Here is a 421,390-nt window from a genome sequence, read left to right on the forward strand (position 1 = left end):
GTTCGATGCGGGCGCTGGCCAAGCGGCGGGCGGCCTCGCGCCAGGCCGCAAGCCGGTCGAAACGCGGCAGCTCGACCCGGATCATCCGAACAGCGACAATTGCTCGGGCGCCCGCGCGAAACGCGCGAGCAACCCGGCGCTGTCGGTCAGCGCACCGGGTTGCCAGTCGGGCAGGGTGACGAAGGGCTGCGCCTTCGACATCACCGCCCCCATGCGCAGCAGATCAGCGTAGCGCAGCGGCCCGTTGCGCCGCGCCGCCAGGATGCGGGCGACGGTGCGGGTGCCAAAGCCCGGCACGCGCAGCAATTGCTCGCGCGAGGCCCGCGCCACGTCCAGCGGAAAGTCGCCGCGATGCGCCAGGGCCCAGGCGAGCTTCGGATCCAGCGCCAGGTCCAGGTTGCCGTCCGGCCGCGCCGCGCCGATCTCCTCGGCCTCGAAGCCATAGAAGCGCATCAGCCAGTCGGCCTGATACAGCCGGTGTTCCCGCATCAGCGGCGGCTTGACCAGCGGCAGCGTGGCCGAGGCATCCGGGATCGGGCTGAAGGCCGAATAATACACCCGCTTCAGGTCATAGCCCGCGTAAAGCCGGGCCGAAGTGCGCAGGATCTCGCGGTCGGGCGTCGCATCGGCGCCGACGATCATCTGCGTCGATTGCCCGGCCGGGGCAAAGCGCGGCGGGCGCTTGCCGCGATGCGAGGTCTCGCCCGCCGCCTCGCGCGCCAGCCGCATGTCGGCCATGGCGGCGCGGATCGTCTCGGGCCGCTTTTCCGGTGCCAGCCGGCGCAGGCTCTGGTCCTGCGGCAGCTCGATATTGACCGACAGCCGGTCGGCCAGCAGCCCGGCCTGCGCCACCAGTTCGGGCGCGGCCTCGGGGATGGTCTTCAGGTGGATATAGCCGCGAAAGCCGTGCTCGACCCGCAGCATCCGCGCGATGCGGACCATGTCGCCCATGGTCTGGTCCGGGCTGCGGATGATGCCCGAGGACAGGAACAGCCCCTCGATCATGTTGCGGCGATAGAATTCCAGCGTCAGCTCGACGACTTCCTCGGGCGAGAAGCGGGCGCGCTCGACATTGCTGCTGACCCGGTTCACGCAATAGGCGCAGTCGTAGATGCAGAAATTCGTCATCAGGATCTTCAGCAGGCTGACGCAGCGCCCGTCCGGCGTATAGGCGTGGCAGATGCCGGTGCCGCCGGCCGAGCCGATGCCGCCCTGGCGGGCATCGCGCCGCGTGGTGCCGCTCGACGCGCAGGAGGCGTCGTATTTCGCCGCATCCGAAAGAATCGCCAGTTTCTGCTGCAGAGTTCGCCGTGCCATGGCGGCATGGTATGTTCGCGGAATGTTCTTGTAAACGGCGAAAGCCGCCGGCTTAACCTTTGCTGATCTGGCGCAGGAAGGCGGCCGTGTCGAAACCGCCCGCCCCCGGCGAAAAGATCGCCCGGTCCAGCCGCTCCAGCGCCGCCGCATCGACCGGCCGGCCAGCGCGGCGGGCATGGTCGGCATAGGCGCGGGCGGCGTGGCGCAGCGCCAGCAGATCGCCCGCGGCCGCCGCCTGGCGCAAGGCCGCCGCATGCGGGTTCGGCAGCCAGCGCCGCCAGTCCGGCGCCCGCAGCCCCTGGCCGCGCAGCGCCCAGGCCAGCGCCACGGCCAACCCGGCCAGGGCGGCGGCCCCGCCCAGCCACAGGCCGGGCACCCCGGCGCCGCCGCCGACATTCGCCCCGACATAGCCATAGCCGAAGATGATCGGCTGGGTGATCGCGCCGCGCAGCTCGCGCTTGGCCAGGTCGAACCAGGAAAACCGGATCGGCGGCAGCGTGCCCTGTTCGCCGGTGATCGGCCGCAGGCTCCATTCCCATTGCACGAAGGCCAGCGGGCCGCGCTCGGTCAGCCGGGTCTCGCGGATCTCGGGCGCGGTGAAGCTGATCAGCCAGGCCTCGCGCAGGTCGGGGCGCTTCGGCAGCAGATGCGCCATGGTGTCCTCGGCGGTGATGGTGATGCGGCGGCGGATGGTCTGGTTGTCGCGGATCCGCGCCGGGTCGTCCGACAGCTCGTCCGTGACCTTCAGGTTGCGCGCCGCCAGCGGCAGCCCCGGCGCCGGATAGGGCGCCACGGCGACCGAGACCGCCGGGGCGGTCACATCGACCACGCTGCGGGCCGCGCCATCGGCCTTGGTCAGGTGATGCGTGACCGGACCGATGACCAGGTTGCCGGGCTGGCGCGGAAACACGGCGATCTGGCGCTCGAAGACCTGGCGCGGCAGGCCGTTCACCCGCTCCTGCCGCCAGTCGTCGGGCAGAAGCTGCATCCAGTCATAGGCCGGCGAGTCCGGGAAGCTCATCTCTTCCAGCGCCACGAAGCCGGTATATTCGCCGCGCACGGTCAGGCGGATCATCTCGCCCACGACCGGGTGGGCCTCGGGCAGCTCGATGCGCAACCGGTCCTGCGCGGCGGCCGGCGCGGCGATGAGCAGCAGCAGCAGAAGCAGCAGCCTCACCATGGCTCGCCCTCGGCCGGGCGGATCAGGCCAAGCGCGGCGCGGCGGTCGTATTCCGCCTTGAGCCGCAGGCGCAGGAACGCGCCCGGATCGTCGGCCAGCGTCGCCAGCCATTCGTCGCTGGCGGCAATGCCGCGCGCCTCGACGTCGCGCTTCCAGTTGATCATCAGCACGCCCGAGGTCGTGGTCTCGGTCGGCCCGGCCGGTCCCAGCCCGCCGGCGCCGGCGATGCGGCCGGGCACGCTGCTGTCGCCGCGCTCGGGCGGGATCAGCGCATTGACCGCCTCGCGGTTCCGGCGCGCCTCGGCATCGGCGGGATTGGCGAACAGCACCGCGTCGAAATAGGCCCGCGCCAGCGCGTATTCCCCGGTGGCGGCCAGGCTCAACCCGCGGTTATAGGTCTGCGTCCGCCCGGCCGCGGCAAAGGCCGCATCGGCGGCCGGATAGGCGCCGGCGCGATACAGCGCCACGCCGCGCTCGGCCGGGTCGGGCAGCAGCGGGGCGGCAAGGCCGGGCAGCCCGGCCCACAGCGCCACCCGTCCCAGCGCCTGCGGCCCGGCCAGCGCCAGAGCCGCCAGCGCGACGGCAGCGGCGATAAGCCGCCTCATGCCTGCCTCCGGAATTGCCAGAGCAGCGGCAGCAGCGCCAGCGCCGCGATCCAGGGGCCAAGGTCGCGGTATTGCAGCGCCCGCATCGCCGGGTCGTCCCCCAGCGCCGAGCGCGACAGCGCCGCCACCACCGGCCCCGGCGCCGTCGCCGGCACCACCCGGCGCGCGATCCGCGTCAGCGCCCCGGCATCGGCGGCGGGATCGCCCGCGACGCTGAGCGCCTGCACCTGCACCCCCGCGGCGCGCAGCCGCTGCGCCTCGGCCTCGGCCGCCGCATCGACGCCGCCGCCGTCCGAGATCAGCACCAGGTCGCCCCGCGCCAGCCCCGCCAGCATCTGTCCGGCGAGCGCCAGCGCGGCGGCGGGATTGCTGCTCTTGTCGGGCATGGTGTCGCGGTCCAGCACCGCCAGCAGGCTTTCCAGCACGCGCGGATCGGCGGTGGGCGCGGCGGCGGCATAGGCTTCGCCCGCATAGAGGATCAGCCCGACCGGACGGCCCGGCAGCGCCGCCATGACCTGCGCGGCGCCCGCCTGCGCATCGGCCAGCCCGCCGCGCAGGACCGAATCCGACAGGTCCATCGCGATCACCACCGCGTCGCTTTGCGCAAAGACCGGCGCATCGGCGCGCGGCACCGCGGGCCCGGCCAGACCCAGCGCCAGCGCCAGCCCGCCGCCCCAGGGCAGCAGCCGCAGCCAGCCCGGCGCGGCGCGGATCAGGCCAAGCGCCGCCAGCCCCGTCAGCATCGGCGGCGCCAGCACCGCCTGCCAGCCGCCGGCATCCGGCCCGCGCCGCCAGCGCAGCCACGCCGCCAGCACCACGAGCGGCAGCGCCGCCAGCCACCAGGGGCGCAGCAGGATCATCCGCGCCTCCATCCGATCAGCGCGACCAGCGCCAGCGCCAGCGCCGCGGGCCAGGCCCAGAGCGATTGCCAGAAGCGCAGCGGCGGGCGCTCGGCCGGGTTCGGCTCCAGCCGATCCAGCGTCGCGGCCATGGCGCGCAGATCCTCCATGCCGCGCACCCGGAAGCTGGTCCCGCCCGAGGCCTCGGCCATCTCGCGCAGCATCCGGGCATCTACCGCGTCGCGCGACTTCGGCCGGGTTTCCAGGTCGTCGGGACCCAGCGCGATGGTGTGGACGCGAATGCCATGCGTCGCCGCCAGCCGCGCCGCATCGACCGCGCCGACCTTGCCCGAGGTCGCAACCCCGTCTGAAAGCAGGACCACCACCCGCGTGGGCGCATCGCTGTCCAGCAGCCGCCGCATCGCCAGGCCCAGCCCGTCCGAGATCGCGGTGGCGCGGCCGGAAATGCCGATCTGCACCTCCTCGATGGCGCGGGCCACGGCCTCGACGTCGAAGGTCACCGGCTGCGCGACATAGGCGCGGTCGCCAAAGACCACCAGCCCGATGCGGTCGCCCTTGCGTGCCGCGACAAAGCCCGCGGCGACCCGCTTGACCGCCTGAAGCCGCGAGACCGGCTGGCCGTCCAGGCTGAAATCCTGTTTCTCCATGCTGCCCGACAGGTCCAGCGCCAGCACGATGTCGCGGCCCGAGGCCGGCAGCAGCGCCGATTGCCGCTGCATCTGCGGCCCGGCCAGCGCCAGAACCATCAGCGCCCAGGCCAGCGCCGCCAGCACCCAGCCGCGCCGCGCCGCGCCGCCGGTCGTGCCGGCCAGCACATGCGCCGGCACCAGCAGCCCGCCCTGCGCCGCGCGCGGCGGCAAAAGCCGCATCAGCAGCGGCAGGGGCAGCAGGGCCAAGGCCAGCGGAAAGGCGAAACCCATCAGCGACCTCGCCTGGCGATGCGCTCGATCTCGGCGTCGGGCGGCGGCGGGGCGGCGCCATAGGCGGCCGGGCGCAGCGCCGCCGGCAGGCCGCCGCGGATGCGGGCGATGGCCAGCAGCCTTTCGCCGGCCGGCAGGCCCCGGGTGCGCCGGATCCGCTCGGCCCGCGACAGGCGCCGGCCCAGCAGCGGCGACAAAAGCCAGGCCAGCGCCAGCCCGGCCAGCAGGCCCAGCCCGAACAGCGCCAGGTATTCCGGCCAGCCCGGCGCCTGCATGGTCGGCGGCAGGCGCGAGGGCGCCAGTTGCGCCACCAGCTCAGCCGGCGTCATCGTCCGTCACCAACCGGGGATGCGCGCCCAAGGCACGCAGATGCGCCAGCAGCGGCTGCGGATCATGGCGCGACAGCCGGCCGTGGCGGCTGCGGCTGCCGTCGCTGACCGCCAGCGCGGCGGCGGGCGGGGCGGTCTCGGCCGGGTCCAGCACCAGGTGCAGCTCGAACCGCCGGCTTTGCGCCAGGCGGCGCAGGGCGGCATCGGCGCCGGCCGGCCCCTCGGGGCCCGTCGCCAGATGGACGCGCCCGCCCGGTGCCAGCATCCGCATCGCCCGGGCCAGCGCGGGAGCCAGAGGCGGGGCATCGGCGCCCCCGGCGGCACGTCCCAGCAGCGCCGCGTCATGGCCGCGCGCCATGGCCAGCGCCACGGCCTGCATCTGCGCCACGCCCCCGGCCGGGTTCAGCGCCAGGGCCGCGCCGGCGCCCAGCACCAGCAGCCCGACCGAGCCGCCGCGCCCGACCGCCCGCCAGCCCAGCATCGCCAGATGCCGCGCCGCCCGGACCGAGCGCAGCGCCGTGCCGGTGCCCCACAGCATGGCGGGGCGGAAATCGGCGATCAGCAGCGTGCTGTCGTCGCGATCCTCGTGAAAGCTGCGGACGTGCAACTGCCCGGTGCGCGCGGTGGCGGCCGGGTCGATGCGGCGCAGGTCGTCGCCCTCGGCAAAGGCGCGGATCTCGCGCAGGTCCATGCCCTGTCCCGCCACCCGCGCCGGGATGGCGCCGGGGCGGCGGCTGGCCGGACGCTGGCGCTGCATCCGCGCCGGCGGGCGCAGCGCCATCAGCTCGGCCGCCGTCAGCCGCAGGCCCGGCCGGTCCAGCGCGGCGGGCAGCGCGGCGGGCAACCCTACCACGGCCGCACCGCGCGCAGGGCATCGGCGATCAGGCTGCGGCCGCTGCGTCCCTCGCCCTGGGCGCGCCAGCTGGGGATCAGCCGGTGCGCCAGCGCGTCCTCGGCCAGTTCCTCGGCGTCCTCGGGCAGGCCGTGGTCGCGGCCCTGCATCCAGGCCCGCGCCCGCACCGCCGCCGCCAAGGCCAGCGTGCCGCGCGGCGAGACCGGGTGCTCGACCCATTCATGCACCGCCCCGCCCGGCCGGGTCGCCATCACCAGCCGCACGATGAAATCCTTGAGCACCGGCGCCAGATGCACCGCCGCCACCTGCTGCCGCGCCGCCCGGATCTGCCCGTCCGAGATGCGCTGCATCGGGCCGGGCTCGGGCGCCAGCCCCTCGGCCTCGACCAGGTCCAGGATGCCGCGCTCGGCCCCGGCATCGGGCAGCTCCAGCCGCAGGTGCAGAAGAAAGCGGTCCATCTGCGCCTCGGGCAGCGGGAAGGTGCCCTCATGCTCGATCGGGTTCTGCGTGGCGACGACCATGAAGGGATCGGGCAGCGGCCGGGTGACGCCGCTGGTCGTGACCTGATGCTCGGCCATCGCCTCCAGCAGCGCGGATTGCACCTTGGGCGGGGCGCGGTTGATCTCGTCCACCAGCACCAGGGAATGAAAGATCGGGCCGGGCACGAAGTCGAAGCCGCCGCTGCCGGCGCGATAGACCTGCGTGCCGGTCAGGTCCGAGGGCAGCAGGTCCGGCGTCGCCTGGATGCGGGCATGGCTGCCCGACAGGCAATCCGCCAGCCGCTTGACGGCGCGGGTCTTGGCGATGCCGGGCGGCCCCTCCAGCAGGACATGGCCGCCGGCCAGAAGCGCGATCACCAGCCGCTCGGCCAGCCGTTCGTGCCCGACCAGCCCCTGCGCGACGCTGGCCGCCAGATGCGTCACGGCCTGCGCATCGACGTGGTCCATATGTGACATAGTCTTTCTCCCTGACGGGAAGCTTGACCCGGGCGCGCGCCAGATCAAACCCCGACGGGCGTTTCTGCGACCAAGGGCTTAACCGGCTGCGATTCCGCGCCCGGCTGCCGCGCAGGCAGATGCGCCGCGCGGATGCCCGCAAACCGGGCAGCGCCGGCATGGCGTCGCGCGCGCTGCCCTGACGGCTTGCCCCGCGCCCGGCGCCGTGCCAGCGCGGGACGAACAGCAGGGCCGCCATGCAGCAAAAGCTCGTCATCGTCGTCGTCGAACCCGACCCGGACCGCGCGCGGCCCATCGCCGAGGGGCTGCGCGCTGCCGGCGATCACGACATCCGCATCATCGCCGAGCAATCCGGCCTGGCGCGGCAGGTGACCGAGCTGCGCCCCGACGTCGTGCTGATCGACATCGCCAACCCCTCGCGCGACATCCTCGAGGAACTGGCGCTGGCCTCGGGCCCGTCCGAGCGCCCGGTCGCGGTCTTCGTCGACCGCTCGGACGAGCCCCTGACCCGCGCCGCCATCGAGGCCGGGATTTCGGCCTATGTCGTCGACGGGCTGCGCCCCGAACGCATCAAGCCGATCCTCGACGCCGCCATCGCCCGTTTCAACGTCTTCCAGCAGATGCGCGCCGAACTGGCCGCGACCCGCGCCGCGCTCGAGGAACGCAAGGTCATCGACCGCGCCAAGGCGATCCTGATGTCGGCGCGCGGCCTCGATGAAGAGGCCGCCTATGCGCTCTTGCGCAAGACGGCGATGGACCAGGGCAAGCGCATGGCCGAGATCGCGCAGCAGCTGGTCATGGCGGCGGGGCTTCTGGGCCGATGAAACGCTTGCGCCTGGGTTATCTGCCGCTGATCGACGCCGCGCCGCTGGTCATGGCCCGCGAGCTGGGCTTCGCCGCCGAGGAAGGGCTGACGCTGGAGTTGCAGGCCTTCGGCGCCTGGGCGCAGATCCGCGACATGCTGGGCGCCGGGCTGGTCGATGCGGCGCATATGCTGGTGCCGATGCCGCTGGGCCAGGCGCTGGGGCTGGGTCCGGCGCTGCCGGCGATGGATCTGGTGATGTTCCTGTCGCATGGCGGCCAGGCCATCGCCGTCAACCGCGCGCTGGAAGCGCGGCTGCGCGACGCCGGCCATGATTTCGCCTTTCGCGACGCCGGCGCGGCGGGCCGCGCGCTGCGCGCCGTGGTGGCGGGCCGGCTGCGGGTCGGCGTCCCCTTCCCCTTCTCGACCCAGCTCGAGCTCACCAGCCTGTGGCTGAACGCCAGCGGCTTCGCCCCGAATGCGGTCGAGCTCGTCACCCTGCCGCCGCCGATGATGGCCGATGCCATGGCCTCGGGCGAGGTCGATGCCTTCTGCGTGGGCGAGCCCTGGGCCAGCGTCGCCGCCTTGCGCGGGGTCGCGGCGCTGCTGCTGCCCGGCACCGCGATCTGGCGCGCGCCGCCGGAAAAGGGCCTGGTCCTGCGCCGCGATTTCGCCGAGACCCGCCCCGACGAGACCGGCGCCCTGATGCGGGCGCTGTGGCGGGCCGGGCGCTGGCTGGACGCGCCCGAGCATCGCGGCACCGCCGCCGAGATCCTGTCGCGCGCCGAATATCTCGACCTGCCGCCGGTGCTGGCCGAGCGCGGGTTGACGGGCCGGCTGATGATCTCGGCCGCGGGCCATATGCGCGCGGCGCCGGATTTCGTCGCCTTCCACGCCGGCGCGGCCAGCTTCCCGTGGAAAAGCATCGCCGCGCTGATCGCCGGCCGCATCGCCCGCCGCCACGGCCTGCCCGAGACGCCCGCGATGCTGACGGCCATGCGGCATTTCCGCACCGATCTGTATCGCCAGCACCTGCGCCCGGCCGGCGCGGCGCTGCCCGGCGCCTCGGCCCGGATCGAGGGCGCGCTGGTCGAGGACCGCGTGGTGCCGGCGGAAAAGGGCCAGATGATTCTGCGCGCCGACGGCTTCTTCGACGGCTTCACCTTCGAACCGCCGCTGCCGTCCCGGAACTGACCGATTTGCAGGCACTCGCCGCCGCAGCCGCATGAAAATCATGCGCCGCAGCGCAGCGACCGCGAAATCCGGCCCGGACTCTACCGCCGCGCTTGCATCGTCGCGGCACTCCGGCAATTCCTTGGACATGGCCCGGCGCAATGGCGCGCCACCGGCCCGCTCGCAACGATGCGGCAACCTTTCCGAAAGCGATCCGCTGCGGTTTGCCGTCTGTCCCACGGGACAGCATCTCTGCCTGCGCCGCTTTCCGACAGCCACTGACCCCAGTTTCGCCATCGGAGCACCCATGTCCGCCATGCCCCCGACCCATCCCGATTCCGGCCGCGCGCTTTGCCTGTCGACCGCGGCCTTTACCGTCTGTTTCGCGGTCTGGACGATCTTTTCCATCATCGGCATCCAGATCAAGCAGCAGCTCGCGCTGACCGAGACCCAGTTCGGCCTCTTGGTCGGCATCCCGATCCTCAGCGGCTCGCTGGTGCGGGTCGCGCTTGGCGTCGCCACCGACCGCATCGGCGGCCGCGCGGTCTATACGCTGACCATGCTGGCCGCCGCCGCCGCGACCTGGCTGCTCGGCTGGGCCGACAGCTATCCGCAGATGCTGCTGGCGGCGCTTGGCGTCGGCCTGGCCGGCGGCAGCTTCGCCGTCGGCGTGGCCTATGTCTCGCGCTTCTACGCGGCCGATCGGCAGGGCACCGCGCTGGGGATCTTCGGCGTGGGCAATGTCGGCGCCGCCGTGACCAAGTTCGCGGCCCCCTTCGTCATGCTGGCCTGGGGCTGGCAGGCGACGGCGCAGATCTGGGCCGCGGCGCTGGCGCTGACCGCGATCCTGTTCTGGGTCTTTTCCAGGGACGACCCGCTGACCGCGGCCCGGCGCCAGGGCAGCCTGCCCCTGCGCAGCCTGCGCGCCGAGTTCGCGCCGCTGAAGAGCCTGCAGGTCTGGCGCTTCGCGGCCTATTACTTCTTCAGCTTCGGCGCCTTCGTCGCGCTGGCGCTGTGGCTGCCGCATTACCTGATCGGCGTCTATGGCTTCGACATCCGCACCGCCGGCATGGTCGGCGCGGCCTATTCCATCCCGGCCTCGGTGTTTCGCGCTTATGGCGGGCACCTGTCGGACCGGATCGGGGCGCGGCGGGTGATGTATGCGACCTTCGCCGTCTCGCTGGCCGCGACCGCGATCCTGACGCTGCTGCCCGGCCTGACGGTCGCCGGCTTCCTGGTCACGATCTTCACGCTGGGCTTCTTCATGAGCCTGGGCAAGGCCGCCGTCTACAAGCACATCCCCAGCTATTACCCCGGCAATGTCGGCGCCGTCGGCGGGCTCGTCGGCATGATCGGCGGCTTGGGCGGCTTTGCCCTGCCGCTGCTCTTCGGCTGGCTCAAGGACCAGACCGGGCTGTGGTCCAGCTGCTTTGCCGTGCTGTTCCTGCTGGTCGCGGCCTGCCTTCTGTGGATGCACGCCTCGATCCGCCGCCTGCAACCCGCCCTGCAAACCGCCTGAGGTCCGCCATGAAGAAGAAACTCGTCATCATCGGTGCCGGCATGGCCTCGGGCCGGATGCTGGAACAGCTTTTCGACGCCGCGCCCGATGCCTGGGACGTGACCCTGTTCAACGCCGAGCCGCGCGGCAATTACAACCGGCTGATGCTGTCGCCGGTGCTGTCGGGCGAAAAGACCTATGAACAGATCGTCACCCACGATGCCGACTGGTATGCCGCGCATGGCGTCACCTGCCGCTTCGGCGAGCCGGTGGTCCGCATCGACCGCGCGGGGCGCGTGGTGCATTCCAACCGCTCCAGCGCCGAATATGACGCGCTGGTCATCGCCACCGGCTCGGCGCCCTTCATCATCCCGGTGCCCGGCAAGGACCTGCCCGGCGTCGTCGCCTATCGCGACCTCGAGGACACGCAGGCGATGATGGCGACCGAAGGCAAGGACGCCGTGGTGATCGGCGGCGGCCTTCTGGGCCTCGAGGCGGCGGCGGGGATGGCGGCGCGGGGCGCCCGCGTCACCGTCATCCACCTGATGGGCCACCTGATGGAGCGCCAGCTTGATCCCGCCGCCGGCTACCTGCTGCAACGCGACCTGGAAAAGCGCGGCATCACCGTGCATTGCAAGGGCGCGACCAAGGCGATCCTGGGCCACGACCGCGCCGAGGCGGTGCTCTTGGAGGACGGCACCGTCTATCCCGCCGATCTGGTCTGCATGGCCGTCGGCATCCGCCCCGAGACGCGGCTGGCCAATGACGCGCATCTGGAGGTCGAGCGCGGCATCGTCGTCGACGACGCCATGCGCACCAGCGACCCGCATGTCTTCGCGCTTGGCGAATGCGTCGAGCATCGCGGCCAGCTTTTCGGCCTGGTCGCGCCGCTTTACGACCAGGCCAAGGTGCTGGCCCGCACGCTGATGGACGAGGCGGCGGTCTTCGCCCCGGTCCAGACCGCGACCAAGCTGAAGGTCACCGGCTGCGACCTGTTCAGCGCCGGCGATTTCGCCGAAGCCGAGGGCCGCGAGGATATCGTGTTCCGCGACCCCGGCCGCGGCATCTACAAGCGGCTGGTCCTGGAAAACGACCGCATCGCCGGCGTGGTCATGTATGGCGACACCGCCGACGGCAGCTGGTTCTACGGGCTGATGAAGGACGGCACCGACGTGTCCGGGATGCGCGACACGCTGATCTTCGGCCCGGCCTTCCAGGGGGGGCCCAGCCTGGACCCTATGGCGGCCGTTGCAGCCTTGCCGCCTGAGGCGGAGATCTGCGGCTGCAACGGCGTCTGCAAAGGCACCATCATGGCCGCCGCGCAGGGCGGCGCCCATACGCTCGATGCGATGCGAAGCTGCACCAAGGCCAGCGCCTCCTGCGGCACCTGCACCGGGCTCGTGCAGCAGGTCATGGCGCTGGCGCTTGGCGGCGCGGTGGCCGAGACCCCGGCCGGCCTGTGCAAATGCACCGACCACAGCCACGAGGACGTGCGCCGCCTGATCCGCAGCATGGGGCTGAAGTCGATCCCCGCCGTGATGCAGGAACTGGGCTGGAAGACCGTGGGCGGCTGCCATTCCTGCCGCCCGGCGCTGAACTATTACCTGCTGGCGGAATGGCCCCTCGAATACCGCGACGACCGCCAGTCGCGCTTCGTCAACGAAAGGAACCACGCCAATATCCAGAAGGACGGCACCTATTCCGTGGTGCCGCGCATGTGGGGCGGCGTGACCACGCCGGCCGAGCTGCGTGCCATCGCCGACGCGGCCGAGAAATACAACGTCCCCATGGTCAAGGTCACCGGCGGCCAGCGCATCGACCTCTTGGGCGTGCGCAAGGAGGACCTGCCGCATATGTGGAACGACCTGAACGCGGCGGGCATGGTCTCGGGCGCCGCCTATTCCAAGGGGCTGCGCACGGTCAAGACCTGCGTCGGCAAGGAATTCTGTCGCGTCGGCACGCAGGATTCGACCGGCCTCGGCATCAAGCTGGAAAAGCGGATGTGGGGGTCCTGGACGCCGCACAAGCTGAAGCTGGGCGTCTCGGGCTGCCCGCGCAACTGCGCCGAGGCGACCTGCAAGGACATCGGCGTGGTCTGCGTCGACTCGGGCTACAACATCTCGATCGGCGGCGCCGCCGGGATGGAGGTCAAGGAGACCGTCGCCCTGGCCTCGACCCCCTCCGAGGACGAGGCGATCGCGATCATCCTGGCCGTGACCCAGCTTTACCGCGAAAACGCGCGCTATCTCGACCGGCTCTGGAAATGGATGGACAAGGTCGGGCTGGACTGGATCAAGGCGCAGATCGACGACCCGGCCACCCGCGCCGCCCTGGTCGAGCGCTTCGAGATCAGCCAGTCGGTCTATCGCCGCGATCCCTGGGCCGAGCTTTCCACCCCGACCGAGACGCCCCGCTGGGCGCCCCTTGCCGACCTGACGCTGGAGGCTGCGGAATGACCATCTTCGTCGACATCGGATCGCTGGACGACATTCCGCGCCAGGGCGCGCGGCTGGTCAGGACCGCGCAGGGCTGCGTCGCGGTGTTCCGCACCGCGGACGACCGGGTCTTCGCGCTGGACGACCGCTGCCCGCACAAGGGCGGCCCGCTGTCCGAGGGCATCGTGCACGGCACCTCGGTCACCTGCCCGCTGCACAACTGGGTCTTCGACCTGAACACCGGCGCCGCGCAGGGCGCCGACGAGGGCCGGGTCCGCACCCATCCCGTCCGCGTCGACCAGGGCCGCGTCCTGATCGACGCCAGCCTGATCCGTTCCCGCAACGCCGCCTGAGGAGCCAGCCCATGTCCTATGTTCCCCCCGCCGATTTCGCGAAGAAGATGATCGACGCCGGCGAGGCCAAGGTCTTCATGTCCGCGCGCGACACGCTGATCCGCGCCTATATGGCCGGCGCCATCCTGGCGCTGTCGGCCGCCTTCGCCGTGACCGTGACCGTCAACACCGGCGAGCCGCTGCTGGGCGCGCTGCTGTTCCCGGTCGGCTTCTGCATGCTCTACCTGCTGGGCTTCGACCTGCTCACCGGCGTCTTCACCCTGGTGCCGCTGGCGCTGATCGACCGGCGGTGCGGCGTCACCCTGCGCGGCATGCTGCGCAACTGGGGGCTGGTCTTTGCCGGCAATTTCGCCGGCGCCTTCACCGTGGCGCTGTTCATGGCGATCATCGTCACCTTCGGCTGGTCCGAGGCCCCGAACGCCGTCGGCGAAAAGATCGGCCATATCGGCGAGGGCCGCACGCTTGGCTATGCCGCCCATGGCGCGGCCGGGATGCTGACGCTGTTCGTGCGCGCGGTCATGTGCAACTGGATGGTCTCGACCGGCGTGGTGGCGGCGATGATGTCCACCAGCGTCTCGGGCAAGATCATGGCGATGTGGATGCCGATCCTGCTGTTCTTCTACATGGGATTCGAACATTCCATCGTGAACATGTTCCTGTTCCCGGCCGGGCTGCTGTTGGGCGGCAATTTCACCATCGCCGATTACATGATCTGGAACGAGATCCCGACCGTCATCGGCAACATGGTCGGCGGCATCACCTTCGTCGGAGGGGTGATCTATGCCACGCATCACAAGACCCGGCCCGAGCTGGACCGCGCGCCGACCCACCAGCCGGCGCCGCAGGCGCCCGCCGTCGCGGCCGAGTGACGCCATGAACATGGCAGCGCCCCGCCCCGCCATCCGCACCACCTGCGCCTATTGCGGCGTCGGCTGCGGCGTGCTGGCGACGCCGGACGGGCTCGGGGGTCTCGGCATCGCCGGCGACCCCGAGCATCCGGCGAATTTCGGCCGGCTCTGCGTCAAGGGCGCCGCGCTTGGCGAGACCGTGGCGCTGGACGGCCGGTTGCTGGCGCCGCGCATCCACGGGCGCGAGGCCGGCTGGGACGCGGCGCTGGACCTGGTCGCGCGCCGCTTTTCCGACACCATCGCCGCGCATGGCCCGGATTCGGTGGCGATGTATGTCTCGGGGCAACTGCTGACCGAGGATTACTATGTCGCGAACAAGCTGATGAAGGGCTTCATCGGCAGCGCCAATATCGACACGAACTCGCGGCTCTGCATGGCCTCCTCGGTCGCGGGCCACAGGCGGGCCTTCGGCAGCGACACCGTGCCCGGGCTCTACGAGGATCTGGAACAGGCCGATACGGTGGTGCTGGTCGGCTCGAACCTGGCCTGGTGCCATCCGGTGCTGTTCCAGCGGCTGGCGGCGGCGCGCGCGGCGCGGGGCACGCGGGTCGTCGTCATCGACCCGCGCCGCACCGCCACCTGCGACATCGCCGACCTGCATCTTGCCATCGCGCCGGGCGCGGATGCGGCGCTGTTCAACCTGCTGCTGGCGGACATCGACCGGCGCGGCCTGGTCTCGCAGGCGCCGCAGGGCCTGGCCGAGGCCCTGGCGGCCGCCCGCGCCACCACCCCCGCCGCCACCGGCCTGCCGCACAGCGCCCTGCAACGCTTCCTCGACCTGTGGTGCGGTTCGGACAAGGTCGTCACCGTCTATTCCCAGGGCATCAACCAGTCCGACTCGGGCACCGACAAGGTGAATGCGATCCTGAACTGCCACCTTGCCACCGGCCGCATCGGCCGCCCCGGCATGGGTCCGTTCAGCGTCACCGGCCAGCCCAACGCCATGGGCGGGCGCGAGGTCGGCGGGCTCGCGAACATGCTGGCCTGCCACCTCGCGCTGGAAAACCCCGCGCATCGCGCCGCGGTGCAGAGCTTCTGGGCCGCCCCGCGCATGGCCGAGAAGCCGGGCCTCAAGGCCGTGGACCTGTTCCGCGCCGTCGAGGCCGGGCGCATCAAGGCGCTGTGGATCATCTGCACCAACCCCGCCGTCACCATGCCCGAGGCGGACCGCGTGGCCCGCGCCATCGCCGGCTGCGACTTCACCGTGGTCTCGGACCTGTTCGCGACCACCGACACGGCGCGGCTGGCGCATGTGCTGCTGCCCGCCACCGGCTGGGGCGAAAAGGACGGCACGGTGACGAATTCCGAACGCCGCATCAGCCGCCAGCGCCGCGCCCTGCCCGCGCCGGGCCAGGCCCGCGACGACTGGCGCATCCTGGCCGATGTGGCGGCGCGCATGGGCTGGGGCGCGGCTTTCGCCTGGCAGGGCCCGGCCGAGGTCTTTGCCGAACATGCCGCGCTTTCGGGCGTGGCGGGGGCTCTGGGCAGCGATTTCGACATCTCGGACCATGCCGGCATCACGCCCGACGGCTATGAGACGATGCAGCCCTTCCTCTGGCCGCAATCGGCGCGGAAACGCGGCGGCCGCTTCTTCGGCGACGGGCGCTTCCACCACCCGGACGGCCGGGCGCGCATGGTCGCCGTGACCCCCGCCCTGCCCGCCCCGGACCCCGCGCATCCCTTTCGCCTGAACACCGGCCGGGTGCGCGACCATTGGCACACGATGACCCGCAGCGGCCGCGCGCCGCGGCTGTCGCGCCACCTGGCCGAGCCCTTTCTGGAGCTGCACCCGCAGGACGCCGCCCGCCTGGGCCTGGAACCCGCCACCCTGGCCGAGATCGCCAATCCGCTGGGCCGCGCCATCCTGCGCGTGCTGGTGACCGACCGCGTGGCGCCCGGCCATCCCTTCGCGCCGATGCACTGGACGGGCCAGACCGCGCCCTCGGGCCGCGTCGATGCGCTGGTGCCGGGGCTGGCCGACCCGATCTCGGGCCAGCCGGCGCTGAAATCCGCCGCGGTCGCGATCCGGCCGTTCCCGGCGGCCTGGTACGGCTTCGCCGTCTCGACCCGCGCCATGACGCCCGATTGCGACTATTGGGCCAGCGCCACCCTGCCCGGCGGCTTCCAGGCCGAGCTGGCCGGGACCGCGCCGCCCGAGGACTGGGCGCAAGCCGCGCAGCGCCTGTTCGGGCTGGACGACCCGCCGCAGGTCCTGCGCGACGACCGGCGCGGCATCCTGCGGCTGGCCTTCGCGCGGCGCGGAAGGGTGCAGGCGGCGCTGTTCGTGGCGCCCGGCCCCGTCGCCCTGTCGCGCAGCCACCTGGCCGCGGCGCTCGGCAACCCCTGCGAGCCCGGCCTGTTGGCCGGCCGGCCCGGCGGCGACCGCCCCGACGGGGGCGCCGTGGTCTGCGCCTGCCTGGGCGTCGGCGTGAACACCATCCTCGACGGCATCAGCCGCGGTCTCGCCTCGGTCGAGGCCATCGGCGAGGCCCTGGGCGCCGGCACCAGCTGCGGCTCGTGCCGGCCCGAGCTGCGCGCGCTGCTGGCGCGCCAGCCCGCCTGAGATCAGAACGGGCTGTCGGGGTAATAGAACTTCTCGGCGTTCTCGGGCGTGATCAGCTGGCTGCCGATGATGAACCGCCCCGTCATCGGCGCGTTCGAGACGAAATGCAGCGCCGTCATCTCGATGGCCGAGGAGATCAGCGCCGGCGGATAGGTCACGTTCACCGGCAGCTGCTTGTCGCCCTCCATGATGCGCTTGACGATCTCCTTCATGCCGGCGCCGCCGATCACCCACATCTGGTCCTGGCGGTCGGCGGCGGCGATGGCTTCCAGCACGCCGACCGCCATGTCGTCGTCCGCCGCCCAGACCGCATCGATCTGCGGGTATTTCGCCAGATAGTCCTGCATGACGTTGAAGGCGTCGTCGCGGTTCCAGTTGCCGTGCTGCATGTCCAGGATCTCGATCTCGGACCCCTCCAGCGCCTTCTGGAAGGCCTCGACCCGCTCGTTGTCCAGCGTGGTCGGGATGCCGCGCAGCACGACGATCTTGGCGCCGGGTTTCAGGTTCGCCTTGAAATATTCGCCCGCGACCCGGCCGAAGGCGGTGTTGTCGCCGGCGACATACAGATCCTCGATCCCCTCCTGCGACAGGCCGCGGTCGACCACGGTGACGAACTTGCCCGCGTCCTTCACCGCCTTGACCGGCGCGGTCAGCGGTTCCGATTCAAAGGGCAGCACGACCAGCGCGTCGATGTCGCGCGTGGCCATCATGTCCTCGATGTCGTTGACCTGCTTGGCGCTGTCGCCCGAGGTGGACAGCACGAATTCCAGGTTCGGATAGGCCGCGCCCAGCCGCTTGATCGTGTCCTGCGCGTGCCAGTTCAGCCCGCCCATGAAGCCATGCGTGGCCGAAGGGATGGCGACGCCGATCACCGTCTTCTCGCCCTCCTGCGCCAGCGCCGCGCTGCCCCAGGTCATCGCCAGCAGCCCCGCCATGGCGGCGCCCTGCATCAGGCTTCTGCGTTTCATGTCTTTCTCCTCCCAGAGGTCACCGCTCGCCGGCGGCATGTTTTTCCCGCTGCAACACGACAGCAAGAACGATGATGACGCCCTGGATCGCCCCGTTCAGATAGGGGCTGACCAGGTTCGCCAGATTCAGGATGTTGTCGATCAGCGACAGGATCAGCACGCCCATCACCGTGCCCCAGACCCGGCCGCGCCCGCCCTTCAGCGCCGTGCCGCCGATGATGACGGCGGCGATGGCCTCCAGCTCCCACAACACGCCGGTCGAGCCCGAGGCCGAGCCCAGCCGCGGCACGTAAAGCACCACCGCCAGCCCGACCAGCAGGCCCAAGAGGACATAGGTCAACAGCCGCACCCGGTTCACGTCGATGGCGGAATAGCGCGCCACCCGGTCGTTCGAGCCGATGGCCTCGACATGACGGCCGAACCGGGAATGGCGCATCATCCATTCGCCCAGCAGGGCGACCAGCGCAAAGCAGATGATCGGCCAGGTGATCCAGCCGATGCCGCCGTAATAGACCGGGCGATACAGCGTCCGCAGCGCGTAATCCAGGGACAGCGTGCCGCCATCGGCCAGCCAGGTCACCAGGCTGCGAAAGATGCCCATGGTGCCCAGGGTGACGATGAAGGGCTCGATCCGCGCCTTGGTCACCAGCGCGCCGTTCAGGTATCCGGCGGCCAGCCCGCCCAGGATCGCCACCCCCATGCCGATCAGGATGGTGCCCCAATGCGTGCCAAGGTTCGGCACCAGCGCATTCATGGCGATGATGGCGATTCCGGCCAGGAAGGCGGCCATCGAGCCCACGGACAGGTCCAGCCCGCCCGCCGTGATGACGAAGGTCATGCCCACCGCGATCATGCCGATGAAGGCCGAGCGCGCCAACACGTTGGTGATGTTCGCCGGCGCCAGGAAGGCGCTGTTCAGGCTGGCCCCCAGCACGACCAGCGCGACAAGCGCGATCAGCGGGCCCAGGGTGTGGAAGTCGATCTTTCTCATGCCGCCTCGCTCACGCCCATGGCCAGGCGCACGATATTGTCCTCGGTCAGGGCCGCGCCCTGCAATTCGCCGGCCAGCCGGCCCTCGCGCATGACCAGCACCCGATCGGCCAGGCCGATCACCTCGGGCATCTCGCTGGAAATCACGATGACGCTCAGCCCTTGCCCCGCCAGCTGGCGGATGAAGGCATAGATCTGGCTTTTCGTGCCCACGTCGATGCCGCGCGTCGGCTCGTCGATGATCAGGATGCGCGGATCGGTCAGCATGGTCTTGGCCAGCAGGAGCTTCTGCTGGTTCCCGCCCGACAGCTTGCCCGCCACCATGTCGCGGCGCGGGGCGCGGATGTCGAAATCCTGCGTGGCGCGGTCCAGCGCCGCCTCTTCGGCGCGGCGGTCGATGCGCCAGCGGCCGAAACGCTCCAGCGCCGCCAGCGTCAGGTTCTCGCGCAGCGGCTTTTCCAGAAGCAGCCCGGCCTCCTTGCGGTCCTCGGTCAGATAGGCGAGGCCATTGGCAAAGCCGTCGCCGGCCGAGCGGATGCCGACCGGCCGCCCGTCGATGCGGATCTCGCCGCTGGCGGGGCGCAGCCCGGCGATGCCCTCGGCCAGTTCGGTGCGGCCCGAGCCGACCAGCCCGGCCAGCCCCAGCACCTCGCCCCGGCGCAGGCTCAGGCTGACGTCATGCACCCGGCCCGGCACCGACAGGCCGCGCACCTCCAGCGCGATCTCGTCGCCGGGCCGGCCCTTCGGCGGATAGAAATCCTGCAACTCGCGCCCGACCATGGCCGTGGCCATGCCGTCCTGCGTCAGCTCGCCGCGCAGCGCCCGGCGCACGACGCGGCCGTCGCGCAGGACGGTGATGCGGTCGGCCAGATGCGCCACCTCGTCCAGCCGGTGCGAGCAGTAAAGCACCGCCACGCCCTCGGCCCGCAGCCGCTCGATCTGCGCGTAAAGCGCGCCGACCTCGCGATGGGTCAGGACCGCGCTCGGCTCGTCCATGATCAGCACGCGGGCGTTCCTGGACAGCGCCTTGGCGATCTCGACCATCTGCCGGTCCGGCACCGACAGATCGCCGACCAGCGCATCGGGCGAAATCGGGCTGTCGAGGCGTTTCAGCAGCGCCGCCGTCGCCTGCCGCATGGCCGCGTGATCCAGCCGCCAGCCGCCCGGCTCGCGGCCCAGGAAGACATTGGCGGCCACCGTCAGGTCGCGGGCCAGGTTGAATTCCTGGTGGATGACCACGATGCCCTGCGCCTCGGCCTCGGGGCCGCTCGCAAAGCGCACCGGCCGGCCGTCCAGCAGCACCTGCCCCGAGCTCGGGTCCAGGAACCCGCCCAGCAGCTTCATGATGGTGGACTTGCCGGCGCCGTTCTCGCCGATCAGCGCATGCACCTCGCCCGGTTCCAGCGCGATGTCGATGCCGTGCAGCACCGTGACCGGGCCGAAGCTCTTGCCGACATTCTCCAGCGCCAGCACGCTCATGGCGCCACCTCGACCCAGGCGCCACCCTGCGCGGCCGAGGCCTGGGCGGCGGCGATGAACCCCATGCCGGACAGCCCGTCCGCCAGCCCCGGCACCCGGTCGGCCGGGCTGTCATCGCCCCGGATGATCCGCGCGATGTCGCTGTAAAGATTGGCAAACCCCTCCAGATAGCCCTCGGGGTGGCCCGGCGGCGTGCGCGAGGATGCGCCGCGGTCCTGCGCCCGGGTCAGGATGCGCGCCGGCCCGTCCTTGCGGGTCACGAGCAACCGCTCGCAATCCTGCAACCGCCATTCCAGCGCCGCCTCGCTGCCGAAGACCCGCAGCGACAGTCCGTTCTCCTGCCCGACCGCGACCTGGCTGGCCCAAAGCCCGCCCTTGGCGCCCGAGGCATAGCGCAGCGCCACCCGCGCGTCGTCGTCGACCATGCGGCCCGGCACCATGCTGGACAGATCCGCCGAGACCTGCGCCGGCACCGCGCCGGTCACGAAAGCCGCCAGCTGCCAGGCATGGGTGCCGATGTCCCCCAGCGCCCCTGCACCGGCACGGGCCGGATCGGTGCGCCATTCCGCCTGCTTGCCCTGCGCGGCATCGGCAAGCCAGCCCTGCAGGTATTCCGCCTGCACCAGCCGCAGCTGCCCCAGGGCCCCCTCGGCCACCAGCGCCCGCGCCTCGCGCACCATCGGCAGCGCGCAGTAATTATGCGTCAGGAAGAACCGCGCCCGGCTGGCCCGCGCGGCCGCGGCGATCGCCGCCGCCTGTTCGGGCGTCGCCGCCAGCGGCTTGTCGCAGATGACATGGATACCGGCCTCCAGAAAGGCCACGGCGGGGGCGGCATGCATGTGGTTCGGGGTGACGATGGCCACCGCCTCGATCCCGTCCGCCCGCGCCGCCTCGGCCCGCGCCATCTCGGCGAAATCGGCATAGCTGCGGATGCCCAGCTCATCCGCGCTGGCCTGCGCCCGCGCGGGGTCCGAGGACAGCGCCCCGGCGACCAATTCATATTGCCCGTCCATCCGCGCGGCGATGCGGTGGACGCTGCCGATGAAGGCCCCCTGCCCGCCCCCGACCATGCCCAGCCGGATCCGCCTCATAACCCCAGCGCCTTGTCGATGGCGGCGCGGTCCACCGCGCTGGCCGCGAAATCGTCGAAGGCATGCGGCGTCACCCGGATGATGTGGTCGCGCACGAAACGCGCGCCTTCGCGGGCGCCGTCCTCGGGGTGCTTCAGCGCGCATTCCCATTCCACCACCGCCCAGCCGTCGAAGCCGTATTGCGTCAGCTTCGAGAACACGCCCTTGAAATCCACCTGCCCGTCGCCCGGGCTGCGAAAGCGCCCGGCGCGCTGCGCCCAGGGCTGGAAGCCGCCATAGACGCCCTGCCGCCCGGTCGGGTTGAACTCGGCATCCTTGACGTGGAACATGCGGATGCGATCGTGATAGATGTCGATATGCTGAAGATAATCAAGCTGTTGCAGCACGTAATGCGACGGGTCGTAAAGCAGGTTCGCGCGCGGGTGCTGGCCGATGCGGTCCAGGAACATCTCGAAGCTCGCGCCGTCATGCAGATCCTCGCCCGGATGGATCTCATAGCAGATGTCGATGCCCTGATCCTCGGCCAGGTCCAGCAGCGGGCGCCAGCGCGCCGCCAGCGTGTCGAAAGCCGCCTCGACCAGCCCCGGCGCGCGCTGCGGCCAGGGATAGAGATAGGGCCAGGCCAGCGCCCCCGAAAACACCGCCATGCGGTCGAGACCCAGCAGCCGGCTGACCCGGATGGCGCGGGCGACCCGGCCCACCGCCCATTCCTGCCGCGCCCGCGGCCTGCCGCGCAGCGCGGGCGGCGCGAAGGCATCGAAACCCGCGTCATAGGCCGGATGCACCGCGACCAGCTGGCCCTCCAGATGCGCCGAAAGCTCGGTCACCGCGATGCCGTTCTGCGCGGCGATGCCCAGGAATTCCTCGCGATAGCCCTGCGATTCGGCGGCGCGGTCCAGGTCCAGGATGCGGGCATCACCCACCGGCACCTGCACGCCGGCATAGCCCAGCCCGGCCGCCCAGCGGGTGATGCCGTCCCAGCTGTCGAAGGGCGCGGCATCGCCGATGAACTGCGCCAGGAACAGTGCCGGCCCCTTGATGGTCTGCATGATCGCCCCTCTCTCCCGTTTCGCAGGCTGCACCGCTCTGCAATCGATTGCAAACATTTTCTTGCGGCGGGTCGGGCAAGCGCCTAGCCTGACGCGATGGACAATCACGCGGGGCCGCAGGGCCGGGTCAGGCTGTCGGATGTGGCGCGGATGGCGGGGGTTTCGACCGCGACCGTCAGCCGGGTGCTGTCCCATCCCGACATGGTCGCCGCGCCGACCCGCGAGGCGGTGGCGCAGGCGCTGGACCGCAGCGGCTACCGGATGAACCACGCCGCCCGCAACCTGCGCAAGGGCCGCACCGGCTGCGTGGTGGCGCTGGTGCCGAACCTCGGCAATCCGTTCTTCGCCAAGATCCTCGACGGCATGGGGCGCGAGCTGGCGGCGGCGGGCTATGACCTTCTGGTCGCGGATACGCAGGACCAAGACAGCCTGCCCGCCACGCTGCGGCGCTTTCTCGACCCTTCGCGCGCCGATGGCATCATCCTGCTGGACGGGCGCGCCTCGGCCGCGCAGCTGGCGCCGGGCCCGGACCGGCCGCCGGTGGTGCTGGCCTGCGAATGGATCGAGGACGCCGCCCTGCCCCGCGTGGTGCTGGACAACCAGCGCGGCGCGGCGCTGGCGGTGACGCATCTGCGCGCGCTCGGGCATCGCCATATCGGCGTGATCGGCGGACCGCCGGCGAACGTGCTGCATCAGGCCCGTCTGGCCGGCACGCGGGCGGCGGCGCAGGGCCTGCGGCTGACGCTGTTTCCGGGCGATTTCTCGCTGCAGGCCGGGCAGGCGGCGGCGCGGCACTGGCTGGCCTTGGCGCCGGCCGAGCGTCCCGGCGCCGTCTTCGCCTTTTCGGACGAGATGGCCTGCGCCTTCATCGCCGACCTCGGCCGCGCCGGGCAGCATGTGCCGCGGGACGTGTCGGTGGTGGGCTTTGACGACATCGAGCTGGCCTCGCATCTGCTGCCGGCGCTGACCACGATCCGCCAGCCCAAGCGCGACCTCGGCCGCAAGGCCGCGCAGGTGGTGCTGGCCGCCATCGCCGGCCAAAAGGTCGCCGCCGTCACCCGGCTGGAACCGCAGCTCATGCTGCGCGAGACGACGGCGCCGCCGGGCTGACAGGTCCATGGCCGGCACGCGGCCGGGCAGCAGCGTCGGGCGGTCCCGCATGGCAGCCGGCGCCCGCGCCCGGCGGTATTTGACTTAACATTCTGAATATAAATAGAAATTTATGGATTCAGCACTCCACCACCGCCCTCCGCCTTTTCGGCAAGGTTTCGCGGCGAAACCGGTATCAGCGATTCACTTTTGCCGGCTCATGTGCGATAGATCGGCCAAAACGCCCATCGAAGCAGTATATCGCAGGGAAGTGTGATGCCAGGCAAGGACCCCCTTCCGCCCTATTTCGACATCGACCCCGCCAAGGCGGCGGAAGGGCTCTCCGAGCCGGTCGACACCGCGCGCTTCGCCAAGGCCGCCGCCTTTGCCGCCCGCGGCCGCCAGGACCTGGCCGAACGCGGCTATGCCCCCGACGGCCGCAAGCGGCTGCGCCGCTTCTCCACCTGGGAGGTCTGCCGCTACCTGATCCCGGTGCCGGCGGCGGATTTTCGCCGCGTGCTGCGCGAATTTCCCGACCTGCCGCAGGGCCTGGGCGAAGGCCACTCGAAAGGGTTCACCCTCGACGAGGTGCTGCGCCTGCGCGACCATTTCGCCGGCCAGGGCGCGGACTGGGACTATCGGCCCTGGCGGCCGCAGGGCCTGCCGGCCAAGACCATTGCCGTGGCGAATTTCAAGGGCGGCGTCGGCAAGACCTCGACGGCGGCGCATCTGGCCATGTCGGCGGCGCTCGACGGCTACAGGGTGCTGGTGGTGGACCTGGACAGCCAGGGCAGCATGACCTCGATCCTGGGCGGCAAGGTTGCCGACGAATGGGCGACCGCCTTCCCGCTGCTGGCCAGGGACTATGCGCTGGCGCTGCAGGATGAGAACCGGGTGCGGGCCGCGGCGGGCCAGGATCCCCTGCCCCTGGACGAGACCCTGGCCGAGGCGCTGACGCTCGGCGCCCGCGACCTGATCCAGGCCACGCATTGGCCGAACATCGACCTGCTGGGCGCGCAGCTCAACCTCTACTGGGCCGAGTTCCAGGTGCCGGTCTGGCGCATGGCCCTGCGCAGCTGGCCGCTCTGGGACGCCCTGGCCAACGGCCTGCGGCACGACGGCATCTTCGAGCAGTATGACATCGTCATCCTGGATACGCCGCCGGCGCTTGGCTATCTGACGATCAACGCGCTGGCGGCGGCCGACATCCTGCTGGTTCCGCTTGGCGCGACCTTCCTGGAGTTCGACTCGACCGGCCGCTTCTTCGACATGCTCTATTCGACCTTCGCCAGCGTCGAGGACGGCGAGAACGCCGCCCGTCGCCGCGACGGCCTGCCCGAGATGCGCTTCGAATGGGATGCGGTGCGCGCGATCATCACCCGTTTCGACGCCGGGCAGCAGACCGACCTGGCCAATGTGATCCAGGCCTATTTCGGCGATTTCATGACCCCTTATCGCCAGGAGGTCACGGCGATGATCGGCCAGGCCGGCGAGCAGGTGAACGGCATCCACGAGGCCGATTATCGCGCATTCAACCGCGACACCTACATGCGCGGGCGCGAGACCTTCGACCGCACCTGGGCCGAGGTCAAGGCGCTGGTCCTGGGCGCCTGGTGGCGCGACCTGCAGATGGAACCGGCCGGGACGGCCGCAAGCGAGGAGACTGCCCATGGCTAGGCGCCGGCGTCTGGAAGCCCCGAGCACCGCCGATCTGACGCGGATCGAGGAGGAGTTTCGCAGCGAAACCTCGGGCCGGTCCGCGGCGTTGCGCGGCGTCGCGCCCATCGCCCAGGTCGCGGCCGAGGCGGCGGCCCGGTTGCAGCCCGAGGACACCGGCGCCCGGGCCGAGCGCGCCCGGATCGAGGCCGACGCGGCCCGGCTGCATGTCGCGCAAGAGCAGGGCCTGCTGATGGTCGAGCTGCCGCTGGACCAGATCGACGAGGCGGCGATGATCCGCGACCGCATGGTGATGAGCGAGGAGGCGATCTTGGAGCTGCGGCAGTCCATCGCGGCGCATGGGCTGCGGCTGCCGATCGAGGTCTTCGAGCTGGAAAAGCCGGGCAGGGCGGGCCAGTGCTATGGCCTGCTTTCGGGCTATCGCCGCCTGCTGGCGGTGCGGGGCCTGAGAGAGCTGACCCAGGCAGAAAAATACAGCAATATCCGTGCTTTAATTCGGCCGCGCGCGTCCAGCGGCGGCGCCTTCGTCTCGATGATCGAGGAGAATGAGGTCCGCGAGGAGCTGAGCCATTTCGAACGTGGCCGCATCGCGGTCATCGCCGCCCGCCAGGGCGCCTTTGCCAATACCGAGGAGGCGGTCGAGCGGCTGTTCGCCAGCGGCTCCAAGGCCAAGCGGTCCAAGATCCGCTCTTTCGCGCTGATCTTCGAGGAATTGGGCGACATGCTGCAATGTCCCGAAGGCCTGACCGAACGGCGCGGTCTGCAACTGGCGATGGCGCTGCGCCGGGGCGCCGAGCGGCCGCTGCGGGACGCGCTGTCGCGCCATGCCCCGGACAATGCCGATGCCGAATGGTCGGTGATCGAGCCGGTGATCCGCAGCCTGGACGAGTCCCCGCGCGATGCCCGCCGGGGCGGGCGGCCCCGGACCACGGCGCCGCTGCGCTATGGCTGGATCGACGACAAGACCCTGCGCACCTCGAGCGGCATCACCATTCGCCGCGCCACCGACAGCAAGGGGCATATCCTGCGCCTGGAAGGCGAGGCGCTGAACTCGGAGTTGATGGATAGCCTGATGCTGCATATCCAGTCGCTGCTGGAACGATAAGCCGGGCGGCGCCGGGTGATTCCAGCGCCCGCGCGTCGGGCGGCGCGGGCCGGGTCGGCCGATTGCCGGTCCGCCATGCCGGGCATGACCGCGAAGAGGGCAGGGGGGCGCGACCCCGGGGCAGGCCGCCGCAGGTCGGGCAGGGCGGTGCACGAATGGATCGGCATCGCGCTTGCCCGGCCGAGGAAGGCGAGACCCGAGCGGTGCTGCGCTGCCGCTGCATTTCGCGAGGGCCCATGCCGTCGATCTGGCAGAGCGGGCGACCGCCGGTCCCCGTGGCCATCATCCGGCGGGCGGGCAGGGCGCGGCCCCGCGACAGGGGGGCCCGGAGAAGATCATGCCCTTTTCGATCTTCAGGATCGCCCGGCCCGTCGATCACGACCGGTCCTGACCGCCCGCGTCACGCCGAGACCGGCGCCGGCACCGTCCCGCCGCAGGGCCGAAACCGGGGCGCTCGGGCAAGGGACGACCGGGAATGCCATCGCCGCCGTCGCGGGCGCGGAAGCCCGCCGCGACAGGCTGTTCCCGGGCCAGCATGTCGCCGGGCTGACCCGCCGGCTGGGCTTCTGGCGCCGCGGCCCGGCTTGCCGCGCCGATGCTGGCCGTCGCGGGCCAGCATACGGCCGTCCATGCCCAGATCCGCGCCACGGCGGCGAAGGCGGCCGCCGCGACCCGCGCTGTTCCCTGTCGCTGCGCCGATCCTGGCCGCGGCCCGGGGCAAAGCGGAGCCGCCGTGCCGTCGAAGGCTGCGCTGCAAGAGATCACGGCCGGCGGGGGCGACAGGGGGCGGCTGCTGGCGGGATTCCCGCTGGCCCGATCTGGGGGCGCAACAGGGCGGGGAGCATTCGCCAAGGCGGGTCGGCGCCCGTGCCGGCCCGCCCGTTTCGCGAAAGCTCAAAAATCGTGCAGCCTACCTTGAAATCGGGCAGTTCCGGCCGCGGATCCGGCGCGAGCCGTTGCCCCTGCCGCGCCGCCGATTGACCCTCGGGGGCATTCCGGTCCTGGTCGGGGCAGGCAAATCCGGGACCGGCTCATGGCATTCGACCAGCCCAATTCTGTCCAGGCGCTTCCGCGCAGTTTCGGGGCAGTTCATCTTGCGCGGGCCGGGGGCCGGCTGCTGCGGCTGCATCAGCAGGGCTGCATGAAGATCCTGCTGCCGCGCGGCCGCGCCGAGGCGGTGCTGGTGAACACCGCGGGCGGCATCACCGGCGGCGACCGCCTGGCGGTCCGGATCGAGGCCGGCCGCGACGAGGCGCTGACCGTGACCACGCAGGCGGCCGAGCGGGTCTATCGCAGCGCGGGCGGGGCAGGGCAGGTCGAGAACGAACTGACGCTGGGGCAGGGCGCGCGGCTTGACTGGCTGCCGCAGGAAACCATCCTTTACGAAGGCTCGTCCCTGGCGCGGCGGCTTGGCGTGCGGATGGCGGCGGGCGCCACGCTGCTGGCGCTGGAAAGCCTGGTTTTCGGGCGCGCGGCGCATGGAGAGACGTTGCGCCACCTCAGCCTGCGCGACCAGTGGCGGATCTGGCGCGACCAGCGCCTGATCCATGCCGAGGCGGTGCGGCTGGACGCGATGCCCGCCAGCGACGCGACCCTGTCCGGGATCGGCGCCAGCGCGACCCTGGTCCTGGTCGCCGCGGGGGCGGAAGACGCCTGCGAGACGGCCCGCGCCCTGGTTCCCGAGGGCGCCGTGGCCGGCGTCACCGCGCTGCCGGGCATGCTGGTCGCGCGCTTCCTGGCGCCCGGCTCGCAGGCGCTGCGGGCGGCGCTGATCCCGATGATCCGGCATTTCCGCGCGGGACCGCCGCCGCGCGTCTGGCAACTCTGAGGCTCCGATGAACCTGACCCCCCGCGAAAAGGACAAGCTGCTGGTCGCCATGGCCGCGATCGTCGCGCGCAACCGCAAGGCGCGCGGCCTCAGGCTGAACCATCCCGAGGCCATCGCCCTGATCACCGATGCCGTGGTCGAGGGCGCGCGCGACGGACGCAGCGTGGCCGAGCTGATGTCGCATGGCGCCGAGATCCTGCGCGCCGAGGATTGCATGGAGGGCGTGCCCGCCATGATCCCCGAAATCCAGGTCGAGGCGACATTTCCCGACGGCACCAAGCTGGTGACCGTCCACCACCCCATTCGCTGAGGAAAGCCATGCCCATGCGGAAAACCCTTGCCGTCCTTTTGCCGCTGGCGCTGCCCGGCGCGGCCCTTGCCCATCCCGGCCATGCGGATGGCACGCCCTTCGCGGCGGGCCTTGCCCATCCTTGGGGCGGCGGCGATCACCTGCTGGCCATGGTGGCGATCGGCCTGTGGGCGGCCAGCCTTGGCGGGCGGGCGGTCTGGGCGCTGCCGCTGGCCTTCGTCTCGGCGATGGTCGCGGGCGGCGCGCTGGGTGCGGCGCATCTGGCGCTGCCGCTGGTCGAGCCGGTGATCCTGGCCTCGACCATCCTTGTCGGGGCCGCCGTCGCCCTGGCGCTGCGGCCGCCGCTGCATCTGGCGCTGCCCGTCGTGGCGGTCTTCGGCCTGATGCATGGCTATGCCCATGGCGCCGAGGGGCCGGGCCACGGGTTTGCGGCCTATGTCGCGGGCTTCGCCCTGGCCACCGGGGCGCTGCACCTGGCCGGCATCGCGCTGGGACGGCTGGCGCTGGTGCGCTGGCTGGGGGCCGCGACCGCCGCGGCGGGGCTGGTGGTCGCGGCGGTGCAGGGATGACGTGCGCTTCGCTGATCCCCGGCGAGATCATCGCCGCCGAGGGCGAGATCGTGCTGAACGCCGGCCGCAGCGCCGTCACCCTGACCGTCGCCAATACCGGCGACCGCCCGGTGCAGGTCGGCAGCCATTACCACTTTGCCGAGACCAACCCGGCCCTGGATTTCGACCGCGCGGCGGCCCGCGGCATGCGGCTCGACATTCCCTCGGGCACGGCGATCCGCTTCGAGCCGGGCCAGAGCCGCGACGTGCCGCTGATCCCGTTTTCCGGCGCGCGCCGGGTCTACGGCTTTCGCGCCGGCGTGATGGGAGCGCTTTGATGCCCGCAACCCTGTCCCGCGCCGATTATGCCGCGATCTATGGCCCGACCACCGGCGACCGGGTGCGGCTGGCCGATACCGACCTGGTCATCGAGGTCGAGCGCGACCTGACCACCTATGGCGAAGAGGTGAAGTTCGGCGGCGGCAAGGTCATCCGCGACGGCATGGGCCAGTCGCAGAAAAGCCGGGCCGAGGGCGCGATGGACACGGTGATCACCAATGCGCTGATCGTCGATGCCTCGGGCATCTACAAGGCGGATGTGGGGCTGAAGGGCGGCCGCATCGCCGTGATCGGCAAGGCGGGCAACCCCGACACCCAGCCCGGCGTGGGCGTGCTGATCGGCCCCGGCACCGAGATCATCGCGGGCGAGGGTCGCATCCTGACCGCCGGCGCGATGGATGCGCATATCCATTTCATCTGCCCGCAGCAGATCGACGATGCGCTGCATTCGGGCATCACCACCATGCTGGGCGGCGGCACCGGCCCGGCGCATGGCACGCTGGCCACGACCTGCACGCCCGGCCCCTGGCATATCGGCCGCATGATGCAGGCCGCCGATGCCTTCCCGATGAACCTGGCCTTTGCGGGCAAGGGCAACGCTTCGCTGCCCGCCGCGCTGGAGGAACAGGTCCGCGCCGGGGCCTGCGCGCTGAAGCTGCACGAGGACTGGGGCACCACCCCCGCCGCCATCGACTGCTGCCTGTCGGTCGCCGACCGGATGGACGTGCAGGTGATGATCCACACCGACACGCTGAACGAATCCGGCTTTGTCGAGGACACCATCGCCGCGATCCGCGGCCGCACCATCCACGCCTTCCACACCGAGGGCGCGGGCGGCGGCCATGCGCCCGACATCATCCGCGTCGCGGGGCTGGCGAACGTGATCCCCTCCTCGACCAATCCGACGCGGCCCTTCACCGTCAACACGATGGAAGAGCATCTGGACATGCTGATGGTCTGCCATCACCTGGACCGCTCCATCCCCGAGGACATCGCCTTCGCGGAATCGCGCATCCGGCGCGAGACCATCGCGGCCGAGGACATCCTGCACGACCTGGGCGCGATGTCGATCATCTCCTCCGATAGCCAGGCGATGGGCCGGGTGGGCGAGGTGCTGATCCGGACCTGGCAGACCGCCCACAAGATGCGCCGGCAAAGGGGCAAGCTGGGCGAGGGGCCGGCCGACAATTTCCGCGTCCGCCGCTATATCGCGAAATACACCATCAACCCGGCCGTGGCGCATGGGCTGAGCCACGAGATCGGCTCGGTCACGCCCGGCAAGCGGGCCGACCTGGTGCTGTGGAACCCGGCGTTCTTCGGGGTGAAGCCCGAGATGGTGCTGCTGGGCGGCACCATCGCCATGGCGCAGATGGGCGATCCCAATGCCTCGATCCCGACGCCGCAGCCGGTGCATTCGCGGCCGATGTTCGGGGCCTTCGGCCGCTCGGTCGAACGCAGCGCGGCGATCTTCGTCAGCCGCGACGCGGAGCTGGATCATCTGGGGCTGGCCAAGGACGCGGTCGCCGTCAAGGGCACCCGCGGCATCGGCAAGGCCGACATGGTGCTGAACGACGCGACGCCCGAGATCAGCGTCGATCCCGAGACCTATGAGGTGCGCGCCGATGGCGAACTTCTGACCTGCCAGCCGGCCGAGTCCCTGCCGATGGCGCAGCGCTATTTCCTGTTCTGAAGATGAAAGCCACGTCCGTCCTTCACCCCCCGCTTGCCGCCCGGCCCATCGACCGGGTCGAACTGGATTACGACGCCCGCTTCCTGCGCCGCAAATTGCTGCGCACGGTGGCCGGGGCCGACCTGCTGGTGGACCTGCCGAAAGTGACCGCGCTGTCCCACGGCGATGCCCTGGAAACCGAGGCCGGGCTGATCGAGATCGCCGCCGCCGCCGAGCCGGTGCTGATCGTCACCGGCGACCTGCCGCGCTTGGCCTGGCATATCGGCAACCGCCACACGCCTTGCCAGATCGCGCCGTTCCACCTGGTCATTCGCGCCGATCACGTGCTGCGCGCCATGCTGGTCGGCCTTGGCGCGACCGTGGCCGAGGCGCACCGCCCCTTTACGCCCGAGGGCGGCGCCTATGGTCCGGCGCAGGTGATGGGCCACGACCACGGCCATGCGCATGGGTCCGGGCAGCACCATCACCATCATGGCTGAGATCGCCGGGCTGCAACGCCTGTTCGCCTGGCTGTCCCCGGCCTATCCGGTCGGCAGCTTCGCCTATTCGCACGGGATCGAGCAGGCCATTGCCGATGGCTGGCTGACCGGGGCGGACGCGGTGCAGGACTGGATCGCCGATCTTTTGCGCCATGGGGCGGGCCGCAATGACGCGATCCTCTTGGCCCATGCCTGGCGGGGCGAGGATGTCGCCGAGCTTGCCCTGGCGCTGTCCGGCTGCGCCGAGCGTCGCCGCGAGGCGGCCGAGCAGGGGGCCAGCTTCGCCCGCGCCGTCTCGGCCGTCGAGGGCGCGCTGCCCGCCGCCCCCTATCCCGTCGCCATCGGCATGGCGGCCGCCCGCGCGGGGGTGCCGCTTGCCGAAACGCTGGCGCTTTATCTGCAAGCCTTTGCCTCGAACCTGGTCACGGCCTGCGTCAAATCCGTGCCCATCGGCCCGACCGACGGCCAGCGTGTGCTGTCGGCCCTGATGCCGCTGATCCGCGACATCGCGGCCGAGGCGCAGGCCGCGACGCTGGACGACCTGGGCGGCTGCGCCTTTCGCGGCGACCTGTGCGCCATTCGCCACGAAACCCATCAGCCAAGGATCTATCGCACATGACCAGCCCGAACGGCCCCCTGCGCATCGGCATCGGCGGCCCGGTCGGCGCGGGCAAGACCCGCCTGACCGAGGCCCTGTGCCGGGCCTTGTCGCAAGATCTGTCGGTCGCGGCGATCACCAACGACATCTATACGCGCGAGGATGCCGAATACCTGATGCGCGTGCAGGCGCTGCCGATCGAGCGCATCCGCGGCGTCGAGACCGGCGGCTGCCCGCATACCGCGATCCGCGAGGATTGCTCGATCAACCTGGCGGCGGTCGAGGATCTGTGCCGCTGCTTTCCCGATCTGGACGTGGTGCTGATCGAATCGGGCGGCGACAACCTGTCGGCCACCTTCTCGCCCGAACTGGCCGACCTGACCGTCTATCAGATCGATTGCGGCATGGGCGACGACATTCCGCGCAAGGGCGGGCCGGGGGTCACCCGCTCGGACCTGCTGGTGGTGAACAAGATCGACATCGCCGAGGCGGTGGGCTGCGACCGCGACCGCATGGCCCGCGACGCGGCGCGGCAGCGGGGCGCGCGTCCGGTGCGCTTCTGTTCGCTGCGCACCGGCGAGGGCGTGGCCGAGGTCGTCGCCGAAATCCGCCGGCTGGGCGGATTGGCCGCGCCGCCCGCCTGCGGACCCTCTGCACGCTGACGCGATGGCCCGGGCGGGAACATTGCGCCGCCTTCGCCGTTGATCCCGCACCACCCCCCGCGCAGGAAGGTCCGATGGCGCCGCGTTCGTTCTGGAAGGGCTATCTGAAGCTCTCGCTCGTCACCTGCCCGGTGGCGATGACCCCGGCCACCAGCGAAGGCGAGAAGGTGCGTTTCCATACCCTGAACGCCAGGACCGGCCATCGCATCGCCAGCCGCTATGTCGATGCCGGGACCGGCAAGCCGGTGGCGGACGAGGACCAGGTCAGCGGCTATCCCCGGGGCGAGGACGAATATGTCATGCTGGAGGCGGACGAGATCGCCTCGCTGGCCTTGGAAAGCACCCGCACCATCGACATCGAGATGTTCGTGCCCGCGGATTCCATCGGCTGGATCTGGTATGACAAGCCGCATTACCTGACCCCGGACGATGCCATCGGCGAAGAGGCCTTCTGCGTCATCCGCGACGCCATGGCCGCGACCGCCACGGTCGGCATCGCGCGCCTGGTGCTGTATCGGCGCGAGCGGGCGGTGCTGCTGGAGCCGCGCGACAAGGGCATCGTGCTCTGGACCCTGCGCTATGGCGACGAGGTGCGGCCCGAGGCGGACTATTTCGCGGGCATCGAACCCGGCAAGGTCGATCCGGCGGCGCTGAAGCTGGTGACGCGGCTGATCGACGACCGCACGACGGCCTGGGATCCGGCCATGGTCGCCGATCCGGTGCAGGACAAGCTGCTGGAGATCATCGCCGCCAAGACCAAGACCCGCAAGCGCAGCGCCAAGCCCGCCGCTGAGAAGCCCGCGCCGCGCAGCAATGTCGTCGACATCATGGATGCGCTGAAGAAGAGCATCGCGGCGGAAAAGAAGCCGAAGGGCCGCTAGCGCGCCTTGGGCAGCGGCGCGGCGGCGGCGCGAAAGCCGTCCCAGGGATCGGCCGAAAGCTGCGTCAGGCGGGTCGGCATGTTCTGAAGCGTGAACCAGGCCGGGCCGGGCAGCTCGTCCAGCTCCTCCCAGCCCAGCGGGGCCGAGACGGCGGCGCCGGGCCGGGCGCGCGTGGAATAGGCCGCGACGGCGGTCGCGCCGCGCTGGTTGCGCAGATAGTCGATCAGGATCCGGCCGCGCCGCTTGGCCTTGCTGATGGTCGAGACGTAGAGCTCGGGCTCGTCGGCCGCCATCGCATCGGCCATGGCCTTGGTGAAGGTCTTGACCGCCGGCCATTCCGCCTTGGGCTTCAGCGGCGCCACGACATGCAGCCCCTTGCCGCCGGAGGTCTTGACGAAGGCCGCAAGGCCCAGATCGTTCAGCCGCTGGCGCAAGGCCCGCGCGGCGGCGATCACCGCGGGCCAGGCCACGTCCTCGCCCGGGTCGAGGTCCATGGTGATGAGGTCCGGCCGTTCCCAGTCGGCCAGGGTCGAGCCCCAGGGATGGATCTCCAGCGTCGCGGATTGCACCAGGCCCATCAGCCCGTCCAGGTCCTCGATGGCGATCAGCGGCTCGCCCTGCGGATCCTGGGGATCCTGCACTTGCAGGACATGCGGGCTGATGCCCTTCCAGGCGTGTTTCTGGAAGAATTTCTCGCCCGCGATGCCGTTCGGGCAGCGCAGCAGCGCCAGCGGCCGGCCGGTGATCCAGGGCGCGATCTGGCGCCAGACCTCGGCGTAATAATCGGCCAGCCCCTCCTTGGTGATGCCCTCGTCGGGCCAATAGACGCGGTCGGGATGGGTCAGTCGCACCCGGCGGCGCTGCGGGGCCGGCGGCTTGGCGGTGGGCCTGGCTTCGCGCATGATCTCCTCGGGCGGCTTGTCCTCGCGCAATCCGCGGAACGCGGCGTGGCGCAGGTGGCCGTCGGCGGTCCAGGCGCGGAATTCGACCTCGGCCACCAGTTCGGGGCGCACGAAACGGGCCTGGCGCGATTCCTCGGCGGTCAGGCGTGCGGCGAAGGGGCTTTCGGGGATGCGCAGCCGTTCCAGGCGCTGGAACAGATCCTCGGCCACGGCGGCGGAAAAGCCGGTGCCGACCCGGCCGACATGCTCGAGCCGGCCGCCGTCATAGACGCCGAGGATCAGCGAGCCGATGGCCTTGCGCGACACCGACGAGGGCACATAGCCGGCGATGACGAATTCCTGCCGGGCCGAGCATTTCGACTTGACCCAGGCCTTGCCGCGCCCGGCGCGATAGGGGCTGTCGGCCAGTTTCGAGACGATGCCTTCCAGGCTGAGCCGGCAGGCGTGGCGCAGCACCAGCGCGCCGCTTTCCTGAAGATGGCCGCTGAAGCGCACGAGCCCGCCGTCCGCGCCCAGCAGCGGCGCCAGCAGCGCCTTGCGCTGCACCAGCGGCACGGCGGTCAGGTCATGGCCGTCCAGATACATCAGGTCGAAGGCGTAGAAGGCGAAGCGGTCCGTGCGCTCGGCGCTGAGATCGGCCTGCAGGGCCGAGAAGTCCGAGGCGCCGGCGTCGGTTTCGACCACCAGCTCGCCGTCGATCACCGCCTCGCCCAGGGGCAGGTCGGCCAGCGCCGCCGGCAGCGCCTTGCCGAAGCGCGAGGTCCAGTCCAACCCGCTGCGGGTCAAGAGCTTCACCCGCCCGGCCTGGATGCGGGCTTGCAACCGGTAGCCGTCGAACTTGATCTCATGCAGCCAGCGTTCGCCCTGCGGCGCCTTCGCCACCAGCGTGGCGAGCATCGGCGGCACGAAATCCGGCATCGCCGCCTTGCGCGCGCCCTTGACGGCGGCGGGGTCCGGACCGGGGACGGCTTCCGGCGCCTTGGCTGCGGGTTTGGTTTCGGGCTTGGCGGCGGGCTTGGCCGTCTTGCGGATGCGCCCGGTCTTCGAGGACCAGCCCGGCGCCTCGCCGGCGACATCGGCGATCTGGCGGCCGGTCTTGACCGATTCCGGGCGCTCGTCGAGGATGTCGGGGGCGTCCTCGGGCCGGGCAAACTCGTCCTCGCCCTTGATCAGCAGCCAGTTCTCGCGCTTTTCGCGGGGCTTGCCGCGCATGCGGATCAGGTGCCAGCGGCCATGCAGCTTTTCGCCCTCGAGCGAGAATTCCATGTGCCCCTTGGCATAGGCCTGATGCGGGTCGCCGATCGGGACCCAACTGCCGCGATCCCACAGGATCACGGTGCCGCCGCCGTATTCGCCCTTGGGAATCGTGCCCTCGAAATCGCCGTATTCCAGCGGGTGATCCTCGACATGCACGGCCAGGCGCTTTTCGCCGGGCACCAGGCTGGGGCCCTTGGCGACGGCCCAGCTTTTCAGCACGCCGTCCAGTTCCAGCCGGAAATCGTAATGCAGCCGGCGCGCGGCGTGCTTCTGGATCACGAAGGCCTGGCCGGTCTTGCGGCGCCGGCCGCCGCGCGGCTCGGGCGTGGCGGTGAAATCGCGCTTCTCGCGATAGGTTTCCAGCGCCATGCTCAGCGTCCCCGGAATGGATCGGAGCGTGCCATGCGGGATGCTCCCTTTCTGCTCGCCATGATCCGTTCAACGGCCGGCGCCGGGGTTTGTTCCCGTGGGCGGGCGGCCCCGCCCGCCGGCGTCAATCCTTGTGCTCGGGCTTGCCCTTGCGCTTGGTGCTGGCGAGTTCTTCCAGCTCCTTCTCGGACATCGACTCATACATCTGCCGCGATGCCTCGTGCAGTTCGCCCTTGGCGGTGTCGCCGCGCTTGGCGGAGAGCGCGGCGCCGGCCGCCTTTTGCTGGGCCTTGGACTTGGCTGGCATGTCGTTCCTCCTTGGGGGTTCATTCCCCGCCGTTGGTGGCGCGGTCGTTCTGCCGGGCCTTGCGGTCGCCCGCCTCGCGGTTCTGGCCGCCGGCATTCGCCTCTTCATCGGGGCGGCGCATCCGGCCGGGGTTCAGCGCCGGATCGGCATTGCCCATCTTCAGCGCCTGGGCCTTCTGCTGGACGTTGAACTTTTCGTTCTCCTCCTTCGGGTCGAATTTCTCACCCATGGCCGTATCCTCCGTTTCGATCAGTGGCGATGCTCGGGCAGGGCCTTCAGCTCGTCCTTGGTCCAGCGCGTCACCGCATGGACGGCGCCGTCGGTGTCGCGCATGAAATCGAGCTCGCGCGCCAGGATGCCCACCGGCTTGGCGCCGATGCCCAGAAAGCCGCCGACGTCGATGATGACCTGCGCCTCGCGGCCATTGCCGTGGACATGCGCGACATGGCCGATCTTTTCGTCGCCCGGGCCATAGATCGTGGCGCCGGTCAGCGTGTCCGGGGTCAGTTCCTGCTCCTGCAGGCGGATGTGATGGCTGTGGTCCATTCCGATCGCTCCTTTCCTGTGGGGTAGGCAAGGGGAACCGCCCCGAGGCCGGGATGTTCCGTCACGCTGCCGTGATCCCGGGTGCGGGTCGCGCGGAACCCGGACCGCGGCCGGGCGTTGGCCCCAGGCGGATGCGGAAGGATGCGAGCCATGGCCCCTCGGGCAGTCTGGAAAGGCCGGTTGCAGATCGCCGAGCTGAGCTGCGCGGTGGCGCTGCACACGGCGGCCTCGACCTCCGAGCGGATCGGCTTTCACACCCTGAACCGCGCCACCGGCAACCGGGTCCGGCGCCAGTTCGTCGATGCCGAGACCGGCAAGCCCGTCGAGAGCGAGGACCAGGTCAAGGGCTATGCGCTGGCCAGCGGCGACTATGTCGTACTGGAGCCCGACGAGATCGCGGCGGCGGTGCCGGAAAGCGACAAGACCCTGGCGGTGTCGGATTTCATCGCCTGCCCGGACATCGACGACACCTATTTCGACCGGCCCTATTACCTGACCCCGGCCGACCGGCCCGCGCAGGAGGCCTTTGCCCTGATCCGCGAGGGCATGGCGCGCCGCAAGGTGGCGGCGCTGGCGCGGGCGGTGCTGTTTCGCCGCGTGCGCACGGTGCTGATCCGCGCCGACGATGCCGGGATGATCGCGACGACGCTGAACTTCGACCACGAGGTGCGTCCCGCCGCCGAGGTGTTCCGCGACATTCCCGCCCGGCGGATCAAGGGCGAGATGCTGGAGCTGGCCGAGCATATCATCAAGACCAAGATGGGCGAATTCGACATCTCGGGCTTCGACGACCGCTATGACGCGGCGCTGGCCGAACTGGTCAAGGCCCGGATCGAGGGCCGCAAGATCACCCCCCGCAAGCCGGCCCCGCGCGAGAATGTGGTGGACCTGATGACGGCGCTGCGCGAAAGCGCCGGGGTGGCGAAGAAGGCCTCTGCCGCGCGCAAGGCTCCGGCGGGGAAAAAGCCGGCGCCGCGCCGGAAAAGCGGCTGATCGGACCCGCGCGCCCCTGCCTGTCGGACGCCGCTCAGTGGAAATGCAGCCGGCCGTCCGCGGCCTCGGTGCGATCTATGGCGATGCCGTAGAGCCGCGACAGGTTCGCGGCCGTCATCACCTCGGGCGCCGGGCCCAGGGCCAGCACGCCCGCGCGGTTCACCAGCAGCACCTCGTCGGCCAGCGCCGCGGCATGGTCGGGATCGTGGCTGGACAGGATGACTCCGCGCCCGGTCCCGGCAAGGCGGCGGATCGCCTGGCCGACATGGCGGCGGTTGGCGAAGTCGAGGCTGGCGGTCGGCTCGTCCATGACCAGCGCCGCCGCGTCCTGCGCCAGCGCCCGGGCGATCAGCACCAGCTGGCGCTGTCCGCCCGACAGCCGCGCCAGATCGGCCGCCGCCAGGTCGGCGATGCCCAGATCCTGCATCGCGGCCATGGCGCGGGCCGTCTCGGGCCTGCCGGGGTGGGCGAAGGCGCCCAGCCGGGCGGCGGCACCCATCAAGACGATGTCGAGCGCGGTGAAGGCAAAGGGATTGGCCAGCGCCTGCGGCACATGCGCCAGCCGCGCCGCGATCTGCCGCCGCGACAGCCGGGCAATCGGATCGGCGCCCAGCAGCACCTGGCCCGAGAGTGCCGGGATCAGTCCCAAGAGCGTGCGGAACAGCGTGGTCTTGCCGGCGCCGTTCGGCCCCAGCACGCAAAGCACCGTCCGGGCGCCAGCCGGAAATCCACGCCCCGCACCAGCACCCGGTCGCCATGGCCAACGGCCAGGTCGCGGGCGGCCAGCAGCGGCGTCATTCGCTCCACCCCCGCGCGCCGCGCGCCAGCAGGCCGACGAAGATCGGCGCGCCCAGCACGGCGGTCAGGATGCCCAGCGGCACCTCGATCTGGGCGATGCTGCGGGCGGCGGTGTCCACCAGCACCATGAAGCCCGCCCCGATCAGCACCGAGGCCGGCAGCAGCCGGTCGAAGCGCGGCCCGGTCAGCAGTCGCGCCATATGCGGCACCATCAGCCCGACCCAGCCGATCACCCCGGCCATGGCGACGGCGGCCGCGGTCATCAGCGTGGCGCAGGCGATGACCAGAAGCCGCAGCCGGCCGGCGGGAACGCCCATGGCGCGGGCCTCGTCCTCGCCCATCGCCAAGAGCCCGATGCGCCAGCGCAGCGCCAGCAGCGGCAGCAGGCCGGCCAGCATGGCGGGCAGGGCGGCGATGATGTCGGGGCGCTTGATGCCGGCCAGGCTGCCCATCAGCCAGAAGGTGATCGCGGGCAATTGTTGCTCGGGGTCGGCCAGCAGCTTGACCAGCGCGATGCCGGCCCCGGCCAGCGCGCCGACGGCGATGCCGCACAGCACCATGACCAGCACCTGGCCCGTGCCGCGCAGCGCAAGGCTCAGCGCCAGCACCAGCCCGACCGTGGCCAGCCCGGTGCCGAAGCCCAGCATCTGGATCGCGATCACCGGCAGGCCCAGCAGGATCCCCAGCACCGCCCCGAAACCCGCCCCGGCCGAAACCCCCAGGATGTCGGGCGAGACCAGCGGGTTGCGGAACACGGTCTGATAGGCCGCGCCGGCGGCGGCCAGCGCCGCGCCGACCATGGCGGCGGCCAGCACGCGCGGCATGCGGATGTTCAGAAGCACCGTGACCGCCTGCGGGTCCGAGCGGTCGCCGCCGAGGATCGCCAGGATCCGGCCCGGCGGCAGGCCATAGGGGCCAAGCGCCACGCCCAGCAGCATCGCCGCCGCCAGCCCCGGCAGCAGCAGCGGCAGCAGGCTGCGCTCAGCCACCCAGCAGTGCCGAGACAGCGGCGGCATCGGGTCGCGGCCCATAGAAAAGCTGGTAGAAATCGGCGATCCGGCCGTGCAGATCGCCCTTGGCGGCCTGGGGATACAGCATATGCGCCAGCCAGATCACCCCGGCCAGCCGGTTGACCGAGGGCGGCGTGTCGATGAAGCCGAAGGGCGCCCCCGGCGCCAGATAGACCCGGCCCTGCGCCACCGCGGGAATGCCCTGCCATTCCGGCATCGTGGCGACATTCGCGGCGAAATCCGGATCGACGGCAATGATGACATCGGGCGCCCAGGCCTGCACCTGCTCGGGCGAGACAATGGCCAGACCGTCGCTGTGGGTCGCGGCGACGTTGATGGCGCCGACGCGGGCGATGACCTCGGCATTGATCGAGTTGGGGCCGGCGGTCTCGGTGCCCTCGGGGCCGCGCGCCAGATAGACCCGGGGCCGCGCCGTTTCGGGAATGGTGGCCAGCATGGCGTCCAGGTCGGCGAGCGTGGTCTCGGCATAGCGGGCCAGCGTCTCGCCACGCTCGGGCACGCCAAGCGCGCCGGCCATCTGCCGGATCGCCTGCGGCATCTGCGCGAAACCGCCGTCGACCAGCACATAGGGCACGCCGGCCTGGTCCTGCACCCGCGCCGCCAAGTCGGCATAGGTCGCATTCACCGTGCCGTAATCGACGATCAGTTCGGGCCGGGTGGACAGAAGCACCTCGAGGTTCAGCGTGTCGCCCCTGCCGGTCAGGCGGCCGAGGGTCGGCAGGTCGGCGACCTCGGGGCGCAGGAAGGGCAGGTCTTGCGGCTTCAACGGCCGGACCCAGCCGACCATCGCCTGCGGCTTCAGCGCATAGAGCAGCACCGCCGCCGGTGGCCCGGCGGCAAAGACCCGCGCCGGATCGGCCGGGACCGCGACCGTGCGCCCGGCCGCATCGGTGAAACGCGCCCCATCCAGCGCCAGCGCCCGGCCGGCCGCGGCCAGCGCGAGGATCAGGCCGGCGAGGCTCCGGCGGGTCAGGCGGATCATGCGCGGGCTCCGAACGCTGCCTTGATGTCGATGAGCGGGGTGCCGTCAAGGCAGTCGAGCCCGCGCACGGTCAGCACCGGCCCCTGCACGTCGAGCAGCCGGACGACCGACGAGGCCACCGGGTTCGGCCGCACCGGCGAGCGCAGCGCGAAGGTGCCCGTCGCGCGGTCGCCGAACTTGGGATTTTGCAGCACCAGATCGCGCCGCGCCTGGTCCATCCAATACAGGATCTGCAGGTGCTCCTGGGCCTCGATGCCGGTCAGCGCCGGCCCCCAGGGATCGAACAGCTCGATCCGGCACGGCGGGCCGGCTTCGGCATCGCCGCGATGCGGGCAGTCGCCGCGCCGGGTCCAGGGGGTGCGGATGCGTCCGATGAACCACAGCCCGGCGTCAAAGCCCTGCGGCGTGCCGACGGCCTGCTCATGCGGCCGCAGCGCGTCTGCGCCGGCATCATTCATCCACGCCGACCATCACATCCGAGGCCTTGATCACGGCCGAGGCGCGGCCGCCGACCTTGAGCCCCAGTTCCTTGACCGCGTCATTGGTGATCGAGGCGGTGACCACGCTGCCGCCCAGGTCGATGCGGACATGGCTGGTCACGGCGCCGGTGACGATTTCGGTCACGGTGCCGGGCAGGACGTTCCTTGCGCTGAGTTTCATCGGGTGTTCCTTTCCAAAGGGTTGCAAATCAGCCCACCTTAGCAAGGCAGGCCTGCTGCAACCATGCGACAATCGCCCCTGTCTCGGCCGGCAGCGGCTGGGCCTTGCCCTCGGCGAAGGCCAGGAAGGCCTCGCGCCATTGCGGCGCCACGCCGACCAGCACCGGCAGGCCCTTTGCGCAGGCCTCGCCGATGGCGCCGACCAGGCCGCGGCCCGCCGCCTCCTGCTTGCCGAACTTGTTCACGACCAGAGCCTGCGCGCCGGGCAGGCGGCTTTCGACGACGGCGACGGCGGCCTCCAGCGCCTCGGGGTCCAGCCGGCAGCCGGGCACCTCGGGCGGCAGATCGACGCTGATGCCGCGCCGCTCGCCATCGGGCAAGAGCGCCAGCACGATGTCGCAATGGCCGCGCGGCGCCTCGGGGTCGACCGGCTGCACGGTGCCCGCCAGCGCGATGCCAAGCGCCGTCGCGCGCTCGGCCGCGGCGCTCAGCACGCTGTCGGTCCTGAACTCCTCCTCGGAGCAGACATAGCGGATGTCCATGGTGGTTCCCCTTCGACGCTGATTCCCGCGACGTTATGGATGATGGAACATAACGGGCGCCGCTGGCAAGCGCCCCGTGGCGCGGCGGACACGCCCCCGGGGGTGCGACATCGTTCGGCCTATGGTCATCCGGCCCGGTTACGTTATGTCTTATTAAACATAACGATTCGCGAGAGGGAGCGATGGGGTTTCACAGGAAGGGGCTTTTCGCCCTGGCTTTGGTCGGGCTGCTGCCCGGGACCGGCATGGCGCAAGAGCCTGGCGCGGGCAGGGCGCAAGAGCCCGACACGGGCAGGGCGCAAGAGCCCGAACAGGCCAGCCCGGTCTTCACGCTGGGCACGGTGGTGCTGACCGGCAAGGCCGATGCGCAGGGCGGCACCGCCAGCACCGTTCCCGCCGAGGAGGTCGCGCGGCAGAACCGGCTGACGCTGGACGACGCGCTGGCCGTGGTGCCGGGGGTCGAGGTCGGCAATACCGGCGGCAGCCGCAACGAGCGGCTGGTCTTCGTGCGCGGCTTCGACCGCTTCCAGGCGCCGCTGTCGATCGACGGCATCCGGGTCTATCTGCCGGCCGACAACCGGCTGGACTATGGCCGTTTCCTGACCCCCGACCTGGCCGAGATCCAGGTGCAAAAGGGCTATGTCTCGGTGCTGAACGGTCCCGGCGGCATGGGCGGCGCCCTCAACCTGGTCACGCGCCAGCCGACACAGCCCTTCGAGGGCGAGGCCCGGCTGGGGGTCGAGGCTGGCAATCGCGGCGACATCTCGGGCCGCAGCGGCTATCTGTCGCTGGGCATGAAGCGCGACCAGTTCTGGCTGCAAGGCAGCTATCTGAAGCGCGACAGCGACGGCTTTTACCTGTCGCGCGATTTTCGGCCGCGCCCGCAGCAGGGCGCCGGCCTGCGCGACTATTCCGACAGCGAGGATTCGCGGCTGAACCTCAAGGCCGGCTGGACGCCGAACGCGAGTGACGAATACGTGCTGAGCTATACCCGCCAGACCGGGCAGAAGAACGCGCCCTATAACGTCGACCAGCCGATCCGCGGCCTGACCGACGAGCCCGGCGAAGGTCAAAGCTGGCAGCGCGACTGGACCTGGCCGGAATGGGACATCGACAGCCTGGCCTTCTATTCGCACACCGAACTCGGCGCCGGCTATGTCAAGACCAAGGCCTATTACAACCGCTTCGACAACCTGCTTTCGGCTTGGGACGATTACACCCATCGCACCCAGACCGAGCGCCGCGCCTTCGACAGCCGCTACAAGGACCGCTCCTGGGGCCTGAGCCTGGAGGGCGGGGCCGACATTGGTGCCCATACCCTGCGCAGCGCCGCGCATTTCCGCCGCGACAAGCATGAATCGATACAGTTCTCGAGCCCGGGCCTGGGCGGCAGTCCCGATCCGGCCGAGATCAGCACCGAGGAAACCTGGTCCGTCGCGCTGGAAGATAGCTGGCAGGCGCGCGAGGATCTGCGCGTGGTCGCGGGGCTCAGCTATGACAAGGCCCGCGTGCTGGAAGCCGACCGGACCGAGGATGACGCCGGCCTGCCGACGGGCTCCTCGGACGCGGTGAACTGGCAGCTGGCGGCGATCTGGCAGCCGGAGGCTTCGGGCGAATATCACGCCAGCCTGTCGTCGCGCACCCGGTTCCCGACGCTCTTCGACCGCTACAGCACCCGCTTCGGGACGGCGGTGCCGAACCCGGACCTGGAATCGGAACGCGCGCTGAATGCCGAGCTGGGCTACAGCGGCGAGATCGGTCCCGCGACCGTGGACGCGGCGCTGTTCTACAGCAAGGTCAAGGACATGATCCAGTCGGTCCCGACCGGCGCGCTGGATGAAGAGGGCGACCAGATCACCCAGAGCCGCAACGTCGGCAATGGCATCTACAAGGGTTTCGAGGTCGCGGCGAACTGGCAGCTGGCCGACAGCCTGATGCTGGTGGCGAATTATACCTGGCTGCACCGTTCGATCACCGACCCGCTGCGCGCCGATTATCGGCCGACCGACACGCCGCGCCACAACGCCTTCCTGCGGCTGGACTGGCAGGCGACGCCGGTGCTGACGGTCTCGTCCTCGGTGCAGGTGTCGAGTTCGCGCCTGTCGGAAAGCGCGATCCAGCCCGAGGATCCGGCGGCGATCGCCTATACCCGCATGGGCGGCTTCGCGCTGGCGAACCTGGACTTCGCCTGGGCGGCCAGCGACCGGGCCCAGGTGCTGTTCGGCGTGCGCAACCTTTTCGACCGCGACTATGCGCTGGTCGAGGGCTATCCCGAAGCCGGGCGCAGCTTCTTCCTGACCACGGCGCTGCGGTTCTGAACCGGCCAAGGCGGCTGCCGAGCGAAGATCGCGGCCTTGCCGGCCGCGATCCTTCCCGGCCCGAGGGCGCCTATCCCTCGTCGCTCTCGGCCAGCACCGCGCCGGGCAGTTCGATCCGCAAGAACTGGTTGCGGGCATAGTCCAGGAACACCGCGGCGGCCAGCGGCAGCGTGCCGCCGCCGCGCAGCATGACGCCAAAGCGGTTCGCGGGCAGGCCTTCCTCGGACAGCGGCCGGAACACCAGCCGGCCCTCGGCGATGTCGGTCTGGGCGCCGATGGGCGTGGTGATCGAGACATAGCGCCCGGTCAGCGCCAGTTCGACCAGCATGCGGATGGAATCGACCTCGACCATGGGCGGCAGCGTCTGGGTCGCCTGCAACAGGAACGGGTCGACGATCCTGCGGATCGAGATCTCGGAATTCGCGATGGCCATCGGATGGGCCAGGCATTCGGCCAGGCTGACCGGGCCGCGGCTTTCGGCCAGCGGATGGTCGTGGCGGATCATGGCGCCGATATGCACGTCGCGGTGCAGGGCGACGCTGATCTGCGGATGCGTGTCGGTGGGAAAGCCGAAGCCGACCTCGGCCCGCTCGTCGATCAGCCGCTCGATCACCTCGGCCCCGGAAACCATCGACACCTCGAGTTGCAGGCCCGGGTAGCGGCGGCCGAATTCCGAGATGATCTCGGGCAGGAAGGCGATGCCGATGCTTTCCACCGTGGCGATCCGCACCGTGCCGGTCTTGAGCCCGCGCAGCAGCTCCAATTCGTCCACGGCGCTGTCGAGGATGTTGCCGAGGTTGCGGGTATGGCCATAGAGGATCTCGCCGGCGGGCGAGAGCGTCAGGCGCCGGCGCCGGTCGCGCACGAAAAGCTCGACCCCCAGCGCGAATTCCAGCTGGCTGATCTGCCGCGACACCGCCGAAGCGGCGATGTTCAGGCGGCGCGACGCCTCGCGCACCGACAGGTGCTCGGCCACCGCGTTGAAGTGAACCAGCGACGCCTGGTAGAAAATCCGCGCCAGCAGGGCAGGGGACAGCGCCTGGCCGCGGCTGACCGGAAGCGCGGGTTCCTCTGCTGTTGCCGATTGCTTCACCATGGACGTTTCTCCGTGTTGCTTTTCCGGCAGCAGCAGATGACCTAATCGGAAATTTCGCAACCCGCATCCTGCGTGATTAATCAACTTGGCTGCGGCATTTTTGTCGGGGCCGGGTTTAACAGTAACGAGTGCGCTGTCTCGGCGGCCGGGGATCCCAAGATGCCCGGTCGCTTCCGGAACGCGCCCGGCCTGCGGAAACTTCCGCTGCCAGATCAGGTCCTTGCCGGTGCTTGCCTGCGTGGCCATCCCCCGCTATGCCTGTAAGACGATTTCCCGGTTTCATGCGGTGGCCCGTGTCAAGGGCCGCCTGTTTCCTGATCCATTGCAATGCGCAGGTGATTTCAGATGGTGCTTCCTTTTCATGCCACGGCTCTGTCCCGGGCGCGGCCTTCCTTCGCTGCCGCGCCGGCGATGAAAGGCAACAGCGCGGGGCTTCTTTCGGCCGGTGCGCATCGGGGCGGGGAGGCTGGTCATGGCTGACCTCATCGTCGGAATCTGCCGCTTTTCCTTCCTGGGCCGGGGCGACTGGGCCATCTATTCCGGCACCGGGCACGGCTCCGAGGCCGAGGCCGAGGCGCGCCGCAAGGTCGCCGAGACGCTGTATCGGCCCGAGCGGCTGGAGCAGCGCTTTCGCAGTTTCGAGGCGCTGACGCTGGCCTCGATCAAGGCGCAGCGCCATCCCGATTTCCATTTCATCGTGCTGACCTCGCCGGCGATGCCGCCGGCCTATCGCGCCCGGCTGGAAAGGCTCTGCGCCGGCGATGGCCGCATCCACCTGCTGGTCTCGGACCGGCCGATGGTGAACGAGGCGCTGGCGCCGCTGCTGGCGCAGATCTCGGAAGACGGGCGGCACCGGCTGGTGCAGTTCCGGCTGGACGACGACGATTGCCTGGGCATCGAATACACCGCCGCCCTGCATCGCGCCGCCGAGGCGGGCCGGCAATACGACGTCTTTGCCTTCAGCATGCCGCGCGGGCTTCTGGTCAGCAACTATGCCGGGGCCGAGCCGGCGCGCTACGAGATCGACCGCCCCTTCCATTCGGCCGGCGCGGCGGTGCGGCCGCGATCGCCGGCGCAGACGATCTATTCCTTCGGCCATTACGCGCTGATGCGGCGCTTTCCCTGTCTGCTCGACCCGCGCTTCCTGGGCTCGCTGCAACTGAAGCTCGAGGGCCACGATTCCCGGCCCGAGGTGCCGCGTCGCGGCAACGGGCTGAGGTTGCTCGAGCAGCCGGTCTTTGCCGAGAACCTGGCCCGCGCCTTTCCCTTCGTCGCGCTGAGCCAGCTGGAAACGCTGCTTCTGGCCTGAGTTTCGGCTGAGGCGCACCGGCGGCACCCTATGGCGCCCCGCGCAGCTTTGCCCCGCGCCCGGCTGGATGCGGGGCCTGTCACATTCGTGCCACAGCGGGGGTAAAGGCGACGGCCCGGCGCGCTTTTCCTGCGCGGGAATCATTGACGGCGCCGGCCATGCAGCGGTTAGGGAAGAAACCCAGCCAGCCGCGACCCTGACTCCTGCGGCCAAGCCAGCCGCTCGACATTTCGGGGCGTGCCTGAGCGTGGGCACCCCGTCAGGAGTAGTTTCATGGTCGCGAACCCGATCCGCCGGCAGCTTGCCGGCTGCGCCAGCCCGTTGGCGCTGGCTCTTGTGGGGGCACTGGCCGCCCCGGCCGCCTGGGCCCAGGACAGCGATGCGGCGCCGGATGCGCCCGTGGTGCTGAACACCGTCACCCTGAGCGGCGATGCCGCGACCGAGGGCACCGGCAGCTATACCACCCAGGCCGCCTCGGGCACGGCGGCGGGCCTTGACCTGACGGCCAGGGAAACGCCGCAATCGGTCTCGGTGATGACCAGCCAGCAGATGCAGGACCAGGGCATCACCACCTTGAACCAGGTCGTGGACTGGACGCCGGGCCTGACCGCGCAGCAGGGCAACGGCGAATTCCGCTGGATCTTCTACGCCCGCGGCTCGGCGGTCGAGAACCAGCAGTTCGACGGCGTGCCGAACTATGTGCATTATTATTCCCGCGACGTGAACCCGCAGGAGGACATGGCGATGTTCGACCGCGTCGAGGTCGTGCGCGGCGCCACCGGCCTGCTGGAGGGGACCGGCAGCCCCTCGGCCTCGATCAACCTGGTGCGCAAGATGCCCACGGCCGAGCGGCAAAGCTCGGTCGAGGTCGAGGCGTCGAGCTTTGGCAACGGGCGGCTGACCTATGACACCTCGGGGCCGATCACGGCCGACGGCCGGCTGCGCGGCCGCTTCGTCGCCTCGGCCTTGGCCGGCAACGGCTTCCGCGACTACATGACCGACGAGCGCGGGCTGCTTTACGGCGTGCTGGAATACGACCTGACCGACAGCACCACGATCAGCGCGGCGCTGAGCCACGGCAAGGAAAAGATCGACGGCTATTCCTGGGGCGGCATCTGGACCGCGCGCGACGGCAGCTTCTACGATTTCGATTCCAGCACCGCCTCGGCGGCGGAATGGGAATATTCCGACCGCGAGCAGACCGTCGGCTATCTGGACCTGCGGCATCAGTTCGACAACGGCTGGCAGCTGACGGCCAAGCTGCGCCGGTCGAACGGCATGGTGGACATGCTGTCGTCCTATATGTGGTATGACACCACCGGCACGCTTTATCGCGACGGCGCGCTGTTTCATTATGTCAGCCAGACCAACTCGGGCGACCTGCGCCTGTCGGGCCAGGTCACGCTGTTCGGGCGCGAGCACGACCTGGTCTTCGGCGTGAACGGCAACCGCGACCGCACCCGCTACGACGGCAAGAATCCCTATGCCTATGTCATCGCCGATCCCTCGGTCGCCGACCCGAACGAACATCCCTATCCGGCGGCGAACGACGTGACCTATTTCGGCGACATGGTGTCGCGGAACTACGGCCTCTATGGCTCGGCCCGCTGGAGCCTGGCCGAGAACGTCAAGCTGATCACCGGCGCCCGGGTGTCCTGGTACGAGGCGCAGAACGAAAGCGGCTATGCCGGCAGCAATTCCAGCGACGGCTACAAGGTCGATGCCGAGGTGACGCCCTATGTCGGGCTGGTCTATGACGTGAACGACACCTGGACCGTCTATGGCAGCTTTACCGAGATCTTCACCCCGCAGAGCGCCCTGGGCGTCGACGGGCTGATCGACCCGGTCTATGGCAAGAATTTCGAGGTCGGCGCCAAGGCCGCGCTGCTGGACGGCGGCCTGACCTTTGCCGCCGCCGCCTTCCAGACCGACCAGGACGGCCTGGCCGAGGACGACCCGGACAATACGGGCTGCGGCGGCCCCGGCACCGGCTGTTCGATCAACGCCGGGCTGATCCGCACCCGCGGCGCGGAGTTCGAGCTGTCGGGCGCGGTCAACGACCGCTGGAACGTCGCGGCGAGCTATACCTATGCCCATGCCGAATACGAGGAAGGCGAGAATGCGGGCCAGCGCTACAACACCGGCACGGCGCCGCTGCACCTGGTCAAGCTGAACACCACCTATCGCCTGGCCGGCGCGCTGGAGGGGCTGACGGTCGGCGGCGCGCTGCGCTATCAAAGCCGGACCTATCAGGACAACCCGGACGGCTCGTTCGATTCCGGCGGCGCGCCCTATGCCATGCGCCAGGGCGGATTCGTGGTGGCCGACGTGATGGCACGCTATGAGCTGTCCGAGGCGACGGCGGTGCAGCTGAACGTCAACAACCTGTTCGACAAGCAGTATTACTCGGCCATTGCCAGCCCGGGTTACGGCAATTTCATCGGCCAGGGCCGCAACGCCACCCTGACCCTGGTGCACAGGTTCTGAAACCGATCCGTCGCGCCGCATCCCGGCGCGACGGCATCCCCGCGACGGGCGCTCCGGCCCGCTTCATCTCCTTGCCCGTGCGCCGATCGCGGAACCTTGCGCCGCCCCCGGGCCTTAATGGAGCAGCGGTCGGTCCCGCGCCACGACGGGGCAGGGGCCGCGATCCCGCGTCCGGCCGCGCCATGTTGCGCGCGCCGGCGGCGGCAGGAAGGGGCAGGGGTTGACGGATCACAGCACAGCGGGCGAGGCGATGCCGGACCCTCGAAGCCACGGTTTTTTCTTCGATTTCGACGGCACCCTGGCCGAGATCGCACCGCGCGCCGAGGATGTGGTGCTGGACCGGGGCCTGCGCGCCGACCTGCTGCGGCTCTGGCAGCGCAGCGGCGGTGCCGTCGCCGCGCTGAGCGGGCGGCGCCGCGCCGACCTGGCCCGCTATCTGCCCGCGGACATCCCGCTGGCCGGGCTGCACGGCTGGGAGATCGAGGGCGGCGACACGATCGAGATCGCGGCGCTGGCGCATGCGCTCGACGGGCTGCGCGACAGCCTTGCCGCCATCACCGCCCACCATCCCGGCGCGCGGCTCGAGGACAAGGGGCCGGCGCTGGCGCTGCATTGGCGCCTGGCGCCCGAGGCCGAGCCCGCCCTGACCCTGGCCGCCGAGCAGGCCGTCGCGGCGCTTGGCCCGGCCTGGGTGCTGCAACCCGGCAAATGCGTGGTCGAGATCCGCCCGCGGGGCCATGACAAGGGCGACGCGCTGCGCCGCTTCATGGCGCACCCGCCGTTCCGCGGCCGCCGCCCGGTCGCCTTCGGCGACGATCTGACCGACATTCCCATGCTGCGGGCGGCGCGGCAGGCCGGAGGGCTGGCCGTGGCCGTCGGCGAACGCGACCTGCCTTGCGACCTGCGCCTGGCCGGGCCGGCCGCCCTTGCCCTTTGGATAAGACGGAGCCTCGAATGATCCCGATGCCTGCCCCCTCGCTGGAACTCGGCCTGATCGGCAATGCCGCGACCGCCGCGCTGCTGAACGCGCTTGGCGACGTGACCTGGATGTGCCTGCCGCGCTTCGACGGCGACCCGGTGTTCTGCCGGCTGCTCGAGCCGCAATCCGGTCCCGATAGCGGGCTGTGGTCGATCCGCTGCGACGAGCTGGCCCGCACCCGGCAAAGCTATCGCGGCCATACCGCCATCCTCGAGACGATCCAGGAGGACGACCAGGGCAACCGCCTGAAGATCACCGATTTCCTGCCCCGCTTCCCGGATCGCGGCCGGATGTTCCGCGGCCGCACGCTGGTGCGCATCGTCGAGCCGCTGGCCGGCACGCCGCGCATCACCGTGCGCCTGTGCCCGCGCCACGGCTATGGCGCCCATGCCGCCCGGGTCATGCGCGGCTCCAACCACCTGCGCTATGACCTGGACCAGCAGGCGCTGCGGCTGACCACCTCGGCGCCGGTGGAATTCGTGCTGAACGAGACGCCCTTCCTGCTGGACCGTCCGCATGCCTTCCTGCTGGGCCCCGACGAGCCGCTGAGCGACGGGCCCCATGTCATCGCCGCCGCCTTCCTGGAACGGACCGAGGCCTATTGGCTGGACTGGGTGCGGGCGCTGTCGATCCCGCCGGATTATCAGGAGGTGGTGATCCGCGCCGCCATCACGCTGAAGCTGTGCGAATACGAGGAAACCGGCGCCATCGTCGCGGCGCTGACCACCTCGATCCCGGAATATGCCGATACGCAGCGCAACTGGGATTACCGCTTCTGCTGGCTGCGCGACAGCTTCTTCACCGTCAAGGCGCTGAACAGCCTGGGCGTCACCAAGACGATGGAGGATTACCTCGCCTATGTGCTGAACCTCGCCACCGGCACGCCCGACGGCTACATGCAGCCGCTGTTCGGCCTGGGCCACGAGCGGGTGCTGGACGAAGAGACCTGCCCGGCGCTTCTGGGCTATGACGGGCACGGGCCGGTGCGGCGCGGCAATGCCGCCTATACGCAGGTGCAGAACGACGGCTATGGCTCGGTGATCCTGGCGGTCAGCCAGTGCTTCTTCGACCAGCGCCTGCCGCGCCTGGGCGGGATCGAGCTGTTCGAGCGGCTGGAGGTGCTGGGCCGGCAGGCGGTGGCGCGCTGGAACACCCCCGACGCCGGGCTGTGGGAATTCCGCACCCGCGAAAGCGTCCATACCCATTCGGTGCTGATGTGCTGGGGCGCCTGCGACCGGCTGGCGCGGATCGCGGCGCATCTGGGCCTGCCGCAGCGCGCCGCCGCCTGGGGCGCCCATGCCGACGCCATGCGCCAGGCGATCGAGACCCAGGGCTGGAACGACACGGTCGGCGCCTATGTCTCGGCCTTCGGCGGCGCGGACCTGGATGCGAGCCTGCTTCTGATGCCCGAGGTCGGCTACTGCACCGGCGAGAACCCGCGCTACCAGGCCACCGTCGCCGCCTGCGAGGCGCAGCTGCGCCAGGGCCACCACCTGTTCCGCTATCGCGCCCCCGACGATTTCGGCACGCCCGAGACCGCCTTCACCGCTTGCACCTTCTGGCTGATCGACGCGCTGGTCCGGCTGGGCCGCCATGACGAGGCGCGCGAGATTTTCGCCGCGGTGCTGGAACAACGCACCGCCCTGGGGCTTCTGTCCGAGGATGTGCATGTCGCCAGCCGCACGCTCTGGGGCAATTTCCCGCAGACCTATTCCATGGTCGGGCTGATCAACGCCGCGATCAAGCTGTCGCGCAAATGGGAAGACGTCGTATGAGCCGCCTTGTCGTCGTTTCGAACCGATTGCCCGCACGCGGCAAGGGCGTCGCGGCCGGCGGGCTTGCCGTCGCGCTGGAAGCGGCGCTGAAGGACCGGGGCGGGCTGTGGCTGGGCTGGTCGGGGCGCACGGCGGAAACGCCGGGCCCGGTCGCCCTCAGCCAGGCCGGCGAGGTCACCTTTGCCGCGCTGGACCTGACCCCGGCCGAGGTCAAGGGCTATTACGAAGGCATCTCGAACAGCGTGCTCTGGCCGCTGTGCCATTATCGCGCCGACCTGCTCGACTATACCCGCGACGACATGGAGTGCTACCAGCAGGTGAACGGCCGTTTTGCCGATGCGCTGGTCGGGCTGTTGCGGCCCGACGACCTGATCTGGGTGCACGACTATCACCTGATCCCGCTGGCGGCCGAGCTGCGCCGGCGCGGGGTGGAAAACCGCATCGGCTATTTCCACCACATCCCCTGGCCGGCGCGGGACCTGTTCCGGGCGCTGCCGCGCTCGCGCCGCTTCCTGTCGGCGATGCTGGCCCATGACCTGGTCGGGTTGCAGACCCCGACCGATACCGCGAACCTGCGCGACGCGCTCGAGGGCGCCCGCGACCGGCTCGAGTTCGCCCCGCCGCGCGACACCCGCATCGGCGCCTATCCGATCTCGATCGACACGGCGGGTTTTGCCGCCCGGGCCGCGCGGGCGCGCGATCTGCCGCGCATCCGCGAGCTGCACCAGCGTTTCGGAGCCCGCGACCACGTGATCGGCGTGGACCGGCTGGACTATTCCAAGGGCCTGCCCGAGCGGCTGCGCGCCTTCGAGCAGCTGCTGGCCAGCCACCCCGAGCTGCATGGCAAGCTGGGATACATGCAGATCACCCCGGCCTCGCGCGCGGGGATCGAAGGCTATGAGCGCATCCGGCAAGAGGTCGCCGAACGCGCCGGCCGGCTGAATGCGACCTATGGCAACCTGGACTGGATGCCGGTGCGCTATATCAACCGCGCCTTCAGCCAGACCTTGCTGGCCGGGCTCTATCGCATGTCGCGGGTCGGGCTGGTGACGCCGCTGCGCGACGGCATGAACCTGGTGGCCAAGGAATATGTCGCGGCGCAGGATCCGCAGGACCCGGGCGTGCTGATCCTGTCGCGCTTTGCCGGGGCAGCGGCGGAGCTCTCGGCGGCGCTGATCGTCAACCCGCATGACATTGAGGAGGTGGCCGAGGCCCTGGCCAGCGCCCTGACCATGCCCGAGGACGAACGCCGCGAGCGCCACGCCGCGATGATGGCGGTCTTGCGCGCCAACCCGATCGAGGCCTGGGCGCGCGGCTTTCTGAAGGATCTGGCGCCGGTGCCGATCAGCAGCGCGCCCGAGGCATAGATGCTGCGCCGCCATCCCGGCCGTCGGCCCGAATCTGGTCCATCGAGCGATGACCGGATATGCCTTGGCAAGCGCCGGCGCCGCAGTTGCCTGCCGCGCCGTCCGTATGCCATGGTCTTGACGGAATCTTCCTGCGATCCGTCGCGTCGGTGGCCTTGATCGCCGCCCGATCATCCTGCGGTCACAGGACTTGCGCGCGGTCCGCCGCCCGCAGTCAGCCACTGACGGGGAAATACCGTCGAAGCCCGACCGCGCCGATCTCGCTCTGCTTGCCGGCGCAGATGGTCGCTGCCGGATGCCAGCTGAACCTTCGCTCCTCCTTGCTGTCCTCAGGCGCGGGCGCCCCGGCAAAGGCATTCACTGTCGAACGTCCAAGTTGCGGCGGCGGACAGCAAATTTCTTGTAGCGGAGATGAAATGACGGCCAATAAGAGGCCAGCGCCGGAAATTTTATTGAGATGAATCAATGACGTTTTCCCAAGCCGGCGGCGGTTCTGTGCCATTGCGAGGGCAAATAACGCCCATCGAAACTCGCCTGTGACCTCTGATGCGCAACAAAAAAAAGCCGCCCATGATGGGCGGCTCGCAAGACTTCAGGCTTGGATAAGGTCAGATGTCGGATCGGCGGAAGATTTGAGTCGCCAAGGGCATGCCTGACAGAATCGGCAAGATCCCGCGCTGCTGCAAGGCTGCATGCATTCCCGCGATCGTCGTGCCTTCAGCTTCGGCCAGTTCGCGGATCGAGATATGGTCGCGCCGGAACCGTTCGAAGTCGGGCTTCGCGACCTGATGGCGACGTTTCAGCGGGCCGATGAGCGGCACAACGCGCCGGATGATCGGCGCTCCGCTCTCCTCGGGAATGCGCATGATGTTCTCGAGGATCTGCACCTCGACGCCCAGTTCCTTTGCCGCGTCTTCCTTCGACATTGCGGCCGTCATCGGTGGGGCCTCCAGGATGCGCAGCAGCTGGCGTTCATCGATCAGCAGGCCATCGAAATCGGTTCGCCCGACCAGGCCATAGAGGTCGAGGCTCCCGGACAGGACCAGCCGAATGATCCGGTCGACTTGCCAATGTGCGTGGCGCGCGGCCGCGCTCAGGGTGGTGAACTGAACAGGGACAACCGCGAGGGTGGTGGCGTTTTCGAAGAGAATGGCCAGAAGGTCGTGGACTGAGTCCAAGCTGACCCGCTTCAGGGCATCCGCGTCGCGATCGACAATAATCCTGTCGCCCAAGACCCTTTCGACCAGTCCCGCATTGAGGATCGCCGCTGCCGTCGTCGTGTCGCAGCCAAGATGGGCGGAGAGTGCGTTGGCGGGAACCGATCCCCGCAACTCGCACGCGATAGCTTCGCTTTCGGTCGCGTCGAAGGTGAGCGCATTCAAAGGTCGGCCGTCATCTGCCGACAACAGTCCCAAGCCGGCGAATACGTCTCTCACCTGCAACTTGGACATTCCGCACACCACGGAGAGTGTGGCCAGGTCATGTCGACGCCGTGCAGGCACCACCTCCCCGAAAATCTCATCGCCGGCTGCGAGAGGAATATTGTCCAGAAGGAACGACCGCACCAGCGGGCGGAGCGGGAACAGATCCTCGTTCAGCCTGACTGCGTCGTAGAGCCTGCCCAAGGCACGGGCGGGGGTGTTGACGCGGGCCTTTCGGCCCCGTTGGCACAGAATATCGTCGAGGGCCTTCAGGATGCCCGCCTCGCCCCGCCGCAGCGCTTCGAAGCCGATCCGACAAGCATCCCCGAGGTCGCCGGTCGGGTGATCCCGCATGGCATTCCCCAGGCAGCTCGAAATGCCCATGACCTGATCGAGACGACAACCGTCCGGCCACAGCGGTTCGCGCGTGGAGCCGGCCAACCGATCCTCGACATAGCGCTGCAAGGGTCCGGGTGTCATCGGCGTGGCCGCATCGCAAAGCTCTTGCAGCGCCGCCGGGTCCGGAAACGCGACAGACGGCACCAGCGCGTCGAAATGGATTTCGGCCTTCGTCGTGGTCAGGGCAATGCCGTGGCGATCGCAACAGACCGTGCTGCTGAATTGCCAGATGGCACGGCTGTGCTGGAAGGATCCGTCGTCGAGCAGACACATAGGGCAGAATGCCGTCACGCGGCGGCAAAGCATGGACGGTTTGAACACCTCGTGCCGAAACCGCCGCATATTTCCGGCATGCCTGAAGATCGCGGAAGCCTCCAGCGCCGACGTGTCGCCGCCGAAGAGATCGCTGAGACGGGCAAGCGCTGCTAAGTCCTTCACCGGTTCGACGTCCTTCTGAGGGAAGCCGACGACCCTCAGCAGTTCCGGCAGGCATTGTCCCGCCTGAGCCTGGGCGGAACGATCCGCCCAGGACAGGATGGTTTCGCCCGGGTTGATCGGGATATGAGGCAGCATCGGCATCGGTTCAGCCCTGACGCAAGGCGCGGCGTTGCCGTGCCGTGCGCGACGCGTCGAACTCGGCAGCTTGCGCATCCAGTTCGAACCGATGCCAGTCCGGCGAAACGAAGACATTGCGGTCCCAGGCGCACATTTCCTGAGGTGTTGCTGAAATGTTCCAGCCGCGTCAATCGGGGCGAACGAGTATCGCAGTGGCCTCGGCCTCTGGTTGGAAGGGAAAGCGAGAAAGTCGGTCGTGACTGTAAGAGATTGAAATATACCAACATCGATCAGGTCGACGGTCCAGTGGTAAACATTTGGCCAACCAATGGTCGCCGAAACGGGCCAAATGGCTTCTTTTTGGCCGTCGGTTCAACAAAGGGACCCGAACAATATTTCGGTGGTTAAACAGACATCACAACCGATGACGATAATTCGAATTATGTAACCCATTCGCCGAACGCGCCACCCACGACCTGCTCCGCGGCCAAGACCGGCAAGGCGCCGATGAGCCGACCGCGCCTGCCGGTCAGGCGCGTTTCCACGAAGCTTGTCGCCACGGCCGGCTCATGCGAGTCGAGCAGATTCGCCGCAGCCAGAAGCAGCGCCGCCTCCTCGACGAACCAGCGCGCCTCGGCCTCGGGCGGCAGGCCTGGCCAGCGCGCCCGATGCGCCGCCAGCGCGGCGTCATAGGCCGGCTCCGACCCGATCGCCGCATCCAGGCGAGTTGCAAGCGCCTCGGCCGCCAGGGGCTCGCGCGACAGGCTGCGCAGCGCATCCAGGCAGATCACATTGCCCGAACCCTCCCAGATGCCGTTCAGCGGCGCCTCGCGATACAGCATCGGCAGCGGCGTATCCTCGACATAGCCCATGCCGCCCAGCATCTCCATCGCCTCGGCGACCACCAGCGGGCACAGCTTGTTGGCCAGGTATTTCGCCAGCGCCACGCCGATCCGGGCCAAGGCGCGGTCATGATCGCCCGTGCCCTCGCTGGCCGCCGCCACGCCCAGCCCCAGCGCCAGGCAGCCGGCCCAATCCAGCACCAGATCCCCCAGAACCGCCCGCATCAGTGGCTGGTCGATCAGCCGGCGCTGGAAGGCGCTGCGCTGCGAGATCCAGCGATGCGCCTCGCGCAGCGCCGCCCGCATCAAGCCGACCGGGGCCATGGCGGTGTCCAGCCGCGTGTGGTGCACCATCTCGAGGATCGTGCGGATGCCGTCGCCCGCCTCGCCCAGGCGCCAGGCCAGCGCGTCGCGATATTCGATCTCGGCCGAGGCATTGGCGCGATTGCCCAGCTTGTCCTTCAGCCGCTGCAACCGGATGCCGTTGCGCTCGTGTTCCAGCCAGCGCGGCACCAGGAAGCAGGTCAGGCCGCCCGGCGCCTGGGCCAGGGTCAGGAAACCGTCGGACATCGGGGCCGAGCAGAACCATTTATGCCCGGTCAGCCGCCAGGCCGCACCGTCGCGCTGCGCCTGCGTCTGCGTGGCGCGCAGATCCGATCCGCCCTGCTTCTCGGTCATTGCCATGCCCAGGGTGATGCCCGCCTTGCTGCCCACCGGACGGACCGCGGGGTCATAATCGCGCGACATCATCCCCCGCCGCCAGTCCGCGGGCAGACCCGAGGCGGCGATCACCGGCTGCGCCGCATGCGTCATGGTCAGCGGACAGCAATGGCCCGGCTCGACCTGGCTGGCCAGATAGACCATCGCGGCGTGACGGGCATGGGCGGCGGGCCCGCCCTCCCAGGCGACCGCGTGATAGCCGGCGCCGACCGACAAGCGCATGAACCGGTGATAGGCCGGATGGAAATGCACCTCGTCCAGTCGCCGGCCGCCGCTGTCGTACAGGCGCAACTCGGGCGGATGACGCTCGGCGTCGCGGGCGGCATCGCGCATCCCCGCCGCACCCAGGCCGGCGCCATAGCGCGCCAGATCTTCCAGCGCGGCACCCTGCCCGCGCAGCGCCCGGTGCAGCATGGGATCGTCCTGCCAGGGATCGACATCCCCGGCCGGCGCCGGCTGATTCACCACCCGATGCGTTTCCAGCTCGGCCGTGCCTGGCAATCCGGTCATGCCCCGACCCTCCCCTCGGCCGCCATCTTACTCCCGCGCGCCTTTTTGGCATTCTCTTTTGTGGAAATATCCCACGGGGGTCCGGGGGTGTGAAACCCCCGGTAGCGGCGGTGAAGCCAGTCGATTTGCGACATTTCGCGACACAATAATCCCACGCTGCGCATTGCTGCCCGGCTTCACAAATGCTTGAAGCGGGCCCAGCCCGCGCGCGCGCCAGCCACCCCCGAACCCTTTTCACAGGAACATGCGATGGCGACGCCTTTCCCGCGCCCGGCCACGGGCACCGCAATCTGTCTGCTGATGTCGCTGCCGGTCCTTGCCGGCACGGCCCTGGCCCAAGACGCCCCCAATCCCGATGAAACCATCGTCCTTGAAACGGTGGTGCTCTCGGCCGAGGAACAGGGCAAGCAGGCTCTCGGCACCTCGACCGTGACTGCCGACGATATCCAGGATGCTCCGCCGGTCAACGACATTTCCGAAATCGTGCGCAAGATGCCGGGCGTGAATCTGACCGGCTCCTCGGCCACCGGGCAGCGCGGCAATCAGCGCCAGATCGACCTGCGCGGCATGGGGCCGGAAAACACCCTGATCCTGATCGACGGCAAACCCGTGCTGTCGCGCAATGCCGTGCGCATGGGCCGCTCGGGCGAGCGCGATTCGCGCGGCGACAGCAATTGGGTGCCAGCCGAGTTGATCGAGCGCATCGAGGTCATCCGCGGCCCGGCGGCGGCGCGCTATGGCTCGGGCGCGGCGGGCGGCGTGGTCAATATCATCACCAAGCGGCCGACCGAGCCGACGCTGAGCTTCGGCACCTATGTCAATTCGCCCGAAAGCAGCCTCGAGGGCGGCAATTACCGCACGAACTTCCTCTTCGCCCGGCCGCTGGGCGAAAACCTGATCTTCCGCCTGACCGGCAACTACGCCAAGTCGGAGCCCGACGACCCGACAATCAACGCCCAGGTCGACGATTCCACCTGTGAATACACCAACTCCTCGGGCGCGACCGAAACCGTCGCCTGCCCGGCTGCCGGGGTCGAGGGTGTGGTGAACAAGGACGTGACCGCGTTGCTCAGCTGGCAGCTCGACCCCTCGAACGTCATCGACTTCGAGGCCGGTTTCAGCCGCCAGGGCAATCTCTTCGCCGGCGACCGGCAGAACTCCTCGGTGAACGAGGTGCTGACTTCGCTTTACGGCAAGGAAACCAATAGTATGCTGCGCAAGACCTTCTCGGTCACGCACCGCGGCGACTACGACTTCGGCGCCGCGCACAGCTATCTGCAATACGAGCGCACCGACAACACCCGCAACCTGGAAGGCACCGCCGGCGGCCCGGAGGGTTCGATCGTCGACACCGAGCGCGGCACCATCGAGTTGGAAAACATCACCGCCAAGTCCGAGCTGATCCTGCCCATGCAGCTCTCGGGCCGCGAGACCAGCCTGACGCTGGGTGCCGAGCTGCGCCACGAGCAACTGGTCGATCCGATCTCGAACCGACAGACCGTGAACGACGGCGCGATCCCCGGCACGATCAGCGACCCCGAGGCGCGCGACGTCAAGATGACCCAGCTGACCGCCGGACTTTATGCCGAGGCGAACATCTACTGGACCGACAAGCTGACGGTGACACCCGGGCTGCGGCTGGACCATGGTGATACCTTCGGCTTCAACGCCAGCCCCAGCCTCAACGTCAGCTACAAGTTCGACGACGCCTGGACGATGAAGGTCGGCGTGGCGCGGGCCTTCAAGGCGCCGAACCTGTACCAGCTGAACCCGAACTACGTCTATTACACCCGTGGCAACGGCTGCCCGGCGGCCTATCCCAGCCTGGGCAGCGGCTGCTATGTCGTCGGCAACCCCGACCTCGACCCGGAAACCAGCCTTAATGCCGAAATCGGCATCGCCTATGACGCGGGCCAGGGCCTGTCGGGCACGCTGACCGCTTTCCACAACGATTACCGCGACAAGATCCAGGCCAGCCTGGAGCCGCTCGGCAGCTTCGACACCGGCAGCGGCAATCGCGCGCAATATTTCCAGTGGATCAACATCCCCAAGGCGGTGGTGGCCGGGGTCGAGGGCAACCTGAGCAAGGAAATCACCCCGACCCTGACTTTCAATACCAACTTTACCTATATGGCGAAGTCCGAGAACAAGGAGACCGGCGATCCGCTGAGCCTGGTGCCGAAATACACCGTCAACGCCGCACTGGACTGGCAGGCCACCGAAAAGCTGACGGTCACGCCATCGCTGACCCATTACGGCAAGATCGAATCGCCGACCTACAGCCCGACGACGCTGGATCCGGTGGAAAACCCCAAGGCGCGCGATCCCTATACGATCGTCAACCTGGGCTTCAACTACCAGCTGACGGACAATGCCCGCATGGGTGCCGGCGTCACTAATATCTTCGACGAGCGGGTGCTGCGCGAAGGCAGCGGCGTTAGCGCCGGGGCCAATACCTACAATGAACCGGGTCGTGCCTTCTACCTGTCGCTGAACGCGACCTTCTGATATGGATCGGCGGGCGCGGCCCGCACGACCCTTGCGGCGGCGCTCTACCCGTGCCGCCGTTTATGCCATCCCGCCGAATGCCGATGACCGACACGCTTGAACCGCGCATCCTGATCGTCGACGACGCCCGCGACATCCGCGAGCCGCTGGGCCAGTATCTGCGCCGCAACGGCTTTCGCATCCGCCTGGCCGCCGATGCCGTCGAAGCGCGGGCGGCGCTCGAGCAGGATCCGGTGCATCTGGCGATCATCGACGTGATGATGCCGGGCGAGGACGGGCTCAGCCTCTGCCGCGACCTGGTGCAAAGCCGGCGCCTGCCGGTGATCCTGCTGACCGCCCGCACCGCGCAGGAGGATCGCGTCCAGGGCCTCGACCTCGGCGCCGACGATTACGTCACCAAGCCCTTCGACCCGCGCGAATTGCTGGCCCGCATCCATGCCGTCCTGCGCCGGGTGCCGCCCGAACTGCCCGCCCCCGCCCTGCTCCGGCGCCGCTTCGCCGGGCTGGTGCACGAGGCCGGCCGCGCCACCGTCACCCTGCCCTCGGGGCAGGAGGTGGCGCTGACCTCGGGCGAGAACCGGCTTCTGTCGCTGTTTCTCGACCACCCCGGCCAGGTGCTGTCTCGGATGCGGCTTCTCGACCTGCTGGCGGGGCGCGAGATGCGGGCCTATGACCGCGCGGTCGACAATACCGTCAGCCGGCTGCGCCACAAGATCGAGGCCAATCCGCGCCTGCCGCAGCTGATCGTCACCGAATGGGGCGGCGGCTACCGGCTGGGCGCCGAAGTCGAGCCGCTGGCATGAGCCGGCTCTGGCCCGGCGGGCTTGCGGCGCGCTTCTCGCTCTTGCTGATCGCGGCGCTGCTCGGCGCCAACCTGATCGCCGCCTGGGTCATGGCGCGCGAGGGCTCGGCCTTCGACCGCGCCATCCGCCTGCAGGGCGACGCGCATCGGCTGCACGCGCTGGTCGCGGCGCTGGAGACCGCGGACCTTGCCACCGCACGGCTGCTGCCCGGCACCAGCAGCACCGGCTTCACCCGCTTCTGGGTCGCCTCGCAGCCGCCCGACCTCAGCGAGACCACGCGCCTGCCCGACCACGAAGCCGACCTCGCGTCCGAACTGCCGGGCCGGCTGATCCGCATCCACGAAAGCACCCCCCAGCCCGCCGAGCAGGAGCGCGCGCCCCTGATGCTGGTCTCGGTCCGGCTGGAGCGCGGCGTCGATGCCGGGCAATGGCTGAACGCGCTGGTCTATCCGCTGCCGGCGCATGATGCCTGGCAATGGAAGCAGGGCTTCTTCGCGCCGCTGCTCGCCTCGCTTCTGGGCACGCTGGCGGTGGGGCTCGTGTTCGTGCGGCGGATGACCCGCCCGCTCAGCGCCCTGGCCGAGGCCGCCCGCGCCGCCGGCCGCGGCGACCGCAGCGCCCGCGTCACCGAATGCGGCGCGAGCGAGCTGCGCGAGGCGGCGCTGGCCTTCAACGACATGCAGCGCCGCATCGCCGGCTTCGAGGCCGAACGCATGCGCATGCTTGCCGCCCTTGCCCATGACATGCGCACCCCGATCACCGGCCTGCGCATCCGCGCCGAGATGCTGGAGGGCGACGAACAGCGCCAGGACATGATCCGCGTCCTCGACGAAATGGCGGTGATGGCCGACGGGCTGATGCATGCCGCCTCGGCCCGGCGCGGTGCCGAGCCGCTGCAACCCGTCGACCTCGACGCAACCCTGGCGCAGCTCTGCGCCGAAAGCGAGGCGAGCTACGCCGGCCCGGGCCCGCTGGTGCTGCCGCTGCGTCCGGTCGCCATCCGCCGCGCAATCCGCAATCTGCTCGACAATGCCCGCCGCTATGCCGGTCCGGCCCGGGTCAGCCTGAAGCGCGGCCCGAACGCGGCGCTGATCCGCATCGAGGACGACGGCCCCGGCATCCCGCCCGCGCTGCTGCCGCGCGTGACCGAACCCTTCGTGCGCGGCGAGGCCAGCCGCAACCCGGCCACGGGCGGCACCGGCTTGGGCCTCTCGATCGCCCAGGACGTGATCGCCGCGCATGGCGGCACGCTGGAACTCGGCAACCGTGCCGAGGGCGGGTTGCGGATCCAGATCCGCCTGCCGCTCGACACCCAGGGCTAATCGCTTCGGCGCTTCTTTGCTCTCCAAATACCCCCGGGGTCCGGGGCAGCGCCCCGGCGCCAACGGCTAATACCGCAGCCGCGCGTAATAGGATGTCTCGGCCGCCGCCCGCGCCTGGCCCAGCGTGACGATGCCGCGCGCCTTCAGCAGCGGCAGCAACGCCAGGAACACCTGCGCCGTGGCCAGCGCATCGCCGGCGGCATTGTGGCGCCCGGCGATCGCCACCCCCAGCCGCGCGGCGATGGCCTCCAGCGATTGCGAGGGCTCGTGCGGCTGGGCGATGCTGGCCAGCAGCAGCGTGTCCAGCACCGGCTGGTCGAAGCGCAGCCCGGTCGTCGCCTCTTTCAATTGCAGGAAACGCATGTCGAAGGCGACGTTGTGGCCGACCAGCACCGTGCCCGCCGCATAGGCATGAAAGGCCGGCAGCACCTCGGCGATGCGGGGCTGGCCCCGCACCATCTCGGGGCGGATGCCGTGATAGGGGATCCCGGCCTCGGGGATCGAGCGGCCGGGGTCGACCAGCTGGTCGAAACCCTCGCCATGCAGGATCTTGCCGTTCAGCACCCGGACCGCGCCGATCTGGATGATCTCGTCGCCGCCGGCGGGGTCGAGCCCGGTCGTCTCGGTGTCGAAGACCGTATAGGCCAGCTGCTCCAGTCGGCGGTCGTCCAGCGCGTGATCCGCCGCGTCGGCGCCGAACAGGTCGAAATCATAGAATTCGGGCCGCGGATCGGCTGCCGCCTCGGGCCGGCCCTGGGCCAGCGGCAGAAGGAACCGAAAGAACGACCGCCCCGCGGCGCGGTCGTGTTCCAGCCACAGCTCGCCGCCATGGCGCTCGGCCACGGCGCGGGCCGACGTGCGGATCGCGGCGAAACGCTCGGCCGGCGCGGCGTCCTGCGGCCAGGTCAAATCCAGATGCGCCCAGCCCGGCGTCGCCGCCTCGGCCAGCCGCAGCCCCGGTGCCACCCCTTCGGGCAACGGCGCCGCCAGATCGCCCAGGGCCCGCACCAGGGCGAAACTGTCGACGCGCAGCCACAGGTCGGGGGCCGGCTCCTCGACCTCGGGCGCACACCCGCTGCCGGCACGCAGATGCCCGGCCGCCGCCGCCAGCAGGTCGGCGCCCAGCATGTCCTGCAAGGGCCAGCGCGCCAGCACATCCGCGCCGCCCTGGGTCAGCTCGGCCAGGCGTGCCGCCATGGCCTGCACCTCGTCGCGGACCACCTGCTGGAAACTGTCGCGCTCGGCCGGTTGCAGGTCGGGATAGTCCAGCATGTCCAGCGCGGTCTGCATATTCGCCAGCGAGGCGCGGCTGGCTTCGGTCAGCGCATTCAACCGCTGGTCGCGGCGCGCCTGTGCCGCCTGTTCCTCGGTGATGTCGTCCAGAAGCAGCACATAGCCGGTCAACGCGCCCTCGGCCCGCACCGGCGCCCAGAGCACCTGCAACAGATGCCCCGCCCCGGTGGTGGTGACGAAGCGCGCCGCCCCCGCCGGCTCGCCGCGCGCCAGCTGGCGCTCGACCGTCTCGCGCGCGTGCTCGATCAGCGGGCGGTCGATCACGGCATGGATCGAGCGGCCGAGCCCGATCAGGTCCGCCCCGCCGGCGATCTGCGGCGCGTCGGACAGCCGCTGGAACAGCGCCCGGGCGCGTTCGTTATACAGCAGGATGCGGCCGTCCAGCGTGCAGACCACGACGCTCTGCTGCAATTCCGCCATCAGCGCGCCCAGCTGGTCGCGTTCCTGCGCGACCTTGCGGCTGGCCTCGGCGACCAGCCGCTCCATGTCGGCTTGCAAGTCGCGGCTGCGGCCCGCCAGCCGGTTCACCGCCTGCGCCAAGGGCGCCGGATCGTCCAGCAGCGGCGCGGCCGGGTTCTCGGCCAGGTTCGCCGCCGCATCGGCCAGCCGGCGCGGCGCCCGCACCAGCCGGTCGTGCAGGGACAGCGCCAACCACCCGGCCCCGGCCGCGCCAAGCGCCAGCCAGCCCAGCAGCAGCGCGCCCTGCCCCGCCAGCGCCTGCACCAGCGCCTCGGGCCGCGCCGCGCGCCAGATCAGCAACCCCGCGCCGGACCATGCCGCCAGCGCCAGCCCCGGCGCCAGCGCGGCCAGCAGGCGGCCCCGCTCCAGCCTCATGCCAGCATCTCGCGGATCTTCACGATCAATTCGCGGGTCGAGAACGGCTTGGTGACATAGGCATCCGCCCCCGCGCCGATGCCGCGGGCGATGTCGGTTTCGCGTCCCTTGGCGGTCAGCATCAGGATCGGGGTGGCTGCGACCTCGGGGTCGGCCCGCACCGCCTCGCAGACCTCGAAGCCGGTCATGCCCGGCATGGCGCCGTCGAGCAGCACCAGCGCCGGGCGCTCGGCCCGGATCGCCGCCAGCGCCTGCACCCCGTCGGGGACGGTCAGCACCTCATAGCCCTCGCGTTTCAGCATGAAGGACAGGGTCAGGACGATGTTCGGCTCGTCATCCGCGATCAATACCCGTGTCACCATCCACCCCCTCCCGATGGCGAAGCGGCAGGCTGAAGGCGAAACAGGCGCCCCGGCCCGGCTCCGACTCCAGCCACATCCTCCCGCCCAGATTATCCACGATCTGCTTGCTGATAGGAAGCCCGAGCCCCGTCCCCGGCGGCCGCGTCGCCGCATCGCCCGCCTGGCGGAACTTCTCGAACACCGCCGCCTGGTCGGCCAGGGGCACGCCCGGGCCGTTGTCGGCGACCCGCACCTCCAGCGCCTCGCCCGTCTGCCGCAGCGAGACGCGGACCCGGCCCCCGGGCGAGGGCGCGAATTTCGCCGCGTTCGACAGCAGGTTGACTATGACCTGCACCAGTCGGTCGGCATCGCCCATGACCGGCGGCACCGCGGGCAGGTCCAGCTCCACGGCCACCTCGCGGTCGCGGAACAGGCCCATGCTGCTTTGCACCGCGCCGCGGATCAGCGCCGCCATGTCGACCGGCGCGCTGTGCCATTCGGCCATGCCGGCCTCGATCTTGGCCAGGTCCAGCACCTGGTTGACCAGCCGGCTGAGCCTTTCGCTCTCGGTCAGGATGATGGCCATGAACGCCTGCCGCTGCGCCTCGTCGATGTCGGGCGTGTCGATCAGCAGCTCGGCCAGGCCGCGGATCGTGGTCAGCGGCGTGCGCAGCTCATGCGTGACCGAGGACATGAAATCATCCTTGAGCTGGTCGAGGCTCAGCAGCTTTTCATTGGCGGCGCGCAGCTCCTCGGTCGCGAGTTCCAGCGCCCGGGCATGGCTGCGCACCTGCGAGGCCTCGTCGAGGATTTCCAGCACGTCGGCCGTGCCCAGCGGTTCCTCTTGCGCGACCGAGGCGACCATGACGCGGGCCGAGGCGGTGCCGATGGCGCCGGCGATCTGGCGTTCAACTCGGTCCACCAGCCTTGCGTCGGGGGTCAGCGCGCCGGTCTCGCGTTCGTGGTCGGCAAACAGCGCCTCGGCCCGGGCCGGGCCCAGGAAGCGGGTGGCGAGGGCGCGCAGGTCCTGGGTCCGCGCCCGGCCGCGCCAGAATACCGGCCCGTCCGCGCCGCGCCGGAACACGTCGACGAAAAGCACCGCCTGGCTTGCCTCGCGCACCGAGGGGCGGCTGGCCAGCGACACGCCCACGTAAAGCCCGACATTGACCAGGAGGCTCCAGAACAGCGCATGGGTCAGCTCGTCGAAGCCGGTCAGGCCGAACAGGCTGTGCGGCGCGAGGAACGCGAGCCCCGGCGGCCCGTCCAGGAACCCCGCCGGGATCCAGCCCGATTTCGCGACCGAGGGCAGCATCAGCGTCCAGGCCCAGACCAGCGTGCCGCCGATCAGCCCGGCGAAGGCGCCGGCGCGGGTGCCGCCCTGCCAATACATCCCGCCCAAGAGCGCCGGGGCGAATTGCGCCACGGCGGCAAAGCTGATGAGGCCGATCGAGACCAGCGCATAGGCCTCGCCTGCGATGCGGAAATACAGGTATCCCAGCAGCACGACCGCCAGGATGGCGGCGCGGCGGATGTTCAGAAGCAGCCGGGTCAGGTCCCGCCCCGCGCCCAGCCGGCCCCGGCGCAACAGCGCGGGCATGACCAGATCGTTGCAGACCATGGTCGAGATGGCCACGGTCTCGACCACGATCATGCCGGTCGCGGCCGAGAGCCCGCCGATATAGACGAAGAGCGCGAGCCAGGGCGCGCCTTGGGCCAGCGGCAGGGTCATGACATAGCTTTCCGCCCCTGCCCCGCCGTCGCCAAGGCTCAGCATCCCGCCGATGGCGATGGGCAGCACGAACAGGTTGATCGCCAGCAGATAGGCGGGAAACAGCCACGAGGCGCGCAGGATCTGCCGCTCGTTGCCGCATTCCACGACCATCATCTGGAACTGGCGCGGCAGCAGCAGCACCGACAGCGCCGACAGAAGCGTCAGCGCGAACCATTGCGCCCCGGCAAAGCCGGTGAAGCCCGGCCCGCCCAGGGATAGCAGCGCGCCGATCTGCGGATGCTCGCGGGCGCGGGCCCAGATGTCGCCCATGCCGTCGAACAGCCCCCAGGTCACGAAGACCCCGACCGCCAGGAAGGCCACCAGCTTCACCGCCGATTCGAAGGCGATGGCGGCGACCATGCCCTCGTGCCGCTCGGACAGGTCCAGGTGGCGAGTGCCGAAGACCACGGCGAAGCCCGCCAGCGACAGCGCCATGTAAAGCGTGCCGTCGCGCCACCACGGCGCGCCTTGGGTGCCGGCATGGCCGGTAAGCACGTCATAGCCGACCGAGACCGCCTTCAGCTGCAAGGCGATATAGGGCAGGATGCCGACGACCGTGATCAGCGTCACCAGCGCAGCAAGGCCCGGGCTCTTGCCATAGCGGCTGGCGATGAAATCGGCGATCGAGGTGATGCGATAGCTTTGCGCGATGCGCACCATCTTGCGCAGCACCAGCCAGGCCAGCGCCATGGCCAGCATCGGGCCCAGATAGATCGGCAGGAACCAGACCCCGGCCGTGGCCGCGCGGCCGACGCTGCCGAAATAGGTCCAGGCCGAGCAATAGACCCCCCAGGACAGCGCATAGACCAGCCCGTTGCCGACCAGCGACCGGCCCTGCCCGGCCCGCCGGTCGCCCCAGGCCGCGACCGCGACCAGCAGCAGCAGGTAGCCGAAGGATGCGGCCAGCACGGTGCCCGGCGCGATCATTCGCCGCCATCCCGGCCCGAGACCAGCGCCAGAAGCCCGACCAGCAGCGCCCAGATCGCGAAAAGCGCCACCGGCAGCAGCGGCAGGCCCAAGACCGTCACCGGCTTGTCGAAGATCAGCAGCAGCGGAAAGTTCAGCGCCAGCACCCCCGCGCCGCACAGCGCCACCAGCAGCCGGGCGGGCGGGCCGTCGCGCCGGTTCACAGCGCGTCCAGCCGATAGTGCTGCGCGAGCCAAGCCTTGAAATCGCGCACGATGTTCAGCGAATCGCGCAGCGCCTGGCGGTCCAGCGTGCCCAGGCCCGCCGGGCGGATGGTGTTGTCGGGTGCCCGCCCCGCCGCGATCTGGCCCAGGTTCGAGGCGAGCTTCAGCCCCATCATGCAATGCAGCGCATCGGTCAGGTCGCGCGCCAGCCCGGCATCGATGCGGCCCGCCTCGGCCAGTTGCCGCAGCCGCTCGGCCGTGGGCTGCGCGCTCAGGCCATATTCCAGCGCCAGCGCCCGGACCCCGTGCACGACCGGGAAGATGCCCAGCTTCTTCAGGTCGATCTCGGCCGCCTCGGGGCCGCGCAGGCCCGGCAGGCGCCGCCACCAGCCACCCTGGGCGGTGCCGCCGAACTGCTGGATCGCCGCGGCGAAGCGGGCATGGAAGCTGTCGCCGCCGGTCAGGATGCGGCGCAGTCGCGCGCGCAGTTGCGCCAGCAGCTCGGCGTCCCCCGCCACCACCGCCGCGTCGAGAAAGATCGCCAGGTTCATCGCCCCCTCGGGGTCGCTGCCTTGCACCCAGTCGTAAAGCGCGGCGCCGAAGCCCTGGACGCCTTGGCGCCACAAGGGCCGGCTCAGCATGATGCCGCCGGGACAGGGCGGATAGCCGAAGCCGATCAGCGCCTCGGTGAAGCTTTCGGTGATGCGCTCGAGCCCCGGGAAATCGAAGCCGTCGCGCAGGATCAGCGCATTGTCCTGGTCGGTGCGGATGATCTGTTCGGACCGGCCCTCGCTGCCCATGACGATCAGGCAGGAATTGGCGCGCAACTCCTCGGGGGCGAGCAATTCCCACAGCCGGCGAAAGATCTGCCGGTTCAGCCCGCCGACCAGCGCCGCGATGATCTCGATGCGCACGCCGTCGCCATGCAGGACGCGGATCAGCCCCTCGACCTGGCCCGCGGCATGGGCGAGGTCGGGGATGGCCCCGGCCCGGGCCACCTCGGCCGCGATCAGGTGCGAATGGCTGGCAAGGAAACCCATCAGCTCGAGCTGGCTCAGGATGCCGATCACCTCGTTGCCGTCGCGCACCAGCAGGCGGTGGATGCGGTGGCGCAGCATCAACAGCATGGCGTCGTAAAGCGGGTCGCCCGCCTGCACCGACCAGGGGTCGAAATGCGTGAACGCGCCCACCGTCAGCGCCGAGGGCGGCCGGTCGCCGGCCAGCGCCGCCACCAGGTCGGTCGCGGTAAAGATCCCCAGCCGGTCGCCGTCGCGGACCAGCGCATCGGCGATGCCGCGCGCGGCCATCTCGCGGCACAGCGTGACCAGGTCGGTGCCGGCATCGGCGAAATGCGGCTTGCGCAGCGCGGCGTCGCGCACCCGCGCCGTCATCAGCGAGACCATCTCCCGCTGGGCGCGCATTCCCGCCTTGGTCTCGGCACTCGTCACGACACACTCCCCCGGCGCCGGCGCGGATCGGGCAGGGACGGCACCGGCCGGCCGATGTTAGGCGGCAGGCGGGGCTTGCCGCAAGTCTTTTGACCGTGGGGATTTTTCCGGCGCCGCGCCGGTCAGCGCATCGCCTTCCAGGGCGGGTTCAGCCGGAACACCTTTTCGCGTGACAGCTTCCAATGCGCCAGCGGCCCGGTGCAGCGTTCCACCTCGCGCCGCGGGCCGGTGATGCGAATCGTGCCGGGAATCACCTCCTCGGCCGGAAGCGGTCTCAACTGGTCCAGAACCTCGGCCGTTTCCTCGCGCGAGGGGTCGCGGTCGTCGGAATAGACCAGCACGAAACATTCGTTGCGCTTGTTTTCCATAGCCATCGCCAAAACCTATTCGATCAGTCCAGCGCCTTCATATTCCTTGCCGAATCCGATCGGCCGGGCATGTTCGTTCGCCATCCGGATGATGTCGTCCGAGCGTTGCTGGTTGCGCTCGGCCGACAGCAGCCCGGGGGTCCGGGACAGCAACCGCGCGATCAGGCCAGCCACCGCCGGGCAGGCCATCGAGGTGCCGTCCATCACCCCTTTCGACGTGTCGTCGACCCAAGATATAATACCAACGCCCGGCCCGATAAAGTCCACCTCGGGGCCGATATTGCTGAAAGATGCAAAGAAACGCTCGCCCACGGGCGCCGGATCCCGGGCGACATTGCGCGCGGTGATTGCACCCTCGGGCCAGGCGTCCAGCACGCCGCCGGCCGAAACACCCAGCACCGCCGCCGAGCGCGCCGGATAGGACACCGGCGCCATGCCGTCATTGCCGGTCGCCGCGATGCAGACCACGCCAAGCGCGCGCGCACGCCGCACCTCGCGCGAGATCGAGATCGGCTCTGAGGACTGGCCCAGGCTCATGTTGATGATGTCGCAGCCGTCCTCGACCGCCTGGCGGATGGCGCGGGCGATGGCGAATTCGCTGGCGCCGCCGTCGCCCTTTTCGAAGACGCGATAGGCGTGCAGCGCCACCTTGGGCGCGACGCGGGCGATGATGCCGGCGACATGGGTGCCGTGGCCGGTGCCATTGCCGAACCACTCGTCCGCCGGCTCGGTGCCGGTGGTGTTTAGCCCCTTGACCAGGTTCAGCCCCGGCGCCGGATCGACCCCGGTGTCGATGACGGCGACCTTGACGTCCTGGCCGTCGCCCTTGCCCGCCGGCGCCACCATCCGGGCCAGCGCATCGGAAAAGTCCTCGGCGATGGGCGGCACCGGCAGCTCGACCTCGGTCACGCCCTGGGGCGCCACCTCGACATCCTGCACCCCGCCCGGCCAATAGCCGGCCAGCGGCGCGCAGATGATCGCGTCGATGCGGGTCTGCCCGGCCGGCAGCGCGGTGCGGAACCAGCCCTGCGCATCGGTGCGCACGTCCGAGATGCCGAAGCCGCGGCGCCGGTTCAGCACCACCACGACCTGCGCCCCGGCGATGGGCTTGCCGCTGGCGGCATCGACGCAGCGCAGCGCCAGTTCCTTTTCCGAGCGGAAGGCGGTGGGCTTGGCCTGCTGGCGGATGATGTTCACCTGGCCGAAGCGCAGCGGGTAAAGCCTCAGCTCGGGCCGGATGCGCAGCCCGGGATAGGCACGTTGCAGCACGAAGGCCTGTTCGGGCGTCATGCGGACCAGCGAGGCCTCGTCCTCGCCGATGGAATCGATCAGCCGGATGCGGCCCGCCTCGGTGTCGAGGATGCGCAGCGGCGGCCGGGTCGGAGGCGCGTCGCCCGCCTCGGCCCCCTGCGGGGCGCTGCTGGCGATGCTGGCGCCCCGGGCCCCGAACAGCCGCTGGTGCATGCTGCGAAACAGCCGGAAGCTCGCGGTTTCCATGCCTTCGTTGAAGACGTTGTCCTCGGGGACGATGACATATTTCCGGGTCTTGCCTGACATGGCGGCGATTCCTTCCTGCCGGTTTCCGATCAGGTGACGGCAGAAGCGGCCCCGATGGCAAGGGGGGACGGTTTCCCGCCCATGCACCCGGTCTGGCCGGCATGTCTCTGCCGAAATCGCGCGGCGCAGCAGTTGCGCATGGACGCAGCCGCCGCGACGTATTAGGAAGGCAGCCCTAAGCGCGCCGGACAAGCGCGCAGCCAGAATCGACCATAGCCCGAGCAGAACAGAATGCACCCCGGCAAGAGCGCGACGCGCAAAGTCGCGACCCTGAAGCCTATCCAGATCCGCGGCCGCTTCTTCACGGCCGTGGCGCTGCATCTGTCGGGCCGCCCCGACGCCGGTTTCTTCGACGCGCTGGACGCGCGGCTGGCGCAGGTGCCGCTGTTCTTCGACAATGCGCCCCTGGTCATCGACCTGGAACAGGCCGAGGGGCTGGAAAGCGTCGACGAGATCCTGCGCCTGACCGACGACCTGCGGGCGCGCAACCTGTCGGTCTTCGGCATCCAGAGCGGCACGGCGGCGCAGGCCGCGGCAGCCCGGGCGGCGGGGCTGATCTCGCTGGCCGGCGGGCGCGACGTGCCCCTGGACCGCGTCAGCCGCCAGGGCAGCCGCGCCGAGGCGCCGGCCCCGGTGCGCGAGGCGCCGCAGCCCAGCAAGATGGTGACGCAGCCGGTGCGCTCGGGGCAGATGATCTTCGCCGACCGCGGCGACCTGGTGATCGTCGGCTCGGTCAGCTCGGGCGCCGAGGTCATCGCCAGCGGCAATATCCACATCTACGGCCGGCTGCGCGGCCGGGCGCTGGCCGGCGTGAACGGCGACACCTCGGCCCGCATCTTCTGCCACGCGCTCGATGCCGAGCTCCTGGCCATCGCCGGCCTCTACCGCACCAGCGAGAATCTGGGCCCCGACACCCCCCGCGACAATGTGCAGGTCTGGCTGGACGGCGAGAAGCTGCGCATCGAATCGCTGAAATGACCCTGATCGAAAGGAAACGCTCGTGAGCAAGGTTATCGTTGTCACCTCGGGCAAGGGCGGCGTCGGCAAGACGACCTCCTCGGCCGCCATCGCCGCGGGCCTCGCGTCGCGCGGTCACAAGACGGTCGTGATCGACTTCGACGTGGGCCTGCGCAACCTCGACATGATCATGGGCTGCGAACGCCGCGTGGTCTTCGACTTCATCAACGTGATCCAGGGCGACGCCAAGCTGAAGCAGGCGCTGATCAAGGACCGCCGGCTGGAGAACCTCTATGTCCTGCCGACCTCGCAGACCCGCGACAAGGACGCGCTGACGACCGAGGGCGTCAAGGCGGTGCTGGACGAGCTGCGCGAGGAATTCGACTATATCGTCTGCGACAGCCCGGCCGGCATCGAGCGCGGCGCGCATCTGGCGATGTATTACGCCGACGAGGCGGTGGTGGTGACCAACCCCGAAGTGTCCTCGGTGCGCGACAGCGACCGGGTGCTGGGGCTGCTGAACTCCAAGACCTTCCTGGCGGAAAAGGGCGACGGCAGCACGGTCAAGGCGCAGCTGCTGCTGACCCGCTTCGACCCGGCCCGCTCGGCCAATGGCGAGATGATGAGCGTGCAGGACGTGCTGGAAATCCTCGCCATCCCGCTTCTGGGCATCATCCCGGAAAGCACTTCGGTGCTGAAGGCCTCGAACGAGGGCACGCCGGTGTCGCTGGACGAGAAATCGCCGGCGGGCAAGGCCTATCTGGACGCGGTCGGTCGGCTGGTCGGCGAACAGATCGAGATGCGGGCGACCCCCGGCGAACAGCGGCGCGGCTTCTTCCAGCGGCTGCTGGGGCGGACGGCCTGAGATGTTCGGTTTCAATTTCCGCCAGCGCAAGCCCAGCTCGGCGCAGACCGCCAAGGAGCGGCTGCAGATCCTGCTCGCGCATGAACGCACCAGCAACTCCGGCCCCGACTTCCTGCCGCTGCTGCAGCGCGACATCCTCGAGGCGGTGCGCCGCCACATGGATGTCGACGGCGATGCGGTCGACATCAAGCTGGAACGCAGCGACGACCTGTCGAGCCTGGAAATCAACATCGAGATGCCCGGCACCCGCAAGGCCTCCTGACCGGCCGCCTTCTTTCTTGGCGAAATATCCTGGGGGGAGCGTTTCGCGCACCCCGTCGAGGGGTGCACGAAACGCGGGGGGCAAAGCCCCCCGGGCCCCGCGCGCAAGCCGAGCCGGACCAGGATCCCCCGCACATCGCGGCCGGCAAGCCCGCGGCGCGCAGGGCCGGACCGTCACCGACGCCCAAGCGGTGATGGCAAGGCTGGCCGAGCTACAGCGCCCATGCCGTCATCGACCAGCGGGTCGAATGCCGGGGCCCGGCCGTCGCTCGATGCGCAGGGCCGGCGGCGGCGCTGAACCTGACTGCCACCTTTAAGACTGCCGAGCCGGTCGCGCGCGACCGGCCGCGGTTCAGGGCGCTGCAAGCCGCGGCTTGCGCGAGGCCGCCTCGCGTTCCGGCCGCAGCGCCCAGAGCGCCAGCAGCGGCTCCTCCCCGGCTTGCATGGCGTGCAGGATGTTCGGCGGATTGTAGAAGCTGCCGCCGAGGCCGGGCTGGAACCAGTCGCCGCCCGCCTGCCAGAACTGGCCGGGCGAGAGCACCAGATAGGTTTCCTCGGGCGCGTGCTGGTGGTCGGGATAGCGGATGCCCGGCGCCAGCAGGCTGAGCCCGATCCACAGGTCGCGGCGTTCCTCGATCCCGCCCGGCCCCAGCAGCATGGCATTGGCATGGCCGCCCTCGAAGCCGGGGCCGGCGGTGGCATGGCCGCCGCGCCGGCGCCAGCAGAGCCGCGGCGCCAAGGCCCGCAACGCCGCCAGCAGCGCTGCCAGATCGGGCGCCTGGGCCGGGCGGTCCAGCGCCCGCGCCAGCACCTGCTCGACCACCGGCAGGCGGGCCGGGGCGGCGCCGGGCGCGGCAGGCGTGGCCGCGGCCCTGGCGATCCAGGCCAGCGAGGCCCGCGATTGCGCACCGACTGCCCGCGCCTGCATGGCGGGCAAGGCGATGTCCAGGAAATCCTGCAATTCCTGCGGTCGTTCCATTCCGTGCCCTTTCCGTTTCCTGGCCGATTACAGATCCTTGACCAGCCGCAAGGCGTCGTAGATCGCGGCATGGGTATTGCGCGCCGCCACCGCATCGCCGATGCGGAACAGCCGGAACTTGCCCTCGGGGTTCTTGCGCACCTCTTGCAAGCCGCCGGTGGTCAGCGCCTCGTAATCCACCTCGCCCAGGTTCGAGGATTGCGGCTTGAGGTCGAAATACAACTCGTCCAGCGGCCGGGTGCCATGGTTCACCACCACCTGATCGACCAGCCGGTCGCGGGTGACGCCGCCGTAATCGCTGCCCAGCGTGGCGCGCAGCCGATTGCCCTCGCGCGCGACCGATTGCAGCCGCCAAGTGACGGTGAAGGTGGTGTCGCGCTTTTGCAGGCTGCGCATATAGGGCACCAGGTTCATCGCCATGACCTCGGGCGAGAAGCTGCGGTCCGGGGTCACGATCTCGACCTTCGCCCCGGTCGCGGCGATCAGGTCGGCGGCCTGCAGCGCGGCATGATCGCCCGCATCGTCATAGACCAGCACGTTATGGCCCGGCTTCACGTCGCCCGACAGGATGTCCCAGGCCGAGCAGACCAGCTCGTTGCCGGCCTCCAGAACCTCGGTATGCGGCAACCCGCCGGTGGCGATGACAACCTCGTCGGGCCGGGTCGCGAGCACGTCATCCGCCGCGGCGAAGGTGTTGAAGTTGAAGGTGACGCCGTGCTTTTCGCACATGGCCTGGCGCCAGGCGATGATCGAGATCATCTCGCGCCGGCGCTCTTGCAGCGCGGTCAGGCGGATCTGACCGCCGGGCCGGTCGGCGGCCTCGAAGACCGTGACCGCGTGGCCGCGCTCGGCGGCGACGCGGGCGGCTTCCATGCCCCCCGGACCGGCGCCGACGATGGTGATGCGCTTCTTCACCGCCGCCGGCGGGATGGTCTGCGGCATGGTTTCTTCGCGACCCGTCGCCGCGTTGTGCAGGCAGAAGGCCAGCCCGCCCTGATAGATGCGGTCGAGGCAATAGTTCGCGCCGACGCAGGGGCGGATGTCGTCCTCGCGGCCCTCGACGACCTTGCGCACCAGATGCGGGTCGGCCATGTGGGCGCGCGTCATGCCGACCATGTCGACCAGCCCGGCGGCGATGGCGTGGCGCGCCGTCGGCACGTCGGGGATCTTGGCGGCGTGGAAGGTCGGGAAATTCGTGGCCTTGCGGATTTGGCCGGCAAAATCCAGGTGCGGCGCGTTCCTCATGCCCTGCACCGGGATCACGTCGGTCAGCCCGGCGTCGGTATCGATATGGCCGCGCACCACGTTCAGGAAATCGACCAGCCCGCTGTCCTTGAGCTTTTGCGAGATGGCGATGCCCTCGTCGGCGCCAAAGCCGCCGGGCAGGCATTCGTCGCCGGTATAGCGCACGCCCAGCAGGAAATCCTCGCCGCAGCGTTCGCGGATGCCCTTCAGGATGTCGAAGGTGAAGCGCAGTCGGTTGTCCAGGCTGCCGCCATAGGGGCCGTCCAGGTCATTGGTCAGCGGCGACCAGAACTGGTCCATCAGGTGGCCATAGGCCTGCAGTTCCAGCCCGTCCAGACCCGCGGCCTGCATCCGCTCGGCCGCATCGACATAGTCGCCGATGATGCGGGCGATGTCCCAGTCCTCGAGCTTCTTCGGAAAGGAGCGGTGCGCCGCCTCGCGTTCGTGGCTGGGCGAGACGACGGGCAGCCAGTCCGCCTTGTCCCAGCGAGTGCGCCGGCCCAGGTGGGTCAGCTGGATCATTACCGCGCAGCCGTGATCGTGGCATTCGTCGGCGAGCTGCCTCATCCAGCCGACGACCTCGTCCTTCCAGGCCAGGATATTGTTGAACACCGGCGGGCTGTCGCGCGAGACCGAGGCCGAGCCCGCCGTCATGGTCAGCGCCACCCCGGCCTTCGCCCGCTCGACGTGATAGGCGCGATAGCGGTCCTTGGGCATGCCGTCCTCGGGATAGGCCGGTTCGTGGCTGGTGATCATGATCCGGTTGCGAAGCGTCAGGTGCTTCAGCTGGAACGGCTGCAAGAGGGGATCGTTCGACATGGCTCTGCCTGCTCTGGGTGGAGTGTGCTGCGTCCGAGAAGATCCGAAAATGTTCACTTGTGTCAATTAAAAAATCATCTGTGAACCTGACGCGGCGCAAATTGCACATTTACCTTGCTCGGTTGTCGCGCGCGTCCTAAGCAGTGTCATGGATCAGGCGAACGCATCCGAAACGGGCTGGCGAGGGTCGCGCGAGGGCTGGCTCGAGGCCGGCTATCAGGCGCTGATCGAAAGCGGCATCGACGCGGTCAAGATCCTGCCGCTGGCCAAGCGGCTGAACCTGTCGCGCACCAGCTTCTACTGGTTCTTCGAGGATCGCGAGGCGCTGCTTTCGGCGCTGCTCGACGGCTGGGAGCTGCGCACGACCCGGCCGCTGATCGATTCGACCACGCAATATGCCGAGACCCGGGCCGAGGCGATGCTGAACGTGCTGACCTGCTTCCTGGCGCCGGGCGTCTTCGATTCGCGGCTGGAATTCGCGGTGCGCAGCTGGTCGCTGCAGGACCAGAACGTGGCGGCGCGGATCAAGGCCGCCGACCAGGCCCGGCTCGAGGCGCTGACGCAGATGCTGGCGAAATGGGGCATTGCCCCGGACGAGGCCGACATCCGCGCCCGCACCATCTATCTGGTGCAGATCGGCTATATCTCGATGCAGGCGGACGAGGACATCGAGACCCGGCTGGCCCGCATCCCCACCTATGTCAAGATCTACGCCGACGAACTGCCCGAGCCGCGCGAAATGGCGCGTTTCAACGCCCGCTTCCGCCGCTGACAGCCGGCCCGGGCGCCGTGCATGGCGCAAAATTACAAGAAAAGGTCGCAAATCATCCCTGTCGCGGGTAGTTTTGCGGCATCCTTGCATCAGGGCCGGGCCGAAAATGCGGTTTGGCGAAAGCATGTGCAGGATCGTCACGATTCCGTTCTTGCATGACCATGAAAGGGTCTATGGTGAACTCTGTCAAGACAATCATGAACATTTTCTTGCCAGGTGCGGCGCCAGTCTGCTAGCCAAGTCAGGCAAGCTGGCAGAGATCGGGGAATCGACGACATGCGTGTGGGGATCATCGGCGCGACGGGATGGTTGGGATCGGCCCTTGGGCAGCACCTGCTGTCTGGCCGGGTGATCCCGGCCCAGGCGCTGGTGCTGCTCAATCGCAGCGGTCCGCGCGCCGACTACCACGGCCACCACCCGCATTGGGCCGCCGATGCCGCCGAGCTGGTGGCGCTGGCGGATGTCATCGTGGTTTCCGTCCGCCCCGAGGACTGGCCGGGCCTTGCGCTGCAGGCGCCGGGCAAGCTGGTCCTGTCCTTCATGGCCGGGGTCGGCGCCGATCTGCTGGCGGGTTCGGGCGGGCGGATCGTGCGCGCCATGCCCAATGCCGCCGCCGAAAGCGGCCGTTCCTATTCGCCCTTCTGGGCCGCGCCGGGCGTCACGCCCGAGGATCGCGAGGCCGTGCGCCGCATCCTGGGCGCCATCGGCACCACCGACGAATTGCCGGCCGAGGCGCAGATCGACCTGATGACCGCCCTGCCCGGCTCGGGCGCCGCCTATCCGGCGCTGATGGCCATGGCCATGGCGGATTTCATGGCCGGCCATGGCGTGCCGGAAGCCATTGCCTGGCGCGCGGTCGAGGCCGCGGTCTGCGGCGGCGCCGCCATGCTGGCGGGCCGGCCGCAACGGGCGGTCGAACTGGTCGCGGCCTATCGCGACTATCGCGGCACCACCGCCGCCGGGATCGAGGCCGCCGAGGCCGCCGGTTTCCCGCAGGCGGTCGCGCGCGCGCTTGAAGCAGCCACGGAAAAGGCGCGCCACCTGGTCGCGGCTTCTCCGACCTAGCCCATAGCCAGAGCCCGGCGCGCCAGGCGGCAGCGTCGCGGGGATCCTCAGCCAAGCCGCCACAGGGAGAAAAAAACAATGAAAAAACTTGCATTCGCCATCGCCGCCGCCATCCCGGCGGCGGGTTTCTCGACCATGGCGCAGGCCGATTGCGGCTCGTTCACCATCGCCAGCATGAACTGGCAAAGCGCCGAGGTTCTGGCCAGCCTCGACCAGTTCATCCTGAACAACGGCTATGGTTGCAGCGTCGACATCACCACCAGCGACACCGTGCCGGCCATCACCTCGCTGGTCGAGAAGGGCCAGCCCGAGGTGGTGCCGGAGGCCTGGGTTGACCTGGTGCCGGAAGTCGTGGCCGGCGGGCTGAAGGACGGCAAGATCGTCGAGATGGCGCGCTCGCTGTCGGATGGCGGCCAGCAGGGCTGGTATATCCCGCGCTACATGCTGGACGAACATCCGAACCTGAACAAGATCGAAGAGATCCTCGCCCATCCCGAGCTGTTCCCGGCGCCCGAGGATCCGTCGAAGGGCGCGATCTACAACGGCCCGCAGGGCTGGGGCGGCACCATCATCACGACGCAGCTCGCCAAGGCCTTCGACGTCGAGGGCAAGGGCTTCACCCTGGTCGACACCGGCTCGGCGGCGGGCTTGGACGGCTCGATGGCCAAGGCATACGAGCAGAAGGCGCCGTGGCTGGGCTTCTACTGGTCGCCGACCTCGATGCTGGGCAAATACGACATGGTGGCGGTCGATTTCGGCGTGCCGAACGACATGGAGGAATGGAAGCGCTGCACCTCGGTCGCGGAATGCACCGACCCGAAGCCCAATGCCTTCCCGCGCGACAACGTCTTCACCCTGGTCTCGAAGGATTTTGCCGACAAGACCGACGCCGGCGTGCTGGACTATTTCAAGAAGCGCAGCTGGACCAATGACACCGTGAACCAGCTGATGGCGTGGATGACCGACAACCAGGCCACGGGCGAGGATGGCGCGCGCCAGTTCCTCAAGGACCACCCCGAGATGTGGACCGAATGGGTCAGCCCGGAAGCGGCCGAAAAGATCAAGGCGGCGCTCTGAGCCCGCCTGCGGGGCCGTCCCGGCGGTCCCGCCCTTTCTTCGTCCTAGCCCCCCATCGAAAGGTCGCCATGGCTTGGTTCAACGAGTTTCCCCAGCTGAATGACGGTTTCCTCCGTGACCTGAAGAAGGTCATCGACGATGGCTTCCGCGCTTTCACGCGCGCCTACGGCGACGCCATCGAGAGCGTTTTCGAGCCGCTGCGCCTGTTCCTGATCTGGTCCGAGAACCTGCTGACCAACACCCCCTGGCCGATCATCCTGGCCGTGGTCGCTGCCATCGCCTGGTTCGCCAGCCGCAGCGTCAAGATCGTCATCGCCAGCATCGTGACGCTGTGCCTGATCGGCATCTTCGGCATGTGGGCCGACACGATGAAGACCATCTCGATGATCCTGACCTCGACGCTGCTGGCCATCGCGGTCGGGCTGCCGATCGGCATCCTGATGTCGCGCTCGGACCGGGTGCAGGCCTTCGTGAATCCGGTCCTCGACGTGATGCAGACCATGCCCAGCTTCGTCTACCTGATCCCGGTGGTCATGCTTCTGGGCATCGGCAAGGTGCCGGGGCTGATCGCGGTGGTGATCTATGCCATCCCGCCGATGATCCGGCTGACCAACCTTGGCATCCGCCAGGTCGACGGCGAGGTGCTGGAGGCCGCCGACGCCTTCGGCTCCTCGAAATGGCAGCGCCTGGTCAAGGCCGAGCTGCCGCTGGCGCTGCCCACCATCATGGCGGGCATCAACCAGACCATCATGATGGCGCTGGCCATGGTCGTCATCGCCTCGATGATCGGCGTGCAGGGCCTGGGCCAGCCGGTGCTGAAGGCGATCTCGAACCAGTATTTCACGCTCGGGCTGTTCAACGGCCTGGCCATCGTCGGCATCGCCATCCTGTTCGACCGCATCAGCCAGGCCTGGGGCCACCGGTTGCAGAAACATCGCGGAGGCGGCCATGTCTGAACCCATCGGCATCGAGATCAAGAGCCTGTTCAAGATCTTCGGCCCGCGCGGCGCCACATTCATCGACGCGGTCAACCGCGGCATGACCAAGCAGGAGCTGAACGAGAAGCACCGCCATGTGCTGGGCCTGCGCGACATCAACATCAGCATACCCGCAGGGGCGATCCAAGTGGTGATGGGGCTGTCCGGCTCGGGCAAGTCGACCCTGATCCGCCACATCAACCGGCTGATCGACCCGACCGCGGGCCAGATCCTGATCGAGGGTCAGGACGTGGTGAAGATGTTCCCGGACGAGCTGCGCGCCTTTCGCCGCCACAAGACGGCCATGGTGTTCCAGAAATTCGCGCTGCTGCCGCATCGCACCGTGCTGGACAACGTGGGCTACGGGCTCGAGGTGCAGGGCGTCGATTCCGCGGCCCGCAACAAGGTCTCGATGCGCTGGATCGAGCGGGTCGGGCTGAAGGGCTTCGAGGCGAAATATCCCGCGCAGCTGTCGGGCGGCATGCAGCAGCGGGTGGGGCTGGCGCGCGCGCTGGCCAATGACGCGCCGATCCTGCTGATGGACGAGGCCTATTCGGCGCTGGACCCCCTGATCCGCTATGACATGCAGACGGTGCTGCTGGACCTGCAAAAGGAGGTGCGCAAGACCATCGTCTTCATCACCCACGACCTGGACGAGGCGCTGCGCATCGGCGACCGCATCGCGCTGCTGCGCGACGGCTCGGTCATCCAGCAGGGCAGCGGCCAGGACATCGTGCTGCACCCGGCCGACGATTACGTGACGAATTTCGTCCAGCACGTCGACCGCGGCAAGGTGGTCCAGGTCGGCTCGGTGATGGAGCCGCTGAACGGGACCACGCCCGAGGCGGCGATCCGCGCCGACGTGACCCTGACCGAGGCGCTGCGCGACATGATGGGGCGCGGCGTGCAGGCGCTGGGGGTCGAGGACGCCCAGGGCCGCCCGGTCGGGCAGCTGACGCTGAAACGCGCGATCTCGGTCTCGGCCGGCGCCTGAGCCGCCGCCATGGCGGGACGCTATTCCCTGTCGCGGCAGGGAATGGCGCCCAACCGCTCCAGCCAGGGCAGCCTGGATCGGCCCCAGATCTGGGATCGCGGCACCAGCTGCGCGCGCTGGTCGATGGTGCCGGCGCGGATGCCGACGATCTGCGCGGCCTCGCCCTCGCCCGTGGTATAGATCGGCGAGCCGCAGTCACCGCAGAAATACTGGAACCGCCTGGCGCCGCTGTCGCCGTGCTTGAGATAGCAGCGCGGCGCCGTCCCGGTCAGGGTGAAATCCTGCGCCCGGGCCCGAACCGTCAGCCGAAAGGCCGAGCCGGTCAGCCGCTGGCAATCGGTGCAATGGCAGATCGACACCGCCTCGGGGTCGATCACGGCGCGATAGCCGACCGCGCCGCAATGGCACCGGCCGGTGATCTCCATGCGGGGTCTGTCCATGCGTTCCGCCCTTTCTCTGCCTGCCGTCGAGCCTAGCCCGGCTGGCCGGCGAGCGGCAGCGGAAAACCGGCCGCCCGCCGTTTCAGCCGGCGAGCAGCGCCGCGTTGCCGCCCGCCGCGGTGGTATCGACGCAGAGGTGGCGCTCATGCGCGACATGGGCGAGGTCGGGCATCGCCGCGATCAGCTGCACGATCTCGCCCTCGCGCGCCGCCAGCGCCTCGGCATAGGCGCGGCCGCGCGCGGCATCGCCCCACCACAGCACTGCCGAGATGCCCTGAAGCCCGGTCAGCGCCGCAGCCGGCAATGCGCCGTCGATGGCGACGGCATTGCCGCCCAGCCGCTCGACCGCGGTGACCTGCGCCGCCACCGCCGCCCGGCCCGGACCCAGGCACAGCACCGGCGCGCGGCTGTGGGCCGAAAGGCGGTTCAGCTCTCCGGTCGGGCCCGGCATCAGCCGCTCTTCGATGCGGCGCGGCGTGGCCGAGGCCAGCGCGGCGCGCAGGCGGGATTCGTCCGCCGGCCCCTTCCATTCCATGCCGATGGCGGCCGGCGGCTGCGGCGCGAAGAAGCGCGGCACATAGCGCGGCCCGCCGGCCTTGGGCCCGGTGCCCGACAGCCCCTCGCCGCCAAAGGGCTGGCTGCCGACCACGGCGCCGATCTGGTTGCGGTTGACGTAGATATTGCCGACGTGGATCGCGTCCGACACCTCTTGCACGCGGCTGTCGATGCGGGTGTGCAACCCGAAGGTCAGGCCGAAGCCGCGGGCGTTGATGTCGGCGATGACCTTGGGCAACTCGTCGCCCTTGAAGGTCGCGACATGCAGCACCGGACCGAAGACCTCGCGTTCCAGATCGACGATGCCGCGCACCCGGATCAGCGTCGGGGCGACGAAGAAGCCGCGCTCCGGCGCCGCCAGCCGGTGCAGCACCCGGTCCTGCCGCGCGGCGACATAGTCGAGGATGCCGCGCTGCGCCGCCGGGTCGATCACCGGGCCGACGTCGCTCGCCAGATCCCAAGGGTCGCCCACGACCAGCTCGTCCATGGCGCCCTTGATCATCTCGATCAGATGCGGCGCGATGTCCTCTTGCACGTAAAGGCAGCGCAGCGCCGAGCAGCGCTGGCCGGCGCTGCGGAAGGCGCCGTTGACGATGTCGCGCACCGCCTGTTCGGGCAGCGCGGTGGAATCGACCACCATGGCGTTCAGCCCGCCGGTTTCGGCCACCAGCGGCGTGCCGGGGGCGAGGTTCGCCGCCATGCTGCGCGCGATAGTCTGCGCCGTCGCGGTCGAGCCGGTGAAGACCAGCCCCGCCATGCGCGGGTCCGCGCTCAGCACCGCACCGACCACGCGGCCGGCGCCGGGCAGCAGTTGCAGCGCCGCCGCCGGCACGCCGGCCTCGTGCAGCAGCTGGACGCCCAGCATGGCGATGACCGGCGTCGCCTCGGCGGGCTTGGCGATGACGGCATTGCCGGCCATCAGCGCCGCCGCGATCTGGCCGGTAAAGATCGCCAGCGGAAAGTTCCACGGGCTGATCGCGCCGATGATGCCGCGCGGGCCCTGCGGGCTCGCCTCGCCCTCGGCGGCGTAATAGCGCAGGAAATCCACGGCCTCGCGCAGCTCGGCCACGGCATCGGCCAGCGACTTGCCGGCCTCGCGCGCCAGCACGCCCAGGATCGGACCGGCGTGTTCCTCGTAAAGATCGGCGGCGCGGCGCAGGACCGCGGCACGCTCGGAGGCCGGCGCCGCCCAGGTCCGGGCGTCGTCGATGGCCCGTGTCGCGGTCTCGGCATCGGCCATCAGCACCTGGGCGATGGCCTCGCCCGTCGCGGGGTTCAGCACCTCCGCCAGCTGCCCCGAGGCTTCGCGGACCGTCAGCGGGCGCGCATCCGGGATGGCGGTGTCGCGGGCGGCAAAGATCCCCGCCAGCACCGTTTCGTCCGACAGATCGAAACCCTGCGAGTTCGGCCGTTCGTCGCCGTAAAGCGCGGCGGGCGCCAGCAGGCCGCGCGGCGGGCGCGCCTCGGCCAGCGCGTCGAAGGGGTCGCGGGCGACCTCCTCGGGCGAGATCGATTCGTCGACGATCTGGTTCACGAAGCTGCTGTTCGCGCCGTTCTCCAGCAGGCGGCGCACCAGATAGGCCAGAAGGTCGCGATGCGCGCCGACCGGAGCATAGATCCGGCAGCGGCCGTTATAGTCGCGCAGCACGATGTCGTGCAGCCGCTCGCCCATGCCATGCAGGCGCTGGAACTCGAAGCGGATGTCGCCCGCCATCTCCAGGATCGCGGCGACGGTCTGGGCGTTATGGGTGGCGAATTGCGGATAGATCCGGTCGGCATAGCCGATCAGCTTGCGGGCATTGGCGATATAGCTGACGTCGGTCGCGACCTTGCTGGTGAACAGCGGAAAGCCCGGCAGGCCCTCGACCTGGGCGCGCTTGATCTCGCTGTCCCAATAGGCGCCCTTGACCAGCCGCACCATGATGCGGCGGTCCAGCCGCACGGCCAGCGCATGCAGCCAGTCGATCACCTGCCCGGCGCGCTTGCCATAGGCCTGCACCACCACGCCGAAACCGTCCCAGCCGGCCAGCGAGGGGTCCGACAGCACCGCCTCGATCACCTTCAGCGACAGGACCAGCCGGTCCTGTTCCTCGGCGTCGATGTTCATGCCCATGCCGCCGGCCTTGGCCTGCTGCGCCAGCCGCAGCACCACCGGCACCAGTTCGGCCATGACGCGCGCTTCCTGCGCCACCTCATAGCGCGGATGCAGCGCCGAGAGCTTGATCGAGATGCCGGGATTGGCCTCGACCGAGCCCTTGTCGCAGGCCTTCGCGATCGAGGCGATGGCATCGGCATAGGCGCGGTCATAGCGCGCGGCGTCAAGCGCGGTCATCGCCGCCTCGCCCAGCATGTCATAGCTGTAGGTGAAGCCCTGCGCCTCGCGCTTGCGGGCGCGGACCAGCGCATCGTCGATGGTCTGGCCCAGCACGAACTGCCGCCCCATCTCCTTCATGGCGCGGCCGACGGCCGAGCGGATCACCGGCTCGCCCAGCCGGCGCACCATGCGGCGCAGCGTGCCGGCCTGATCGTCGTCCAGCACCTTGCCGGTCAGCATCAGCGCCCAGGTCGAGGCGTTGACCAGCGACGAGGTCGCCTCGCCCAAGTGCCTGCCCCAGTCCGAGGGCGCGATCTTGTCCTCGATCAGCGCGTCGATGGTCTGACGGTCGGGGACGCGCAGCATGGCTTCGGCCAGGCACATCAGCGCCACGCCCTCGCGCGTCGACAGCCCGTATTCGGCCAGGAAATGCTCCATCATCGAGGGCCTGGCCTCGGCCCGGATGCGGCGCACCAGATCGGCGGCGCGGGCGGTGATGGCGGCGCGCTGGCCGGCGTCCAGCCCCGCCTGCGCGACCAGCCCCTCGAGCAGCGCGGATTCGTCCGCGAATTTGGCTTGGCGGGAAAACACCTGGGGGCTGACAGAGGACATGCCGATCTCCTTTGATCCGATGCGCGTGGTTTACCACAAGGATGCTGGTCGATGCGTCCGAAGTCATGCTATCTGCTAGGCGAAGAGAACATTCTTGGGGCGGATTTCAGGATGGATCATGCACTGGATGCCGTGGATCGCAAGATCCTGGCCGAATTGACGCAGAACGCGCGCATTCCGGTGGCGGAACTGGCGCGCAAGGTCGGCCTGTCGAAGACGCCCGTCGCGTTGCGCATCCGGCATCTCGAGGAGATCGGCCTGATCACCGGCTACCGCGCCATCCTGTCGCCGATGAAGCTGGGCCTGACCAACGTCACCTATCTGGAAGTGCGGATGAACGACACGCGCGAGGCGGCGCTGCAGCAGTTCAACACCGCCGCCCGCGCCATCCCCGAGGTCGAGGAATGCTACATGATCGCCGGCGGCTTCGACTATCTGCTGAAGATCCGCTCGCGCGACATGGGCCATTTCCGCCGGATCCTCGCGGAAAAGATCTCGACCCTGCCGCATGTGAACAGCACCTCCAGCCATGTCTCGATGGAGGCGGTGGTCGAGCAGAACTTCCACCTCAGCTGACGCCCCGGCCTGCGGCTTTCCGTTTCTGAAATACCCCGCCGCCCGTGCCACAGGCGGTGCGGCGGCCGAAGCGTGGCCGCGAAACCGCGCCGCCGCGAAAACCGCCGGGCTGGTTAACGGCCCGGCCGGCGCCGCGACAGCATCGGCGCGGAACGGCGTTCCAGAAATACGGGTTCGGCGGGAAATGATCGCGCCTTTGCCGCGACGCCATCCCCCGAACCGGAACGATTTCCCCGCAAGCGGGTCGCCAGGCCAGCAGCGGCGCGGCTTGCTTCGGACGGCGGCGCATGGTCTTAAGGGCCATAACCCTGACGTGACCCTTTGCAGAGCTGAACATGATTCACGAACCCCTTCCCGATGGCGGCTGGTCGCGGCAGATCCTGCACCTGCGCGACGCCCTGATCTGCCCGGCCGAGACGCATCAGGACATCCCCGGCGTCTGGTGCGACGGCGACGTGGCCGAGGCGACGACCTGGCGCGACGGCGCCCGGGTGACGCCGCCGCTGACCGAGGCGCCCGAACCCACCACCGCGCTTGCCGGACGGCATCTCTGGGCCGGGATCTATTTCGGCCATTTCGGCCATTTCCTGGTCGAGACCCTGTCGCGGCTCTGGGCGGCGCGCGCCGAGGGGGTGGAAAGCGTCATCTTCACCCCGCGCCACAGCCGGCTGCGCGACTTCGTCTCTTACCAGAAGGAGCTGATCGAGCTGACCCTGCCCGACCTGCCGGTCCGCATCCTGCGCGAACCGACGCGGGTCGAGGAGCTGGTCGTCGCCGGCCAGGGCTTCGGCCTGGGGCGGATCTCGGCCGGGACCGAGGAGTTCCGCAGCTTCATCCGCGACGCCTTTGCCCAGATCGAGCCGGGCGGGCTGGAAAACGTCTATGTCTCGCGCACCCGCTTCGGCGGCAAGGGCGGCATCATCAACGAACAGCTGGTCGAGGACAATCTGACCGCCCAGGGCTATACCGCCGTCTACCCCGAGAAACTGTCGATCCGCGAGCAGCTGTCGATCTTCAAGGGCGCCAAGCGCATCGTCGGGCTGGACAGCTCGGCCTTCCACATGCTGGGCTTCGTCGCCAATCCCGACCAGCAGGCCTGCATCATCCTGCGCCGCAACCATCCCGCCTATCATCATATCGTCGAGCATCTTGCCGGCTTCACCGGCCGCCGGCCCGAGGTCATCGACGAGCTGGTCGCCGACTGGATGCCCGAGCGGCAGAAGATCGCCAACCACGTCACCTGGGGCGAGCTCGACCAGCCGCGCCTGGCGCAGCGCCTGGCCGAGCGGGGGTTGATCGCCGACGCCGGCCTGTGGCGGGATGCGACGCCCGAGGAATTCGACGCCGCGGTCCAGCGCGCGGCCGAGCGCAGCCAGGAGCCGCTGGTGCGCCGTCCGACCGTGCGCCGCCCGGCCAAGGCCCCGGCAGCCGAGTGATCGGCCCGGTCCGTCCTGCCGCGAAGCTCCCGCAAAAGGGTTGCGCCTTCCCTTGAACAGGCCGGCCCGTCGCGGCTGACACCGCCCATGTGCAGGCCGGATTGCCATGGCGCAGCATCGCCTGGCGCGGCTGCGGATCGAAGTTCGGCCGCTTGCTGATGGTGCCGCCCGGCCCGCCCGGCACCACCTGCCCAGTGAGGCCGGGCCGCGCAGCACCTCGAACCGCTCCATGCCGAAGGGCGCGGCCGAGGGCTGGCCGGCGCGGGACATGCCGGTGCCGACCTTCAGCCCGTCGGGATGGTTCGCGCCCCAGCCGTTGAAGCCCCGGATCGAAAAGCCGCTGTCCGAGCTGGCCGAAAAGGACGGATCGACCCGGATGCCGGGAACATTGGCCGCTGCCTGCGCCCGTTCGCGACGCCACCGCGCTGGAGGATCTGCGCGCCCGCCACCCGGCTTGGCAAGAGGCTCACGCCGGCGCGATTGTCGATGCTCAGGCCGTCAGCCTTGGCACGATCATGCGCGGCACCGGGGCGTGGCGCAGGATCTTGCCCGAGTTCGAGCCGACAAAGACCCGCATCAACCCGCCAAGCCCGCTGGAGCCGATCACCAGCAGCTCGTCCGGCCTCCAGTCCAGCGCGCCGACCGCCTGGCGCCAGTTGCGCCCGTCGCCCAGAACGCATTCCGGCAAGGCCTTGTCCGGCCAGTCGGCGCGGATGCGGTCGTGCAGGGCATGGGCCTGGCGGCGGAACTGGTTCGCGACCAGGTTCTCGGCGTCATAGCCCGCGTCGCTGGGATACATCTGCCGGTCGCGCACGATGAAGGTGGCCAGCCGCAGGGGCGCGCGGAATCCCGCCGCGATCTGGCCGGCGCGCCGGGCCAGGGCGACGGAATGCTCCGAGGCCGAGATCGCGCAGGTCACCCGCGACACGCCGCCCGACCGCGCGTCATAGCCGCGCGGTGCCAGCGCCACCGGCACCTGGGAGCTGCGCAGGATCTCGCTGGCGACGACGCCTTCCTGGAAGCGCGCCATCGGCGCCTTGCGCGACGAGCCCAGCACGATGGCATCGGCGCTGACTTCATCGGCCAGCGCCAGCAGCCCGGCGGCGGTCGAGGCGCCGTGCCGCGCCAGGTATTCCGCCGGCACGTCAGGCGGCATCGCCGCCCGCGCGGCGGCCAGGGTGCGCGCGGCATGGCGTTCCAGGAAGGCGGCATATTCGGCATCGACCATCGCCGGCGAGGGATGGTCCCAGGTCTGCGGCAGGATCACCGCCGCGACCACCCGGCCACCCGCCGCCCGCGCCAGCGTGGCGGCCAGCCGCAGCGCCTCGGCCCCGCCCTTGTCCGCCGAGTGACCGACCAGGAACGTCTTCATTCCGCGGCATCCATCACGGCATCCCCGCCCCGCTCGAGCGCGGAGTTCCGCGCCGAATAGGTCAGGTAGAGCACCGCCGCCAGCACCGCCCAGATCGCCGTCAGCTTGAAGACGATCGAGGACAGGCTGGAGATCAGGTAGAGGCAGGAGACGATGCTGAGGATCGGCAGCAGCGGGAACAGCGGCACGCGAAAGCCGCGATGCGCGTCGGGCCGCTGATAGCGCAGGATGATGACCCCGGCCGAGACCACGGTAAAGGCGACCAGCGTGCCCATCGAGGTCAGGTCCCACAGCACCGCCGAGGGCAGGAAGGCCGCGATGGCCGCGACGCAGCAGGCCACGATCACGGTGTTCGCGGTCGGTGTCAGCGTATGCGGGTTCACCCGCGAAAAGATCGGCGGCAGCATGCCGTCGCGCGACATGGCGAAAAGCACGCGGGTCTGGCCGTAAAGCACCACCAGCGTCACGGAAAAGACCGAGACCACCGCCCCCGCCGACAGGATCACCGAGGGAATGGCCGAGCCGGTGACGTTCTGCAGGATCACCGACAGCCCGGCCTCCTGCCCCTCGAAGGCGGCTTGCGGCTGGGCGCCCAGTGCCGCCAGCGCCACCAGCAGGTAGAAGCTGATGACGATCACAAGCGCCAGGATGATCGCGAGCGGCAGGTTGCGGCGCGGGTTCTCGACCTCTTCGCCGGCGGTCGAGACCGCGTCCAGCCCGACGAAGGTGAAGAAGATCGACCCCGCCGCGGCGCTGACCCCGGCAAAGCCGTGCGGGGCAAAGGGCGCCATGTTCTGCGGATCATAGGCCGTGAAGGCGATGGCGATGAACAGCGCCAGCACGCCCAGCTTGACCAGCACCATGATGGCATTGGCCCGTGCCGATTCCCGCGAGCCGCGCGTCAGCAGGATGCAGCACAGGAACACCAGGATCGCCGCCGGCAGGTTGATGATGCCGTCGCCGCCGAAGCGCAGCGCATAGCCCTCGGCCACCAGGGGCGCGTGCAGCAGGGCGCGGGGCAGTTCCAGCCCGGTGGTGATCATCAGCAGGTTGTGCAGATATTCGCTCCAGCCGACCGCGACCGCGCCGGCCGAGACGCCGTATTCCATCACCAGGCAGGCCGCGACCATGAAGGCCAGCCCCTCGCCCAGGGTGGCATAGGCATAGGAGTAGCTGGACCCCGAGACCGGGATCATCGAGCTCATCTCGGCATAGCAAAGCGCGGTCAGCCCGGCCGCCAGGCCCGCGATCAGGAACGAGACCAGCACCGCCGGACCCGCGACCGGCACCTGCTCGGCCAGGACGAAGAAGATGCCGGTGCCGATGGTGGCGCCGACGCCGAACATGGTCAGCTGGAACAGCGTGATGCTGCGGCGCAACTCGCCATCATGCGCCTGCGACTGGATCACGAATTGCTCGACCGGCTTTCGCCGCATCAGGCGCTGTCCTAGGCTTGGCATCTCGGCCATCTGTTCCTCCCTGCTTGTGCTCGCGGCGCCGGGCCTCAGCCCAGCCAGTATTCCGCCTTTTCGGTATCGAAGCCGGTGACGCCCAGACCGGCGGCGAAACCTTCGGTCAGCGCCGCGCGCAGTTCCATGCGCGCCGCCAGCGCCTGGTCGGGCGCCGCCCGCATCAGCGCGTCCAGGTCGCGCGGGATCGGCACGCGGCGGGCGACCGTTGGCGCGGGCGCGGCAGCGCCTTCGGCGCGGGCGGCCACGCCGGGGCTGTCCAGGTGCCAGTCCAGCAGCAGCCGGTCCGAGGGCAGCCCGGCGTTGATCCCCTCCATCGCGCCGTAGTAATCCGGCAGATAGGTGGTCGAGACGCCCCCCAGCGCCGCCACGTTCAGCCCGGCATTGACCGCGCGCAGCGGGTCATAGGTCCAGCGCACGAGCCGGATGCCGCGCCTGAGACACCAGTCGCGCTGGAACCATTTCAGCCGCAGCCCCAGGCGCAGCCCGCGCGCCCGGCGCAGCACCGCCAGCCGGTGCGAATGCTGCACCCCCGGCGTGGCCGAGGGAAAGGCGAAGAGAAAGCCCAGCATGTCCGCGCCGTCGAAGGCGCCAGCGACCAGCCCCCCTTCGTGCTGGATCGCCAGCATCAGGTCGGCATTGTCGGCCGGGTCGCCCTCGCCCCAGACCGCGCGTTGCAGATCCTCCGAGCGTTTCAGCTCGGCCAGCCCGTCGAGTTCGCGGATCGCCACCGTCATGCGGCAAACACCTCGGGCGCGTCGCCGACCTGGGCGAGATGGGCGCGGTCCAGCGTGACGCCCAGGCCCGGCCCGTGGCGCGGCACGGCCATCAGCCCGGCCTCGGCCTCCAGCGGCTGTTCGACGATGTCGCGGCGGAAATACCGGCTGGAGGACGAGGTATCGCCCGGCTTCGAGAAGTTCGGCAGGCTCGCCAGGTGGATGTTCTGCGCCCGGCCGATGCCGGATTCCAGCATGCCGCCGCACCAGACCGGCACGTCGAAGGCCGCGCAAAGGTCGTGGATGGCGCGGGCCTGGGCAAAGCCGCCGACGCGCCCGACCTTGATATTGACCACCCGCGCCGCATCCGCGACCAGCGCCCGCCGCGCATCGGTGGCCGAGCGGATGCTTTCGTCCAGGCAGATCGCCGTCAGCATCTGCGCCTGCAGGCGGGCGTGGTCCTGGATGTCGTCATGGGCCAGCGGCTGCTCGATATAGTCGAGGCCGAAGGCGTCCATGGATTTCAACAGCGGCAGGTCGCCCAGCCGGTAATCGGTATTGGCGTCCACGGTCAGCCTGGTGTCGGGGAATTCGGCGCGGACGGCCGCCAGCAGGGCCGTGTCATGGCCGCGCCTGATCTTCAGCTTGACGCGGCGATAGCCGGCCTCCACCGCGACCCGCACCCGGCCGAGCGTGGTCGGGATGTCGGCGATGCCCAGGCTGACGCCGACCTCGACCGCATCGCGCACGCCACCAAGCGCTGCCGACAAGGGCAGGTTCAGCGCCTTGGCCCACAGGTCCCACAGCGCCATTTCCACCATGGCCTTGGCCATGCGATGCCCGCGCCAGGGGTCCAGCAGCGCCGCCAGCGCCGCCGGGCTGTCGAAGCGGCGGCCGACCAGTTGCGGCAGCACCGCCTGGCGCAGAAAGGCCAGCGATCCGGGCAGGGTTTCTTCCAGGTAATCGGGCAGCGGGTCCATGACGCCCTCGGCGTAGCCCTCCAGCCCTTCGCCGCGCAGCACCAGCAGCGGGAACAGCTTTTCCGTCATGGTGCCGGTCGAGATCACGAAAGGCGTCAGCAGGGGCAGGCGCACCAGCCGAAGCTCGGCCGCGTCGATGCGGATGCCGGGGAAAACGGGCGTCATGGAAACCTCCGGGGACATGATGGGGCGCGTTTAGCGGCCCCATGGGCGGGGCCGCAAGCGCCTCAGGCGGCCTTGGCCGCCTCGGCCCGCAGGATCATGCCGAAAAGGTCGCGCGGATCGTCCGGGTCGGCGATCATGTCGAGCCGCTGGAACAGGCCCGATTCCTTCAGCCGCGAATGGACATAGCGCAGCGCCGAGAAATCCTCGATGGCGAAGCCGACGCTGTCGAAAAGCGTGATCTGGCGCGCATCCGTGCGGCCCTGCGCCTGCCCGGCGATGACCTGCCACAGCTCGGTCACCGGATGGTCGGGGGAAAGCTGCTGGATCTCGCCCTCGATCCGGGTCTGCGGCGGATATTCGACGAAGATCCCCGAGCGCAGAAGAATGTCGCGGTGCAGCTCGGTCTTGCCGGGGCAGTCGCCGCCGACCGCGTTGATATGGATGCCGCTGCCGACCATGTTGTCGGTCAGGATGGTGGCATATTGCTTGTCGGCGGTGCAGGTGGTGACGATCTGTGCCCCCATGATCGCCTCTTCGGCCGATTGGCAGGGCACGACCTTCAGCCCGCGACCGGCAAGGTTGCGGGCGCATTTCGCCGTCGCGCCCCGGTCGATGTCATAGAGCCGGACCTCGGAGACGCCGCAGATCGCCTTGAACCCCAGCGCCTGGAATTCGGCCTGCGCGCCGTTGCCGATCATCGCCATGGTGGTCGCGCCCTTGGGCGCCAGCCATTTCGCCGCCATGGCGCTGGTCGCCGCCGTGCGCAGCGCGGTCAGGATGGTCATTTCCGACAGCATCAGCGGATAGCCGGTCGCCACATCGGCCAGAAGCCCGAAGGCCGTCACCGTCTGCAAGCCCTGCCGCGTGTTCGAGGGATGGCCGTTGACGTATTTGAAACCATAGGTCTCGCCGTCCGAGGTCGGCATCAGCTCGATGACGCCGATGTCGGAATGGCTGGCGACGCGGGGCGTCTTGTCGAACAGCGGCCAGCGGGCAAAGTCGCGCTCGATCTCGGCGGCCAGCTCGGCCAGCATGGTCTCGACGCCGACATGCAGCACCAGCCGCATCATGTTCTCGACGCTGACGAAGGGGACATAGGCGGTTTCGGAAGGTTTCAGCATTTGGATACTCAGTGAAAGCTGCGGGTGGGGCGGTCAAAGACCCGGCGGCCGAAAAGCGATCCGGCCAGGTCCACCATCAGCCGCGCCGTGCGGCCGCGCTCGTCCAGGAAGGGATTCAGTTCGACCAGGTCCAGCGACGTCATCAGCCCGGATTCGTGCAGCAGTTCGCAGACCAGATGCGCCTCGCGGAAGGTGGTGCCGCCGGGGACGGTGGTGCCGACGGCGGGCGCGATGGACGGGTCGAGGAAATCGACGTCCAGCGACACATGCAGCATGCCGTTTTCCGCCCGCACCCGGTCGAGGAATTCGCGTAAGGGCGCGACGATGCCGCGTTCGTCCAGCACGCGCATGTCGTTGACGACGATGTCGGTTTCGCGCAGCGCGGCCAGTTCGGCCTCGTCGACCGAGCGGATGCCGAACATGCAGATGTTCTGCTGCGGCACCGGCGCCGGGAAGGGCGGAAAGGCATCGAAGCCCGGCCGGCCGGCGATATAGGCGACGGGCGTGCCGTGCAGGTTGCCGGATTCGGTGGTCAGCGGCGTGTGGAAATCGCTATGCGCGTCCAGCCACAAAAGGAACAGCGGACGCGAGGCCGCGGCGGCATGTTCCGCCGCCCCCGCGACCGAACCCAGCGCCAGGCTGTGATCGCCGCCCAGCACCACCGGCATGCCGCCCGCGCCCAGCACGCCTGCCACCCGCTCGCGCAGGGCCGCGGTCCAGGCCAGGGTCTCGGGCAGCTGATCCACGGCGGGGTTCGGGCATTCGGCCTGCGGCAGGTCGGCCAGCGCAACATCGCCCAGGTCCGTGACCGCGTGGCCCAGTTCGGCCAGCACCCGCTCGATGCCGGCGACGCGATAGGCGGCCGGCCCCATCAGGCAACCGCGGCGGCGCTGGCCAGAGTCGATGGGCGCGCCGACAAGGGAAATTCTGCTCATTCCGCTCTCCTTCTTCGATGGAAATTCCTGCCGCCTGGTGGTGACTTCAACCGGATCTTTGGCTAATTTGCGCAGCAGTTCAACCAAACTGGCATGTAGGGCCGCCATTATGGACGATCTCGACCACGGGCTGATCGCCGAGTTGCGCCGCGACGGGCGGGCGCCGATTTCCGAGCTGGCCGAGCGGCTGCGGGTCAGCCGCGCCACGGTGCGCAGCCGGCTCGAGCGGCTGAAGGCGGCGGGCGAGATCGCGGGCTTCATCGTGCTGACCCGCGCGGATGTCTCCGAGGCGCCGGTGCGCGGGCTGATGATGATCGGGATCGAGGGGCGCGGCAGCGACCGCATCACCGCGCGGCTGACCGGCATGCCGGCGGTGATGGCGGTGCATGCCACCAACGGCCGCTGGGACATGATCGTGGAACTGGCCACGGAATCGCTGGCGGAACTGGACGAGGTGCTGCGCCGGATCCGCAACCTGGAGGGGGTGGTGTCCTCGGAGACCAGCCTGCTTCTGACGACGCGCCGGGCCGGGCGCTGAGCCGTTCAGGGGGCCATGATCGGCTGCACCGCGACCGAGGCGGCCTGGCCGCCGGCGCGCAGTTCCTCCAGCACCCGGGGCAGCAGCTGCGCCGCCGGCGCGCCGGAAGGCGCGGCCGCGACCGCCGCCAGCGGCGCCTCGGTCGCCAGCGCCACCAGCAGATAGGTGCCGGGCGCCTGCCCGCCCAAGGACAGCGCAAAGCCGAAGTCGCGCGCGCCCTCGCCCGGCGCGGCCAGCTGCGCCGACAGGTCATAGACCTCGCCCGTGGGCGGCACGATCCACAGCCACAGGTTGCGGTCCCGGCCCGCCTCGACCGCGCCGCGGATCTGCAGCTGCTGGTCGCCGGCGCTGGCCTCGGCCCGCAGCAGCAAGGGCGGCGCCGGGCGGCCCGAGATCTCGCGTAGGAAGTCCAGCGCCGGGCATTGCGCCGCGCTGGCCGTCGCCTGCTGGACCGAGGGGCTGACCCCGAAGCGGCTGCCATAGGCCGCGACCACCGGCGCCGGTTGCAGGTCGCCCGGGCCGATGAATTGCAGCTGGCCGGCATTGGGACCGGCGGTGATGCGCTCGACCGTCGCGCAGGCCGGCAGCGCCTGCTCGGCCAGGAAGCCCTCGCGCGTCGAGGAGTCGCGCGGCGGCAGCCCGGCCGGCGTCGCGGCCGGGGCGTCGGGCGGCGTGACGGCGGGCTCGCCCGGGTCCAGCATCACCCAGCCAAGGCCGACGATCCCCGCCAGCAGCAGCGCCGCACCGCCGATCAGCGGCCAGCGCCGCGGTGCGGGTGCGGATGCGGGCGGCACCGGCGGCGCTTCGGCGGGTGGCGGCGGGGCCGCGCCGAAGGGGCTGGCGGAATGCGCCGGCCCGCTCAGGCCGGAGCCCAGGCCCGAGCCGGTCGCGACGCTGGCCTGGGCCTCGGCCAGCGGCTCGGCGGCGCTGTCCTGCCACAGCGGCAGGCGATAGCGCGAGGGGATGCGCGAGGGATCGTCGAGCATCGCCAGCACCGCGCCCATGTCGGCGGGCCGCAGCGCCGGGTCGGGTTCCAGCATGTGCTGGAGCAGCGGGAACAGCCGGTGCGAGATGCCGGACAGGTCCGGGATGGCCCCGCGCAGGGCCGAGGCCGAGACCACGGAATCGCCCATGTCCAGCGGCTTGCCGCGCGCCACGGCGGCGATCAGCAGCGCCAGGCCATAGACGTCGGTGCGCGGGCCGATCTCGCCGCCCCAATGGCCCAGCTGCTCGGGGGCGATATACTTGAACTTGCCGGCGAAACGCCCGGCCAGCCCGTCGCCCAGCTCGGTCGAGCGGGCGATGCCGAAGTCGATCAGCACTGCCTCGGCGATGCGGTCGTCGCGCAGGATCACGTTGTCGGGCGACAGGTCGCGATGGGTGACGCCGCTGTCATGGGCGCGCATCAGCCCGGCACCGATGCGGCGCATCAGCACCAGCACCTCGGGTTCGGTGAGCGCGCCGTCGGTCTTCAGCCGCGCGCCCAGGTGCCGGCCGTCGACGAATTCCATGATCAGGCAATAGCGGCCCAGCCCGGGGTCAAGGACGAAGTTGTGATAGCGCACGATGGAATCGTCGCGCAGCTGCACCAGCACCCGCGCCTCGCGCCGGAACATCTCCAGCACCGCCTTGTCGTCGGCGAGGCCCGGCAGGATGACCTTCACGGCCACCGGGTCGCCGGTAAAGACGTTCTCGGCGCGATAGACCTCGCCCATGCCGCCGGCACTGACCAGGCCGAGGATGCGGTAATTGTTGTTGATCAGCGTGCCGGGCTGGACCAGCCGCGGCTCGGGCGCGGCCGCGCCGGAACCGATCACCGTTGGATCGGCGGCCGAGGCCATGACCGTGGCGTCGGGCGGCGCGGGACGGGGGTCGTCGGGGTCCGGACCGGACATGGTCAGTCCAGCTCCTCGGCCAGGGTCGGCGGCGCCTGGCAATCGACCACGATCACGCTGACATTGTCGCGCGCGCCCCGCGCCAGGGTCTCGCGGATCAGCGCTTCGGCGACGCTGGCGGCGCGGCCGGCCTGGCCCAGCAGCCGGGCGATCTCGGCATCCTCGAAATGCTCGGTCAGCCCGTCCGAGCAGATCAGGAAGCGGTCGCGGTCCATGGCGAGTCCGGTCACCACCTCGGGCGCGGCGGGGTCGCCGACGCCGATGGCGCGGGTGATGACATTGCGGCGCGACGAGGCGCGGGCTTCGTCCTCGGTCATCTGGCCGGCGGCGATCAGCAGCGCCACCTCGCTGTGGTCGCGGGTCAGCCGCGTCAGCCGGCCGTCGCGCAGCAGGTAGACCCGGCTGTCGCCGGCCCAGACGCAGGCCAGCTCGCCCTCGTGCAACAGCAGCGCCGCCACGGTCGAGCCGGCGCCGCGCGCGCCGTTCCGGCCGGCGTGGTCCAGGATGCGGCGATTGGCGCGGTCGATGCGGGCAATGACGCGCGCGCGCTGGTCCTGGGCGCTGACCGCGACGCCGGTCGAGGCCAGTTCCTCAACGATCATGCCGCTGGCGACCTCGCCCGCCGCATGGCCGCCCATGCCGTCCGCGACGGCCCAAAGCCCGAATTCGGGCAGGGCGATGACGCTGTCCTCATTCTGGTCGCGCAGGCAGCCCCGGTCGGTCAAGGCGGCGAAATCATAGCGGAAATGCGTGTTCATCTCGTCATGCCTCGACCTCGTCCGGTGCCGCGCGGGCGATCAGCCAGCCCAGCTCGGCCACGCCCGGCCAGCCTTGGCAGCAGACCGCGCCCGACGGGCCGTCCCCGGCGCCGAACCACCAATAGCTGCGCGCGGCCGTGGCATGGGCATGGTCGGCCACCGCCAATTGCGCCAGCAGCCGCTCGGGCGGCAGCGCCGGATTGGCGGCCCAGAAGCCGGGCCAGTCCGGCACCGGCTGGCCGGGCGCGGGCAGCGCCAGTGCGGCGGCCGCCGCGCGCGGATCGAAACTGTCGGCGGCCAGCAGGCCGGCCAGCGCCGCCTCGGCCGCATCGTGGAAATCCTGGCCTGCCTCCAGCACCGGGGGCGCCCCGCCCGCCTGCGCCAGGGCCAGCGGAAAGCGCCGGCCGCTGCGGTCGCGCGACGGCGCCATGACGCCGCGCAGCGCCTGGCCCGCCCCGGCCAGCGCCGGGCCGATCCAGAACCGCACCACCGGCGCCGCATCGAAGCGCGCCTGCCAGTCCGGCCCCTGCGCCTCGCGCCATGCCCCCAGCGCCGCCTGCAACCAGTCCGCGAAACCCGGCCAGCCCTCGGCCAGCCCGGCCGAGATGAAATCGCCGAAGCCCGGATGCTTGCCGTAAAGCCCTGCCGCGCCGGCACTCAGTCGATGCTCTGCGGGCATTGGAAATCCTTGATCTCGGGCATGGTAAAGGGGTTCGCCACCGCGTTGATGGTGAAGTCATAGGTGATGTTGCGCCCGCCCAGCATGAAGGTGGCGCGCAGCGTGTCGCCGCGCTGCTCCTTGTAGCGGGCGGCGGCGAGGAACTGCATGAAGGTCCAGGAACTGCCCTCGAACCGCAGCACCGAGTCGCGCTCCAGGGGCGGCGACAGTTGCAGGATGGTGGACTTGCCCGCCCCCGGCCAGACCACGGTGCGCGGCATCGAGCCGGTCGCGGTCTCGACCACGGTGTCGTTGATGGCCAGGATCGCCGAACGCACGGTCGGATGCGCATCGACCTGCGCCACGGTGATCTCGACCGAAGGGCTGGTGCCGCCGCCCGCGAAAAAGGCGCGGCGGATGCGCTCGGCCCGCTCGAACTGGCGCAGGGTGGCGGTGGACAGGCGCTGCGCGACCTCCTTGTCGGCGCGCCAGCTCAGCCCCTCGGGCGTGCGCTCGACATAGGGCTCCAGGTATTCGGTGAAATACTTGTCCATCTCGCCCCCGGGTCCGAAGAAGCGGGCGAAATTGTCGATGGACAGGCTGCGCGAGCCGCTGCCGAAGGGATAGGCCGAGGCGATGGTGTCGCGGCACATGAAGGTGATGCGGTCGGTCAGCGCCCGGTTCATCACCTCGATCGAGGCATCCGAGGCGCCCGAGCGGAAATCGCCCTCGGCCTTGGTGACCATGCGCGCCAACGGGTCGGGCAGCTGCGAATTGTATTGCGTCAGCGAGTTCAGCAGCGTGGGCAGCGCGGCGGCGGACTGGTCGGGGTTGTGCTCGGCCAGGCGCAGGTTTTCCCAGACCGCGCCCAGGTTGCCCAGCAGCGTGTCGATGGGCCGCTTGCCCGGCTCTCCCGCGACCAGCAGCTGCCAGTTCTCGAAGGCTTTCGCGATGGCCTCGATGGGGGCGGTGACGCTGTTCGTCTCCTCCTCGGCCCCGGCGCCGGCGCGGCGCGCGGCCTTGCCCTGCTTGCGCATCGCCGCGTCCATCAGGATGCGCTGCACCCCGGACGAGCGCGACTGGATGCGCGAGGCCAGCGCATCGCCGATGCCGCCCGCCGTGCTGCCCTCGGCCTTGGTCTCGGCCTGCGCCTCGGGCAGCTCGCCCTCGAGCTGCTCGTATTCGCGGGTCAGCTGGGTCTGGTCGGCGACCGACTTGACCAGCTCCAGGATGGGCGAGTTCTGCGCCTGCGCCGCCGTTCCCAACGCGGCATATTGCGGCTTGTCGGCGACCATCGAGGCCAGCGTCAGGTTGTCCAGCACCTTGCCCCAGGCGGCGATGAATTCGGCGCGATAACGGTCCAGCAGGTCGCGGTCCAGCCGGGCCAGCCGGCCCTCGATCTCGTCCGAATTGGCGAAATCGCCCAGCACCCACTGGTCGCGGCGCAATTCCTCGCCCACCACGGCAAGCTGGTCGTAGAAATAGCCCCAGAAACCTTCATAGGTATAAAGCCCCGGCACGGTCATGGCCGCGATGTCGCTGCCGTCGCGGGCGGCAAAGACCTGCGTCGCGGCTTGGCCCCCCGCCGCCTGCACCAGCGCCCAGTCGGGCAGGCCGGCGGCCACGGCGCCGTCCTTGATGATGGCATAGGCCTGCTCGTCCAGCGGCAGTTGCGAGATCGCCGCCCGGGCCTTGTCCACCGTGGTCTGGTCCAGCGTCACCAGCAAATCGCGGCGGTCGTCCAGCGCCAGCATGGCCTTCAGGTGCCCGGCAAGCTGGTCGATCATCTCGAGGCCCGCGCGGCCGGGATAATCCTGCCGCCAGCTTTGCGCGAACCAGGCCTCGATGGCCGGGTCGTCGGTCGTCTCGCCCTGCTTGCCCAAGAGCAGATAGACCTTGAGCGCGCGATAGATCTCGGTCATCTCGCCCGAGGCGATGATCTCGGGCATCCGCCGTTCCAGGTCCAGGATCAGCCGCGGGCGCAGCATCCGCTCCAGCGCGTTGGAATAGCTGTCGGTCGCGACCTTGTTCAGCCGGTCGCGCTGGGACAGGCCGAAGCCTTCCCATAGGCTGGGCTGCTCGCTGTCGCCATAGCCGGCGGGCATCGTGGCGAGGTCGTTCAGCAGCGGCAGTACCGGGGTCAGGTCCGGGTCGTCGATCACGTCGCGCTGCAATTCCTCGGCGGCGGCGCGGCGCCAGTTCGTCGTCTCGGCCTCGGCGGTGCGGACCAGTTCGCGGTTCTTCCAGTAGCTGACGCCGATGGCGGTGCCGAGGCCCAGCGTCACCACCGCAATCGCCGCCAAGGCCACGCTGCGCAGCACCAAGGCGCGCCGCACCGCCTTGCGGTCATGCGAGACCCAGCCCTGTTCCGGGAACACCACGCCGTGCAGCATGTCGTGGATGAAGAAGCTTTTCCCGCGCCCCGACATGAAGCCCGAGCCGATGCCCATGCCCGGCTCCTGGATCGCGCCCAGCACCTGGTCGATGGGCGTGCCCTCTTGCGTGCCCGAGGTGAAGTAGAAGCCGCGCAGGATGGCGTTGGTCTTGTAGCGCGTCGGCTCGAACACCCGGCGCAGGAATGTCGCCACGCTGTCGCGCAGCAAGGCCATCTGTCCGGGCAGGCCGAAGATGGCGATGCGGGCGACGCCGTCGGGTTCCTCGGACAGCCGGTCGATGATCTCGTCCGACAGGCGAGAGACCAGGCGGTCGAACTCGGCCGGCACGGCCTCATGCGTGATCGCCTTGCGGTCGGCGGTCTGGAAGGTCACGCCCCAGACCAGCTTGCGGCGGTTCAGGCTGAAGCTGCTGAAATATTCGCGGAAACCCGCGATCAGGTCGGCCTTGGTGAACATCACATAGACCGGGAAGTCGATCTTCAGCTGCTCGTGCAGTTCCGCCAGCCGGGCGCGTACCGTCTCGGCATGGGCCTGAAGCGTGGCCGCGTCCTGCTGCATCATGTCCTCGACCGAGAAGGACAGGATCACGCCGTTGATCGGCCGGTTCGGGCGGGTGCGCTTCAGCAGGTCCAGGAAGGCGTCCCAGCTGGCCTTGTCGGCGACCTTGTCGCTGTCCTGCGTGGTATAGCGGCCGGCGGTGTCGATCAGCACCGCATCCTCGGCGAACCAGAAATCCATGTTCCTGGTGCCGCCGAAGCCGCTGATGGCCTGGGTCTGCGCCAGCGGGAAATCCAGGCCGGAATTCGCCAGCGCCGTGGTCTTGCCCGCGCCGGGCGGGCCGATGATGACATACCAGGGCAGGTCGTAGAGCGAGGCCGCGCCGCCGGATTTCTTCAGCACCGCCAAGGCTTCGGACATCTTCTCGGCCAGCGCCTTGCCATCGCCCTCGGGCTCGGGCGGCACCAGCGCCTGCTCGATGGCGCGGGCGGCACGGACGCGGCGGCGCCAGCGGATCAGCAGCACCGCCAGCGTCGTGGCCAGGATCAGCCCGATGACCAGCCCCCGCCAGAACACCGAGGCCAGGGGCGCCCAGCCGGTCATCGGCCCGCCGATCCAGACCGCCGCGCACAGCGCCGCGATGCCCAGCAGGGTCACGGTCCAGCGCCACCAGCCATGCTTGCTCCAGCGCGGGGTCGGGAGGTAAAAGCCCAGCAGTCTCAATTCGCGGCCTCCTGCGCGGCGGGGGCCTCGTATGTGCCCTCGCGCGCCAGCATGATCTCGACCCGGCGGTTGGCGGCCTGGCCCTCGGGCGTGGCGTTGTCGCCGACCGGATCGTCCTCGCCCCGCCCCTCGGTGGTGACGCGGGCGGGGTCTTTCAGCAGCGGTTTCAGCACCTCGGCCACGCCCTCGGCGCGGGCGGCCGAGATCTGGTAATTGTCCTTGAACCGGCCCCGGCCCGAGACCGGCACGTTGTCGGTATGGCCCTCGATCAGGATCGGGCCGGCCTCGGCATTCAGCACCTCGGCGATGCGCCCGGCCAGGTCGGCGAAGCCCGGCTTCACCGTGACCGAGCCCGAATCGAACAGTTGCAGGTTGCCGACGCGGATGGCGATATAGTCGCCCTTGGCCTCGACCCCGACGCGGCCGTCCGCGATCTCGGCCGCGAAGGCGTCGCGGATGCGTTGCAGCTGCGGGATCTCGGCGACATAGACCTCGCCCGGCGTGCGGTCGATCTGGATCACCGGCGCGTCCAGCGCCACGCCGCGCAGGTCCTCGGCCGCGACGGCGCCGTCGCGATTGATCAGCGTCAGCAGCGTCGCGAATGCGGCGACCAGCGCCACGGCGGCGATGCCCGCCACCGCCGGGACCGGGATGGCGCCGAAGCGGCGCGCCCGGCCCTGCACCACCGGCGCCCACATGACGGAAATATCCTCGTCCGGGCGCGGGTTCACGCGGCGCAGGCTTTCATAGATGGCGCTGCGGATGCGCGAGAGCTCCGCCGCGCCGTTCGGCATGGTGCGGAACTGGCCCTCGAAGCCCAGGGACAGGCAGACCAGCATCAGCTCCAGCAGGTTGTAGTTCTGCGCCGGGGCATAAAGCGCCTTCTCGGCCTCCTGGAAGAAGCCGACGCCGGAATCGCGCTTGTGGAAGAAACGCGCGACCATGGAATATTGCTGCCAGTTGCCGCGATCGGCGCCGGGCAGGTTCTGCACGATGTCGTCCGCGGTGCCGGACAGCGCATATTTCGCCACCAGCGCCTCATGCGGGTTGACGCCGTGCGAGAGCGCATTGCGCTCGAAACGGTCGATCTCGCGCGTGACATGCTCCATCAGCGGCGCGACCTGCAATTCGACCAGCCCGGTGCGCAGGCGTCCCAGCAGGATCAGCAGCGGCGCGGCGGCGGCGATCAGCGGGTTCGCGGAACTGGCCGCGCCCAGGTCGCGCACCTGCATCGCCTGCGCCTGCGGGATGCGCGGCGCGACGCGGGCCTGCGGGGCTTGCTGCGTGGCGATATCGGGAAAGAAGCCGCGCTGGTCCGGCCCCGCCGCCCGCCCGATCTGCGCGGGGTCGGCCGGGCCGAAGGGGCTGTGGCCGCCCTGCCCCGGCGGCTGCCAGCCACCGGGATAGCCCTGATGGCCGGGGGCGGGCTGCTGTGCTGCCGGGCGCGCCGGGCCGCCGATCCAGGTCTGACCCTCGGCCGGCTGGTTGCCCCAGCCCGCCCTGCCCGGCGCCTGGCCGAAGGGCGAGCCCGAGCCGCCGCCCGGGCCGCCGATGGCGGTGCGGCCGTCGCCGGGGCCGGGCGCCGGCCGCGACCAGTCCTGCGGACGCTGACCCGGAAGCGGGCCGCCGAAGACCGTCTTGTCGCCGTCGTCGTCCTTGCCCGCCATCACGACCTCTCGGGCACCGCCCACAGTTCCAGTTTCAGGTTCGGCCAGTCACCGGCGAAATGCATGCCGATGGCGGTCGCGGTCGAGAATTCACGCCACAGCGGCGAATTGCGCTCGAGCCGGAAATAGACGTTCGAGGACAGCACCCGGATCTGCCGCGGCGGGTTCGGCAGGTGCTGAAGCGCGATGCCGGGCAGGTTGTTGTTGACGATTTCCGACATGCGGGTGTTCGGGCCGACCTTGCACAGCTCGGGGAACTGCATCTGCACCTGCGACAGCGGCTTGGCGCTTTCGACCTCGATGATGAAACTGGCCTCGCGGAACAGGTTGCGATCCGCCACCGCCGCCAGGTAGGAGTTCTGCCGCACCTGCTGCAAGGGCAGCCGGATCGCCCGGCCCACGTCGCGCGACAGCAGGCGCTGGATGTCGGCCACGATCTCGCCGAAGCTTTCCTTGGGATTCTCGTGGTCATAGGCCGGGTAATCCGGCGCGTGGCGGCTGGCGCTGTCGAAGCTGGCGAGTTCCCCCGCCAGCGCGACCAGCTCGCGATACAGCGCCTCGGGATGCACGGCCAGGGTGCGGGACAGGTGGCGCAAGACGCCGATCTGGCGGTTCAGCACCATCAGCATCAGGTAGTCGCTGGCCTGCAAGCCGCCCCCGGCCGAGGGGTCGGTGGCATAGCGCGACAGGCTTTCCAGCCGCGCCTCGATCCAGCCGATGACGCGGGTCAGGTAGCCCATGACCTGCGGATGCGCGCCGATGACCAGCGAGGGCGGCGGAAAGGTCTCGTCCAGCGTCACCACGCCGTCGCGCACCTCGGCGATGCGGGCCAGGCGGATGTTCTGGTAGCCGGGGCGCGGGGTCTTGCGGATCGCGATCTCAAGCCGCGGCACGGCCAGTTCCAGCACCTGCTCGATCCGCGCCGAGGAGGCGCTGTCGCTGACCGTTTCCGTGACGATGCCCCAGCGGGTCGTCGCGCCCTCGTCCTCATAGGGGGCGGCGTCGCGCATGTTGGGGCTGGAATCGGGCAGGGTCAGCCAGACGAATTGCCCGGCCGCATCCTCGGGCACGCGCACCGGCACCGGCAGCGGCCCGGTGCCCGGCGCGTCGAAGGGCGTGCCGTCGGGCATGATCCCGGCCACGGCGCGCAGCGCGATCATGCCCTGCTGCGCCTGGTCGCGGTCCAGCACCAGCTCGCCCACGCCCCAAGGATAGGGGGTGATCAGCCGGGTGCGGGCCTGGACCAGATGCTCGTGATAGCGGTCGGCCTGCTGCAGATGCTGCGGCTGCAGGAACAGCCCCTCTTTCCAGGCGACCTTGCTGAACCAGGACATGCGACAGCGAACTCCCGTTCTCGTTGTGTCTTCCCGCGGCGGCGCGGCCAAACTAGCGACGCGCCGCCCGGGTGACCAGTCAGAATTGCCAGCGGAACTGGCCCGAGACGCCGACGCTGTCCAGCTGGTCGCCGAAACGGGCGTCGATCCGCGCACCGGCGCTAAGCTGACGGCCCCGCGCCTTGGGCCCCATCACCTTGATCCAGTTGGCGCCAACGCTGAGCTCGCCATAGGAGCCCAGGTTCTCGGTCGTCAGCGTCTCGGTGTTCTCCTCCGAGGCGAAAAGCGAGATCGTCGGATCGGCGAAATCCTTGTACCAGGTGCCGGTCGCGAAGGCGTAGAGCGCCGAATTGCGGCCGTTGTCGACGAAGGTCTTGGCCACGGTGGCGCCGGCGAAGCCGATCTTGCGGGTGCTGTCCTTGAAGATCAGCGTGTAATCCTCGTCGAAGCGGATCGAGTCGGTGGACAGCTTCGACCAGGCGAAACCCATGGTCGGCAGCACCGCCCAGCCGCTGTCCCCGATCGGGAAGCCGTAGCTGATCGAGCCGCTGAGCGTCTGGGTGTCCGAGGAGAAGTCGGTCTCGTCCAGGCCCAGGCCGGTATAGCCCGGCAGCGGCTTGTTCTCGATGGTGAAATCGGTGCGCTCGATGCGGTATTGCAGGTCGGCCTGGAACCGCCCCTTGGTCGCGGTGGCATAGAGCCCGGCGTAACGCTGCTCGAAATCGGTCGAGGTATAGGAGGTCAGGATCGAGGTCAGGTCCTGCGAGTTCGAGGGGTCGATGGCATAGACCGGCTGGCTGGTCGAGCCGCGGTTGATCCCGGCCAGCGCGCCGAAGGCCATGTTCCAGCCGCCGAAGCGGTTGTCGAAACAGGCCAGGTCGGTGCCGACCTGAAGGCCGTAGTAATCGGCGTTGACCTCGGTCTCGACATTGCTGATGCCGTTGTCGGTGCGGCCGCTGGCGGTGGCGTGACCGCCGATGGCGCGGCCCCAGCTGCCGATGCCGCAGGGCTTTTCCTGGTCCTCATAGGCCAGCGCGGTGACGAAGGGGCTGGTCGGGCGGTTCACCACCGAGCCGATCAGCGACTGCACCAGCGCCACGTTGCCGAAGATCGCGCCCATGGCCGGGTTCAGCTGGCTGACCAGCTCCAGGTCGCCCTGGCGGTCCGATCCGGCGCGCTGCACCGAATAGACGATGCGCTCGGACCCGGCGGGCAGGTCGCTGCGGGTATAGTTGAAGTCGTTGGCGCTGCCGAAGCTTTCGTCGACGTCGATCAGCGTCACCCGCGCCCCGCGCTGCGGCACGGTATCGCGGTCGGTCAGGTCGAAATCCAGGTGGTAATTGCCATGCGCCGCGCCGCCCAGCACCTCGATCCGGTCGGCGGTCATGGTGCGCAGGTTCAGGTCCAGCCGATAGGTGCCGCTTCCGTTCAGGCCGCCGACGCGCAGCACGCCCGCGGTGGAATGGTCGGCCATGTCGAGGGTGCCGCTGTTCGTGACCGCGCCCGAGACGCGGGCCTGGTTGCCCGCCACCTCGACCGTGCCCTGGTTCAGCAGCGCGCCGTCCAGCAGGCCGGCCAGCGCCAGCGTGGTGCCCGAACCGACCACGGTGCGCGCCGCCGAGACCTGGGCGCCGGCGCCGAGCGTGTAATCGGCATTCAGCCGCAGGTCGCGGCCGATGCTGGCGCCGTCGCGCAGGACCAGCGTGCCGCCGTCATAGATCAGGTCGCCGGTGACCGTGCCGGCCAGCGTCGCCCGGCCCGAGGTCGCCAGCGAGCCGTCCAGCGTGCCCGACTGGCTCAGCGTGCCGCGGTTGTCGAGATCGCCGGTCAGCCGGCCGTTCAGGAAGAAATTGCCGCCCGCCTGGTTCAGGATGCCGCCCGTCGCGGTCAGCCCGCTGCCGGCGACGATGCGCGCCGTCGCGCCGGATTCGTTGCGCATGCCGCCCGCGACGGTGGCATCGCCCCCGCGGGTGATGAAATTCCCGGCCTCGTTCACCAGCCCGCCGGCGAGGGTGCCGGCCAGGGTCAGGTCGGCGCGGTTGGTGACGGTGCCCTGGATGCGGCCGGCCCAGTCGGCGCTGCCGGTGTTCAGCACCGGGCCGGTGATGGTGCCGGCGCCCGCCAGCGTGCCGGCATTGACCAGCGCGCCCTGCAAGGTGCCGTCCACGGTCAGCGCGCCGCTGGCCAGGTTCTGGGCCGCGGCCGGCGCCCCTTGCGCGGCATCCGGGTCGGCCATGGTCAGCTGGCTGCCGGTGGCGATGCTGGCGGTGCCGGCGTTCAGGAACTCTTCGGTCGACAGCGTGCCCGCCACGTTCAGCTGCCCGGCCCGCAGGTTGCGCAGCGACTGGACGCTGCCGCCCAGCGTGGCGGTGCCGGCGTTTTCCAGCGTGCCGGCGATGGTGCCGGTGCCGGTCAGCCGGCCAAGGTTGCCGACATCGCCGGTGATGGTGCCGCCCGTCAGCGTGGCGGTGGCGCCGGCGCGGTTCGCAAGATCGGCCTGCAGCCGGCCGGCCAGGGTCAGGCCACCGCCGTTCTGCACCGTCGCGGCCGAGGTCAGCACGCCCGTCTCGGCGATCGACATGGTCTGGTTGTTGAAAAGCTGGCCGATGTTCAGCCGGGCGCCGGTCGTCAAGGTGCCGTCGTTGACCAGCCGCCCGGTGATGCGCCCGCGCCCGGTCAGCGTGCCGGCGCTGGCGATGTCGCCCTCGACCGTGCCGCCGTCCAGCGTCACGGTGCCGTGGTTTTCCACGAAGCCGTCCAGCGTGCCGGCCAGGCGCAGCCGGTCGTTGTTCACCATGCCGTTGTCGAGGCCGAGGCGGTGGCCCGCGCCGACCGTCACCCGCTCGTCATTGATCAGCGTGGCGACGCTCAGGTCGTCTTGCAACGCCAGCGTGCCGGTGTTTTCCAGCCGGTCGACCCGTCCCGCGATAGTGGCATCGCCGGCATTGGCCAGCGTGCCGCTGACGGTGCCGGTGCCGGTCAGGGTGCCGCCATTCTCCAGCCGCCCCGCCAGCGTGCCCCCCGCCAGCACGGCCGAGCCGCGGTTGCTCAGCGTGCCCTCGACCCGGCCGGCCAGCGTGGCGCGGTCGTTGTTGACCAGGGTGCCGTCGCCGCGCAACGTGCTGCCGGCGGCGACGTTCAGCACCTCGTCATTGACCAGCGAGCCCACGCGCAACGTGCCGCTGCTGGTCAGGGTGCCGGCATTGGTCAGCGCGCCCGTCACCCTTCCGGCCAGCGTGGCCGCGCCGTTGTTGGCCAGCGCGGCGATGGTGCCGTTGCCGGTCAGGGTGCCCGCGTTCGTCACCGTGCCGGCGATGGTGCCGCCGTTCAGCGTCGCGCTGTCGTGGTTGACGACATCGGCCTCGAGCCGGCCCGCGACGATCAGCTCGTTGCCGTTCTGCACCGCCGTGTCCGATTGCAGCGTGCTGCCCGCGGCCACGTCCACCAGGCCCGCGTTCTGCACCGAGGCGACACTCAGCCTGCCCTGCGAGATCAGCACGCCGGTGGCCGCGTTCTCCACCCCGCCCCCGACCCGCCCGGCCAGGGTGGCGCTGCCGGCATTGCTCAGCGCGCCGATGATCGTGCCGCTGCCCGAGGTCCAGCCCAGGTTGACGACCCGGCCGTCGACCGTGCCGCCGTTCAGCGTCAGCCGGCCGTTCGCCTGGTTCTGCACCATGCCGTTCAGCCGGCCGGCCACGGTCAGGCGGTCGCGGTTCTCGACCACGCCGGTCGCGGTCAGCACCCCGGCCGAGGTGATGTCGACGACCTCGTCGTTCACGACCCCCGCCACGGTCAGGCTGCCGTCCTGGGTCAGGGTGCCGGTATTGGTGACCGTGCCGGTGACCGTGCCGGTCATCTCCATGCTGCCGCTGTTCGTCACCCCGCCGGTGATCGTGCCGGCGCCTTGCAGGTTGCCGCTGTTCGTGACCGATCCGGCCACCGTCCCCGCCGCCAGCGTCGTGGTGCCCGAATTGTCAAGGTCGCCCGTCAACTGGCCCGAGAGATTCAGCTCGGCCTCGTTGTCCAGCGCCGTGGCCGAGGTCAGCGTGCCTGCGACCTCCATCACCCCGTCGTCGTGGTTGCGCACGCTTTGCGCCGTGGCCGTGGTGCCGGCGTCGATGGCAAGGGTGCCCTCGTTCGTCAGGGCGCGGACATTGTTCAGCGCGCCGCTGGAATCGGCATCGGTGGTGACATGCAGCTCGCCCCGATTGTCGAGGTCGTGGCCGCGCATGTCCAGCCCGGCCGAGACGGTGATGTCGCCGCTGGTATCGTTGGTCAGGTTGCCTTCGAGGAAGGAATCCTCGCTATAGGTGACGGTGCTGCGGTTCAGCAGGTCGCCGATGATGTCGACGTTGTTCACCGTGCCGCCCTCGTTGGCGAACAGGTCGGCGACGATGGTCAGCGTGTCCTCGGTGCCGTTGGTGCCGTCCACCCGGCCCGAGTTGGTGAAGATGCCATCGACGCCCAGGGTGACGCTGCCATTGGTGCCGTCCAGCGTCAGCTGGTTGCGGTTGGTCAGGTCGCCGTTCACCTGCGACGAGGAATTGACCAGCAGCGTGCCACGGTTGGTCAGGTTGCCGTTGACCTCGGCTCCGTCCAGCGTGACCGTGCCGCTGGCGTTGTTCTGGATGCCGGCGGCGCCGTTCACGGTCACGGTGCCGGCGATGTTCAGCGCGCTGTCGTTGTCGATGCGCTGGGTCGCGGTCAGGGTCTCGCCCGCGTCGACGGTGGCGGTGCCCGAATTTTCCAGCCGCTCGACCTGGAGGTCGCCGGTCAGGTTCAGGGTCTGGTTGTTGTCGAGCGTGCCCACCGAGCCGCGCGCGTTCAGGACGCCGTCGTTTTCCAGCGTGCCGGTGACGCTGCCGCCGTTCAGCGCCGTGGTCGCGCCGGACTCGTTCATCAGGTCGCCCGCGATCGTGCCGGCGATCGTGGCCCGGCCCCGGTTCACCACGCGCTGGTCGGCGGTCATGACATGGCCGGCACCGACGGTCATCGTGCCGGTGGCGTTGTTGGTCAGCTGCCCGACCCGGACGTCGCCCGAGGTGTTCAGGATATTGTCGTTCGTCAGCCGCCCCGCGACCTGACCCGCGATATTCATCGTCCCGGCATTGTCGACCCCGCCCGAGATCGCACCGTTCGCGCCCATGTTGACCGTGCCGGTGGCGCTGTTGTCCAGCCCGCCGCTGAGGCTGCCGTTGACGGTCAGCCGGTCGTTGTTCTGCAAGGCCCCGTCGGTGCTGGTCAGGCTATCGCCGCCGCGCACGGTGACCTGCTCGTCATTGATCAGCGTGCCGACGGTCAGCGCGCCGTCGGTGGTGACGCTGCCGGTGTTCTGCACCTCGCCCGAGACGGTGCCGCGGCCAGTCAGGCTGCCGGCATTGGTCAGATCGCCGTCTAGCGTGCCGCCTTCCATCGAGAGGCTTCCGTCGGCGTCATTGTCCATATCCGCCGCGATTTCACCTCGCAGAACGATGTCACCGCTGTTCTGCAGCGCATTGGCGACGCGGAGCCGGAGTCCATCCTGGACGATCAACTCGCCCCCGTCGTGATTCTCCCATTCGTCGGCCGAACTATCGCCCACCACATAGGTCTGGCCGTAATCGTCGACCCGGCCATTCACCGTCCCGAGGATATTCAGCCGGTCGTTGTTGCGCACATCCCCGGTGACCTCTCCGCGCAGGGCAAAGAAACCGTCGTTGACCACATTGCCGGCCAAAGCCCCCTGCCATCCCAGCGCCACCGTACCGGGACCGTCGATGTGGACGTCGCCGTCAACGTCGATGTCCAGCACCAACTCATGGCCGCTGCCGACCCAGAACTCCAGCGGGTCGCTGCCATTGGCATTCAACTCCCCGCCCCAAAATCCGTCGCGCCGCAGCCGGAAATCGCCGCCGTCGAGCCGCAGCCCCGCCGCCGTGACCGGCCCGCTGACCCGCATGGTGATCCTGCCGGAAGGCGAGCCGGTAATCACCCCGGTTTCATCCGCCGGCAGGTTGTCATGATCGCCGTCGGCATCAAGCCAGATCTGGCTGCTGTTCGACCAACCCTGGTCCACGCGCGAAAGATCCAGATCCATGTCCGCCCGGGCCGCCCCCGGCAGCGCGGCCAGCGAGATCAGCGCGGTGGTCGCGAAAAGGCGCGAGCGGGCGAAGCGCCGCAGCGGCAGGGAAATGGGCAATATGAAAACTGGCAGCATCTGAATTCACTTTTTGCGAAGGAATAATGTGGCACGCACGGAACTCTGCTTAACAGGGTTACTTTGGCCCGCCCGGCCTGCACAAGTCCCAACCGCCCCCTGCGGCGATTTTCGCGCTCAGCCGGGGCCTGGGCGCCGCATCCGGTCGACCTCGGCCACGAAGGCGCGCAGCGCGGCGGTCAGCGGCCGTGCCGGCATGGTCTCGACCGCCGCGACCGCGCCGCCGGGGCCGGACATGCGCCGCTCGGCCCAGTCGCGCAGTTCGGCCACCGTCCAGCGCCGCAGGAAGGGGTTCGCGGCCACCACCGCGCCGCCCATGACGCTTTCGACCGATTGCGCCGGGTCGGCCCGCAGCGCCAGGTCCGCGCCGCCCGGACCCAGGAAATGCGCCAGATACAGCCGCCCGGCCGAGACGGCATGGCCGCGCGCGCGCAGGAAGGCCTCGTTCTCCTGCGCGAGATGGCGCACCATCTGCCGCGACAGCGCCGCATCCAGCCGCAGGTCCAGCACCTCGCGCGGCGACAGGCTCGCCACCAGGTCGGGGCGATAGCTGCGCATCATCCGCAGCCAGGTGCTCTCGATGAACTGGCCAAGCCCGGTCGCGGTCGAGCGCGGGTTCTTCGCCGCCGCATCGCCGCCGCTTTCGACCCGGATGATGTGACCGATCAGCGTCTCGATGGAATCCGAGGCCAGCACCTCGCCCCCGCCGCCCAGGAGCGGCAGCGGGTCGACCGGCGTGCCGTCGCGCAGCAGTTGCAGCGCCAGCCCCGGCTCGGTCCGGCCCGGGGCAAGGCCTGCGCGGCCGATCACGGCGCCCTGCGCCAGCTCCGCCCCCTGCGCCACCTCGGGCACAAGGCCCATGTAGCGGCTGACCAACCCGCCGGGATGGGTGATCTCGACCAGCCCCGCGCCAAGCGCCGAGACCCGCCCGGCAGCGACCGCCAGCACCGGGCTGCCCTGCGGCGCGCTCCAGACCACCTGGCCGCGGCCCTCGGCCGCATTGCCCGGCACGAAGCGCTGCGACAGCACCCCGCCCACGGGTTGCAGCAGCGCCGCCCCCTCCGCGCGCCGGACCCGCGCGCCGGGGGCGTAGCATTCGAAACCCTCGGCCGCCGGCACGACATAGCAGGGCTTGTCGCCCGACGGCCCGCTGACGCCGACGAACAGCACCGCCCCCGGCCGTTCGGCGGCGGCATCGGCATAGATCAGCACCAGCCGGTCCTGCGCATCGGCGAAGCCGTCCAGGTCGAAGACCTGCGACATCAGCGCCAGCGCCTCGCCGATGACGGCGGGCGGCACGTCGCCGCGCAGCGCCGCGGAATAGATCACGTCCAGCAGCCGCTGCTGGCCCTGCGGCGGCGCGGCATCGCCGGCGCGCGCCATGGCGTCCTGCATCAGCGGCTGGTCGGCCCAGGCGTCGGCCGAGGCCGCCAGCTGCCCCGCCGCCGACAGCGCCAGCGAGCCGAGATAGCCCTGCGGACCATAGAGTGACAGCTGGATCACCTCGCGCCCGCCGTCGCGCGGCCGCCAGCGCAGCGCCAGCACCGTGCCGCGCGCCAGCTTGCCGTCCAGCGCAAGCTGGCTTTGCAGGCGCTCCTCGACCCGGGCCGCGGCCCCGGCATCGAAGCCGTTTTCCGCAAGCAGCGCCGCGACGGTGGTGTCGCGCGCGGTCTCCAGCACCATCTCGCGCCACAGCGGCGCCCGGTTCGCGGCATCGCGCAGGAACAGGACGCCCGCGCTGGCATCGGCCTGGGCCGGCACGGCAAGGCTGGCGTTCATCAGCCGCTCGCGGCCGCGCTCGGCCTGGAACAGCGCGAATTCCTCGCGCGTCGAGGGCAGCGCCGCCACCAGCTGCCGGTCCTGCGGCACCAGCGCGCTGTCCAGAAGCCGCACCCCCGCCGCCGGCCCCGGCACCCGCCCCGAGGCTGTCAGTGCCGGCGGTGCGGGCAGCCGGCGCGTCTCGGCCTCGGCGCCGTCGCCGGGCGGCGGGATGATGATCGGATCGCCGGGGATGTCGGTGAAGGTGTCGCCGCGCACCACCGGGGCGATGTCGAATTGCGATTCGACCTGCACCATGGCCGGCTCGGGCGCCAGCAGGGCCGAAAGGCGCGGCTGCAGGCTGGGCCAAAGCCAGGCCCCGAAGGCCGCCAGGACCAGCGCCGCCAGCGCGCCGCGCAGGGCGAAACCCCGGCGCCGGCGCCGGCGCGCGCCCTGGCCCATCTGGCGGAAACGGGGGTCGATGCCGGTCATGGCCTAGCGGAACAGGCCCGAACCCATCAGCGACGGGTTGATCTGCCGGCTGGGCGCGGGCTGCCGGGCCGGCGCAGGCTGACGACGCGGCGTCGCCGGCTGGGCGCGGCTGGCCGAGGGCGCGGCGCGGCTTTCGCGCGCCGGGGCAGCGCGCGCGGCGGCGGCGCGGGGCGTGGCCGCGGGCGCCGCGGCCGTGGCCGGGGCGGGGCATTGCAGCTCGCCCCGGCGCAGGATGGCGCGGAACAGGCCGGTGTCGGGGCGCTCCTCCGCCTCGGCGCCGGCCGCCTGCGACCAGCGCCGCACCGCCCCCGCCGAGCCCGCGCCCCAGGCGCCGTCGATGCTGCCCGCGTAACAGGCCATGCGCCGCAATTCGGTCTGGATCGCCTCGGCCAGACGGTCGGCATCGGGATCGAAGGCGCCGTCGCCCAGCAGGCGTTCGAAAAGCCCGGCGTCGCGCTGCCGGATCGCCTGGCGCGATTCGAAGGCCAGGCCCAGCGGCCCGCGCGGATCGAAACCGGCCAGCACGGCAAGGTCGCCGACGATGATCGAGGGTTGCGGCAGGCCGGCGCGGGTCGGGGGCTGCGGCCGGCTGTCGGGCAGCGGCTGCGGCGCCGCCACCGCCTCGATCACCTGGCCCGAGGGCAAGGGCGTGATGACCAGCCCCTGCGCGCCCGCCGGCGCCGTCCAGCCCGCCGCCAGCACGACCATCGCCAGATATGCCCCGCGCCTGCCCATCCCGCCTCACTTCGGCCTTGGCGTGGCGAAGACCGTCCAGTCGGCGCGGTCCTGCGTGTCGATCTCGGCGAAACGGGCGTCAAGATAGCCGCGCAGCAGGCAATCCCGCTGGCCCTCGATCTGGAATCGGCGCGGCGCCACGCACATCGGAATCGCCCCCGCCAGCACCTCATTACCGAAGACATCGGCGGCGAAGACGTAATAATACCGTGACCGCAGCGGCTCGCGTTCCAGGGTCGCGCATTGGTTCGGCGCCACCCGCCACCAGCCCCGGGTGGCGAAATCCTGCCCCGAAGGCCGCGCCAGCGCCACGTTCAGCACGTCAAAGGACTGATTGCACAGCCGAAGCTCGGCCCGGGCGGCTGCCGGGCCGAGTGTGGCCAGCAGGCCCAGGGCCAGGATTTTCAATTCAGGGTTGATCGAGCGCCGATTGAGCACCGCTTTCAGCCATGTTACAGCCCGGGACGGGCAAAGGAGTTTCAACAGCATGAAACCGATCCTGACAGCGGGCGCAACCTTTCCGCGAAGTCGGGCCCCTGCCTTGCGGGTGGCCGCGCTGCTGGCGGTGCTGGCCGGGCCCGCCCTGGCGCAGCAGGACGCCCCCGCCGCCAAGCCCCTGCTGCTGGAGCTGAATGGCGCCGTCACCACGGCCGAGGGCGGCTGCCAGCTGACCCTCGTCGCGACCAATGCGCTGCCGACCGGCCTGACCCGCGCCGCCTGGCAGGTGGCGATCTTTGACCGCGAGGGCGCGGTGCAGGGGCTGCCGATCCTCGACTTCGGCGCGCTGCTCGCCGGCAAGACCAAGGTCGCGCAATTCGCCTTGCCGGGCCGGGGCTGCGACCGGATCGGGCGCATCGTTGTCAACGATGTGGCGGAATGCGCAGGCCAGGACGGCTCGGACCAGCGCATGGCCTGCCTGACCGGGCTCGAGGCCCGCAACCGCAGCGAAATCGAGTTCGGATTGTAAATGTTCGCCGACCTGCCGCTTGTCACCTGGATCGTCTTTGCCGCGCTGGCGGGGCTGTCGGTGCTGACCCTGACCGTCGTGATCTTCAAGCTGATGCAGTTCCGCCGCATGGGCGTCGGCGGCCACCGCCTGGCCGAGGCGATCCTGGACGACTGGCTCAACGGCCGCCCGGACGAGGCGCAGCGCAAGGCCAATGCCGGCCGCACCGTGCTGGCCCGCGTGCTGGGCGCCACCATGTCCGGCCTGCGCGCCCGTCCCTCGGAGCCCGGCTATGGCGAGGAACTGGCCCGCCAGGTCGCGCTGGCCGAGCTGGTGCAGATGGGCGCGCGGATGCGGCTGCTGGAGGCCGTGGTGCAGATGGCGCCGATGCTGGGGCTTCTGGGCACGGTCATCGGCATGATCGACGCCTTCGGCAACCTGGCGCTGAGCCAGCAGACCTCGGACCCGCGGCTGCTCGCCGGCGGGATCTGGACGGCGCTGACCACGACCGCCGCCGGGCTTGCCATCGCGCTGGTCGCCTATTTCGTCTCGGCCTGGCTGGAAGGCCGGATCGAGGATGAACGCCAGGGCATCGAACTGGCCGTTTCGGCCGCGATCCACGGCCGGATCGCGCGGCCCGGACGCTAGGCCATGCAGGTGGCGCGGCCCTCGATCCGGCCACCCGGGCTCGACCTGCCGCGCAGGCCGCGCCGCCGGGGCTTCTTTGCCATGACGGCGCTGGCGGATGTGCTGTTCCAGCTCCTGATCTTCTTCATGGTCTCGGCAAGCCTCGTCAGCTATTCGCTGCTGCCGCTGCGCAGCGGCGCGCTGCGCGACAGCGGCGGCGCGGCGGCGGGCGAGGAGGCACCGCAGGCCGGCACCACCCTGACCGAGGCGCGCGCCACCGCCGTCTGGACGCTGAACCCGGGCGGCATCACCGCATCGGGCCAGCAATTCACCCTGTCCGGGGCGGCGGCGCTGGCCGAGGCGCTGGCGGCGCAGGGCACGCGCAACGTGCTGATCGTGCTGCGCCCGGCGGTGCCGGTGCAGGACCTGGTGCAGGTGCTGGAGATCCTTTCGGCACGCGGCATCGACTCGGTCCAGATCGCCGAGGCGCCGGGGGGCGCGGGATGAGCCTGCACCTGCCCTCGCGCCGCGAGAGGCGGGTGCATGTCGACAGCTCGCTGTCGATCGTGAATATCGTGCTGCTGCTGATCTTCTATTTCCTGCTCGCCGGCCAGGCGCCCCGGGTCGAGACGCCGCTGGAGCTGGCGCGCTCGACCACGCTTGCGGCCGAAGACCTGCCCTCGCCGGTGCTCGAGATCCGGGGGCCGCAGGACTGGCTGCTGGACGGCGCCCCCATCCGCCCCGAGATGCTGCCGGCGGCGCTGGCCTCGGCGCCGGGGCCGGTGCATCTGCTGATGGACCGCACGGCACCGTCCAGCCTGCTGATGCAGGTGCTGCGCCGGCCCGAACTGGCGGATCAGGACATCCGGCTGGTGACGCAGAAGGATGTCGCGCCGTGATCGGCCAGCAGCCCATGGCGCGCGGCTGGGTGGTGGCGGCGGCGCTGTCGCTGGCCGTGCATGGCGCGGCGGCGGGTGCGTTCCTGTGGCGCCCGACGCTGCCCTGGCAGCAAGCGGACCCGGCGCCGGCGCCGATCCAGGTCAGCGCCCTGCCGCTGCCGGTGCTGGCGCCCGAGCCCGAGGTCCTGCGCCCGATCACCGCCCCGGCTCCGCCCGAGCCCGAGACCGAGCCGGACCCCACGCTGGCGCCGGCGGTGCCGCAGGGCGCCTCGCCCGTGCTGACCAGCAATGCCCTGCCCACCGGCCGCGAGGCGGCGCCGCCCGAACCCGAACCGGCGCCTGCGCTGCCCGAGGCGGGGGCCGAAGCCGGTCCCGACGCCGATCCCCGCCTGGTTGCCCTGTTCCAGCGCATCCGCAGCCAGCTGACCGCGCCCTGCCTGCTGGCCCTGCCCGCGCTGGATGCCGAGGGGCGGATCCGGCTGAACCTGCTGGCCGCCGACGACGCGCAGATCCCCGGCCTGCTGCGGGCGCTGACGCAGGGGCTGGAAACCGGCATCGACGGCCAGGCCGTGCTGCTCGACCGCCGGCAATGCCCGGCGCTGGCCTTTGCCCGCCGCGATGCGCGCTATCCGGTGTTTCCGCTGGGCATCAACCTGCAATCGCAGGACGTGGCCAGCGGCGCGAGCCTGCGCGGCACCATCTCGGGCGGGGCCGGGCGGCAGGTCACGCTGCTGTTGATCGACGACAACGGCGTGACCCACGACCTGCGCCGCTTCATGGTCAGCGCCGGCGGGCAGATCCGCTTCGACCTGCCCATCGCCCGCGACGGCGCCGGGCGCGACACGCATCAGCTGCTGCTGGCCGTGGCCACCCCCACCCGTCCGGCCAGCGTCGGCGCCGGGGCGGGCGAACTGGCCGAGGACTTCTTCGAACGCCTGTCGCGCGAGGTCGGCCCCGAGGCGCTGGTCGGGGTCAGCAGCGTCTATGTTCGTGCAAAATCATAGGCGAAGCCGTCATCCTTCACCTGGATTCTGACATCCGACAGCGCCTCGCCCGAGACCATGCGCGACAGCACCTGCCGCGACAGGTCGGGCAGGATCGAATTGGTGATGATATTGTCGATCATCCGGCCGCCGCTGTCCGGGTCGCGGCAGGCCGCCACGATATGGTCGATCACCGCATCGTCCCAAGCCAGGCTGGCGCCGTGGCTCTCGCGCATGCGCCGCGCGACCGAGCCGAGCTTCAGGCGGCTGATCCCGGCCAGCACCTCGGCCGAGAGCGGCACATAGGGGATGGTCACGATCCGGCCCAGCAGCGCCGGCGGGAAGGTGCCCAGCAGCTCTTCCTTCAGGCTCGCCTCCAGCGTTTCCTCGTCGGTGATGCGACCCTCGGGGGCCAGGGCCATGATCGTGCCGGTGCCGACGTTCGAGGTCATCAGGATCAGCGTGTTGCGGAAGTTGATCGGGCGGCCGTTGCCGTCCTCCATCCTGCCCTTGTCGAAGACCTGGAAGAACAGCTCGTGCACGTCCGGGTGGGCCTTTTCCATCTCGTCCAGCAGCACGACCGAATAGGGCTTGCGGCGCACCGCCTCGGTCAGCCGGCCGCCCTCGCCATAGCCGACATAGCCGGGGGGCGCGCCCTTCAGCAGGCTGACGGAATGCGCCTCCTGGAACTCGCTCATGTTGATGGTGATGACGTTCTGCTCGCCGCCGTAAAGCGCCTCGGCCAGCGCCAGCGCGGTCTCGGTCTTGCCGACGCCCGAGGGGCCGCAGAGCATGAAGACGCCGATGGGCTTTTCCGGATTGCCGAGCCCGGCGCGGGCGGTTTCCACGCGCCGCGCGATCATCTGCAAGCCCTGGTCCTGGCCGATGACCCGCTCGCGCAGCAGGTCGGAAAGGCCCAGCACCGCCTGCAATTCGTCCGCGACCATGCGGCCGGCCGGGATGCCGGTCCAGTCGCTGATGACGCTGGCCACCGCCTGCTCATCGACATGCGGCCAGATCATGCGTTCGTCGGCATGGATCTGGCCCAGCTGGTCCATGGCGCCGGTCAGCTCGGCGCGGATCGCGGATTCGTCGAAATCCTCGCCCTCGCGTGCCGCCAGCGCCTTGCGCAGGGCCAGGATCTGCTCGACCAGCGTTTTCTCGTCGGCAAAGGCGGTTTCCAGATCGGCCAGCTTGGCGCGGGAATCGTCCAGCCGCGCGCGGGCCTCGTCCAGCCGCGTGGCATCGCCCTCGCCCAGGTCGCGCTCGGCCTCGCGGGCGGCGATCTCGGTTTCCAGCCCGGCGATTTCGGCGCGCAGGTCGGCGATGCGGGCGGGCACGGCGCTTTGGCTGACCGCGACGCGGGCGCAGGCGGTATCCAGAAGCGACACCGCCTTGTCGGGCAATTGCCGCGCCGGCAGGTAGCGCGCCGAGAGCTTCACCGCCGCCTCCAGCGCCGCGTCCGCGATGCGGACCTTGTGATGCGCCTGCATCGGACCCAGCAACCCGCGCATCATCGCGCAGGCGACCTCGACCGAGGGCTCATCGACCGCAATCGGCTGGAAGCGCCGGGTCAGCGCCGGGTCCTTCTCGAAATAATTGCGGTATTCGGCCCAGGTCGTGGCGCCGATGGTGCGCAGCGTGCCGCGCGCCAGCGCCGGCTTCAGCAGGTTCGCGGCGTCCCCCGTGCCCGCCGCGCCGCCTGCGCCGACCAGCGTATGCGCCTCGTCGATGAAGAGGATGATCGGGACGGGCGAGCTTTGCACCTCGTCGATGACCGAGCGCAGCCGCTGCTCGAACTCGCCCTTCATGCTGGCGCCGGCCTGCATGGCGCCGATGTCGAGCATGTGCAGCCGCATCCCGCGCAGCGCGGGCGGCACCTCGTCTGATGCCAGCTTCTGCGCGAAGCCCTCGACCACGGCGGTCTTGCCGACGCCGGCCTCGCCGGTCAGGATCGGGTTGTTCTGGCGCCGGCGCATCAGCACGTCAATAATCTGGCGGATCTCGTCGTCGCGGCCGACCACCGGGTCCATCTTGCCCTCGGCCGCCTGCGCCGTCATGTCCACCGAGAACCGCCCCAGCGCGGTCGCGGCGCCCTCGCGGCCGGCGGGCGCGGCGCCGATGCCGGTGCCGTCCATTGGGCGCAGGTTTTCCTCTTCGGACTCCTTCCACAGGGTCCGCGCCTCGGAGCCGATGCGTTCGGCCGACATCTCGGCGAACAGGGGCGAATATTGCTCGATCTCGCGCCGCAAGACCGGATCGTTCAGCAGCGCGACCAGCAGGTGGCCGGTGCGGATCTGCGCCTCGCCGAAGAACAGCGTGGCATAGGTCCAGGCGTGGTTCAGCCCGTCTGCCAGCCGTTCCGAGATGCCGGGGGTTTCGGTCACGTTCTTCTGCAACCCGTCCATGGCCCGGCCCAGGTCCTTGAGCATCCGGCCCCGGTCCAGCCCCAGCCCGCGCAGGGTGACGGAAATGTCGCCATCCTGCTGAGACACCGCATGGAACAGCCAATGCGACAGTTCCACGTTGCGGTTGCCGTCGCCGCGCGCCTGCCGCATCGCCTGAAGGAAGGCCTCATAGCCCAGCCGGTTCATCTTGCCGGCGAATTTCTCGATGGTGATCGCGGTCATCAATGGCCTTTCGCGGAATGCTGGCCCGCATCGCGGCCAAGCGCGAAACGGGCGACTTCAATCGGGGCGGCGCTCTGGGGCAGGCCCTCGGGGCGCATGGCGGCAAGCCAGCCGATGGCGGCATCGCCGCCCAGGGTGGCGGCGGGAATGCGGTCGGCCGGCAGCGCCAGCGCCAGATCCACGTCCAGGCATTTGCCCAGATACCAATAGACCAGCGCCGCCAGCTGGCCATGGCGCGGCTGGCCGGGCAGGAAGCTGCGGTAGGCCGCGGCATCGGGCAGGTCCAGCCGGATGCAGATCTTTTCGTTCACCGATTGCAGCCGCGCGCCCAGATAGCTGTCGCGCCCCAGCGCCCCGCCGCGGCCCAGGCCGCGCAGCTCGTCCGGCTCGAACTCCAGCCAGCTGGTGACGTGTTCCTGCACCGTCACCGGAAAGCCGAAATAGCCGTCGAGCAATTGCCGCAGCCGCACACCGCTGCGCACCCGACCGCCAAAGACCGGCACCAGCGGCAGGCGCGCAATGTCGGGGAAATCGTCGTGCTGGCGGAAGGCGGGCGAGCCGATCCCCGCCACCGCGCCGACATAGGACTGGAAGCGGTCCTGGTCGGGGCGGTCGTGCTGGGTGATGGCATGGGCGTCGGACCAGGCGCGAAAGAACAGCTGATAGAACCGCGCCGACAGCATGTCGGTGAAGGCGACGAAGGCATCCTCGCCCGCGTCCTGCCAGCGCAGCACCTCCTCGGTCGTGTTCAGCGGCAACGCGCCTTGCGGGCCGAAGAAGCCGGTGAACTGCGCGCGGATGCGCGGGCGGGCGCCGTCGGTCCGGACGCCGGCCAGATCCTCGGCCGGAAAGGCCAGGCGCGGGTCCTGGCCGATGTCGGCGATGTCCTGCGCCCGCCGCGTGCTGCGGCCGATGCGCGGCTTGGCGCCGGATTCGCGCTCCAGCCGGCGCAGCAGCGCAAGGAAGCCGGGCGCGGTCATATCAGCGGCCCCATGCCGGTGCGGGGCGGGAAGCGCTTGAGGATGCCGCGCTGGCGGCTGGCGATCACCGTCTGGGTGAAGCTGTTGATGCTGGCATATTCGGCCAGGAAACGGTCCAGCACCGCGCCCAGCAGGATGATGCCGCTGCCCTCGAAGGCGGTTTCGTCGAAGCTCAGCACCAGCTCCAGCCCGCGGGCCGGAAAGATGCCCTCGGGCCGGCGGATCGAGCGGGTGATGGGCCGCACCGCCAGCCCGGTTAACCCGGCGATCTGCACCTCGGTCACATGGTCCGAGGCATCCGCGAACAGCGTCAGGATCTCGCGCAGGCTGGCGGCACCGTCGCGGCCGAAACGGTCGTCGAGGCCGAAGTGGTTCAGCGACAGATAGGAGATCAGCCGCCAATAGACGTCGCCCTGCCGCATGCGGTGCGGGCCGCCGCGCTCGACCTCGGTCATCGCTTCGCGCGGCGGCGTCGGGCCGTTCACGCAGGTCAGGGACAGCGCCTGGTCCGAGACCATGGCGAAATCGTCCGAGCCCGCCAGCGGCAGCACCGCCGGCAGGTGCCGGTTGGAACAAAGCGCGCGGATATGCAGCCGCTGCGCGCGGCGGCCGACGACCGACTCGGGCGGCTCGTAGATGGCGATGAAGGTCTCGGTGCCGCGATAGTCGTGGCGCTGGCCGGTGCGGCGCTCGGTCTCGGTCAGGCGGCGCGGCTTGCGGCGGGTGGTGTGGTAATAGGCCGCGCGCGGCGCGCCGCCCTGCGGCAGGGCGTAAAGCGGATGCACATCGACGCGGTCATGCGCGGTGCCATAGCTGGCCTGCACGCGCAGGATGCGCTGGATCTCGTAATGGGTGATCGGGCTGGAATCCGGGGTCACGACATATTCGTGGCGCTTGTCGTCCAGCCGCACCTGGTTCGAGCTTTCCTCGAACAGGTTGATCGCCGGCGCGCAGTTCAGCCGGATGTCGCGCGGCTGGATCTGGCGCGCCAGCTCGTCATTGGCGCGGTCGAATTCCAGCACCAGCTGCACCTCGCCCGCCGGGATGCGGGACAGCGCGCTGCGCATGTCGGTCAGGCGGAAGCCCATGAACTTGCGCGGAAAGGCGAAGAAATCGCGCAGGATGGCGAAACCCTCGAACAGCCGGCCGTCGCGGTCGAAAAGCAGTTCCTCGCGGGTGAAGCCGATCTGCTCGACCTGGCCCTCGCGCAGGCGCAAAAAGGCCGGGTCGCCGTTCGGCATCAGCCAGCGCAGCGAAACGCGGGTCAGGTTGCAATGGATCTGCTCATAGGCGGCGATGGCGCGGACATGATCGGCGGTCAGGTGAAAGGTCAGCACGTCGGGCGCGTTCAGCCCCATCGCCTCGCCATCGGTGCGGGCAAGGTCGATCTGCAGGCCGGCGCGGGTCGCCGGGTCGGGATCCTGGCCCAGCCCGCCCAGCGTCGTGGTCTGGTCGTGATAGGTCAGGCCCGCGACCGCCAACGGCAGCACCACCAGGTCCGAGGTCAGGCTGAAGCGGCAGGCCACCCGCTTTTCGGCATCGCGAAAGCGCGCGTCCAGGTATTCGCCGCGCTTGAAGACCTGCGGCCCCTCGTTCCGGCGCGACAGCGGCGCGGCCTCGACGATCATGCAGCTGGGGATCGGCGCCAGCGCATCGGGAAAGATCTGCTCCAGCAACTCGGTGGTGAAGTCGCGGAACTCTTCGTCGAGCTTCAGCTGCACCCGGGCGGCCAGGAAGGCCGAGCCCTCCAGCAGGCCGGCGATGGTCGGGTCGATGTTTTCGCGCAAGACGCCGCCCAGGCGTTCGGCGAGGCCGGGGAATTCCTCGGCGAATTCGGCCGAGCGCTCGTAGAGCATGTCCAGCTCGCGCTCATAGGCGTCGCGGAAGGCTTTTCTCATGGCTCGGCCTGCATGCGTTTCATGGCGATCTTGCCGGCGGCGGGGTCGACCTCGGCATAGAACTGCACCGCGATGTCGGTCGGGTCCGAGATCATCTCGGCCAGGATCTCGAAGGTGACGCGCTGGTCGGGGCCGGGGTCCAGATCCTCGACCCGCACCTCCAGCGTCTCGGCGCGCAGGCGCGGCTCGTTGCGGATCAGCGCCTCGCGGATGGCCTGGGCCAGGTCCATCGGCGTACGATGGTCGCGCCACAGCGTGTCCATGTCGGGCAGGCCGTGGTTGACGACGGAATCGCGCACGCGCGGCGTGTCCGAAAGGTCGGTGCAGACGTCCAGCCGGACGGTGTTCATCAGGCTGGCCAGGTCCAGCACCAGATTGCGGCGCAGGGATTCCTCGCTCGCGCCCTCGCGGTGCTTCTGGCTCATCAGGGTCAGGTCGCGCTCGCCCTCGGTATAGCGGCGGCCGGGGTCGCGCGAATCGCGCCGGCGGGCGGAATCGCGAAAGATATGCATCAGGGACATTTCGCGCAGGCCCCTGCGCCCGGTCTCTGCATCAGAGCGACGCGCCATCATCGGCCCCCGGTTGCGGCGCGCCCGGGCAAAGGTCCGGCGCGCAAAGGAACAGGGCCGGCTTGGCCGACCCTGTCCCCGATTGCTGGCAAGGGGGCGCTTAGGCGCTCCACTCCTTGTTCTCGGCGATGTCCCAGCCGGCCAGGGTCTCGGCGCCGGCGGCCCCGGTGTCCTCTTGCAGGGTATAGGCCACCTCGAACTTGCGGAAGTTCAGGGTCAGGGTTTCCTGGATGCGGTCAAGACCGTCCTTGGCGCCACCAGTCGAATAGCTGGTGATCATGATCTTGCTCATCTTGATGCGGAAATATTCGACCGGAGCCGCGCCGCCCGACTTGCGCACGATCAGCTCGCCATCCTCGATGTGCTCGCCGTTGGTGCAGCGCTTGATCAGGTCGTTGGTGGCCAGGTCGACGTATTTGGTCAGGGTAATATCCTGCACGTTGACCTTGCCGCCGCCGCCACCCGAACCGACATGGGTGGTGCCCGACTGGGTCAGGCCCCAGTTCCAGGCCAGCACGTCGATCTCGTCGCGGTGGGTGTCGTCCTGGGATTCGCCCTTGATGTTGTTGGAAAGTTTCAGAAAGATATCGACAGCCATTCGATCACTCCTTGGCTATAATAATCATCTCAATGGGTTACTTGCCTTTCGGCAGCTTGGAGACCAGCGACATGCCGACATCCATGCCTTCCAGCTGGAAGTGCGGTTTCAGGTAGAATTTCCCCATGTAGTAGCCGGGGTTCTCTTCGTCCTCCACCACTTCCACCTTCGCACCGGCCAAGGGTTTCTTGGCCTTCTCGCGCTCGGTCGCGCTCTCGGGGTTGCCCGAGACGTATTTGTTGATCCAGGTCTGCAACTGGGTCTGCAATTGCAGCCGGTCCGGGCTTTGCCCGATCTTGTCGCGCACCATGCACTTCAGATAGTGACTGAAGCGTGACACCGCGAAGATATAGGGCAACCGCGAGGACATATTGTCCGAGGCCGTCGCCTGGTCATCGACGTATTTCTTGGGCCGATACAGCGTCTGCGCACCGATGAACGCCGCCTTGTCGGTGTGCTTGCGATGGATCAGGCCGATCATCCCGGCCTTGGACAGCTCGGCCTCGCGCCGGTCCGTGATCGACACCTCGGTCGGGCATTTCAGATCCTTGGACCCGTCGCCGGTGTCGAAATTATGCGTGGGCAGGTTCAGCACCTCGCCGCCCGACTGCACGCCGCGGATCTGCACGGTCCAGCCGTGTTCCTTGTGCGCGCGGTTGATGTTCACCGCCAGCGCATGGGCGGCATTCATCCAGGAATATTTCTGACCGGCGTGGCCGTCGGTCTCTTCCTCGAAGTTGAATTCCTCGACCACGGAATTCGAGTTTTGGCCGTAGGGCTCGCGCGCCAGAACGCGCGGCATGGTCAGCGCGACATAGCGCGAATTCTCGCTGTCGCGCAGCCCGTTCCAGGCGGCGTAATCTGGCGTGTCGAAGATTTCCGACAGGTCGGGCGGCGTGCCGAGCTCGGTCCAGCTGTCCATGCCCAGAAGCTCGGGCGCGGCGGCCGAGATGAAGGGCGCATGCGCCGCGGCGGCGATCTTGGACATATCGCGCAGCAGCGCCACATCGGCCGTCGAATGGTCGAAGTAGAAGTCGCCGATCAGCGCGCCGAAGGGCTTGCCGCCCAGGGTGCCGAATTCGGCCTCGTAGACGCGCATGTTCAGCGGCGACTTGTCCCATTTGGCGCCGGGATAGCGCCGGAACATCTGCTGCAGTTCCTTCTTCGAGACGTTCATCACCTTCACGCGCAGCGAGGCGTCGGTCTCGGAGTGGTTGATGGTATAGGCTAGCCCGCGCCACGACGATTCCAGCTTCTGGAATTCCTCGTTGTGGATGACCTCGTTCAGCTGCTCGGTCAGCTTCTGGTCCAGCTTCGACAGCATCGCGTCGATGGTGTCGATCACGTCCTCGGCGATCAGGGTCTCGTCGTCCAGCGCCTCGCGCACCAGCGCGACCACGGCATTGTCGACCTCTTTCGCGGCGATGTCGGTGCGCGGCTTGATGGTCTGCTTCAGGATGTCCGAGAATTCGTCAAGGCCGGTCAGGCTGCCTGCGGCCTCGGCCTGCTGTTTCTGCGCCATCAGTTATCCTCTTCCTCGGCCGATTTCGACGTCTCGCGCTCGGCCAGGGCGGCCATCAGTTCGGGGTCGTTCAGAAGCTTGCGGATCTGCTCCTGCGCCTTGGGCTTCGAGTTCATGTAGCGTTGCAGGTTCGCCAGGTGCTGACGCGCCTCCAGCAGCTTCTTCAGCGCCGGGATCTGGCGCGCGACGGCGGCCGGGTTGAAGTCGTCCATGCTTTCGAAGGTCAGCGAGACGCCCAGCCGGCCCTCGCCGCCCAGCTTGTTCTGGACGTTGAAGCTGGCGCCGGGGGCCACGCTCTTCATGTAGTCGTCCAGCGTCGCGGCGGTCACATCGACGAAGTCGCGCTCTTCCATCTCGGGTTTCTCGACCTCGGAGGCATTGCCCGACAGGTCGGCCATGACGCCCATGACGAAGGGCAGCTCGACCATCTTCTCGCTGTCATAGGGGTCTTCGTAGGAAATATTCACCCGAGGCGGGCGGTTGCGCTTGATAAAATCGGTCGCCTTGTCCGAAGCCATCAGATCAATCCTCCATTGCGCAAGGCAAACTGTAAAACACCCGGCGAGTCAATTCCGCAAAACTGCCCTAAGTTTCCCCGCCGGAACCCGCCTGGGCAAGCAATTCCGCCACGATGGCGTCAAAACGCTTGTGCAGCATGTCACGCGCCTTGGCCAGAAGCAACGGCACCGGGCTGGCCGGTTCGTGGGCGGCGAAATAGCCCTCGACGCCTTGCAGCGTGGCGACCAGATCGGCGCGGCGGGCGATCGGCGGCGGCGCGGCGGGCGTGGGCGTGACCGCGGGGCGGCCTTCCAGCCCGGCCTGGGTCAGCGCCTTCAGCCGCTCCATCGGCAGGGCGAAGGGCGTGCCCTGACCGATGCGCAGCACGGCGGCGCCGGCCTGCTGCGGCATCAGCATCTCCAGCGCCTCGACCAGCGGGCGGCCGATCAGCGCGCGCGCCTGCGCGACCAGCATCAGCGCCGGGGAAGAAGGCTCCTGCACGGCCAGCCAGGCGCGCGCCGCGTCCAGCGCCGCCTCGGCCGCGGCGCGGTCGGGGACCGGGCGCTCGCTTGCCGGAGGGGCGGGCAGCGGCGCCGGCGCATCGGCGACGGTCGGGTCCGCGGCGGGAACGGGCGCTTCGGCTTCGGCCGCGGCCTGCCAGGGCGGCAGCTCGGGCCGGGCGGCGGCGATCATGCCCTGCATCTCGGCCGCCGCATCGCGCAGCGCGGCCAGATCGGGGCGGAAGCCCTGCCCCGCCGCCAGCGCCGCGATGCGGTGCAGCGCGTCCAGCAGCCGCGACAGCCGTTCGTGCACCTGCGTCACCGCGCGCAGATTGGCGTCCGAACGCAGCGCGCCCAGGAAGTCCGAGCCCGCCAGGTCCTGTTCGGATTCGCGCGGGCTGGCCTTGCCGGTCACCACCATATAGCGACGCAACGTCACTTCGCCGTTCGGCACCACCGACAGGTGCATGAGCGGCATCACCGCGGTCGCCTGGGCGTTCAGCGCCTCGATGGCGGCGCGGCGCGCGCTGCCCTGCGGGTGCAGATCATGCGGCCATTGCGCCAGAGCTGCCGCCATGTCCTCGACCGTGGCGGTGAAATCCTCGAGCCGCCCGGCCAGGATCTGGAACCGCGCCAAGAGGCTCAGCAGCCGCAGGTCGCGCGACCGCGCCAGCAGCGCCCGGATCGCCGCCGCCTCGGCCCCCAGATCGACCGAGCGCGGGTCAAACAGCCGGTCCTCGCGCCGGTCGCCGGGATTGCCGGGGATGAAGTAACGCTCGGGCAGGCGCGATTCCGCCTCGTAGTAATAGTCGAGGAAGGCGTCGTCCTCCTGCGCCTCCAGGTCGGGACCGCAGGGCGGCTCGTTGGCCAGGGGTTCCAGCACGTTGAAATCAGCCAAATCGAAATCCTCTCGTCACGGCGCGCCCCCGCCAGGTCCGCCGTCATGGGCCTTGCGATAGGCCTCGGCGAACAGGCGCAGGAATTCGTCCAGGATGCCGTTCTCGCTGGCGGTGCGGGCGTCCCAGCGCGCGACATATTCGTCCCAGGCCTTGGCCTTGCGGTTGCCCATCAGCCCGCCGCCCTTGACCTCGCCCTCGATCCGCTCGGGCGCGAGATCGCCGACCAGGCCCAGCAGCGCCGGTTGCAGCGCGGCGAAAAGCGCGGTCTGGTGGCGGCGCAGGTCGCCAAGCGCCGCGTCGAAACCGGCGGCGCCGGTCAGGAAGCCGGCGCGCGGGCGCAGGAACAGCGCCTCCAGCGCCTCGCCGGCATCGGGCAGGAATTTCAGCGGGTTGTTGTCGCTGGCGCCGCGCATGGTGCGCTCGGCCGAGCGGGTGAAATGCCGCGCCGCCGCCCGGTCCTGCAACCCGGCCATGACCTGGCCCGCGACGGCGCTCAGGGCCTGGCCAAGCGCGCGGGCCAGATCCTCGGCCGCGACATTGCGCGCCAGGTCGGGCGACAGGCCCGCGCCCTCGCAAAAGGCGCGCAGCACGGCGGACGGATCCTCGGCCGGGGGCGCAGGGGCCGGGACGGGCGCCATCGGCGCGGGGGCCGCTTCGGGCGGCGGGCTGGGAAAGGCCATGAAGTCGCTGGCGAAATCCGGGCCGCGCCGGATCTCGGAGGGCGGCGTCACGTCGATGGGCGCGGGTGCCGGGGCCAGCGCCCAGGGATCGTCGACCACCGGCTCGTCCACCGGGCTGTCCACGCGATGCTCGGGCAGCGAGCCCGGCGTCATCGGCGCCGCGGCCGGCTGGTCGAACAGCGCCACGATGACATATTGCCCGACCTGGAAGCGGTCGCCGTGGCGCAGGACATGCGCCCCGTCCAGCCGGTGGCGATGGCCTTGCAGGAAGGTGCCGTTGGTCGAGCGGTCGCGCAGCAGCCAGCGCCCCTCCTCGAACCCCACGTCGAAATGATGGCCCGAGATGTGGCGGCTGGCGTCGGGCAGCACCCAGTCCATGCCCGAGCGGCGCCCGACCTGAAGCCCGCGCTGCGGCACGGCGACGCTGACCGGGCCGCCGTCGTCCAGCACATGGAAGTTCTCGATTTGCAGGGTCAGGGTCATGTCTTGTCAATAGGCACGAAACAGCGCCTCGGCCATATCCAGGAATCGCGCAAGATAGAACGACCGCCGCGACAGGTCCGCCCGCGCCAGGCAGGACAGCACCGCGCTGTTCAGCGCCACCGGCGCCTTGTGCGGGGCCGAGCGTTCGGGGTCGTTCGGCGCCGGCGTGCCCGTGGACCAGCCCACCGCCAGCGCCAGCAGGACCGAGGGGCTGCGCGTCGGCGCCCAAAGCGCCGCGCGCATGATCTCGTGCCGCTGCCGGGTCGTGGGCTGCGCCAGCCAGGCGGCGATCTGCTGCATCGCCGGGCGCTCCTGCGGTTGCAGGTGGTCGGCCATCAGCCGCAGGCATTCATAGCCCCAGCCCGCCGCCACGCTGGGCAGGGCGGCGAAGGCGGTGAAGGTCACGGCCTCTTCCGGCGTGGTCGAGGCGCGCAGCCGGTGCAGGAAGGCCAGCCCCTCCTCGGCCGCGCGCGGGCGCAGCTTGACCAGCTCGGCCAGCTGCGGGATCTCGGCGAACAGCGCCGACGGCGGCGCCTCCCGCAGCATCCGCCGGGGAGGCTTGGTCTTTTCATCCGCCGCGCTTGCGTCCATTCCGCCGTCTCATCGCTGCCCGCGCCGACTATGAAAGCAGCGGACGGGAACCGCAAGTTTCGCGATCACGCCAGACGGGATTGCGACAGTTTCAGCAGCCCCTTCTGCAGCAGGATGAACACCAGCAGCAGCACGCCGATGACGATCTTGGTCCACCAGCTCGACAGCGTGCCGTCGAAGACGATGTAGGTCTGGATCAGCCCCATGGTCAGCACGCCGACCAGCGTGCCGAACATATAGCCCGCGCCCCCGGTCAGCAGCGTGCCGCCGATCACCACCGCCGCGATGGCGGTCAGCTCCGTCCCCACCGTCGCCAGCGAATAGCCCGAGCCGGTATAGATCGAGAACACGATCCCCGACAGTCCCGCCATCAGCCCGGAAAACGCATAGACCAGCATGGTCGTGCGCCCCTGCCGCACACCCATCAGCCGCGCCGTGGCCTCGCCGCCGCCAAGCGCATAGACGGATGCGCCGAAGCGGGTCTTGTGGGCGACGACCATGCCCGCCAGCACGGTCAGCAGCATGACGACCCCGATCAGCGTCAGCCGGCCCTTGCCCGGCATCAGCCAATAGGCCGATTGCAGGGTCTTGTAGAAGGGATGCGCGATCGGCACCGAGTCGATCGACAGCATATAGGCCGCGCCGCGCGCCAGGAACATGCCGGCCAGCGTGACGATGAAGGCGGGCATGGCCAGCCGGTCGATCAAAAAGCCCATGGCCGCGCCGAAAGCCGTGGTCAGCGCCAGCAGCAGGGCAAAGACCACCAGCGGGTGCAGTGACGTCTCGCGCAGGATCACGGCGATGAAGACGCCGGAAAAGGCGATGACGCTGCCCACCGACAGGTCGATGCCGCCCGACAGGATCACCAGCGTCATGCCGACCGCGACGATGCCCAGATAGGCATTGTCGGTCAGCAGGTTGCCCACCACCCGCGTGGACAGGATGTTCGAGAATTGCAGCCAGCACAGCAGGTAAGCCAGCAGGAAGATCACGACGGTCGCGTAAAGCGGCAGGGCGCGGGTGTTCATTTCGCGGCTCCTCGGTGCAGCGCGGCCTCGCGGCTGGCGCGGTGGCTGTCGCGCCAGATCCGCCATTCCCCGGCGATGCGCGGCGATTGCAGCACCAGGATCACCAGCACCAGCCCGGCCTTGAGGACCAGGTTGTATTCGGACGGGAACCCGGCCAGCAGGATGCCGGTGTCGATGGTCTGGATGATCAGCGCGCCCAAGAGCGAGGCGATGATCGAGAACCGCCCGCCCAGCAGCGAATTGCCGCCGATCACCACGGCGAGGATGGCGTCAAGCTCCAGCCACAGCCCGGCGTTGTTGGCATCGGCGCCGCGGATGTCGGCGGTGACGACGATCCCGGCCAGCGCCGCGCAAAGCCCCGAGACGACATAGACCGCGATCAGCAGCACTGTGGCGTTCACCCCGGCCAGGGCGCTGGCGCGGCGGTTGATGCCGATGGATTCGACCAGCAGGCCAAGCGCGCTGCGCCGCATCAGCGCCGCCATGCCCAGGCCGCAGGCCAGCCACAGCCAGGCCGGCACCGGCAGGCCCAAGAGGCTGCCCGAGCCGAAGAAGGCGAAGCCCGCGTCGGTGAAGGTCAGGATGCGCCCTTCGGTAATGAGCTGGGCGATGCCGCGCCCCATGGTCATCAGGATCAGCGTCGCGACGAAGGGCTGGATGCCGACCACGGCGACCAGGAGCCCGTTCCACAGCCCCGCGAGCGCACCAGCGGCCAAGGCCAGCAGCAGCGCCGGCCCCAGCCCCCAGCCGCCGGCCACGGCCGAGGCGGCGACCGCGCCGCAGATCGCCATGGTGGTGCCGACCGACAGGTCGATGCCGCGCGTGGCGATGACCAGCGTCATGCCCGTGGCCAGCAGCGCCACCGGCGCGCCGCGCTTCAGCACGTCGATCATCGGCCCGACCAGCCGGTCGCCGCTGATGCCGATCTTCAGGAAACCCGGATAGAACACCGTCACCAGCGCCACCAGCAGCGCCAGCGCCACCAGTTGCGGGGCAATGCGTTTCAGCAGGGTCATGCCGCCACCCCCCCGCCGGCGATGGCGCGCATGATCTCGGCCCCGGTCACGCGCGGCCCGGAAAGCTCCGCGACATGGCGGCGGTCGCGCAGCACGATCACCCGGTCGGCGCTGGCGACCAGCTCGTCGATCTCGCTACTGACCAGCAGGATCGACATGCCGGCCTGGGTCAGCTCGCGGATCAGGCGCAGGATCTCGGCATGGGCGCCGACGTCGATGCCGCGCGTCGGCTCGTCCAGGATCAGGAAACGCGGGTTCATCGCCAGCCAGCGGGCAAGGATCGCCTTTTGCTGGTTGCCGCCGGACAGCTCGCCGATGGGCTTTTCCCGGCCCGAGGTGCGGATGTCGAGCCGCTTGATATAGTCGTCGGCGATGCGGTTTTGCTCGGCGCGCGGGATCCTGCGCGCCCAGCCGCGCCGGGCTTGCAGGCCCAGGATGATGTTCTCGCGGATCGACAGTTCGTCGACGATGCCGTCGGTCTTGCGCTCCTCGGGGACGAAGCCGAAGCCCTGCGCGATGGCGGCGCGTGGGCTGGACAGGTCCAGCCGGGACTGCGCGTCGCTGGCCTCGCCCGATTGCGCGGGACGCACGCCGAACATCATCTCGGCGCTTTCCGTGCGGCCCGAGCCCAGCAGGCCCGCCAGCCCCACCACCTCGCCCTGCCCCACGGTCAGGTCGAAGGGCTCGACCACGCCGCGCCGGCCGAAGCCGCGGAATTCCAGCAGGGGAGGACGGGCGGCGGCGGTCCGGGCGGCCTGCTCGGCCACCTCATGCTCCAGCGCGCGGCCCAGCATGTGCTCGATCAGCTTCACCCGGTCCAGCGCGGCCGTGCGCTCGGTGACGATCTTGCGGCCGTTCCGCAGCACGGTCACCCGGTCGGTCAGGTCGAACACCTGGTCGAGGAAATGCGACACGAAGACGATGCCCAGGCCGCGCTCGCGCAGCCCCCGCACCACGTCGAAGACCATGCGCACCTCGGCCGCGTCCAGGCTGGCGGTCGGCTCGTCCAGGATCAGCACCTTGCCCGACAGCGCCACGGCGCGGGCGATGGCGACGATCTGCTGGATGGCGACGGAATAGCTGCCAAGGTCGCGGTCCACGTCGATATCCAGGCCATAGGGCCGCAGCGTCTCGCGCGCCCCGGCCCGCAGGGCGCGGCTGTCGATCAGCCCCCAGCGGCGCGGCTCACAGCCGAACATCAGGTTCTGCGCCACGGTCAGGTTGGGCAGCAGGTTCACCTCCTGATAGACGGTGCCGATGCCCTGCTCCTGCGCCTCGACCGTGGATTGCGGGTCGATCTGCGCGCCGTCCAGAGAGATGGTGCCGCCGTCGCGACGATAGGCGCCGGTCAGGCATTTGATCAGCGTGGACTTGCCGGCGCCGTTCTCGCCCAGCAGCGCGTGGATCTCGCCGGCGGCCAGGTCGAAATCCACCGCGTCCAGCGCCTTCGTGCCCGGGAATGTCTTGGTCAAAGACCGGATGGTCAGCAGCATCGCGCCCCTCCTTCTGCCGCTTGCCGGGCCGCGCAGCGGCGGCCCGGCGCTGCGGGGTCAGTAGCCCAGGCCCTTGCGGCGCTCGTATTCGCCGGCGGGATCGTCGGCCTGGGTGTAGAGCTTCGACTCGGTCTGCAGGAACTTCGCCGGCTGGGTGCCGTCCTTCCAATAGGCTTCCAGCGCGTCGAAGGCCGGGCCGGCCATGTTCGGCGTCAGCTCGACGGTGGCATTCGCCTCGCCATTGGCCATGGCCTGGAACAGGTCCGGCACCCCGTCGATGGAGACGACCAGGATGTCGGTGCCCGGCTTCAGCCCGGCCTCCTTGATGGCCTGGATGGCGCCGACCGCCATGTCGTCGTTATGGGCGTAAAGCGCGCAGATGTCCTTGCCGCCGTTCTCGGCCTGAAGAAAGCTCTCCATCACCTCCTTGCCCTGGGCGCGGGTGAAATCGCCGGTCTGGCTGCGCACGATCTTCAGGTTGTCATGCCCGGCCAGCGCGTTCTCGAAACCCTTCTTGCGGTCGATGGCGGGGCTGGATCCGGTGGTGCCCTGCAATTCGACCACGCGGCATTCCTTGTCGCCGACGGTATCGACCAGCCATTTGCCGGCGACCTCGCCCTCATGCACCAGATTGGACCCCACGGCGGTCAGATACAGGTCGTCCGAACTGTCCACCTGCCGGTCCAGCAGCACGACCGGGATCTCGGCCTCCTTGGCCTCTTGCAGCACGGCGTCCCAGCCGGTGGCGACGACCGGCGCCAGCAGGATCGCATCCACGCCCTGCGCGATGAAGGACCGGATTGCGGCGATCTGGTTTTCCTGCTTCTGCTGCGCGTCCGAGAATTGCAGCTTCAAGCCGCGTTCTTCGGCCTGGCTCTTGGTCAGCGTGGTCTCGGCCGCGCGCCAGCCGGATTCCGAGCCGATCTGGGAAAAGCCGACGGTTTCGCCCTCGGCCAGCGCGGCCGTGGCCGAGATCGCCAGCGCAGCAGCGGCGGCGGTGCTCATCAGGAATCGGGTCATGGTTTCCTCCCTGTTATGACCGTCATGGGCGGGGCCGCTCCTCTCAGCCCCGCAAATCCTCCGGCAGCAATGCGTCGGGCAGGTTCTGGAAGCAGACCGGCCGCAGGAAGCGGCGGATCGCCAGGGTGCCGACGCTGGTGGCGCCGAAATTCGTCGATGCCGGGTAAGGCCCGCCATGCACCATGGCGTCTGCGACCTCGACCCCGGTGGGCCAGCCGTTCGCCAGCACCCGGCCCGCCTTGCGCTCAAGGATCGGCATCAGCCGCCGGGCCAAGCCCAAGTCGCCGGCCTCCATCTGCAAGGTGGCGGTCAGCTGGCCGTCCAGCGCGCGGGCAAGGCCCAGCATCTCGTCGTCCGAGGTGGTGGTGACGACAAGGCCGAGCGGGCCAAAGACCTCTTCCCCCAGGTCGTGGCTGTGCAGGAAGTCCCGCGCGCTGGTCCGGTAGATGCCGGGCCGCGCATTGCGGCCCCGGCTATCCTGTTCAAGCACCGGCGTGGCATGGGCCCTGATGCGGGCCGCGCCCTCGCGATAGGCAGCGGCGATGCCCTCGGTCAGCATGACCTGTTCGGGGGCGTTCGCCAGCGCCTCGGTGGCGGCGGCGGTGAAGGCGTCGGCATCCTCGGCGCGCAGCACCAGCAGGCCCGGATTGGTGCAGAACTGCCCGGCGCCCATGGTCAGGCTGGCGGTCCAGTCCCGCGCGATCTGCGCGCCGCGCGCCGCCAGCGCCTCCGGCAGCACGAAACAGGGGTTGATGCTGCCGAGCTCGCCGAAGAAGGGGATCGGCTCGGGCCGCGCGGCGCAGAGGTCGTAAAGCGCCCGGCCGCCGCGCAGGCTGCCGGTGAAGCCCACGGCGCGGATCAGCGGGTGTTGCACCAGCGCCGCGCCGGTCTCGTGCCGGTCGCCATGGATGAAGCCGAAGGTGCCGGCGGGCATGCCGGTGGCGCGGATGGCGGCATGGACGGCCTCGGCCACGATCTCGCCGGTGCCGGGATGGGCGGGGTGGCCCTTGACCACCACCGGGCATCCCGCCGCCAGGGCCGAGGCGGTGTCGCCGCCCGCCGTCGAAAAGGCCAGCGGGAAGTTCGAGGCGCCGAACACCGCCACCGGCCCGATGGGGCGCTGGATCAGCCGCAAATCCGGGCGCGGCGGCTGGCGGTCGGGCAGCGCCGGATCATGGCGGCGGTCGAGGTAATCGCCCTTGCGGATATGATCCGCGAACAGCCGCAACTGGCCCACGGTGCGACCACGCTCGCCTTGCAGCCGGGCCTCGGGCAGGCCGGTTTCCTGCGTGCCGATGCGGGTGATCGCCTCGGCCCGCGCCTCGATCTCATCGGCGATGGCGTCGAGGAAAGCCGCGCGTTCGGCGCGCGCGGTCCAGCCATAGGTCCAGAACGCCTCCTCGGCCGCGGCGCAGGCCCGGTCCACCAGATCGACCGTGCCGCTGGCGAAACCATGCGCCGGGCCATGCGCGGGGGCCGAGCGGAATGTCGCTTCGCCCCCGATCCATTCGCCTGCGATCAGATGCTTGCCTTGCGGTGTCCAGTCCATCGGTCTTCCTTCAGAATTCGAATGCGTCCACGGTGTTGCGGCTGCCGAGGGTAAAGGCATCCGCCACCAGCACCATCGGCGACAGGTCCACCTCGGATGCGCCCTTGCGCACCAGTTCCGCCATGTGCGCGTAAAGCGCCGGATATTCGCCCATGATGCTGGCCTGCCCCCCGGCCTCGGTGCCGTCGATCTCCAGCACATTGCCGCCCAGGCGCAGCGCGAGGCGGCCGGCATCGGTCGCGAATTCCATGTCCCAGGTCTGCGGACCCTGCTGGCGAAAGTCGAAATCGGCGGTGATATTGCCCGACAGCGCCAGCCGCGCCGCGATGGGGGCCTGGCGGTTCTCCGGGAAATCCAGCTCGGCGGCGCGCAGATGCACCGGCATCGGCAGAATCTCGGTCAGGATCGACAGCGCATTGATGCCGGGGTCGAAGACGCCCATGCCGCCGGCCTCGAAAATCCAGTCCTGGCCGGGATGCCATTTGCGCACGTCCTCGCGCCAGGTGATCCGGCCCTCGTGGATCACGCGATCCGCCAGCCAGGCCTTGGCACCGGCAACGGCATGGGCCATGCGCGAATGCCAGGTGGCATAAAGCGTCACCCCCTGCGCTTGCGCCAGATCGCGCAGGATATGCACCTCGGCCAAGGTCGCGCCGGGCGGCTTTTCCAGCATCAGGTGACGCCCGGCGCGCAAGACCGCCTGCGCCGCCTCGAAGCGCGGCACCGGCGGCAGGCACAGGCTGACCGCGCCGATCTCGGGGCGGGCGTCGAGCATGGCCTCGATGCGCGGGAAGGCCTCGATGCCCGGGGCGCGGCCATGGCGGCTGACCGTCGCGGCCAATTCCCAGTCCGGGCTGGAGGTCAGCGCGGGGACGTGCTGGTCCAGCGCGATCTTGCCGATACCGACGAGCGCGATTTTCATCAGTGGCTGTCCTTTCCGACCGGGTTGCCGCGGCAGCCGCGCAGGAAATCCAGGTCCGCGCCGGTATCCGCGCCCATCACATGCGCCTGATGCAGCCAGGCATAGCCGCTGGCCGGCTGGTCGGGCAGCGGCTGCCATGCCGCCAGCCGCGCCGCCAGCTCCGCATCCGAAATGTCCAGGTGCAGCCGGCGGTTCGGCACGTCGAGCTCGATCATGTCGCCGTCGCGCACCACGGCCAGCGGCCCGCCCGCCGCCGCCTCGGGCGAGGTGTGCAGCACCACGGTGCCGTAAGCCGTCCCCGACATGCGCGCGTCGCTGATCCGCACCATGTCGGTGATGCCCTTCCTCAGCACCTTGGGCGGCAGGCCCATGTTGCCCACCTCGGCCATGCCGGGATAGCCCTTGGGGCCGCAATTCTTCAGCACCATGACGCAGGTCTCGTCGATATCCAGCGCCTCGTCCTCGATCCGGGCCTTGTAATCGTCGATATCCTCGAAGACGACGGCGCGGCCGCGATGCACCAGCAAATGCGGGCTGGCGGCCGAGGGCTTCAGCACCGCCCCGTTCGGCGCCAGATTGCCGCGCAAGACCGCGATGCCGCCCTGGTCGGTCAGGGGCCGGTCGGCGGGCAGGATGACGTCCTCGTTCCAGTTCACCACGTCCCTGACCTCGTCCCAGATCGTGGCGCCGCTGACGGTCAGCGCGTCCTTGTGCAACTGCCCGGCCTCGCCCAGCCGCTTGATGACGACGGGCAACCCGCCGGCATAGAAGAACTCCTCCATCAGGTATTGCCCCGAAGGCATCAGGTTCACGATGGTCTTCACGTCGCGGCCGCAGCGATCCCAGTCGTCCAGCGTCAGGTCGATTCCGACCCGGCCCGCCAGCGCCAGCAGGTGAATGACCGCATTGGTCGAGCCGCCGATGGCGCCGTTGGTGCGGATCGCGTTCTCGAAAGCCTGCCTGGTCAGGATGTCGCTGGGCTTCAGGTCGTCCTTGACCATCTGCACGATGCGCCGGCCGGACAGCTGCGCGATGACGCGCCGGCGCGAATCCACCGCCGGGATCGCGGCATTGCCGGACAGCGCCATCCCCAGCGCCTCGGCCATGCTGGCCATGGTGCTGGCCGTGCCCATGGTGTTGCAGGTGCCCGAGGATCGGGACATGCTCGCCTCGGCCTCCAGGAACTCCTCCTGCGTCATCTCGCCGGCCTTCACGGCCTCGCTGAATTTCCACAGATGCGTGCCGGAGCCCACGCGCTCGCCGCGGAAATAGCCGTTGAGCATCGGCCCGCCGGTGACGATGATCGAGGGAATGTCGGTCGAGGCCGCCGCCATCAGCAGGCTGGGCGTGGTCTTGTCGCAGCCGACCAGCAGCACCGCGCCGTCCATCGGCTGGCCGCGGATGGTCTCCTCGATGGCCAGCGCGGCGAGGTTGCGGAACATCATCGCGGTCGGGCGGAAGGTGTTCTCGGACGCCGAGAACACCGGCACCTCGACCGGAAAGCCGCCGGCCTCCCAGACGCCCGCCTTCACCTTCTCGGCCAACTCGCGCAGGTGGCCGTTGCAGGGGGTCAGATCCGACCAGGTGTTCAGGATGCCGATCACCGGGCGGCCGTCGAACAGGTCATGCGGATAGCCCTGGTTCTTCATCCAGCCGCGATGATAGATCGTGTCGCGCGAGGTGCCGCCATACCAGTGCTGCGAGCGAAGCGGACGGGGCCAGGGGGCGGGTTTGAAGGACATGGGCGACCTCAGAGGGCAGAGACGGCGACCGGCGCCGATGCGTTGGGCTGTTGGCGCAGCGGGTTTTGCAGCGGCAGGCCGAAGGCGTCGCAACTGATCTCGAAACTGTCGCCCGGCCGGGTCCGGATGCCATCGGCAAAGGACAGCGTCGCCGTGCCGAAGAAATGCACATGCACGTCGCCCGGCTGGCGGAACAGCGGGTATTTGAAATGGTGGTGTTCCAGGTTCGCCAGGCTGTGGCTCATGTTCGCCTCGCCCGACAGGAACGGCTTTTCCCAGATCACCGCGCCGTCGCGGATCACGCGGCTGCTGCCCTCGACATGCTGCGGCAGGTCGCCCAGCCGCAGCTCGGGGCCATAGCTGGCCGGGCGCAGCTTGGAATGCGCCAGCCACAGGTAATTGCCGCGTTCCGTGACGTGGTCGGAAAACTCGTTCCCCAGCGCGAAGCCCAGCCGGAACGGCGTGCCGTCCGGGCCGATGACGTAAAGCCCGGCGATTTCCGGCTCTTCGCCCGCGTCCAGCGCAAAGCCGGGGCTGTCCAATGCCGCGCCGGGCGCCACGGCGGCATGGCCGTTGCCCTTGTAGAACCATTCGGGCTGCGCGCCGACCTGCCCGGCGCCGGGCTTGCCGCCTTCCAGCCCCATGCGGAACATCTTCATGCTGTCGGTCAGCTCGTCGCCGTCCAGCTTGGCATGCATGGCATTCCTGGTCGCGGCCGAGCCGAGATGCGTCAGCCCGGTTCCGGTCAGGTGCAGATGCGCCGGGTCGGGATGGTCCAGCGGCAGCAGCATCCGCCCCTCGGCCAGCGCCTGCGCCAGATCGACCGCGGCACCCTCGCCGCGCGCCTGGACCTCGCCCGTCAGGCTGCGGCCGGCGGCGATGGCGTCCAGCGCCAAGTCGCGGGTCGAGCTGGCGCCGGGCACCAGCCGGGCCTTGCCCTGGTGCCGCAGGGCGACGGCGCGGCTGCCGTCGGGCAGTCTGATTTGCGACAGGAACATGGGCCGATCCCCCTTGCGCTTGCGATGGATGCGCGGGCCGCACCGGGCTTGGGCCATGCGCGGCCGGTCGTCCGCAGAGCGGCGCATCCGATTGCCTTGCATCCCCCTCCCGGCGGCGAAGCCTCGCCGCATCGGCCCCGGCTTGCGACGGCGGCCTGGCGGAACGATAACGCCGCAACGACATGATGATAAAATGACATTACCACCATTCGTCATATCGCTTTTGATATGTCTTGGTCAGTCCTGCCAGGCGATCTCGTGCAGGTGCAGCAGTTCGGCGACCTGGGCGGCATCCAGCATGTTCGGCCGGGTGCCGCGCAACAGCAGGGCCAGCCGGGCGCTGGCTTCCAGCTCCTCGATGGCATTGCAGGCGCCTTCGAGGTCGAGCCCCGCGACGACCGGCCCGTGATTGGCCAGCATCACCGCCGAGCGGCGGCCGGCCAGGCCGCGCACCGCCTCGCCCATGGCCGGATCGCCGGGGCGGAAATAGGGCAAGAGCCGCACCCGGCCCAGCTGCATCAGCGCATAGGGGGTGATCGGCGGCAGGAAATCCTCGGCATCCGCCTCGGGCAGCGCCGACAGCGCCACGGCATGGCAGGAGTGCAGATGCACCACCGCCGCCGTGCGCGTCCGGGTCTGGTAGAAGGCGGCGTGCAGCGGCATTTCCTTGGTCGGGGCATCGCCGCCGATCTGCCGGCCCGAGGCGTCGAAATGCGCCAGCCGGCCCGGATCGAGCCGGCCGAAGCTGCTGCCGGTCGGGCTGACCAGCAAGCCGCCATCCGGGGTCCGGACCGAGATATTGCCGCTGGACCCCGCCGTCAGCCCGCGCGCGAACATCGAGGCGGCGAGGTCGCAAAGCCGCTCGCGCAGGCGGGCATCCGCGCTCATGCCCGGCCCGCCAGCACGGAATCGGCGGCGGCAAAGAAATCCTCGGCGCCGAAATTGCCGGATTTCAGCGCCAGCACCAGCCCCGCGCCGGCGCGCATCGCAGGCACGCCGGGCGCGATCTCGGGGCCGATCTCCAGCGCGCCGGGGGCCAGCGCCTCGACCACCGCGCCCGAGGTCTCGCCCCCGGCGGTGATCAGCCGGGTCACGCCGCCCGCGAGCAAGAGCCGCGCGGTCTCGGCCATGAACGCCTCCAGCGCGGCCGCAACCCGGGCGCCGCCATGGCGGTCCTGCACCGCGCGCACCGCCTGCGGATCGGCCGAGGAATAGACCAGCGGCAGCCCGTCCTGCGCCAGCGCCCAATCGGCCGCCGCCCGGGGGGTTGCCGCGCCCGAGAGCACCGCCTCGGGGTCGATCTCCTGCGCGGGCGCGCCGCTCGCGACATGCCGCGCCACCTGCCCCCGCGTCGCGCGCGAGCAGGAGCCCGACAGCGCCGCCGCCCGGCCCGGCTGGCCTTGCCACGGGGCGGCCGCCCCGGCCAGCAGGCCGGCGCGGGCGAAGTTCCCCGGCAGCCCCAGCGCGATGCCCGAGCCGCCGGTGATCAGCGGCATATCGGCCGCCGCCTGACCCAGCGCCACCAGATCGGCGTCGCGGATCGCATCGGCAATGACCAGCGGCCGCCCGGCCCCGGCCTCGGCCGCCAGCCGCGCGCGGATCGCCGGCACCCCCTGCCAGACCGTCGCGGCCGGCAGGTGGCCGACGCCGCACCTCGCCTGCGCGGCCAGGCAGCGGCGCAGGTCGGGGTCGGTCATCGGCGTCAGCGGATGCGCCTCCATGCCGCTTTCGCTGAGCAGCCGGTCGCCGACGAACAGGTGGCCCTGCCAGACCGTGCGCCCCGCCGCCGGAAAGGCCGGGCAGAAGATCACCGCATCGGCGCCAAGCGCCTCGGCCAGCGCCTCGGCCACCGGGCCGATATTGCCCTGCGGCGTCGAATCGAAGGTCGAGCAATATTTGAACAGGAACTGCCGGCAGCCCTGGGCGCGCAGCCAGTCCAGCGCCGCCAGCGACTGGCGCACCGCCTCGGCCGCCGGGACCGAGCGGGTCTTCAGCGCCACCACCCCGGCCTCGACCGCGGGATCCGCCGGCGTGTCGGGGATGCCGCAATATTGCACGGTCCGCATGCCGGCCTTGACCAGCGTATTGCCCAGGTCGGACGAGCCGGTGAAATCGTCGCCGATACAGCCCAGCAGCATGGCCTAGCTCCAGTCCTGCGCGTCCTGCGCCCGGCGCAAGGCCAGCAGTTCGGACCCCTCGTCCAAGGCCACGTCGGCGCAGCGGATCGGCTGGCCGGCCGCGACATCGCGCGCGAGCCTGCGCCCCGCCGCCAGATAATAGGGGATCGGCGCGTCCTCGGCCAGTGCCGCCGCCGGGGTCATCCGGCCCGAGACATGGGCGATGCTATGGTGGTGCCCCTCGGCCGACAGCAGCGTGCCGGCGGGCAGGTCGCGGTCGGCATGGGCGGTCAGGTCGATGACCGGGCGCGGCGACGCGACGCCCGAGGACTGGCCCAGCAGCGCGACCTCGAAGACGGTGGTGGCGGCTTCCAGGCCCAGCAGGTGGCGCGGCAGGCCGATCATGGCGGTGCGGCCGTTCCGGGCCACGACATGGCCCTTGCCCTTCAGCATGGCCCAGCTTTCGTCGTCCTCGCAGGCGACGGTGACGAAGACCCCGCCGGCAAAGCTGGGCTCGCCCGGCAGGCGCAGGCAGTGGAACACGTCGAGCGCCGGCGCCCTGGCCAGCAAGCCGCCGTCGGCAGCCGGGGCCATGACATCGGCCAGTTCGGTGATGCGGGCGATGGGCGCGTGCAGGTCGGCGCGGTCGGGGCCAAGACCAAGCGCATTGGCGACCACCGTCATCTCGCACAGGTCCGGCACGGCGCGCTGCGGCAGGGCGGCCGCCGCCTTGGCGCGGCCGGCGGCGACTTCGGGCCAAGGCCGGTCGCCGGCCAGGGTCCAGGCGCCGAAGTCCGGCGCCGGCACGGTCACACCGTTGCTGGTGATGGTCCGGATCGCCGGGTCATAGACGAAGTCGTATTCGCTGGACTTGCCGGCCGCGACCAGGCGCAGCCCGACCACCTCGGCCCAGGTGGCAAGGCCGATCAGCAGGCTGGGCTGGTCGCCGTCGACCGGCGAGACCACCCGGCCCCGCGCCGCCGCCATGCGCGCCAGGATCGGGCCGACGACGCTGTCGGTCTCCTTGGTGACCATGACGACATGCTTGTCGGCCTCGATGGCCAGCCGGGCGTGGCGGGCGCCGGCCTCGGGGTTTCCGGTCGCCTCCAGCACCACCTCGACCGGCACTTCGGCCAAGAGCTCGGGGTTGCTGGCGGCGATGGGCTTGCCCGCCGCCCAGGCCGCACGGATCTGCGCGGCGTCGGCGCATTGCGCGATCTCGGCGCGGTCATGGCCGGTTGCGGCCAGGGCGGCGGCGGCAATGGCCGGGTCGCGGTCAAAGGCCAGCCGGCAGGACAGGCCGCGCACATGGCGCGCCTGCGACAGGAAGCTGCGGCCGAAGCCGCCGCTGCCGATCAGGGCGCATTCGATGCGGCGCGTCTCGCGCCCGGCGAACATCCGCAGGTGGTTCATGGCGGCCCTCTTTCCTTATTCGACCGGCTGGCGGCGACGCAGGCGCCCGCCCAGGTGCAGCAGTTTCGGCAGGATCAGCAGCGCCAGCCCCAGCGCCATGATCGAGCTGACCAGCGTGTTCGAGAAGAACACCGACAGCGAGCCGTCCGACAGGATCATCGACTGGTGAAAGGCGTTCTCGGCCTTGTGGCCCAGCACCATGGCCAGCACCAGGGGCGCCAGCGGATAGTCGAGCCGGGTGAACAGATAGCCGACCACGCCGAAGAGCAGCACCAGCCACAGATCGAAACTGGCGTTCGAGACGGTATAGCCGCCGACGAAGCAGATCGCGACGATCATCGGCCCGATGATCGAGAACGGGATGCGCAGCAGCGCCGCGAACATGGGCACGGTCAGCAGGACCAGGATCACCCCGATCACGTTCGACACATACATGCTGGCGATCAGGCCCCAGACGAAATCCGGCTTGGTCGCGAACAGCATCGGCCCGGGCGTCAGGCCCCAGATCATCAGCCCGCCCATCATCACCGCCGCCGTGGCCGAGGACGGCACGCCAAGCGCCAGCATCGGCAGCATGGCGCAGGTGCCGGCGCTGTGGTCGGCGGTCTCGGGGGCGATGATGCCCTCGGGGCGGCCGGTGCCGAAGGCCTGTCCCTTGCGCGAGGCCTGGCGCGCGATGCCGTAGGACATGAAGGATGCCGCCGTCGGCCCGCCGGGCGTGATGCCCATCCAGATCCCGACCAGGCCGGAACGCACCGAGGTCGCCCAATAGCGCGGCAGCTCGGCGATGGTGCGCAGCACGTCGCGCAGGTCGATGCGGGACGAGACGCCGCGGAACGACAGCCCCTCCTGCACCGTGGCCAGCAGCTCGCCGATGCCGAACAGGCCGATCACCACGACAAGGAAGCTGATGCCGCCCAGAAGATCGGAAAAGCCGAAGGTCAGGCGGACCTCTCCGGTCACGTTGTCCATGCCGACCGAGGCGAGCAGCAGCCCCGTCGCCAGCGCCACCACCGTCTTGACCGGCGAGGCGCTGCCCATGCCGATGAAGGCGGCAAAGGCCAGGAAATAGACCGCGAAATATTCCGGCGCACCGAAGCGCAGCGCGAAGTTCGAGGCCCAACCGGCCAGCAGGGTGATGACGATTACACCCAGGAGCGCGCCGATGCCGGCCGACATGAAGGCAAGCGTCAGCGCCCGGGTCGATTGCCCCGAGCGCGCCATGGGATAGCCGTCGAAGGTGGTCGCGACCGAGCTTGGCTCGCCCGGGATGTTGAACAGGATCGAGGTGGTCGAGCCGCCGAACAGGGCGCCCCAATACATCGAGGACAAAAGGATGATGGCCGAGGTCGGGTCCAGCGTGAAGGTCAGCGGGATCAGCAGCGAGACGCCGTTCGGCGCCCCGAGCCCCGGCAGCACGCCGACGACCAGGCCCAGAAGCACGCCCACCACCATCAGCAGCAGGTGCATCGGCGTGATGGCGACGCCGAAGCCATGCATCAGAAGATCGAAATTGGCCATGACGCGCCCCTGTCAGTAGATGCCCAGAAGCGGCTCGATCGGCCCCTTCGGCAGCGGCATCAGGAAGATCACCTCGAAGATGACGTAAAGCGCCGCGGCGAAGCTCAGCCCGATGGCCAGCGCCACGGCCGCGCGATAACCGCCCTTGCGCCAGGCGTTCCAGGCGATATAGCCGGTCGCGCCGACATAGATGCCCAGCGTCAGGGTGGCGACGACAAAGGCCAGCATCGCGGCGAGGAAGCCGCCCAGCCGCGCGAGCCGCTCGCCGTCCAGGAACGGCTCTTCGATGCCGGCATCGTCCAGCGCCGGGCGGCGATGCTTGACGAAGGCGGCGACCAGGTTCCACAGGCTGGCGGCGATCAGGATCAGCCCGACATAGAACGGGAAATAACCCGATTGCGGGCCGCTTTCCTCCCAGCCATAGCCCAGCTCGGTGGCGCCGATCACCGCGGCCGCGCCGATGGCGCCGGTGCCGATGGCGGTGCCGATCTCGGCGTGAAAACGTCTGACGGTCATCGCTCCCCCCTCAGGTTGCCGTCCGGATATGGAAGGGCGCCGGCCGGGAATGCCCCGCCGGCGCCCGCGTCAGCCTGTCACTCCTTGGACCAGCCCTCGGTCTTGAAGACCTCGACCGTGCGGGTCTCGCTGTCGGCGATGAACTTAGACAGTTCCTCGCCGGTCAGATAGGCGCCGGTCTGCGAGGTCTTGGCCAGGTAGTCCTTCCAGTCCTGCGACTCGGCCACCTTCTTCAGCGCGTCGCGATAGAAGGCGACGGCCTCTTCCGGCACGCCGGCCGGTAGCCAGACCGTGCGCGGCATCTGGTAGCTGTCGATGGCCAGGCCCTGCTCCTTGCAGGTCGGGATGTCCTGCCAGCCCTTGCCGTCGTGGATCGCCTCGCTTTCAGCCATGCGGGTCGGCGAGAAGACGCAGAGCGGGCGCACCGCGCCGGCCTGCCACTGGCCCAGGTTCTCGTTCGGGTTGTTGACATTGGCGGCGACATGGCCGCCGGCCAGCTGCACGCCGACCTCGCCGCCGCCGTTGAAGGGCACATATTTGAAATCGGCGCCGGTGGTCTGCTCGATCAGCGCGACCAGGGTCTCGTCGGTGTCCTTGGACTGGCTGCCGCCGAAGGGGATCTTGCCGGGCTCGGCCTTGGCGGCCTCGACCAGGTCCAGCACGGTCTGATAGGGCGCGTCGGCCTTGACCCAGACCACGAACTCGTCCATCGCCAGCGCGGCCACCGGCTGCAGGTCCTCGGCCTTGTAGGCCAGCTTGGCGATATGCGGCAGCAGATAGACGTTGTTGGTGCCGAAGATCACCTTGTTCGGGTCGGCGGCGTTCTGCTTGGCGTAAAGGAACGCCTCGGCGCCCGAGCCGGCGCCCTTGTTCAGCACCACGATGGGCGCGTCGACCAGCTTGTCGCGGGTCAGGATCGCCTGGATGGTGCGGGCGAAATTGTCGGTGCCGCCGCCGGCGCCCGAGGCGACGACGAATTCCTGCGGCCGCTCGGGCGCCCATTCGGCGCTTGCGGGCAAGGCAGCTGCCAGCGCCAGCGCCGCGATGGCTCCGGTCTTGAGATGGTTCATGGTCGTTCCTCCTCCACAGATCTTTGCGCCGGGCTCCTCAGCCGGCAACGCGCGCCGCTTCTCCCACGGCTTCGGTGGCCCAGTCCGCAGACAGGGCGGCCTGCCCCTGCCGGGGCGGGTTCAGTTTCGCCAGGTCGAAGCCCAGCCGGGCGGCGGCCAGCGTCGCGCCCAGGTCGGCCTTCCCTTGCCCCGCGATGTCGAAGGCGGTGCCATGCGCCGGGGTGACGATCGGGAAGCCGTAGCCCGCGATCAGCGTCACGCCGCGGTCGAAGCCCATCAGCTTCATCGCGATCTGGCCCTGGTCGTGATACATGGTCAGCACGGCGTCGAATTCGCCGCGCGTCGCCCGCACGAAGACCGTGTCCGACGGGATCGGCCCCGAGACCCGGATCCCCTCGGCCGCGGCCCGGGCCACGGCGGGGGCGATGATGTCGTCGTCCTCGTCGCCGAAGTTGCGGCCGTCGCCGGCATGCGGGTTCAGCGCCGCGACGCCGATGCGTGGCGCGGCCTTGCCCGCGCCCTCCATGACCTCGACGGTCAGGCGGATGCTGTCCAGGATACGCTCGACCGACAGGCGCGAGGCGACCTCGCGCAGCGGGATATGCGAGGTGACGCGGGCGTTCCAGACCTCGTCCAGCACGTTGAACTCGCGCCCGCTGCGGGCGGCGCCCAGCGTGGCGTCGATGAAGCCGATCTCGTCGACATAGGCCGGGCGCGCCAGCCGCATCGAATGCTTGTTGAAGGGGGTGAACATCACCGCATCGGCCAGGCCCGATTGCGCCAGCCGCAAGACGGCGGCGAAGTTCTGCAGCGAGGCCGCGCCGTTTTCCGGCGACGAGGCGCCCAGGCTGCGCCCCTCGACCGGGCAGTTCGCCAGGTCGACGATGACGCGGCCGGCGGGCAGTTCGGCTTGCAGCGCATCGGCCGCCAGCACCGGCAGGTCCAGCGCCACGCCGGCATGTTCGGCCCCCATGCGCAGCACCCGCGCGTCACCGACGACCACGATGTCGCGGTCCTGCATCTGAGGATGCGCCAGAAGCTTCGCGCCCAGTTCCGGCCCGACGCCGCCCGCATCCCCGATTGCCAGTGCCATCCGCATGTCCGAATCTCCCCCTCGGCTTACATTTAGAATTCTGTATACAGCATTTTGCACCCTGTCCACGGGTTTCTTCCACGTCGTGCCGCCGGGCGAATGGAAACGGCGCCGGTGTCGCCCCGGCGCCGTCGAGCCGTCCGGCAGGAAGCGGATCAGGCCTCGCGCAGCCCCTCGGCCACGACCCGCGCGCAAAGCGCCAGCGAGATGGCACCGGCATCGGGATGGCCCAGGCTGCGCTCGGCCAATGGGCGGGCGCGGCCCAGTTTCGGCAGCAGTTGCGCCGTGGCATCGGCCGCCTGGGTGGCGCTGTCGGCGGCGCGCTGCCAGGCGTCGGCCAGGGGCGCGCCGGCATCGACCGCCGCGCGCAGCGTCTGGACGAAGGGCAGGAAGGCATCGACCAGCGTCTTGTCGCCGGGCCGGGCGCCGCCCAGCCGCAGCACCGCGTCGAGGCCGGCCTGCGCCCCCTCGGCGATCCGCGCGGCCGAGGCCGGCTCGGCATCGGTCAGCGCCGCGCCCCAGCCGCGCAGGGCCACGCCCCAGAGCGCGCCCGAGGTGCCGCCGGCGCGATCCGCCCAGGCATCCCCTGCCAGCCCCAGCACCGTCGCGGCCCCGGCCCCGGCCTGCGCCGCCTCGGCGGCAGCGGCCGCGGCGGCCTTGGAGCCGCGCGCCATGCCCTGCCCGTGGTCGCCGTCACCGGCCTGGGCATCGATCTGGCCCAGCATCTCCTCGGCCTCGGCCAGGGCCTGCGCCAGCCGGCCCAGAAGCCCGGCGATGCAGGCGCCGGCCTTTTGCGACTCGGCCGAGCCGGGCGCGATGCCCGGCGCCGGCGCGACCTGCGGCGCGGCATCCTCGGCGACGGCCTCGCCCGGCGCGACATTGCCCTTGCGGAAGGCCGGGGCATCGGCCGGGGCGCGCCAGAACGCCTCGAGTTCTTCGTCCAGCCACAGGATCGACAGCGAACAGCCGGCCATGTCGAGGCTGGTGACGAATTCGCCGACCTCGGGATCGACCACCTCCAGCCCCTCGGCCTGAAGCTGGCGCGAGATGTGGTGCCAAAGCACGAAAAGCTCTTCGTATTTGGTGCAGCCGAGCCCGTTCAGCACCACGGCGACGCGGCCGGCATGGCCCTGCGGCCGTTCGGCCAGCAGCGGCGCCAGCAGCATGCGGGCGAGCTCGGCGGCGGGTTTCATCGGTTCTTCGCGGATGCCCGGCTCGCCATGGATGCCCAGGCCCAGGGCGACGCCGCCCTCGGCAACCCGGAACAGCGGCGCGGCCTGGCCCGGCAGGGTGCAGCCGTCGAAGGCGACCCCGAAGGAAACCGCGGCGGCATTGGCGCGCTGCGCCACCGCCTCGACCGCGTCGATGTCGAGCCCCGCTTCGGCGGCAGCGCCGGCGATCTTGAAGACCAGCAGATCGCCCGCCACGCCGCGGCGCTTCGCACGTTCGGCCGGGCCGGCGCTGGCCACGTCGTCGGTCACGGCCAGGATACGGGCGTCGATGCCCTCGGCCCGCAGCCGCTCGGCCGCGGCGCCGAAGTTCAGCACGTCGCCGGCGTAATTGCCGAAGCCCAGGATCACGCCACCGCCGCGATGCGCCGCCCGCGCCACCCCGGCCACCGCGCTGGTCGAGGGCGAGGCGAAGACATCGCCCGCCACCGCCGCATCGGCCAGACCCGCGCCGACATAGCCCAGGAAGGCCGGATAATGGCCCGAGCCGCCGCCGACCAGCAGCGCCACCTTGCCGCGGGGGCCGGGCGCGGCGCGCAGGGCGCCATGCGGCACCGGGCGCACGCGGTCGCGGTTCGCGGCGCAGAAGCCCGCAAGCGCGGTGGCGGCGAATTCCTCGGGATCGTCAAACAGCCTGGTCATGGTTCCTCCTGCCGGCAAGGATGCTGCGGATATAGTCGCGGTTCTGCGCGCAGACGCCCAGGCCATCGCCGCCGTAATGTTCGCACAGGAAGGGCGCCGCAAAGCCAAGATCCAGCGCCGTCCCGATGGCCGCGCGCCAGTTGATCGTGCCGCCCAGCAGCGGCGCGGGATGGGTCATCACTAGCCCGCTGCGGCTGTCCTCCATCCGGTAATAGTTCTTGACGTGCCAATAGCCGGCAAAGGGCGCGCAGGCCTGGATCATCTCGGCCCAGGGCTCGACCGGGCGGTGCAGGCGGACCAGGTTGCCGATGTCGATGTTCAGCCGGACGGCGGGATGGTCCACCTCGGTCACGAAGCGCACGGCATCGCGCGCGGTGCCCAGATAGGTGTCCTCGTACATCTCCAGCGCGATGCTGACGCCGCATGCCGCGGCATGGCCGGCCAGGTCGCGCACGCGCTCGACCGCCAGGCGCCAGACCGCCGGATCGTCGGGGTTGCGCGGCCCGTCCTCGGTCCAGAACCACAGCGCCTGCTGCTGCGCCGGGGTCAGCGGCTCGAAGAAGCCGAAGCTGACATGGCCCGCGCCGAGTTCCGCCGCGCAGTCGATGACGCGATGGCCATAGGCGAGGTAGTCGGCGCCGTGCCGGGCGTCGATCAGGCTGCGCCGCGAGGTCGAGATCGCCGGCACCGCCAGCCCCAGCTCGCGGCACAGCGCCGCGAAATCCGCCCGGCGTGCCGGGTCCAGGTCGGCGACCCGCAGCCAGGAATCGGTCGGGTCCACCGCATCGAAGCCGGCGGCGGCCACCTGGCCCAGCGGTCCGGCCCAAAGCTCGGGCCCGCCGTCCTGCATCGCCCGCCCGTCCGGCAGCACCGCCGGGAACGGGATCATCGCCGCCGCGATCGGCCAGCTTTCCGCCGTCCAGCCGGCGGCCTTGGCATGCTGCGCCATGTCTCCCCCCTTTCGAATCATCCCCTTGCGCCTGTCCTAGCGCATGGCGGGGCATGCAGCAATTATTTTGTATGCAGCATTCAGAGCACGTCATTGACTCGCGCCCCGGCCATGCGTAGCCATGACGAAAGCTAGCAAGGAGAGCCATCGTGGAGGAATCCCGCATCCGCAGCGCCGGATTGCCCGAGACCCCGAACCGGATCGAGCGGCATTCGCTGCACGATGCCATCCTGACCCGCCTGCGCGACATGATCATCGAGGGCGACTTGGCGCCGGGCACGCGCATCAACGAAGGCCAGGTCGGCGCCTTCCTGGGCGTGTCGCGCACCCCCCTGCGCGAGGCGATCAAGTTCCTGGCCAGCGAGGGGCTGATCGAGCTGATCCCCAGCCGCGGCGCCGTGGTGAAGAAATTCACCGCCAAGGAGGTGCGCGACATGATCGACGTGATCCGCACCCTGGAACAGCACGCCGGCCGCACCGCCTGCGCCACCGCCAGCGACGCGGGCATCGCCCATGTGCGGGCGCTGCACGACCAGATGATCGGCTGCTACCAGCGCGGCGACCGGCTGGCCTATTACAAGCTGAACCAGGCCATCCACAGCGCCATCGTGGCGCTGGCGGACAATGCCGCGCTGGCCGACGTGCACCAGCTCTTGCAGACCCGGCTGAAGCGCATCCGCTTCATCGGCCACGAGGGGCCGCAGAAATGGGCCGGCGCCGTGGCCGAGCACGAGGAGATGATCGCCGCGCTGGAGGCGCGCGATCCCGACCGGCTGGCCGCCATCATCGGCGAGCACATGGACCAGGCCTGGAACCGGGTGCAGGACGGGCTGGAGGGCTGATCCGCCGGGCGCCGGGCCGGGGCCAGGTTCAGCGCGTCGCCAGCGCGATCAGTTCGGCCACGGATTTCACGTTCATCTTTTCCAGGATGCGGGCGCGGTGGTGATCGACCGTGCGCGGGCTGATGCCCAAGGCCGCCGCCAGTTCCTTGCTGGAGATCTCGGAGGGGCGGGCGATCATGCGCTGCACGATCTCGAGCTCGCGCGCGGTCAGGCTCTGGAACCGGGCGCGCAGGCGGCGGTCCTGCTCGTGCAGGTCCAGCCTTTCGCGGGCGACGGCAAAGGCGGTCTCGATGCGCTCGACCAGATGCGCCTGGCGAAACGGCTTTTCCAGGAAATCGACGGCGCCGGCCTTGATCGCCTGCACCGATTCCGGCACCCCGCCATGGCCGGTGATGAAGATCACCGGAATGGTCGCGCCAAGCAGGTTCAGGTGCCGTTGCAGCTCCAGCCCGTTCATTCCCGGCATGCCGTAATCGAGCAGCAGGCAGCCCTGCCGCGCCGGGTCATAGGCCGCGAGGAACGACGCGGCCGAGGCATGGCTCTCGACCGTATAGCCGCGCTTTTCCAGCGCCCGCTGCAAGGAGCGGCGGATGCCCTCGTCGTCGTCGATCAGAAAGACGGTCAGCGGGGAATCGGTCATGGCGGGCCTGCCTGCAAGAACGGGATACCGGGGGAGGGCCTGTCCATCACGCCACCTTCCGGCTGACGGGCAGGGTAAAGACGAAGCGCGCGCCGCCGCTCGGCCGGCTTTCGTGCCACAGCGCACCGCCGTTCGCGGCCAGCATCGAGCGGCAGATCGACAGGCCAAGGCCCATGCCGCCGGGCTTGCTGGTCTCGAACTGCGAGAACAGGCTGATGCCGGGGGCGATGCCGGGGCCGGTGTCCTCGATGCTGATGCGCACCTGCCCGTCGTCGCGCCGGGCGGCCAGCAGGACGCGGCGGTCGGTGGCGGGATGGTCGGCCAGCGCCTCGATGGCATTGCGCAGCAGGTTGACGATGACCTGGGCGATCTGCACGCGGTTGGCGCGCACCGGCGGCAGGCCGGGGGCCAGATCGATCTGCACCAGAACCCGCGCCTCGGCGGCCTCGGCCTGGATCAGGTGCAGGGTCTGCTGCACCAGGTCGGCCAGGTCGAAGCTGGTGGCGGCGCCCTCGTCCTTGCTGATGAAGCTGCGCAGCGCGCGGATGATCTCGCCCGCGCGCAGCGACTGGCCCTCGATCTCGATCAGGACGTCGCGCAGCTCGGGGTCCTTGGCCGCCATCTGGTCCAGGATCAGCAGCGCGGTATCGGCGTTCTGGGCAATGGCGGCCAGCGGCTGGTTCAGCTCATGCGCCAGGCCCGCGGCCATCTCGCCCATAGTATTGCCGCGCGCCAGGTGCGACAGGTCGCGGTTCAGCTGCACGATCTGCGCCTCGGCGCGCTTGCCCTGGGTGATGTCGTCCATGGTCAGCACCGAATGCAGCGGCTTGCCATGTTCGTCGCGGATCAGGATCTCGTTCAGGGTGATCCAGATGGTGCTGCCGTCCTTGCGGATGCAGCGCATCTCGCGGTTGACCGAGAAATCGCCGGCCGGGCTGTGGAAGAAGGCGCCGACGAAGGTCGGGTCCTCGGGGTGGACCAGGTCCGACAGCCGCATGCGCGACAGTTCCGCCGCGCTGTAGCCGGTGATGTGGCAGATGCTGGCGTTCACGCGGATGAAGCGGCCGCTGTCGGGCGCGATCTGCGCCATCCCGCGCGAGGACATATCGAAGGTCTGGCCGTATTCGCGCTCGGTCTTGCGCCGCGCCACGATCTGCTGGACCAGCGCGTCATTGGCACGCTCCAGCTCCTTGTAGGTTCTGGGCAGCGGCGCGTCCGGGTCCAGCTCGCCCTGCGAGACCAGCGCGGTGCGCACGGCAAAGGCCCGCACCGGGCGATAGATCGCGTCGGCCAGCGCCAGCCCCAGAAGCCCGGTCAGCCCCGCGACCAGCGCCGCCAGCCAGATGTTCAGCGTGCGGTTGCGCTTCAACGCGCCGGTGAAATCGTCCTCGGGCGCATAGACCGCGATGGTCCAGGGCAGCGTGTCGCTGATGACCGGCATGATGGTCGAGACATAGGAGGCGCCGTCGTGCAGGAACTCGCCCGGCGTCTCCTGCGCCACCGGCAGGGCGCCGGCCAGCGCGGCGGGGCCGAAGGCGGCGCGGGCGATCGGGTCGCCGATCTCGCTGATGGCGGCGAAGCGCAGGCTGCCATCGGCGTTGCGCGCCCGGATCAGGCTGCTGTCGGGATGGGCGATCACGTCGCCGTTGCGGTTGATGATCAGCGCCCGGCCGTGCTGGCCGATGTTCAGCCGCGCCAGGAATTCCGAGATCATGCTGATCTCGATGTCGACGCCCACCACGCCGCGCAGCCCGCCGTCCGGCTGCTGCACCGGCGCCGCCAGCGTGATCCCCGGCTGGTGCGACGAGAAGAAGATATAGGGGTCGGTCCAGATCGTCGCGCGCTCGGCCTTGGCCTTGACATACCAGGGCCGATCGCGCGGGTCATAGCGGTCGGCGGGATCCTCGCTGCGCGCGACCGGGGTGAAGTCGTGGTCGCGCCAGATGAATTCGACCCGGCGCTGGCCGTCGCGGATCGAGACGATCTTGCTGCGGAAATCGCCGCGCGCGCCGGGGGTGCGCATGACATAGACGAAGCTGCCGTCCTCGCGCCCGTAATAGAGCCCGGCGAATTGCGGCGCGATCTTCAGCTGCTGGAACAGGAGCTGCTCGAGCAGCGGCGTGTCCTCGCTGGCGATGACGCTGTTCTGCGCCAGCTGCGCCGCCAGTTCCGCCGCGCCCTGCGCCGGGCTGAGAAAGCCGCGCGAATGCTCGATGGTGTTGATGCCGACGTCGCGCAAAAGGTCGCGGGCATGGCGGATCAGCGCCCGCTCGGAGGTCAGATAGGACGAAAACACCACCAGCAGGATGGCGAGGAATTGCAGCCCCGCCAGTCCCAGCGCCAGCGATGCGCCCAGCGATTTCTTCATCGCGGCCCGCCCGTTGCCGGACCGCCGCCCGCGCTGAGCGTCCTGATCATGCCCAAGGGCCCCCGAATCCCGGAACGCGGCAAGGCGCCGCGCCGGTGTTCCATACAACCGAAGCCCGCCCGGCAACAGCCGGGCCGGCATTTTTGCCACGGCGGCGTTGCAGCGGCGCCCCAGGCAATACTGCCTAGGCAAACACGGCCATTTTCGCGGGCGCTGCCCGATGCGATACCCGCCAGAGGAGAAGGCGGTGCTTGCCTTTCCCGTTTCATGGTCTCGAGTTCGTCCGGTCTGGACACAGGCGCATTGACCAGCCCCGCGGAGCAATCCGTGGGGCTGGTCATTTTTCCCAGCCGCTGGCGGCGCGGAAATCGGCCGGCCGGATGCCGTGCCGGGTCAGCTTGTCATAGAAGGTCTTGCGCGGCAGTTTCAGCCGCGCCATCGCCTGGGTCGCGTTGCCCTCGGCCATGCGCAGCGCGTCGCGGATCAGCTCGGCCTCGTAATCGGCGACCAGCTCGGCCAGGCCCGGCGGCTCGGCATCGCCCCCCGCGCCGTCGAAGGCGGACAGCCCCAGCGCGTGGCTTTCGGCGAATTGCTGCAATTCGCTGAGATTGCCCGGCCAGCCATAGCCCGCGAGCCGCGCCTTGACCGCGCCCGTCACCGGCGCCACCGGCAGGTTCAGCCGCTGGCAGGCCTGCAACAGGAACTGCCGGAACAGCGCCGCCACGTCCTCGCGCCGCTGCGCCAGCGCCGGCATCTGCAGCGTCGCGGCCGAGATGCGATAGTAGAGATCGCCGCGAAACGTGCCGGCCTCGACCATCTGGCCCAGGTCGGCCCTGGTCGAGGCGATCAGCCGCAGGTCCAGCGGGCGCGGCGCGGCGGCGCCGGCAGGCCAGATCTCGCCCGCGTCGAGGATCGCCTGCAAGCGGGCCTGCAGAGCCGGGGCCAGCGCCTCGATCTCATCGAGGAACAGCGTGCCACGATGGGTCTTTTCCAGCTTGCCGGGCTGGCGCGGCTGGCGCGAGCCGGCGGGTTCCTGGCCGATGAACTCGGCCTCGAACCGCGCCTCGTCCAGCGCCGCGCAGGAGATGCGGGTGAAGGCGCGGGCGCGGCGCGGGCTTTGCCGGTGGATCGCCCGCGCCGCCGTGCGCTTGCCCGAGCCCTGCGGCCCGACGATCAGCACGTCGCCGCCCCGCTCGGCCAGCCGCGCGATGCTGTCGCGCAGATGGACCATGACCGGCGAGGCGCCGGACAGGCCGATCTCGGTCGCGGGCTCTTCGGGCGGGCGGGCGCGCAGGGCGCGGTTTTCCAGCACCAGCGCCCGGGCCGAGGCCGCCCGCGCCAGCGCCGCCGCCAGCGGGCCGCCGCCGATCGGCTTGGTCAGGAAATCATAGACGCCCTGCTTCAGCGCCGCGACCGCCATCGGCACGTCGCCATGCCCGGTCAGCAGGATCACCGGCAGTTCCGGGTCCAGCGCATGGATGCGCTCGAACAGCTGGAAGCCGTCCAGCCCCGGCATGCGCACGTCCGACAGCACCACGCCGGGCCAGTCGGGACCAAGGCCGTGCAGCGCCGCGACCGGGTCGTCGAAGGTCTCGGCCCGGAAGCCGGCCAGCTTCAGCGCCTGCGCCTGCGCGGCCAAGAGGTCGGGGTCGTCGTCGACCAGGCGGACAAGCGGGACCTCGGTCATGGCAGCCTCGGCAGGTCCAGGTGGAAGCTGGCGCCCTGCCCCGGCGCGGAGGGCGCGGCGGTCAGTTCGCCGCCGAAATCGCGGGCGATCTCGCGCGAGATCACCAGCCCCAGCCCCAGCCCGCTGGGTTTCGAGGTGGCGAAGGGCGTGAAGAGCGTCGCGGCGATGCCGGGCGCCAGCCCCGGCCCGTTGTCGCGGATGGTCAGCCGCACGCGGTCGGGCTGCTGATCCAGGTCGATGCGCAATTCGCCGTCCGGGCGGCCCGAGAGCGCCTCTTGCGCGTTCTGGATCAGGTTCACCAGGATCTGCTCCAGCCGCACGCGCTCGGCCCGCACGGTCAGGCCGGGCGGGATCTGCGGCAGCACCATGCGAATGCCCTCGGCCCGGCGGCGGCTGGCGACCAGCAGCAGCGCGGCGTCCAGCGCGTCCTTCAGCGCCACCGGCCCAAGCTCGCCGGTGGCCTTGCGGGCAAAGCCGCGCAGCTCGGTGGTGATCTGGGCGATGCGGTCGGACATGCGCAGGATCTGGTCCAGGTTGCCCGCCACATCCGGCGCCGCGCCCTCGGGCAGCATCTGGCGGCCGTTCTCGGCCAGAAGGCGGATGGTGGCGAGCGGCGTGTTCACCTCATGCGCGACGCCGGCGGTGATCTGGCCCAGCGTCGCCAGCTTGTTGGCCTGGACCATCTCGCCCTGCAACTGGGCCAGCCGCTGCTCGGCGGCGCGGCGCTCGCGCATCTCGGCGGTCAGGTCGCGGGTGCGTTCGTCCACGGCGCGCTCCAGGTCGGCGCGGTAACGCCGCTCGGCCTCGGCGCGGCGGGCGGCGCGGGTGCGGGCGCGCGCGGCCCAGATGCCGGCGCCCAGCAGCAGCGACAAAAGGAATCCCACCGTGCCGGTCGCCAGCGCCGCCGCCTGCGCGGCCGGGGCCGAGGGCGCGCGGATCACCAGCCGCCAATCCGCCCCCGGCACCGGCAGCTCGGCCCCGACCTCGCCCGCCGCCTGGGCCGGCAGCGGGCCGAAGCGCAGCGCGGGTCGGCTGGACAGGATCACCTGCCCGGCCGCGTCGGTGACCATGATCCTCTCGCCGGCCTGGGCCCAGTTCTGCTCGGTGCGGTCGAACTCGACCTTGACCACCACCACGCCGCTCGGCCGGCCGTTCACCAGGACGTCGTGGGACAGATACAGGCCCGGCCGCTTGCTGACCGTGCCAAGCGCGAATTGCGTCGCCTCGCCCCGCAGCAGGGCCTGGCTGAAATAGTCGCGAAAGCCGTAGTTCGAGCCGACGAAACTGGCCGGCTCGTCCCAGTTCGAGGCGGCGATGGCCAGCCCCTCGCGGTCCAGGAGATAGATCACCGCGCTGTCGGTATCGGCGCGCAGCCGCTCCAGCTTGCGCGAGGCGCGCGCCACGGTCCCGGCGCCCGGCGCCGCCAGGGCGTCCCGCATCAGGCTGTCGTCGGCCAGCACCACCGCCACCGCGCGCTGCTTGGCGAGCACGCTTTCCAGCGCCTGCACCCGGCTGCGCGCCGTCACCTCGAGCTGCTGGTGCAACTCGCGCAGCGCATCGTCGCGCACCGTGACGAAGGTCAGCGCCAGAACCGCCAGTGCCCCCGCCAGAATGGCAAGCACCAGCGCCAGCCGCCGCATCCGCGCCGAATCAGCCATGCCTGCCTTTCCTCCCGGCCCTGTGTGGAATCCCACACTAGCACGGCGGGGCTGTGCGGAAAACCACACAGATTGCGACCCCGGGCCCCAGCAAAAACCCATGATTCCAACGCATTGCTGTCATGCGCCCGGCTTTTGGGCGCCACCGCCCGCCGCTTTATCATGGCTGTCACATACCCGTCATTCGCAGGTCGGAGGAGGCCCCATGCAAATCGACACCTCGGCAGCGCCGGCCGTTCACGCGCCGCGCCCGTTCTATCGCCACCTGTATTTCCAGGTGCTGATCGCCATCGCCGCCGGCGCGCTGATCGGCCATTTCTATCCCCAGACCGGCGAGGCGCTGAAGCCCCTGGGCGACGCCTTCATCAAGCTGGTCAAGATGATCATCGCCCCGGTCATCTTTCTGACCATCGTCACCGGCCTTGCTGGCATGGGCACGCTGAAGGGCGTGGGCTCGGTCGTCGGCAAGGCCTTCGGCTATTTCCTGACCTTCTCGACGCTGGCGCTGATCGTCGGGCTGATCACGGCGAACGTCATCCAGCCCGGCGCCGGCATGAACATCGACCCGGCTTCGCTGGATGCCAGCAAGGTCGCCGACTATGCCGCCAAGGCGCATGAGACCTCGCTGACCGGCTTCGTCATGGACATCATCCCGACCACGATGACCTCGGCCTTCGTCGAGGGCAACATCCTGCAGGTGCTGTTCATCGCCATCCTGTTCGGCATCGGCCTGATCCTGATCGGCGACAAGGGCAAGCCGGTCGTGGCGCTGTTCGAGGCGATCAGCCATGCCGTGTTCCGCATGGTGGACATCCTGATGAAGGCCGCGCCCATCGGCGCCTTCGGGGCCTTCGCCTTCACCATCGGCAAATACGGCATCGCCTCGGTGGTGAACCTGGCGACGCTGGTCGGCACCTTCTACCTGACCGCGGCGCTGTTCATCGTGGTGATCCTGGGCACGGTCTGCCTGCTGAACGGCTTCTCGATCTTCCGGCTGATCTCCTATCTCAAGACCGAGCTGCTGCTGGTGCTGGGCACCTCGTCGTCGGAATCGGCGCTGCCTTCGCTGATGGAGAAGATGGAGAAGGCGGGCTGCAAGCGCTCGGTCGTCGGCCTGGTCGTGCCGACCGGCTACAGCTTCAACCTGGACGGCACCAACATCTACATGACGCTGGCGGCGCTGTTCATCGCCCAGGCCACCAACACCGACCTGTCGCTGCAACAGCAGGTGCTGCTGCTGCTGGTCGCCATGCTGTCCTCGAAGGGCGCGGCGGGCGTCACCGGGGCGGGCTTCATCACCTTGGCCGCGACGCTGTCGGTGGTGCCGACGGTGCCGGTCGCCGGCATGGCGCTGATCCTGGGCGTGGACCGCTTCATGTCGGAATGCCGCTCGATCACCAATTTCATCGGCAATGCCGTCGCCACCGTCGTCGTCAGCCGCTGGGAAGGCGCCCTGGACCGCGAGCAGTTCGACCGCGCCCTGAACGGCGAGGCTACCGGCGCGGCCCGCCCGGTCCGCGACCTGCATCCGGCCCCCGCCGGCCTGCAACTGAACGAGGCCAGCGCCGACTGAAGGCGCCAGGACCAAGGCCCCGGGCCGGCGTGCTGGAGACGGCGCGCCGGCCTTTCCTGTCGCCTCAGCCGTGCAGGATGCGATAGGCGGCCTCGCGCAGAACGCCCGCCACCTCGGGATGCACCACCGCCGCCCGGTCCTGATAGGCGCGCGCGGTCTCCTGCTCGCGTCCGGGCCGCAACAGCGGCGTGCTGAGCAGCAGGTCCATCAGAAAGGCCCGCATCGCATCCCTGTCGCCGTCTTCCGCCTTCATCGCTTCCTCCCATGCCTTGGCCCCATCTTGGCCCGGCCCGGCGGCGATGGGCAGGCGAAGAAACCGCAAGGCTATTTCAAGCGTTGCTGCACAATCGCCGGTTCCCGGGCGCGATAAGGCGCTGGCCCTGCCGGCCGGTCTGCGGCAGCATCGCCGCCACGCAAGAACGGGGAAACAGCCATGACCAAGACCATTCTCGGCCTCAGCGGCAGCCTGCGCCGCGCCTCCTTCAACAGCGGGCTGCTGCGCGCCGCCGCGGAAGCCGCGCCCGAGGGCACGACGATCCGGATCGGCTCGATCCGCGAGGTGCCGCTTTACGACGGCGACCTGGAATCCGCCTCGGGCCTGCCGCAGTCGGTGCAGGCGCTTCAGGCCCAGCTTGCCGCCGCCGACGGGCTGCTGCTGGTGACGCCGGAATACAACAACGGCGTGCCGGGCGTGTTCAAGAACGCCATCGACTGGATGTCGCGCGGCGACGGGCTGGGCATGTTCGTCGGCAAGCCGGTGGCGCTGATCGGCGCCTCGCCCGGCGGCTTCGGCACGATCCTGGCGCAGAGCCACTGGCTGCCGGTGCTGCGCACGCTGAAGACGCGGCTGTGGACCGAGGGCCGGCTGATGGTCTCGCGCGCGGGCAGCGTCTTCGACGACCAGGGCAACCTGACCGACGACAAGACGCGCGGGCAGCTGCGCGACTATCTGGCCGGCTTCGCGGCCAGCCTCTAGGGCGCCTCGCCGGGCTGCGTGGTGAATAGCGGCGCCCATTCGGGATGCCGGGCATATTGGCCGCGCACGAAGGGGCAGCGCGGGACGATGCGAAAGCCGTTCTCGCGCGCGTCCTGCAGCATGTAGTCCAGCAGCGCCCGCGCCACGCCCTTGCCGGCCATGCTGTCCGGAACGCCGGTATGGTCGGCGCTGATGACGCCCGGGCCTTCGACGGTGAAGGTGATCTCGCCCTCGCCCGCGATACCGGGAATGCGGGCGACATAGCGGCCCGGCTCCTTGCCCAGCTGGATTCCGTCCGCGCCGCTCATCCCGAGACGCCCGGGGCGAAGGTCTTGCGGAACCAGTCCTGGATCAGCAGCTTGTCATGGATGAAGCGGCGGCTGTCGCCCTTGCCGCGCGGATCCCACAGGTAGTTCATGTCGTGAAGCCGCGCGTCGCCCTGGCGGATCACCTTGCCGCCCTGTTCCAGCTGCCAGCGCATGTGGATGCGCGGCGGCGTGGTGTCGCGCAGGAAGCGCACGTCCTGCCAGTCGGTGCGCCACGGCTCGAAATCGCCGGCCAGGTCCATCTCCAGCACCTCGATCCGCAGGCTCTGCCCGCTGGGCAGGTAGCGCGCGCCCAGTTCGGCAAACCAGCGATCGAACTCGGCCAAGGCCGAGGCGCGGCTGGCCGCCTGTCGGAATTCGCGGTCCCGGAACGTCTCGGGCGCGACATAGGTCACGCCGACCGGTCCCGCCGCCAGGGCCGCCACCGGCGCGGCCATGGCCAGCATCATCGTCAATCCCAGGGTTTTCGCGACTGCGCCGCGCATGGCTCGTCCTCCGCATATGCAAGCCCCATGCGCAAGGATATGGGCAGGCCGGGGCGCGGAGTCAAAGCATCGCCCGGCTGCGCCGCTGGCGCCGTTCCAGCAGATCGGTCATGCGCACCACCAGATCGCCCGCCGCACCGCCGGATTCCCAGGCGTAAAGCGCCACGACCATGGCCGGCTCGGTCCCGAAGGCGGCGCAGCGCCGCAACCCGGCGCCCTCGGCCGCGGCCAGGGGCAGCAGGGTGATGCCCAGCCCGCGCTCGACGCCCAGCAACACGCTGTGCAGGCTGCTGCCGGAAAAGGCGACATACCAGCGCCGGCCCTCGCGTTCGATGCGCTGGAACATCACGTCGCGGTAAAGCCCGCCGGGCGGGAACACCACCAGCGGCACCGGATCGGCCCAGTCCCGCGCCAGCGCCGCGCTTTCGAACCAGCCCATCGCCTCGGCAAAGCTGGCGCGGCAGTCGCGGGCTGCGGCCTCTTCCTTGACGACGACGATGTCGAGCTCGCCCGCGCGATAGCGCCGCATCAGCTCGCGGCTGAGGCCCACCGTCACGTCCAGCCGGATCTGCGGGCAGCGCGCGGTGAAGTCGCGAAAGATGTCGCACATCGCCGGGTTGAAGATGTCCTCGGGCAGGCCCAGCCGCAGGGCGCTGCTGCCGGCGGGATCGCCAAGCGCCACCGCCGCCGCCTCGTGCAGCGCCAGGATGCGGCGGGCATAGCCCAAGAGCCGCTCGCCCTGCGGCGTCGGCAGCACCGGCCGCGCCTCGCGCGCGACCAGCGGCTGGCCCGCAGCCTGTTCCAGCCGCGACAGCTGCTGGCTGATCGTCGATTGCGTCATGTGCAACTGGCCGGCGGCGCGGGTGAAGCTTCCGGTCTCGACGATGGCGACGAAGGCGCGCAGCAGGCGGGGATCGAGCATGGATTCCTCATTCGATTTCCGAATGATTATCATGCCGACATTTAATTTCCAGATGATCCGGCCCGGCCCTATCCTGCGAGGCGACCCGATTCCTGACCGGAGACCCCCATACAGCCCCTGTCCCACCCCAGCCGCCGCACCTTCCTGGGCGCCAGCGGCGGAATGATTGCCGCCTCGTCCCTGCTGGGCGCCGGCGCCGCCGCGGCCGCCACGCCCGAGGCCACCGCGACCGCCATCGACGACCCGCGTTACTTCCTGACCGAGGTCCGGCTCGAGGACGGCTTCACGCATGAGGGCGAATATGTCGCCGCCACCCGCACGGGCCTTTACACGCTGGAGATCCGCGACGGCGCCATCGCGGCGATCCACGCGACGGATGCGGCGCTGGACGCCTCGGTCCCGCGCTATTCGGCGAGCGGCGCGCTGGCGCTGCCGGCATTCCGCGACATGCATATCCACCTGGACAAGACCTTTTACGGCGGGCCCTGGCAGGCGCCGCTGCCGCGTCAGGGCAAGACGATCATGGACATGATCGCGCGCGAGGAGGTGCTGCTGCCGAAGCTGCTGCCGACCTCGCAGGAGCGGGCCGAGGCGCTGATCGCGCTGCTGTTGTCGCAGGGCACCACCATGGCGCGCAGCCATTGCAACATCGACCCGGTCAGCGGGCTGAAAAGCCTCGAGCACCTGCAGGCCGCGCTGCAGAAGAACCGCGACCGCTTCGACTGCGAGATCGTGGCCTTTCCGCAGCACGGGCTGCTGCATTCCAAGGTCGACGGGCTGATGCGCGAGGCCATGGCCATGGGCGTCGATTTCGTCGGCGGGCTGGATCCGACCAATGTCGACGGCGACATGAAGGCCTCGGTCGATGCGATGTTCGCCATCGCGCTGGACCACGGCAAGGGCGTGGACATCCATATCCACGAGACCACCCCGGCCGGCGCCGAGGCGATCCGCTACATGGTCGAGACGGTCGTGCGCACGCCCGAGTTGAAGGGCAAGCTGAACCTCAGCCACGCCTTCGCCCTGGCCACCCTGCCCGAGGCCGAGCTGGACCCGCTGGCCGAGCGCATGGCCGAGCATGGCGTCACGGTGATCTCGACCGTGCCCATCGGGTCGCTGGTCATGCCGCTGCCCCGGCTGCGCGACAAGGGCGTGACGCTGATGTCGGGCACCGACAGCGTCATCGACCACTGGTCGCCCTTCGGCACCGGCGACATGCTGGAAAAGGCCAACCTGCTGGCCCAGGTCTATGGCGGGCGCGACGAATTCGCCCTGACCCGGGCGCTGGCCATCGCCACCGGCGACGTGCTGCCGCTGGACCAGGACGGCAACCGTGCCTGGCCCCGGCCCGGCGACGCGGCGGAATTCGCGCTGGCCGATTGCAGCTGCTCGGCCGAGGCGGTGGCGCGGCGTTCGCCCCGGGTCGCGACCTTCCACAAGGGCCGGCTGGTGCATGGCGCGGTCGCCCGCGCCTGACCTGTGCAAGCGCCTGACCCTGTGCAAGTGCCGGGCGCGCGGCTATGCTGCCGCCCGGACAATGCAAGGAGCAGGCGATGGAACAGCGCAAACTGGGCGCGACGCTGACGGTCTCGGCCATCGGGCTGGGCTGCATGGGGCTGAGCCAGGCCTATGGCCACCAGGACGAATCCGCCTCGGTCGCGACGCTGGAGCGCGCGGTCGAGCTGGGCGTGACCTTCTTCGACACCGCCGAGGTCTATGGCGTCCATCACAACGAGACCCTGCTGGGCCGGGCGCTGAAGCCATTCCGCGACCGGCTGGTGATCGCGACCAAGTTCGGATTCACCTACAGCCGCGACGCCAATGGCTTTGGCGAGATCACCGGCACCGACGGCACGCCGAAGAATGCCCGCGCCGTGGCCGAGGCCTCGCTGAAGCGGCTGCAGACCGATGTGATCGACCTTTACTATCTGCACCGCGCCGACCCGGCCGTGCCGATCGAGGACACCGTCGGCGCCATGGCCGCGCTGGTGGCCGAAGGCAAGGTCCGCGCGCTCGGCCTGTCCGAGGTCTCGGCCGAGACGCTGCGCCGCGCCCATGCCACGCATCCGATCACCGCGCTGCAAAGCGAATATTCGCTGTGGACGCGGGACGTGGAAACCAACGGCGTGCTGGCCGCCTGCCGCGAGCTGGGCGTGGGCTTCGTGCCCTTCAGCCCGCTGGGCCGCGGCTTCCTGACCGGCCAGGTCCAGACCGAAACCCTGGGCCAGGACGATTTCCGCCGCCGCCTGCCGCGCTTCCAGCCCGAACATGCCGAAACGAACCGCAAGCTGGTCGCGGTGGTCGAGGGCGTGGCCCAGGCCAAGGGCGTCAGCGCGGCGCAGGTGGCGCTGGCCTGGGTGCTGGCGCAGGGCCAGGACATCGTGCCGATCCCCGGCGCCAAGCGCATCCCAAACCTGGAGCAGAACGTCGCCGCGACCGGCATCACCCTGACCGCGGCCGAGCGCGAGACGCTGGAACGCGCCTTTGCGCCCGAAAACGTCTCGGGCGGGCGCTATCCGGCCAGCTTCTCGGCCATGTCGGAACGCTAGGCCGGCGGCTTGCCGGCCGGGCGGAGATCCGCTAGCCCTTTGCGGCGCAACAGGACGAAGCCGATGCCGACCACGACCGAATCCCGCCCGCTGCTGGCCGCCGCCTGGATGATGGGCGCGGTCGCGGCCTTCACGCTGATGGCCGTGGCCGGGCGCATGGTCGGGGATGAGCTCGACACGTTCGAGATCCTGGCCTGGCGCTCGCTGATCGGGGTGGCGATCATCGCTGCCGTGCTGAGCCTGCGGGACGGCTGGGGCGCGGTGAAGCTGCGCCGGCCCGGGCTGCATCTGGCGCGCAACGTCACGCATTTCGTCGCGCAGAACCTGTGGTTCTACGCCCTGTTCACCATCCCGCTGGCGCAGGTCTTCGCGCTGGAATTCACCGCGCCGCTGTGGGTGCTGATCCTGGCGCCGTTTCTTCTGGGCGAGCGTCTGACGCGGGCGCGGGCACTGTCGGCGGGCCTGGGTTTCCTTGGCATCCTGGTGATCGTGCAGCCGGGCGCGGCCGGGATCTCGGCCGGGGTCGGGGCGGCGGCGCTGGCGGCGGTGGGCTTCGCGCTGACCTATGTCTGCACCAAGACGCTGACCGGCGTGGCCGAAGCCGCCTGCATCCTGTGGTGGATGTCGCTCAGCCAGGCGCTGATGGGGCTGGCCTGCGCCGGGCTCGACGGCGGCATCGCCCTGCCCTCGGCGGCGGCGGCGCCCTGGGTGCTGGTGCTGGGCCTGACCGGGCTTGGGGCGCATTTCTGCATCACCAGGGCGCTGGGGCTGGCGCCGGCGACGCTGGTCATGCCCTTCGACTTCCTGCGCCTGCCGGTGATCGCCGTGGTCGGGCTGCTGCTTTACGCCGAGCCGGTCGGGCTGGCCGTGGTCATAGGCTCGGCGCTGATCCTGGCCGGCAACTATCTCAACATCCGCGCCGCCGGCCGGCCCGCCGCCGAGGCCCCGGCATGAGCACCGCCACCCCCGCGACCCGCTTCCTGCAAGCCAAGGGCGTCGGTTTTCGCCCGGTCGAATACCGCTATGACCCCGGCTCGGACCGGGTGGCGCTGCAGGCGGCCCAGGCGATCGGCCTGCCGCCCGGGCGCCTGCTCAAGACGCTGATGGTCGAGGTGGACGGCCGGCCCGCCTGCACCGTGGTGCCGGGCGACCGGGTGCTGTCGATGAAGCGCGTGGCCGCGGCCTTCGGGGCCAAGTCGGCAGCGATGATGCCGCCCGCCAAGGCCGAGCGGCTGACCGGCTATCACACCGGCGGCATCAGCCCCTTCGGCCAGCGCCGCCCCGCGCCGGTGCTGTTCGAGGCCGCCACCCTGACCACGCCCGAGGTCGCGATCAACGGCGGCAAGCGCGGGCTGTTGCTGCTGCTGGACCCGCAGGCGGCCATGGCGGCGCTGGAGGCCGGGGCCGCGGCGCTTTGCGCCGATTAGCCGGCTGGCCAGAGGCCGGGCTCGTGCTCCCGGCATGGGAAAGCGGCGGCCGAGCATCCCGACCGCCGCCTTTCTGCCGGTGTCTTCAGCGCGCCCGGACCGGCGCGACGACCGAAACGATGCGGTGGCTCTTCTTGTCCACCAGCACCAGGTGGCCGGCGATCACGCGGTATTCCTGACCCCGGGGCGCCTTCGCCATGCGGCTGTCGCGCGGCGGGGTCCAGGGCCGCCCGGTGCGGGCATCCTCGCCGACATGCGGCGCCGGAGGAGCGTCGCGGCGGATCTCGTTCCGGGCCTCGCGGCGGGTTTCGGGCCGGGGCTGGCCGGGCGCAGGCCGGGCCTCGTCGCGCCGAGCGTCGCCGTCGCGCGGCATGGGCGGGGCGTCACGCCGGTCGTGGCGGCCGGGCCCGGCCTGCTTGCCTTGCGGCGGCGGGGCGGGGCATTTGCGATCCTGCTGCCGGCATGCGGGCGGCTGGCCCTCGGGGCGGCTCTCGGCCAGGGCACCCTGCGCGGACAGGGTCAGGGCGGCCATGGCGCCCATCATCAGAAGACGACGCATCGCGTTATCCTTTCGGTTTCGTGGCAATTGGCGGGGATCAGCCGGCACGGTCCGGCCGCTCGCGACCCTGCGGCCCGGGCTGGCTTTCGACCAGCCGCGCCAGCTGTTCGGGCTGCAAGGCGCCACGCAGGGCAGTGGTCGCCACCAGCAGCGCCTGCGCCTTGTCGGCCCGGGCCAGCGCCGCCTGCGCCATGCGCTCGGCCATGAGCTGGCCGGCCTCGGGGCCGGGGGGCGGTTCGGGCTGCATGAAGCCGATCAGCGCCTGGCAATAGTTGCGCCAGGGCTCTTGCTGCTCGGGGGTGATGCCGAGATAGGTCTCGGCGGCGGCCAGTTGCGCGGCAAGGTCAAGCCCGCCCGGCATCCGCCCCGGGACCGGCATCGGCAGAGCCATCGGACCGGCCGCATGGCGGGCATGGGGCACCGGGGCCTCGGCCCGAGGCTGGGTCTGGGGCTGGGACTGGGCCTTTTGCGCCTGCACGGCGACCGGCGCGCTCAGCAGGGCCAGCAGGCACGCGGCCAGCATGGCCTTGATCGGGAATCGCTGCATCAGCGGGGCTCCTTGGGTTTCGATGCCCCAAGACTAGCGCCCGCCCGTGTCCGGCTTAGGTCTGCCGCGTGACGAATGCTTGCCGGGCCGGGCGGATTTGCAACCCGATGTTGCTGCACCGCCGCCCGGCAATGTTTCGTTACGCGAGAGGCGTCAGGCGCCGCTTGCGAACATCGGCCCGCCGCGCCAGCGTGGAAAGCCGTAGCCGTGGATTTCCACCAGGTCGATGGCGGCGGGGCTTTCGGCGATGCCTTCGGCCAGGATGGCGCGGCCCTCGGCGGCCATCTCGGCCACCAGGGTCGTCGCGATCTCGGGGCCGGTTATGGCCGCGCCGGGGGTGGCGGCGGGGGCCAGCAGCGCCGCCACCGTGGGCGAGACCTGCGGCTGACGCTCGCCCGGCGCATAGTCGTACCAGCCGCCGCCGGTCTTCTGGCCCTTGCGACCGGCGCGGACCAGGATGTCGCCCAGCGTCTCGGCCACGGCCTGCCCGGCCGCCCGCGCACCCTCGCGTTGCAGATAGGCGATGTCGAGCCCGCCCAGGTCCTGCGCCTGGAACGGCCCCATGGCAAAGCCATAGCCGCGCATGGCGGCGTCGATCCGGTCGATCGGCACGCCCTTGCGCACCAGCGCCTCGGCCGCGGCGCGATAGCGTTTCAGGATGCGGTTGCCGATGAAGCCCTCGCAGATGCCCGATTGCACCGGGATCTTCTTCAAGAGCCGCGCCAGGGCAAAGCCTGTCGCCAGCGTGCGCGGCGCGGTGTCGGGGATGGGCACGATCTCCAGCAGCTTCATCACATTGGCCGGGCTGAAGAAATGCAGCCCGATGAAGCGGCCGGGATTCGCCAGCCCCTCGGCGATCAGCCGCGGGTCGAGATAGGAGGTATTCGTCGCCAGCACCGCATCCGCCCGGCAGACCCGGCCGAGCTGGTCGAAGACGGCGCGCTTGACGGCGATGTCCTCGAATACCGCCTCGATGACCAGGTCGGATTCGGCCAGGGTGGCATAGTCGGTGCTGCCGGTCACGCCCTGGCGCAGCGCCGCGGCCCGCTCGGGCGTCAGCTTGCCGCGCCTGGCGGCGCCGTCGAAGATGGCGGCGACATTGGCGAGCCCGCGCTGGACGGCCTCGGCGTCGCGTTCGATCAGGGCGACGGGCAGGCCGGCCTCGCGCAGGGCGGCGATGATGCCCGCGCCCATGGTGCCGCCGCCGATCACCGCGACGCGGGTCAGCGGCAGCGGCTCGATGTCGCGCAGGGCGGCGGGACGCGACGCGGCGCGTTCGGCGAAGAACACATGCCGCAGCGCCGCCGCCTGCTCCGAGCCGCGCAGTTCGAGAAAGGTCTCGCGTTCGAAGGCCATGGCCTGGTCGAAGGGCGCCTCGGCCGCCCTGCGCAGGCAGGCCAGCGCGCGCTGCGGCGCTGCGGCGCCCTTGGCCGCCTTGGCCGTGGCCTGTTCGGCACGGTCCCAGAAGCCCGGCTCGGGCGGCATGACCGCGCGCGAGCACAGCGGCGCGGGCAAGGGCCGGGTCAGCGCCTGGGCGGCAAAGGCTAGGGCGCCGGGCAGCAGATCGCCGTCGATCACCGCATCGACCAGCCCCAGCGCCTGGGCGCGGGCGGCGCGGACCGGCTTGCCGGTGGTGACCAGCTCCACCGCCGCCTCGACGCCCACCAGACGCGGCGTCCTGACCGTGCCGCCGGCACCGGGGGCGATGCCAAGCGTTACCTCGGGCAGCCCTAGCCAGGCATCGGCCGCGGCGACGCGGAAGCGGCACCCCAGCGCCACCTCCAGCCCGCCGCCCAGGGCCGAGCCGTGGATGGCGGCGACCCAGGGCTTGGCCGCCGCCTCGATCCGGGCAACCAGGTCGGGCAGGTGCGGCGGCACCGGCTGCTTGCCGAATTCGGTCACATCCGCCCCGGCGATAAAGGTGCGGCCGGCGCAGGCCAGCACCACCGCCCGCACGCCGGGATCGGCGTCGAGCCGCTCGGCCGCGTCCCAAATCCCCTGCCGCAGTGCTTGCGACAGCGCGTTGACCGGCGGGTTGTCCACGGTGACGACGGCGATGTCGCCCTGCTTTTCGATGCTGACGACAGTCATGGTCAAATCCCCAGATAGGCTTCGCGGATGCGCGGGTCGGCGATCAGTTCGGCGGCCGGGCCGGTCATGGTGATGCGGCCCGTCTCCATCACATAGCCCCGGTCGGCGATCTTCAACGCGCCGAAGGCGTTCTGTTCGACCAGCAGCACGGTGACGCCAAGCGCCTTGAGCCCGCTGACCACGTCGAAGATCTGTTGCACGATGATCGGCGCCAGCCCCATCGAGGGCTCGTCGAGCAGCAGGCAGGCCGGCCGGCCCATCAGCGCGCGCGCCATGGCCAGCATCTGCTGCTGGCCGCCCGACAGCCCGCCCGCCGCCAGGTTGCGCTTGTCCCGCAGGATCGGGAACATGGCGAAGGCGTCCTGCATGTCCTTCTCGACCCGGTCATCGCTGTAAAGGAAGGCGCCCAGCCGCAGGTTCTCCTCGACCGTCAGGTTGGTGAATATCTGCCGGCCCTCGGGCGATTGCGCCAGGCCGCGCGACAGCCGGCGATGCGCCGGCACCGTGGTCAGCCCTTCGCCGCGAAAGGTGATGGCCCCGGCCGAGACCGGCTGCACCCCCGACAGGCAGCGCAGAAGCGTGGTCTTGCCGGCGCCATTGGCGCCGACCACGGTCACGATCTCGCCCGATTCCACCGCCAGGTCGATGCCGTGCAGCACCTCGATGCGGCCATAGCGCGAACGCAGCCCCTCAACCGTCAGCATGGGCGGCCTCCTCGGTTCCCAGATAGGCGGCGATCACCGCCGGGTTGCGGCTGACCTCCAGCGGTGCGCCCTCGGCGATCTTTTCGCCATGGTCCAGAACGACGATGTGGTTCGAGATGCGCATGACCATCTTCATGTCATGCTCGACCAGCAGGATGGCGGTGCCGGAGGCGGCGACCTCGGCGATCAGGTGGTCGATCTCCTCGGTCTCGACGGCATTGCAGCCGGCGGCGGGCTCATCCAGCAGCAGCACCTTGGGTTGCAATGCCAGCGCCCGGGCGATTTCCAGCCGCTTCAGCGAGCCATAGGACAGGTTGCCGGCCTGCCGGTCGGCCGCCCGCTCCAGTCCGACGCGGGCCAGCAGCGCGCGGGCGCCGTCCTCGGCCGCGCGGGCGCGGCGGCGGGCGCCGGGCAGGTTCAAGAGATCGGCCAGCACCGGCCCGCGTTCGCGCAGGTGAAAGCCCGAAGCGGCGTTTTCCAGCACCGTCATGTTCTGGAAGATCTGCAGGTTCTGGAAGGTGCGCGACATGCCGCGCGCGGCCAGACGGAACGGCTCCATCCCGGTCACGTCCTGGCCGTCCAGCACCACCCGCCCCGCGCCGGGCTGGTAGACGCCCGAGATCATGTTGAAAAGCGTGGTCTTGCCGGCGCCGTTCGGGCCGATGACCGAGACGATCTCGCCCGGCTCGACCTTGAAGCTGACGTCCTGCACCGCCTTGAGCCCGCCGAAGCTGATGCCCAGGCCCTGGATCTTGAGCAGGCTCATTCGTCCCTCCCCCGGAACTTGCGCAGGATGGACGGCACCAACCCCTGCGGCAGAAAGATCATCACCAGCATCATCACCAGCCCCAGGATGACCTGTTCATAATCGGCAAAGACCGTCAGCACCTGCGGCAGCAGCGTCAGGATGCCGGCGCCGATCACCGCGCCCGGAACCGAGCCGACGCCGCCCAGAACCGCCATGGTCACCATCTCGATCGAATGCATGAAGCCCGCGACATCGGGGGTGACGAACTTGTTCTGCAGCGCCAGCAGCGAGCCCGCGACCGAGGCATAGACCGCCGAGATCACGAAGGCCTGCAGCTTCACCCGCGCCACGTCGATCCCCACCGTGCCGGCCGCGACCTCGGAGCCATGCAGCGCGCGCAGCGCCCGGCCCGTGGGGCTGTGATAGAGGTTCAGCGCCAGCCATGCGCCGATCAGCAGCGCGATGCCGGTCAGCGCATACCAGAATTCGCCGTTCGACAGGTCCAGGCCCATGTCCTTCAACAGCCCGCGCAGGCCCAGGTCCGGCACCTCGATCCCGTCCGGGCCCTTGGTCAGCTGGCGTTCGTTGTTCAGCACCATGGCGACCAGGATGCCGAAGCCCAGCGAGGCCACGCCCAGGTAATAGCCCTTGAGCCGCAGGATCGGCCGCCCGACGAGGTATGCCAGCACGGCCGAGATCGCCGCGCCCAAGACCACCGCCAGCGCCGGGGGCAGGCCCCAATGCACCGGCGCCAGCGCGCAGGCATAGCCGCCGATGCCGGCGAAACCGGCATGGCCCAGGCTGATCTGGCCGGCGTATCCGGTCAGGATCACGATGCCGGTCACCGCCAGGGCGTTGACGAACATCAAGGCGCCGATGCGGTAGTAATAGCCCGAGGGAAAGAACAGCGGCGACAGCGCGATCAGCGCCGCCAGCACCAGAAGCGTTGCATGTTTCTGCGACATCACACCCGCTCCGTCGATTTGCGGCCGAACAGGCCCTGCGGCATGAAGAACAGCACCGCGAGGATGACGACGAAGGCCGCCGCGTCCTTGTATTGCGACAAGAGGTAGCCGGCGGTCAGCGCTTCCAGCAGCCCCAGCATCAGCCCGCCGACGAAGGCGCCCTTGGGGTTGCCCATGCCGCCCAGCATGGCGCCGGCAAAGCCCTTGAGCGCCAGGGCCAGCCCGACATCATAGGAGGTCAGCGTGATCGGCGTCACCAGCACGCCGCCGAAGGCGCCGATGGCGGCCGAGAGCGCAAAGCTCAGCGTCATGATGAAGCGGGTGTTGATGCCGACGAGCTGCGCCGCCAGCCGGTTGTTCGAGGTCGCCAGCACCGCCCGGCCCAAGAGCGTGCGGGTGAAGAACAGCCACAGCCCGGCAAAGACCGCGAAGGCGCCGCCGATCACCCACAGGCTTTGCGACTGGATGGTCGCGCCCAGCACCTGGATCGGCTCGGTGCCCGAAAAGGCCGGGAAGCTGTGGATCTGCTTGTCGAAGACCAGCTGCGCCGCGCCCCGGATGAAGATCGAGGCGCCGATGGTGATGATGATCAAGGACACCACCGGGGCGCCGCGCGCCGGCTCGATGGCAAGCTGGTTCAGCGCCACGCCCACGGCGGCCGTCACCGCGATGGCGATCAGCGCGGCCAGGGGCAACGGCAGGCCGGCGGCATGGGCAAAGACGGTGATCATGCCGCCCAGCATGACGAATTCGCCCTGCGCGAAATTCACCACGCCCGAGGCGTTGAAGATGATGGTGAAACCCAGGGCGACAAGCGCATAGACCGCGCCGACCGTCAGCCCCGAAAACAGGAATTGCAGAAGTTCAGACATGATGAGGCTTTCAGGCTGGCTATGCCCGTTCCGGGCGGGGACGGCCCCCTGCCGGGGGCCGCGGCCTTACTCGACGATGGTCCATTTGCCGTCCTTGACCTGCAACATGCGGAAGGCCGACAGGTCGAGGCCCAGGTGATCCTCGGGCGTCATGGTATAGACGCCGGTGGTGCCGGCCAGCGCCTTGGTCGTCTCCAGCGCGTCGCGGATCGCCTGCGGCTCGGTCGAGCCGGCGCGGGTCACGGCATCGGCCAGCAGCGCGAAACCGTCATGGGCATAGCCGCCGAAGGTGCTGACCGGCTGCTTGAACTTGCCCTCATAGGCGGCCTTGTAGGCGGTCACGACCGGCTTCTGGGCATCGCCCTCGGCCAGCTGGCCCGCGACCAGCAGCGCGGTGCCGGGCAGGCGCACGCCCTCGGCCGCATCCGCGCCCGCAAGCTCGATGAACCCGTCCGAGGCGACGCCATGCGACTGATACAGCGGCAGGTCGATCGCCAGCTGCTTGTAGTTGCGGGTCACGATGGACGGGCCCTGGCCGAAGCCCGGATTCAGCACCGCCTGCACGCCCTCGGCGTTCTTGATCTTGGTCAGCTGCGCCGTCATGTCGGCGTCCTTCGGATCATAGGTCTCGTCCGCGACGACCTCGATGCCGTAATCCGCCACCACGTCCTTGCATTGCGCCTGCATCGAGGCGCCGAACCCGTCGGTGCCCGAGATCATGCCGATCCTGGCGATGCCCTGCTTTTGCATGTCCTCGAAGATCTTCTGGCAGGCCATGCGGTCGGTATGCGGGGTCTTGAAGGTCCAGGGCTTGACCGGCTGGATGATGTCGATGGCGCCAGCCAGCGAGATGAAGGGAACCTCGGCATCCTCGGCCACGGCCAGGATCGACATGCTGGTGCCGGTCGTGGTGCCGCCGATGATGGCCTGCACCTCGTCATCCTCGATCAGCCGGGTGGCGAAGGTGCGCGCCTTGTTGGCGTCGCCGCCGTCGTCGTAAAGCACCAGCTCGACCGGCTGGCCGTTGATGCCGCCCTTGGCGTTCAGGTCTTCAACGAGCATTTCCAAGGTCTTGGCCTCGGGGTCGCCCAGGAACGCGGCCGGGCCGGTGGCCGAGACCGAGGCGCCGATCTTCAGCTCGGCGCTGGCGGCCGTGGCCAGGCCAAGCGCGATCAGGGCGGCCGGGGCGGCCGTCTTCAGGGTCGTCTTCATGGTTTTCTCCTCCCAGAGATCCTTGGTTCAGGCCGCCGCCGGCCGCCGCCACATGGCGCGGCGGAAACGGCTGGCGACGAAGGCGGTATCGGTCAGGCTGGCATTGCCGGCGGGGTTGGCCCCGGTGACGTGGAAGTCGCTGAAGGCCGCCGACTGGTTGACGAAGATATTGCCGGTCAGGTTCACCGACAGGTTGACGCCGGCCCCGGCAAAGGCGCGGGCCGCGCGGGCAATGCGGCTTTCGTCGGTGTCGTAAAGCGCGGCGGTGATGGCGCCCTTGCGCCGGGCCAGGTCGGCGGCGCGACGGATGCCCGCATCGACATCCGGCACGGCGATGACGAAGCCGATGGGGCCGAAGCATTCCTCCTCGGCCAGCGGGTCGCCGTCGTTCAGGGCCAGCAGCAGCGGCGTCGCGGTGCGCCCCTGCCCCAGCGGCGCGGAATCGCGGAAGGTTCGGCCGCGCGCCCGGGTCTCGGCGATGCGGGCCAGCGTGGCGGGGTTGGCGATGGCGCCGCAGACCCCGGCAGCACGGGCCGGGTCCGACAGCAGCTCGTCGATGGCGGCGGCGATGCCGCGGCCGACCTCGTCGAAGCTCTTGCGGCCCTGGTCGGTGTCGATGCCGCTTTCCGGCACATAGATGTTTTGCGGCGCCGTGCACATCTGGCCGGAATAGAGCGCCAGCGAAAATGCCAGATTGGCGCACATGCCGGCGAAATCATCGGTCGCGGCGATGGTGACGGTATTGACCCCGGCCTCTTCGGCAAAGATCTGCGCCTGCGTCGCGTGGCTGCGCAGCCAGGCCCCGAAAGCACCCGAGCCGGTATAGTCGATCAGCCGCACCGCCGGATCGGTGGCGAGCCGCTTGGTGATCTCGGCGCCCTTGCGGTCCACGGCCAGCAGCACCGAATCGGCGGGCAGGCCGGCCTCGGCCAGCACCGCGCGCAGGCTGCGCACGGCCAGCGCCAGCGGCAGCACCGCCGAGGGATGCGGCTTCACGATCACCGGATTGCCGGTGGCGAGGCTGGCGAAAATGCCCGAGTAGCTGTTCCAGGTCGGGAAGGTATTGCAGCCGATGGCCAGCGAAAGCCCGGCCGGCACCAAGGACCAGTGCTTTTCCAGCACGATGGGCGCGGCCTTGCCCTGCGGCTTTTCCCAGCGCGCGGTCGGGGCGAATCGGGTCATCTCGTCCCAGGCCATCGCCACGGCCTCCAGCCCCCGGTCCTGGGCATGCGGCCCGCCCGCCTGGAAGGCCATGGCAAAGGGCTGGCCGGTGGTATGCATCACCGCATTGCCCATCAGGAAACTGTCGCGGTTGAGCCGCACCAGCGCCTCGAGGCAGGCGCCCACGCGGGTCTCGGGCGCGGCCTCGGCCAGCGCCGGGGCAGCCGCCTGCGCCGCCGCGATCAGCGTGGACGCATCCGCCGCCGGATAGGTGATTCCCAGGGCGCCGCCAAAGGGCGAGACCTCGGCCCCGATCCAGTCCGATGCCGGATGGCCGGGCAGGTCCAGCCGCGAATCACGCAGGGCCGCGAAAGCCGCCGCGCCGTCCTCGCGCGCGGTTTCGCCATAGACCTTGCCGCTCGGCACCTCGGGGAAGGGCGTCCAGAACGCGCGCGAACGGGCCGCCGCCAGCGCGGCATCCAGCATGTTCCGATGGCGTTCGAAAAACTCGTCCAAAGCGTCCTCCCTCGCTTGCTCCAATTTATCATTGACCGGCCGGTCGGTTTATGCAACAAAAATTTTCAGGAGGCCCGGAGGAGTGGGCCTGGGAGCAACTCATGACGGAAACGGTCCTGACGGCCTTGGCCGATGGCGTGTTGGTTCTGACGCTGAACCGCCCCGAAAAACTGAATGCCTTCAACGCGAAGATGCACCTGGCCTTGCACGCCGGGCTGAAGCGCGCCCATGACGACGCGGCGGTGCGCGCCGTGCTGCTGACCGGCGCGGGTCGCGGCTTCTGCGCCGGGCAGGACCTGGGCGACCGCGATCCCGCGAACGCGACCGAGGCGCCGGACCTGGGCCAGACGCTGGAGAGCTATTACAATCCGACGATCCGGCTGATCCGCGCGCTGGAAAAGCCGGTGGTCTGCGCGGTGAACGGCGTGGCGGCGGGCGCCGGCGCCAATATCGCGCTGGCCTGCGACATCGTGCTGGCGGCGCAATCGGCGAAATTCGTGCAGGCGTTCTCCAGGATCGGGCTGGTGCCGGATGCCGGCGGCTCGTGGTCGCTGTCCCGCATCCTGGGAGAGCCGCGCGCCAAGGCGCTGACCCTGACCGCCGAGCCGCTGCCGGCCGCAAAGGCCGCCGACTGGGGCCTGATCTGGAAGGCCGTCGAGGACGCCCAGCTGATGGACGACGCCATGGCGCTGGCCAGGTCGCTGGCAGCCGGTCCGACGCTGGGCCTTGGCCTGACCAAGCAGCTGATCCAGGCCGCCGCCGACAACAGCCTGGACCAGCAGCTGGACCTGGAACGCGACGGCCAGCGCCGCGCCGGCCGCAGCGCCGATTATGCCGAGGGCGTCAGCGCCTTCCTGCAGAAACGCCAGCCGGAGTTCCGTGGCCGATGAAACCCGCAGCCGAAATGACCCCGCAGGAACTGGCCGAGGCCAGCGCCCGCGCCATGTGGAACGACGACAGCGCCAGCCAGCGTCTGGACATGAGCCTGGACCACATCGCCCCGGGCGAGGCGACGCTGTCCATGACCATCACCGCCGCCATGTCGAACGGCCACGGCAATTGCCACGGCGGCTATATCTTCACGCTGGCCGACAGCGCCTTCGCCTTTGCCTGCAACAGCTACAACCAGCTGACCGTGGCGCAGCATTGCGCGATCACCTATCTTGTTCCCGGCCGGATCGGAGACCGGCTGACGGCCACGGCACGCGAGGTTTCGCGGCGCGGCCGCTCGGGGATCTACGACATACGCATCACCAACCAGACGGGCGAGCATGTCGCCGAATTCCGCGGCCATTCGCGCACCGTCAAGGGAACCCACCTGCCGGGCTGACCCCCCGGACGCCGCTTTTGCATAGGGAGGAAGCCATGCAAGACCTGTCCCCGAACCGCAAGGAACTTGACCCGATCGAAACCGCCTCGCGCGACGAGATCGAGGCGCTGCAGTTCCACCGCATGAAGCGTTCCCTGAAGCATGCCTTCGAGAATTCGCCCTTCTACCGCAACCGCTTCATCCAGGCGGATGTGCATCCCGAGGATCTGAAGTCCCTGAAGGACATCGCGAAATTCCCCTTTACCGTCAAGCAGGACCTGCGCGACACCTATCCCTTCGGCATGTTCGCGGTGCCGCAGACCAAGCTGGTGCGCATCCACGGCTCGTCCGGGACCACGGGCAAGCCGACGGTGGTGGGCTATACGGCCGCCGACATCGACCATTGGGCGAACCTGATCGCGCGCTCGATCCGCGCCGCGGGCGGCCGGCCCGGCGACATGCTGCACAATGCCTATGGCTATGGCCTGTTCACCGGCGGCATCGGCGCGCATTACGGCGCCGAGCGGCTGGGCTGCACCGTGGTGCCGATGTCGGGCGGCATGACCGAACGGCAGGTGACGCTGATCGACGACTTCAAGCCGCGCATCATCATGGTCACGCCCAGCTACATGCTGTCGATTCTGGACGAATTCCGCCGCCAGGGTCTCGACCCGCGCCAAAGCTCGCTCGAGATCGGCATCTTCGGCGCCGAACCCTGGACCAACGCCATGCGCCAGGAAATCGAGGAAGCTTTCGACATGCACGCCGTCGACATCTACGGCCTCAGCGAGGTCATGGGCCCCGGCGTCGCCATGGAATGCGTCGAGACCAAGGACGGGCTGCACATCTGGGAGGATCATTTCTATCCCGAAATCATCGACCCGGTCACCGGCGCGGTGCTGCCGGACGGCGAGATGGGCGAGCTGGTCTTTACCACGCTGACCAAGGAAGCCCTGCCGATGGTGCGCTACCGCACCCGCGACCTGACCCGCATCCTGCCCGGCACCGCCCGCTCGATGCGGCGGATCGAGAAGATCACCGGCCGCAGCGACGACATGATCATCCTGCGCGGCGTCAACGTCTTCCCGACCCAGATCGAGGAGCAGATCCTGAAATGCGCGGGCCTGGCGCCGCACTTCCAGATCGAGCTCACGCGCGCGGGCCGCATGGACAACATGACCGTGCATGTCGAATGCGCCGAGGCGATGGCCGACGCCGATGCCCGCGCCAAATCCGCCAAGGAGCTGGCGCATCACATCAAGTCGGTGGTCGGCGTCTCGACCAGGATCGAGGTCAAGGATCCGAACGGCATCGCCCGCTCGGAAGGCAAGGCCAAGCGGGTGATCGACAACCGGCCCAAGGGTTGACGCCCCGTCGCGGGGCCGGGCATGACAGCGGCGGGAAAACCCGCTAAAGCGGCAGGGGGCCGGTCGGGCCCCCTGTGCCATTCGCGCCCCGGCGCGACGGAAGACCAGAAGACATGAGGACGGCATGGCTCGGACACGGGCGACGGATTTCGAGGAAAAACAGCGCGGATTGCTGGACAGCGCGGCCGAGGTCTTTGCCGAACTGGGCATGGAAAAGGCCTCGATGGCGCAGATCGCGGCCCATGCCCATGTCTCCAAGGCCCTGCTCTATCACTATTATCCCAGCAAGGACGCGCTGATCTTCGCCATCATCGCCACGCATCTGGAAGAGCTGGACGAGGCGATCGAACAGGCCGACGACGCCACCCTGCCGCCGCAGCAGCGGCTGCGCAAGCTGGTCGGCACGGTGCTGGAATGTTATCGCGGCGCCGACAACCAGCACAAGGTGCAGCTCAACGCCACCTCGGCGCTGTCGGACGAGCAGAAGGCCGAGATCCTCGCGCTGGAACGCCGCATCGTCAGGCATTTCGCGCTGGTGCTGCGTCAGATCAACCCCGACCTCGACGACCCGCAGCGCCCGCTGCTGACGCCGGTCACCATGTCGCTCTTCGGCATGATGAACTGGGTCTATATGTGGTTCCGCGACGGCGGCCGCATCACGCGCGAGGACTACGCCGACGTGGCGACCACCCTGATCCTGGAAGGCATCAAGGCGGTGCGCTAGGGCCTCAGGCCGCCAGCGCCGGCACGAAACCGGCGCTGCGGGCGGCCTCGGCGAAGGACTGCCGCGCCGCGCCGACCGGGACAAGGCAGTTCATCGCCGCCTCGACCTGGCGCAGCGCCTGGCCGCGGGCCGGGTCGGCCACCGGCCATTTGCGGCGCAGCCAGTAATGCGCCTGTTCGATGGTGCTGAATTTCTGCACGTCGCCCTCTGGCGAGACGACGAAGCTCAGGGGCGTGCCCCATTGGATCTCGATCATGGTGTTTCCTTGATGAAAAATGCTGTCCCGACCGCGCGGGGCCGCCGGTCGGACAAAAAGAAAGGCGGGGCCGACATCGCCGGCCCCGCCTTCATGCAATGTCGGTTGGCTTACGCCAGCGCCAGGTTCGTCGCCGATTCGCGGCCGTTGCGGTCACGCTCCAGGTCGAAGGTCACCGCCTGGCCGTCGTTCAGACCGCGCAGGCCGGCACGCTCCAGCGCCGAGATATGGACGAAAACGTCCTTCGAACCGCCTTCGGGGGCGATGAAGCCGAAACCCTTGGTGGCGTTGAACCATTTCACGGTGCCATTGGCCATCGTGTCATTCCTTATATAGATGCCGCTCGCGACATGCAGCGGCCCGGCAAAGCTGAAGATCGAAAGCTGAGCCGAAAGGAATCAGGTCCGAAAATAGGTATGCCGCCCCTATATAGCGCGGCATGACCCGGTTTTCGAGGGGGAAGGTGAAAATTATCTCCCCTCGGGCTTTTTCTTCTCCAGCGCGCCGCGCGACAGCCGGTCCACGAGCAGGGCGGCGGCGACGGCCGCCGCCACCAGCGCGATGGTCTGCATCGCGCCGGTCCACAGGCCCATCAGCCAGCAGAACCCCAGGCAGCAGGCCGACAGCACCGCCACCCGCAGCCCGGCGGCGAAGAAGGCCGCGACCGCGACCAGCGCGATCAGCCCATAGGGCGGCAGCGCCAGCAGTGCGGCCTCGATGGCGCCCAGCACCGCCTCGATCACCTGGGTGATCACCGCGAAGACGCCGTGGAAATTGGCATTCAGCCAGTCGACGACGGGGGCGAGAAAGGCTCCGGGATTGAAACTCATTTCGTCCTCGCAAGGCTTTGGGTGACGCGGTCCAGCACCATGGTCAGCACCACGATGGCGATCGAGGCATTGATCGAGGTGGCGATGTCCAGCGTGCGGATGGCGCCATAAATCGTCTCGCCAAGCCCGCCCGAGCCGACGATGCCGGCGATGACGACCATGCCGAAGGCCATCATCAGGCTTTGGTCACGCCGGCCATGATCGAGGGCAGCGCAAAGGGCAGCCGCGTCGCTTCCGGATTCGCCTCGGCAAAGCCCTTCTGCGCGATCCAGCAATGAGACTGCGGCGGCGAAGGTGCCCTTGGGGTCGGCCAGGAGCTCGGTGCCGAACTTCCGCGCCATCTAGGTCGGCTCCCACAGCGTTACGGCGATCCAGTCCTGGCGGTCGACAGCGGATTTCAGCGTGGCGGTCATGGCGGCGGGCGAGCCCTCGACCAGTTGCAGCTTCATGCCATAGGCATCGACCGCATCGGCAGCCTCGCGCATCAGCCCGGCGCCCGGCTCGATGCCGATAATCTTGCCGCCGAATTTATCGGCATTGTCGCTCAACTGCTCGATCGAAACGATCGGCACGTATTTCGGCACCGCGATGCCCCGGTAAAGCCCATGTTCTTGTTGCGGTTCCAGCAATCCTGCGCCACGCATCGGTCTGGCTGACCAGGATCTGCACGTCCCCTTGGCCAGCGCGGCATAGGCGATGCCCCATTCGGAAAACTCGGTCAACTCGACCGTATAGCCCTTGTCCTCCATCACCTTCCTGGTGATGCTCGAGATCGGCGTCAGATCCTCCCAGGCCTAGTGCCATCTTGATGATCTTGTCCTGCGCCAGCACGGGCGAGGCAAGCCCTCAGCGCCATGGCGTCGGCAAGGACGCTTTGAAAGTCTACGCATTTTTCCCTCCTCTGTCCGATGATCTTGCAGGCCCGGATGCAGCGGCCATGGCTGGCCACGCGCCGCGAAGGCATCGCGGCGGCCGGGCCCGTCCTGCGACGAGGCATGTTTGGAAAGCAAGGCACGTCTCAGGGCGCCCGGCGGTCAGCGGCGCGGGATGGGCAAAGACCAGCCGGCCGGGGACGATGGACTCGCGCACCATGTGGTGCCAGCCCAGCATCACCCCCTCGCCCGCCATGGCGGCGGCCATCAGCAGGCTGACCTTGTTCGTGGACAGACTGGCAGGCGCCTTGGCCCATTGGGCCCTTGGGCGCGAAACCATTCCGCCCAGCCCGGCGGCTGCCAGCCGATGGCATCGGCGCTCCAATGCCGGTCATGCAGATGCAGCAGGTTGACCCAGTTCAGGCTGCCGGGATCCTCGAACGGCCCGTGCCGGGCCAGGAATTCCGGCGGACAGACCGGCTGGGCAGTCTCGGGAACCCGAGCTGGAAGGCGTGATCGCGACGCTGAAGACCGCCGTCGCCGCCATCGTCGAGGGGAAATGACATGACCGATCTGCTGAGCACCGAGGACTACAAATCCATCGCCGCCGGGCTGTCTTTCCCGACACAGGCCTTCATCGACGGTGCCTCCCGCCCGGCGCTGTCGGGCCAGACCTTCGCCACCACCAACCCGGCCACGGGCGAGGCGCTGGCCGAGATCGCCGCCTGCGATGCGCGGGACGTGGACCTGGCCGTCGCGGCCGCCCGCGCCGCCTTCGAGGACGGCCGCTGGTCCAGGCTGCATCCGGGCGAGCGCAAGCATGTCCTGCTGCGCCTGGCCGCGCTGATGGAGGAGAATGCCCGCGAACTGGCGGTGCTGGAAAGCCTCGACGCTGGCAAGACCATCTTCGACTGCGAAACCGTGGACGTGCCGGAAACCATCCATGTCCTGCGCTAGCACGCGGAACTGATCGACAAGATCTACGATCAGGTCTCGCCCGCATCCGACAACCACATCGCCATGATCCTGCGCGAACCGGTCGGCGTCGTGGGGCTGGTGCTGCCCTGGAACTTCCCGCTGCTGATGCTGGCCTGGAAGACCGGCCCGGCGCTGGCCGCGGGCTGTTCGGTGGTGCTGAAGCCGGCGGCGGAGACCACGCTCAGCACGCTGCGCGTCGCGGAACTGGCGGCCGAGGCCGGGCTGCCGGCGGGCGTCTTGAACATCGTCACCGGCTCGGGCTCCGCGGTGGGCGAGCCGCTGGGCCGGCACCCGGGCGTCGACATGGTCAGTTTCACCGGCTCGACCGCGACCGGGCGGCGCTTCCTGCATTACTCGGCCGACAGCAACCTCAAGGAGGTGGTGCTGGAACTGGGCGGCAAGAACCCTGCGTGGTGCTGGACGATGCCGAGGACCTGGACGCGGTGGCGGCGCATGTGGTGAACGGCGCCTTCTGGAACATGGGGCAGAACTGCTCGGCCGGCTCGCGGCTGATCGTGCAGCGGGGCATCAGGGACCGGCTGCTGGAGAAGGTGCGCAGCACGCTGACCGGCATCGGCGCGGCCGAACTGCTCTGCGGCCGGACCAGCCCGGTCACGGCCTTCTTCGCCGCCGAGGCCGAGCCCAGCCGCCTGCCGCCGCATCCCTTCGACACCATCGGCGCAAACGCCTATATGCGCTGGAAGGAATGGCAGGCACGGCAGGAATAAGCCTTCTGAGGGCGGAGCGTCTTGGGTCGCGCCGCCCGTTGTCCATGCGCGCCATTGTAGCGGACCGCTCCGTCCCCTTGCGCTCAGGCAGCCACCCCTTGGCCCGACAGGCTAGCGGGCGAAGCCGCTGACATGGGGCAGCCAGGTCGACAGCGCCGGCACGAAGGTCAGAATCAGCAGCGCCGCCATCGCCGCGAAGAAGAAGGGCGGCAACTCGCGGATCAGCGCCGAAGGCCGCTGCTTGGTGGCCGAGGCCACGACGAAGATCAGGCTGCCGACCGGCGGCGTCATCAGCCCGAAGGTCAGGTTGACGATGACGATGATCGCGAAATGATCCGCGGCGATGCCCAGGCTGTGCGCGATGGGTGCCAGGACCGGGACCAGGATCATCACCCCCGGCAGCGGGTCCATGAACATGCCGAAGACCAGCAGCAGCAGGTTCACCATCAGCAGGAAGGCGATCGGCGACAGGTCCATCGCGATCACGGCATCGGCCATGGCCTGCGGCACGCCCTCGATGATCAGCACCCAGGCAAAGGCGCGGGCGGCGGCCAGGATCATCAGCACCGCGACCGACATGATCGCCGAGCGCAGGAAGGCGCCCCACAGGTCCGCCCAGCTGAACCCGCGATAGACAAAGGCCGAGACCACGACGGCATAGAACACCGCCACGACCGAGGCCTCGGTCGGCGTGAACAGCCCGGCGCGGATGCCGCCGACGATCAGCACGATCAGCAGCAGCGCCGGCAACGCCGCGCCGGTGTTGAGCAGCATCTGCCGGACCGGCGGGCGCGGCTCGAGGCTGCGATAGTCGCGCTTGCGGCTGATCCCCCAGTTCACCAGCGCGATCAGCCCCGAGATCAGCAGGCCGAGCAGCAGGCCGGCCATGAACAGCGACCCGACCGAGACATTGCGGTCCTGCAGCGCATAGATGATCATGGTGATCGAGGGCGGGATGATCGGATCGACCACCGAGACCGAGATGGTCAGCGCCCCGGCATAGCCCTTGGAATAGCCCGACCGCTCCATCATCCGCGCCATCATCGCCCCCGGGCCGGCGGCCGAGGCCAGGGCCGAACCCGAGATGCCCGCGAACAGCGTCCCGGTCAGGATGTTGGCATAGCCCAAGCCCCCGCGCAGATGGCCGACGAATTGCGAGGCAAAGCGCAAGAGCATGCGCGAGATCGCCCCGGTGGACATGATCTCGGCCGCGAGGATGAAGAAGGGCACGGCCAGCAGCGGAAAGCTGTCGAGGCCGGTGAACATTTCCTTGACGACCACGACCATGGGATAGCGCCCGCTGATCGCCACGGCGGCAAAGGCCGACATCGCCAGCGCGAATGCGACAGGCACCCCGATCACCATCAGGATCAGGAAGGCGGCGACCAGGATCTCAACCAACGGCGGCCTCGTCCGAATGTTCAAGCCCCGCGCGCAGATAGCGCGGCGCGATCAGCGCCAGATGCACGATCAGCAGGGCGAAGCCCACGGGCATCGCGGCATAGACCCATTTCATCGGCACGCGCAGCGCCGCGGATTTCTGCACCGACATCCGGCCCATGTAATCCAGCCCGACCCAGACCATGAAGCCGAAAAAGCCGAACAGCAGCAACAGGATGACCCCCCGCAGGACGCGCTGGCCCTGCGTCGGCAGCGCCTCTTGCGCATTGGTGATGGCGGCATGCGCCCCCTCGCGCAGGGCCAGCCCCGCGCCCAGGAAGGTCACCCAGATCATGGCGTAGCGCGCCACCTCGTCCGCCCAGGTCAGCGAGTTGCCGGTCAGGTAGCGGCCGGCGACGTTCCAGCCCAGGATCAGGGTCATCGCCATCAGCGCCAGCACCAGCACGGCACCGTTCACAGCGACGAAGGCGCGTTCGATCCGGCGCATGGCCGCCTACTCGACCGCGCTGATGCGGTCCATCAGCTCCTTGCCGAACTGGGCCTCGTAGGATTTGTAGGGCTCGGCCAGCGCCTCGCGGAACGCCGCCTTCTGCTCGGGCGTCAGCTCGTTCACGGTCATGCCCTGTTCCTGCATCGACGCCACGCCCGAGGCATCGACCTCGTCGACATAGGCGCGCATGGCGACCACCGCGTCCTTGGCGGCCTTCTGGAAGGCGGCCTGCTGCGTCTCGTCCAGCCCGCCCCAGAGCGAGGGCGACACCAGGATGATGGTCGAGGAATAGACGTGCCCGTCCAGCGTCAGGTTCTTCTGGACCTCGTTCAGCTTGGCCGAGACGATCACCGACAGCGGGTTTTCCTGGCCGTCGATGGCGCCCTGTTCCAGCGCGCCGATCACCTCGGGCCAGGCCATGGGCGTGGGCGCGGCGCCAAGCGCGCGGAAGGCCTCGATATGGATCGGGTTCTCCATGGTGCGGATCTTGAGCCCGGCCATGTCCGCCGGAGTCTCGATCGCGCCGCGGTTCGAGGTGATGTGGCGGAAGCCCTGCTCGCCCCAGGCCAGCGCATGCAGGCCGGCATCGTCGAATTTCGCCAGCATTTCCTGGCCGATCTCGCCGTCCAGAACCTTGCGGGCATGATCCTTGTCGCGCAGCAGGAAGGGAATGCCCAGCACGCCGACCTCGGGCACGAAATTCGTCAGCGTGCCGTCCGAGGCGATGGTCATCTCGACCGTGCCCAGTTGCAGCCCCTCGAGCACCTCGCGTTCCCCGCCCAGGCCCGACGAGGGGAAATGCCGGAAGGTGAAGGCATCGCCCAGGCTTTCCTTGAGGGAGGCTTCGAAAGCCTTGGCGCCGGCGCCGTAATGGCTGTCCTCGGCCAGCGCATAGCCGATCTTGATCTCTTGCGCGGCGGCGGGCAGGGCGAATACGGCACCGAGCAGCGATGCAACCAGAACGTGTTTCATTGCGAGCTTCCTCCCATGGTCGGGTCGGGGTCTAGCGCGATACCGTGACTTGGCGCAATCCCAAAGCCGCCGTGGCGCGGTCCCGCGCAAGATCATTTCGCGGGGATCACTTCACGGATGCGCGGCAGGCTGGAGCGCCGTTCCCGGTGTCGGTTCGACCCGGATGCGGCGGCGCTTGGCATCGCTCTCCGGCGGCAGGCCGGCGTGAAAGGTCAGCGCGGGCAGGACGGCCCCCATCTGCCCTGCCAGCGCGGCCAGGCTGGCGCGCAGCGCCGCCTCGACCCCCGGCGCGGCGCCGTCCAGCCACAGGTGCAGCACCCTGCCGCGCTGGATGATGCGATAGTCGCGCAGGCTTTGCGGCAGGCAGGCGATGGCGGTGCGGATCGCCTCGGAGGGGACCATGCGCGGTCCCGTGGCCGAGACCCACCACAGCATGTCATCCTCGCGCCCCTCGATCCGGGCGATGCGCTGGCTGGCACAGCCGCAGGGGCACGGCCGGGGATCGGGGATCAGCACGTCGTTCAGGCGATAGTTCAGGATCGGCAGGCTCTCGCGGGTGAAGTCGTGGATGATCGGGCAGAAGGCACCCGTCGCCGGGTCGATCACATCGCGGTCGATGCGCAGCCAGCGTTCGTTCAGATGCAGGCTGCCGGCGCGGCAGGTCATGGCCAGCACGCCCTCGGTCGCCTGATAGACCTGGTCGACGCGGATGCCGAAGGCGGCCTCGATCAGCGCCACATCCTCGGGCGACAGCGTCTCGGCGACCGAGATCACCCGGCGCGGCGCCAGCCGGATCCGGCCCGCCGCCTGCCGCTCGGCCAGCATGGCCAGCACCCGCGCCGGCGCGATCAGGACCGAAGGGGCCAGTTCCGCCAACCGGGGCATCTGCGCATCCAGCGGCGCCAGCAGGTCGAAGAAGGCAAAGCGGACCAGCGGATTCGACAGCCCGCGATACAGCGCATTGTCGGCGCGCATGAAGAACGCGATGCGCTGGCGGCGCCGCAACTCCGGCCAATAGCGCCCCAGCATGATCGCGGCCCAGAGCCGCCTTTCGCGCGGCGTGGCCAGGAACAGCCCGCGCTGGCCCGAGGTGCCGGTGGACAGCCCGACCGAGACATCGCCGATCAGCGGGCGGAAATCGCGGCTGGTCTCGGCGCGGATGGCGATGCGCATCGCCCTGTCGCGGTCGATGCCGCAGGTGTTGACGGCCGAGAATTCCGCCATCAGCCGGGCCTTGCCCATGCGCGGCAGCGTCTCCAGCGGCAGGTCCGCCATGCCGCGATAGAAGGGCGAACGCGGCATGACCCGGGCGCGAAAGCGGCGGAAGCCGGCAGCGTGATGCGCCTCGATGGCGGCGCGCGAGGCAAAACCGCCGCCATAGCGGCTGTGCAGGAATGCGGTCAGGCTCATCTTGCGGTCTCGGGACAATGCGAGGGGTCGATGGTGATGTCGGGGCGGCGCTGCATCAGCGCGCGCAGCCGGGCAAAGGTGCGGCGATAGGCATGCGCATCACCCAGCCGGGCCAGCACCGGGCCGGGCGGCAGCCGGTTGGCGCGCAAGAGCGCCCGGCCATAGGCGGCATCGGCGACCAGGAAGCGGGCGGCCTCGGGCAGCCACAGGCCCATTTGCCCGGTGCCATGGCCCGGCAGCGGCACCGCGATCAGGCGGCCATCGCCCAGCAGGTCGCGGCCCTGCGGAAACTCGGGCAGGCCGGTGGCGATCTGCGCGCAGGCCTCGACCGGCTGCGGATCGCGGGCCCGGATCGCGTCGCGCAGGCGGGCCGGGCAGCCTGCGCGCAGGCTGGCAAGGTCTCCGGGCGCATGCAGCGCTGCGATGGCCTCGGCCGAGGCCATGACCGGAATGCCGGCCGGCAGGTCGATCAGCCCGGCGCTGTGGTCGGCATGCATATGGGTCAGGAACACCCGGTCCGGCAGGCGCGGCAATTGGCGCAGCAGCCGTTCCCCGTCCGGCAGGCGAACCGGCGTCAGCCAGCGATAAAACCGCGCCGGAAAGCCGCGCGTCGCGGCAAAGAACGCCGGCCCATAGCCGCAATCCACCAGCACGCAGGCGCTTTCGGTCTCGACCAGCGTCGCCAGGGCTGGAAAGGTCGCGAAGCCCGCGCCCGGCAATCCCGCGCCCCAGGCCGGGGCGCGGCATGCGCCGATCTTCAGCGTGGTCAGGCGAAGCATTCCGCCACCCCCTGCCGGAACCCGACCTGCGGACGATAGCCCAGCTCGCGCCGCGCGGCCGAGATGTCCAGCGTCAGGCTGCTGCCCAGCGAGGCCACGGCCTGCAGCGTCAGCCGCGGCTCGGCCCCGCCGCGCGCGCGGGCCACGGCCTCGGAGGCGCCGGCCAGCCAGCGCGCCAGCCCATAGGGCAAGGGCAGCCCGCGCAGCCGCAGCCCGCTTTCGCGCGCGATCATCGCCGCCAGCTCGCGAAAGCGGAAGGCCTCGCCCGAGGTGATGTTCCAGACCCCGCCGCGCGGACCCGAGGCGGCCAGGATCATCCCCCGCGCCGCGTCGTGCCGATGCGTCAGGTCGATCAGCGCCTGCCCGCCCCGGATCATCGGCACCCGGCCCCGCCGCATGGCCAGGATCACCCGCGGCAGCAGCGCCCGGTCGTGGCGGCCATAGATGGCGCGCGGCCGGATCGCGGTGCAGGTCATGGCGCCGGCGTGGCCCAGCACCATCCGCTCGGCGATCCGCTTGCTTTCGGCGTAAAGCGACAGCGGCCGGGCCGGCAGCGGCGCATCCTCGGCCAGGTCCAGCCTGTCGGTGCCGTCGGCATAGATGCTGGGGGACGAGGCAAGGACGAAGCGCTTGACCCCTGCCCGCTCGGCCGCGTCCAGCAACCGCCGGGTCGCCAGCACATTGGCGGCGTGGAATTCGTCCCGCGTGCCCCAGGCGGAACTGCGCGCGGCGCAATGGAACACCACGTCGATGCCATCGACCAGCGGGGCCAGGTCGGCATGGGCCAGGTCGGCAGCGCGAAAGCCCGGCAGCGCCACGGGCTGGCGCGCGGTGGTGCCGACGTCCCAGCCATGCAGCGCCAGCTGCTCGACCAGCGCGCGGCCCAGGCAGCCGCTGGCCCCTGTCACCAGCGCGCGCATCAGAACCGCACCATCATGCCGCCCAGCGAGATGCCGGCCGAGGTGCCCATCAGCAGCGCCGTATCCCCGCGCAGCAGCCGGCCCGAGCGCACCGCGTGATCCAGCGCCGTCGGGATCGAGGCCGCGATCTGGTTGCCGGTGCGGGCAAAGATGTCGATCACCCGCTCGGACGGCAGCCACAGGTTGCGGGTCGCATGCTGCAAGGCCTGCGCGCTGGCCTGGTGCGGGATGACGCAGCCGATGCTGCCCAGGCCCACCCCCGCCTTTTTCAGCAGCCTTTGCAGAAAGCGCGGCAGGTGGCGCGAGGCCAGCTTGAACGCCTTGCCGCCATCCATGTGGAAACGGTCCTCGCCCGGCGCGATGCCGCGGGCCGGGTTGACCCGCGTGCCGCCCGCCGCCAGCACGCAGGCATCATGGCCATGGGCGAAGGTCTGGAAATCATGCGCCAGCACCGCGCCCTTGCCGCCGGCCTCGACCACCACCGCCGCGGCGCCGTCGCCAAAGATCGCGGCTGCCTCGGGGCGGTTCCAGTCCAGCCCGACCGAGGCGATGTCCGAGGAAAACACCAGCACCCGCCGGGCCCGGCCGCATTGGACATGCATTGCCGCAAGGTCCAGCGCCTGCAGGAAGCTGAGGCAGGTCGCGTTCACGTCAAAGGCCGGGATGCCCGACCGGCCCAGCCCCAGCCGCTCTTGCACCAGCGTCGCGGTCGAGGGGATCGGCTGCTCCATCACCCCGCAGGCGCCCAGGATCAGGTCCAGGTCGCCGGCGGCGCAGCCCGCCATGTCCATCGCCCGCCGCGCCGCCTCGGCCGCCATGAAGGATGTGGTCTCATCCGCCGAGGCGACATGGCGCGCGGCGATGCCGAAACGCGCCTCGCAGTCGCCGCGGGCCCAGCCCATGCGGTCGTCGATTTCGGTGGAATGCAGGACCGTCTCGGGCAGGTAACTGCCGGTCCCGGTAATCGTGAGCTTGATCGGAGGCATCTTCTCGCACCATTATTGAACAATGTTCATTAACCTTGACAACGCCGCCGAGTCCTGTCAAGCGTATTTTTGAACATAGTTCAGGAACGCCATGGCCAGACCCAGACAATACGATCACGACGCATTGCGGACCCGCACGATCGAGGCCGCCAAGCTGCTGCTGGAAGAGGGCGGCCCGGCGGCACTGACCGCCCGCGCCCTGGCCAGCGCGGTCAAGACCACGCCGGGCACGATCTACAACCTCTTCGACAGCATGCATGCCGTGCTGCAAGAGGTGAACCGGCAGGCGCTGGTCGATCTGGCCATCGCCGTGGATGCGGTGCGCGAGACCGATCCGCGCGCGCGGCTGCTGGCGCTGGCCGAGGTCTATGTCACCTTCATGCTGGACCGCCGCGCGGTCTGGCGCGCGCTGTTCGAGGGGCCGCGCATCTCGAACAATTTTCCCGACTGGTACCTGGCCCAGATCGACGGGCTGATCGGCCGCATCACCCAGCCGGTCGCGGCGCTGCGGCCCAAGGGCGACCCGCGCCTGCTGGCCGAGCAATTGCTGCTGTCGGTGCATGGCATCGTCGCGTTGGCCGCCATCGACCGGCTGGATCTGATCACCCGGCAGAAGCCGATGGACCTGGCCCATGCGGCGGTCGAGCGCATGATCGCCGCCATCCGCGCCGGGGCCGAGTGAACGCCATGCGCGGCGCGCTGATCCTGGGCTCGGCCCGCTGCGGCTCGACGCTGGTGTCGCGGATCCTGAACGCGCATCCAGCGGTGCTGTCGGTCTCGGAACTGTTTGCCGCCGTCGGACACAACGCCTTTCGCCCGGCGCATCCGGACGGCACGCGGTTCTGGGCGCATCTGGCGACGCCCTCGCGCGCCATGGCCCAGGTGGCCAATCCCGATGCGGCGCCGTCCGAGTTCCTCTATGGCCGGATCGCCGCGCCGGCGCATGACCCGTGGCATTGCCCGCCGCTTCTGGCCGTGACGCTGCCGCATCTGACCGACGCGCCCGATGCCCTGTTCGACGCGCTGGCCGAAGCGATGCGCGCGCGGCCCCCGGCCCCGCTGGCCGCGCATTACCGGGCGCTTTTCCAGGCCATGGCGGACCGGCTCGGCACCCGCGAGATCTGGGTCGAACGCTCCGGCGGCTCGCTGGTGGCCTCGGCCACGCTGCGCGCGATGTTTCCCGATGCGGCGCTGGTGCTGCTGCTGCGGGGCGGGCCGGACACGGCCCTGTCGATGCGCGACTATCCCGCCGCGCGGCTGGCGATCTGGTGCTGGCGCAGGCTGGGGCCGCTGGGCCTGGACCTGCTGCACCCGCGGCGGCATTTCGGACGCGGCGCGGCCTGGAGCCTGGTCGCCGCGCTTGGCGGAGGCTGGGCGATCCGGCGCATCGTCGCGCGCCGCCCCAGCCTGGCGGATGCCGGCGCCTTCTGGTCCGCCCTGACGATCCGCGGCCTGCAGGGCCTGGGCGACGCCCGGCCGCTGGTCCTGCGCCACGAGGACCTGTTCCGCGATCCGCGCGACAACATCGAACGGCTGGGCCGGCACCTGGGCATCGACATCGCGCCCGACTGGCTGGAGCGAACCGCCGCCATGCCGCAGCGGCGCCCGTCGCGCCTCGACGCCCTTTCGCGCGCCGAGCGGGACGAGATCGAACGCGCCTGCGCACCCGGCGAGGCGGCTCTTGCCGCCGCCCTGGCGGCATTGCCGGCTCGCTGATCCCGGCACGGCTCTCGAAGGCATGGACAAGGCCGAGCGACCGTCTTGCGCAGGCGGCGCCGCGGCAGATCCCGAAGCGGAAATTCTTCACCACCGCGGGAACATTTCCCGGAAACCCGCATCCAATCCGGCATGAGCCCTGGTGACGGGCTCGGATCGGAAAGGAAACGACATGCGTATCATCGTCCCGCTCGTCTTCGCCGCCTTTGCCACCGCAGGCATGGCCTGGGCTGACACGGCCTCGACCACCGCGCCGCCGGCGGCGCCCTTTGCCCAGGTCAGCAAGCTGGTCGCGCTGCCCGACTTCATCCCCGGCCTCGGCACGCTTTACGTCGATCCGGCCAGCCTGCCCGCCGGGCCGTTCCTGGCCTATGACCACGACGGCAAGCTTTCGGCGACGGTCTATATGGTGCCGCTGGACGACCTGAAAAACGGCAGCGGCTTCAACGATCTGCCGCTGGGCGAGGATACGGTGACCAGCGTCGACATCTATTACAACGCCGGCCATCCGGGCGTCGAGAAACCCCATGCCCATGTCGTGCTGTATCACGACGCCGGCGCGCGCGACAGGCTGGCGCAATGAGGCTCGGCCGCCGCCATCTGCTGGTCCTCGGCGGCGGTCTCGCCGCCCTTGGCCCGCTGGCCGGCCACGCCGGCAAGGCCGCGGGGTCCGAGGAGATCGCCATGCGCGGCACCCCGCGCGGCGAAAGGGTCTGGTTCTCGCCCCAGGGGCTGGCGGTGGCGCCGGGCACGGTCCTGCGCTTCGTGAACCGCGATCCCGGCAACAGCCATACGACCACCGCCTATCACCCGGCCCTGTTCGACCGCCGCCGCCGCATTCCGGCCGGCGCCCAGCCCTGGGACAGCGGTTTGCTGTTGCCGGATCAGGCGTTCGAGGTCACGCTGACCCTACCCGGCGTCTATGACTATTATTGCCAGCCGCATGAAATGGCCGCGATGGTCGGGCGGATCGTGGTGGGCCGGCCCGGCAGCCCCGGCTGGGAGGGCGTGGCGGCGGACAGCGAGGATCTGATGCCCGAGGTTCTGGCAGCCTTCCCGAGCCTCGACGCGATCCTCGCCACCGGCCGGACCGAGGCGGAGGGCGCGACATGATCCGCGCCCGCCCCCTTGCCAAAGCGCAGGACGACCCCGACTGGCAGCTGGTCGCCGCCGCCCGCGCCCGCGACGAGGCGGCGATCCGCGAGCTGGTGCGGCGGATGAACCCGCGCCTGTTTCGCATCGCCCGCGGCATCCTGCCCTCGGACGCCGAGGCCGAGGAGGCGGTGCAAGAGGCCTATCTTGCCGCCTTCACCCACCTTGACGGCTTTCGCGGCGAGGCGCGCTTTTCCACCTGGATCAGCCGGATCACCATCAATGCCGCCCGGATGCAGGCCCGCCGCCGGCGCCCCGACAAGGATCACAGCGTGAGCGATGAGACCAGCCCCCCGGCCGATGTGCTGACATTCCCCGGCGCCGAAACCGCCGAGGCCGGCGCCGCCCGCCACCAGATCCGCGGCCTGCTCGAAGAGGCGCTGAGCCGCCTGCCGCCCGAACTGCGGCTGCCCTTCCTGCTGCACGAGGTCGAGGGCCAGCCGATCCCGAGCATCGCCCGCGACCTGGGCCTGAACCCGATCACCGTGCGCACGCGGCTGTTTCGCGCCCGTCGCCGGCTGCGCCAGGCATTGGAGACGCGGCTGCGCGGCGGTTTCGATACGGTCTTTCCCTTCGACGGCGCCCGTTGCGCCCGCATGGCGGATCGGGTGATCGCGGGTCTGAGGGCGCGCTGACCGGGGAAGGCGCCAAGGCAAAGCGCGAACGGCCCTCGCCGCCGTCCATGAAGCGCGCGCCGCCGCCGGCCCGGATTCCCGGCCTTGCCAGCGCGGGTGCAGGGCGCTATGGCGAAGCCGTCGGTTTCCGCAAGGAATTGAAAGGGAATCCGTCGGGGTCAAGGCCCCGAACCGGAACTGCCCCCGCAACTGTAGGCGGCGAGCAGGATGCGAAACAGCCACTGTGGCCCCGTGCCATGGGAAGGCCGCGTCCCTGCCGTGACCCGTCAGTCAGGAGACCTGCCGGCGCAATGACCAACCCGGGCGGTGGGCCCGGACGGGGTTTGCTGCCGGCACCGCCTGCCCTGCATGCCTGTCCATGCCCTGCGCCTGCCCATGATGCAGCGGAAGGGACCATCATGCTGAGATACACCACGGCGATTGCCGTCACCTTTGGCCTGGCGCCGATGGCGCTGGCCGGCACCGAATACCCGCTGACCCTGACCAGTTGCGGCCACCCGGTGACCTTCGACAAGGCGCCCGAGAGCGTGGTCAGCGTCGGGCAAAGCACGACCGAGATCCTGTATATGCTGGGCCTGGCCGACAAGGTCGCGGGCACGGCGCTGTGGATCAACCCGGTGCTGCCGGAGTTCGAGGAAGCCGATGCCAAGGTCGAGCGCCTCGCCGACAACGCCCCGAGCTTCGAGAGCGTGCTGGCCAAGCGGCCGGAGCTGGTCGTCACCGCCTATGAATGGATGATCGGCCCGCAGGGCGCGGTCGGCACCCGCGAGATGTTCGACGACGCGCAGATCCCGAGCTGGATCATGCCCACCGAATGCGTCGGCAAGGACAACAGCCAGAGCATGGACGGCGCGCGCATGGTGATGTTCGACACCGCGCTGCTCTATCAGGGCATCACCGAACTCGCGACGATCTTCGACGTCTCGGCGCGCGGCGCCGAGGTGGTCGCCGAGCTCAAGGCGCGCGAGGCGGCGGCGGTCGAGAAGGCCGGGCGCCTGGGCCTGCCCGAGAATGTCTCGGGCGTGTTCTGGTATTCCTCGGCCGATATCGAGATCGACCCCTATGTCGCCGGCGTCAACGCCGCGCCGGGCTGGATGCTGTCGAAGCTTGGCGTGAAGAACGTCGTGCGCTCGCAAGAGGAATGGCCGACCGTCGGCTGGGAAACCATCGCCAAGGCCGACCCGAGCTTCATCGTCGCGGCCGAGATGGACCGCCGCCGCTTTCCGGCCGACGACATCGCGGTCAAGCGCGCCTTCCTGACCTCGGACCCGGTGACGCGCCAGATGCAGGCCGTCCGGCATGACCGCATCGTCACCCTGCCGGCCAATGCCATGGACCCTTCGGTGCGCACGATCTACGCGCTGGAGACGCTGGCCGATGCGCTGGCCGGGTTCGACCTGAAATGAAGGTGCGCGCCGCGACCGCCGGACGCGCGCGGGACTGGTTGTGGCTGGCGCCAGCGGCGCTGGTCGCGGCGCTGATCTTCGGCACGGTGGTAGGCGAGACGCGGATCCCGCTTGCCACCGTCATCGAGGTGCTGGCGGCCAAGGCGGGGCTTTCCTCGGCGGCGCCCGACCCGATCGACGCCAGCGTGATCTGGCATTACCGGCTGTCGCGCGCCGTGGTCGCGGCCTGCGGCGGCGCCAGCCTCGCGCTCTCGGGGCTGATCCTGCAGGCCTTGCTGCGCAACCCGCTGGCCGAGCCCTATCTGCTGGGCATTTCGGCCGGGGCCTCGACCGGGGCGGTGCTGATCGCGGTCGCGGGGCTCGGCGCCGGGCTGGTCGGCATGTCGGCCGGGGCCTTCGCGGGCGCGCTGACCGCCTTCGCGCTGGTGGCCGCGCTGGCGCGCATGGCAGGCGGCGGCACCGGGTTGCGCGGCGCAGGGGTCATCATCCTGGCGGGCATCGCCGGCTCGCAGATGTTCAACGCGCTGACCGCGCTGATCATCGCGCAATCGGCCAGCGCCGAGCAGGCCCGCGGCATCATGTTCTGGCTGCTGGGCAATCTTTCCGGCGTGCGCTGGCCGGACACCTGGCTGGCGCTGCCCGTGGCAGCGCTGGGGCTGGCGGTGACGCTGTGGCACGCCCGCGCGCTCGACGCCTTCGCCTTCGGCGCCGAGAGCGCCGCCGCGCTTGGCATCGACCTGCGGGTCACGCAGGCGGTGCTGATCGGCACGGCGGCGCTGATCACGGCGGTCATGGTCTCGATCGCCGGGGCCATCGGCTTTGTCGGGCTGGTCGTGCCGCATGCCATGCGCTTCCTCGTCGGCAGCCGCCATGCCCGGCTGGTCCCGGCGACGGCGCTGGCGGGCGCGGTGTTCCTGGTGCTGTCCGACGTGGCGTCCCGCATCGTCCTGCCCGGCCAGGTGCTGCCCATCGGCGTCATCACCGCGCTGGTCGGCGCGCCCGCCTTTGCCGTGGTCATGGTCCGGGGACGGCAGCGATGACGCCGGTGCTGGAGGTCAGCCGCGCCCGCCGCCGGATCGCGGGCCGCGACATCGTCGCCGATGTCAGCCTGGCCCTGCGCCCGGGCGAGATGCTGGGCTTGGTCGGCTCCAACGGCTCGGGCAAGTCGACGCTGCTCAGCCTGATGGCCGGGCTGATCCGCCCCGACAGCGGCGAGATCCGGCTGCAGGGCCAGCCGATGGCGCGATTGCGCCGCCGCCAGATCGCGCAGCGGCTGGCGCTGGTGGCGCAGTCGGCCGAGACCGGCGACCGCCTCTCGGTCCGGGACGCGGTCGAGCTGGGCCGCACGCCTTGGCTTGGACCGCTGCGGCCCTGGGGGGCCCGGGACGACGCGGCAGTTGCCGCCGCGCTCAAGGCGGTCGGCATGGCGCATCTGGCCGCGCGCGACTGGTCCACGCTGTCGGGGGGCGAGCGCCAGCGCGTCCATATCGCCCGCGCCCATGCGCAACAGCCGCGCATCCTGCTTCTGGACGAGCCGACCAACCACCTGGACATCCACCACCAGCTTGGCATCCTCGACCTGGTCGAGGCGCTCTCCGTCACCACGGTGATCGCGCTGCATGACCTGCACCACGCGCTGCGCTGCGACCGGGTGCTGGTGATGCAGGCCGGCCGCTGCGTGGCACTGGGACCGCCCGCCGAGATCCTGACCCCGGCGCTGATCCGCCGGATCTTCGGGGTCGAGGCCGAGCTGATCCCCCACCCCGGCGGCGGCCGTCCGGTCTTCGCCTTCCAGCGCCTGTCGTGAAAGGACAAACCATGCTGCTGCGTGCCGCCCTGCTGGCCTGCCTGCTTCCCGCCGCCGCCCTGGCCGAGACCCATGAGGTCAGGATGCTGAACCGCAACGCCACCGGCCCGATGCCCTTCGAGCCCGAATACCTGGTGATCGCGCCCGGCGACACGGTGAAGTTCATCGCCGCCGATCCGGGCCACAACGCCGCCAGCATCGCCGGCATGATCCCCGAGGGCGGCGCGAAGTTCATCGGCAAGATCGACGAGGAGATCGCGGTGACGCTGGATGCGCCCGGCATCTGGGGCATCAAATGCTCGCCGCATTACACCATGGGCATGGCGATGCTGATCCAGGTCGGCGACACCCCGGCGACCAGGGCCGACCTGCCGGCCGACCTGCCCGAAGCCGCCCGGCAGCGGATGCTCGACATCCTCGCGCGCCGGAAATGACGCATCGAACCCGCGGCGGCGCACCATGGCGGAAAACTGCCAGATGAGGGCGCCACCGCAGCCAAGGTTGATGTTCGGCGCCATCCTCCACATCTTGGGACCAGGCAGCGACAGGAGAGGTCATGAGCGACGACTATGCCCCGCCCAGGGTCTGGACATGGGAAAAGGAAAGCGGCGGCCAGTTCGCCAGCATCAACCGGCCCGTTGCCGGGCCGACGCATGACAAGGACCTGCCGGTCGGCAAGCATCCCTTGCAGCTTTATTCGCTGGCCACGCCCAACGGGCAGAAGGTCACGATCATGCTGGAAGAGCTGCTGGAGGCCGGCTTCGATGCCGAATACGACGCCTGGCTGATCCGCATCGGCGATGGCGACCAGTTCGGCAGCGGCTTCGTCGCGGTGAACCCGAACTCCAAGATCCCGGCGCTGATGGACCACTCGGTCACGCCGCCGCGGCGGGTGTTCGAATCCGGCTCGATCCTGCTTTATCTGGCCGAGAAATTCGGCGCCTTCCTGCCCCGCGATCCGGCGGCGCGGACCGAGGCGCTGAACTGGCTGTTCTGGCAGATGGGCTCGGCCCCCTTCCTGGGCGGCGGCTTCGGGCATTTCTATGCCTATGCCCCGGTCAAGATCGAATATGCCATCGACCGCTACACGATGGAGGCGAAGCGCCAGCTCGACGTGCTGAACCGGCACCTGGCCGACCACCGCTTCATGGCCGGCGAGGAATATTCCATCGCCGACATGGCGATCTGGCCCTGGTATGGCCAGGTCATCGCGGGCAAGGTCTATGGCGACGCGGCGACCTTCCTCGATGCCGGGATCTATGGCCATGTCCGGCGCTGGTATGACGAGATCGCCGCGCGTCCCGGCGTCCGGCGCGGCATCATGGTCAACAAGACCTCGGGCGAGCCCGCCGAGCAGCTTTGGGAACGCCACGATGCCTCGGATTTCCTGACGAGAACGCAGGACAAGATCGGCGAAAAGGCCGAGGGCTGATCTGCATGCGAAAGCCCGGCCTGCTCCGGGCTTTTCCCAAGACGGGGCGTAAACCCGCCGCGGCAGGGCAAACGTCCGGCGTGCGGCGTTCGAATCCGCCCGGCGCTTCCCGGCTGGGCAAAGATGATCCAACGGCTATCGCCCCGCCGCGCAGATGATTTTCGGCGCGCGTGGGGCTGTGTTGCACCAATCAGCTGATGGCCGAGGTTCCCCTTTCCCGGACCGACCTATCCCACGGCCTCTGTGACGGCTATGCCGAGCGCAGTGTAGCCGTTGAGCACGGCGATGCGGATCTGGATCTCCGCGACCTGGCGCTCGAAGTCCCGTGCCCTGAGGCGCTGCCCCAGCAATTTCCCACAATGCATCTTCGTTTCGACGCGGCTCCGGCGGTGGTATCCGCTCCATCGTCGCCAAAGGGCCCGGCCGAGATACTTCGAAGCCCGCAGGGCCTCGTTGCGGGCCACAGCTCCGGGGGTGATTGCCTTCCATGGCCTTGCGTTCCTGCGGGGCGGGATGACGGCATGGGCACCGCGATCGGCGATCGCATCATGGCATTTTCGGGTATCACAGGCGCCGTCGGCGGTGACGCTGCCGATCTCCTGGTCCGCCGGGATTTGGTCCAGAAGGTCGGGCAAGACAGGCGCATCACCGATGTGGCTCCCGGTGATCTCGACGGCCCTGACTTCCAATGGTTGTTCGTCGATCCCGAGGTGGATCTTGCGCCAGACGCGCCGTTTTGGACCGCCATGTTTGCGGGCGTGCCATTCGCCTTCGCCCTCCGCCTTGATCCCTGTGCTGTCGATCAGCAGATGGAGGGGGCCCTTGGAGCCACGGTAAAGGATGTTCACCGCCAAGGTCTTCTGACGGCGGGATCATGTGCTGAAGTCAGGCACGGTCCAGTCAAGACCGATCAGGCGCAGCAGGCTCGACGAAGCCGCCTCGCCATGGTTGCTCGAACCAGTGGCGCAACATGGCTCGATCTGCCTGAGTGCCATCCCGAACGGCACCTTCATCGTCAGACATGTCTGGATAGCGGCATCGCCACAGGTCTGCTGTCGGCCACGCCCGCCGGTCGGCGCGGCATCCCAACTCATCCCGGGGGTCGAACCAGATCGTCAGGGAGCCACGGCACTTGAGCGCTTCATTGTAGGATGGCCAGGTCCTGGTCTTGTAGATCGTGGGTCTCGGTCTGCTCATGCAGCCCAGCTACCACGCTGGATTCACCAGATGAATCCCTCACAGGTTTTGTGCAACAGAGCCACGTCTAACCAAGAACGATGAAGGCATCTCTTTTTATATAGAACTGCAGAGCATGGGAAGATCGGTAAGATCTGCATCGCTCTTTTGATCCAGAAGGTTGATACAGATGCTTTGAAAGGTTTGCACATCGATCAGATAGTCATATCCTAAGGCTATGGCGGCATCGGGCAGGTCCGCTTCTTCATCATTAATATCGTCCCTCCGTCAATCGCATTCGGGATTGTCATACCGCGTCAGCACCAAGGGTTGCGGGATCAAATACCGCCAAGCACATCTCATGCGTGACACCGCATGGATAGAAGCCCGCTTTGTATACGGAAAATATTCCCTCAAGCAGCGGGACCCCGTCACGGACATATCTGCCGACAGCAATCCCCTTGAGCATCTCCAGGGTATCATAGGCAACCGTCAGCCAGAACTCTTCCTTCGCGGTGATTGTCTTGCGAATCCTTTTCTTGCGCAACTCGCGTTCGAAATCCGCCATGGCATTCCATCGCTCATCGGCAGCGGCGTCGACAAGGTTCCGGCCTTCCCGGGCTTCGGGGGTCGACCAGAATTCCGCAAGCGTCTGTTCGACGGCATCATGCCAGATCCGATAGCCAAGCGGCGGATCCTGATCGTTTTCCAAAGTCATGGCCTCGGCAAGATCGCGAATGATCGCCGAGCCGGCGGGCAGCAACTCCGGCTTGGCGCCGGAAAAACGGTATTCGCTGCCGAAAAATCGAACCGGCTCAAGCACAAAATCGGTGTTCATGGCGAAAGCATCCGGTTGGAGCCCGCTTGAATCGAAAGCGATAACGGCTAGTCGATGCGCGGTATCGCGGATCGAGCTTGTCGGATCAGATTCTGCACGACGACTGGCCCTGCGGCCAGAACCGGCGAGAAACGTGCGTAGTCATCCGAAGTAGCGTTTCTTACGCTGTCATCGCCATCATAAAGCGTCCCGCCGATAAGATGGAAGCAAAGCTCCCGGTCCCGCTCGTGCAATGGCGAATGCCCGATCACGGTCCAGATTTTCTTGCTCGTGACATTCTTGATGCTTGGATAAAGAACCCTGACATCAGCATTGCCCATTTTCACGGACAGATATCCCCTTCAACAGGCCGGATTTGCTCTGCATCCTCGAACCAGCCAGGATATATCACGATTCCCATCGCGTCTTTATTCCATTGCGAGATCCAGATGATCTTTGCGGCAACAAAAAAATCATCGACCGGAATTCGCAGAATATCGCCCGTTTTCACTTCTATCCTCTTGACACCCACGCGATAATGCGCTGCTAGCGCCGTTCTCTGAGCGTTTTTCCGGCGAAATCCACCAGCAATTCTTCCAGAGACTTGGCGCTTACCTCAATATCACTTTCATCCATGACTCCCATATCGACCTCGAAGATGGTCTCGGCGCCTTGCTTCATCAGGATTGCTACGCCGCCGCTGTCATCACCGATCATCACATAGTCTGGAAGATATTCCGCAACCTCATAGTCTCGGTTGCGCTGAGCGATATCCTCCGCCTCAAGAAGCGTAAGCCCGCCCATAGCCGAAAGGCCGTTTGATATCGCCAAAAGCTCCACGTAAGCTGGCGGAATTGCTTTTCCCAGATCCTCTTGCGCCGCAGCGATGTCAGCGGGATCGGCCGGGGGATGCAGCTCATACACTTGGCGAAGCAGCGTGACATCTATCATCTAGAATGCTCCAAGACTGTCGAAATACAAGTAAGCGCGGTTGATAACACGACGGATTCTGGCTTCGGGAACTCCAGCCGCCCGCATCTGCCGCACCGCTTCGTTGAACTCGGTGCGGATATCGGTTCCAAAACCATACTGCCTGCGATACGCCCGCTGCGCCGCCGAAATCTGGGCATGTGACATGCCAGACGATGACGGCAGAAGGATGGCGGGCGCCTGGTTCGAATCATAACCCGGTACGTTCCGTCTTGCCCAGGCATCCTGGATCGGATGGTGTGACTGGACGCGGTTGTCGATCCGGTTGTTGCCGTGGCCCGGCGCACGGTTCTGCTGCGGGCTTAGCAAACCATGCGGGTCAGCATCATGCGTAACATAGCCGCCTGGCCTGTTGGGGCACCCCGCCAACCCCAGCGGATCGACCCATCCATTCGGATCGGCGACATAGCCCTGCGGCCTCAGCCCGCCCTCCAGGCCGATCGGATCGGGCGAGAGATATTGCGTCGCATCCGGGTCGTAATAGCGGAAGCGGTTGTAGTGCAGCCCGCTTTCGGGATCCTGGAACTGGCCCTGGAAGCGGATCGGGCAATCGGGCGCGGCATCGTCATTGGCGGCGCGGCGGCGCAGCTCGGCCAACTCGCCCCACAGCGACAGCTCGGCCCGCCAGACCACGGTGGCGCCGTCTTCGGAAAACATCTCGCGCGGGGTGCCGATGTGGTCGGTGACGATGTAATGCAGCGCGCCGTCCTGCAGCTGCGCCAGCGGGCGGAAGCTGCCCGGCTCATAGACCCAGTGCCGGGCGCGGTCCCAGGCGGCGGTGCCCTCGGCCAGCGGCGCCTCGGCGATCAGGCGGTCGCCTTCCCATTGATAGGCCGCACCCTCCTGGCCCGAGAGCCGCGCCACCCGCCGGCCCAGCCCGTCGTAGCGATAGCGCCAGTGCCGGCCGTCCGGCGTCTCCAGCCCGACCATCTGGCCCAGCCCGTCCCAGGACATGCGCCAGACGCGGGGGCGGAAGCCCGGCTCCTCGATGCGCTTCTCGATCACCCGGCCGCAGGCGTCGTGGCGATAGGCGACCCGGCCCCGGCGGCGGACACGGCCGGCGGCACTCTCGACGGGTTGGGCGATGCCGGCCTCGATCACGGCCGCGAGGTTGCGGGCCGGGTCGTATTCGAACTGCTGCAAGGGCTCCGCATCGCGGATCTGCGCCACCACCTGGCCGCGCGCGTCATAGCGATTCTCGGTCAGGCCGGCGCTGCGGTCGTGGATCTGCGTCGCGCGGTCCAGCCGGTCCCACAGATAGCTCCGATGCAGCCGCGCGCCCATGCGCGTCGCGTCGCCGAAGCCGCTGGCGGCGCCCAGGCCTGCGCGCGCCGCCTCGGGCAGGCGGGCGAAGGGGCCGGCGATCTGCTCGGCCAGCATGCCGGTGATCGTATGGCCCTGCGCCAGCGCAAAGCCGGCGCCGGAATGGCGCAGCTGCTCCAGCCCGCGCGGGTCGTGGCGGAAGTCCAGCGGCTGGTGCCCGCCCACCGACAGCGAGACCGGCAGCCCGGCCCGGCTATAGGCCGCCGCCAGGTGCAGCACGTCGCCCGAGCGCGCCACCCGCTGCCCGGCCAGGTCATAGTCGGAAACGATCTCGCGCCCGTTCAGCCGTTCGCTGACCACGCGGCCAAGCGCGTCATAGGCATATTCCACCGTGGCCGCGTCATTCTCGGCCCGGATCAGCAAGCCGCGCGGGTCATAGGCAAAGCGCGTCTCGGCGCTGCCGCCAGCATCCTCGACCCGCAGCGCCAGCAGCCGGCCCGCGGGCGACCAGGCGTAATGCCGCGCGGACCCGTCGGGCGCGGTCGCCGTCACCACCCGGCCCGCCGCATCCAGGTCATAGCGGATGATCCGGCCGGAATAGTCGCGCTCCGCCACCACGCGGCCGGCGGCGTCATAGCGATATTCATAGCGCTCGCCCAGCTCGTTGACGACGGCGGTCAGCCGCATCTCGCGGTCATGCTCCAGCTGCAGCCGGTGTCCCTTGGGGTCCACGGTCTCCAGCGGCAGGTCGAAGGCACCGAAGCGATAGCGGCGGGTGTTGCCATCCGGGTCGGTGATGGCGGCAAGCTGGCCCTCGACGTCCCATTCCAGCCGCGTCACGGCGCCGTCCGGGCGCGCGACGGCGCGGATATGGCCGCGCGGATTGTCCGGGCCGCGGCTGACGTCATAGCGGGTCGCGGCGCCGATCTGGTCGGTCAGCCAGATCAGCCGGCCCTCGGTGTCGGTCAGGCTGCGGATCTCGTGGCCATCCGGGTCGCGCCAGCGGTTCAGCCGCATGAGCGGGTCGTAGAAGAACCGCTCCTGCACGTCACCGGGGCGGTCGACGCGCAGCACCTCGCCCTTGGGCCCAAGGCCCAGCGAGGCCACCCGGCCAAGCGCATCGGTCACGCCGACCAGATTGCCGCGCGCGTCGTGGCGGAAGCTGGTGCGGTTGCCCGCCGGGTCGGTCGCGGCCAGCAGCAGCCCATCCGGGCCGTATTCCCATTGCGTGACCGCGCCCTCGGGGTCGGTGGCGCGGATCAGGTTGCCCTGCGCGTCATAGGCGAAGCTGCTGCGCCCGCCCAGCGGATCGACCCGGGCGGTGACGTGGAAGGCCTGGTCCCATTCGGTCAGCCAGACCTGGCCGGTCGGGTCGGTCTCGCGCCAGACCACGCCATCCTCGGTCCAGTCCCAGACGGTGATGGCGCCCTCGTCGCTGCGGGTGACGGTGCGGCGGCGGCCAAGGTCATAGTCCAGCGTGCCGCCGGCATGGCCGCTGTCGGACCACAGCCGCCGGATGCGGTCGCCCTCGCCATATTCGTAATGGACATGCGTGTCCTTGGCGTCGTGCCAGCCGGTCAGCCGGCCGAATGCGTCATAGTCATAGCGCAGTATGCCGGTCTGCGCCGATTGCACCTGCACCAGCTGGCCGGCGCGGTTGTAGTCCCAGGCAAAGGTGCAATCCTGCGCGTCCGGCGCATCCAGCACGGCATGGCGGATCAGCCCGCCCTGGCTGTGGACGGCCAACGCGAAACCGTCCGAATGCTCGACCCGCTGCAACCCCTCGGGGCCATAGAGCAAGGCAATGCGGTTGCCGTTGCGGTCCTCGATCCGCGACAGGCGGCGGGTGGCGGCGCCCTCGTCGGCAAAGACCCAGAACAGCTGGCTGCGGCGGTCATGGACAAAAAGCTCGGCCGAGCGGCGGCCCAGCAGCTCCAGATGCGGAAAGCGCAGGTTGTGGCTGAGAACCTCGTCGCCGGGCGTGTGGAAAACGATCTGCGTGCCTTCGTCGTTCTGGAAGGTCACCGTCTCGGCATCCAGGCGCAGGTGCTGCGCCCAGGTGCCGGCCCAGCCCGCCCCCTGGATGCCGGTCGAATCGACCGCATGGGTGCGGGTCAGCACCAGCGGGATGGTGCCGGGGATCGCGAGGTCGGTGCGCGTCTCCATGAAGCGGCCGGTCGCCACGTCCACCGGGCAGCCGAAGCCGCTGCGGCAGCTGTTCGGCGCCTCGCCGTGATGGGCAAAGGACGGATCGCCGCCCTTGGGCTTGCGCCCGCCGATGGGCAGCAGGTCGGCGGCGATCACCGCGATATTGGCCAGCCGGCTTTGCCAGCCCACGTCGATGGCCAGCGCGATGGCGCTGGTGTCGATGTCGATGGCGATGGTCGGCACGCCGTCGTTGATGGTGCCGTCGCAGGTGGTCTTGTGGCCGATGCGGGCGATGGGCCAGTTGTTGGCAAAGACCGTCTCGGCGCCCTCGGCGACCTTGGACACGGCATGGTCCGAACAATCGACCACATCGGTGACCCGCGCCACCGGCTTGTTCTGGAAATAGACGTCGGGCGAGCCGGTCTTGATGACGCCCTTGTTGGTGCCGTATTGCCCGGCGACCGAGGCAAAGCCGAAGCCGATGCCGCCGACAAGCCCCGCCGCGCTGGCCGCCGCCACCGCCAGCATGATCGGCCCCAGCGCCGCGCCGGCCGTCGCCACCACCAGGACGCCCACCGCGACCGCCGCCACCGCGCCCAGCACCATGGCGCCCAGGGACCAGCCGCTGACATGGGCGATGGGATGGCCGACCGTCGCCGGCATCTCGCCGTCCTCGGCGATGCGCTGGAAGCCCATGGCCTCCATGGCCCAGCCGCCAAGCGCCTCGCCGGCCTTGAAGCCGACATAGCCCGCAGCCATGCCCGCCACCACCGCCGCCGCCGCCGGCGCGGCGGCCGTCGCCGCGGCAGTCAGCACGGCCGTGCCGGTCAGTCCTGCACCCACCGCGGTGCCCGCGCCATAGGCCGCCGCCATGGCCACCGGCGCCACGGTCAGCGTGTTCTGCACCGCGTCCGAATTATAGCTGGCGATGGCGGAATCGACGCCCTGCTCGAAACCGTTCGGCCCGGTCTGGGCATTGGCGGCGTCGATGCGGCTCTGGTGATAGTCGCTGTGCTGCGGCGCGCCGCCCGGCCCGGTATCGCCGCCATGGCCGGTCGCCCGTCGGCTCGCCACGCGGGACGCCCCTGCGGTCATGCCGTCGAGCATCGACATGGCCTAGCCCTCCGCCCGCTCCAGCCGCAGGGTCGAGACGATGCGCCGCATCTCGGCCTGCTGCGCCGCGCTCATCTCGCCCCCGACCGAGGCGGTCAGCACCAGCACCTTGCCGCCGGCCGCGCCGACCGTGGTGATGAGCTGGTGGATGGCGCCCTGCTTGGCGGTCCAGCGGCATTCGATCTCGATCGCCGGGGCGCCGTTCACCGACAGCTCGCGCCGGGCGTCGATGCGGAAATCCTTCAGCGCCTGCGCGGCCTGCCTGGCCTGATCCTCGACATATTCGGCGAATGCCATGCCCCAGGGCATGTCGTCGCGGGTGATGGTCAGCGACACGCCCGGCCCCGCCGGGCTCGACGACACCACGTTGATCGTCCGGTCCTGCCAGTCGCGCGGCAGGTCGATGCTGCCCTCGTTGATGCGATACATCAGCTCGCCGAGTCCTTGTTGAGATGAATCATGCCGCCGATCTGGTCCAGCACGCCCTCGGCCAGCGTCACCCGGGTCGAGCCGAATTGCAGCACGATGCCCTCGGTCGTCATGGTGATGGTGCCGGCGCCGACCTTCAGCACCAGGCTTTCGGTGGCCTCGGCGCTGATGGTCTTGGCGGTCTGCTGCATCTTCAGGTCGGAATGCAGCGAGACCAGCTTCTTGGCCTGGGCGGTGATGTCGTCATCGGCGGAATAGGCGATGACGCCGGGGCCCGCCTTGCCCGCCAGCGCCGTCGCGGTGATCTTGGTCGCCTGGCTGGCGCGGGTCAGCGCCACGGTCTCGGTCAGGTTGCCGCTGGCGACGGATTTGGTCTCGTCCCCGGTCTGCACGGTGATGCTGCGGTTGCCGTTTTCGACCAGCGTCGATTCGTTGTCCTTGACGACGCGCTCCAGATCCTTCTGCGCATGCATGAAGATCTTCTCGGCACCGTTCGCGTCCTCGAAGCTGAGTTCGTTGAAGCCCGAGCCCTGGTGCGTCTTGGTCTTGAAGCCGCTTTTCGTCTTGCTGGCAGGCAGGCCGTAGATATTGCCGTTCTGGCCGTTCACCACGCAGCCGGTGACGATGGGCTTGTCGGGGTCGCCGTCGATATAGTCGACCACCACCTCCATGCCGATGCGCGGGATGACCACGCCGCCCAGCCCGTTGCCGGCCCAGTTCTGCGCCACCCGGCAGCGCATCGAGATCGCGCCCTGCAAGTCCCAATGAAAGCGGACCAGGATGCGGCCGAATTCGTCGCAGTCGATCTCGCCCTCGCCCACCACCACGGCGGTCTGCGGGCCCTGCATCACCGGCACCGGCGTGCGGCGCGGCGGCGCCATCGGCGCGGTGTCGGGCATCAGCACATAGGCACCGGAAAAGGCATAGCCGTCGCTGCCCGCCGCGCCCGAGCCATAGGCCTCGCTGACGAAATGGTGGCTGGCGGACAGGCACAGGAAGCGCTCGCCGGTGCCCGGCACCTCGTCGCCGCCCAGCGTCACGGTCTTGCCGGCGCCCAGCGACAGGCAGTCGCCCATGGCCCGCACCCGCCGGTCGCCGCCGCGATGCTGCCGGGTGCGGCGCTGCGCGATCAGCCGGCCGGCACCCTGGTCGGCGAAATCGCCCGGATATTCATAGCTTTCCAGCTGGCCGAGCGCATGGGCGGCGTCGCCCATCTGGTCGACCTCCATCGCCGCCGTCGGGGTCTTGAAGTTATAGTCGATCAGCCGCGTCGCGCCGGTGGTCAGGTTGCGCTCGGCCGACCAGTCCCAGAAATGCTCGCCCTCGGCCTGGTGGTGGCCGTCGTAGCTTTTATAGGGCCTGGTGCCGATGCTGTCATGCGCCAGCACGTCGTCGGTCATCACCATGGTATGGCTGCCCGGCGCGTGGCGGAAATGGAAGCTGATGCCGTGCCGCTCAAGCTGGCGGCGGGCGAAATCCATGTCGGATTCGCGGTATTGCACGGTGTATTCCAGCACCGGGTAATCCTCGGACAGCTGGAACTCATAGGCCGGATCGCCCAGGCCCGCGTATTCGGCGAAAAGCTCGGTCAGGATCTGGACTACGGTCTTGTTGTGGAAGATGCGCTGGTTCTGCCGCCGGCTCGCCAGCCACAGCCAGGGCCGCAGCACCAGGTCATAGCGGTGGCCGTTCTCGCCCACCCCCGACCAGCGCGCCTGCGTGACCATGCCGTCGAAGGCCCGGGGCCCGTCGCGCGATTCGATCTCGACCGTGGCATGGGTGCCGATCAGCGCGTCGAAATCGACCTTGCCGTGGCTGGCCAGCGCCTCGACGCGATATTCGAACAGCTCGTTCACATGGTCCGACCCGTCCAGCCGCAGCAGCACCAGCGCGTCGGCGCCAAGCGCGGTGGTCAGCCGGCCCAGCCGGCCCGCCTGCTTGAAAGAAATATTCACAAATGCCTCCTGACCAAAGTGAACACGGAAGGCTCGGATCGAATGCTGCGGCATGTTAGCCGGATTTGCCCGCGGGTCAAACCGTGAGCGTCCCGGGCGGTAATTCTGCCTAGGCCGGAGCAATTCCATATCGTGGAATTCTATTGCCCTGCGACTGGCGGCATGGGGCGATTTTTCCGGCAGGAGATGAATTTCCCCTTGCGTTCCTGCGCCGGCTTCCGCGACAAACGGGCAGAAGCGGCTGTTTCGCGCTCCACATCGTGGAACGCAAACCGGGAAGGGGAGAGCCCGACTGCCGACGGAGGAACGATATGCAACTGACCGACACCCAGCCCGAGGGTGAGCTGGCCCTGGGCGGCATCGAGGCCATGGCCGAGCCGAAACGCGCCGAGCCCTGGATGCGGCCCATCGAGATCGCCGCCGCCGGGCTGCTCGGGGTGATGATCGTCACCGTGCTCGCCAATGTGTTCTTCCGCTATGTCCTGCACAAGCCGCTGATCTGGGGCGACGAGGTTGCCTCGCTCAGCTTCATCTGGATGGCGATGCTGGGCGCGGCGCTGGCCGTCGACCGCCACGAGCACATGCGGCTGACCGTTTTCCTGCCGCTGCTGCCCGAGCGCACCGCCCGCCTGGCCGAGATCGCCGGGCAGGTGCTGGTCTGCGTGCTGCTGCTGCGGTTGCTGCCGGTCGCGGTGGAATACGCCTATGAGGAAAGCTTCGTCACCTCGCCCGCCTTGCAGATCCCGATGTCATGGCGCGCCTCGGCGATTCCGGCCGGGATCGGGCTGATGGCGGTGCTGATGGTGATTTCGGTCCTGCGCTCGCGCGCGTGGCGGGCGATTGCCGGCACGCTGATCGTGACCGGCGCGCTGGTCGCGCTGTGCTGGTGGCTGAAGCCCTCGCTGCTGTCCATCGGCAACTGGAACCTGCCGATCTGGCTGGGGCTGCTGGTGGCGGTGCTCTTGTGCATCGGCGTGCCCATCGCCTTCTGTTTCGCGCTGGGGACGCTGGCCTATCTGACCTTCGCCAGCCACGCGCCCGTCTTCGTCATGCTGGGCCGCATCGACGAGGGCATGTCGGCGCTGATCCTGCTGTCGGTGCCGGTCTTCGTGCTGCTGGGCTGCATCCTCGACGCCACCGGCATGGGCAAGGCCATCGTGAACTTCCTCGCCTCGCTCCTGGGCCACGTCAAGGCGGGGATGAGCTATGTGCTGCTGGGCTCGATGTTCCTGGTCTCGGGGATTTCCGGCTCCAAGGTCTCGGACATGGCGACGGTCGCCCCGGCGCTGTTCCCGGAAATGCGCCGGCGCGGCCATTCGCCCTCGGAAATGACGGCGCTGCTGGCGACCGGCGCGGCCATGGCCGACACCGTGCCGCCCTCGATCGTGCTGATCGTGCTGGGCTCGGTCGCGGGCGTGTCCATCGCCGGGCTGTTCACCTCGGGCTTCGCCATCGCCATGGTGCTGCTCGTCATGCTGGCGATCCTGGCGCGCTGGAAGGCCCGGACCGAGGACATGGCGGGCGTCAGCCGCGCCGGCCTGGGCGTGATCGGCAAGACCGCGATCATCGCGCTGCCGGCGCTGGTCTTGCCCTTCATGATCCGCAGCCTGGTTGCCGGCGGCGTCGCCACCGCGACCGAGGTCTCGACCATCGCCGTGGTCTATGCCTTCGTCATCGGCGTCGTGCTGTATGGCGGCATTCCGCTGCGCAAGATGGGCACCATGCTGGTCGAGACCGCCGCCATGTCGGGCGCGATCCTGCTGATCCTGGGCGCGGCCAGCGCCATGGCCTGGGCGCTAACGCAATCGGGCTTTGCCCGCGACCTGATGACCATCGTCACCGGCCTGCCCGGCGGCTGGATCGTGTTCATGCTGGCCAGCATCGTGATCTTCCTGGTGCTGGGCTGCTTCCTGGAAGGGCTGCCGGCCATCGTGCTGCTGGCGCCGATCATGTTCCCGATCTCGCGCGGGCTTGGCATCCACGACATCCATTATGCCATGGTCATCGTCACGGCGATGAACATCGGGCTGATGGCGCCGCCCATCGGCATCGGCTTCTACATCGCCTGCAAGATCGCCAATGTCCCGGCCGACCAGGTCATGCGCAAGATCTGGCCCTATCTCGCCGCGCTGCTGGTGGGGCTTCTGGCCATCGCCGCCGTGCCGTGGTTCTCGACCGCACTGCTTTGACAAGACAACTGGGAGGAGGAAACCCGATGATCACCAACCGCCGCACCATCCTGCTGGGCGCCGCCGCGGGCGCCTTGGCCGCGCCTTTCATCCGGCCCGGCCGGGCCATGGCCGCCGAGTTCAGCTACAAGATCGCGAACAACCAGCCGCTGGAGCATCCCAGCAACGTCCGGCTGGGCGAGGCGGTGAAGGCGATCCTGGAAGAAACCTCGGGCGCGGTGGACATCCAGATCTTTCCCTCGAACCAGCTCGGCGCCGATACCGACGTGCTGGGCCAGCTGCGCTCGGGCGGGGTCGAATTCTTCCAGCTGTCGCCGATCATCCTGTCGACGCTGGTGCCGAACGCCTCGATCAACGGCGTGGGCTTCGCCTTCCCGGATTACGACACGGTCTGGAAGGCGATGGACGGCGACCTGGGCGCCTATGAGCGCGGCCAGATCGAGGGTGCGGGCCTGGTGGTGATGGAAAAGATCTGGGACAACGGCTTCCGCCAGACCACCAGCTCGACCAAGCCCATCGTGACGCCGGCCGATCTGGAAGGCTTCAAGATCCGCGTGCCGGTCAGCCCGCTCTGGACCTCGCTCTATTCGGCCTTCGGCGCGGCGCCGGCCTCGATCAACTTCGCCGAGGTCTATACCGCATTGCAGACCGGCATCGTCGACGGCCAGGAAAACCCGCTGGCGATCATGAAGGTCGCCAAGCTCTGGGAGGTGCAGAAGTATCTGTCGATGACCAACCATATGTGGGACGGCTTCTGGCTTCTGGGCAACCGCCGCGCCTGGGCCGCCCTGGGCGAGGCGCATCAGGCCGTGGTCGCCAAGCATTTCAACGACGGCGCCATGAAACAGCGCGCCGACGTGATGGCGCTGAACGCCAGCCTGCGCGGCGACCTGGAAAGCAACGGCTTCACCTTCAACGACGTGGACCCGAAACCCTTCGAGGAAAAGCTGCGCGAGGCCGGCTTCTATGCCGAGTGGAAGAAGACCTATGGCGACGAGGCCTGGGCGATCCTGGAAGCCGCCGTCGGGCGGCAGCTGGCCTGATGCGCGACGCGGCCGCGCCCGATACCGGCGGCACGCGGGCGGTGGCGCGCGCGCTGTCGCTCTTGTCGCTGGTCGGGCGCGGCGCCGCGCAGGGGCTGGGGCTGGCCGAGCTGGCCGCGGCCACGCATCTGCCGCCGCCCACCGCGCGGCGGCTGCTCCTGGCGCTGGCCTCGGCGCGGATGGTCGAGCAGGACCGGGCGACGCGCCGCTATCACCTGGGCCCCGAGGCCTATCTGCTGGCGCGCTTTGCCGAGGAGCGCCACGGCATCCTGCACCACGCGCGCGACTCGATGCTGCGGCTGGCGCGCGACACCGGCGACACGGTGCTGCTGACCGTGCCGCAGGGCGACCATACCCTGTGCCTGGAGCGGATCGAGGGCGATTTCCCGGTCCGCACCCATGCGCTGATGAAGGGCGACCGCAAGCCGGCGGGCGTCGGCGCCGGCGCCATGGCGATCCTGGCCGCCCTGCCCGCGCCCGAGGCCGAGGCCCTGCTGGCGCAGGTCGGGCCGCTGGTCGGCGATCTGGCCCCGGCCCTGGCCGAGGATCTGGCGGCGGCGCGCGCGGCGGGCCATGCGCTGAACCCGGGCCGGATCGTCGCCGGATCCTGGGGCCTGGGCGTCGCGATCCTGTGGCCGGACGGCCGCCCCGCCGGGGCGCTGTCCGTCGCCGCCATCGAGAACCGCATGGGCTTCATCCGCCAGGCCGAACTTGTCGCCGCCTTGCAGCGCGAGGCGCATCTGATCGGGCAGCGGCTGGCCGCCCTTGAACCGCAAAGGAACCTCTCATGACCGATCCGCTGATCGTCGGCTGGGCGCATACGAAATTCGGCAAGTCCGAGGCGCCCGATACCCTGGCCCTGATGGCCGAGGTCGCCCGCCCCGCGCTGGACCATGCCGGCATCGCGCCCGAGGCCGTGGACGGCATCTTTACCGGCGTCTTCAACAACGGCTTCTCGCATCAGGATTTCCAGGGCGCGCTGGTCGCCATGGGCACGCCGGAACTGGCGGGCGTGCCCTTCCTGCGCACGGAAAACGCCTGCGCCACCGGCTCGGCCGCGATCTATGCGGCGGCGGATTTCATCGCCTCGGGGCGCGGCAAGGTCGCGCTGGTGATCGGGGCCGAGAAGATGACCGCGACGCCCAATGACCGCATCGGCGACATCCTGCTGTCGGCCAGTTTCGTCCCCGAAGAGGGCGAGATTCCCGGCGGCTTCGCCGGCGTCTTCGGCCGCATTACCGAGCATTATTTCCAGCGCCACGGCGACCGTTCCGAGGAACTGGCGATGATCGCCGCCAAGAACCACGAAAACGGCATGCGCAACCCCTATGCGCATATGCAGAAAGCCTTTGACGTGGCTTTCTGCAACACGCCGTCGGACAAGAACCCGCTGGTCGCGGGGCCCTTGCGGCGCACCGATTGCTCGCTGGTCTCGGACGGGGCGGCGGCCCTGGTGCTGGCAGCGCCCGATGTGGCCGAGGGGCTGGCGCGTGGCATCCGCTTCCGCGCGCGGGCGCAGGCCGGCGACTATCTGGCGCTGTCGCGGCGCGACCCCATCGCCTTCGACGGGCCGCGCCGGGCGTGGCGCGCGGCGCTGGACCAGGCCGGCCTTGCCGTCACCGACCTGTCGCTGGTCGAGACGCATGACTGCTTCACCACCGCCGAGATGATCGAATACGAGGCGATGGGCCTGGCCGAGCCCGGCCAGGGCTGGCGGGTGATCCGCGAGGGCACGACCCGTTTCGACGGCGCGCTGCCGGTGAACCCCTCGGGCGGGCTGAAGTCGCGCGGCCATCCGATCGGCGCCACCGGCGTCTCGCAGCATGTCATGGCGGCGATGCAGCTGACGGGCGATGCCGGGGCGATGCAGGTTGCCGATGCGCGGCTGGCCGGTGTCTTCAACATGGGCGGCGCGGCGGTCGCCTCGTATTGCTCGATCCTCGAGAGGCAGAAATGACGGATCCCGCGGGCGGTCTGGCCCCGGTCTCGACCCGGGTGATGAACCTGGCCACGCTGCTGACGCAGGCGGCGCGGCGCGACCCGGAGGGCGTGGCGCTGGTCATGGGCGAGGCGCGCTGGAGCTGGGCCGAATTCGAGGCGCGCACCGACGCGCTGGCCCATGCCTTGCAAAGCCGCTTCGGCCTGCAAAAGGGCGACCGGGTCATGTGCCAGTCGCAGAACTGCATGCAGATGATGCAGGCCATGTTCGCGGTCTGGCGCGCCGGCGGCGTCTGGGTGCCGGCGAACTTTCGCCAGACGCCCGAGGAGGTCGCCTGGCTGACCCAGGCCGCGGGCGCGAGGCTGATGTTCTGCAACGCCGCCTTCCCCGAGCACGCGGCGGCCTGCGGCGTGGAGACGCTTGTGTTCGGCGCGGCGGATTTCGGGTCTTCGGTCGATGTGATCACAGCTGACGCGATGGGCCGCCGGCCGCAGGTCGCCGCGGTGGATCGCGACGATCCCTGCTGGTTCTTCTTCACCTCGGGCACCACCGGCCGGCCCAAGGCCAGTGTCCTGACCCATGGCCAGATGGCCTTTGTGATCACGAACCACCTGGCCGACCTGATGCCGGGGCTGACCGGCGACGACGCCTCGCTGGTCGTGGCGCCCTTGTCGCATGGCGCGGGGGTGCATCAGCTGGTGCAGGTCGCGCGCGGCGTGAAAACCGTGCTGCTGCCCAGCGAGCGGTTCGACGTGGCCCAGGTCTGGGATCTGGTGCGCGCATGGCGCGTCTCGACCATGTTCACGGTGCCGACGATCCTGAAGCTGCTGGTCGAGCATCCCGCGACCGCCGCGGCCGATACCGCATCCCTGCGCTATGTCATCTATGCCGGGGCGCCGATGTATCGCGTCGATCAGCAGAAGGCCTTGAAAACGCTGGGCAAGGTTCTGGTGCAATATTTCGGCCTGGGCGAGGTCACCGGCAATATCACCGTCCTGCCCGCGCATCTGCACGAGGCCGAGGACGGCCCGACCACCCGCATCGGCACCTGCGGCCATCCCCGCACCGGCATCGAGATCCAGATCCAGGACGATCACGGCCGCGAGCTGCCCCCGGGCCAGACCGGCGAGATCTGCGTCATCGGCCCCGCCGTCTTTGCCGGCTACTACCAGAACCCCGAGGCGAACCGGAAAGCCTTTCGCGACGGCTGGTTCCGCACCGGCGACCTGGGCCATGTGGACGAGGCCGGCTTCCTTTATATCACCGGGCGCGAAAGCGATATGTTCATCTCGGGCGGCTCGAACGTCTACCCGCGCGAGATCGAGGAAAAGCTGCTGACCCATCCCGCCATCGCCGAGGCCGCGGTGGTCGGCATGCCCGACCCGCTGTGGGGCGAGGTCGGCTGGGCGGTCTGCGTCGCCACGGCCCCCGTAACCGAGGCCGAGATCACCGCTTTCCTGGAACCGAAGATCTCGCGCTACAAGCTGCCGAAGCGCGTGCTGTTCTGGGACAGCCTGCCGAAATCGGCCTATGGCAAGATCACCAAGACGCTGATCCGCGACGAGATCGCCGCGCGCGGCCTGGTGGAGCCGGCATGAGGATGGTCCATCCCGGTCCGCGCGCGGCCGAACGCGCGACGGCGCGGCGCGCGCGGCTGCGCCCGGTGCGGGGCGTGCTACCGAAGGGCGCGACCGTCATGCAGGCGGTGGGCGATCTTTTCGCGGCGCATGGCTGCAAGGGCGGCGTGCTGGACCTGGCGGGCGTCACCTGTGCGCCGATGCGCTATGTGCTGCCGGCGCCGTCCTCGGACGGCATCCACGCGGCCTGGTATTCCCAGACCCACGCGCCCGAGGGCCCGGTGCGGATCGACAGCGCCACCGCGACCGTGGGCTGGAAGGACGGCGCGCCCTTCCTGCATTGCCATGGCATCTGGAGGGCCGCGATGGGGCATCTGCTGCCCTTCGATTCGGTGATCGCCGCGGATGCCGAGGTCGCGGGCCTGGGCGCGGCCGAGACCTGGTTCGAGGCCCTGCCCGACCCCGAGACCGCCTTCACCCTCTTCACCCCCGCGGGCGGCGAGGACGGCCAAGGCCTCCTGGCCCGCATCCTGCCCGGCGAGGATGTGGTGACGGCCGTCGAGGCGCTGGCCGCCCGCCATGGCATCGCAAACGCCCGGCTGCAGGGCCTCGGCAGCATCGACCACATCCGCTTTGCCGAGGGCCATCGCATGGATTGCCACGCCACCGAATTGCGGCTGGCGGGTGCTGCGCTGACCCGGGGCCGGGCGCATATCCCCATCGAGGTCGTGGACATCCACGGAAATATCGCGCGCGGCAGCCTGACCCGGGGCGGAAACCCGGTCGGCGTCACGCTGGAACTGATCATCGAGCCAACAGAGGACAAGACATGAAAACCGCCATCGTCACCGGGGGTTGCCGCGGCATCGGGCTTGCCGCCACCGAGATCTTCCTGGAGCAGGGCTGGCAGGTCGCCGTGGTGGACCGCGACACCGAGGAACTGCACCGCGCCTGCGACCATATCGACAACGTGATGACGGTCGAGGCGGATATTTCCGACCCGCAGGCGGTGGACGGCATGATCCGGCAGGTGGTGGCGCGTTTCGGCCGCGTCGATGCGCTGGTCAACAACGCCGGCGTGGCGCTGTTCTCGCAGGTCGGGCAGACCAGTTTCGAGCAATGGCGCGAGGTGATGGCGACGAACCTCGACGGCGTGTTCCTGTGCACCCAGGCCGCGACCGAGGAACTGGCCAAGACCCGCGGCGCCATCGTCAACATCGCCTCGATTTCCGGGCTGCGCGCCTCGACGCTGCGGGTGGCCTATGGCACGTCCAAGGCGGCGGTGATCCACCTGACCAAGCAATTCGCCGCCGAACTGGGCGAAAAGGGCATCCGGGTGAACTGCGTCGCCCCCGGCCCGGTCAGGACCAAGCTGGCCATGGCGGTGCATGCGCCCGAGATCATCAGCGCCTATTACGACGCCATCCCGCTGAACCGCTATGGCGAGGCGCGCGAGATCGCCGAGGCCATCGTCTTCCTGTGCTCGGACAAGGCCAGCTTCGTTTCGGGGCAGGTGCTGGCGGTGGACGGCGGCTTCGACGCCACCGGCGTCGGCCTGCCGGCGCTGCGCCGCGCGGCCGAAACCGCCTGAGGACGGGGACGGGGGCGCGCCCGGCCCGCTGCTTCAGCCCAGGATCTTGCACCTCGCCGGCGCGCCGGCGGTGGTGTCGGCCGCGGCCCAGGTGAGGGGCGGCGCCAGGCCGATGATGTCGCCCCGCGGCATGGGACAGTGCAAGGCGTTCGGATCGGGGAGCAATTCGGGGATTTGCAAGAATGACCAGGAATGCCAGCGCAGGCACCCAAGTAATTTGCATTGCAAATCAAATTAACTGCGCTATATCCACCGCATGACCCCGATTCCCGATCTCCGCGCCCGCTTCGGCATGCGCTTTTCCCTGCTTGCACGGCGTTGGCGCCGTGCCATCGACAGCCGCCTGGCCGCCGCCGGCCTGACCGACGCGACCTGGGTGCCGCTGGTGCACCTGCACGAGACCGGCGGCGGCATCACCCAGAAAGAGCTGGCGCAGCGCGTCGGCGTCGACGGCTCCAGCCTGGTGCGCGTGCTGGACATCCTGTGTCGGCAGAACCTGGTCGAGCGCCGCGCCGACGCGAGCGACGGACGGGCCCGCCTGATCCACCTGACCAAGACCGGCCAGGCGCGCGTGGCCGAGATCCTGCGCGAACTCGCCGCGGCGGAAGCGCCGCTGCTGGCCGGGCTCGGTGACGCGGAACTGGCGGCGATGCTCGACGCCTTCGACCGGATCGAGCGGCAGATGCAGGACGGCGAGGCCGCGCGATGACCCGACGCATCGACGCCGCACGCCAGCTGCTGGGCCGGCGGAACCTGCTGGGCAGCATGGCGCTGAACCGCCAGCCCTTCCTGCGCAATTCGCTGCTGGCCGGCGCCCAGGCCGGGTTGGCGGTCGCCATCGCCCTGCCGCTGGCGCTGCTCTCGCCCTGGCCCGAGCTGACCGGCTTTGCCGCGCTGGGGGCGCTGGTCGCGCTCTTTGGCCGCTTCGCGCCGCGGCGCGGGCCGGTGGTGCTGGCCTGCGGGCTGTGCCAGGTCGCCGCCGTGACGGCCATGTCGCTGGCGGTCTGGGCCGGCGCCCCGGCCGCGATGCAGCTCGCCTTGCTGGCCCTGTCCTGCGGCGCGTTGTTCTTCGTCACGGCCAGCGCCGGCTTCGGCGCGCCGGGGGCGCTGATCTTCGTCTTTGCCGCCGGTGCCGCGATGGGGCATCAGGCCGGGCTGGCCGGGATCACCGGCCGCGCCGCCGCCACCGGCGCCGCCGCGCTGCTCGCTTGGGCGATCTGCGCCCTGACCGAGCACATGCGCCCGCCCGAGCCCTTCCCGGCCGAGCCGCGCCGCCCCCTGCCCGAGCGGCTGGCCGCAGCGCTGCGCATCACCATCGGCTGCGGCGCCGCCGCCTTCACCTGCCACGCGCTGGGGGCCGCGCATCCGGCCTGGGCGGCCATGGGGGCGCTGGCGGTGATGCAGGGCGCGCATCTGCATATCAACATGCAGCGCGCCGTGCAGCGCATGACCGGCACCGCCATCGGCGCGGCCCTCGCCTGGGCGATCCTGAACCAGGCCCCCGGCCCCTGGCAGATGATCGCGGCGCTGGTGCTGCTGCAATTCCTGACCGAAACTGTGATCGGCGCCAATTACGCGCTGGGACAGGCATTGGTCACGCCCATGGCGCTGCTGATGAGCCACCTGGCCGCGCCGCAGGCCGATGCCGCCGCCATGGCGCCCGAGCGGGTGCTGGACACGCTGCTGGGCGTCAGCCTCGGCATGCTGGCGGCGCTGGTGTTCTCGACGCTCGACGACCGCCGGCGCCTTGCGCAGGGCTGACCCGACGGGGCTTCTTTGCTCCTCAAATACCCATGGGACGTTCCAGCTCTCGACCGCGATCGTGCAGCGCGCCGGCCAGGAAATCGATCACCGCCTCGACCCAGCGCATCATCCGCATGTCGCGGTGGCAGGTCAGCCAATAGCTGCGGGTCAGCCGCACCGCCTCCGGCAGCACGATGCGCAGCTCGGGGTATTTCGCCGCCATGTAATAGGGCAGCACGCCCACCCCCAGCCCGGCGCGCACCGCCGCGAGCTGGTTGAAGATGCTCGACCCCCGGATCGTCGCGCGCAGCGAGGGATGCACCTCGCGCAGATAGTCGAGGCCCGGGGCGAAGATCATCTCCTCGATATAGCCGACGACGCGGTGCCGGCCCAGGTCGGCGGGCGCCGTCACGGCCGGGCGGCTGCGCAGGTAATCCGCCGTCGCGTAAAGATGCAGCGTGTAATCCGCCAGCCGCTGCGAGCGATAGGGCCCGCTGGTCACCGGATCGAGGGTGATCCAGATGTCGGCCTCGCGCCGCGACAGCGACAGCACCTGCGGCATGGTGATCATCTCGGGCATGACCTGGGGAAAGCGGGCGATGAACGCCGGCAGCAGGTGGGTCGAGAACAGGCTGGCAAAGCCCTCGGGCATGGCCAGCCGCAAGGGCCGCAGCTGGCCGGGGCCGACGCCGCGATCCAGGGGCAGCTGCAGCGCCGCCTCCTCCATCCGCTCGGCGGTCTCGATCAGGCGCAGGCTGGCCGGCGTCGGCTCATAGCCGCGCGGGTTGCGCTCGAACAGCCTTGTGTCCAGCGCCTGCTCCAGCCGGTCGATGCGGCGCGAGACCGTGACATGCGAGGTGCCCAGCACCCGCGCCGCGCGCGACAGCTGCCGCTCGCGCACCACGGCCAGAAAGAATTGCAGGTCGTCCCAGCTGAGCGTCGCCATCTGTTCAGGAATGCACAGGATATGTAAGAAATAAAACCTGTCTGAACGCTTGTGTCAAAGCGGATTTCCCGGCATCGTTCCAGCACAGCGGGGCGGGCACAGCAGGGGCGCCGCCCCCGAAAAAGGCCGCAACGGCAGGCAGCCGCCGTTGCCAAGGACCACCCAGGGAGGAAAAAAATGCGCAAGATTCTGCTGACGACCGCCGCCGCCGGCCTGGCCGCGACACCGGCGCTGGCCGAGGTTTCCGACGGCAAGGTCAAGATCGGCATCCTGAACGACCAGTCCGGGGTCTATGCCGATTTCGGCGGCAAGAACTCGGTCGAGGCGGCGAAGATGGCGGTCGAGGATTTCGGCGGCAAGGTTCTGGACGCGCCGATCGAGATCGTCAGCGCCGACCACCAGAACAAGCCCGACATCGCCTCGAACATCGCCCGGCAATGGTATGACACCGAGCAGGTGGACAGCATCATGGAGCTGACCACCTCCTCGGTGGGCCTGGCCGTGCAGGCGCTGTCGCAGGAAAAGAAGAAGGTCACCATCAACACCGGCGCCGCCACGACCGAGCTGACTGGCAAGGCCTGCACGCCCTACGGCTTCCACTGGGCCTATGACACGCATATGCTGGCCGTCGGCACCGGCGGCGCGCTGGTCAAGGAGGGCGGCGACAGCTGGTTCTTCCTGACCGCCGACTATGCCTTCGGCTATTCGCTGGAAGAGCAGACCTCGAACGTGGTCAAGGAGCATGGCGGCAACGTGGTCGGCGCCGTGCGCCATCCGCTGGCGACGACCGATTTCTCGTCCTTCCTGCTGCAGGCGCAGTCCTCGGGCGCCAAGGTGATCGGCCTGGCCAATGCCGGCCTCGACACGCAGAACGCCATCAAGCAGGCGGCCGAATTCGGCATCACCGCCGGCGGGCAGAAGCTGGCGGCGCTGCTCTTCTCGATCGCCGAAGTGCATGGCCTCGGCGCCGAGGCGGCGCAGGGCCTGACCCTGACCGAAAGCTTCTACTGGAACCGCGACGCGCCATCGGCCGAGTTCGGCAAGCGCTTCAAGGAACGCACCGGCGTCATGCCGAACATGGTCCATGCCGGCACCTATTCGGCGGTGACGCAATACCTGAAGGCGATCCAGGAGGCCGGCACCGACGAGACCGAGGCCGTCGCCAAGAAGCTGCACGAGATGCCGGTCGACGACGTCTTTGCCCAGGGCGGCAAGGTCGGCGCCAACGGCCGGCTGATCAAGGACGCCTATCTGATGGAGGTCAAGGCCCCGGACGACATCAAGGAGGACTGGGACTATTACAACGTCCTGGCCACCATCCCCGGCGACCAGGCCTTCCTCGACCCGGCCAAGAGCGGCTGCCCGCTGGTCCAGTGATGGCGTCTCCTGCAACGCAGGCCGAACCGCGGGTGGTGCTTTCCGCCCGCGGCTTGGGCCGGGATTTCGCGGGTTTCACGGCGGTGAACAACGTGGATCTGGACGTGGAGCATGCGCGCATCCACGCGCTGATCGGGCCGAACGGCGCCGGCAAGACCACGGTCTTCAACCTCCTGACCAAGTTCCTGCAACCGACGCGGGGCCAGATCACGCTGCTGGGCCAGGACATCACGCGCACGCCGCCCGACAAGGTGGCGCGCATGGGGCTGGTGCGCAGCTTCCAGATCTCGGCCGTCTTCCCGCACCTGACCGTGCGCGAGAACGTCAAGGTCGCCCTGCAGCGCCCGGCGGGGCTGGCGGTGCAGTTCTGGCTGCCCTTGTCGTCGCTCGACCGGCTGGACGCGCGGGCCGATCAGCTGATCGAGCAGCTGGGCCTGGCGCGCTGGCGCGACCACCGCGCCGCCGACCTGTCCTATGGCAGGAAGCGCGTGCTGGAGATCGCCACCACCCTGGCCTTGGACCCCGAGGTGCTGCTTCTGGACGAGCCCATGGCCGGCATGGGCCAGGAGGACGTGGCCATGGTGGCCGAGATCATCCGCGAACTCGCCCGCTCGCGCGCCGTGCTGATGGTGGAACACAACCTCAACGTGGTGGCCGACATCTGCGACCATGTCACCGTGCTGCAACGCGGCGAGATCATCGCGCGGGGCGATTACGCCACCGTCTCGGCCGATCCCCGCGTGCGCACCGCCTATATGGGGTCCGAGGCATGAGCGCGCTCCTGCAAGTCGAGAACCTGCAGGCCTGGTATGGCGAAAGCCACGTCCTGCACGGCGTCACCATGCATGTGAACCAGGGCGAGATGATCTGCATCCTGGGCCGCAACGGCATGGGCAAGACCACCACCCTGCGCACGATCATGGGCATCCTGAGAAAGCGCAGCGGCCGGATCGAATTCGCCGGCCAGGACATGATGGGCGTGGCCCTGCACAGGACCGCCCGCGCCGGGCTGGGCTTCATCCCCGAGGAGCGCGGCATCTTCGCCAGCCTCTCGGTCGAGGAGAACCTGATGCTGCCGCCGAAGGTCGCCCCGGGCGGCATGTCGGTCGAGGAAATCTATGCGCTGTTCCCGAACCTGCAGGAACGGCGCCTGAGCCCCGGCACCAAGCTCTCGGGCGGCGAGCAGCAGATGCTGGCGCTGGCGCGCATCCTGCGCACCGGGGCGCGCTGCCTTCTGCTCGACGAGCCGACCGAGGGCCTGGCCCCGGTCATCATCCAGGCCATCGGCGAGGTGCTGGTCAAGCTCAAGGCGCGCGGCATGACCGTGGTGCTGGTCGAGCAGAACTTCCGCTTCGCCGCCAAGGTCGCCGACCGCTTCTACCTGATGGACCACGGCCGCATGACGGCGGAATTCCCCGTGGGTGATCTGCCACAGCAGATGGACCTCTTGCATCGCGAACTGGGGGTGTGACATGACCATGATCTTCGGCGTGCCGCTCCAGGCCCTGATGGGGCAGCTGCTGGTCGGGCTGATCAACGGCAGCTTCTATGCGCTCTTGTCGCTGGGCCTTGCCATCATCTTCGGCCTCTTGCGCGTCATCAACTTCGCCCATGGCGCGCAATACATGCTGGGCGCCTTCGCGGCGCTGCTGCTCTTGACCTGGGGCGGCATCAACTACTGGCTGGCGCTGATCCTGGCGCCGCTGATCGTCGGGCTGCTCGCGGCGCTGGTCGAAAGGACCATGCTGTCGCGGCTCTACAAGCTCGACCATCTCTATGGCCTCTTGTTCACCTTCGGCCTGGCGCTGGCGATCGAGGGCACCTTCCGCTATTTCTTCGGCGCCTCGGGCAAGCCCTATGCCGCGCCGGCGCAGCTGACCGGGGCGGTGAACCTGGGCTTCATGTTCCTGCCGATCTATCGCGGCTGGGTGGTCATCGCCTCGCTCGCGGTTTGCGTGGGCGTCTGGCTGTTGATCGAGAAGACCAAGCTCGGCGCCTATCTGCGCGCCGCGACCGAGAACCCGGTGCTGGTGCAGGCCTTCGGCGTCAACGTGCCCTTGCTCTTGACCCTGACCTATGCGCTTGGCGCCGGTCTGGCCGGTTTCGCCGGGGTGCTGGCGGCGCCGGTCTATCAGGTCTCGCCCCTGATGGGCTCGAACCTGATCATCATCGTCTTCGCCGTGGTGGTGGTCGGCGGCATGGGCTCGATCCTGGGCGCCATCGTCACCGGCTATCTGCTGGGCGTGGTCGAGGGGCTGACCAAGGTCTTCTACCCCGAGGCCTCGAACATCGTGATCTTCGTCATCATGGCGATCGTGCTGATCCTGCGGCCCGCGGGCCTTTTCGGAAAGGAGGCCTGACATGGCCGGCAACCCCGTCCCGACCGAGACCGTCGCCGCCCATCCGCAGGCCGGCCGCATCCAGCTGGCGCTGGTCGGCGTCGCGCTGGTGGCGCTGCTGATCGTGCCGCATGTGCTTTATCCGATCTTCCTGATGAAGCTCCTGTGCTTTGCGCTCTTCGCCTCGGCCTTCAACCTGCTCTTGGGCTATACCGGGCTTCTATCCTTCGGCCATGCCGCCTTCTTCGGCGGGGCGGCCTATTTCACCGCCCATGCGGTGAAGGAATGGGGCTGGCCACCCGAGGCGGGCATCCTGCTGGGCGTCGCCGGCGCCGCGCTTCTGGGGCTGGTGATGGGCGCCATCGCCATCCGCCGCCAGGGCATCTATTTCGCCATGATCACCCTGGCGCTGGCGCAGATGTTCTTCTTCTTCTGCCTGCAGGCCCGCTTCACCCATGGCGAGGACGGCATCCAGTCCGTGCCGCGCGGGCATCTCTTCGGGGTGATCGACCTGAGCCAGACCATGAGCATGTATTACTTCGTGCTGGCGGTCTTCGTGATCGGGCTCCTGGTGATCTGGCGCTTCGTGAACTCGCCCTTCGGCATGATCCTGAAGTCGATCCGGGAAAACGAGCAGCGCGCGATCTCGCTGGGCTATTCGGTGGCGCGCTACAAGCTGGGCGCCTTCGTGATGTCGGCGGCGCTGGCCGGGCTTGCCGGCGGCGTCAAGGCGCTGGTCTTCCAGTTCGCCACCCTGACCGACGTGGCCTGGCAGATGTCGGGCGAAGTCATCCTGATGACGCTCCTGGGCGGCATCGGCACGCTCTTCGGCCCCATCGTCGGCGCCGGGCTGGTGGTCAGCCTGCAGAACTACCTCGCCACCTCCGACTTCCCCGTCACCATCATCACCGGCGTCGTCTTCATGATCTGCGTGCTCTTGTTCCGCCGCGGCCTGGTCGGCGAGTTCTTCGCATCCAGAATCGGCCGGAAAATGGGGTTCAGGGCGCAATCCTGACCCCAGCGGCCCCCAGGGGCCGCAGAAGGAGCCTGACATGGAAAGCTACGATTACATCGTCATCGGCGCGGGCAGCGCCGGATGCGTGCTCGCCAACCGCCTCAGCGCCGACCCCGGCGCCCGGGTGCTGCTGCTCGAGGCCGGGGGCCGCGACAACTACCACTGGATCCATATCCCGGTCGGCTATCTCTACTGCATCGGCAACCCGCGCACCGACTGGGGCTTTCGCACCGCCGCCGAGCCGGGGCTGAACGGCCGTTCGCTGATCTATCCGCGCGGCCGGGTGCTGGGCGGCTGTTCCTCGATCAACGGCATGATCTACATGCGCGGCCAGGCGGCGGATTACGACCATTGGCGCCAGCTGGGCTGCACCGGCTGGGGCTGGGACGACGTGCTGCCGCTGTTCCGCGCGCAAGAGGATTTCTATCGCGGCGCCGACGACATGCACGGCGCCGGCGGCGAGCTGCGGGTCGAAACCGCCCGCGTCCGCTGGGCCGTTCTGGATGCGTTCATGGATGCGGCGGAACAGGCCGGCATCCCGCGCACCGCAGATTTCAACCGCGGCGACAACGAGGGCGGCGGCTATTTCGACGTCACCCAGCGCCGCGGCTGGCGCTGGAGCGCGGCCAAGGCCTTCCTGCGCCCGGTCGCCCATCGCCCGAACCTGCGCATCCTGACCGGCGCCGAGGTCGAACGGCTGGTGATCGAGGCGGGCGAGGTCCGGGGCGTGCTCTACCACCACCAGGGCCAGCGCATCGAGGCGCGGGCCACGCGCGAAACCGTGCTGGCGGCCGGCGCCATCGGCTCGGTGCAGATCCTCGAACATTCCGGCGTCGGGCGCGGCGACGTGCTGCAAGCCGCCGGCATCGCGCCGCAGGTCGAGGTCGGCGCCCTGGGCGAGAACCTGCAGGACCACCTGCAACTGCGCATGGTCTACAAGGTCTCGGGCGTGCCGACGCTGAACGAAAAGGCCTCGCGCCTGATGGGCAAGGCGGCGATCGGGCTGGAATACGCACTGAAACGCTCGGGGCCGATGTCGATGGCGCCCAGCCAGCTGGGCATCTTCACCCGCTCGGGGCCGGACAAGGCGACGGCGGATCTGGAATACCACGTCCAGCCGGTCAGCCTGGACAAGTTCGGCGACCCGCTGCACCCCTTCCCGGCCATGACCGCCAGCGTCTGCAACCTGCGGCCGGAAAGCCGCGGCTCGGTCCATGTCACCGGCCCGGATTTCCGCGCCCATCCGGCGATCCGGCCGAATTACCTGGCGACGCCCGCCGACCGCGCGGTCGCGGCCCGCGCGATCCGCCTGACTCGCAAGATCGCCGCGCAGCCGGCCTTCAATCGCTTCAATCCCGAGGAATATCTGCCCGGCATCGCCTTCCAGACCGAGGAGGATCTGGTCAAGGCCGCCGGTGCCATCGGCACCACCATCTTCCATCCGGTCGGCACCTGCCGCATGGGCGCCGACGATGCGGCGCCGGTCGATGCGCGGCTGCGCTTCCGGGCATTGGGGCGGCTGCGGGTGGCGGATGCCTCGGTCATGCCGACCATCACCAGCGGCAACACCAATGCGCCGGTGATGATGATCGCCGAAAAGGCCGCGCGGATGATGCGCGAGGACGCGCGGGGCTGAGCCGGGACACGCGCGAGCGCCGGGACGCCGCCGCGCCGTTCGGCCCCGAGGGGGGCGCTGCCCCCCTCGCGCTTTCCGGGCCCCTCGATGGGGCCCGGAAAGCGGCCCCCGGGGTATTTCCGAAACAGTGAAGGGCCGGTCACTCGGCCGGACGGCGCCGCAGTCCCAGCAGCTGGTAGAGCAGCAGCGCCGCGGCGGTCGAGGTGCCGATGCCGCCAAGCGCGAAGCCGCCGAAGTTCACCGTGAAATCGCCGCCGCCGAAGATCAGCGCCACGCCGACGGTGAAGAGGTTCCTCGGGTCCGAGAAATCCACCCGGTTGTCGACCCAGATCCGCGCCATGGCCGAGGCGATCAGGCCAAAGACCGACACGGCAAGCCCCGCCAGGACCGGCGCCGGGATGGTCTGCAGGATGGCGCCGAACTTGGGCGACAGGCCCAGCAGGATGGCGATCAGTGCCGCCAGCGGAAAGATCAGCGTCGAATAGACCCTGGTCATCGCCATGACGCCGATGTTCTCGGCATAGGTGGTGACGCCGGTGCCGCCGCCCATGCCCGCCAGCATGGTGGCGAGCCCGTCGCCCAAAAAGCCCCGGCCGATATAACGGTCCATGTTCTGCCCGGTGATCGACCCCAGGGCCTTGATATGGCCCAGGTTCTCGGCCACCAGCACCACGGCGACCGGGGCGATCAGCCCGATGGCGCCCCAGTCGAAGCGCGGCGCGGTGAACTGCGGCACACCGAACCAGGGCGCGGCACCCACCGCGGCGAAGTCGATGCCCGGCACCAGTCCCAGCCCGTTGCCACAGACCAGCACCATGAGATAGCCGAAGACCAGCGCCACCAGCACCGCGACCCGGCGCAGCGCCCGCCCGCCATAGACCGAGACCAGTGCCATGCACAGCACCGTCGCCAGCGCGATGCCCAGATGCGCGAAGCTGCCGGCCAGCTGCTTGACCGCGACCGGCGCCAGGTTCAGCCCGATCGCCATGCCGATGGCGCCGGTGACGGCGGGCGGCATCAGCGTCTCGACCCAGGCAGCGCCGATGGCCATGACCAGGAGCCCGATCAGCGCATAGATCGCGCCCGCCGCGATGATGCCGCCAAGCGCCACGGCCACATTCGGGTTCGGCCCGCCGCCGGCAAAGCCGGTCGCCGCCATGATGACGGCGATGAAGGCGAAGGAGCTGCCGAGATAGCTTGGCACCCGCCCGCCGGTGATGACGAAGAACAGCAGCGTGCCGATGCCGGAAAAGAACACCGCCACATTCGGGTCGAAGCCCATGATCAGCGGCGCCAGGATGGTCGAGCCGGACATGGCCAGCAGGTGTTGCAGGCTCATCGGCAGGGCCGCGGCCAGCGGCAGTTTCTCGTCCGGCAGGACGGTGGCGCCGGTCGCGCGGCGCCATTGCGGGAAATAGCCCATCTCGTCTCTCGGGGTCAGGGTTGCGTCGCCCCCCTCATGCGCGGCTTTGCCGGAAAACGCCAGAGCCGCGCCGCCGCTTCAGTTCCGGGTGGAATCGCCGTGGTGCTCGGCCAGGTCCTCGACATGGCTCATGTCGCCGGGGACGTGGTGGCGCGTGCTGCGGTTCCAGACATAGGTCGCCGCCCACAGCACCACGCCGATGCCCAGAAGCCAGCCCGCGACCTTGTACTGGTCCATCTGCGCCGCGCTGCGCGCCCAGGGCCCGGCCAGGAAGGCGCAGGTCGCGGCGCCGATCCAGGGCAGGGCGCGCGGTGCACGAAAATGGTCGTGCCCGACCTGCTGCCGCCGCAGGACCAGCAGCGCGATATTGACCACGGTAAAGACGCAGAGCAGCAGCAGCGCCGTGGTCCCGCCCAGAAGGCTGACCGCCGGCAGGTCCGAGCGCGTGACCACGAACCAGATCAGCCCAAAGGCCAGGGCCGTGGTGAAGATGATCGCGACCCAGGGTGTCCGGCGCTGGCGGTGCACCAGCCCCAGCGCATGCGGCAGCACGCCCTGCCGCGCCAGCCCGTAAAGCAGCCGGCTCGCCATCAGCATGTTGATCAGCGCCGAGTTCGCCACCGCGAACATGCCGATGAAGGGAAAGATCTTGTCGAAGGGGAAATTCGGCGCCCCCGCCCGCACCACCTGGGTCAGGGCCGAGCCCTTGTCCGGGTCCGACAGGTTTCCGACCGGCACCAGCGCCACGGCGCAGATCGCCACCAGCACATAGATCACCCCGGTGATGGCAAGCCCGGTCAGCATGATGCGCGGAAAAATCCGCACCGGGTCCTTGACCTCTTCGGCCATGTTCACCGAATCCTCGAAGCCGACCATGGCGAAGAACGCCAGCGCCGTCGCCGCGGTCAGCGACAGGAACCAGCCCTTATCCGCCGAGGACTGGAAGATCATCACCTCGGTGAAATCCGCCCGGCCCTGCGCCATGGCGTAGAAGCCGATGAAGATCACCATCAAAAGGCCCGACAGCTCGACGCAGGTCAGCACCACATTGGCCTTGACGCTTTCGCCGACGCCGCGGAAGTTGATCGCCGCGACCAGCGCCATGAACCCCAGCGCCAGCACCAGAATGCCCGCGCTGCCCTTCTGGAAGCCCAGGCCGAAGCCGTCGTTCAGAAAGCCCGCGAAGGCGTTCGAGGCCGTCGAGGCCGAGGTGATCCCCGAGCACATGACGGTGAAGGCCACTAGGAAGGTCAGGAAATGGATGCCGAAGGCGCGATGCGTGTAAAGCGCCGCGCCAGCGGCCTGCGGATAGCGCGTCACCAGCTCCAGATAGGACATGGCGGTGATGGTCGCGACGGCGAAGGCCACCAGGAAGGGCGCCCAGGCGGCGCCCCCCACCTCGCCCGCGACGGTGCCGGTCAGGGCATAGACCCCGGTCCCCAGGATGTCGCCCACGATGAACAGCAACAACAGCTTCGGGCCCATGACCCGCTTCAATTCGGTCTGGTGCGGCGATGCTGCCGCGGAACTCGCACCTGCGCTCATTATCGTCTCCCCGAAACGTGTTTTGACTATGAGCGTCAGGGTGAGCCGGTTGCGGCCACAGGGCAAGCGCCGCGTGCTATTCGGGCACGGGAATGCCGGTTTCCTTCAGGCAGCGCAGCGCGAAACAGGACCGCGAGTTGCGGATGCCGGGGATGCGGAACAGCCGCTTGCGCAGGAAATCCTCGTAGCCGCGCGTGCCGTTCACCGCGACCTTCAGGATATAGTCGTATTCGCCCGAGACCAGCCAGACCTCGATCACCTCGGACAGCTCGACGATCTGGCGGCCGAAGTTTTCCAGCACATGCTCGTCGTGGCGGTCCAGCACCACCTCGACCAGCACGGTTTCGGGCACGCGCAGCCGCTCGCGGTCCAGGATGGCGGCATAGCCCTTGATATAGCCCTCGGATTCCAGCCGCCGCGTGCGCTGCCAGCAGGGGCTGGGCGACAGCCCGACCCGCTCGGCCAGCTGGGTGTTCGACAGCCGGCCATCGCGGCTCAGCTCGCGCAGGATTCGGCGGTCGATGGCATCCAGGTCAAGCTCGGCAGAAACGTCTGTCATTTGCACCAATCGCAGAATTTCCTTTTCAACTATCGCCTATAGGGAAAAAATTGGAAAGGAAATTTTTGAATCCTCGGGCTATCCTGTTCCCCTAGGGGCCAGGGAGGGGCAAATGCGGCAGAAAGAATCCACCAGCGCAACCCACGCGGGAAAGGGCCGGCCATGAGCGACGACAGCCTGCCCCCGCTCAGCCTGACCGTGCCGGAGCCCGAGGTGCGCCCCGGCGGCCAGCCCGATTTCTCGCATGTCGCGATCCCGCGCGCCGGCACCGTGCGTCGCCCGGAGGTGGACGCCGATCCCGAATCGATCCGCGACCTGGCCTTCACCATCATCCGCGTGCTGAACCGCGAGGCCGAGGCCGTCGGCCCCTGGGCCGAGGCGCTGGAGCTGACGCCCGAGGATCTGCTTGCCGGCCTGCGTCACATGATGATGCTGCGCATCTATGACGCGCGGATGCTGAACGCGCAGCGCCAGCAGAAGACCAGCTTCTACATGCAGCATCTGGGCGAGGAAGCCATTTCCTGCGGCTTCCAGCGCGCCTTGGCGCCGGGCGACATGAACTTCCCGACCTATCGCCAGGCGGGTCTGTTGATCGCGGCGGGCTATCCGCTGAGTTCCATGATGAACCAGGTGTTCTCCAACGCCGAGGATCCGATGCGCGGCCGCCAGCTGCCGGTCTGCTATTCCTCGCGCGAGCATGGTTTCTTCACCATCTCGGGCAATTTGGCGACGCAATATATCCAGGCGGTGGGCTGGGCCATGGCCTCGGCGATCTCGGGCGACCGCAAGATCTCGGCGGCCTGGATCGGCGACGGCTCGACGGCGGAAAGCGACTTTCACGCCGCCCTGGTCTTCGCCTCGACCTACAAGGCGCCGGTGGTGCTGAACGTGGTCAACAACCAGTGGGCGATCTCGACCTTCCAGGGCATCGCGCGCGGCGGTTCGGGCACCTTCGCGGCGCGCGGCCTGGGCTTCGGCATCCCCTCGCTGCGGGTGGACGGCAACGACTACCTGGCGGTGATGGCGGTGGCGAAATGGGCGGCGGAACGCGCCCGGCGCAACCTCGGCCCGACGATGATCGAATATGTCACCTATCGCGCCGGCGGGCATTCGACCTCGGACGATCCTTCTGCCTATCGCCCGGCCGAGGAAAGCAACGCCTGGCCGCTGGGCGACCCGATCCTGCGGCTGAAGAACCACCTGATCCGGCTGGGCGCCTGGTCCGAGGAACGCCACGCCCAGGCCGAGGCCGAGATCCTGGCCGAGATCAGCGCCGCGCAGAAGAAGGCCGAGGCGATCGGCACGCTGCACCAGGGCCAGCACCCCAGCAAGGCCGATATGTTCGAGGACGTCTATGCCGAAATGCCGCCGCATCTTCTGAAGCAACGTCACGAGGCGGGGTTCTGACATGGCACGCATGACGATGATCGAGGCCATCCGCGACGCGCTGGACGTGGCCATGGGCGCCGACCCGACCGTGGTGGTGTTCGGCGAGGACGTGGGCTATTTCGGCGGCGTCTTCCGCTGCACCGCCGGATTGCAGGCGAAATACGGCAAGACCCGCTGCTTCGACACGCCGATCAACGAATCCGGCATCGTCGGCGCCGGCATCGGCATGGCCGCCTATGGGCTGAAGCCGGTGGTCGAGATCCAGTTCGCCGACTACGTCTATCCCGCCTATGACCAGATCGTGTCCGAGGCGGCGCGGCTGCGCTATCGCTCGGCCGGGCAGTTCACCTGCCCGATGGTGGTGCGGATGCCGACCGGCGGCGGCATCTTCGGCGGCCAGACCCACAGCCAGAGCCCCGAGGCGCTGTTCACCCATGTCACCGGCCTCAAGACCGTGGTGCCCTCGAACCCGCAGGACGCCAAGGGGCTGCTGATGTCGGCCATCGCGGATCCCGACCCGGTGATCTTCCTGGAACCGAAGCGGCTCTACAACGGCCCCTTCGACGGCCATCACGACCGCCCGGTCACCGCCTGGAAGACGCACGAACTGGGCGAGGTGCCCGAGGGGCATTACACCGTGCCGCTGGGCAAGGCCGTCGTGCGCCGTCCGGGCCAGGCCGCGACGATCCTGACCTATGGCACCATGGTGCATGTCGCGCTGGCGGCAGCGGCCGAGTCGGGCGTCGATGCCGAGGTGATCGACCTGCGCACCCTCTTGCCCTTGGACATGGAGACCATCGTGGCCTCGGTCAACAAGACCGGCCGCTGCCTGGTGCTGCACGAGGCGACGCTGACCTCGGGTTTCGGCGCCGAGCTGGCGGCCCTGGTGCAGGCGGAATGCTTCTGGCATCTCGAGGCGCCGATCCGGCGGGTGGCGGGTTGGGACACGCCCTATCCGCATACGCATGAATGGAGCTATTTCCCCGGCCCCGCACGGGTGGCCGAGGCGCTGCGTCAACTGGTCGAGGTGGCCTGACATGGGTATCCACGCAATCCGCATGCCCGACATCGGCGAAGGCATCGCCGAGGCCGAGATCGCCGAATGGCTGGTCAAGCCCGGCGATGTCCTGCGCGAGGACGACCCGATGGTCGCGGTCATGACCGACAAGGCGACGGTGGAAATCCCCTCGCCCGTCACCGGCACCGTGGTCTGGCAGGCCGGCGCGCCGGGCGACGTGATCGCCGTCGGCGCCGAGCTGATCCGGCTGGAGGTGGACGGCCCCGGCAATGTCGCGGGCGACGCCCCGGCCGAAACATCGCGCCAGGCCGAGACCGCGCCCGAAGCCGAACCCGAACCCGCGCCGCAACCGGCCGAGGCCCAGCCCGAAGCCGAACCGGAACCCGAGCCGCCGCCCGCCAAGCCCGCGCCCCGCGCCACCACCACCACCGCCGCGCCGCTGCGCGCCGAGGGCGAAAAGCCCATCGCCTCGCCCTCGGTCCGGGCGCGGGCGCGCGAGGCGGGCGTGGACCTGCGCCTGGTGCGCGGCTCGGGACCGGCGGGCCGCATCGGGCACGAGGATCTCGACGCCTTCATCGCCTCGGGCGGCTTGCCCGCGCCCTCGGGCCCGCAGCCCGACACCTCGGTCGAGGAGATCCGCGTTATCGGCCTGCGCCGCAAGATCGCCGAGCGCATGGAGGCTGCCAACCGCGTCCCCCAGATCACCATCGTCGAAGAGGTGGACGCCACGGCGCTGGAAGACCTGCGCGCCCGCATGAACGCCCATGGCAAGGGCCCCAAGCTGACGCCGCTGGCCTTCATCGCCCGCAGCGTCACCCGCGCCGTGCATGAACAGCCGATCCTGAACGCGCATTACGACGCCGAGGCCGGGCTGATCCGCCGCTTCGGCGCCGTGCATCTGGGCATCGCCGCGCAGACGCCCTCGGGCCTGATGGTCCCGGTCGTGCGCCATGCCGAGGCGCTGGACCTGCGCTCCACCGCCGCGGAAATCGCCCGCATCGGCAATGCCGCCAAGGACGGCACGGCGAAACGCGACGAGCTGACCGGCTCGACCATCACCATCACCTCGCTGGGCCCCCTGGGCGCCATCGCCTCGACCCCGATCCTGAACGTGCCCGAGGTCGCCATCGTCGGCGTCAACCGCCTGGCGGTGCGGCCATTCTGGAACGGCGCCGCCTTCGAGCCGCGCAAGATGATGAACCTGTCCTGCAGCTTCGACCACCGCGTCGTCGACGGCTGGGACGCCGCGACCTTCGTGGCGCGGCTGAAAGAGCTGCTGGAGACCCCGGCGCTGATCTTCGTGGAGGGCTGAGCGATGCGCGAGATCCAATGCAGGCTGCTGGTCATCGGCGCCGGCCCCGGCGGCTATGTCTGCGCCATCCGTGCCGGGCAGTTGGGCGTCGATACCGTCATCGTCGATGCCGAGCCGCCGGGCGGCACCTGCCTCAACGTCGGCTGCATCCCCTCGAAGGCGCTGATCCACGCGGCCGAGGAGTTTCACCGCATCGCGGCGCTGTCCTCGACGGCCGCGATGGGCATTTCGGCCGGCCCGCCGACCCTCGACCTGGCCGCCACCATGGCCTGGAAGGACGGCATCGTCAGCCGCCTGACCGGCGGCGTGGCGACGCTGCTGCGCAAGGCCAAGGTGCGGCTGGTGACGGGCACGGCGACCATCCGCGACGGCAAGACCGTCGAGGTGGCGACCCCCGAAGGCCCGGTCCGCATCCGCGCCGAGGTGCTGGTCATCGCCACCGGCTCGGAACCGATCGAGATCCCGTCCCTGCCCTTCGGCGGCAAGGTGATCTCCTCGACCGGGGCGCTGGCCCTGACCGAGGTGCCGGAACGGCTCGCCGTGGTCGGCGGCGGCTATATCGGGCTGGAGCTCGGCATCGCCTTCGCCAAGCTCGGCGCCGCGGTCACCGTGGTCGAGGCCGGGCCGCGCATCCTGCCGCAATATGACGCCGAACTGACCGGGCCGGTCGCGCAGCGCCTGACCCGGCTTGGCATCCGCGTGCTGACCGGCGCCCGCGCCGGCGGCCTCTCGGACAGCGGCGCCCTGCGCGTCGCAGGCAGCGACGGGGCCGAGGAGATCGCCGCCGACAAGGTGCTGGTCACGGTCGGCCGCCGCCCCCGCGCCACCGGCGCCGGCATCGACGGGCTGCGCCTGGCCATGGCCGGCCCGTTCCTGAAGATCGACGAGCGCTGCCGCACCTCGATGACCGGCGTGCTGGCCATCGGCGACGTGACGGGCGAGCCGATGCTGGCGCATCGCGCCATGACCCAGGGCGAGATGGTCGCGGAACTGGTCGCGGGCCAGCCCCGCGCCTGGGACAAGCGCGCGATCCCGGCGGTCTGCTTCACCGACCCGGAAATCGTCAGCGTGGGCCTTTCCCCGGACGAGCTGCGCAGCCAGGGCCATGAGCCGCTGATCGGCCTCTTTCCCTTCGCCGCCAACGGCCGGGCGATGACGGCGGATGACGAAACCGGCTTCATCCGCGTCACCGCGCGGCCCGACACGCATGAGGTGCTGGGCATCCAGGCGGTCGGCGCCGGCGTCGCGGAACTGGCCGGCGGCTTCGCGCTGGCGCTGGAGATGGGCGCGCGGCTCGAAGACATCGCCGGCACCATCCACGCCCACCCGACCCGGGGCGAGGCGCTGCACGAGGCCTGCCTGCGCGCGCTTGGCCACGCGCTGCACATCTGAAGGGCGGCGCGCCCGGAACCGGGCGCCCGCCTTGGCGGTTCGGCATCACCGATCACGCGAAGGACAGGCAAGACATGCAGGAACTGGAACTCACCCCCGGCCGCAACTGCTGGCGGGTCGCCACGGCGCGCTGCTTTTCGGTCATCGTCGATGGCGCCGATTATTTCCGCGCCCTGCGTGAATCGCTGCTGAAGGCCCGGCGGCTGGTGATCCTGATCGGCTGGGACTTCGACTTCGAGATCGAGATGCTGCCCGGCGAAAGCGACGCCGACGGCGACGCGCCCGACGGGATGCCGAACCAGATCGGCCCCTTCCTCGACGCGCTGGTGGACCGCCGCCCCGGGCTCGACATCTACCTGCTGAAATGGAGCGGCGGGGCGCTGATCGCGCCCGGCGGGCTGTTGCCGGCGGCGCGGATCAAGTTCCTGTCGCCCGAACAGATCCACCTGGCCTTCGACGGCCGCCACCCGATCGGCGCCTGCCACCACCAGAAGATCGTCGCCATCGACGATTCGCTGGCCTTCTGCGGCGGCATCGACGTGACCGACGGACGCTGGGACAGCCGCGACCATACGCCCGGCGACCCCTGCCGCCGGCTGCGCGACGGCGCGGTGGCCCAGCCCTGGCACGACGCCACCACCGTGCTTTCCGGCCCCGCCGCCGCCGCGCTCAGCCGGCTCGGCCGCGCCCGCTGGGCCCGCGCCAACGATGCCGAGATGGACGAGGATTTCCGCCCCGGCGCCGACCTGTGGCCCGACAGCATCCCGGTCGGCTTCCACGACGTGCCCATCGCCATCGCCCGCACCCAGCCGCCGGAATCCGACAAGCCCAGCATCGCCGAGATCGAGCATCTCTATCTGGACAGCATCGCCGCGGCCCGCGATTGCATCTATCTGGAATCGCAGTATTTCGCCGCCGACAGCATCACCCGCGCCATCGCCCGCCGCTTGGCCGAGCCCGGCGGCCCCGAGGTGGTCATCGTCAACCCCCGCGCCGCCCAGGGCATGGTCGAGGACGAGGCGATGCATGTCACCCGCAGCCGGATGATCCGCCAGCTGCGGGCGCTGGACCGGCACGACCGCTTTCGCATCCTCTACCCGGTGAATGCGGCGGGCGAGGACATCTATGTCCATGCCAAGGTCTCGATCGTGGACGACCGGCTCTTGCGCGTCGGCTCCGGCAACATCGACCGCCGCTCGATGGGCTTCGACACCGAATGCGACGTGGCGCTGCTGGCCGAGGAGGCCGCCGACCGCCGCGCCGTGCGCGCGCTGCGCGACGGGCTGATCGCCGAGCACCTGGGCCGCGACCCGGCCGAGGTCGCGCGCCGCATCGATGACACCGGCAGCGTCATCGCCGCCATCCAGCACCTGAACCGCGCCACCGGCCGCCGTCTGCGCCCCATCCGCCCGCGCAAGGAAACCCTGCTCGGCAGCATCCTGGCCGACACCCGCTTCTTCGACCCGCGCTATCGCCGCAGCGCCCAGGCCCGGCTGGGCATCACCTCGCGCCATGTCATGCTGGGCGGGGCGGCGCTGGCGGCCGGGCTGTTCCTGTGGTCCAGGACAAGGCCGCGCCGGGACTAGCCGGCGTCGCGCTCGGCAAAGGCCCAGGCGCGGAACGCCGCCGCATCCTCGGCCAGCGCCGGCGGCAGCGCCTCGGTGCAAAGCAGGTAATAGTCAAACTGGTCCAGCACCGCCTCGGCCGACAGCTGCACCAGCCGGCCCGAGTCGAGATCGTCGCGGATCATCGCCAGCGGGCACAGCGCCACCCCCTGCCCGGCCAGCGCGGCGGCGCGCAGCAGGTTGAAATCCTCGAACAGCGGCCCGGGGTCCTGCGGGTCCAGCCCCGATCCCGCCTGCGCCAGCCATTCCGCCCAGCCCGAGCGGTCGGTGTCGTGCAACAGCCCCGCCGCCTTGATCTCGGCCACCGTCGGCGCCGCGGGCAGCAGCTGCGGGCTGCACACCGGCACGCAGGCCCCCGACAGAAAGGCCAGCGTCTCGACCCCCGGCAGCTGCGGCGCCCGGTCGGCATAGACGAAGGCCAGGTGAGTCGCGCTGAAGTCGATCTCATGCCCGTGCATGGCATAGACCACGCGCAGCGCCACCTCGGGATGGCTTTCGCGGAACCGCGCCAGCCGCGGGATCAGCCAGCAGATCGCGACTGAGGGGATGGCCGCGATCACCAGCACCCGCTCCTGCCGCGCCTGGGCGATGCGGCGGCAGGCGGCGTCGATCTCGGCGAAGGACAGGCTCAGCGTCCGCGCAAGCTCTTGTCCTGCCGGCAGAATTCTCGGCCGCGCGCCGGAACGGTCGAACAGCGGCACCCGCAGGAAATCCTCCAGATGCCGGATCTGGTGGCTGACGGCCGACTGGGTGACGAACAGCGCATCCGCCGCCGCCTTGAAGCTTTTCAACCGCGCCGCCGCCTCGAAGGCCCGCAGCGCATTCAGCGGAGGCAGCGGCATCCCGGCCCCTTCCGGCTTGAGATTTTCTCACAGAAAGCATGAAAAACCGTCTTTTGACAAGACCGGCCCGCAACCCCGATCCTGCTGCCATCCCCAAGGACAGGAGACCCCGATGACCACCCGCGAACGCCTGCAGAACTATGTCGGCAACGGCCGCAAGGCGCAGCCGACCTTCTCGGCCGCCGAGATGCAGCGCCGCCACGATGCCATCCGCGCCCATATGGCCCAGGCCGGCGTCGATGCGGCGCTGTTCACCAGCTACCACAACATCAACTATTACGCCGATTTCCTGTATTGCCAGTTCGGCCGCCGCTACGGCTTCCTGATCGACCACGACCACGCCACCTCGATCAGCGCCGGCATCGACGGCGGCCAGCCCTGGCGCCGCACCTTCGGCAACAACCTGACCTATACCGACTGGCAAAAGGACAATTACTTCCACGCCATCCGCCAGATCGTGGGCGGCGCGAAACGCATCGGTATCGAATTCGACCATGTCAACATCGACCTGCTCGCCCTGCTGAAAGCGGAATTCCCCGGCGTCGAATTCGTCGACATCGCCGCCCCGGCCATGCGGCTGCGCATGGTGAAATCGGCCGAGGAAATCGCCCATATCACCAAGATGACCCGCATCGCCGACATCGGCGGCGCCGCCTGCGTCGAGGCCACCGCCGTCGGCACGCCCGAACACGAGGTCGCGCTGCATTCCACCGCCACCATGGTGCGCGAGATCGCCAAGACCTGGCCCGATGCCGAGCTTCTGGACACCTGGACCTGGTTCCAGTCCGGCATCAACACCGACGGCGCGCACAACCCGGTCACCTCGCGCAAGATCGAGGCCGGCGACATCCTGTCCCTGAACTGCTTCCCGATGGTCGCGGGCTATTACGTCGCGCTGGAGCGCACGCTTTTCGCCGAACATGCCAGCGACGAACACCTGCGGCTGTGGGAAATCAACTGCAAGGTCCATGACCGCGGCAAGGAGCTGCTGGTGCCCGGCGCGAAATGCGCCGACATCGCCGCCGAGCTGAACGAGATCTATGCCGCCGAAAACCTGCTGCAATACCGCAGCTTCGGCTATGGCCACAGCTTCGGCGTGCTCTGCCACTATTACGGCCGCGAGGCCGGGCTGGAGCTGCGCGAGGACTGCGACACCGTGCTGGAACCCGGCATGGTCGTGTCGATGGAGCCGATGATCACCATCCCCGACCACCTGCCCGGCGCCGGCGGCTACCGCGAACACGACATCCTGGTGATCGAGGAGACCGGCAACCGCAACATCACCGGCTTCCCCTACGGCCCCGAACATCTGATCGTCCGGGGCAAGGCCAAGGCAGCCTGATCCAGGGACCGGCGGGGCCAGAAGCTCCGCCGGTCTTCGCTTTTGCCAGCAGGCAAAAGCCGTCCGGCCGACCGGGAAGGTCGCGCCGTCGACGATGATCGTCACCATCATCGGTTCCCATGGGAGGAGACCATGACCGCTATGACCATCCCCGCCGCTGCGGGCCCGAACGGCGTGTCCGACGCCCAGGCAAGCCCGGCCGTCCTGCGCAAGGTTCTGACCGCCAGTTTCATCGGCAATTTCGTCGAATGGTTCGACTATGCCTCCTATGGCTATTTCGCCACCGTGATCGCCGCGGTCTTCTTCCCCGAGATCGCGCCGCAGGCCGCGCTGCTCGCGACCTTCGCGGTCTTCGCGATCTCCTTCGTCATCCGCCCGATCGGCGGCATCGTCTGGGGCAGCATTGGCGACCGCATCGGCCGCAAGACCGCGCTCTCCTGGTCGATCCTCATCATGTCCGGGGCAACGACCGTCATCGCGCTTTTGCCGTCCTATCACCAGATCGGCATGCTGGCGCCGGTGCTGCTGCTGATCGTGCGCATGGTGCAGGGCTTTTCCGCCTCGGGCGAATATGCCGGGGCGACCTCGTTCCTGGCCGAATATGCACCGCCCGCGAAACGCGGCTTCTACACCAGCATGGTTCCCGCCAGCACGGCCGCCGGGCTGCTGGCCGGATCGCTGATGTCGGCGCTGTTGTTTTCGCAGCTCGAGACCGCGCAGCTGCATGGCTGGGGCTGGCGGCTGCCGTTCCTGCTGGCCTTCCCGCTGGGCCTGGTCGGGCTCTATATCCGGCTGAAGCTCGAGGACACGCCGAAGTTCCGCGAGCTGGAAGCGAAACACCATGTCGAAACGACGCCGGTCAAGGAACTCTTCACCACCTATCGCAGGCCGATCATCCGCGCCTTTGCCGTCACCTGCCTGAACGCCGTCGGCTTCTATCTGATCCTCAGCTACATGCCGACCTATCTCATCACCGAGATGGGCATGGAGGAAAGCGCCTCGTTCCTGGCCAACAGCATCGCGCTCTTTGCCTATATCTTCCTGATCTTCCTGATGGGCATCCTGTCGGACCGCTTCGGGCGCAAGACGGCGCTGATCGCGGCCTCGGTGCTGTTCATCGTCCTGACCGTGCCGCTGTTCGGCATGCTGGATGGCGCCAGCTTCGCGATGATCGTGCTGATCCAGGTGATTTTCGGCGCGCTGCTGACCGTCAACGACGGCACGCTGCCCTGCTTCCTGACCGAGATCTTTCCGACCCGGGTGCGCTATTCCGGCTTTGCCTTCAGCTTCAACACCGCCAATGCGCTGTTCGGCGGCACGGCGCCCTTCGTCGCCACCTGGCTGATCGCGGCCACCGGCAGCAAGACCGCCCCGGCCTGGTATCTGGTCGCAGCCGCCGTCGTGGCGCTGGTCGCCATGCTGGCCGCGCGCGAGACCGCCGGCAAGCCGCTGCGCGACTGACGCACCACGGACGCTTGCCCCGACGCGGGCAGGCGTCCTAGGCTGGGCCGGCAGCCACAGCCGAGGCCCCCATGCCCTTCCACGAACCCGTCGATGCCGCCCTTGTCCCGCGTTTCGCGGGACATGCGACCTTCATGCGCCTGCCCGCGCTCAGCGACCCGACCGGGCTCGACGTGGCGATCCTCGGCATCCCCTGGGACGGCGGCACCACCAACCGCCCCGGCGCCCGCCACGGCCCGCGCGAGGTGCGCAACCAGTCCAGCCTGATGCGCCGCGTGCATCACGTCAGCGGCACCGCGCCCTATGAGCGGCTGCGGGTGGCCGACCTGGGCGACCTGGCCGTGCAGCCCATCGACCTGATGGCGGCGCTGGCGCAGATCGAATCCGGCATCGCGGCGGTCTGCGCGGCCGGAGCCCGCCCGCTCTCGGTCGGCGGCGACCACCTGACCACGCTGCCGGTGCTGCGCGCCATCCACAAGGCCGCCCCCACGCGCGGCCCGCTGGGGCTGGTGCAGTTCGACGCCCATTCCGACACCAACGACAGCTATTTCGGCGGCAACCGCTATACCCACGGCACCCCCTTCCGCCGCGCGATCGAGGAAGGCATCCTCGACCCCCGCCGCATGGTGCAGATCGGCATCCGCGGCTCGGTCTATGCCGCGGACGAACACCAATGGGCGCAGGACCAGGGCATCCGCATCATCTATATCGAGGAATTCGCCCGCCGCGGCGCCGACCAGATCAGTGCCGAGATCCGCATGCTGATGGGCGATGCGCCCTGCTACGTCACCTTCGACATCGACAGCATCGACCCCGCCATGGCCCCCGGCACCGGCACGCCCGAGATCGGCGGGTTGACCACGCGCGAGGCGCAGGCGCTGGTGCGCGGCCTCTCCGGGCTCAACATCCTCGGCGCCGACGTGGTCGAGGTCTCGCCGCCCTTCGACGTCGGCGGCATCACCGCGCTGACCGGCGCGACGATGCTGTTCGAGCTGCTCTGCGTGCTGGCCGAGACCCGCTAGCCTTACTGCAAGGCCTTGTCGGTGATCTCCAGCGTATAGGCCCCCTCGGGCGCCTTCGAGATCACCGGGTCCGAGCCGCCGCCCAGCAGCACCTTGACCGTGCGGTCGTAATCCGCCGGATCCAGCGCGCCGTTGGAGCCGGCCGTCAGCTTGGCGATCTCGCCCATCATGCGGGCCTGCACCTCCAGCGTCTGCGCGCCGGTCTCGTCATTGTCGATGACGATCTGCGCCGCCTCGTCGGGATGCGCCTCGGCATATTTCCAGCCCTTCATCGAGGCGCGGACGAATTTCTCCATCTTCGCGACGAATTCGGGATCCTTCAGCTTGTCCTCCATGACGTAAAGCCCGTCCTCCAGCGTGGCGACACCCTCGTCCTCGTATTTGAAGGTCACCAGATCCTCGGGCTTCAGCCCGGCATCGATCACCTGCCAATATTCGTTATAGGTCATGGTCGAAATGCAGGCCGCCTGCTTTTGCAGCAGCGGATCGACGTTGAAGCCCTGCTTCAGTACCGTCACCCCCTCGGGCGAGCCGTCGGTCGGGATCTTCAGCGTCGCCATCCAGCTGAGGAACGGATATTCGTTGCCGCCGAACCAGACCCCCAGCGTCTTGCCGCGGAAATCCTCGGGGCCGGTGATGCCGCTTTCCTTCAGGCAGGTCAGCATCATCCCCGAGCTCTTGAACGGCTGGGCGATATTGACCAGCGCCAGCCCCTTTTCCCGCGCGGCCAGCGCCGACGGCATCCAGTCCACCGTCACGTCGGCGCCGCCTCCGGCCATGACCTGGGTGGGCGAGATGTCGGGCCCGCCGGGCATGACGTCGACCTCCAGCCCCTCCTCCTCATAGAAACCCTTGTCCTTGGCGACGTAATAGCCGGCGAACTGGGCCTGCGTGACCCATTTCAGCTGCAGCTTCACCTCTTCCGCCTGTGCCGCCCCCACCGCGAGGGCTGCCAGAGCGGCTCCGATCAGAAATCTGTTCATTCCCGTCTCCACTGTTGGTTGCCGGTTTTGTCCGGACTGGTTGAAATGCCGGTTGAAATCATCGCCCCCGCTGCGAAGGGTGCCAGAAGGTGACCGCCTTTTCGGCCAGCGTCATCAGGCCGAAGAAGCCGCTGCCGGCCAGCGCCGCCACCGCGATCTCGGCCCAGACCAGCGGCAGGTCCAGCTGCCCCACGGCGGTCGCGATGCGGAAGCCCATGCCCCGCGTGGGCGAGCCGAAGAACTCGGCCACGATGGCGCCGATCAGCGCCAAGGTGGTGGCGATCTTCAAGCCGTTGAACAGGAACGGCATGGCGGCCGGCAGGCGCAGCTTCAACAGCGTGTCGCGATAGCTCGCGGAATAGGTCCGCATCAGGTCGCGTTGCAGCGGATCGGTGGCCGCCAGCCCCGCGACCATGTTCACCAGCACCGGGAAGAACACCATGACCACGACCACGGCGGCCTTGGACTGCCAGTCGAAGCCGAACCACATCACCAGGATCGGCGCGATGCCGACGATGGGCAGCGCGGCGACGAAATTGCCGACCGGCAGCAGCCCCCTTTGCAGGAAGGGAAAGCGGTCCACCGCGATGGCGGTCAGCACGGCGGCGCCGCAGCCGATGACATAGCCCGACAGCGCCCCCTTCAGGATGGTCTGGCTGAAATCGCCCCAAAGCAGCGGCAGGCTGCCGGCAAGGCGCGCCGCGATGTCGGTCGGCGCCGGCAGGATCACCGGGCTGACCGCCAGCCCGCGCACCAGCCCCTGCCACAGCACCAGCAGCGTGACGCCGAAGAGCGTCGGCACAAAGACCCGCGCCCATCGCGCCGCGCCATGCCGGTTCGCGACCTGCACGTTCAGCGCCATGGCCGCGATCCAGAAGCCGATGGCGGCCCAGCCCTGCCAGCTCATCGCGAAAACCCCATGCGGCTCAACGTCACCCGCTCGACCGCGCCGATCAGCATGACCAGCACCGCGGCCAGGATGGCGGCGGCGAACAGCGCCGCCCAGATCTGCACGGTCTGGCCGTAATAGCTGCCCGACAGCAGCCGCGCGCCCAGCCCCGCCGTCGCCCCCGCCGGCAGTTCCGCGACGATGGTCCCGACCAGCGCCGCCGCGATCCCGACCTTCAGCGAGGCGAACAGATAGGGCACCGAGGACGGCAGCCGCAGCATCCGCAAGGTCTGCCCCTGCGAGGCACTATAGGTCCGCAGCAGGTCCAGCTGCATCCCGTCCGGCGCCCGCAAGCCCTTGACCATGCCGACCAGCACCGGGAAGAAGCTCAGATAGGCGGCGATCAGCGCCTTGGGCAGCAAGCCCTTGATCCCGAGCGAGGCCAGCACCACGATCACCATCGGCGCGATCGCCAGGATCGGGATGGTCTGCGAGGCGATGGCCCAGGGCATCACGCTCATGTCCATCGCCCGGCTGTGCACGATGCCGATGGCCAGCAAAAGCCCCGCCGCCGTCCCCAGCGCGAACCCGGCCAGCGTCGCCGACAGCGTCACCCCGGCATGCCAGATCAGGCTGCGCTTCGAGGTGATCTTCTGCCCGGCCACGCCGTCCCACAGCCCCTTGGCGACCTGATGCGGCGCCGGCAGCACCGGCCGGTCCTGCACCATGGTCTCGCGCAGCATCTGGCCGAAGCCGATCTCGCTGCCCGCCCGCGCCGCCTGGTCCAGCACCCAGGCCCGGTTCAGCATGACTGCCGCAGCGTACCAGATCACCAGGATCGCCAGCAGCACGGTCAGGACCGGCAGGACGCGGCTCATGTCGCAATCCTTCCGCGAACGGCGCCAAACGGTGCATCCCCGGTGTACGCGCGGTGTACGCCCCGTGCATCTCCGGTGCGGACCGCAGCCTCAATCATGGCCGTGTCCCTCGTGCAAACCCTCGCGCACCTCATGGGCGATGCGGATGAACTCGGGTGTGTCGCGAATATCCAATGGCCGGACCCGCGGCAGCGGGCTTTCGATCACCTTGGTGATGCGCCCCGGGCGCGGCGACATGACCACGATCCGGGTGGACAGGTAAACCGCCTCGGGGATGGAATGGGTGACGAAGGCGATGGTCTTGCCGGTCCGCTGCCACAGCCGCAACAGCTCCTCGTTCAGCCGGTCGCGCACGATCTCGTCCAGCGCGCCGAAGGGCTCGTCCATCAGCAGGATCTCGGCGTCGAAGGCCAGCGCGCGGGCGATGCTGGCGCGCTGCTGCATGCCGCCCGACAGCTGCCAGGGGAACTTGCGGCCGAACTGCCCGAGCTCCACCAGATCCAGCACCGCCTGGACCCGTGTCGCCTGCTCCGCCTTGGGATAGCCCATGATCTCCAGCGGCAGGCGGATGTTCCCGGCGATGGTGCGCCAGGGATAAAGTCCAGCCGCCTGAAAGACATAGCCGTAGCTCCTGGCCCGCCGCGCCGCATCGGCCGTCATGCCGCGCACGGTCAGGCTGCCGCCCGTCGGCGTCTCCAGCGCGGCGATGCAGCGCAGAAGCGTGGTCTTGCCGCAGCCCGAGGGGCCGATGAAGCTGACGAAATCGCCGGGCGCCACGGTCAGGTCCACGTCCTTCAGCGCATGGACCGGGCCGTCGTCGGTGGGAAAGGTCAGGTTCAGGTGCCGGGCCTCGATGACCGCCGGTGCCGCCTCCACCTCACACCCCGCTGGCCGGAATGCCGGCGCGCGACACCGGCCTGGGCTCGCTCAGCGCCTTCCAGGTCGACAGCGCCCGGCCGACCGCGCCCCGGGGCTCGCGCGCCACGAACTGGCCATGGCCCTCATGCGTATCGACCTTGCCCTCGGTCACCGCGACCACGCCGCGGGTCAGGGTAAAGCGCGGCAGCCCCACCACCTCGCGCCCCTCGAAGACATTGTAATCAATGGCGGATTGTTGCCCCGCGGCGGTGATGGTCTTTTTCGCCTCCGGATCCCAGACCACCAGATCGGCATCGGCGCCGACCAGCACCGCGCCCTTCCTGGGATAGATGTCCAGGATCTTGGCGATATTGGTCGAGGTCACCGCCACGAACTCGTTCGGCGTCAGCCGCCCGGTCCTGACACCCATGGTCCACAGCATCGGCATCCGCTCCTCAAGCCCGCCGGTGCCGTTCGGGATCTTGGTGAAATCGCCGATGCCAAAGCGTTTCTGCGCGGTGGTAAAGGCGCAATGATCCGTCGCCACGCAGCTCAGGCTGCCCGAGGCCAGCCCGGCCCACAGGCTGTCCTGGTGCCGCTTGTCGCGGAACGGCGGCGACATCACCCGCCGCGCCGCATGGTCCCAATCCGGGTTGGCATATTCGCTCTCGTCCAGCACCAGATGCTGGATCAGCGGCTCGCCCCAGACCCGCTTGCCCAAGCTCCGCGCCCGCCGGATCGCCTCATGGCTTTCCTCGCAGGAGGTATGCACGACATAAAGCGGCACCCCGGCCATGTCGGCGATCATGATGGCGCGGTTGGTCGCCTCGCCCTCGACCTGGCTCGGTCGGGAATAGGCATGCGCCTCGGGCCCGGTGTTGCCCTCGGCCAGCAGCCTGGCCGACATGCTGGCGACGATATCGCCGTTCTCGGCATGGACCAGCGGGATCGCTCCCAGCTCGGCGCAGCGCCGGAAACTGGCGAACAGCTCCTCGTCATTCACCATCAGGCTGCCCTTGTAGGCCATGAAATGCTTGAAGGTATTGATGCCGCGCCCGGTCACGGCCTGCATCTCGTCAAAGACCTGCTCGCCCCACCAGGTGACCGCCATGTGAAAGGAATAATCGCAGCAGGCCCGCCCGGCCTTGTTGTCCCATTTCTTCAAGGCATCCAGCAGCCCCTCGCCCGGGGCGGGCAGGGCGAAATCCACCACCATCGTGGTGCCGCCGGCCAGCGCCCCCCGCGTCCCGCTCTCGAAATCATCGCTGGAATAGGTGCCCATGAAGGGCATCTCCAGATGCGTATGCGGGTCGATCCCGCCCGGCATGACATGGCAGCCCGTCGCATCCAGCACCGTATCGCCCGCCAGCCCCTGGCCAATCTCGACGATCCGCCCGCCCTCGATCAGCACATCCGCCGGATAGCTCAGATCCGCCGTGACGATGGTGCCGCCCTTGATGACCGTGCTCATGCCTCAGCCCTTCTCCGTTTTCCAAATACCCCGGGGGTCCGGGGGCAGAGCCCCCGGCCCGGCCGCACCATCACGCGACCACCTCGGCCGTCTCCAGCACCGCATGCAGCAGCACGTCGGCCCCGGCGGCGGCCCATTCCGGGCTGATCTCCTCGGCCTCGTTATGCGAAAGCCCGCCGACGCAGGGGCACATGACCATGGTCGCCGGCGCGACCTTCGCCGCCCAGCAGGCATCATGCCCCGCGCCCGAGATGATGTCGCAATGATCCAGTCCCAGCCGCTCGGCCGCCTCGCGCACCCGCCCGACCAGCACCGGGTCGAAGGTCACCGGGTCGAAATGCCCCACCGCCTCGACCGAACAACCCACTGACAACGCATCACAAATCTCCTGCGCGCGCGTCTCGATCTCGGCCCGCATCCCGTCCAGCTTGGCCTGGTCGGGGCTGCGGATGTCGACCGTGAAGACCACCGTCCCCGGCAGCACGTTGCGCGAATTCGGGCTGAACTTCACCTGCCCGACGCCGCCCACGGCGCCAGGCTGGGCGGCCATCGCAACCTCTTGAACCATCTCGAAAATCCGCGCCATGGCCAGCCCGGCATTCACCCGCATCTCCATGGGCGTCGAGCCGGTATGCGCCTCGCGCCCGGTCAGGGTGAATTCCAGCCACCACAGCCCCTGGCAATGCGTCACCACGCCGATGGTCTTCTGCTCGGCCTCCAGGATCGGGCCCTGCTCGATGTGATATTCGAAATAGGCATGCATCTTGCGGGCGCCGACCTCTTCCTCGCCCAGCCAGCCGATGCGCTTCAGCTCGTCGCCGAAGCGCAGGCCCTGTTGATCCTCGCGGGCATAGGCATAGTCCAGGTCCAGCACCCCGGCGAAGACGCCCGAGGCCAGCATGGCCGGCGCGAAACGCGCGCCCTCCTCATTGGTCCAGTTCGTCACCACGATGGGATGCCGGGTGCGGATGCCAAGGTCGTTCATCGTCCGCACCAGCTCCAGCCCGGCCAGCACGCCCAGCACGCCGTCGTATTTGCCGCCGGTCGGCTGGGTATCGAGATGCGAGCCGACATAGACCGGCAGCGCGTCCGGGTCCTCGCCCGGCCGGGTGGCGAACATGGTGCCCATGCGGTCCACGCCCAGGCTCAGCCCGGCCTCCTCGCACCAGCGCTGGAACAGGGCGCGACCCTCGGCATCGGCGTCGGTCAGGGTCTGGCGGTTGTTGCCGCCGGCCACGCCGGGACCGATCCTGGCCATCTGCATCAGGCTGTCCCACAGCCGCGCGGAATCGATGCGGAGATTCTCTCCGGGTGCTGGCATGTGCTTGATCTCCCTGTCGGCTTCGGGGCTTCGGCCCTCTTGCGACGAATCCTTTTCTGACCGTATGGTCAGATTGCAGGAGGCCACGTTCTGACCATTCGGTCAACAAAAATTCAGCCGCAGAGGCCCGGATGAGCGCCAGTTCCGATGCAGAAGGCCCAAGAATCGGGCGGCGCGAGGCAAACCGCCGCGCCACCGAGGAGGCGATCCTGAACGCGGCCGAGACGGTCTTTGCCGAGGCCGGTTTCGGCGGCGCTACCATGCAGCTGATCGCCGATCTGGCCGGGCTACCGAAAGCCAACCTGCACTATTATTTCGCCAGCAAGGAAGAGCTTTACCGCCGCGTGGTCGAGCGCATCTTCCAGATCTGGCTCGAGGCCGCGCGCGCCATGGACGACGCCCCGGGCCCCGCCGAGGGCATCGCTGCCTATATCGACGCCAAGATGGAGATTTCGCGCCGGCATCCGAACGGCTCGAAGGTCTGGGCCAGCGAGGTGATGCATGGCGCGCCGGTGATCCAGGACTATCTGGAAACCACGCTGCGCGACTGGACCGCCGGGCGGGCCGCGGTGATCCAGGGCTGGATCGACGCCGGCAAGATGGCGCCGACCGATCCGCAGCACCTGCTTTACATGCTCTGGGCCGCGACGCAGCATTACGCCGATTTCGGCCACCAGATCGAGGTGCTGAACGGCGGGCCGCTGCGCGATGCGGACTGGCGCGCGGCGCGGGAATCGGTCAAACGGGTCATCCTGCGCGGCATCGGCGTGGCGGTCTGACGGGAAAGGGCGACATTGGACGACGGCAATCCGGCACGGACGCGCATCCAGCGCCGCAACCGCAAGGCCATCCTGGAGGCCGCGCTGGAGGTGTTTTCCGCCCAGGGCTTTCGCGGCGCGACGCTGGACCAGATCGCCACCGAGGCCGGGCTGTCGAAGCCGAACCTGCTGTATTACTTCGCCTCGAAGGAGGCGATCCATGCCGAGCTGCTGGCCGGCCTGCTGGATGTCTGGCTGGCGCCGCTGCGCGAGCTGGACCCGGCCGGCGCGCCGGAGGCCGAGATCCTGCGCTATGTCCGCCGCAAGCTGGAGATGAGCCGGGAGATGCCGCGCGAAAGCCGGCTGTTCGCCAATGAGATGCTGCAGGGCGCGCCGCGCCTGGCCGAGGCGCTGCCCGGGCTGAAGGCGCTGGTCGATGAAAAGGCCGGCGTCATCCGCGCCTGGAGCGCGGCGGGAAGGCTGGCGCCGGTCGATCCGCATCACCTGATCTTCGCCATCTGGGCCCTGACCCAGCATTACGCCGATTTCGAGGTGCAGGTGCGCGCCGTGCTGGGCCCCGGCCACGATCCCTATGACGAGGCCGGGGCATTCCTGGACATGCTGTTCGCGCGGCTGCTTCGGGTCTGACGCGCGGCAGCCGGGGGTTTCACACCCCCGGACCCGCTCGATACCGGGGGTTTCACACCCCCGACCCGCTCGATACCGGGGGTTTCACACCCCCGGACCCCCGTGGGGTATTTCTGAAACGGAGAAGGCGATCATTCGGCGGCGCGGCTCATCGGGTTGTTGGGATGCGTGGTCCAGTTGGCATAGCTTGCGACCGGGCGGCCGGTGCGCGGGTCGGTGGCGCCCTGCGGCAGTTCCTTCATGGTGATGCAATCGACCGGGCAGACATCGACGCAGAGGTTGCAGGCGACGCATTCCTCGTCCTTGACGACATAGGTGCGGTTCGCATCGACGCCGATGGCCTGGTGCGAGGTGTCCTCGCAGGTGGCGTAGCAGCGGCCGCATTTGATGCAGGCGCCCTGGTCGATCACCGCCTTGGTGGTGTAGTTCAGGTTCAGATATTGCCAGTCGGTGACCTTGGGGACGGCGCGGCCGACCAGATCCGCGACCGAGGTGAAGCCCTTGTGGTCCATGTAGTCCGACAGGCCCGAGATCATCTCCTGCACCACCTTGAAGCCATAGGTCATGGCCGCGGTGCAGACCTGGACCGAGCCGGCGCCGAGCGCCATGAACTCGGCCGCGTCGCGCCAGGTGGTGACGCCGCCGATGCCAGAGATCGGCAGGCCCTGGGTGGCCGGGTTGCGGGCGATTTCCGCCACCATGTTCAGCGCGATGGGCTTCACCGCCGGGCCGCAATAGCCGCCATGCGTGCCCATGCCGTCGATCATCGGCTCGGGGCAGAAGGCGTCGAGGTTGACCGAGGTGATCGAGTTGATGGTGTTGATCAGGCTGACCGCGTCGGCGCCGCCGCGTCTCGCCGCCTCGGCGGGTTTCCGGACGTCGGTGATGTTCGGGGTCAGCTTGACGATGCAGGGCATGTGGGAGTGGGTCTTGACCCAGCGCGTGACCATCTCGATGTATTCCGGCACCTGGCCCACGGCCGAGCCCATGCCGCGTTCGGCCATGCCATGCGGGCAGCCGAAGTTCAGCTCGACCCCGTCGGCGCCGGTGTCCTCGATCCGGTGCAGGATGTCGCGCCACGATTCTTCGTCGCAGGGCACCATCAGGCTGATGACCAGCGCGCGGTCGGGGTAGTCGCGCTTGACCGACTTGATCTCGCGCAGGTTCACGTCCAGCGGGCGGTCGGTGATCAGCTCGATGTTGTTCAACCCCATGACGCGGCGGTCGGGGCCGTGGATGACGCCGTAGCGCGGGCCGTTCACGTTGACGATCGGCGGGCCTTCGGCGCCGAGCGTCTTCCAGACCACGCCGCCCCAGCCCGCCTCATAGGCGCGGCGGACGTTGTATTCCTTGTCCGTGGGCGGGGCCGAGGCCAGCCAGAACGGGTTCGGCGACTTGATGCCGATGAAGTCGGTCGCGAGGTTCGCCATGGCTCAGGCCCCCATCAGGAAATTGTGGATGTCCTCGGCAGCGTCGCGGCCCTGGGCCACCGCCGTCACGGTCAGGTCGTCGCCGCCAAGCGCGCAGTCGCCCCCGGCCCAGACCCCTGCGGCCGAGGTGCGGCCCTGGGCATCGGTGCGGATCTTGCCGCCGTCCAGCGCGATCTCGGCCGGCATCGCGCCCAGCGTCTGGCCGATGGCCTTGAAGACCTGGTCGGCCGGCAGGCGGAAGGTCTGGTCGGTCAGCTCCAGCCCCTGCGCGCCGCGGCGGGTATAGGCGAATTCGACCTCGCGCACCGCGCCATTGCCATGGATCGCCACCGGGGCGGCGTTCTCGATGATGCGCACGCCATTGGCCAGGGCGTGCTCCTGTTCGTGGGCCGAGGCCGGCATCTCGGCCCGCGCGCGGCGATAGACGATCGAGACGTTCAGCGCCCCCAGGAGCCGCGCCTGCACCGCGGCATCGACCGCGGTCATGCCGCCGCCGATCACCACCACGTCGCGGCCGATGGGCAGCGCCGCGAGGTCGCGGGCCTGGCGCAGTTCGGCAATGAAGCCGGTGGCGGGCTCGATGCCGCGCTTGTCCTCGCCGGCGAGGCGCAGGGCGTTCACGCCGGAAAGCCCCATGCCCAGGAAGACCGCGTCGTAATCGCCGCTCAGCTCCGCGAGCCCGCCGTCGCGGCCCAGCTGCCAGTCGTCGATCAGGCGGATCCCGCCGATCTGCATCAGCCAGGCCACCTCGCGCGCGGCGAAACCGTCCACCGCCTTGTAGGAGGCGATGCCGTATTCGTTCAGCCCGCCGGGCTTGGCCCGCGCCTCGTGCAGCACCACGTCATGGCCGTGCATCGCCAGCCGGTGCGCGCAGGCCAGGCCCGCGGGCCCGGCGCCGACCACGGCCACCGTCTTGCCGGTCGCGGCGGCGCGCAGGAAGGGATGGCTTTGCCGCGCCATGATCGTGTCGGTCGCGTGGCGTTGCAGCGCGCCGATCTCGACCGGCTTGCCCTCGGCGGTCTGGCGCACGCAGGAGCCTTCGCACAGGTTCTCGGTCGGGCAGACGCGGGCGCACATGCCGCCCAGGATGTTCTGCGACAGGATCGTCAGCGCCGCCGCCTCGGGCGTGCCGGTCGCGATCTGGCGGATGAACAGCGGGATGTCGATCGAGGTCGGGCAGGCCTGGGTGCAGGGCGCGTCGTGGCAGAAATAGCAGCGGTCCGATTCCACCCGGGCCTGATGCGCATCCAGCGGCGGCGCCACGTCGCTGAAATTGGTGCAATAGCTGTCATGCGACAGCCGGCCGGGCACCACCCCCGGCGTGAACTGGCTGTTGGTCACGATGGACCTCCCTGGCTTGTTATTGCCTGCGAGCGTCTCACAGGCTGATTTTTTATCAAGTGGTAAAATTCGGAACCGCCGCCGCCGGAACCAGAAAACCGCGCGCCAAGGCAGATGCCTGCGCCGGCTGCGACAGAATGCGGCATATGCACATGAATCGCTGCTGCGATGCAGCGACTCAGTGCTTCGCTTCGGAACGGCGGAAAATCGCGAGGCTCGCCGGCGGACCCTGGCAGGGCCTGTCGCTGCTCGCGGCAGGGTGCCCGGGAAAAACGCTGGATTCTGCTGATTTTTTCGGCTGCAATTCCCCGGAGGAAAGCATTTCTCTCCGAGGGAAAGTTTCTCTTGAAGAAAAACGAATTCCGGTGAATAAATTTTCTCAGAGCCTTCCCTGAACATGATGGAGAAGAAAAAATGTGCGGCATTGTTGGCCTGTTCCTCAAGAACGACGCCTTGCACCCCAAGCTGGGCGACCTGTTGACCGATATGCTGATCACCATGACCGACCGCGGCCCGGACAGCGCCGGGATCGCGATCTATGGCGATGACAGCAACAAGCTGAAGATCACCGTGCAGTCGGACACGCCCGACCAGACCTTCCACGGGCTGGACACCGCGCTGTCGCTGGCGCTGGACGGGCCGGTGACGATGCGCGTCGTCGACACCCATGCCGTGCTGACCCTGCCCGAGGGCACCGAGGCCCAGGCCCGCGCCTTCATGGCCGAGAAGGGCATCCGCGTCATGGGCGCCGGCCATTCGATGGAGATCTACAAGGAAGTCGGCCTGCCCAAGGACGTGGCCGAGCGTTTCCACCTGCGCGACATGGCCGGCAGCCACGGCATCGGCCACACCCGCATGGCGACCGAAAGCGCCGTGACCACGCTGGGGGCGCATCCGTTCTCGACCGGCGACGACCAGTGCCTGGTGCATAACGGCTCGCTTTCGAACCACAACCAGATGCGCCGGGTGCTGACCGAAAAGGGCTTCAAGCCGCAGACCCAGAACGACACCGAGGTCGCCGCCTGCTATATCTCGTCGCGGCTGGCCGAGGGCGCCAACCTGGGCGAGGCGCTGGAAGGCACGCTGGACGACCTGGACGGGTTCTTCACCTTCGTCGTCGGCACCAAGAACGGCTTCGGCGTCGTGCGCGACCCGATCGCCTGCAAGCCCGCCGTCATGGCCGAAACCGACGATTACGTCGCCTTTGGCAGCGAATATCGCGCATTGGCCAACCTGCCGGGCATCGAAAACGCCCGCGTCTGGGAGCCCGAGCCTGCCACCGTCTATTTCTGGGAACGCTGACATGCAGACTATCGACCTTGCCAAAACGCCGCTGCGCGAACTGAACCAGGCCCTGCAAGCGCAGGCCGAACAGACCAACCAGACCGAATGGGTGATCGAGAACCCCAAGGGTGGCCATGCCATCGCCGTGGGCCTGGATGCGCCGATCGAGGTCACCGTGAAGGGCTCGACCGGCTATTACTGCGCCGGCATGAACCAGCAGGCGACGATCAAGGTCACCGGCTCGGCCGGGCCGGGCGTGGCCGAGAACATGATGTCCGGCACCGTCATCATCGACGGCGACGCCAGCCAATATGCCGGCGCCACCGGCCAGGGCGGGCTGCTGGTCATCAAGGGCAATGCCTCGTCGCGCTGCGGCATCTCGATGAAGGGCATCGACATCGTGGTGCATGGCAACATCGGCCATATGTCGGCCTTCATGGCGCAGTCCGGCAACCTGGTGGTGCTGGGCGATGCCGGCGACGCGCTTGGCGACTCGCTCTACGAGGCGCGGCTGTTCGTGCGCGGCAAGGTCAAGTCGCTGGGCTCGGACTGCATCGAGAAGGAAATGCGTCCCGAGCATATCGAGCTTCTGAAGGATCTGCTGGAACGGGCCGGCGCCGACGCCAAGCCCGAAGAGTTCAAGCGCTACGGTTCGGCCCGCAAGCTCTACAACTTCCACGTCGATCACGCTGGCGCCTATTGATGAGGGACATCATGGACAAGACCCCGCAAACCCTTCCCCGCAATAGCTGGACCTACAGCCCCGAGATCAACGCGGAGATCCGTCGCGCCGCCGATACCGGCATCTACGACATCCGCGGCGGCGGGGCGAAACGGCGGGTGCCGCATTTCGACGACCTGCTGTTCCTGGGCGCCTCGATCTCGCGCTATCCGCTGGAAGGCTATCGCGAGAAATGCGACACCTCGGTCACGCTGGGCACGCGCTTTGCCAAGAAGCCGATCGAGCTGAAGATCCCGGTGACCATCGCCGGCATGTCCTTCGGCGCGCTGTCGGGCCCGGCGAAAGAGGCGCTGGGGCGCGGGGCCACCATGGCCGGCACCTCGACCACCACCGGCGACGGCGGCATGACCAACGAGGAACGCGGCCATTCCGAAAAGCTGGTCTATCAGTATCTTCCCAGCCGCTACGGCATGAACCCGAACGACCTGCGCCGCGCCGATGCCATCGAGATCGTGGTCGGCCAGGGTGCGAAGCCGGGCGGCGGCGGCATGCTGCTGGGCCAGAAGATCACCGAGCGCGTCGCCAAGATGCGCAACCTGCCCATCGGCATCGACCAGCGCTCGGCCTGCCGCCATCCCGACTGGACCGGCCCGGACGACCTGGAGATCAAGATCCTGGAGATCCGCGAGATCACCAACTGGGAAAAGCCGATCTACATCAAGATCGGCGGCGCCCGGCCCTATTACGACACCGCGCTGGCGGTGAAGGCGGGCGCGGATGTGGTGGTCCTGGACGGCATGCAGGGCGGCACCGCCGCGACGCAGGACGTGTTCATCGAGAACGTCGGCCAGCCGACGCTGGCCTGCATCCGCCCGGCGGTGAAGGCGCTGCAGGATTTGGGCATGCACCGCAAGGTGCAGCTGGTGGTCTCGGGCGGCATCCGTTCGGGCGCGGACATGGCGAAGGCGCTGGCGCTTGGCGCCGATGCGGTCGCCATCGGCACCGCGGCGCTGATCGCGCTTGGCGAGAACGACCCGAAATGGGCCGCCGAATACGACACGCTGGGAACCACCGCCGACGCCTATGACGACTGGCACGAGGGCAAGGACCCGGCCGGCATCACCACCCAGGACGCCGAGCTGATGAAGCGCCTGGACCCGGTCGAAGCCGCGCGCAAGCTGCGCAACTTCCTTGCGGTGATGACGCTGGAATGCCAGACCATTGCCCGCGCCTGCGGCAAGAGCCATGTCCACAACCTCGAGCCCGAGGATCTGTGCTCGCTGACGCTGGAGGCGGCCGCGATGGCGGGCGTTCCGCTGGCTGGCACCAGCTGGATCCCTGGTCAGGGCGGCTTCTGATCAAGACCAGAAGGGCGGGCCACGCGAGCCCGCCCCGGCTTATCCGTATTCAACAGGGACCAAATCAATGACCGATCTTGCCGAATTCGCCCGGGAAAAAGGCGTCAAGTATTTCATGGTGTCCTACACCGACCTGGGTGGGGCGCAGCGGGCCAAGCTGGTGCCGGCCTATACGATCAACAACGTCGTCAAGGGCGGCGCCGGTTTCGCGGGCTTTGCGGGTGGCTTTGTCCTGACCCCCGCGCATCCCGACATGCTGGGCGTCCCCGATCCGACGACCGTCATCCAGCTGCCCTGGAAGCCCGAGGTGGCCTGGGTCGCCGCAAATCCGGCGATGTATGACGCCGACCTGCCGCAGGCGCCGCGCAACGTGCTGCGCAACGTCATCGCCGATGCCGAGAAGGAGGGCCTGCGGATCAAGACCGGGGTCGAGCCCGAGTTCTTCTTTCTCTCGCCCTGCGGCGGACAGATCGCCGATACCCGCGACGTGGGCTCCAAGCCCTGCTACGACCAGCAGGCGATCATGCGGCGCTATGACGTGATCTCGGAAGTCAGTGACTACATGATCGACCTGGGCTGGGAGCCCTATCAGAGCGACCACGAGGACGCCAACGGCCAGTTCGAGATGAACTGGAAATACGACGACGCGCTGGCGACCGCCGACAAGCTGGCCTTTTTCAAGTTCATGCTGAAATCGGTCGCCGAAAAGCACGGGCTGCGCGTGACCTTCATGCCCAAGCCGTTCCTGGAGCTGACCGGCTCGGGCATGCACGCGCATATCTCGGGCTGGAGCCTCGATGGCGAGACCAATGCCTTCTACGACGGCAACGACGAGCTGGGGCTGTCCGAGGTCGGCCACCATTTCCTGGGCGGCATCATGAAGCACGCCTCGTCCCTGGCGGCGATCACCAACCCGACGATCAACAGCTACAAGCGCATCAACGCGCCGCGCACCTCGTCTGGCGCGACCTGGGCGCCGAACTCGGTGACCTGGTCGGGCGACAACCGGACCCATCTCGTCCGCGTTCCCGGCAAGGGCCGGATCGAATTGCGCCTGCCGGACGGGGCCTCGAACCCCTACCTGCTGCAAGCCGTCATCATGGCCGCCGGGATCGACGGCGTCCGCAACAAATGCGATCCCGGTAAGCGCCTGGACATCGACATGTATGCCGACGGCCACACCGTCAAGGATGCGCCCAAGCTGCCGCTGAACCTGCTGGACGCCATTCGCACCTTCGACGCGAACACCGAACTGAAGGCGGCGCTTGGCGAAGACTTCGCGCAGGCCTTCATCGAGATGAAGACCAAGGAATGGAATTCCTACTGCGGCCATCTGACACAGTGGGAACGTGACAACACGCTTGACATCTGAACCAATTCGGCCCCGGTGCCGCGCCGGGGCCGAAATTGGATCAATTGGTTCCTTTTGGACTGGCAGACCCCGGAGCAACGCGCTACAAATGGCGTATTGAAACCGGAGTCTGCCATTTTGTCGTCTCTCCCGCAGCCGCCGCACGTCGCCCCGCCCGGCAAGCCCGCGTCCGGGCCCGCCGTGCAGATGGTGGTCGACGCCCTGAGCAATCGGCTGGCCTCGGGCGACTACCCGCGCGGCAGCCGCCTGCCGGCCGAGCGCCAGTTGGCCGCCAGCCTGCAGGTGGCGCGCAATACGCTGCGCGAGGCCTTGGACATCCTGGAACAGAAGGGCCTGATCCAGCGCCGCGCCGGCGCCGGCTCCTATGTCGTGGAACCCGAGCATTGGGACAATGCCGTGCCGGTCGCCGCCGCCACCGGCCCCCTGCACCTGCATGTCACCCGCGGCATCCTGGAGCCCGAGATCGTGCGGCTGGCGATCCTGAACATGCCCGCCGCCGGGATCGAGGCGCTGGCCCAGCTGGTTGACGAGATGCGTGCGACCAACGACCCGGCGCAGTTCACCCGCGCCGAGGAGGATTTCCAGCAGAAGCTGGCCGAGGGCACCGGCAACCCGCTGCTGGTCAGCTGCTATAACCTGGTGGTCAAGGCGCGCCGCCAGCGCCACCGCGCCGCCATGCTGCGCCGGCTGATGACGGCCGAGCGCCTGGCCTTCCAGCGCTGCGTCCATGCCGCGCTGCTCAATGCCATCGCCTCGCGCGATATCGCCGCCGCGACGGAACTGGTCCAGGAAATGCTGGTCGAGGAACAGCGCCTGCTCATGCAGGAGGACTGATCCCCGCCCCCGGCAACCATTTGCCGCCCATGCCGGCACGCTGCTGCCAGAGCAGGCCCAGGGCCTCCATCTCGTGCAGAAGCCGCGCCTCGTGCCGGTCGAGCCAGCCCAGGACCGAGCGGAAGCTGGCGATGCGCGCCACGCCATCGGTCACCCGCACCACCGGCCAGTTGCCGATCAGGGCGTTGTCGATGCCGAACAGCGCCTCGCCATACCAGCGCGCCGGGCCGAAGACCTGCATCATCTGGCCGCCGCGCTTCATCGAATCGAGCACGCTCAGCGGCTCGGTGGTGCCGGCGATCTCGACCGCCTGGTGCCACAGATCCAGCGCGGCGGCATATTCCCAGCTGACCGCCGACCAATGCCCCGGGAAACGCTGCTGATAGGCGGCGTGAAAGGCCGCCGGCTGGCGAAAGAAGAACGCCGTGCCCGCCAGCGCCGGATCGTCGAAATCCGGGAAGTGGAAGGTGAAATCCTGCATGAACTCGACCGAGGTCCGCGCCACCAGCCGGTGGTAGTTGTCGCCGGTGGCCGACAGGATCGGGCCGCGGAAACCGGCGTGAAAGGCGGCCTCGGTCAGGGCATGGACCATATGCGGCTCGGACGAGCACCAGCACAGCACCTCCGGGTCCTGCGCCAGCATGGCCGTGACCATCGCCTCGGCATCGCATTCCTGCGGCGGATAGCGCAGCTCGGAGACCACGGTCATGTTTTCCGCAGCGAAAGCAGCGCGATAGCTGGCAAGCGAGGGCAGGCCAAGCATGTCCTCCTGGCTGCATAGCGCGACGCGGCGCAGCTCGGGCCGGGCCTCGGCCAGCCATTCGACGCCGGTGACGACAAAGATCGGATGCACCTCGGCCGGGGCGATCAGGCTGGGGGTGTCGGGCGACAGGTCAAAGGGCAGCAGCGTCGTGGTCAGCACCCGCCGCGTCATCAGCCAAGGCAGCGCCGGGGCCAGCGAATCACCCCCCAGCGTCAGCATGACCCGCACCCCCAGCCGCTCGACCAGCTCCATGGCGGCCATGCGGGTTTCGTCGGGACCGATGGCGGCGTCGCGGGCCAGGATCTCGACCCGGCGGCGCTGCGCGCCCAGGATCAGCCCGCCCTGTTCGTTCACCCAGTCCGCCCAGATCTGGCAGCCCTCCAGCCCCGGCTTGCCCCAGGGCGCGGACGGCCCGCTGAGCGGCGCAAGCAGGCCGATTCGGACCGGACCGGCGCTGCGGCGCAGATTTCGCGGCAGGCTGCCGGCAAGGGCCAGCCGCTGTGCCAGTGAGCTTTGCATGTTCGTTCCCGATTTGCGCGAATCCTCGCCACGTTACACGGAATTTCGCGCTGAAACTCTTCCTCGCAATAAAAATTCTTGACCAACGGGGAACCAGAGCCTCTAATTGGTCCAATCCAAATATATCGGAACCATAAATTGGTCCGAACCACAGGGAGCATGACATGACGAAGCGAGTCGCCGTTATCGGCGCTGGCCCTTCCGGGCTTGCCCAGCTACGCGCCTTTCAATCCGCCGCCCGCAAGGGCGCCGAGATCCCCGAGATCGTCTGTTTCGAGAAGCAGTCGAACTGGGGCGGGCTGTGGAACTATACTTGGCGCACCGGCACCGACGAACATGGCGAGCCGGTGCATGGCTCGATGTATCGCTATCTCTGGACCAACGGTCCGAAAGAGGGGCTGGAGTTCGCCGACTATTCCTTCGAGGAGCATTTCGGCAAGCAGATCGCATCCTATCCGCCGCGCGCGGTGATGTTCGACTATATCGAGGGCCGGGTGAAGAAGGCCGGCGTGCGCGACTGGATCCGCTTCAACACCGTCGTGCGCTGGATCGAATATGACGACGAAGCGCAGGATTTCACCGTCACCGTCCACGACATGGAGCGCGACCACGTCTATCGCGAGCGCTTCGACCACGTCATCGTCGCCTCGGGGCATTTCTCGTCGCCGAACGTGCCGGAATACCCGGGCTTCGACCAGTTCTATGGCCGCATCACCCATGCCCATGACTTCCGCGACGCGCGCGAATTCAGCGGCCAGGACGTGCTGGTCGTCGGCTCCAGCTATTCGGCCGAGGACATCGGCTCGCAATGCTGGAAATATGGCGCGAAATCGGTGACCTCCTGCTATCGCTCGGCGCCGATGGGCTTCAAATGGCCCGACAACTGGGAAGAAAAGCCGGCGCTGGTCCGGGTCGAGGGCAAGACCGCCTTCTTCACCGACGGCACCAGCAAGGCGGTCGATGCGATCATCCTGTGCACCGGCTACCGGCATTATTTCCCGTTCCTGCCGGACGACCTGCGGCTGAAGACGGCGAACCGGCTGGCGACGGCGGATCTCTACAAGGGCGTGGTCTATGTCCACAACCCGCGCATGTTCTATGTCGGCATGCAGGACCAGTGGTTCACCTTCAATATGTTCGACGCCCAGGCCTGGTATGTGCGCGACATCATCCTGGGCCGGATCGCGGTTCCCGCCGACAAGCAGGCGATGCTGGCCGACGTGGCCGAGCGCGAGGAGCGCGAGGAAGCCAGCCCCGACGTGAAATATGCGATCAAATACCAGGGCGATTACGTCAAGGAGCTGATCGCCGAGACCGACTATCCCAGCTTCGACGTCGATGGCGCCTGCGCGGCCTTCTACGAATGGAAGCATCACAAGGCCGAGGACATCATGGCCTTCCGCAACCACTGCTATCGCTCGGTCATCACCGGCACCATGGCGCCGGTGCACCACACGCCCTGGAAGGACGCGCTGGACGACAGCATGGCCGCCTATCTGCGCAACTGATCCCCCCGACTGGGGGTGGTGGCAGCATCCGCCACCCCCGTCTTTTTCCCGGCAATGGAGGCTCGGATGAGCGCCATCACCTATCCCGGCCTGCTTCGCCCCGGACCGCCCCGGCCCAGCGGGCTGCGCGTCGCATCCCCCGTCAGCCGCGCCCCGGCGCAGGAACGCCACACCGTCGCGGGCGGCGGCGCGCTGCTGCTGCCGCTGGCGCAGGGCGACCGCGTCACCGTCATCAACGCCGAAGGCGGCCAGCGCGCCGAGCTGGTCGCGGTGGACATGCAGGGCCGCCCCGGCCTGCTGGGCCCGGCCTCGGATGAGCCGCACGGGCTGCGCCGGGCGCTGAGCTCGGGCGAGGACAGCCTGACCCGGCTTGCCCGCAGCATCGCGGCACGCGGCATCGACCTGTCGAAAAACCACGCGATCGTGCTGTTCGGGGCGGAAAGCCCCGCCGGCGACCGCGCCGAATTCACCGCCGAAGGCGCCGGCTGGCTGATCGCATGCGCGCCCGGCGACCCGATGGACCCGGAGAGCGGCGACACCGCCAGCCCGCTGACCCTGCTGGTCGACCGCGCAAGCCCGCGCGCCAAGCAGGGGTTCGAACTGCCCGACCCGCTGGCCGATCCGATCCTGGACATCCGGGTGAAATCCGCCACGGCCGAGGCCTATCTGGTCCGGGCCGGCGAATATATCCAGATCCAGGACGTGGACGGCCGGCAATGCACGGATTTCCAGTGTTTCGACGCCCGCAAGCTGGATCGCGGCATCCAGAACCCGCTGGACGTCACCACGACCCGCACCATCCTGGGCCACAGCTATGCCATGCCCGGCCTGCATGCGAAATATTTCGACCAGGACAATACCCCGCTGGTCGAGGTGGTGCAGGATACCTGCGGCCGGCACGACGCCTTTGCCATGGCCTGCTCGTCGAAATATTATGACGACATCGGCTATCCCGGCCACGCCAATTGCTCGGACAATTTCAACGGCGCGCTGGCGGAATACGGCGTCGATCCGCGCAAGGGCTGGATGGCGGCGAATTTCTTCTTCAACACCTGGATCGACGCGCATGGCGTGCTGATGACCGACGAGCCCTGGTCCCGGCCGGGCGACTACGTGCTGCTGCGGGCGCTGACCGACATCGTCTGCGTGTCCTCGGCCTGCCCGGACGACACCAGCCCCGCCAACGGCTGGCACCTGTCGGACATCCATGTCCGCAGCTATGCCGCCAGCGAACGCTTCCAGCGCGCCGTCGCCTGGCGGCCCATGCCAGAGTCAGAGCCGATCATGACCCGACAGACCGCCTTCCACGACAATTTCGCCGCGCTGACCCGCGACTTCATCGAATACAAGGGTTTCTGGCTGCCGAACACCTTCCCGAATTCCTCGCCCGAAGAGGAATACCGCAGCTGCCGCAGCGGCGTCGCCATGATGGACCTGTCGGCGCTGCGCAAGTTCGAGGTGACCGGCCCGGACAGCGAGGCCCTGATGCAATGGGTGCTGACCCGCGACGTCAAGAAGCTGGGCGTGGGCCAGGTGGTCTATTCCGCGATGTGCTATCCGCATGGCGGCATGGTCGATGACGGCACGCTGTTCCGCATGGGCCCGGACCGTTTCCGCTGGATCGGCGGCACCGATTACGGCGGCGAATGGATGCGCGAGCAGGCTCAGGCCTTGGGGCTGAACGTGATGATCCGCTCCTCGACCGACCAGCTGCACAACCTGGCCGTCCAGGGGCCGAAAAGCCGCGACGTGATGAACGCGGCGATCTGGACCGCGCCGCACCAGACCGCGATCCCGGAACTGGGCTGGTTCCGCTGGACCGTGGGCCGGATCGGCGGCCCGAACGGCGCCCCGGTCGTGGTTTCGCGCACCGGCTACACCGGCGAGCTGGGCTATGAGATCTTCTGCCACCCGAAGGACGGGGCCGAGGTCTTTGCAGCCGTGGCCGAGGCCGGCGCGCCCCATGGCATCAAGCCCATGGGCCTGGCCGCGCTGGACCTCTTGCGCATCGAGGCCGGGCTGATCTTCGCGGATTACGAATTCACCGACCAGACCGACCCGTTCGAGGCCGGCATCGGCTTCACCGTGCCCTTGAAGACCAAGCCCGACGACTTCATCGGCCGCGAGGCGCTGATCCGGCGCAAGGAGAACCCGCGCTGGAAGCTGGTGGGGATCGAGATCGACAGCCGCATCCCGGCGCATCACGGCGACTGCCTGCATATCGGCCGGGCGCAGATCGGAGAGATCACCTCGGCCATGTGGTCGCCGCTTCTGGACAAGCAGATCGCGCTCGCCCGCGTGGACGTGACCCATGCGGCCGAGGGCACCGAAATCGAGGTCGGCAAGCTCGACGGGCAGCAGAAGCGCCTGCCCGCGCGCATCACCGCCTTCCCGCATTACGACCCGAAGAAAGAACGACCGCGGTCCTGAAACCGCGGCGCTGACGACAGAGAGGTTCGACATGATTGCAGCCCGGCGTCCCAAGACGCTGGCCGGCCTCGTGCAGCCCCAGGGCTGCCGGGTGCCGGACAGAACCCCCGCCGCATCGCGGAGGGGTGCGCCTGTCGCTGCCTGTGACGGACAAAGCAAGGGAATGCCGCCGGGGCATGAGGGGTGCCCCGGCGCCGCAACATACCGAGCCAGCCTGAAAGCGACCGCGACAGGGTCCGGGGCGGCTTGTCCAACAGGGAAACGCGCTTATGGTTGAACAATCGACGACCGGCCCGATGGTCGGCGCGACGGGGGGCGACGGCTCGGCCGCGCAGGGAACGCTGCACCGCGCCTTGGATTGGCGAGGAGCCTTCTGGGTGGCGGCCGGGGTGCCGCCCCTGGTCCTGTTTTCCATCGGCGGCATCGCCGGCGTGGCGGGCAAGGCCGCCTTCGTCGTCTGGATGCTGTCCATGTGCATGGGCTTTCTGCAAAGCTTCACCTATGCCGAGATGGCCGGCATGTTCGGCAACAAGTCCGGCGGCGCCTCGGTCTATGGCGCGACGGCCTGGCTGCGCTATTCGAAGCTGATCGCGCCCTTGTCGGTCTGGTGCAACTGGTTCGCCTGGTCGCCGGTGCTGTCCCTGGGCTGCGCCATCGCGGCGGGCTATATCCTGAACGCGCTGTTCCCGATCCCGCTGGCCAATGCGCCGCAGGTGATGGACTGGGTCGCGGCCAATATCGGCAGCTACACGGCGCAGACGCAGTCGGTCATCGACTATATCGCCGCCCATCCCGGCACCGCGGTCGATGCCGCCATCCAGGCGGTGGCCCAGGCCGATGGCGTCGCGGCGCTGACCCCGGCCTTCCGCACCTGGGAGGCGCTGACGCTGACCATTCCGGGCCTCGGCACGCTGCATTTCAACGCGACCTTCGTGATCGGCCTGATCCTGATGCTGATGATCTTCGCGATCCAACACCGCGGGATTTCCTCGACCGCCAAGGCGCAGCGGGTGATGGCGATCGTCGTCCTGGTGCCGCTGCTGCTGGTCGGGCTGGTGCCGATCCTGAACGGCTCGATCAACACGATGAACGTCACCGGCATCGTGCCGCCGACCACCGCCTATGCCGCGACGGACGGGATGTGGAACATCGGCGGCTGGACGCTGTTCCTGGGCGCCATGTATATCGCCGCCTGGTCCACCTATGGTTTCGAGACCGCGGTCTGCTATACGGCCGAGTTCAAGAACCCCGAGACCGACACCTTCAAGGCCATCTTCTATTCGGGCCTTCTGTGCATCGTCTTCTTCTTCCTGATCCCCTTCGCCTTCCAGGGCGTGCTGGGGCATGAGGGGATGCTGGCGCCCGGCATCGTCGACGGCACCGGCGTCGGCGCGGCGCTGGCGGGCCTGGTCAACGGCGGCGCGGTCGTCACGCAGATCCTGGTCATCCTGATGATCCTGGCACTGTTCCTGGCCATCATGACCGCCATGGCCGGATCGTCGCGGACGCTCTACCAGGGCTCGCGCGACGGCTGGCTGCCGCGCTATCTCAGCCATGTCAACGAGCATGGCGCGCCGACCAACGCCATGTGGACGGACCTGGGCTTCAACCTGTTCCTGCTGGCGCTGGCCTCGGATGCGACGGGCTATTTCTACGTGCTCGCCATCTCGAACGTCGGCTACCTGACCTTCAACTTCATGAACCTGAACGCCGGCTGGATCCACCGCATCGACAGCCCGCACCTGAAGCGGCCGTGGCGGGCGCCGACCTTCCTGATCGGGGTGAACACGCTCCTGGCCTTCGTGAACGCCATGTTCCTGGGCGCCGGCGCCAAGGTCTGGGGCTATTCCGGGGCGCTGTGGTCGGGGCTGATCTTCGCCAGCTTCATCCTGCCGGTGTTCTGGTTCCGCCACTATTACCAGGACAAGGGCCATTTCCCGCGCGAGGCGATGGAGGATCTGGGTCTGTCCGATCACGGCGACCTCGGGCCGCGCCGCGCCGGCATCCTGCCCTATCTGGCCCTGATCGCGGGCGCCTGCGTGGTGCTGTTCAGCAACTGGTTCTTCCAGCTGCCGACCTGACCGAAATCGGCGGGGCCGGCAGCCCGGTCCCGCCCCAACGAAGACTATGGGAGAATGACGAGATGACGAATTCCTGGCGCTTTTCGACGCTGGCCGACCGCCACCGCGCCCTTGGCTCCGAGCTCGAGGACTGGAGCGGCATGGGCACCGCCTGGTCCTATACCTCGGGCGACCCGGATGCCGAATACATGGCGATCCGCACCAAGGCCGGGCTGATGGACGTGTCGGGCCTGAAGAAGGTCCATATCACCGGCGCCGCCGCCAGCCATGTCATCGAGCGCGCGACCACGCGCAACCTGGAAAAGCTGATGCCCGGCCGCTCGGTCTATGCCTGCATGCTGAACGACGCCGGCAAGTTCATCGACGACTGCGTGATCTATCGCACCGGCCCGAACGCCTTCATGGTGGTGCATGGCGCCGGCCAGGGCTTCGAGCAGCTGACCATGGCCGCCTATGGCCGCGACGTGGCGGTGATCTTCGACGACAACCTGCACGACCTGTCGCTGCAGGGCCCGCTGGCGGTGGACTACCTGGCCAAGCATGTCCCCGGCATCCGCGACCTGCCCTATTTCGCGCATATGCAGACCTCGCTCTTCGGCAAGCCGGTGATGATCTCGCGCACCGGCTACACCGGCGAGCGCGGCTACGAGATCTTCGTGCGCGGCCAGGACGCCGGGCTGGTCTGGGACCGCATCCTGGACGAGGGCAAGGAGATGGGCATCATCCCCTGCCGCTTCACCACGCTCGACATGCTGCGGACCGAAAGCTACCTGCTGTTCTTCCCCTACGACAACAGCGAGATGTATCCCTTCGACAACGAGCCGGGCGGTGATACGCTGTGGGAACTGGGCCTGGACTTCACCGTCTCGCCCGGCAAGACCGGCTTCCGCGGCGCGGACGAGCATTACCGCCTGAAGGGCAAGGAGCGCTTCAAGATCTGGGGCCTGAAGCTGGAAGGCGACAAGGTGCCCGGCAACGGCGCCCCGGTGATGCAGGACGGCAAGCAGGTCGGCGTGGTGACGCAGGCCATGCATTCGCCGCTGAACAACTGGACCGTCGCCATCGCCCGCCTGCCGGTCGAACTGGCGAACGACGGCACCAAGCTGGTCGTGAACTGCGCCACCCATGGCGAGATCGCGGCGACCACCGGCCAGATGCCGTTCTTCGACCCGGAAAAGAAACGCCGCACCGCCAAGGGCTAAGCCACCGGCCGGGGGCGGGACTGCCGCCCCCGCCCCCTCAGCCAAATCTGCCAGGGACCACCGCCATGAGCTCGCCGCCGACCCAAACCTTCACCAGCCGCCCGGTTTACGCGACCCTGGAACCGCGGCCCTGTCGCAGCGCCCTGATGGTCGCCGACGACGCCGGCGCGGCGGCGCTGGTCGCGCTGGCCGAAAAGGCGCCCGACCTGATGGCCAAGGCCACGCTGCTGCATCTTCAGGACGGCTTTTCCATGGCCCCCGCGCTGCGGGCGCTGAACCCGGCAAACCTTGTCACGCTTGGCGCAACCGCCGAACTGCCGGCGGCGCTGGAGCGCGCCCTGGACGGCGCGGCGATGGGCTTGCAGGCCTTTCTCGCCGGCTCCGAGGGGCTGATCGCGCAGGCGCAGGCGCAGCTTCTGGATGCCGGCCTGCCACTGGGCGCGATCCAGTCCGAACATCGCGGCACCGCCGCGCGGCGCATGCAATGCGTGCATTGCAAGACCGTCGCCGAGGGCGTGACGACCGATCCCTATATCTGCCCCGGCTGCGGCCGGGCGCTGTTCGTGCGCGACCATTTCTCGCGCCGGCTGGGCGCCTTCCAGGGCGTCTGCATCGACGCCGAAACCCCCGGCGAGGTGCCTGAACCCGTGGAGATCCGCTGATGCAACCCCTGATCCTGACCGCGCGCGAAACGCTGTCGCCCCGCATCACCCGCTTTCGCTTCGAACGCCCCGACGGGGGCCCGCTGCCGCTGTTTTCCGGCGGCGCCCATGTCATGGTCGAGATGCAGGACGGCGACATCCTGCGCCGCAACGCCTATTCGCTGATCTCGGACCCCGAGGACGGCTCGGGCTACGAAATCGCCGTGCAGCGCGAGGACCAGGGCCGCGGCGGCTCGCTGTTCATGCACCGCGAGGCGCAGCCCGGGATGCTGATGCATATCGGCAATCCGGTGAACCTGTTCGCGCTGAACCTCAAGGCTCGCAAGCACCTGCTGATCGCCGGCGGCGTCGGCATCACGCCCTTCCTCGCGCAGGTGCGCGAGCTGCGGCGGCTGGGCCTGCCCTATGAACTGCATTACGCCGTGCGGGCGCGCGACGAGCTGGCCGCCCTGCCCCTGCTGCCCGAGGACGTGCATGTCCATGTCAGCGCCGAAGGCTCGCGCATGGACCTGGGCGCGATGCTGTCGGCGCAGCCGCTCGGCACGCATCTGTATGTCTGCGCCTCGGACCGGATGATCTCGACGGTGCTGGATTCTGCGCTGGCGCTCGGCTGGCCCCGCGACGCGCTGCATTCCGAGGAATTCCTGGCCCCCGCCCCCGGCGAGCCCTTCGAGGTGCATTGCGCGCGCAGCCACAAGACCCTGACCGTCGGCGCCCATGAAAGCCTGCTGGAGGCGCTGGAAAACGCCGGCATCGACGCGCCCTGGCTGTGCCGGGGCGGCGCCTGCGGGCAATGCGAAACCGATGTGCTGGCATGCGACGGCACCATCGAACACCACGACCACTGGCTGGAACCCGAGGAACGCGCCCGCAAGATCATGCCTTGCGTGTCGCGCTTCCGCGGCCGGCTGCTGACCATCGACCGATAGGAGGCTCCGATGACCATCACCTTCAACAAGGAAAGCTTTCGCGGCGACTACAGCTATCACAACTCGCCCGCCGCGATCCGCCGCTTTCCCTTCCCCTTCGACCGCGACGAATACATGTATTCGGTGAACATGGAGCCGCATCGCGCCGCCGGTCCCGACCACAGCGTGTTCCAGCGCCGCTTCGACGTGGACGAGCATTACGTAGCCGAGATGGCGGACCGCGCCATCACGCTGCAGCGCGACCCGGGCCGCTGCCAGTCGCTGCCGCATATGCGGCTGGCGGGCTGGGATCTGCTGGAGCTGATCATGACCGCCAAGTCCGAGGACTATCCGGACCTGTTCGAGTTGCACCGCGACGGCGACCGCTGGCGCTGGGTGAACAAGCCCTTGGGCATCGACGACAGCTTCACCTTCATGGACGATCTCAGCCTGCCCTACGGGCCGATGGAATACATCACCCGCCAGACCCAGGGCGATTTCGCGCTGCTGGACCAGCGCGAGAACAACCTGTGGATGGATGCGGGCATGGTGACCTCGCAGGCCGACTGGAGCCTGGATTTCGACATCGGCATGAACTTCTTCGAATGGCACGCGCCGGTGCCGCGCGCGGCGGAAATGGGCATCTTCCAGCGGGCGCTGAAGTTCCTGCTGAACGTGCAGCAGGACACGCCGGCCCGGCGGCTGAACTGGACCATGACCGTGAACCCGCGGCTGGACACCAGCCCCGAGACCTATCCCGAATGGGGTCCGGAAAAGCGCACGCTGACCCCGGAAAACGTCGGCCAGAAGCAATATCTGCGCGTCGAGTTGCAGACCTTCTTCCGGCTGCCGCGCTCGAACGCCATCGTGTTCCCGATCCGCTGCTATCTCTGCGCGCTCGAGGACATCGTGAAGGTGCCGAAATGGGGCCGCCGGCTGCATCGGGTGATCCGCGACGTGCCGGACGACCTGGCGACCTACAAGGGCTTCCTGGTCAACAAGCCGCTGATCGTCGAATACCTGTCGCAATTCGACGACGGCGCGCCCACCTCGCCCGGCATCTACCCGGACTAGGGCCGCTTGCGCATCGCCTGCCGGCGCCGTGCCGGCGGCATGCCGAACCGTGCCGCGTAAAGCCGCGAGAAATGCGCGGCGCTGGTGAACCCCGTGACCAGCGCCACGTCCAGCATGCTCAACGCCGTCTGCTGCACCAGCTCGTCGGCCTTGCGCAGCCGCATCTCACGATAGAACTCCATCATCGAGGAACCGAGTTGATCGCTGAACAACCTCTGCAACTGGCGCGGGCTGCATCCGACCTGGGCGGCGATCTGCTCGGGCGTCAGCGGGTCGGACAGGTGGCTGAACATCAGGTCCACCGCCTGCGCCAGCATGGGGTGGCGCAGGTCGAAGCGCTCGGCGACCGGGGATTGCTGCGGCTCGTCGGCATTGCGGGCGCGGGGGTGGATGAACCACTCGGCCACCTGCCGGGCGAAACCCGCGCCGTGGTCGCGGGCGATCAGCGCACACATCATGTCCAGCGCGGCGACCCCGCCGGCGCAGGTGAAGCGGTCGCGGTCGATGACATAAAGCGCGCGCTCGATCAGCAGGTCGGGCTGGTGCTCGGCCAGGGCGTCGATATGCGCCCAGTGCAGGGTGAAGCGCCGCCCCTCCATCAGCCCCAGCCGGGCCAGGATCGCCGCGCCGCCGGAAATCCCGCCCAGCCGGACCTTGCGGTTCTGCAACGCCCGCAACCCCCGCGCCAGCGCCGCATCCTCATAGCGCAGCGGGTTGCCGCCGGCGACGACCAGCGCCAGGTCCAGCGCCGCCGGATCGGGCAGGGTCTCGGTCGCGAAACCGCCGCCCGAGGTGGACGCGGCAAAGCCGCCGGCGACGGAATGATAGCTGGGGCGATAGAGGGCGCGGCCCGCCAGCTGGTTCGCTGCGCGCAGCGGCTCGACCGCGGCGGTCAGCGACATCAGGGAATATTCCGGCGTCAGGATGAAGCCGATTCGCAGCATTTCCTCGGCCATGCCGCCCTCGCGTCACAAAAACTTCGCCCCTGTCCCCTAAAGGCAATTTTTTGTCCGTTCAAGACAAATGACGCCGAAAATCCCGCGTATCTTTCCTGTGAGGAAAGGCGAATCGGAGTGCTGACACCGTGAGATATTCGGGTTTTCGCGTCATCAAGGAGGCCCTGACGGGCCATAAGGGCTGGAAGCCGATCTGGCGCAATCCCGATCCGCAACCGTCCTATGACTATATCATCGTGGGCGGCGGCGGACATGGGCTGGCCACGGCCTATTACCTGGCCAATACCTTCCGGAAGGCCCGCATCGCGGTCTTGGAGAAAAGCTGGCTGGGCTCGGGCAACATCGGGCGCAACACCACCATCATCCGCTCGAACTACATGCTGCCGGGCAACGAGCCGTTCTATGAATTCTCGATGAAGCTCTGGGAGAACCTCGAGCAGGAGTTCAACTTCAACGCCATGGTCAGCCAGCGCGGCATCCTGAACCTGTGCCATACCGACGCGCAGCGCGACGCCTTCCGCCGCCGCGGCAATGCCATGATCTTCGCCGGCGCCGATGCGGAACTGCTGGACCGCGAGGGCGTGCGGGCCATGTATCCCTGGCTGAACTTCGACAATGCCCGCTTCCCGATCAAGGGCGGGCTCTTGCAGCGCCGGGCCGGGACCGCGCGCCATGACGGCGTGGCCTGGGGCTATGCCCGCGGCGCCGACCGGGCCGGCGTGGACCTGATCCAGAACTGCGAAGTCACCGGCTTCCGCATCGAGGGCGGCAAGCTGCGCGGCGTCGAGACCTCGCGCGGCTATATCGCCGCGAACAAGGTCGGCGTCGCGGTGGCGGGCTCGTCGGGCCGGGTCATGGCCCAGGCGGGCATGCGCCTGCCGATCGAAAGCCACGTGCTGCAAGCCTTCGTCTCCGAGGGGTTGAAACCCACCATCGACGGCGTCATCACCTTCGGCGCCGGGCATTTCTACGTCAGCCAGTCCGACAAGGGCGGCCTGGTCTTCGGCGGCGACATCGACGGCTACAACTCCTATGCCCAACGCGGCAATATGGCGGTGATCGAGGATGTGGCCCAGGGCGGCATGGCGCTGATGCCGGCCATCGGCCGGGCGCGGCTCTTGCGGGTCTGGGGCGGCATCATGGATATGTCGATGGACGGCTCGCCCATCATCGACAAGACGCCCGTCGAGGGGCTCTACCTGAACGCCGGCTGGTGCTATGGCGGCTTCAAGGCCACCCCGGCCTCGGGCTATGCCTTCGCGCATCTTCTGGCCACCGACACGCCGCATGACACCGCCAAGGCCTATCGGCTGGATCGGTTCGAGCGCGGCTATCCCATCGACGAAAAAGGCATGGGCGCGACGCCCAATCTGCACTGAAGGGCCATGACATGCTGATCCCCCATCCCCTGCTTGGCCTGCGCGACTCGGAAGAGTTTTCGTATCTTGGCGATGCCACCCTGCTGGAGCGTCCCGACGGCATGGCCGCCGACGCGCCGCAGCGCTTCTATGAATACCAGCACCTGCGCGACAACCCGGCCGGCGTCCACCGCGAGCTGTGGTTCCACGAACAGGGCGACCGCAGCTGGCTGGTCGTCACCCGCAACACCGTCACGCATGAGATCCTGGGCGCCGAGCTTGCCCGCGACGTGAAGCTGGCGATGCTGAAAGGCGGTGCGGCATGACCCGTCTTTCCGGCGGTCTGATCGACCGCAACCGCAGCCTGAAATTCACCTTCGACGGCAAGTCCTACACCGGCCATGCCGGGGACACGCTGGCCTCGGCCCTGCTTGCCAATGACGTGCGGCTGATGGGCCGCGGCTTCAAGTATCACCGCCCGCGCGGCGTCTTCACCGCGGGCTCCGAGGAACCGAACGCGCTGGTCGAACTGCGCAGCGGCGCTCGGCAAGAGCCGAACACCCGCGCCACCGTGGCCGAGCTGTTCGAGGGGTTGGACGCCCGCAGCCAGAACCATGTCGGCTCGCTGGGCTTCGACCTGCTGGCGGTGAACGACCTGATGTCGCCCTTCTTCGCGGCGGGGTTCTATTACAAGACCTTCATGTGGCCCAAGGCGTTCTGGGAAAAGCTCTACGAGCCGATGATCCGCCGCGCGGCGGGGCTTGGCAGCCTGTCGATGCAGGCCGACCCGGACAGCTATGACGCGGGCTTCCTGCATTGCGACCTCCTGGTCATCGGCGGCGGTGCGGCGGGGCTTGCGGCGGCACTGACCGCGGCGCGGACCGGCGCGCGGGTGATCCTGGCCGACGAGGACTTCCGCCTGGGCGGCCGGCTTTTGGCCGAAAGCGCGCCGCTGGACCGGCCGGCGACCGAATGGATCGCCGAGGTCGAGGCCGAATTCGCCAGCCTGCCGAACCTGCGCGTCATGCGCCGCACCACGGTCTGGGGCGCCTTCGACCATGGCATCTACGGCGCGGTCGAGCGCGTCTCGGACCACCTGCCGACGCCCGGCAAGCGCGTGCGCCAGACGCTGTGGCGCATCACCGCCAAGCGCGCGATCCTGGCCGCCGGCGCGACCGAGCGTCACATTCCCTTCGCCAACAACGACCGGCCCGGGGTGATGATGGCGGGCGCGATGCGGGCCTATGCCAACCGCTGGGCGGTCAGCCCGGCCAGGCGGGTGGCGATCTTTACCAACAACGACGACGGCCACCGCACCGCCGCCGACCTGGCCGCCAAGGGGGTCGAGATCGCCGCCGTGGTGGATGCGCGCCCCGATGCGACCGCGCGCGGCAGCTACCGCACCATCGCCGGCGGCATGGTCACCGACAGCAAGGGCCGGCTGGGCCTGACCAAGGTCGAGGTGACGCAGAACGGCCGCGCGGAATGGATCGACTGCGGCGCGCTCGGCGTCTCGGGCGGCTGGAACCCGAACCTGCACATCGCCTCGCACCATCGCGGGCGGCCGGTCTGGAACGAAGCCGCGCAGGCCTTCCTGGCCGAGGACGGCAATGTCGCGGGCCTTTCCATCGCCGGCGCCGCCGCCGGCAAGGGCTCGACCGCGCAGGCGCTGGCCTCGGGCGCGCAGGCGGCGGTCGCCGCGCTGGCCGACATCGGCATCAGCGCGCATCTGCCCGACCTGCCCCGCGCCGAGGACGAGGCGCTGAACCTCAGGCCGCTGTGGCACGTCCCCGGCAAGGGCCGCGCCTGGGTCGATTTCCAGAACGACGTGACCGTCAAGGACGTGAAGCTGGCCTATGTGGAAAACCTGCGCCCGGTCGAGCACCTGAAGCGCTGGACCACGCTTGGCATGGCGACCGACCAGGGCAAGACCTCGAACGTGACCGCGATTGCGGTGATGGCCGAACTGACGGGCCAGTCGATCAACCAGACCGGCACGACAATCTTCCGCCCGCCCTATACGCCGGTTTCCATGTCGGTGCTGGGCGGCGGCGACACCGGCGCGCATTTCCGCCCGCGCCGCCTGACGCCGACGCATGAATGGGCGAAATCGCAGGGCGCGGTCTTCGTCGAGGTCGGGCAATGGATGCGGGCGCAGTATTTCCCCCGCAAGGGCGAAACCACCTGGCGCCAGACCGTGGACCGCGAGGTCCTGGCCACCCGCGCGGGCGTCGGCATCTGCGACGTGACCACGCTGGGCAAGGTCGACGTGCAGGGCGCCGATGCCGGCGAGTTCCTGGACCGGGTCTATGCCAATGCGATGAAATCGCTGAAGGTCGGCATGGTCCGCTATGGCCTGATGCTGCGCGAGGACGGCTTTGCCTGGGACGACGGCACCTGCGCCCGGCTGGCCGAGGATCAGTATGTCGTGACCACGACCACGGCCAACGCCGGCACGATCTACAAGCATATGGAGTTCTGCCGGCAATGCCTGTGGCCCGAGCTCGACGTGCAGCTGATCTCGACCACCGATGCCTGGGCGCAGATGTCGGTCGCCGGCCCCCATGCCCGCAAGCTGCTGGAGCGGGTGGTGGACGGGTTCGACCTGTCGAACGAGGGCTTCCCCTTCATGGCCTGCGCCAACCTGACGGTCTGCGGCGGTCTGCGGGCGCGGCTCTTCCGCATCAGCTTCTCGGGCGAACTGGCCTATGAGATCGCGGTGCCGGCGCGCTATGGCAATGCGCTAATGGCGCGGATGCTGGAGGTCGGCGCCGACTTGGGCGCCACGCCCTATGGCACCGAGACGCTGGGCGTGCTGCGCATCGAAAAGGGCCATGCCGCCGGCAACGAGCTGAACGGCCAGACCACCGCGCAGATGCTCGGCATGGGCAGGATGGTCTCGACCAAGAAGGACTCGATCGGCGCGGTGCTGTCGCGCCGCGAGGGCCTGGTGGCCGACCGGCGCGTGCTGGTCGGGTTCCAGCCCGTCAATGCCGCCGATCCGGTCATGGCCGGGGCGCATCTCTTTGCCGAAGGCGCGGCGCAGGATACTGCGAACGACCAGGGCTGGATCACCTCGGCCTGCTATTCGCCGCATGTCGGCAGCGCCATCGGGCTGGGCTATCTGGTGAATGGCGACAGCCGCCAGGGCGAGGTGGTGGTCGCCGCCAACCCGCTGCAAGGCCAGTCCGTGCGGATGCGCGTGGTCTCGGCCCATTTCGTTGACCCCGAAGGAGGCCGCGTCCGTGACTGACCTGACGCCGATCTGCGCCCTGGGCGCCGCCGTGCCGCAAAGCCGCACCATCGGTGCGGTGACCCTGACCGAAAACGCCGAGCTGGGCCTGGCCTCGCTGGCCCTGCGCCGGGGCGGCGCGGTCCCCGAACTGGGCCTGACGCTGCCCGGCCCCGGCGGCTGGGCCCAGGGCCAGGACGTCGCCGCCTTCTGGACCGGACCCGACCAGTGGATGGTCGAGTTCCCGGGCCAGGCCACCCGGGATGTCGCCGCCCGGCTCGCCGGCCCCGGCGTCTCGGCGACCGAGCAGACCGACGGTTTCGCCGCTTTCGAGATCGCCGCGCCCGAGCCGGTGCTGGTCGCGCTGATGGAAAAGCTGGTGAATGTCGATCCGGCCCGCTTCGGCCCCGGCTCGGCCACCCGTTGCGGCTTTCACCACATGAGCATCTTCGTCATCCGCCGCGCCGCGGACCGGCTGGCGGTGCTGGGCATGCGCTCGGCCGCCGGCACCATCTGGCACGCACTCATCGACGCCGCCGAACAGCAGGAGACCCGGGCATGAGCAGCATCATTGACGGGAAGGCGTTTGCTTTGGGTTTGCGGGGGCGTGTTGCCTCCGGGGTTGCGGGTCTGAAGGCGCGGGGGATCGTGCCGGGTCTTGCGGTGGTGCTGGTGGGCGAGGACCCGGCCTCGGAGGTCTATGTCCGCAACAAGGGCATCCAGACCCGCGAGGCCGGCATGGCCTCCTGGGAGCACAAGCTGCCGGCCGAGACGGCGCAGGAAGAGCTGCTGGCGCTGGTCGAGAAACTGAACCATGACCCGGCGGTGCATGGCATCCTGGTGCAGCTGCCGCTGCCCGCGCATATGGACGCCGAGGCGGTGATCAACGCCATCGAGCCCTCCAAGGACGTCGACGGCTTCCATATCCTGAACGTCGGCCTTCTGGGCACCGGGCAGAAGAGCATGGTGCCCTGCACGCCCCTGGGCTGCCTGCTGATGCTGCGCGACCGGCTGGGCGATCTCTCGGGGCTGAACGCGGTCGTGGTCGGGCGCTCGAACATCGTCGGCAAGCCGATGGCGCAGCTGCTCTTGGGCGACAGCTGCACCGTCACCATCGCGCATAGCCGCACCAGGAACCTGGCCGAGGTCTGCCGCACCGCCGACATCCTGGTCGCCGCCGTCGGCCGGCCGCGGATGATCCCCGGCGACTGGATCAAGCCCGGCGCCACGGTGATCGACGTCGGCATCAACCGCATCGAGGAGGATGGCCGCACCCGGCTGGTCGGCGACGTGGATTTCGACAGCGCGGCCCGGGTCGCCGGCGCCATCACCCCGGTGCCGGGCGGCGTCGGGCCGATGACCATCGCCTGCCTCTTGGCCAATACGCTGACCGCCTGTTGCCGGGCGAACGGGCTGCCCGACCCCGAGCTGGTCGGCTGAGACTGCCGGGGGGCGCGGGGGCTCTGCCCCCACGCGCCCGCGGCCCCAGGGTGGGGCCACGGGCGCGTTCCCCCGGGATATTTGCACAAGAAAGAAGCCGGGCCCCCGCCCGGGCACAGTGGAGAGCACGATGACCAAATACTGCCTGACCGTAGCCTGCCCGACGACGCGGGGCATCGTTGCCGCCATCTCGGGCTATCTTGCCGAGAAGGGCTGCAACATCACCGACTCGAGCCAGTTCGACGACATGGAGAACGACAAGTTCTTCATGCGCGTCAGCTTCCTGTCCGAGGAGGGCGTCGGCCTCGAGGAGCTGCGCGCCGATTTCGCCGAGACCGCCAAGGCCTTCGGCATGGTCTCCGCCTTCCATGACGAGGCCGAGAAGATGAAGGTCGTGATCATGGTCAGCCGCTTCGGCCACTGCCTGAACGACCTTCTGTATCGCTGGCGCATCGGCGCGCTGCCGATCGAGATCGTGGCGGTGATCTCGAACCACATGGACTATCAGAAGGTGGTGGTGAACCACGACATCCCCTTCCACTGCATCAAGGTCACCAAGGAGAACAAGCCGCAGGCCGAGGCCGAGCAGATGCGCATCGTGCGCGATTCGGGCGCCGAGCTGATCGTGCTGGCGCGCTACATGCAGGTCCTGTCGGACGAGATGTGCAAGGCGATGTCGGGCCGGATCATCAACATCCACCACTCGTTCCTGCCCTCGTTCAAGGGCGCCAATCCCTACAAGCAGGCCTTCGAGCGCGGCGTGAAGCTGATCGGCGCCACCTCGCATTACGTGACCGCCGACCTCGACGAGGGCCCGATCATCGAGCAGGACATTATCCGCGTCACCCATGCCCAGTCGCCCGACGACTATGTCTCGCTGGGCCGCGACGTCGAAAGCCAGGTCCTGGCCCGCGCCATCCACGCCCATATCCACCGCCGCGTCTTCCTCAATGGCAACAAGACCGTCGTCTTCCCGCCATCCCCGGGTTCCTATGCCTCCGAGCGAATGGGGTGAAAAGCGACAAATCCGGCACAGGAAGCGGCCAAGGCTCTGCCGAGGATTGTAATCCGTCGCAATCCTCAGCAGACTTCTTTCCTCTGAGGAAAGGAGGCCGAGCCGACATGGCCAGGAAATCGGTCAGCCAGATGAAACTGTCGCAGGATCCGCATGCCCTGCGCGACAGTTCCGAACGCAACCTCGAGGTCGCCATCGGCCGCGCCGTGCGCGAGCTGCGCAAGCGCCAGCGCATGACCGGGGCCGATCTGGCGATGCAGACCGGCCTGTCGGTCGGCATGTTGTCCAAGATCGAGAACGGGGTGATCTCGTCCTCGCTGGGCACCCTGCAGGCGTTGGCGAATGCCCTGCGGGTGCCGCTGATCCAGCTGTTCCAGGGCTATGCCGAGCCGCGCGGCGCCATGCATGTGAAATCCGGCCAGGGCGTCGAGATCGAGCGCGCCGGCACCCGGTCCGGGCACCAGTATCACCTGCTGGGCCATATCGGCTCGAACAATTCCGGCGTGGTGGTCGAGCCCTACATGATCGTGCTGACCACCGAGAGCGACCGCTTCCCGACCTTCCAGCACGAAGGGATCGAGCTGCTCTACATGCTGGAAGGCATCGTCGGCTATCGCCATGGCGAGCAGGTCTATCGGCTGGAGCCGGGCGACACGCTGCTGTTCGACGCCGATGCGCCGCATGGGCCGATCGAGCTGATCGAGCTGCCGGCGAAATACCTGTCGATCATCACCTATCCGCAAAGCAAATAGGGCCGGGCGTCGTGCCCGGCCCGGTGGATCAGCTGCGGGCCGGCGCCAGGGCGGGCGCGGCGGCCGGGCTGCCCGGCTGCGCGGCGATGGCTGCCCCGGCATAGGTGCCATCGCCCAGCCGGTAGCCGACCTCGCCATGCTCGGCAGTGTCGAGCCCGTCGAACTCGGCTTCCTCGTCGACGCGCAACCCGACCAGGGCGCCCGCGATCTTCAGCGCGATCCAGGTCGTCAACAGCGAGACCAGGATGGAAAAGCCCATGATCGCCAGTTGCGGCACCATCTGGGTCATCAGCGTGCGGCCCTCGGGGTAGCCGAGGCCGCCCAGCACCGGCGCGGCGAAGATCACCGTCAGCACGCCGCCGACCGCGGCGCCGACGCCGTGCACGCCGAAGACGTCGAAACTGTCGTCATAGCCGAAGCGGCGCTTGACCACCTCGACGGCAAAGACGCAGACCGGCGCGGTCAGGAAGCCCACGGCCACCGCGCCGGCCGGACCGACGAAGCCGCAGGCCGGGGTGATCGCCACCAGCCCGCCGATGGCGCCGGAGAGCAGGCCGAAGGTGCTGGCCCGGCCGCGATGCAGCCATTCCGCCGCCATCCAGCCAAGCGCGCCGCCGGCGCCGCCCAGCATGGTGTTCAGCATCACCAGCGCCGAAAAGCCGTTCGCCGCCAGCGCGCACCCGCCGCAGAAGGCCAGCCAGCCGACCCAGAGCATGGCGCCCCCGGTATAGGTCATAGTCATGTTGTGCGGCGCCATCATCGTGCTGCCGTAACCCTTGCGCGGTCCGACGACCAAAGCGCAGACCAGCGCCGCCATGCCCGCGTTCAGATGCACGACATTGCCGCCGGCGAAATCCTGCACGCCGATGCCGAAGACCCAGCCGCCGCCCCAGGCCATATGCGCCATGGGGACATAGTTGATGGTCAGCCAGACCGCCATGAAGATCAGCACGGCGGCGAATTTCATCCGCTCGGCAAAGGCGCCGACGATGATCGGCGGCGTGATCGCCGCGAACATCAGCATGAAGAGCACATAAAGATATTCGGGGATCGTGCCGACCATGCTGTCCTGGGTGACGCCGGACAGGAAGAATTTCGAGGTGCCGCCGATCAGCGCGTTCAGCGGCCCTTCGGCGAAGCTCAGCGAATAACCATAGGCAATCCACAAGACCGCGATCAGCGCGACCGAGGCGAAGATATGCGTCAGCACCGAAAGCACGTTCTTCGATCGCGCCATGCCGGCATAGAACAGCCCGAGCCCGGGCAGCATCATCAGCATCACGATCAGCGCGCAGGTGGCGACGAAGGCGGTATCCCCGGCGCTGAGCACGGGTTCGGCCTCTTGCGCCTGCGCAAGGGCGGGCAGCAGGGCCGCGGCCAGTCCGGCCGGCAAGGCTTTCTTCAATCTCATGGCGATACCCATCATGGCAAGGTGAACGGGTCCATGATGGGCGGGCGGGGCACAAAGGAAAGTTTCTTGGCGATAAATTTCCGATCCTGGAAAGAATATCGCCGGATTGCCGCGCCCATGGTCATCCTGCCCGATCCCGCGCCAGAATGCTGACGCGGTCCCGCCAACGCAAACGCGGCGGCCGGGCCGTTTGCCCTGCCGCCGCGCCGGTTGGCCCGCGCGGGGGACCGCCCCCGCGCGATGTCCTCACATGCCCTTGTAGAGCGGGAATTTCGCGCAAAGCGCCTCGACCTCGGCCTTGACGCGGGCCTCGACCTCGGCATTGCCGGCCTCGCCGTTCGAGGCCAGCCCGTCCACCACCTCGACGATCCAGCGCGCGATCTGGCGGAACTCCGCCTCGCCGAAGCCGCGCGTGGTGCCGGCCGGCGCGCCCAGGCGCACGCCCGAGGTCACGAAGGGCTTTTCGGGGTCGAAGGGCACGCCGTTCTTGTTGCAGGTGATATGCGCCCGACCCAGCGCCGCCTCGGTCGCCTTGCCGGTCACGCCCTTGGGGCGCAGGTCCGCCAGGCACAGGTGGTTGTCGGTGCCGCCCGAGACGATGTCGATGCCGCCCTTCATCAGCTCGTCGGCCATGGCCTGGGCGTTCTTCACCACCTGGGCCGCGTAATCCTTGAAGCCCGGGCGCAGCGCCTCGCCGAAGGCCACCGCCTTGGCGGCGATGACATGCATCAGCGGGCCGCCCTGCAGGCCGGGGAACACCGCCGAGTTGATCTTCTTGGCGATCTCGGCATCGTTGGTCAGCACCATGCCGCCGCGCGGGCCGCGCAGGGATTTATGCGTCGTCGTGGTCACGACATGGGCATGCGGCAAGGGCGAGGGATGCTGGCCGCCCGCGACGAGACCGGCGATATGGGCCATGTCGACCATCAGATAGGCCCCGACCTCGTCGGCGATCTTGCGGAACTCGGCCCAGTCCCAGATGCGGGAATAGGCGGTGCCGCCGGCGACGATCAGCTTGGGCTTGTGCTCATGCGCCTTCTTGCGCACGTCCTCCATGTCCAGAAGCTGGTCCTGCTGGCGCACGCCGTAGCTGACGACGTTGAACCATTTGCCGGACATATTGACCGGCGAGCCATGCGTCAGGTGGCCGCCCGAATTCAGGTCGAGGCCCATGAAGGTGTCGCCCGGGCTGAGCAGCGCCAGGAACACGGCCTGGTTCATCTGCGACCCCGAGTTCGGCTGGACATTGGCGAAGCCGCAGCCGAAGAGCTGCTTGGCGCGCTCGATCGCCAGCTCCTCGACGATGTCGACATATTGGCAGCCGCCGTAATAGCGCTTGCCCGGATAGCCCTCGGCATATTTGTTGGTCAGGACCGAGCCCTGCGCCTCGAGCACCGCCTTCGAGACGATGTTCTCGGACGCGATCAGCTCGATCTCGTCGCGCTGGCGGCCAAGCTCCTGACGGATCGCCCCGAAGACCGCAGGGTCGCGGGTCGAAAGCGGCTCGGTGAAAAAGCCCGAAGGGATCTGTTCGTTCATGCTGTCTGCTCCTTATCCAGTCCAGCCCAGAGCGGCGGAAATGCAATTCATCGTCTGCATCAGCGCGACCGGCAAGCCTGGCCCGGTCTGGTCGCGGTTCTTGCGCAGCAGCGCGACCTGAAGGTCGTGCACCCGGTCCAGATCGGCGCGCACCCGGCCGAAGCGCGCCGACATATTCGGGAAGCGCGCCCCGATCTCGGTGCCGCCGTTCAGGAAGGTCACCGCCGCGCGGCTGTCGTCATATTCCTGGCGGATGCGGCCGAAGATGTCCTCGCCCACCGCATCCTCGGCGACCAGCGCCCGGTATTTCGCCGCCACCGCCATGTCGGCATGGAACAGCGACTTTTCCGTCTCGTCCACGATCAGCCGGAACACCCGCGATTCGCGGACCATGCGCAACAGCAGCTTGTCGCCCTCGGCGCGGTGGAAGCGCCGGAAGGTGGCGATGGCCGAGCCGAAGCCATACCAGCCGGAAATCAGGTGGCGGTTCTGCGACCAGGCAAAGACCCAGGGGATGGCCCGCAGGTCGTCGAGGCTTTGCGCGCCGAAGCGCCGGGCCGGGCGCGAGCCCATCTTGAGCATGGCCAGTTCTTCGACCGGGCTCGACTGGTTGAAATAGTCGATGAAGCCCGGCCGGTGCAGCAGCCCGCGATAGGCGGTGCAGCTAAGGTCCGACAGCGCCTCGAGCGTGTCGTTGAACTCGGGCCGCACCGGCTCGACCGCACTTGCCAGCGACTGCGCCATGACCGACGAGGCCAAGAGCTCCAGCTCGTATTGCGCGGTGCCGCGGTTGGCGTATTTCGACGACACCACCTCGCCCTGTTCGGTGGTGCGCAGCCGGCCGTTCACCGTGCCGGCGGGCTGGGCGGCGATGGCGCGTTCGGTCGGCGCCTGGCCGCGGCTGACCGAGCCGCCGCGGCCGTGGAAGAACACCGGCATCAGCCCGTGCCCGGCCAGCACCCGCGCGATGCTGCGCTGCGCCTTTTCCAGCTCGCGGCTGGCGCAGAGGAAGCCGCCGTCCTTGTTGCTGTCGGAATAGCCCAGCATGATCTCGATGCGGCGGTCCTCGGTTTCCAGGCTGCGGCGGGCCAGCGGCACGCGCAGCAGATCGTCCAGGATCGCCGGCGCGGCACGCAGGTCGCCGATGGTCTCGAACAAGGGCACCACGCGCAGGTCCAGCCGTTCCGGGCCGAAGCCGGCATAGCGCGCCAGCAGGAACACGCCCAGCAGGTCGTCGCAGGAGCGGGTCATCGACAGGATGAACGGGCCGATGGCCAGCGGGTCGGCGCCGAAGCGGGTGACGCGCATCAGCTCCAGCAGGTCCAGAAGCTCGACCGTCTCGGCCGGCAGCGTCTCGCGCCGGGGGTTCGGCAGCCTGTCCTGCACGATCTCGGCCCGCAGCCGCGCCGACCATTCCGGCGTGCCGTAATCCGGCGCGCCCTCGCCCCAGAGCGCGGCCAGCGCCCGCGTCGTGACCGAGGAATTCTGCCGCACGTCCAGCGTGACGGTGCGGAAGCCGAAGATCTCGGCCTGCCAGCGCAGGGGCCGCACCAGCCGCTCGGCCAGCTGCCCGGCCTCGATCAGCTCCAGCGCGGTTTCGACGCGGCGCAGCTCGGCGATATAGTCGCGCAGATGGGCATAGGCCGGGCCGCTGCCCGAGGCGGTGGCCTCGATGCGGCGGGCGATGGCGCTGATCGCCTGGCGGAACAGCTCGCCGGGATTGCGGTGCTGCTGCCCTTCGGGCGGCGGGGCGGCGTCGATCACCGCCTGCAGCAGACCGAGCGCCTGGTCGGGCAGATGCGCGATGGCGCTGCTGATGCTGAGCTGGCGCGCGGCAAGCTCCAGCCCCTGCCGGCAGCGGTCCAGGGCCGCCGCGCGGCCGCGGTCGAGCGCGGTGCGGGTGGTCTCGGTCGTGACATGCGGGTTGCCGTCGCGGTCGCCGCCGATCCAGGAATGGAAGCGCAGCAGCGGCACCGGCCGGTCGGCGGGGTCGGCGCCATGGTCCTGCGCCGCGGCCTGCCGGAAGCGGCGCATGACGTTCGGCGCCGCATCGAACAGGCTGTCGCGAAAGAATTGCAGGCCCCATTCGATCTCGTCGAGCGGCGTCGGCCGCTGCCGGCGCAATTCGCCGGTCAGCCACAACAGGTCGATCTCGGCCTCGAGATCGGCGAAAAGATCGGCCCTTTCGCGCGGGGTCCAGCGGTCGGTCTCCAGCGTGACCAGCGCGCGATAGATGCGGCGGTGGATTTCCAGCACGGTGACGCGCTTCGCCTCGGTCGGATGCGCGGTCAGCGTCGGGCCGACGCAAAGCCCCTGCACATTGCGCCAGAAGGTCTCGGGCGCCATCTGCGGCCCTTGCGCCAGCACGCGGGCAAAGCTGCCCTTGACCGCGGCCGGGCCGTCGCCGGTCTCGACCATGCGGCGGGCGCGGGTCGCGACATTCTCGTCGATGATCTTCAGCAGCTGGAACCAGATGTTCAGCGCCTGAAGGCAGGCGGTCACGTCGCCGTCCTGCGGCAGCTCGGCCGACTCGCCCGACAGGAGCGGCAGGATGCCGGGCGCGCGGCGGGCGATGACATTGGTCCAGAGCGCGCGCAGCTCGGCCCGCAGCCGCCCGCCATAGGCGTCCTCGGTTTCGTCGGGGGGCAGGCTGCCGATCCGCTGAACCCCGCTTTGCATCAGTTCACCCTGTCGCGCGGTGCGCGTCCTGCGAAGAAGTCCTGAAGGTTGTCGAACACCCGGAAGCCCATCGCCTCGCGCGCCTCGCGGGTGGCGCTGCCCAGATGCGGCAGCATCACCAGCCGGTCGCTGTCCTTAAGCGCCGGGTTGATGTTCGGCTCGCCGTCGAACACGTCCAGCGCGGCGCCGCCAATGGATTCGAACCAAAGCGCATGCGACAGCGCCATCTCGTCGATCACCTCGCCGCGCGCAGTGTTGATGAGGAAGGCGTCGGGCCGCATCAGCCCCAGCCGGCGCGAGTTGATCAGGTGCCGGTTCGCCGCGCCGCCCGGACAATGCAGCGAGACGAAATCGCATTGCGGCAGCAATTCGTCGATGCTGGCGACCTGGGTGGCCTGGCATTGCGCCAGCACCTCGGGCGCGACCGGGCTGCGATTATAGGCCAGGATCTTCATGCCGAAGCCGTGATGCGCGCGCCGGGCCATTTCCTGGCCGATGCGGCCATAGCCGATGATGCCCAGCGTCTTGCCGGAAACCTTGGTGCCCACCAGATGCGTCGGCCGCCAGCCGGTCCATTGCCCGGCGCGCAGCTCGCGCTCGCCCTCGCCGGCGCGGCGCGCCACCATCAGCAGCAGCGTCATCGCCAGGTCGGCGGTGCATTCACTGAGCACGTCCGGGGTGTTGGTCACGACGATGCCGTGCCGGCCGACGCTGTCGAGGTCGATGTGGCTGTAGCCCACGCCGTAATTCGCCAGGATCCGCACCTGCGGCTTGTCGATGTCCAGCGCGGGCGCGCCCAGCTTGTCGGTGACGGTGGGCAGGATCGCGTCATAGTCCCGCATCGCCGCCCGGAAATCCTCGGGCGTGAGCGGCTTGTCGGCGGTGTTCAACCTGACGTCGAACGCCTCCGCCAGCCGCGCCTCGACCGCCGCGGGCCAGCGGCGCGTGACAAGAACCCGAGGTTTCGCCATGTCTGCCTCCGTTACTGCAGGACGCGGGCGATGGTCTGCCCGATCACGGCGGGGTTCTCCGCCATGGTGATGCCGGCCGCCGACAGGATTTCCACCTTTTCCGAGGCGCTTTCCCCGAAGGCCGAGATGATGGCGCCGGCATGGCCCATGGTGCGGCCCTTGGGCGCGGTCAGGCCGGCGATATAGGCCACCACCGGCTTCGTCACGTGCTCGCGGATGTAATCCGCGGCCTCGGCTTCCTGCGGCCCGCCGATCTCGCCGATCAGGCAGATGGCATGGGTGTCGTCGTCGTTCTGGAAATGCTCCAGCACGTCGCGGAAGGACGAGCCGTTGATCGGGTCGCCGCCGATGCCGACCGAGGTCGAGACCCCCAGCCCCAGCTCTTTCAGCTGCGCCGCCGCCTCATAGCCCAGCGTGCCCGAGCGGCCGATGATGCCGACATGGCCCTGCATGTAGATATGGCCCGGCATGATCCCCAGCATGGCCTTGCCGGGGCTGATGGTGCCGGCGCAGTTCGGGCCGGTCAGGATCATCCGGCGCTCTTTCGGATAGCGGTACATATAGCGCTTGACCCGGATCATGTCCTGGGCCGGGATGCCGTCGGTGATGCAGACGCAATACTGGATGCCGGCATCGGCCGCTTCCATGATGCTGTCGGCCGCGGCCGGCGGCGGCACGAAGACCAGCGAGGCCTGCGCGCCGGTCGCCTCGACCGCTTCCTTGACGGTGTTGAAGACCGGCACGCCCTCGCAGGTCTCGCCGCCCTTGCCGGGCACGACGCCGCCGACGACATTGGTGCCGTAGTCGATCATCTCCCTGGTATGGAAGCGGGCCATCTTGCCGGTGATGCCCTGAACGATGACGCGGGTTTCACGATCCAGAAAAATGCTCATCACACGGCCCTCAGGTTGGGGTTTTGCTTGGTGTCGGCGCGCCATGCGGCGACGGCGCGTTCGGCGGCTTCCATCAGCGTGGTGGCGCGGATCAGCGGCAGCCCGCTTTGCGCCAGGATCTTCTGGCCTTCCTCGACATTGGTGCCGGCCAGGCGCACCACGACCGGCACATCCACCGGCTCGTCGCGCAGCGCCTTGACGACGCCCTCGGCCACCCAGTCGCAGCGGTTGATGCCGGCGAAGATGTTGACCAGGATCGCCTGCACGTTCTTGTCCGACATCACCAGCCGGAACGCCTTGGCCACCCGTTCGGGCGTGGCGCCGCCGCCGATGTCGAGGAAGTTCGCAGGCTCGCCCCCGGCCAGCTTGATGGTGTCCATCGTCGCCATGGCCAGGCCGGCGCCGTTCACGATGCAGCCGATGTTGCCGTCCAGCCCGACATAGGACAGGCCGCGGTCGGCGGCGCGGGATTCGCGCGGGTCCTCTTGCGACTTGTCGCGCAGCTCGCTGATCTGCGGATGGCGGAACAGGGCGTTGTTGTCGAAGGTCATCTTGGCGTCCAGCGCCAGGATGCGGTCGTCCGAGGTCACCACCAGCGGGTTGATTTCCACCATGGTCGCATCGAGGTCGCGGAAAGCGCGATAGCAGCCCATCAGCGTGCGCACCATCTGCTGGACCAGCCCGGGCTTGATGCCAAGCGCGAAGGCGATCTCGCGGGCCTGGAATTCGCGCAGGCCGACGGCCGGCTCGATAGCGGCGCGGACGATGCTGTCGGGCTTCTCGGCCGAGATCTCCTCGATCTCCATGCCGCCCTCGCCCGAGGCGACGATCATCACGCGCTGGCTGGCGCGGTCCAGCACGAAGCCCAGATAGATCTCGCGCAGGATCGGCACGGCGGCCTCGACATAGACGCGGTAGATGCCCTTGCCCTCGGGGCCGGTCTGATGCGTCACCAGCTTCTGGCCGAACATATTCTCGGTCACGTCCTGGATCTCGGTGTCGCTGCTGCAGACCTTGACCCCGCCGGCCTTGCCGCGGCCGCCGGCATGGACCTGGGCCTTGACGACCCAGCGGTCGCCGCCCATCTCGCGCGCCCGATAAGCCGCCTGTTCCGGGCTATAGGCCAGCGCGCCGGTGGGAATGCCCACCCCGAACTTGCTGAGCAGTTCCTTGGCCTGATATTCGTGGATGTCCATCGTCTTCTCCCCTCCCCTGGGTGTCGCTTATTCGGCGGCGACGGCCGTATCGTAGTGACGCTGCAGGCCCGCGAGCACCGGGCCGGTGTCGATGCCGGCGCCCATGTCGTTCAGCGCCGCCGCAAAGCGGGTGACGATGTCGGTAATGGCGCGCTGGTTCAGCAGGTTCAGGATGCCGATGCGCACCTGCACGGGTTCCGAAAGCGTCGGCCAGATGCCGAAGCCCTTGGCGCGGCAGGCAGCCACCAGCTCGGCCTCGCGGCCCGCCAGGGCCGGCGGCAGGTTCAGCACCACCAGCGAGGTCATGTTCGACGTAACCTTGCAGCCCATCGCTGTCACCGCATCGCGCAGCGCCGCCTCGTGGAAGGCATAGGAGCGCGCCCGGCCGGCCACGCTCTGCTGCAGCAGGATGCGCAGCGCCTCGTGGAAGGCTGCAACGGCATAGGCGCTGTGGGTGCGGTGATAGGCGCCCTTTTCCACGTCCTTGCCGTCGATGATGCCCCAGTGCCGGGCCTCGAGGATCGGGTGATGCACGAAGGTGCGCGCGCCGGATTGCTTCAGGCTGTCGATATAGCGGTCGGTGAAGCTGACGGGCGCATAGGTCAGCGGCAGGCAGCAGATGCCCTTTTGCGGGCACGAGGCCCAGCCGGCGACGCCCGGATAATCGTCGATCGAGAAATCCTCGACCCCCAGCGACGACACGGCGTCCACGAGCCCCATCGCGCCATGCTTCTCGCAGGCATCGGAAAAGCCCTGGATGTCGTTGATGCGGCCCGAGCCGGTTTCCCAATGCGCCATCGCGGCCCATTTCGGCTTGTGCTCGGCCAGGGCCTTTTCGACGATCTCGCCGGTGACCGACTGGCCATGCGGCACGGTCACGACCACGACCGAGGCCGGTTTCGGGTCCAGCGGCGCCGCGGCCAGCTCTTCGGCCGTGGCGGCCTTCATGCGCAGCGTCAGCCCGTCGATGCCCGAGAAGGTGCCGTTAACGAAGGCCACCACCTTGTCGCCCGGCATCACCGCGCTGAACAGCGTGTCGAGCCCGCTCCAGCCGGTGCCGGCGACGCCGAAGGTGTAGATGTTCCGGGTCCCCATGACCTGGCGCAGCATCAGCTTGGCCTCGATCATGCCACGCAGCACGTCGGCCTGCATGTGGTCGGCCACGCCGGCACTGGCAAATCGTTGCAGCACCCGCGGATCGGTATTGCCCGGTCCCGGACCGGCTGCCAGCGTGTCGGGGATTTCCAGCTGCGGAAAGATCGTCGCGTCAGTCATGCGCAATTTCCTTCAGTTCAAGAATGTTGAATTGAAAGAAACATGCTCTGGACACCTGCCACAACGTAAGATTATGTTGCATGGAGGTATCCGTTCGGGTGGGGCAAAACCTACCCGAATGAATGGGGAGGAAGGAATTGGCCCAGCATTTGCCGCCGCAAGGCGCAAGCGCGGTCTTGGACAGGCCGATCCGCACCGTGCGCGGGGCGGAAACGGCGATTTCGGTGATTCTCGCCGACAGCAACCCGCTGGTCCTGTCCGCCATGTCCGAGGTGTTCGAACGCGACGCGCGCTTTTCGCTGCTGGCCACCTCGGCCACGGCCGAGGGCTTCCTGGCCACCACCCGCCGGGTGCCGGCCCGGGTCGGGATCATCGACTGGGATCTGCCCGAGATGGGCGGCGCCCGGCTGATGGAGCAGCTGCGCGAACAAGAGGCCGCGCCCCGCGTCATCGTCTATGCCCGCGAATCGAGCCAAGGCCATATCTCGGCCATGGGCGCCGGCGCCGCCGGCTTCGTCTCGCGCAACGGCCCGGTCGAGACCCTGCTCGAGACCTGCATCGCGGTGGCGGCCGGGCGGATGGTGTTCCCGTTCCTCGACGTGCGCGAATTGCAACGCAATCCGCTGCACTCGCTGTCGCGGCGCGAGACCGACATGCTGGCCGCCCTGGCCCGCGGCATGACCAACCGCGAGATGGCGCGCGAACTGGGCATCTCGCCCAATACGGTCAAGTTCCACCTATCGAACCTTTACGACAAGCTGTCGGTGAAAAGCCGTGCCCAGGCCATCGCGTTTTTCTATTCCCAACAGGGCGCGCGGCCGGGTGGCTGAGCCGCCGATCTAGAACTTTTCGCTTTGTCAGAAATTATATTTCTTGACAGTAAATAGAAATATTCTTTCCCTTTGCGCGAGTTTTACCCCCGCCAAGGAGGCATCCCGCCATGAGTTTCTTCCCGATCGACCCCGCCCCCGCCCGCCTGAACCGCAGTGAGCTTGCGGTTCCCGGCAGCCAGCCGAATATGTTTGAAAAGGCTGCGAAATCCGACGCCGACGTGGTGTTTCTCGACCTCGAGGACGCGGTGGCGCCGGATGAAAAACCGCAGGCGCGCAAGAACATCATCAAGGCCCTGAACGAGCTCGACTGGGGCAAGAAGACCATGTCGCTGCGAATCAACGGGCTCGACACGCATTACATGTATCGCGACGTCGTGGACGTGGTCGAACAGGCCGGCGAGCGGCTGGACCTGATCATGATCCCNAAGGTCGGCACCGCCGCCGATGTCTATGCCGTCGACATGCTGGTGACGCAAATCGAGGATGCCAGGGGCTATAAAAAGCGCATCGGCTTCGAGCATATCATCGANACCGCGCTCGGCATGCAGAACATCAACGAGATCGCCGCCGCCTCGAAGCGCAACGAGAGCCTGCATTTCGGCGTCGCCGATTACGCCGCCTCGACCCGNGCCCGCACCACCGTCATCGGCGGCGTGAACGAGCATTACTCGGTGCTGACCGACCCGCTGGCCGACGGCGCGCGCCAGATCCATTGGGGCGATATGTGGCATTACGCGCTGTCGCGCATGGTGGTCGCGGCGCGCGCCAACGGGCTGCGGCCGGTGGACGGGCCCTTCGGCGATTTCTCGGACCCCGACGGCTACAAGGCCGCCGCCTATCGCGCCGCGGTGCTGGGCTGCGAGGGCAAATGGGCCATCCACCCCAGCCAGATCGCGCTGGCCAACGACGTGATGAGCCCCTCGGCCGCCGAGGTGGACCGGGCACAGCGCATCCTCGACGCCATGGCCAAGGCCGAGGCCGAGGGCAAGGGCGCGGTCTCGCTGGACGGGCGGCTGATCGACTATGCCTCGATCCGCCAGGCCGAGGTGCTGGTCGCCAAGGCCAGGCAGATCGCAGCGTGAGCGTCGGCCTGACCGAGATGCGGACGATGGCGCAGCGGCTTTTCGCCGCTGCGGTCAGCGCCGCCGACCCGGCGCTGGCGGTGCGCCGGCATTTCCAGCGCCATCCCGACACCGGCGGCACCATCCTGGTCGCCGTCGGCAAGGCCGCGCCCGCCATGCTGGCCGAGGCGATGGCGCATCTGCCGGATGCGCGCGTCGCGCTGGCCGTCACGCATGAGGGGAACGAGACCGAAATCCCCGGCGCGCGGGTATTGACCGCCAGCCACCCGGTCCCGAACGAGGCCGGGCTGCGGGCGGGGCGCGAGATCCTGGCGGCGCTGGACGGCGCCGGCCCGGGCGACCGGGTGCTGGCGCTGATCTCGGGCGGCGGCTCGGCGCTGATCCCGGCACCGCGCGCGCCGCTGACGCTTGCGGACAAGCAGGCGGTGAATCGGCTGCTGCTGGCCAGCGGGCTCGACATCACCGCGATGAACCTGGTCCGCCAGCAGCTGTCCGAACTGAAGGGCGGCGGCTTCCTGCGCCATGCCGCGCCGGCGCCGGTGACCGGGCTGGTCCTGTCGGACGTGATCGGCAACGAGCTGGGCGCGGTCGCCTCGGGACCGACCTCGGCGCCGCTGGGCGACCGGGCGCAGGCGCGCAAGCTGTTGCAGGACAACGGAATCTGGGACCGCCTGCCCGATGCGGTGCGTCAGGTCCTGGACGCACCCGACAGCGCGACACCCCTGCCCGCGGCCGAGAATCACCTGATCGGCAGCAACGAGCAATCGCTGCATGCGATGCGGGACGTGGTGGCGCCGGGCTGGGTGGCGCGCATCGTCTCGGACCGGCTGGAGGGCGACGTGGCCGAGGCCGCGGCGCTGATCGTGCAGGCCGCGCGCGAGGCTCCGCCCGACCGCCCGACCGCGCTGATCTTCGGCGGCGAAACCACGGTGACCCTGCGCGGCAGCGGCAAGGGCGGGCGCAACCAGGAACTGGCGCTGCGCGTCGCCGAGGCCATGCAGGGCCAGCGCGGCGACTGGGTGTTCCTGAGCGGCGGCACCGACGGCCGCGACGGGCCCACCGATGCCGCCGGCGGCGTGGTCGATGGCGGCACCATGGCCCGGATCGCGGCGGCCGGCGCCAATGCGCAGGCGCTTCTGGCCAATAACGACAGCCATGCCGCGCTGGCCGCCGCCGGAGACCTGCTGCTGGCCGGCGCCACCGGCACCAATGTCGCCGATGTGCAGGTCATGCTGCTGAACTGAGGCGGCTCAGAAGCTCAGGGCGAAATGCCGGCCCATGTCGGGCTGGCTGCCGGTGATCTTGGACTTGGCTATTTCGTAGAGGAAGCGCAGGTTGCCGCCGGTCAGCCAGACCTCGGCCGCCGCCAGGTCCAGCCGCATCAGCTGGATGTCGGGATCCTGCTTGCCGTCCTCGAACCAGCTGGCGGCGACGGCGTTCCACAGCTCGTCGAGCTTGGCGCGGTCGTCCGAGAGCGACAGCGTCCCCTCGATCCGGGCGAACAGGCCGGCCGATTCCTCGGTGACGACATGCAGCGCCGGGGCTGGGCCGCTTGCGACCGCCTGCGCAAGGTCGGTGCCCTTGGCGGTGATGAACCACAACGTGCCGGTCTCGGGCTCGGCGTAATGCGACATCGGCACCAGCCGGGGATCCTGGGCCAGCCCCAGCATGCCCGAGTTGATATCGTCGAGCCGGTCCCAGAAGTCGCGGCTTTGGTCGTCGGTATGGGTCATTGCATCCTCCTGCCGTTGCCGAAGAAACGGCTGGAGGGCGGCAGGGTTCCCCGCGGCGGCGGCTAGCCTTTGTTAAGCCGGCCCCCGGGCGGCTACCTGGCCGCCGACAGCACGCCGCGCCGGATCTGGTCGGCCTCGATCGACTCGAACAACGCGCGGAAATTGCCCTCGCCGAAGCCGTCGTCGCCCTTGCGCTGGATGAACTCGAAGAAGATCGGCCCGATCACCGTGCGGGAAAAGATCTGCAGCAGGATGCGGGTCTCGCCGCCGCCGACCACGCCTTCGCCGTCGATCAGGATGCCGTGCCTGCGCAGCCGGTCCAGCGGCTCGCCGTGGTCTCTGACCCGGTCGTGCGACATCTCGTAATAGGTCTCGGGCGGCCCGGGCATGAACTTCATCCCGGCCGCATGGATGCGGTCGGTGCCGGCATAGATGTCCTCGCTGCCGATGGCGATGTGCTGGATGCCCTCGCCCTTGTAGCGCCGCAGATATTCCTCGATCTGGCTGTGGTCGTCGGTCGATTCGTTGATCGGGATGCGGATCTTGCCGTCGGGCGAGGTCAGCGCCCGGCTGACCAGCCCGGTCTGCTTGCCCTTGATGTCGAAGAAGCGGATCTCGCGGAAATTGAACGTGTCGTGATAGAAGCGATACCAGCTGTCCATGTTGCCGCGGATCACGTTGTGGGTCAGGTGGTCGAGATAGTAGAAGCCGAAGCCCTCGGGCCGCGGATCGGCCTCGCCCAGCCAGTCGAAATCGCCGTCATAGGCGCTGCCCGTCTCGCCGTAGCGGTCGATGAAATACAGAAGCGAGCCGCCGATGCCATGCACCGCCGGCGCCTCGATCGACTTGCCGGGGCCGGTGTATTCCGTCGCGCCGAGGCTCAGCGCCCGGGCCAGGGCCAGCTGGGCATCGACCACGCGCCAGGCCATCGCCGGCGCGCAGGGGCCGTGTTCGGCGACGAAGCCCGCCGCATGGCTGTCGGGATCGGCGTTCAGCAGGTAGTTGATGTCGCCCTGGCGATACAGGGTAACGTCCTTGCGCCGGTGCTTCGCCACCGGCACGAAGCCCATCTGGCGAAAGATCAGGTCCAGCCGGCCCGGCTCGGGATGGGCGAATTCGACGAACTCGAAACCATCGGTGCCGGCCGGATTGGCAGCGCTGATGCTCGCCCTGGGGGCGTCATGCGGGAAAGGGCCCATGGTCTTCGTCCTGTTCGGATGCGTTCCTGGCCCCATCATGGCACCGCCGGGCTGCAACGGGCTTGCAAAGCGCCGGCGATCCGGCAAGAATTTGCACGAAATACGCATCAGATCGCAGGATGGCGCACGAAATGCAGCTGGATCGGTTCGACACCGCGATTCTCGTCGCCTTGCAGCGCGACGGCGCCATGACCAATGCCGCCCTGGCCGAGGTGGTCAACCTCTCGGCCTCGCAATGCTCGCGCCGGCGGGCGGCGCTGGAACAGGCGGGCGTGATCGAGGGTTACGCGGCCCGGCTCAGCGCCGCGAAGCTGGGCTTCGGACTGCGCGCCATCATCCGCGTCAACCTGTCGAGCCATGGCCAGCGCAAGGAGGACGACTTCGCCCGCTTCGTCACCAGCCAGCCGGCGATCCGCTCGGCCTTCTCGGTCTCGGGCGATGCGGATTACGTGCTGGACCTGCGCGTCCGCGACCTCGAAAGCTTCGCCGATTTCATTCACGGCCAACTGCTGCCGCATCCGCAGGTTGCCCAGGTGCGCTCGGAAATCGTGCTGAAGACGCTCAAGGACGAGCCCGGCGTCGCCCGTTCGACCCCGCCTGATTTCTCCGTTTCAGAAATACCCTCGGGGGTCCGGGGGCGGAAAGCCCCCGGCAGCAGGGCCCAAGCTCTACTCGGCCGCCTGCCTGCGCGGCAGCACCCAGTTCGGCCGGGCGAAATGGCAGGTATACCCGGCCGGATGGCGTTGCAGGTAATCCTGATGCTCGGGCTCGGCCTGCCAGAAATCCCCGGCGGGCCTCACCTCGGTCACCACCTTGCCCGGCCACAGGTGCGAGGCATCGACATCGGCGATGGTTTCCTCGGCGATCCGGCGCTGCTCGTCCGAAGTGTAATAGATCCCCGAACGATAGCTGGGGCCAAGGTCATTGCCCTGGCGGTCGGGCGTGGTCGGGTCGTGGATCTGGAAGAAGAATTCCAGGATCTTGCGATAGCTGGTCCGGGCCGGATCGAAGGTGATCTCGATGGCCTCGGCGTGATTGCCGTGGTTGCGATAGGTGGCATTGGCCACGTCGCCGCCGGTATAGCCGACGCGGGTCGAAACCACGCCGGGCAGCTTGCGGATCAGCTCCTGCATGCCCCAGAAGCAGCCGCCGGCCAGGATTGCCGTCTCGGTCATTGTGCGTCCTCCACCTGGTCCAGGTAATCGCCATAGCCCTCGGCCTGCATCCGGTCGCGCGGCACGAAGCGCAGCGCGGCCGAGTTGATGCAATAGCGCAGCCCGCCCCGGTCGCTGGGCCCGTCATTGAAGACATGGCCCAGGTGGCTGTCGCCCTGGGCCGAGCGGACCTCGGTGCGGATCATGCCATGCGAGACGTCGCGCAATTCGCGCACGTTCCCGGCCACGATGGGCGCGGTGAAGGCCGGCCAGCCGCAGCCCGAGTTGTATTTCGCCGACGAGGCGAATAGCGGCTCGCCCGAGACCACGTCGACATAGATGCCGGGTTCGAAATGGTGGTCGTATTCGCCGCTGAACGGCCGTTCGGTGCCGTTCTGCTGCGTCACCCGGTATTGCTCCGGCGTCAGGCTGGCCAGCGCCTCTTCCCTGGTCTTCGCGTTCATCGCGGCCTCCTTTCGTTGCGATCGAACCCCTATGTGGGGGCTCGATCGCGAAATGGGAATGGCCGCAGGGCTCAGGCGGCGGCCTCGGCCGCCAGCGGCCAGGTCTTGGCCACCATGGTCAGCACGTCGTATTGCGCCACCACCTCGCCCCGCTGGTTCGTCACCCGGCAATCCCAGCGCACCTCGCCATGCTGGGCGTTTTCGCGCGGATTGATCTCCTTGCAGGTCAGGCGCACCTGCAGGCTGTCGCCGAAATAAACCGGAGTCAGGAAACGCAGGTTGTCCACGCCGTAATTCGCCAGTACCGGGCCGGGGTTCGGCTCGACGAACAACCCCGCCGCGAAGCTGGCGATCAGATAGCCATGCGCCACGCGGTCGTCGAAGAACGGGTTCGCCCGCGCCGCCGCCTGGTCCATATGGGCATAGAAGGTGTCGCCGGTGAAATGCGCGAAATGCTCGACATCCTCCAGCGTGATGGTGCGGGTGGCGGTCACCAGCTGGTCGCCGATGCGCAACTCGGCCAACGACTTGCGGAACGGATGCTCGCCCGAGCGGGTCGGCGCGCCCTCGATCCAGCGGCCGGTGACCGCGGACAGCAGGCGCGGTGTGCCCTGCACCGCCGTGCGCTGCATGTAATGCTTGACGCCGCGGATGCCGCCCATCTCCTCGCCGCCGCCGGCGCGGCCCGGCCCGCCATGGACCAGCGGCGCCAGGGGCGAGCCATGCCCGGTCGAGCTTTTCGCCACCTCGGCGCTGCCGATCAGCACCCTTCCATGCCAGGGCGCCGCGCCCAGCACCAGCTTTTCCGCGACCTTTTCGTCGCCGGTGAAGACCGAGCTGACCAGCGAGCCCCGGCCCATCCGCGCCAGCGCCACCGCCTCGTCCAGGTCGTCATAGGGCATCACGGTCGAGACCGGGCCGAAGGCCTCGACCTCATGCACCGCCGCGGCGGCCTTCGGCGCATCGGCATACATCAGCACCGGGTTCAGGAAGGCGCCGCGCTCGGCATCGCCCGAGGCCACGCGCACCGCGTCGGGGTCGCCCGCGACGATCTCGGCCACGGATTGCAGGTCGCGGATGCGCGCGCGCACCTCGGCCCGCTGGTCGAGACTGGCGAGCGGCCCCATGCGCGTGGCCTCGTCGCCCGGCAGACCCAGCGCAGTCTTGTCCAGCCGCGCGCGCAGCGCGGCGACCAGCGCCTGCACCTGCGCGCGGGGGGCGATGACGCGGCGGATGGCGGTGCATTTCTGCCCGGCCTTGGTGGTCATCTCGCGCGCGACCTCGCGCACGAACAGGTCGAACTCGGCGGTGCCCGGCACCGCGTCGGGGCCAAGGATCGAGGCGTTGAGGCTGTCGGCCTCCATGGTGAAGCGCACGGAATTGGCCACCACCGCCGGATGGGACTTCAGCTTGCGGCCGGTCCAGGCCGAGCCGGTGAAGGTCACGGCGTCCTGTTCGCTGACATGGTCCAGAAGGTCGCCGACCGAGCCGCAGATCAGTTGCAGCGCCCCCTCGGGCAAAAGCCCGGTGTCGATGATGCGCCGCACGCAAAGCTCGGTCAGATAGGCGGTCTGGCTCGCCGGCTTCACCACGCAGGGCACGCCGGCCAGCAGCGTCGGCGCGATCTTTTCCAGCATGCCCCAGATCGGGAAGTTGAAGGCGTTGATATGGACCGCCACGCCTTCCAGGGGCGACAGGATGTGCTGGGCCACGAAGCTGCCGTCTTTCGACAGCACCTCGACCTCGCCATCGGTCAGCACGCGGGCATTGGGCAGTTCGCGCCGGCCCTTCGAGGCAAAGGTCAGCATGGTGCCGATGCCGCCCTCGATGTCGACCCAGCCGTCGGCCCGGGTGGCGCCGGTATGGAGGCTTTCGGCGTAGAACTCCTCTTTCCGCGCCATCAGGGCCAGGCCCAGGGCCTTGAGCATCCCGGCGCGTTCATGGAAGGTCATGGCGCGCAGGCTGGCACCCGCGGCCCGGCCATGCTCCAGCACACCCGCGAAATCGAGCCCGGTCGAGTCGATCAGCGCAACCGGCGCCCCGGTCGCGGCATCCAGCAGGGTCTGGCCTTCCTTGGCGCCCGGCGTCCAGCCGCCGCAGACATAGCTTTCCAAACGGCGCAGCGTGGTCATCGCGTTTCCTTCCAATCCTGTTCGCAACGAGGCGCGGATGGCCGCGCCCCTGAAATCAAAGGCCGAATGCGGCCAGATGCTCGGCCACCAGCGTTTCCCAGCGGGCCAGCAGTTCCTCGTTCGGCTGGTGGCGCAGGCCAAAGCGGCGCAGCGTCTCATAGCGCGCGGAATGGGCGGCGCCGAAGCCCGCCGCGACGCGCGGGCGCCAATAGGCCAGGCTTGCCTGCACCCCGTCGCGGTCGCTTTCGGCCAGCGCGGCCAGGCCTTCCAGGCCCAGCTCGGCATGGCGCGCCTCGCGCGGGGCGATCTCGCGGAAGACCTCGGCCAGCGGCGCATAGGAGACGCGGGTCAGCTCGGTCATCTGCACTCCGGTCGCAAGGCCCTGGAGCACGTTCATCACCACCGCGTCGGTCCAGCCGGCAATCGGATAGTGGAACACCGACAGGCGCATGTCGCCCTCGCGCCGGGCGGCGCCGATGTCGGCCTCGCGATCGACGCGGGCGGCCCAGTCGTGGCTTTGCTGATAGCGGCGGCTGTCGGTGCCGAAATCGGCCATGACCGCCAGCACGCGCTCGGCATGGTCGGCCTTTTCCAGCGTGATCCGGCTGGCGGCGATCCGCTCCTTGATCGCCGGGGCGAAGTTGATCGCATCGGCGAAGCCGGCCGAGGCCGCCAACTCGCTGTCGACGAAGCTGGACATCAGCCGCAGGAGTTCGCCGCGATAGCGCGGCGGCACGTTGCCGGGCGAGGTCAGCACGCCGCCCTGCGCGAGGTAATCGTCAAGATTCATGGTCTGGGTCATGGCTGCCTCATTCGTCATAGGTGACGACCACGCGGTCGCTGATCGGATAGGCCTGGCAGGACAGGACATAGCCAGCGCGGACCTCGTAATCCTCCAGCGCGTGGTTGATGGCCATTTCCACCTCGCCCTCCAGCACCTTGCAGCGGCAGGTCGAGCAGACCCCGGCCTTGCAGGAATAGGGCGCGTCCATGTGGTTGGCGATGGCGGCATCCAGGATCGTCTCGCCCTCGCGCGGCATCTGGAAATTGCGCGTGGCGCCGTCCAGCGTCACCGTGGCGGCGGTGCCATTGCCCTGCGCCGCCGCCTGCTGCGACACGGCGCGGGCCTTGGCGCGGCCGGGCTGGCTGCTGGCGAACAGCTCGAACTTGATCTGTTCGTCCTTCAGCCCGTGTTCGCGCAGGGACGCGGCCACCGCCAGCATCAGCCCCTCGGGGCCGCAGATGAAGGCGGTGTCAAGCGCGGTCGGGTCGATCCAGTGCTGGAACAGCGCCGCCATCTTGCCTTCGTCGATGCGGCCGGTGAACAGGTCGATCTCCTGCGCCTCGGCCTTGAGGATATGCAGCACCGAGAAGCGGCCAAGGTAGAGGTTCTTCAGGTCCTCGAGTTCCTCGCGGAACATGATCGAGTTGATCTGGCGGTTGGCATAGACCAGCGTGAACTGCGATTTCGGCTCGCGCGCCAGCACGGTCTTGATGATCGACAGCAAGGGCGTGATGCCCGAGCCCGCCGCCACGCCCAGATATTGCCGCTCGGCCGCAGGGTCGGTTTCGGTGTGGAACTTGCCCATCGGCGGCATGGCGTCGATTTCGACGCCCGGCGCCAGGTTCTCGTTCGCCCAGGTGCTGAAGGCGCCGCCGTCGACGCGCTTGATGCCGACGCGCAGGCAGCCGTCGTCAACGCCCGAGCAGATGGAATAGGACCGGCGCAACTCCTCGCCGTCGAAGTCGCGGCGCAGGGTCAGGTATTGCCCTTGGGTAAAGTCGAACAGCGCCCGATCCTCGTCGCGCGGAGCCAGGGTCACGACCACGGCGTCGCGGGTGTCGCGGCGCACGTCGGTCACTTTCAGCGGGTGGAAGCGTGCCATTTGGGGTATCCTTCCCAAGCCCTTACAGGCATTTGAAATAGTCGAATGGTTCCAGGCAGTTCTTGCAGCGATAGCTCGCCTTGCAGGGGGTCGAGCCGAACTGGCTGATCTTTTCCGTGTTGGTGCTGCCGCAGCGCGGGCAGGCGATGGTCAGGTTGTGACCACCCAGCCGGGCGATCCGGCCCGCCAGCACGCCGTCCGCCGCGGTGCCGTCCACCGGCGGCGCGATGCCATAGCCGCGCAGCTTGTCGCGGCCTTCGGGCGTGATCCAGTCGGTGGTCCAGGGCGGCGACATCTGCCGTTCCAGCCGCAGCTTGTCGATGCCGTGGCCGCGCAGCGCGGTCTCGATGTCCAGGTTGATGATGCTGGTCGCCGGGCAGCCGGAATAGGTCGGCGTCACCTTGACGACCAGCGTGTCATCCTGCCAGGCCACGTCCCGGATGATGCCCAGGTCGGTCAGGCTGAGCACCGGGATTTCGGGGTCCGGCACCTCGGCCAGCCAGTCCCAGACCTGCGCGATGCTGGGCGCGGCCATCCTACCAGCTCGCACCGGGATAGGCGCGTTGCAGGAACTGCATCTCGGCCAGGATATAGCCCAGATGCTCGGTATGGGTGCCCTGCTTGCCGCCCTTGTGCGCGAAGGCACTGTCGGGAAGCGCCAGCGTCGCCTCGGCGAAGACCGCGCCGACCGTCGCCAGCCAAGGCTCGCGCAGGTTGGCCGGATCGGGCAGGATGCCCCGCGCGGCGAGTTCGGCGTCCTTGGCATCGGCCAGGAACATCTCGCCGGTATAGGACCACAGCGCCTCGATGGCAGCGGTCAGGCGCTGGTGGCTTTCCGCCGTGCCGTCGCCCAGCCGCACGATCAGGTCCGAGGACCGTTCCAGGTGATAGGCCACCTCTTTCGCCGCCTTGGCGGCGATTTCCGCCACCCGCGGGTCGGTCGAAGCCGCGGCGCCCTTCAGGAATTCGTGGTGCCAGGCGTCGAACAGGAACTGCCGCATCAGCGTATGGCCGAAGTCGCCGTTCGGGCGCTCCACCAGCAGCAGGTTGCGGAAATCCCAGGCGTCGCGCAGATAGGCGAGCTCGTCGGCGCTGCGGCCCTGCCCCTCGACCTCGGCGGCGAGCGCCAGCCAGTTCTGGGTCTGGCCGATCAGGTCCAGCGCGACGTTGGCCAGGGCAATGTCTTCCTCCAGCGCCGGGGAATGGCCGCACCATTCCGAGACGCGATGACCGAGGATCAGGGTCGAGTCGCCGATGCGCAGCAGGCATTCGAACAGCGCCTGTTCGCCGGCATCGGGGGCGGGCACCGGGGGATGGGCATGCGCGCCCTGCATGCGGGCCAGTTCCGCCACTTCGGGCGTGTTCATGTCGGGCAGCGAGGGCATCACATATGCCCCACTTCGTCCGGGATGTCGAAGAAGGTCGGGTGGCGATAGACCTTGCTGTTCGAGGGCTCGAACAGCGGGCCCTTCTCGGACGGGCTCGACGCGGTGATCTGCGCCGAGGGCACGACCCAGATCGAGACGCCCTCATTCCTGCGGGTATAGACGTCGCGGGCATTCAGGATCGCCATTTCGGCGTCGGGCGCGTGCAGGCTGCCGACGTGGCGGTGGTTCAGCCCGTGCTGGCCCCGGATGAAGACCTCCCAGAGCGGCCATTCCTTGGACATGGTGTTCTCCCTTACTTGGTCGCGGCGCGGGGCCGCATGGTCCTGGCGGGTTATTCGGCGGCGACGGCGCGGCGGGCGGCGGCCTTCTCGGCATGGACGACCAGCGCCTCGCGGAACCAGGCGCCGTCGTCCCAGGCCTTGACGCGGGCGCCCAGCCGGTCCTTGTTGCAGGGCCCGTTGCCGACCAGCACGTCGTAGAACTCGGACCAGTCCGGCTCGCTGAAATCGTAGCCGCCCTTCTCCTCGTTCCATTTCAGGTCCGGGTCGGGCACGGTCAGGCCCAGGTATTCCGCCTGCGGCACGGTCTGGTCGACGAATTTCTGCCGCAGCTCGTCATTGGTGTTCATCTTGATCTTCCACGCCATCGACTGCGCGGAATGCACCGAGTCCTTGTCGGATGGCCCGAACATCATCAACGAGGGATACCAGAGCCGGTTCAGCGCATCCTGCGCCATGCGCTTCTGCGCCGGCGTGCCCTGCGCCATCTTCATCATGATGGCGTAGCCCTGGCGCTGGTGGAAGCTCTCCTCCTTGCAGATGCGGATCATGGCGCGGGAATAGGGGCCATAGCTGGTCCTTTGCAGCGGCACCTGGTTCATGATCGCCGCGCCGTCGACCAGCCAGCCGACCGCGCCCATGTCGGCCCAGGTCAGCGTCGGATAGTTGAAGATCGAGGAATATTTCATCTTGCCGGCGTGCAAGAGTTCCATCAGCTCGTCGCGGCTGACGCCCAGCGTCTCGGCGGCGCTGTACAGATAAAGCCCGTGCCCGGCCTCGTCCTGCACCTTGGCCAGCAGGATCGCCTTGCGCTCCAGCGTCGGCGCGCGGGTGATCCAGTTGCCCTCGGGCAGCTGGCCGACGATCTCGCTATGCGCGTGCTGGCCGATCTGGCGGATCAGCGTCTTGCGATAGCCCTCGGGCATCCATTCCTTGGGCTCGATCTTCTCGCCGCGGTCGATGCGCTCCTGGAAGGCAAGCTCCTCGGGCGTCAACTCGTCGCGGGAATTGCTGCCTTCGGATTTCACGAGCTGGGCATACATGGCGGGCCTCCTCAGACGCGTTCGATGATGATGGCGATGCCCTGCCCCACGCCGATGCACATGGTGCAAAGCGCGTAGCGGCCACCGCTGCGGTGCAGCTGATACATGGCGGTCGTCACCAGCCGGGCGCCGGACATGCCCAAGGGATGGCCCATCGCGATGGCGCCGCCGTTCGGGTTCACATGCGCGGCGTCATCCGGCAGGCCCAGGTCGCGCAGAGTCGCAAGCGCCTGACTGGCGAAGGCCTCGTTCAATTCTATCACATCCATCTGCTGGATGGTCATGCCGGCGCGCGCCAGCACCTTTTTCGCTGCCGGCGACGGGCCGATGCCCATGATGCGGGGCTCGACCCCGGCCGCCGCCATGGCGACGATGCGGGCCCTGGGGGTCAAGCCCTGCGCCTGCGCCGCCGGGCCCGAGAGGATCGCCAGCGCCGCCGCCCCGTCGTTCACGCCCGAGGCATTGCCGGCCGTGACCGTCAGGTCGGGGCCGTTAACGCCCTTGAGCCGGGCCAGCGTTTCGGCCGTGGTGCCGGGACGCGGGTGCTCGTCGGTGTCGAAGACGATGGGCTCGCCCTTCTTCTGCGGGATCGTCACCGGCACGATCTCGTCGGCAAAGACGCCGGCCGCCTGCGCCGCTTCCCAGCGGGCTTGGCTGCGGGCGGCGAAAGCGTCCTGGTCGGTGCGGCTGATGCCGAAATCGGCGGCCACGTTGTCGGCGGTCTGCGGCATCGAGTCGATGCCGAACTGCGCCTTCATCGCCGGATTGACGAAGCGCCAGCCGATGGTGGTGTCATAGACCGCGTTCGCGCGGGAAAACGCGCTTTCCGCCTTGGGCATGACGAAGGGGGCGCGGGTCATGCTCTCGACCCCGCCGGCGATGACGAAATCGCAATCGCCCGCCTTGATCGCCCGCGCCGCCATGCCGATCGCATCCATGCCCGAACCGCAGAGCCGGTTCACCGTGGTCGCGGGCACGCCGATGGGCAGGCCGGCCAGCAGCACGGCCATGCGGCCGACGTTGCGGTTATCTTCGCCGGCCTGGTTGGCGCAGCCATAGATCAGGTCATCGACGGCCGCCCAGTCGACGCCCGGATTGCGCGCCATCAGCGCCTTCAGCGGCACCGCCGCCAGATCGTCGGCCCGAACCTGGGCCAGCGCGCCGGCATAGCGCCCGATGGGGGTGCGCACCGCGTCGCAGATGAAGGCTTCCTGCATCCCGCTTTCCTTCGTGTTCGTGAAAGACCGGCGATTCTCCCAATTCGCCGACCGATTGGTCAGCTTATAGCGCGGCAAACATCACAGATAAAGCAAAACTTGCGCTTTCCTGTGATGTTTTGTCGCGTACCGATATAAGCAATTGAAAGAGCGATGAAAAATCAGGCCATGCCCACCAGCCGGGCCTGGGTCAGCGCGGTCTGGGCCGGCAGCGGACCGTCCACGCCTTCGAACCGGGCGGCGATGTGGCGCTCGGCGCCCGGGGTCAGGCGGGCATAGAGCCGGTCGAACAGCGCGCGCGCCGCACCGCCCTGCCAATCCTCGGGCAGCGCCTGGGCCGGCAGGCGCGGATCGCGCAAGAGGACATGGCGATAGGTCTCGACCAGCAGCAGCCGGATCACCAGCGCGGTCTCGTCCGGCAGCGGGCCGGCGGATTCGACCGGCAAGAACCGCGCCAGCATGTCGCGATAGCGCGCCTGCAGGGCAGACAGGTTCCAATAGCGCGCCACCTCGGCCAGGGGCTGCGGATCGCCGGCCGGAAAGACCAGCGCGCCCGGCGGCAGCGGCTGGCCGCGGTCCGGGCGGATGAAGACGCCGGGCGCCATCTGGCCCAGCCGCAGGTGGCGGGCCTGGTCCTCGGGCAGGTCGGGGGCGTGCAGGATCTGCCAGCCGCGCGCCGGCGGATCGGGCGCATAGAGCAGCGTCGCAGCGCGCTGGAACTCTTGCCCGGCCGAGGCGTCCAGCCGGTAATAGCTGCGCCGCCCCGCCCTTTCGCCGCAAAGCCGCTTGGCTGCCACCAGGCGCGAGACCGCGGTGCGCACCAGCGATTCGCTGATGCCGACGCGGTCGCAGATCTCGATCAGCGTGCCGGTCCACAAGACGCCGCCGCGCGGCACCACGACATCGCCATAGACCGTGACGATGAACGAGGCCGAGCGCAGCTCGGTCCCGGCCAGGATGCTGCGGATCAGTTCCTCGGGCGTCATGCTGTCGCATAAACCGCATCCGCCGCCGAAACGCAAACGGGCGGCCCAGGGACCGCCCGTCCGCTTGCGATGGCCAGAGGCTCAGACCTGGTCGCGGCCCGAGGCCAGGATGCAGAGCAGCGTGATGACCGCCGCCGCCAGCAGGTAATAGCCGACCGAGGCCATGCCGTGATGCGTCTGCAACCAGGTCGCGGCATAGGGCGCCAGCGAGGCGCCGAAGATGCCGGCGAAGTTGAAGGTAATCGAGGCCCCGGTATAGCGCACCCGCGTCGGGAAGGGCGCGGCCAGCGCGGCACCGATCACGCCATAGGTCAGGCCCATCAGGAACATGCCCAGGGTGATGAACAGATAGATCGAGCCCTCGTGGCCCGCATCGCCCTGCATCAGCGGCGCCAGCAGGAACGAGAAGGCCGCGATGGCCACCGTCACGCCGATCAGGAAGGCATAGCGCCCGATCCGGTCGGCGGCCTTGCCGGCGATGGGGATGGCGATGCCGAAGACGACCGAGCCGAAGATCTGCATCGCCAGCGCGTCCTTGAACGGGATCTGCAACACCTTGACGTTATAGGACAGCAGCCAGGCCGAGCAGATATAGAACAGCACGAAGGTCACCAGCGCGACGAACGTGCCCAGGAACAGGCTGCGCTTGTGGCTGCGAAAGACCTCGGCCACGGGCACCGAGACGCGCTCTTCCTTGGCGATGGCGCGGGCGAATTCCGGCGTCTCGGTGATCGACAGCCGCACCCAGAGCCCGATGGCGATCAGGAAGATCGAGGACAGGAAGGGCAGCCGCCAGCCCCAGGCCAGAAGATCCTCCTGGCTGATGAAATGCAGCATGACCCAGAAGAAGCCCGAGGACAGGAACAGTCCCAGCGGCGCGCCCAGCTGCGGGAACATGCCATACCAGCTGCGCTTGCCGGGGGGCGCGTTCTCGGTCGCGAGCAGCACCGCGCCGCCCCATTCGCCGCCCAGGCCGAAGCCCTGGCCAAAGCGGCACAGCGCCAGGAGCAGCGGCGCCCAGACCCCGATCTGCGCATAGCTGGGCAGCAGCCCGATGATGACGGTGGAGATGCCCATGGTCAGCAGCGCCGCGACCAGCGTGACCTTGCGGCCGATGCGGTCGCCGAAATGGCCGAAGACCACAGCGCCGAAGGGCCGCGCAAAGAAGGCGATCGAGAAGGTGGCGAATGACGCCAGCAGCGCCGTCATCGGGTCCGAGGACGGGAAGAACAGCGTCGGGAAGATCAGCACCGCCGCGGTCGCGTAGACGTAGAAGTCGAAGAATTCGATGGTGGTGCCGATCAGGCTGGCCGTCAGCACCTGGGCGGGCGAGTTCAAGGGTTTCTGCCGGCTCGCGGCAGCACCCGAATGGATATGTGTCATGGTTCTTGTCCGCAGATAGTCAAGGGAGGCGTCGCGGCCGGCGGAACGGGCCCGACGCGCCCCCATAGCGCAGGAAGCCGCAAGGCGAAAGGGCACCCCGCGCCGGCCGGCTTCAGGGCAAGAGCAGCAGCGACCAGCGCCGGCCGTCATGGGTCAGCTGCATACGCGACAGCGGCCGGACGCCGATGGCGCGGGTGGCGCCCAGCGGCGCGCCCAGCACATGCACCAGCGCCGCCTGGATCGGGGCCGGATGGGTCACTGCCAGCAGGTTGTCGCCCCCCTGCGCCCGGTCCTGCAACCAGCGGGCCATGCGCTCGACCACGGCGGCGAAGCTCTCGCCGCCATGCGGCGCCGCATGGGGGTCGTCCTGCCAGCGGGCGAAGCCCTGGGGGTCCTGGGCCAGCACCTGCTCGGGGGACTGCCCGGCCCAGGCGCCATAGTCCATCTCGGCCAGCGCCGGGTCGGGTCGCGCGGCCAGGCCCATGGCCTCGGCCGTCTGCACCGCGCGGCGCAGGGGCGAGGTGCGGGCCGGACCCGGCGCAGGATGCGGGACGGGCAGCGCGGTGGGCGGCGCGGGATCGTCACCCGGAAACACCGGCCGCGCCGGGGCCAGCGAACAGATCAGCAGGATGCGGCTTGCCATGGCGCCAGATTGGCCGCGGCGCCGGACGGGCGCAAGTTTGCTTTGACATTTGCCGCTCTGCAGCGCAGCTTGCCCGGCATTGCCCAGTCGCGGGAAGCCGGTGGAATTCCGGCACGGTCGCGCCACTGTAACCGCGCCCATCAGGGGGCGGAAGTCAGACCCCGAGTCCGGGCATGTCAACATCCCAACCGGACGCGTATCCGAAGGAGCATTGCGATGGCCTATACCGAAGCCACAGACGATTTCCGCAGCCGCCCGATTCCCTTGGGCGAATGGGCGCCCTGGGCGATCTTCGCCGGGCTGGTCATGCTGCTGGCGCTGTATTTCGTCAGCACCGAACAGGGCGCGGTCGCGCTTCTCGACGGCACCGGCGTGCATGAATTCGTGCACGATGCGCGCCACCTTCTCGGCTTTCCCTGCCACTGAGGAGCAGCACCCATGACAGGACGTTATCTGGTGCTCGGCATGATTGCCGGGCTGATCGCGGGTGTGCTGGCCTTTGGCGTCGGCAAGGTCTGGGGCGAACCTCCGGTCGCCGCCGCCATCGCGCTGGAAGAGGCGGGCGCGCCCGCCGCCCCTGAACACGCTCATGACCACGGCCACAACGCGCCGACCGCTGCTGCCACGGCCGAGCCCGAACCCGCCGGCCATTCCCATTCCCATGGCGAGGGCGAGGGCATCAGCCGCGCCACCCAGGCCGGCATCGGCCTGCTGACCGGCATGGCGGTGTTCGGCGCCGGCTTGGGCGGGCTTTTCGCCCTGGTCTTCGCCTTCGTGCAGGGCCGGTTCTCGCATCTGGGCGCGCGGGCGACGGCGGGGGTGATGGCGGTGCTGGGCTATGTCTCGGTCGTGCTGGTGCCCTTCCTGAAATACCCGGCCAACCCGCCCGCCGTGGGCCATGGCGAGACCATCGGCCTGCGCACGCAGATGTTCTTTGCCATGATGGCGCTGTCGCTCATCGCCATGGTGATCGCGGTGGCAGTGGCGCGCAGCGGCCGCGACCGCTGGCGCGCCGGCATCCTGGGCGGGCTGGCCTATCTGGTCCTGGTGGTCGTCGCCGGCCTCGTCCTGCCCGCCATCAATGAGGTGCCGGCCGGCTTTCCGGGCGACCTGCTCTGGCAGTTCCGCAGCGTGTCGCTGGTGATCGTGGCGGTGCTCTGGGCCGGGATCGGGCTGATCTTCGGCCAGCTCGTGCAAGGGTCGCTGGCCCGTGACCCCGGCTTGCGGCAGCGGCTGGCCTGATCCCCTGCGGCAAAATGACAGGGCGCCGGCGGGTCCGGCGCCTTTTTCGTTCGGCTTCGGCATGAAACCATGGCCCGCCGCCCCATGCGGGCCGGGCCAGACCCCTTGACAGCCGGGGCCTCGTCGCGCGAACAGGTGGCTGCTTCGGTTCCGGCCCCTTGCCGGATGAAAAGGGAAGCCGGCAAGCCCCCGGGCCAATCCGGCACTGCCCCCGCAACTGTAGGCGGCGAGCGACGGTCGATAATGCCACTGGGCGCGTCCCGGGAAGGCCGGCCGAAGCGACGATCCGCGAGTCAGGAGACCTGCCGAGGCGTTCACCCATTTCCGGCGCGGGGCGCACCGGGAAAGCGGCCGTTCCGCAGAGGTGACGCTCACCCCCCGGCGGGCGGGCCGACCGGCCCGTTGCGCAGGGCAGTTCTGCAACCCGCGGGCTGCGGCCCGTGCCCGGAAAGGTCAAGGCATGTCTCGGACCCGAGCTTCCATCATGACTCTGGCGGCGGCGCTGGTGCCGGCCGTCGCGGCGGCGCAAGACGCCGTCATCCTGGATCCCGTGATCCTGTCGGCCGGGCTCAGCCCCATCGCCAGCGATGCCTATGGCCGCGCCTCGACCGTGCTGACCGCCGAGGAGATCGAGGCGCGCGGCATCGCCACCGTGCAGGACGCGCTGCGCAGCGTGCCGGGCGTGGCCGTCACCTCGACCGGCGAGACGCTGACCAAGCTGCGCATCCGCGGCAGCGAGCCCGGCCACGTCCTGGTGCTGATCGACGGGGTCAAGGCGAACTCTCCGGCCTCCGGCGACTATACCTTCTCGGGCATGACCGCCGCCGACATCGACCGGATCGAGGTGCTGCGCGGCCCGCAATCGGCGATCTACGGCTCGAACGCGGCGGCGGGCGTCATCTCGATCACGACGCGGCGCGCGCGCGAGATGGGGTTCCGCTATGGCGGCGGGGTCGAGATCGGCGGGCTGGGCACCCGCGCGGCCAACGGCCATGTCAGCTATTCGGACGGGCGCAGCGAGTTGGTGCTGTCGCTGGACTCGCGCCATGTCGAGGGCGAGGATGCCTCTCGTTCCAGCGGCGACCGCGACTTCAACGACCGCGACACGATCGGGCTGCGCGGCCGCTATGACCTGACCGAGAGCGTCAGCGCGGGTTTCGCCCTGCGCCGCAGCTGGCAGGAATATGGCTATGACCTTGGCAGCTTCGTCCCGGTGCCCACCCCCGACGACTACCTGATCGACGCGCCGCTGACCGCCGAGCGCAACGAGGTCTTCGGTTCGCTCTGGATCGAGGCGCAGGCGCTGGACGGACGGCTGTCCCACCGGCTGACCGTCTCGGGCACCAACCAGGACACCCTGTTCCTGAACGACGGCGCCTATGACTATGACGACGCCGCGCGCCGCCGCGGCGTGCAGTATCTGGGCAGCTGGGCCATCGACGGCGCCGACCTGGCCAGCACCCGCCATCGCCTGAACTTCAGCGCCGCGACCGAGCGCGAGACCTATCGCAGCTCCTTTGCGCCCGGCGGGATCTATGAACGCGACACGACCGCGCTGGCGCTGGAATATCTGGGCAATCTCGACCCGGACATCGACCTGCAGGCCGGCATTCGCCGCGACCTGAACGACGGGTTCAAGGATGCGACCTCGTGGAACCTGTCGGCGGGCTGGCAGGTGCCGGGGCGGGACATCCGCCTGCGCGCGGCGGCGGGCCGGGCCGTGGTCAACCCCGATATGTTCCAGCAATTCGGCTATATCCCCGGCTCTTACGAGGGCAACCCGGACCTGCGCCCCGAACGCAGCCTCGGCTATGAACTGGGCATCGATCTGTCCTATGCCGGCGGCGCGGGCACATTGGGCGCGACCGTCTTTCACAGCGATGTCGAGGACCTGATCACCGGCTCGGGCGAAAGCTCGGTGAACCTTGACGGCACCAGCACCCGCAAGGGCTTCGAGGTGACGACGGCCATGCAGGTGACGGATGCCATCCGCATCAGCGCCGACTATACCTATACCGACGCGCGCCAGCAGGACGGCAGCCGCATCGCGCGTGTGCCCCGGCATCAGGTCAACCTGCGCGGACAGGCGGATTTCGCGGCCGGCCGCGGCGGCCTGTCGGCGGAGCTGCGCTATGTCGCGGGCAATTACGACGAGGAATGGTATAACACCGCCTGGCCCGACACGCCGGCCACCACCGAACTGCCGGAATTCGCCACCGTCAACCTTGCCGCGCATTATGACCTGACCGAAAACATCCGTCTGCACGGCCGGGTCGAGAACCTGTTCGACAAGGACCATTCCGAGGCATGGGGCTATTACGGCCAGGGCCGCACCGCCTATGCCGGATTGCAGGCGCGATGGTAGCGCGCTGGCTTCTGGCCGGCCTCCTTGCCTGCCTTGCCCTGCCCGTCGCGGCGGAAGCGCCGCGCCGGGTCGTCTCGATCAACCTTTGCACCGACCAGCTTGCCATGCTGCTGGCGGGGCCGGGACAGCTGGTCTCGGTTTCCTATCTGGCGCGCGACCCGCTGTCCTCGGGCATGGCCGAAGCGGCAGCGGCGCTGCCGGCCAACAACGGCCTGGCCGAAGAGATCTTCCTGCTGAAGCCCGACCTGGTGCTGGCGGGCACCTGGACCCCGCCCACGACCCTTTCGCTGCTGCGCCGGGTCGGCGTCCCGGTCGAGGTGTTCCAGCCCGAAAGCGACATCGCCGGCATTCGCGGCAATATCGCCCGCATGGGCCAGGTTCTGGGCCGCGAGGCCGAGGCGGATGCCGTCCTGGCCCGGTTCGATGCCGACCTCGCCCGCCTGCCCCCGGCGCCCCAGCCGCGCCCGCGCGCCGCGATCTATGCCGTGAATGGCTATACGCTGGGCAGCGACAGCCTGGCGGGGCAGATCGTCGCGCTGGCGGGCTATGCCAATATCGCCGACGAGCTGGGCCTTGGCCCGGGCGGCACCCTGCCGCTGGAGGCGCTGCTGCTGGCCCGGCCCGACCTGGTGATCCTGGGCCGTCGCTATGCCGGCCACGCCCGCGCCCAGGACATGCTGGACCACCCGGCCCTGCGCGCGCTGCTGCGCGACAGGCCGGCGGCGGTCATGGCCGACCCGGACTGGATCTGCGGCAACCCGCGCATCCTGCGCGCCGTGGCCAATCTGCCCGCCGCCGCGGCGGTGACGCGATGATGCGCCCCTTCGTGCTGCTGGGCCTGCTCGGCCTGCTGGTCGCGGCGCTGTTCGCGGGATCGCTGCTGACCGGGCCGGCCGGCGCCGGCATCGGCCCAAGCCTCGCCGCGCTGGTCCGGGGCGACGACATGCTGGGGCTGGTCATGCGCGAGATCCGCCTGCCCCGCGCGGCCCTGGGCCTGCTGGTCGGCGCGGCGCTGGGGCTGGCCGGCGCGGCCATGCAGGGTTTCCTGCGCAACCCGCTGGCCGAGCCGGGGCTGATCGGCACCTCGGCCTCGGCCGCCCTGGGCGCGGTGCTGGCGATCCAGACCGGGCTCGCGGCAGCGGTTCCGCTGGGCCTGCCGCTGGCGGCGCTGGCGGGGGCCGCGCTGTCGGTGCTGGCCATGCTGGCCCTGGCCGGGCCGCGCGGCGGCACGCTGTCGCTGATCCTGGCCGGCATCGCCATTTCGGCGCTGGCGGGGGCCGGCACCGCGCTGGTGCTGAACCTGTCGCCGAACCCCTTTTCCGCCAATGAGATCACCTTCTGGATGATGGGCTCGCTGGCCGACCGCGCCATGCCGCATGTCTGGATCGCGGCGGCGCTGATCCTGCCGGGCGCCGGGCTGCTGCTGACCACCGGCCGGGCGCTGGATGCGCTGACCCTGGGCGAGGATGCCGCGGCCTCCAGCGGCATCGACCTGGGCCGGTTGCGGCTGCGGCTGGTGCTGGGCTGCGCGGCGCTGATCGCCGGGGCGACGGCAGTGGCGGGGTCCATCGGCTTCGTCGGGCTGGTGGTGCCGCATCTCTTGCGCCACGCGGCCGGCGCGCGGCCGGCGCGCCTGCTCGTCGCCTCGGCGCTTGGCGGGGCGGCGATGGTGCTGGCCGCCGATATTGCCGTGCGGCTGATCCTGCCCGCACAGGACCTGAAGCTGGGCGTGCTGACCGCGCTGGTCGGCGCGCCGCTGTTCCTGCACCTGATCCTCAAGACCCGGAGGCAGGCATGACGCTGGCGCTTTCTGCCCTGACTTGCCGCCGTCATGGCCGCCGGGTGATCGAGGGCATCGACCTGACCGTCGCGCCCGGCGAATTCGTCGGCCTGCTGGGTCCGAACGGCGCCGGCAAGACCACGCTGCTGCGCGCCGCCCTGGGGCTGTTGCCGGCCGAGGGGCACAGCTCGCTTGCCGCGCTGCCGGCGCGGCTGCGGGCGCGGGCGGCCGCCTTCATGCCGCAGGGGCGCGAGATCGCCTGGCCGGTCTCGGTCGAAACCCTGGTGGCGCTGGGGCGCATCGCCCATCCCGATGCCGCCGGCGAAGCCGACCGCGCCGCCGTCGAGGCCGCGCTCTCGGCGCTGTCGCTTCTGCCGCTGCGCGACCGCCCGGCCACCGAGCTGTCGGGGGGCGAACAGGCCCGGGCGCTGCTGGCCCGCGCCTTGGCGCAGGACACGCCGCTGCTGATCGCGGATGAGCCCATCGCCGGGCTGGACCCGGCCGCGCAGATCGAGGTCATGCGGCTGTTCCGCCGCCTTGCGGACCAGGGCCGGGCGGTGCTGGCCTCGCTGCATGACCTGGGGTTGGCGGCCCGGCACTGCACGCGCCTGGTGCTGCTGCACCAGGGCCGGATCATGGCCGACGGGCGCCCCGAGGCGGTGCTGACGCCGGACAACCTGGCGCGCTGCTTTGGCGTCGCGGCCCATGTCGCGCAGGGGCCGCAGGGGCTGATGCTGCAATTGCTCGACACCTTGCAGCCGGTCGTCACCCCGGATTGCACCCCACCCGAAAAGTAACAGTAGCCCGCGACGGTCCCGGATCGGCGAGGGCGTCCTTCTGGACGTTCCTGCATTGTTCCGGAAATTGCCAATTGGCAATTCGTCTCATTGCCGGAAATGTTCGGCAAGAAAGCCGTCCAGCGCGGCCCGCAGATCCGCCTCGGACAGGGTGTCCGGGAACTCCAGCCGGATCTTCTTGCCGCGGCGCTCGACGGTCAGCGGGCCCTGGACCTGTTTCTCGGCCGCGGGCGCAGCGCCGTGGGCAGCCTGTTTCAGCCGCGCCAGCACGCGGGGTACCGGCACAGGGGCGCCCTGCCCAGCCCGCGCCCGGGCCTGTTCGGCGGCGATGGCCCGGGCTTCGGCCAGCACCTTCTCCTCGGCATCCTGCAACAGCGGCCGGACGCTGCGGGCGTGCAACTCCTTGATTTCGGTCAGGCGCGGCCAGGCATCCAGGATCGGTTGCGGCAGCCGGGCCAGATGCAGATAGCGCGAGAGCCAGGCCTCGGACACCTCGAGCCGCGCCGCCATCGTCTTCTGCTTGCCGCCGTAATAGATGTCGAGCGCCTGGAGATAGTCGCGCGCCCGTTCGTAATCGCTGAGATCGGCGCGGTCGCGGTTCTCGATATCGGCCAGGCGGAAGGCCTCTTCGTCGGTCAGGTCGCGCACCTCGACCAGATAGCGGAACTGCGCGTAATTGTTCGCCCGCAGCCAGCTGACGGCGAAATGCCGGCGCGCGCCGCAGATCACCTCGTATTCGGCGCCCTGCCCTGCCGGCAGCTTGCGGACGATGGCCGGGAATTCCTGCCGGCCCTGCGCCTTCAGGCTGTCGATCAGGTCGCGGCAATTGTCCTCGTTCAGCAGGTCATAGGCGCGGTTGTGTCGGGCCCACATCACGCAGCTGGCGGGATCGACCCAGCGCAGCACCTTCTCCTCGCGCTCGCCGCTCTCGGCCAGCGCGTTGCTGCGTTTCAGGAAGCGCGCGCCGGCCTTGTCGCTGGCGGCCGGCGCCGACAGGTCCTTCAGCACGTCGTCGAAGATCGCATCATGGCGCTTGCTCACAGCAGGCCCTCCTTGCGCAATTGGCGGTGATGGCTGGGCCAGGTCTTGCGGATCAGCAGTTCGACCTCGCGGCCCACGGCGTCCAGATAGGCGCGGCAGCGCTTGTGCGTCTCGGTCCGCGTGGCGGGGCCGGTCAGCTCATAGACGGTCATCAGATTGGCTGTGGCGTTGTCGATTTCGGCCGAATCCTTCAGCGCGGCGTTCAGCATGTCCTGCGGAAACACCGCGTCCATCATGCGCTTGATCGCCTGATGCGCCGATTTCTGGTCGTTCATCTTGGACGTCAGGATCTTGACGAAGCTGTATTCGCGCGCGCCGCCGTGTCGGGCCAGCTCGGCCAGGGTCGATTCCATCATCTTCAGGAAATGCGCGGTCGAGGCGAAGTCGATGTTGTTCGGCGGCGCCGGGATCAGCAGCGCATTGGCCGCGCGCAGCACCGACAGCGACAGCATGCCAAGCGCCGGCGGCGGGTCCAGCAGGATGATGTCGAACTGGTCGGCGATCGAGGCGACCCCCTCGCGCAGCCGATCAAGGATGAAGGTCGGATCGCGCGCCATCCGCGCCGCGAATTCATATTCGGCATCGTAAAGCCCCAGGTTCGCCGGAATCAGCGCGATGCCGGGCCAATAGGTCGCGCGCAAGGCGTAATGCAGCGATTTCGGCCCGCCATGCTGCAGGAAGGGATAGAGCGTGTCCTCTTCCTCATCCACGTCCACGTCGGGGTTCAGCCCGAAAACCGCGGTGGTCGAGGCTTGGGAATCGGAGTCGATGACGCAGACCCGATAGCCCTTCAGCGCGAAATATTGCGCCAGATGCACCACCACGGTCGATTTCCCGACCCCGCCCTTGAAGTTCTGCACTGCCATGACCAGCGGCGCATCCTCGGGCGCGCGGTGCGGCATGGTGCCAAAGACCTCGCGCATGCGGTTGACCTCGGCCAAGGTATAGCCGTTGCGGCGATTGGTGGCGGCATCCTTGGTCGGCTCGGGCAGGCGGCCGTCGGCTTCGGCATCGCGGATCGCCTTTTCCGAGCGGCCGACCATTTCGGCCGCGGTGCGCACGTTGAACAGCAGGTCGAGCTGCTTCTGCGTGCCGGGCGCGAAGACGCGCTCGCGCAGGCGTTCGATGACGGTCGAGGCGCGCTGGCTCAGCACGGCCAATTCGTCCAGGGTAACGGGGGAAATCGCGGGATTCATGGGATGACTTCGCTGCTCGGGTTGGCGCACTATGGCCGAAACGCCCGCAGGCGTAAAGTTCGGTTTTTGGGGCGATGCTTCGCAGAAAGCGATAGCCGGGCAGCCAGGGCGCCAGCGCCGAAAGTTGCCCGGAAAGGCGCAGGCCGTCCCGTAACCTTCCGGTCCGAGCCATCCCGATTTGTAAGTCGTTCGCGGTGCGGCTGCCATCGGCAATCCTGAATCTTGTGGATAAAAACACCTCGCTGGGTTCAGATTCATCAGATTCAGGATTCATTCCCGCCTAGGCCTTGGAAATGCTGCGGTATTCCCGGCGAAACTTACGATTCGGGATGGTTCGCGATTCTTTTCGGGATGCCGGCGCTTACGGATCGGGTGGGCTTGGCTTACAATCGGGGACGCGGCCTTGCCTTACGTTTCGGGTGGCGGCGGATGCGGCGATTTGCTCGGGAAAAAGGCCAGCAAAAGCAAGCGGCTGCGAATCACCCGGCGGCGGCCGATGCGGTTGGCGCTTACATTTTGGGTTCACCTGCCCCGCTGGTCGCCCGGACGCTTGAAAACTTACGTTCTCTCGAATACAAAAGTAAGGTCTTTGATGTAGGGGAACATGGCTGAGACCCGGATCCGCACGGTGGAGGCGCGCCCGAACGCCGACAGCCTGGTCAAGCCGGGCGAGCTGGTCGATCTGATCGAGGTCACGCCGCTGACCTTGAACGACCGCCGCATCTATAACCAGCTGCTCGAGAACGCCTGGGAGGCGATCGACAAGCCGGTGACCCATGTCATTTCCAAATCTACCCTGCGCGGCAGCCACAATTCCAACGACAGGGTGGGCGAAAGCCTGGAGCGGCTGATGTCCGCCATCGTCAAGGTCGCGGTGATCTGGGACGGCGAGCCTGCCATCGAGCGCGTGCAGCTGCTGGGCGGCAACCTGGAAAGCGGCCGCAGCGACGGCCTGCTGGAGTATGAAATCCCGGCGCGCCTGCGCAAGATCATCCGCAACAGCCAGGTTTTCGCCCGGCTGCAGCGCGAGGTGATGTTCGCGCTGTCCTCGAAATACGCGCTGACGCTTTACGAGATGGTGCAGAAACGCGGCAACCTGCGCTGGAAGGCTTCCGAACGCTTCACGCTGGAAGCCTTGCGCGGCATCATGGGCGTCCCGAAAGGTAAGCTTTCGTCCTGGTCGAACCTGAAGCTGCGCGCCATCGACCCGGCGGTGGCCGAGGTGAATGCGCTTTCGGACTTCCTGGTGGAGATCCTGCCGATCAAGACCGGCCGCGCCGTGACCCATGTCGAGATGCGCTGGTGGCGCAAGGATGGCGATGCCAGCGGCGCGGCGGATCGCGCCCTGCAATTCTCGAAGGTCGGGCGCCGGGTCAAGGCCGAAGGCCGCACCGAAGAGGTCCGCCCCGCCGCCGAAAGCCGCCCCCGCCCGGGCTGGCTGGAATCGCGCGGGCCGGCCTTGCAGACTGCGACCTATGAAACCGCCCGCCTGCGCCACCCCGGCTACGACATCTATTTCGTCGAAAGCGAATGGCGGGAATGGAGCGCCCGCAAGGAACCGGCCAAGGATCCCGACCGCGCCTATCTCGCCTTCTTCCGCAGCTACGCCGAGAAGAACCCGCTCTAGAAATTGCCAATTGGCAATTTCCAGAGGGCGAAGATAGACTTCTGCCAGTGATCCGCATAAATCGTTTATTCTGCGGATATGAACCGCCAGCTCGTTGAAGTCCTGGCGCCCTGAAACGCCGGCCGCCCGGCCTGCCCGAGCTTCCTCCCAGCACCAGTGTCGCGTTTGGTTCCCGATTTCAATTGAAGCGATTAGCTGAAACCTGAGCGGTCTGGTTGGAGCTTGGCATTTCAGCAAAGGCTCGACGGAAGGGCAGGGGGCTTACAGGCCTGCGGCCTTGGTCAGGTTCACCCGGAACCTGTCGCGGCGTCGCTGGTATCGGCGGGTCATCTCTGCGCTGGCATGACCAAGCTGCTTTTGAACGTAGCGCTCATCAACTTCCGCGCTGCTGGCAAGGCCTGCGCGCAGGGAATGGCCCGAGAACAGCCGCACGCGCTCGGCTTCAGGCAGATCAGGGCGTAGCCCGGCCTCGCGGGCGCAGGACTTGATCAGCCGGGCGACGTGCTTGTCCGACAACCGCTCGCTCGTAGCTTTCAGGCCGTTGCGTGACGTGGCGACGAAGATCGGGCCGAAGTCGATCCTTGCGTAATGCAGCCACTGCGTCAGGGCATGGACCGGGCAGGTCTGATCTGATGAGCCGCGGGCGATTTCGACCTCGCGCCAACCGGTCTTGCCGCGCAGGGTGAGGAGCACGCCGTCCTCCAAGATCTCGACCCAGCCGCCGGAGTCAGGCGTGTCATCCTTGCCGTGGTCGAGGCTGACAATTTCGGACCGACGCAGGCCACCAGCAAAGCCGATCAGCAGGATCGCCCGGTCGCGCAGGCCGCGCAAATCGTGGGGGAGGGTTGCCAGCATGTCGCGCAGGTCTTCCGGCAGAATGGCCTCTTTCTGTGCTGGTGGCCGTGCGTGCTTGCGGCGGATGCCAGCCAGGACGCTGGCAATGTGCCGATCTTTGCGGTCGAGCCGCTCTCCGCGCTGCGCATAGCCCCAGGTCAGGCCAGACAGCCGCCGTTCTATAGAGGAGGCCGAGAGGGCAGGTGCTTTGCCGCTCGGCGCTGCCAGATCGGCGATGTAGAGGCCGATCAGCTGGGACGACGAGGGGAGAGGGTCCGCGCCACGCATCCGGCACCAGCGCGCGAAGTGGGCCCAATCCTTGGTGTAGGCCTTCAGCGTGTTCTCCGACGCCGCCTGACGCGCATAGTCACGCGCCGTTTCGACCAGGCGGTCGAGCGTGCCCGAGCCAGCGACATGGGAGGGCAGGGCGATCGTGTCGCGCTCCGTATCAGCGCTGTCGTCCCGCTCATGGCGATCGGGACGTTCCGGGGGTTCTGAAGGCGATTTCTCGGGCGTTTCGGTCATACCGTCGAGCATACTCCCGGCACGTCCGATAATGCAAACTTATTGGACATTGTGGAGCCAACAAAGCTGCGGCGCTATTGGTGCATTTATCTGGTAGAAAGCGCCGTCACAATGTAGGCTGCCGGCATGAGAAAACCGCGCGCCGAGCCTTTGGAAACCTTGCCGATGCTGCCCCCGCTGCCGGGCTGGATCGGTGCTGCCCCGGCAGAAACCCTTGAGGCAGCGGCCTTCCGCTCTGGGGCCGCGCTGGCGCATCTGAGCCAAGTGACCGCGGCCGGGGATGTGCCTGTGGCGCTGTGGCGGGACCGCTTGGCTTTGGTGGCGGCCGGGAACTGCGCTGAAATGGCGGGGCGCAGGGAAGGGCCGGGCGCCTTGCGCGATGCTCTGCACCTGACGGGTCCGGGCGACGACCCCGGCCCAGCGGGACGGCTTTTGCAGCAGTGGTCACGCGCGGTGGCCCGGCCTGTCTCGGTCGCGCATCTGACCAATGCGCTGCAAGGGATCGGGGCCGAGCGGATCGCGCTGTGCCTTGATGCCATGGGGCAGACCCCGGTCGACCGCGCGGCGCATGTCATTGAGGCGGTGCTGACAGATCACCCGCGGGCCGAAACTGCGGTGCTGATCCTTGCCGATGCGGTTCTGGCAAAGGGGGTGGGGGCAACGCATGTGCTGCCACTTCTGGCGCTGACGCTCAGGCCCCGCGACCTGCGCCTGCGGGGCGATGATCTGCGTCTGGCCTGTCACCGCGCCGTTGTCTCTGCCGTCGGGCAGGCGCTGCAGCTGGCCTGCGATCTGGCCCGTGCGGCGGCCCGCCTTCGGGCGGTGGCCCCGAAGCTGCGCGCCAAGGCGGCGGGCCGGGCGGTCGATCTGTTTCTGTCGCGCGATGCGCTGGTGCCGGGGGCATTGGCCTTTATGTCGGATCGGGCCGCGCGACGGCTCTGCGACCGACTGGTGGCACTCGGCGCCGTGCGCGAACTGACAGGGCGGGACACGTTCCGCCTGTACGGGGTCTGAGCATGGGGCGGCGCGAGGACACAGAACTTGACCGCGAATTGGCCGTTCTTCCCCCTGAGTTGCGCTGGCGGGAGTGGATGCGCCGGATCGAGGCGGTGCTGTTTGCAAGTAGCGCACCGGTGGCGCGCGAGGATCTGGCGCGGGTCGTGGGGCAGGGGGCCTCGATCGATCTGTTGATCGAGGATCTGGCAGTGGATCTGGAGGGCCGACCCTATGAGGTGGCACAGGTGGGCAAGGCGTGGATGCTGCGCACGCGCGCGGCCTATGCCCCAGCGATCCGCGCTGCGGCAGATGTGGACAGCCAGGCGCTGAACCTGTCGGACTACGATCTGGCCGTGCTGGCGGCGATTGCGTATCACCAGCCGGTCAGCCGCGACGGGTTGAAGGACATCTTTGGAAAAGAGATCAGCCGTGACCTGATCGGCCGACTTGCCGAGCGGGACCTGATCGGCACCGGCCCCCGTGAGCCGAGACGTGGCGCGCCTTATACCTTCGTCACCACCGAGGCGTTCCTGGCTGCCTTCGGGATGGAGTCCTTGCGCGACCTGCCAGACCCCGAGCAATTGGACGATGCAGGCCTGGCAGGCCCATCGGGGGCCACGGAAGGTTAGGCGACCGGCCAGGCTTCAGCAGGAAATCGGCGACTTTGGTGAAGCCGGATTGCTGCCCGCAGCAAGGCGGCCAGATCAGGCTCTCTGGAGGAGGAGGCCGGCCCCGGCCCGGCAGTTTCGCCAAGCCGATCTCTGAGCGTCCTGACCAACCCCTTGTGGTTTTCGGAGGCGCGGGCCAGCCCGAGCCAGAAGGTCAGCGGGCCGCGTTCTGTGGGGTCTCTTACCTCGATCTGCCGCTCTGACAACCGCTGGAAGAAATTGTAGCGAACCCGATGCGACAAGAATGGGACCGTTGATGTCGCCGTTCTGACGGGCACTGGGTGTTTCATAAGCTGCACGGCAAGAGACTTCCGGTCGTCCTGCGCGCGCTCAGCGGAATCAAGGCGCAGCAGATCGTCGATCAGCCGCTCGAGGCGCCGGGCGCCCGTGCTTGCCGGGCCAGTCGGTTTTGCGAGAGGGGCGTCGCAGAAGGCGCAGTACTGTTGTGGCACGAGGCGAGCCTGACGAAATGGCGCAAGGCTCTGCCCACAAGACGGGCAACGGTCGCGCAAGCGGCAGCCATGGCGAAAGCAGGACACGCGGGTTGCCAAGGTCCAGCTCCGCCGGAAATAGGGCACCTCGTCTTCCCCCAGGCAGGAGGGACAGAACTGCAACCAACAGGACTGCGCCGTCGATGTCCCTGCATCTTGCGGCCGGGTCCGCAGCCGCAAGCGCAGGGTCGAGAGTGGACTGTTGGCCAGACAAAGACCGTCGATCTCGTCGGGGCAGATCGCCGTATGGTCGAGCAGCAAGCGACGAACAGAATCCGGCAGATGCCGGTCAAGTTGCGCCGACCATGTCTCGCCGGCCACCCCGAGCACCGCTCCAAAATAGCGCGGCGGCACACCATTGGCATGTGCAAGCCGATGCAGCCAGCTTGACAAAAGCTCCCCAGGAGCTGGCCGGACGTCCACCGGCCAGCGATGCCCCGCGGCCACTCTATAGCGGCGGGCCGGGGAGACGGTGATCCTCTGCGCACTGCTGGTCATGTCATTGAATGGCGCAAGGCCGAGTTCCGTCGCCGTGACAGCGGTATATAGCCGAGGGCCATGACGGTGCTGGACGTGATCCTTTCCTCACCGCTCTCAACAGCTGCCACCGCCGTCCGGGTGACGATGTCGACCACCTCGCCAATCAGCCCTTCCGACAGATCATGGATCATTTTGGCCAGGGGAGGTCGTGAGAGGTTTGAGGCATGCGCAAGCGGCATGCTGGCCTCGAGACTGTCGAGAAGCGTGGCGAAGTCTTCGTCGAATCCCCACCGTGACACTGCGACCGTATCGAACCGCGAGCCCATTTCTTCAGTGTCGTGCAATGCATCATAGACAGCGATTTCGCCGACAAGCACGGGCGAGATGTCATGCACGCGTGCGATCCGCCGCAGGAACGAGAAGATTGCCTTCACATCCTGTCGGCGTCCGCGCAGAACACTGTGGAATTCGTCGAAGATGAGCAGGCGCGGCTTGACGCTGTCGAGAAGATGATCGACCTGTTCGCTGGCGCGGGACAGGCTACGCCAGCCGGCAGCTTGCGGGGCGCGCAGTCCGGACAGAATGCTGGCGTAGAAATGCGACAGGCCTGCCCCCTCCCGGGTCTGGATCACCCAGACCCTTTGCCGGTCGGCACGGCGCAGATGTTCGACGGCGAAGCGTTCGGCGATCATGGTCTTGCCGTTGTGATAGGGACCAGCAATCAACAAGCCGCGTGGACGGAGTGATGGCGGGCGTTCCAACAGCTGCCGCATCGCATCATGTGCCGCAGAGGCACCGGGATGGCCTATCCAGCGTGGCGCCCGAATATGAGCAATGCGGGTGGCAGCATCCGCATCGAGCAACGCTGAGGTTGATGGTAGGAGATGGTCGGCCATGCTACCAGGTCTCCACAGGAAAGACGCGGCGGGGTCGGTCAGGTTCTGGTCCGGTATGGGTCGCCTCCGAAACCTGCCCGACATTTTGATACGCCTTCGGCGCGTCTGCGGCGTGTCGGGCCCTGGTCATTTCCCGCAGGTGAGCCTTCTTGGATTTGGCCCCGGCGACGGTCGCCGCGATTTCCCGGCGCAGAAGCGTCTTTTCCTGCGCCGGTCGTTGTTGGCTCTCACGCGTGCGCGCTCGGTCGGCTTCATGCTGCCAAAGGGTGATTGGCATGGTCACCCCATCCCGCCGCTTTACCGGACGCCAGATCCGCGTGTCGGGATCGGCGATGTAGATCCGGCTGATGTCCCGGGGGTCGTAGCATAGATCCAGAGGTGGCAACCGGTCACGGCGGGCGACGAGAGGGCCAAGCCATTGCTCGAAGTAGTCGATGGCGAACAGGCTGACGCCCTGGGGAGAGATGCGGCGTGTTGTGCGGGGGAGAAAGTTGAGCAGGACTTGGTCAGGATCATCGATCGGCCGGTCCGTCGGTGGAAGTCGCCGCTCCCATTCGAGGCGAGGCACAGTCAGCTTGCGCGCGTTCTGGGTCTGGTTGTGATCGATGATTGCCAGAGCGATGCAACGCTCGAGGGCCGCGAAGGTCAGACTTGCCCTCTCATCGGACGCATAGTCGCCGCGATCCGCGATCGACCGTCCGGTCTTGCCGGGAAGAGAGCGAAGCACCGTGTTCACTTTTCCGACGAGGCGTTCGACAACGCCACCCCGGTGAACCGTTCCCTTGTTCCGGGTGCGGACGGTTATGCCGAAGTCGGCGCATCCCGTCGTGAAGGTGCTGCTTTGAAACTCCTTGGCGGAGTCGACAACGATCTGCTTCGGGCGGCCGCACATTTCCCATGGGTGCGCAATCCCGCGTTCGGCCAGCCAGTCATCCTTGCGGCACATCGCGTGTGCCAAGCACAATGCCACCGAGAGTCGGGACGGGCGCTCGAGGGTGAGGCAAAAGCCGATGATTGCACTCGTCGCCACATCGGCGGCGATGGTGAGATAGGGTCTGCCCACGAAAACGCCATGATCGTCGATCACCTCGACGAACTGGATATCGGCCGGTGTGTGATCGATCTGGACGACGTCAAGGGCGTGTGCTGCACGGATGTATCCCGGACGCGGTTTCAGGCGGTGAAGATGTTTGCCACCGGAAAGCCGCCGCCGTGCGATCTCCTCGGGAGTGAAGATGATCGGAATCCGCTTGGCCACGGTGACATAGGCCGGGGGCTTGAAGCCTTGGCCGGAACAGCGCGCGCGGATCTCGTCGACGATGGGCGCGAGATCGGGTTGCTCTGGCTGCAGCCACATCTTTCGCAAAGTGTCGGAAATGATGGCTTCCACGCTGGCCGATATCCTCGCACGCCGCGCGCCATTCGTCCGAGGAAGAAGCGACGAGACACGGCGGTCCTCCCGATACCGGGCGAGGTGATTGTAGACCTGACGCGTCGAAAGGCGCAGTTCCACCGCTGCCCGGCTGACAGCCTCCCGCATCGGCAAGTCGCCATCGAGAACCCGGTCAAGTTCGCGAGCGATCCGAACCGCCTTCGACCAAGCCTCGTCTGAAGCGCGGTAAGCTGCCCGCTCCAAAGGCCGATCTTTGCTGAGTGCTGTCATGCCGCCGTGCCCTTCAAAACCTATTGAAGTCCATAATGAAATTGAAATCGCAAAGCAGAAACCCGCGCCACTTCCGGAGGTACCTTGCGGAAATCATGTGAAAACCACGCAGTGAAATCGTGAAGGAAAAGCGACACTGGTTTCTGCCGGGACCATTCGAAGAAGAACCAGATGATTTGCCTCCCGGGCCGCGTGCAGAACCGCCGGACACTGCCGTCATCGAAGACTGGGCAAAGGCAGAAGGCGTTCACGCTGCGCGGCTAGCAAAGGTGGCTGGACGCCTGGGAGCTCTGGATGACCGGCTGCTGCGCGGCCCGGAAGGCTGGCGGCATCGCCTCGCTCTTGTCGAGGCAGCGGCCCTCAGCTGGGTCGCAGGAGATCGGGTGAGTACTGATCGTCTGGCGCTCTGGGTATCCATGCGGCTGTCAGGTGCACAGGATGACCCAAATGCCTTGGCACGCGTTGGATGGGCTGTTCGGCGCTTGACAGGCGGTCCCGGACCGATGGCTGACCTGGCCGCTTTTCTGGATCGCCGCGACCCCGAGAACATTGAAGACAGCGCTGAGCGTTTCGAGGATCGCGCGGGTGGGTGGCTGGACGTCATGGCAGCCGCAAAGGGTCTCCACCCGATCACGCGGGCGTGCATGGGGTATCACCTGTGGAGCTTGGCGGGCCTCGGACGCCACGGCGACCAGATCGAAGCTGCCGTCACCGCGTCTAGGATCGCGACCAGCGATGGAAGCGGTGCCATCTTCGCGCCGCTCGCTATGGCCGGGGCCGGGGGGCTGCGCGTTTCGGGCTTGCCACCCGAGCGTTTGGCCCGCTGGTTGGATGGGATGAACAGCGCAATTCTAACGGCGATGCGAACACTTGATGATATTGAAGTGTGGATCGGGCGGGCAGAAAACGTCATGGCGCAATTATCTGGCCGCACGCCGGTTGCCTTGCGAAAGGTTTTCACGGAATGGCCCTTGGTCTCCGCCCCGATGGCTGAGGCCATGACCGGAGCCAGCCGCGCCGCCGTTCAGCGCAATCTCGCATGGATGGAGGCAAGCGGTTTGATCCGCGAGGTGACGGGGAACGGGAGGTATCGCATGTGGAAAGCTGACCTAATATAGGTCATTTGTCGAGGCTGACACCGGCTTGACCTGGCACGCTTTAGTGCCGCCCCAGATGATCGTTTAAGCCACTTTCCGTTCGAATGCGACAAGGCTTTTCCAGCCCAAAGCGTTCGTTAGCCATTCGTCTCACGTTTTTGTGACAATTGATCGCTTGAAGCTCCAGTGGGTGAAGGTTGTAACGGGGCGAAATAACGGAATGAGAGCCGGAGCCAGAGATGGCATCGTAGCATTTGCGAGTGGCGCAAGTTCCCTGTGCCGTGACGTTCCCGATCTCATGGTCGCGATATCGAAGCCGCTGTGCCTAAATTTCCAGACAATCTGCGACTTAACGAATTGTCGCTGCGCAACTTCGGACCAGGTATTGTGCGAGCAGTTTTCTCCTCCCTAGCAAACTGGAAACTGCAAGGATCGCATGTCTACTTACGAAAATTTGCCCTTGAACCTCTAGCCACTAGAAGTCCTATCTGTTCAAGGAGAACACATACCGTTCTTGCCATCAATCGCCGGTGAGAACCGAAAGGGTACGAAATGCTGACAAGACGACACTTCATTCAGACAACAACGGCGCTTTTTTCGGTGACCGGTCCCGGTATGGCTTTTGCCGACACTTGGCCCACCGAGGCTCAGAAGGCTGAATGGGACGCACAGGTGACGCCTCAGGGTTATGTTGCCGAGACTTCCAACCCATGGGGATTGCACCCGCGGTTCCTACCGCAACGTGTGGTCGCGAAGGCCGGTCTCGTGCCGGGAGATATCCATGTCGACGCGGTCGCACGATATCTTTACCACATTGAAGAGGGTGGAACCGCGATGCGCTACGGCGTGGCCATCGCGCGGGGGAACCTCTACGAGCCGGGTGTCTATACCATCAAGCGCAAGGTCAGGTGGCCGCACTGGCAACCGACACAGAGCATGATCAATCGCGACCCCGAACTTTATGCTGACATTGCCGATGGCATGGAACCGGGACCGGAAAACGCGCTTGGATCGAGGGCGCTGTATCTCTACGTCGGGGATCGCGATACCCTTTTGCGCATCCATGGCACTCCGAGCCCACGGAGTATCGGTGGCCGCGCAAGTTCGGGCTGCGTACGGATGGTCATGGCTCATATCAATGATCTTTACCCGAACGTCGAGACCGGCTCTACCGCCTATCTTTACTCGGCGGAGGACAGCGTGACTGCCCGCAGCTAAGCCAAGCAGCGGACGGCAAACGCAATTAAGTTTCGCGAGGGGTGCAGATACGATTGCCGTTCGCCGTGCGCAGCGGCAGCAAGGTTGTTTCTACGGGGCCGCTGTGTTTGTACCAGTAGCACCCGTCCTCGGGCACCAAGCGCGCGGTTGCAACATCCTGATCCGGGGCAGCCATTGCAATCACGGCTTCGGGAACTTTGCCCCGCCGGTCTGCCGAGTCGCCCGGTCCAGTCGGCTGGATTGCGCACCCGGCCGTAAGAGACAGCGCCACTGCAACAATTATTTTTTGCTTCAGCATCAAAACCCGCATCAAGCTTCCTTTCGTGTCTGTTTTTCTTTGCATCGGCTTTTCATGCCTCAAGGCGTGATGGAGCCGGTCGCCGCATCCTCTAGCAATAAAACAAACTGAAATACCACCGTATTTTGCTCTTGAAGCTCTAGCTACTGTAGGGGCTATGTCATGGTAAAGCACCCGAATCCAGAGGTCCATTCATGCCGCCCGACACCCATCGTCACGACCACGATCACGCCGAAGATGCCCAGACAAGCGGCGGCAGCTGCTGCGGGAGCGCCGGAACGTGCGGCGACATCGTTCCGGCGACCCCCGCGCCAGCGGGCGGGCGCAGTTTTCAGGTGTCCGGCCTCGATTGCGCCGAGGAGGTAGCAATCCTGAACAAGGTGGTCGGCCCGAAGATCGGCGGGGCCGAGCATCTCGCGTTCGACGTGATCAATGGGCGGATGACTATTCTCGACAGCGCCAAGAGTTTATCGGACGGCGAAATTGCAGAACTGGTCGCAAGCACCGGCATGACCGCCAAGCCTTGGGATGCCGAGAACGCGTCGGTCGACCAGGCGGCCCATCTTGCAAGACAGCGGCTGTTTACGGCGCTCAGTGGAGGCTTCTGGGCCGCGGGATTTCTGTGGCACATCATCGAGACCGGCATGGGCGGGGCGCTCGGCCTCTTCGCGGGTCACGGCGAAGCGCCGATGCCACTGGTCGAGGCAGGGCTGTTCGCGGTTGCGATCCTGTTCGGTGTCTGGCTCGTGGCACCCAAGGCATGGTCGTCCGCTCGGCGGCTGTCGCCCGACATGAACCTGCTCATGGTGGTCGCCGTGGCCGGTGCCATCGGGCTTGGCGAATTTTTCGAGGCGGCGACAGTCGCGTTCTTCTTTTCGCTCTCGCTCTACCTCGAAAGCTGGAGCGTCGGGCGTGCGAGGAATGCGGTTTCAGCTCTGCTCGACCTCGCGCCGCCGACGGCAAGAGTTCTTCATGATGACGGCTCGGAAGCGGACGTTCCGGCTTCTGCGGTTGCTATCAACGCACGTTTCATCGTGCGCGGCGGAGACCGCATCCCATTGGATGGTGAGGTTGTCGATGGGGCAGGGGCCGTCGATCAGGCGCCGATCACCGGAGAGAGTGCGCTGGTCCCAAAGGAACGGGGCGACGAAGTCTATGCCGGTACGATCAACGGCGAAGGCACACTGACGGTGCGCGCCACGAAGGCCGCCTCGGACACCGTGTTGGCCAAGATTATCCGCATGGTCGGCGACGCCCATGCCCGCCGCGCGCCGGTGGAGCAGTGGGTGGCGAAATTCGCCCGCATCTATACGCCTATCGTCATGGCTCTCGCCATTGCAATTGCCCTGCTGCCGCCGCTCATTTTCGGGGGGGCCTGGGATTATTGGTTCTACAATGCACTCGTGCTGCTGGTGATCGCTTGCCCATGCGCTCTGGTCATCTCGACACCGGTCTCCATCGTCGCTGCACTCACCGCCTCAGCGCGGGCCGGGGTGCTGATCAAGGGCGGTGCATATGTTGAGGCACCGGGCAAGACCACTGCACTGGCCATGGACAAGACCGGCACGATCACCATGGGCGAGCCCGAGGTGGCGGCGGTGCATCCGCTGGGCAAAGCATCGGCGCAAGATCTGATGACCCTCGCCGCTGGGCTGGAGGCACGTTCCTCGCATCCCTTGGCGCGCGCCATTCTTGCGCGGGCAGAAGCCGACGGCATCAAGGTATCCGCCGCGGAAGATACCCGAACCGTTCCGGGCAGGGGACTTGAAGGACGCACAGACGGCCGGTCGATCTGGCTGGGGTCGGACCGGTTTGCCGAGGAGAAGGGTTTCGGCGACGCCATTCCGAAGGATTTGCGCGACCGCATCGAAGGGGCTGGCAGCACCCTTGTTGCCGTGGGCGACGACACCGGTGTCACCGGCATCTTGGAATTGCGCGACCGTATCCGCCCGGATGCCAAAGGCATCGTGGCGCAGCTTCACGCGCAGGGTGTGAAGACCATCGTCATGCTGACCGGTGATAACGAGCGGACAGCGCGCGCTGTTGCAGCCGAGGTCGGCATCGACGAGGTCCGTGCCGAGCTTCTGCCCGAAGACAAGGTGACTGCCATCGAAGAACTGGTCGAAACGCATGACATGGTGGCCATGATCGGCGACGGGGTCAACGACGCCCCGGCCATGGCGCGCGCGCATTACGCCATCGCAATGGGTGCCGTTGGTTCGGACGCGGCAATCGAGACGGCGGATATAGCCCTGATGACCGACGATCTCGGCAAGGTGCCTTGGCTGATCGGTCATTCGCGCCGGACAATGTCGATCATTCATCAGAACATCGGTATTTCCTTGGCGACCAAGGGCGTTTTCGTTGTCGCTACCGCGTTCGGACTGGCATCGATGTGGGGCGCGATTGCAGCCGACGTAGGAGTGTCATTGCTGGTGGTGGCCAATGCCCTGCGCCTGCTGAACAGCCAAGAGGCCAAGGCGCCGCCGTCCGGCGGTGAGCAGGTTGGCCCACAGATGGCAAAGGCCGCGCTTGCCCACGGACATTGATCACGCAGCATTTGCAAGGTAACGTAATGTCCATAACAGACCTCACGAAAGAGGCATCGAGCAGTGAAAACCATCCGATTTCCCCGCCGCGCCGTCCTGTTGGGCGGGCTGGTAGCGTTTCTGTCCGGGTGTGCCAGCAAGTTCCGCAGCTATGACGGACCCGAAGTCACCCGTGTTCGGCTTTACAAGGGACAGCGCTTGCTTGTTCTCGACGGAGCCGATCGCGTCTTGCAAACCTATCCGGTCGGGCTGGGTTTCGCTCCTGAGGGTCACAAACAATTCGAGGGGGATGGCCGGACTCCGGAAGGAGTTTACACAATCGACAGGCGAAACCCCAACAGCACCTACCATCTTTCGATTGGCATCTCTTATCCGAACGAGGCCGACATCGCCTTTGCCGAAGCGCAGGGCCTTTCCCCCGGCGGCGACATCTTCATCCATGGTGGCCCACGCCCCGGCATCGACCCGACAAATGTCCGCGACTGGACAGCTGGCTGCATCGCGGTCACGGATCGGGAGATCGAGGACATCTATGCAATGGTGAAGGACGGGACACCTATCCACATCTTTGCATGACGGTCTTTCTCATGCGGCGGTAGTGAGCCGTCGCATTGGCGCCATTGCCCAGCTCCACGAAGCCAAGATGAGCGCCAACAGCATCCAGTCCCCGAAGCTCGCGTAGAGTGTCGGCGGTCGCGCGGAGGGCAGGCTAGCGTCGATGATGCCCGTTTCGCCGGTATCGAGCCGCGCAACGATCTCTCCGCTCGCGTCGATGACCGCAGAGATGCCCGTATTCGCGGCTCGGATGACTGGAAGGCCTTCCTCTACGGCGCGCATACGTGCGGAAGCCAGATGCTGCTCGGGTCCGATGCTGGTGCCAAACCAGGCATCGTTTGTCGCGTTGAAAATCCAGTCCGGCCGGAACAGGTCGTCGACCACATGCCCTGGGAAGATGATCTCATAGCAGATCGCCACGGCGACCAGCGGCACACCCGGAAGCGCAAGCGTTCTCGGGCCCGGTCCGGGCGTAAAATCGCCCAGACCCGCCGTGAGCCGCTCGATGGGCAACCAGCCGCGGAATGGCACATATTCGCCGAAGGGCACGAGATGGTGTTTCGCGTATCCGGTCAGGATCTCGCCGGTCTCGTCAAATGCCTGGACCGTGTTGAAATATCGGGTGCCATCCTCGCTCGGTACACGGTCCGGCACACCGGTAAGCAGCACTCTGCCGTCTGGTAGCGCTGCGGCAATGCGGGCCCGTGCCTCCGTATCCTCATCGAGGAAACCCGGAAAGGCGGTTTCCGGCCAGAGAAGCACGTCGAAATCGCCGGGCCGGGTTGAAAGCTCAAGATAGCGCGCGAAGGTCGCCTCGCGGTTCTCGGGAGCCCATTTCTCCTCTTGTGGAATGTTGCCCTGGACGATGCGCAGGTCGACACCGGGTGGCTGTTGTGCATCCGACTGGAGGCGCAGCGTGCCGACAGCCCACATCGTCGCGATTCCGGCCAGCGCCATGAGCGAGATGGTCAATCGTTGCCGCCCGGACGCCATAGCAGCCGCGCCAGGGAGTACCGCGACGAACACGGTGAGAAAGCTTAGCCCATAGCTTCCGACCCAGGCGGCGGTCTGGCGAAGGGCGGCGTAGTCTACAAGTGCGTAACCGGCCAGGTTCCAGGGAAACCCTGTCAGAACGTGACCACGCAACCACTCGGCCACGGTCCAGGAGGTCGCGAACAGGAGGCAGGCCAAGAGACTGCCCATGGCTCCGCGCCGCGCGATTTCGGCAAAAAGCGCAGCGGCAATGGCTGGGAAAATCGCGAGACCTGCGGACAATCCCGCGACCGCCGGAATCGCCATCGTCCCAAACCGCTCGGCCTCGACGTAGAAACTTTCCGCGATCCACCAAATCCCGAAACCGAACTGGCCGAGACCAAACGCCCAGCCGACGAGGAAAGCGCGCCCGAAGGAGAGATCGCGAAGCCCGACAAACAACGCGGAATAGGCAACGGGAACGAGCAGGAGAATCGAAAGAGGCGGGAAAGTCAGAACGGTCATCGCCCCGGCGGCGAAACCAAGCGTCATCCGCGAAAGCAAACGGTGGCGCAGAGCGATGCGGTTCAGAATTTCCGGCTTCACGACTTGATCGAACGCCGCGCGCTGATCCATGGCGCGGCGAGCAAGAGCCCCACGCCACTGACGACAAATACATCGGCCAAGTTGAAGGCAGGCCAATGTGTTGTGCCAATGTAGAAATCGAGAAAGTCTGTTACAGCCCGATACCGCACACGATCGATGACATTGCCCAGGGCTCCGCCAATGATCGCACCGTAGGCAAGCGTTTCCACCGCATTGTCGGCGCGAAACAGCATAACCCCCAGCCAAACACAGATGGCAAGAGCGAAAGCGATGAGGCTCCACCACGGCGCGCCGCCCAACATCCCGAAAGTCACGCCGTCATTACGATAAAAGACGAGGTTGAATCCCGGAAACACGGGAATTCCGGCGCTTAAAGTGACGGCATTCGCAACGACAATGGCTTTGGTGATCTGATCGATCGCGAACGCAGCAAGTGCTGCGAAGACGCCGATCATCGGAGATACCTTGTTTAGTGACATTGCCTCATCCCAACCAGACATCAAGGAACAGCATCAGAACGAGCCCGACTGCGAGACCGAGCGTCGCCCTGTTCTGATGGCCGCTGCGATGGGTTTCGGGGATGATTTCGTGGCTAATGACGTAGAGCATTGCGCCCGCGGCAAAGGCCAGACCCCATGGAAGCAGCGGTTCCGACAGTGTGATGATGCCGGCCCCGAGCAAACCGCCAATCGGCTCGATCATGCCCGTCAGCGCCGCGATGCCCCAGGCGCGCAGCTTCGGATATCCCTCGCCCAGCAGAGATACAGCGACGGCCAATCCTTCGGGCGCATTCTGAAGCCCGATGCCGATGGCGAGCGGCAGACCGCCCTCCATACCTCCGGATCCGAAGCCGACCCCAACCGCAAGGCCTTCGGGGAAGTTGTGGATCGTGATTGCGATGATGAACAGCCAGACCCGCCGCAAAGACGCCGCTTCGGGCCCTTCGCGTCCCGTCTTGAAGTGCTCGTGCGGCAGCTTTTCGTTCATCAGGGCGACAGCCCCCATGCCCAGAAGAATCGAAACGCATACGATGGCCGCAGGCATCGCGCCGTTTTCGAACATCGGCTCCGCCGCATCCAATGCCGGGATGATCAGCGAAAAGAAAGAAGCGGCGAGCATCACACCGGCAGCGAAGCCGAGCGACAGATCGCGTGTGGCCCGAGACGGGATGCGCCCGAACAGCACGGGAACTGCTCCGACTGCTGTGAGCGATCCGGCGGCAAGACTTCCGAGAAAGCCGAGCATTATCGGAGACAGATTTTCCATGGGCGGGCCAGATTATCCTTCGGCGTAGCTCGAAAAGACTTCCGTCGACCCGTCCTTGCGGATGAGGAAGACATCATAGGCCTCGCGGTCGTCTTCTGGCCCCATGCCGGGCGAGCCATAGGGCATCCCCGGAACAGCGAGGCCGACGGCGTCCGGGCGCTCCTCGAGAAGGCGGCGGATGTCAGCGGCCGGTACATGGCCCTCGATCACGTAGCCGTCAATGAGCGCGGTGTGGCAGGAGACCATGCGCTGCGGCACGCCGTTGTCTAGCTTGAAGCGCACGAGAAGCCCGCCGAACATGTCCTGGCCGGTCGGCACAAACCCGTTCTCTTCGAGATGTTTCATCCACGAGAGGCAGCAGCCGCATCCGTTGGTCTTGCGGACGTCGATCGCCGTTGCCTCTGCGAGGGCCTGGGCCGCTGGGAACAGGGCGAGCGTGATGGCAAGAACTTGTGTCATGCGTTTCATGGGTCAGAGCCTTTCGGTTGTCGTTTTGGCAATCTCGCTGCCGAGGTTTTCATTCAGAAGCGCCCGCGCCTCGGCCAGACGCGAGAGCGCGGCGGTATCATCCGCATCGCTCTCGGCCGCTTCGGCGAGCCGGTCGTCAGAGAGGGGGTCAGTCGGGCGCCCATCCACGAGCACCTCATAGTGCAGGTTCGGACCTGTCGCCGTGCCAGTCGCGCCGACGCGGCCGATCACGTCTCCCGCCGCAACGCGTTGGCCTTGTGCCAAGTCTTCCGGCACGGCGCTCAGATGCGCGTAGCGCGTCATGGTGTCGGAGCCGTGCAAGATTTCGACCACGCGACCATATCCGCCGCGCCAGCCGATGAAATTGACCCGCCCCGGTGCCGTCGCTTGAACCGGTGTCCCACGTGCCGCTGCAAAATCGACGCCGGTGTGCATCCGGACGTTGCCAAAGACCGGATGCGTGCGGCGTCCGAACACCGAGCTGAGGCGCGCACCCTCTACCGGCTGTGCGAAGACGCGCAGCACCTCGCCATCGACGTAGATCGTCGCCTGACCGCTGCCGTCGTCCGGCCATACGATCTCGTAAAGCGAACCGCCGATCTCCAGTGCGGCGAAGGCGAGTTCGGGCTGTCCGATCCTGTCCTCTCCGACCCGCGCCTCACGCCAGAGAAGCCTTAGTGTTTCGCCACCGGCCATCTCGCGGCGGAAATCCACGGTCCCACCCAGCATCTGCGCAAGGTCCACGGAAAAACGGGCGGGTATGCCGGCTTCGTCGAGTGCCGCGAAGATCGAGCTGTCGATCATGGCTTCGCCGGCAAGGGTTACGATTTCCGGATCCGGAGCCACGACCTGCGTGGACATCTGCTCGCCGAAAACCACCTCGATCCGAACCCCGTCCTCGACGGCGAGTGAGACGGTGCGGGGGCTGCCGTCCACGGTCGAAGCGACAGTGACCGAGTGCCCCGGCCGCAGCCGTCGCAGATCGTATTCCGCACCAAGCGCGAGGGCAACTTCGGCTCTGTCAGGTGCCGCAAGACCGGCCTCTGACAGCAAGAAATCGAGCGTTTCGCCCGGAGCAATGTCGCGCGACCACGTCGACAGGGGTGGCTCGATCGCTTGCACCGGCCTGTCGGCAAACGCGGCCTGCAGAAGGGGCAGCGGGCTGAGGTCGGGTGCATCGTCTGCCCATGCCGCCGCGGGCAGCGTCACGGGGATGTCAACGTTCTGGGGGGCTTCAGGACCTTGGGGCATCCAGCTACCTGCCTGGGCAAGTTCCGGCGGCACGGGTTCTTTCGACATGGAATCAGAGATGGCGATAGCCGCTCCCGAAACCGTCCCCGCAATTGCGACACAAGCCGCCAAAGTTCTGAGCCTCATGTCGCCCCCTCCATTTCTTCTTCCAGCGCGCGGCGGATCTTCGGCACCGCGAATTCTTTGGGCTCGTGATAGTCGATCATGGTGACGAATCGCCCAGAGGCTGCGAACAGGAAGACGCTCGCGGTGTGGTTCATCGTGTAATCGCCGCTCTCCGCCGGTACTCGCTCGTAGGTGGCGCGGAAGCCGTCCGCGACGCGCGCTATCTGCTCTTCCGGTCCCGTCCAGCCGCGGATCGCCGGATGGAAGTAGCCGACATATTCGGCCATCGTTTCGACAGTGTCGCGCTCGGGATCGACCGTGATGAAAACCACGTTCATCTCGTCGGCCTCGTCTCCCAGATCGTCGAGCCATCCCGAAATGTCAGAAAGCGTGGTCGGGCAGACATCGGGACAGTAGGTGAAGCCGAAGAACGCCATCGTCGGGCGACCGATCAGGGTTTCCGGCCCGACCGCGTTGCCCTCATGATCCGTCAGACGGAAATCCATCTCGGTCAGGGCCACAGGCCGCTGCCCGACAGGTTCGGGTCCACCGGGTCCATCGACCTGCCACCAACCGACGAAGAGCATCAGGGCGACCGCCCCGACACCAGCCGCGCCGTACCCCAGGACCGCCCGTCGCCGCATCAGTCCTCTGGCCCCCGCGCGGCGATTCCGAGGATCGGCACCTTGACCGTCACTTCGCCTCCGTCGTCGAAAAGCAGGGTCAGCGGAAAGGTGTCCCCTTCCGTCATCGGTTCTTGTAGCCGCATCAGCATTGCGTGCAGGCCCCCCGGTTCGAGCGCGACGCTCTCGCCCGGGGCGATCGCGATCTCCCCCGCCGGGCTCATGGAGCTCACACCTTCGGCATTGGTCTTCGTCTCGTGGATTTCGGGCATCATCGCGAGCGGTGTTGTAAGGCCGATCAGCGTCACCGGCTCGTCGCCAGTGTTGCGGATCGTCATGTAAGCGGCCCCGGGACGGTTCATCCCGATGGAGGCGCGGGACCACGCGTTCTCGACGACAACATCCTCGGGTCCGGCCAGCGCGGGCACCGAGAGCCCTCCAAGGGTCAAAAGCGCGGCCAGTGTGCCAGTCAAAATATACTTTTTCATCGTTCTGATCCTGCCCTTTCCATTCAGCTTTGCGCGGCAGCGACTTCGGCGGCCACCAGACGACGCAACTCTGCCTCCCCGAATGGATCGAGCGGCTTGCCGTTCACAAAGAATGTGGGCGTCTGGCGAATTCCCACGGCCTCGACGTCAGCACGATCCTGGTTAAGGATCGCCACGACACCGGGTGCCAGCATTTGCGTGCGCGCGGCTTCGGCATCGAGTCCGGCCGTGGCGGCGATCTGAAGGATCAGGCCAGGCGCCGGGGCACCGTGCGACGCCCATCTCGGCTGTTCCCGCAGAACGGCCTCGAGCACCGGCACGTAAACGTCCTGCATGCGCGCCGCTTCGAGCACGCGGATGGCTTCCTCGGATGCCGCGCCGTGGAAGGGCGTGTAGCGGATCACGACGCGGACAGCTTCCCCATGCTCGGCCATGATGTCCTTCACGATGGGATGAAAGGCGCGACAGGCCTCGCAGGCCGGATCGAAGAATTCGACGATCGTGACGGGCGCATCCGCAGGCCCGAGGATGGGCGAGTAGGGGCGGATCATCGCCTCCGCAAGTTCCGGAGCAACGGGCTCCGCTTCGGCCACTGGGCCGGGGCGGATTGCAAACCAGGTGGCTCCGCCGAAACCGGCGGCGCCGAGGGCAAGAACGGACAGGATCAGGCCGCGTCGATTCATGTTCGTGTGTCCTTCAATGAAAGGGCCGACAGCGCCCCGATCAGCGCGAAGGCGGCGAGCGCCATCAGCGGGATAGGGATGCCGAAGACCAGTTGGTTGTCATCGGTGCAAGAGGGGCCGGTGGCCGTGCAGGGCTGGACGCGTTCGGGAACAAGACCGACGTACAGCCCCATGTGCCAGAGGGCGATTGCGCCGCCGCCAAGCGCCAATGCGATGCCGTAGCGCCCCACGCGGCCGTCCCGCCACCAAAGGCCGAGCCCGAGGACAATGGCCAAGGGGAACATGAAGGCGCGCTGGAACCAGCACAGCACACAGGGCGTCTGCCCCAGCACCTCGCCGACAAAAAGCACGGCAAGCGAGGCGACGAGCGCGATGATCCACGCCAGCCCGAGGGCTGTTTCTCCGGACATACGGTTCATGTCGGTCAGAACCTCTCTTCCAGATCGGCGAGTATCTCTTCGGCGGAGGTGCCGTAGGGCCACGAGTCGGCGAAGCCCGCGTCGGGATCGAAGAGGAACAAATGCGACGTGTGGCCCATCGTGTAACCATCCGGCGCCGCAGCCTCTTCGACGCGTTCAAAGAAGATCGGAAACGTCTCGGATGTGGCGGCGATCTGTTCCGGCGTGCCGGTCAGACCGATGATGCCCGCATCGAACAGCGGGACGTATTCGGCGAGTGCGGCGGGCGTGTCCCGTTCGGGGTCGATGGTGATGAAAATCGGCTGGACCTTGGCGGCATCGTCGCCCAGACCGTCCATCACCGCCGCGACCTCAGATAGGGTCGTCGGGCAGACGTCGGGGCAGTTGGTAAAGCCGAAAAAAACCAGCATCCAGCGCCCCGCAAAGTCCTCCTCGGTTTGAACCATACCCTGGTGGTCCGTCAGTTCGAACTCAGCGAAAAAAGGCGGCTCGGCGTCAGTTCGGGCGCTATCGGCACGATAATCGGACCATAGCAAGAGCCATACGAAGGCAAGCGCTGCCACGCCTGCCAAAACCCAAAGAAACTTCTGTGCCGATGTAAGGGACAATCCTGTTCGCCTGTTTTTGATTCTTATTGCAAGTGCGGATACATCCTCTAGCCGCTAGAGGTTCAAGCACGAAATCATGGTATAGCTTGAACTCACGCGTCTGTGAAACCGACACTTGTTTATTCCGACGGCAAAACCTACACAAACTGTATCTTTTTCATGGAGGCGAAAATGCTCACGATCGGTACTCTGTCAAAGAAGACTGGCACGAAGGTGCAGACCATCCGGTACTACGAACAGATTGGGCTCATGCCCGAACCTGGCAGGACCGAAGGCGGGCAGAGGCGCTACGACAATGCACAGCTCGACCGGCTGTCCTTCATCCGCCATTCGCGACAACTCGGTTTCTCGCTCGATGCGATCCGCGAGCTGCTCGACCTCAGCGACCATCCCAACCGGCCCTGTGATGAGGCTGATGCCATCGCGCGTCGCCAGCTCAAACAGGTGGAGCAGCGCATGGCCCGCCTGAAGGCGCTGCGCACGGAACTGAAACGCATGGTTCACGAATGCAGCGGCGGGCGGACGGGAGATTGCAAGGTGCTTGAGGTGTTGCGGGACCATTCGGAATGCTTGACCGAACACGAGGAAATCGGGGCCTGAAGGAATTCAGCCAACATTCCGGCTGGAACGCAGATCTGCCGCAGAAGTTAATGTGTCGTACAACACAAGCTGGAACCACAAAATGGCCGCTAGACAAGATTCAATGGAGAGACGGACGCTTTGGATCGTTCTGGCGCTCAATATCGGTTTGGCCGTGGCTTTTTTCGCAACAGGCGCCTTCGGCGACTCAAGTGCCCTGATCGCCAACGGGCTCGATAACCTCTCCGACAGCTTCGTCTACGCGATCAGCCTTTTCGCTTTGTCCCGATCCGCCAAATGGAAACGCGGGGCGGCGAACGTTTCCGGCGGGCTGCTGATCCTGTTCGCTGCAGGCATCCTCTACGATGCGTGGCGCCGCTACATCGGTGGGTCAGATCCGCTCGGGACGATCATGATTGCAATGGCCCTGATCGCGGCGGCTATCAACGCAGTCTGCGTTTGGCTGCTCGCTAAGCTCAAAAATCCAAACGTCAATATCCGCGCGGCCAACACCTTCAGTTACAACGATTTCGCCGCGAACCTCGGGATCGTCGTGGCCGGTGGCCTCGTCGCTTGGCTAGGAACCAACTGGCCGGACCTTGTCGTCGGTGTGATCGTCGCCGGGATCGCGGCCTGGGGCGGTATCGACATCCTGCGCGACGCACACGGCGAACACCACAAAGCGGTTCACACGGACAAATAGTTGCGGGAGATTCTTTCTGAAAGAAAGGATTGAAGCTATAGTGACTATAGCAATTAGTCTTGTTCCAAGACGATTCGAGGAGCGACCCGTTGCAGATGATCGACCCCCTACTTGTACCCACCAAACTACTGGATTTTGATGCCGCGCCTCTTGCGCGTCTAATTGAGAACCGCAGCTGGCGCGGCTTATCCGAATACGATCGGATCGGAGCTGCCTATGATTTCGTTCGGAATGAAATCGCGTTCGGATACAATCGAGCTGACGACATCCCCGCATCCGAAGTGCTTTCCGACGGCTATGGGCAGTGCAATACCAAAAGCACGCTCTTGATGGCGCTGCTGCGTGGTGTCGGCATTCGTTGCCGGTTGCATGGGTTTACGATCCACAAAGGCTTGCAGCGCGGTGTTGTCCCTGAGCTGGTGTATCCGCTTGCTCCGCAGGAAATTCTCCACTCATGGGTCGAGATCGAATTTCAAGGTGCCTGGATCAACCTTGAAGGCTTCATCCTGGATGACGCTTTCCTCGATGTCCTGCAAACGTCATTCTCGGACACAGAAAGTCTCTGCGGTTATGGCGCGGGCACGGATTGCCTTGGCGCGCCTCCCGTCGCCTGGAACGGAGAAGATACCTACATTCAGAAAACCGGCATCGTGCAGGATTTCGGCGTGTTTGATACGCCGGACGCCTTCTATTTTTCCCATGAGCAATCCTTTGGATGGCTGCGTGGTGCCCTTTACCGTCATATCATACGCCACTGGATGAATGCGCGCGTTCGTGGTTTCCGCAGCGACCGCCTCAAGACTGACCGACGCGCGACACACGCGCATGAGGAGCCTGCCAATGCCACATGACCACGGGCACGCGCATATCGATCCGGATTCTGGCGATCGGCGGGTTGCCATCGCGATCTGGGCGAACGGGCTTCTTACCGTTGCGCAAATCGTCGGGGGCATATTGTCGGGCAGCCTGGCACTGATCGCCGATGCGCTGCACAACTTTTCCGATATGGCCTCGCTTGTCATTGCCTTTGCCGCACGCAAGATCGCGCGCCGCCCGGCCGATGAGCGCATGACCTTCGGCTATGGCCGGGTCGAAATCGTCGCGGCCCTGATCAACTACACCACCCTCATCGTGATCGGCTTCTATCTGATCTACGAAGGTGGCATGCGCATGATTGATCCACCCGAAGTCATGGGGTGGACCGTCGTCATTCTCGGTGGAATCGCGCTTGTGGTCGACACGCTGACCGCAATGCTGACCTATTCGATGCAGAAGGGGAGCGTGAACATCCGTGCGCTTTTTCTCCACAACCTTTCGGATGCGCTTGCTTCGGTCGCGGTTATCGTCGCTGGGTCGCTGATCATCCTTTACGACATGCGTTGGGTCGATCCTGCCATCACCATCGGCATCGCGACCTACATCCTGTATCTGTCTTTCACTGAAATAGGCGGCCCAATCCGAACCCTGATGCTCGGGAGCCCGCCGGACATCGACAACGAGGCCGTCGTCGAAGCGATGCGGAAAGTCGAAGGCGTCGCCGACGTCCACCACGTCCATCTCTGGCAAATGCAAGAGCACGAGGCTGCGCTCGACTGTCATGTCGTCGTGGCAGCCGAGGGATGGTCGAAGATCGAAGAGATCAAGAGCGCGATCAAGGAGCGGCTGAAGGAAGAATTCGGCATCAGCCATTCCAGCCTCGAATTCGAGCACGAGGATCGCGCTCATCAGAACGCCGATCTCTACGGTCACGGCAACGCAAGTGAAAAGGAGAAGACCAATGTTCAAGGAAACGCTGACCGAGCGTGATGATGTCATCGGGCTCGTCTGCGAAGGCAAGTTGACGGAGACAGAATTCAAGTAAATGCACGCGCTGCTTCATGAGCGTCTTGGAACAACCGATAATCCGGGTCTGGTTCTCGACCTTACAAGTTTCGAGGGCTACGAAGAGCCTTCGGCGATGCTAGAAGATCTGAAGGTCGACACCGCCCACGCGAACGATTTCGGTCGCATAGCGGTTGTCGGAGAACGCAGATGGATGGAATGGGGCGCACGGGTGGTCAACCTATTGACGGGCTCCGAGTTGCAGTGGTTCGAATCCAGCGATACCGAGTCCGCAATTGCGTGGGCGCGTGACGGGTAGCCAGCGATTCTGCAAGAAAAGGACTCTGGCCTGGAAATTGACATCACATCAGATGCTTCACGATTAATGGAGGAACGGAACGATCTAAATGTAGTCAGCAACATTTGTCTGCTCGGATGAAACAATCCGATGCAGTTTGATGTCGACTTTAGGCTGCATAATAAGTCCCTACGCGCTGAATTCTTCGAAATTTAACATAAACTTCACTATCGGAACTTGACATCTGTAGCGGGGCTTTCATGGACTCCAAGTCCGAGCAAGCGAAGCTACCGGGATATCTCCCCTTCCAGCACCGCTCGTCCGTGCACCGCCAAGGTTGCTGAAAACCTCTGGCACCCAAACTTGCGGATCACATCGAGTACCCGCGCTTCGTAGGCAGCGTGTCCGATCAAGCGACACAAGTCGGACGCGTGGAACTGGCGGTTCGCAGTTGGTGCGGCTTGCATCTGTCTCAGCAATTCGCGCTCTTTGGGATCCGTTATTGGTCTCGCGGGCGGCTTGACCGCGGGACGAGTTGGAGTTCCCCACGAATTTCGCCATCGGCGCATGAAGCCAAGCAGGAAGCCGGCCGGCACCCTGCCGTTGCCTCGGGACCGGTTGAAGGCAAGGAAGCGATCCCAGATGACCTGGGTGTCGATGTTCCAGCAGGGCAACGTGGCCTTCGCTGCTTTGATGAGCTCCGCCCAACTTGTCTGAAAAACGTTCGAACTCGTGGTGATATCGATCAGCCCTGAGAAGATAGTTTTGTTTTTATTATCTCTAGATAGTGATGTGTCGCCTTCACCTGACACGAGATCATGGGTTTCACTCTCCTCGTCGAAAGCGGAAAACCGAAAGATCCAGGGCGCGAACTTGCCATTCGGCTTCGCCCGCTCGAGCTGCAACTCCGAAGCCTCAAGTTCGCTCAGAAGAACCGCAAGATACTGCCGTGAGACACCCATCTTCTCCGCCAGGGCCGAGAGGGTGAAGGCTGCCGTTCCGCGCGACAAACCGTTGTAGCCATCCTTCCAGGCGATGGCATCGAGGATGAGGGTGGCAAGCTTGTGCGCTGCAACAGAGAGATTTGTCTGCGTGATCCGTCGCAGGATCAGGCCGGTCGTAGGTTCCATGGTCGAGGTCTCCTTGGAGATCCGACGCCATGTCGTGAGACAACAACATTCTTGCCAGCAAAACAACTTTGCTGGTTGCAGGTGTTTTAGCGGTGCGCTAGGAAACTCTTGTTCACGGAGTTTTCTAGCACGGCGTCAGGCTTCACGGTCTGGCGTCGTCTCCTTTTCGGGGGTTTTGCACAGCCTTCCGTGCGGGGTTGTCAGGACGCGCGCGGTAAAAACCGCGCGCAGATTTTGTCAGTAGCGAACTTCTTCAGAACCATAGTTCCCGGCGTGATCACGCCAGTCGACGAAGACGGAACGGTAAAAGTAGCTGCCACATCCATTCGGGATGCTCAGGCCAGATGCGGCTGGCACCTGGCCCACGGTGGATCTTGTCCATCGGTAGTCGCCCTGCACGCCGTAGGACCCCAATCGCGTCGAGTCGCTGCGATTGCAGTCGCCATCTCGGTTTTCGTGCTGGCGATACTGGATGTGATAGACCCGTATGCTGCGCACGAAATCAAAGGCGTCGCCCGAGATGTCGATGTCGGCTTGTTCATCCGCTTGGACGCGGACAAGGGGCATAGGAGTCGATTCCTGCGGTTCGGGCGGATCGCGGAACGTGATGTCATAAAGGCGTTCCATAGGCGACATTGGACTGGGGTCTTTGAACGACACACCCATTGGGCACCGCCAGATTTGTAAGGGCGGCTCGATCGGCCATGGCGTGATCCGCCGAATGAAGACCGCTCTGGCATGCGCGCAGGGCGCAGAGGCAGGCCAACCGCCCGCAAGGCAGAGGAGGATCGCACAATCCACCTGATAGGCCTGAGCCGGAGCTGACGAGGCCATTAGTCCGGATATGCTTATTGCCGTGGCTGTTGCCACGCCGTGGATCACGTGCTTCATGATGCCGACTCCATCTATAATGGTGCAGCGATACGAAACAACATTAATGATAGCAAGGAGATTTGATTGATGGTTGCGTGCGATTGTTCGCTTGTCTAGCTTGATGGCTTCCAAGAACTGACGTCGGTTCTGGCTGCTTCGGCGTCTTGAAAGTGGCCAAAATTGCGGACCTCTTTCATGTTAACTTTCACTCAAATATCTGTAACCAAATACAAATATGGCATTTCAATGCGGCCACGAAAGCGGTCATGGAAGAACAGGCCGCATGAGCCCGTCACACGGCGAGTCGCAGCGCTCATGGTCTCGGGAATGGCAGAACGGAAAACTGTCTCGCCTGGTTCCCCGGCGGGAATCCGGGCGCAGAAGGACGGGGTGGAGCAACGAGCCTATGTTGGGACCGAACATGACCTTGAAGATTTATGTCAGTATCTGATACGATTGAGCATGGATAGGAGAGTCTGATGCCAAACGTCCACCTGACCGAACCGATGCAGAAATATGTGCAGGCGCAGATCGAGTCCGGCGCTTACGCCAATCTGAGCGAAGTCGTGCGCGCCGGCGTGAGGATGCTGATGGAGAAGGACGGCGCGCGGCAGTTCTACGCCCTAAAGGCCGACCTCGAGATGGCAGCCACCCTGGCCGAAAATGGAGACTTCGCCGAGTTTGATGCCCATGCTTTCGAACCGGATGCGTTTGATCGCTGACCCGCATGACTATTCGACTTTCCGGTCGGGCCAGGTCCGACCTTGAAGAGATCCGTGCCTACACCGTCGAGACCTGGGGCAGGGACCAATGGCTCGTCTATTACCGCCAGTTGGTCACCGCCTTCGAGCGGATCACCGGGGATCCCGACGTGGGCCGGGACAGGAGTCTCTTTGTCCCGGGGATGCGGTCCGTCAATTGCCAGCGTCATGTGATCTTCTACAAGCGGCTCGATGCGGCTGATGGCGCGGCAGTCATCCTGCGCATCGTGCACCAGCGCCGCAACATGCCCGCGCTCGTCTACTACGAGGATCTCGACGGCGGTTGAGCCCTTGCGTTTCCTCATTCTAATAGCTCGACCAGTCTTCCATAGTCTTCACTGACCTCGCGTGCCTCCTGAAACGCGCGTTGACGCTCGGCATCAAGGCATCGGAAGTATTCCTGGATGTCGACGATGTAGCCCTCAAAATCAGAACGCAACAGATCGGCGTAGACACGCATGTCTTCTTGCGACTGGGGCAAGAACGGTCGCTCGGGAGGTACGCAATCCGCAGCCGCAGCTACCGGCATGCTTCCAAGCAGGAACGCAAACAGCAACGGTGCGTTGCGCGCAATAAACAAGCGCAGGGCAAAACTCCTTTGCCGCCTTTAAGATTATCATTCTGTCGGCTATCACCGTTATCGGAGCAAGGCGAACTTCGTCAACACGTTATTATTGTCTTGCTATCATTAATGTTGTCTTGTATCGCCCACGGTGTTGCGACCCCGTGGGCCCGAGACTGCACCCAGGCAGAAGAAGGACCCAAGGGAAGGCCATGATAGAAGAAGCCCCGAATGTGGTTACAGAAGACGGACTGCGCGGCTTGCTCGCCGAGGGCTACCTCATTGAGGTGGTCTGCAAGGAGAGAGCAGAGAAGCGCCATAACAGCTGGTACGGCTCGTGGGTCATCCGCGCCGTCGCCACTGATGGGCGTGACGATAAAATGCTCGTCACCAGCCGAAGCGTCCTCAAGCTCCGCGACTTCAAAACCATCGTTGGTCTTGTCAGCTTCCTGGCCGACATGGGCTGTACGACCGCTAGCATCCCACTTGAAGAAGGTGGCCGCGAACGCCACGCCGCGCCTCCGGTCAAAGGCAGCTGACCGCGCGACTGCGCTCGTCGTTGCTTTGGGTACAGGCGTTTGTTCCGCGCCCCCGGCCCTGGCCGACGGTTTTATCTTTTCGGTTGGCCCAGACGGCCAATTGATTTCCTCTTCTCAAGAAGCAAACGAGCGCCTTTTTCTCTTCGCAGAACCTCGCGTTCCTGACGCAACGAGCGAGACAGCGATCCCGGCTCGATCCGCCGCCCGCGCCACCCCAGAAATCCTCCATGCTATCGAGACCACGGCTCTGCGGTATGCCGGGCATGGTGCACTGCGTCGCGCAGGGCTTTCAGTCACTGATTGGGCGCTCCTTTACCGGGCCAATATCGAAGTCGAGAGCGCATACAATCCGGCTGCACGTAGCCCTGTCGGTGCCATAGGCCTTGGCCAGCTCATGCCGGATACCGCCCGCGACCTCGGCGTGGACCCACATAACATTGCGCAGAACCTCGACGGATCAGCCCGCTACTTGCTGATGATGCTCGACCAGTTCGGCGAGGGCTCTCTGGCCCTTGCAGCGTACAACGCTGGCCCTGAGGCGGTCACACGCCACGGCGGCATCCCCCCTTTTCGAGAAACCCAAGGGCACGTGGCCCGTGTGACTGCCGTGTTTGAGCGGCTCAGAGGAGATCTTTCATGACATCGAGGAAACGTCAAAGCGTGCTCCGCACGCGGGCGATCACCGCGTTCGGCGCGATGGCCCTTATCGTGCTGGCAGGTCCAGCGCTCGCGCAGAGCATCGACCTCTCGCCGGTACAGACCCTGCTTCAAGGCATTGTCGATGCGATCACCGGTCCCTTGGGGATCGTGATTGGCACGCTCGCGCTGATCGGGGTGTTCCTTTCCTGGCTCTTTGGCATCCTCGACTTTCGTCAGGCGCTCTGGGTCGTGGTTGCAATCGCCGGCATCGCCGCAGCACCCACCATCGTCGCCGCCATCTGGACCACCTGAGCTCCATCCATGGCTGACCAGTCCCGCGTATTCATCGGTCTTCTCAGGCCACCCAAGCTGATGGGCTTGCCGATCATGTACGCCATGGTCTGGCTCTTCGGCTCGACGCTCCTGTTCCTCTGGGTGCAGAGCTGGGTGGTGGCTGTGTTCGCGGGGTTGGCCTGGCCGGCGCTCTGGAAGGCCGCAGACTGGGATCCGAACTTCCTCGATGTCCTGGTGATCACCCTGCAGGAAACCCCGCCCACGACGAACCGCAAGCTGCACGGAGGCGACAGCTATGCCCCGTGATGGACTTGCCGATGAGGTTGAGAACGCCATCGATCCGCTGACTGCGCTACCCTCATGGGTCAAGGGCGAGAAGCGGCTCTCAATGATGCTGCCTTATGTGAGCCTCGTGAACGACCGAACGATCCGGACACGCGGCAACGAGCTGATGCAATGCATCCGGCTCGAGGGGGTGAACAGCACCACGAGCGAGGACGGGCATCTCGACCGGATCGGAGGGTTGCTGGCTGGCATCGTGGCGCAGGTCGGGACCGAGTTCTCATTCTACTTGCACAAGGTCTCGAAAGCGGTCGACGTGACCCTGCCGCCCGTTCCGGGCGAAGGGTTTGCGGCCGCCGTCGACAAACGATGGCACGCGCATCTCGGCCGCGCGGGTTTGCGCGACAAGACGCTGACCCTGACGGTGCTGAAGCGACCTGAGACCGGCAGCCGCTTGCCATTCGGACTTGGGGCGTCTCGCTCGCGACATGCGGCCGACACCACCCGCCGCTTGCGCAAGCTCGACGAGGTTGTGGGGTTTCTGCTGTCCTCCTTCGATGAGCTGAAGCCCCGCCTGCTGGCCGCAAGCACCGGCGAGCTTCTGGGCTTCCTCGGTTCACTCAACACGGGCGAGGAGCACCCGCTCTTCCCCCGGTCGCGCCTCGGTGTGATCGCCGAGGACGTAGCCAATACCCGCGTCACCTTCCGCGGCACGACCATCGCACTCTCGGACGGTGCCGTCGGCGACAAGCACGGGGCGATCTTTGCGGTGAAGAACTACCCCGCCAAGACCGATAGCCTGATGCTCGACGAGTTGAATCTGCCCGTCGACATGGTGGTCACGCACTCTTTTGTGCCGATCAACGCCAACATCATGGCGGGCCGGATCAAGCGGCAGCTGCGGCTAATGCAGGCCGCCAATGACGGAGCCGTCAGTCTCGCCCAGGAACTGGAACTCGCGCAGGACGATCTGGAATCCAAACGCCTGATCTTCGGCGAGCACCACATGACCGTGGCCGTCTATGCCCGCACCCAGACGGCGCTTGACGACATCGCGGCCGAAATCCGCAACATCTCCGCCACTTCCGGGATCAACCTGATCTCGGAAGCCTTCGGGGCGCGGGCGCATTTCATGGCGCAGCATCCCGGCAATACCGGGGCGCGAAGCCGCAAGGCAGCGATCACAAACCACAACTTCACCGATCTCGCCGCCTTTCACCGCACCCCGCTCGGCAAGACTGGCAAAGAAGTGCCGTGGGGCGTGCCCATCACACTCTTCCCGACGCCCGAGCGCAGTGGTTTTCGCTTCAACTTCCACGAACAGGGCGCGCCGGATCGCGAGCCCACGGGAGGCCACACGCTGATCCTCGGCCGTCCCGGCTCCGGCAAATCCGTCCTGGCGGCTTTCCTGATGACCATGGCACGGCGGGCAGGTGCGCGAGTCTTCGTATTCGACTATCGCGCGGGCATGGAGATGGCCGTCCGCGCGCTCGGCGGCAGCTATTCGACCGTGCGGGCGGGGCGCCCCACGGGCCTCAATCCGCTCCAGACCGAGATCGACGTGCGGGGCCAGGCATGGCTTGCTGATTGGCTCGCGAGCCTCTTGGAGCGGCGCGATCGACCGCTAACCCCGGTTCAGACCAACCGATTGCAGGAAGTCGTGCGCCAGAACGCGAGCGCAGGACATGCGGGCCTACGAAACTGGTCGGATTTCGCCTCGCTGCTGGTCTCGACCGATGACGAGGGCGATCTCTTCGAGCGTATGCAGGAATGGACGGCCGAGGGTCGCTACGGCTGGATCTTCGGGGCCAATGCCGAGGACAGTTTCAGCATCGATGGAGACGTCGCGGGCTTTGACCTCACCGGCATCCTCGATTCCGAGAGCGAGCGGGAACGCATGGCGGTCCTGTCCTACCTCTTCCGCCGGGTCGAGCGGGTGATCGAGGACCGCAAGCCCACCATCATCGTCATCGACGAGGCATGGAAAGCCCTCGACAACGCCTATTTTGCGGAGCGGCTTAGCAACTGGCTGGTGACAGCCCGCAAGCAGAACGCCGTCGTCGTGATGATGACGCAATATGCCAGCCAGCTCGAGCGCACGCGCACCGGCAAGACCATCGTGGAAGCGGTGCCGACCCAGGTGCTCCTGCCCAACATTCGTGCTTCCGCCGCTGACTACGCGATGCTCGGCCTGACCGAGAAAGAGCTCGACGTGCTTCTGGGCGTCGGCTCGGCCTCGCGGCTCGCGCTTGTACGCGACGACCGTGGTTCCGTCGTGATCGATGCCGATCTCAGCGCGCTCGGCCCGCTCGTGACCATCCTTGGCGGAATGGAGAAGGGCGAAGCGCTTGTCGGCGCCGATTATCGCGAACGTCCTGATTTCTGGAGAGTGACATGACCCGTACCATCATTCGCAGCGTCGTGCTGCTCGGGCTCGGCCTGACCCTGACAGCCTGTGCGCAGCATAACCCCGCAGAGGCCAACTGCTTCAATTTTCGCGAGGCTCCTGCGCAGGCAGGGACCGCCACCGCCACGATCTCGACCATGGGGGCGGAGGTCACGCGCCGCGACACGGCCTGCGATTTCGTCCTCTTGGGGGCGGGCAGCTGAGCCAATGCGGACCTGGCTTCCTCTCTCGATGATCGGCTTTGCACTGGCAGGTCCCACGGCGGGGCCAGCGGTCGCCCAAGGCGTGCCGACCTTCGATCTGCGCCTCTTCGCAGAGCGGCAGGCCATCCTTGAGCAGACCGATCGGGACCTGGCACTGCAGCAGGACCGGCTAAGCCGCGAGGAGGAACTGGCCGAGATCGAGCGCCAGCAACTCGCCTCCCTCGAAGGGCTGATGGATGCCATGTCGCTTGGCGCTGGAGACGTGGCCGGAACCGTGGCGGGGCTCGAGGCGGGGCAGGGGGCGATTGACGACGTCGAAAGCGCGGCCGCCAGTCTTTATGCGCCCGAGGACACCAATCCAGCGGCAGCGCGGATGTTCGGCGATGCCAGGGAAGGGATCGAGGAGCTGATCATCCGCGCAGCACGCGACACCCATAGTCTGTCCGGGGTCGGCCGCGCAGGTCTTTCGCTCGTGCAATGGCGCTGTCTCTTGCAGGCGCTGATCTGGCAGGAAAGCCGTTTCCAGATCGGGGCACGCTCACCCGTGGGGGCCTTCGGACTTACCCAGATCATGCCCGGTACCGCGGGCGATCTCCGGATCTACCCGGCCTATTACGACGATCCCTATCTGCAGGTCACCGGCGGTGCGCGATACCTCGCACAAATGCTGAACATGTTCGACGGCAACATCATCCATGCGCTCGCCGCCTATAACGCCGGTCCGGGCAATGTGCAGGATTATGGCGGTGTGCCGCCCTTCGCGGAAACCCAAGCTTATGTCGTGGTGATCCCGCAGCAGTACAACAGCTACCTCGCGGCCGTAGGCGGCATCGATGCGCTCGGCACCATCGACCCTGTACACCTCGCCAACGCGAGTTTCAGCCTCTCGGCCCATGGCGCAGGGGTCTATGGCGATTATTCGCTGGTCTCGGTCCGTGCCGCCGCCCTGCGGGTTCAGGACATCATCACCCGCATCGGTGAGACCGAGGATCTCCACGAAGCCATCGCGCTCAACACCTATGCCCGGGCCGAACTGGCCCGGCTGGTCGCAATCCGGACCCGGATCAAGGCCGCCCGAACCGAGCCACTCAGCGCCGAGCAGATCGCCTTGGCGGCAGCCCAGGCTGCCGAGCGGCAATTCATGGATTTCAGTCAGGAGGATTTGCGTTGAACCTGCGCCTGCCCCGTTCCCTTTTCGCCGGTAGCATCGCTCTCGCGCTTGCCCTCAATGTCACCGGACCTGCCGCGGCACAGGGTGTGCCCACGGTGGACACGCAGAACATAGCTCAGGAAATCCGCCAGCTCCAACAGATGCTGCAGGATTTCGGGATCCAGACCGATCTTCTGGACAATGCGTTGGAGCAACTGGACATGCTGCAAAGCCAGCTCGATCAGCTGAACGAGATGTATGCCTCGCTCACCGGGCCGCGCAGCATCCTCGGGCTTGCCATGGGCGGGGACCTCGACACCTTGCTTGAGGCCAACTTCGAAGACATCCCCGGCCTGATCCGAGGCATCCAGGCGGGCGATTGGAGCGCGCTCATCGGGCCCAATGCCGGGCCCATGCGCACGCAGATGGAACAGGCGCTGGCAAGCGCCGGGTTCGACGAGGATTCACTCCGCGAGATCGCCACCAGCGGCAATCCGGGCGCCGAAGGCGTGGCCACGCGGGCAACCACAGGTGCTGTGATGTCGGCGGCGGCGCAGAACAGCCACGCAGAGGCGGAGCAGTCTCTCGAACGGGTGGAACGTCTGGTCGAGATGATCCCCGACATGGAGGATCTCAAAGCCTCGATGGATCATAACACACGCGTCACGGCGGAACTCGCCATCGCCATGACCCGGATGTGGGAGCTGGAAGCGATCCAAACCCTAGGCGCAGGCAATGCAGGCGTGGTTGACGCCGCCACCGTTGCCGAAGAACGCCGCTACATGGACTTCACCTTGCCGGATCTTGAGCCATGAGTGGGGCAGGGGTGATGACTGCGCGCGAGCTCGTGGAAGAGGAACTTGTCTACGGTGCCCTGCGCCGGGAACAGCTTTGGCGGATGATCGGCATTTCCGGGGCAGGCTTTGGCGTATTCGGCTGTTTGACGGCTGCGGCTGTCGCGCTGATGGTCGAGACGCCGCCTCCCGTGGTTGTCCCCTACGATCCCGCGACCGGGATGGCGCTCCCCAATGCCACGGTTGAAACCGTGTCGCTCGCCGAACGGCCTGCCGTGATCGAAGCGCAAATCTACCGCTACATTCTCGACCGCGAAACCTACAACCAGCTCGACAACGATCTTCGCGTCCGCCGTGTCCTCGCACAGTCCTCCGGATCGGCCGAAGCCAACATGCGCGCGATGTGGACATCGGGGCAGGACAGCTATCCGCCGACGCGTTACGGGGCTGCGGCCGAGATGGCCGTTGAGATCGCATCGATCACCCTTATTGGCGATAACCGCGCCCAGGTGCGGCTCAGAAAGCGCCTGACAAGCCCGCAAGGGGTACAGGATGGATCGTTCACTGCCACGTTGATGTTCGAATTCCGGCCCGAGCGGACCCGCGCGATCGACGATGTTTGGCAAAACCCTTTCGGCTTCACCGTTACCCAATATGCCATCCGATCGGACCGTTCCGAATGACTAGCACTCCAATCTCTGCGCTGCTGGCCGCCAGTATTCTCGCGTTCGCGGGAACGACTGCTTTGGCCGAAACTACGCCCCGTCCAGGTTCTCATGACAATCGCGTGCGCGTCGCGACCTGGACTGAAGGCCAGGTTTACCGTGTCGTCACGACTCTGACCCGCGTCACCACAGTCGAATTCGGTGAGGGTGAAACCATCCGCTCGATCATCGCCGGCGATACGGTCGGGTTTCAATTCGACGGTGTCCCGGGTGGCCGTGCCTTCGCCATCAAGCCGACAGCATCTGGCGTCGCCACCAACATCACCGTCTACACCAACCGCCGCTCCTACTACTTCCATGTCGTCGAAGCCCGGGAGACGCCGCATTATGTCGTGCAGTTCCGCTATCCTGAAAACCGCGTGCAACCCACTAGGGCGGTTGCGGCCGATGCGCCGAACGCGAACTATGCGGTCAGTGCCCGAGAAGAGTTCACGCCGACGGCCATCTGGGATGATGGTACCTTCACGTATTTCCGGTTCGCACGGAATGCACCGGTGCCCGCCATCTTCCGATATTCGAACGGCAGGGAACGCGCGGTGAACAGCCACACCTCAAGTGACGGCGTCATCCGCGTGTCTGGCGTCAACCGACAATGGGTCCTTCGCCTTGGCGAAGATGTGGTTTGCGTCCAGGACGCAGGGCAGGCCACATCATGACCGAAGGTACGGAAAACCTCGCCGCGCGCCTCGCGGCTCTCGAAGGTTCGACAGGCAAAGCGAAGGCCAACAAGCGGCCTGCGCCGCTTGCCGCGATCCTTGGAGTCGTCGGCATCGCGGCAGCAGGTGGTCTGGCGTGGGCTGCCCTGCAGCCGTCGGCAGAAGCGCCAATGGCGACCGCCGCGCCGGAAGAGTTCCAGAGCAGCGGCCCCGGATTCGGAGATCTGGCGCCGATTTCTGCCCCGGAGCCCAGCCAAGCCCCGCCTGCGGACACAGGTCCGAGCGAGTCGGAACTCGCGCTGATGGAAAGTCTTGCGACATTGAGAGCGGAACTCGAGGAACTGCGCGCAAGACCGGCCGAGGCCGCGGATAGCGGGGCGGAGCAGGCGATTGCGGACCTGACGGCGCAAATTGCCACCTTACAGCAAGCATCCGCCGAGGCGCAGCGTACCCTCGAGCGGCAGCTGACAGAGCGGGATCGCGAATTGGATCAGCTCCGCATGGACTTGGAACTTGCACGGCTTGCACCACCAGAGCCGACCTCATTGGGACCAAGTGAAGAAGAATTGCGGCTGGCCGAACTCGAAAGGCGGCGCGCAGCCGAAGCTGAGGCCCGCGCAGAGCGCATCGCGTCTCCTATGATCGCGTTCTCCGGGATGGGCGCGGGTGCGGATAGGGAGAATACGCTGGAAGCCGCGCGTCTGAATGCAGATGAAGCCTTTGTTCGTTCGGGCGCGCAACCAGCACAGGTGACACGTGCCGAAGTGATCGCGAACCCATCGAACACGGTTGTTCAGGGCACCATGATTCAGGCTGTGACAGAGACGGCCCTCGACAGCACACTGCCCGGCGCGATCCGCGCCATCGTCTCGGAAGACGTCCATTCTTTCGATGGAACGCGTATCCTGATCCCGCGCGGCGCGCGGCTGATCGGGCGCTACCGCTCTGATGTCGCACTTGCCCAATCGCGCGTCATGGTGGCATGGGATCGGATCATCTTGCCCGATAATCAGACCGTGCAGATCAGCGCCTTCGGTGGAGACGAACTCGGCCGTACTGGCACCACCGGGTTTGTCGACACCCGTTTCGCGCAACGCTTCGGCTCCGCCGCGCTGATCTCCTTGATCGGCGCCTTGCCTGCGGCTGCAGCGGGTCAAATCGACAGCGAGGCGGCGGCCGATGTTGCGAGTGATGTCGGCACCGACCTGCGCGATAGCACGCAAAGCGTGATGCAGGACTATCTGGCGATCCGGCCAGTGATACATGTCGATCAGGGTACACGGATCACGGTCATGGTTGATCGTGACCTCGAGATTTTCTGACATGGCTGCAAGTTATCTGGAAGCGTCGCTCGACCGTTTCGGCCCCGAGGTCCTGCGCGACGACACGATCGAGATCTGCATCAATCCCGACGGACAAGTCTGGGGCGAATTCCAGGGCGATCACTTCATGCGAGGTCTCGGCAGCCCGCTGAGCCAGACCGAGATCAAGGACCTCGGCAACCAGATCGCCTCGGCCGCCTCGACGACGCTCAGCACGAAGAAGCCCATTGTCTCGGTCTCGATCCTATATCGAGATCGCCCGATCCGCGCGCAGGTGATCCAGCCACCGGCAGTCGAGGGCGGGTTTTCAATATCGTTGCGCTTCTTCTCCTCCCTGCCGCTGGAGGCAATCCGGCTCGGCTTCCTCTATGGAAAGGAGCGCAGCCTCGAAGGTCTGCGGCGCGAACGAAACGCCGCGCTGCGCGATGTGGTTGCCTCCGGCGACATCGACGCCGCGCTGCGCTTCTGCGTCGAGAACAAGCTCAACATGATCGTTTCGGGCGGTACATCGACCGGCAAGACGGTCGCGGCGCGCAAGATCCTTTCGCTCATCCCGCCCGAAGAGCGGATCATCACCATCGAGGAGGCGGCCGAGCTGCGCCCCGAGCAGCCCAATGCCGTGACGTTGATCGTGGACCGGGACACGGATGCCCGCAGTGCAGATGTGCTCTTGGCCTCAACGCTTCGCATGCGACCCGACCGGATCGTCCTGGGCGAAGTCCGCGGGCGCGAGGCGATGACGTTTCTCGAGGCAATCAACACCGGCCACGGTGGATCGCTGACTACGCTGCATGCCGAGACCCCACAACTTGCTGTTCGCCGCCTCGCCATCGCCGCCCTGAAAACCGATGTGCCGATGACCTATGCCGACATGATCGATTACATCGAAGGCTCGATCGACGTGATCATCCAGGCCGGCCGCCATGAAGGCGCGCGCGGAATCACCGAGTTCTTCCTGCCGGGGCAGGTGAGACATCCAGACACGAACACGGCCGGAACCGAGGGCACCAAGCGCCCGGCGGTTGCCGCCGAATGACCCGAAAGGAAACCCCCATGCGCAAAATCACCCTCGCCGCAGTTGCCGCCCTGCTGGCCGCGCCGCTCGCGGCCCAGACCTCTCCCCAGGTCACGAACGATCTCACCGTGACCATCGCGCCCCAGCAGTACCGGATCTGCAACGACCGGCCCGCTCGCCCGACCTGGATGGATGAAGTCCACCCGCGCGAGGCCTACAAGGCGCTGACGTTGATGCGGCTCTACGAGTTGCGGTCCTGGGAGGCGATCAAGGCAACTAGCGACTGCGGCTGTGATGTCCGCTTCCCGTCATGGGATGCTGCCTCCGCCGAGTACGAGGAACGGTTCGCGACAAGCACGCAAGCGGAGCACACTCAGGCCCAATTGGCCCTCCGCAACGAACAGAACCAGATCGCCCGCGACGTCCAGGATATCTGCGAAGCGCAAGGCAACTGGTAATGAGCATCGTCAGCTGGATGGTCGGAACCGCCGACGGCTTCCTTGCCGATGCCGCCGAGTCCCAGTTCGGGGCTGTGGCGAGCAATACCGGCACGATCGTCCTGCTGATGGTCACGCTCTCGCTGATCGGCGTCTGCATCAACATGGCCTTCCAGTTCCGCAGCATGGATGGGGCCAGTTTCTTCTGGTACCTGATCAAGCTGATGTTGATAGGGCTCTTCGCCTTCAACTGGGCCAACTTCAACACGGTCGCCAATGCCGTGATCGGCGGGCTCGACTATGTTGCCGGGGCCCTGATCTCTTCGGTGGGCGGCGGCGGGGCAGGTGCCACCTACTTCGCGGGCGAATTCGATCGGCTGATCACGGAGTTCAGCCAATACCTGAACGCGATCGGCAACAACTTGAACTGGATGACCGGAGCGATCCTCGGCGGCATCGGCCTTGTGCTCTTGAGCCTCCTTGGCTTCATGACCGGCATCGTCCTCATCTTTGCCAAGATGATGCTGACGCTGATGCTGGGCCTTGCCCCGATCATGATCGCGTTGTCGCTCTTCGATGCGACCAAGGATTTCTTCCACAGGTGGGTCTCGACGACGATCAGCTACGCCTTCTACCCCATCGTCATCGCCGCCATGTTCTCGACCGTCGTCGGCATGGCGAATTCGCTTCTCGCGCAGCTCGGTGATCCGAACTCGGCAACCAACATCGGATCGCTCGTGCCGTTCTTCGTCATGGTTTTCTTGGCCAAGGGGTTTGTGGCAGCAACACCCCTGATCGTGCGGGGGATTTCGGGCAACCTGATGGTTGCGGCCGCGCCCGCCGTCGTTGCGGGATCGGCCGGGATCATGCGGGGGGTCTTCAATACCGACGGCGTGAAGGGCCGGGCGCGGATCGGTGCGCTCACGACAGGCGAAGTGATCGGGCGAGGCGCGGTGCAGATGCCTGCCGCTGTGCGGAGCGCCGCGGCAACGGCAAGCGCGCAGGTGGTCAGGATGGCCGAGAGGGCGAAAAGGCTGGGGCGGTGAAGCACAGCGCGACTGAGCAACGGCTGATGATCCAGCTAGAGACCTGCTGCCTCGTAGCGCGTGTACACCTCGGTGCTGCCGTCATGAAGGATGAGGAACACGTCGTAAGCCTCGCGTTCGCTCTCCGGCCCCATGCCGGGGGAACCGTAGGGCATGCCCGGAACGGCCAGACCCACGGCGCTGGGACGCTCGGCCAGCAGCCGCCGGATATCAGCGGCCGGCACATGGCCCTCGATCATGTAGCCCTCGACTTGGCCGGTGTGACAGGAGACCATCTCTTGCGGGATGCCATTGTCGGACTTGTAGCGCATCAGCATCGTGCCCATGCTCGCCTCGGTCGTGACGGTGAAGCCATCACCCTCCAGGATCTCGATCCAGGCCGAGCAGCAGCCGCAATTCGGGTCCTTCAGGACGTGTATCGACGGTCCTCCGGATTGCGCCAGCGACAGTTGGGGGAGCCCTGCAAGAAGGGCCGCGCTGCCGATCAGCAGGCCGCGTCGGGTGAGGGTGTCTTGTGTCATGTCGTTCTCCATGGGTTGAAGTCAGGTGCGCTCAGAGGTCGATCCGCCTGAGCCGCAGCGCATTGGTGATGACCGAGACCGACGAGAGGCTCATCGCCGCCGCCGCGATCATCGGCGAGAGCAGGAGGCCGGTCAGGGGATAGAGCACCCCCGCGGCGACGGGCACGCCTGCGGCGTTGTAGACGAAGGCGAAGAACAGGTTCTGCTTGATGTTCCTGAGCGTCGCGACGGCCAGTTTCCGCGCGCGGACAAGCCCCACGAGATCGCCGCGCATGAGCGTGATCCCGGCACTTTCCACGGCCACGTCGGCGCCGGTGCTCATGGCGATGCCGACGTCCGCGGCCGCGAGCGCAGGAGCGTCGTTCACGCCATCACCGGCCATGGCGACCGACTTGCCCTTGGCGCGCAGTTCCTCGACCAGCTTCTGCTTGTCCTCCGGCAGGACGCCGGCGCGGACCTCGTCGATGCCGAGCTTTGAGGCCACCGCCTCGGCCGTTCGCCGGTTGTCGCCGGTGGCCATGATGACGGTGAGACCCAGCGCGTGCAGATCGCGGATCGCCGCTTCGGTCGTCTCCTTGATCGGGTCCGCCACGGCGACGATCCCGGCGAGCGTGCCATCCACGGCGACGAACATCGCTGTCTTGCCGTCCGCGCGCAGCGTGTCGGCCTCTGCCTCGGCCTCGTCCGTCGACAGCCCGAGATCGGTCATCATCGCCGCATTGCCGAGCGCGACCCTGCGTCCCCCGACAGTGCCGTGGACCCCTTTGCCGGTGACCGCCTCGAAGTCCTCCGCAGTCTCGAGCGACAGGCTGCGGTCCTTCGCCCCGGCCACGATCGCTTCGGCGAGCGGATGCTCCGACCCGCGCTCGAGCGCAGCGGCAAGGCCGAGTACCTCCGCCTCGTCGCCATGAAGCGCCACCACATCGGTCAGTCGCGGCTTGCCCTCGGTCAACGTGCCGGTCTTGTCGACGATCACCGTATCGACCCGCGCCATGCGTTCCAGCGCCTCGGCATCCTTGATCAAGACGCCCGCCTGCGCGCCCCGGCCGGCGGCCGTGGTGATGGAGATCGGCGTGGCGAGCCCCAGTGCGCAGGGGCAGGCGATGATCAGGACCGAAACGGCCGAGGCGATCGCGAAGGCCAGCGCCGGTTCGGGCCCGGCCCAGAGCCAGACGCCGAAGGCGATGATGGCTATCACAACGACGGTCGGCACGAAAACCGAGGAGACCTTGTCCGCGAGTCCCTGGATCGGCGCCCGCGACCGCCGCGCCCCGGCGACCATCTCTACGATCTGCGACAGCACCGTGTCAGCGCCCACCTGCGTCGCGCGCACCGCCAGCGTGCCGTTCTTGTTGATCGTGCCGCCGGTGACGCGGTCGCCCTCGACTTTCTCCACCGGGACCGGTTCGCCCGTGATCATGCTCTCGTCGACCGACGACCGGCCCTCGACCACCTCGCCGTCCACCGGCACGCTGTCTCCGGGCCGGACCCTCAGAAGGTCGCCCTCGACGATGTTCTCGAGCGGTGCGTCGTATTCCGACCCGTCTGCCAAAATGCGCCGCGCGGTCTTGGGCGCGAGGTCCAGAAGCGCGCGGATCGCGTCGCCCGTCCGCTCCCGCGCGCGTAGCTCCAGCACCTGACCGACGAAGATAAGCGCCACGATGACAACGGCCGCCTCGTAGTACGTACCGACGCCGTGGCCCATCCGGTATTCGACCGGGAACACGCCCGGCGCGAAGGTCGCGACCAGCGAGTAGAGATAGGCCGCGCCGACGCCGAGCGAGATCAGCGTCCACATGTTCGGCGAGACATTGCGGATCGAGTCGATCCCGCGCCGGAAGAACGGCAGCGCGGCCCAGAGGATCACCGGGGTCGCCAGCACGAACTCAGCATAGACCGAGAGGCGGTGCCCCATCCACCCACGCACGTCTAGCCCGACGAGTTCGCCCATGGTGATGATGATGAGCGGCACCGCCGCCGCCGCCGAGATCCACATGCGTCGCGTGAAATCGACGAGCTCGTGACTCGGTTCGTCCGAAGGCACCATGGGTTCCAGCGCCATGCCGCAGATCGGGCAGCTCCCCGGCTCGTCACGCACGATCTCGGGGTGCATCGGGCAGGTGTATTGCGTGCCGGGCTGGGCCTTCTGTCCGGCCTTCTTCGCGTTGCCGGAGGCGTAGAAGTACGGATCGGCGTCGAACTTCTCCTGGCACCCGGCGGAGCAGAAGTGGAACGTCTCGCCGCCGTAGTCGCGCGTCCGCGCGCCCTCCTTGATCTCGACCTGCATCCCGCAGACTGGGTCGGTCGCGGTCTTTGCGCCGGTTTTGGTGTCGGAGGTAGCGTGATGGTGATGATGGTTGGCCATGGATTGATGTCCTTTCTGTCCCGGTGTGCGGCCTCCAGTCGTTGGAAGGTCAAGAGGTGGGCTCGTGTCTTTCTTCTTGTGCGGAATGGTGGCTGCCATGCGCCGGTTCGTGCGATGGCGGGTTGAGCGCGAGGAAGATGCGCTCGAACAGGAAAACGGCGGTCATGCCGGCGATCGCGATGACGACGATCAGCGGGTCGCTCTGCCATTTGAGCGCGGCGAAGGCCGCAAGGACCACCGCGTCCAGTCCGATCGCCGTCAGCAGGACCCATCCATGCGTGCCGATCTCCTCCCGCAGAGTCCGCCAGACACCCCAGTGGATCAGGATGTCCATCACGAGGTAGAAAAAGGCGCCAAGCGAGGCGATCCGGCTGAGGTCGAAGAAGATCGTCAGCGCGCTGGCGATCACCACCGTATAGACGAGCGTATGGTCGCGGATCGTGCCCGGCATACCGAAATGGCTGTGCGGGATCAGCTTCATGTCGGTCAGCATGGCCAGCATCCGCGACACAGCGAAGATGCTGGCGATCACGCCCGAGGCGGTCGCGACCAGTGCGAGCGCGACTGTCAGGTAGAAGCCGATCCGCCCGAGGGCGGGCTCGGCCGCTTCGGCGAGCGCGTAGTCCTTTGCCGCCACGATCCGATCGAGCGGCAGGCTGGCGCCGACGGCGAAGGCGACGAGAAGGTAGACGACGACACAGATCGCGATGGATATGATGATCGCTCGCCCGACGTTGCGGTGCGGGTCGGTGACCTCGGCGCCGCTGTTGGTGATCGTCGTGAAGCCCTTGAAGGCCAGGATCGCGAGCGCCACCGAGGCAAGGAAGCCCGCAACCGCACCGCCATCCGCGCCTTCCGCCGCCTCGAAAGAGAAGCCGCCGGCCCAGAGCGCGGCAATGCCGAAGGCCGCGATGCCGCCCACCTTGAGGACCGCCATGAGCTGCGACAGAAGACCCACGGAGCGGTTGCCTGCCGCATTCACGAGGTAGGCGAAGACGATGAGGCCCACGCCGATGGCAGGGACCAGCCAGCCCTCGGGCTTCAGATCGAGCCCCCGCAGGAGGTAGGTCGCAAATGTCCGCGCCACGAGGCTTTCGTTGATGACCATCGACAGCGCCATCAGCAGCGCGGCACCGGCCGCGACCGTCGTCGGACCGTAGGCCTTGGTCAGGATCATCCCGATCCCGCCCGCAGACGGCCAGGCGTTGGACATCTTGACGTAGGTATAGGCGCTGAATCCCGTCACCACGGCGCCAGCGACGAAGGCAAGGGGGAACAAGGGACCCGCAAGTTCTGCAATCTGCCCGGTCAGTGCGAGAATGCCCGCTCCGATCATCACGCCGGTTCCCATTGCCACTGTGTCGAAGAGCGACAGGCTGTTCTTCTGATACTGCTGGGCCATCACTTCTTCCTTTCTGCCTTCCCTCGCGTCGCGGCCCAGATCAGCGGCAGCCCGGTCACGAGGCCGAGACCGAGGACCGCCCATGTGGCCCGGCCAAGGTCACCGCTCACCGCCTCGCCGCCGAAATGCGCCAGCAGGAAGCTCGCCGGGATGATGCCGGCCAGTGTCGCCAGTGCGAAGCGCCAGGCATGCAGGCGGCTGAGCCCGGCGGCGTAGCTGATCATGTCGAAGGACACGAAGGGCATGAGACGGCTGGCGAACACCGTCGCCGTCAGGGCGGTCTGGGACCCCAGAAGCCCGGCATCGATCCTGTCCCCGAAGACGCGGCGGACCACGTCGTGCCCCAGAACCCGCGCAAGGCCGAAGGCGATCAACGCGCCAAGCTCGGCGCCGATCACGACCTGAACCGTGCCCCAGACATGTCCGTAGGCCGCACCCGCCGCCAGCGCGATCGGTGCGCTCGGGATCGGGCTGGCCACGACCGCGATTGTCATGAGCGTGACGACCAGCATCGGCCCCCAGAGACCCGCGCGCGCGACCAGCGCCTCCAGTCGCTCGGGCTCGAACCAGTCCCGGACCTCGGCAAGGGCCGAAGGCGCGATGAACCACACCCCGAGCAGGACGATCCCGAGGATCGCCAGACCAGTGAGAATGCCGGCGCGTAGGCTCATCTCAAACCGCCGCGACGGCCTTCGCCAGCAGGTCGCGGACCTGGCCTGCAACAGCGTGCAGCTCGGCGTTCTCGATGGCCTGCATGGACGCGACCGGGTCGATGGCGCCGACCTCCACGCCGCCCTCGACCTCCCGCAGGATGACGTTGCAGGGCAGCATTGCGCCCACCCGCGGCTCGATCCCGATGGCCTGCCAGGCCATCTTCGGGTTACAGGCGCCGAGGATGCGATAGGCCGGCATGTCGACGTCGAGCTTCTTTTTCATAGTCGCCTTGACGTCGATCTCGGTCAGAACGCCAAAACCGTGATCCGCCAGCGCCTTTCGTGCCCGAGCGTCGACGTCGTCGATACTTGCGTCGGGGATCATGCGATTGATCGTGTAGGTCATCGCGAAATCCTTTCTCCTATTTCCGAAGATACTTGATCAGCGCTGCTATGGCCAAAACCAGCAGCACAAGGATCAGCAGGCCGAACAGCCAGCCAAACCCCATACCCCAACCCATACCGGTGCCCATGTCGTTCCAGTTCATCATGTCGTCCTCCTGTTTTCCGGGCTGCGAGAGGCCCGTCTCTGCGGATCTCGCGAGAAGGTGGTGGAGCGAAACCGCAGCGATCGGGACGTCGGGGCGCTCGAAGCGAACGCCCCGCCTGCGGTCAGACCGAAGCCGATACCGCGAACTCGGTCATCATGCCGGTCGCCAGGTGCGGCATGTGATGGCAATGGAGCATCCAGCGCGCGGCTTCGCCCGCGTCCAGCGCCAAGTCCACCATCGACATCGGCGGCACGTAGACCGTGTCGCGCAAGGCGCCTGCCACGCGGCGTCCGTTCAACCCGACGACCTGGAACACGTGGCCGTGCAGATGCATCGGGTGCCCCATCATCGACATGTTGTGAAAGGAGAGCACAACCCGCTCGCCTCTGCGCGCCGTGACCGGCTGGTGCTGGCCCCAGACGGCGCCGTTGATCGTCCAGACATAGGGCTGCATCGAGCCGCCCAGCATCAGCATCTGGCTGCGATCCACGGGGCGCTCCGGCAGGGCGTCCACCGCGATCAGCCGTGCTTCCTGCGCAAGATCGGTGTCGAACGCGGGCGCTTCAGCCTCCGCCACGGCATCGACGCGCCGCACCTCGGCACCGGGCGTGGCGAGGATCAGACCGGTGCGCTCCCTCGCCCCCTCGCGCAGCGCGAGGATCGGCCAGGCTCCGTTTTCGTTCGGCAGGTCGATCTCGAGATCGAGCCTCTGTCCCATGGCGAGCCCGAAACGGTTGCCGGAAAGCGGCTGCACCGCGTGACCGTCCGCCGCGACGAGGCGCGCCCCGGCCGCCCCGGTATCGATCCAGAACACCGTGGCCGCCGCGGCGTTGATGACGCGGAGCCGGATGCGACCGCCGCGCTCGACCTGCACCACGTCGGGGTCAGATAGCGTGCGATCGTTGGCGAGATAGGCGTCCCAGTCGTAGTCGTTCAGGTCCATGGCCATGCCGCCCATCTGGCCGCCCATGCCCATCATCCCGCCCATACCCGGCATCTGGTCCATTGGCATGCCGCCCATTGCGCCGTGATCCATGCCCGGCATGGCGCCCATGCCGCCCATGGGCGTCCCCTGCATGGGTTGAGCACCGCCGTGATGCGCGTGTGCGCCGTGGCCGCCGCCCGCGTGACCGCCGCTTATCTCGGCCAGAACCTCTTCCGGGGACTTGAACGAGAAGTCGTGCAGGAACATCACGACCTCCTGCCGGTCGGCGGCGACATCCTCGGCCGAGCGCACGATCAGCGGCGCGGCGAGCAGCTGCATCTCCTGGGTTGGCACATGGCTGTGCATCCAGTGCGTGCCGGGCCGCGCCTCGAAGTCGTAGGATCGGGTCTCGCCCGGCGCGAGCAGGGGCATCGGCATGTCGGGCACGCCGTCCTGCGCGTTGGGCGGGATCTGCCCATGCCAGTGTATGATCGTGCCGATGTCGAGATCGTTGGTCAGATCGACCCGGAACCGCTGTCCGGGATCGAGCACCAGTCCCTGGCCGCCGGAACCGGCAAGGCCGAAGACCGAAGCCGCGCGTCCGTCGATGTCGAGCGTGCGCGTGGCCGCGGCTAGGCGAAGTGAGTCAGGGGTTTGCGCAAGGGCAAACCGGGGCATGTGCGCAACTGCAACGGCGGCCGCGCTTGCGGCAAGAAAACCGCGTCGTGAAAGGGTGTTCATGGTCGTCTCCTCGGGACATTCCGTCCCGTACAAAAATGCCTATGGGGACGCCGCGGGCGTCGGCCCGGGCGCTATCAGAGGAGACGGAGCTTGGGAGGTCGTTCGTTCAGTCCTGGCATATGGCTGACGTGGACGGCCCCGGCGGGAGAGTCGTGGTCCGCGGGCTCGAAGGCGTGTCCGGTCTCCACCCCCGGCATCGCCAGGAAAACCGACAGACCTGTACAAACAAACTCGCAAATGGAGGCGTCGGTCGCTCCACAATGCTGGTTGCCGTCACAGGATGGATGAGCGTCGCCGGACGCGTGCATCATCGCACCAAGATGATCCGTATGGTCCAGCTGCATACCGCCCATTCGCGTAGCATGGGCTGCGCCGATCGTCGTAACCACGGCGATCGAGATTATGGCAAGCATGGAGAGGACTCGGGCGAACATGCCAGAAAGATAGACATTGCTCGCAAAAATGTCCAGTGCCGCCGGCGATACGTCTCTGGCTGATTCGGCCTCAGCGTGAAGGCGATAAATTACTAAAGCGATCGGGACCGAACACTTGAGAAGAGGCGTCCGAATAGCGGTGGCAGGTGTGACCGCTGGCGGCATTGTGATTGCGGGCTGGCACTATCGCATTGCTTCAACCAGCGGTATCGCCTCGGTAGAGGTCGTCTCGCAAGGACGGCAGATCTATTCCGATCAATGCGCCGCATGCCACGGAACGGATCTCGAAGGCCAACCTGATTGGCGCTCGCCGCTTCCCTCGGGCCGGTTGCCGCCGCCTCCCCATGACGCCAGCGGTCACACCTGGCACCATCCCGACGATGTGTTGTTCCGCATCGTAAAGGAAGGCACGGCCGCGATCGTCGGCGGCGGCTACAAGAGCGACATGCCGGGGTTCGGAGGCGTTCTGAGCGACGCGGAAATCCGCGCGGTGCTAGCCTACATCAAGAGCACATGGCCAGAGCGCGAGCGGAACTATCAAGAAAGCATGTCACAGGGAAACTAGATGCTCCAAGTAGAGCTGATGCGGGGCATGGTCACAACGTCAGTGGTGGGCGGAGCGTTTTGGGAAGCGATTCAGAAACAATAGCTTAACGTGGAGTTGGTTGGATATCGGGTCCATCCCGTCCTGCGGTCGCCAAGCAAATCGTTGTTGCAGGGAAACCTCGGATTTTTCTGGCAGATTGGACCGACTTCGCAACGCCCTGTGACGGCGATGTGCGATCCGTGTGCACGTCTCTGGGAGCCAGCATAATACCGCCAGAGAGGCGGCGGCCATTAGTCATCCATGCGCTTCAATGATCGCCCGCGTCGTTTGCACTGCCGCTGCCAGTTCTGATCTGCCTGCATGGTTGAGACCCATTCCTGCGAGATCGAGCGACAGCTGTCCCTGGCCACCTCCGCTTGCAGCAGCACGAGCCGCGCGGCCGCGAACCTTCGCTGCGCTGACAGGGTCAGTTTTCGCCGCGTTAGGCGCATTCGGGTCGACTTCCCGCGGTCCCGCAGCCGCCCGAACCTCCTGCAATTCCTGCTTCAGCTTCTCCACCGTTTCCCGGGTCTCAGACATCTGCCGATCCCGCCGCAGCCCGTCCTCGTCCGGATACGGGAAACTCCCCGATTGACAGGCGTGCAGAACCTTCAACGCCGGGTCCTCGAAATACTTCACCCTTCTTGCCCGGATCGGCATCTGCGCGTCGATCACGAGGATGACCTCGTCGAGGTCCATGCGTCGGGCCTCATCCTCGGTCAGGAGCGGGGTATCTTCTGTCCTCTCCGAGACGCTGCGCCCTTCGAATGGATTGCGTCCAACCGCGCGGGAGCGGGTCACCACACGCTTGGTGGTCTTGCCCACAGCCTGGCTCAATTCCTCGATGGTCTTCTGCTCGGACGGGGTGAGGTAGAGCTTTACCCCGGCGCCGCCCTGCAGCGACCTGCGGGTGTTTTCACCATAGATCTCGTCCAGCGCGGGGATGGTCTGGGTCACGATGGCGAGGTTACCGCCGAAGGAGCGCAGCGTCTTGATGCTCTCGGCTACGATTGGCATTTTCCCGAGCCGGTCAAACTCGTCGAGCATGATCATCACCGGCCAGGGCTCATCATCGCCGGGTTCCTGTGCTTGCAGCGAGGCAATCAGGTCCGAAAAGAAGAGGCGGATCAGCGGGGCGAGCGGGCGGATCATCTCGGATTCGACCACGAGATAGATCGCATGTGGGCGGCGGCGGATATCCCGGAATGAGAAGTCAGAGGTCGCGGTGGCCGCGTCAATCGCGCGGTTGTCCCAAGTGTCGAGACCCGATGTCATCAGGAGGGAGAGGTAGGAAGTGAGGGTGTCGTTGTTGGTCGATGCCATACGCTCGAAGATCAGTTTGGCCGACTTGTTCTTCACCTCCTGTGAACGCTTCAGATATTCCTTTTGCTTGTCGCCCCCCGAGGCTGTGATGCGATAGATCTCGCCGATGGTCGGCACGCCGCGCTCGAAGGCCAGAAGGCCGGCCGCCACGAAGAGGTCGATACCACCGGCCAAAAGCCCGCTCAGCTTTTCATTGTCGGTCTGCAGAAAGAGCTTCGCGGTGAGTTTAAGCTCCATCTGCTGCTGGTCGGGGTTGGTCATGGCAGCAATGCGCGCCAGCGGATTATAGCGATGTGTCGGTCGGTCCCAGTCGGTCGGCGCGAAGCGGAAAACCTTGTCCCCCATGCTGGCGCGGAAGCGCGAGGTCTCGCGGAAGTTCTCGCCTTTCACGTCGAGCACCACGGCGGAGCCCTTGTAGGTCAGCAGGTTCGGGATCACGAACCCCACGCCCTTGCCCCGGCCTGTAGGCGCCACGATCAGCGCGTGGGGGAAGGTTTTTGAGACTAGGAACGGGCGCTTGGATTTCGGGGAGCCGAGCTTGCCCAGAAGGAAGCCGCCGCCGGGCTTGGCAAAGAAACCGTTCCTCTTCATCTCGCTGCGCGTCTGCCAATGCGTCGTCCCGAAGCGGGTCAATGCATCCCCCAGAAGCGTGACGCTCAGCATCAGCGATGCCAGGCCGAAGCCGCCCAGGATGAGGTTCACCCAGAGGAAGTCTTTCGGTGCAGACTGAGACAGACCCCGATATTCGCGGGCAAGCAGGGTGACGTCGAAACGCGTGGGTGAAAGCCCATAGCGGAACATGACAAAGCCGGTCGCCACGACATAGCCCATGGCGAGACCGACCAGCACGAGACTCAACACTCCGAGGGCAATCTTGCCTTTATCCATGGGTGATCCCCTTCTCACCATGTGCCGCGGCGTGGCGCGCGCGCTGCGCCTCGATCTGCTCTTCGGCCAATGCATCGAGAACGCGCTCCATCGCCGGGCCGTGTGCCGTGACCTCGCTGCTCTGGAGATAGGTCTTGGCGAGTTCCAGCTGGCGCAGCGGATCCTCGGTGAATTTGTCCAGGACGTCCGCGTTACCGGCCCGCAGCGCGTCGATTGCGTCGGGGCTTAGCCGTTCGTTGACCTGCCGGACGATGTCCCGCTGCTCTGACTCGGAGAGCGGGCCCTCGACGTCGGCGTTTCGCACAAAGGCCACGACGGTTGGCGCTGTCTCTTCCAGGTACCGGCGCTCGGCGTAGTCTTGTCGCGCCTGGTCCTCGATCTCGAAACTGCGTTCACTGATATAGGCACGCGACGCGCCGAGCGAACGAAGGTGATTGATTTCGTCCTGGACGGCCTGCCCGAACTCTTCTTCCGGCATCTCCGTGCGATAGCGAGCGAGGGTGCGGAGCTCTTCGGTAATCGGACCGAGATGATCCGAAGGATCCCGCAAGGCGAGGTCCATGTCGCCAGCATGCAGCGTGCGGTCCTGCTCCGATACCGCATATCGCGGCGGCATTCGACTGTCAGTCATCTGTTCCCAAGCCATCGAGGCCAATTCGGCATGCTGCGGAGATCTCTGCGCATAGGCGTCGAACGCGGCGCGGGCCTCTTCCACCTCCACGGCGCCTGCCCGCCGCACAGAGGGGTCGTCGGAGAACGGATGATCGAAATCCGACCGGCGGAACTGCGCCACCAGCGCTCTGAACGCCTGCCGCTCCGATGGGGCAAAGATGTCGGACCCATCTTGCGCCAGATCGCTCCCAGGTGTCGTCAACCGCTCACCAAGCGCTGCCTCAGCGTCATCCACCTCGTCGACCTCGGTTGGCGCGCGCAGGACGCGTACATCGGTCAAAACATCGCCCAGCCGAACATGCACGGCTTCCAGCCGGTCGAGCGCTTCTTCCCGGTCCGCAGATTTCTCCAGATCGAGGTCGCTTGCTTTGGCAATCCCCTGCAGATCCTGTGCCAGCCACTGGCGCTCCAATGCGGCATTGCCTGCCCCCTCCCGCAGGCGCGCGGCCACAGCCTCGGCATCGATGCCCGTGCCTTGCAACGCCTCGGCCAGCTTTGGTGCCACCTCTCCATCGTCAAGACGCGCGAGGTGTTCTTCACTTAAGTTCGGCCTTGCATAGATGCCGTCCCGGGATGGGGCATCGACCAGGGCGGCGGAGCGATCCCCGAGCGGGTTCAAATGCGCGACCGAAGCCAGAACGTCGGTCAGCTTGCGCTCGATCACCGGCCTCTCGGCCGCCGGCGCCCTGTCGATCGCCGCCTCGATCTGGCGAATGTTCTGAGAAAACTCGGTGATAAGCGTGTCGAACGCTGCTTCGTCTTGGGACATGTAGATGGCTCCGTCAGATTGAATCTGACCGCCGCTGGCAAGGATGGTGCTGGCCCTCTCGAGCGCCTCGGACACGTCTTCGAAATTCGAACGTGACGCCTCCGCCGCGAGCCCGCGATAGATCAACGCGTTGCGCCTGACGGTTTCCAGAGCGGCCGCCAGGTCAGCGCCGGTTCTCTGGCGCTCGACAGGGGGACGGCCTTCGTCGCGAGCCTTGTAGATTTCATCGATCTCGGCGCGGTAGGTCGTGACGCCGCGATCCAGACGACGCGTCGCCTCAAGGCGGATCCCATGAACTTGGGCCGCCTCGACCATCGCCTCGCGAAAAGCGTCGTAGTTGAAGTGGTGATCCTTCCCGAGAAAGAACATTTCGCCATCCTTGCTGCGGCGGTTCAGAACGATATGCGCATGTGGATGCGCGCGATCTTGGTGTATTGCAGCAATATAGTCGAATTGCGACCCCTCACCTTGAAAGAACTTTTCGCAGACCGCCTGGGTGATATCGCGCACTTCGTCGCCACTCGTTCCAACCGGAAATGCCATCAGCAAATGCGACGTATGGCCAAGTTTGGGGCTGTAGCGCTCGTTCCACTGGTTCTCGAACCGCCGCGCCACTCGGTTGATCTCGGCTTCCGAGAGCTGCTTCTTCCCGTCATGGGTGCCGCGACTGTCGAGGATATGGGTCGACTTTGTCGTGAGATATGTGAGCTGCGCCCGTAGCTGCGCCCCGGTGTGGCAGCCCCCTTTCGAGATAGCCTTGAAGATCGCTGGCGAATAGCCGCGCGCGGCCCGAACCATCTGCGCGCCCTTGGAAAGCCCCTGCCAGGATCCCGAAACTCGGCTCCAGCCGCGGTCAAAGAGCGCCGGGTCGATGCCACGGACCCGGTCACTCCGCGCCATTCTCATCCCTCTCGGCGAGGCCCGCCAGGGCAGAGCTGATCTCAAGGTCCAGCAGGCTGCGCCGCGCACGCGACATCTCCTGGACCTGGTCGGCCAGATCGAAGACCAGACCAGCAAGAGCGCGGACGTCACGGTGACTTGAGGCCGGGTAGGACAGTCTCTCGCCCCGCACCTTGGCCTCGTTCAGACGTCGCGCGATCTGGTTCACGTTGTTGCCGACCCGGTTGAGCGCGGCGCCAAGGCTGCGCAACTCGTCGCACATCTCGTCGTCGGGCAGGAAGACACCTTCGGCTGCCAGCATCAGGCGACGCATGGCATCCGAGCGGTGCGCGATCCCGCGCCGCGACAGCGCCGCGTCGAACCGGCGCAGGTCGTCGTCCGAGACTCGGATCCCCACAACCCGCGATCGGCTGCCGTTCGCTGTCTGACGCTCACCCCAGTGGTTCACCACATTGTAGATCGTCTTCAGGCTGACATCGTAGCGCGCGGCCAACGACGCCGCGGAGACGCCGTTCCGGCGGTCTTGGGCGATGGTCGATCGCTCGATCTCTGACAGTCTGCGACGGCGGGGCATTTTGAAGTTAACGTTCCTATTTCTTGCCAACTTCGTACAAGCCCGCCGACTCCCAACGCAAGTGGAGTCGGCCATAAGGGCTTGTACTCAATGTAGAAAATCGCCCTGCAGGGGCGATTTCCCGTCCTTTGCCAAATGGATCGCGCTTCGCGCTCATTGCACCACGCGATCCGGTCTCCGCATCGCGCATCGCGTCTTTTGCGCCCCGTCTCTTGCACCCCGCAAGACGGGTTTTGCCGCGTGCTAACCGTCTCGCGTCACCCGCGGAACGACATACGCGAGACTGCCTCCCGTCGTCTGGAGCGCGCTATCCGTCACCTGCATTCCGTCCGCTGTACATCGCCGAGCGCATCCCGACATTTGGAGGGTGTGTGGTGCCCCGCGACGAATGCTGAAGGCGCCACGGCAGACGTCGCACGGTCATCGCACAACGCCGCCCGCTGAATGCCAAACGCGGGTCGCATCCCGACTTCTGCTTGACCCCTCAGTCTCATGCGTTTAGCGACATTTTGGTATTATCGTTTCGATTCACTATTTTTGCGGAGGATCAGAATGCCGAACGAAAATCTTGTGGTGATCGCAGCGATGGCCCGGAAAGGGGGCAGTGGAAAAACGACGCTTTCGCGCGCCTTGATCAGCGCCGCGATCGCCGCCGGACGCAGAGTGATGTTGATCGACACGGACAGCACGAGAGTACTCGGGGCCTGGCATGCTCGGGCGGCAGCCGGTGGGCTGAGTTCGCCGCTTCTCTGCTCGGCCACCGTCGAAAGCGTGGCGGGTGTCGAGGATCAGATCGATCAGGTCTACATGGCAGGCACGGCAGACTTCATCTTCATCGATACCGCAGGTGTCGGTGCAGAATGGTCAGACGGCATCGCGGTGCTTGCGGACCACATCGTGACGCCCGTCATGCTGTCGACGTCTGATTTCGATGTCGGCGCGCAGACCGCCGATTGGTTTGAGAAGCTGAAATCCCGTGTTGACGACCCCTCCAGCCTGCCGCGCCACCACGTCGTCCTCAACATGGTCGACCCGAAAACGACCCGTGCTGACGCCGCCCTGATTGAAGAAGCGCTCACCCGTTTTCCGGTGATTGAGACCGTTATGATGCGGCGGAATACCTACAAGGAGATGGACCAGAAGGGACTTCTCCACGCCTTGGCGCTGGAAAAGCAATCCGATCCGAACCCTCTGATGCGTCCGCATGTTCGTCATGTCGTCGAGGCGCTCGAGGAGGCAACGGACATCCTCAACAACATCCTTGCTGCGTGAGAACAGTCGATTGCGCAAGAAGATCCCGACCATCACCAGGCCCGACCCAGCCTACGCCGCCACCCTGCAACAGGGTGACCGCGAGGTTCCAGGGAAGGAAGATGAGGCACAGGTCACAGCAACAAAGACAGGCACCCCAGCCGCTGACGTTGACGCTGATCGGCACGAGTCAGAGCGTGTGCCGGAAGGTACCGTGGCGCCGCACCAAGTCACCGCGGAAAGCACTGACCCGCATACCAGCCTGAGAGCTCCCGTATCGGCGCGCGCTTTGAGCCCGACCCGGAAGATCGACATCAGGGTCAACGCACTCGAACGACAGGAAGCAGCGCTGCAGACTTGTGGTGTTGAGCCAGCACATGTGGTGCGTGCCGCCCTGCGCCGTGCAGTCAAAGGCTGGCAACTGTCGCCGGTCTTCGCCCCAGTCGCGGAGGAGCGACGCACTCGAAACACGCAGTGGCAGGCCCGTACATCTCTGGCAGTAGATGCGGCCAGCCTGGGTGTCCTCCTACGGGACCACGACCCCCTCGAAGTCTTGAGTAAATGGGCTCTGATCCGCGGCCAGGTGGAACCGCTCATCTGGGGCGAGATCGATGCGATCCTTGACGAAATTGCCATTCGTGCTGCATCGCCGCATGAACCGAACGCGCCGTAAGATACCTATCTGAAAAGACAACTTGCATTTCACCGGTGGATTTTTGCCCACCGGCAGACGCTCGCCTTGCAGTTGCGGAAAGCGTGGCGCTAATGAGCGTCATAGGGAATTTCAGACCTCAGTGGTGACGAGTTACGAGGTCCATTTAGGAGGAACGCATTATGAACACGAAGCCCCGCCTGACTGGCGAACCGATCATGCGCATCCTCTGCAAGACATCTGAAAATCTGGTCGGCTACCTTTACCAATGGAACAATGGCGACGTGCAGCCTGCCTGGTTCGACGGCGCCATGGCGGACGTTCGCTATGAACCATTCATTCAAGCGCCGGAACAAAACCCTGTCGATCCGAAGATACCCGGACAGCGTCAGCAAGATCTGACGCACCTTGAAAATGCTTAGCTCAAGACCTCGCTTCGGTTTGTCGGTCATCCCGGCCTGCAGGTCCTTTGAGCGATAGAGTTGACTTCTATGCCTCAAAAGTGATCTAGATATGAGTTATAGAAAGGATGTCTATAACTCATGGCTTGGAACTGGACGCTGCCTGATTGGCCGGATTTCCGGTATGACGCCTCCGCTCTGGAGCCGTTTGAGCAGACGTTTCTCCTGTCGTCCGGGGAAATCCTCGGCGCGGTCCATCATGTCAGCCAGCCGGAGCGCGAGCAACTCCGCATCGAACTGCTCAGCGAGGAAGCGATGCAGACGAGCGCCATCGAGGGTGAAATCCTCGATCGGCTCAGTGTCCAGTCTTCGCTGCGCCGCCATCTGGGCCTCGATCCGGACAGCTACCCTGCCAAACCGCGCGAACAGGGCGTCGCGGAAATGATGGTGGACGTCTATTCCAGCTTTGCAGAAAAGCTGAGCCACGAAACGCTGTACCGTTGGCATCGGATGCTCCTGTCCCATGACCGCCGGTTGGAAACCATCGGGGCCTACCGACGCCACGCCGAGGCGATGCAAATCGTTTCCGGCCGCCTTGACCGGCCCACGATCCATTTCGAAGCGCCTCCCTCGGAGCGGGTCATGCCTGAGATGGAGCGATACGCGGATTGGTTCAACAAGACCGGGCCGGGGGGAGCAGAGCCGCTTCCAGCGCTGACGCGCGCAGGGCTAAGCCACCTCTATTTCGAGAGCATCCACCCATTCGAAGACGGCAACGGCCGCCTGGGTCGCGCCCTCGCTGAAAAGTCTCTGGCGCAGAACATTGGCCAGCCGACCCTCATCTCGCTCGCCTTCACCATCGAGAAGGAGCGCAAGGCTTACTACGACCAGCTCGAGCAGCATCAAAAAACGCTCGACGTGACCGATTGGCTCGTCTGGTTCGCAGAAGTTGTCTTGAAGGCCCAACAGGCAACACTCGACCGCGTCGGCTTCTTCATCAGCAAGGCACATTTCTACGATCGTCACAGGGACCAGTTGAACGAACGCCAGGCCAAGGCCATCGCTCGCATGTTCCGGGAAGGTCCCGGCGGGTTCAAAGGTGGCCTCAGCGCCGAGAACTATCTCAAGATCACCGGAACCTCGCGCGCAACCGCAACCCGCGATCTGCAGGACCTGGTCGAGAAAGGTGCGCTCAGCCGAACCGGTGAGCGACGCCATACGAGGTACTGGCTAATACTCTCAGAAACAACGACATCGAAGGTGTCAGCGTGACCCGAAAGAACACAGATCGATCGGAACAAGGAACTGGATCCGAAGTCCCCTAAAAAATCCGCTTTCCAACTTTGGATCAGGTTGAAAAGGGGCTGCCCAAACGAATGTGATTGAATTCTTTAATGGAAGAATGGAAGGTAAGTCATTATCCGCGAGGAGATGCCCGATGGGTGATGATGCCGCGAAACTTTCGAACCTCAATTTGAAGATCACCGAGGATGAGCGGTGGGCTTTCAAGGAACTCTGTGTCCGGCACCGGATGAGTCAGGTCGACGGCTTCCGTTTGGCAGCACGATTATTGGAACAGCACCTTGAGACGAAAACGAATAGCAGTGAAGGCGCATAGATGAGTACCCAGACGACGAACACCTCCCTCGCCGATTTCATCTGGAAGAACGCGGACGACCTTTGGGGAAACTTCAAGCACGTCGATTTCGGCAAGGTAATTCTGCCTTTCACCCTTCTGCGCCGCCTGGAATGCGTGCTGGAACCGACCCGGGATCAAGTGCGCGAAACCGTCAAGACGATGAAGGACAGCCCGATTGATCTGGGCGTGATCCTGCGGACCCAGACCGGCTACCCGTTCTACAACACCTCGAATTACGACCTGCGCAGCCTCGGCGCGACCCGGACCCGCCAGAACCTCGAGGATTACATCGCCTCCTTCTCCGACAACGCCCGGGTCATCTTCGAACAGTTCGATTTCGCGAACACGCTGGCCCGGATGGACAAGGCCGGGGTGCTCTACAAGATCTGTCAGAACTTCGCCGCGATCGACCTTCACCCGGACGCGGTTCCGGAGCGGGTGATGTCGAACGTCTACGAGCACCTGATCCGGCGCTTCGGCGCCGAGGTGAACGAAGCGGCCGAAGACTTCATGACCCCGCGCGACGTGGTCCATCTGGCAATCGAGCTGCTGCTCGACCCGGACGACCAGATGTTCATCGACAACCCGGGCTTGATCCGGACCCTCTACGACCCGACCTGCGGGACCGGCGGCTTCCTGTCTGACGGGATGGAGCACGTGAACGCCCTGCGCGACCGCTACTCCATCGCTCCGGTCATCGTGCCCTACGGTCAGGAGCTCGAACCGGAGACCCACGCAGTCTGCCTCGCCTCAATGCTGCTCAAGACCGTCGAGTCCGATCCGGGCCGCGACCTGTCGAAGAACATCAAGCTCGGCAGCACCTTGTCCGCCGACAAGCTCGCGAACGAACGGTTCCATTACTGCGTCTCGAATCCGCCCTTCGGCAAGAAGTGGGAGATGGACCAGGCCGCCGTGGTCCGGGAGCATCAGGAGAAGGGCTTCGAGGGGCGCTTCGGCCCTAAGCTGCCGCGCGTCAGCGACGGGTCGATGCTGTTCCTGCTCCACCTTCTCAGCAAGCTGGAGACACCGGAACGCGGCGGCGGGCGGGCGGCGATCGTCCTGTCCGGCTCGCCCCTGTTCAACGGGAACGCGGGGCAAGGGGAATCCGAGATCCGACGTTACCTGCTGGAAGAGGACGTGGTCGAGGCGATCATCGCGCTTCCGACCGAGATCTTCTTCCGGACCGGGATCGGCACCTACATCTGGCTCCTGTCCAACAAGAAGCCGGCCGCCCGGAAGGGCAAGGTCCAGCTGATCGACGCGACCGCGCTGTTCGAGCCGATGCGCAAGAGCGAGGGGAACAAGCGCCGCCGGGTCGGGGACGACCAGATCCGGCAGATCGTCCAGATGTATGCGGACTTCGCCGAGACGAAGGAGAGCCGCCTGTTCGACAGCCAGGACTTCGGCTACCGGCGCGTGAAGGTCCTGCGCCCGCTGCGCAAGAAGATCGTGATCTCCCCCGAAGGGCTGGCGGCGCTCGCGGATGAAACCGCATGGGGCAAGCTCGCGCCCGAAGCACAGACCGCCTGGACCGCGCTGTTTCAGGCGGACATGGGCGAGGCGCATGGCTGGCACCGGTTCGAGGCCTGGGTCAAGAACGCGGCAAAGCGCGATGCGGGTCTGGGCAAGGTCAACGCCGCCCTGATCAAGGCGTTTCAGAAGGCGTTCGGCGTGCGCGACCCGGACCTCGATCCGGTTCTGGACAAGAAGGGTGAGGTCATCCCCGACGACGACCTCACGGATTTCGAGAACATCCCCCTCGGGACCGACATCCGGGACTACATGGCGCAGGAGGTGCTGCCCCATGCGCACGACGCCTATGTCGATGAGACGTTCCGCGACGACTACGACGGTCAGGTGGGCGTCGTGGGGTATGAGATCAACTTCAACCGCTACTTCTATGAATACCAGCCGCCCCGCGATCTGGAGGAGATCGACGCCGAGCTGAAGGCCGTCGAGGCGGACATCGCGGCGGTGCTGGCAGAGGTCACGGAATGACGGGTCGCACCTACCCTGAGTATCAGCGTGCGCCCGAAGCCTGGATGGGTGAAGTTCCCGCCCATTGGGGCTTGGAACGCATGAAATATGGCCTGACTGAGAAGACGACGAAGAGGGGACCGGATTTACCTCCGGGCGCCATCAGTTACGGCAAGGTCGTCACAAAGGACGCCGAAAAGATCGCGCCCGAAACCCGAGCCACCTACCAGGAAGTCTTGGCAGGCGAATATCTGATCAACCCGATCAATCTGAACTACGACTTGGTCAGTCTGCGGACCGCATTGTCCGAAATGGATGTGTGCGTCAGCCCTGCATACATCGTTCTGAGGGCCGTCCCAGAAAAGGTTCATCCCGTTTTTGGGAACTATGTGCTTCATGTCTTCGATGTGTGCCATATGAAGACCCTTGGCGCAGGGGTTCGACAGACGATCACCTTCAAGGACATCGGGCAGTGCGTTTGGCCGCTCCCGCCGATGGAAGAACAGACCGCCATCGCCCGCTTCCTCGACCGCGAAACCGGCCGGATTGACGGCCTGATCGAGAAGAAGACCCGGTTCATCGCGTTGCTGAAGGAAAAAATCCTCACCTTTTCGGACGCGTGCGTTACCGGGCGCGACGACAGCCAGCGCACCGTCAAGGACGTCGATATTCCTTGGGCACCTCGGATCCCGAAACACTGGACCGTGCGCAAGGGGAAGCATCTTTTCGAAGAGATGGCGCGCCCGGTGGGTCCGGACGATGAAATCATCACCGCGTTCCGCGATGGGCAGGTCTGCCTCAGGAGCAAGCGGCGAACAGAAGGCTACACCTTCGCCGAGAAGGAAGTCGGATATCAAAGGATCCTGAAGGGCGACTTGGTCATTCATACAATGGATGCCTTCGCTGGAGCGATTGGGGTTTCGGAGGACGATGGAAAAGCGACCGGCGAGTACGCGGTGTGTAGACCTCGCTCCGATGAGGCCGTCCCCGAATACTACGCCTATCTGCTCAGGTGCATGGCTCGGCGAAACTACATCTATGTTCTGTGCCCTTCTGTACGTGAAAGAGCGCCGAGGTTCCGGTTCGTGCGGTTCGCGCCCGTGAAACTTCCCGTGCCCCCGCGCGAGGAGCAGCTTGAAATCGTCGGTCAGATCGAACGCGCCACGGCGCGACTGAAGAACCTGATCGCCAAAACCGAGCGCAGCATCGACCTCCTCCGCGAGAAGCGCGCGGCGCTGATCACCGCCGCTGTGACCGGCAAGATTGACGTGAGGGCGGCGGCATGACTTTTGGCGCGGACCGGTCGGTTTCTTATTGCTTTGGTAGGATTCCTGCCCTATCTAATGTCTCAACAAGACCCGCCACGCCTCGGACGGAACCTCGGTTTCGCACTGCGCACCCCGGCGGGTTACTTGTTTTAAGGGTATCGCTTTCGCGGCACGGAGGTGCCGCATGAAGTTCGAAAAACCCGCCGTTTCCGTCCCGGATCAGGTCGAACTGCTAAAGCGCCGCGGCATGATTGTCGGGGACGAAACCCAGGCACAGCACTACCTGAACTTCATCTCCTACTACCGGCTGCGGGCCTACTGGCTGCCCTTCGAGGTGCCCGCCGCGAACAACGGCGACCACGCCTTCCGTGACGGGACAACCTTCGAGGATGTGCTGACGCTCTACATCTTCGACCGTGAACTGCGGCTGCTGGTCCTCGACGCGATCGAGCGGGTCGAAGTGGCCCTGCGCGCGCAATGGGCGCATCACATGGCCATGACCTATGGCCCCCATGGCTATCTCGAACAGGGCCACTATGCCCATATCGGGCGTCATGCGGATGCGGTTGCAGAGCTCAAGAAAGAGTTTTCCCGCTCGCGCGACACCTTTGCGACCCACTATCGCGACAAATACACCTCGCCCAAGCTGCCGCCGGTCTGGATGGCGGCGGAGGTCATGTCCTTCGGGTTGCTTTCGAAATTCTACAGCGACCTGAAACTGCGCGGCGATAGAAACGCCATCGCGACCCCCTTCGCGCTGGATGAAAAGGTGGTCACGTCTTTCGCCCATCATATCAGCCATGTCCGCAACATCTGCGCCCACCATGGCAGGCTTTGGAACAAGCGCTTCACGGTGAAGATGACGGTTCCGAAATACCCCGCCAAGCTGCCTGTCGCCATGCGGGATGCCGATCCGCGCTATCTGCACAATACGCTGGTGATGCTCGATTACCTTTTGGCGCTGATCGCACCAGACAATGAATGGAAACAGCGCCTTGTTGCGCTGATCGACGGCTGCCCGTTGGCCGATCCTGCCAGCATGGGCTTTCCGGCGGATTGGCGCGCCAGAGCGGTGTGGAAGGTATGAGGATGCCGGTTTCTGCCCAAACGAAGCTGGCAAGACTTGTGAAAGAGGTGCCCGTATGACCACAGGCGAACCCTTCGGGCGGACCATCCAGCTTTTCCTGGTCGACGGGAAACCCACGGGCCTGCGCAAGGCGACGATCCACGGATGGACCGGCCTGTTGTTTGTCAGCGGCGCCTCGGCCTTCGGCGATCTGACTGCCCGGTCCGAAGTGGACCGGACCGGGGTCTATATCCTGTCCGGCCCGGACCCGGACAAGCCCGGTGTGACCCGTGTCTATATCGGGTCGGGGAACTCCGTGGCAGAGCGGATCGAACAGAGCGCGAAGAAGCGCGACTTCTGGGAAACCGCGATCACCGTCACCACAAGCGACGATGATCTGTCGAAGGGGCACGCCGAATATCTCGAAGCGCGGCTGATCCGTGTTGCCGCGCAAGCAGGCCGGGTGACACTCGACAACGGCACTCAGCCCGACACCGACCGCCGCCGCCTGCCCGAGGCCGATGTCGCGAACATGGAGCAGTTCCTGTCAAACCTTCGGATCATTTTACCGGTCATCGGGCTCGATATGCTCAAGCCCCAGCCCCGGGCCGTAACCCAGGTTGCGAAACCCGCAGAAGACCGAACCGCCGAAGAGGTCCATTTCGAGATCCGCCACAAGAGCGGCGTTCAGGCGACCGCCGTCGAAGAAGACGGGGAGTTCGTAGTGCTGGAAGGCTCCGAGGCACTGATCGGGACCGGGTATGTTCAACAGAGCTATGGCGGCTTGAAGGAGAAGATGATCGCCGAGGGCGTTCTGATCCCCCATGCAGAAGACAGGATGCGCTTCGCGAAGCCCTGGCCGTTCAGCAGCCCCTCGGCCGCCGCGGCTGTCGTGCTGGACCGGAACAGCAACGGGCGGCTGGAATGGAAGGTCCGGGGATCGAAGCTGAATTATCACGAGTGGCAGCAGGCGCAGGCCGGCGGATCAGAGGTAACGGAATGAGCGACCTGCATCACGAGAAGCACCTCGAGTCCTACATCGTCCAGAAGCTCGCCGCAGCGGGCTGGCTGGTCGGCTCGACCGACGCCTATGACGCGGACCGGGCCATGTACCCTGAGGACCTGGAGGCCTGGCTCCGGGCCACCCAGCCACAGAAATGGGACCGGCTTCACGCGATGAACGGCGACAAAACCCTCGCCATGGTCATGGAACGGCTGGAAACGGCCCTGGAAAAGCAGGGGATGATTCAGACCCTGCGCCGGGGCTTCTCGATCGCGGGGGCCGGTCACCTCGACCTTTCCGAGGCGGCCCCGGAGGACCAGCGTAATAATGCGGTCCTGCAACGCTTCGCATCAAACCGGCTGCGGGTCGTGCCGCAGCTGAAATATCACCCAGGCCGCGAGCTCGCCATCGACCTCGGCCTGTTCCTGAACGGCCTGCCGCTGGCCACGGTCGAGCTGAAGACGGACTTCACCCAGTCGGTCGAGCACGCGAAGGCCCAGTACCGGAAGGACCGGCCTCCGATCGACCCGGTCACGAAGCGCAAGCACCCGCTCCTGACGCAGCATCGCGGCGCCGTGGTCCATTTCGCTATGTCGGACAGCGAGATCTGGATGAGCACGAAGCTCGCGGGCGAGGACACCTTCTTCCTCCCGTTCAACAAGGGGGACAACGGCCGGGCCGGTAACCCGGCCCGGGCCGACGGGGAATACCCGGTCGCGTACTTCTGGGAGGAGATCTGCCAGCCGGACGCGTTCCTGCGGATCTTCCACAGCTTCGTCTATGTCGAGAAGAAGAACGTGGTGGACCTCAAGGGAAACTGGTCGGTCAAGGAGACCCTGATCTTCCCCCGGTTCCACCAGTTCGACGCGGTCAACAAGATGATCAGCGACGCGAAGGCGAAGGGTCCGGGGCACCCCTACCTGTGCGAGCACAGCGCCGGTTCCGGAAAGACCTCGACCATCGCCTGGACGGCGCATGACCTGGTGAAGCTGCGCCGGGACGACGGGACGCCGATCTTCGACACGGTGATCATCGTGACAGACCGGAACGTCCTGGACGGGCAGCTGCAGGACGCGGTCCAGCAAATCGACCACCAGAAGGGGCTGATCGCGGCGATCGACCGGGAGACCTCGTCGAAGTCGAAGAGCGAACAGCTGAGCAAGGCGATGCTGAAGGGCACTCCGATCATCGTGGTTACCATCCAGACCTTTCCCTTCGCGATGGAGGCGATCCTGACCGAAAAGTCCCTCCGGGACCGGAACTTCGCGGTGATCATCGACGAGGCGCACAATTCCCAGACCGGAAACACGGCCTCGAAACTGCAGGCAACGCTGGCCCTGTCAGCCAAGCAGGATATGTCGGAGATGACGGTCGAGGACATCCTTCTGGAGGTCCAGCGGTCTCGGAAACGGCCGGCAAACGTGTCCCATTTCGCCTTCACCGCGACCCCAAAACACTCGACCATGATGCTCTTCGGACGCCCGGCGGACCCGACAAGGCCCGCGGCGGACGACAACCTCCCGGCCTCGTTCCACAAATACGAGATGCGCCAGGCGATCGAGGAAGGGTTCATCCTCGACGTGCTTCGCGGCTACGTCCCCTACAAGACGGCTTTCAACCTCGGGCAGGAGATCGTCGAGGAGAAGCGGGTCGACGGGAAGGCAGCAAAGCGGGCCTTGGCGAAGTGGATGACGCTGCACCCGACGAACGTCACACAGAAGGTTCGGTTCATCATCGAGCACTTTTCGAAGAACGTGGCCCACCTGCTGGACGGGAAAGCGAAGGCCATGGTGGTCACCAGCTCTCGGGCCTCTGCAGTCCGGTACAAGCGGGCGTTCGACGCCTTCATTGCGGCGAACCCGGAATACGGGAACATCCAGACCCTCGTCGCCTTTTCGGGCAAACTGACCGGGCGAGAGGTCATGCACCCGAATGACGACCTGTTGCAGGGGGATGCGTTCGTCGTTGAGGAGGATGCGGAGTTCACCGAGGCGAACATGAACCCTGACGCGGGCGGCAAGGACCTGCGCCACGTCTTCGACCGGCCGGAATACCGGGTCATGCTGGTGGCGAACAAGTTCCAGACCGGATTCGACCAGCCGAAGCTAGTCGCGATGTATGTAGACAAGAAGATCGCGAACGCGGTCGAGATCGTCCAGACCTTCTCTCGTCTGAACCGGACCTTTCCCGGGAAGGACCAGACCTTCATCATCGACTTCATCAACGACCCGGAAGTGGTTCGGGCCGCTTTCGCCCAGTATGACCGGGGCGCCAAGATCGAGGAGGTGCAGGACCTCAACGTCATCTATGACCTGAAGGAGTTCCTCGACGACCAGGGGGTCTATGACGAGGCACATGTCCTCGACTTCCAGAAGGCCCGGTTTCGGACAGCGACCGCCGCCGCCAGCGGCACGGATGACGAGGCAGCGCACAAGGCGATGTACGCCGCGACGCAGGAACCGACCGACGCCTATAACCATCGGCTCACGGAGCTTCGAAACCGGGCCACAGAGGCCGAGGACGCCTGGCAGAAGGCGAAAGCGGTCGGGAACGAGGACGGGATGAAGCGCGCCGATCACGAGCGCGAACAGGTCGAGACAGCGATCATGTCGCTGACGGATTTCAAGGCCGGCCTGTCCCGGTTCGGCCGCCTTTACGCCTACGTTGCTCAGCTGATCGATCTCGGTGACCCAGACCTTGAGGTCTTCGCCGCCTTCTCCAAGCTGCTCGCGAACCGTTTGGACGGGGTGCCCGCTTCCGAGATCGACCTGCACGGGATCGCGCTGACTGGCTATGACATCTTGGAGCGAGAGGAGCCTAAGGACGGGGAGGATGAGGAGCCGCCGACCCTCGCCCCGGTGAAGGGCGGTGGCGGCGGTGGGCGGCCTGGAGCGCTCCCGGTCTACATGCAGGAGCTGATCGAGCGCCTGAACAGCCTCTTCGGAGAGGCGAGCCCACTCGAGGACCAGGTCGCTTTCGTGAACCAGGTCGCCGCGATTACCCGCCAGAACCCGGTTGTGATGGCCCAAATCGACAAGAACAGTAAAGATCAAGCGATGAAGGGGAACCTGCCCGGCGCGGTGCAGGCGGCAGTGGTCCGGGCCATGTCCTCGCATAGCGCACTCGCCACGCTTCTCCTTAGCAAGGATCGGCAGGCCCTGCCGATCCTCGAAGGGGTGATCTACGAGATCCTAAAGCGAGGCGAGGCGTTGGACCTTTCTCCCGATTGATCCAGCAGAACTCTTGATGCGATGAAACACTGGGGAAAATGGCTGCGTCCAAGAGCGTTCACTGAACGTACCCGCGACGCTTCTTCGCCGCTGCGAGTTTCAATAGGGCGGTCACAGCATGCCCCTCGTCCGAGTGCTGTTCGATTAGCATCTGCCCTCGAAACCCGATACGGCCCCATTCCCGCACGAGGCAGGCACCGCCAAACAGGTCTGGCTGAACGCTCATTCGATAGAAGCGCCGCATGTTGAGAGACGGGTCGATCCGCTTGAGATCGACCGTCGTCGGGAACACTTCCATTTGCTGCGATATGTCGAACATGTTGTTGGCGCCCCTCTCCAGACCACAATATCAAGCGCTCTTCGACGTTTCCACATTGTTCTGTCCCGAAAAGAAAGAGGGGGGCTCACGCCCCCTTCTCGAACTTCATGACCGGGATGCCAAGCTTCTTGGCCTTGTCGGCGAGGTTTTCCTGAATACCGGTCCCGGGGAAGACGAGGACCCCGACCGGGAGCACATCCAGCATCGCATCGTTGCGCTTGAAGGGCGCGGCCTTGGCGTGCTTGGTCCAATCAGGCTTGAAGGCGACCTGCGTCACGCCCCGAGACTCTGCCCATTTGGCGGCGATGAGCTCTGCGCCCTTCGGGCTGCCACCGTGCAGGAGGACCATGTCGGGATACTTGGTCCGGACCTGGTCCAGCTTGCCCCAGATCAGGCGGTGATCGTTGAAATCGGTCCCGCCGGTGAGGGCGACCTTGGGGCCTGCGGGAAGCATTACCTCGGTCTCGGCGCGGCGCTTGGCGGCCAGGAAGTCGCGGCTGTCGATCAGGGCGGCGGTCATGTGCTGGCGGTTCACCATCGAGCCGGTGCGGGGGCGCCAGGTCGATCCCGTGTGATGGACGAACTCGGTGGCGGCGTGATCGCGCATCATGTCCATGCAGTTGCGCCGTTCGACGAGAGTCAGGCCTTCGGCCGTCAGGCGCTCGAGTTCGACGGACTTCACTTCGGAGCCGTCCTGCTCCCGCTGGAGGCGGCGCTGCGCCTGCTCGTTCTCATCGAGCGTCCGCTCGATCCGGGCCGTGGCGCGGTGGAAGAGGTTGACCTGGCCCCAGAGCACTTCTTCGAGGTCGGGTTCCATGCGGGTGTCTTCGAGGGTCGCGACGAGGGCATCGAAGATGTCGGCGACGGCGACGGCGAGGCGCTGGCCATCGGGCATCGGGCGCGGATCGGGCTCGTCAAAGGGGCGATAGCCGTAGAGCTGGAGCTCGTCGAGCGCATGGGCGGTCTGGGATGCGCTATGGGCGGGTTCATACGCGTCGTCGTGGGTATGGATCGTCATCGGTTTCTTGCCTCCGGGCCTGTCTCGTCCGCGCGTCATCCAGCGCGGTCTTCATGGGCAGACCCGAGCCGTCGGGGCGGTTGCCCCTTCACCCCGGCTTCACCGGGGCCGGAACAGCGTGGAGGAGGTCGGCAGGGAAGCTATTTGTCTCGCGATGCAAAGGCGGCTCTGCCGCCGGCGGAAATAGGTTCCCTGCCGCCCTTGCAGGGGCAACCGCTTTGACGGCCTGCCCATCTCTTGAAGGCCGCTCGGGTGACGGGTGGATGCGCAAGGCCCGGGATGGGGTGAGGACGACGATCCAGAGCCACGACTGGGATGCAGCCCCCTTCCCCGCACTCCCAGACCCCCCTGCGTGATGCAGCTCAGCTGGGCAGGCGATGCCGATCATCTGGCCCGATCTGACCTGCCAGATACTGGTGCAGCGCGTCTTTGCCGTTCGCCCGAAGATCATCGTTGAAATCCACGAGCCGCGGTTCCAGCACCCGCGCACGCACCCCGACCTCGGAGGCTCTGGCGCTCAACTTCTCTGCCGCGCGCTGCCCAGCCTGATCGCGATCGATCGCGATGTAGAGGCGCTTCAGCCCCTCTGGCAGAAGGACCGCCCCGAGGTGACCCGAAGAGAGTGCCGCCCAGACGGGAAGGCCGGGGATCGCCTCGGACAGGGACAGCATGGTCTCGATGCCTTCGCCGATGACGAGGATGTCATCGTGCGGGGTGAGCCTGACAGCATTGCCGAGGAGGTGACCCATAGCCCGACGCTCTGGATTCACTGCCGCCTTCCCCTGCCCGTCAGGCGCCAGCCAGGTGCGATGCACGCCCTGCACGGCCCCTGCCCCATCGGTAACCGCCGCGATCATCGCCGGTCTGGGGATGCTCCGGGTCTGCCCCTCTTCCCGATGCCAGCACTTCGGGTGGAAGCGTAAGGCGCCGTTCGCCCCGAATTGGGTGATGCCTCGGGAACGGAGGTAGGTCTCAGCAAGCGTGCCTGTGATCGGGTTCGAGGCAGCAAACAAGCGCGCCGCTGCCGCAGGAGTGCCACCGGGGGCTTTGGCCTTCCTTTGAACTGGTTTATCCGGGAGGACCGGCTGCGGACGGCCAAGATGCGCTCGGGCTTCGGCGAGAAGGTCGGGGAAACGCGTGATCCCCGTCCGGGCGCGGATGATGTCGAGAAGATCGCCGTGCTCACCTGTGGCCCCATCCGTATTATGTGGAATTCCACATAATACGGAACATGTTGCGGCGCGGGTTATGTTGCGGTGGCGTGGACTTGCGCGGTTCTGCTTGGGTTTTCGCGGAGCTGGGCAACATAACCTCGGCGCGACGGGGGGATGTTCGTGATGGCGCGAGATGCAGCGGAGCTGTCGCGCCGACTCGCGCGGGACGCAGAGGCCGTGTGTCGGCATTACCTTCCCAACGGTCGACGGCAAGGTCAGTACTGGACCGTCGGCGACGCGCGTAACTCGCCGGGGCGGTCGATGTTCGTCCGGCTGAAGGGGCCGGAGGCAGGTCCCGGGGCGGCCGGTCATTGGACCGATGCCGCCACGGCCGAACACGGCGACCTGCTCGACGTGATCCGGGAGAGCTGTAGCCTGACCTCGTTCGGCGATGTCGCCGAGGAGGCGCGGCGTTTCCTGAGCCTGCCGCGGGTCGAGCCTGTTGCTGCGATCAATCCTGCACCTGCCCGGGTCGCGACGGGTTCTCCGGAAGCGGCGCGGCGGCTGATCGCGATGGCGCAGCCGATCCGGGGCACGCCGGTCGAGGCCTATCTGGCCAGCCGCTGCATCTTGCCGGTCCATGATGCGGGGGCGTTGCGGTATCATCCACGCTGCTACTATCGACCCGACGATGGCGGACCAGCGCAGCGGCGTCCGGCAATGATCGCATCCGTCACCGACCTGCAGGGCAGGATCACCGGGGCGCACCGCACCTGGCTCGCGCCGGACGGCTCGGGCAAGGCGGCGGTCACCACGCCCCGGCGGGCCATGGGCAACCTTCTTGGCCATGCCGTGCGCTTCGGGGCGGCAGAGGATGTCCTTGTCGTTGGCGAAGGCATCGAGACGATCCTGTCGCTGCGGGCGGCGCTGCCGGGCATGCCGATGGCCGCCGCGCTGTCGGCAAACCATCTCGCCGCGCTCAGGCTGCCACCGTCCGTGCGTCGGCTCTATGTCGCCCGCGACACCGATGCCGCAGGCGACAGAGCTGTCGCGACCCAGGCCGAACTTGCGACCAGTGCGGGCATCGAGGTGCTGACGCTCTCGCCTCGTCACGGTGACTTCAACGACGACCTGACGGCCCACGGCCTCGACAACCTGCGCGCAGCGATCCGGCCCCAGATCGCGCCAGAAGATGTTGCAAGGTTCTATGGCAGAGGAGCGGCCACGACCGGGTGAGACGACCGCAACGGTGTTACAGGGCATTCAGGAAGGCCATGAGGTCCTTGTCCTCCTTCCACCGCCTTTTCGGTCCCGGAGAGCCGACCTCGCAAAGCGCCACGGCATTCGCCTTCAGCGTGAGGTCAATCTCGGCATAGATGTTCGTGGTGCTGATCGATACGTGGCCGAGCCAAGCGCGGATGGTGTTGATATCGACGCCAGCGAGCACGAGATGGCAAGCCGTCGTATGCCGGATCACATGTGGCGTCACCGTCCGATCCGCCAGTCGAGGCACATCGGCAGCGCAGCGCTCGACCAGTCGATACACGCCGAACCGTGTGTAGGCTTGGCCGAGCCTGCTGAGGAACACAGGGGCTTCGGGCGCGCGGCCGAGGATCTGTTCCGCCAGGACTCGCTCCGTTTCCGGCCAGAGCGGGCATAGGCGTGTCTTGCCGCCCTTGCCGCGCAGGGTGGCCATATCGTGACCGCCCCGATCGCGGTCGAGATCCAGGTCCCGAACCTTCAGTTGCGAGACCTCGGAGACCCGGGCTCCAGTGTTGTAGAGGAAGAGAAGGAGCGCGTATTCGCTCTGCCCTCGACGGGTCTTGCGGTTCGGAACCGCGAGCATCGCTTCCATCTCCTCCCGCGTCAGCCAGCCGACCGGAGGCGACATCGCCTTCTTCGCGGCGATCGCGCGGATATGGCCGCACCATTCGACATGCGCCGGATCCCGGCTGCCGACGAAGCGGGCGAACGCCCGGATGGCCGCCAGCCGTTGATTGCGCGTCCTGACGGAACATCCGCGATCCTGCTCGAGATGGGCAAGGAACTTCAGGACAAGTGCCGAAGTGAGGTCCTGCGTGGCGAGGCGTTCGATGGGCTTCCGGACCTTTCGGCTCGCGAAGGGCAGGAGCAGCTTGAAGGTATCACGATAGCTCGCGCGGGTGTTCCGGGCTAGATTGCGCTCGCTGACGATATACTCGGTCAGGAAGCGCCGGAGCCATGGCCCAATGAGATCACGGTCTGGCATCCGACCCTCCTCCGGCATAGCGCGCGAAGCGCAGCGAGGCCTGCGCGAGAAGGTCCGGCGTCATCGTCAGATAGACCTTCGTGCCTTCGAGGTCGGAATGACCGAGATAGGTGGAGAGCGCGGGCAGCAATCGCTGTACATCCGCTCCCCGTCGGTACCAGGCCATCAGGCTGTGAACCGCGAAGCTGTGCCGGAGGTCATGCAGACGCGGGTTCTCCCGCCCGCCGACCCTGCCATGCACATCCGCAACGCGTCTCAGGCGATCGAAGGCGGTCTGAACGGTGCTGCTGGAAAGCCGCGTGCCGTCGCGGTTGGCGAGCAGGAACGACGTGGCACTCTCCGCGATCCGCGCGACGGGCCGAACCGAGAGGTGGGCACCCAGTATTCGCGCAAGCCGCGGACCCACGGGAACCAACCTGCTCTTGTTGAACTTCGTGTCGCGGATCGTGAGGATCGCCTCCGCCGTATCCACATCAGACAGCGTGAGAGCGGTCGCCTCCCCGAACCGCAACCCGGACCCGTAGAGCATCAGAAGCAGGGTCCGGAACGTCCCGGGGTCGAGTTGCCGGGAGCCTTGCAACGCAGCATCGATGTGATCCGGGTCGAAGAGGCGCTGCAGCTGCTCCCGGCTGTAGATATGCGGCGGTGCCTGCAATGGCGGGCGCCGCTCGCTTTCGGGAAGCGGCGACGAGAGGGCATAGCCGCGACTGATCGCATAGCGCCAGAACCCGGCGAGCGCATAATACTTGTTTTCGCGGTGCCGGGTAACGGGGCCCGTCCCGGCGAGGAAGGACAGGACCTGCGCGTTTGTGACAGCGTCGCATCCGGCGTCGCCATCGGCGTGCTGAAGGAACTGTCGAAGCAGGTTTCGCGCCGTCAAGAACTTTACGCCGTGCGCCTGGCGCCATACCACGTAGTGTTCGATCGCCTCCCTCAGCTTCATACGAGACCCTCCAGATCGAGGGCCGCGACCTCCCGCAGGGTCCGGAGGTCGACCTTGGCGTAGATCGCCGTCGAGGTCGGGGCCCGGTGCCCGAGGAAGTCGCCGATGACTTTCATCGCCACGCCCTGGTCCAGAAGGTGTTGGGCGGCGGCATGGCGAAGGGCATGGGGTCCCCTTCGGCCAGAGACCACCCCGATCTGGCTCAGGCGATCGCGCACGATCTTGCCCAGAGCCTTCCGCCGAAGGGGGCGGATCGGGGCGCAGGATGTGAAGAAGAGGCTCCGCCCGAAGCCGGTGGGACGCCCGTTCCGGATGTAGTCGAGGATGGCGCCGCCGACCTCCTGCGACAGCGGCCACAGATGCGTGCGACCCGGCTTTGGACAATGCACGCGCAGGAGCGCGTTCTCCCAGTCGAAGTCATCGAGGCTGAGACCCGCGACTTCGCCGGCACGCAGGCCGAAGGAGGCGAAGAGCATCAGGATCGCGCGATCGCGCCTGTCGACGGGGCGCTGCCCCTCAGACGCCAGCAGACGTTCGACATCCTTACGCTTGATGCCCTTCGGAAGGCTTTCATCGGCCCTGTATCCGGGCGCGACGATGCCCGCGGCCAGCCCGGGCCGACACCACCCGCGCTTCTCTGCGAAGCCGACAAACGACCGGACGCGCTGCGCGAAGTCGTGCATCGTTCTCCGGCTCCATACCCCGCGTTGGTGCTTATCGCCGATGATGCGGTCGATATCGGTGATCTCAAGAGCGTCGAGCCGTATCCCCATCTGGTCGAGGTGTTGGAGGAATGTACCGGCAGCGCGCCCGTAGCTCTCGATACTGGCCGTTGCCAGGCCCCGTTCGTCGCGCAGCCAGTGCTCGTATGCCTGAAGCGCAGGCTGAAGCGTACGAAGTTCGCCTTTGGCGTCCTCGAGCCAGCCGAGATACCGCACGAGTTCAACACAGTGACTGACGAAGCGTTGGCGGGCCTTCGACGTGGCCGTCGTAGCGCTTCTGCGGCCCCGCGGCTCCGACCAGAGTCTCGCGGCGGCTTCGATGTCCCGCTGGTGGATCCGATCACCGTCGCGAAGGTCCAGAAGGCGAACGAGGTTGAGGTGGGCGTTGGCTTGTTTGCGCAGGTTGGCGCGGCTCGCGCCGGTTCCCTTCAGGTGGACGAGGTAGTCCGCGCGTTGTGCAGCGAGCGGGGCGTCACGATGTTTCGCCACGGCGGGCGGCAGGAAGATGTCTTGGAACATGGGTGCGTCTCCATAATGTGGAGGCACAGGATTTCGCAGGTCAGGACATGATTTGTGGGTTTTTCGGTGCGGACGGTTTCACGAACACGACCTCGCTCCGCCATTCAGCAGGAACCTTGCGACATCTTCTGGCGCGATCTGGGGCCGGATCGCTGCGCGCAGGTTGTCGAGGCCGTGGGCCGTCAGGTCGTCGTTGAAGTCACCGTGACGAGGCGAGAGCGTCAGCACCTCGATGCCCGCACTGGTCGCAAGTTCGGCCTGGGTCGCGACAGCTCTGTCGCCTGCGGCATCGGTGTCGCGGGCGACATAGAGCCGACGCACGGACGGTGGCAGCCTGAGCGCGGCGAGATGGTTTGCCGACAGCGCGGCGGCCATCGGCATGCCCGGCAGCGCCGCCCGCAGCGACAGGATCGTCTCGATGCCTTCGCCAACGACAAGGACATCCTCTGCCGCCCCGAAGCGCACGGCATGGCCAAGAAGGTTGCCCATGGCCCGCCGGGGCGTGGTGACCGCCGCCTTGCCCGAGCCGTCCGGCGCGAGCCAGGTGCGGTGCGCCCCGGTGATCCTGCCCTGCAGGTCGGTGACGGATGCGATCATTGCCGGACGCCGCTGCGCTGGTCCGCCATCGTCGGGTCGATAGTAGCAGCGTGGATGATACCGCAACGCCCCCGCATCATGGACCGGCAAGATGCAGCGGCTGGCCAGATAGGCCTCGACCGGCGTGCCCCGGATCGGCTGCGCCATCGCGATCAGCCGCCGCGCCGCTTCCGGAGAACCCGTCGCGACCCGGGCAGGTGCAGGATTGATCGCAGCAACAGGCTCGACCCGCGGCAGGCTCAGGAAACGCCGCGCCTCCTCGGCGACATCGCCGAACGAGGTCAGGCTACAGCTCTCCCGGATCACGTCGAGCAGGTCGCCGTGTTCGGCCGTGGCGGCATCGGTCCAATGACCGGCCGCCCCGGGACCTGCCTCCGGCCCCTTCAGCCGGACGAACATCGACCGCCCCGGCGAGTTACGCGCGTCGCCGACGGTCCAGTACTGACCTTGCCGTCGACCGTTGGGAAGGTAATGCCGACACACGGCCTCTGCGTCCCGCGCGAGTCGGCGCGACAGCTCCGCTGCATCTCGCGCCATCACGAACATCCCCCCGTCGCGCCGAGGTTATGTTGCCCAGCTCCGCGAAAACCCAAGCAGAACCGCGCAAGTCCACGCCACCGCAACATAACCCGCGCCGCAACATGTTCCGTAAACTTGCCCGCTGCCCCTGGCCCCGACGTGGGCCCGGTCAGCCGCACGAAGAGCGAGCGGCCAGGATTGTTTTGCAGGTCACCCACGATCCAGTAGGATCCTTCCCGCCGTCCGGCGGGAAGGTAGGCACGACAGACGCCTTCGGCATTTTCTGCCAGATCGCGCACGAGGTCTTCGGTCTCGGAATACATGGGTCAACAACCTCCGCGATCATGTAGCCTTGCGACAGGACAACGTGCAAGCAGACGATCCAGTATCGCGACGCCATCGGCGTCGGTTGGGCAAAACAGCCGAAGCTTCCAACTAATAATCTCCGAGAAGAAGCCGTCGGCCTTGAGCCGATCCTTGGCTGCCTCCGAGAAGCCCGACAGTTCGATCCGGTTCGCGCCCATGACGCGCGAGCGGTGCAATTCCATCCCTTCGGACAGGCACACCACGGTCTTGCCCTCCAGAACGAGGGCATGGACCTGCGCGGCCGAGAGCTTGGGCGCATCGGCGGCCAGCGTGGTCGCGACCCAGGCAGGCGAGACGCGGCGGCCGATGATGCGCTGCCCGTCATCGGTCTGCAGGCGGTAGATGCGGGTTTCATCCTGGGGAAGCTGCTTCCAGATCGGCAGCAGCAGACCTGCCACGATGTGCAGCGTGGAGTCCGAAAACTCCGGCACCTCGGCCAGTTCCGCAATCCACGCCGCAGTGAAGGCCGCGCGGTCGGCCTCGAGCCAGTGGGTGTCCTCCATGACCTTGGCCGGGACCGTGCTGGCATCAAGCGGGCGGATCAGGCGCAGGCGCGGCTCGATGGTCCCATCATCCAGCATGTGACTGGTGGCGGGAACCTGCACGGCAGCCCGGCCCGAGCGGCTATTGACCAGAAGCCGCGCCTGCGGGTCATCAAGCCAGTCGAGCGCATCCGCGAGCGAGGTTGGCGTGTTGCGACGCTTTTCAGCGATGGTCAGGAGCTGGGTTGCCGCACCGGAGCCGGGATGGGTGTAGATCACGCGTGCCTCGGTGACGCGGAAGCTCTCGGCGCGCAGGGTCTCGAGCCCGAGGTCATACACCCCGGCAGCGATGGCCCCCTCGATCCGTTGATCGAGCAATTCCTCGAAGGCCGAGAAGAGCACCGCCTGCATGTCGATCGTCAGCGCGAGCAGGCGATTGAGGAAGGTCGTGATCGGCGGCAGGTCGTCCTTAAGACCGTTGTCATCGGTCAGGCTGAGCCCCGTGGCATCCTCGAAAGCCCCAAGCGAACAGCCAGCCACATCGCCGCGATAGATGCGGCGGTAGAGCTGGCGCAGGGCATCGCGGGCATAGGGGCTCTCGAGGTTGTCCTCGGGTCGGAACAGCCCCTGCCCGCCGGTCTGGCGTTGGCCGCGCGTGATGGCCCCTAGCGTGTCAAGACGCCGCGCGATGGTGGAGAGGAACCGCTTTTCTGCCTTCACATCCGTGGCAACGGGCCGGAAGAGCGGCGGCTGCGCCTGGTTGGTGCGGTTGGTGCGGCCCAAGCCTTGAATGGCGGCATCGGCTTTCCAGCCGGGTTCCAGCAGGTAGTGAACCCGCAGGCGCTGGTTCTTGGCCCCAAGATCGGCGTGATAGCTGCGCCCCGTGCCGCCCGCGTCGGAAAAGATCAGGATGCGCTTCTGGTCATCCATGAAGGCGGCGGTCTCGGACAGATTGGCAGATCCGGCCCGGCTTTCGACGACAAGCCGCGCAGAAGCCCCGTCTCCCTTCCGCACGATGCGCCGCGAGCGGCCTGTGACCTCGGCCACGAGGTCGGTGCCGAAGCGCTGGACGATCTGGTCGAGCGCCCCCGGGACAGGCGGCAGCGACGCCAGCTTTTCGATCAGCGCGTCGCGCCTGCGGGCGGCCTCGCGGCATTCGACCGGCTGGCCATCGCGCACCACGGGCCGGGACGACAGGTTGCCTTCGCTGTCGGTGAAGGGCTCGTAGAGCAGCACCGGGAAGCAATGGGCGAGGTAGTCCAGGACATATTCCCTGGGAGTGATGTCACAGCGGATATCGTTCCATTCGTCGGTCGGGATCTCCGACAGGCGGCGTTCCATCAGTGCCTCGCCCGTCGAGACGATCTGGATGACCGCCGCATGACCCGCCACCAGATCGGCATCGATGGATGCGATCAGCGTGGGGGTCTTCATCGAGGTAAGCAAATGGCCAAAGAAACGCTGTTTGGCGCCCTCGAAGGCTGACCGCGCAGCGGATTTCGCCTGACGGTTCAGCGTGCCGCTCTCGCCAGAAATGTTCGCCGCCTCCAACGCCGCGGTCAGGTTGTTGTGGATGATGGCGAAGGCCCCGGCATAGGCATCATAAATGCCGCGCTGCTCGGGGCTGAGCGCATGTTCGAGCATCTCGTATTCGACACCGTCATAGGAAAGCGACCGCGCGGTGTAGAGGCCGAGCGCCCGGAGGTCGCGGGCCAGGACCTCCATCGCCGCGACACCGCCAGCCTCAATGGCTTCCACGAATTCCGCCCGGGTTGCGAACGGGAAATCCTCCCCGCCCCAGAGACCGAGACGCTGAGCATAAGCGAGGTTGTGGACCGTCGTCGCGCCCGTGGCCGAGACATAGACCACGCGGGCATTCGGAAGTTTGTGCTGCAGGCGCAGACCCGCCCTGCCCTGCTGCGAGGCCATGGTATCGCCCCGCTCGCCTTTGCCCCCGGCAGCATTTGCCATGGCATGGCTTTCGTCGAAGAGGATCACCCCGTCGAAATCCGCCCCGAGCCAGTCGACGATCTGGTCGACGCGGGATTTCTTGGCACCCCGTTCTTCCGAGCGCAGCGTCGCATAGGTGGTGAAGAGGATACCCTCGGCGAGCGGAATGTCGCGCCCTTGTGCGAAACGCGACAGCGGCGTCACCAGAAGCCGCTCCTGGCCAAGCGCCGACCAGTCGCGCTGCGCATCCTCCAGAAGCTTGTCGCTCTTCGAGATCCAGAGCGCCTTGAGGCGGCCTTGGCACCAGTTGTCGAGCAGGATCCCAGCCGACTGGCGGCCCTTGCCCGCGCCGGTGCCATCACCGAGGAAGAAACCCCGGCGGAAGCGGACGGCGTCAGCGGCATCGTCGGGCGCGGCCGAGACCATGTCGCCGGTCTCATCGACGATCCAAGACCCTGCGAGATATGCGCCATGCGCCTCCCCCGCGTAGATGACGGTCTCGAGCTGCGCGTCGGACAGCAGGCCGTCGCGCAGGATGGTCGCCGGAAGCTTGGGGCGATAGGAGGGTTTCGGAGGTGCGACAGAGGCCATGGCCGCCGATTGCACAAGCTTGGTCGGGTGCGATGCGGCGTCTGGGATGTCGATAGCCTGCAGACGGAAGGTCTCGTAGATCGCGTCGGACAGCCGTGCGGCATCTTCGTCCTCGGCGGCGTCGCGGAGAGCGTAGTCCAGTTCCTCGGCCTCAATCGGCGTTTCGGGTTTCGCCATTTGAACCGCAGAGGTCGCGCGCGATCGGCTGGTGGTTGTGTGAGTGGCGCGGGCAGGACTTCCCGGGAAGAGGGAAGAATGGAACAGACCCGCATTTACGGCCTGTTCCAGTTCGAGGCGTGGCGGAACCTCGGCAGTGACCCGGGACATCAGATGCGCCACGTCCGGGGATGTGGGTTGGCGCAGGTCTGCGGTGATGCCGCCCGGCTCGCCTCCGCGGCATTTATCGAAGACAGAAATCCGCGTCTCGAAGCTGGTCCCATGTTTGGCGAAAGCGGCGCCCGACAACGCGCCGGTGTAGACGAGATGGGCGGTCTCGGTCAGACGGCCGAAGGTCTCGGCCCAGGCAGGCGCATCCGGCGCGAAACCGGCTCCGGTGATGGCGACGAGCCGTCCGCCGGGGGCCAGACGCGCGAGGGCCGAGCGCAGATGCCGGGCCGTCGCCTCGGTTGTCCGACCATCGACATTAGCCACGGCCGAGAAGGGCGGGTTCATCAGGATGACGCTCGGGCTTGAGGAGACATCGAGATGATCGTTGATCTGCGCGGCATCGAACCGGGTGACCGGTCGGCCCGGGAACAGCAGCCGAAGAAGGTCGGCGCGGGTGTCCGCCAACTCGTTCAGAGCCAGAGTGCCGCCGGCGATCTCGGCGAGGATCGCCAGAAGCCCGGTCCCGGCAGACGGCTCTAGGACAAGATCACGGGGCGTGATCTGTGCTGCCGCCACAGCCGCGAGCCCCATGGGCAGCGGCGTCGAGAATTGCTGAAAGCGCTCCATCTCTTCCGACCGCCGGGTGTGCGTGGGCAAGAGGCCTGCCACCTTGGCGAGGATCGGCAAGAGCGCCGCAGGCGAGCCGGCACGCGCAAGCAGCGCCCGACCGAACTTTCGCAGAAAGAGGATCAGCGCCACCTCGCCCGCCTCATAGGCGAGCTTCCAGTCCCAGGCACCGGTCGCATCGGAACCGCCAAAGGCATGTTCCATCTCGCGGCGCAGACGCAGCGCGTCGATCTGAAGCCCTTGCGCCAGATCGGGCTGAAGCGCTTCGGCAACAGCAACAATCGCAGGGGCAGGATTTGCTGCCAACGGAACAACGGGCGCAGGCAAGGACGCCTGCGCAACAGGGGCAAGATGGGTCATCGGGAAACTCCGGAATGAAGGACAGGATCAGGCCCGGACACCCTCTCTCGGGCAGCCTCGGACCTGATCTTTCCCGGCTGCTCTCTCCCTCTCGCACCAAGGTATTCCCGACGCTTGGCTTGATCTTGTTCTTGTTATGTTCTATGCTCAAAACCAAGCCAGAAAGGGGGTTCCACCATGGAAAGCACCACGCACGCCCTGCCCGTAACGCCTAAGCAGATCGCCTATGCGCGGTCGCTCGCCCTGTGCAACCGGACGCTCCTGCCCTGGGAAGTTCAGCAAGACCGGCGATCTTTGAGCGCCTGGATCGAGGCTCAGGCCCGGCTGAAGCCCGTATCGGACATGGACCAGCTGCCCACCTCCAGGCAGGTGGCCTTCGCCGAGAAGCTCGCCCGGATCAAACGGCGCGCCGTCCCCGACGAATGCTTCCGCGACAGAGGGCTGATGTCGAAGTGGATCGACGGGAACAGGTGACGGGTGTCAGCTGGTGGATGGCTTGTCGGCGCAGGAATCCACCAGAGTTTCCCTCCGCCTACGAAACGCTGCTCGTAGTGCGTCGGTCGGTGGGGGCAGACAGTCCAACGCCTCAAAGAACGGCTGATGGTCACATGGCTTCAAGTTCGTGACGTCCGCGCTGTTGTCGTTTGCCTGTTTCATTTCTTCGGACCCCCAAAGGCGCATGCGCTGTAACTTGTCAGCCGACAGCCACAATCGAGTAGTGCGGTGTCCCATCCCACACAAGATCCCAAGACGCGCCCGGACGAACGTTCTGAATTGCGCGGGGCTCGAAGCAGACCAGGCAATTCCCGCCCGGTGCAGGAGCCCGGACCGAAGGGTAAATCAGGCCCTTGGATCCGCCCCGACGCAGATGCTGTGCCAGGCTTTGGCCCTCGGGATACCCGACAGCCGGATCCGGATGCAGCGCCGGATGATCTGTCTCACCGGTCATGTCATCGAAGACGCCGATGAAGTCGGCCAGCAATTCCACATAGCGGGCGCTGTCCTGGAAGCTGCCGGTAAAGCCGAGTTCGCGTGTGCGGTGCCAGGCCACTTCGCTGACAGAAACCATCACATCCCATGCGCAGTACCACGCGCCGCGCTCCTCGGCGTTGAAGCGGTTTCCGCCGACGCGGGTGTAAGTGAAGGCTGCGTTGACGTGACTGTCCCCATAGATGCGCAGATCGCGGCTGCGGCGTTGCCAAGCGAGTTCGCGCGGGTCCAGATGCGGGTTGCGCCCGCGTTCGGCCTGTAGACGCCCACTGGTCAGGCCCTCGATCTCTGCCAAGATCTCCATCTCGTCATCGGTATCGACGAGACCGCGCAGCGATGGTGGCTTGTGGTAGGTGGCGGGCAGGAGACGAACGAGACCGCGATCAGAAATCTCGGTCTGCTTCATGCCCCACCACGCAACGCATCAAGATAGGTCCGAACCGCGAGGATCTGCGGCAAACCCCCGTCGATGGCGGTGTCGACGGGTCGGCTTCCACCAAAGAGCGGCCCCTTGTTCGGTCGGGTGAACCAGCCTTTTGCCAGAGGCTCCGAGAAGTAGAGTTCGAGCGACTTGAAGATGCCAATTACAGCGCTGAGCCGCAGCAGTTGGTCCTTGGTGAGCTCTCCGGCGAAACCCGGCTTCTTGGCGCGCTTCCACGTGCTCTCCGACATGTCGGCAAGGCCAGCCGCTTCCTTGAGGCTGAGACCCCATGCATCGGCTACACGGGCATAGGCTTTCAACGCGACGGCGTTGATCTGTGCGGGTTTCCGGATTTTCTCTGCGACGTACATGGTATCCTCCATTGGCCTCAATATAGTCCATATGGACTTATCGTAAAGATCAAATGAACCTTGTGCTTTGATCCCCTGTCACCCGAACCGCAGCCCTCCTTCCGTAAACGTATACGCGTTCGCGATGATCCCCTCCTCGATGGCCTCGTTCGAGTTGAGGTGGTCGTATTCGTCCTCAAGGTGGCGGTAGAGCCAGCGGGCCAGATCACGCAGCGCCTCGGTCACGACTTCTTCAGCGTCCTCGGTCGGCGGCTGCCAGGTCGCGCTGTCCCGCGAGACGTCCACCAACATGGTGTATTCATGGTAGTAGCGGCCACTGTGGCTGGCCTCGGCGGCGAGCTGGTAGAAGTTCCGCCGCTGGATGGCCTGCAGCCGGTCGGCGATGCCGTGTAACGTCGCGTCCGTGGGCGCGTAGGCCCGAATGCGCGCGGCGGCGCCCTTGGCGTGGGACCAGTAGCCCTCGAAGCAGGCCCCGTCACCCTGGCTCCAGAAGCCGGAGAACCAGATGCAGGGCTTGGCCCGCGTCCCGCCGCCCATCAGACGGACGGGAGTCGTCTTCAGGCGGATGCCGAGGAGCGCACAGACCCGCTCGAAATCCTCGTAGACCCCATCCCACCAGTCATCGTGGGGACCAAGCTCGCGATACCAGCTGCGCGCCTTTTCCTTGGCGGCCTCCGACAGTTCGGGGAACTGGTAGACGGTGGTGCAGATGACCTCAGGCATGTACGTCCTCCCCGTTGAGCGCGGCGACCAGCCATTCTTGCGTGCTGGTCCAACCGATGGACTTGCGGGCGCCGAGGTCGATGAGATGCGCGCCGCCGCCGAAGGCGTCGAGGCGCGGACGGGAACAGGTCAGGGCGTACTGGAATCCCCAAAGGCCAGCGAGGTCGAGCTCTTCCGCAAGGCGCAGCACAAAGCGGATGACCCCTTCGACATCGCCATGGTCGTCGTCGTGGATCCAGAGGGTGCTGCCCCCGGGCGCGTCCTGGCGCGCAACGGTGAAGCCCGCGACCTCCGGGTCGTCGGCGTCCTGATCCGCTGCGCGGAGTTCTTGAAACAGCGCGAGCGCGCGGGCGGCCTTGTCTGGGGTACCGACGTCGATCAGGCATGAGAAATGGGTGAAGTGATCCGCCATGGGGACCTCCTAATGGGGAAAACCCGGCCGGGCGGTCGGGCGCTGTGTTGGAATAAAGGGGGGGGATTGGGGGCGATCGGCCGGTGGGACTGTCGCCCGCCGCCTGTCGCGCGGCATGCGCGCAGAGCATCTGCCGGTAGAAGCGCTGGCGCGCTGCCCGGAAGCCGCGCACGGCGCGCGTGTCGGGGTGCAGCGCCCGGACCGCCGCCCGCAGGACCACGAAGGGCGAAGCCGTCGCCGGCAGGCCGAGGCGCTGATAGGCTGGATCGGTCATCTCAACTGACCTCGACCACGGGCGAGGCGAGATGCGGATCGACCTGCGCCTCGATCCGCTCGGCCCGGCCCATCCAAGGCTCTGGCCGGATGGCCTTTACCCAGTCGGCGAAGCTCGGGATGAAGCCGAGGTCTTCCTTCACATGCTGTTCGCCAACCCAGCGGGTCGGGATGACGCGCCCGGTCGAGAGCGTGAGGGTCGGCCCGAAGATCGTCTCGGCCATGAAGATGCCCTCGGCATGGTGGCGCAAAGCCCGGTGCCGGAAATCGGCCGTGATCTCCTTGCTCTGGTCGAACCAGGCATGCACCGCCATGAAATCGTCGACCGTGCCGCCCCATTTCTTCACCGAGGACAGGGCGTGGTGATAAGGATGTGCCATCGCCGCACCCTCAGAAATCGTGGGTGTAGAGTTCGGACGACGTGAAACGTTCGTTGAACTCGAGATGGATGCAGCGGGCCGCGGCGTCGAAGCAGAACTCGCCGTAAGCGCCGTCGTTGTTCTCCCAGCCGCCGTGGGTGTCGGAGAGGAAGTCGTAGGCCAGCTGCTCGACGACATCCTCAAGCGAGAGCTGTCGCACCTCGACCTCGGGGTTGTACCAGGTGAGCGCGGCGTATTCGATCTCGGTCGTGGGGAAGTCGACCGCGTTGTCGCCGGACCATGCACCGATGCTTTCGATCTGGCCGCTGTCACCGGCACCGTCGAAGGTCACGGTGACGTGGGTGATGCCGGCGGCTATGAGGCCATCGAAAAGGCGGTCCTTGTTGCCGGGGCGCAGCGCGTCGATCCGGGCGGCACGCTCGGCATGCGCCGCGAAGATCTGGCCCATGTCGACTGGCGAGGGTGCCATCGGCGGCGTGAGGGTGGGTTCAGTCAGGGTCATCGGGTGTCTCCGGTAATGGGAAGGGATCGGAGCCGGGCCGGGCGATCTCTCTCCCCCGGACAAGCTCCAAATCCCCCCTGCCCTCCTCTGTCTCTCGGGCCTCACGCAGCGACCCGCAGCGCCCGGGCAGCGAAGGCGCGCCAGAGCGGATCGACGAGCCGCGCATCCAGAAGATCGGCGCGGTGGCGCAGCCGCCTCGCCAGATCGGGCTCACCCCAGTCGTTGGCGCGGCCTGCCTGCGCGCGCAGCTGGCTTGCCTCGGTCACCACGCCGCGCGCCTCGGCCGCGCTCGTCACCGGGTGGCACCAGGCGACGGCGCCGTCGCTGGCGGCCCCGGCCAGCACAAGGCGTTCGTCGCGATCGAGGATGGCCAGAAGCTGGGGTGCAGCCTCCGGGTCGATCCCCTCGGCATGGTCGACCGCGCCCTGCATGGCCTCGGCCAGCGTCGGGAAACGGGAGAGGACCAGGGGAGCGGCACGGCCTGACAGCAGGTCGGCCGGCGCACGGCGCGACAGGGTCAGGGCGAAGGGGTGGTTGGGGTCGGTCTCGCCTGAGGGAAAATGCGGCGGGACGCCCCGCGCGTGGGCGGTCGGGTGGATCGGAAAGGGCAGGTCGAACATAGGAGTGTCTCCGACGGCGCGGGAAGCCTCTCTCCCCGCTTCACTGTCAAAGACCAAACCGCCGCCCTCTTCCTGAAAGGGGCGGCGGCAGGTCAGCAGGGGACGTCAGAGCTTGCCGAGCGCCCGCAGGCTCAGCTCTGTCCCGGCCCCAACGATGATGTGGTCGTGCAGCGTCAGGCCTAGATACCTGCACCCCTTCTGGATCTCCTTGGTCATGCTGAGATCGGCCTCCGACGGCGTTGGATCGCCCGATGGGTGATTGTGGATCAGGATCAGGGCGCTGGCGTTCAGCATCAGCGCCCGCTTGATCACCTCGCGCGGATAGACCGGGACATGGTCGACCGTGCCGGTCGAGAGAAGCTCATCGGAGATGATGCGGTTCTTGCGGTCGAGATAGAGGACGTGGAACCGCTCGATGGGCCCGCGGACGGTGAGCGCACAATAGTCCATCAGCGCCTGCCAGCTGCCGATCACCGGGTTTTGGCTCAGGTAGCGGCCGAGGATGTCTCGGGCCTCGAGGATGACGGTTTCTTCCTGGGGGGTCATGGGGGTTCTCGTTTAAGTGCGCAGGCCGAAGCCCCCTGCCATCTCGGGGCGGGGCCAGTGGCATGCATTTGGAAGGGGAAAGCGCGACCGCCGCGCGCGAGGGCGGTCGCGATGTCGGGCCCGGCGTCAGCCGACCCGGTCGAGGAGCTTCTTGGCGCGCCCTTCCATATCGAGCCGCGCATCCTGCTGGGTCTTGTCGCGCGCAAGCCGCGTGATGCCCTGCACGAAGTCGAAGATGCTCTCTGGCGGGCGGCCCTCTTCCATCAGCACCTTCTCGATGATCTTGCCGGACTCAGCTTTCGAGAAACCGCGCTTCCTCAGGAAATCTGCGCGATCCTCGTCGCTGCGTGCAACGATCTGCTGCCGCGCCGCCTTGATGCCGTTCACGAAGCCCTGCGGCGAGGAATTGGCGAAGCGCGTCAGCGCCGGCGCCGCCTCGTGGGCAAAGCGGGAGGCCGCGTATTTCGAGTGACGAATCTTGATCTCCTGGAAATCCTCGACGCCCCAGAGGTTGCGGTTCTGGCACACCGCCCGAAGGTAGAAGCTCGCCATGCCAAGGGTCTTCGCGCCCACCTCGGAATTCCAACAATAGAAGCCCCGGAAATAGAGATCGGGGGAGCCGTCGGGCAACTTGCCCGCCTCGATCGGATTGCGGTCGTCGACCAGAAACAAGAAGACGTCGCGGTCCGAGGCGTAGAGCGTGGTCGTGTCGCGACTGATTTCGACATCGGGGTTGTAGACCCCGGTCGACCAATCGAGCACACCCGGCACCTTCCAGCGCGTATCGCCCGTGCCATTGCCCGCGATGCGCTGCACCGCCTCGACAAGCTCGAAGTCGTGGATGCGGCCATAGTCGGGACCGGTCACGGCGCGCAGTTCGGTCCGGCCATCCACCGTCTCGAAGGTCTTCACCTGCTCGGCACGGTGATTGGTCAAACCGTACTGCAGGTTGATCCCCGCAAGAGGCGCGGGAAGCTGCCGCAGGTAGGATGCCGGGGCACCGACGATGCTGGCAAGCTGGCCGAAGGCCCAATGCGTGGGCGCGACCGGCTCTTGCGCTTTCGGCAAGACCAGGTGCAGTCGTTCGGCGCTGTCCCGCGTGGCCTCGACACGGATGTCGGCGGTCTGCACCACCCGGCTGCGGCTGCGCTCCGAGCGACCCTTCACATTGGCCCAGAGATCGTCGAGCGAGAGATACCGCTCGTCATCGGGCCGGTTGAACCATTCGGACGATACCCGCCCGTTCCGCTCACCCCGGCTTACATCCACCCTCCAGCCGCCAGCCCGCGCCGGTGCGACCGGATCCAGAATTTCAACAACGCCCATCGGCTATCTCCCGTGACAGGCGCCGGGAGCCACTCTCCCAGCCATCAACCCGTCACCGGGAAACCGGCACTCCTCTCACTCTAGAGGGTGGTCAGGGCGGTTTCCGGTCATTCGCTGGGGCCCGCATCGACTACTGCAATGCGAATTATGCTGCCGTTGGACACATTGACGCTAAAGTCGGCTTTGGGCAGCGTAACGAAAACGGTGGGTTTCGCCGGAGACACAAACCTTGGGCACAATCCGTCCGCCGTCGGAGATTTGAGAAGGGGCAGCCTAGCCAGTCCAACAGACCACTGAGCTTCACAAATGAACTCCTTTGTGTCACCGGGACACTGGAACGTGGACTGGACACGCGCCTTGCACAAGGGGCGTGTCCAAGCGCCAGGAAGCTCCGGTTTCACGGCTGGTTCCCGCGCTCCGCCGGCGGCCCACGGAACGCCAACCGCATCTGCTTTTCTGTTTCGATCAGGGCGAAGAACACTACACCGATGCCGAAGATCAACAGGCCGTCGGCGAGCGCAACCCCTTGGGTGCCAAAGATGGTCTGTAGCGGCGGCAGGTAGGTTATGGCGAACTGGGCAGCGGCGACGATGAGCACGCATGCCCAGACGATCCGCGTGCCTTTGGCCACGGCCCAGGTGAGCGAGGTGCCATGGATGTTGCGGATGAAGAACAGATGGAAGATCTCCAGCACCACCAGCATGTTCATCGCCATAGTCTGGGCGAGCGCCTGATCGCAACCCCGGTCGACCGCGTAGAAATACACCCCGAAGACGGCGGTCAGGAACAGGGTCGAGACGAGCACGATGTGCCAAACCAGCTCGCCGGTTACTAGCGGCTCGTTGCGTGGCCGCGGCGGACGGTGCATGGTGCCGGATTCCGAGGGTTCGAATGCCAGCGCGATCCCGAGCGTCACTGCGGTGATCAGGTTGACCCAGAGTATCTGCACCGCGGTGATCGGCAGGTTCATCCCGGCGAACAGCGCCACGACGATGGTCATCGCCTCGCCGGCGTTGGTGGGCAGGGTCCAGCTGATCACCTTCTTGATGTTGTCGTAGACGGTGCGGCCCTCGCGCACGGCGGCGGCAATCGAGGCGAAGTTGTCGTCTGCCAGCACGAACTCGGCCGCTTCCTTGGCTGCCTCCGAGCCCTTCAGGCCCATGGCGATGCCGGCATCGGCCCGTTTGAGCGCCGGGGCGTCGTTGACCCCGTCGCCGGTCATCGCCACCGTCAGCCCATGAGACTGGAGCGCGGTGACGAGGCGCAGCTTGTGGGCAGGCGAGGTGCGGGCGAAGATGTCGGTTTCCACCACCGCATCGGCAAGGGCGGTATCGTCCATCGCTTCGACATCCGCGCCGGTCAGGACCCGATTGTGGTTTTCGAGCCCGATCATCTCTGCAATGGCGCGGGCGGTCGCAGCATGGTCGCCGGTGATCATCTTCACCCGGATACGGGCAGCGCGGCACTCGGCGACCGCCGCGATCGCTTCGGCGCGCGGCGGGTCGATCAGGCCGATCAGTCCGATGAGTGTCAGCGTGCCGTCGAGGTCTGTGGCGCTAAGTGCGGCATGCCCACCCGGCACCTTCCGCACCGCCACAGCGATCACCCGCAGGCCTTCGGCGGCGAGGCTGTCGACCATCTCGTGCCAGTAGCCGGGATCGAGCGGCTCGGTGCCGCCGTCGGTGGCGCGCTGGTCGCGGCAGAGCCCCAGCACCGCCTCGGGCGCGCCCTTGACGTGGATCCGCGCGGCGCCGTCCTCGCCGTGGTGCAGCACCGCCATGTAGCGATGCGCCGCGTCGAACGGGATCGCGTCGTCGCGGCGCCAGGTCTGGAACGGTTCCGCGCCTTCGCCGCTGATCTTGCCCGCGAGCGCCAGCAGCGCGCCTTCCATCGGGTCGCCCTCGACATGCCAGTCCTCGCCGCAGGCGTGCAGGACGGAATCATTGCACAGCGCTGCCGCGCGGGCGAATTCCATCAGCACCGCGTGGTCATCGGGATCGGCGACGGCCTCGCGCCAGCGCACCGCGCCCTCTGGCGCGTAACCGTTGCCGCTTACCGAATAGACGTGTTCGGCGGCGGCGAGCGAGGCCACCGTCATCTCGTTGCGGGTGAGCGTGCCAGTTTTGTCCGAGCAGATCACCGAGACCGAGCCGAGGGTCTCGATCGCCGGCAGGCGGCGGACGATGGCGTTGCGCCGAGCCATCGCCTGCACACCGACCGCGAGGGTGATGGTGAGCACCGCCGGCAACCCCTCGGGGATGGCTGCGACAGAGAGCCCGACCACCGCCATGAACAGCTCGGAAAACGCCATGTGGCCGACGAAGACGCCGTAGCCGAGCAGGGCTGCAGCAACGATCAGGATGAAGACCGTCAGCCAGCGGGCGAAGTGGTCCATCTGGGCGAGGAGCGGGGTTGTTAATGTCTCGACATGCGCCAGCATGCCGCTGATCCTGCCGATCTGGGTGTGCGCCCCGGTGGCGGTTACCACGCCGCGTCCCGTCCCCGCCGCGACCAGCGTGCCGGAGAATAGCATCGGCGTCCGGTCGCCAAGGTCGGCGTCGTCTGCGACCGGCTGGATGCTTTTGTCGGAGGGGATGGATTCGCCGGTGAGGATCGCCTCCTCCGCCTTCAGCCCGCGCGCCTCGAATAGCCTGAGGTCCGCCGGCACACGGTCGCCGGGCTCGACGAGTACGACGTCGCCCGGCACGAGTTCGGCCGCGTCGATGCCTACGCGTTTCCCGTCGCGCAGCACGGTGGAGCGCGGCGCCAGCATTCCCCTTATCGCCGCCATCGCCTGTTCGGCCCGGCCCTCCTGGATGTAACCGATCACCGCGTTGACGATTACCACCGCCAAGATCACGCCGGTATCGATCCAGTGCTGGAGGGCCGCCGTGACCACGGCGGCAGCGAGCAGTACGTAGATTAGAACGTTATGGAAATGGGCGAGAAACTGAAGCACCGGGCTGTGTTTTTTCGGCTCAGGCAGGCGATTGGGGCCATGTTTCGACAGGCGGCGGGCAGCGGTTTCGGCACTGAGACCGACAGGCGTGGAATCGAGCGCGCTCAGCACGTCGCGGGCGGGCAGGGCATGATATCGGGGGGCGGTGTCTGGGGTGGGCATTCGCTCCATTCACTTTCCGGCGCCGGTGGCGCCATGGTTGCAGCCGAACAGACCGCCGCCCCAAGTGGCGAGCGCCCGTCCGGTGATACCCGGACGTGTAAAACGGGCACGATATCCGACACGGGATCGGGTGCGCCCCGACCGATTGCGCGCGCGTCGTCTGCCGGGAAGACGGCGGGGTCTTGATCGGTGATCGGCCTGTTCCGACACGGATCCGGCCAGTGTGCGGTCCCCGATCCTGCGGTGCATGAATGCTCCGGTTCCCTAGAGGCCGTCGCTGACGTCGATCTCGGCCACGGCCTGATCCTGCGTCTTCACTTCGATTTAATACCGATTTTCCGGCGTTCAAGAGTTGAAGACCTGCTACTTCAGACATATGTGAAATCGTGAAAACGGGACACGTTTCGAGCGCGTTTCTGCGGCGAGGAGACCGCAGGGATGGGGGGTTGGAAGAGCCCGCGACCGCATCTGCGGCGAAGCGACGCAGATCCCGTGAGGTCCGCGCCCTGCCGGGCCATGGACAGACGTTTCCGCCACGCACCGTTCACCTTGTCGCCGGAAGGAGTACAGGCCATGCACATCGAATCCATACTGATCGCCTCTGATCTCTCGGCGCGATCGGATCGCGCCCTGCAACGTGGCTTTCTCCTTGCCAGCACGTTGCGCGCGCGCGTGCGCGTGCTGTCGATCATCGACGACAGCGTTCCGGATGACCTCGCGGCGGACTTGGTCGAGAAATGCCGCACCCATCTCGAGGCGTCGGCACGTAGCCTGGCCGGGGAGGTTCCCTACGAGATCTTGGTCGAGACAGGCGATCCGATCACCCGCCTGGTCGAATTCGTGAATGACGCCGATGTCGATCTCGTGGTCGTCGGCCGGCACCGTGACAGGGGCCTTATGGACGGGCTCCGGCAGACAACGGTGGAGAGCGTGATCGCTCGTTCCCTCACCCCAGTGCTGCTCGTCACCGACCCGGTCCATGGAAGCTACGGCCGCGTGCTGGCGCCGGTCGCATTCTCCTCCGCCTGCCGCCACGCGGTCAGGACAGCCCTTGGTATTGCACCCGAGGCGACGTTCCGCCTCTTCCACCTCTGGATGGCGCCGTTCGAAGGCCTGGCCGGAGGGCCGTCGTCGAACTTCGCACGTCAAGTGCAACGAGAAACTGCGGCGCATGCCGCGGCTTGGACCGATGGCTTTGCCGCGACGCTTCCCAAGGTCGCACTGGTGCATGACGGTCTGGGATCCGGATGCCATCAGGAGATCACGAGCTTTGCACCGGACCTGATCGCGGTCGGCGCCAACACCCGAAGACTGTCCTTCACCGGTCTCGGCTCGTTCACGGCCGAGCTCCTGCGCACCCCGCCCACGGATCTGCTGATCGCGCGCGGATCCGAATACTGAGGCGAGGACAGGTTCGCCGAAAGGTGCCTCGCCGTCGTATCGGTGCTGAACCGGCTTGGTCTTGTCACTTTTTTGGGCCGGTTCAGTGGAAGCGGACATTGGCACTCCACGCAGCCTCCGACGCTGTAAGCTCCAAGCGGTCGTTCGTTGAGCGGGCATCAAGGTCGGCAACGGGCCGAGATCGCCCGAACCCGGTGGGTTTCCCCGCCGGGCCCGAGGGCAGACCCCGTTCTCAGAACGGGATCTCGTCGTCGCGGTCGACCAGCTCGGGGTTTTCGTTCTCGGTCGATTTCGGGCGGCTCAGGAAATCCACCTTCTCGGCGATGATCTCGCAGCCGTAGCGGTCGGTGCCAGTTGCGTCGGTCCATTTGGTGTAGTGGATGCGGCCGTGAACGAGGACCTTCATGCCCTTTTCGCAATGCTCCGCGACCGTCTTGCCGAGACCGTTGAAGCAGGTGATGCGGTGCCATTCGGTGTCCATGACCCGGTAGCCGTTCTCGTCGCGCAGGACGCGACCTTCCGAGAGGCGGGGGCGGGAGGTGGCGAGGCTGAAGTTGGTGATCTTGGTGCCGCCCTGCGTGGTGCGGACTTCGGGGGTCTGACCGATATTGCCGGCGAGGATGACGATGTTCTGCATGGTAAGCTCCTGTGTGTCCTGTCTTCGGGACCGTCCCTTCGACAAGACCCGGAAGAAGCCCGTCGGGTGACGCGTGCACGGTGGACGGAACGGCCGCCGGAAACCCCCAGAAGACCGGGGTGGAGCGGGCAGCCCCAAAGGGGCAACACGGCCCGGACTGACGCGGGGTTGCGCGCGAGAGCCCGAACGGGATTAGGGGATTGTCAGTCGATGGGATGGCCAAGGAGACAGAGATGCGCGGGGAGCCCATGCCGGACCCTGTCACCCTGCTCATCGGGACAGCCTGACCCCCAGTTCAACACCTCACTGGCGACAAAGCTGCGATCACAAGCCTTTGCCACCCCTGCACTTGCCTTCCGGGAGTTGCGGCACCCTGCCGCGACGGGCTATCGATACCGGGACATTCAGGACATGGACCGCACCAATGGCTGATTACGATCTCGAAGCACTGTCGCTTACCGAGCTGAAGAAAATGCAGAAGGACGTCGCCAAGGCGATTTCCACATTTGAGGATCGGCAGAAGGCGGAAGCCCGCGCCAAGGTGGAAGCTCTCGCCCGGGATCTGGGCTACTCCCTCACCGAACTTGTCGGCACCGAGACGAAATCCTCCCGAGTGCCAGTCGCGGCAAAATACCGGCACCCTGAGAACCCGGCGCTCACCTGGTCGGGCCGGGGGCGCAAACCGCAGTGGTTCGTGGACGCTCTGGCTGCTGGGAATTCAAAGGATGATCTAGCCGTATGAGGTTGCCGGCGACTGGATCATCCAGGTTTTGATGGCACGACTGTAGGAAGTTCAAACTCGAATTCCTCGAGTTTCGGCCCCATCACCCGTGTCGGCAAATTCGGGTCAGGTGCTTGGCCCCGGTGATGCCCTTTGACCAGAACGACTTTGCCGCTTCGGTAGTGCCGCTCATGCTCGGACACCCAATGACGAACGGGGCCGTTCCGCGCCTCGAGTGTTTGCCTCTCGAATTCGAGGCGAGCGGTTCTTTCCGCCATGTGCGCAGCGGCCTGCGGGCCGATACGGATGGTCAGATGTGATTTCTGGGCGCTAAGGATCCACGACTTGCCGAACTTCCGGGCAGTCTTGGTGTCCTTGACGGTGAAGGTTTCGGTTTCCGTTGGGATGATCCCGCCAAGATCCGGTGAGACCAGCATTGCAAACAGAGCGTAGGGAATGAACAGGTCATACCCGGTTTCAACCTGGTGCACCGTGCGGCGGCCGTGGATCATCTCCATCGTATCGCCGCTCCGCACGCGGAAATCGACCACGGATCGGCTCAGATCGACCTCGACGTCGTCATGGTTCAGCTGTCCTGTCGGTGTCCGCCTGACAAGCAGTGCGCAGATCGGATCGACGACACGCGAGTTCTCGTGGCGGTGGAACATCGTAATGCGCAGATGGCTCTCGTTGCGGTCGTCCAGAAGGTAGCCGCGCAGGCCCGTGCCCAAAGGCTTTTCATCGTGCCTGGTCACAGGTGAAGCGCGCTCAAATCGTGCAACGCCCAGTTCGCGATCGTCGAACTCGACCCAAACGACGGGAGCAGGAAGCTTCACTTCACCGAGGATTGCCATGGCAGGCACCCCAGCTTCCTCAGCCCGTTTCGAGACGGCATCGTGAAGCGTGTCAGTGTAGGCGGCTGCCAGGTGATCGAGCAGGAATACCTTGGCCTGCTGTAGCGCATTGAGCGCGTAAACTCGGAACTGCCGCAGGTCGTCGGACGGTGTGAAGTGCCAGATCAAATCGTCTTTGGGAGCCGACTTACCCGCGAGCGACGAACCATATAACGAAATCAATGATTTATAGAGCATTTCCATCGGCCCCCGAACCGTCTTGATCAGCTTCCGATGAACACCTTCGATGATCAAGCGACTTTCATGGAGGCCGCGCCGACCACTTGTCGGCTCCTCCGATCGGTCGACCGGAACGGTTTTCCGGCGAATGGCCCAGATCGGGGCCACGGCCCCGATGCCGAGCCCTGTGGGAAAACCGTGGGCCTTACGCCCACGGATCGACCTCAGCGACCACTTGAACCTCGTCGCCGTCGATTTCATCGGCGGGGACGGCGCCGAAGGTTCCATCCCCGGCCTGGAAGACGACGATCGAGACCATGAGCGTGGCGGCGAGGGAAGCGGCGAAGGCGTGAGCATCTTTGCGGGACATCTGTTTGGCTCCTGTCTTGGAGGCGGGGGACCATCCCCCGCGCGACAGGACCCCGCAGGCCCGAAGACTGGCTGACATCACCGGGTGCGTTCGGCCCCCCACTTCAAACGGGGCCGAATCCGCCCGGCGGCACGGGCTTGCCCGTAGTCCGACCCCTCGCGGGTTGATCTCGAAGACGGGATTCGGGGCAAGGAAGGGAATGGCGAGCGGGGGATGGTGCCCCAACGTCAGGAGCCGGTTGTCCCGCTGATGCTTTGAACACCGCCCGCCTCCCGGGCAGGCTCTTGGTTGAAGACCTACGTCTTTGGGGATGGATCCTCTGGTGCCCCGCGGCATCGCGGGACGAGGTTCTTGGTCGGTGAGAGGCCCGCCCTTCGGCAGGCCCCACACACATTGTCAGGGCTCAGGCGGCCAGATCCGCGCCCCCTGCCCTTTCGCCGTCTTCAGCACCGACGATCTCAAGCCGCGCATTGCGATAGCCCTCCCGCGCAATCCATAGCTCGGCTGCGGTGACCGACTCCGCCAGATGCAGCAGCTCGGTGTTGCCACCGAAGTCCAGAAGCACGCGCACCTGCCCTGGCTTGGGTTCCTCGGCCACCTCGAAGACCAGACGGCTGTCGGCCGAATGACTGCGCATGATGGTGACCAGGATCACCCCGTCCGAGGAGAAGTTGCCCTCGTGCAGTGTGAAGGAGGCTGGAGCCGTCCAGGTCGGATAGACCCGCGGCGATTCCTTCTTCACGAGGCGGCCGACGCCGTTCGAACGCTCCCACGCCGCGAGCTTCTTGGTGAAGCGTGCCGGCGGCTTGGGACTGCCATCGGTGTAGCGGATCAGTGCCCCCAGAGGGGCTGTATCGATGATGGTTGTTGCAGACATGATTCCTCATCCCGAATGCGAGCATTCGCATTCATCATATTGATATTGCTTTGTTTTGTGTGAATGAGGCGGGTTTCCCCGCCCCCGGATGGCTCAGGTCACTCTGCCGCCATCATCGACGCGGGGTTCTCCGGCAGATCAGCCGTGAGGAAGGCCGGGAGATCGACATCCTCGGGCTGGCCCGCGTCCTCCCCCTGCCCTTCTGCGACGTCCTCGCCATCGGGTGCGACCAGATCAGCGCGGCGCAGGACCTCGGGCAACCAACCGCTGCCCTTGAGAAGCCGCTCGGCCTCGGTCGCCATCTCGCCCTTCTTCAGATGATCGAGAAGCTGCGCAGTTCCCTCCCCCTTCGCCTCGCGCACAGCCTCGAGGATCCGGGCCTTCGGCACGCGGTTGAGATAGCGATCGACCGTCGGCTCCCAGCCTGCCTCGACCATGTCGAGATCCACCGCGCAGGCCACGAGATCGGCATGCGCCATGCGGCGGGTCAGACCGCTGGCGGAGACGCCCGCACCGTAAGGGTTCACCTTCTCATGGAGCGCGTTGATCCCGAAGCTGAGGCAATGCGCGAGAAGCGCAAGGCGGCTGCTCTGGTCGAGCGTGGTCAGAAAGTCCCAGAGTGCGGCGTCGTCGCCGAGGGGCAGATCGGCCTCCCAGGCCGCATGACGCTCATCGACCAGCTTGGCCACGACGCTGTCCTTCAGATCGGGCGCCTGGGCCGACATGTAGACGTGTCGGACGGAGGCTTCGAGGCAGCTACCCGTCGCAGAGGAGGTGCGGAAGGTGTCCGCCACCAACTTCAGGAGCAGGAGCGTCAGCGCAACGTCCGGCGACCGCCCGATGGCCTCACGCAGCGCCAGGGTCCGGTGGGCCGTCAGTTCCATGACCAGCCGTTCGGGCAGCGGCTTCAGCGCCCCGTCGTCTTCCTCGTCGGACGCGTCCGCGCCGATCGGCTGGCCCGCCGTGGTGATGACGGTCCCCCCAGCGGAGGCTGCAGAAGGCGTCCAGCCAGAACCACCAGCATCACTCCCCTGCCCCATGGCATCAGCGCCATCGCCATTCTGGACCGCGGTCTCCTCGCGCGGCTCATCTTGGGGCCGGACATAGCCGCGATAGATCGCAAGGCTGCCATCCCGATCCAGCGTTACGAAGACGCCCGCGCGCGGGATCTCGGCCTCATCGTAGATCAGAGGCCGCCGTTCGATCGCCTCCATCGCCATCTCGAGCTGCCCGAGCCAGGCATCGATCTCCTCGGGGTACTCGTCCTCGCCGGAGTATTCTTCCTCCAGCGCCCGATACTCGGCGAGGAGCCTCGCGTGACCCGCGCTTTCCTCGTCGGTCATCGGCGCGGGATCACCGGCCAGACGCCGCAGACCGTGGCTGTAGCCATAGGGCAGGTCGGTCGCCACCTCGATCCACTTCCAGCCCTCCGAGACCAGCGCCTCGGCTTCGGCCTGGAGCTTCTCGGCGACCAGCCGGTCGAGCAGGGCAGGGTCCTCGAGCCAACCGCCATCATCGCCCTGAAAGAGATCGCGCAACACGACACCGCCGGCCGCCTCATAGGCATCGACACCGACGAAGACGGCGCGACGATCAGACGCCCGGACCGAGGTCTCCGTGAGCATGCGCCGGATGGTATAGGGCTCCTTGTTCCAGGAGTTCTTCACCGCATCCCAGACCTGCGCCTGACGCGCATGATCCGGGTTCACGGTGAAGGCCATCAGCTGTTCGAGCGTCATGCCGTCCTCTGCATAGACCTCGAGCAGGGCAGGGGCCACGGAGGCGAGTTTCAGGCGCTGCTTGACGATCTGCGGCGTGACGAAGAAGGCCGCGGCGATCGCTTCCTCGCCCTGGCCCTTCTCACGAAGAGCCTGAAAAGCGCGGAACTGGTCCAGCGGGTGCAGAGCCACGCGCTGCATGTTCTCCGCCAGCGAGTCGTCCTCGGCGAGGATCTCCAAAGCACGATCCCGCACGATACAGGGGATCGGCACGGTCTTCGCTAGCCGCTTCTGCTTCACCAAGAGCGATAGCGCTTGGAAACGACGACCACCGGCCGGGATCTCGAACATGCCGGTCTCGACCCCATCGGCATCAAGCATGGGCCGCACGTTCAGGCTCTGCAGGAGCCCGCGCCGGGCGATGTCATCGGCCAATTCTTCGACCGAGACGCCGACCTTGATGCGCCGCACATTGGACTGGCTCAGCACCAGCTTGTTGAAAGGGATGTCCCGCGACCGGGACAGGGTGATGTTCTGGGCTGCTTTCGCCATCAGATCTTCTCCACGACGGGCGCCGGAAGCCACTCTCCCGATCTCACTCACCGTCACCCCTCAAACCCCCAACCTTTCCCTCTGTTCGTTCATCGTCTCGCGACCTGTCATGTAGTTCACAGCTGTGAACTCTCGTCCCGCTCGAGCCAGTTCACAGCTGTGAACATTATGCCGCGGTTCGCCGGGACATCAGCGCCATGATCATCGGCCCGCAAGAGAACTCGCCCGCTGCCGCCTTCGATGTCAGCGCGCGGAGGTAGCCACCGGGCGATCGGATGTCGGCAAAGCGTTCCAGCATGGCCACAACTACGATGGATGCCTGCTCAGGGCCCATGAACCGTTGCGCTTCTTCCCAAGCGGACGCACTGATCCCCATGGCCGGCCGCACATGGCAAGCGGCGTCGAAAAGCTGATGCCAGTGGCGGATATCGCCCTGGTAGAAGGTTTTAAGCGACGGGCAACCCGCGATCACCAGATGGAGCGGAATCTTTGGCACGCGTCTTGTGTCCGCTTCTTCCACGTCAGCAACAAGTGCATCCGTTTCAAGATCTGGCGCGCCGGCTGCCGCCCCGCCTTTTTTCAAGGCAGGTTCAAGATCTATAGATTCTTCATTTGAATTATGATGATGGCGCTCAAACTGGGCACCATTGGTGTTCATTTCTTCTGTTTCAGGCCCATCAATGACGTTGCGTGCATGATCAAGAAGGGCTTCGAGGTCGATCCGATATGCGGAGAGCTCTTCAAGCGTGAGCTTGCGGCGCAGGGCGCGCGCTGTGAGGACAGCCTTGTCGCGAAACTGATCCCATAGGCCAAGGCCTGGCTGGATTTCCTCTCCAAACTCCGCGAGGGCAGCGAGATCGCGCCGCATCAGGCTCACGACCTCCCGCAGTCGCCGCACACGGTCCTCGGCCTCACGCACGGCCTCTGCGGCCCGTGCAATCTCCTCGGTCCGACAGTAGAGCGGCGACAGGTCGAACCCAAAAGCCACGCGCTCTTCGCCGTGCTTGCGGACATATCGCTTCCCGTTGGGGCTATCGCGCCGCATGAGCAAGCCTGCCTCGACAAGGCGCGCCAAGTGTCGGCGCATGGTGGAGCAGGGCATGCCATTCAGGCGCTCGCAGATCGCCTTGTTGGACGGGAAGACGACCATTTCAGCGTTCCCGCCAAGCGCATCGTCCGGGAAGAAGCTGAGGAGACCCTGCATGACCGTCAGATCACGTTCCGTGACCCCAAAGGCCGCTTGCGCCTTGGACAGTTCGCGCAGGAGTTCCCACTTGTTGATGGGCTTGCCCGGAACAGACGCCTCAGGTCGCTCGACCACGCGCAGATGGGCGTGCGAGATCGGCCGCATAAACGGCGAAATCGGTGTGTACTCCATGATGTCAGTTCACGAAGGCATAGAAAGACCGTTCCGCGAATCACATATGACTTGCGGTTTGCGCGCTGGCCCACTACCTTGAAGGTGCTAAGATCAAAGTTGGGGTCTCGTGGAGCGCAAGCTTTGCGGGACCTTTTCTTTAGCCTGTACCGTGCCTCCTTTTTGTTGCTGCTCTGCCTCTCTTCATGTCTCGCGTCTCCAGCGATCATGAAGCTCGTCGAGGACGTGCTGCGCACGGGCGTCGAGCCACTGCGCAAAGGCATCGTCCACATCCGTAAGGTCCAGCCTGACCGCCCGAGCCGACCGCTTTATGGCGCCCGCAGGCGCGCCATCGATCAAAAGAGGCGTCGCTTTGGGTCTCGGCTTCCTGCCAAGAGAAGGACCAGTGGTCTTCTTCACATGGCGGACAACGGCTTCAAATGCCGCGACCGAAGGATCAAGCTGGGGCTCCTCTTCGGCCTGTTCGACTGCAGCCGCTTTGCCTCGGGCATCACTTGCAACACGGCAAAGCTCGTCCATGCCCATGCCGGTATTGGAGAGTTCCTTCGCCAACGATTCCCATCTGGGGCGCCCGATTCCATGAGCCGGTCCAATCGCACGGGCCAAGTCGGTCCCGATCGACTTGGCAACCGAGATCGACATCGACACAGCAGAACGGGTCACATTCAGCACTTCGGCAATCTGAGCCTGCGAACCAAAGCCGCTGGCGAGCAGCTCCTGGGCGAAGAGGGCGCGTTCGATATAGCTCAGATCGCGCCTTCCAGTGTTTTCGGAAACCTGGGCACGCAGCGCGGCCGTGTCGTCTAGGTTAGCGATAAGCGCTCGAACCTTCTTGACCTTGTCGGAGGCACGAATGGCCTCAAGACGGCGGCGTCCATAGACGAGCAGATAGCGATTGGTTTCGGTCGGGTGGCGCCTTACGAGTATGGGGACGGTCTGGCCGTTCTGCTCAATCGACGCACGCAGATCATCCACATCCTTGGGGTCGAGGCGATCCGAATACCTCTCGTCCTCGATCTCGACCGGGTCGAGTTCCCAGACATGATGGGCATCTACGGCATCACGTGCGGAGCGCAGGGCCCTATTGCTTGACATCATGCTACCCGGGGCAGGGGGCGTCCCCGCTGCTGCCAGACTGTCGAGCATGGACATGCGCTTCTTCTTGCTGTCAGTCATCAGCGCCCCCAGGTTTTCTGGATGAGCTGGGCAATCTCATCGTTGACGGCATTCAGGCTTTCAATGGCACGGTCATAGGTCGTCCGGGTGAAGGCGCTCCGTTCGACCTCGTACAGGGTCTGCTTGGTCAGGCCGGCATCCGAGATGGCCGTCGACTTGAGCAACGGAGCGTTCAGGACCTTGTCGCCATACATTGTGCGCAGGAAGGCGACGATACGGTTCTGTGGCGCATCCGTCGGCTCGTAGCGGGTCAACAGATAGCGCATCCAGTCATGCGACATGTCGGCTCCGCTATCGGCGATGACATCCATGAGGTCGGCCGTCATCCTGAGGAACTGGCTCATCGACATCACGTCGAGCATCTCGGGATGGATCGTCACAAGAACACCCGTCGCGGCAGACAGCGCCGACATGGTCAAGAACCCGAGCTGCGGAGGACAGTCGATAACGACGACATCGTACCGATCATCGACCTGCGCCAGCGCTTCCTTCACACGGAAGAAGAACAAGCCCGCGTTGCCGCGAGACAGAGCCCGCGGCGTTTCGTGCTCGAACTCCATGAGTTCGAGGTTTCCGGGAATCAGATCCAAGTTTGGTATGTAGGTCTTGCGGATCACCTGGGCGATCGGAACAGGATCTTCGTAGCGGATCGCATCGTAGAGCGTGCCGCCGTCAAGCAGGTCAAATTCCGGCTGAACCCCGTGCAAGGCCGTGAGCGAGGCCTGCGGATCAAGGTCGATCGCCAAGACACGGTACCCCTTGAGGGCCAACCGTTGAGCAAGATGCGCCGAGGAGGTTGTCTTGCCGGACCCACCCTTGAAGTTCATCACGCCGATGATCTGAAGATGGTCACCTGCGCGACGACCAGGCAGGTAGTCTCCCGGCTTGCGAGCCGTTTTCTCCAGCAGTATCCGTAAGTTATGAACATCTTCGGCCGAGTAGTGCCGTCGGTTCCCCGATGAGACTTCGGGCGAAGGCCCCTTGCCATCAAGGTGAAGCTTTCTGAGGTATGAGTCGTTGACGCCCAGCAGAGCAGCAGCTTCCCCTGAGGTGAATTTGCGCATAGTCTTGGAAGCGTCGGGCGGGAAAAGGCTCTCACGCTGCGAATGCAGTTGCGCCGCCAGCAACTCAGAGTGCTGACGGATCACAGCGTTCAGGTCTTCCGGTGTATTGGCTCTGCTCATCTGCCCTCTCGCGTCCGTGTCGTGTTCACGGATTTTGGCGTTTAGTCGACCTTTTCCGTGACTATTGGCGGAGGACTCAGATTCGTGCAAGCACTTTCTAAATCTGGTGTCAGTCGCTTAGCGACGCACAAGAGTCGCTTGGGTGCGAAGGAGGACTTGTCCATGCGACCAGTGTGATATACATCAGTGGCCGTATATCCACACAGGAGGTCACGATGCAGGTCGCAAAATGGGGCAACTCGCTGGCCGTCCGTCTGCCCGCGGGGCTTGTCCGGGAACTTGGCCTCAAGGAAGGCGATCAGATCGACCTGATCAAGGACGACGGCCAAGTCAGAGTTCGTCGTCTGGCGCGTGCGGACGAGGTGCTGACGGGTCTGCGCCGCTTTCGGGGCAAGCTGCACGCTTCAGAACGCCTGAGCCGCGACGCTGCGAATGAGCGCTGAATTCGCGGACACGAATGTCGTTCTTTACCTGCTCGACGACGGCCCGAAGGCCGATCGAGCCGAGGCCATCCTGGGGCAGGAGCCCCGGATCAGCGTTCAAGTCCTGAACGAGGCGCTGGTGAACTGCCGCCGCAAGGCTGGCTTGAGTTGGGAGGAAGCAGCAGCATTTCTCGAAGGCGTGCGCGCCCTGTGTCCCGTCGAAGATCTGACTGTGCAGACCCATGACATCGGCCGCGCCTTGGGGGAACGCTACGGCTTCTCAATCTACGATGCGATGATCGTGGCCAGCGCTTTGGTTGCAGGCTGTACCACGCTGTGGAGCGAGGACATGCAAGATGGCCTGCTGGTGGAAGGCCAGCTTCGCATCGTCAACCCCTTTGCATGAGCGGACAGTCTCCGAGCATGGCGCTGGCCATAGCCCTGCAATCCTTCCATGGCGCGGAAGATTTGCAAGGTTGTTTGGCTATCCGAGCAGCCCCAGCCTCTCAGCCCGTTCCAGCAGCATCTTCACGGATGACGGTTGCCAGCTTGTCCGCCCACGGGGCGTGCGCTCGCGCATCGCTTCCAGCCGGGTGCAGATCGCCTGAAGCGTGATGTCGGGGTCCGCGCCCTTGATGGCAGCGACGATGGCAGGCAGGCGGTCGTCGGTTTCGCGGCGGTTGGCGCGGTCCAGTACCGTAGGCGGTAGGAAGCCGTCCCGGACATAGGCGTTGACCGCGCGCAAAAGGCGGCTTTGCGTCCATTGGCGCTCGCGGGGCAGGGGGCCGTTGACGATGCGCACTACGTCTTCCCAGGCCAAGTCCGGGCGCAGGCGACGGACATGGGGAACCCAGTCTTGCGCCGTCTCGTTCAGGCGTTCCATATAGCCCTCCTGCCGGGCCAGCCGCACCTTGCGCAGCGCCGCCGGATCCCGGACGCGCAGGCCCGGATTGCCGCCAACCCGGCCTTTGGTTCGTGCGCTGGCCAGCCCGGCCTTGGTGCGGTCGCGGATCAGGGCGCGCTCAAACTCAGCTGCGGCACCGAGGACCTGGAGGGTGAACTTACCCTGCGGGGAGGACGTGTCGATCGGATCGGTAAGCGATCGGAAGAAGGCGTTCTTGGCCTCCAGCCGTTCGATCACCTCGAGGAGGTGGGAGAGCGACCGCGCCAGACGGTCGATGCGCACCACCACCAGCGTGTCGCCCTTGCCGATCCGCTCCAGCACCCGCGCCAGCACGGGCCGCGCGCGGTTTCCGCCCGAGGCTTGTTCCTCGTGGATCTCGACGCAGCCTGCGGATTTCAGGGCCTGCGACTGGGGCAGGGGGGTTTGATCCTCGGTCGAGACGCGCGCGTAGCCGATCAGGGGCATCAAAACAGCCAGTTTGCAGTTTCATATACCGTCAATAAACGACCGTTTGTAAACGAATGCAAGAGGCGTTTCCCTCGTCGCGCTGAGTTCGGGAAGCCTTGTATCTATGGGCTGAAGCCCGCGAGAGGCGCTCCAGCGTTCTTGAAAAGACAGAGGCCTCAGGCGCCTCTATAGTAGAGAAAAACGCAGCCGCTCAAACTCCGTCGTCAAGGGCGCAAAATAGCTTTATAATGCGCGCATGAACCGATCTCGCCCTACAAACATGGACTATGACGAGATGCCTCTCGAAGACTTGGAGGCGTCCGAGGACCGGGATGACGCTGACCTCTGGTTCCTGCCAGGGCCGATGGAGGACGAACCGGTGTCGCGTTTGGTTCCCGATTTCAATTGAAGCGATTAGCTGAAACCTGAGCGGTCTGGTTGGAGCTTGGCATTTCAGCAAAGGCTCGACGGAAGGGCAGGGGGCTTACAGGCCTGCGGCCTTGGTCAGGTTCACCCGGAACCTGTCGCGGCGTCGCTGGTATCGGCGGGTCATCTCTGCGCTGGCATGACCAAGCTGCTTTTGAACGTAGCGCTCATCAACTTCCGCGCTGCTGGCAAGGCCTGCGCGCAGGGAATGGCCCGAGAACAGCCGCACGCGCTCGGCTTCAGGCAGATCAGGGCGTAGCCCGGCCTCGCGGGCGCAGGACTTGATCAGCCGGGCGACGTGCTTGTCCGACAACCGCTCGCTCGTAGCTTTCAGGCCGTTGCGTGACGTGGCGACGAAGATCGGGCCGAAGTCGATCCTTGCGTAATGCAGCCACTGCGTCAGGGCATGGACCGGGCAGGTCTGATCTGATGAGCCGCGGGCGATTTCGACCTCGCGCCAACCGGTCTTGCCGCGCAGGGTGAGGAGCACGCCGTCCTCCAAGATCTCGACCCAGCCGCCGGAGTCAGGCGTGTCATCCTTGCCGTGGTCGAGGCTGACAATTTCGGACCGACGCAGGCCACCAGCAAAGCCGATCAGCAGGATCGCCCGGTCGCGCAGGCCGCGCAAATCGTGGGGGAGGGTTGCCAGCATGTCGCGCAGGTCTTCCGGCAGAATGGCCTCTTTCTGTGCTGGTGGCCGTGCGTGCTTGCGGCGGATGCCAGCCAGGACGCTGGCAATGTGCCGATCTTTGCGGTCGAGCCGCTCTCCGCGCTGCGCATAGCCCCAGGTCAGGCCAGACAGCCGCCGTTCTATAGAGGAGGCCGAGAGGGCAGGTGCTTTGCCGCTCGGCGCTGCCAGATCGGCGATGTAGAGGCCGATCAGCTGGGACGACGAGGGGAGAGGGTCCGCGCCACGCATCCGGCACCAGCGCGCGAAGTGGGCCCAATCCTTGGTGTAGGCCTTCAGCGTGTTCTCCGACGCCGCCTGACGCGCATAGTCACGCGCCGTTTCGACCAGGCGGTCGAGCGTGCCCGAGCCAGCGACATGGGAGGGCAGGGCGATCGTGTCGCGCTCCGTATCAGCGCTGTCGTCCCGCTCATGGCGATCGGGACGTTCCGGGGGTTCTGAAGGCGATTTCTCGGGCGTTTCGGTCATACCGTCGAGCATACTCCCGGCACGTCCGATAATGCAAACTTATTGGACATTGTGGAGCCAACAAAGCTGCGGCGCTATTGGTGCATTTATCTGGTAGAAAGCGCCGTCACAATGTAGGCTGCCGGCATGAGAAAACCGCGCGCCGAGCCTTTGGAAACCTTGCCGATGCTGCCCCCGCTGCCGGGCTGGATCGGTGCTGCCCCGGCAGAAACCCTTGAGGCAGCGGCCTTCCGCTCTGGGGCCGCGCTGGCGCATCTGAGCCAAGTGACCGCGGCCGGGGATGTGCCTGTGGCGCTGTGGCGGGACCGCTTGGCTTTGGTGGCGGCCGGGAACTGCGCTGAAATGGCGGGGCGCAGGGAAGGGCCGGGCGCCTTGCGCGATGCTCTGCACCTGACGGGTCCGGGCGACGACCCCGGCCCAGCGGGACGGCTTTTGCAGCAGTGGTCACGCGCGGTGGCCCGGCCTGTCTCGGTCGCGCATCTGACCAATGCGCTGCAAGGGATCGGGGCCGAGCGGATCGCGCTGTGCCTTGATGCCATGGGGCAGACCCCGGTCGACCGCGCGGCGCATGTCATTGAGGCGGTGCTGACAGATCACCCGCGGGCCGAAACTGCGGTGCTGATCCTTGCCGATGCGGTTCTGGCAAAGGGGGTGGGGGCAACGCATGTGCTGCCACTTCTGGCGCTGACGCTCAGGCCCCGCGACCTGCGCCTGCGGGGCGATGATCTGCGTCTGGCCTGTCACCGCGCCGTTGTCTCTGCCGTCGGGCAGGCGCTGCAGCTGGCCTGCGATCTGGCCCGTGCGGCGGCCCGCCTTCGGGCGGTGGCCCCGAAGCTGCGCGCCAAGGCGGCGGGCCGGGCGGTCGATCTGTTTCTGTCGCGCGATGCGCTGGTGCCGGGGGCATTGGCCTTTATGTCGGATCGGGCCGCGCGACGGCTCTGCGACCGACTGGTGGCACTCGGCGCCGTGCGCGAACTGACAGGGCGGGACACGTTCCGCCTGTACGGGGTCTGAGCATGGGGCGGCGCGAGGACACAGAACTTGACCGCGAATTGGCCGTTCTTCCCCCTGAGTTGCGCTGGCGGGAGTGGATGCGCCGGATCGAGGCGGTGCTGTTTGCAAGTAGCGCACCGGTGGCGCGCGAGGATCTGGCGCGGGTCGTGGGGCAGGGGGCCTCGATCGATCTGTTGATCGAGGATCTGGCAGTGGATCTGGAGGGCCGACCCTATGAGGTGGCACAGGTGGGCAAGGCGTGGATGCTGCGCACGCGCGCGGCCTATGCCCCAGCGATCCGCGCTGCGGCAGATGTGGACAGCCAGGCGCTGAACCTGTCGGACTACGATCTGGCCGTGCTGGCGGCGATTGCGTATCACCAGCCGGTCAGCCGCGACGGGTTGAAGGACATCTTTGGAAAAGAGATCAGCCGTGACCTGATCGGCCGACTTGCCGAGCGGGACCTGATCGGCACCGGCCCCCGTGAGCCGAGACGTGGCGCGCCTTATACCTTCGTCACCACCGAGGCGTTCCTGGCTGCCTTCGGGATGGAGTCCTTGCGCGACCTGCCAGACCCCGAGCAATTGGACGATGCAGGCCTGGCAGGCCCATCGGGGGCCACGGAAGGTTAGGCGACCGGCCAGGCTTCAGCAGGAAATCGGCGACTTTGGTGAAGCCGGATTGCTGCCCGCAGCAAGGCGGCCAGATCAGGCTCTCTGGAGGAGGAGGCCGGCCCCGGCCCGGCAGTTTCGCCAAGCCGATCTCTGAGCGTCCTGACCAACCCCTTGTGGTTTTCGGAGGCGCGGGCCAGCCCGAGCCAGAAGGTCAGCGGGCCGCGTTCTGTGGGGTCTCTTACCTCGATCTGCCGCTCTGACAACCGCTGGAAGAAATTGTAGCGAACCCGATGCGACAAGAATGGGACCGTTGATGTCGCCGTTCTGACGGGCACTGGGTGTTTCATAAGCTGCACGGCAAGAGACTTCCGGTCGTCCTGCGCGCGCTCAGCGGAATCAAGGCGCAGCAGATCGTCGATCAGCCGCTCGAGGCGCCGGGCGCCCGTGCTTGCCGGGCCAGTCGGTTTTGCGAGAGGGGCGTCGCAGAAGGCGCAGTACTGTTGTGGCACGAGGCGAGCCTGACGAAATGGCGCAAGGCTCTGCCCACAAGACGGGCAACGGTCGCGCAAGCGGCAGCCATGGCGAAAGCAGGACACGCGGGTTGCCAAGGTCCAGCTCCGCCGGAAATAGGGCACCTCGTCTTCCCCCAGGCAGGAGGGACAGAACTGCAACCAACAGGACTGCGCCGTCGATGTCCCTGCATCTTGCGGCCGGGTCCGCAGCCGCAAGCGCAGGGTCGAGAGTGGACTGTTGGCCAGACAAAGACCGTCGATCTCGTCGGGGCAGATCGCCGTATGGTCGAGCAGCAAGCGACGAACAGAATCCGGCAGATGCCGGTCAAGTTGCGCCGACCATGTCTCGCCGGCCACCCCGAGCACCGCTCCAAAATAGCGCGGCGGCACACCATTGGCATGTGCAAGCCGATGCAGCCAGCTTGACAAAAGCTCCCCAGGAGCTGGCCGGACGTCCACCGGCCAGCGATGCCCCGCGGCCACTCTATAGCGGCGGGCCGGGGAGACGGTGATCCTCTGCGCACTGCTGGTCATGTCATTGAATGGCGCAAGGCCGAGTTCCGTCGCCGTGACAGCGGTATATAGCCGAGGGCCATGACGGTGCTGGACGTGATCCTTTCCTCACCGCTCTCAACAGCTGCCACCGCCGTCCGGGTGACGATGTCGACCACCTCGCCAATCAGCCCTTCCGACAGATCATGGATCATTTTGGCCAGGGGAGGTCGTGAGAGGTTTGAGGCATGCGCAAGCGGCATGCTGGCCTCGAGACTGTCGAGAAGCGTGGCGAAGTCTTCGTCGAATCCCCACCGTGACACTGCGACCGTATCGAACCGCGAGCCCATTTCTTCAGTGTCGTGCAATGCATCATAGACAGCGATTTCGCCGACAAGCACGGGCGAGATGTCATGCACGCGTGCGATCCGCCGCAGGAACGAGAAGATTGCCTTCACATCCTGTCGGCGTCCGCGCAGAACACTGTGGAATTCGTCGAAGATGAGCAGGCGCGGCTTGACGCTGTCGAGAAGATGATCGACCTGTTCGCTGGCGCGGGACAGGCTACGCCAGCCGGCAGCTTGCGGGGCGCGCAGTCCGGACAGAATGCTGGCGTAGAAATGCGACAGGCCTGCCCCCTCCCGGGTCTGGATCACCCAGACCCTTTGCCGGTCGGCACGGCGCAGATGTTCGACGGCGAAGCGTTCGGCGATCATGGTCTTGCCGTTGTGATAGGGACCAGCAATCAACAAGCCGCGTGGACGGAGTGATGGCGGGCGTTCCAACAGCTGCCGCATCGCATCATGTGCCGCAGAGGCACCGGGATGGCCTATCCAGCGTGGCGCCCGAATATGAGCAATGCGGGTGGCAGCATCCGCATCGAGCAACGCTGAGGTTGATGGTAGGAGATGGTCGGCCATGCTACCAGGTCTCCACAGGAAAGACGCGGCGGGGTCGGTCAGGTTCTGGTCCGGTATGGGTCGCCTCCGAAACCTGCCCGACATTTTGATACGCCTTCGGCGCGTCTGCGGCGTGTCGGGCCCTGGTCATTTCCCGCAGGTGAGCCTTCTTGGATTTGGCCCCGGCGACGGTCGCCGCGATTTCCCGGCGCAGAAGCGTCTTTTCCTGCGCCGGTCGTTGTTGGCTCTCACGCGTGCGCGCTCGGTCGGCTTCATGCTGCCAAAGGGTGATTGGCATGGTCACCCCATCCCGCCGCTTTACCGGACGCCAGATCCGCGTGTCGGGATCGGCGATGTAGATCCGGCTGATGTCCCGGGGGTCGTAGCATAGATCCAGAGGTGGCAACCGGTCACGGCGGGCGACGAGAGGGCCAAGCCATTGCTCGAAGTAGTCGATGGCGAACAGGCTGACGCCCTGGGGAGAGATGCGGCGTGTTGTGCGGGGGAGAAAGTTGAGCAGGACTTGGTCAGGATCATCGATCGGCCGGTCCGTCGGTGGAAGTCGCCGCTCCCATTCGAGGCGAGGCACAGTCAGCTTGCGCGCGTTCTGGGTCTGGTTGTGATCGATGATTGCCAGAGCGATGCAACGCTCGAGGGCCGCGAAGGTCAGACTTGCCCTCTCATCGGACGCATAGTCGCCGCGATCCGCGATCGACCGTCCGGTCTTGCCGGGAAGAGAGCGAAGCACCGTGTTCACTTTTCCGACGAGGCGTTCGACAACGCCACCCCGGTGAACCGTTCCCTTGTTCCGGGTGCGGACGGTTATGCCGAAGTCGGCGCATCCCGTCGTGAAGGTGCTGCTTTGAAACTCCTTGGCGGAGTCGACAACGATCTGCTTCGGGCGGCCGCACATTTCCCATGGGTGCGCAATCCCGCGTTCGGCCAGCCAGTCATCCTTGCGGCACATCGCGTGTGCCAAGCACAATGCCACCGAGAGTCGGGACGGGCGCTCGAGGGTGAGGCAAAAGCCGATGATTGCACTCGTCGCCACATCGGCGGCGATGGTGAGATAGGGTCTGCCCACGAAAACGCCATGATCGTCGATCACCTCGACGAACTGGATATCGGCCGGTGTGTGATCGATCTGGACGACGTCAAGGGCGTGTGCTGCACGGATGTATCCCGGACGCGGTTTCAGGCGGTGAAGATGTTTGCCACCGGAAAGCCGCCGCCGTGCGATCTCCTCGGGAGTGAAGATGATCGGAATCCGCTTGGCCACGGTGACATAGGCCGGGGGCTTGAAGCCTTGGCCGGAACAGCGCGCGCGGATCTCGTCGACGATGGGCGCGAGATCGGGTTGCTCTGGCTGCAGCCACATCTTTCGCAAAGTGTCGGAAATGATGGCTTCCACGCTGGCCGATATCCTCGCACGCCGCGCGCCATTCGTCCGAGGAAGAAGCGACGAGACACGGCGGTCCTCCCGATACCGGGCGAGGTGATTGTAGACCTGACGCGTCGAAAGGCGCAGTTCCACCGCTGCCCGGCTGACAGCCTCCCGCATCGGCAAGTCGCCATCGAGAACCCGGTCAAGTTCGCGAGCGATCCGAACCGCCTTCGACCAAGCCTCGTCTGAAGCGCGGTAAGCTGCCCGCTCCAAAGGCCGATCTTTGCTGAGTGCTGTCATGCCGCCGTGCCCTTCAAAACCTATTGAAGTCCATAATGAAATTGAAATCGCAAAGCAGAAACCCGCGCCACTTCCGGAGGTACCTTGCGGAAATCATGTGAAAACCACGCAGTGAAATCGTGAAGGAAAAGCGACACCGTCGCCATCGGCCGCGGCTGCGAGGATTGCGTCGTCTTTCACGCCAGCGAGGCCAAGACCCATGGCGCCAGCCGCGACGAGCTGCTGGAGGTGCTGGCCGTGGCCATCGAGATGTCCGGCGGCCCCGGAACCGTCTATGCCGCCAAGGCGCTTGCCGCTTTCGACGAGCTCTGAGCCGCATCGCGAGGAACCCTGCCCGCCCGCGGACGTTGGCCCCGCATCGGCGGCTGGCCCCGGCTGCGCCATGGCCGCACCCACCCTTCAAAGGCAGGACAGATGGCTGAGAACTCCTATGACACCACCCGCGGCACCGGCGGCGAGACGCAGCAGATCGGCAGCGGGCTGACCACCAACCACGGCATCCCGGTCGCGGACAACCAGAACAGCCTGCGCGCCGGCGCGCGCGGCCCGACGCTGCTCGAGGACTTCCTGCTGCGCGAGAAGATCTTCCACTTCGACCACGAACGCATCCCCGAGCGCATCGTCCACGCCCGCGGCTCGGGCGCGCATGGCTATTTCGAATGCACCGACCCGATCCCCGAGCTGACCCGCGCCAGCCTGCTTTCCGAAATGGGCAAGCGCACGCCGGTCTTCGTGCGCTTCTCGACCGTGGCCGGCGGCGCGGGCTCGGTCGACACGCCGCGCGACGTGCGCGGCTTCGCCACCAAGTTCTACACCGACCAAGGCAATTGGGACCTTGTCGGCAACAATATCCCGGTCTTCTTCATCCAGGACGCGCTGAAATTCCCCGACCTGGTGCATTCGGTCAAGATGGAGGCCGACCGTGGCTATCCCCAGGCCGCGACGGCGCATGACACCTTCTGGGATTTCGTCTCGCTGATGCCCGAGACGCTGCACACGGTGATCTGGGCCATGTCCGACCGCGCCATCCCGCGCAGCTTCCGGATGATGCAGGGCTTCGGCATCCATACCTTCAAGCTGGTCAACGACAGCGGCCAGTCGCATTTCGTCAAGTTCCACTGGAAGCCGCGGCTGGGGGTGCAGTCGCTGGTCTGGGACGAAAGCGCCAAGCTGCAGGGCGCCGACAACGACTATCACCGCCGCGACCTCTACGAGGCGATCGAGGCCGGCGACTTCCCGGAATGGGATCTGGGCGTGCAGATCTTCGACCAGGAACTGGCGGACAGCCTGCCCTATGACGTGCTCGACGCGACCAAGATCATCCCCGAGGAGGTCGTGCCGCTGCGCGTGGTCGGCCGGCTGGTGCTGGACCGCAATCCCGACAATTTCTTCGCCGAGACCGAGCAGGTGGCCTTCCTGCCCTCGAACGTGGTGCCGGGAATCGACTTCACCGACGATCCGCTGCTGCAGGGGCGGCTGTTCTCCTATCTCGACACGCAGAAATCGCGGCTGGGCACGACGAATTTCCACCAGATCCCGGTGAACGCGCCGAAATGCCCCTATGCCAACATGATGCGCGACGGCATGATGCAGACCCAGGTGCCCAGGGGCCGCGCCAATTACGAGCCGAACAGCCTCGACCAGGCCGGCGAGGAGACCGGGCCGCGCGCCAATGGCCAGGTCTTCACCACCGTCCCGCAAGAGGTCGAGGGCCAGAAGCTGCGCATCCGCGCCGAGAGCTTCGGCGACCATTACAGCCAGCCGCGGCTGTTCTGGCGCTCGCAGACGGCAAACGAACAGGCGCATATCGCCTCGGCCTTCGTGTTCGAACTGTCCAAGGTGGTGCTGGACCATGTCCGCAGCCGCGTGGTCAGCCACCTGCGCAATGTCGACGAGGATCTGGCCAGCCGCGTCGCCAAGGGGCTGGCCATCGACCTGCCCGCAGCCGCGGAGCCGTTCCGCGCGCCGGTGGACCTGCCGCCTTCGGACGCGCTGTCGATCCAGAAGAACTGGCAGGAGACCTTGCAGGGCCGCAAGGTCGGGTTGCTGTTCGGCGAGGGCTCGGACGCCGCCGCCATCGACGAGCTCATCGCCCGGATCGAGGCCGAGGGCGGCACCGTCTTCACCATCGCCCCCAAGGTCGGGCCGCTGAAGCTGACGGCCGGCGAGCGGGCGGCGGACGGCCAGCTGGCCGGCTCGCCCTCGGTGCTGTTCGACGCCGTCGGCATGATCCTGGCGCCGGACGAGGCGCAGCGCCTGGCCAGCGACGCGGCGGCGCTGTCCTTCGTCATGGATGCCCACGCCCATCTCAAGGCCATCGGCCATTGCAAGGGCTCGCAGGTGATCCTGGATCGCGCCGGCATCCAGGATGGCGAGGGCGTCGGCCCCTATGCCGACCTGCCCGAGATGGCCAAGCGCCGCTACTGGTCGCGCGAGCCCAAGCTGCGCGACCTGGCCTGAGCCCCCAGCATCGCCGCCGCCCGCGCGAAGTCGGCGGCGAAGTCGCTGCGCGCCGTGCGGGCCTCGGCGGCGGGCAGGCGCAGGATCAGGCTCGGGTGCCAGGTCAGCAGCACCGGGCCGCCGTCCAGCGCCGGCTCGACGCTGCCGCGCCGCGCGGTCAGCGGCGCCTTGCGGCCGGTCAGCGCCAGCGCGGCGCTGGCGCCCAGGGCGACGGTCAGGCGCGGCGCGACCAGCCGCCGCTCCTGGTTCAGCCACCAGCGGCAATGGTCGATCTCCGCAGCCGAGGGGTTGCGGTGCAGCCGCCGCTTGCCCTGCGGCGCGAATTTGAAATGCTTGACGGCATTGGTCAGCCAGGCCCGGTCCGGGTCCAGCCCGACCTCGGCCAGCACCGCGCGCAAAAGCTGCCCGGCGGGGCCGACGAAGGGGCGGCCGCGCAGGTCCTCGTGATCGCCCGGCGCCTCGCCGACGATCATCAGCGCGGCGTCAGGGTCGCCCTCGCCCCAGACGGTGCGGGTCGCGGCGTGGCACAGATCGCAGCGCCGGCAGGCCGCGGCCTGCGCGCGGGCCTGCTCCAGGGTCGCGGGCGCAGCCTCATCCGTCGGCAGCCGCAGCCGGGCGATGACCTTGGCGGCAAAGCCTGGCGCCTCGCTTGCTCCCGCCGCCGCCATGGCTGCGACGCGGCGCGGCGCATCGGCCAGCATCCGCGGCACCAGCCGGGTTTCGGGCAGGTTTTTCCAGTATTTCAGCGGCATCTCGGACCGCATCGCCCTGGTCTTGATCCGCGCCGGGTTGAAGATATTGGCGAAATAGGTCTGCCACAGCGCATGGCTGGCGTCGGGCGGCAAGTCCGGGCGCGGCACCGGCTCGGAAAACCGCAGCGCGCCGTCGAAATGCGCCACGCCCTCTGGGGTGACGATGCGCCAGTCCATGTCGGCGAAGCGGCGGGCGAAAAAGGGCGCGGCCGCCTGCAGGATCGGGTGCTCCGGCTCGAACCAGGCGGCGAAGCGGCGGCGCGGGCCGGTCGCCGGCAGCTCGTGAAAACGCAGGAAGGCGTGCATCTTGTGAATGTCGCGCCGCACCGACCGCGCCAGCGCCTGCAAGCGGATCACCAGCGGATCGGTGGGATCGGCCAGCAGGTCGCGCTGCTCCTGCGTCCGCAACAACGCCGTATAAAGCAGGCTCCAGCGCTGCGGATCGCCGTGGAATCCGACCTGCCGGCACAGCGCCAGGAAATCGGGCGTGGCGCGGACCGGATGGCCCCCCGGCGGCGGCAGCGGTTCGGCGCCGAACAGATCCGGCGCCGTCCCCGCCTCGGCCCAGGTCACGGCGCCCGGTTCGATGCGGGCGCTGGCCAAGCGGCGGGGGGGCCCGCGCCCCGCCCC

384 protein-coding genes, 7 pseudogenes and 3 riboswitches are annotated in these 421,390 nt (G+C 67.7%); of the genes and pseudogenes, 170 read left to right on the forward strand and 221 right to left on the reverse strand.

Annotation, left to right across the window (positions count from 1 at the left end; translation table 11 throughout):
* Positions 1-81 precede the first annotated feature (81 nt).
* Genes PARN5_RS0119390 through PARN5_RS0119425 form a run of 8 tightly spaced genes read right to left on the reverse strand, consistent with a single transcriptional unit; the run spans position 82 to position 7,020 of the window.
* Positions 82-1,317, reverse strand: a complete 1,236-nt coding sequence (locus PARN5_RS0119390; RefSeq protein WP_018001429.1) for a putative DNA modification/repair radical SAM protein — start codon at positions 1,315-1,317, stop codon at positions 82-84.
* Between the two features lie 52 nt (positions 1,318-1,369).
* Positions 1,370-2,497: a BatD family protein gene (locus tag PARN5_RS0119395; RefSeq protein ID WP_018001430.1), complete on the reverse strand. Its 1,128-nt coding sequence runs from the start codon at positions 2,495-2,497 to the stop codon at positions 1,370-1,372.
* Complete coding sequence (locus PARN5_RS0119400; protein WP_018001431.1) at positions 2,491-3,102, reverse strand: hypothetical protein; 612 nt, start codon at positions 3,100-3,102, stop codon at positions 2,491-2,493. Before PARN5_RS0119400 ends, PARN5_RS0119395 begins: the two co-directional genes overlap by 7 nt.
* Positions 3,099-3,962, reverse strand: a complete 864-nt coding sequence (locus PARN5_RS0119405) for a vWA domain-containing protein (protein WP_018001432.1) — start codon at positions 3,960-3,962, stop codon at positions 3,099-3,101. The genes PARN5_RS0119400 and PARN5_RS0119405 overlap by 4 nt, the downstream gene beginning before the upstream one ends.
* Entirely contained in the window at positions 3,959-4,882 is a 924-nt protein-coding gene (locus tag PARN5_RS0119410; protein WP_018001433.1) for a VWA domain-containing protein, read from the reverse strand. Before PARN5_RS0119410 ends, PARN5_RS0119405 begins: the two co-directional genes overlap by 4 nt.
* A complete protein-coding gene (locus tag PARN5_RS0119415) occupies positions 4,882-5,211 on the reverse strand; it encodes a hypothetical protein (protein ID WP_018001434.1) in 330 nt (109 codons plus the stop codon). The genes PARN5_RS0119410 and PARN5_RS0119415 overlap by 1 nt, the downstream gene beginning before the upstream one ends.
* A complete protein-coding gene (locus PARN5_RS0119420) occupies positions 5,198-6,064 on the reverse strand; it encodes a DUF58 domain-containing protein (RefSeq protein WP_232419502.1) in 867 nt (288 codons plus the stop codon). The genes PARN5_RS0119415 and PARN5_RS0119420 overlap by 14 nt, the downstream gene beginning before the upstream one ends.
* Positions 6,058-7,020 carry an AAA family ATPase gene (locus PARN5_RS0119425; protein WP_026155584.1) on the reverse strand — a complete coding sequence of 321 codons (963 nt, stop codon included), beginning with the start codon at positions 7,018-7,020 and terminating at the stop codon, positions 6,058-6,060. The genes PARN5_RS0119420 and PARN5_RS0119425 overlap by 7 nt, the downstream gene beginning before the upstream one ends.
* Positions 7,021-7,256: 236 nt before the next feature.
* On the opposite strand from PARN5_RS0119425, the gene PARN5_RS0119430 reads away from it, so the two are divergent.
* From PARN5_RS0119430 to PARN5_RS0119460, 7 genes are all read left to right on the forward strand, one after another.
* Positions 7,257-7,844 (forward strand): ANTAR domain-containing protein, encoded by a 588-nt coding sequence (locus tag PARN5_RS0119430; RefSeq protein ID WP_018001437.1) that lies wholly within the window; start codon positions 7,257-7,259, stop codon positions 7,842-7,844.
* A complete protein-coding gene (locus PARN5_RS0119435) occupies positions 7,841-9,016 on the forward strand; it encodes a CmpA/NrtA family ABC transporter substrate-binding protein (protein WP_018001438.1) in 1,176 nt (391 codons plus the stop codon). The genes PARN5_RS0119430 and PARN5_RS0119435 overlap by 4 nt, the downstream gene beginning before the upstream one ends.
* A 286-nt stretch (positions 9,017-9,302) precedes the next feature.
* Positions 9,303-10,514 carry a nitrate/nitrite transporter gene (locus PARN5_RS0119440; protein ID WP_018001439.1) on the forward strand — a complete coding sequence of 404 codons (1,212 nt, stop codon included), beginning with the start codon at positions 9,303-9,305 and terminating at the stop codon, positions 10,512-10,514.
* 8 nt (positions 10,515-10,522) lie between these two features.
* Positions 10,523-12,949, forward strand: a complete 2,427-nt coding sequence (gene nirB / locus PARN5_RS0119445) for a nitrite reductase large subunit NirB (RefSeq protein WP_018001440.1) — start codon at positions 10,523-10,525, stop codon at positions 12,947-12,949.
* Positions 12,946-13,281: a nitrite reductase small subunit NirD gene (gene nirD / locus PARN5_RS0119450; protein WP_018001441.1), complete on the forward strand. Its 336-nt coding sequence runs from the start codon at positions 12,946-12,948 to the stop codon at positions 13,279-13,281. Before nirB ends, nirD begins: the two co-directional genes overlap by 4 nt.
* A gap of 11 nt (positions 13,282-13,292) precedes the next feature.
* Positions 13,293-14,150, forward strand: coding sequence for a formate/nitrite transporter family protein (locus PARN5_RS0119455; protein ID WP_018001442.1), 858 nt, complete (start codon positions 13,293-13,295; stop codon positions 14,148-14,150).
* A 10-nt stretch (positions 14,151-14,160) separates the two neighbouring features.
* Complete coding sequence (locus PARN5_RS0119460; RefSeq protein WP_157404103.1) at positions 14,161-16,752, forward strand: nitrate reductase; 2,592 nt, start codon at positions 14,161-14,163, stop codon at positions 16,750-16,752.
* A 2-nt stretch (positions 16,753-16,754) separates the two neighbouring features.
* Here PARN5_RS0119460 and PARN5_RS0119465 read toward each other — a convergent pair whose 3' ends face one another.
* From PARN5_RS0119465 to PARN5_RS0119485, 5 genes are read right to left on the reverse strand one after another with little or no spacing between them, the layout of a single operon-like run.
* Positions 16,755-17,720: an ABC transporter substrate-binding protein gene (locus tag PARN5_RS0119465; RefSeq protein ID WP_026155585.1), complete on the reverse strand. Its 966-nt coding sequence runs from the start codon at positions 17,718-17,720 to the stop codon at positions 16,755-16,757.
* Between the two features lie 19 nt (positions 17,721-17,739).
* Complete coding sequence (locus PARN5_RS0119470) at positions 17,740-18,711, reverse strand: ABC transporter permease (protein WP_018001445.1); 972 nt, start codon at positions 18,709-18,711, stop codon at positions 17,740-17,742.
* Positions 18,708-20,189 (reverse strand): sugar ABC transporter ATP-binding protein, encoded by a 1,482-nt coding sequence (locus PARN5_RS0119475; RefSeq protein ID WP_018001446.1) that lies wholly within the window; start codon positions 20,187-20,189, stop codon positions 18,708-18,710. The genes PARN5_RS0119470 and PARN5_RS0119475 overlap by 4 nt, the downstream gene beginning before the upstream one ends.
* Positions 20,186-21,280: a Gfo/Idh/MocA family oxidoreductase gene (locus tag PARN5_RS0119480; protein ID WP_018001447.1), complete on the reverse strand. Its 1,095-nt coding sequence runs from the start codon at positions 21,278-21,280 to the stop codon at positions 20,186-20,188. The genes PARN5_RS0119475 and PARN5_RS0119480 overlap by 4 nt, the downstream gene beginning before the upstream one ends.
* Positions 21,277-22,329 (reverse strand): sugar phosphate isomerase/epimerase, encoded by a 1,053-nt coding sequence (locus PARN5_RS0119485; protein ID WP_018001448.1) that lies wholly within the window; start codon positions 22,327-22,329, stop codon positions 21,277-21,279. Before PARN5_RS0119485 ends, PARN5_RS0119480 begins: the two co-directional genes overlap by 4 nt.
* A gap of 96 nt (positions 22,330-22,425) precedes the next feature.
* Here PARN5_RS0119485 and PARN5_RS0119490 point away from each other — a divergent pair, with 96 nt between their 5' ends.
* From PARN5_RS0119490 to PARN5_RS0119545, 12 genes are all read left to right on the forward strand, one after another.
* On the forward strand, positions 22,426-23,439 hold the full coding sequence (locus tag PARN5_RS0119490) for a LacI family DNA-binding transcriptional regulator (protein ID WP_018001449.1): 1,014 nt from the start codon (positions 22,426-22,428) through the stop codon (positions 23,437-23,439).
* 255 nt (positions 23,440-23,694) lie between these two features.
* Entirely contained in the window at positions 23,695-25,095 is a 1,401-nt protein-coding gene (locus tag PARN5_RS0119495; RefSeq protein WP_018001450.1) for an AAA family ATPase, read from the forward strand.
* Positions 25,088-26,200 (forward strand): ParB N-terminal domain-containing protein, encoded by a 1,113-nt coding sequence (locus PARN5_RS0119500; protein ID WP_018001451.1) that lies wholly within the window; start codon positions 25,088-25,090, stop codon positions 26,198-26,200. The genes PARN5_RS0119495 and PARN5_RS0119500 overlap by 8 nt, the downstream gene beginning before the upstream one ends.
* Before the next feature lie 1,141 nt (positions 26,201-27,341).
* Entirely contained in the window at positions 27,342-28,028 is a 687-nt protein-coding gene (locus PARN5_RS0119505; protein WP_157404104.1) for an urease accessory protein UreD, read from the forward strand.
* Positions 28,029-28,035: 7 nt separating this feature from the next.
* Positions 28,036-28,338 carry an urease subunit gamma gene (locus PARN5_RS0119510; protein ID WP_018001453.1) on the forward strand — a complete coding sequence of 101 codons (303 nt, stop codon included), beginning with the start codon at positions 28,036-28,038 and terminating at the stop codon, positions 28,336-28,338.
* 8 nt (positions 28,339-28,346) lie between these two features.
* Positions 28,347-28,907, forward strand: a complete 561-nt coding sequence (locus PARN5_RS0119515; RefSeq protein ID WP_026155587.1) for a HupE/UreJ family protein — start codon at positions 28,347-28,349, stop codon at positions 28,905-28,907.
* Between the two features lie 11 nt (positions 28,908-28,918).
* A complete protein-coding gene (locus tag PARN5_RS0119520; RefSeq protein WP_026155588.1) occupies positions 28,919-29,224 on the forward strand; it encodes an urease subunit beta in 306 nt (101 codons plus the stop codon).
* Positions 29,224-30,915 (forward strand): urease subunit alpha, encoded by a 1,692-nt coding sequence (gene ureC / locus PARN5_RS0119525; RefSeq protein ID WP_018001456.1) that lies wholly within the window; start codon positions 29,224-29,226, stop codon positions 30,913-30,915. Before PARN5_RS0119520 ends, ureC begins: the two co-directional genes overlap by 1 nt.
* Before the next feature lie 2 nt (positions 30,916-30,917).
* Positions 30,918-31,394 (forward strand): urease accessory protein UreE, encoded by a 477-nt coding sequence (locus PARN5_RS0119530; protein ID WP_018001457.1) that lies wholly within the window; start codon positions 30,918-30,920, stop codon positions 31,392-31,394.
* Positions 31,387-32,013 carry an urease accessory UreF family protein gene (locus PARN5_RS0119535; protein ID WP_051071070.1) on the forward strand — a complete coding sequence of 209 codons (627 nt, stop codon included), beginning with the start codon at positions 31,387-31,389 and terminating at the stop codon, positions 32,011-32,013. The genes PARN5_RS0119530 and PARN5_RS0119535 overlap by 8 nt, the downstream gene beginning before the upstream one ends.
* Positions 32,010-32,654 (forward strand): urease accessory protein UreG, encoded by a 645-nt coding sequence (ureG, locus tag PARN5_RS22645; RefSeq protein WP_018001459.1) that lies wholly within the window; start codon positions 32,010-32,012, stop codon positions 32,652-32,654. The genes PARN5_RS0119535 and ureG overlap by 4 nt, the downstream gene beginning before the upstream one ends.
* A gap of 74 nt (positions 32,655-32,728) precedes the next feature.
* On the forward strand, positions 32,729-33,535 hold the full coding sequence (locus tag PARN5_RS0119545) for a Ku protein (protein ID WP_018001460.1): 807 nt from the start codon (positions 32,729-32,731) through the stop codon (positions 33,533-33,535).
* On the opposite strand, the gene ligD is transcribed toward PARN5_RS0119545, so the two are convergent.
* From ligD to PARN5_RS0119565, 4 genes are all read right to left on the reverse strand, one after another.
* On the reverse strand, positions 33,532-36,063 hold the full coding sequence (gene ligD / locus PARN5_RS0119550) for a DNA ligase D (protein ID WP_018001461.1): 2,532 nt from the start codon (positions 36,061-36,063) through the stop codon (positions 33,532-33,534). The two genes, PARN5_RS0119545 and ligD, sit on opposite strands and share 4 nt — an antisense overlap.
* A gap of 124 nt (positions 36,064-36,187) precedes the next feature.
* Positions 36,188-36,370: a DUF3008 family protein gene (locus PARN5_RS0119555; RefSeq protein ID WP_018001462.1), complete on the reverse strand. Its 183-nt coding sequence runs from the start codon at positions 36,368-36,370 to the stop codon at positions 36,188-36,190.
* 19 nt (positions 36,371-36,389) lie between these two features.
* Positions 36,390-36,599, reverse strand: coding sequence for a hypothetical protein (locus tag PARN5_RS0119560; RefSeq protein WP_018001463.1), 210 nt, complete (start codon positions 36,597-36,599; stop codon positions 36,390-36,392).
* A gap of 20 nt (positions 36,600-36,619) precedes the next feature.
* The gene (locus PARN5_RS0119565) at positions 36,620-36,916 is read right to left on the reverse strand and encodes a hypothetical protein (RefSeq protein WP_018001464.1); all 297 of its coding nucleotides are present in this window, start codon (positions 36,914-36,916) and stop codon (positions 36,620-36,622) included.
* A gap of 150 nt (positions 36,917-37,066) precedes the next feature.
* Here PARN5_RS0119565 and PARN5_RS0119570 point away from each other — a divergent pair, with 150 nt between their 5' ends.
* Positions 37,067-37,909, forward strand: coding sequence for a Ku protein (locus PARN5_RS0119570; protein ID WP_026155590.1), 843 nt, complete (start codon positions 37,067-37,069; stop codon positions 37,907-37,909).
* Positions 37,910-37,943: 34 nt separating this feature from the next.
* Here PARN5_RS0119570 and PARN5_RS0119575 read toward each other — a convergent pair whose 3' ends face one another.
* From PARN5_RS0119575 to PARN5_RS0119600, 6 genes are all read right to left on the reverse strand, one after another.
* Entirely contained in the window at positions 37,944-38,606 is a 663-nt protein-coding gene (locus PARN5_RS0119575) for an ABC transporter ATP-binding protein (RefSeq protein ID WP_232419504.1), read from the reverse strand.
* 97 nt (positions 38,607-38,703) lie between these two features.
* Positions 38,704-39,696 carry an iron chelate uptake ABC transporter family permease subunit gene (locus PARN5_RS0119580; RefSeq protein ID WP_026155591.1) on the reverse strand — a complete coding sequence of 331 codons (993 nt, stop codon included), beginning with the start codon at positions 39,694-39,696 and terminating at the stop codon, positions 38,704-38,706.
* Positions 39,689-40,720, reverse strand: coding sequence for an ABC transporter substrate-binding protein (locus PARN5_RS0119585; RefSeq protein ID WP_018001468.1), 1,032 nt, complete (start codon positions 40,718-40,720; stop codon positions 39,689-39,691). Before PARN5_RS0119585 ends, PARN5_RS0119580 begins: the two co-directional genes overlap by 8 nt.
* Complete coding sequence (tsaA, locus tag PARN5_RS0119590; RefSeq protein ID WP_018001469.1) at positions 40,717-41,178, reverse strand: tRNA (N6-threonylcarbamoyladenosine(37)-N6)-methyltransferase TrmO; 462 nt, start codon at positions 41,176-41,178, stop codon at positions 40,717-40,719. The genes PARN5_RS0119585 and tsaA overlap by 4 nt, the downstream gene beginning before the upstream one ends.
* On the reverse strand, positions 41,171-41,380 hold the full coding sequence (locus tag PARN5_RS0119595) for a molybdopterin-binding protein (protein WP_018001470.1): 210 nt from the start codon (positions 41,378-41,380) through the stop codon (positions 41,171-41,173). The genes tsaA and PARN5_RS0119595 overlap by 8 nt, the downstream gene beginning before the upstream one ends.
* 28 nt (positions 41,381-41,408) lie before the next feature.
* The gene (locus tag PARN5_RS0119600) at positions 41,409-41,921 is read right to left on the reverse strand and encodes a DUF2478 domain-containing protein (protein ID WP_018001471.1); all 513 of its coding nucleotides are present in this window, start codon (positions 41,919-41,921) and stop codon (positions 41,409-41,411) included.
* A 182-nt stretch (positions 41,922-42,103) separates the two neighbouring features.
* On the opposite strand from PARN5_RS0119600, the gene PARN5_RS0119605 reads away from it, so the two are divergent.
* Positions 42,104-44,239, forward strand: coding sequence for a TonB-dependent receptor (locus tag PARN5_RS0119605; RefSeq protein WP_081615046.1), 2,136 nt, complete (start codon positions 42,104-42,106; stop codon positions 44,237-44,239).
* Positions 44,240-44,309: 70 nt separating this feature from the next.
* Here PARN5_RS0119605 and PARN5_RS22650 read toward each other — a convergent pair whose 3' ends face one another.
* On the reverse strand, positions 44,310-45,335 hold the full coding sequence (locus PARN5_RS22650) for a LysR family transcriptional regulator (protein ID WP_018001473.1): 1,026 nt from the start codon (positions 45,333-45,335) through the stop codon (positions 44,310-44,312).
* A gap of 472 nt (positions 45,336-45,807) precedes the next feature.
* Between PARN5_RS22650 and PARN5_RS22655 the strand changes: the two genes are divergently transcribed.
* The 5 genes from PARN5_RS22655 to PARN5_RS0119635 all read left to right on the forward strand — a co-directional run bounded on the left by PARN5_RS22655 (position 45,808) and on the right by PARN5_RS0119635 (position 53,252).
* The gene (locus tag PARN5_RS22655) at positions 45,808-46,644 is read left to right on the forward strand and encodes a glycosyltransferase (RefSeq protein ID WP_018001474.1); all 837 of its coding nucleotides are present in this window, start codon (positions 45,808-45,810) and stop codon (positions 46,642-46,644) included.
* 273 nt (positions 46,645-46,917) lie between these two features.
* Complete coding sequence (locus PARN5_RS0119620; RefSeq protein WP_018001475.1) at positions 46,918-49,131, forward strand: TonB-dependent siderophore receptor; 2,214 nt, start codon at positions 46,918-46,920, stop codon at positions 49,129-49,131.
* Positions 49,132-49,351: 220 nt separating this feature from the next.
* A complete protein-coding gene (gene otsB / locus PARN5_RS0119625) occupies positions 49,352-50,089 on the forward strand; it encodes a trehalose-phosphatase (RefSeq protein ID WP_018001476.1) in 738 nt (245 codons plus the stop codon).
* The gene (locus PARN5_RS0119630; RefSeq protein ID WP_018001477.1) at positions 50,086-51,885 is read left to right on the forward strand and encodes a glycoside hydrolase family 15 protein; all 1,800 of its coding nucleotides are present in this window, start codon (positions 50,086-50,088) and stop codon (positions 51,883-51,885) included. The genes otsB and PARN5_RS0119630 overlap by 4 nt, the downstream gene beginning before the upstream one ends.
* Entirely contained in the window at positions 51,882-53,252 is a 1,371-nt protein-coding gene (locus tag PARN5_RS0119635) for a trehalose-6-phosphate synthase (protein WP_018001478.1), read from the forward strand. Before PARN5_RS0119630 ends, PARN5_RS0119635 begins: the two co-directional genes overlap by 4 nt.
* 214 nt (positions 53,253-53,466) lie before the next feature.
* Here PARN5_RS0119635 and PARN5_RS24410 read toward each other — a convergent pair whose 3' ends face one another.
* The 4 genes from PARN5_RS24410 to PARN5_RS0119650 all read right to left on the reverse strand — a co-directional run bounded on the left by PARN5_RS24410 (position 53,467) and on the right by PARN5_RS0119650 (position 57,699).
* A complete protein-coding gene (locus PARN5_RS24410; RefSeq protein ID WP_157404105.1) occupies positions 53,467-53,754 on the reverse strand; it encodes a hypothetical protein in 288 nt (95 codons plus the stop codon).
* Between the two features lie 106 nt (positions 53,755-53,860).
* Positions 53,861-55,651 (reverse strand): TniQ family protein, encoded by a 1,791-nt coding sequence (locus tag PARN5_RS0119640; RefSeq protein WP_018001479.1) that lies wholly within the window; start codon positions 55,649-55,651, stop codon positions 53,861-53,863.
* A 4-nt stretch (positions 55,652-55,655) separates the two neighbouring features.
* Complete coding sequence (locus PARN5_RS25180; RefSeq protein WP_018001480.1) at positions 55,656-55,781, reverse strand: hypothetical protein; 126 nt, start codon at positions 55,779-55,781, stop codon at positions 55,656-55,658.
* A 286-nt stretch (positions 55,782-56,067) separates the two neighbouring features.
* Positions 56,068-57,699: an acyl-CoA dehydrogenase family protein gene (locus tag PARN5_RS0119650; protein ID WP_018001481.1), complete on the reverse strand. Its 1,632-nt coding sequence runs from the start codon at positions 57,697-57,699 to the stop codon at positions 56,068-56,070.
* A 249-nt stretch (positions 57,700-57,948) separates the two neighbouring features.
* Here PARN5_RS0119650 and PARN5_RS0119655 point away from each other — a divergent pair, with 249 nt between their 5' ends.
* From PARN5_RS0119655 to PARN5_RS22660, 3 genes are all read left to right on the forward strand, one after another.
* Positions 57,949-60,207 carry a FepA family TonB-dependent siderophore receptor gene (locus PARN5_RS0119655; protein ID WP_018001482.1) on the forward strand — a complete coding sequence of 753 codons (2,259 nt, stop codon included), beginning with the start codon at positions 57,949-57,951 and terminating at the stop codon, positions 60,205-60,207.
* 83 nt (positions 60,208-60,290) lie between these two features.
* On the forward strand, positions 60,291-61,010 hold the full coding sequence (locus tag PARN5_RS0119660; RefSeq protein ID WP_018001483.1) for a response regulator transcription factor: 720 nt from the start codon (positions 60,291-60,293) through the stop codon (positions 61,008-61,010).
* On the forward strand, positions 61,007-62,332 hold the full coding sequence (locus PARN5_RS22660) for an ATP-binding protein (RefSeq protein WP_018001484.1): 1,326 nt from the start codon (positions 61,007-61,009) through the stop codon (positions 62,330-62,332). Before PARN5_RS0119660 ends, PARN5_RS22660 begins: the two co-directional genes overlap by 4 nt.
* 66 nt (positions 62,333-62,398) lie before the next feature.
* Here the strand turns inward: PARN5_RS22660 and PARN5_RS0119670 are convergent, their stop codons facing one another.
* The 7 genes from PARN5_RS0119670 to PARN5_RS0119700 form a co-directional block, all read right to left on the reverse strand.
* Positions 62,399-64,459 (reverse strand): exonuclease domain-containing protein, encoded by a 2,061-nt coding sequence (locus PARN5_RS0119670; protein ID WP_018001485.1) that lies wholly within the window; start codon positions 64,457-64,459, stop codon positions 62,399-62,401.
* Entirely contained in the window at positions 64,456-64,821 is a 366-nt protein-coding gene (locus PARN5_RS0119675) for a response regulator (RefSeq protein ID WP_026155593.1), read from the reverse strand. Before PARN5_RS0119675 ends, PARN5_RS0119670 begins: the two co-directional genes overlap by 4 nt.
* Positions 64,793-67,498 (reverse strand): sensor histidine kinase, encoded by a 2,706-nt coding sequence (locus PARN5_RS0119680; RefSeq protein WP_018001487.1) that lies wholly within the window; start codon positions 67,496-67,498, stop codon positions 64,793-64,795. Before PARN5_RS0119680 ends, PARN5_RS0119675 begins: the two co-directional genes overlap by 29 nt.
* A complete protein-coding gene (locus tag PARN5_RS0119685; RefSeq protein ID WP_018001488.1) occupies positions 67,495-67,701 on the reverse strand; it encodes a hypothetical protein in 207 nt (68 codons plus the stop codon). The genes PARN5_RS0119680 and PARN5_RS0119685 overlap by 4 nt, the downstream gene beginning before the upstream one ends.
* Positions 67,698-69,149: a putative nucleotidyltransferase substrate binding domain-containing protein gene (locus tag PARN5_RS0119690; protein ID WP_232419506.1), complete on the reverse strand. Its 1,452-nt coding sequence runs from the start codon at positions 69,147-69,149 to the stop codon at positions 67,698-67,700. Before PARN5_RS0119690 ends, PARN5_RS0119685 begins: the two co-directional genes overlap by 4 nt.
* Before the next feature lie 122 nt (positions 69,150-69,271).
* A complete protein-coding gene (locus tag PARN5_RS0119695; RefSeq protein WP_157404106.1) occupies positions 69,272-69,523 on the reverse strand; it encodes a hypothetical protein in 252 nt (83 codons plus the stop codon).
* A 9-nt stretch (positions 69,524-69,532) separates the two neighbouring features.
* Positions 69,533-71,074: a S8 family serine peptidase gene (locus PARN5_RS0119700; protein WP_018001491.1), complete on the reverse strand. Its 1,542-nt coding sequence runs from the start codon at positions 71,072-71,074 to the stop codon at positions 69,533-69,535.
* 231 nt (positions 71,075-71,305) lie between these two features.
* Between PARN5_RS0119700 and minC the strand changes: the two genes are divergently transcribed.
* The 3 genes from minC to minE are packed head-to-tail and all read left to right on the forward strand — an operon-like array spanning position 71,306 to position 73,158.
* Positions 71,306-72,052 carry a septum site-determining protein MinC gene (gene minC, locus PARN5_RS0119705; protein WP_018001492.1) on the forward strand — a complete coding sequence of 249 codons (747 nt, stop codon included), beginning with the start codon at positions 71,306-71,308 and terminating at the stop codon, positions 72,050-72,052.
* Positions 72,053-72,074: 22 nt separating this feature from the next.
* Entirely contained in the window at positions 72,075-72,896 is an 822-nt protein-coding gene (gene minD / locus PARN5_RS0119710) for a septum site-determining protein MinD (RefSeq protein WP_018001493.1), read from the forward strand.
* 1 nt (position 72,897) lies between these two features.
* Positions 72,898-73,158, forward strand: a complete 261-nt coding sequence (gene minE, locus PARN5_RS0119715; protein ID WP_018001494.1) for a cell division topological specificity factor MinE — start codon at positions 72,898-72,900, stop codon at positions 73,156-73,158.
* Positions 73,159-73,509: 351 nt separating this feature from the next.
* Here minE and PARN5_RS0119720 read toward each other — a convergent pair whose 3' ends face one another.
* Positions 73,510-74,136 carry a dimethylsulfonioproprionate lyase family protein gene (locus PARN5_RS0119720; protein WP_018001495.1) on the reverse strand — a complete coding sequence of 209 codons (627 nt, stop codon included), beginning with the start codon at positions 74,134-74,136 and terminating at the stop codon, positions 73,510-73,512.
* 27 nt (positions 74,137-74,163) lie between these two features.
* Complete coding sequence (gene hpbA, locus PARN5_RS0119725; RefSeq protein WP_018001496.1) at positions 74,164-76,200, reverse strand: N-methyl-L-proline N-demethylase HpbA; 2,037 nt, start codon at positions 76,198-76,200, stop codon at positions 74,164-74,166.
* Positions 76,201-76,348: 148 nt separating this feature from the next.
* Between hpbA and PARN5_RS0119730 the strand changes: the two genes are divergently transcribed.
* The 5 genes from PARN5_RS0119730 to PARN5_RS0119750 all read left to right on the forward strand — a co-directional run bounded on the left by PARN5_RS0119730 (position 76,349) and on the right by PARN5_RS0119750 (position 81,085).
* Positions 76,349-76,972 (forward strand): TetR/AcrR family transcriptional regulator, encoded by a 624-nt coding sequence (locus tag PARN5_RS0119730; protein WP_018001497.1) that lies wholly within the window; start codon positions 76,349-76,351, stop codon positions 76,970-76,972.
* A gap of 276 nt (positions 76,973-77,248) precedes the next feature.
* Positions 77,249-78,037, forward strand: a complete 789-nt coding sequence (locus PARN5_RS0119735; RefSeq protein WP_018001498.1) for a pyrroline-5-carboxylate reductase dimerization domain-containing protein — start codon at positions 77,249-77,251, stop codon at positions 78,035-78,037.
* Between the two features lie 78 nt (positions 78,038-78,115).
* Positions 78,116-79,114, forward strand: coding sequence for an ABC transporter substrate-binding protein (locus tag PARN5_RS0119740; protein WP_018001499.1), 999 nt, complete (start codon positions 78,116-78,118; stop codon positions 79,112-79,114).
* 68 nt (positions 79,115-79,182) lie between these two features.
* The gene (locus PARN5_RS0119745; protein WP_018001500.1) at positions 79,183-80,070 is read left to right on the forward strand and encodes a proline/glycine betaine ABC transporter permease; all 888 of its coding nucleotides are present in this window, start codon (positions 79,183-79,185) and stop codon (positions 80,068-80,070) included.
* Positions 80,063-81,085: a glycine betaine/L-proline ABC transporter ATP-binding protein gene (locus PARN5_RS0119750; protein WP_018001501.1), complete on the forward strand. Its 1,023-nt coding sequence runs from the start codon at positions 80,063-80,065 to the stop codon at positions 81,083-81,085. Before PARN5_RS0119745 ends, PARN5_RS0119750 begins: the two co-directional genes overlap by 8 nt.
* A gap of 20 nt (positions 81,086-81,105) precedes the next feature.
* On the opposite strand, the gene PARN5_RS0119755 is transcribed toward PARN5_RS0119750, so the two are convergent.
* Complete coding sequence (locus PARN5_RS0119755; RefSeq protein WP_198289636.1) at positions 81,106-81,525, reverse strand: GFA family protein; 420 nt, start codon at positions 81,523-81,525, stop codon at positions 81,106-81,108.
* An 82-nt stretch (positions 81,526-81,607) separates the two neighbouring features.
* Complete coding sequence (gene putA / locus PARN5_RS0119760) at positions 81,608-85,006, reverse strand: bifunctional proline dehydrogenase/L-glutamate gamma-semialdehyde dehydrogenase PutA (protein ID WP_018001503.1); 3,399 nt, start codon at positions 85,004-85,006, stop codon at positions 81,608-81,610.
* Between the two features lie 111 nt (positions 85,007-85,117).
* Here putA and PARN5_RS0119765 point away from each other — a divergent pair, with 111 nt between their 5' ends.
* Together PARN5_RS0119765 and PARN5_RS22665 are read left to right on the forward strand one after the other, a co-directional pair.
* On the forward strand, positions 85,118-85,582 hold the full coding sequence (locus tag PARN5_RS0119765; protein ID WP_018001504.1) for an Lrp/AsnC ligand binding domain-containing protein: 465 nt from the start codon (positions 85,118-85,120) through the stop codon (positions 85,580-85,582).
* Between the two features lie 335 nt (positions 85,583-85,917).
* Positions 85,918-87,018, forward strand: coding sequence for a glycosyltransferase 61 family protein (locus tag PARN5_RS22665; RefSeq protein WP_018001505.1), 1,101 nt, complete (start codon positions 85,918-85,920; stop codon positions 87,016-87,018).
* Positions 87,019-87,508: 490 nt separating this feature from the next.
* On the opposite strand, the gene PARN5_RS22670 is transcribed toward PARN5_RS22665, so the two are convergent.
* From PARN5_RS22670 to rocF, 6 genes are all read right to left on the reverse strand, one after another.
* Positions 87,509-88,390 carry a universal stress protein gene (locus tag PARN5_RS22670; RefSeq protein WP_018001506.1) on the reverse strand — a complete coding sequence of 294 codons (882 nt, stop codon included), beginning with the start codon at positions 88,388-88,390 and terminating at the stop codon, positions 87,509-87,511.
* Positions 88,387-89,859, reverse strand: coding sequence for an amino acid permease (locus PARN5_RS0119780; protein ID WP_026155594.1), 1,473 nt, complete (start codon positions 89,857-89,859; stop codon positions 88,387-88,389). The genes PARN5_RS22670 and PARN5_RS0119780 overlap by 4 nt, the downstream gene beginning before the upstream one ends.
* Before the next feature lie 35 nt (positions 89,860-89,894).
* Positions 89,895-90,596 carry a hypothetical protein gene (locus tag PARN5_RS0119785; RefSeq protein WP_018001508.1) on the reverse strand — a complete coding sequence of 234 codons (702 nt, stop codon included), beginning with the start codon at positions 90,594-90,596 and terminating at the stop codon, positions 89,895-89,897.
* The gene (menC, locus tag PARN5_RS0119790; RefSeq protein WP_018001509.1) at positions 90,593-91,720 is read right to left on the reverse strand and encodes an o-succinylbenzoate synthase; all 1,128 of its coding nucleotides are present in this window, start codon (positions 91,718-91,720) and stop codon (positions 90,593-90,595) included. The genes PARN5_RS0119785 and menC overlap by 4 nt, the downstream gene beginning before the upstream one ends.
* 62 nt (positions 91,721-91,782) lie before the next feature.
* Entirely contained in the window at positions 91,783-92,841 is a 1,059-nt protein-coding gene (locus PARN5_RS0119795) for an ornithine cyclodeaminase (protein ID WP_018001510.1), read from the reverse strand.
* Between the two features lie 8 nt (positions 92,842-92,849).
* Positions 92,850-93,776, reverse strand: coding sequence for an arginase (gene rocF, locus PARN5_RS0119800; RefSeq protein WP_018001511.1), 927 nt, complete (start codon positions 93,774-93,776; stop codon positions 92,850-92,852).
* Positions 93,777-93,885: 109 nt separating this feature from the next.
* Here rocF and PARN5_RS0119805 point away from each other — a divergent pair, with 109 nt between their 5' ends.
* Complete coding sequence (locus tag PARN5_RS0119805) at positions 93,886-94,314, forward strand: Lrp/AsnC ligand binding domain-containing protein (RefSeq protein WP_018001512.1); 429 nt, start codon at positions 93,886-93,888, stop codon at positions 94,312-94,314.
* A gap of 5 nt (positions 94,315-94,319) precedes the next feature.
* Here PARN5_RS0119805 and PARN5_RS22675 read toward each other — a convergent pair whose 3' ends face one another.
* The 10 genes from PARN5_RS22675 to PARN5_RS0119855 form a co-directional block, all read right to left on the reverse strand.
* Complete coding sequence (locus PARN5_RS22675; RefSeq protein WP_018001513.1) at positions 94,320-96,209, reverse strand: serine/threonine-protein kinase; 1,890 nt, start codon at positions 96,207-96,209, stop codon at positions 94,320-94,322.
* A gap of 2 nt (positions 96,210-96,211) precedes the next feature.
* Positions 96,212-96,967, reverse strand: a complete 756-nt coding sequence (locus PARN5_RS22680; protein ID WP_018001514.1) for a protein phosphatase 2C domain-containing protein — start codon at positions 96,965-96,967, stop codon at positions 96,212-96,214.
* A gap of 4 nt (positions 96,968-96,971) precedes the next feature.
* Entirely contained in the window at positions 96,972-97,646 is a 675-nt protein-coding gene (gene tagF, locus PARN5_RS23020; protein WP_018001515.1) for a type VI secretion system-associated protein TagF, read from the reverse strand.
* Positions 97,625-101,242, reverse strand: coding sequence for a type VI secretion system membrane subunit TssM (gene tssM / locus PARN5_RS0119825; RefSeq protein WP_018001516.1), 3,618 nt, complete (start codon positions 101,240-101,242; stop codon positions 97,625-97,627). The genes tagF and tssM overlap by 22 nt, the downstream gene beginning before the upstream one ends.
* A complete protein-coding gene (gene tssL, locus PARN5_RS22690) occupies positions 101,239-102,909 on the reverse strand; it encodes a type VI secretion system protein TssL, long form (RefSeq protein WP_018001517.1) in 1,671 nt (556 codons plus the stop codon). Before tssL ends, tssM begins: the two co-directional genes overlap by 4 nt.
* Complete coding sequence (gene tssK, locus PARN5_RS0119835; protein ID WP_018001518.1) at positions 102,909-104,243, reverse strand: type VI secretion system baseplate subunit TssK; 1,335 nt, start codon at positions 104,241-104,243, stop codon at positions 102,909-102,911. The genes tssL and tssK overlap by 1 nt, the downstream gene beginning before the upstream one ends.
* A gap of 79 nt (positions 104,244-104,322) precedes the next feature.
* Positions 104,323-110,439: a hypothetical protein gene (locus tag PARN5_RS0119840; protein ID WP_157404107.1), complete on the reverse strand. Its 6,117-nt coding sequence runs from the start codon at positions 110,437-110,439 to the stop codon at positions 104,323-104,325.
* A 117-nt stretch (positions 110,440-110,556) separates the two neighbouring features.
* Complete coding sequence (locus PARN5_RS23025; RefSeq protein WP_051071065.1) at positions 110,557-112,689, reverse strand: M23 family metallopeptidase; 2,133 nt, start codon at positions 112,687-112,689, stop codon at positions 110,557-110,559.
* 3 nt (positions 112,690-112,692) lie between these two features.
* On the reverse strand, positions 112,693-113,424 hold the full coding sequence (locus PARN5_RS0119850) for a hypothetical protein (protein ID WP_018001520.1): 732 nt from the start codon (positions 113,422-113,424) through the stop codon (positions 112,693-112,695).
* Positions 113,425-113,430: 6 nt separating this feature from the next.
* Positions 113,431-113,832: a DUF1036 domain-containing protein gene (locus PARN5_RS0119855; protein WP_018001521.1), complete on the reverse strand. Its 402-nt coding sequence runs from the start codon at positions 113,830-113,832 to the stop codon at positions 113,431-113,433.
* Between the two features lie 79 nt (positions 113,833-113,911).
* On the opposite strand from PARN5_RS0119855, the gene PARN5_RS0119860 reads away from it, so the two are divergent.
* From PARN5_RS0119860 to PARN5_RS22700, 5 genes are read left to right on the forward strand one after another with little or no spacing between them, the layout of a single operon-like run.
* Positions 113,912-114,391: a hypothetical protein gene (locus PARN5_RS0119860; protein WP_157404109.1), complete on the forward strand. Its 480-nt coding sequence runs from the start codon at positions 113,912-113,914 to the stop codon at positions 114,389-114,391.
* Positions 114,392-115,018: a MotA/TolQ/ExbB proton channel family protein gene (locus PARN5_RS0119865; protein WP_018001523.1), complete on the forward strand. Its 627-nt coding sequence runs from the start codon at positions 114,392-114,394 to the stop codon at positions 115,016-115,018.
* 3 nt (positions 115,019-115,021) lie between these two features.
* Complete coding sequence (locus tag PARN5_RS0119870; RefSeq protein ID WP_018001524.1) at positions 115,022-115,504, forward strand: biopolymer transporter ExbD; 483 nt, start codon at positions 115,022-115,024, stop codon at positions 115,502-115,504.
* Positions 115,501-115,896 carry a biopolymer transporter ExbD gene (locus PARN5_RS0119875; RefSeq protein WP_018001525.1) on the forward strand — a complete coding sequence of 132 codons (396 nt, stop codon included), beginning with the start codon at positions 115,501-115,503 and terminating at the stop codon, positions 115,894-115,896. The genes PARN5_RS0119870 and PARN5_RS0119875 overlap by 4 nt, the downstream gene beginning before the upstream one ends.
* The gene (locus PARN5_RS22700; protein WP_018001526.1) at positions 115,893-116,900 is read left to right on the forward strand and encodes a hypothetical protein; all 1,008 of its coding nucleotides are present in this window, start codon (positions 115,893-115,895) and stop codon (positions 116,898-116,900) included. Before PARN5_RS0119875 ends, PARN5_RS22700 begins: the two co-directional genes overlap by 4 nt.
* Here the strand turns inward: PARN5_RS22700 and tssH are convergent.
* From tssH to PARN5_RS0120015, 27 genes are all read right to left on the reverse strand, one after another.
* Positions 116,879-119,509, reverse strand: coding sequence for a type VI secretion system ATPase TssH (gene tssH / locus PARN5_RS0119885; protein ID WP_018001527.1), 2,631 nt, complete (start codon positions 119,507-119,509; stop codon positions 116,879-116,881). The genes PARN5_RS22700 and tssH overlap by 22 nt on opposite strands.
* Positions 119,509-120,489, reverse strand: a complete 981-nt coding sequence (gene tssG, locus PARN5_RS0119890; RefSeq protein WP_018001528.1) for a type VI secretion system baseplate subunit TssG — start codon at positions 120,487-120,489, stop codon at positions 119,509-119,511. Before tssG ends, tssH begins: the two co-directional genes overlap by 1 nt.
* The gene (gene tssF / locus PARN5_RS0119895) at positions 120,486-122,387 is read right to left on the reverse strand and encodes a type VI secretion system baseplate subunit TssF (RefSeq protein ID WP_018001529.1); all 1,902 of its coding nucleotides are present in this window, start codon (positions 122,385-122,387) and stop codon (positions 120,486-120,488) included. The genes tssG and tssF overlap by 4 nt, the downstream gene beginning before the upstream one ends.
* Positions 122,384-122,908, reverse strand: coding sequence for a type VI secretion system baseplate subunit TssE (gene tssE, locus PARN5_RS0119900; protein WP_018001530.1), 525 nt, complete (start codon positions 122,906-122,908; stop codon positions 122,384-122,386). The genes tssF and tssE overlap by 4 nt, the downstream gene beginning before the upstream one ends.
* A gap of 148 nt (positions 122,909-123,056) precedes the next feature.
* Positions 123,057-123,554, reverse strand: coding sequence for a type VI secretion system tube protein Hcp (locus tag PARN5_RS0119905; protein WP_018001531.1), 498 nt, complete (start codon positions 123,552-123,554; stop codon positions 123,057-123,059).
* Positions 123,555-123,591: 37 nt separating this feature from the next.
* The gene (tssC, locus tag PARN5_RS0119910; RefSeq protein WP_018001532.1) at positions 123,592-125,076 is read right to left on the reverse strand and encodes a type VI secretion system contractile sheath large subunit; all 1,485 of its coding nucleotides are present in this window, start codon (positions 125,074-125,076) and stop codon (positions 123,592-123,594) included.
* Entirely contained in the window at positions 125,076-125,594 is a 519-nt protein-coding gene (gene tssB, locus PARN5_RS0119915; RefSeq protein ID WP_018001533.1) for a type VI secretion system contractile sheath small subunit, read from the reverse strand. The genes tssC and tssB overlap by 1 nt, the downstream gene beginning before the upstream one ends.
* Before the next feature lie 67 nt (positions 125,595-125,661).
* A complete protein-coding gene (locus tag PARN5_RS0119920; protein ID WP_018001534.1) occupies positions 125,662-126,972 on the reverse strand; it encodes a type VI secretion system ImpA family N-terminal domain-containing protein in 1,311 nt (436 codons plus the stop codon).
* Between the two features lie 15 nt (positions 126,973-126,987).
* Positions 126,988-128,136 (reverse strand): type VI secretion system-associated FHA domain protein TagH, encoded by a 1,149-nt coding sequence (gene tagH / locus PARN5_RS0119925; protein WP_018001535.1) that lies wholly within the window; start codon positions 128,134-128,136, stop codon positions 126,988-126,990.
* A gap of 6 nt (positions 128,137-128,142) precedes the next feature.
* On the reverse strand, positions 128,143-128,727 hold the full coding sequence (locus PARN5_RS0119930) for a hypothetical protein (protein ID WP_026155596.1): 585 nt from the start codon (positions 128,725-128,727) through the stop codon (positions 128,143-128,145).
* Between the two features lie 65 nt (positions 128,728-128,792).
* Positions 128,793-129,755 carry a galactofuranose ABC transporter, permease protein YjfF gene (gene yjfF, locus PARN5_RS0119935; protein ID WP_018001537.1) on the reverse strand — a complete coding sequence of 321 codons (963 nt, stop codon included), beginning with the start codon at positions 129,753-129,755 and terminating at the stop codon, positions 128,793-128,795.
* Positions 129,752-130,771 (reverse strand): ABC transporter permease, encoded by a 1,020-nt coding sequence (locus PARN5_RS0119940; RefSeq protein WP_018001538.1) that lies wholly within the window; start codon positions 130,769-130,771, stop codon positions 129,752-129,754. Before PARN5_RS0119940 ends, yjfF begins: the two co-directional genes overlap by 4 nt.
* Entirely contained in the window at positions 130,768-132,264 is a 1,497-nt protein-coding gene (locus PARN5_RS0119945; RefSeq protein ID WP_018001539.1) for a sugar ABC transporter ATP-binding protein, read from the reverse strand. Before PARN5_RS0119945 ends, PARN5_RS0119940 begins: the two co-directional genes overlap by 4 nt.
* Before the next feature lie 57 nt (positions 132,265-132,321).
* Positions 132,322-133,284: a galactofuranose ABC transporter, galactofuranose-binding protein YtfQ gene (ytfQ, locus tag PARN5_RS0119950; protein ID WP_018001540.1), complete on the reverse strand. Its 963-nt coding sequence runs from the start codon at positions 133,282-133,284 to the stop codon at positions 132,322-132,324.
* A gap of 43 nt (positions 133,285-133,327) precedes the next feature.
* Complete coding sequence (locus PARN5_RS0119955; protein WP_018001541.1) at positions 133,328-134,833, reverse strand: aldehyde dehydrogenase (NADP(+)); 1,506 nt, start codon at positions 134,831-134,833, stop codon at positions 133,328-133,330.
* Positions 134,834-134,843: 10 nt separating this feature from the next.
* Positions 134,844-135,755, reverse strand: coding sequence for a Gfo/Idh/MocA family oxidoreductase (locus PARN5_RS0119960; protein WP_018001542.1), 912 nt, complete (start codon positions 135,753-135,755; stop codon positions 134,844-134,846).
* On the reverse strand, positions 135,755-137,497 hold the full coding sequence (gene araD, locus PARN5_RS0119965; protein ID WP_018001543.1) for an L-arabinonate dehydratase: 1,743 nt from the start codon (positions 137,495-137,497) through the stop codon (positions 135,755-135,757). The genes PARN5_RS0119960 and araD overlap by 1 nt, the downstream gene beginning before the upstream one ends.
* An 8-nt stretch (positions 137,498-137,505) precedes the next feature.
* Positions 137,506-138,495: an AraD1 family protein gene (gene araD1, locus PARN5_RS0119970; RefSeq protein ID WP_026155597.1), complete on the reverse strand. Its 990-nt coding sequence runs from the start codon at positions 138,493-138,495 to the stop codon at positions 137,506-137,508.
* Positions 138,496-138,732: 237 nt separating this feature from the next.
* Positions 138,733-139,383 carry an aldolase gene (locus tag PARN5_RS0119975; RefSeq protein WP_018001545.1) on the reverse strand — a complete coding sequence of 217 codons (651 nt, stop codon included), beginning with the start codon at positions 139,381-139,383 and terminating at the stop codon, positions 138,733-138,735.
* On the reverse strand, positions 139,380-140,633 hold the full coding sequence (otnK, locus tag PARN5_RS0119980) for a 3-oxo-tetronate kinase (protein ID WP_018001546.1): 1,254 nt from the start codon (positions 140,631-140,633) through the stop codon (positions 139,380-139,382). The genes PARN5_RS0119975 and otnK overlap by 4 nt, the downstream gene beginning before the upstream one ends.
* Positions 140,634-140,636: 3 nt before the next feature.
* Positions 140,637-142,025, reverse strand: coding sequence for an SAF domain-containing protein (locus PARN5_RS0119985; protein ID WP_018001547.1), 1,389 nt, complete (start codon positions 142,023-142,025; stop codon positions 140,637-140,639).
* Positions 142,026-142,040: 15 nt separating this feature from the next.
* The gene (locus PARN5_RS0119990; RefSeq protein ID WP_018001548.1) at positions 142,041-143,546 is read right to left on the reverse strand and encodes a tripartite tricarboxylate transporter permease; all 1,506 of its coding nucleotides are present in this window, start codon (positions 143,544-143,546) and stop codon (positions 142,041-142,043) included.
* Positions 143,547-143,558: 12 nt separating this feature from the next.
* A complete protein-coding gene (locus tag PARN5_RS0119995) occupies positions 143,559-144,062 on the reverse strand; it encodes a tripartite tricarboxylate transporter TctB family protein (RefSeq protein WP_018001549.1) in 504 nt (167 codons plus the stop codon).
* A gap of 77 nt (positions 144,063-144,139) precedes the next feature.
* Positions 144,140-145,132, reverse strand: coding sequence for a tripartite tricarboxylate transporter substrate binding protein (locus PARN5_RS0120000; RefSeq protein ID WP_018001550.1), 993 nt, complete (start codon positions 145,130-145,132; stop codon positions 144,140-144,142).
* A gap of 37 nt (positions 145,133-145,169) precedes the next feature.
* Entirely contained in the window at positions 145,170-146,225 is a 1,056-nt protein-coding gene (locus PARN5_RS0120005; RefSeq protein WP_198289637.1) for a 4-hydroxythreonine-4-phosphate dehydrogenase PdxA, read from the reverse strand.
* A gap of 155 nt (positions 146,226-146,380) precedes the next feature.
* Entirely contained in the window at positions 146,381-148,096 is a 1,716-nt protein-coding gene (locus tag PARN5_RS0120010; protein WP_018001552.1) for a dihydroxyacetone kinase family protein, read from the reverse strand.
* Positions 148,080-149,045 (reverse strand): sugar phosphate isomerase/epimerase family protein, encoded by a 966-nt coding sequence (locus PARN5_RS0120015; protein WP_018001553.1) that lies wholly within the window; start codon positions 149,043-149,045, stop codon positions 148,080-148,082. Before PARN5_RS0120015 ends, PARN5_RS0120010 begins: the two co-directional genes overlap by 17 nt.
* Positions 149,046-149,194: 149 nt before the next feature.
* Here PARN5_RS0120015 and PARN5_RS0120020 point away from each other — a divergent pair, with 149 nt between their 5' ends.
* A complete protein-coding gene (locus PARN5_RS0120020) occupies positions 149,195-149,887 on the forward strand; it encodes a GntR family transcriptional regulator (RefSeq protein WP_018001554.1) in 693 nt (230 codons plus the stop codon).
* A gap of 28 nt (positions 149,888-149,915) precedes the next feature.
* Here PARN5_RS0120020 and PARN5_RS0120025 read toward each other — a convergent pair whose 3' ends face one another.
* From PARN5_RS0120025 to PARN5_RS0120040, 4 genes are all read right to left on the reverse strand, one after another.
* Positions 149,916-150,527, reverse strand: coding sequence for a response regulator (locus PARN5_RS0120025; protein ID WP_018001555.1), 612 nt, complete (start codon positions 150,525-150,527; stop codon positions 149,916-149,918).
* 46 nt (positions 150,528-150,573) lie between these two features.
* Entirely contained in the window at positions 150,574-152,895 is a 2,322-nt protein-coding gene (locus PARN5_RS0120030; RefSeq protein ID WP_018001556.1) for a cache domain-containing protein, read from the reverse strand.
* A 337-nt stretch (positions 152,896-153,232) separates the two neighbouring features.
* Positions 153,233-154,582, reverse strand: a complete 1,350-nt coding sequence (locus tag PARN5_RS0120035; RefSeq protein WP_018001557.1) for a sigma-54 dependent transcriptional regulator — start codon at positions 154,580-154,582, stop codon at positions 153,233-153,235.
* Entirely contained in the window at positions 154,579-156,240 is a 1,662-nt protein-coding gene (locus PARN5_RS0120040) for an ATP-binding protein (protein WP_018001558.1), read from the reverse strand. Before PARN5_RS0120040 ends, PARN5_RS0120035 begins: the two co-directional genes overlap by 4 nt.
* Before the next feature lie 205 nt (positions 156,241-156,445).
* Here PARN5_RS0120040 and PARN5_RS0120045 point away from each other — a divergent pair, with 205 nt between their 5' ends.
* Complete coding sequence (locus PARN5_RS0120045; RefSeq protein WP_018001559.1) at positions 156,446-157,813, forward strand: dicarboxylate/amino acid:cation symporter; 1,368 nt, start codon at positions 156,446-156,448, stop codon at positions 157,811-157,813.
* A gap of 64 nt (positions 157,814-157,877) precedes the next feature.
* On the opposite strand, the gene PARN5_RS0120050 is transcribed toward PARN5_RS0120045, so the two are convergent.
* Positions 157,878-158,066 carry a hypothetical protein gene (locus tag PARN5_RS0120050; RefSeq protein WP_157404110.1) on the reverse strand — a complete coding sequence of 63 codons (189 nt, stop codon included), beginning with the start codon at positions 158,064-158,066 and terminating at the stop codon, positions 157,878-157,880.
* A 180-nt stretch (positions 158,067-158,246) separates the two neighbouring features.
* On the opposite strand from PARN5_RS0120050, the gene PARN5_RS0120055 reads away from it, so the two are divergent.
* Positions 158,247-158,789: an NADPH-dependent FMN reductase gene (locus tag PARN5_RS0120055; protein WP_018001561.1), complete on the forward strand. Its 543-nt coding sequence runs from the start codon at positions 158,247-158,249 to the stop codon at positions 158,787-158,789.
* On the opposite strand, the gene PARN5_RS0120060 is transcribed toward PARN5_RS0120055, so the two are convergent.
* The 3 genes from PARN5_RS0120060 to PARN5_RS0120070 all read right to left on the reverse strand — a co-directional run bounded on the left by PARN5_RS0120060 (position 158,786) and on the right by PARN5_RS0120070 (position 160,522).
* Entirely contained in the window at positions 158,786-159,097 is a 312-nt protein-coding gene (locus PARN5_RS0120060) for a GNAT family N-acetyltransferase (RefSeq protein ID WP_018001562.1), read from the reverse strand. The genes PARN5_RS0120055 and PARN5_RS0120060 overlap by 4 nt on opposite strands.
* Positions 159,094-159,600 (reverse strand): DUF3016 domain-containing protein, encoded by a 507-nt coding sequence (locus tag PARN5_RS0120065; RefSeq protein ID WP_157404111.1) that lies wholly within the window; start codon positions 159,598-159,600, stop codon positions 159,094-159,096. The genes PARN5_RS0120060 and PARN5_RS0120065 overlap by 4 nt, the downstream gene beginning before the upstream one ends.
* Positions 159,601-159,661: 61 nt before the next feature.
* Entirely contained in the window at positions 159,662-160,522 is an 861-nt protein-coding gene (locus PARN5_RS0120070; protein ID WP_018001564.1) for a LysR family transcriptional regulator, read from the reverse strand.
* Positions 160,523-160,684: 162 nt separating this feature from the next.
* Here PARN5_RS0120070 and PARN5_RS0120075 point away from each other — a divergent pair, with 162 nt between their 5' ends.
* From PARN5_RS0120075 to PARN5_RS0120090, 4 genes are all read left to right on the forward strand, one after another.
* Complete coding sequence (locus tag PARN5_RS0120075; protein WP_018001565.1) at positions 160,685-161,998, forward strand: amidohydrolase family protein; 1,314 nt, start codon at positions 160,685-160,687, stop codon at positions 161,996-161,998.
* 77 nt (positions 161,999-162,075) lie between these two features.
* Positions 162,076-163,071, forward strand: a complete 996-nt coding sequence (locus PARN5_RS0120080; RefSeq protein ID WP_026155601.1) for an aldo/keto reductase — start codon at positions 162,076-162,078, stop codon at positions 163,069-163,071.
* A 63-nt stretch (positions 163,072-163,134) separates the two neighbouring features.
* On the forward strand, positions 163,135-164,025 hold the full coding sequence (locus PARN5_RS0120085; RefSeq protein WP_018001567.1) for a DMT family transporter: 891 nt from the start codon (positions 163,135-163,137) through the stop codon (positions 164,023-164,025).
* On the forward strand, positions 164,022-164,498 hold the full coding sequence (locus PARN5_RS0120090; protein WP_018001568.1) for a YbaK/EbsC family protein: 477 nt from the start codon (positions 164,022-164,024) through the stop codon (positions 164,496-164,498). The genes PARN5_RS0120085 and PARN5_RS0120090 overlap by 4 nt, the downstream gene beginning before the upstream one ends.
* A gap of 85 nt (positions 164,499-164,583) precedes the next feature.
* Here the strand turns inward: PARN5_RS0120090 and PARN5_RS0120095 are convergent, their stop codons facing one another.
* The 9 genes from PARN5_RS0120095 to paaN all read right to left on the reverse strand — a co-directional run bounded on the left by PARN5_RS0120095 (position 164,584) and on the right by paaN (position 173,873).
* Complete coding sequence (locus tag PARN5_RS0120095) at positions 164,584-165,057, reverse strand: hypothetical protein (protein ID WP_018001569.1); 474 nt, start codon at positions 165,055-165,057, stop codon at positions 164,584-164,586.
* A 37-nt stretch (positions 165,058-165,094) separates the two neighbouring features.
* Positions 165,095-165,604: a hypothetical protein gene (locus PARN5_RS23030; RefSeq protein WP_018001570.1), complete on the reverse strand. Its 510-nt coding sequence runs from the start codon at positions 165,602-165,604 to the stop codon at positions 165,095-165,097.
* A 153-nt stretch (positions 165,605-165,757) separates the two neighbouring features.
* Positions 165,758-167,695, reverse strand: a complete 1,938-nt coding sequence (locus tag PARN5_RS0120105) for a 3-hydroxyacyl-CoA dehydrogenase NAD-binding domain-containing protein (protein ID WP_018001571.1) — start codon at positions 167,693-167,695, stop codon at positions 165,758-165,760.
* Positions 167,696-167,697: 2 nt separating this feature from the next.
* On the reverse strand, positions 167,698-168,399 hold the full coding sequence (locus PARN5_RS0120110; protein ID WP_018001572.1) for an ABC transporter ATP-binding protein: 702 nt from the start codon (positions 168,397-168,399) through the stop codon (positions 167,698-167,700).
* Entirely contained in the window at positions 168,386-169,165 is a 780-nt protein-coding gene (locus tag PARN5_RS0120115; RefSeq protein WP_018001573.1) for an ABC transporter ATP-binding protein, read from the reverse strand. The genes PARN5_RS0120110 and PARN5_RS0120115 overlap by 14 nt, the downstream gene beginning before the upstream one ends.
* The gene (locus tag PARN5_RS0120120) at positions 169,162-170,112 is read right to left on the reverse strand and encodes a branched-chain amino acid ABC transporter permease (RefSeq protein WP_018001574.1); all 951 of its coding nucleotides are present in this window, start codon (positions 170,110-170,112) and stop codon (positions 169,162-169,164) included. Before PARN5_RS0120120 ends, PARN5_RS0120115 begins: the two co-directional genes overlap by 4 nt.
* Entirely contained in the window at positions 170,112-170,984 is an 873-nt protein-coding gene (locus PARN5_RS0120125; protein ID WP_018001575.1) for a branched-chain amino acid ABC transporter permease, read from the reverse strand. Before PARN5_RS0120125 ends, PARN5_RS0120120 begins: the two co-directional genes overlap by 1 nt.
* Positions 170,985-171,050: 66 nt before the next feature.
* Complete coding sequence (locus PARN5_RS0120130; RefSeq protein WP_018001576.1) at positions 171,051-172,196, reverse strand: ABC transporter substrate-binding protein; 1,146 nt, start codon at positions 172,194-172,196, stop codon at positions 171,051-171,053.
* A 27-nt stretch (positions 172,197-172,223) separates the two neighbouring features.
* Positions 172,224-173,873: a phenylacetic acid degradation protein PaaN gene (paaN, locus tag PARN5_RS0120135; protein WP_018001577.1), complete on the reverse strand. Its 1,650-nt coding sequence runs from the start codon at positions 173,871-173,873 to the stop codon at positions 172,224-172,226.
* A gap of 101 nt (positions 173,874-173,974) precedes the next feature.
* Between paaN and paaG the strand changes: the two genes are divergently transcribed.
* The 4 genes from paaG (at position 173,975) to PARN5_RS0120155 (ending at position 177,273) form a co-directional block, all read left to right on the forward strand.
* A complete protein-coding gene (gene paaG, locus PARN5_RS0120140; protein ID WP_018001578.1) occupies positions 173,975-174,763 on the forward strand; it encodes a 2-(1,2-epoxy-1,2-dihydrophenyl)acetyl-CoA isomerase PaaG in 789 nt (262 codons plus the stop codon).
* Positions 174,764-174,777: 14 nt separating this feature from the next.
* Positions 174,778-175,203 (forward strand): hydroxyphenylacetyl-CoA thioesterase PaaI, encoded by a 426-nt coding sequence (gene paaI, locus PARN5_RS0120145; protein WP_018001579.1) that lies wholly within the window; start codon positions 174,778-174,780, stop codon positions 175,201-175,203.
* Between the two features lie 35 nt (positions 175,204-175,238).
* Positions 175,239-176,549 (forward strand): phenylacetate--CoA ligase PaaK, encoded by a 1,311-nt coding sequence (gene paaK, locus PARN5_RS0120150; RefSeq protein ID WP_018001580.1) that lies wholly within the window; start codon positions 175,239-175,241, stop codon positions 176,547-176,549.
* 124 nt (positions 176,550-176,673) lie between these two features.
* Positions 176,674-177,273, forward strand: coding sequence for a TetR/AcrR family transcriptional regulator (locus PARN5_RS0120155; protein WP_026155603.1), 600 nt, complete (start codon positions 176,674-176,676; stop codon positions 177,271-177,273).
* Between the two features lie 4 nt (positions 177,274-177,277).
* On the opposite strand, the gene PARN5_RS0120160 is transcribed toward PARN5_RS0120155, so the two are convergent.
* The 5 genes from PARN5_RS0120160 to PARN5_RS22715 all read right to left on the reverse strand — a co-directional run bounded on the left by PARN5_RS0120160 (position 177,278) and on the right by PARN5_RS22715 (position 179,108).
* Positions 177,278-177,529: a DUF982 domain-containing protein gene (locus PARN5_RS0120160; RefSeq protein ID WP_018001582.1), complete on the reverse strand. Its 252-nt coding sequence runs from the start codon at positions 177,527-177,529 to the stop codon at positions 177,278-177,280.
* Positions 177,530-177,639: 110 nt separating this feature from the next.
* Entirely contained in the window at positions 177,640-177,846 is a 207-nt protein-coding gene (locus PARN5_RS0120165) for a cold-shock protein (RefSeq protein ID WP_018001583.1), read from the reverse strand.
* Positions 177,847-177,999: 153 nt separating this feature from the next.
* Positions 178,000-178,359, reverse strand: a complete 360-nt coding sequence (locus PARN5_RS22710) for a hypothetical protein (protein WP_018001584.1) — start codon at positions 178,357-178,359, stop codon at positions 178,000-178,002.
* The gene (locus PARN5_RS23740) at positions 178,356-178,700 is read right to left on the reverse strand and encodes a hypothetical protein (protein WP_051071066.1); all 345 of its coding nucleotides are present in this window, start codon (positions 178,698-178,700) and stop codon (positions 178,356-178,358) included. Before PARN5_RS23740 ends, PARN5_RS22710 begins: the two co-directional genes overlap by 4 nt.
* Positions 178,701-179,108, reverse strand: a complete 408-nt coding sequence (locus tag PARN5_RS22715) for a glycine betaine ABC transporter substrate-binding protein (protein ID WP_051071067.1) — start codon at positions 179,106-179,108, stop codon at positions 178,701-178,703. It abuts the gene before it with no gap.
* Between the two features lie 687 nt (positions 179,109-179,795).
* Between PARN5_RS22715 and PARN5_RS23750 the strand changes: the two are divergent.
* Positions 179,796-180,763, forward strand: a pseudogene (locus tag PARN5_RS23750) (aldehyde dehydrogenase family protein); the annotation flags it as partial.
* Between the two features lie 285 nt (positions 180,764-181,048).
* On the opposite strand, the gene PARN5_RS0120205 reads toward PARN5_RS23750, so the two are convergent.
* The 7 genes from PARN5_RS0120205 to PARN5_RS0120235 form a co-directional block, all read right to left on the reverse strand.
* On the reverse strand, positions 181,049-182,338 hold the full coding sequence (locus tag PARN5_RS0120205) for a TRAP transporter large permease (protein WP_018001588.1): 1,290 nt from the start codon (positions 182,336-182,338) through the stop codon (positions 181,049-181,051).
* Complete coding sequence (locus PARN5_RS0120210) at positions 182,331-182,825, reverse strand: TRAP transporter small permease (RefSeq protein ID WP_018001589.1); 495 nt, start codon at positions 182,823-182,825, stop codon at positions 182,331-182,333. The genes PARN5_RS0120205 and PARN5_RS0120210 overlap by 8 nt, the downstream gene beginning before the upstream one ends.
* 6 nt (positions 182,826-182,831) lie before the next feature.
* Positions 182,832-183,800, reverse strand: a complete 969-nt coding sequence (locus PARN5_RS0120215; protein ID WP_018001590.1) for a TRAP transporter substrate-binding protein — start codon at positions 183,798-183,800, stop codon at positions 182,832-182,834.
* 111 nt (positions 183,801-183,911) lie between these two features.
* Entirely contained in the window at positions 183,912-185,210 is a 1,299-nt protein-coding gene (locus PARN5_RS0120220; protein ID WP_018001591.1) for a F390 synthetase-related protein, read from the reverse strand.
* Positions 185,207-185,989: an MBL fold metallo-hydrolase gene (locus PARN5_RS0120225; protein ID WP_018001592.1), complete on the reverse strand. Its 783-nt coding sequence runs from the start codon at positions 185,987-185,989 to the stop codon at positions 185,207-185,209. The genes PARN5_RS0120220 and PARN5_RS0120225 overlap by 4 nt, the downstream gene beginning before the upstream one ends.
* Positions 185,977-186,909, reverse strand: coding sequence for an NAD(P)-dependent oxidoreductase (locus PARN5_RS0120230; RefSeq protein WP_018001593.1), 933 nt, complete (start codon positions 186,907-186,909; stop codon positions 185,977-185,979). Before PARN5_RS0120230 ends, PARN5_RS0120225 begins: the two co-directional genes overlap by 13 nt.
* Positions 186,909-187,895 carry a 3-oxoacyl-[acyl-carrier-protein] synthase III C-terminal domain-containing protein gene (locus PARN5_RS0120235; protein WP_018001594.1) on the reverse strand — a complete coding sequence of 329 codons (987 nt, stop codon included), beginning with the start codon at positions 187,893-187,895 and terminating at the stop codon, positions 186,909-186,911. Before PARN5_RS0120235 ends, PARN5_RS0120230 begins: the two co-directional genes overlap by 1 nt.
* Before the next feature lie 91 nt (positions 187,896-187,986).
* Here PARN5_RS0120235 and PARN5_RS0120240 point away from each other — a divergent pair, with 91 nt between their 5' ends.
* From PARN5_RS0120240 to yghU, 10 genes are all read left to right on the forward strand, one after another.
* Positions 187,987-188,577, forward strand: a complete 591-nt coding sequence (locus PARN5_RS0120240; RefSeq protein WP_026155606.1) for a TetR/AcrR family transcriptional regulator — start codon at positions 187,987-187,989, stop codon at positions 188,575-188,577.
* A gap of 5 nt (positions 188,578-188,582) precedes the next feature.
* Positions 188,583-189,611, forward strand: coding sequence for a sulfotransferase (locus tag PARN5_RS0120245; protein WP_018001596.1), 1,029 nt, complete (start codon positions 188,583-188,585; stop codon positions 189,609-189,611).
* 172 nt (positions 189,612-189,783) lie between these two features.
* Positions 189,784-190,194, forward strand: a complete 411-nt coding sequence (locus tag PARN5_RS0120250; RefSeq protein ID WP_018001597.1) for a hypothetical protein — start codon at positions 189,784-189,786, stop codon at positions 190,192-190,194.
* Entirely contained in the window at positions 190,191-190,724 is a 534-nt protein-coding gene (locus PARN5_RS0120255) for a plastocyanin/azurin family copper-binding protein (RefSeq protein ID WP_018001598.1), read from the forward strand. The genes PARN5_RS0120250 and PARN5_RS0120255 overlap by 4 nt, the downstream gene beginning before the upstream one ends.
* Entirely contained in the window at positions 190,721-191,398 is a 678-nt protein-coding gene (locus tag PARN5_RS0120260; RefSeq protein ID WP_018001599.1) for an RNA polymerase sigma factor, read from the forward strand. Before PARN5_RS0120255 ends, PARN5_RS0120260 begins: the two co-directional genes overlap by 4 nt.
* A gap of 104 nt (positions 191,399-191,502) precedes the next feature.
* Positions 191,503-191,700: riboswitch (cobalamin riboswitch) on the forward strand.
* Between the two features lie 96 nt (positions 191,701-191,796).
* Positions 191,797-192,804, forward strand: a complete 1,008-nt coding sequence (locus PARN5_RS0120265; protein WP_018001600.1) for an ABC transporter substrate-binding protein — start codon at positions 191,797-191,799, stop codon at positions 192,802-192,804.
* Complete coding sequence (locus PARN5_RS0120270) at positions 192,801-193,844, forward strand: iron ABC transporter permease (protein WP_018001601.1); 1,044 nt, start codon at positions 192,801-192,803, stop codon at positions 193,842-193,844. Before PARN5_RS0120265 ends, PARN5_RS0120270 begins: the two co-directional genes overlap by 4 nt.
* Positions 193,841-194,611, forward strand: a complete 771-nt coding sequence (locus PARN5_RS0120275) for an ABC transporter ATP-binding protein (protein WP_018001602.1) — start codon at positions 193,841-193,843, stop codon at positions 194,609-194,611. Before PARN5_RS0120270 ends, PARN5_RS0120275 begins: the two co-directional genes overlap by 4 nt.
* An 11-nt stretch (positions 194,612-194,622) precedes the next feature.
* The gene (locus tag PARN5_RS0120280; protein ID WP_018001603.1) at positions 194,623-195,045 is read left to right on the forward strand and encodes a pseudoazurin; all 423 of its coding nucleotides are present in this window, start codon (positions 194,623-194,625) and stop codon (positions 195,043-195,045) included.
* Positions 195,046-195,167: 122 nt separating this feature from the next.
* Positions 195,168-196,043 carry a glutathione-dependent disulfide-bond oxidoreductase gene (gene yghU / locus PARN5_RS0120285; RefSeq protein WP_018001604.1) on the forward strand — a complete coding sequence of 292 codons (876 nt, stop codon included), beginning with the start codon at positions 195,168-195,170 and terminating at the stop codon, positions 196,041-196,043.
* Between the two features lie 227 nt (positions 196,044-196,270).
* Here the strand turns inward: yghU and PARN5_RS22725 are convergent.
* The 8 genes and pseudogenes from PARN5_RS22725 to tssI form a co-directional block, all read right to left on the reverse strand.
* Positions 196,271-197,240: pseudogene (locus PARN5_RS22725) on the reverse strand (IS5 family transposase).
* Between the two features lie 286 nt (positions 197,241-197,526).
* The gene (locus PARN5_RS0120295; protein WP_018001606.1) at positions 197,527-198,057 is read right to left on the reverse strand and encodes a hypothetical protein; all 531 of its coding nucleotides are present in this window, start codon (positions 198,055-198,057) and stop codon (positions 197,527-197,529) included.
* 47 nt (positions 198,058-198,104) lie between these two features.
* Positions 198,105-198,383: a hypothetical protein gene (locus PARN5_RS24420; RefSeq protein WP_157404112.1), complete on the reverse strand. Its 279-nt coding sequence runs from the start codon at positions 198,381-198,383 to the stop codon at positions 198,105-198,107.
* Complete coding sequence (locus PARN5_RS24425; RefSeq protein ID WP_157404113.1) at positions 198,380-198,547, reverse strand: hypothetical protein; 168 nt, start codon at positions 198,545-198,547, stop codon at positions 198,380-198,382. Before PARN5_RS24425 ends, PARN5_RS24420 begins: the two co-directional genes overlap by 4 nt.
* Positions 198,548-198,582: 35 nt before the next feature.
* Positions 198,583-198,987, reverse strand: coding sequence for an SMI1/KNR4 family protein (locus PARN5_RS22730; RefSeq protein ID WP_018001607.1), 405 nt, complete (start codon positions 198,985-198,987; stop codon positions 198,583-198,585).
* Positions 198,988-203,550: an RHS repeat-associated core domain-containing protein gene (locus PARN5_RS0120305; RefSeq protein WP_018001608.1), complete on the reverse strand. Its 4,563-nt coding sequence runs from the start codon at positions 203,548-203,550 to the stop codon at positions 198,988-198,990.
* A 3-nt stretch (positions 203,551-203,553) separates the two neighbouring features.
* The gene (locus tag PARN5_RS0120310; protein ID WP_018001609.1) at positions 203,554-203,979 is read right to left on the reverse strand and encodes a DUF1795 domain-containing protein; all 426 of its coding nucleotides are present in this window, start codon (positions 203,977-203,979) and stop codon (positions 203,554-203,556) included.
* Entirely contained in the window at positions 203,979-205,934 is a 1,956-nt protein-coding gene (tssI, locus tag PARN5_RS0120315) for a type VI secretion system tip protein TssI/VgrG (protein ID WP_157404114.1), read from the reverse strand. The genes PARN5_RS0120310 and tssI overlap by 1 nt, the downstream gene beginning before the upstream one ends.
* 311 nt (positions 205,935-206,245) lie before the next feature.
* On the opposite strand from tssI, the gene PARN5_RS0120320 reads away from it, so the two are divergent.
* The 9 genes from PARN5_RS0120320 (at position 206,246) to PARN5_RS0120370 (ending at position 216,034) form a co-directional block, all read left to right on the forward strand.
* Positions 206,246-208,123, forward strand: a complete 1,878-nt coding sequence (locus tag PARN5_RS0120320; RefSeq protein ID WP_018001611.1) for a TRAP transporter large permease subunit — start codon at positions 206,246-206,248, stop codon at positions 208,121-208,123.
* Positions 208,124-208,149: 26 nt separating this feature from the next.
* Positions 208,150-209,166 (forward strand): TRAP transporter substrate-binding protein, encoded by a 1,017-nt coding sequence (locus tag PARN5_RS0120325; RefSeq protein WP_018001612.1) that lies wholly within the window; start codon positions 208,150-208,152, stop codon positions 209,164-209,166.
* Positions 209,166-209,957 (forward strand): helix-turn-helix domain-containing protein, encoded by a 792-nt coding sequence (locus PARN5_RS0120330; RefSeq protein WP_018001613.1) that lies wholly within the window; start codon positions 209,166-209,168, stop codon positions 209,955-209,957. The genes PARN5_RS0120325 and PARN5_RS0120330 overlap by 1 nt, the downstream gene beginning before the upstream one ends.
* Positions 209,954-211,123 (forward strand): acetyl-CoA acetyltransferase, encoded by a 1,170-nt coding sequence (locus PARN5_RS0120335; protein WP_018001614.1) that lies wholly within the window; start codon positions 209,954-209,956, stop codon positions 211,121-211,123. Before PARN5_RS0120330 ends, PARN5_RS0120335 begins: the two co-directional genes overlap by 4 nt.
* The gene (locus PARN5_RS0120340; protein ID WP_018001615.1) at positions 211,120-212,703 is read left to right on the forward strand and encodes an acyl-CoA synthetase; all 1,584 of its coding nucleotides are present in this window, start codon (positions 211,120-211,122) and stop codon (positions 212,701-212,703) included. The genes PARN5_RS0120335 and PARN5_RS0120340 overlap by 4 nt, the downstream gene beginning before the upstream one ends.
* Entirely contained in the window at positions 212,700-213,515 is an 816-nt protein-coding gene (locus PARN5_RS0120345) for a DUF296 domain-containing protein (RefSeq protein WP_036745170.1), read from the forward strand. Before PARN5_RS0120340 ends, PARN5_RS0120345 begins: the two co-directional genes overlap by 4 nt.
* Complete coding sequence (locus PARN5_RS0120350) at positions 213,512-214,273, forward strand: SDR family oxidoreductase (RefSeq protein WP_018001617.1); 762 nt, start codon at positions 213,512-213,514, stop codon at positions 214,271-214,273. The genes PARN5_RS0120345 and PARN5_RS0120350 overlap by 4 nt, the downstream gene beginning before the upstream one ends.
* Positions 214,274-214,529: 256 nt before the next feature.
* Positions 214,530-214,982, forward strand: a complete 453-nt coding sequence (locus PARN5_RS0120360) for a MarR family transcriptional regulator (protein WP_018001619.1) — start codon at positions 214,530-214,532, stop codon at positions 214,980-214,982.
* Positions 214,979-216,034: an FUSC family protein gene (locus tag PARN5_RS0120370; RefSeq protein WP_018001620.1), complete on the forward strand. Its 1,056-nt coding sequence runs from the start codon at positions 214,979-214,981 to the stop codon at positions 216,032-216,034. The genes PARN5_RS0120360 and PARN5_RS0120370 overlap by 4 nt, the downstream gene beginning before the upstream one ends.
* 22 nt (positions 216,035-216,056) lie before the next feature.
* Here the strand turns inward: PARN5_RS0120370 and PARN5_RS0120375 are convergent, their stop codons facing one another.
* A complete protein-coding gene (locus tag PARN5_RS0120375) occupies positions 216,057-216,962 on the reverse strand; it encodes a LysR family transcriptional regulator (RefSeq protein ID WP_018001621.1) in 906 nt (301 codons plus the stop codon).
* Positions 216,963-217,139: 177 nt separating this feature from the next.
* Between PARN5_RS0120375 and PARN5_RS0120380 the strand changes: the two genes are divergently transcribed.
* The 6 genes from PARN5_RS0120380 to PARN5_RS0120405 are packed head-to-tail and all read left to right on the forward strand — an operon-like array spanning position 217,140 to position 223,329.
* Positions 217,140-218,339 carry an ABC transporter substrate-binding protein gene (locus PARN5_RS0120380; RefSeq protein WP_018001622.1) on the forward strand — a complete coding sequence of 400 codons (1,200 nt, stop codon included), beginning with the start codon at positions 217,140-217,142 and terminating at the stop codon, positions 218,337-218,339.
* The gene (locus PARN5_RS0120385; RefSeq protein WP_036745171.1) at positions 218,339-219,112 is read left to right on the forward strand and encodes an ABC transporter ATP-binding protein; all 774 of its coding nucleotides are present in this window, start codon (positions 218,339-218,341) and stop codon (positions 219,110-219,112) included. The genes PARN5_RS0120380 and PARN5_RS0120385 overlap by 1 nt, the downstream gene beginning before the upstream one ends.
* Positions 219,109-219,810, forward strand: coding sequence for an ABC transporter ATP-binding protein (locus PARN5_RS0120390; protein WP_018001624.1), 702 nt, complete (start codon positions 219,109-219,111; stop codon positions 219,808-219,810). The genes PARN5_RS0120385 and PARN5_RS0120390 overlap by 4 nt, the downstream gene beginning before the upstream one ends.
* Before the next feature lies 1 nt (position 219,811).
* Positions 219,812-220,699 carry a branched-chain amino acid ABC transporter permease gene (locus PARN5_RS0120395; RefSeq protein WP_018001625.1) on the forward strand — a complete coding sequence of 296 codons (888 nt, stop codon included), beginning with the start codon at positions 219,812-219,814 and terminating at the stop codon, positions 220,697-220,699.
* Between the two features lies 1 nt (position 220,700).
* Positions 220,701-221,693 carry a branched-chain amino acid ABC transporter permease gene (locus PARN5_RS0120400; protein ID WP_018001626.1) on the forward strand — a complete coding sequence of 331 codons (993 nt, stop codon included), beginning with the start codon at positions 220,701-220,703 and terminating at the stop codon, positions 221,691-221,693.
* A 37-nt stretch (positions 221,694-221,730) separates the two neighbouring features.
* On the forward strand, positions 221,731-223,329 hold the full coding sequence (locus tag PARN5_RS0120405) for a GMC family oxidoreductase N-terminal domain-containing protein (RefSeq protein WP_018001627.1): 1,599 nt from the start codon (positions 221,731-221,733) through the stop codon (positions 223,327-223,329).
* A gap of 139 nt (positions 223,330-223,468) precedes the next feature.
* Here the strand turns inward: PARN5_RS0120405 and PARN5_RS0120410 are convergent, their stop codons facing one another.
* The 3 genes from PARN5_RS0120410 to PARN5_RS0120420 all read right to left on the reverse strand — a co-directional run bounded on the left by PARN5_RS0120410 (position 223,469) and on the right by PARN5_RS0120420 (position 226,856).
* Positions 223,469-224,752 (reverse strand): solute carrier family 23 protein, encoded by a 1,284-nt coding sequence (locus tag PARN5_RS0120410; protein ID WP_018001628.1) that lies wholly within the window; start codon positions 224,750-224,752, stop codon positions 223,469-223,471.
* 78 nt (positions 224,753-224,830) lie between these two features.
* The gene (locus PARN5_RS0120415; RefSeq protein WP_026155611.1) at positions 224,831-226,297 is read right to left on the reverse strand and encodes an APC family permease; all 1,467 of its coding nucleotides are present in this window, start codon (positions 226,295-226,297) and stop codon (positions 224,831-224,833) included.
* A 76-nt stretch (positions 226,298-226,373) separates the two neighbouring features.
* A complete protein-coding gene (locus PARN5_RS0120420) occupies positions 226,374-226,856 on the reverse strand; it encodes an Lrp/AsnC family transcriptional regulator (protein ID WP_018001630.1) in 483 nt (160 codons plus the stop codon).
* A gap of 162 nt (positions 226,857-227,018) precedes the next feature.
* Here PARN5_RS0120420 and PARN5_RS0120425 point away from each other — a divergent pair, with 162 nt between their 5' ends.
* The 5 genes from PARN5_RS0120425 (at position 227,019) to PARN5_RS0120445 (ending at position 233,553) form a co-directional block, all read left to right on the forward strand.
* Positions 227,019-228,263, forward strand: coding sequence for a 3-methyl-2-oxobutanoate dehydrogenase (2-methylpropanoyl-transferring) subunit alpha (locus PARN5_RS0120425; protein WP_018001631.1), 1,245 nt, complete (start codon positions 227,019-227,021; stop codon positions 228,261-228,263).
* Between the two features lies 1 nt (position 228,264).
* Positions 228,265-229,281 carry an alpha-ketoacid dehydrogenase subunit beta gene (locus PARN5_RS0120430; protein ID WP_026155612.1) on the forward strand — a complete coding sequence of 339 codons (1,017 nt, stop codon included), beginning with the start codon at positions 228,265-228,267 and terminating at the stop codon, positions 229,279-229,281.
* Position 229,282: 1 nt separating this feature from the next.
* Positions 229,283-230,575: a dihydrolipoamide acetyltransferase family protein gene (locus tag PARN5_RS0120435; RefSeq protein ID WP_026155613.1), complete on the forward strand. Its 1,293-nt coding sequence runs from the start codon at positions 229,283-229,285 to the stop codon at positions 230,573-230,575.
* 3 nt (positions 230,576-230,578) lie between these two features.
* The gene (lpdA, locus tag PARN5_RS0120440) at positions 230,579-231,967 is read left to right on the forward strand and encodes a dihydrolipoyl dehydrogenase (protein ID WP_018001634.1); all 1,389 of its coding nucleotides are present in this window, start codon (positions 230,579-230,581) and stop codon (positions 231,965-231,967) included.
* A gap of 74 nt (positions 231,968-232,041) precedes the next feature.
* The gene (locus PARN5_RS0120445) at positions 232,042-233,553 is read left to right on the forward strand and encodes a phospholipase D-like domain-containing protein (protein ID WP_018001635.1); all 1,512 of its coding nucleotides are present in this window, start codon (positions 232,042-232,044) and stop codon (positions 233,551-233,553) included.
* Here the strand turns inward: PARN5_RS0120445 and PARN5_RS0120450 are convergent.
* Positions 233,550-234,434, reverse strand: coding sequence for a LysR substrate-binding domain-containing protein (locus PARN5_RS0120450; protein ID WP_018001636.1), 885 nt, complete (start codon positions 234,432-234,434; stop codon positions 233,550-233,552). The genes PARN5_RS0120445 and PARN5_RS0120450 overlap by 4 nt on opposite strands.
* 112 nt (positions 234,435-234,546) lie before the next feature.
* Between PARN5_RS0120450 and PARN5_RS0120455 the strand changes: the two genes are divergently transcribed.
* The 3 genes from PARN5_RS0120455 to speB all read left to right on the forward strand — a co-directional run bounded on the left by PARN5_RS0120455 (position 234,547) and on the right by speB (position 238,259).
* Positions 234,547-235,776, forward strand: a complete 1,230-nt coding sequence (locus PARN5_RS0120455; protein ID WP_018001637.1) for an aminopeptidase P family protein — start codon at positions 234,547-234,549, stop codon at positions 235,774-235,776.
* Between the two features lie 132 nt (positions 235,777-235,908).
* Entirely contained in the window at positions 235,909-237,237 is a 1,329-nt protein-coding gene (locus PARN5_RS0120460; RefSeq protein ID WP_026155614.1) for an MFS transporter, read from the forward strand.
* A 71-nt stretch (positions 237,238-237,308) separates the two neighbouring features.
* Complete coding sequence (gene speB, locus PARN5_RS0120465) at positions 237,309-238,259, forward strand: agmatinase (protein WP_018001639.1); 951 nt, start codon at positions 237,309-237,311, stop codon at positions 238,257-238,259.
* Between the two features lie 2 nt (positions 238,260-238,261).
* On the opposite strand, the gene PARN5_RS0120470 is transcribed toward speB, so the two are convergent.
* From PARN5_RS0120470 to PARN5_RS0120495, 6 genes are all read right to left on the reverse strand, one after another.
* Positions 238,262-239,242, reverse strand: coding sequence for an ABC transporter substrate-binding protein (locus PARN5_RS0120470; protein ID WP_026155615.1), 981 nt, complete (start codon positions 239,240-239,242; stop codon positions 238,262-238,264).
* Between the two features lie 58 nt (positions 239,243-239,300).
* Positions 239,301-240,149, reverse strand: a complete 849-nt coding sequence (locus PARN5_RS0120475; RefSeq protein ID WP_018001641.1) for an ABC transporter permease — start codon at positions 240,147-240,149, stop codon at positions 239,301-239,303.
* Positions 240,146-241,009 carry an ABC transporter permease gene (locus tag PARN5_RS0120480; protein WP_018001642.1) on the reverse strand — a complete coding sequence of 288 codons (864 nt, stop codon included), beginning with the start codon at positions 241,007-241,009 and terminating at the stop codon, positions 240,146-240,148. The genes PARN5_RS0120475 and PARN5_RS0120480 overlap by 4 nt, the downstream gene beginning before the upstream one ends.
* A 90-nt stretch (positions 241,010-241,099) precedes the next feature.
* Positions 241,100-241,885, reverse strand: coding sequence for an ABC transporter ATP-binding protein (locus tag PARN5_RS0120485; RefSeq protein WP_018001643.1), 786 nt, complete (start codon positions 241,883-241,885; stop codon positions 241,100-241,102).
* Between the two features lies 1 nt (position 241,886).
* Positions 241,887-243,338: a dihydropyrimidinase gene (gene hydA / locus PARN5_RS0120490; protein WP_018001644.1), complete on the reverse strand. Its 1,452-nt coding sequence runs from the start codon at positions 243,336-243,338 to the stop codon at positions 241,887-241,889.
* A 70-nt stretch (positions 243,339-243,408) separates the two neighbouring features.
* Positions 243,409-244,659, reverse strand: a complete 1,251-nt coding sequence (locus tag PARN5_RS0120495; protein WP_018001645.1) for a Zn-dependent hydrolase — start codon at positions 244,657-244,659, stop codon at positions 243,409-243,411.
* 131 nt (positions 244,660-244,790) lie between these two features.
* Here PARN5_RS0120495 and PARN5_RS0120500 point away from each other — a divergent pair, with 131 nt between their 5' ends.
* Positions 244,791-245,438 (forward strand): TetR family transcriptional regulator C-terminal domain-containing protein, encoded by a 648-nt coding sequence (locus PARN5_RS0120500; protein WP_018001646.1) that lies wholly within the window; start codon positions 244,791-244,793, stop codon positions 245,436-245,438.
* Between the two features lie 15 nt (positions 245,439-245,453).
* Positions 245,454-246,065 carry a TetR family transcriptional regulator C-terminal domain-containing protein gene (locus PARN5_RS0120505; RefSeq protein ID WP_018001647.1) on the forward strand — a complete coding sequence of 204 codons (612 nt, stop codon included), beginning with the start codon at positions 245,454-245,456 and terminating at the stop codon, positions 246,063-246,065.
* Positions 246,066-246,196: 131 nt separating this feature from the next.
* On the opposite strand, the gene preA is transcribed toward PARN5_RS0120505, so the two are convergent.
* Together preA and PARN5_RS0120515 are read right to left on the reverse strand one after the other, a co-directional pair.
* A complete protein-coding gene (preA, locus tag PARN5_RS0120510) occupies positions 246,197-247,495 on the reverse strand; it encodes an NAD-dependent dihydropyrimidine dehydrogenase subunit PreA (protein ID WP_018001648.1) in 1,299 nt (432 codons plus the stop codon).
* 3 nt (positions 247,496-247,498) lie between these two features.
* Entirely contained in the window at positions 247,499-248,836 is a 1,338-nt protein-coding gene (locus PARN5_RS0120515) for an NAD(P)-dependent oxidoreductase (protein ID WP_018001649.1), read from the reverse strand.
* 414 nt (positions 248,837-249,250) lie between these two features.
* Between PARN5_RS0120515 and PARN5_RS0120520 the strand changes: the two genes are divergently transcribed.
* From PARN5_RS0120520 to PARN5_RS0120545, 5 genes are all read left to right on the forward strand, one after another.
* The gene (locus tag PARN5_RS0120520; protein WP_018001650.1) at positions 249,251-250,138 is read left to right on the forward strand and encodes a glutamine amidotransferase family protein; all 888 of its coding nucleotides are present in this window, start codon (positions 249,251-249,253) and stop codon (positions 250,136-250,138) included.
* Between the two features lies 1 nt (position 250,139).
* Positions 250,140-250,823, forward strand: a complete 684-nt coding sequence (locus PARN5_RS0120525; protein WP_018001651.1) for a GXGXG domain-containing protein — start codon at positions 250,140-250,142, stop codon at positions 250,821-250,823.
* Between the two features lie 11 nt (positions 250,824-250,834).
* Positions 250,835-252,160, forward strand: coding sequence for an FMN-binding glutamate synthase family protein (locus PARN5_RS0120530; protein WP_018001652.1), 1,326 nt, complete (start codon positions 250,835-250,837; stop codon positions 252,158-252,160).
* A 67-nt stretch (positions 252,161-252,227) separates the two neighbouring features.
* Positions 252,228-253,532, forward strand: coding sequence for a type III glutamate--ammonia ligase (glnT, locus tag PARN5_RS0120540; RefSeq protein WP_018001653.1), 1,305 nt, complete (start codon positions 252,228-252,230; stop codon positions 253,530-253,532).
* Between the two features lie 186 nt (positions 253,533-253,718).
* Positions 253,719-254,366, forward strand: coding sequence for an FCD domain-containing protein (locus PARN5_RS0120545; RefSeq protein ID WP_018001654.1), 648 nt, complete (start codon positions 253,719-253,721; stop codon positions 254,364-254,366).
* On the opposite strand, the gene PARN5_RS0120550 is transcribed toward PARN5_RS0120545, so the two are convergent.
* Entirely contained in the window at positions 254,350-255,648 is a 1,299-nt protein-coding gene (locus tag PARN5_RS0120550) for an ABC transporter substrate-binding protein (RefSeq protein ID WP_018001655.1), read from the reverse strand. The two genes, PARN5_RS0120545 and PARN5_RS0120550, sit on opposite strands and share 17 nt — an antisense overlap.
* A 164-nt stretch (positions 255,649-255,812) precedes the next feature.
* Between PARN5_RS0120550 and PARN5_RS0120555 the strand changes: the two genes are divergently transcribed.
* From PARN5_RS0120555 to PARN5_RS0120585, 7 genes are all read left to right on the forward strand, one after another.
* Positions 255,813-257,156: an NAD(P)/FAD-dependent oxidoreductase gene (locus PARN5_RS0120555; protein ID WP_018001656.1), complete on the forward strand. Its 1,344-nt coding sequence runs from the start codon at positions 255,813-255,815 to the stop codon at positions 257,154-257,156.
* A gap of 66 nt (positions 257,157-257,222) precedes the next feature.
* Positions 257,223-259,586, forward strand: coding sequence for an aminomethyltransferase family protein (locus PARN5_RS0120560; protein ID WP_018001657.1), 2,364 nt, complete (start codon positions 257,223-257,225; stop codon positions 259,584-259,586).
* 269 nt (positions 259,587-259,855) lie between these two features.
* Positions 259,856-261,667, forward strand: a complete 1,812-nt coding sequence (locus PARN5_RS0120565; protein ID WP_018001658.1) for an APC family permease — start codon at positions 259,856-259,858, stop codon at positions 261,665-261,667.
* Between the two features lie 62 nt (positions 261,668-261,729).
* A complete protein-coding gene (locus PARN5_RS0120570) occupies positions 261,730-262,869 on the forward strand; it encodes an aminomethyltransferase family protein (RefSeq protein WP_018001659.1) in 1,140 nt (379 codons plus the stop codon).
* 65 nt (positions 262,870-262,934) lie between these two features.
* A complete protein-coding gene (locus PARN5_RS0120575) occupies positions 262,935-263,531 on the forward strand; it encodes a dimethylamine monooxygenase subunit DmmA family protein (RefSeq protein ID WP_018001660.1) in 597 nt (198 codons plus the stop codon).
* Positions 263,531-264,460 carry a PDR/VanB family oxidoreductase gene (locus PARN5_RS0120580; protein ID WP_018001661.1) on the forward strand — a complete coding sequence of 310 codons (930 nt, stop codon included), beginning with the start codon at positions 263,531-263,533 and terminating at the stop codon, positions 264,458-264,460. The genes PARN5_RS0120575 and PARN5_RS0120580 overlap by 1 nt, the downstream gene beginning before the upstream one ends.
* Before the next feature lie 9 nt (positions 264,461-264,469).
* Complete coding sequence (locus PARN5_RS0120585; protein WP_018001662.1) at positions 264,470-265,513, forward strand: DUF3445 domain-containing protein; 1,044 nt, start codon at positions 264,470-264,472, stop codon at positions 265,511-265,513.
* Here PARN5_RS0120585 and PARN5_RS0120590 read toward each other — a convergent pair.
* Positions 265,510-266,469: a GlxA family transcriptional regulator gene (locus tag PARN5_RS0120590; RefSeq protein WP_018001663.1), complete on the reverse strand. Its 960-nt coding sequence runs from the start codon at positions 266,467-266,469 to the stop codon at positions 265,510-265,512. The two genes, PARN5_RS0120585 and PARN5_RS0120590, sit on opposite strands and share 4 nt — an antisense overlap.
* A gap of 128 nt (positions 266,470-266,597) precedes the next feature.
* Between PARN5_RS0120590 and PARN5_RS0120595 the strand changes: the two genes are divergently transcribed.
* The 7 genes from PARN5_RS0120595 (at position 266,598) to PARN5_RS0120625 (ending at position 274,266) form a co-directional block, all read left to right on the forward strand.
* A complete protein-coding gene (locus PARN5_RS0120595) occupies positions 266,598-267,848 on the forward strand; it encodes a sarcosine oxidase subunit beta family protein (protein WP_018001664.1) in 1,251 nt (416 codons plus the stop codon).
* Positions 267,849-267,859: 11 nt separating this feature from the next.
* Entirely contained in the window at positions 267,860-268,153 is a 294-nt protein-coding gene (locus PARN5_RS0120600; RefSeq protein WP_018001665.1) for a sarcosine oxidase subunit delta, read from the forward strand.
* Positions 268,150-271,080, forward strand: a complete 2,931-nt coding sequence (locus PARN5_RS0120605) for a sarcosine oxidase subunit alpha family protein (RefSeq protein ID WP_018001666.1) — start codon at positions 268,150-268,152, stop codon at positions 271,078-271,080. The genes PARN5_RS0120600 and PARN5_RS0120605 overlap by 4 nt, the downstream gene beginning before the upstream one ends.
* On the forward strand, positions 271,073-271,621 hold the full coding sequence (locus PARN5_RS0120610) for a hypothetical protein (RefSeq protein ID WP_018001667.1): 549 nt from the start codon (positions 271,073-271,075) through the stop codon (positions 271,619-271,621). The genes PARN5_RS0120605 and PARN5_RS0120610 overlap by 8 nt, the downstream gene beginning before the upstream one ends.
* Positions 271,618-272,499: a bifunctional methylenetetrahydrofolate dehydrogenase/methenyltetrahydrofolate cyclohydrolase FolD gene (gene folD / locus PARN5_RS0120615; RefSeq protein ID WP_026155617.1), complete on the forward strand. Its 882-nt coding sequence runs from the start codon at positions 271,618-271,620 to the stop codon at positions 272,497-272,499. Before PARN5_RS0120610 ends, folD begins: the two co-directional genes overlap by 4 nt.
* A gap of 130 nt (positions 272,500-272,629) precedes the next feature.
* The gene (purU, locus tag PARN5_RS0120620) at positions 272,630-273,514 is read left to right on the forward strand and encodes a formyltetrahydrofolate deformylase (protein WP_018001668.1); all 885 of its coding nucleotides are present in this window, start codon (positions 272,630-272,632) and stop codon (positions 273,512-273,514) included.
* A gap of 107 nt (positions 273,515-273,621) precedes the next feature.
* The gene (locus tag PARN5_RS0120625) at positions 273,622-274,266 is read left to right on the forward strand and encodes an XRE family transcriptional regulator (RefSeq protein WP_018001669.1); all 645 of its coding nucleotides are present in this window, start codon (positions 273,622-273,624) and stop codon (positions 274,264-274,266) included.
* A gap of 28 nt (positions 274,267-274,294) precedes the next feature.
* Here PARN5_RS0120625 and PARN5_RS0120630 read toward each other — a convergent pair whose 3' ends face one another.
* The 7 genes from PARN5_RS0120630 to PARN5_RS0120660 form a co-directional block, all read right to left on the reverse strand.
* The gene (locus tag PARN5_RS0120630) at positions 274,295-275,677 is read right to left on the reverse strand and encodes an ammonium transporter (protein WP_036745175.1); all 1,383 of its coding nucleotides are present in this window, start codon (positions 275,675-275,677) and stop codon (positions 274,295-274,297) included.
* A 246-nt stretch (positions 275,678-275,923) separates the two neighbouring features.
* Positions 275,924-277,216: a serine hydroxymethyltransferase gene (glyA, locus tag PARN5_RS0120635; protein WP_018001671.1), complete on the reverse strand. Its 1,293-nt coding sequence runs from the start codon at positions 277,214-277,216 to the stop codon at positions 275,924-275,926.
* Between the two features lie 12 nt (positions 277,217-277,228).
* The gene (locus tag PARN5_RS0120640; RefSeq protein WP_018001672.1) at positions 277,229-279,895 is read right to left on the reverse strand and encodes a phosphoenolpyruvate carboxylase; all 2,667 of its coding nucleotides are present in this window, start codon (positions 279,893-279,895) and stop codon (positions 277,229-277,231) included.
* Positions 279,895-280,866 (reverse strand): D-glycerate dehydrogenase, encoded by a 972-nt coding sequence (locus tag PARN5_RS0120645; RefSeq protein ID WP_018001673.1) that lies wholly within the window; start codon positions 280,864-280,866, stop codon positions 279,895-279,897. The genes PARN5_RS0120640 and PARN5_RS0120645 overlap by 1 nt, the downstream gene beginning before the upstream one ends.
* 11 nt (positions 280,867-280,877) lie before the next feature.
* Positions 280,878-281,759: a succinate--CoA ligase subunit alpha gene (gene sucD, locus PARN5_RS0120650; protein WP_018001674.1), complete on the reverse strand. Its 882-nt coding sequence runs from the start codon at positions 281,757-281,759 to the stop codon at positions 280,878-280,880.
* The gene (locus tag PARN5_RS0120655; protein ID WP_018001675.1) at positions 281,759-282,955 is read right to left on the reverse strand and encodes a malate--CoA ligase subunit beta; all 1,197 of its coding nucleotides are present in this window, start codon (positions 282,953-282,955) and stop codon (positions 281,759-281,761) included. The genes sucD and PARN5_RS0120655 overlap by 1 nt, the downstream gene beginning before the upstream one ends.
* Before the next feature lie 27 nt (positions 282,956-282,982).
* Positions 282,983-284,230, reverse strand: a complete 1,248-nt coding sequence (locus tag PARN5_RS0120660) for an aminotransferase class V-fold PLP-dependent enzyme (RefSeq protein WP_018001676.1) — start codon at positions 284,228-284,230, stop codon at positions 282,983-282,985.
* A 176-nt stretch (positions 284,231-284,406) separates the two neighbouring features.
* Here PARN5_RS0120660 and PARN5_RS0120665 point away from each other — a divergent pair, with 176 nt between their 5' ends.
* The 3 genes from PARN5_RS0120665 to PARN5_RS0120675 all read left to right on the forward strand — a co-directional run bounded on the left by PARN5_RS0120665 (position 284,407) and on the right by PARN5_RS0120675 (position 287,389).
* Complete coding sequence (locus tag PARN5_RS0120665) at positions 284,407-285,060, forward strand: response regulator transcription factor (protein ID WP_276269734.1); 654 nt, start codon at positions 284,407-284,409, stop codon at positions 285,058-285,060.
* Between the two features lie 110 nt (positions 285,061-285,170).
* Entirely contained in the window at positions 285,171-286,145 is a 975-nt protein-coding gene (locus PARN5_RS0120670; RefSeq protein ID WP_018001678.1) for a CoA ester lyase, read from the forward strand.
* On the forward strand, positions 286,142-287,389 hold the full coding sequence (locus PARN5_RS0120675) for a DUF4147 domain-containing protein (protein ID WP_018001679.1): 1,248 nt from the start codon (positions 286,142-286,144) through the stop codon (positions 287,387-287,389). The genes PARN5_RS0120670 and PARN5_RS0120675 overlap by 4 nt, the downstream gene beginning before the upstream one ends.
* A 6-nt stretch (positions 287,390-287,395) precedes the next feature.
* On the opposite strand, the gene PARN5_RS0120680 is transcribed toward PARN5_RS0120675, so the two are convergent.
* Together PARN5_RS0120680 and hppD are read right to left on the reverse strand one after the other, a co-directional pair.
* Entirely contained in the window at positions 287,396-287,878 is a 483-nt protein-coding gene (locus PARN5_RS0120680) for a pyridoxamine 5'-phosphate oxidase family protein (protein ID WP_018001680.1), read from the reverse strand.
* A 92-nt stretch (positions 287,879-287,970) separates the two neighbouring features.
* The gene (gene hppD, locus PARN5_RS0120685; RefSeq protein ID WP_018001681.1) at positions 287,971-289,077 is read right to left on the reverse strand and encodes a 4-hydroxyphenylpyruvate dioxygenase; all 1,107 of its coding nucleotides are present in this window, start codon (positions 289,075-289,077) and stop codon (positions 287,971-287,973) included.
* Between the two features lie 188 nt (positions 289,078-289,265).
* Between hppD and PARN5_RS23755 the strand changes: the two are divergent.
* A pseudogene (locus PARN5_RS23755) lies at positions 289,266-289,577 on the forward strand (Lrp/AsnC family transcriptional regulator); the annotation flags it as partial.
* Positions 289,578-289,745: 168 nt separating this feature from the next.
* Here the strand turns inward: PARN5_RS23755 and msrA are convergent.
* From msrA to PARN5_RS0120755, 13 genes are all read right to left on the reverse strand, one after another.
* The gene (gene msrA, locus PARN5_RS0120695) at positions 289,746-290,252 is read right to left on the reverse strand and encodes a peptide-methionine (S)-S-oxide reductase MsrA (protein ID WP_018001683.1); all 507 of its coding nucleotides are present in this window, start codon (positions 290,250-290,252) and stop codon (positions 289,746-289,748) included.
* Positions 290,249-290,695 (reverse strand): peptide-methionine (R)-S-oxide reductase MsrB, encoded by a 447-nt coding sequence (gene msrB, locus PARN5_RS0120700; RefSeq protein ID WP_018001684.1) that lies wholly within the window; start codon positions 290,693-290,695, stop codon positions 290,249-290,251. The genes msrA and msrB overlap by 4 nt, the downstream gene beginning before the upstream one ends.
* Before the next feature lie 71 nt (positions 290,696-290,766).
* Entirely contained in the window at positions 290,767-292,827 is a 2,061-nt protein-coding gene (gene paaZ, locus PARN5_RS0120705) for a phenylacetic acid degradation bifunctional protein PaaZ (RefSeq protein WP_018001685.1), read from the reverse strand.
* 55 nt (positions 292,828-292,882) lie between these two features.
* Positions 292,883-293,629 (reverse strand): Phenylacetic acid catabolic protein, encoded by a 747-nt coding sequence (locus tag PARN5_RS0120710; protein WP_018001686.1) that lies wholly within the window; start codon positions 293,627-293,629, stop codon positions 292,883-292,885.
* A gap of 7 nt (positions 293,630-293,636) precedes the next feature.
* Entirely contained in the window at positions 293,637-294,713 is a 1,077-nt protein-coding gene (gene paaE / locus PARN5_RS0120715) for a 1,2-phenylacetyl-CoA epoxidase subunit PaaE (RefSeq protein ID WP_018001687.1), read from the reverse strand.
* 22 nt (positions 294,714-294,735) lie between these two features.
* Positions 294,736-295,248, reverse strand: coding sequence for a 1,2-phenylacetyl-CoA epoxidase subunit PaaD (paaD, locus tag PARN5_RS0120720; protein ID WP_018001688.1), 513 nt, complete (start codon positions 295,246-295,248; stop codon positions 294,736-294,738).
* Between the two features lies 1 nt (position 295,249).
* Complete coding sequence (gene paaC / locus PARN5_RS0120725) at positions 295,250-296,098, reverse strand: 1,2-phenylacetyl-CoA epoxidase subunit PaaC (protein ID WP_018001689.1); 849 nt, start codon at positions 296,096-296,098, stop codon at positions 295,250-295,252.
* Positions 296,098-296,382: a 1,2-phenylacetyl-CoA epoxidase subunit PaaB gene (paaB, locus tag PARN5_RS0120730; RefSeq protein ID WP_018001690.1), complete on the reverse strand. Its 285-nt coding sequence runs from the start codon at positions 296,380-296,382 to the stop codon at positions 296,098-296,100. The genes paaC and paaB overlap by 1 nt, the downstream gene beginning before the upstream one ends.
* 50 nt (positions 296,383-296,432) lie before the next feature.
* A complete protein-coding gene (gene paaA, locus PARN5_RS0120735; RefSeq protein WP_018001691.1) occupies positions 296,433-297,422 on the reverse strand; it encodes a 1,2-phenylacetyl-CoA epoxidase subunit PaaA in 990 nt (329 codons plus the stop codon).
* An 11-nt stretch (positions 297,423-297,433) separates the two neighbouring features.
* The gene (gene pcaF, locus PARN5_RS0120740; RefSeq protein WP_026155620.1) at positions 297,434-298,639 is read right to left on the reverse strand and encodes a 3-oxoadipyl-CoA thiolase; all 1,206 of its coding nucleotides are present in this window, start codon (positions 298,637-298,639) and stop codon (positions 297,434-297,436) included.
* Positions 298,640-298,800: 161 nt separating this feature from the next.
* Positions 298,801-299,625 carry a PaaX family transcriptional regulator C-terminal domain-containing protein gene (locus PARN5_RS0120745; RefSeq protein ID WP_018001693.1) on the reverse strand — a complete coding sequence of 275 codons (825 nt, stop codon included), beginning with the start codon at positions 299,623-299,625 and terminating at the stop codon, positions 298,801-298,803.
* Positions 299,626-299,706: 81 nt separating this feature from the next.
* Positions 299,707-301,008, reverse strand: a complete 1,302-nt coding sequence (locus PARN5_RS0120750; RefSeq protein ID WP_036745178.1) for an MFS transporter — start codon at positions 301,006-301,008, stop codon at positions 299,707-299,709.
* Positions 301,009-301,120: 112 nt separating this feature from the next.
* Positions 301,121-301,651 (reverse strand): histidine phosphatase family protein, encoded by a 531-nt coding sequence (locus PARN5_RS0120755; RefSeq protein WP_018001695.1) that lies wholly within the window; start codon positions 301,649-301,651, stop codon positions 301,121-301,123.
* Between the two features lie 91 nt (positions 301,652-301,742).
* A riboswitch (cobalamin riboswitch) is annotated at positions 301,743-301,812 on the forward strand.
* A 55-nt stretch (positions 301,813-301,867) separates the two neighbouring features.
* On the opposite strand from PARN5_RS0120755, the gene PARN5_RS0120760 reads away from it, so the two are divergent.
* The 6 genes from PARN5_RS0120760 to PARN5_RS0120785 all read left to right on the forward strand — a co-directional run bounded on the left by PARN5_RS0120760 (position 301,868) and on the right by PARN5_RS0120785 (position 307,835).
* A complete protein-coding gene (locus PARN5_RS0120760; protein WP_018001696.1) occupies positions 301,868-302,077 on the forward strand; it encodes a CbtB-domain containing protein in 210 nt (69 codons plus the stop codon).
* Between the two features lie 12 nt (positions 302,078-302,089).
* Entirely contained in the window at positions 302,090-302,893 is an 804-nt protein-coding gene (locus PARN5_RS0120765; protein WP_018001697.1) for a CbtA family protein, read from the forward strand.
* Between the two features lie 128 nt (positions 302,894-303,021).
* Positions 303,022-303,218, forward strand: a riboswitch (cobalamin riboswitch).
* 135 nt (positions 303,219-303,353) lie between these two features.
* Positions 303,354-305,258: a TonB-dependent receptor gene (locus PARN5_RS0120770; protein ID WP_026155622.1), complete on the forward strand. Its 1,905-nt coding sequence runs from the start codon at positions 303,354-303,356 to the stop codon at positions 305,256-305,258.
* Positions 305,252-306,073 carry an ABC transporter substrate-binding protein gene (locus PARN5_RS0120775; RefSeq protein ID WP_018001699.1) on the forward strand — a complete coding sequence of 274 codons (822 nt, stop codon included), beginning with the start codon at positions 305,252-305,254 and terminating at the stop codon, positions 306,071-306,073. The genes PARN5_RS0120770 and PARN5_RS0120775 overlap by 7 nt, the downstream gene beginning before the upstream one ends.
* On the forward strand, positions 306,073-307,056 hold the full coding sequence (locus tag PARN5_RS0120780; protein ID WP_026155623.1) for an iron ABC transporter permease: 984 nt from the start codon (positions 306,073-306,075) through the stop codon (positions 307,054-307,056). Before PARN5_RS0120775 ends, PARN5_RS0120780 begins: the two co-directional genes overlap by 1 nt.
* On the forward strand, positions 307,053-307,835 hold the full coding sequence (locus tag PARN5_RS0120785; protein WP_018001701.1) for an ABC transporter ATP-binding protein: 783 nt from the start codon (positions 307,053-307,055) through the stop codon (positions 307,833-307,835). The genes PARN5_RS0120780 and PARN5_RS0120785 overlap by 4 nt, the downstream gene beginning before the upstream one ends.
* 87 nt (positions 307,836-307,922) lie before the next feature.
* On the opposite strand, the gene PARN5_RS0120790 is transcribed toward PARN5_RS0120785, so the two are convergent.
* Positions 307,923-308,876, reverse strand: a complete 954-nt coding sequence (locus tag PARN5_RS0120790) for a ParB/RepB/Spo0J family partition protein (RefSeq protein ID WP_018001702.1) — start codon at positions 308,874-308,876, stop codon at positions 307,923-307,925.
* A complete protein-coding gene (locus PARN5_RS0120795; RefSeq protein WP_018001703.1) occupies positions 308,873-310,072 on the reverse strand; it encodes an AAA family ATPase in 1,200 nt (399 codons plus the stop codon). Before PARN5_RS0120795 ends, PARN5_RS0120790 begins: the two co-directional genes overlap by 4 nt.
* Before the next feature lie 604 nt (positions 310,073-310,676).
* Here PARN5_RS0120795 and PARN5_RS0120800 point away from each other — a divergent pair.
* Positions 310,677-311,699, forward strand: coding sequence for a replication initiation protein (locus PARN5_RS0120800; protein WP_018001704.1), 1,023 nt, complete (start codon positions 310,677-310,679; stop codon positions 311,697-311,699).
* A gap of 261 nt (positions 311,700-311,960) precedes the next feature.
* On the opposite strand, the gene PARN5_RS0120805 is transcribed toward PARN5_RS0120800, so the two are convergent.
* Entirely contained in the window at positions 311,961-313,070 is a 1,110-nt protein-coding gene (locus PARN5_RS0120805) for a tyrosine-type recombinase/integrase (protein ID WP_018001705.1), read from the reverse strand.
* A gap of 114 nt (positions 313,071-313,184) precedes the next feature.
* On the opposite strand from PARN5_RS0120805, the gene PARN5_RS0120810 reads away from it, so the two are divergent.
* Complete coding sequence (locus PARN5_RS0120810; RefSeq protein WP_026155625.1) at positions 313,185-314,072, forward strand: DUF1403 family protein; 888 nt, start codon at positions 313,185-313,187, stop codon at positions 314,070-314,072.
* A gap of 2 nt (positions 314,073-314,074) precedes the next feature.
* The gene (locus PARN5_RS0120815; protein ID WP_018001707.1) at positions 314,075-314,683 is read left to right on the forward strand and encodes an SMC-Scp complex subunit ScpB; all 609 of its coding nucleotides are present in this window, start codon (positions 314,075-314,077) and stop codon (positions 314,681-314,683) included.
* Here the strand turns inward: PARN5_RS0120815 and PARN5_RS23760 are convergent.
* The 3 genes from PARN5_RS23760 to PARN5_RS0120825 are packed head-to-tail and all read right to left on the reverse strand — an operon-like array spanning position 314,680 to position 318,252.
* A complete protein-coding gene (locus PARN5_RS23760; RefSeq protein ID WP_081615053.1) occupies positions 314,680-315,711 on the reverse strand; it encodes a TniQ family protein in 1,032 nt (343 codons plus the stop codon). The two genes, PARN5_RS0120815 and PARN5_RS23760, sit on opposite strands and share 4 nt — an antisense overlap.
* Complete coding sequence (locus PARN5_RS0120820; RefSeq protein WP_026155627.1) at positions 315,708-316,589, reverse strand: TniB family NTP-binding protein; 882 nt, start codon at positions 316,587-316,589, stop codon at positions 315,708-315,710. Before PARN5_RS0120820 ends, PARN5_RS23760 begins: the two co-directional genes overlap by 4 nt.
* Position 316,590: 1 nt before the next feature.
* Entirely contained in the window at positions 316,591-318,252 is a 1,662-nt protein-coding gene (locus tag PARN5_RS0120825) for a Mu transposase C-terminal domain-containing protein (RefSeq protein ID WP_026155628.1), read from the reverse strand.
* A 137-nt stretch (positions 318,253-318,389) separates the two neighbouring features.
* On the opposite strand from PARN5_RS0120825, the pseudogene PARN5_RS23055 reads away from it, so the two are divergent.
* Positions 318,390-319,370, forward strand: a pseudogene (locus PARN5_RS23055) (hypothetical protein); the annotation flags it as partial.
* Positions 319,371-319,545: 175 nt separating this feature from the next.
* Here PARN5_RS23055 and PARN5_RS25035 read toward each other — a convergent pair.
* Positions 319,546-319,653, reverse strand: a pseudogene (locus tag PARN5_RS25035) (IS5/IS1182 family transposase); the annotation flags it as partial.
* Positions 319,654-319,901: 248 nt separating this feature from the next.
* Here PARN5_RS25035 and PARN5_RS0120835 point away from each other — a divergent pair.
* Positions 319,902-320,567 (forward strand): L,D-transpeptidase, encoded by a 666-nt coding sequence (locus PARN5_RS0120835; protein WP_026155629.1) that lies wholly within the window; start codon positions 319,902-319,904, stop codon positions 320,565-320,567.
* 25 nt (positions 320,568-320,592) lie between these two features.
* Here the strand turns inward: PARN5_RS0120835 and PARN5_RS23765 are convergent, their stop codons facing one another.
* On the reverse strand, positions 320,593-320,877 hold the full coding sequence (locus PARN5_RS23765) for a hypothetical protein (RefSeq protein ID WP_038068706.1): 285 nt from the start codon (positions 320,875-320,877) through the stop codon (positions 320,593-320,595).
* Between the two features lie 182 nt (positions 320,878-321,059).
* Between PARN5_RS23765 and PARN5_RS0120840 the strand changes: the two genes are divergently transcribed.
* Together PARN5_RS0120840 and PARN5_RS0120845 are read left to right on the forward strand one after the other, a co-directional pair.
* Complete coding sequence (locus PARN5_RS0120840) at positions 321,060-323,414, forward strand: cation-translocating P-type ATPase (RefSeq protein ID WP_018001712.1); 2,355 nt, start codon at positions 321,060-321,062, stop codon at positions 323,412-323,414.
* Positions 323,415-323,477: 63 nt separating this feature from the next.
* Positions 323,478-323,990: a L,D-transpeptidase family protein gene (locus PARN5_RS0120845; RefSeq protein WP_018001713.1), complete on the forward strand. Its 513-nt coding sequence runs from the start codon at positions 323,478-323,480 to the stop codon at positions 323,988-323,990.
* Between the two features lie 9 nt (positions 323,991-323,999).
* Here PARN5_RS0120845 and lnt read toward each other — a convergent pair whose 3' ends face one another.
* Genes lnt through PARN5_RS0120895 form a run of 10 tightly spaced genes read right to left on the reverse strand, consistent with a single transcriptional unit; the run spans position 324,000 to position 331,422 of the window.
* Entirely contained in the window at positions 324,000-325,577 is a 1,578-nt protein-coding gene (gene lnt, locus PARN5_RS0120850; RefSeq protein ID WP_018001714.1) for an apolipoprotein N-acyltransferase, read from the reverse strand.
* Positions 325,544-326,002 carry a signal peptidase II gene (lspA, locus tag PARN5_RS0120855; RefSeq protein WP_018001715.1) on the reverse strand — a complete coding sequence of 153 codons (459 nt, stop codon included), beginning with the start codon at positions 326,000-326,002 and terminating at the stop codon, positions 325,544-325,546. Before lspA ends, lnt begins: the two co-directional genes overlap by 34 nt.
* Positions 326,003-326,030: 28 nt before the next feature.
* Positions 326,031-326,813 (reverse strand): ZIP family metal transporter, encoded by a 783-nt coding sequence (locus PARN5_RS0120860; RefSeq protein ID WP_026155630.1) that lies wholly within the window; start codon positions 326,811-326,813, stop codon positions 326,031-326,033.
* Positions 326,814-326,825: 12 nt separating this feature from the next.
* Positions 326,826-327,281, reverse strand: coding sequence for a DUF411 domain-containing protein (locus PARN5_RS0120865; RefSeq protein ID WP_018001717.1), 456 nt, complete (start codon positions 327,279-327,281; stop codon positions 326,826-326,828).
* A gap of 3 nt (positions 327,282-327,284) precedes the next feature.
* Positions 327,285-328,658, reverse strand: a complete 1,374-nt coding sequence (locus PARN5_RS0120870; protein ID WP_026155631.1) for a M23 family metallopeptidase — start codon at positions 328,656-328,658, stop codon at positions 327,285-327,287.
* On the reverse strand, positions 328,655-329,281 hold the full coding sequence (locus PARN5_RS0120875) for an SCO family protein (protein ID WP_026155632.1): 627 nt from the start codon (positions 329,279-329,281) through the stop codon (positions 328,655-328,657). Before PARN5_RS0120875 ends, PARN5_RS0120870 begins: the two co-directional genes overlap by 4 nt.
* Positions 329,281-329,748: a copper chaperone PCu(A)C gene (locus PARN5_RS0120880; protein ID WP_018001720.1), complete on the reverse strand. Its 468-nt coding sequence runs from the start codon at positions 329,746-329,748 to the stop codon at positions 329,281-329,283. Before PARN5_RS0120880 ends, PARN5_RS0120875 begins: the two co-directional genes overlap by 1 nt.
* Before the next feature lie 23 nt (positions 329,749-329,771).
* On the reverse strand, positions 329,772-330,431 hold the full coding sequence (locus PARN5_RS0120885) for a thioredoxin domain-containing protein (protein WP_018001721.1): 660 nt from the start codon (positions 330,429-330,431) through the stop codon (positions 329,772-329,774).
* Complete coding sequence (locus PARN5_RS0120890) at positions 330,428-330,850, reverse strand: disulfide bond formation protein B (protein WP_018001722.1); 423 nt, start codon at positions 330,848-330,850, stop codon at positions 330,428-330,430. The genes PARN5_RS0120885 and PARN5_RS0120890 overlap by 4 nt, the downstream gene beginning before the upstream one ends.
* A 5-nt stretch (positions 330,851-330,855) precedes the next feature.
* Positions 330,856-331,422: an SCO family protein gene (locus tag PARN5_RS0120895; RefSeq protein ID WP_026155633.1), complete on the reverse strand. Its 567-nt coding sequence runs from the start codon at positions 331,420-331,422 to the stop codon at positions 330,856-330,858.
* A 207-nt stretch (positions 331,423-331,629) separates the two neighbouring features.
* On the opposite strand from PARN5_RS0120895, the gene PARN5_RS0120900 reads away from it, so the two are divergent.
* The 5 genes from PARN5_RS0120900 (at position 331,630) to PARN5_RS22740 (ending at position 334,880) form a co-directional block, all read left to right on the forward strand.
* Complete coding sequence (locus PARN5_RS0120900) at positions 331,630-332,058, forward strand: helix-turn-helix domain-containing protein (RefSeq protein ID WP_013959865.1); 429 nt, start codon at positions 331,630-331,632, stop codon at positions 332,056-332,058.
* A gap of 103 nt (positions 332,059-332,161) precedes the next feature.
* The gene (locus tag PARN5_RS0120905) at positions 332,162-332,740 is read left to right on the forward strand and encodes a cation transporter (RefSeq protein ID WP_009573601.1); all 579 of its coding nucleotides are present in this window, start codon (positions 332,162-332,164) and stop codon (positions 332,738-332,740) included.
* Between the two features lie 95 nt (positions 332,741-332,835).
* On the forward strand, positions 332,836-333,591 hold the full coding sequence (locus PARN5_RS0120910) for a transglutaminase family protein (protein ID WP_026155634.1): 756 nt from the start codon (positions 332,836-332,838) through the stop codon (positions 333,589-333,591).
* Positions 333,581-334,546, forward strand: a complete 966-nt coding sequence (locus PARN5_RS0120915) for a cation diffusion facilitator family transporter (RefSeq protein WP_010138164.1) — start codon at positions 333,581-333,583, stop codon at positions 334,544-334,546. Before PARN5_RS0120910 ends, PARN5_RS0120915 begins: the two co-directional genes overlap by 11 nt.
* A 55-nt stretch (positions 334,547-334,601) precedes the next feature.
* The gene (locus PARN5_RS22740) at positions 334,602-334,880 is read left to right on the forward strand and encodes an STAS/SEC14 domain-containing protein (protein WP_018001726.1); all 279 of its coding nucleotides are present in this window, start codon (positions 334,602-334,604) and stop codon (positions 334,878-334,880) included.
* A 266-nt stretch (positions 334,881-335,146) separates the two neighbouring features.
* On the opposite strand, the gene PARN5_RS0120925 is transcribed toward PARN5_RS22740, so the two are convergent.
* Positions 335,147-335,989, reverse strand: coding sequence for a hypothetical protein (locus tag PARN5_RS0120925; protein ID WP_008336115.1), 843 nt, complete (start codon positions 335,987-335,989; stop codon positions 335,147-335,149).
* Positions 335,990-336,226: 237 nt separating this feature from the next.
* A complete protein-coding gene (locus PARN5_RS0120930) occupies positions 336,227-336,880 on the reverse strand; it encodes a hypothetical protein (RefSeq protein WP_076367358.1) in 654 nt (217 codons plus the stop codon).
* Positions 336,881-337,341: 461 nt separating this feature from the next.
* Here PARN5_RS0120930 and PARN5_RS0120935 point away from each other — a divergent pair, with 461 nt between their 5' ends.
* Together PARN5_RS0120935 and PARN5_RS0120940 are read left to right on the forward strand one after the other, a co-directional pair.
* The gene (locus PARN5_RS0120935) at positions 337,342-337,584 is read left to right on the forward strand and encodes a type II toxin-antitoxin system ParD family antitoxin (protein WP_018001728.1); all 243 of its coding nucleotides are present in this window, start codon (positions 337,342-337,344) and stop codon (positions 337,582-337,584) included.
* Between the two features lie 5 nt (positions 337,585-337,589).
* Positions 337,590-337,910 carry a type II toxin-antitoxin system RelE/ParE family toxin gene (locus tag PARN5_RS0120940; RefSeq protein WP_018001729.1) on the forward strand — a complete coding sequence of 107 codons (321 nt, stop codon included), beginning with the start codon at positions 337,590-337,592 and terminating at the stop codon, positions 337,908-337,910.
* A gap of 14 nt (positions 337,911-337,924) precedes the next feature.
* Here the strand turns inward: PARN5_RS0120940 and PARN5_RS0120945 are convergent, their stop codons facing one another.
* Positions 337,925-338,152, reverse strand: a complete 228-nt coding sequence (locus tag PARN5_RS0120945) for a hypothetical protein (RefSeq protein WP_026155635.1) — start codon at positions 338,150-338,152, stop codon at positions 337,925-337,927.
* Positions 338,153-338,397: 245 nt separating this feature from the next.
* Between PARN5_RS0120945 and PARN5_RS0120950 the strand changes: the two genes are divergently transcribed.
* From PARN5_RS0120950 to PARN5_RS0121015, 14 genes are read left to right on the forward strand one after another with little or no spacing between them, the layout of a single operon-like run.
* On the forward strand, positions 338,398-338,724 hold the full coding sequence (locus PARN5_RS0120950) for a hypothetical protein (protein ID WP_010138156.1): 327 nt from the start codon (positions 338,398-338,400) through the stop codon (positions 338,722-338,724).
* The gene (locus PARN5_RS23770; protein WP_026155636.1) at positions 338,681-339,364 is read left to right on the forward strand and encodes a lytic transglycosylase domain-containing protein; all 684 of its coding nucleotides are present in this window, start codon (positions 338,681-338,683) and stop codon (positions 339,362-339,364) included. The genes PARN5_RS0120950 and PARN5_RS23770 overlap by 44 nt, the downstream gene beginning before the upstream one ends.
* Positions 339,361-339,675 (forward strand): TrbC/VirB2 family protein, encoded by a 315-nt coding sequence (locus PARN5_RS0120960; protein ID WP_009574150.1) that lies wholly within the window; start codon positions 339,361-339,363, stop codon positions 339,673-339,675. The genes PARN5_RS23770 and PARN5_RS0120960 overlap by 4 nt, the downstream gene beginning before the upstream one ends.
* 9 nt (positions 339,676-339,684) lie before the next feature.
* Positions 339,685-339,963 carry a VirB3 family type IV secretion system protein gene (locus PARN5_RS0120965; protein WP_009574151.1) on the forward strand — a complete coding sequence of 93 codons (279 nt, stop codon included), beginning with the start codon at positions 339,685-339,687 and terminating at the stop codon, positions 339,961-339,963.
* Positions 339,953-342,337, forward strand: a complete 2,385-nt coding sequence (locus tag PARN5_RS0120970; RefSeq protein ID WP_026155637.1) for a type IV secretion system protein B4 — start codon at positions 339,953-339,955, stop codon at positions 342,335-342,337. The genes PARN5_RS0120965 and PARN5_RS0120970 overlap by 11 nt, the downstream gene beginning before the upstream one ends.
* Positions 342,334-342,549: a hypothetical protein gene (locus PARN5_RS0120975; protein ID WP_018001735.1), complete on the forward strand. Its 216-nt coding sequence runs from the start codon at positions 342,334-342,336 to the stop codon at positions 342,547-342,549. Before PARN5_RS0120970 ends, PARN5_RS0120975 begins: the two co-directional genes overlap by 4 nt.
* Before the next feature lie 4 nt (positions 342,550-342,553).
* Complete coding sequence (locus tag PARN5_RS0120980; protein ID WP_026155638.1) at positions 342,554-343,720, forward strand: lytic transglycosylase domain-containing protein; 1,167 nt, start codon at positions 342,554-342,556, stop codon at positions 343,718-343,720.
* A complete protein-coding gene (locus PARN5_RS0120985) occupies positions 343,717-344,514 on the forward strand; it encodes a type IV secretion system protein (RefSeq protein ID WP_008336087.1) in 798 nt (265 codons plus the stop codon). The genes PARN5_RS0120980 and PARN5_RS0120985 overlap by 4 nt, the downstream gene beginning before the upstream one ends.
* Positions 344,515-344,528: 14 nt before the next feature.
* Positions 344,529-345,176, forward strand: coding sequence for a type IV secretion system protein (locus PARN5_RS0120990; protein ID WP_008336086.1), 648 nt, complete (start codon positions 344,529-344,531; stop codon positions 345,174-345,176).
* Positions 345,173-345,874, forward strand: coding sequence for a TrbG/VirB9 family P-type conjugative transfer protein (locus PARN5_RS0120995; protein WP_026155640.1), 702 nt, complete (start codon positions 345,173-345,175; stop codon positions 345,872-345,874). Before PARN5_RS0120990 ends, PARN5_RS0120995 begins: the two co-directional genes overlap by 4 nt.
* Positions 345,871-347,196: a TrbI/VirB10 family protein gene (locus tag PARN5_RS0121000; RefSeq protein WP_026155641.1), complete on the forward strand. Its 1,326-nt coding sequence runs from the start codon at positions 345,871-345,873 to the stop codon at positions 347,194-347,196. The genes PARN5_RS0120995 and PARN5_RS0121000 overlap by 4 nt, the downstream gene beginning before the upstream one ends.
* A 1-nt stretch (position 347,197) precedes the next feature.
* Positions 347,198-348,232, forward strand: a complete 1,035-nt coding sequence (locus tag PARN5_RS0121005; RefSeq protein WP_018001739.1) for an ATPase, T2SS/T4P/T4SS family — start codon at positions 347,198-347,200, stop codon at positions 348,230-348,232.
* A 17-nt stretch (positions 348,233-348,249) separates the two neighbouring features.
* Positions 348,250-348,669, forward strand: a complete 420-nt coding sequence (locus PARN5_RS0121010) for a hypothetical protein (protein WP_018001740.1) — start codon at positions 348,250-348,252, stop codon at positions 348,667-348,669.
* Positions 348,669-349,694 (forward strand): type IV secretion system protein, encoded by a 1,026-nt coding sequence (locus tag PARN5_RS0121015; protein ID WP_018001741.1) that lies wholly within the window; start codon positions 348,669-348,671, stop codon positions 349,692-349,694. Before PARN5_RS0121010 ends, PARN5_RS0121015 begins: the two co-directional genes overlap by 1 nt.
* Before the next feature lie 35 nt (positions 349,695-349,729).
* On the opposite strand, the gene PARN5_RS0121020 is transcribed toward PARN5_RS0121015, so the two are convergent.
* From PARN5_RS0121020 to PARN5_RS0121050, 7 genes are all read right to left on the reverse strand, one after another.
* Complete coding sequence (locus tag PARN5_RS0121020; RefSeq protein WP_036745186.1) at positions 349,730-350,215, reverse strand: DUF411 domain-containing protein; 486 nt, start codon at positions 350,213-350,215, stop codon at positions 349,730-349,732.
* A 31-nt stretch (positions 350,216-350,246) separates the two neighbouring features.
* Positions 350,247-352,580, reverse strand: coding sequence for a heavy metal translocating P-type ATPase (locus PARN5_RS0121025; protein ID WP_018001743.1), 2,334 nt, complete (start codon positions 352,578-352,580; stop codon positions 350,247-350,249).
* Positions 352,581-352,629: 49 nt separating this feature from the next.
* Positions 352,630-353,982: an APC family permease gene (locus PARN5_RS0121030; RefSeq protein ID WP_018001744.1), complete on the reverse strand. Its 1,353-nt coding sequence runs from the start codon at positions 353,980-353,982 to the stop codon at positions 352,630-352,632.
* Positions 353,982-354,653: a VTT domain-containing protein gene (locus tag PARN5_RS0121035; RefSeq protein WP_018001745.1), complete on the reverse strand. Its 672-nt coding sequence runs from the start codon at positions 354,651-354,653 to the stop codon at positions 353,982-353,984. The genes PARN5_RS0121030 and PARN5_RS0121035 overlap by 1 nt, the downstream gene beginning before the upstream one ends.
* A 1-nt stretch (position 354,654) precedes the next feature.
* Positions 354,655-355,041, reverse strand: coding sequence for a DUF302 domain-containing protein (locus PARN5_RS0121040; protein WP_018001746.1), 387 nt, complete (start codon positions 355,039-355,041; stop codon positions 354,655-354,657).
* A gap of 16 nt (positions 355,042-355,057) precedes the next feature.
* The gene (locus tag PARN5_RS25185; protein WP_018001747.1) at positions 355,058-355,186 is read right to left on the reverse strand and encodes a hypothetical protein; all 129 of its coding nucleotides are present in this window, start codon (positions 355,184-355,186) and stop codon (positions 355,058-355,060) included.
* 121 nt (positions 355,187-355,307) lie between these two features.
* Positions 355,308-356,852, reverse strand: a complete 1,545-nt coding sequence (locus PARN5_RS0121050) for a multicopper oxidase domain-containing protein (RefSeq protein WP_026155642.1) — start codon at positions 356,850-356,852, stop codon at positions 355,308-355,310.
* Between the two features lie 624 nt (positions 356,853-357,476).
* On the opposite strand from PARN5_RS0121050, the gene PARN5_RS23060 reads away from it, so the two are divergent.
* Entirely contained in the window at positions 357,477-357,851 is a 375-nt protein-coding gene (locus PARN5_RS23060) for a cytochrome c (RefSeq protein ID WP_232419510.1), read from the forward strand.
* A gap of 276 nt (positions 357,852-358,127) precedes the next feature.
* Here the strand turns inward: PARN5_RS23060 and PARN5_RS0121065 are convergent, their stop codons facing one another.
* From PARN5_RS0121065 to mobC, 3 genes are read right to left on the reverse strand one after another with little or no spacing between them, the layout of a single operon-like run.
* Positions 358,128-360,083 (reverse strand): type IV secretory system conjugative DNA transfer family protein, encoded by a 1,956-nt coding sequence (locus PARN5_RS0121065; protein ID WP_018001751.1) that lies wholly within the window; start codon positions 360,081-360,083, stop codon positions 358,128-358,130.
* Positions 360,076-362,424: a relaxase/mobilization nuclease domain-containing protein gene (locus PARN5_RS0121070; protein WP_018001752.1), complete on the reverse strand. Its 2,349-nt coding sequence runs from the start codon at positions 362,422-362,424 to the stop codon at positions 360,076-360,078. The genes PARN5_RS0121065 and PARN5_RS0121070 overlap by 8 nt, the downstream gene beginning before the upstream one ends.
* Positions 362,411-362,998 carry a plasmid mobilization relaxosome protein MobC gene (gene mobC / locus PARN5_RS0121075; protein WP_018001753.1) on the reverse strand — a complete coding sequence of 196 codons (588 nt, stop codon included), beginning with the start codon at positions 362,996-362,998 and terminating at the stop codon, positions 362,411-362,413. Before mobC ends, PARN5_RS0121070 begins: the two co-directional genes overlap by 14 nt.
* A gap of 552 nt (positions 362,999-363,550) precedes the next feature.
* On the opposite strand from mobC, the gene PARN5_RS0121080 reads away from it, so the two are divergent.
* From PARN5_RS0121080 to PARN5_RS0121120, 10 genes are all read left to right on the forward strand, one after another.
* Positions 363,551-364,270, forward strand: a complete 720-nt coding sequence (locus PARN5_RS0121080; protein ID WP_026155645.1) for a ParA family protein — start codon at positions 363,551-363,553, stop codon at positions 364,268-364,270.
* 10 nt (positions 364,271-364,280) lie between these two features.
* Entirely contained in the window at positions 364,281-364,922 is a 642-nt protein-coding gene (locus PARN5_RS23775) for a hypothetical protein (RefSeq protein ID WP_081615054.1), read from the forward strand.
* Between the two features lie 161 nt (positions 364,923-365,083).
* Complete coding sequence (locus PARN5_RS0121085) at positions 365,084-365,323, forward strand: hypothetical protein (protein WP_018001755.1); 240 nt, start codon at positions 365,084-365,086, stop codon at positions 365,321-365,323.
* A gap of 120 nt (positions 365,324-365,443) precedes the next feature.
* Positions 365,444-366,574: a Fic family protein gene (locus tag PARN5_RS0121090; RefSeq protein WP_018001756.1), complete on the forward strand. Its 1,131-nt coding sequence runs from the start codon at positions 365,444-365,446 to the stop codon at positions 366,572-366,574.
* Positions 366,575-366,740: 166 nt separating this feature from the next.
* A complete protein-coding gene (locus PARN5_RS0121095; RefSeq protein WP_018001757.1) occupies positions 366,741-366,920 on the forward strand; it encodes a hypothetical protein in 180 nt (59 codons plus the stop codon).
* Positions 366,921-368,939 carry a class I SAM-dependent DNA methyltransferase gene (locus PARN5_RS0121100; protein ID WP_018001758.1) on the forward strand — a complete coding sequence of 673 codons (2,019 nt, stop codon included), beginning with the start codon at positions 366,921-366,923 and terminating at the stop codon, positions 368,937-368,939.
* Positions 368,936-370,204: a restriction endonuclease subunit S gene (locus PARN5_RS0121105; RefSeq protein ID WP_018001759.1), complete on the forward strand. Its 1,269-nt coding sequence runs from the start codon at positions 368,936-368,938 to the stop codon at positions 370,202-370,204. The genes PARN5_RS0121100 and PARN5_RS0121105 overlap by 4 nt, the downstream gene beginning before the upstream one ends.
* A 166-nt stretch (positions 370,205-370,370) precedes the next feature.
* The gene (locus PARN5_RS0121110) at positions 370,371-371,273 is read left to right on the forward strand and encodes an Abi family protein (RefSeq protein ID WP_018001760.1); all 903 of its coding nucleotides are present in this window, start codon (positions 370,371-370,373) and stop codon (positions 371,271-371,273) included.
* Between the two features lie 55 nt (positions 371,274-371,328).
* A complete protein-coding gene (locus PARN5_RS0121115; RefSeq protein ID WP_018001761.1) occupies positions 371,329-372,255 on the forward strand; it encodes a GIY-YIG nuclease family protein in 927 nt (308 codons plus the stop codon).
* Positions 372,252-375,485 (forward strand): DEAD/DEAH box helicase family protein, encoded by a 3,234-nt coding sequence (locus PARN5_RS0121120; RefSeq protein ID WP_018001762.1) that lies wholly within the window; start codon positions 372,252-372,254, stop codon positions 375,483-375,485. The genes PARN5_RS0121115 and PARN5_RS0121120 overlap by 4 nt, the downstream gene beginning before the upstream one ends.
* 58 nt (positions 375,486-375,543) lie before the next feature.
* Here PARN5_RS0121120 and PARN5_RS0121125 read toward each other — a convergent pair whose 3' ends face one another.
* The 3 genes from PARN5_RS0121125 to PARN5_RS22750 form a co-directional block, all read right to left on the reverse strand.
* Complete coding sequence (locus tag PARN5_RS0121125; RefSeq protein WP_018001763.1) at positions 375,544-375,804, reverse strand: WGR domain-containing protein; 261 nt, start codon at positions 375,802-375,804, stop codon at positions 375,544-375,546.
* 85 nt (positions 375,805-375,889) lie between these two features.
* Entirely contained in the window at positions 375,890-376,822 is a 933-nt protein-coding gene (locus PARN5_RS0121130; protein ID WP_018001764.1) for a DUF2493 domain-containing protein, read from the reverse strand.
* Between the two features lie 362 nt (positions 376,823-377,184).
* Positions 377,185-378,036, reverse strand: a complete 852-nt coding sequence (locus PARN5_RS22750) for a toprim domain-containing protein (RefSeq protein WP_232419512.1) — start codon at positions 378,034-378,036, stop codon at positions 377,185-377,187.
* 123 nt (positions 378,037-378,159) lie between these two features.
* On the opposite strand from PARN5_RS22750, the gene PARN5_RS0121140 reads away from it, so the two are divergent.
* Positions 378,160-379,212: a toprim domain-containing protein gene (locus PARN5_RS0121140; protein WP_026155646.1), complete on the forward strand. Its 1,053-nt coding sequence runs from the start codon at positions 378,160-378,162 to the stop codon at positions 379,210-379,212.
* Between the two features lie 16 nt (positions 379,213-379,228).
* Here PARN5_RS0121140 and PARN5_RS0121145 read toward each other — a convergent pair whose 3' ends face one another.
* From PARN5_RS0121145 to PARN5_RS0121165, 6 genes and pseudogenes are all read right to left on the reverse strand, one after another.
* Positions 379,229-380,224 (reverse strand): tyrosine-type recombinase/integrase, encoded by a 996-nt coding sequence (locus PARN5_RS0121145; RefSeq protein ID WP_018001768.1) that lies wholly within the window; start codon positions 380,222-380,224, stop codon positions 379,229-379,231.
* On the reverse strand, positions 380,211-381,167 hold the full coding sequence (locus PARN5_RS0121150) for a tyrosine-type recombinase/integrase (RefSeq protein WP_018001769.1): 957 nt from the start codon (positions 381,165-381,167) through the stop codon (positions 380,211-380,213). Before PARN5_RS0121150 ends, PARN5_RS0121145 begins: the two co-directional genes overlap by 14 nt.
* The gene (locus PARN5_RS0121155) at positions 381,164-382,408 is read right to left on the reverse strand and encodes a tyrosine-type recombinase/integrase (RefSeq protein ID WP_018001770.1); all 1,245 of its coding nucleotides are present in this window, start codon (positions 382,406-382,408) and stop codon (positions 381,164-381,166) included. Before PARN5_RS0121155 ends, PARN5_RS0121150 begins: the two co-directional genes overlap by 4 nt.
* A 78-nt stretch (positions 382,409-382,486) precedes the next feature.
* A complete protein-coding gene (locus PARN5_RS0121160; protein WP_026155647.1) occupies positions 382,487-383,542 on the reverse strand; it encodes a toprim domain-containing protein in 1,056 nt (351 codons plus the stop codon).
* Between the two features lie 110 nt (positions 383,543-383,652).
* Positions 383,653-383,847, reverse strand: a pseudogene (locus PARN5_RS25040) (DNA primase); the annotation flags it as partial.
* A 3-nt stretch (positions 383,848-383,850) separates the two neighbouring features.
* Entirely contained in the window at positions 383,851-388,227 is a 4,377-nt protein-coding gene (locus tag PARN5_RS0121165; protein ID WP_026155648.1) for a strawberry notch family protein, read from the reverse strand.
* A 177-nt stretch (positions 388,228-388,404) separates the two neighbouring features.
* Between PARN5_RS0121165 and PARN5_RS0121170 the strand changes: the two genes are divergently transcribed.
* A complete protein-coding gene (locus tag PARN5_RS0121170; protein ID WP_018001774.1) occupies positions 388,405-388,701 on the forward strand; it encodes a hypothetical protein in 297 nt (98 codons plus the stop codon).
* 220 nt (positions 388,702-388,921) lie between these two features.
* Here the strand turns inward: PARN5_RS0121170 and PARN5_RS0121175 are convergent, their stop codons facing one another.
* The 11 genes and pseudogenes from PARN5_RS0121175 to PARN5_RS0121220 form a co-directional block, all read right to left on the reverse strand.
* Positions 388,922-389,623: an RES family NAD+ phosphorylase gene (locus tag PARN5_RS0121175; protein ID WP_026155649.1), complete on the reverse strand. Its 702-nt coding sequence runs from the start codon at positions 389,621-389,623 to the stop codon at positions 388,922-388,924.
* Positions 389,620-390,021: an MbcA/ParS/Xre antitoxin family protein gene (locus PARN5_RS0121180; RefSeq protein WP_018001776.1), complete on the reverse strand. Its 402-nt coding sequence runs from the start codon at positions 390,019-390,021 to the stop codon at positions 389,620-389,622. The genes PARN5_RS0121175 and PARN5_RS0121180 overlap by 4 nt, the downstream gene beginning before the upstream one ends.
* Before the next feature lie 66 nt (positions 390,022-390,087).
* Positions 390,088-390,732 (reverse strand): hypothetical protein, encoded by a 645-nt coding sequence (locus PARN5_RS0121185; RefSeq protein WP_018001777.1) that lies wholly within the window; start codon positions 390,730-390,732, stop codon positions 390,088-390,090.
* Complete coding sequence (locus PARN5_RS0121190; RefSeq protein ID WP_018001778.1) at positions 390,725-391,144, reverse strand: hypothetical protein; 420 nt, start codon at positions 391,142-391,144, stop codon at positions 390,725-390,727. The genes PARN5_RS0121185 and PARN5_RS0121190 overlap by 8 nt, the downstream gene beginning before the upstream one ends.
* Positions 391,145-391,223: 79 nt before the next feature.
* Positions 391,224-391,418: pseudogene (locus PARN5_RS25045) on the reverse strand (hypothetical protein); the annotation flags it as partial.
* 1 nt (position 391,419) lies between these two features.
* On the reverse strand, positions 391,420-391,797 hold the full coding sequence (locus tag PARN5_RS0121195; protein ID WP_018001779.1) for a hypothetical protein: 378 nt from the start codon (positions 391,795-391,797) through the stop codon (positions 391,420-391,422).
* A 10-nt stretch (positions 391,798-391,807) separates the two neighbouring features.
* Entirely contained in the window at positions 391,808-392,299 is a 492-nt protein-coding gene (locus tag PARN5_RS0121200) for a DUF6878 family protein (protein ID WP_026155650.1), read from the reverse strand.
* A 101-nt stretch (positions 392,300-392,400) separates the two neighbouring features.
* Positions 392,401-392,919, reverse strand: coding sequence for a hypothetical protein (locus tag PARN5_RS0121205; protein WP_018001781.1), 519 nt, complete (start codon positions 392,917-392,919; stop codon positions 392,401-392,403).
* Between the two features lie 105 nt (positions 392,920-393,024).
* Entirely contained in the window at positions 393,025-393,465 is a 441-nt protein-coding gene (radC, locus tag PARN5_RS0121210; protein WP_018001782.1) for a DNA repair protein RadC, read from the reverse strand.
* Between the two features lie 126 nt (positions 393,466-393,591).
* Positions 393,592-394,791: a hypothetical protein gene (locus PARN5_RS0121215; protein ID WP_026155651.1), complete on the reverse strand. Its 1,200-nt coding sequence runs from the start codon at positions 394,789-394,791 to the stop codon at positions 393,592-393,594.
* 397 nt (positions 394,792-395,188) lie between these two features.
* Positions 395,189-397,912, reverse strand: coding sequence for a cation-transporting P-type ATPase (locus tag PARN5_RS0121220; RefSeq protein WP_026155652.1), 2,724 nt, complete (start codon positions 397,910-397,912; stop codon positions 395,189-395,191).
* A 573-nt stretch (positions 397,913-398,485) separates the two neighbouring features.
* Here PARN5_RS0121220 and PARN5_RS0121225 point away from each other — a divergent pair.
* Positions 398,486-399,313: a universal stress protein gene (locus tag PARN5_RS0121225; RefSeq protein WP_018001785.1), complete on the forward strand. Its 828-nt coding sequence runs from the start codon at positions 398,486-398,488 to the stop codon at positions 399,311-399,313.
* Positions 399,314-399,545: 232 nt separating this feature from the next.
* Here the strand turns inward: PARN5_RS0121225 and PARN5_RS0121230 are convergent, their stop codons facing one another.
* On the reverse strand, positions 399,546-399,950 hold the full coding sequence (locus PARN5_RS0121230) for a single-stranded DNA-binding protein (RefSeq protein ID WP_018001786.1): 405 nt from the start codon (positions 399,948-399,950) through the stop codon (positions 399,546-399,548).
* Between the two features lie 424 nt (positions 399,951-400,374).
* On the opposite strand from PARN5_RS0121230, the gene PARN5_RS0121235 reads away from it, so the two are divergent.
* Positions 400,375-400,692: an H-NS histone family protein gene (locus PARN5_RS0121235; RefSeq protein WP_018001787.1), complete on the forward strand. Its 318-nt coding sequence runs from the start codon at positions 400,375-400,377 to the stop codon at positions 400,690-400,692.
* 17 nt (positions 400,693-400,709) lie between these two features.
* Here the strand turns inward: PARN5_RS0121235 and PARN5_RS0121240 are convergent, their stop codons facing one another.
* From PARN5_RS0121240 to repA, 7 genes are all read right to left on the reverse strand, one after another.
* Entirely contained in the window at positions 400,710-401,819 is a 1,110-nt protein-coding gene (locus PARN5_RS0121240; RefSeq protein ID WP_018001788.1) for a hypothetical protein, read from the reverse strand.
* Between the two features lie 130 nt (positions 401,820-401,949).
* Positions 401,950-402,114, reverse strand: a complete 165-nt coding sequence (locus PARN5_RS24650) for a hypothetical protein (protein WP_018001789.1) — start codon at positions 402,112-402,114, stop codon at positions 401,950-401,952.
* 403 nt (positions 402,115-402,517) lie between these two features.
* Positions 402,518-402,991, reverse strand: coding sequence for a hypothetical protein (locus tag PARN5_RS0121250; protein WP_018001790.1), 474 nt, complete (start codon positions 402,989-402,991; stop codon positions 402,518-402,520).
* Positions 402,992-403,089: 98 nt separating this feature from the next.
* Positions 403,090-405,261, reverse strand: coding sequence for a ParB/RepB/Spo0J family partition protein (locus PARN5_RS0121255; protein WP_018001791.1), 2,172 nt, complete (start codon positions 405,259-405,261; stop codon positions 403,090-403,092).
* Positions 405,262-405,427: 166 nt separating this feature from the next.
* Complete coding sequence (gene repC / locus PARN5_RS0121260) at positions 405,428-406,639, reverse strand: plasmid replication protein RepC (RefSeq protein ID WP_018001792.1); 1,212 nt, start codon at positions 406,637-406,639, stop codon at positions 405,428-405,430.
* A gap of 183 nt (positions 406,640-406,822) precedes the next feature.
* The gene (gene repB, locus PARN5_RS0121265; protein ID WP_018001793.1) at positions 406,823-407,815 is read right to left on the reverse strand and encodes a plasmid partitioning protein RepB; all 993 of its coding nucleotides are present in this window, start codon (positions 407,813-407,815) and stop codon (positions 406,823-406,825) included.
* Positions 407,815-408,999, reverse strand: a complete 1,185-nt coding sequence (gene repA / locus PARN5_RS0121270; protein ID WP_026155654.1) for a plasmid partitioning protein RepA — start codon at positions 408,997-408,999, stop codon at positions 407,815-407,817. Before repA ends, repB begins: the two co-directional genes overlap by 1 nt.
* 215 nt (positions 409,000-409,214) lie before the next feature.
* Between repA and PARN5_RS0121275 the strand changes: the two genes are divergently transcribed.
* A complete protein-coding gene (locus PARN5_RS0121275; RefSeq protein WP_018001795.1) occupies positions 409,215-409,442 on the forward strand; it encodes an AbrB/MazE/SpoVT family DNA-binding domain-containing protein in 228 nt (75 codons plus the stop codon).
* On the forward strand, positions 409,432-409,827 hold the full coding sequence (locus tag PARN5_RS0121280) for a PIN domain-containing protein (RefSeq protein WP_018001796.1): 396 nt from the start codon (positions 409,432-409,434) through the stop codon (positions 409,825-409,827). Before PARN5_RS0121275 ends, PARN5_RS0121280 begins: the two co-directional genes overlap by 11 nt.
* A gap of 78 nt (positions 409,828-409,905) precedes the next feature.
* On the opposite strand, the gene PARN5_RS0121285 is transcribed toward PARN5_RS0121280, so the two are convergent.
* Positions 409,906-410,790: a recombinase family protein gene (locus PARN5_RS0121285; protein ID WP_018001797.1), complete on the reverse strand. Its 885-nt coding sequence runs from the start codon at positions 410,788-410,790 to the stop codon at positions 409,906-409,908.
* A 466-nt stretch (positions 410,791-411,256) separates the two neighbouring features.
* A complete protein-coding gene (locus PARN5_RS0121295) occupies positions 411,257-412,366 on the reverse strand; it encodes a tyrosine-type recombinase/integrase (protein WP_018001705.1) in 1,110 nt (369 codons plus the stop codon).
* Positions 412,367-412,480: 114 nt separating this feature from the next.
* On the opposite strand from PARN5_RS0121295, the gene PARN5_RS0121300 reads away from it, so the two are divergent.
* Both PARN5_RS0121300 and PARN5_RS0121305 read left to right on the forward strand, forming a co-directional pair.
* A complete protein-coding gene (locus PARN5_RS0121300) occupies positions 412,481-413,368 on the forward strand; it encodes a DUF1403 family protein (RefSeq protein ID WP_026155625.1) in 888 nt (295 codons plus the stop codon).
* A 2-nt stretch (positions 413,369-413,370) separates the two neighbouring features.
* On the forward strand, positions 413,371-413,979 hold the full coding sequence (locus PARN5_RS0121305; RefSeq protein WP_018001707.1) for an SMC-Scp complex subunit ScpB: 609 nt from the start codon (positions 413,371-413,373) through the stop codon (positions 413,977-413,979).
* On the opposite strand, the gene PARN5_RS23790 is transcribed toward PARN5_RS0121305, so the two are convergent.
* From PARN5_RS23790 to PARN5_RS0121315, 3 genes are read right to left on the reverse strand one after another with little or no spacing between them, the layout of a single operon-like run.
* Positions 413,976-415,007: a TniQ family protein gene (locus PARN5_RS23790; protein WP_081615053.1), complete on the reverse strand. Its 1,032-nt coding sequence runs from the start codon at positions 415,005-415,007 to the stop codon at positions 413,976-413,978. The genes PARN5_RS0121305 and PARN5_RS23790 overlap by 4 nt on opposite strands.
* Positions 415,004-415,885, reverse strand: coding sequence for a TniB family NTP-binding protein (locus PARN5_RS0121310; RefSeq protein ID WP_026155627.1), 882 nt, complete (start codon positions 415,883-415,885; stop codon positions 415,004-415,006). Before PARN5_RS0121310 ends, PARN5_RS23790 begins: the two co-directional genes overlap by 4 nt.
* 1 nt (position 415,886) lies before the next feature.
* Positions 415,887-417,548: a Mu transposase C-terminal domain-containing protein gene (locus PARN5_RS0121315; protein ID WP_026155628.1), complete on the reverse strand. Its 1,662-nt coding sequence runs from the start codon at positions 417,546-417,548 to the stop codon at positions 415,887-415,889.
* A 144-nt stretch (positions 417,549-417,692) separates the two neighbouring features.
* On the opposite strand from PARN5_RS0121315, the gene PARN5_RS23795 reads away from it, so the two are divergent.
* Entirely contained in the window at positions 417,693-417,860 is a 168-nt protein-coding gene (locus PARN5_RS23795; RefSeq protein WP_232419514.1) for a carboxymuconolactone decarboxylase family protein, read from the forward strand.
* A 102-nt stretch (positions 417,861-417,962) separates the two neighbouring features.
* On the forward strand, positions 417,963-420,008 hold the full coding sequence (locus PARN5_RS0121325; RefSeq protein ID WP_018001799.1) for a catalase: 2,046 nt from the start codon (positions 417,963-417,965) through the stop codon (positions 420,006-420,008).
* On the opposite strand, the gene PARN5_RS0121330 is transcribed toward PARN5_RS0121325, so the two are convergent.
* Positions 419,969-421,390: UdgX family uracil-DNA binding protein (locus PARN5_RS0121330; protein WP_051071077.1), on the reverse strand; the 1,422-nt coding region annotated here is incomplete at its 5' end. The two genes, PARN5_RS0121325 and PARN5_RS0121330, sit on opposite strands and share 40 nt — an antisense overlap.

This window comes from Paracoccus sp. N5, from assembly GCF_000371965.1.
GTDB lineage: Bacteria > Pseudomonadota > Alphaproteobacteria > Rhodobacterales > Rhodobacteraceae > Paracoccus.

Coding starts and splice junctions, on each gene's coding strand:
- PARN5_RS0121255 (WP_018001791.1), bottom strand. CDS start 405,261: ATGGCGAAAGCAGCCCAGAACATCACCCTGTCCCGGTCGCGGGACATC.
- PARN5_RS0119400 (WP_018001431.1), bottom strand. CDS start 3,102: ATGAGGCGGCTTATCGCCGCTGCCGTCGCGCTGGCGGCTCTGGCGCTG.
- PARN5_RS0119700 (WP_018001491.1), bottom strand. CDS start 71,074: ATGTCAGGCAAGACCCGGAAATATGTCATCGTCCCCGAGGACAACGTC.
- msrB (WP_018001684.1), bottom strand. CDS start 290,695: ATGAACGCGAAGACCAGGGAAGAGGCGCTGGCCAGCCTGACGCCGGAG.
- PARN5_RS0120475 (WP_018001641.1), bottom strand. CDS start 240,149: ATGAGCTGGCAGGGCTGGGCCGCCATCGGCTTCTGGATCGCGGCCATG.
- PARN5_RS0121125 (WP_018001763.1), bottom strand. CDS start 375,804: ATGTTCGACATATCGCAGCAAATGGAAGTGTTCCCGACGACGGTCGAT.
- PARN5_RS0120405 (WP_018001627.1), top strand. CDS start 221,731: ATGGAAAGCTACGATTACATCGTCATCGGCGCGGGCAGCGCCGGATGC.
- PARN5_RS0119510 (WP_018001453.1), top strand. CDS start 28,036: ATGAACCTGACCCCCCGCGAAAAGGACAAGCTGCTGGTCGCCATGGCC.
- PARN5_RS0119985 (WP_018001547.1), bottom strand. CDS start 142,025: ATGAACCACCTGCGGATGTTCGCCGGGCGCGAGACGCGCCGCATCGAA.
- PARN5_RS0120335 (WP_018001614.1), top strand. CDS start 209,954: ATGACCGATCCGCTGATCGTCGGCTGGGCGCATACGAAATTCGGCAAG.
- PARN5_RS0120805 (WP_018001705.1), bottom strand. CDS start 313,070: ATGCTCGACGGTATGACCGAAACGCCCGAGAAATCGCCTTCAGAACCC.
- PARN5_RS0120950 (WP_010138156.1), top strand. CDS start 338,398: ATGATAGAAGAAGCCCCGAATGTGGTTACAGAAGACGGACTGCGCGGC.
- PARN5_RS0121250 (WP_018001790.1), bottom strand. CDS start 402,991: ATGTCTGCAACAACCATCATCGATACAGCCCCTCTGGGGGCACTGATC.
- PARN5_RS0120320 (WP_018001611.1), top strand. CDS start 206,246: ATGCAACTGACCGACACCCAGCCCGAGGGTGAGCTGGCCCTGGGCGGC.
- PARN5_RS22715 (WP_051071067.1), bottom strand. CDS start 179,108: ATGGAGGACAAGGGCTATACGGTCGAGTTGACCGAGTTTTCCGAATGG.
- tsaA (WP_018001469.1), bottom strand. CDS start 41,178: ATGAATGATGCCGGCGCAGACGCGCTGCGGCCGCATGAGCAGGCCGTC.
- PARN5_RS0120800 (WP_018001704.1), top strand. CDS start 310,677: ATGGCTGAGACCCGGATCCGCACGGTGGAGGCGCGCCCGAACGCCGAC.
- tssL (WP_018001517.1), bottom strand. CDS start 102,909: ATGGCGGGCAAGGACGACGACGGCGACAAGACGGTCTTCGGCGGCCCG.
- araD (WP_018001543.1), bottom strand. CDS start 137,497: ATGTCCTTCAAACCCGCCCCCTGGCCCCGTCCGCTTCGCTCGCAGCAC.
- PARN5_RS0120380 (WP_018001622.1), top strand. CDS start 217,140: ATGCGCAAGATTCTGCTGACGACCGCCGCCGCCGGCCTGGCCGCGACA.
- PARN5_RS0120870 (WP_026155631.1), bottom strand. CDS start 328,658: ATGAGGCTCAGAACTTTGGCGGCTTGTGTCGCAATTGCGGGGACGGTT.
- PARN5_RS0119560 (WP_018001463.1), bottom strand. CDS start 36,599: ATGGGTGAGAAATTCGACCCGAAGGAGGAGAACGAAAAGTTCAACGTC.
- PARN5_RS0120340 (WP_018001615.1), top strand. CDS start 211,120: ATGACGGATCCCGCGGGCGGTCTGGCCCCGGTCTCGACCCGGGTGATG.
- PARN5_RS0120775 (WP_018001699.1), top strand. CDS start 305,252: ATGGTAGCGCGCTGGCTTCTGGCCGGCCTCCTTGCCTGCCTTGCCCTG.
- lnt (WP_018001714.1), bottom strand. CDS start 325,577: ATGGATCAGCGCGCGGCGTTCGATCAAGTCGTGAAGCCGGAAATTCTG.
- PARN5_RS0120480 (WP_018001642.1), bottom strand. CDS start 241,009: ATGAGCCGCGTCCTGCCGGTCCTGACCGTGCTGCTGGCGATCCTGGTG.
- glnT (WP_018001653.1), top strand. CDS start 252,228: ATGACCGATCTTGCCGAATTCGCCCGGGAAAAAGGCGTCAAGTATTTC.
- PARN5_RS0120245 (WP_018001596.1), top strand. CDS start 188,583: ATGCGCGGCGCGCTGATCCTGGGCTCGGCCCGCTGCGGCTCGACGCTG.
- tssE (WP_018001530.1), bottom strand. CDS start 122,908: ATGTCCCTGATGCATATCTTTCGCGATTCCGCCCGCCGGCGCGATTCG.
- PARN5_RS0120750 (WP_036745178.1), bottom strand. CDS start 301,008: ATGACACATATCCATTCGGGTGCTGCCGCGAGCCGGCAGAAACCCTTG.
- PARN5_RS0119595 (WP_018001470.1), bottom strand. CDS start 41,380: ATGAAACTCAGCGCAAGGAACGTCCTGCCCGGCACCGTGACCGAAATC.
- PARN5_RS0120125 (WP_018001575.1), bottom strand. CDS start 170,984: ATGTCTGAACTTCTGCAATTCCTGTTTTCGGGGCTGACGGTCGGCGCG.
- PARN5_RS0120310 (WP_018001609.1), bottom strand. CDS start 203,979: ATGTATCGCATCAACGAGGGCAGCATCGACCTGCCGCGCGACTGGCAG.
- PARN5_RS0120935 (WP_018001728.1), top strand. CDS start 337,342: ATGCCAAACGTCCACCTGACCGAACCGATGCAGAAATATGTGCAGGCG.
- PARN5_RS0120015 (WP_018001553.1), bottom strand. CDS start 149,045: ATGGCGCAGCATGCCAAGGCCGCCGGCTGGACGGCGGAAAGCTGGCCG.
- PARN5_RS0119865 (WP_018001523.1), top strand. CDS start 114,392: ATGTTCGCCGACCTGCCGCTTGTCACCTGGATCGTCTTTGCCGCGCTG.
- PARN5_RS0121230 (WP_018001786.1), bottom strand. CDS start 399,950: ATGCAGAACATCGTCATCCTCGCCGGCAATATCGGTCAGACCCCCGAA.
- PARN5_RS24410 (WP_157404105.1), bottom strand. CDS start 53,754: ATGGCACAGAACCGCCGCCGGCTTGGGAAAACGTCATTGATTCATCTC.
- PARN5_RS0120390 (WP_018001624.1), top strand. CDS start 219,109: ATGAGCGCGCTCCTGCAAGTCGAGAACCTGCAGGCCTGGTATGGCGAA.
- ureG (WP_018001459.1), top strand. CDS start 32,010: ATGACCAGCCCGAACGGCCCCCTGCGCATCGGCATCGGCGGCCCGGTC.
- paaB (WP_018001690.1), bottom strand. CDS start 296,382: ATGTCCAAGGAATGGCCGCTCTGGGAGGTCTTCATCCGGGGCCAGCAC.
- PARN5_RS0119675 (WP_026155593.1), bottom strand. CDS start 64,821: ATGGTGACACGGGTATTGATCGCGGATGACGAGCCGAACATCGTCCTG.
- PARN5_RS0121130 (WP_018001764.1), bottom strand. CDS start 376,822: ATGACGATCCATACCCACGACGACGCGTATGAACCCGCCCATAGCGCA.
- nirB (WP_018001440.1), top strand. CDS start 10,523: ATGAAGAAGAAACTCGTCATCATCGGTGCCGGCATGGCCTCGGGCCGG.
- lpdA (WP_018001634.1), top strand. CDS start 230,579: ATGCGCGAGATCCAATGCAGGCTGCTGGTCATCGGCGCCGGCCCCGGC.
- PARN5_RS0119680 (WP_018001487.1), bottom strand. CDS start 67,498: ATGATCGCGCCGGGCACCGTGCTGGCCGCATCCTTCGGCTACCTGCTG.
- otnK (WP_018001546.1), bottom strand. CDS start 140,633: ATGCTGCTGGGCTGTATCGGCGACGATTTCACCGGCTCGTCCGACCTG.
- PARN5_RS0120130 (WP_018001576.1), bottom strand. CDS start 172,196: ATGAAGACGACCCTGAAGACGGCCGCCCCGGCCGCCCTGATCGCGCTT.
- PARN5_RS0121325 (WP_018001799.1), top strand. CDS start 417,963: ATGGCTGAGAACTCCTATGACACCACCCGCGGCACCGGCGGCGAGACG.
- PARN5_RS0120585 (WP_018001662.1), top strand. CDS start 264,470: ATGACCATCACCTTCAACAAGGAAAGCTTTCGCGGCGACTACAGCTAT.
- PARN5_RS0120120 (WP_018001574.1), bottom strand. CDS start 170,112: ATGTCGCAGAAACATGCAACGCTTCTGGTGCTGGCGGCGCTGATCGCG.
- PARN5_RS0121025 (WP_018001743.1), bottom strand. CDS start 352,580: ATGGCCAACCATCATCACCATCACGCTACCTCCGACACCAAAACCGGC.
- PARN5_RS0119785 (WP_018001508.1), bottom strand. CDS start 90,596: ATGACGGTGGCGATCCGCGAACTCGACGGGCTGGCCGAGCTGAAACGC.
- tssC (WP_018001532.1), bottom strand. CDS start 125,076: ATGGCGCAGAAACAGCAGGCCGAGGCCGCAGGCAGCCTGACCGGCCTT.
- PARN5_RS0120045 (WP_018001559.1), top strand. CDS start 156,446: ATGCAAATCGACACCTCGGCAGCGCCGGCCGTTCACGCGCCGCGCCCG.
- PARN5_RS0119500 (WP_018001451.1), top strand. CDS start 25,088: ATGGCTAGGCGCCGGCGTCTGGAAGCCCCGAGCACCGCCGATCTGACG.
- paaZ (WP_018001685.1), bottom strand. CDS start 292,827: ATGACCACGCTGCGCCGTTTGGAAAGCTATGTCTGCGGCGGCTGGACG.
- PARN5_RS0120270 (WP_018001601.1), top strand. CDS start 192,801: ATGAAGGTGCGCGCCGCGACCGCCGGACGCGCGCGGGACTGGTTGTGG.
- mobC (WP_018001753.1), bottom strand. CDS start 362,998: ATGCCCCGCCGTCGCAGACTGTCAGAGATCGAGCGATCGACCATCGCC.
- PARN5_RS0121100 (WP_018001758.1), top strand. CDS start 366,921: ATGAGTACCCAGACGACGAACACCTCCCTCGCCGATTTCATCTGGAAG.
- PARN5_RS0119660 (WP_018001483.1), top strand. CDS start 60,291: ATGACCGACACGCTTGAACCGCGCATCCTGATCGTCGACGACGCCCGC.
- PARN5_RS0120570 (WP_018001659.1), top strand. CDS start 261,730: ATGACGAATTCCTGGCGCTTTTCGACGCTGGCCGACCGCCACCGCGCC.
- PARN5_RS0121175 (WP_026155649.1), bottom strand. CDS start 389,623: ATGAAGCAGACCGAGATTTCTGATCGCGGTCTCGTTCGTCTCCTGCCC.
- paaA (WP_018001691.1), bottom strand. CDS start 297,422: ATGTATGCCCAGCTCGTGAAATCCGAAGGCAGCAATTCCCGCGACGAG.
- PARN5_RS0120860 (WP_026155630.1), bottom strand. CDS start 326,813: ATGGAAAATCTGTCTCCGATAATGCTCGGCTTTCTCGGAAGTCTTGCC.
- PARN5_RS0121040 (WP_018001746.1), bottom strand. CDS start 355,041: ATGACCTACACGATCAATCGCATGATCCCCGACGCAAGTATCGACGAC.
- PARN5_RS0120655 (WP_018001675.1), bottom strand. CDS start 282,955: ATGGACATCCACGAATATCAGGCCAAGGAACTGCTCAGCAAGTTCGGG.
- PARN5_RS0120745 (WP_018001693.1), bottom strand. CDS start 299,625: ATGACGCCCGAGGAACTGATCCGCAGCATCCTGGCCGGGACCGAGCTG.
- PARN5_RS0119600 (WP_018001471.1), bottom strand. CDS start 41,921: ATGGACATCCGCTATGTCTGCTCCGAGGAGGAGTTCAGGACCGACAGC.
- PARN5_RS0119805 (WP_018001512.1), top strand. CDS start 93,886: ATGGACGATCTCGACCACGGGCTGATCGCCGAGTTGCGCCGCGACGGG.
- PARN5_RS0121150 (WP_018001769.1), bottom strand. CDS start 381,167: ATGAAGCTGAGGGAGGCGATCGAACACTACGTGGTATGGCGCCAGGCG.
- PARN5_RS0121140 (WP_026155646.1), top strand. CDS start 378,160: ATGGCGCGAGATGCAGCGGAGCTGTCGCGCCGACTCGCGCGGGACGCA.
- PARN5_RS0121280 (WP_018001796.1), top strand. CDS start 409,432: ATGAGCGCTGAATTCGCGGACACGAATGTCGTTCTTTACCTGCTCGAC.
- PARN5_RS0120220 (WP_018001591.1), bottom strand. CDS start 185,210: ATGAGCCTGACCGCATTCCTGCACAGCCGCTATGGCGGCGGTTTTGCC.
- PARN5_RS0121080 (WP_026155645.1), top strand. CDS start 363,551: ATGCCGAACGAAAATCTTGTGGTGATCGCAGCGATGGCCCGGAAAGGG.
- PARN5_RS0120305 (WP_018001608.1), bottom strand. CDS start 203,550: ATGTCGATGCTCGACGGCATGACCGCAGGGGCGTCCCGCGTGGCGAGC.
- PARN5_RS0121115 (WP_018001761.1), top strand. CDS start 371,329: ATGACCACAGGCGAACCCTTCGGGCGGACCATCCAGCTTTTCCTGGTC.
- PARN5_RS0120110 (WP_018001572.1), bottom strand. CDS start 168,399: ATGCTGACGGTTGAGGGGCTGCGTTCGCGCTATGGCCGCATCGAGGTG.
- PARN5_RS22710 (WP_018001584.1), bottom strand. CDS start 178,359: ATGAGTTTCAATCCCGGAGCCTTTCTCGCCCCCGTCGTCGACTGGCTG.
- PARN5_RS0120295 (WP_018001606.1), bottom strand. CDS start 198,057: ATGAACACCGATTTTGTGCTTGAGCCGGTTCGATTTTTCGGCAGCGAA.
- PARN5_RS0119745 (WP_018001500.1), top strand. CDS start 79,183: ATGGCTTGGTTCAACGAGTTTCCCCAGCTGAATGACGGTTTCCTCCGT.
- PARN5_RS0120970 (WP_026155637.1), top strand. CDS start 339,953: ATGCCCCGTGATGGACTTGCCGATGAGGTTGAGAACGCCATCGATCCG.
- paaE (WP_018001687.1), bottom strand. CDS start 294,713: ATGGCACGCTTCCACCCGCTGAAAGTGACCGACGTGCGCCGCGACACC.
- PARN5_RS0120400 (WP_018001626.1), top strand. CDS start 220,701: ATGGCCGGCAACCCCGTCCCGACCGAGACCGTCGCCGCCCATCCGCAG.
- PARN5_RS0120930 (WP_076367358.1), bottom strand. CDS start 336,880: ATGAAGCACGTGATCCACGGCGTGGCAACAGCCACGGCAATAAGCATA.
- tagF (WP_018001515.1), bottom strand. CDS start 97,646: ATGCCCGCAGAGCATCGACTGAGTGCCGGCGCGGCAGGGCTTTACGGC.
- PARN5_RS0121305 (WP_018001707.1), top strand. CDS start 413,371: ATGGGGCGGCGCGAGGACACAGAACTTGACCGCGAATTGGCCGTTCTT.
- PARN5_RS0120455 (WP_018001637.1), top strand. CDS start 234,547: ATGACCACCCGCGAACGCCTGCAGAACTATGTCGGCAACGGCCGCAAG.
- tagH (WP_018001535.1), bottom strand. CDS start 128,136: ATGACCCTGACCCTGCAAATCGAGAACTTCCATGTGCTGGACGACGGC.
- PARN5_RS0120785 (WP_018001701.1), top strand. CDS start 307,053: ATGACGCTGGCGCTTTCTGCCCTGACTTGCCGCCGTCATGGCCGCCGG.
- PARN5_RS0120645 (WP_018001673.1), bottom strand. CDS start 280,866: ATGGCGAAACCTCGGGTTCTTGTCACGCGCCGCTGGCCCGCGGCGGTC.
- PARN5_RS0121215 (WP_026155651.1), bottom strand. CDS start 394,791: ATGGGCGTTGTTGAAATTCTGGATCCGGTCGCACCGGCGCGGGCTGGC.
- PARN5_RS0120530 (WP_018001652.1), top strand. CDS start 250,835: ATGGACAAGACCCCGCAAACCCTTCCCCGCAATAGCTGGACCTACAGC.
- PARN5_RS0119410 (WP_018001433.1), bottom strand. CDS start 4,882: ATGGGTTTCGCCTTTCCGCTGGCCTTGGCCCTGCTGCCCCTGCCGCTG.
- preA (WP_018001648.1), bottom strand. CDS start 247,495: ATGGCGAACCTCGCGACCGACTTCATCGGCATCAAGTCGCCGAACCCG.
- PARN5_RS0120680 (WP_018001680.1), bottom strand. CDS start 287,878: ATGACCCATACCGACGACCAAAGCCGCGACTTCTGGGACCGGCTCGAC.
- PARN5_RS0121005 (WP_018001739.1), top strand. CDS start 347,198: ATGGCTGCAAGTTATCTGGAAGCGTCGCTCGACCGTTTCGGCCCCGAG.
- nirD (WP_018001441.1), top strand. CDS start 12,946: ATGACCATCTTCGTCGACATCGGATCGCTGGACGACATTCCGCGCCAG.
- PARN5_RS22740 (WP_018001726.1), top strand. CDS start 334,602: ATGCACGCGCTGCTTCATGAGCGTCTTGGAACAACCGATAATCCGGGT.
- PARN5_RS0120265 (WP_018001600.1), top strand. CDS start 191,797: ATGCTGAGATACACCACGGCGATTGCCGTCACCTTTGGCCTGGCGCCG.
- PARN5_RS0121110 (WP_018001760.1), top strand. CDS start 370,371: ATGAAGTTCGAAAAACCCGCCGTTTCCGTCCCGGATCAGGTCGAACTG.
- PARN5_RS22660 (WP_018001484.1), top strand. CDS start 61,007: ATGAGCCGGCTCTGGCCCGGCGGGCTTGCGGCGCGCTTCTCGCTCTTG.
- paaG (WP_018001578.1), top strand. CDS start 173,975: ATGACGGAAACGGTCCTGACGGCCTTGGCCGATGGCGTGTTGGTTCTG.
- PARN5_RS0120925 (WP_008336115.1), bottom strand. CDS start 335,989: ATGGAACCTACGACCGGCCTGATCCTGCGACGGATCACGCAGACAAAT.
- PARN5_RS0119795 (WP_018001510.1), bottom strand. CDS start 92,841: ATGCTGAAACCTTCCGAAACCGCCTATGTCCCCTTCGTCAGCGTCGAG.
- repC (WP_018001792.1), bottom strand. CDS start 406,639: ATGGAGTACACACCGATTTCGCCGTTTATGCGGCCGATCTCGCACGCC.
- PARN5_RS0120840 (WP_018001712.1), top strand. CDS start 321,060: ATGCCGCCCGACACCCATCGTCACGACCACGATCACGCCGAAGATGCC.
- tssK (WP_018001518.1), bottom strand. CDS start 104,243: ATGTCCTGGTTCAGCAAGGTCGCCTGGAAAGAGGGGCTGTTCCTGCAG.
- PARN5_RS0120210 (WP_018001589.1), bottom strand. CDS start 182,825: ATGCGCCGGATCGAACGCGCCTTCGTCGCTGTGAACGGTGCCGTGCTG.
- pcaF (WP_026155620.1), bottom strand. CDS start 298,639: ATGCAGGAAGCCTTCATCTGCGACGCGGTGCGCACCCCCATCGGGCGC.
- PARN5_RS0120225 (WP_018001592.1), bottom strand. CDS start 185,989: ATGCTTCGCCTGACCACGCTGAAGATCGGCGCATGCCGCGCCCCGGCC.
- PARN5_RS0121220 (WP_026155652.1), bottom strand. CDS start 397,912: ATGCCCACCCCAGACACCGCCCCCCGATATCATGCCCTGCCCGCCCGC.
- PARN5_RS0120155 (WP_026155603.1), top strand. CDS start 176,674: ATGGCTCGGACACGGGCGACGGATTTCGAGGAAAAACAGCGCGGATTG.
- PARN5_RS0120050 (WP_157404110.1), bottom strand. CDS start 158,066: ATGAAGGCGGAAGACGGCGACAGGGATGCGATGCGGGCCTTTCTGATG.
- PARN5_RS0119490 (WP_018001449.1), top strand. CDS start 22,426: ATGGACAATCACGCGGGGCCGCAGGGCCGGGTCAGGCTGTCGGATGTG.
- PARN5_RS0120420 (WP_018001630.1), bottom strand. CDS start 226,856: ATGACAGACGTTTCTGCCGAGCTTGACCTGGATGCCATCGACCGCCGA.
- ligD (WP_018001461.1), bottom strand. CDS start 36,063: ATGGCGCTGGAAACCTATCGCGAGAAGCGCGATTTCACCGCCACGCCC.
- PARN5_RS25180 (WP_018001480.1), bottom strand. CDS start 55,781: ATGTGCGCCTGGGACCGCAATGTCTTCGTTTCGCCGGACTGGCATCGG.
- PARN5_RS22650 (WP_018001473.1), bottom strand. CDS start 45,335: ATGGTGAAGCAATCGGCAACAGCAGAGGAACCCGCGCTTCCGGTCAGC.
- PARN5_RS0120865 (WP_018001717.1), bottom strand. CDS start 327,281: ATGAAACGCATGACACAAGTTCTTGCCATCACGCTCGCCCTGTTCCCA.
- PARN5_RS0119485 (WP_018001448.1), bottom strand. CDS start 22,329: ATGCAGACCATCAAGGGGCCGGCACTGTTCCTGGCGCAGTTCATCGGC.
- PARN5_RS0120980 (WP_026155638.1), top strand. CDS start 342,554: ATGCGGACCTGGCTTCCTCTCTCGATGATCGGCTTTGCACTGGCAGGT.
- PARN5_RS0121295 (WP_018001705.1), bottom strand. CDS start 412,366: ATGCTCGACGGTATGACCGAAACGCCCGAGAAATCGCCTTCAGAACCC.
- PARN5_RS0120450 (WP_018001636.1), bottom strand. CDS start 234,434: ATGCCGCTGCCTCCGCTGAATGCGCTGCGGGCCTTCGAGGCGGCGGCG.
- PARN5_RS0120520 (WP_018001650.1), top strand. CDS start 249,251: ATGTGCGGCATTGTTGGCCTGTTCCTCAAGAACGACGCCTTGCACCCC.
- PARN5_RS0119650 (WP_018001481.1), bottom strand. CDS start 57,699: ATGACCGGATTGCCAGGCACGGCCGAGCTGGAAACGCATCGGGTGGTG.
- glyA (WP_018001671.1), bottom strand. CDS start 277,216: ATGAACGAACAGATCCCTTCGGGCTTTTTCACCGAGCCGCTTTCGACC.
- PARN5_RS0120360 (WP_018001619.1), top strand. CDS start 214,530: ATGACCCCGATTCCCGATCTCCGCGCCCGCTTCGGCATGCGCTTTTCC.
- PARN5_RS0120995 (WP_026155640.1), top strand. CDS start 345,173: ATGACTAGCACTCCAATCTCTGCGCTGCTGGCCGCCAGTATTCTCGCG.
- PARN5_RS0120590 (WP_018001663.1), bottom strand. CDS start 266,469: ATGGCCGAGGAAATGCTGCGAATCGGCTTCATCCTGACGCCGGAATAT.
- PARN5_RS0120280 (WP_018001603.1), top strand. CDS start 194,623: ATGCTGCTGCGTGCCGCCCTGCTGGCCTGCCTGCTTCCCGCCGCCGCC.
- PARN5_RS0120600 (WP_018001665.1), top strand. CDS start 267,860: ATGCTGATCCCCCATCCCCTGCTTGGCCTGCGCGACTCGGAAGAGTTT.
- speB (WP_018001639.1), top strand. CDS start 237,309: ATGCCCTTCCACGAACCCGTCGATGCCGCCCTTGTCCCGCGTTTCGCG.
- PARN5_RS0121170 (WP_018001774.1), top strand. CDS start 388,405: ATGGAAAGCACCACGCACGCCCTGCCCGTAACGCCTAAGCAGATCGCC.
- ytfQ (WP_018001540.1), bottom strand. CDS start 133,284: ATGACCCGATTCCTGATGAGCACCGCCGCCGCTGCTGCGCTGGCGATC.
- putA (WP_018001503.1), bottom strand. CDS start 85,006: ATGTCCTCTGTCAGCCCCCAGGTGTTTTCCCGCCAAGCCAAATTCGCG.
- PARN5_RS0121190 (WP_018001778.1), bottom strand. CDS start 391,144: ATGGCGGATCACTTCACCCATTTCTCATGCCTGATCGACGTCGGTACC.
- PARN5_RS0120165 (WP_018001583.1), bottom strand. CDS start 177,846: ATGGCCAATGGCACCGTGAAATGGTTCAACGCCACCAAGGGTTTCGGC.
- PARN5_RS0120160 (WP_018001582.1), bottom strand. CDS start 177,529: ATGATCGAGATCCAATGGGGCACGCCCCTGAGCTTCGTCGTCTCGCCA.
- PARN5_RS0120575 (WP_018001660.1), top strand. CDS start 262,935: ATGAGCTCGCCGCCGACCCAAACCTTCACCAGCCGCCCGGTTTACGCG.
- PARN5_RS0120500 (WP_018001646.1), top strand. CDS start 244,791: ATGAGCGCCAGTTCCGATGCAGAAGGCCCAAGAATCGGGCGGCGCGAG.
- PARN5_RS0120350 (WP_018001617.1), top strand. CDS start 213,512: ATGAAAACCGCCATCGTCACCGGGGGTTGCCGCGGCATCGGGCTTGCC.
- PARN5_RS0120025 (WP_018001555.1), bottom strand. CDS start 150,527: ATGACCGATTCCCCGCTGACCGTCTTTCTGATCGACGACGACGAGGGC.
- PARN5_RS0121050 (WP_026155642.1), bottom strand. CDS start 356,852: ATGAACACCCTTTCACGACGCGGTTTTCTTGCCGCAAGCGCGGCCGCC.
- PARN5_RS0119860 (WP_157404109.1), top strand. CDS start 113,912: ATGAAACCGATCCTGACAGCGGGCGCAACCTTTCCGCGAAGTCGGGCC.
- PARN5_RS0119585 (WP_018001468.1), bottom strand. CDS start 40,720: ATGATCCGCCTGACCCGCCGGAGCCTCGCCGGCCTGATCCTCGCGCTG.
- PARN5_RS0119695 (WP_157404106.1), bottom strand. CDS start 69,523: ATGGCTATGGAAAACAAGCGCAACGAATGTTTCGTGCTGGTCTATTCC.
- PARN5_RS0120630 (WP_036745175.1), bottom strand. CDS start 275,677: ATGAGATTGAAGAAAGCCTTGCCGGCCGGACTGGCCGCGGCCCTGCTG.
- PARN5_RS0119495 (WP_018001450.1), top strand. CDS start 23,695: ATGCCAGGCAAGGACCCCCTTCCGCCCTATTTCGACATCGACCCCGCC.
- PARN5_RS22655 (WP_018001474.1), top strand. CDS start 45,808: ATGGCTGACCTCATCGTCGGAATCTGCCGCTTTTCCTTCCTGGGCCGG.
- PARN5_RS0120260 (WP_018001599.1), top strand. CDS start 190,721: ATGATCCGCGCCCGCCCCCTTGCCAAAGCGCAGGACGACCCCGACTGG.
- PARN5_RS0119840 (WP_157404107.1), bottom strand. CDS start 110,439: ATGCTGCCAGTTTTCATATTGCCCATTTCCCTGCCGCTGCGGCGCTTC.
- PARN5_RS0119750 (WP_018001501.1), top strand. CDS start 80,063: ATGTCTGAACCCATCGGCATCGAGATCAAGAGCCTGTTCAAGATCTTC.
- PARN5_RS0119960 (WP_018001542.1), bottom strand. CDS start 135,755: ATGAAAATCGCGCTCGTCGGTATCGGCAAGATCGCGCTGGACCAGCAC.
- PARN5_RS22680 (WP_018001514.1), bottom strand. CDS start 96,967: ATGAACACGCATTTCCGCTATGATTTCGCCGCCTTGACCGACCGGGGC.
- PARN5_RS0120075 (WP_018001565.1), top strand. CDS start 160,685: ATGATTGCCGCCTCGTCCCTGCTGGGCGCCGGCGCCGCCGCGGCCGCC.
- PARN5_RS0119570 (WP_026155590.1), top strand. CDS start 37,067: ATGGCCCCTCGGGCAGTCTGGAAAGGCCGGTTGCAGATCGCCGAGCTG.
- PARN5_RS0120905 (WP_009573601.1), top strand. CDS start 332,162: ATGGAGAGACGGACGCTTTGGATCGTTCTGGCGCTCAATATCGGTTTG.
- PARN5_RS0120900 (WP_013959865.1), top strand. CDS start 331,630: ATGCTCACGATCGGTACTCTGTCAAAGAAGACTGGCACGAAGGTGCAG.
- PARN5_RS0120755 (WP_018001695.1), bottom strand. CDS start 301,651: ATGGCAAGCCGCATCCTGCTGATCTGTTCGCTGGCCCCGGCGCGGCCG.
- PARN5_RS0119480 (WP_018001447.1), bottom strand. CDS start 21,280: ATGAGGCGGATCCGGCTGGGCATGGTCGGGGGCGGGCAGGGGGCCTTC.
- PARN5_RS0119850 (WP_018001520.1), bottom strand. CDS start 113,424: ATGGGCAGGCGCGGGGCATATCTGGCGATGGTCGTGCTGGCGGCGGGC.
- PARN5_RS0120965 (WP_009574151.1), top strand. CDS start 339,685: ATGGCTGACCAGTCCCGCGTATTCATCGGTCTTCTCAGGCCACCCAAG.
- PARN5_RS22730 (WP_018001607.1), bottom strand. CDS start 198,987: ATGATAGATGTCACGCTGCTTCGCCAAGTGTATGAGCTGCATCCCCCG.
- PARN5_RS0120765 (WP_018001697.1), top strand. CDS start 302,090: ATGACAGGACGTTATCTGGTGCTCGGCATGATTGCCGGGCTGATCGCG.
- PARN5_RS23790 (WP_081615053.1), bottom strand. CDS start 415,007: ATGACCAGCAGTGCGCAGAGGATCACCGTCTCCCCGGCCCGCCGCTAT.
- PARN5_RS0119565 (WP_018001464.1), bottom strand. CDS start 36,916: ATGGACCACAGCCATCACATCCGCCTGCAGGAGCAGGAACTGACCCCG.
- PARN5_RS0119435 (WP_018001438.1), top strand. CDS start 7,841: ATGAAACGCTTGCGCCTGGGTTATCTGCCGCTGATCGACGCCGCGCCG.
- PARN5_RS0119940 (WP_018001538.1), bottom strand. CDS start 130,771: ATGACCCTGCTGAAACGCATTGCCCCGCAACTGGTGGCGCTGGCGCTG.
- PARN5_RS0121200 (WP_026155650.1), bottom strand. CDS start 392,299: ATGACCCTGACTGAACCCACCCTCACGCCGCCGATGGCACCCTCGCCA.
- PARN5_RS0120415 (WP_026155611.1), bottom strand. CDS start 226,297: ATGAGCGCAGGTGCGAGTTCCGCGGCAGCATCGCCGCACCAGACCGAA.
- PARN5_RS0119555 (WP_018001462.1), bottom strand. CDS start 36,370: ATGCCAGCCAAGTCCAAGGCCCAGCAAAAGGCGGCCGGCGCCGCGCTC.
- msrA (WP_018001683.1), bottom strand. CDS start 290,252: ATGACCGAGACGGCAATCCTGGCCGGCGGCTGCTTCTGGGGCATGCAG.
- PARN5_RS0119535 (WP_051071070.1), top strand. CDS start 31,387: ATGGCTGAGATCGCCGGGCTGCAACGCCTGTTCGCCTGGCTGTCCCCG.
- PARN5_RS24650 (WP_018001789.1), bottom strand. CDS start 402,114: ATGTCCCGCAAAGATGCTCACGCCTTCGCCGCTTCCCTCGCCGCCACG.
- PARN5_RS0121155 (WP_018001770.1), bottom strand. CDS start 382,408: ATGTTCCAAGACATCTTCCTGCCGCCCGCCGTGGCGAAACATCGTGAC.
- PARN5_RS0121095 (WP_018001757.1), top strand. CDS start 366,741: ATGGGTGATGATGCCGCGAAACTTTCGAACCTCAATTTGAAGATCACC.
- PARN5_RS0121105 (WP_018001759.1), top strand. CDS start 368,936: ATGACGGGTCGCACCTACCCTGAGTATCAGCGTGCGCCCGAAGCCTGG.
- PARN5_RS0120820 (WP_026155627.1), bottom strand. CDS start 316,589: ATGGCCGACCATCTCCTACCATCAACCTCAGCGTTGCTCGATGCGGAT.
- PARN5_RS0121010 (WP_018001740.1), top strand. CDS start 348,250: ATGCGCAAAATCACCCTCGCCGCAGTTGCCGCCCTGCTGGCCGCGCCG.
- PARN5_RS0121085 (WP_018001755.1), top strand. CDS start 365,084: ATGAACACGAAGCCCCGCCTGACTGGCGAACCGATCATGCGCATCCTC.
- PARN5_RS25185 (WP_018001747.1), bottom strand. CDS start 355,186: ATGATGAACTGGAACGACATGGGCACCGGTATGGGTTGGGGTATGGGG.
- PARN5_RS0120625 (WP_018001669.1), top strand. CDS start 273,622: ATGGCCAGGAAATCGGTCAGCCAGATGAAACTGTCGCAGGATCCGCAT.
- PARN5_RS0119430 (WP_018001437.1), top strand. CDS start 7,257: ATGCAGCAAAAGCTCGTCATCGTCGTCGTCGAACCCGACCCGGACCGC.
- PARN5_RS0120880 (WP_018001720.1), bottom strand. CDS start 329,748: ATGAAAAAGTATATTTTGACTGGCACACTGGCCGCGCTTTTGACCCTT.
- PARN5_RS0119870 (WP_018001524.1), top strand. CDS start 115,022: ATGCAGGTGGCGCGGCCCTCGATCCGGCCACCCGGGCTCGACCTGCCG.
- repA (WP_026155654.1), bottom strand. CDS start 408,999: ATGAGCAGAGCCAATACACCGGAAGACCTGAACGCTGTGATCCGTCAG.
- PARN5_RS0120875 (WP_026155632.1), bottom strand. CDS start 329,281: ATGCGGCGACGGGCGGTCCTGGGGTACGGCGCGGCTGGTGTCGGGGCG.
- PARN5_RS0119975 (WP_018001545.1), bottom strand. CDS start 139,383: ATGAGCGCGGATGCCCGCCTGCGCGAGCGGCTTTGCGACCTCGCCGCC.
- PARN5_RS0121205 (WP_018001781.1), bottom strand. CDS start 392,919: ATGTTCGACCTGCCCTTTCCGATCCACCCGACCGCCCACGCGCGGGGC.
- repB (WP_018001793.1), bottom strand. CDS start 407,815: ATGACTGACAGCAAGAAGAAGCGCATGTCCATGCTCGACAGTCTGGCA.
- PARN5_RS0119545 (WP_018001460.1), top strand. CDS start 32,729: ATGGCGCCGCGTTCGTTCTGGAAGGGCTATCTGAAGCTCTCGCTCGTC.
- PARN5_RS0119945 (WP_018001539.1), bottom strand. CDS start 132,264: ATGCTGCTGACCATCCGGTCTTTGACCAAGACATTCCCGGGCACGAAG.
- PARN5_RS0120040 (WP_018001558.1), bottom strand. CDS start 156,240: ATGGCTGATTCGGCGCGGATGCGGCGGCTGGCGCTGGTGCTTGCCATT.
- PARN5_RS0119630 (WP_018001477.1), top strand. CDS start 50,086: ATGATCCCGATGCCTGCCCCCTCGCTGGAACTCGGCCTGATCGGCAAT.
- PARN5_RS0120375 (WP_018001621.1), bottom strand. CDS start 216,962: ATGGCGACGCTCAGCTGGGACGACCTGCAATTCTTTCTGGCCGTGGTG.
- hppD (WP_018001681.1), bottom strand. CDS start 289,077: ATGGGCCCTTTCCCGCATGACGCCCCCAGGGCGAGCATCAGCGCTGCC.
- PARN5_RS0120385 (WP_036745171.1), top strand. CDS start 218,339: ATGGCGTCTCCTGCAACGCAGGCCGAACCGCGGGTGGTGCTTTCCGCC.
- PARN5_RS0121285 (WP_018001797.1), bottom strand. CDS start 410,790: ATGCCCCTGATCGGCTACGCGCGCGTCTCGACCGAGGATCAAACCCCC.
- PARN5_RS0120005 (WP_198289637.1), bottom strand. CDS start 146,225: ATGGCACTGGCAATCGGGGATGCGGGCGGCGTCGGGCCGGAACTGGGC.
- yghU (WP_018001604.1), top strand. CDS start 195,168: ATGAGCGACGACTATGCCCCGCCCAGGGTCTGGACATGGGAAAAGGAA.
- PARN5_RS0120345 (WP_036745170.1), top strand. CDS start 212,700: ATGAGGATGGTCCATCCCGGTCCGCGCGCGGCCGAACGCGCGACGGCG.
- PARN5_RS0119505 (WP_157404104.1), top strand. CDS start 27,342: ATGAAGATCCTGCTGCCGCGCGGCCGCGCCGAGGCGGTGCTGGTGAAC.
- PARN5_RS0119735 (WP_018001498.1), top strand. CDS start 77,249: ATGCGTGTGGGGATCATCGGCGCGACGGGATGGTTGGGATCGGCCCTT.
- PARN5_RS0119765 (WP_018001504.1), top strand. CDS start 85,118: ATGGATCATGCACTGGATGCCGTGGATCGCAAGATCCTGGCCGAATTG.
- ureC (WP_018001456.1), top strand. CDS start 29,224: ATGCCCGCAACCCTGTCCCGCGCCGATTATGCCGCGATCTATGGCCCG.
- PARN5_RS0121315 (WP_026155628.1), bottom strand. CDS start 417,548: ATGACAGCACTCAGCAAAGATCGGCCTTTGGAGCGGGCAGCTTACCGC.
- PARN5_RS0119905 (WP_018001531.1), bottom strand. CDS start 123,554: ATGGCTGTCGATATCTTTCTGAAACTTTCCAACAACATCAAGGGCGAA.
- PARN5_RS0120065 (WP_157404111.1), bottom strand. CDS start 159,600: ATGCGCGGCGCAGTCGCGAAAACCCTGGGATTGACGATGATGCTGGCC.
- PARN5_RS0120215 (WP_018001590.1), bottom strand. CDS start 183,800: ATGAAACACGTTCTGGTTGCATCGCTGCTCGGTGCCGTATTCGCCCTG.
- PARN5_RS0119635 (WP_018001478.1), top strand. CDS start 51,882: ATGAGCCGCCTTGTCGTCGTTTCGAACCGATTGCCCGCACGCGGCAAG.
- PARN5_RS0120580 (WP_018001661.1), top strand. CDS start 263,531: ATGCAACCCCTGATCCTGACCGCGCGCGAAACGCTGTCGCCCCGCATC.
- PARN5_RS0119390 (WP_018001429.1), bottom strand. CDS start 1,317: ATGGCACGGCGAACTCTGCAGCAGAAACTGGCGATTCTTTCGGATGCG.
- PARN5_RS0120495 (WP_018001645.1), bottom strand. CDS start 244,659: ATGCCAGCACCCGGAGAGAATCTCCGCATCGATTCCGCGCGGCTGTGG.
- PARN5_RS0120545 (WP_018001654.1), top strand. CDS start 253,719: ATGGTGGTCGACGCCCTGAGCAATCGGCTGGCCTCGGGCGACTACCCG.
- PARN5_RS0119460 (WP_157404103.1), top strand. CDS start 14,161: ATGGCAGCGCCCCGCCCCGCCATCCGCACCACCTGCGCCTATTGCGGC.
- PARN5_RS0120410 (WP_018001628.1), bottom strand. CDS start 224,752: ATGGGCTATTTCCCGCAATGGCGCCGCGCGACCGGCGCCACCGTCCTG.
- PARN5_RS0120960 (WP_009574150.1), top strand. CDS start 339,361: ATGACATCGAGGAAACGTCAAAGCGTGCTCCGCACGCGGGCGATCACC.
- PARN5_RS0119465 (WP_026155585.1), bottom strand. CDS start 17,720: ATGAAACGCAGAAGCCTGATGCAGGGCGCCGCCATGGCGGGGCTGCTG.
- tssF (WP_018001529.1), bottom strand. CDS start 122,387: ATGAGAAAAGCCTTCCGCGACGCCTATGAGCGCGAGCTGGACATGCTC.
- PARN5_RS0120060 (WP_018001562.1), bottom strand. CDS start 159,097: ATGAGCGGCGCGGACGGAATCCAGCTGGGCAAGGAGCCGGGCCGCTAT.
- hydA (WP_018001644.1), bottom strand. CDS start 243,338: ATGAGCACGGTCATCAAGGGCGGCACCATCGTCACGGCGGATCTGAGC.
- PARN5_RS0120115 (WP_018001573.1), bottom strand. CDS start 169,165: ATGAGCCTGCTCAAGATCCAGGGCCTGGGCATCAGCTTCGGCGGGCTC.
- PARN5_RS0120395 (WP_018001625.1), top strand. CDS start 219,812: ATGACCATGATCTTCGGCGTGCCGCTCCAGGCCCTGATGGGGCAGCTG.
- PARN5_RS0120010 (WP_018001552.1), bottom strand. CDS start 148,096: ATGACCAGGCTGTTTGACGATCCCGAGGAATTCGCCGCCACCGCGCTT.
- PARN5_RS0120425 (WP_018001631.1), top strand. CDS start 227,019: ATGAGCGACGACAGCCTGCCCCCGCTCAGCCTGACCGTGCCGGAGCCC.
- PARN5_RS0121160 (WP_026155647.1), bottom strand. CDS start 383,542: ATGGCGCGAGATGCAGCGGAGCTGTCGCGCCGACTCGCGCGGGACGCA.
- PARN5_RS0120810 (WP_026155625.1), top strand. CDS start 313,185: ATGAGAAAACCGCGCGCCGAGCCTTTGGAAACCTTGCCGATGCTGCCC.
- PARN5_RS22670 (WP_018001506.1), bottom strand. CDS start 88,390: ATGAAGACGTTCCTGGTCGGTCACTCGGCGGACAAGGGCGGGGCCGAG.
- rocF (WP_018001511.1), bottom strand. CDS start 93,776: ATGAGCAGAATTTCCCTTGTCGGCGCGCCCATCGACTCTGGCCAGCGC.
- PARN5_RS0119720 (WP_018001495.1), bottom strand. CDS start 74,136: ATGGAACGACCGCAGGAATTGCAGGATTTCCTGGACATCGCCTTGCCC.
- PARN5_RS0119670 (WP_018001485.1), bottom strand. CDS start 64,459: ATGAGGCTGGAGCGGGGCCGCCTGCTGGCCGCGCTGGCGCCGGGGCTG.
- tssB (WP_018001533.1), bottom strand. CDS start 125,594: ATGGCTTCGGACAAGGCGACCGATTTTATCAAGCGCAACCGCCCGCCT.
- PARN5_RS0120090 (WP_018001568.1), top strand. CDS start 164,022: ATGAGCACCGCCACCCCCGCGACCCGCTTCCTGCAAGCCAAGGGCGTC.
- PARN5_RS0119620 (WP_018001475.1), top strand. CDS start 46,918: ATGGTCGCGAACCCGATCCGCCGGCAGCTTGCCGGCTGCGCCAGCCCG.
- PARN5_RS0120565 (WP_018001658.1), top strand. CDS start 259,856: ATGGTTGAACAATCGACGACCGGCCCGATGGTCGGCGCGACGGGGGGC.
- PARN5_RS0120435 (WP_026155613.1), top strand. CDS start 229,283: ATGGGTATCCACGCAATCCGCATGCCCGACATCGGCGAAGGCATCGCC.
- PARN5_RS0119475 (WP_018001446.1), bottom strand. CDS start 20,189: ATGAGCGTGCTGGCGCTGGAGAATGTCGGCAAGAGCTTCGGCCCGGTC.
- PARN5_RS0121020 (WP_036745186.1), bottom strand. CDS start 350,215: ATGACACAAGACACCCTCACCCGACGCGGCCTGCTGATCGGCAGCGCG.
- PARN5_RS0120605 (WP_018001666.1), top strand. CDS start 268,150: ATGACCCGTCTTTCCGGCGGTCTGATCGACCGCAACCGCAGCCTGAAA.
- hpbA (WP_018001496.1), bottom strand. CDS start 76,200: ATGTCGAACGATCCCCTCTTGCAGCCGTTCCAGCTGAAGCACCTGACG.
- PARN5_RS0120330 (WP_018001613.1), top strand. CDS start 209,166: ATGCGCGACGCGGCCGCGCCCGATACCGGCGGCACGCGGGCGGTGGCG.
- tssG (WP_018001528.1), bottom strand. CDS start 120,489: ATGACCGCGCCCGGCTTCCTTGCGCTGCTGCGCCGGCTGGAGCGCGAA.
- folD (WP_026155617.1), top strand. CDS start 271,618: ATGAGCAGCATCATTGACGGGAAGGCGTTTGCTTTGGGTTTGCGGGGG.
- PARN5_RS0119995 (WP_018001549.1), bottom strand. CDS start 144,062: ATGACCGTCAGACGTTTTCACGCCGAGATCGGCACCGCCATCGGCACC.
- PARN5_RS0120000 (WP_018001550.1), bottom strand. CDS start 145,132: ATGAACCATCTCAAGACCGGAGCCATCGCGGCGCTGGCGCTGGCAGCT.
- PARN5_RS23030 (WP_018001570.1), bottom strand. CDS start 165,604: ATGCAGCGATTCCCGATCAAGGCCATGCTGGCCGCGTGCCTGCTGGCC.
- PARN5_RS0120770 (WP_026155622.1), top strand. CDS start 303,354: ATGTCTCGGACCCGAGCTTCCATCATGACTCTGGCGGCGGCGCTGGTG.
- PARN5_RS0121185 (WP_018001777.1), bottom strand. CDS start 390,732: ATGCCTGAGGTCATCTGCACCACCGTCTACCAGTTCCCCGAACTGTCG.
- PARN5_RS0119405 (WP_018001432.1), bottom strand. CDS start 3,962: ATGATCCTGCTGCGCCCCTGGTGGCTGGCGGCGCTGCCGCTCGTGGTG.
- PARN5_RS0120795 (WP_018001703.1), bottom strand. CDS start 310,072: ATGAATCCCGCGATTTCCCCCGTTACCCTGGACGAATTGGCCGTGCTG.
- PARN5_RS0119875 (WP_018001525.1), top strand. CDS start 115,501: ATGAGCCTGCACCTGCCCTCGCGCCGCGAGAGGCGGGTGCATGTCGAC.
- PARN5_RS0119515 (WP_026155587.1), top strand. CDS start 28,347: ATGCCCATGCGGAAAACCCTTGCCGTCCTTTTGCCGCTGGCGCTGCCC.
- PARN5_RS0121070 (WP_018001752.1), bottom strand. CDS start 362,424: ATGGCGCGGAGTGACCGGGTCCGTGGCATCGACCCGGCGCTCTTTGAC.
- PARN5_RS0120825 (WP_026155628.1), bottom strand. CDS start 318,252: ATGACAGCACTCAGCAAAGATCGGCCTTTGGAGCGGGCAGCTTACCGC.
- PARN5_RS0120070 (WP_018001564.1), bottom strand. CDS start 160,522: ATGCTCGATCCCCGCCTGCTGCGCGCCTTCGTCGCCATCGTCGAGACC.
- PARN5_RS0119780 (WP_026155594.1), bottom strand. CDS start 89,859: ATGGCCGAGATGCCAAGCCTAGGACAGCGCCTGATGCGGCGAAAGCCG.
- PARN5_RS0121030 (WP_018001744.1), bottom strand. CDS start 353,982: ATGGCCCAGCAGTATCAGAAGAACAGCCTGTCGCTCTTCGACACAGTG.
- PARN5_RS0121120 (WP_018001762.1), top strand. CDS start 372,252: ATGAGCGACCTGCATCACGAGAAGCACCTCGAGTCCTACATCGTCCAG.
- paaK (WP_018001580.1), top strand. CDS start 175,239: ATGCAAGACCTGTCCCCGAACCGCAAGGAACTTGACCCGATCGAAACC.
- PARN5_RS0120525 (WP_018001651.1), top strand. CDS start 250,140: ATGCAGACTATCGACCTTGCCAAAACGCCGCTGCGCGAACTGAACCAG.
- yjfF (WP_018001537.1), bottom strand. CDS start 129,755: ATGAACACCCGCGCCCTGCCGCTTTACGCGACCGTCGTGATCTTCCTG.
- PARN5_RS0120560 (WP_018001657.1), top strand. CDS start 257,223: ATGAGCGCCATCACCTATCCCGGCCTGCTTCGCCCCGGACCGCCCCGG.
- PARN5_RS0119605 (WP_081615046.1), top strand. CDS start 42,104: ATGGGGTTTCACAGGAAGGGGCTTTTCGCCCTGGCTTTGGTCGGGCTG.
- araD1 (WP_026155597.1), bottom strand. CDS start 138,495: ATGTTCCTGTCGCAAATCAGACTGCCCGACGGCAGCCGCGCCGTCGCC.
- PARN5_RS0120815 (WP_018001707.1), top strand. CDS start 314,075: ATGGGGCGGCGCGAGGACACAGAACTTGACCGCGAATTGGCCGTTCTT.
- PARN5_RS0120255 (WP_018001598.1), top strand. CDS start 190,191: ATGAGGCTCGGCCGCCGCCATCTGCTGGTCCTCGGCGGCGGTCTCGCC.
- PARN5_RS0121165 (WP_026155648.1), bottom strand. CDS start 388,227: ATGACCCATCTTGCCCCTGTTGCGCAGGCGTCCTTGCCTGCGCCCGTT.
- PARN5_RS0120230 (WP_018001593.1), bottom strand. CDS start 186,909: ATGCGCGCGCTGGTGACAGGGGCCAGCGGCTGCCTGGGCCGCGCGCTG.
- PARN5_RS0120085 (WP_018001567.1), top strand. CDS start 163,135: ATGCCGACCACGACCGAATCCCGCCCGCTGCTGGCCGCCGCCTGGATG.
- PARN5_RS0120640 (WP_018001672.1), bottom strand. CDS start 279,895: ATGCAAAGCGGGGTTCAGCGGATCGGCAGCCTGCCCCCCGACGAAACC.
- PARN5_RS0120250 (WP_018001597.1), top strand. CDS start 189,784: ATGCGTATCATCGTCCCGCTCGTCTTCGCCGCCTTTGCCACCGCAGGC.
- PARN5_RS0120835 (WP_026155629.1), top strand. CDS start 319,902: ATGCTGACAAGACGACACTTCATTCAGACAACAACGGCGCTTTTTTCG.
- PARN5_RS0119530 (WP_018001457.1), top strand. CDS start 30,918: ATGAAAGCCACGTCCGTCCTTCACCCCCCGCTTGCCGCCCGGCCCATC.
- PARN5_RS0120080 (WP_026155601.1), top strand. CDS start 162,076: ATGGAACAGCGCAAACTGGGCGCGACGCTGACGGTCTCGGCCATCGGG.
- paaC (WP_018001689.1), bottom strand. CDS start 296,098: ATGCCCTCGCTGCCCGACATGAACACGCCCGAAGTGGCGGAACTGGCC.
- PARN5_RS0120915 (WP_010138164.1), top strand. CDS start 333,581: ATGCCACATGACCACGGGCACGCGCATATCGATCCGGATTCTGGCGAT.
- PARN5_RS0120885 (WP_018001721.1), bottom strand. CDS start 330,431: ATGAATCGACGCGGCCTGATCCTGTCCGTTCTTGCCCTCGGCGCCGCC.
- PARN5_RS0120910 (WP_026155634.1), top strand. CDS start 332,836: ATGATCGACCCCCTACTTGTACCCACCAAACTACTGGATTTTGATGCC.
- PARN5_RS0120055 (WP_018001561.1), top strand. CDS start 158,247: ATGACCAAGACCATTCTCGGCCTCAGCGGCAGCCTGCGCCGCGCCTCC.
- PARN5_RS0121195 (WP_018001779.1), bottom strand. CDS start 391,797: ATGGCACATCCTTATCACCACGCCCTGTCCTCGGTGAAGAAATGGGGC.
- minE (WP_018001494.1), top strand. CDS start 72,898: ATGTTCGGTTTCAATTTCCGCCAGCGCAAGCCCAGCTCGGCGCAGACC.
- PARN5_RS0119440 (WP_018001439.1), top strand. CDS start 9,303: ATGTCCGCCATGCCCCCGACCCATCCCGATTCCGGCCGCGCGCTTTGC.
- paaD (WP_018001688.1), bottom strand. CDS start 295,248: ATGGCCGCGCCCAGCATCGCGCAGGTCTGGGACTGGCTGGCCGAGGTG.
- PARN5_RS0121180 (WP_018001776.1), bottom strand. CDS start 390,021: ATGGAGGATACCATGTACGTCGCAGAGAAAATCCGGAAACCCGCACAG.
- PARN5_RS0121035 (WP_018001745.1), bottom strand. CDS start 354,653: ATGAGCCTACGCGCCGGCATTCTCACTGGTCTGGCGATCCTCGGGATC.
- PARN5_RS0120235 (WP_018001594.1), bottom strand. CDS start 187,895: ATGCCTCCGATCAAGCTCACGATTACCGGGACCGGCAGTTACCTGCCC.
- minC (WP_018001492.1), top strand. CDS start 71,306: ATGCACCCCGGCAAGAGCGCGACGCGCAAAGTCGCGACCCTGAAGCCT.
- PARN5_RS0119655 (WP_018001482.1), top strand. CDS start 57,949: ATGGCGACGCCTTTCCCGCGCCCGGCCACGGGCACCGCAATCTGTCTG.
- PARN5_RS0119415 (WP_018001434.1), bottom strand. CDS start 5,211: ATGACGCCGGCTGAGCTGGTGGCGCAACTGGCGCCCTCGCGCCTGCCG.
- paaI (WP_018001579.1), top strand. CDS start 174,778: ATGACCCCGCAGGAACTGGCCGAGGCCAGCGCCCGCGCCATGTGGAAC.
- PARN5_RS0120030 (WP_018001556.1), bottom strand. CDS start 152,895: ATGAAGAAATCGCTGGGCGCATCGCTGGCGCTGGGACTGGCGGGGCTG.
- PARN5_RS0120430 (WP_026155612.1), top strand. CDS start 228,265: ATGGCACGCATGACGATGATCGAGGCCATCCGCGACGCGCTGGACGTG.
- PARN5_RS0120975 (WP_018001735.1), top strand. CDS start 342,334: ATGACCCGTACCATCATTCGCAGCGTCGTGCTGCTCGGGCTCGGCCTG.
- PARN5_RS0120460 (WP_026155614.1), top strand. CDS start 235,909: ATGACCGCTATGACCATCCCCGCCGCTGCGGGCCCGAACGGCGTGTCC.
- PARN5_RS0120890 (WP_018001722.1), bottom strand. CDS start 330,850: ATGAACCGTATGTCCGGAGAAACAGCCCTCGGGCTGGCGTGGATCATC.
- PARN5_RS0119755 (WP_198289636.1), bottom strand. CDS start 81,525: ATGGACAGACCCCGCATGGAGATCACCGGCCGGTGCCATTGCGGCGCG.
- PARN5_RS0121090 (WP_018001756.1), top strand. CDS start 365,444: ATGGCTTGGAACTGGACGCTGCCTGATTGGCCGGATTTCCGGTATGAC.
- PARN5_RS0120780 (WP_026155623.1), top strand. CDS start 306,073: ATGCGCCCCTTCGTGCTGCTGGGCCTGCTCGGCCTGCTGGTCGCGGCG.
- PARN5_RS0119395 (WP_018001430.1), bottom strand. CDS start 2,497: ATGGTGAGGCTGCTGCTTCTGCTGCTGCTGCTCATCGCCGCGCCGGCC.
- PARN5_RS23740 (WP_051071066.1), bottom strand. CDS start 178,700: ATGGCGCGGAAGTTCGGCACCGAGCTCCTGGCCGACCCCAAGGGCACC.
- PARN5_RS0121275 (WP_018001795.1), top strand. CDS start 409,215: ATGCAGGTCGCAAAATGGGGCAACTCGCTGGCCGTCCGTCTGCCCGCG.
- PARN5_RS0121225 (WP_018001785.1), top strand. CDS start 398,486: ATGCACATCGAATCCATACTGATCGCCTCTGATCTCTCGGCGCGATCG.
- PARN5_RS0120555 (WP_018001656.1), top strand. CDS start 255,813: ATGACGAAGCGAGTCGCCGTTATCGGCGCTGGCCCTTCCGGGCTTGCC.
- PARN5_RS0119740 (WP_018001499.1), top strand. CDS start 78,116: ATGAAAAAACTTGCATTCGCCATCGCCGCCGCCATCCCGGCGGCGGGT.
- PARN5_RS0119990 (WP_018001548.1), bottom strand. CDS start 143,546: ATGGCCAATTTCGATCTTCTGATGCATGGCTTCGGCGTCGCCATCACG.
- PARN5_RS0120990 (WP_008336086.1), top strand. CDS start 344,529: ATGACTGCGCGCGAGCTCGTGGAAGAGGAACTTGTCTACGGTGCCCTG.
- PARN5_RS0120240 (WP_026155606.1), top strand. CDS start 187,987: ATGGCCAGACCCAGACAATACGATCACGACGCATTGCGGACCCGCACG.
- PARN5_RS0120035 (WP_018001557.1), bottom strand. CDS start 154,582: ATGACCGAGGTCCCGCTTGTCCGCCTGGTCGACGACGACCCCGACCTC.
- PARN5_RS0120945 (WP_026155635.1), bottom strand. CDS start 338,152: ATGCCGGTAGCTGCGGCTGCGGATTGCGTACCTCCCGAGCGACCGTTC.
- PARN5_RS0120105 (WP_018001571.1), bottom strand. CDS start 167,695: ATGACTGTCGTCAGCATCGAAAAGCAGGGCGACATCGCCGTCGTCACC.
- tssH (WP_018001527.1), bottom strand. CDS start 119,509: ATGACCGCGATCACCATCGAGAAATTCGCCGGCAAGATGAACCGGCTG.
- menC (WP_018001509.1), bottom strand. CDS start 91,720: ATGACGCCCGTTTTCCCCGGCATCCGCATCGACGCGGCCGAGCTTCGG.
- PARN5_RS0121145 (WP_018001768.1), bottom strand. CDS start 380,224: ATGCCAGACCGTGATCTCATTGGGCCATGGCTCCGGCGCTTCCTGACC.
- PARN5_RS0119730 (WP_018001497.1), top strand. CDS start 76,349: ATGGATCAGGCGAACGCATCCGAAACGGGCTGGCGAGGGTCGCGCGAG.
- PARN5_RS22675 (WP_018001513.1), bottom strand. CDS start 96,209: ATGTCCGGTCCGGACCCCGACGACCCCCGTCCCGCGCCGCCCGACGCC.
- PARN5_RS0120370 (WP_018001620.1), top strand. CDS start 214,979: ATGACCCGACGCATCGACGCCGCACGCCAGCTGCTGGGCCGGCGGAAC.
- PARN5_RS0119455 (WP_018001442.1), top strand. CDS start 13,293: ATGTCCTATGTTCCCCCCGCCGATTTCGCGAAGAAGATGATCGACGCC.
- PARN5_RS23025 (WP_051071065.1), bottom strand. CDS start 112,689: ATGACCGGCATCGACCCCCGTTTCCGCCAGATGGGCCAGGGCGCGCGC.
- PARN5_RS0120550 (WP_018001655.1), bottom strand. CDS start 255,648: ATGCAAAGCTCACTGGCACAGCGGCTGGCCCTTGCCGGCAGCCTGCCG.
- PARN5_RS0120275 (WP_018001602.1), top strand. CDS start 193,841: ATGACGCCGGTGCTGGAGGTCAGCCGCGCCCGCCGCCGGATCGCGGGC.
- PARN5_RS0121000 (WP_026155641.1), top strand. CDS start 345,871: ATGACCGAAGGTACGGAAAACCTCGCCGCGCGCCTCGCGGCTCTCGAA.
- PARN5_RS0120325 (WP_018001612.1), top strand. CDS start 208,150: ATGATCACCAACCGCCGCACCATCCTGCTGGGCGCCGCCGCGGGCGCC.
- PARN5_RS0119640 (WP_018001479.1), bottom strand. CDS start 55,651: ATGCCGATGCTGCCTCATATCCCGATCAACCCGGGCGAAACCATCCTG.
- PARN5_RS23760 (WP_081615053.1), bottom strand. CDS start 315,711: ATGACCAGCAGTGCGCAGAGGATCACCGTCTCCCCGGCCCGCCGCTAT.
- PARN5_RS0120470 (WP_026155615.1), bottom strand. CDS start 239,242: ATGAACAGATTTCTGATCGGAGCCGCTCTGGCAGCCCTCGCGGTGGGG.
- PARN5_RS0119955 (WP_018001541.1), bottom strand. CDS start 134,833: ATGGACTGGACACCGCAAGGCAAGCATCTGATCGCAGGCGAATGGATC.
- PARN5_RS0119425 (WP_026155584.1), bottom strand. CDS start 7,020: ATGTCACATATGGACCACGTCGATGCGCAGGCCGTGACGCATCTGGCG.
- PARN5_RS0120940 (WP_018001729.1), top strand. CDS start 337,590: ATGACTATTCGACTTTCCGGTCGGGCCAGGTCCGACCTTGAAGAGATC.
- PARN5_RS22665 (WP_018001505.1), top strand. CDS start 85,918: ATGATTCACGAACCCCTTCCCGATGGCGGCTGGTCGCGGCAGATCCTG.
- PARN5_RS23765 (WP_038068706.1), bottom strand. CDS start 320,877: ATGCGGGTTTTGATGCTGAAGCAAAAAATAATTGTTGCAGTGGCGCTG.
- radC (WP_018001782.1), bottom strand. CDS start 393,465: ATGACCCCCCAGGAAGAAACCGTCATCCTCGAGGCCCGAGACATCCTC.
- lspA (WP_018001715.1), bottom strand. CDS start 326,002: ATGATCGGCGTCTTCGCAGCACTTGCTGCGTTCGCGATCGATCAGATC.
- PARN5_RS0120445 (WP_018001635.1), top strand. CDS start 232,042: ATGCAGGAACTGGAACTCACCCCCGGCCGCAACTGCTGGCGGGTCGCC.
- PARN5_RS0121300 (WP_026155625.1), top strand. CDS start 412,481: ATGAGAAAACCGCGCGCCGAGCCTTTGGAAACCTTGCCGATGCTGCCC.
- PARN5_RS0121235 (WP_018001787.1), top strand. CDS start 400,375: ATGGCTGATTACGATCTCGAAGCACTGTCGCTTACCGAGCTGAAGAAA.
- PARN5_RS0120660 (WP_018001676.1), bottom strand. CDS start 284,230: ATGACTGACGCGACGATCTTTCCGCAGCTGGAAATCCCCGACACGCTG.
- PARN5_RS0119930 (WP_026155596.1), bottom strand. CDS start 128,727: ATGGACGCAAGCGCGGCGGATGAAAAGACCAAGCCTCCCCGGCGGATG.
- purU (WP_018001668.1), top strand. CDS start 272,630: ATGACCAAATACTGCCTGACCGTAGCCTGCCCGACGACGCGGGGCATC.
- PARN5_RS0120095 (WP_018001569.1), bottom strand. CDS start 165,057: ATGCGTCGTCTTCTGATGATGGGCGCCATGGCCGCCCTGACCCTGTCC.
- PARN5_RS0121015 (WP_018001741.1), top strand. CDS start 348,669: ATGAGCATCGTCAGCTGGATGGTCGGAACCGCCGACGGCTTCCTTGCC.
- sucD (WP_018001674.1), bottom strand. CDS start 281,759: ATGAGCATTTTTCTGGATCGTGAAACCCGCGTCATCGTTCAGGGCATC.
- PARN5_RS0121310 (WP_026155627.1), bottom strand. CDS start 415,885: ATGGCCGACCATCTCCTACCATCAACCTCAGCGTTGCTCGATGCGGAT.
- PARN5_RS0121065 (WP_018001751.1), bottom strand. CDS start 360,083: ATGGATAAAGGCAAGATTGCCCTCGGAGTGTTGAGTCTCGTGCTGGTC.
- PARN5_RS0120760 (WP_018001696.1), top strand. CDS start 301,868: ATGGCCTATACCGAAGCCACAGACGATTTCCGCAGCCGCCCGATTCCC.
- PARN5_RS0119470 (WP_018001445.1), bottom strand. CDS start 18,711: ATGAGAAAGATCGACTTCCACACCCTGGGCCCGCTGATCGCGCTTGTC.
- PARN5_RS0120710 (WP_018001686.1), bottom strand. CDS start 293,629: ATGACCCAGACCATGAATCTTGACGATTACCTCGCGCAGGGCGGCGTG.